This is a genomic window from Leptospira kemamanensis (assembly GCF_004769665.1).
In the GTDB taxonomy this organism is placed as follows: Bacteria; Spirochaetota; Leptospiria; order Leptospirales; family Leptospiraceae; genus Leptospira_A; species Leptospira_A kemamanensis.
Genome location: NZ_RQGG01000032.1, coordinates 1 through 461,373 on the forward strand (window position 1 = coordinate 1; position 461,373 = coordinate 461,373).

Consider the following 461,373-nt stretch of genomic DNA (forward strand, 5'->3'; position numbering starts at 1 on the left):
ACCAAAGTAATTTCAAAACCTAAGCGGTCAACTCAGTTTTATAAAAAAGTTCGCAGTTCATGGGAATTATTTTTGTGGATGAGTGGGGGATGTGGAGGTGATATGAGACATAATGTTAATACAATGTGACATAATTCGATTATGTGGAACACTGGAAAAAAGTGGGTAATGTTAGGCGTTATGCGACATATTTAAAAGCGAATGACGCCGCTTAGCGCGTGATAGCTGGAATCAACAATAAAGACTTGCGTTTAACAGTCGGTCGCTCTTCGGCCAAAGGAAAGTTTTCTTATTTCGTTATGGGAGTATACATCCGACGAAACTATTTTCTTCTATTGGGTAGAATCGGAGAGGTTGTTTGGCAGTTTCGGCGTTTGTTTCGCGTCTCGATTGCATTGATGTAGTCTGACGACGAAAAGGTGAACTATTTTGGATTATTTTTTGTGAAGCTATGATTGTGGTGGAATGTTTGGTCGTTATGTGATAGATGGAACGTATTGGGTGGCGGGTGGATTACCCCACCCAGTTCGATTAGGGTGGGGAATTATACCGTAATTTCATCCTCAATCGAACCAGTGGCTTTTTTCATCACGGTAACTCTACGAGATCCATACTCCACAACTTCCATTTCTGACCATCCAAGCTGCCGGTACAAACTTACCGCCGTATCCGTAAACAAATGGATTTCCCTAATGCCACGGTCCTTCGCCAATGCTTCTAAATAATTACAAAGTTTTCCACCTAAACCTTGTTTTCTCATGGTTGGCAAAGTATAAACTAAAGCTAACCAATGTTTGTGAATATTAAACCTTGGCTGTAATTCCAATAAACCTACTTGATGATAAACTCCACCAGTTGCCACAGGATTTGAATTTTGTAAGATCACTACTTGAAATTGTGAGTGATCATTTGCGATAGCTTTCAGTTTTAAAATCGATTTTTCATACGGAATACTCCACTCATCGTAGTACCATTCCGCAATGGTTTCCATTAACGTTTGATCTTCAGGAATCAGAATTTTAAAATCTATAACACTCATGAAACAAAATCAACTCCCACTTTTACAAACCAACCATTGGCACAATAACACCTAATCCCGACTAGGCGAACAGATCATGAAACTATAAAAAAGGCAGAACTTTTAATACCGAACATTAAACTGCATATAACCGTAACCCTCTCGTGAGGTCTGGCCATAACTGACACTTGCTGGATTCACAGGTAAATATCCAAATTCCAATGTCTCTTTGTCCAAACCTAAGAAATAGAAAGTTGCAGCCGATACGAGCATAAGACCCATCAAAATCACCATAGGGCCCGCCACTAATTGCCGATCTCTTCTATTTTCTATAGGCAAAGTGCCCGCAATCCGTTTTAGGTTTTTTGCTTCGGATTCGGCATCGTTGATAATGCGATTTTGGGAATAATACCAAAACAAAAATTCATTAGGATTATTTTGAGAGAAAGTGGTAATCGCTAGGGCATTGGTTAAACTCACTTGAGACCTTGCCCCTGAGTAAAATTGTCGCGAAGCATAATTCAAATAAGCATAACTTGCATAAAACAAGAGGGATCCATAAATTGAGTAAGTCGTAAAATCTTTATATGTATGATCTAAAAACACATTTTGTTTGTTTTTATAATACACTTCCGTTTGCCCTTCTCTCATAGGAACATCGATTACCGTTTCTTCCTCATCCTTGGCATCGATGGATCGGAACGAATCTATGTATCCTTCCTTTGATACTCGCAAACGATTCAAACCAGAGGGAATTGGCATTCGTGTGATAGGTGTTTTGCCCAAAAATTGAATCCCTAAATAAACATCCGATTCTACGTTGGATGTCACAGAAATAAAGGATCGATTTAATTTTAAAGTGAGGGACACATCTAATTGAAATTTTTTGCCCTTCTCTAATAGGATATCAGATTTATAAGGATAAAATCCTTCCTTAAAGATAAATAAGGACCTTTTTCCAATAGGGAATTTTTTTTCACTAAGTGGAGTTTTTCCTAAATAAATCCCATCCAAATAAACGAGCGCACCCTCTTCTCCATTTGCTGAAATTCCAAGTGTTGTTGCCTCTTTACCTTGCAACTTCTCCTTAATGGATTCACCCAAAGGAGACATCTCTTGATAAGCTCGAATCACTGAAGTTTGGTGTTCGAATGAACTTGATTTCCCTTCATAATCATCAAATAAAAATGCTTTCGTTTTTAAGTTATTTTCATTCACTTCAAACGATCCAGATAAAATATAATCACAATTAAACTTGGTTGCCGCTCCAAATGCCTCATCCATAGACAAAGGTTTTTTTTCCCACATCTGCTTGATTGTGATTTTGATATAACGGGGGTCTTTTTCAGGAGAAACCTGTTTCTTTCCTATACGTAATTCCTCTAAGTCTTTCTCATCATTAATTTCTCTTTTTTTTCGTTTTACGTTGGTTGATTCAGCATCAATCTTTTCTTGCAATGTCGATTGAGGATTTTCACCGAAGGAATGATAGATGATATTTTTTCTTGGGTTCTCCACATAGGTATATTCTAAATTACGCAAGTCTGATAACAATACAGAAGGAATCCCTTTCATCAAATATTCTTTTGTGTTATCTTCGTTTTGAGCTGCAAATGGAAAAATACAAAGAGTTCTACTCGACTCAAAAGACACACTCCCTTTGTAAGATTGTTTAGGGAAATTATAATAATCATCTATGGAGAATAATGGGAGGGTATGACTAAGCAATCCAATGATGAGAAAAAATGCAGAGATCTTATGTTTCATGTTTATGATTTCGAGACCCCAAAGAATACACCAAGATTAAAATAGCAAGGATCGGAAGCAAAACGGAAAATGGGGATTTGTCAAAATAATCTTTCGAAAAAGAGATTTGCTCACCGAGACCAGGACCAGTATCTCCAACGGATGTTTGAATTCCCAAGTAAGAAAAAAGTGCCATCGTCATCACAACCGTAGGTAACCCCGAAAAAAATAAATATCGAAACATTGATTTCAATGCTGGTAAATAGTGTAAGATAACGAGGTGCATGGGTTTTGCACCAAAACTAATAGAGGCCGTAATATAAGGACTAGATTGGATTTCTCGAATTTTTGCCGTCAATGATTCATACGCAATGGCCCAATCAGAAACTACAATCGCAATCAAAATAGAAATGGGGTTATTTGGCAATATTGTAATCACAACAAGTGCAGACAATAATGATGGAAGCGAAAGGGAAACAGAAACAAATCCAGATAATAAAAAATCTACTTTAGATTTAAAAAAAAGGGATATTGAAGTAACAAAAAAAGAAAATAGAATTGTAACCATACGAGCTGGGATAACGAGTAATATCGTAGAAAAAGAACCAAAACAAAACAAAGATAAATTATCTCTTCCTAGTCGATCTGTTCCCAAAATAAAACCTTTTGAAAAAACAGGTAAGTTGTTATGTGTTAAATCCACATATGTGGGTGCCGGTAAAAAAATAACTCCTAACAAAATGCTTCCAAAAAATAAAACACGAACTAAGTTATGAAACATTTTGTACCTCCCCAGAAAAATACTTTTGCAAGTAAAACCCAAGACGATTCAAAATATAAAAGATCAATCCTGAATACATTAGTAATGTTGATAAAAGATAGGTATCCATTGATTTAATAGAATAATACAATGATTTACCAATTCCCGGAAAAAAGAAAATCTCCTCTACAACCATCGCTCCAGATAACAACGAACCGAAATCCAAAACCAATAAAATCAAAGTCACAGGAAGAACCTTTAAAAATATTTCAACTCGAACAATATGACTCCAAGGGTAGGAACGCGTCAGTAAGAGTTGCACATACTTTGAATTTGATTCCTTTTTTACTTCGGGCAAAAGATACAATGCCAATCTAGCAAAAATTCTAGATCCTAAAGCTGTACCAGGCAAAATCACATAATACAAGTTACCTGGCTCATAACCACCTGGAGGGAACCATTCCAATTTATAAAAGAAAACGATGAGGAGTAGAATCGCAAAAATGAAAATGGGAGTAGAAAGGATGAAATTGGAAACAACGTATACCAATTTGTACAATGAATCCGACTTCCAATATACAACTAATAATGAAAATCCAAATGCAAAAAAAGCACCGAATATGATACTAAACAAAGCCAAATGGAAAGTTGCGAAAAAACGACTTCCAATATGTCCATAAATTGATTCTCCGTTTTGGGTAAGACCTCCTGATTCAAAGATGATTCTGTTCCAAAACTCTGAATAGGAAGTGAGAAAACTTTTCTCTGATGATTCTACTCCAGTAATCCCAGCATCTGCATACAGAAAGTTCTTATCTTGTGTATGAAATTCAGAAACAAACGTGCTAACCGCTGACAATAAAAGTAAATAATAAAGAAAACGGAAAACTTCCGACTTCACAGCGTTAACTTTTGGAGAGGAATGCCTTTTGGATTTCTTCGAAATTTTTGGCTTTGATGAGTTTTTCCCTTTCTTCAGGAATGTTTAAAGTTTTTGCAATCAATGCTAATGTTTTGATATGATCCTGAAATTTATTTTTAGGAACAATTAACATGATAAAAATTTGAACAAGCCCGTGGTCCAATGCATCAAAGTCAATTCCATTGGGTGAAATTGCCATGGCACACTTTAACTCGTTTACATAATGAACGGAACAATGAGGAATTGCGACACCACTGCCAATGCCTGTCGACATTGATTTTTCACGGTTCATCAAAGAAGAAACAGTTTCCTCTTCATGCACTACGTCTAACGTTTGTGTGGCGACCATATGAGAAATCATTTTGCGAATCGCATCTTCTTTCGTTGATGCTTTAAAGTCGAAAATGATATTCTTCGGATCAAGAATCTCCAGAAGTTGATTCATTTGGTTTTACTTACTCCCACATTTCCAAACTTCAATTATTTTCCAAGAAAAACCCTAACAAAGAGAGCTTCTACCAGAAAAAAAACGACTACTACCCAAATCGCGCTTATCCCCATTTTCCCTACAAGGAAGGCAATGGGAAGTAAAATAACAAAACTAAATAATGTCACATAATAAGAACCATAAAAATTTCTACCTGGTACTAATTGCAAAAAGAACGCCAAACTGGCAAACGATAACAGCCAGTGGTATCCTGAAAAACCAGAACCGATTCCCCAAACAAAAAATAACAATGCCCAAAGCAGAAAAAAACTAAGTAATATCGTCCTACGAAACGAAACCCAGGCAACTCCAACCAAAACGTAAATGCCTAAACTTTCTGCAATCGAAACAAAACGAATCGTTTCGGCTGGATCAAACGAAATCCAAGGCAAAGAAAGTGGTAATACAGATGTTTCCAATACAATGCCCAAGCAAGATTGCAAATCGTATACTTGGCGCATTTGGTAACCAATGAGAGAAAATGCTGTGTCTAACAAAAACACAAACAGAAATACCAAACTAACAATTGATAATCGAATGGAGTAATTCTGGATTAAAAAATAATGAGCTGCGTAAGTAAAAATAAAAGCGATTGGAAGTAGAATCGGATCAAACCATGCCGTAGGTAATAGAATGATGGCTAAGAGTAACTGCGAAATCAGTCCCAACCAATATGGAGATTGGTTCACTCGAATACATATCCCGAGATAAATCAAAGTAACAAGTGAAACTAATAAAATAGGTACGATTGGAACAGGAGAAATAAACGCAAGGGCATAACCCAAAAATCCCACGAGTGTGAGAAAATAGAAAAAATCAGCAAAGATTTCGGAAGATTTGATTCCCCAGCTATTTTCAGAAAGTATGTAAAGGTTTTTTAACATATAAATAGATACCTAAACCAAAACCTCTTCGATACGTTTCCTAATGTCGATTCCAGCGGGACAATACACAGAACAAATCCCACAACTTACACATTTATCTTTATCGAACTCTTCTTTTTTTCCTTTAATCAATTGGATAGGATTTGCCTGAGTTGGGCAATATTGATTACACTCCATACAATCAATACAACTGAATTCTTTTCGAGAAATCGGAAGTCTCTCATACAATGTAATCGAATAATGTTCATAAATATTAAAATAACCTAACGTTTGCACATCCATCGGCTGTATTGCTTCAAATACGGTATCAAAAGAAGCAATTTTATATCTTTTGTCCATATTGGCAGGAATAAAAGCTAAGGATTGGCCGTTGGTCAAAAAATATTGACGTGGCTCTAAGTCCATTCTACCTTTTCGATCTACTAAAAATACAGCTAAGTGTCGTTTGGTGAAAGGCTCACCATAATACAACTTTCGCAATATATGATAAATGGTTTCTGCACCTAAATATAAAACTTCATTCGACTGTAGTGATTTTTTTGCCTTCACTACATCCCACTGAAATTGTTTATGTAAAAAATATTCAGGAATTCCATTTGGGTGCTCATAATGTAAGTCTGGAATTTCAAAATAATTTTTAACGTCAGCTTTAGGGAAAATAGAGTTTAATAGTTCTACAAAACTGTGAAACGCCTCTTTCATTGAGGTCAAAGTCATCTCTTCAAAATCAAGATGTTGGTATCGAGAAAAAGGAGATAAAATCAGCGTAAAAGATGAATTCGTTTTGAATTTTAAAAAATAATCTTTTAACGGAGTATTCATTAAATCAAGAGAAGCCAATGCTCCGTCATCAAATGCCTGCAACATGGTGTGAACATCGTATGACTGGTGTTTGTAGACAGAATTTGTGGACCAAGAACCATCTTGTTTGATTTGAAAAAACTTTTGGTCTGGTGTTAATGTGGCAACGCCATTGACAGGGGCAAGCACCTTGGTCCCGTTATGTGATAACATAAGTTGACCATGGGAAACTCGAGTTGGATAGGAATCTGAAAGTACGCTGCCCGAAGGAACGGGGATCAGGAATTGACCCTGAATCGTCCGTTCTCTTTTATTTTCCGTTTTATGAAATTTTCGAGCGAAGGCGCGAGGTAACCTGGGAAACAACACGCCAGTAATGATTTAGACGGCTTTCACCATGTAGATTTCGTCTTTGATAGGGAGTTCTTTTTTCAAGTTTTTGATGTAAGGTAGAATCTCTCCCATTTCCTCGTAATACTCACAATTAGTTTGCATACGACGAGCGACGGTAAAATATTTATAAAGTTTTTCTTCACCGGAACGTTTAGACCATTTCTTCTTGTTACATTTCACGCGAAGAATGTATTTATCTTGCTCCGACTCGTATTGGCGAACCACAACACAATGCAAACAGTTCGCGCAGTAGACTTTTTCACTCATGGATGACCCCTGAACCTAGGTTGAATTTACAGCTTTTTGGAAGGAAAGGTTTCGTCAAGTAAGTACCATCGCCTTTCCTTAAGCGACGGCACGAAGTTCCTTTTCTGCTTTGGTCGCTGGTTTGAATTTCCAGAACGACTCCGCCACAGAAAGATAAGCGACATAGAAAAATCCAATGGAATAGAGAACCATGAAACCGATCATATATGGTTTCCCGACCATGAAGGATAAATAAATGCAAAATAGGCAATAGGCACCCATAAAAAACTCGAGGAATGCGCGGTAATCCACAGGCACCACATATTTGATTTTGTCCTGTAAACTATCCCCTTCTTTCTCGATGCGAAGTTTCGGAGTGCGTTTGAATCCTGACTGGATGCCAAAAACAGCCTCCATCCAAGCATACGTATTCATAACGGCAATACCCGTTCCAATCATCACGAGAACGGGAAGGTAAATGAGTTTCGATTTCCAGTTTTTATGGATTTCTCTTTGGGAATACGCGTAAAAAATCACCGGACCCATGGATCCAATGGATAGAAATGCTGCCGATCCAAAAAGGATTTCCATAGGAAGGTCTTCCATCTTAAATCCAGCCCAATATTCCATGAGAAGGAGCGGAGCTGTAAGGAGGATGTTGATGATCATTAGTGGATGGACAGAATAATTGATTAGGTGGGTAATCGCTTCCCCTTTGATTTTCCAAGATTCATTGGACTTCCAAATCCGAGGGAGGAGTTTGACAGCTGTTTGGATGGAACCTTTGCACCAACGAAATTGTTGCGCTTTGTATGCGTTCATTGTTGCAGGAATTTCTGCCTTACAAACGACATCTTTGATGTAACGGAATTTCCAACCTTTGAGTTCTGCACGGTAAGATAAGTCAAAGTCTTCTGTGAGTGTATCGTGTTCCCAACCACCCGCGTCTTCAATACAAGAACGTCTCCAAATTCCGGCAGTTCCATTGAAGTTCATCCAAAGGTTAGAACCATTTCGTGCCACTTGTTCAATCATAAAGTGACCATCGATTCCAAAACTTTGTGCTTTGGTTAAGATGTTATATGTTTCGTTGATATGACCCCAACGTGTTTGAACCATTCCAATCGATTCATCATCGAAATATCCCATGGTACGGAGTAAGAAGTCTGGTTCCGGGGTAAAATCCGCATCAAAAATAGCAATGTAATCCCCTTTTGCCTTTGCCATTCCTTCATCCAACGCACCGGCTTTGTGACCTTTGCGATTGGCTCTATGAACGTGTTCAATCCAAATCCCTTTTTTCTTGTATTGAGCCACAAGACCCGCTACCTTTTCGATGGTTTCGTCTGTCGAATCATCCAAAACTTGGATTTGGAGTTTTTTAGCAGGGTATTGTAAGTGACAAGCAGACTCAATTAAACGATCCACAACGTAAAATTCGTTAAAAATTGGGAGTTGGACCGTAACAACGGGTAGGTTTTTGTCCTTCAAAGAAAGGATTTTGGATTCATCCTCTGCACAGTTTTCTTTGTATCGGCTATACAAAAATACCATGAGGTATGTGTGTAAGCCGAAGTAAAACAACATCACAATGTCAAAACCATAAAGAACCAAAAAGGATATAGATAAGAACGTTAGCATAGTTATAGTCAAAATCGGCACAAGGGCCGTTTTGGTCAAACATTTTGTGCACCGCCAAATAAAATTAGAATTTCTTTCCTTTGCGAAGAAGACCTATATCACAAGATTGGTAGCAATTCTATGGACTCTCAATGGAAACGATTTTGGGAAACTGGCCTCTTCCCTTCACTTGAATTTAGCCTTAGCCTTTCAATCGGTTATGTTTTATCTTTGTTCTTTTATGTTGCTGGCTCTGAATTGGCTTTCATCGACAGAACAGATACGGCATACCCCATATTACAAGCGCTAATTGCCATTTCTTTTGCAGCAGGTTTTATCTACCGGAAATATAAACAAAATTTATCTTTTACAATTAGTTTAGGATTATTAACCCTAACGTTCACACAAGTGATTTGGTTGTTATCTGGAAATACTTCGGAGTTTTTAATCGATTACATTTTTTCTTTTGAATTAGTTTTAATCGGAAGTATGTTTTCTGCATTTCTGATCGGAATTTATGGAGGCTCACTTCGCGATTTCCGATTTTTAAGTTTTACGTTGGGAGTAACAGCTTTCACTTTCTATTCTCTTTTTGAACCTAATCAAAATTATTCGATCAAAGTATTACTCGCATCCCTTTATATTTTATTATCCTTTTATTTTTTTAGTACGTTATTCCAACAAACACCGATTTCGAGTAAATTCTATAAAATCAGATCAAAAATTGGCAAACATCCATTGTTTTCTCCATTTTACCGATCAAGTTTATCTTTACTGATCGCATACTGCGTATTACATTTGTATTTCCAACCAGGCCCAAAAATTCCATTAATTTTATCTATCTCCTTTTCTGTTACCATCGGGAGAGCTTTATCTTTAGTCAGTGGATTAAAAAAAGAAACCAAATCAGTTTTCTTAATTGGTAGAGTGGCTTTATTATTTGCATTTTTCTTTTTCATTTATCAAACATATTGGAGTTCTTTCTTTATTGCACTTTGTATCATCACGGGAACCATCGTTGGTTTTTTTAAACCGAACAAAACTCCATACAAAGAATATTTGATGATTGGAATCGAAACATGTATTTATCTCGGACTTTCATTTCTTTTGTATTTTTGGAATTTGCCAATGGGAATTCGGACTTTAACGGCAATTTTATTTGTTCCCGTATTGATGTATCCTTATCTCTTACAAAAACACATCGTCCGTTTGCCAAGAATTGCAATGTTCGTTGCCGCAACAGTGATTGTAGTTTTATTTTTTTCACCTCCTACGATTCGAACAAGTTCTCCTTTTTCCAAAAAGGAAATTTTTGACCCCATTCCGTTTGCAATTACAAATCTTAATTTTAATGAAGAAGAATATATCTTTTACAAATCTGTTTTGCCATTTCCTTCTAATCCATTTTTGCCCAAACGATCGGAAATCAAAGGGAAAACTGTTGTATTGGGACTGAACTCAAACCAATCTCAAATCATATCTTATATTGAAAGATTGAGTGAAGAAAACCATCCTTTCCTAATCATCACAACTCGAAACAAAACAAATCAATTTCATCATATCAATGCATTGTCACTGTTGAGCAGAAAGTCATTTTGGAATTTTGATATTTATTACCCAAATTATTTGGCAAACAAAATCAATTATTCCAATTCGCTTCCAAGTGATTGGAAACTAAAATATTATTCGGAAAAATTAGATAACTTAACTTTTTCTGAAGCAGTGAATGTGTTAGATTCTGTTCTAAAATACTCATCAGGAGATTTAAGAAAAGATGCCGTTGAAATTAAACATCTCTATTATGAATCGTTTGCGTCGTATGCAAAATTTTATCATAATATCGGTCAAAATAAATTGAGTTTAGATGCAATTGCATTGGCAAGAAAATTTGAGTCACCGAAACCAGATCTACTCAGAATTGCATATAATAGTTTAAAATTCACTACACCAGAAGCAGATTATATTCCTATCTTAGAAGATTTGAGTAAGGATTCGGAATTTCAAGAATTTGCATGGAACTCACTCATTCCTATGTTTGAATCTCTTGGTGAATGGAATCATGCATTGAATACCATGAGTTTACTGGAAAAATACTACCGCGTAAACAATCAAATGGAACAAGCAAACGAACTAGAATTAGCGAGAGTTAGACTCTACATCAACCAAGAAAACTGGAAAGAAGTAGAACCGGTCATCTCATCTCGATTACGAGAAAACCCAAATTCTGTCATTTGGGAACGACTTAAAAATGAAGTGATTGAAAAAAAAGATTCACTCAGGCGAATCAGTGTTCGTCCTGATGTAAGAGAGGCAAGAATCCAATGATCCATTCCACATTACTTGGAATCCTAACATCGATTTTATCAGTATTTGTTGCAATTTTAATTGAAGGTGCATCATTACGATCCTTCTTCCATGTCCCAGCGATGTTTTTAATTGTTGGAGGTACGTTAGGTGCAACATTTGCATCTTTTTCGCTCTCTCAAATATCTAGAGCAGTGCGAGACACTCGGTTCGCCTTAAGAAAAAGGAAAGAAACAGATTTGAAATTAGTATTTTTTCGTTTTTGGGAAAAAGCAAGAAAAGACGGCTTACTTTCGTTAGAGGATGAATCCAAAAAATTGGACAATTCCTTTTTGCAAAAGGGAATTCAGTTGATTGTAGATGGATCCGATCCAAGAACCATTGAAGAAATTTTATGGGAAGCTCACGAAGAAAAAGAAAAAGAAGACTTAAAATCTGCAAAAGTTTTTGAAACGGCGGCTGGATTTTCTCCTACCATTGGAATCATTGGTACGGTGCTAGGACTTGTTACTGTGCTTGAAAATTTAGATGGTGGAACCAAAGTTTTGGGTCAAGGAATCGCCACTGCCTTTATTGCAACCTTTTACGGAATTTCCTTTGCAAACTTAATTTTATTACCCATATCCAACCAACTGAAAGTTGTGGCGAAACGAGAAAGTAACGAACGTCAGGCGATCATGAGAGGGATTCTGTCATTACAATCTGGTGAAAACAGAAGGATACTTGCAGAACGAATTGATCCATTTGTAAACCAATAATTCTCAAATTAAATTTGATTCTTAAGATTTTTGATGAACTCATTGGATAGGATTCGATAATTCATCATCAATTGGTTCCAAGTAGTTTCATTATGGATTTTATTTTGCGTAACTAACTCATTTATCTTTTCAGAGAACTCATCATCTAAAACCATTTTCTTCGTAAAACATAAGTCCATATCAAAACTCAACTCTCTGTGCAATCGATCCTAATCAATTTGTCTTTTCTTCATTTGGTATAATACAAAAAAGTTGATGGATCTTATCGTCTCGGAAGTCGAACGGAATTGATTCTTTGGTTTTGTTGATACATTTGTATCCTCTTTCCTTCCATTCTTCCTCTTCTACTTCCATTTTGAATTTCCGAAAATTTGTGGAAAACCAAATCTCTCCATGATCGTTTAGGAATTTAGTAAGAAGTAATAGAAGTAAGTTCCTGTGTTTCGTTTGAACATCCCATTCTTCATACATTTTTTTACTATTGGAGAATGTTGGTGGATCTAAAAAAATCAAATCGTATCTTTCTCGATTTGGATTTTTGGTCTCTTCCTCTATCCATTGTAAAATATCTGTATTGATGATTAAATGATTTTGACCAACAAAACCATTTTTTTCTAAATTTTGTTTTGCCCAATCACAATAGGTTTTAGATAAATCAATGCTTTTGGTTTTTTTTGCTCCACCTGACGCGGCATAAACGGAAAATGCACCTGTATAAGAAAACAAGTTGAGTACTGACTTGTTTTTTGAACTCTCTTTGATCCAACCACGAGTGACTCGATGGTCTAAGAACAAACCAGTGTCCAGGTAATCGGATAAATTAATTTTGAACTCTAAATTCGCTTCTTTTACCCAGAAAAAATTTCCTTCTAATGCAAATTTTTCATATTGGTCTTTGCCTTTTTGTTTTTGTCGATGTTTCAAAATCAATTGATCTTCACTCAATTGAAATACATCACGAATGATCGCCTGAATTGTTGTTAACCTTTCTTCGTGGCCACTCTCTGCTCTGAAATGCAATGAACTTTTATCGTATAACACAAAGCCATTAGGATATCGGTCCAATATACATGGAACTTGGGGTATATCTTCAGAATAAATACGATAACATTCAATGGAATTTTTTTTGGCCCACTTTTCGCGTTCTTTTTTTAATTTGCGAAGGCGATTTTCAAACATGATGAGGGCGCCTAATCCTCGTTCCGTCATTTGGTAGTCCTTTTGGGGGTACTATTTAGGTAGACTTCCCCGCCCTATTCGAGACTGGGTGGGGAGATCCACCCGCCACCCAATACGCTCCGTTTATCATACCTCCCCAAAAAAGTCCTCCTTAATTCAGAATCATTGGTTTTTTTTTCAGATTGGTTCATGTTTTTGATTGGTGAGAGGTAACAGTATCAAAAGAATGTCGAGTATATGTCCACAAAAGACACGACTTATATTTATTGTGATGGAAGTTCTAGAGGCAATCCAGGTCCAGCGGCGATTGGTGTTTCCTTTCAGAACAACGATGGAATCGAATTTTTTTTCCTCTCTGAAAAAATTGGAACTGCAACCAATAATATAGCTGAATGGCATGCATTATTTCGAGGTATGGAAGAAGCGATCAAACAGAGTATCAAAAAGTTAAAGTTTAGATTAGATTCAGAACTTGTCGTCAAACAGATGAAAGGTGAATACAAAGTTAAAAACAAAGATTTGATGGTATTTAAATCTAAGTGTGAACAACTTAAAACCTCTTTTGAAAATTTTGAAATCCAATACATTCCTCGTGAACAAAATGCACGGGCCGACCAACTCGCAAACATGGCTCAAGATTCTAAAGAATGAACCATCGCTCTGTTTTTCAATTTCTTTTATTTATCGTTTCGGTCGAATTGATCAACTCATGTAGACCTTCTCTTACCAAACAACTGGATCGACTTTTAGAAGATGGTACGATCATGGAGACCGCCATATTTTGTGCGAAACACCAACCGGAATTAAAAGATCGAAAAGAAGATTGTGATCGTGTCACAAAAGAAGCAAAATCCGAAATCGATTCGATTTTAAATCGAAAACTAGATTTAGGAATTGCCCCTGTCATTGTTTCTAAATCCAAAGGCGAAGAAATTGAAGAGTTACTAAAAGTACACACACAACTGGGGATACGGTATTGGGAAATCTGGAAATCCAATGTGATTTTAGAATAGACAATCTCTCCTATCCTTAGATAACCATTGTATATGGCTGGCGATCCTTCTCAAATCCTCAAAAAAATTGGTCTCAAGGTTACAAAAAATAGAGAACAAGTTTTATCCATCTTACAAGGATCAACAAGACCTCTAAACCACCAAGAAATTATGGAACAACTTCCCAAAGAAGAATCTTGGGATCGAGTGACCATTTACCGCGCACTCTCGGACTTAGAAGAAAAAAATTTACTGAACTCACTCCACTCGACTGATCGAGTGACTTACTTTGAATTGAAGTCTGATGGAAACCATGTTGTCTCCGCAGCACACGGACATTTGATTTGTAATGTCTGTGGTAAAATTGAATGTATAGATGATCCTTGGAATGGAATGCCATCTTCAAAACAACTCAAAGGGTTTACTACAGAATCAGTCGAAATCGTTTTTAGAGGCAAGTGTAGAAATTGCCAATAGAGCTCCATTCTTTAGTTCCGGAATTTTATAAACGCCATTTAGAAACCATAAATTCTACTCTGAAACAAGCAGGGTTTGAATGTTATTTAGTTGGTGGTTCTGTCAGGGACCTTGTGATGAAAAAAGTTCCCAAAGAATACGATTTTACTACCAACGCAGAACCGAAACAAGTGAAGAAACTATTTCGAACTGTGATCGATACAGGGATCAATCATGGCACAGTGACCATTGTTTTAGACAAAGTCAATTATGAAGTCACAACCTATCGGATCGATAAAGACTATATAGATGGAAGAAGACCTGAACATGTTGAATTTGGAACCACATTACACGAAGATCTAAAACGCCGAGATTTTACAATGAATGCATTGGCCTATGATTTACAATCTGGTCAACTGGTAGATGAACATTCAGGTATAGAAGACATTCAGAAGAAATTGATTCGAACAATTGGAAATCCTATCCAACGATTCAGCGAAGACGGACTAAGACCCATTCGAGCTTTACGATTTGCAAGTACTCTCAACTTCAGTATCGAAGATGAAACAAAACTCGCAATTCAAAAAACAAAACATATCACACAGAAAATTTCATTAGAACGCTTTCAAGACGAAATTCTGAAATCATTTTTAGGTGATAATCCAAAGAAAATGATACATCTGTTAGTGGATGAGGACATATTCACTTTGTTTTTACCAAATTTTGAGAAACCTTTTGCCATTAATGAAAATCAATTAAATAAACTCAATCATGTAACGAAAGATTTGGTTGGGATGCAACTAACATTTGCATTTGATTCCATCGTTCCTCATTTAACTGAAAAAGACTTAGAATTGATTCTTAGAACATTAAAGTTCTCAGGTCAAAATATAAAGGATTCGTTATTATTTTTAGATTTAATGTTCAAATGGAAAGAACTAGGAGAATCAAAACACCTATCTCCTTATCAAATCAAAAAAGCATTTTTAGCGCCCGTTAAACGGCATTTTCAAAATAGATTCGTATTGAATTCTATTTTTTGGATCAAATTGTACCCTATTTTTGGAGACTTAACCAACACGTTTATAACCATTTGGGAAGAAAATCATCCTTTGTTACTTTCTGATTTAGTGTTGAATGGGAATGATTTGACCAAAAACTTTCCTGAATTTCCCAAAACCAAGTATGGGGAACTATTAAATTCTCTATTAGATCTGGTTTTGAAATCGCCTAAAGAAAATGAATTTCAGAAATTAATCACCCATTCTGCTGAATTTATAAACAATCTGTCTAAATAAAAAATTTCCAGTAACGATCTGTACTTCAGGATTGTTCTCTTATTAATCAAATTCCCTTTTTTTTTCTGATAATTCCCCAACATTTTCGATTTCTTTGATTTTTTCCCCAATCCATCCTGATTTCCATGCCAGCCTGGTACACAACTTGCAAATCAAGTTCACATAGGAGAAATGGCAAATGAGAAATAAATATACTCTTCTCGCAACTTCGGTTGCCCTTCTCGTTTCAAGTTCAGTTTTTGCACAAGGCGAAGCAAAAGAAAAATCTTGGTACGATAAGATCAACGTTTCCGGTTACGTAGATGTATTCTATATGTATACTGCAAACAACGTGGAGGGAGCTAAACGCGATTCCTCTGGAACTTTCAACACGCAAAACAAACAATTCGGAGTATCTGCTGCAGTGCTCGATTTGCAAAAACTTGCGGACAAAGATAGTCCTTGGGGATTCAGAACAGTTTTCCAAAACGGTCAAAACAACGTATACCAAGAAGCACCTTACAACCAAACAAACAGTACTGTAAACATGAACATGCTCCAACAAGCATATGTTTCCTTTTACTTTCCTGTGTTAAAAGGTCTTACTGTGGATATGGGTAAAATGGCGACTCACATTGGTTATGAACTTTTGGATACTAAAGATAACCCAACATATACCATTGGTTATATCTTCTTTAACACAATCCCGTTCATCAATACTGGTGCGAGAGCAAACTTAGCTGTCACCGATAAGTTAAACCTTGGTTTCTACTTATACAACAGTGTGGGCGGAACAGGTTCTGATATCACTGCGTATAATAATGCAAACGTGTCTACCTACCGTGACGGTGTTAACAAAAATAAAGCAGTGGGAACACAAGTTTCTTATGACCTTATTTCTGATAAGTTAAAAATCACTTGGAACACTTTATACGGAGTAGATGTAACTTATGCAAGACCTTCCAATGCCGACTATTGGATGAACGAAGTATATGGAACACCAATCAATGCAAGACGTGCTAGTTACCAAAATGATTATTGGATGATCAACAACGTAATTTTGAACTTCACACCAAACGACAAAACTCTTGTGTCTCTTGACTATACTCAAGGTGACAAAAGTGGTGCTGCTGCTACTCTCAATGATCCATCGACTCAAGTTGACCTTGATGGAACAGGAACTACAAAAGTATCTCTCACTCGTGATGACAGTAACGCAAAACGCGTTTACAAAACTTACGGAATTTGGGCGAGATATAAGTTCTCTGACAAATGGGCTCTTGCTGGTCGTTACGAAAGAATCGACGATTCAAGAAACGGCGCACCACTCGGAGTTAGCAATAACACTGCTGGAAGAACTGACCTTCAATACATGAATAGTTTAGGATACAACAGTACCAAATACTATTTAGGAAGTGCTCAAACTTTCACAATCACTCCTACTTACTACTACGGAGACAACATTATCATTAAAGTTGACTTCAGAAGAGACCAAGCGAAAGGCCAAGTGTTCACTGATGAAAGAGGACAACCTCAATCTCATCAAAACGGTGTCACTTTGGGTATTGTTGCAACATTCTAAGGAAAAGGAGAATAGAAAAATATGAAATCCATCAAAGTAAAACCCGGATTTGTCTCCCTGACAGTAATCGTGGCTTTGTCTACTATGTCGTTCGTAAATTGTGCACAGTCCTCAGCTAAGAAAAATGAGAATACGACATTACTTACATACCTAGTGTCAAATCCGAGCGCACCAGTGGGAGCGCAAGCGGACTGCGTTGTATCAGCAGGTCTGATCAATGCATGTGTCTCTTCAAAAATTCAAATTGATGCAGGAGCAAATTGTTCACTCGCAAAGATTGCTGAAAACCAAGCGATTGGAGCTGATTACTCCACTATCAAGACAAACGTCATTAAGAAATACAATGAATTGAAATGTAACATTGCAGAAAACAAATACACAAGTGCTTCTGCTGCTGTGGATGCGTTTAAAGATCCATTGACTTTCACTTCTACAAGTGACGCAAGTTCGGTAGTCGTTTTCTCTGCTCCAACTTATTACTAAATCAGTTAGCAGAGTAAACATTGAAATGAAAATAGAGTGGTTTCCCCACTCTATTTTTTTATTTTTCCTCTAAAACATCTGAACCTTTTCTCTCATTTTGATTCTTCTTGGATCCTTTTAACCAATTACCCCAACTAAAACCTTGTGAACGTACACTCTTTGGTTTCACAACGTTGACTGTGCGCACAAAATCACGTTTAAAAAAGATATAAATTTCCTCGTCTGGTTCTGCACCGGGCTCATAAACAGAAATTGGTCTTGTATATACCCAAACATCTCCATCGGCGTTGCGGATCATATGATCTGGATCTCCCAAATAACCTCTCACAAAAATTCGGGTTTGTTTGTATATTTTCTCGAGCATCACATCTCGAATTTTTAAGTCATTATAACCTTCTTCCGTTAATTCTTCCCTTTGTGCCCGACGTTTTTCTTCTTCTGTCCTCAAATCATTCTCTGATTTTGAAAGAAGTTGATTACATTTGGTTTCATCTTGAAAAGTCTCCATGCAGTTATCGAACAGTGCTTGTTTGTTTTGGATGATCCTCTCTTCCGATGAGGTACATTGGGATAAAGAGACAATAAAAATAGAGGATAGGAAGATAAATTGCTTCATTTTTCTAGTGTATAACTAAATCCAAAATCTTCCAAGCAATATGTTTGACTAATTTCAAAATATCGGAAGGGAAATTGTCCTTACCTAACATCAACTTTACGGAAATCTCCTGATGATTCCTTACTGAATTTAAAAAATTTCTCACAATTCCAATTTTTAACTCACAGTGAAAAATTTATTGAGTGAAAATATGGAAATCAAAAATTCCTTCGTCTATATTCAGGTATCAAATTCAATATGTCAAAATTACTTTCAAAATTTTCCATTCAACTCAGACTCATACTACTTCCAATTCCTATCATTGTTACTTTAATCATCATTTTGCTCATTTTAGTACGTTCCCTGAATGAAACCATAGAGTTTTCTGAGAAAGAAAAACAAGGCATACAAACCTTAAGACCAATTTACATTGCTTACCGGGAAGGTCTAAAGCGCCTTAAGATCGGGCAAGAGAAAACAGATGAGTTACTCCCTCTTGTCAATCATGCACAAAAAATAGTTACTGATTCCCAATTACTACCGACTTCGTCAAAAGAATTAACCAAATTAGACTATTTCTTAGGCAAAAAGTCTTTTGAGCAAAAAGACTCGATCGAATTTTTATCAGATTTACAAACCTTGGCTTTAAAAATCGGAGATAATTCCAATCTAATTTTAGATCCTGAAGTGAATTCTTATTACCAAATGGACATTATCTTCTTTAAGATACCAGAAATATTAAAAAACATAGCCATTCTCAAAGAAATCATTCGAGAAGAATACCAAGGTGAGAATAAAAAAAACAAACTAATATCAAATGCAAGTTATACGAAAGCTTTACTTTCCATAAACGTAATTGAATTAAACTGCAATGAGATCAAAAAGTCATATACCAAATCAATTGAAGACCCATCTCCTTATAAACAAGAATTAGAAAAGTCAAAACTTGCTGCTGAAAAAACATGTACGAATTATTTAAATAATCTCAAAAATATTTTTATCGTTTCCAAATTAAAACCTCCAGAATCAGAAAATTTATTTACGACCATACATAATGGTACGGCTATCGCTGGTGATATTCAAGACCAATCAATTTTGATTTTAGAAAAATTGGTAAACGACCGAATTCAACTTCTCACTCTCAAAAGAAATGTGAACATTTTATTAACATTAATTTCATTACTGATATCTACAATCATTACAATCTTCATATTCAAAAGTATCAACAATCCACTCGTCACTGTCCTCACCAAAATTGACGAACTCTCCAGTGGAGAAGCCGATCTGACCAAAAACCTTCCGGATTTTGGGAACAATGAAATCGGAAAAATCACTTTATCCATCAATCATTTTTTAAACAACTTAAATCAAATTATGAATCAATTAAAGGCATCTGTCAGTGAATCAGAAAAAGTAGCAGCAAAGTTACGACAAGATGCTATTTCAGTTTCCGACAATGCAACCTCCCTTGCTTCGGTTTCCGAGGAATCTGCTGCCTCCCTTGAAGAACTGACAACTAGTTTCGAAATTATGTTTGAATTCATTTCCAATGAAACGAAAAACATTATGACAATCACAGAAGAAATGGAAACAATCAAATCTTCCATTTTCAATATAGAAAAAGCAATACAAGAGCTCACAAATCTGTCGGAACAATCAACGAATTTGGCTCATTCCGGAAATGTATCCATTCAAAATACAGATATCACTATGATGGAAATCAGAACTGTTACGAAAGAAATCACTGGTATTGTTGATTTGATTACAGAGATATCAGAGAGAACCAATTTACTCGCGTTAAATGCAAGTATAGAAGCAGCTCGAGCAGGTGATGCAGGAATGGGTTTTGCTGTTGTAGCAGAAGAAATTTCAAAACTTGCTGACAAAACACAATCATCTGTCAAAAGTATCAAAAAATTAATCGAAAAAAGTCATTTAGTCGTGAATTCAGGATCCAATCATGTGATGGAAGCAGTGAATTCATTAAGCGAAATTGTTACACAATCTATTCGCATGAATGATGCCGTGAATCATTTAAAAGAAGAAATGAATACACAATCGAATAGTCTAATGAAAGTTACAAACGAAATCACTGATTTAGAAGATATGGCTAAAACCATCGAATTTTCGAGTAAAGAACAAAAGAAAGCATCAGAGGATATGGTAAATACAATCAATACCTTATCAGGAAATGCACAAGAGTTAGCAAATAACTCTGAAGATTTGAACCAAGTGAGTCAAAAAATTGGGGAAATTGCAACTAACATTGCCTTGATCACGAATACGTTTCGAACACATTAAGCAGCAAAAAATGCAATTCTCCACCTAACGCATTTTTTTCGCTCATTCTACAAAGAAAAACAATTGCCCAAACAATGGTTCTTCCCCTGTTTGGTCGTCATGTCCTTTTCTTTTCAAAACCACTCTTATATCCGAAGTTATTTTATAACCACAGCTTTATTTCTTTCCCAATATTTTGCTCTCATCTCTTGCCAATACGTCTCATTCACAAACGAAAAAAAGAATCACCAAAGTCTTTTCATCTCATCGTTTGTTTTTTTAGAAATGTCCTATGCATTAGAAACACATACTAAGGCAAAAGAACAAATTGGTTCGTTGCCTGAAATAACACCTGGTTCAGAGAATGATACGGTTCCCTTAATTCAATTAGGGAATAAAATTTTTCGAGATATCAATTTATCTGCAAATCGAATCCAGGCTTGTGTCACATGTCATCCATTAGATGGAAGATCCGCAGGTATGGACAGACAAAGCACATCTAGAGGCACATTTGGACAATTAGGAAAAAGAAATACACCAACTATATTTAATATCGGATTTTCTTCTGTGTTATTTTGGGACGGAAGAAGAAACACTCTTTATGAACAAGCCATTGATCCATTCGTAAACCCATTGGAAATGTCTTTGTCATCTGAATCGGAATTAATCACTAGATTACAAAATGATTCCTCTTATCAAAACTTTTTTTCAGAAGCATTTCCGAACGATTCCAATATAGATATCCACAAAGTTCGTCTTGCCATATCAGCGTTCGAAAGAAGTTTGATCTCCATATCAAGATTTGATGAGTTTGTCAATGGAGATTTGTATCGTTTTAACCAACAAGAACTTTATGGATTAAATCTTTTTTTAGAATTAGGATGTAATCATTGTCATTCGGGAAGAACACTTGGAGGGAATTCTTTTTCAAAACTCGAATCACCTGAATTTTACAACCCAAACGACTTAGGCAGATTTGAAGTCACTGGGAATCCAAACGATCGTTATGTATTCAAAGTCCCAAGTTTAAGAAACGTATTTTTAACAAGCCCATACTTTCATGATGGGAGTGTAACTTCACTTAAAGAATCAATCCTTCGAATGAATTCGTACAAATTGAACAGATCAGTCAAAGATTCTGAAATCGAACTCCTCATAGCGTTTCTAAAAACTCTATCGGATCGAACTAAAACGAATTAAAATTCTTGACGATGAAATATAGGGAGACAAATGTGACATTACCTTCAGGGAGGAAACAGGTGAAAATCCTGTGCTGACCCGCAACTGTGATACACCAATCGAACGTTATGTTCATTTGATGGTAAGCCAGATCTTCCCCGCAATGTTTTCTCGTGGATTGGAAACTTTGCACACTTACATTCTTTTATACAACAAAGAATGTAAAGGGGCCCCGAAGGCAAACTCGGGGCACCCGTATGGAAAATACACGTATTAGATTCTTATCTCTAACGTATTTGTGCATTTACGTATCTTATGTAGATCACAGATTTTCTTTTTCGTGTTCCCCTAAATTCAAAAAAGATTTAGGAGAATCTCAATGAAAACTTCACTCAAACTAACATGCACTATGTTATTAATCCTCTTGATCACTGCTTGTGCGGATAACAACACAGTGGAGAAATCAGTCGCTGACAATAATTTAGTTTTAGGCTTGTTAAAAACGGCTGAAGCATCCGCAAAAGAAGCAGGACAAATTGAAATCAGAGGAACTTACCTACAAGCAAGTTGTTCAGCAGGTACATGTAATACACCAGGATCAAACACTGTCACAATTCAATCCAATTTTGGAACAACAACTGGATACTTATATGTAGATTATGTAAATGGCGCTGGAACTTCAACTTATCGCGTAAATGCAGAAATTGTAGAATTCAGTAATACAGATCGAGTACTTTATTATAAACCCAAAAACAGTGCGAACATATCAGCATTCATTTGGACCATTACAGATGCCAATGAAATTCTAATTTGCGATGTATTCAACGGCAAACCTACATTGGCTGAAACAAAAACAGATTTAAGTTCAAGAAAGGCTTCTGGAACTGTTTATACGACAAATCCAAAAGCTGCGGGATGTAATGGTTCATTTGCATTCAATTTCTTAACGAGAACATTTTAAAACTTAAATTTTTTGCCTTTATTTTTGTAAGTAAAGGCATATAGGAGATACAACTTGGGACAATACCAATTCAAATCAATCCTGTGCATCTGTATTTTTTCTTTTACTTTTTTACAATGTATAGAAGAGGATAATAAAAATGACTTTTTATTATCGCTGTTAACACTTCCGCGCGTAAACAATTCTTCCGTAAGTCCATGCCCACCGACTTCACTACCAACAGAGATTCCTATTGCTAATACAGTTGTATCTGCCAATTCTAATGTCAGTGGATTTAGTAATTCGACGAAGGCAATTAATGGAATTTGTGGAGGCGGAGAATTCTCAGGTTCCTTAGATGTGTATGCACTGAATCTAACAGGAGCAGGTGCTACTCTTATATTATCTTGGGGTGGTAAAACTGTAAAAAACGTGACTGGAATTGATTTTATCGTTTATGAAAATCCGTTTCGAGTTTCTGAAGCAAGTGATCGATATGCTTTTGATCCGATGGTAGTGCATGTTTCTTTTAATGGAACAGAATACTGTGGCTTTGATCTGAGTGGATTTAACCCAAGTGTATCTGACAGTAATAAAATATCTTCCTGGCCTGGATTTGCGGGTCTTCGACCAGTAATTTACAATATGGCCACGAAACCATTTACCTTAGATGAATTATTCACATCTACCGGAAGCGGTTTTTTGTTAGGTGGTGGAGATGGATTTGATTTAAATAATTTGATCGTCGGAGGACCAGGTACCAATTGTGATGCAGCGGCAAGAACAAATATCCAAACCAATGGATTTAAATTCATTCGTCTTACTACTGCATTAGCAGTAAACAATCCAACTACAGGAACGGGTTATGTGTATCCACATTCTTATGACAATGGATCTGATATAGATGGAGTGGTTGCAAAAGAAGTAGAATAAGGGTATTCAAATTGATTCCTCAAGTAACCTAATTCAAATCCAGTTTTAGGTTACTTGAGATTTTTTTTATCTGATGAATAAGGAATTGGTGTTAAAACAATTAACACCTTACACCAACTATTTCAACTAACGTTTGTTACGTCGACTTGACCTTCGCTCAGAACCACCACCGGAACTGGTTGTGGAAGAAACTTGTGGTTTTGTTTTATTAGATTTCACTTCATTTCCAAACATATCCACTTCGGCTCTTTGTTCTTGCCCAATTTTTTTGTATTCTTTTGGAGAAGAGTCATCCTGTTTTTTATCAGAATCGGTAACTTCAATCTTAAGTAAAAACGAAACCACTTCGTTTTTCAGATTTTCCACCAACTGATCGAACATCTTAAAACCTTGTAATTTGTATTCGATGAGTGGATTTTTTTCACCATAACCAACAGTCCAAATCCCTTCTTTTAGGTGGTCCATTGCATAGAGGTGTTCTTTCCATCTATGGTCTAAAATATCTAAAAATACATTTCGTTCAATGGATCTCCAAATATCTTCTTCAATCGATGAAACTTTGAATTCATAAAGTTCTTTAACTAACTTAGAAACAACTTCAAAAACTTTTAGTTGTGGATTCGATTCTTTTTTGAAATCTTTAACTTCAATTGTATGATTGATTCCTAAACTTTGTAACCATTCATTGAGAGAATCAATTTCCCAAGCATCCACATTATTGCCTTCACAATACAAAATCACTTGGTTTTCGACAACTTCATCAAAGAAATCAACGATGGTTTTAGACATGTTTCCTTTGTCTAAAAGTTCGTTTCGAATGCCGTAGATATAAATTCTTTGGCGATTCATCACGTCGTCATACTCTAACAAATGTTTTCTGATGTCAAAGTTATGGCCTTCCACTCTTTTTTGTGCCCTGGCAATTGCATTGGAAACCATGCTGTGCTCCAACTCTTGTCCTTCAGGCATTTTCAAAGTGTCCATGATACGAGCAATGCGATCGGAACCAAAAATTCGCATCAAATCATCTTGCAGTGATAAATAGAATCTAGATGATCCTGGGTCACCTTGACGACCAGACCTTCCTCGTAACTGATTATCAATACGACGAGATTCATGACGTTCGGAACCAATGATATGGAGTCCACCCGCAGCAATTACAAAGTCATGGTCGACTTTCCATTTCTTTGCATCGCTTAATATTTTTTCGCACTCTTTTCTAATTGTTTCATTACGTACAAGTGTGATTTTCCCTTCGGCCTCATCAAACTTCTGTTTAATGAGACATTCTCGGAAACTATAAATAACTTCTAATTCTTCTTTGTTTTTGATGCCTAAAGAATCACATTTGTCATCCAATTTCTCTAAATCATCCTTGTACTTTGGCGCACCACCAAGCACAATATCTGTTCCCCTTCCCGCCATATTGGTTGCAATCGTGATGGCACCAGGTTTACCAGCATTGGCAACAATTTCAGATTCACGTTCGTGTTGTTTGGCGTTCAAAACATTGTGTTGAATTCCATGAGAAAATAAAAGTTTTGAAAGGACTTCTGACTTTTCAATAGAGATTGTTCCCACTAACACAGGTTGTTTGCGAGATACCTTTTCTTGAATGTCTTTGACAACAGCATCAAACTTCTCACGTTCTGTTTTATAAACACGGTCTGGCATGTCTTGGCGTTGGATCTTTAAATTGGAAGGAATCACAATCACATCTAAATTGTAGATTTTTTTGAATTCTTCCGCTTCCGTATCTGCTGTTCCCGTCATACCAGCGAGTTTTTTATAAATACGGAAATAGTTTTGGAAGGTAATGGAAGCCAAGGTTTGTGATTCACGAGCAATCGGAACCCCTTCTTTTGCTTCTAAGGATTGGTGTAATCCGTCAGAGTAACGTCTCCCTTTCATGAGACGTCCTGTAAACTCATCCACAATGATGACTTCCCCATCTTGCACTACATAATCTTTGTCTTTATAAAAGATTTTATGTGCTTTAAGCGCTTGTTGCACGTGGTGAACGAGTTCAATGTTCTCTGCATGGTATAAGTTTTCGACTTCTAATAATTTTTCGACGTGATGAACACCTGCTTCCGATAAAATCACATTTTTTGCTTTTTCATCAATTTCGAAATCTTCTCCTTCGATTAACTTAGGAATGATTTTATTTACCTTCAGGTATTTGTCTGTGGATTCTTCTGCAGGCCCAGAAATGATGAGTGGAGTTCTTGCTTCATCAATTAAAATGGAGTCCACCTCATCCACTATCGCAAAGTTATGTTGTCTTTGCACACGGTGTTCTTTGTAACTCACCATATTATCACGTAAATAATCAAAACCAAATTCGTTATTCGTTCCATAAGTGATGTCTGAGTTATAAGCTACTTTACGTTCTTCATGATCCATATCGTGTTGGATGACACCAACAGATACTTTCAAAAATTCAAAAACAGGCCGCATCCAATTCGCATCCCGTTTCGCCAAATAATCGTTAACAGTTACAACATGAACACCTTCGCCAGAAAGAGAATTGAGGTAAATAGGAAGAGTGGAAGTTAATGTTTTTCCTTCTCCTGTTTTCATCTCAGAAATATTCCCCCAATGTAAGGAAATCCCACCCATCATCTGCACATCAAAATGACGCATCCCTAACGTTCGATACGCGACTTCTCTTACAGTTGCAAATGCTTCTGGTAAAACATCATCGAGTGTTTCCCCTTTCGCCAATCTTTCTTTAAACCTCAGTGTTTGTGAGGAAAGAGTTTCATCATCCATGGCTTTGATTGTAACTTCAAATGAATTGATTGCTTCTACGATTGGATTAAGTCGTTTTAAGTCTCTTTCGTACTTACTACCGAATAATATGGTTAATATTTTTTGAAACATGTTTTGTCCGTTATAAATTTATAATATTGCGAAATATGATTTTTGCACTTTTTTCCATGGTTTGTTGTTTGGTTTCCAAATCAGAAAAATCGCCATTTCCTTTTGCGATAAATTCTTTGTGGACATTTTGCCAAACTTGTAACATCCCCAGAGTGGGCTCTAAATGTGTTTGGAAAGCGAAAACTTTATTTTTGTAAGAAAACATTTGGTTTGCATAAAACTCACTTGCAAGTAAGTGATCGGCACCAACAGGAATATCAAAAATGTCTTCATGTAAATGAAACGCCAATATAGATTCACCTTGAATTCCAGAAAAAACTGGATGTGCAGGTTTTAATATCTGAAGCTCTGAAAATCCAGTTTCAGGACCTTTGGTTCCTGGCCGAACATTAGCACCTAACGCACGTGCAATGATTTGGGAACCCAAACAAACTCCTATCAATTTTTTATTGGGAAGGGCGATTACATTTTCTACAATATCATAATAAGGTTTAAAAAATTCTTGTTTGTCGGGATCGGCTACTGATTGCGGACCACCTAACATAACAATTAAATCAAAATTCAAATGAATTTCTGGCATCAATTGCACACGGGAATCATATGCATTATGATAACTGATGCGATATCCTTTCTCTCTTAATAGAGGTTCTAAAATCCCTGGACCTTCACAATCAATGAATCTTATAAATACGGCTCTCATATTGATTCCATTCCAAATTGATAACGAAAGAAATTAAACTTCGGATCTTTTTCAATCGCCTCTTTTGTAGTGAGTTCCGAAATCGATCCTAAAAAATTATAATACAAACGAAGTGGTTTTGTTTCGAAGAGTAATGTTTCCGGAGTTCCCGTCACAAGCCCACCTTCTTTGACACGAAATGGCTTTTTCATAAACACAATCGGTACTTGGATGTTTCGATTTTTGATCTCAACATTCATTCTTTCTTTTGCTAATTGGTAAACCTGACCAAATGGAAGTTCGTCGGTAACATCGGGCACAATTTGGTAAGGATCCACGACCATATAAATCACTTTCTCTGGAAACTTTTTTTGGATTTCCGAATGAAGTAAGTTTAACGCGGGGATTTCTTTCCAACAAGGAACACAATCCGGCGAATACACATTTAAGGCAATGTGCTCCTTTGCAAGCGTAGCGAAGGAAATTTCTTCCCCTGAAATCGTAACACCAACAAAAGAGGTCTCTCCAAAATAGGAGGTTTTCGCTGGGGCGCAACTAATGAGACATAAACTAACAAATAAAATGAGGGAGGCTTTCATAAATCCCATAAATTGGACGATCCATCCCATGGTTTGGACTAGGAGAACGTCTGTAAAGCCCGTTTTCGAACTTTCCCTTGACATCTGACCCCCGTACCCCAATCTGGTCTAACATTCCACTCACTTCCCCAGGAATTTATAAAAAATGAGCCAATCACAGAAAGAAGACTTTGATATCGTATCCTTAATAGAACTTTGCCGGGAAAAAAAATACGAAACATGTGTGGCCGGTTTCAGTGCGATCGATAAAATCGATAAAATCACTCTTCCTAAAAAATTAAAAAACCGTAAACTCACGGTGCAAGCGCTTTATGCACTTACAAACGACCTAGTACAATGGAAATACCTCTCTTCTGAAGAAAAAGCACTTCTCCAAGCTGAAAAAGACAAACTTGCAGGAGTCACATCCACTGCAGGAGTTTCTTTTGCTCCTCATGCAGAAGAAGATATCGAAGAAGATTTCATCCCAGAAGAAGAAGCTAAGAAACCAGAATTTGAAGATGGTTACGAAGATGAGTTTGGTGATGATACAGAGGAAGAAGAGGAAGAGGACGACGACGATGATTTCGATGACGACTCTGACGATGAAGATTCTGATGAGGAAGAAGAGGATTAGAGGTTAGTCCCATTCCTCTATCTCCCCTTTTTCAAAACAACCTTCTCTATAACTTTCAAACTTCCGAAACATTTTATTTACACTCAAAAGTCTCCCCTGAAAAGGAGGCTTCTCGGTTTTTAAGCCAAATCAAAACTGATTCGATCCCGCTTATCTTGGGAGTTGGTGCTTTACATTCAGCTCGTGCCATTCTCGAAACCAAGGGAACTCATTCCATCATTTTGTTTTGGGAACCTTTGGCAGAAATTTATGAGTTACCAAGTTTCCAAGCGGAGATACGTGAGCTTATTACAAAAGGAAACGAGATCGGTTTGACCTTGATTTTTTTCACAGGTACCAATCCAGATTTTTCAAAACTAGGAAACGATCTTTTAGCGGCATCAAACGCAGAGAAACAAACAAACGTAAAGTGGACCTTGTATGAAACACCCAATTACGAACGATTGTTTCCTGAACTCGTAAAAACATGTAGGAATCATTTTGTTTCTCAGTTTCGTTCCCAAACCATTAACGAAACAACCATCGGACATTTTCGAAAAGTTTGGACCCATAATTACTTAAAAAACAAAACAAAACTCGAATCTAGAAAGGAAAAAGTACATTGGTTTCAATCTTTTTCCGCAAACCTTGCCAATGTTTTGTTTTTGGGAGCCAGTCCCAGTTTGGAATCCGATCTCGAGACCATTCAAACGAATCGCGAAGAATGGACCATCTTTGCCAGTGATAGCTCACTTGGATTTCTCCTAGCAAAAGGTTTGATACCCGACTATATTGTTTCCTTTGATTCTGGGCGTGGAACTTCTTATCATTTTTTAATGGATCTACCAAAAGACATTCCCATCATCACTTGGTTAGGTGGTGCAAGTGATCTTTTTGAACTTCCAAATCCTAAAATTCTGGTGAATACAGGCCATCCATTGGACCAAATTGTGGAACATATTTTCCAAACAGAAACAAACCAAAATTGGCCTCATTATCAAAACTCAAGTTTGAATTTACTCGGAATGGTTTTATCGATCACCGAGAACATCAAAAACCGTAATTTTTGGCTGAGTGGTGTTAGTTTTATTGCAGAACAAGGGAAATCACATTGTAAAGGGACGGGTTACGAAAGATATTATCTACCACAAATCCATCGCAAACAAAGTTTAGAATCTCTCACCAAACGACTGTATTCTGGTGTAAGGAAAGGAAAAAATCAAATTGTTTGGGAAGCTCTGAACTCCGAAAAAGAAAAACACAAAATACAATTCATTTCAGAATTAACACCATTCAATAAAATCATAAAGACAAAGGGCAACGGAACACTAAATTCGTTTCAGGGATTTCCCCCAAACATTTCGGATCTGGCAAAGTGGGCCAACCAAGACCAATCCGGTATCATTCATTCCAAAACTCTCAACACTTGGTTGCGGTTTTCACCAGGTTAAGCTCCGAACAAAACTGGGATTTCTTGTAAATTCCATTCAGCTCTTTCGCGGTTTGCTGGAATTGGGTTCACCATTTTTATTTTTTTGGTTTTTCCCTTAGGACGTTTTTCTAAATCCTCTAAAATTCTTTCTAAACGATCTTCCATCAACATGTGCAAATTGATTTGGTCTAACATATCCATCGTGTTTTCCTCCACTGATACAAACACGATACCATTTACCATGGACAAAATAGAATGATGCTTGGAAAAAAATATCTATTGCCTCCAAAAGAATTTAATTTAAAAGAGTGATACGGGAAAAGGCGTTTGTGAATTTTAAAGATATTATTTCTCAATTAGAAACATCCAAAGAATCTAGAATTAATTTTTATTTTGTCACAGAAGAACAAAATCAGGAGATATACGCATTACTTGTCCATGTAATGGGGTATATGGACAAGTTATATCTAGTAGAAGTCATCTTCACTGTCCTAAAAGAACTTCTCATGAACGCCAACAAGGCCAATGCCAAACGTGACTATTTCAATCGTGAAAACTTGGACATCCAAAACGAAAAAGATTATGCAAAGGGTATGTCTCGTTTCCAAGAAAATATCATCATGAAATGGAACGAACAATTAGACCGGTTAGACGGTGGAAATTACTACATCAGTTTACTGATGAAAGTAGATGGAAAGTCCATTCATTTTGCCGTGGAAAATAACGCTCCGATCACCAAAGAAGAACTAGCACGTGTCAACCGTCGGATCGAAGTGGCAAAAAATTACAACGATCTCTCCGATGCATTCACGGACGTTTCTGACAGCACAGAGTCCGCAGGTTTAGGACTTGTACTCATTCAACTCCTCCTAAAAAATTCAGGAATTGGATCTGATAAATTTAAAATCTTTACAAATGATAAGATAACACGCGCTACACTGACTGTTCCGGAAGTCACCACACCAGTTGAAATCCAAACAGGTCTCAAAACGAAATTACTCAATGAAATTGATGGATTACCACCTCTTCCTCATTCATTAACCAAAATCATTCAACTTTGTAATAATCCAGATTCCGACCTTCATATGATTTCACAGGAAATCGAACGTAATCCTGCGCTTTCTGCGGACTTACTCAAACTTTCCAATTCTGCATTTTTTGCAAACCGAAGCCAAGTGAGTTCTATCCTCCAAGCTGTCAAAGTAGTTGGACTCAAAAACTTACGAAACCTTCTCTATGTATCGGGTGTTCGTAAAATTATGGATGGCCAATACGGCAAAATGATGGATGTTTGGGAACATTCTAGTCGTTGCAGTTACTACGCTCGTTACCTCGCTACAGAAAACAATCATACTAATAAAATCGCAGACATCATTGCCGTCTGTGCTTTGTTACACGATATAGGAAAATTTTTACTATTATCTGTGGATAGAGGATTTTTCAAAAAAATTGAAACCTACCAACGAGGAGCAGATTCTGGGAACTCCACTCTTCTCGAAGAGATGGCCATTGGTCTCAGCCATCCACAACTTGGTGCCTTACTCGCAGAAAAATGGGAATTTCCATTAGACCTTCGTGTTGCTATCGAATACCACCACAAACCATTTTTAGCACCACCAGAACTTCGCGATTTGGTAGAAGTGATTTATATGGCCAATATGATGGCAGACTTCCATGAACAGAAAAAAGGGTTTTATGCGATCGACAAAAACCTTTTAGCAAAATTTAATTTAGACAATATCGATGTATTCTCTGCGGCTGTGAATAAGGTAGAGGTATTGTACAAAAAAACAAATGAGTGAAGTGCTTCGGTTTGATTCTGTTTCCTTTATTCGAAATGAAAAAACCATTTTAGAAGACATCAACTTTTCTCTAAACCAAGGAGAATCCTTGGCCATCGTGGGACGTAACGGTGCAGGGAAAACTACTCTCATCAATCTATTGTTTGGTTATCTTTGGCCAACGAGCGGTTTCGTTTCTGCATTTGGGGAAACCTTTGGAGAAACACCGATGGCTCCTTTACAAAACCAAATGGGAATCGTTCAACCTGGGCACCAAGAAACACTTTTACAAAGACTCAACTGTTTTGAAATGGTGATCACAGGAGTGATTGGTACACTGGGACTATACAAAGAACCAACACCCAATCAAACTAAATTGGCTAATCAATTATTAGAATCCATCGGACTCTTACACAAAAAAGACCAACTCTACCAAACTCTTTCTTCTGGTGAAAAGATGAAGGTTTTGTTATTACGTGCGTTTGGTGAGGGAAAACAATTATTAATTTTAGATGAACCAACGGCAGCACTGGATCTAACGGCCAGGGTTGATTTTGGAAATTCCCTTCATTCTTTAAAAAAGAAAAATCCAGACCTCACTCGAATTCTCATCACACACCGCATTGAAGAAATTCCAGAAGATTTTCAGAAAGTTCTTTTATTAAAGGAAGGAAAGGTTTTAGCATTTGGAGAGAAACAATTTGTTTTTTCCGATTCCAATCTTTCCGAACTCTATGATTTGAACCTAGCGGTAAGCGAAAAAAAAGGACAGTATCATATCACTGTCCTTTCTTAATCGAGAGGTGTTTCCACCTTTCTTCTGTTGATTCTTAAAGAAACCCATTGAAGTCATCCGTTTCTGTAGATTTCTACTATGAGTTTGAGGTTTCACAAATTCCTCTCTTCACAAGAGGAATTTGAGATCGAAGTTTCTAATTTACTGATACATGGATCGTTCGATAAAGTTGCTCGCTTTACAACTTCCTACACCCACGTCCGTGATGGATTTGTCTTGTGCGATACAGAATAGTTTCCACCAACGATTGGAATGGTTTGGTGCAATGGAGTAGTTTCTCACTTCCCCCACATTTCCTTTGAACACACGAACGGTGGCTCCAGACACACCCATATTCGCTTCCCCAGACCAGTTATAGACACTGTAATAACGATTAGGTTGGTTCCAAATGGATCCTTGGACAGTGATGGTTTCTGGACCATATCCAGTTGTGATGTCATAATCCAAACTTCCATTTCCGACACCTAGCGGAGCTCGTCTGTTCCAAACGATGCGATCATTTGCTCCAGTTCCGTATTGTATATGGGAATCTAAGTCACGAGGTTTGGCACCCCAAGTGAGAACCACACGCATTTCGTTTTCTCCGAGAATTGGAGTGACTAGGATGTTTTGGTTGGCTGGCGTTTCGGAACCAGCGGAAACCACAGTTCTGTAAGTTGTCGAATAGTCCTCTTGCACGGAAGTACAGTTTCCACGTTTTCCTGCACCAGTTACTTCTAATGTATAGTTTCCTGGTGGAACCGATGGGATGGCATAAGATCCATCTGTAGATGTTTTGACAGAAGGAATGGTCACACCATTTCCATCAATCGCATAAGGACCAGACTTCACATTCACACCTGGTCGAATGCGAGCCGTTAGGTTACAAACTCCCGTGTTGTATAAAGCAGAAAGTGCTCTACCAGAAATGGTACCACTTGTTTGGCTACCTGGAACAAAGGTGATGATGTCAAAGTTTGTGGTTACGTCCGCTTGGATGTCCACAATTCCTTCTACGGTTTGGTAACCTGCGGATACAAATCGAATTTTCCAACGTCCTGCGTTGATATTGAAGATTGTGTATTGGCTTGCATTGGAGAAAGCAGTCGATCCAGTCGCAATGGATGCTGGTTGGACACCTGCTGTTGGACGCGCTGTTCCACCATTTGGATCTACGATCTCAAGGGAATAGGTTCCAAGGAAAGCAAATCCCCCAGGAGTTCGAACAGAACCAGAAAGATGGCCACGACCGTCGTTTGTGATCACAGGAGTGTTCACCACAACAGTTCCACCACCCGTTCCCACTTCCACAGGGAAGTAAGTAGTGATACCATTTTTTTCCACACGGAGGTGGTAAGAACCAGGAGAAAGGAAAGGAAAACTATAACTTCCGTTTGCTTGTGATGTCACAGAACCAACCACTTGGTCACTGCCAGTCGTTCTTGTGGATGGAACCGAACAAGTTGGTGCATCAAAGCCACCAGAACAGTCACGCCTAACATCAGGAGTGAAGTTTCCACCCACTAACCGACCAAGTGTGATGGTTGCCCCACTCACAACAGAAGTGGAAACTGCATCTGTGACAACCCCAGTCACAGTTGCTCTTGCGCTATGTAACACAAGTCCATTCAATTGGAAAAGAGCAGGTGTCGATGCATACAGATTTGTGGCAACAGTAGATGTGTCGACTCGAAGGCTATTCGTTGCCAAGTAACTCGATTGGTAAGAAGGTGCAACGCGGTCCACAACGATGATTTGGTAAGAACTTTGACGGAAATTGTATTCTGTTCCGTTTGTGATATCTACCGAAGCTGTGTTGTCATTTGCACGTGCTACACTTGGTGTATTGGCAAGAGTGGTCGCAAGACCTGTTCCCATTTGGCTAAGGGCATACTTCACTCTTCCCTCATCATCATTGGTAAATTGTGGCGGTAATACTTGTGGGAGAGTGACCACATAGGAGTTCCCACCGAAACTGAATTGGCCAGAACTGGTTGTCGTGATATGAACGAGGGAAGCTCCCGATTCGTTTGTATTCCCCAACATCACCACAACTAATCCAGATTGAGTCGTATGAATTGAATTTGCAGAAGGCGCTGTGTCACGAACAGAAATGGAACCCGCAATTTGGGAACGGGTTGCAATTGATGTCATCGCAATCGTTCCTGCGTTATATGTTGTTCCATTCAAACTCACTTGTAATGGATTTGAAGAGCAAGGAGCGGCATTGTTTCCACAATAGTTTTCAAAACCAGGTGCGGAAATGTAGTAAGCCCAAAGTCCACTAGCACCAAGGAAGGAAACTTCTTTGGTCGTTGGATTTACTTCATATAATTTGTTTGCGTAGGTTTGGTAAGCCCATGGACCACTTCCTTGGACAGACACCAAACAAGAAGCAGTTGGGTTTACCGCACAAGAACAGATTTGCCCTGTTGGATTTAAGGCACAATTGGTTCCTGCCACCGCACTTAAGGATTCTAAAATCCAAAGTTTGATCGCATTTCCTAAAATCGGATCTTCTTTCAGATACACAATGTTCGAAGGAGCTTGGTTGGCAGAAGGACGAACGTTAATCACTGCACCGGCAATGTGTTCGTTGTTTGCATCTTTTACATACCCAAGAACCATGGAAGGTTTTGCCACAATGAGGATCGGATCAATGAGAGAAACAGACTTCACACCACCGTTCGGAGCTGCGGTAAATAAAAAGGATTGAGTGACAGTGTAAAAAGAAGGATTAGAAACTTCTAAGTAATACACACCGTTTGTAAGTTCAAATCCTTCTAAGGAAAAATTCCCATTCCCAGTGATTTGTATGGTTTGTAAGACGGCACCTTGTTCGTTCTTCAATTTGATTGTAAAAACAGAAGTTTGATCGTTTGCGAGAGCTCCATTACGGATCACACCAGAAAGGAGAAGGTCACTTTCCGTTGCTGCCATCCATGGAAGCGATGTTTCGCCTAAGTCCACAACCGCAACTGTATTTGGGTTTGTGCCAGGGAAAGTGATGTGTACCGATTCTTGGTTTGTGGCAAACGGTTGGCCAGATACATTCACTGAATCTCCAACATATACAACCGTATAATTCCCGTTAGGAAGAGGATTGATCGAAATCTCATATTGACCATTGGAGTCGGTGACACCGGTTCCTACAGTGTTTCCATTGGAATCCACAATGTTGACGATAATTCCAGCAACAGGGCCTTGCGGAACATTGACTCCATCACCCACGAAACCCGGGCTTGTCACAACTCCTGTGAATTGTGTTGGTCCTTGTGAATAATACATTCTTTCCGCAAGCAAATTGCCAACGTTTACTAGAGTGTAAGGCGATTGTGTAGGGTCGTACACATAAGAAAAGTCTTGGTAGGTGTAATTTAATCCAAAACCAGTGTTAATGAGAACACGGTAATTGTTATTTGGTAAATCAGATAAATCAAATTGGAAACTTCCATTGGCTTCTGCGAATTTAGAAGCAACAAGTGTGTAAACATCACCATTGGCAACTTCGATTCGAACAGAAATTAAAGTGAGGTCAACACAAGTAGGTGCTGAAGGAGCACCTGGATTTCCACAAATCACATTGGCAGGAACACCAGAGACAACGGGAACGATAGAACCAATGACCCGAGCTGGCCCGTGGTTTGGTACTTCTTGTTCGGATTGGTTTCCAGGAATTTCGTCTGGATCGGTAACACCGATGGAACCTCCGGGAGGAGGAAGGGGAACACCGTTGGAATCGGGTGGATTTTGGTTTTGGTCACGGTTGTCAGAAACGGCACCGCCAGTCCCTAATAAAAACCAGAATGGCATGGATTTCTTCTTGCGGGAACAACCCACAAATACCACGGAAATGAGTACGAGAATGGTGAACATCCCTCGAACGCGCATAGACTTACCCTCTAATCAAATTCGCTTTGTGGCTTTACGCCACTTCCTTTCAAATCACTTCGGGAAATACCTAACGACTTCCGAAGTGTACCAGTTGTAGTTTGTTTTCGTACACAATGCAAATCTTTTTTAGGGGTATCGGCAAAAAATTTCCTTTTTTATACCATTTGAGGGAAAAATAGACACGAAAACGAATTTGGATTGCCCATTCCCTTCCCCCACAAAGCCTACTCTTAGCGAAATATGTGGGATTTTTGGCTTTCGGTTGGCGGGTGGAAATTGCTCATGATTCCCTTTACCTATGGGTTTGTGGGTTGGGTGACCAATTGGTTGGCCCTCAAAATGACGTTTTATCCCATCCACTTTATCGGAATCCCTCCCTACTTGGGTTGGCAGGGCATCATCCCGAGAAAAGCGCATAAAATGGCCAGTAAGTCTGTGGATGTGATCACAGAGCGCCTTCTCAATATCAAAGAAGTGTTTTTAAAAGTAGATCCCAAAAAAGCAGAAACAGTTTTTTTACCCGCCCTTGACTCTAGCATCCGTTATACGATAAAAGAATTTTCGGATAGTTTAGATCCAAAACTTTGGGAAATCATCCCTGATCTGGTAAAAGAAGAAATTTATCATAAAGTAAAAAGAGAAAGTGGAATCACCATTCGGAAAGTCATCAGAAAACTCCAAGCGGATATTGATTCTTTGTTTGATGTAAAGGCACTTGTCTTAAAAAAACTTTCTGGCAGTAACGTAAGTTTGGTGGTTGAATTATTCCAAGAAGTAGGTGCTCCTGAATTTCGTTTTATTGAAAGGTCTGGATTTTATTTTGGATTTTTACTCGGTCTTGTCCAAATGGTGTTTATGGTTTTTTATCCAATGGTTTGGACTCTTCCCATCCAAGGGGTGATTGTAGGATATCTTACCAATTATTTAGCCTTAGAGATGATCTTTCGCCCCTTAGTACCTAAAAAAATTTTAGGACTTTGGACGTACCAAGGATTATTTCTAAAACGCCAAAATGAAGTTTCCAGATTGTATGCAAAACTTGTGAGTGAAAAAATCCTAACTCCCAAAAACATTTTATCGGAACTGATCTTTGGGAAAGCTTCTAAAGAAATCATTGAAATCATTCGCAAAGAAGTGAGTAGCCACGTGGACACAGTGACCTTTCTTGCAAAACCCGCTTTATATGCGACGGGGAAAATAAATGAATTTGATGCTGCAAAAGAAAGGATTGCCATCGCCATGGCTGACAATGCGATTGAAAATGCATTTCATCTGGAAACGTATTTAGGGGAATCTTTGCAAATTGAAACCATGATGGGAGATCGGATGTCGGCTCTTCCTCCCAAAGAATTTGAATCGATTTTACGATCCGCATTTCAAGAGGACGAAATGTTACTCATCCTTGTGGGAGCGGCTCTTGGAGCATTGGTAGGTTGGTTTCAAATGGTATTTATCGTATGACAAAAACAATTCTTATCACTGGCGGGAGTGGAGTTTTAGGAAAGGAATTGATTTTCCATTTGATTCCTGATTTTAAAATCATTGCCATAGGATCCAACCATTCTCATTTTCCTGAGACTATTCGCCATCATAAACATTTTACGTTTTATGAAAGAGATTTAGCCAAAATCAAAACAACCGAAGACTTTGGGATCTCCGAACCAATCCATTTAGTTCTACACTTAGCAGCTGTTGTGTCTGGTGCCAAAGTAAACGAAGAAACATACTACCAAATCAATGTGAATTCGACAAAACTTTTGGTCGAATTTGCGATAGAAAAGAAAATCCCACACCTAGGTTTTGTGAGTAGTATCTCTGTGTATGGTTCAAAAGAAATGAATTTAACATTGCAAAGTGAACGAAATGGCAAAACCATTTATGCCAAAACCAAATCTTTAGCAGAAGATTTTGTGTTCCAAGCAAATGCTTCCTATTCTGTGATCCGACTGGCAAGTATCTATGGGAAAGGAACCAAAAGTTTTATCTCCAAACTAAAGTCACTCCTCATACGAGGGGTCTATCCCAAAATCCCACCTACTCGTAAAAAATCCATCTTACATATCCAAGATGCAACAGAAGCTTTGGTTTCTTGGACCAAACAATGTTTAGATGGAAAAAAACCAGAACCATTGTATGTCTTTTCCCACCCGGAAGCTGTGACCATCCAAGAGGTAATTGATACGTTTCGCAGTTTACAAATTACAAAAACATACCAGATTCCCATCCCAGTATCTGGAATTTGGTCCAAAATTCTCGAAACGATGTTTCGTTTTTTGAGTTGGGTACGAAAAAAACCATTCCATGGTTCCCCCCTGCAACCACTTCTCGAATCCGTTGCCATTTATGACCAAGGTTCTTGGGAAAAGATTGGGTATTTTCCAAAATCAGATTTACGAAAAGGATTACTCGACTATCAATAATGGCACACCTATTGGCCGATATATTCAATATGAAAAAGCGACTTAGCCTCTTACTTTTATTATGTCTTACTGTAACAGGAATGGAAGCTGCTACATGGATTGAAGACTCTTTAGGGTTTGCTTTTGAATACCCGAGAGGTTGGGCAAAGTCAGTGTTACGACATGCAGACACAGCCAGAATCCAAATTGCCAAAACCAATCGTGAGGCGATTTTACAAATTGATGTGGCTCGCCGAACAAAAGAATACGATTTAGATCGTTTTATTGAAGAAACCATTGATACTTTTTTAATCAAATATCCTGACCTAAAACTTGTTCGAGAAAAAGTATTAGAGAATGAAATCGCGGGTTTTGATGAATCGGTTTTTGTTGTTCTCCATTACACAGAAAACAAACAAACCATTTCTAATCGATTTTTATTCCACAAAAAAGGTGGAATGTATTATGTGATCCAAGCAAAAACCACACGTACATTGTATGCCAAGTATGCAAAAGAATTGGATACAGTCATGAAGAGTTTTCGAAGAGAAGTCCGTACAAAGAACCGTTGGCGTAACGATAGTTTGGCGTATCTTGACCCAAAAAAAGACGAACGACTCATTCAATATGTTTCCATCACCATCCGGCCCATTGACACCTTTCCACAGGAACAAGGTGTTTCGCAAAAACAAGAAGATGGTTGGCTTTTTTCAGTGGAAGGAAATCACAAACCTGGAACTTCTGACTTCGACACTCGCCCAAAACCAAATGACCATGGTTACACACCTGCGGATGTCAAACCAGACACCCCTACTTCGGATGAACCTGTTGTGATTCCGGACGGTTCTGGAATTTAATGATTCAATCCACAATCCGCCTTTAAAAAGGCGGAGCTGTTTTTTTTCAAATACGTAAGATTCCCCCATTTCTTTTTGGTTCCCTTGTACAGCCTTGGAAACCAAATCCTGGTCTCCGAATGCTGCTCTCCCCTCCCTCGTACTTCCTTGACAGAAATTGGAAGGAATTTTAATCGTATATTTACGATATACTATGGCAGTGAACAAAAAATCTGAATTCCCCGAGTCCATCCAAAGTTTTGCCTCCTTTGCCAAACTTTTATCCCACCCAGCAAGGATTGCAATTTTGGAAGTTTTGGCAGAACGCCAAACTTGCGTTTGTGGAGAGATTGTGGATATTTTACCACTCGCACAATCGACTGTTTCCCAACATCTAAAAGAACTCAAAGAAGGTGGAATTGTAAAAGGGGAAGTGGAAGGAACTAGCTCTTGTTACTGTATCAATTGGAAAAAGTTTGAAGAGATGTCGGATGGATTTATCCAACATATCTTATATGTAAAACAATTCAAAAAGGAAAATGGGAGCTGTTGTTAAAATGAAAAAAAATATATTAATCCTTTGCACGGGGAATAGCTGTCGAAGCCAAATTGCAGAAGGTTGGATGCGTTTTTATGCCAAAGAAAAGGCAAACGTATACAGTGCTGGAATTGAAACCCATGGAGTGAATCCAAAGGCGATTGCTACCATGAAGGAGGTGGGAATCGATATCGGAAATCACACATCGAATCATATCAATGAGTACAAAGACATTCGTTTCGATTATCTCATCACTGTATGTGATCATGCAAAAGAAAACTGTCCTTATGTTCCAAGTGAAGCAAAACGATTTCATCACAACTTCAGTGATCCTTCCAAGAAGGTGGGCAGTGAGGAAGAAATCAAGGAAGCCTTTGCCAAAACGAGAGAAGAAATCCGCATGTACTGCGAAAACTTTGTAAAAAACGAACTGACATAAAAGGAGAATAAAATGAAATCACTTACCTGGAATGACTTTAAAACTAAATTAGAATTATACCCTGAACTACAACTCAACTTTGTGTATGAACAAAATGAGAAAATTTATCCCAACTATCATATCACTGAGTTCAAATTGGCAACAATTGAATCGGTTGATTGTGGTGGAAAAATAGATTCCTGGAAGGAAATCATTCTACAAGTATTAGAGCCAAAAGAAAAAGTAGATCAAGAATCCATGTCTCTCGGGAAAATCCAATCCATATTCCAAAAAGTGTCAAAGTCCCTTTCCATACCAGAAGATGCTGTGTTACGGATTGAATTTGGAAATGCCAATCATGTCATGAGGCAATACTTTGTATCCAAACTCCAAATCGAAGGATCTACGCTTTTAATGCACTTGGTGGATGGACAGACTGAATGCAAAGCAAGTGCTTCTTGTGGTTTACCTAAAGAAGAAATTCCATTGAATTTAACTGCTGAATTAGTTAAGAATCCAAAACTGACAACTTCTTCCTGTTGCCAACCTTCCTCCTCTCAAACAGAAAAAACTTCGGTAGTGTGTTGTTAGATGAAACGATTGTCATTTCTTGATCGGTATCTCACAATCTGGATCTTTGGGGCTATGGCTGTAGGGGTATTCCTTGGTAAATTTGTACCAGACTTTGTCAGTTTTTTTTCTTCTATGACATTTGGAACAACCAATATACCCATTGCGATTGGTTTGATTTTGATGATGGTCCCTCCACTCGCGAAAGTGAAATACAAAGAGATGGCTAATGTCTTCCAAGATGGAAAACTATTAACCATATCTCTTTTACTCAATTGGGTTTTGGGCCCCATCTTAATGTTTTTTTTAGCCATTGTGTTTTTACACAATGATCCAGAATACAGAACTGGCTTAATCTTAATTGGTCTTGCGCGTTGTATTGCCATGGTAATTGTTTGGAATGATCTAGCGGAAGGTGACAGAGAATACGGAGCAGCACTTGTTGCCTTAAATAGTGTTTTTCAGGTATTTTTTTATAGTTTTTACGCTTATCTTTTTATCACAGTTCTTCCACCTTACTTCGGTATGACGGCGACAACTGTTTCCATAGAAATATCAGAAATCGCCAAAACCGTAGGGATTTATTTGGGAATTCCATTTCTGATTGGATTTTTTTTGCGATACGGGTTTGAAAAATTAGAAGCAAAGGAATACTATGAAACAAAATTCCTACCGAAAATTTCACCGATTACCTTAATTGCATTATTGTTTACAATTATAGTCATGTTTAGTTTGAAAGGTGAGATGATTTTAGAACTCACGGATGATGTGATTCGAGTGGCAATGCCTCTTTTACTCTATTTTATCATTATGTTTTTTCTAAGTTTGTGGATTGGTTTCCAATTGGGAGTGGACTATTCCAAGAATGCAGCAGTAAGTTTTACCGCTACGGGTAATAACTTTGAGTTAGTCATTGCCGTGGCCATAGGTGTCTTTGGAATTAGTAGTGGTGCCGCCTTTGTCGGGGTAATTGGACCTCTCATCGAAGTCCCTGCTCTTATTTTACTTGTAAAAGTGGCACTGAAGTTTCGAGATTCATATTATAAAAAAAAATGATTTGAATTTTGGGACCCCAAGGTAGGTGGAATGGAATCCTACCTTTCCATTCATGATCTCATTCCAGTATGTTTCCTAAAAGTGAATTTATCTATGACTCGATTTCTCCATCCATTTTCGATATCGTTTTGTTAACCGAGCCAAACGCAATTGATCGGCTAACAAACGAAAGATAGGAAAAATTTTAACCGTTGGGGCTTTCCTTTTTGCAAGTCGATTCAATTGGTAACGAACCATTGCCATCGTAGCAAGACCAACAAGTGTTTTGGATTTCCAATGGGGAATGGGTAGTTTTACAATGGTTTCACGATTTTCTTTCCAATCATTGGGGAGATTTGGTTGGAGTGCAAGTGCGGTGGCGATTCCAACAAGAGATTTCAACAAAATCAACACCTAACTTTTGTATACTTTTAATAACAGTAATGGCATCTTCAAATTGAAATCCTCCCTTTTGGAAGTCACTTGAATTGATTTTAACTGAAACGATAAATTCAGAATGCAATACTTTCCGAACAGATTTTATCACTTCGATTAAAAACTGGGATCGATTCTCTAAACTCCCTCCCCAACGATCTTTCCTTTGGTTCACAAGTGGAGAAAGAAATTGGCTAATCAAATACCCATGAGCCGCGTGGATTTGAACTCCATCAAATCCTGATTCTTCTGCTAGTTTTGCCGTGTTTGCAAACCTTTGGATCGTTTCTAAAATTTCAGATTCCTCCATTGCTTTTGGTTTTCCTAAAAGTTTTGAAAGATTTCCAAGATCCACAGGAACTGCAGATGGCGCCCAAACATTCCCACCTAACTTAGCTAAGATCAGCCTTCCTGGATGATTGATTTGCATGAGGATTTTGCCCCCATTTGATTTTGCGATTGATGACCATTTCTGAAATGCATCTAATTTTGTTCCGTGTTCTAATACGACACCACCAGGCCCTGTCATGGAACGATGATCCACCATAACATTCCCTGTGATCATAGTGCCCACTCCTCCCTTCGCCCAAGACTCATACAAATTCCAAAGCGCAGAATCTGGTAACAATTCATCGTTTGCTAAGTTTTCTTCCATCGCTGCTTTGACTAAGCGATTCGGAAGGGTCACGCCATTAGGCAAACCAAAAGAGGAAAATAAAACTGGGTTTTCGTTCATCGTTTGTTATTAGATGGAAAGGAGAAGAGTAAATCTTAGAGGAAGATTGGTGAGAAAGGAAGGAGTTTTGAATTCGTAGGAGATTACCATCGAATCAAATCCGATAGCAACCCGCTTTTCTGAACTTAGTTATTCTTGGTTCTTTTTTCTTTCCCTTTTGTTTGCATACATTCGTTCGTCGGCTTTGGCAACAAGTGAATCCAAATCATTTCCATCTTCCGGATAATGGGCGATCCCATAACTAGCTTTGATAATTAATGGTTGGGATTCGAATTGAACTTCACCTTCTACTAGTTTTGCGATGCTTGTCAAAAAGGAAGTTACCGATTCCTTTGGTTCTGGATTCATCAAAATGAGACCAAATTCATCACCACCTAATCTTGCTAATACGTCATGATCTTGGATTAAATTAGAAAGCCGTTTGGCAAACTGGGAAATATAAAAATCGCCTGCGGCATGCCCATAAGAATCGTTCACAAGTTTTAATCCATCCAGATCAAACATAACAACAGTGAGAGAAATGGAATTTGATTCTAATCTAGCGATCCCTCTCCTGAGATAATCATAAAACGCAGATCGATTGTAAATTCCCGTTAAGGAATCATGACTTGCCAAATAGGACATCGATTGTAGTCGTTTTTCTCTTTCTGCCCATCGATATGCATTGTGTAAAATAGCGGCCATGGTTCCAGACAACATATGCATCGCGGAGATATCACTGTCTGTAAATCCTGCTGGTTTTAAACTTAAAACCTTCAAAACACCTAACACTTCTTTGTCGAAATACAATGGAACGACAATCATAGAACGAAGGCCAACTGTACGGCATGCTTCACGATTCACTCGATTGTCTTCTTCTGAATCAACACAATATAAGATTTCTTTTGATTGTAAACTCAGTCCAGAAAAACTACCGCTTACTTTCAGACGTAAGCCGATTTGGTTCGCAGCACTACCATTTGCTGCTCGATATACCAAATCCTCTCCTTCCACCAATTCAAAAACAGCTCCATCCCCTCCGACTAATTCTTTCGATCGAATGGTGATGAGGTCTAATAATAAGGGAACCTCTGGACTAGCAGAAGTTAATTCAGTTTGTATTTTAAGTATTTTTTTTAAGGTAGACTCTGAAGGAGATGTTGCCATATCGTTTCAGAGTTATGATATCGAATCCCTGATTAAAGTTCTAGCTTAATTTTCGAATTCCTTGTCCAAGGCAATAATTTGCAATCGCAAGTAAGACATGAAAGATATCAACGTTCAGAAATGGACCACTCGATCCTTTTGTACCGATGACAAGTCCTGCTAGGATGAAAAGAACTGCACCGACAATTCCCATGATCGCAGCATTCCCTCGTTTTGGGAAACGGATGATGGAGCTGATGAGTACAATGAACATAGCAATTCCACCGACCACAGTCGAATAAATTGGGAGTGGATGCAAATACCCAAAAACCAAATAGAGGACAAACAAAATTGCAATCAAAAGGTAAAACGTTTTTTCCGAGACCAAACGAAAGGAAAAATGAAAGAACGCAAGTCCGAGTAAGGGAACTCCCACACATCCAGAAAGACCGACAAAAAATTTGTAAATTGGATCCAGTGTATTGATCCCTAAAAAGTGAATCGCACCAAGCCCTGCAGAAATCCCAATGATGGCAAACCCATAGAAAGCGGAACGAGACGGAATGGCAGATTTACCAACAAACTGAAATGCCACAAAGAGGGACACTAAGGAAAGAAATAAGTCGGAAAGGAAAGTAGATAGAACCATGGTTCCAGAATTAGAACCGAAACAAAAATTGTGGCAAGTGAAAATCCTTTTGATTTGGATTAAATTTAGGAAGGGATGACCTCTTGGGACTTTTTCACAATGTCCGCAATCACATCATCCAACTCATTGGCCGATTCCAATAGAAACCCTAAACTTTTTTCTTCTTCTTCCTTGGTCAAACTTCGAGTGCGGATGAGTTCAATGATCCCCATAATTCGCGCTAAGGGACTCCTAACCACATGTGACTGGGTCCAAGCAATGTTTCTTAATTTTTGGTTTTGGATTTGGATGGCTTCCATTTGTGTTTCGCGGTCTGTCACATCGTGAAAATTGTCTACAATCCCACCGATGGTTTCATCGGATAACATATTGGTCAAAGTAGACTCAACAATTCGCCATGATCCATCTTTGTGTTTGGCACGAAAGGTTTGGCTTTGTAAGGATGCACCTAGAGGGAGTGCCAATACTTCATATAATCTTTTTTTTAGTTTTGGTGTATCTTCGGGATGGATCACATCAAATAAATTCAAAGCCAAGGCTTCTGTTTCTGTATAACCCATCACCTTTGTGATGGAAGGAGAAACATATTTCCCTTGGCCTCTTGGACTTAAAATCATGATGACATCAGTTCCATTTTCTACAAGTGCTCGAAATCGTTTTTCGTTTAAGACAAGTTCCTTACTTTTTTTCATGAGACTAGAAATATCTTTTGAAAAACAAGCAAGCCCCGTCACTTTTTCATCTACATTGCGAATTGGATTAAAATAAACCTCTCGATGTTCTTCCTCATGTGTGATTGGACTAATAAAATTTTCATAACTTGTGAAAGATTCACCAGAAAGTCCTCTTTCATAATAGTCTTTCCACTTAAAATAAAACTCTTCTCCTGCTGTTTTGACGAGGACATTGTCACCTTCTTTTGCAGGGACTTGTTGCAAAAAAGTGAGAACATCTAAAAAAGATTGATTTGCTGCCACCAAACAAAAATTAGTATCAATTGACCAAATCAAATCCGAAGTTCCATTAATCAATGCTTCTTGGTTTCTTTTGATGCGAATCAATTTTTCTTCGTTGATTACTTTTTCAGAAATATCTCGGGTTAAACTTAATACGGATACAATCTTTCCTGTTTGGTCAGTAAGAGGAACCGATGTACTTTCCATCCAACGATGAGTGCCTTTCAAACCAATGATTCGGAATCTGGCACTTGACTTAATTCCTTTCAGCGCATTTTCATGAATAGTTTGATAAAATTTGAGATCCGAAGGTTCAATGAGAGATTCTACTTTTTTACCGATGGCCTCTTCCGCAGAATCCGCTTCGATCATACTGAGTCCTGCAGGATTCATCTCGATGAGAATTCCGTCAGGAGAGACAACCTTTACACATTCTGGCTCTGATTGTAAAATGGAGCTCAATCTAATTTCTTGTTGTTTGAGATGATTGATGGATTGTGTTTTTTCAGTAATGTCTTGAAAAATTCCCACCAATTGAATGGGATCTCCAGAATCATCCCGGATCACATCCGCTTGGCTATGGATGTATTTGATTTCTCCTTTGGAAGTAACGAGACGGCATTCCAAATCATAAGGAATTCCTTTTGCCAAAACCTCTTCCATATGTTGTTTGGCTTTCTCTCTGTCGAGAGGGTGAACCGAATGATAACCTAACTCAAGTGATACGGGCATATCACTCGGTTCCATTTCTAAAATGGCAAATACACCTTCTGACCAATGGATCGTATGAGTTGCAAGATTTACTTCCCAATGACCTAATTTTCCCAGTGATTCCATTTCACGAAGGATGCGTAGGTAGTTTGCCTCTTTATGTAAAATGACAGGATTTGGTTCTTTCGAGGAAGGATTCAATGTCTGTACCTAATCAGATTGGGACTTAGACTCTCTCAGATAGGGACTTCCCAGTCAGCCTTTTTTTTCACTAATTCGAAAAACGAAACAGGATTTAGGAAAAAATGTTCATAGGTAACCATTCACACTGCCAGGGATCTGTAGGGCCTGGTCCCGAGAGAGGAAACCGAACGAGGGACGGGAGCGAACGCGCACCCCGGAAGAGCCCGCCCGGGCAGCCGTATCGAATGCTCAAGAGCCAGAGATTGTTTTTTCAAAACAGATGGCCGTTGGATCAGAGACCCATTTGCCAAACGTTGGAATTTCTCGAAATCCAAAGTTTTGGTAAAGTTTTAGTGCTTCGGGTTGGGGTGCCCCTGCCCTTAGGATCATGGATTTGTAACCAACTAACATTGCATTTTTTTCTAGTTCAACTAACAGAGAGGTTGCGATTTTTGATTTTCTAAACTGAGGGAACACATACACGGCATCGAGTTCACATTTCGTTTCGTCAAACTTGGAATAGGCGGCAGATCCCATTGCTTCTTTTGTCTCTTTTGATTCTGCTAGAAAAAACTTACCCTTAGGAGGTAAAAAATCTTGGAAGTCCATCGAGTTCGGGGCTTGGAAACCATAACGGTTTTGGATTTCCAACCAAAGTTGGTCCAAACAAATTTGGGAAGGAGAATCGAGAGTGGTGACCCATCGGATTTGGAAATTTTGATTCATGAATGCCAAAAGATGAACTCTTTTCAAAAGAATTTTGCAAATTCTATTTTTAGGTGGCAGAAAATTCTTTCAGGGTGTAAAGGGAAGTCATTGGGTGGCGGGTGGTCACACCCCACCCAATTCAGGGTGGGGATACCAACATCCATCGTGTACCACCCCAAAAAAAAAGCCCCCATTCCTGGAGGCTTTCCTTTCGACAGACTTTCTTTTGGAAACTCTTAGTCTTTTTTCGAAGCTGCTTCTTTGATTACGTAAGCGGCAATTTCGTTCTTTTGGATTTGTGTCGTTCCTTCGAAAATCGTGAGGATTTTTGAATCTCTCATTAACTTCTCAACAGGATACTCTTTCGTGTATCCGTATCCACCAAAAATTTGAACTGCATCAGTAGCACACTGAACAGCACACTCAGAAGCGTATGCTTTTGCAATCGCAGAGTATTTTGGAAGGTTAGGATCGTTTGCATCAGAAAGACGAGCTGCTTTGTAAGTGATTTCTCTTGCAGTTTCTACTTTGATAGACATGTCAGCTAACATGTGTTGCACTGCTTGGAAAGTTCCGATTTTAACACCGAACTGTTCTCTCTCACGAGCGTAACGAGCTGCGTGGTCAAGTGCTGCTTGCGCTACACCCACACCCATTACTGCTACGAATGGACGAGAAGCATTCAAAGTTTGGAGAGCGTAAACGAAACCTAGGTTTTCTTTTCCTACGAGTGCGTCTTCACCTACTTCACAATCTTCGAAAATCACTTGGTGAGTGGAAGATGCTCTAATTCCGAGTTTATCTTCTTTTTTACCTACAGTAAGACCTTTTGCACTACGTGGCACGTAGAAACAAGAAACTCCACGAGTTCCTCGGTTTTTATCAGTATAAGCAAATACGGTAAAGGCTTGGGCATCAGATGCACCAGTGATCCATTGTTTTGCACCGTTGATGATCCATTTGTCGCCTTTTTTCTCAGCGCGAGTGGTCATACCAGGAACGTCAGAACCAGCACCTGGCTCAGACAAACAGAAAGAAACTCCGAATTTACCGTCCGCAATTTCAGGGAGCCATTTCAATTTTTGTTCGTGCGTGGCACCTTTTAGGATAGGAAGGATTCCAAGACCAGTGTAAGCAAATCCTAGAGCGATTCCAAGGCATCCACGAGACAATTCCTCGATGGCTAAACACTGCTCAATTGCTCCAAGTCCCCATCCACCGTATTCTTCTGGAATCACTAGTCCGTTGATTCCAAGTTCGGAACGCATTTTGTTGATGAGTTCAGTTGGGTGTTGGTTTTTTTCATCCCAGTGCAAGGCTACTTCATGCGGGATTTCTTTTTTGACGAAGTTACGAACTAAATCTCTGATTTCAAGTTGTTGCTCTGTGAATTGGCTATACATTCCGGGATGTTCCTTCTAAGAATGGGGTATTTACTACCTTTTTTCGTACGACCCTTCCTGTGCCAAGGGTTTTTCTCTCTTTACAAGAAAGCAAAAACACTGTAAAATTTTCCATTTGTATGGCTAAATCGTGTTCTTTATTCCACAACCTGAAACAGATCAGTTCTGTTTTCCTTTTCACCGTAACCTTTGTCCTTGTTTCCTGTGCAGGAAGACCTAACTACCAACCGAAAGCAAACCTCAGTTATGCGAACTTTGAAGTGTACTTCCAAGAGAAGTTACAAGAAAGCAAACGTAAAAACCACAGACCTGGTAACGAAGAACGTTATATCAGTTTTGGGAAAAAAACGCCTCTCGCATTTTTATACATCCATGGTTTTGGTGCGTCTCGTGCAGAAGGGGAAGAAGTGATGGAAAAATTGGCAAAAAAATACAAAGCCAATACCTACTTACTCAGGCTTCCAGGTCATGGAACCAACAAAGAAGACCAAAGAGACCAAAGTTTTAACAACTATCTCGATGCATCCCGTGAAGCATTGTATATGATGCAATCCCAAGGAGACAAAGTGATTGTGTTTGGTAGTTCTATGGGAGGACTCCTTGCTACATGGCTTGCCTCCGAATACCCAGAGGAAGTGGATGGACTGGTACTTGCCAATCCCTTTTACGCACCGGTTGATGGAAGTTTGAATATTCTCAATTACCCAGGTGGACTGAGTTTCATCCATTTACTCAAAGGAAAAGTAAGAGCTTCTTCACATAACAACCCGAAAGTGCTTCCGGAACGAAACAACTATTGGTATCCCGAACAATACTTTGCTGCACTTGTGGGAGTAAACGATCTCAAAAACTATGCTGCGGTTCCTGATGTTTATCGCAAAGTGACCTCACCTGCTTTACTTTTGTACTATTACAAAAATGAAAAGGAACAAGATCCAACTGCAAGTGTTCCGAAAATGTTAGAAGGTTATGCCAATTTTGGATTAGAAAAAACACCAAATCCACTCAACAAAAAAGTCGCAGTGGAAAATGGAATGCATGTTCTGATGTCCAAATGGGTGATTACCGATAAAGTATTTATCGAAGCCCAAATTGATGTTTGGTTAAAAGAACTTTCCAAAGCAAAATAGTTTTAGTGTACTTCTAAATCACAAAACAAAAATCGAAACTAGTTTCGAAGGAGTTTCCCATGAACCAAAAGAAAGAAAAAATCGCACTTGTGACAGGTGCTAACAGAGGGATTGGGAAACAAGTTTCCATTGACTTAGCAAAACAAGGAATTTATGTTTTGATCGCATCCAGGAATGTTGCCGACGCGGAAGATACCTTAAAACAAATAAATTCCCTCGGCAAAGGAGAAATCATTTCTCTTGATGTTTCCAAAGAACAAAGTATCAACGAAGCTTCCGATATCATCACAGGGAGTTTTGGTCGTCTGGATATCTTGGTCAACAATGCGGGAATTTTCACAGACCCAGGTTCTTTTTTTGAAACAAGTTCGGATGATTTACACCGCACTTTACTGGTGAACCTATTTGGACCATTTCGGTTGATCCAAGTTTTTTTACCAATGATGATCCAAAATGAATATGGTCGTATTGTCAATGTTAGCTCTGGGATGGGGCAACTTTCTGATATGGGTGGTGGCTATCCAGCGTATCGGATTTCCAAAACTGCTATCAATGCACTCACCAATCTAGCGAGTAGCGAAGCAGTCGGAAAAAACATCAAAATCAATTCCGTATGTCCTGGTTGGGTGAAAACAGATATGGGTGGTGCCAATGCCACAAGACCTGTGGAAAAAGGAGCCGAAACCATTGTTTGGGCAGCAACCCTACCTGATGGTGGCCCCACAGGGAAATTCTTTCGGGACAAAAAAGAAATACCATGGTAGGTTGAAAAGGGACACCTTAAGACGAAACACTAAAAAGAATCAAACTTCGATTGAATTTTAGAGTTTCTCTTTCCGAATTTTCCTCTTTATGATTTGATCCCAAAGATAGTTTCAAATGAAATTTGAATGAATGTATATTTGATTCTGAAACCAGTTTTTAGCGATCTTTACAATTCATTCAAGTTACAGGACTTCAAATTTATGAAATCAAAAATTTTATTGATTATACTCGTATACATAGCAACTTTCCCTATTTCAGGAAAATCAATCGATCCATCCAAATTGCAAGAAGGTGATATTATCTTTCATGAATCCAAATCAGAGCAAGCCACTGCCATCAAATTGGCAACGAAATCAAGGTACACTCACGTAGGAATCATTTTCAAAGATGGAAATACTTTTAAAGTATTAGAAGCCATTGAACCTGTCAAAATCACTGACCTGCAAAAATTCATTCAAAGAGGGACAAACCAACATTATGTGATCAAACGTATCCTTAATGCAAACTCAATACTGACACAAGAGACCATTCAAAAAATGAAAGAATATGGTAAATCCTTTGTTGGTAGACATTATGATCTATATTTTGAGTGGTCAGATGATCGGATTTATTGTACGGAGCTAGTATGGAAACTATATGAGAAGTATACTGGTATCAAACTGGGAGAGTTAAAAACGTTAAAAGATTTTGAATTAAGTTCTAAACAGGTTCAATCTCTCATGAAAAAAAGATATGGAAACAATATCCCGTATGGAGAACCAGTTATCTCCCCTGTTGATATGTTCCAATCGAAAGAATTGGTGACAGTGCTAGAGTGATCGATATTACCCTATCTATCAAAAAACTTTTAGGAACCACCACCTCCGCCTGAGTATACAGATAGAATTAAATCATCCACTAGGATTACAGTTGCAAAATACCACCATTCATATCCTTCTATTTCCATCCAAATTTCTGGAAATCCGTCACCGTTAATGTCAGTAATAGCGATCGTTTTAAATGTATTACTTTTATTTCCTGTTACACTATAAAAATTCAAATTTTTCAAATGTTGATCTTCTACTAAATCTATTCTGTAAATATGTAAATCAGAGTCTGATAATCGGACAGATGAAGAATTGAACTCGGAAATTAAATATTTTTTTCTTCCTGCTTGAGCTTTAAATTCATAGTGTTTCCATTTCTTATCATCTTCTAATTTAAAATTGCGATTTAATTGTGTCTCTGTATTTTTTATGATCTCTTTCTTGAAATTGGATTTGATTTTCGTATTTAGAATCACAGGGCTAAATACAAGATTTGTTGATTCACTGAATCCTAATACAAAATCAGTTTTTTTATCTGATAACAATTTTCCAGTAAGGCAAATGATGATATAATCGCATTCATTTTCGTCTTTGTAGAATTGTAACCTCGACAATTCATTCCTCTTTTCACCATTGAATCTCAGAAAACTAATTTTTGTTTGTTGAATATTCGCAAGCTTTAGAGCATTTTCATTAAAATACCATGATGAATTTTGAATTAAATTGTTTTGCGAAATACCGATTAGTTCAAATACATTCTTTTCTTTTGGTCTTACGATGAAACCAGGAGATACTTTTGAATTAAAATCAAATCCTATATCACGATTAAAGACGTAACCATACAGATTATCTGTAGTTCTCACATATACCAACTCGCCTTCAATTTCATTTTGATTGATTTGTACCGATTGTTTTCTAAAGCTGGGAGGGTATACAATTTCGATTATTGTTCCTTTTCCCAGATTTGTAACGATTGTAGAGGTAATCTCCGATTTTTCTCTCAATGGGACGTTGTCGCCGCTAATCCGAAAGAGAGAATTTGTATTGATTGTATTTTTGTCTGTCAATATCGAAACGTTAAAAACTAGTATAGAAAGTAAAATTACCTTATACATTTTTAGTGATTCCATAATGCATAACAAATCGATTTTCCAAAACAACAGTCACTGAGGCTTTCTCTAAAATCCAAACAGAGGAATCAAATCACCTTGTTTATTTTTTTCAGATCAATTTGCAAGTTAACCCATTTCACCAAGCAATCGGTCAAGTTCCAAATAACATTCGGCCATTCCATCGGCTGCCCCAGATTCCACCATCATCTTACAAATATCAGGTGATGCATATCGACAAAGATGGGTCATTAAAGTTCGTTTCCCTTCTGTTTGAAACGTGCGGGATTCAAACGTGGCATTTGGATCTTCCGGTGCATTTGCATCGAATGAGGCCATATCCAGAATGTAATTTTCTGTATTGGAGAGTTTCTCTGGAACGATCACTTCACGAAAGGTTCCATACACACCTGATTTGTTTCCCTTCTCATCTGCATACAGATAGAGGTATTTCCCACCAACTCGTAAGTCTTGTTCACAAGTATCGAGAACCATTCCTTCTGGGCCGATCAGCCAACGACGCATTAACTCTGGTTTGGTGTGGCAATCAAACACTAATTCTCTAGGTGCATCAAAATATCTGGTAAACACAACTTCCGTGTCACTTCTTCGAACCAACTTCACTTCATTTTGATTTGGATTCATTTTTTCCTCACTCGTTTGGGTTGCATTTTTTGTAATTCTTCCAGTAAACCATCCAAAGTCTGGTAACGTTTCTCCCACATTTGGCGGTATTTTTCCATCCAATCAACTGCCTCTTTCAAAGGTGCGGTTTGCAACCGACGAGGACGTTCCTGCGCCCGTTTGGTCGCGATAATGAGACCCGCTTCCTCCAATATCTTCAAGTGTTTGGAAATCGCAGGTTGGCTCATCCGAAATGGTTTTGTCAGCTCCATCACCGTTAGGTCTTTTTTTGCCAGGTGCATTAAAATGGCCCTTCTTGTGGGGTCGGCGAGTGCGGAAAATGTAGCATCCAGAGTTTGCATATCTATTTGGTTATATAAACAATTAGTTATCGATTGAATAAAGTCAACCTAAATTCAATCGATAGAAACATTTTGATGATTAATTAGCAGTACTTAAATTTTCATTCTTCTGTAATAGAAAGTCGATGTTCGCCTGACGCTCGGAAGGGGAATGAAAAACCCGTCTGGGTAAAACCAAAGCTTGTGTGTTCGAGAGATAGATATAAAGGGCTTCATTTCCCTTTGAAATTCGAGTCAATTTTTCATAGGGAATTTTTGACTCTACATTTTCAGTCACTGTCAAAATGTATGTATCTTCAAATCGAATCGTAAGTTCCGATTCCTTAAATTCCCTTCCTTCCGTATAAAATTTCTTAAAATGATTAATCAGTTTCCTTTTGCGTGTCAATCGGAGATAAACATAATATAAGATGTTAAGAAACAAATATACGATTGCCAAATAGTTAATTTCTTCAGGATACGAATTAAAAAACATCACAGCGGATATGGTTGATGTGATGGATAAAAAAATCTCAGGGTAATATTTCTGATACATACTACCAAATCGATTGTGATGGTGTAATGAAAATGAAGTTAAGTCTTCTAATGTTTGTATGTATCTGATTTCCTTCATCCTAAGTCTTTTCCAATCATTTCTGTATGCCTAATCCACTCCCTCATGCCACTTCCCTACCCCTTGCCACTTCTAGGATAGAAAACCAATCAACTCTTGTGAGAGGAAAAGAAAAACAGTTTGCTGCCGACTCAATTCGCTTGGAATCATTGGTTCCCAAAATGGGAACAAGTCCAGCAGGGTGATTCAGAAACCAAGAATAAAGAATTTGATCCACACTCGCTCCATACTTTTTAGCAATTTCTTGTAATTTTGTTAGAGTTTTGGACTCTAGATCTGTTTTGGGTGTAAACAGTTTTCCTCCAGCAGTTGGTGACCAGATCATAGGATGAATTCCTACTTCCATCATTTGGTCAAAGGTTCCATCAAACATAGGTTCCGTGCAAAACAAATGAAACTCTACTTGATTTGTGAAAAGTGGACGATTGTACTTAGATTGAACCATTTGGAACTGGGAAGTTGTAAAATTGGAAACGCCAAAATGTTTCACCTTTCCCTCTTGGATCAAGGATTCAAATACCTCTGCCATCTCAGATGGATCCATCAGTGGATCCGGTCTATGGATGAGCACTACATCCAAACATTCAACTTGCAGTTTCCGCAAAGAACGTTCCACTGAATATCGTATATGTTCTTTCGAAGTATTATAATGTTTTGTTGGAAATTTTGCACCTGGAACCTGAATACCACATTTTGTAATGATTTTGATTTTCTGTTTTAGATCTGGATATTTTTTTAATACGTTTCCAAATCGTTCTTCGTTTTCAAAGTCACCGTAAATGTCAGCATGATCAAAAGTATCGATCCCAAGTCCTAAACAAAAATTGATCTTTTCATAGATACGATCTTCACCAAACCCTAGTTTGTCTTCATGCAATCGCCATATTCCATAAACCAATCGAGAAATGGATAAATTGTGTTTGGGAAAATTAATTTGTGGAACCATTATTTTCTTTCTCCTGTGGTGAGAGGTGTAACGGGAATTCCTTTTGGTTTTCTTCCTTGTGCCTCTGCAAAATTTACCGTTTTTAATTGGGGTAAAACTTTATTTGCAAATAGTTTGGATTCTTCGATCAGAGGATAACCTGAAAAAATAAAAGCTCGAATCCCCATCTGGATGTATCTTTGGATTTTTTCGTATACTTGTTCTGGTGTGCCAACAATCGCAGATCCACAACCAGACCTTGCAAGTCCAATCCCTGACCAGATCATAGGTTCAATGAATAAATCAGCATCAGCTGATTTGCGCAGCTCATCTTGACGTAAAACGCCAGCAGAGTTGGAATCAAGTGCTCTATGTTTGAGGTCATTGGCTTTTTCCATGTTGAGTTTTGATAACAAACGTTTTGCGGCGTCTTTTGCCTCCGATTCAGTATCCCTAACAATCAAATGGATTCGTAAACCAAAATCAATTTTTCTTCCAAAACTTTTCGCTCGTAAACTTAAGTCTTTCATCGTGTCAGCGAGTCTTTCTTCTGTTTCAGGCCACATCAAAAACACATCACAAAACTCTGCACACAAAGCCCTTGCATCAGGTGAGATCCCTCCGAAGTATAATAATGGACCACCATTGGTTTGGTAGGATTTTACAGGATCTGCCGTTAAATCAAATTGATAGTGTTTCCCTTCAAACTTGATATGATCTCTTGTCCATCCTTGTTGTAAGATTTGGATCACTTCTTTAGAAATTTCGTATCTTGTTTTGGAATCCTTCACGGTTCCTGGTAAATCAGATGAAATGATATTGATATTGAGCCTACCCTTTAACATATGATCCAAGGTAGATAACGTTCTTGCAAGCATGGGAGGATGGATTTCTCCACACCGAATCGCTGTTAGAAGAGAGATTTGTTTTGTAAACTGGGAAGCAGCTGCTGCGAATGTTAAAGTATCCTGTCCTGTTTGGTAGGAAGAAGGCAAAAGAATATTTTGGTATCCCAACTCATCTGCCGTGCGAATGATATCAGCACAATGTTCAAAACTAGAACGTAAGTTTCCATCAGGAACACCTAAAAATTCATAATCTCCATTACATAGGTCACAAAACCAGGCAACTTCTACAGAGCGGTCTTCGGATCGAATGGCGGGTGCAGGGGGGATCGGATTCATTGTTGCCAATGGAAACGGAGATACCAAGAAACGACAAGAGGGATTTCAAAAAATCTATCGCTTGCTTTATTTTTAGAAAAAATCTAGTCTGACGATTCCATTCCCTCTATTCATGATCACTACGATTGATATCCTATTCTTTGGGTTCACTTTCCTACTCGTCCTCGGAATCGGTATGTATGCCGGTAGAAAAGAATCTTCTTCTAAGGACTATTTTTTAGGGGGACGTAGCCTTCCCTGGTGGGGTATAGCAGGATCGCTCTTTGGCACAAATATTTCTGCCAACCATTTAGTAGGGATGCTCGGTATAGGATTTTCCGTTGGATTTGCTCAAAGCCATTATGAATTTGGATCCATCCCTGCGATCGTACTTTTGGCCTTTGTATTTTTACCTCTCTTTCGAAGAAAAAAGTTTTTTACTCTCTCTCAATTTTTACAGGAAAAATTTGGAAAAGAAACAGGAAGGATTTATTCTGCAATCTCTCTCATCCTCATCACCATCCAACTGACAGGAGCTTTGTACATTGGAGCTCGCAGTTTTTTACCTTTTATAAAAAACCTTGGATTCAATATCACTTATACGGAACTAGTGATTTGGATTGCCTTTACTTCTACCATCTACACATGGTTTGGTGGATTAAAATCCGTTGTATATACCGATGTGATCCAAACGTTTTTGATTTTAGCATCTGGGATTGTCCTAGCATACTTATCCATTACTAGACCAGAAGTGGGTGGTCTTTTGGAACTCCTATCAAAAGAAGAAACAAGAATCGAAGGACTGAGCAAAATGAATTTATATTTACCACCAAACCATCCAACTCTTCCCTGGACGGGTGCTCTTAGTGGATTATTTTTACTTCATACCTTTTATTGGAACACAAACCAATATGTAGTACAACGAACATTAGGTGGAAAATCATTAAGAGAAGCAAGATTTGGAATTTTGGTGGGAGGACTTTTGAAACTCACAGTTCCTTTTTTCTCCATCTTAACGGGAGTCGCTGCCTATCAAATTTGGTCTTCCCTCGGAGAAACAGCAAATATTGCACCCGATGAAGCCTTTTCCAAATTAGTTGTGTTAGTTGTGCCAGTAGGATATGGACTCATAGGTGTCATCCTTGCGGGTCTACTCGGTGCCATTTTCTCAAGTATTGATTCCATGTTACACTCTGCTGCGACCTTATTTACAATTGATTTTTATAAACCGTTTATTGAGAAGAAAGGTAAAACTCTTTCTGATCAAAATGAAATGAAATCGGGGAGAATCTTTCTTTTGTTTTTTTCCATTTTGGTCACTGGTTTTGCCATTCTACTCATCGACCCCAATTCCAAAAAAAACTTCTTTATCGAGTTATCAAATCAAAGTTCCCATTTTACACCCGCACTTCTAGTTGTCTTTCTGTTAGGCATTTTCAACAGAAAAGTGAGTACAAGGATGATTTGTGGAACCATTCTTCTAACACCCATCGTTTCTCTTGTTAGTCCCTATTTATATTCAGAGTTTGCCCCCAATTTCATCAAACTGACATTTGGCGAAGAATTGAATTTTTTACACCGTGTATTTCTCATCTTCCATTTTGCACTTTTTATATTACTTGGAACAACATTCTTAGAAAATCGAAAGAAAACAAATGGGGACAAAGATGTCATCCCCACACAAACAAAATCCCCGTTTTTTAGTTCCCAAAATCAAATTTGGATCCGGAACAGAAACGGGTTTACCATTTTTACTCTTCTCTTTTTTCTTTTGATTTTTTTTCGAGTTCAATTTCCAAATGGGAAACTGATACTCGCAATCCTTGGATTCTTTCTGTTTTTCCTATTTTCTTGTTTATTGACCTATCAAAAGAAATCACCGAATCAATCTTTTGTTTCCTTATTTCGCAAACGTGATGAATGGTTGTATGGAATTTTACTCGGACTTACCTTTTTCTTTTATTTATGGTTTTAACAAAATTCAGTTTTGACCTAACAAAGGTAATAGGAAAGAGATTGTCATTTTTTTTAGTAGATGTAACTTTAGTGTAAGAGTTCTTTTTCCCCAATGTTTGTATTTGAAAAAGCCAATCATAAATATCGATTCCCAATCATCTCATTATGTTTGATTTTTCTCACTCTTTGCACATTATCCATTGATCAAATAGATTCTTATGCTTTCACACCAAAAAAGGAATTTGGAATCAGTTTCATTGCTTCCTTCTTGTTTAATACATCTTTTGTCGAGTGGACAACCAATGCGATTTATCTGTATATGTTTGCCGACAATGTGGAAGATGTTGTAGGCCACTTCAATTTTTTCTTTTTGTTTTTCTTCTTTGGAGTACTTGCAAACTTAACTTATTTTCTCTTTCATATCAATTCGATCACACCTGTTGTTGGTACATCTGGAGTTGTTTCTGGATTCTTAGGAATGTATTTTGTTTTTTTCCCGAATGTAAAAAGTACCATGGTCTTTGAAAAAGTTGCCTTTCGAGACGTACCCATATTTATTAGTTTGAGTATTTGGATTTTGGTCCAAACCTATCTGTATCTAGTGGAACTACATTCCAATGTCCAAAGCACCTATGCTGGACAAGTGGTTACATTTCTAACAGGTGTGGTGATCGCCCAAATTTTAATAAAAAACCATTTTTTGGACAGGTTAGAACATAACCTACGGTTGACTACCTTCCAAAACAAAGTCGTCCTTTGTCCTTCTTGCAACCAACCTATTCCCGCAGAAAAATATGGAAGGTTCCATTGCACCAAGTGCCAAACCAATTTTTTCTTTGACCGAAAAGGAAAAAAATTTCTACCGTAAACTCAAATCACAAATCCTGTTCTCCATTGAAAATCACATTGTCTTTATTTTTTCAATCGACAATTGAATTTCCCTTCGATAGACTTCTCCCTACCCAAACTTCGGAGAAATACAAATGAAACCATTTTTGCTGTTACTGTTTTTTTCATTTTATCCCTTATTACCAATTTTCTCGGAAGTGAAACCAGTTCCGCCTGGTTCACCTAAGGAAGGTTACTTTATCATAACTTATAAAAACTATTCCGTAAATTTGGAAATTGATGTCAATGGATACTCAGTTCGCAATGGATTTTCAAACGAAGACTCTTCTGGGCAAGCCGATGTCAATTATTGGATCATTCCAGGAACCAACGAAATCAATATTCGATTGTCAGAACGAAAATCCTCCAAAAAAAACAAATCCAGTTTTCCCAAAGAAGCAGAAGTAAAATTGATTTTAGGACAGAAAGGTCAATTCCCAGATGAAGGAGTTTTATTACATCATTTCCAATGGGACGAAACCAACTCGGCGAAGTTAGGTGAGTGGCAAAAAATTTCCTTTGAGCCAGCATTCATCCCACCAAGCCAATTGTGGCAAGAGGCAGAAACTCTCACACTGAATTCTGAATTAGAAACCTCGGTATTACCGTTTCTGAAAGATTTTACAAAACTTCTCAACACAAAAGATGCCAATCAAATTCTGAAAGCAACTGAGTATCGCGCGAAAGACACATCGGAAGTGCGATACTATCCCTATAACGAAGCGGACGAATTAAAATCCATACAAGGAATGACAAAGGCAATTGGGTCTACATGGAAATTGAATCCGAAACAGTGGAAACTCAAGTTACTTTGTAAAAATCAAATCTTGGAGGTCGCAGACCAAAAAGGAGAACCAGTGATCACTTCGAAAAAAGGAGCTGCCATTCCGATATATCTCAGCCGGATCGGGGGCAAATGGGTGATTGTTCGTTAAAAAAATCAGAGACAAACTAATCTGATGATGGAGACACAAATCCATCTAATCAATGCTAAACTAGGTATGCGAATGATGGAAGATTCAGAGTTTCTTTAGGTTCTATTTGTTTTGATATTTAATGAAATCGACTTTGCGTTTTCTTTTCCGAAATCGCAAATATTTTTTTGGGAGCACTGATTCCTTTGAGTTTGTGTTCCCCTAATTCTTCCCAACGAACAGGAATTTGTTTGGCTAAACTTTCGGAAGCAAGCACAGCCTTACCTAGTTCACCACACATACCAGCAATCCGACTCGAGAGATTCACTGCTTCTCCAATCACTGTAAAATCCAAACGGTCCAAAGACCCAATATTACCATATAAAATTTCACCAGAATGAAGACCTACACCGTGATGAATCGAAATTTTACCTTCGGATTCTCTCTTTTGATTTAATGTATGAAGTTCTTCACCTAATTTACGTATAGCGAGAAGCACCTTTTTTCCGATCACTCGTTTGTTTTTTTCATGATATGGAAACACGGCAAGAATTCCATCTCCCAAAAGTTTCAAAACTTCTCCACCATAGGCTTCAATTTGAGGGATAGCGACTCCAAAATAGTCATTTAACAATTGTATTACTTCTGTTGGTGATAGTTTTTCACTGATCCCTGAATAATTCCTGATGTCGGAAAACCAAATCACTGATTGGATATTGTCCAACTCACCTAAATAAATTTTACCCGAATAAACTGTGGAACCTGTCCGTTTTCCTAAATAGATACTTAACAAGGATTCGGTGAGTTCGGATTGAATAAAAGTCCACCACTTCAGTGCGATTAAGTTTAAAGATTTTGTTAAAAAATCTAATTCTGTTTTATCAAATCCAAATGGTTTATTGGTTAATAAACTTAAAAAAGCATAACTATTTCCTTTCTGGATCACTGGCACCGCCAAGTAACCAGTTGCCCCAGATGGAGCTAACTCTTCTAAAATGGGATAAGGGAATGGTCCCGTATCACCTTCCACGAATTGGTAATAATACGTTTTTTTGGCAGTTAATACATATTGGATGGGACTTGCTGTAAATTGAGCCGACTGAATGGAACCTAACCGAAATTTGGTGACCCTTACAAAAGAATCTGGAAACTCATAAAACTTACTGGAATGGAATAAGGAATTCACTTGGACATCAAAAACTTCTTTTTGGTGATTGGGCGCCCAAAGGTAAGCCAATGTTTCCACTTGTGGGTGTAATGTCCTTGTTCCCATATTCCCACGCATGATCTGAAGGCCTAATGTTTGTAAGTATTGAATATAAGTATGAAATAAAACAGCGGGAGAGTCTATTTTTGGCATCTCCACAAGATACCAATCCATAAACGTATCGAGTAAAGATTTGGGAATAGGTTCCATGGAATGTTTATTGGATAGAGAAAAGAAAAGAAGGCAAGAAAATAAAGAAAGGAAAATCACCCTGCCAAAAGACAGGGTGAAAAGAAGATGTTATTTGAGTTTGGCATCCAAACGTTTTTGTACTGCGTCCATAAATTGGAACGTATCCAATTCTGTTTTTTTAGCAGCAGTGGAAAGAGAAAGTAGATCTTTTGTCATATCTCCTCCTTCAATCGTTTCGATGATCGCTTCTTCTAATTTTTGAGCAAAATTCACTACATCAGGAGTCCCGTCGAGTTCCCCACGTTTTGCAAGAGCACCTGTCCAAGCAAAAATCGATGCTACTGAGTTTGTAGAAGTTGTTTCCCCTTTTTGGTACTTACGGTAGTGACGAGTCACAGTTCCGTGAGCAGCTTCGTATTCATACTTTCCATCTGGAGAAACAAGAACAGAAGTCATAAGACCAAGAGATCCAAAACCAGAAGCAACCATATCACTCATCACGTCACCATCGTAGTTCATGAGAGCCCAAAGTTGTCCACCTTCGTTTTTCATGATTTGCGCAACCGCATCATCAATGAGGTAGTAACTGTAAGTGATACCAGCTGCTTTCATAGCGGCTTCTTGTTCTTTTGCCATGTTATCAAAGATATCACGGAAACGAGCATGGTATTTTTTAGAAATGGTATCTTTCGTTGCAAACCAGATACTGATTTTTTCAGATAATGCATAAGTGAAACATGCCTTTGCAAAAGACTTGATCGACTCATCTAAGTTATGCATAGCAAGTGCAACACCAGCACCTTTAAATTCATTTACGAGAAGTCTTTGTTTTTCTTTTCCTGAAGCATCTGTATAAACGAGTTCTACTTTTCCTGGACCATCTACAAGAATCTCTACGTCACGATAGATGTCACCATATGCATGGCGACCAATTGCAATTGGTTTTTTCCAAGAATTGACTGCCGCAGGAATGTTTTTGATGATGATAGGTTTACGGAAAACAGTTCCATCAAGAATAGCACGGATGGTTCCGTTAGGTGATTTCCATTCTTGTTTTAAATTGTATTCTTTGACTCGGTCAGCGTTGGGAGTGATGGTTGCACATTTTACACCCACACCGTGTTTTTTGATCGCATTAGCAGAATCAACAGTCACTTGGTCATCCGTTTTATCACGATATTCAACACCGAGATCATAATACTCTAATGTAATATCTAAGTAAGGGTGGATGAAACGATCCTTAATTTCTTTCCAGATGATTCTTGTCATTTCATCGCCGTCTAACTCAACTAACGGTGTTTTTACTTTAATTTTTCCCATTGATTTCTCCTAAACTCATACAATTTTAATTCAAATATATAAGACTTAATTTGGACTTTCCATATAACGATTCCAAATGTAATGACAGAACTCTGTCGAATTATTGATCGCTCCTGAAATGGTATGAATTCCAGTGAGGGATGTATATCTTTTTCTATAAGCGTCTGTTTCCGAAATTTGAGAAAGTTTCTCCTCCAGTTGGAGTAAAACCTCTTTCCAAGATTCACAGTATTCGCTTACGAGAGGATCGGTTGCTTTGATTTTTAATTCTTTTGCTTCTGAGATATGGATTTCCCAAAAATGCGCGGGGAACGCCGGAGGTGTATAACGGTCCCGAATCGATTCCAAATCTTTTTCAATTTCTTGGTCCTTGAAACTATGGAAAAAGAAAAAACTACTGAGTTTGAGTGAGATGGGTAAATAAAAACGAAATGTTTTATCATAGGAAACCATTTGTTGCAAAACCCATTGGGGGGATTTTCCGGTTTTCCCTTTTCCTGGGAAGGTTTTGGCATCTAAACTGGCCAATTCATCAAAACAGTATTGAGCAAAACGAAGTTTCTCTTTCCAAAATATTTCTAAGATCTCCGTGACCATGTCTGTTTCGTTCATCCTGGATAGGGGAAAGTATTTTTCAAGTGAGAATCCTTTTTTGAGAACCAAGTGCTCGCTGGAACGACCTCCCCTAATATGAACGATGTAGAGCTTGAATGGCGTGAACTAGTGACCAAAAAGGAAGAATTTTTACATATCCTCCGCATTTTGAACCATTATTACGAAATGCGTGGGGAAACCAAATCCAAACAATTTGGATTTAGGCGCCTCTTTGCCGACTCGGACCCAAATACGGTGCAGATCTTTTTTGCAAAGATTGGAAGTTTCGAATACCAAGTGGCTTGCCGTCTATTACCCAGTGAAGACACGGAAACCTGGATCCACATTGACGGCATTGCAGAAGAGAGGGAGAAACTGCGAGGTATTGGCAATACGGAACACCCAGTGTTTTCACTTGTTTGTCTTGGGGATTTGTTTGAGATTTCGGTTCCCACTCTTTTGTCTATTTAGAGGAAATCCCCAAGAAAAATCTTGCTTCTTTTTCTAGGTTCGCTTAGGATTTGGCGGTGCAAGGGAGAACCTGTTTCACCAAATCCATACTATTCGGTTGTCTCTGTGTCGTATTTAGTTTTGGACTCAGCGCACAAGATTTCAAAACCCAACACTTCCCGGAAGAAGGTTATCTCCAAGCTTGGAATTTTTCCTTCCGTAATGAAAAATACAATTTATTTGCCACCTTCCTAGTTAGTAATTTTGGACCAGGATCACATAACAACGGTATATCTCTTTTATTAAAAACAAAAGACCAACCTGTTTTTTACTCCACTCGTGAATTTGATTCGGAAGATTATGAATTCAAAAAAGGACAGTTTTACCAACGAAGTGGTGAAAACTGGATGGAATATAAAAACGGAGTGTATTCGTTTTACATGAATTATGGAGACCGGGAAATCAAATTAGAATACAAACCTCGCCGAGGAAGTGTTCCCATTTCCAAAGGCAAATTCCCTTTGATGGAAAAAGGTAAGTTTGTCCAAGCCGATATTCCATTTTCCTATTCTACAGTGACTGGCACCATTCGTGATAAAGATGTGGTGGAAGAAGTAAAAGGTGTTGGTGGACTCGAACATATCTTAACCAACGAGGCCGTATATCAGTATTCTAAAAAATGGGAAATTGTTCGTTCCCAAACCAAAGATGGGTATCGAATCTTCACTGGTGGTTTTCTCGGGAATTCCAATTTTCCAGGAGAGTTCTTTCGTCGAGTTGCAGTTTTAAATCCTTCTGGTCATTTATTATTAGAAGGAACAGTAGAAAAAGTAGAAGTATTGGAATGGGAAAAAGAACCTACATCTGGTTATACGATTCCCAAAACAGAAATCCTATATTTTAAGGAAGGAACTTGTCAGTTGGTGGTAAAACGGACTCGCCCCATCGCTACCATGAGTGCTTTAGAAAACATCTCTTCTTTTTTACGATTTTTTATCCAATTGTTTTTTGCCAAACCATACCAAATCCATTGGTTTGCCGAACTCAAAGTAGATTGTCCCGAATATTCGGGAGAAGGAAAAGGATACCACTCCAATTATTTAATCAACGAATGAGGATTGATTGAATGGATCATCCAATCATTCTATAAAATGAATTTTTGTCCTTCATGGGCAATGTGTACTTGCATCCCACCAGGTTTTAATAATCGTGCTTCATCCAAAATGATCCTTACCACTTCATGATCAGAATGATCTGGTTCATGATGCGTTAAAACGACGGAACGAATTTCCATCATTTCGGCAAACTCCACAGCTTTACTCACAGCAGTATGACCCCAACCAATTTTTTTCTCGGCTTCTGAGGTGCTATACTGAGCATCAATGATGATGAGATCTGCCCCTGCAATCTGAGGTTTCATTTTTAATAAATGTTCTCTGTCTTCTTCTCTGTATTCCACATCGGTGCAAAACAAAAATATTTTATTTCCCTCTCGTATGCGGTAACCCGTACAAGATCCAGGGTGACGTAAACCAAAAGGAATGATTTTAAGTCCGCCTAACATGTATGATTCGAATTCTTTCCATAAATGAAAATGTTTTTTAGATGCCATTTGTTGGAAGGTAACAGGAAAGTTTTCTGGGTGTTGTTGTCTTTCCAATCGTTCTTGTAAATTGGGAATACAGGAATAGAAATGAATGTTCACGGAAGGTGAATAACCAGGTTTGAAAAATGGCCAACCTTGGATATGATCCCAATGGGTATGAGAAACAAGAATATGAAGGTCCATCTCTTTGCCACTGAAGGCTTCCGAAGCCATTTGGTTCCCAAGGACTCTCAGACCCGTTCCCATATCTAAAATCACTCGTTCCCCACCTTCTCCCTCGATGAGAACACAAGTGGTATTGCCACCTAAGTCTTGGGAAAGGGGGATGGGAAGTTGGTTGATAAACTCTTCTTCCGAAAACCCATTTGGGTCTTTTTTCCATTCTTCCTTGGCCAAATGCAGAATTTTTAAAGTTTTTTCTCGTTGTTCCTGTTTTGTTGTTGGTGTGGGAAGGGAACCTCGAACACCAAAAAGAGTTATTTTCATCTAGTTCCTTTTCAAAATCCTGACATTAAATCATCGGAAGAAATTCAATTGTTAGTTAATCCAGAAATCCAAGAAAAACTATGGAAGTTTACGATCCGAACTCCCTATCAGTCAGACTATCTCCTGCAACCTAACGAACGTGGGAAAAAAATCGACCTAAAAAATTCTTTCCCAACTCATACCAAACAGTTTGTTTTAGAGTTAGGCTCCGGTTGGGGTGAAGTTGCTATCGAATTAGCAAAAAATAACCACCAAACAGGTTACCTACTCATGGAAAAAAAGGTAAACCGCATCATCCATACCGAAAAACAAAGAAAAACGTTCGGTCTTGAAAACATTCGTTATATGACCGTTAACTTCCAATGGTTTTTTGATGAACTTCTCGAGAAAGAAATTTTTGATCAAATCATCATCAACTTTCCCGATCCATGGCCCAAGAAAAAACATCGAAAAAACAGACTGATGTTACCTCATATGGTACAACAAATCTGCGACCTCTTAAAACCAGGGGGAGAACTTTTATTTGCAACTGACTATGGTCCTTATGCTCGAAAAACCATTTCCCTCTTACGTCAGTTTCCCAATTTGATCTGGAAAGATGCAGAGTATGAATTTGAAAGGCCGGGTTTTCCCATTTCTTTTTTTGAAGCTGAGAAACGAAACGAAGGAAAAAGAATTTATTACCTAAAACGTACCAAAGCCAATTGATCCGCGAGAAAACCAATTTCATTCAAAAAAGACCAAACCGTTTTCCCCGGTGATCATTTTGATACCGGGTGTTATCCTTCTTCTTTTCTAACTAATCGACTGTAATTGTACTGATGCGGAGTCCATCGCGGTCTCCTTTCCAAGGAACCGATGTTTTTTCTTTTCCTTTGATGAGGAGAAGTTCTTTTGATTTCCCTTCCACGACAAGCCCATCCATTGGATAATAAAAATCACCTTCGGTTTTAAAACTGTCTTTCCACTTAGATCCACCTTTCCAAAGATAGGTGGTCTCTTCAGTGTTCACAAGAAGGGAATCAGGGTTTTTTACCACAGAACGAATGGAGTCTGTTTTACCCAAGGCATACAGTTTTGCTTTTTCGGTTCCTTCATAAATTTGGCCCCCGAGAGATACTAAACAAGACTCATCTAAACATCCAAGGAAGTTAGCCGACTCTTTGGGATCTTTTTTAGGAACAGGAAGAGAAAGTTTTCCTTCTTTTTCGTTTGCACCATTGGGACTTAATACTTGGATGAAAAAATCTTTTTTGGTATCTTTGATCACAAACAGTTTTCCCTCACTCGTGAGTGAAAAACCAACAAATTCATTTCCCACCCATTCTTCTTGGATCTCTAAATTCGGATTGGTGCGTACAATTTTCCTGTTATTCGATTTGTCTTTTTCTAACAAAAGATAAAATCCATTGGAATCCGCTGAACCTTGTTTGACTTTCCAACCAGCTAATACTTGTTTTTTGAAGGACATTCTACCGGATTCAGGGTAAATTTTAGTCGCTGTATCATTAGAAATTCCAACGAGTTCTTTCCCTGCTACCAGTAATTGGAAAGGAGTGGATGTATATTGTTTCCAAACAAGTTCTTTGGTGATTCTATCATAACCCACAAGAGCCGTTCCATAATTTACGATGATTCGGTTGGGATACACAATAGGAGTCGATACAGGTGTTCCTGATAAATTAAGATCCGTTACGTGGAGGGGTTCATCATCCAAAGCATCGGAAGGAAGAAGCCTTGCGTATTTCGTTTCCCCGTATTCACGTAAAATTTTTTCTTTGACCGCGTTACGTTTCGATTTTGTTTTTTCAGATGGAGATTGTTTTTGTTTGGCATCTAAGATTCGAAATTGAGCAAACGATGCTTCCGCAGATGGTTCTTCTTTTAAAACACGATCAATGGTTTTTTCAGCTTCATCTAATTTGTTTTCTTTGAAATAGATATATGCCAATTGAATTTCACCATCCATAAAATCTGGATCTGATTTACGAATGGATTCAAGGATTGATTTTGCTTCGTTTGTAAGGTCTTCGTTGAAATAAGCAATCGCTAGGTTATAAGAAGAAAGTCCAAATTCGGAATCTTTGGCTCTTGCTTTCTCAAATTCCTTTTTGGCCGCATCCATTTGATTTAATTTATAAAAAGCGAGACCTTTTGCAACGTTACTCGGTGCAAAATTTGGATTCACAAGGATTGCTTTGTCAAATTCACCAATCGCCAGGTCGTAACTTTTTCGTTTCATCGAAACTAAACCTAACATATAGTAGGCGTAATACGAATCAGGTTTTTCACGAAGAATTTCCACGAAACCATCTTCTGCTCGTTTCAATTCCCCTTTTTTAAAATAAAAACTATAAATCCCTTCTTTAAAGGAAATAGCGTTTTCCTTGTTAGACTTAACCGCATTTTCTAAAATAGAAAGACCTTTTTCCTCTTCCCCTTTTTCGATATAACACTCAGCAATTTTGACTAGAAGGGATGCCTTGGGGACCTTATCATATGCTTTTTGGTAAGGAGTGACCGCTTCTATGTATTTTTTGCGATTAAAGAGAGTATTTCCTTCTTTGACCAATGGTAAAATTTCCGCAAAACGAGAGTTCTCCGATACTGTTTTTTCAGTCTCGATTAACTCAGGAATGTCTTTTGTGTATTTTTTGGATTTTTGAATAAACTCATTGGCTTTCGTATAATTTTCTTTAGAGTTTTCTTCAACGGCACGTTTGTAATACAAACTTCCCAATCGATAATCCACTGCTTCATTTCCAGGAAATCTTTTCTTAAGACCCATGTAAATAGACTCAGCTTCATCCCATTTACTTGCATCTTCCGCGATTCTACCAAGAGTGATGGCGCTAAATGGATCTGTTGCTGAAAGAGTTTCTAATTTTTTGATAAATTCTTTTTCTTTTTTGGACTCACCCGTTTTGGCATACACACGAGCTAAACCTTGTAAGGCGCCTGGGTTGGAATTGTCCATTCGGTAAGCTTCTAAGTAAGAACCTTCTGCTTTTTTGTATTCATTGAAAGCGAAGTAACCACGACCAAACGCATTTTGTACGGCCGGATTTTCTGGATTCACACCCATCGCTCTGCCGTAATCATCAAACGCTTGTTTGCGTTTCCCTTGGCGCAAAAACGTATCTCCACTTGCGATGAATTTTTGGGATTCTGCCAGGACTTTTGCTTTTCGGATGTCCTCTTTTTTTGCTTTGGGATGTGTTTCTGCTTTTTTTAATACATCTAAGGCTTCATCAAATCGACCTGAATCAATTAGGACATACGCCAAGTTCATCTTGGGTTCTATAAAATTAGGATCCCAGGAAGAAGCATCTTGGAAACTTAAAGTAGCTTTTTTGACTTCTCCCCATTTCCATTCGCATATCCCTTGTTTGTTGCGGATTTCTGCATTTTTAGGAATCTTTTGCAGTGCTTGTTTTGAGGTTTTTAAACACTCTGAATAGTTATGTGTTTGGATGAGAACATTACATAAACCTACATAAGCATTGGCATTTGTATCAGACAGAGAAATGGATTTTTTAAAACTCTCTTCACTCTCTTTGAGTTTGCCATTCAATAGTTGCGCATTTCCTAAAAATGACCAAACGGAACCATTTTGCGGTTGGAGTTCGGATGCTTTTTTAAATTCGTTTGTTGCTTCTGTATAATTTTTTTTGTTTAAAAAGTCATTTCCTCTTTGGATGAGAGAGGCAATCTTTGTAGAAAGTTTTGCATCTTTAGCAGACTTGAGTTCTGGATTTAGTTTTTCAGCTCTGGCAAAATAACTTTCTGCTTCGTCATACTTTTTTAATTCCAAACATACATCACCCAGTTGGTTGAGAAGCTCCACTTGGTAAGGAAAATCTTTTTTTTCATCCAAGGATTTTAAAGTGACCAAACTTTCTTGGTAACGTCCTAAATTTTTCAATAGAAGTCCCGTTTTATATGTATAAATTGATTCTTCTGGTTTTAATTTGTTTAACGTTTGGTAGGTGGAAAGAGCATCTTCATTTTCACCGAGTGTGGATTGAACTGTTCCGAGACCAATGAGGATTTTTTCATTTTGTGGGTCTAAGTTTTTACCATTTTCGTAGGCTTTTTTAGAATTTTCGTAATCACCCAATTGGTATTGAGAAGCACCGAGTAAAGCATACCCTTCCACAAGTTCAAAAGTTTGGATGGATGTTTTTGCTTTTTCTAAAGAGACATCCATATTTCCTTTTTGAAATTCATTACTGCCCTCCGCGATGAGAGCTCTTGCTTCTTCAATTTTTTGACGATCGGAAACTGCCGATTTTTCGACAACACTGTCTTTGACAGCAACTGCTTGGAAATCACGAGAACGACAGCCGATAAACGTTACGAGTAAAACAGATACAACAATCAATTGTTTCATTTTTGGAACCTTTGTTCGAACTTAACCATGTCTGGGTATTGGATTTTTAATCCACGAAGAGGAACGCCCACCAACGGTGCGTTATGTGGAGTGAGGACTCCCAAATTCCAAAATGTTTCAAAACTCCATGGTAATTCTTCTACCATTTTGTTTCCCAAATACAATCGGATCATTTTTTTCTCGAGATCAGTGGAGAATTTAATGGTGCGACCTATTAATTCATCTTCTTTGTTCCAACGATAGGAAGAACGAACAGGAGCATCCGTTTCATTCCCAGAGAACTTGACGATATGAAAATCAGTTTGGTCAACATACACTAAAATTGTATTTTGGTTGTTGTCATGAATGGAAAGACCAACAGCACCATTGTATTCTTTTTTTAGATCTAATGTGAGTTCCGCTTCTAAATAATCAGGGATTAAATCCTCTGAATACACGCCATACCAACCGTTAGGAAGGTCTTTGTTTTTCGCAAAGGTCAATTTGCCAGGGAAAGTAGCAGAAAAATTCGGGGATGAGGAAGTGAGATTCCAAAACTCTTCCGATTCCCAACCAACTCCATCTTCTAAGGAAATTGGTAGTGCAATCGAAGTGATTTGTTTGGGTCGAATCTTGATTCCTGCTTTGGCATATTCAAAATGAGAATCTTGTGTTGTGCGGATGAATTGAATCGGATAACTTCCGTAAGGTACTCCAGACTCAGCGTATTGGGTTTTCCCTTTTTTTTGGCCATCGATGACCACATCAAGTCCAGCAGGAAAACTAGAAACAACAACGGTTCCTTGGGAAATATCATCATTCCATTCTTGGAAAACACGAGTGGTTTTCCCTGCTCGCACTAAGATATTTCGTTTTACTTGGTCTTTACCAGGTTTTGCAAAGGCAAGTGTGTGTTTGCCATTTTGGAGAGTATAACCAATGAGAGGTGCTTTTCCAATTTCCACTCCATCGAGGTAAACCGATGTACCTGGCGTTGTGGAAAATACAGATACCTTTCCTTGTAAAGAAGAGGTGAATACATTGCGAAGCTCATCATTTGTAGGAGATGAAACTTCTGAATAATAAGAAGGTACAAATTCAGTGAGTGGGAGTAAGTGTTTTTTCCCATGGAAAACATCGAAAGATTTCGCATTTTTATTTTTTGGTTCTTTTTCTTCTTGGTAAACAAAAACCGCCTTTCCAAAGTTTTGTGAAAGCACTGGGTCTTTGTATAAAACTTCTACAGTCAATCGTTCCGCAAGTTTCACCAAACTTAGTTCCAATACTAAATCAATGTCACTGGATTCTAAAAACTTGGGATCGGATTTGGTTGGTGATTTTTGGTAAACACCTAACTTCGAATGTGGGAAAAGGACTTTTTCTTCTAAAAGAGATAGGTCAGAAAGAGAAAACCCCTCTGGAATTTGTTTCCAGAGGAGAGTGAAACTTGGGGTTGATTTATTTACCAGTCGTTCTCTGTAATCTCTACCCGAAGGAAGGGGTTCAGACTCTCCAAGATCTGGAGTGACAAACTTAGGTTTTGTAAAACTTCGATTGAGTGTTTCGATCTTTGAGACCGAAGAACAATAACCGACTAAAAAACAAAGGACCGGTAAATAAACATATCTCATTTCGTCTTATCAAAACTCTCTTTTGGAGCTAATTTTAGTGAATCTTTTTGAACATCTTTTTTAATGTATTTGGAATCTTCAATCGACTTAGCAGTAGTAATCACTTCGTCTGACTTTGATTTGGTGATTTCTCTTGTTCTTGCCGCTTTTTCTAATTCCTCAACAGAAGAACCAAGGTTCATCTTTTGAAGTTCTTCGTTGTTTGATTTGAGTTCATTTGCTAAAGACTCAAATTGTAACATTTTTGTGTTTTCGAACACTAACATTTCTTTCATTTCACCTAAGGATTGTTTATCCATTGGTTTAATCATTTTGTCAGAAAGTTTAGTGTCAGAAGAAACTTCAGCTGACTTTTGTTTGTCAACAACGATTTCGTTCTCAGAGTTAGATTTGCGAATCGCAACAGCACCATCAAGAACTGTATATTTCACAACACAGTTAGAGGACCCACATGCTACGTTCCCACCTTTTGCAGAAGGGTTTTCCACGTTGGTAAGGAAGATCGTTCCACGAACACCCGCAATGGAAGTTGGAGTCACAACACTGAAAGACTCAGTTTTTCTTTCCTTACGAAGTACTGTTACCAGTTTTCCGTATTGCATGTTGACTTCTGTTTCACGTGTTCCATCGTTTGCAGCAAATGCTTGGCTTACGCTAAGGGAAGTATTTTTGTTTAATTTAAGAACACCGTCTTCTCCAACCAATAATTCAACAGATCCATTTTGGCCTGTTACAATTGTGTCTTCGGATGATAATGTATCACCTAAACTTGGTTTGATTTGACCACTTTCTCTTAAAATCACGACATCCCCTTTTACAAAAGCGATGATGACATTACTAGATGGTTGGTTCTTTTCTGTAACAGTTGTTACAGACTCTTTTGAGTCTTTTTGGCAAGCCGTGGCAAACATGGCAAAAACCGCCACAAATCCCAAAACCGACAATTTTTGTATGATTGTACGTTTCATATTCCTTCCTCCGGAAATAACTTTCTTAAAATAGATAACAACTGAACCCTTGGCAACTCTTTTCCCTAATACCTTTTTGTGACAGCTTTTGTCCAATGGTCTCTACGGGTCACTCTGTGGGGGTTTTCCAAACTTTCGATCATGGATTCGAGGCTCTTTTTTCGGGTTTCGTCCATAGTCTCTTCCATGTATTTTCGCATTGGGCATTCAGAACCGAGTTCACAGCAATAAATTTCCTGACATCCTTCTTTCGCTTTTCGTAATTCGGGAAAACTTTCCCAAAGTTCAGTGGGAGTTAAATGAAGGATGCCCCATTCTTTGACCCCCGGAGAGTCGATGAGGACCGTATTTCCTTCCAAAAATAGTGCAAAAGAATTGGTTGTGGTGTGTTTTCCTTTTTTTGTGGAACCACTTACCAAATTGGTACGTTGTACTGTTTTTTGGTGGAGGTGGTTCATGAGAGTGGATTTGCCAACACCTGAATTTCCGCAGAGGAAGGTGCGTTTGCCTCTGATTTTTTCCCATAAAGGTAGGATCGATTCTTCGGACAAAAGGGAAACACTGATGACATCATAACCTAACTCTCTATAGTAGATCTCTCGGTCTTCAATCTCCTCATCCGAAACTAAATCTTTTTTAGTAAAAATGATGAGAGGTGGAATTTCTGTATGATAGGAAGCAGCAAGGAGTCGATCAATAAATCCAGGTTTGGTTTCTGGATCTTTGCAAGAAGCGAGGATGGCAACCTGGTCTAAGTTGGCGCATAACACATGACTGTCGCCTTTATCACTTTTCCGAGTGAGATAGTTTATTCGTTCCATCCGCTCTGAGATGACCCACTCTTCTCCAGAAGATTTTTCCGCAAGGACCAAATCCCCTACAACAAAGGGATGGCGTTCGTTTGAATTTTTAAGGCGAAGTTTGCCTTTGAGTACAGCTAGGGCATAGGAAGTGGCTTCTGAATAAATTTCATAATAAGCACCAAAGATACGAGCGATTGTAAATAGTTCTTTACCCAAGCGGAATTCACACCAAAATAATCAAGTTCGTACATTGTATACAATCGACATGCAAATACAAGTTTTCTTTCGTTCCTGCATCATTCTCTTATCCGCTTTTGGTTGGTTTGTCTGTGCTTACGGATTAGGCATATTACAAGCGGCCACCTTTTTGGTATTTGGATGTTTTGGGTTGGGGTTACTCACTTTATCCCTCTTCCTCTTACCCTTTGCTCAAAACGAAAAACCGGAGGAACAAAAACCAAAAAAACGTGATGAGTTGGTGCAAAATCTCTTTGCCCTCGAGAAATTCAAAGAAGAACTCATTTCCTTTAATGACCCAGACCAAATCAGTGAAACCATTAGCCAATTTTTAGCCTCAAAAATTCCGGCAGAGTTTGTGCAAGTATACACTTGGGATGAAAAGGAAGGACAGTTTCGACCTAGACCCTTTTTAGAATCAAAAAACAAAAAACTTTCTGACCTACCTTCTATTCCTGTATTCAATCCATTTTTGCTTTGGTTATCAGAACGAGAAGGGATTCATATCAAAGAAAATTTTATCCAATATGTTTCCCCGAGTCATGAAAAAATTGCGAAGCAAGCCTTACATTTTTTTAAAGACACGCATTCCGAGTTGGTAGCAACACTATCGATTAAATCAAGTTTGGTGGGATTTATATTACTTGGAAAACACAAAGAAGGAAAAATTTACGATTTAGAAGAAATTGAAATCATATTGGAGATTTTGTCGGTTTCACTCATGTCTCTTTCTAATTCCATGATTTACCAACAATTGTTAAATCTAACAGAAACCTTGGAAGCAAAAGTTAGAGAAAGAACAAAAGAGTTAGAAGAAACCCAAGCTCATCTTGTCCAATCGGAAAAAATGGCCTCTCTTGGGGTTATGGTCGCAGGGATCGCTCATGAAATTAACACACCAGCAGCTGTTATCAATGGTGCCGCAGACAATTTGGATGCGAACTTAGTTTTCGTCTTATCCCACTTAGGTGACATTACCCATCTCATCCAAAATCCAGACTTTCGTTCATTGTATTTGGATATTTTATTTAGTTTTGTGAAAGAAGATCCTAGTTCCAGAATTGATCCCAAAGATAAATTCAAACTAAAACGAGAAACCAAACTCAAATTCATCCAAGATGGAATGCCAGAAAATGATGCTACCGATCTTGCTACTTTTCTCATTGATCACCACCTCATGCATATGCAAGAAGAGTTACTTCGGATTTGGAAATCAGGTGGGAAAGAAACCTTTGAGATGTTAAAGAACACTTTAAGTTTGCAACGGAATATCAAAAATATCAAATATGCGATTCGCAATATTGTGCGGATTGTGAAGGCATTAAAATACTATTCCCATCTAGGCCAAAATTCATACGAAGTATCCGACCTCAATGAGGGCCTTGAGAACACACTTGTCATCATGCAAAACCAAATCAAACATGGTGTGGAGATCGAACGGAATTACGGAACCATTCCTCCTGTTCGGTGTAATTTGGATGAGCTCAACCAAGTTTGGACAAACCTTGTTACCAATGCCATCCATGCGATGAAAAAAACCGAACACCCCAAACTCATCATTTCTTCTAGGAGGATTGGTGAAGAATATGTGATGATTAGTTTTGAAGACAATGGATCAGGGATTCCCAGTGAAATTAAGGATAAAATTTGGGATCCATTTTTTACGACCAAAGACCAGGGCGAAGGAACAGGTCTTGGGCTTGGTATTGTGAAAGGAATCATCGAAAAACACAAAGGAAGGATCGAAGTGGAATCAACTCCCGGTCGCACTTTGTTTATGGTCTATTTACCGTTAGTGGGTCCAGGGGATGTTCCAAATCTCCCTAAAGAAATCTTTAGGGAGGTGAGAGGTTAAATTGTTACGAAAAAAGAGGACGACTTAAAAGTTTTTCCCAATTTTCTTTTGTGGTTTCAAAGTTCTTTTTGGAAAGTCCTGCTTCGGTTTCATTCGCAGTTTGTTTTGCTTTGGACCATTTTTGGTATTCGGTGATGGCAGTTTCTCTGAGATGAGCCAATTGCTCTGACCAAGTCTTTAGTTTTTCTTCCCCGAGATTCGCATACTGGTGTAAGGTTTCCTTTTCTTTGATAAACATTGTTTTTTGTAAGATCTTTTCTTCAGAAACTTTTTTCAAATTGTAAGTGAGCCCAAAAAAAGAAAGGAATTTGATCATCCATTTAGATGGATCATAATCATACCAACGGATTCCATTGCGGTAGTCCATTTGGAATTCGTGGTGGAAGTTGTGGTATCCTTCACCAAACGTAAAAAAGGCGATGATCCAATTGTCACGGGCTGTTTGTTCTTTGGAAAATGTACGTTCTCCCCAAACATGGCAAGCACTGTTGATAAAGAAGGTAAACTGGTGAACCACAAACAATCGTAAAAACCCAGCAACAAAAAATCCTTCTAAAAAGGATCCCCATAACATGGTGATAAGACCCGGTAGGATAAAACACATAAAGATCGAAATCGAATAAAAATGTTTGTGTTGCCAAACCACAAGTGGGTCGTTCAGTAAATCTTGAACCCCTTGCCCGACATACTTTCGTTTGCGAAACAACCATCCAATATGGGCATACCAAAATCCTTTTTTGATGGAATAAGGGTCTTTGTCAGTATCCACAAACTTGTGGTGGATGCGGTGGTCTTCACTCCACTCAAGAGCTGTGGATTGGAATGCCGCTGCACCAAATAATAATAACAAAAGTTTTATGGGAGATTTGGCTTCGTAGGCTTTGTGAGAAAAAAGTCTGTGGTAACCGACTGTAATTCCCATACCAGTTGCAAAAAAATAAAACAAAAAGAGTGCCCAAGTTCCTAAATGAATGGATTCATAAAGATACACATATAGGGTTCCGAAAATACCAACGAGTGGAGAAGTGAGTAAAAAAATCGTCGTCACCCAATCGATTGGGTTTTTGACTTTGATTTCAGCTTGTGTCGTCATAAAAAATTCCTGTTCCATGAAGTGGGAGCCCTGAATCCGATTCCGGTTGCAAAAAAAATGAGTACAGAACGTTACAAACCAGGAATTTTAGAACAATGGGGACGCCGAGTTCTCATTTCCTTACGCACAACCGCAAAAAAAGAGGAAACGAAGGGGGAAACCCGTTTTTCCGATGTTTCGAAAAGGCTCCTCTTTTGGGGGAGTTTTTGGTCCTTTTGGATTGGATTTTTTCCTTCCGTTCTTTTTGTGTATCTTTCCGTTTTCCTCCCTTCCTTTTCCTGGGAAACATTTCCAAAGATTTCTTACGAAGGACTGTTTTGGTTTTTAACCTTACTCACCATCGTGACTGTGATTGAGTTTTACCTCTTGTTTCGATTGGGATTTTATCTTTCCTACCAAATGGCAAAAGCGGCGGATATGGAACTGGCAGACGAACCCGAACTCATCACACCGATTCCTGGGATGATGGCACGACTTGTTTTGGAAATCCCAGATCCAAGGATCCGTTTGTATGGGATCGATCCCTATAAACACTTAAACGAAAGGGCTTTATTTTTTCGCACAGTGCTCTATAAAAGTAAGGTATTTCTTTCCAATGTCTTCGCAAAACTGATGTTAAAAGTGATTTTGGGTAGGACAAGTTTGCGGTTTCTCATTGAATACATCTCTGGTCCCATCACCGGGATTTGGGATGCTGTCACCACCTACATCATTCTTTTTGAACTCCGAAAACGAATCATCACACGAAAATTGGCAGATTCCATTTTACTCCAAATCAAATCGAAAACCCGGAATCCAAAACTCATTGAATCGGTGTTACGTTCTGTGGCCCTTTCCATCGTGTATACCAAAACCTTCCATCCGAATTTTGAATACCTACTCTTTGGTTTACTTGGGCTATTGCCAAACCGAGAAAATTTAGGAAACCTAGATGATTGGGAACATTTTGTTTTGTCGTTACAAGGGCTTTCGAAGGAAGAAAAAAAATGGCCGGTATCTGTATTTGCCATTTGTGCTTCGTTTGATGGGAAATTAAATGCAGAAGAATTAAATGCCTTTGTGGGTCTCAGTGAACACTCACCTAATTGGATTTTCGAACAAGTGCGTTTTTTAAGTGCGACCATCCAAAAAGGGAAACTTTCAGAATCTTTCCTTTCGATGGAAAAAATCCTTCCAAAAGAAGGAAAGACCTAAGAGACTCTTGTTTTAGTCTAAAAGAAACATAGGAGAAAATATGGCTCAAGTAACACTCAAAGGAAATCCCGTACCTCTCGAAGGATCCATCCCAAAACCAGGAGACAAAGCTCCCGATTTTAAAGTCGCCAAACAAGATTTAAGTGATATTTCTTTAAAAGATTTAGCAGGAAAGGTAAAAATCCTCGTGGCAGTACCGAGTCTTGACACTCCAGTTTGTGCCATCGAAACTAAAAAATTCAATGAAAAAGTCGCAAAAGAAAATGGAATCACAACTCTCATTATTTCTGGTGACCTTCCTTTTGCCATGAAACGTTTTTGTTCCACAGAAGGCATTGATTCAGACAACTTGATTACAGGTTCCCAGTTTAAGGATTTTTCTTTTTCCAAAAACTACGGAACCCATATCTCGGGTGGTCCACTTGCTGGTCTTTCTGCAAGGGCCGTTTTCGTTGTGGATAAGGACGATGTCGTTCGGTATACGGAACTTGTTCCTGAAATCGGTAGTGAACCAAATTACGACACCGTTCTTGCGGAAGCTAAGAAACTGGTTTAGTTAACGAATGGATTTGGCAGGGGAGTTTCCACTTTTCTGCCAATCCTTTGATTGTCGTAACCAAATCCTCATCAAAACTAAAAAACACCACCTTCCATTCCTCACCAGCATTCAAAATACATTGTAAGGTATATTCCAAAGCGGCATTCCGCCGAATATTGTCCATATGACGAAATGGTTCGTCTAACAATAAATAGGGGAGATTGTATTGAGTTCCAATCCGGAATGCATATTCCAAACGTAATACATAGGAAATTTGTTCGCGAGTTCCCGTGGACAATTGGCCAAAACCCATCTTAGCTTCGTTTGCCTCCGTTACCACTTGGATCTCATCTGAAAATCCATCCCATTTGATTTGCCTTGTGGGAAGAGATCCTTTGATGGCATCCATTCTATGTTGTAAGGAACGAACAAGAGAAGACATTTTATCAGTACTCTCCGCTTCCATTTCCGAAAAGATTTCAATGAGCACTTCAAAGGCTTGGTAATTTTTTTCAAGTTCTGCTTTTTTCTTTTCCTTGGTCTCAAGATTTTTTTTAGAACTTTCCCATTCTTTCTGTGCGGGAAGCATTTGGGATTCCAAAACTGCTTTCCCAGTTTCTAATTTTTTTTCTAAGTCAACGATCCTTTGTTCTAAATTACGAATGGTTTCGGATCGTTCTTGGATGAGATTCTCTAACTTTTGTTTGTTTGTACGATCTTCGAGTTCAAACCCTTTCCCAATTCCTTTTTTCTCCCAATCTGCGATTTTATCTTTGAGTTTGAGTTTGAGGGCTTCGATGTCAGTGGTTCCCCATTTTTTTCCTTCTAAACGAAGGTTGTCTTCTAGGGTTTTGATTTTGTCCTGTTTGAGTCGTCCTTCCACCAAACGTTCGCTCAGTTCCGACAAAGACTTCACTCCCAAGGATTGGTAGAGTTTGGAAAGAGAAGTTTCCAATTCCTCTAATTCCAGTTTTTCTTTTTTGGATTGGATTTGTAAGGTTTCCAATTCAGATTCGAGTTTTGTGATTTGTTCCTGAAGGGTTTGAAGTTCTAACTTTTGTTTTGTGTATTCCCTTTCAAACCTTTGGAAGGTCATTTGAAGAGAATCTAAATGCAAAGAATCTGGTTTCCAAACACCCAGAGTTTTTGTTTCCATCTCACTGGCAATTCGCCTCACCATTTCATTCCATTTGGCTTCGTCTTTTTCCAACCGGGTATCTTTCATTTTTGTTCCAAAGAACAAGGTAAGTCCTATAAAAAGGATGAGTGGTAAATACATCCAAACACCAAAGTCTGTAAATAAAACAGCAATCAGAGAAATGAGGACTCCCACAAAGGAACCAAACGCCAAATTTCTGTTTGTTGGATTCCAAATGACAACGGAGATCACGGGAAAATCTTCTTGGAATTTACGAACCGTTTCCTTCCAAGTTTCAAACGATGAAAAAAAGGAATCGAGAGTTTGGAATTTAGTTTCAGATTCTGATTTTAAGTTTTTTGAGGATCCTTTTTTGAAATCCAAAGATTCCATTTGTTCTTTTTGTGTGGATATTTTTTGTTTTTTGGAGCGAATGGATTCTTCTAATTCTTTTGCTTTTTTTTCTGCATCGGCTTGTATTTCCGCCACCTCTCCTTTGTTTGTGGAAGAAAACATTTCCCATTGTAGAATTTGTTGGTACACACGGTCTGCTTCTGCGTGGAGTTCTTTTTCTTTTAACTCTTCGAATTGTTTTTGCAGATTCTTACGTTCGATTGTCAGTGTTTCTACTTCGTCTTTTTTGGATTGGCGTTCCAATTCCCAGGTAGGTAGTTCGGCAAATTGATTTGCGATTTGGTTTAGACTTCGCTCACTCAGATCAAACTTTTGTTTGGCGGAATCCAATTCAGACAGAGCGGTATTCCAATCTTTTACGACTTTACGATTCCCTGTTTTCGAAACTTGGATTTCGGCTTGTTCTTTTAAGTGAGTTGGGTTATAACCACTATCAAAAATGGATTGTTCGATGACTTGGATGAGTTCCTTTTCCGAACCCACATCCATATTCCCTTCTCGGATCACAAGGGAGTTTAAGTATAAATTTTGAGAGAGTGATTGTTTGGATACACCCAAATCGGATTTACGATTGGCTTGGTATCTGGCATTGAGGATGGTTCCATACTTTGTACTTCCCACTACTTTGACAAGGGCTGATACAAACGCATCTAAGATGGTTGTTTTTCCAGATTCGTTGGGGCCAGTGAACACTGTGATCCGATCGATGGGAAATTCTTTTGAGGAAAAGATTCCAAAGTTTTCTAATTTCAGATTCATTTTACTTTTCCTCCATCTAAAATAAAACGAATGCCTGTAACACGAGTGTGTCTCCACAAACTCGGATCCATTTGGTTTTTTCGTTCGTTCATTTTATCTAAAAATTGTTTGATGAATTCGTTTTCCGAGATGTGTTGGATGACAACAATTTGTGATTCATCGGGATCAAATTCACAAATTCGGAATTTTGGTTTCCATTCCCTTTCGATGGTGTCTTGGAATTTTTGTTTTCCGTCCATCGAATCCACGTATCCAACAAACCGAAAACAGATCCAATCATTGGGATTTGTATTTTGTAAGTATTCTTCTGGACTAAACTCTGGATTTCCATCTGTATCTAAACTAACAATGATTTCACGGTATTCTCCAGCAGATAACCAAGGGATAAATTCTGTTCGAAGTTTTCCATTTTCCACTTCTAAAAGAATCCCACCTCGTGGGCCCACTTCTCCTTTTCTCCAAACACGGGATGATCCCGCATATCCGACGTTACATTTCCCAACACTGCCAAAACGATGCCGATGTAAGTGACCAATCGCCAAATAATCCAAATCTAGGGATTGTAGTAAATTGGGGTCTAAGTAGGATCCACCTTCTTCCTCTTCTTCTTGTAAGCCTGTGAAACTCATCCCAGACACTGTTCCATGGGCAAGGCCTATCCGTATTTTTGTTTGTTTTGAGGGTGGAGGGTTTAATAAAATTTCAGAATAGTTTTCTTGGTGGGGGATCGCTACAAATTCAATTCCATTTTCTTCGAATAATGTGTAAGGAAGTTCGTCGAGTAGAATTACTTTTTTCGACCAATCATAGGCGCGGTAGGTGTTTTGATTTCCCTTTTTTTCTAAGACCTCGTGGTTTCCTGGTAAAAAATACACAAGTCCAGAATAGGAAGAAACAAGTTTTAAAAAGGACGAACGTAAAGCTTCTAAATCAGGGAAGGTATTGAAAACATCCCCACAAAATAGAATCCGTTCGCAAGATTTGGATTCTGCAGTTTCTACTATTTCTCTGAGAACGGAAAGAGAATAGGATTCTTCTTCTTTGGAGGATGCGGAAAGATGGAGGTCTGATACTTGTAAGAACTTCATATATGTTGGTTTCAGGGAGAGTATACCTCCCCCCTAGGACAAAGTAGCGAAGTTCGATAAAAAAAGCAAGACTCGGTTAAATGACTCTGTCTTTTTTAAATCCCGAAATGCTGTCTTTGGAAAAGCCCAATTGGGTGAGAATTTCCTCGGTGTGTTCCCCATGTTCTGGTGGATCATTCCTGTACACAAAAGGAGTTTCCGAAAAATGAAACGGAGAACCATATTGTAAGATGGGTCCATACTTTGGATGATTCCGTTCAATGACCATCCCTCTTTCTCTCATATGTGGGTCTTCTGAAACTTCTTTCATATTCAAAATCGGAGAAAGACAAGCATCCGTATGGTCAAAAATGGGTTGTAAGTCTGCATATGTTTTCGATTTGAAATATTCAGCTAACTTTTGCTTGATGATAGGAATATTTTCTTCTGTCATTGGATGGTCTTTGGTTAACGTTTCCATTCCTGCGACCCGTAAAAAAGATTGGAAAAACATATCTTCCAAAGCACCAAGTGCCACATAACGACCTTCTTTTGTTTCATACACATTATAATTTGGTAATTTACCAGAAAGGATATCGTTTCCAGCTTCTGGAGAAACACCAGAGGCAGATAAAATCCCACCATACAAAGAGAGGAATTGTACAGAAGCATCGGTCATGGAGATATCTATCTTTTGGCCTTTGCCCGTTTTTTCGCGGTAGTAGAGAGCGGCAAGAATCGCAGAAAGTGCGGTGAGTGTTCCCCCACCCACATCGGCCATTTGAAAACCTGCTGGCCTTGGAGGATTTCCTGTTTGGTCAAGGACACCGGAGATCGCTAAGTAATTAAGATCATGCCCCGCAAAGTCTACGTACTTCCCACTTGTGCCGTAACCAGAAATACCACAGTAGATCAGGCGTGGGAATTTTTCTTTTAAGACATCATAACCAATTCCCATTTTATCCATACCATCTGGTCGAAAACCCTCTAGTAGAATATCAGCATCTTCTAATAGTTTAAATAAGATCTCTTTTGCTTGATCTCGTTTTAGATTGAGAGTGATCGCTTTTTTGTTCCGATTGAGCATCATAAAAAGTGCGGGGTATCCCGTTTTCCCTTTGAACATGGCACGTGATCCATCATAGGCCCGTGGGTTTTCAATTTTGATCACTTCTGCACCCATATCGGCAAGGTGTTGGGAACAAAGGGGACCTGGAAGGAGTAAGGACAAATCGACTACTTTCACACCTGAGAGTGGTCCTTTCGCATTGGGGTTTGTATTTTGGTTCATCTCGTTTTATTGCATTTCCTGGAATTTTTTTTCTGATTTTGGGCTTTTTTCTCGTAAAATAGAAAGGGAGAACCCTAAATGGGATTCATTAGAGGACAATTCAAAATCAAATTTCTACCTAGATTCTCTTTTGTCCTTTTTTTCCTCACCACTTTTCTTTTCTCCTGCCAATCGGTAACTCCTGTTAATCTAACGCGTTTGTTCGGCTCGTTTTTTGTTTCCGCGGCCAGCCAAGGTTCTGTGATTTACGAAGCTCCCAATTTTTTATTCACGAGTGAAAATGGAAGACAAGCAGAATTCATACTTCGTTTGAACATTGAACCAAACAGTTCAGTGAGAATAGGCCCCATCACGATCTCAGATCCAACAGAAGGGGTCTTATTGTCGGATACCTTTCTCGATTTTACAGCAGATGATTGGAACTTGCCGCATACAGTTCGTTTGGCGGGAGTAGATGACCTTCTTTTTGATGGAAACCAAAACTACCGAGTACAATTAGGAACCATTTTAACCTCAGACATTCGTTTTTCTGCTCAAGCCTTACCCGTTTTGGCCGTGGTCAATACGGACAATGAATCTTCTGGTGTCGCCGCAAGTCCTGTGTTTGGACTTCTCACATCCGAAACAGGGGAAACCGGTCAAATTTTCTATGTTTTACAAACAAGACCTATGCAAGATGTGTACATTCGCAATTTCATTTCGAACGACACAACTGAAGCAACTGTAGAATCGGTTGAACTTGTCTTTACACCTAACAACTGGGATGTGCCTCAATCCGTAACTGTGACGGGTGTTGACGACTTTAGTGTGGATGATAGTACCTTTCAAATCTCAGCCGACCCTACGATTTCCTTTGACCCAGCATACATGGGTAAATCTATCCCCATCATTACGGGAACGAATGTGGATGATGATGTTGCTGGATTTACTGTTGTGAATTTATCAGGACTGACTACGACAGAAGCAGGTGGTGCTGTTTCCTTTGGTGTTGTCTTAAATACACTTCCCACTCATGACGTGACAATTCCATCCATCGTTGCCACACCCGGAACAGAAGCTACGGCAAGTCCGAGTTCCATCACCTTCGCTCCATCCGAATGGTTCACTCCCAAAATCATCACAGTCACGGGGGTAGATGAGTACATCGTGGATGGGTCAAGGACAGTCTCCATTGTTTCCAGTGCGGCCACTTCCACCGACACAGATTACAATGGTTTGGCGGGACCCGTATTTCCTTCGGTAACAAACACCGACGATGATGTTCCAGGATTTGTTCTCACGTCCCCAGGTAGTTTGACCATTTCTGAAAACGGAGGGATCTTAAATTTTACCATCCGACTTACTTCCCAACCACCTCCTGGTTTCACTGTCACACTAACAGGAATTAACGAAAACAATACCATCACCAATGTGAATCCAAATAATTTGGTATTTACAAATGCCAATTGGAACATCGACCAAACCGTCCAAATCACAACCAATAATAATGACATCGACGAAGACACAAGGACTGTGGCTTTACAATTTGGATCTGTGGATACAGGTGGAACAGCAGATCCTGTATACAACGCCATCGCTCCTCCATCGCAAGTGAGTATTTCTGTCACCGATGATGATACTGCGGGAATCACAGTGACTCCCGTTGGTGGACTTGTGGTACATGAAAATGGCACACCTGCTACGGAAACCTTTACCGTGGTTTTGAATTCACAACCGACACAAACAGTCAATATTTCTTCCATCACATCCAGTAATCCTTCCGAAATCACTGTCTCACCATCATCCCTATCCTTTACCACTGCCAATTGGAATACACCACAAACTGTCACCATTACTTCTGTGTTAGATGGTGTGGATGATGGAGACCAAAATGTGAATATCAACTTGAGTAACTCAAGTTCAGCCGATCCCAAATACAATTCGATTGCCATCCCTGCCGTGACAGCCATCAATACAGATAGTAATGAACCCCTTGTCCGAATCCAAAACCTTTCGGCATCTTCGATTGTGGAAAATGGAACATCCACCATCACATTTGAAATTCGTTTGTCTCTAAAACCAAATTCGAATGTGACCATTGGACCCATAACCTCATCTGATGGAACAGAAGCAGTTTTGCTGAATAGCACATCGGGTATTGCGGCATCACGAACACTCACTTTTACACCCACCAATGCACAAGGTGCCACCTATTCAGGTACAACGAGTGAAAGCGGATGGGATGTGCCTCAAACCATTACCATTCGTTCTGTTGCCGATTCTTTTGATGATGGGGATCTACCTGTTACCATCCATATCCCACAAGCCAACGGTTCTTATTTTACAGGACTTTATCCTACAGGTGGGGTCCCAGGTTATACAGATACAAACGGAAATTTGGTGGTCACCATCACTGACAATGATACAAAAGGATTTACCATTTCCACAACCACACTCAATCTCACCGAAGGGGATGCAGACGGAACATTTACGGTTCGACTCAATGCAGCTCCTTGTGATACACCAAGTAATTTGGCAAACTGTGCCAGTGGTTCTGTGACCATTCCGATTACAGCCGAAACCTTTTCCTTACCTGATTCCACCCAGTATACAGTTTCACCTGCAAGTTTTACCTTTACCCATACCAATTATGCTTCACCCCAAACCGTCACAGTTTCCATTGTGAATGATGCCATCAATGAATCCAACACTAGGGCCCATACACTGACGTTAGGTGCAATTTCCGGATCAGGAACTGATTATGAAGGGATGAATCCCAGTGATGTTACCATCAATATCACAGACAATGATAACCCTTCCCCAAAAATTCTTTTTACCTTAGATACAGGCCAACCATACTTCACAACGGAATCGGGATTTTCTACCTTTTATAGTTTGCGACTTGGTAGCAGGCCTATTCCAGGAAATTCTGTCTCAGTCACCTTAACTACTTCTGATAACACAGAAGGAATGATTAACGACGGAGGAACACCCGTTAGCTCCAAACAATATGTATTCACTGATGCCAATTGGAGTACTTCCGTTCCTGTTGAAATCATTGGCATCTCGGATGCCGTCAGTGATGGAAATGTAAATTATTCGATCACTGTTTCAGGAACCGAAACAGGATCCTTTCCTTCCTGGTATGATAGTTTTTTGGCTAGCACGGGAACTTCGGCAAACCTTGTGAATTATAGTGTTTCGGAAAATCCAGTGACTGTCATCACACCGCAAACAATGGTGCGTGCGGAAAATGCAGGCTCCTTTTCCATCTATATCTTACTCAGCCAAACACCAACAGATGATGTGACCATTCCCATATCAGTTTCTTCTAGTTTTCCTTGTACGTTATTTACGGGACCAACGGTTTCTCAATTTTCCCTCTCCACAAATACAGTGACCATCACAAGTGCCAATTGGAATGCCATTGGTGTCCATAATACAATCACGGTGACACCGTTTGATGATTCTGTGGATGATGGAAATGTCTCTTGTCCTATCATTATCGGTGTTCTTTCCTCAAGTGATGGATTTTATAATAACGTGAATCCTTATCCAGCGGCAAACTACCCCGAACTTACGTTAAACGACAATGACTCAGCAGGAATCACCACTTCTGGATTTACACCAACATCAGTCATCACATCCCAATCAGGGGCAAGTTCTGAATTTTATATCCATCTGAACTCACAACCCACAGCGGATGTCACCATCAATTTTGCAACAACCCCAGGTGGACTTGTCCAATTTCCGACGGCACCACTTACCTTCACTCCTTCCAATTTTGGAACAGGACAACTTGTCACAATCCTTGGGCAGGACACGGCAGATGTTTTGGATGTAAATTATAACATCACTCCCCAAATCACATCCAGTGAATCAGGAACAGGATTTTCGCCTTCGATGATTTATAGTGCCCTTACCCCTTCTTCGATTCCTGGTGTGCATCTCTATCATATTTACGACATCATCCCTTGCACAGATCCTAATCCTATGGCGGCTTGCGGAACATCTCCGAATGCCCAAGGAGGACTTGTCACTTCACCTAACTTAATCACGACGGAATCTGGTGGGCAATCCCGGTTCCAAGTGCGCATGCGAGCAAGACCCTCTTCCAATGCCACCATTGGTGTATCGAGTTCGAATGTTGCCGAAGGAACAACCTCTCTTTCGAGTTTGACTTTTACTTCAAGTGATTGGAATACCTTTCAAAACTTTGTGATCACCGGTGCTAATGATGGTTTGGTGGATGGGAATGTAATCTATTCGATTTTATTTGGATCGTTCACAGGAGGTGGATCCGGATTCAATGGAGAAACTTTGCCAAGTCTATCTGTCACAAACCAGGACAATGATTAAAAGATTTTACTAACTGTTGTTACCGACATCGACCACAAAGATTGATAAAGTAGGGTAACGTTAACCCGATATCTAGTGAATCATCAAGATCCATTCTTTTGTGGTCATTGGATCAATTATTGCACATACCCTTGTTTTTTTAGAATGTCCAATGCATCAGTCCCTAATTCTTGTTTTGTTTCGTAAGATTTTTTCTGCCCACCTTCCTTCCAAAAATGGACCTTGGTTTCGGGATGAATGATTGGACGAATGGATTGCGATTCATATAACAAATCACAGTCTTTTGTACAAGCGGCCATACTTACACCAAAGTATCCAATATGAATTTCCGATTTCGGAACTTGTTTTTTTCCAAACCATACTTGAAACTCAGGAAAACTCACATCGGGATACACTTCAAAACTGATTTGGAAGGGTTGTGTATCCTTAGTTTGAATGTTTACGACCCTTCCCTTTTCTTCCACCGTAACCGAACTTGGAAATTTTGCCAATCGAAGGATCCCACTTTGCACTTTGATTTGTATTTCTGTATTTCCTTCAGAATGACTTGGCCGAATCCAAAGGTGGTACAATGGAAGTTTTGGTTCCATCGCACGAATTTGTTTCCAAAACCTTTGGATTCTTTTTTCCAATCTTTCCTCTAACTTGAGTTCGGCGATATTTGCCATTTGGTTGATACGAATGGGATTAATTTGATTGGGGTCATTTGTTGTATCAAAGTAGAGATAAAACTCATTTCCCACAGATCCTTGCCAAAACTTTCCCAATTCATGAAAACGGTAAGACCTTTGTAATAAAAATTCTTTTCCTTCCCCATACCCTTGGGTAAACCGAGTTTCGCCATAGTACGTTCGTTTGGTGGTTTCTGTCCCTTCGATGATCGGACGAAGTGACAAACCATGGATGGATTTGGGAATGGGAAGTCCCACATAATCAAGGACGGTTGGGTATAAATCAATAGACCTTGTCATCGAATTCACCGTTTTTTGTTTTTGGGATAAGGGAAGTTTGACAAGAAGTGGCACATGGATATTTTCCAAAAATAAATCTTGTCCATGCCCATAGTAAGTATTGGTTCCTGTAAAAGGCGAGATCGCATGAGAGGCATGCATCACTTCTCCATGATCAGCTGTGATGAGGATGAGTGAGTTGTCCCATAGGTTTTTGGTTTTGAGTTCGGCAAACACCTTCCCCAACTCTTCATCCACAAAAGCCACTTCCCCCAAATAGTTAAATTTCCGTTCGTCTAAAATCTCATTTGTTTTAATACGACTCGTGAACCCAGGTGGAGGTGTATACGGTTTATGTGGGTCATTATAATTTAAAAACAAAAAGAAAGGACTTTTTTTGGAAGAAATCTCTTCTAAAACTTCCAATGTTTTTTTTGTAATTTTTTTGGTATCTTCACTGTAATTGGAAAAATCATACAAGGAATCAAACCCAACATCCACACCTAACCCATATTTATCGGTCAAAAATGGATTATTCCCCACCATCACCGTTTGGTACAAAGATTCTTTCAAAACCTTGGGCAATGGTTTTTTTTCAGAACGATAAAAGGCATCCACTTCCGATTTTGTCGTAGGATAATCCCAAAAATTCACAGGGTTGGCAGATGCATATTTTCCTGTAAAAAATACGAGAGTGGATGGCCGAGTCCATGCTGCATTCACAAGATGAGATTCAAATTGAATCCCTTCTTTTGCAAACAAATCTAAGTTAGGTGTCACATTATATTGCCCAATGATATCACCCCGAAGGCTATCAATCACAATCCAAATGACATTTGGTTTTCTTTGTGAGGGGATTTGGTTTCCATCTCTTCCGAGAGACTCCCCCAACTCCGAAACGGCAGTTTCTTTTTTACAATCTGAAAAAAAAGAAACCAGGAATAAAAAACTGAAGATTTGTAAAAATAAGAATAGTTTAGAGAAAGAAAAAAATCCAAGAAATCGTGAACAAGGAAAAAAAATAGATCTCAAGAGTTAACGTCAAACATCTGTAAAGCGGTGAGCCAAACACCCACTAAAATAAAAGAAATCCCGAGCCACTGAGTAAAATTCAAACGTTCCTTAAAAAAAATAGCAGATGCAATGAGAACAATGATAAATCCACTGGAAGTAAAAACGGGATACGCTAAAGATAACTTCAATCCCTTACCAAGCACATATCGATAACCTAACAACGCCAATCCGAAACTAGCAAGGCCTGCAATGAAATAAGGATTGAATACGGTGAACACAAGATTCCAAAACCCTTCCCCTGGTGTGACCTGTTTGTCCTGCATAGAAGAAGTTTTGATTAAAATATTCGCCAATGCATTGAAGAATACAGCTATACAGAAGAAGAGGATGACTTGGAATTGCATGGGATAGAGACAAATTCCGATGCAAATCGAGAAGGGTCAAATAGAAAATGAAACCAAAATCCTTTCGCTATAAAAATTGGGAATGTGCTTACTTAGATTCAGAAACACCAGGCCCCACCCTAATCTTTTGTCATGCCAATGGCTATAGTTCCGGTTGTTACCAGTATTATTTTGAACGTTTAAAAAAACACTACCGAGTGATTGCACCCGACTTCATTGGGCATGGTCGTTCCGAATTCACTTTGCAATTCAAAAATTGGAATGTGTTCCGGGACCAAATCCTTTCGCTCCTCGACCACGAATCACTTTCCAATGTCACCATCATTGGCCACTCTCTTGGCGGAGCCTCATCTCTGCTTGCTGCCAAAAAAGCACCCGAACGATTTACAAAAGTATTAGCGATGGATCCCGTCATCCTTGGTTGGAAACTCATCCTACTTTCCAAATTTTTAGAAAACCCACTTGCCAAAGGTGCCAAAAAAAGAAGGACTCATTTTAAATCCATAGAGCTTGTTAGGCGGTCATTTCGAAAGTTCCCTGCTTTTGCTAAATTTGAACCCTCCATCTTCGAGGATTACCTTAATTCTTGTTTCCTACGAACAGGCAACGAAGACGAAGTCAAACTCTGTTGTGACCCAAGAGTCGAAGCCAAAATTTTTGGCCATGCCCATTTCCATGTCTTCAAAAACTTCTATGGCATCAAAACGGAAAACCACATCGCCATTCCCGAAACATTCGAAGTTTGTTCCCCCAAACACGCAAAACTTCTCACAAAAGTGCACCCCAAGTCGGACGTTACCATCTTCCCAGGCTTCACACATTTTTTCCCTTTTGAACGCCCAGAAGAAACATGGAATTGGATGAAACGATGTTTGGATATGAAAGAAGATTAAGATACATATCTTGAAGATGGAAGAGCAGGGCGCCTCACAATCCTTTGGTGGAGATTCATTTGATGGAAAATGTGACCGCGCTATCCGCTCCAATCTTTTTGCTTACGCAAAAAGGATTTCCGCTTCTATCGCTGGCGCGGGGGGTTCCTTCCCGTTTGGTGACCGCTGTATTTTCATCTATTGGTTTGCCTGATCGTCCAATCACCACCCAATTTTTTCTTGCTAACCACCAAACAGTGATCCAATTTGGGATTTATGAAAAACGGCAAACAAAATGTATCTAACGGTATTCCTTGGTATTCCTTGTTTTTGCTAGTGCTTTCCTAAGCGCTTGCAATACTTCGAAAGACAATAACGACGAAACAACCTTACTCGCCGTCATCCTCCTCGCACAATCGACCTCCGCTCCTTGTACCACAAGGTGTCATATTTTTTTATCCGCAAATACTCCTCGTGGATTTATTGGAGCAGGAGGGATTGTTGGTGCTGATGCAGTTTGCAATGGTGACCTCAATAAGGTTAGTGGTAAAACATACAAAGCGATGGTTTCTGTTCCAGGTGTAAGAGAAGTTTTAGGCAATCCTACTGGAACATTGACTTATACAGATTGGGTGTTAAAAGCGAATACCTTTTATTCCAATAGCACTGACACTTCGAATACAACTGGTTCCACAACAACTTCCAACAGAATCTTTCGTGATTCCAACACTACGATGCAAATGAATTTTGCACTCGGTGATAACGGGACTCGTTTTTGGACGGGTATGACCATCACTGGCGGAAACTTAGTAAATAGTAGTGATAACTGCACAAACTGGACGATCTCAAATGCTGGAATCAATGGAGTCACTGGTGTAGTCGGTGCGAGTACAACATCGCTTGTAGAAGTAACAACTGACACATGTAATATTGCGAAGAAAATTGTTTGTGTAGAGCAGTAGATTCCCAATACAAACACAGGGGCCAGGTGAATGCCACTTGGCTCCTGTTGGTTTAGAAAGTAGTAAGAATTTTAGTAAAAATAACTTTTCACATTTTGGAAAAGTATCTCTTCAAGGTAAGTTTGGATGGTTTGTATCGTCGCCATCCAATATCGATTGATGAAGAGGCAATTCGGTCAGTCGCCTATGATTGGCTTAAATACTGTTTTAAGTCAAATACTTGTTCGCAGTGTTTCGCTATGTAATATGATTGCATGTATATAGATTCACCTAACTTTTTTGATATGAAATCAGGTAGGTGTATCCAATAGAATGTGGTTCTATTTGTTTTTTCATCCATCGCTCCGCAAATGGCACCTACTCCACCCCCTGGTATCGCCAATACTTTTGTGCCAGGTAGTTTTGCAACTCGAGTGACGGAAGCTGTTCGAGAAGTATTATAATCTTTGCTTCGATAATAACCAGAAATTTTATAATACCCTTGCGATAATTTTGCTTCATCTCCATATTCGCCACCTGGCCATTGTTGTCCTGAAGAAGTATTTTGAATCGGATTCCCATTTGCATCTGTTTTTTCGTAGGAAACACTTTCAACTTTATTAAACTTCACAGTTACTGGTAAATTTTGATCTGCATCTCTTTTTTGAACGTAATTGCGATTACTCTCACTATTAAGATTCACTTTAAAATTCGATTTTTGATCAAGATTCACTTCAACCCATCGATTGTAGTGTAAATAAGATCCAGAAAAGTAATCTACTGCAAACCCAATGGGAGCTCCAACAAGGAAAATCAAATTCCATCCAAACAACATATGTATTTCTTTGGTAACTTCAATCTCCTTCGGTTCAAATCCATCCTTTTCGATTCTTAACTTATATTGTTTGTTTGGATCTTTTTTGGGTGAATCGATCAAACTTGCACCAAATGTTTCCCCGATTTTCTCCCCATCTAAATAAATATGACTATCGGCTGGCGCTTTGACAAAAATTACCTGCAACCCATCTTCCCTAGCACTCATTGTAGCACAGTTGTTAAGGGAAAAAAGGAAAGCAATCAAACTTAAATGAACTGATACTTTTTGAAACATTTTGGAAGACCTCTTATCTACTAAAACTATTGAAAAAATCATAATTTAGAAATGAGTCAAATGTTTTTCATACAGATAGTTGTTAACGAATCGCGATGGGTTAAAATTAAAATTCTGTTATGCGACTTGATTCAAAATTTGATTTAAGATGCCAAAATAAAATTGATATGAAGTCAAGAAAACCGTATACTCATAGTTTGAAATAAATTATTTAATCGATACAGATTGTATACTTTGGTGTATTTCTGATCCAGAGAAATTGACCAATAATGTATTTAAATTCATAAAAAATTCTAGTAAATTGACTGACTCAAGACGTATAACAGCTCGATACTGCATGACGTAAGTGGTTCCGATCATCGTTCCCCCCTTCTCAATACCGTCTCTCCTCAACCGTAATAAAATCTATCTTGTTCAATACCGGCCCACAATAGAACAAACTGATTGTGGATAATAGAATATTCGGTTCCAAAAGATGCCGAAACGATATTGATTTCCCTCTGGTCTCACCTTCTGACAGTTTGATTTCTTGAATACTTTTATTCGTCATCTGAATGGAAGGGCAAACCACTTTGTCTTCCCTTAAAAATTCACATGTGTTCGAAGTGTAAGGAACCGTTGGATTTTTTGGATCATAGGGTTCTCTAAATTGAAAGCCATGATAAATTGTTAGTTCACTTCTCTTGCAGCGGAAGAAGGAAACATCACCATACCGAAGTTTTGTGATCGCATAATACTCTCCTAGTTTTAGAGGGATCGCAAAGGAAGGATCGGACGGCCGGAGATTCGCAAACTTGTTGAAATGGTCTTGCGTTGAACAATTGTATTCCCCATGGCATTCCTTTGGATCTTGGAATACCTTTGTCTCTACCACTACGTAACCATCTCGGATGGAATTGGTCCAGCGAAAGTATCCGTAATTGGAGTCTGTCATCACATCTGCTTCCAACGTTTTGGGATCGGAAGTCGAACATTGGAACAGAAGAAGGGTTAGGAGAGAAAAGGAAATGAAGAGTTTCAAATTCATGTGGTATTGTTTACTTGGACATTCTATTTTTTTTCATACTTTTCTACATCAGCAAACAGGTGCTTCATCACTTTCTAGTGCTGGTTTGAGCTGCACAGGTTCGTATTCCTTACTTTGTATTGAACAATAGAATTTCTATTTTGATTGCACCTTAGGGAAAAATCATTGAGCCAAAATTTGAATTTTGGAACTGGACGTAGCTTACGAATCCTCTTCCCATTACCCCTACAACCAAGCAAGCACCTGCACTCCCGGTGAATAATGGCATACGTTTGGATTTCCAAAATTGCCTAACCCATCGTAGGCCGCATAACGAAGATTTAATTTCATAAATTCTACTTGGAACAATTCCCAAGGTTTGTGGTGTACATCCATTGCTGTTTCGTCTGGGTTTTTCCCTCTGTACAAAGAATACCGTTCCGTAAGCCAAAGTTCTTTGGGAGTGGGAGAGTCTATTTTGTCTTTAGTTAAAAAATCGATTCCGATCTCACAACGTTTCCCGTGAACGCTGTAAGTTTTGTTTGTCCGAGAGATCGGAGAATGCTTATAAGGCAGCCCCGAAGCCAACCTCGCAAAGAGTGTTGGTAAGATTTTTTCTGCTTCGATACTAAGGAAATACACACCAGGTTTGCCATCACGTGTCACATAGGTACGTAGATTCACTTCATGGAACGTGGAAAGGAATTCGATGGGGAAAGTAAACCTTGGATGTACTTTGTCCATGGTAAAGGCAACCACTGATACCCAATGCTCTCCATCAAACTGATCCAATTCCAAATGCCGAGGAACAAGTTCTCGTAACCGTTTCCCATCCACTTGGTAATGCAAAAAAATTGCATCGTTCCATTCTTGGTACCAAAACCAGGAATGATTTGGAATGGACCATGGTCTGTGGTCAACCGTATGTAAGATCGTCTTGATCGGTTCTTTCATAGGAAAAAGGGATCTAACAATTGCTAGGATGTATTTGAAATTCAAAACTTTTAACGAAGTAACGAGGGATGCAATGGAAATCACAAGCGGGTCGATTCCCATTTTCGTTACATGTCTCGTTTCCTAAATATTAATCGCCTCACCAAGCACAGCCGCAGCACTTTCCATAATCCCTTCCGCTAACGTCGGGTGAGCATGAATGGTATTGGCAAGTTCTCTCACGGTAATTTCCATATTGGCACCTAATGTTAGCTCTGCGATGAGTTCAGTTGCCCCAGGCCCAATGATATGTGCTCCTAAAATTTCACCATGTTTGGCATCGGACACAATTTTTACCATTCCCGTTGTATCCCCTTGTGCTTGGGCACGTCCACTCGCAGTAAACGGAAATTTACCTACCTTAATGTCGTGTCCCATTGCTTTTGCTTTGTCTTCACTAAGACCCACACTCGCCACTTCTGGATGGCAGTACGTACAACCAGGGATATAGGCATAATTCAATCGTTGGATTTGGATGTGGTGCGGATTTCCCATACGAATGGAGATGTCTTCTGCTGCACGAATCCCTTCGGCACTTGCTACATGGGCAAGCGATGGAGTGGGAATACAATCACCGATCGCATAAATATGATCCACGGTGGATTTGTAGTTTCCAACATATTCCACAAACCCATTTTTTAATTTCACGCCAATCGCATCGAGGCCAATGGCAGTTGTATTTGGAGTGATCCCCACTCCTACAATCACCTTATCAAAGTTTAATTTTTCTTTTTTAGCTGAATTTCTGTCAAGTAACGTGAGTTCAACGCCTTTCTCAGAAACAGTTGCTGTCTCCACACCATAACTCAAATACTGTTCGATCCCACGTTTTTTAAAACTACGTTCGAGTACCCCTGAAATTTCTTTGTCTTCATTGGGAAGCAGGTGGTCTTGGTATTCAATGATAGTGACTTTTGATCCCATACTCGCATAAAAATCGGCAAACTCCACACCAATGGCACCAGCTCCGATAATTGCTAAATTCGGTATGGCCTTTGGTTCCACCATGGCTTCTCTAGCAGATAACACACGTTTACCGTCAAAAGGCAAAAAAGGTAGGGATTTGTTTTTAGCACCCACTGCCAATATAAAATAATCTGCCGTAAGGGTGGAAGTTTCACCAGTATTTGATTTTACTTCAATGGTTTTGGCATTTGTAAAACTTGCTTCACCGTTTACCACAGTGACCTTGTTTTTTTTCATAAGAAACTCAACACCCTTTGCCATTTGGTCTGCAACGGACCTTGAACGTTTGATGATGGCTTCAAAATCGGCTTTGACATTGTCTGCCGAGATTCCAAATTTTGAGGCTTCTTTGAGATGTTCTAATACATGTGCACTTTCTAACAATGCTTTGGTGGGAATACAACCCCAATTCAAACAAACTCCACCGAGTTTGTCTCGTTCAACGACACATGTTTGTAAACCGAGTTGGGCTGCACGAATAGCGGCGACATAACCACCTGGCCCTCCTCCAATTACGATCACTTGGAAATGGTTTGAATTGGACATACGTTCTCCCGATAGAATGAGATACCGTACTAAAAAAAGAAAGTCAAGACCTCTTTTTGGCGACGATGAGCATCCTTGCGCCTGTTTTGATGTACTTTTCTCCGTCGTAATTGCTATACACGTTTAAGATATCAAATTTGTTTTCGTCTAAGAAATTCCTGACTTGTGGGAAATGAAACACACGCATAGTATGTTTGTCTTTTAAATCCTTTTGGTTTAAATTATAAACATAATTCACTTCTACGATGGCAATGTCATCTGCTCTTGTTAACCGAAATCCGCGGTTCCTTCTTATGGATGTTGTCCCTTGTCTTACATTGCTTACAGTGGTGATGGGTTTGCGTTTGATACGGTGAATTGGATCAGCATTCCAAATTTCCAAAACAAGTAACCCAGCTTGTTTTAAGTTTTTATAACAATTTCGTAGGAAATTTTGTACCAAATCATCATTCACTAGGTAATTAAAAGTTCCATACAAACAAATGACCGCATCAACAGGTTGTTTGGCGACGTAAGTCTCCATTTTCCCAGTCTCAAACGAACAATGTGGGAATCTAGCTTTGGCAATCTCTAACATCCGTGGAGAACCATCCACACCGTGGGGTTTGAATCCCATCCCTTGTAGTTCTTTGATATGTTCCCCAGTTCCGCAACCAATGTCGAGGACGGTGTAAATTTTATGTCGCTTAAATGTTTCTCTGAGGAAGAGGATCTCTTCCGAAAATTTACGGCTGGGTTCTTCAATGGTAAAATAGTATTCTGCTAATTCGGAATAGAGTTTCATTTGCCCCTAGCGGAAAAGGAAAATCAGTTTAGCGAATCCCCATTTTACCCGTTATATTGAGTAACGGCTAAGGTACCATGAAACGATATACAATTCCTATTATTTTTTTTGCCATTGGTGTGACCCTACAAACCCTCTTTTATTTTTCTTGGGTGAGTTTCACCCTTCTTGTCGTTTCATGCCTTCTTCTCACACTATTTCTTTTTAGTTTGGATTTACAGTCCCTTCCCTATATTACAGAAAAACCATCTTCCCAAAAGGACCAAGAAATCCCAACCGATGGAGTTGCTCCTAAGGAACAAAAGGAAAATCCAACTGCAGAAGTTGTTTTTGATACGAATCTTCCGATTCCAACGGATGTTTCCAATTTAGAACTAGAAGAACCTAAACCAAAAGAGATCCTTTGGAAAATGGATCCTGTTTTTTTTGCACGAGAATCAGTTCGTTTGTTAGAGAGAAGTCTCTTTTGTGATACCGTGAAAGAGTTTCCGTTTTCTTTCACAAGCCCCAAACTCTCTTCCATCCAATACGTGTACTTTGATGGAAAAGACTTCAAAGAATGTTATTGGCAAAAATCAGAGATGTTGGTGGAAACAGACGACAATCCAGTCGAATGGAATGAATGGGAAGAAAACCAAATTCGAGACTCTCTCCCTGTGATTTCCAAAAACAAACGTAAGTTATATGTTCCTCTCACGATCAATGCAAATCTGTTTGGATTTTTATGTTTTACCTCAAAGGAGGGTTGGGAACAAGAAGACATTCAAAATTTTTGGGAAGAAACAACTAATTTATCGGAAAAGATTTTGGCAAAAAGAGAATATGCCAAAGTCACAAGACATCCTTTTACCAAACTATATACGGTATCTCATTTTTACCAAATGGCAAAAGCTAGTTTTGAAGCTTCCGAAAAGAAAACTTTGGTACTTTTTAAATTCATCGATACCAATTACCAATCAGAACTTGCCATTGGACTCAATCATATGGGAATCAAACAAACCGTCCTTGGCATCGGTCTTTTCCAATTGGAAGAAGACTTATACGCAGCTCTTATTCCCAATGAAAGACTTGAGTCCTTCTCTTCCTTTTTTCAACAGTTCATTGAGGAACTAGACCAGTTGGGATATCCTTCCGAAGTGGCTCTCGGTTATTCCAATCCACTCATTCCAGATTTAAAATTTGATGGTTGGATCAAAAAAGCATATAGTTCATTGGAAGAGAGTATCCTCTACCACGCAGCTTAAATGGATCCACTCATTGATGAAAAATTCATTTTAACGGTTTCACAAGTATTACCGGATCATTTTTATAAAACCTTACTTGTGTTTGCTGAGAGGGAAGCCTATGGTCCCTCTAAAAATGAAGGACTCTGTTTTGAAAACTGTACTCTTGTAGAATTTGTGGGTGATATCAATGGGAAACTGTATTTAGCCCTCGACGGTTATACAAAACTCAAACTTTTACCTAAAATTGCAAAAGCCTTTCAAATTGATCCAACTTCAAGAGCCCATTCGGCATCGATCATGATGGAATTTGCCAACCAAATTGCAGGAAATTTAATTACAGAAATGCTACTCGGTCGTTACGAAATTGATATTTTGCCACCAGAGAATTTAAACCACAAACTAGTTCCCATTTCCCTTGAACACTTTCGCCAATACATTCTGATCTTTAACTTAAAAGACCGCCGTGGAGACGAATACATGGGGCGATTGTATCTGATTTTATTGTTGGAAAAATTCCCTACTCCTCAAAACTAAAGACGAATGAAACCTTATGTTTTGGCACTCCCTCTGATCTTGAGTTATGCCGGAATCAAACAAAAAAAATCTCTCATACGTAAAGAATTCATTTTATCTGAAACAGGCCGTCGCAGTTTGTTATTTTATCCACAAGATAGAGATCCAAAATCCTTACCAGGAGTTTACATCCAACATGGAATGAGTGCCATGGGAATTGATGACCAAAGGATAGTTCACTTAGCGGAGAACATTGCAAACACTGGTCATAGTGTCATTTTACCGGAACTTCCCGAAGTGAAAGGTTTAAAAATAGAAGAACAAACCATCACTAATATTCAAAATTTGATGTTGGAAATTTTTGAAAACAAACAGCTGTTCAATGGAGAAGACTTAGGTTATTTATCCGCTAGTTTTTCAGCAGGAATGGGAATCATTGCGGCCTCCAGGTCCAATACCAGAAACAAAATCAAATCGAGTATGCTCATCGGCGGGTATTGTAATTTTTTTGAAGCAGTTCCTTTTGTGTTCACAAACTATGAGGTCGATCCGTACGCTGTGTACGTGATTTTATACAACATGTTACACAGGTTTGAACCAAACATTGCCGAGGAACTTGAAATTGTGTATTACGAAGCCGCCCTCGACAATGGACTCAAACGAACGGGCCAAAATGCCAAAGCCGATTTTTACCTAAACAAATCTTCAAAACTTGCGAAAGAATTTTTTGACCAAGTCCACAACGATCGCAGCTTTCGAATCAGTTTGGCAAAACAAGTTCTAAACACTGTTCCGGAGAAGATGCCGGAAAACCTGTCCCCTTATTACCAACTTGAATCCTTACGTGGACCTGTCTCACTCCTCCATGGAAAATCTGACCCGGTCATTTCTTCTGAAGAATCAGAGAAATTGGCCCGACTTTTCCAGAAAAAAGGCATCCTCCATGTCCACAGGACGTCCACTGCCCTCACCCATGGAGATAGCCTCCCCCTCCATTCCCAGATTTTTGGGGTACCCGCCCTCCTCCAGACTTTTGGAAATTTTCTGCATTGGCTCGACCAATAACACTACAGAAATTGTCGTTTCTCCTAAGAATTCTGCCGATATTATTGTCAGAATGGACGTAAAAAATGCACCGGACTTCAATCCGGAACGGGGACTCAAGATCCAAATTTCCGAGGATCGACTCACTGCGACTTTGGTGGTCAAACCGATTTGGCTGTTAGGTGGTTCCATGAGCAATATTCTTATTTTTGAGGCACTCGATAACGCTACCATTCATAGAGACCGCATTTTGATGAAAGATGTGGACCAAGCGGCCGCAGAAATCGCAAAAATTCTAAAAGATCCAGAGAAAGTAAAAGAAGAATTTACCTTTGTTGTGGGAAAGGGGATTCCCGCCAAACAAGGCGAAAGTGGTTGGATCAAATTCTATTTTCCAAGAGCACAAAGAGTTGTCCTAAAAGAAGACGGTTCTGCAGATTTTCGGAATATCAATAAATACGTTCACGTCAAAGAAGGTGAAAAATTGGCAACCTTGTTTGAAGGAATTGCTGGTGAACAAGGCACTGACGTTTTAGGCAATCCTATTTATCCCAACCCAATTGACAGGCCAAGACTTACCTTAGGAAAAAATGTTTTACCGAAAACCATTGATGATCCTGAAAAACCAGGTAGACAATTAAAAGAATACTTTGCTTCCCTCAGTGGAGTTGTTTTTTCAACCGACACATCTCTCACTGTTTCTCCTGAGTTAAACATCGAAAGTAACATAGGTCTTGGAACTGGAAATATCAATTTTGAAGGTACCATCCGTGTGAAAGGTACGATAGAAGAAGGTGCCGTTGTCAATTGCCAAGGTTCCCTTTATTTAGATGGAAATGTGGAATCCTCTGATGTCATCGTCGGGGAAGACTTAGAAGTCAAAGGTGGAGTGAAGGCAAAAGGCAAAGGTGTCATCCGAATCAAAGGAGACCTTCGTGCCAAGTTCATTGAAAATGCAAACCTGGAAATTGATGGTGATTGTATCATCGAAAACTTTATCTTAGGAAGTAAAATCCTTTGTTTAGGCAACATCATCCTAACGGGAGAATCCTCTTCCATCATTGGAAGTGATCTTATTTCCTACCAAGGGATTACTGTATCGTCTTTAGGATCTTCCGCACAAATGGATACTGTGGTCGAAGTAGGATTTCATTATAAAAACGACCGACTGCTCACAGAAGGTAGTTCTCGTCTTTCTGATATGGAAAAAGAACTGGAAGCTTTAGTTCCAGAAATCCAAAAAATCAAAGAAGTCGTCCAACGTTCTCGTGGCAAACTTGATGAAGCACGTAAAGAAAAGTTCAAAGAGATCTTTGATGCCTACCAGAAAAAAAACAAAACGGTTGAACTTCTCAAATCAAAAATCGAAGAACTCAAAGGCGCTCGTTACAACCAAGACAATGTAAAAGTTGTGGTTCGGAATACAGCTCATCCTGGCGCTGTGATTAAGTATCGACGACAAGTGGAAAAAATTACAAAAGCCCAATCGGCCTTTGTGATGAACTTTTTTCCAAACCAAGACAAAGCAATGCTCACCGCCTTCAAAGGCAAATGAATCTTCGACTAATACTCATTAGCCGCCAATCAATAATTCCAAACAACACTCCCAATTGGAGAGCGGTTTCGAATAGAAATAAGGTTTATTCTATTCTATTCTATTCTATTCTATTCTATTCTATTCTATTCTATTCTATTCAGTTCAGTTCAGTTTTGTTTTGTTTTGTTTTGTTTTGTTTTGTTTTGCTCTGCTCTGATTTGATTTGATTGGTTAATTCAACTTCAGACCCAACTTTTTCAATTTGGGAAAAATCACATAATGGCAGTACGGATTTTGTGGGTTTAAGGTAAAATAATTTTGGTGGTAGTCTTCTGCGGGGTAAAACGTTGGTGCAGGAGAAATTTCCGTCACAATCGGATCGGGGAACATAAATGCATGTTTTCGTTTGGATTCAACAGCCAGTTCCTTTTGTTTTTCATTCAAATAAAAGATGACGGAACGATATTGTGTACCCACGTCATTGCCTTGGCGGTTCAGAGTGGTGGGATCATGAGATGCCCAAAAGATTTCCAGGATTTTGGAATAGGAAATTGTCTCGGGATTGAATTCGATTTCAATCACTTCGGCATGTCCCGTAGTGCCAGTGCAAATCTCCTTATAACTAGGATTAGGTGATTGTCCACCAGCATATCCCGAAACAACAGAAATGACTCCAGGAATCCGAAGGTATACTGCTTCCGTACACCAAAAACACCCACCACCTAAAATCGCTTTTTCCGTCATACTTTCTTTAGACGACTAGAAATCTCTCCTGGTACAAAACAGCCAAATTCTGTAATAAAGTTTTTGATAAATTTGGCTTTTGTGATGTCAAAGGATGGATTTAGAGCCCTTGCACCAATTGGTGCCGTTTTCCCTTCAGGCAATAAATACTTTCCTTCACTTGTTTTGAGAAAATCAAATTGTGTCACTTCTGATTCTTTACGCATTTCAATCGGAATTTCGTCTCCCGTTTTGAGATTTAAGTCAAAACTGTCTTTCGTTCCACAAACATAAAAAGGAACATTATGTTCCTGTGCGACAATTGCCAAATTATAAGTTCCAATTTTATTGGCAGTGTCGCCATTGGCAGCAACCCGATCGCAACCCACAAGGACAGCATCAATTTTTTTATGGTTCATAAGCCAACCAGACATCCCGTCTGAGATGATATAACACTCAATCCCATCTTCCATCAACTCAAATGCAGTAAGCCTTGATCCTTGTAGGAAGGGCCTTGTTTCGTCAGCATACACAACTACTTTTTTTCCATGGTCTCGAAGGCTACGGATCACACCAAGTGCTGTGCCATGACCAGCAGTAGCAAGAGCACCAGTATTACAATGTGTGATGATATGAAATTCAGATTGGTCTTTCGGGAAAAGAGAAACTCCATTTTCACCTAACGTTTGATTGGCTTTTAAATCTTCCACCATCATTTCTAATGCAAAGGATTCCCAAATTTTTTGGATGGATTCCCAATCAGTTTTCCCTTCGATTCTTTTTTTTGCTTCTTTTAATGCAAAACTCAAATTCACAGCGGTTGGCCTTGACTCAAACACTTGTTTGATGAGAGTATCTACTTCTTCTGAATTGGTTTTCCCAGATTTTGATTTGGCCCCAAGAGTAAGACCAAACACTCCCGTTATGGCAATGGCAGGGGCTCCCCTAATAGCCATTTCACGAATTGCCACAATCGTATCTTCAACTGTGTGAATTTCTAAAAATTCTTTTTTTCCGGGAAGGGCTCTTTGGTCGAGAAGGGAGAGATGAGTGGATTTCCACTGGATGGGTAAAAATTCCGGATGGGACATCTTTCCATTTTTTTTGTGCGATGCAGGAAAAAAATGAAAAAACGGGTTGACGGATCCGTGTGCAGCGCACAAAAAGGAGTTGTGCATTGCACAATCTAGAAACCGAAAAAGGGGAAATGAAAATGGAACAACAAGTAAAAGACGGATTAAACTTTATCTTAGGCGCAGTGAATACTGCAAAAGTAGAAGCTGAAAAAGCATTCTCTACAATCAATACAGAATTCCAAAACTTAGCAGCGAAAGGTGCTCAAGACCAAAGCGAAGTGTCTGTAAACCTTAGAAAATACGTTCAAGAAGGTCTTTCTCAAGTAGAAACCATCATTGGAAAAGCAAACACTGTTGTAGCTGAAGCAAAAGCGAAAGTAGCAACTGTTACATCAAAAGCATAATCCAAATCACTTATCAAAAACCCGAATACTTCACCTCTATTCGGGTTTTTCTTTTCTCACTCTTTCGAACTCTTTTTTCCACTCTTCAAATTCGAATCCAAGTTCTGATGTAAGATACAATTCCACTGACTCTAACGTCAAAAACGCATCGTAATTGATTTCAAAGGATGTAAAATTTTTTTGATGTGATGTATCCAATCGCATTCGAAATAAGGATACCAATTCCAATCGATAGGAATGAAACATATCTTCCACATTCAATAGGGAATGAGAAAAAAACTTTTCTACAGCATATGTAAAGATATGATCCGCTGATAAAAAAGAATATTCAACCGAATCTTTTGCAATTTCTACAAACAAAGACTCCCATAAATCAGCAAGGGCACTTTCTTTTGTTTTGCAATCATACGCTTGGCAAATGGATGTACCATAAAAGGAAAAATTTTGGCTTTTGGGATCCCCTGTAAAAATAGGATGTATCATACAACCTATCCTTTGTTTGGTGTCATCCACATATCCCAAAAAAGGACAATTGTAAGTCATATCATCTTTTTTAGGGATGTGTGTCTCTTTTGTTTCCCTTTCTTTTCGATAGATGGGAAAACTATGCCTAACTTCAAAATTAACTGTTTTTTTAAATTCAGTAGTTCTATCTAATAATAAGGATTTATATTCCGAGGTCGTAAGTTTTAAATTGAATAAACCACAACAGGCACCACAAGAAACATTCCCTTGCTCTGGATGGCATAAACTCAATTCTGTTTGGCTCCGAGCACAAAAGGGATGAGACCATTGAATACAAGTTCCAAATCACCAGTTTCTTTTTTTTCTTTGAAGTAAGTTTGGAAAGGAATTACCATCTTCCGACTTTCGTGAATCAAAACCAAATTACCTTTATGATATGACAATTGTTCTAACAATTTTTCGCGTGATCCATGAGACGTTGGAAATAGATAGGAAGGTTTGATCCCTTTAAAATAAAAATGTGGATTGTGATTTTCTGATACCAGTAAAATACTAATTCGTTCTAATTCAGAAAATTCCAATAACATATTTTCTAGAAAAAATTGAAGGATGATTTGATAGGATTCTAATTCTTCTGTTTGAATTCCACCTAACTCCCATGATTCCATCCAACCTAAAATTTTAAATATAGTTTCCTTTTGTTCGTGTAACACAGGAAGTGCTGACTCAAAAATACTGGTGATTTTTAGTTTTTGGAAATCCCAAACACAACTGTAAACAATTTCCCACCACTTTCGTAAACTCACGGCATCATCTAAATTATTAGGAATGGATTTGTTCATCGCATGTGCAGCATGATCACTAAATACAATCATTCCCACAACTTGGCTAATCGACTCAAACAATCGAATCAAATTGATTAAATTGGTTTTATCAATGGTTTTAGTTTTGTTGAGATTGGCACATTTGGAATAAGCAACTGCAATAGGCGTTGGATAAAATTCCAAAACAGCCGTAGGGTTTAAGATTTTTGCAGAATGAAAATTCCTACTTTCTTTGACAAACATGGAGAAGTCTGGATTTCCATACAAAGAATAATTGGCCCATGTTAAATCATTGGCATGGTAATTCCTTCTTGCGAATTCTTTGGAAAGAAATAAACTCTCACCAACAGATTTATCCGAAAACAAATACGTATAAAATCGGACAGTAAAATCAATTGTCCTTTCATTGTCTAAAATTTCCCAATTGGTTCCAACAAAGGTTTTGATCCCTGCAGTTAAAAAAGCACCTGCGTACTGGTTTAAGATATTGGTATTCAGCTTTTTGCCTGCTGACTTGGCAGACATACAAGAGTTGGAAAATACTAAATCAGTATCGATCCCAGTGGATTTAATTTCTCTTGCTTTTAAAACTTTTCCATCGGATAACAACCAACCGTTTTCGAGAGAATCATCTGAAAAATGGAGATGACCTGAGTAATGGATGATGTGTTTGTCTTTGATAAGAGAAAGTAACTTGAGTTTGGTGACTTGTTTCCCACCGATGAATTCTAATTCCAAAAGATGGTTTGGCACTTTTTGACTGAGGACAGAAAACAAAACCTCCCCTTCTTTTTGTGCATGAGGCAAATCTTCTGTTGGATCCGCAATGATGAGCATTTTAATTTTACGATTTTCTTGGTGTGTGGAACGATGTAATCCACCACGAATTGTTTTTCCAATGCGGAACTTATCAGAAAGAAAACTATTTCCATCATGTAATAATTCCCAAGGGACAAGGGCAAGAGTGGGATCAATGTTAAAGTGAATGCTCTGTTTGTTTGTGTTCTTTAATTTTTCAATGATGGATGTAGGGAAAAACTGTTGGTAAAAGGTTTCCCCAAGAACCTTCAGGTCCTGTAAAATATCCACATTTAAAACCTGGTTGGGTTTGGATAAAACGGATTGGGAAACATGAACCAGTCGTTCTACTTCTCCCAAATATTCTAAAATTAAATCATCGTCTAACGTGGATTGTATGTGAGATTCTTCGACAGGGAGATTATCTTCTAAAACATTGAAGATATTAACATTGCCTACGCGATCGATGATAAGGGAGAGCATTCTCCCTTGAAGCTACCCAAGGAGAATGGACAAGTCAAACGATTTTGAAAGGTTCGGGCCTACAAACTCTATGGTGTAACTACCTGGGATTAAACCTGAAAAACTAGCACTGCCGTCCAAATTGATTTTATTGGACAAAATGAAACGACCGTCTCTACGCAAATTCACTTGTTGGAATCCAGGAGCTCCTTCTGCTTTCACAGAGAGATAAACTTCCCCTTCATTTTCTTTTACAATTTGGTAGTAGAACTTTTGGTTTTCTTTGGTGGTCTCTTCAAAAATCACAGAGTTTGCATCATTCGATCGAACATCTGTGGATGCAGATCGCATCGCAGGCGCAAAGTCCAAACTTTCGCGAATCTCTAAGGAAGAAATCAAGCTGTCGATCACGCGGATCCCAGACTTGGATAATCGAATGATGAGACTGTCTTTCTTTTCGGGAGCTGTCAGGTTCTTACGAGTGTATTCCTTTAGGAATTCTGGAAACGGTACTTGTGCTCGGTGAACGGTGTTTTCCGCTTTTTGGAGGGCAAGGGATTCGGCGAAGGAATGGTCTTGCATCACATCTTCGCGGAGTGTTGCAAAAAACGTTTCTTCACAAAACAGGTATGCGTCCCAAAGGTCTGGGTGATCTTGCAACTCAGCCTCACTAGGAATGGCTCCTTTTAGAAATAATTCCCGAGCAATTTCCAATGAATCTGCGTTAAAGTCCTGATGTTCCATGTGGCCCCTCCACGATGTATTGTATGACGAAGGAAATCACGACTCTCCCGCTACTGAATGCATTTTTTTTTGGATTTTTTCGAGGACTCGCAGCAGGGTCACACTGACTCCACCTTCGGAAATCCCTAAGATTCGGGCAATTTCCCGATAAGGGGTGCGTACGAGGAAGTGACCTTTCTGTTTTTTCTCGATGAGTTTTTTACGTTGTTCGTACTTCTTCGCAAGGGCATGGTCCAATCGTTCTTTATAATATTGCGCTTCGACACTATCCCCTTGGGCTTTTTGTTTTTTTTGTTCCTTCAAATCGAGAATATTCAAATACAAGGAAGTGATTTTGTCCTCCATCTTGAGGTTTTCCTCTTCGCGATTGGACAAATCCTCTCTCAATTTCAAAATTTCGACGCGGAGCTCTTCCTCGGAACGATTTGTTTTCTCCGCGATGGATCTCAGTTCGTCTGGATCGAGGTGCAGGTAATAAATGAAAGACAATTTAAATACAATCCGATTTTCCATTTTGATGGAAGAAAGAACGGATTGGAATTGGTCAGAAACATCAAGTGCAGTCGCCAAAGCATCGGCACGTTTGTCAGGTTCATCTTCAATAGTGCTGTATTCTTTTCCCTCTTGGTTGACCTTAGAAACCGTTTGGGTTTTCACTTCCCGTTTGGTGCGTTGCCAATCAATGAGCAGGTTTCGGAGGACAGAAAAAAACCAAGTTTTGAAACTAGATTTTCCGACAAAACTTTTGAATCTTTTTCCAGACTTCAAACGTTCAAACGCATAAATATAATAATCAGAAGCATCGTCTTCCGTTAGATGAAAGACTCGGATGGGAAAATTATAAATATCTTGGGAATAATGATCAAAGAACTTTTGCAGGGCGATCTCATTTCCTGTCCCACATTCTCTGACAAGTTCCAAAATTTCTTCGGTGGAATAAGTAGTTTGATTCATAAACTACTTTCCTAAAAAGGAACCCACGCCAAGACTTCTAATAACATGAAACGTATTGTTGTGATTTTGACTCTTCTGGCAAGTTTTATTTTCACTTGGGGACAGAAGTCCGAAGGGAAACCTGAGTTTGTTTGGCCGATCCAAGGATTGGAACTTTCCTCACTCATAACAAGTACATTTGGTGAATCGAGAAAAGACCACTTTCACAATGGACTAGACATCTCCTCTGTTTTACAACCGGTTCGTTCGATGGGAGATGGTTTCATCTTATACTCGCGTTATGCGGAAGATAACCCATTTGAGGAAGAAAGAGGTTCCGGCAATATTGTTTGGGTAGCACATAAAAATGGTTATGTGAGCGGTTACTACCACTTAGGTGGAACCAGAAATGAACTCGTAAAAAATCATTCACAAGTTAAAGCGGGAGACACACTCGGAATATCAGGAAACACAGGCCACTCCACTGGAGGACACTTACACTTTGTCTTAGGAAAGGATTACGGTAAAACCTTACTGGATCCTCTTTCCTATTTACCAGCGGTAGAAGATACCATGCCTCCTCAAATTGCCAATTTATTCATCCATGTGGGAGAAAATTACACCAACTTAAATGATGGGGACAATATCAATGTTTCAAAAGCATTCCCTCTCACGGTAAGTATCATCGATGGTGGAATTAAAAATAGCCAACGCAGAGGAATCAAAGAAGTAAAATACCTCTTTAATGGTGAAGTTTATAAAAAAGCAAATTTCGAATCTTTGCAGTTTGATGGTAACAAATGGAAAACGAAAGATGGTCATAGTTTTGATGATCTCTTTTTCAAAGATCGATATTTGGTTGGGGTTCTCAATCTCAAAGCGGGAGAAAATACGATCAAAGTGCAAACCAAGGATTTTTCAGGTCAGGACTCAGAAAGAAACTTTAGTATCAACATTACAAGAATTAGTGGGGGAAATTAATCCCACCACGTTTCAAAAAAGTTTTAAATTCACAAATTTTTGATTAGGATTTGTTTTTTAAAAAACAATTCAAATTTTTATCCTCCTAACTGCAATTCGTCGAATTCTTGTACTTCCCTTCCTATTTTGATTCATAAAGGGCTTGGATCTCTTTTTTGTATTTTTCTGTGATCACATGCCGTTTCAGTGACAACTTCGCTGTCAGTTCCTCACCAACTTCAAATGGTTTTGGGATTACAATGACACCGACAACTCTTTCAAATGATTTAAATCCAGTTTGGGCATTGATTTTGGATTTTATTTCTGATTCCATTTTTTGGATCACTTCTTTTTCTTTCCAAAATTCTTTTCCAGGCATCGTATCGAATCGATTGAGGTTGGGATATACGAGAGCACTTAAGAATTTTTGGTCTTGCCCCACAACCATACATTGGTCGATCCATTCAGATTCTAAAATTTTAGATTCAATTGGGACTGGCTCTATGTTTTCACCACCTAACAATACGATTGTTTCCTTGGAACGGCCGACAATCCTTAGATGATGATTAGAAGTAAAAATTCCCAAATCACCTGTGTTTAGCCAATCTTCCACCAGTACCTTATTTGTTGCCTCTGGATTCTTATAATACCCTGCCATTACTTGTTTTCCTTTGACATGGATTTCCCCTTTTCGTCCATATACAAATTTTCCAATTTCGGTATCGAGAAAAACCTCTCCTGTATGTAAATCCACAAGACGAAGATTTGTTTTTGGAAATATTTTCCCAACAGATCCAGGGATAATTTCTTCAAAGGTTCGCATGGCAAGTACAGGTGCCGTTTCGGTCATTCCATACCCTTCTAACACAGGTATACCGATCATATTAAAAAATTCATCTACATGAAACGGTAGAGCCCCTCCACCAGAAACAGAACCTCGAAGTTCTCCACCTGTTGCGTTTCGGATTTTTGATAACACTAAAAAATCAAATACGAAAAAGGGAATGGCGATCACAAAAAATCGAATGAAATGATAAACGAAACGAATCATTTGTTTCCAAATAACAACTGGATGGATATCGAGAACATTACCTGTAATGATTTGTCTTGAATGGAAAAAACGTTTGGCAAAAATCATTGCGATTTGAAACATTTTTTGTTTCAAAAACGATGACTTGTTTAATGTTCCGATGATGCCTGAATAAATGCTTTCCCAAAGTCGCGGTGCAGAAGCCATAAAGTTTGGTTTCACAAATTTCAAATCTTCTTTCAGTGTACGAACACTGCTGTAATACGTACAAGCGCCGTAAGACAAACTAAAAATTTCAAATATCCGTTCGAAAATATGCCATATCGGTAAAATGGAAAGTGTTTTGTCTCCTTTTTTCAAACTAAGTGGCAAATGAGTAAGCTGAAACATGATATTTCCGTGAGTTAACATAACCCCTTTAGGAGTTCCCGTCGTCCCAGATGTATAAATCATTGTGAACAAATCAGAATCTTTGATGGTATGATTTAAAAACAAAGTATCGGAAGGATCTTTTTTTCTTAATTGAATTCCTTTTGAAACTAATTCTTGCAAGGTGCTTATTTTGAATTTTCTGGATTTGAGTTCCTTGTTTTGTTTCGGTGGATAAAACAAAATGATCTCGTTTAGAAAATCTAAGTCCTTTTCTAAACGAATCACTTTTTCAAAAACAGTTTCATTTTCTACAAATAATACTTTGGATTCGGAATGATTTAGGATGTAGAGTATGTCTTGGTCTGTGACGTCAGAGGCTCTTGGCACATCAATGGCACCAAGAAGAGTGGTGGCAATACTGGTTTGGATCCACTCATAGGAGTTGTCAGCAAAAATCGCAACTTTATCTCTTTCATACAAAGTCTCTGTGAGCCCATACGCCAAATGTTTTGCATCTGTCAGTAGTTCGTCATAGGTTTTGTATTGGTATACACCAGATCCTATTCGTGTTGCAAATGCATTTTTTTTCCCAAATCGTTTGGGTAAGTCCAAATAAAAATCTATCATGGTTCGCATCGATAATCCTCTTTCTGACAAAAAGGGTAACCGATAGTAAAACCTTTGTCGTCCTCTAGAATTCTTTGAGACTTATGATTCTATTCAATTGGATCAATTTGATGAATTTGTTTGTTTTACTTGTTTACGAAAATCGGTTGGAGTCACACCTACCTTTTCTAAAAAAACTCGATTGAAAGTAGACTTTGAATTAAATCCAACCGCGTCTGCGATTGACAGAATCGTTCGTTCCGTTGGTTCCAATAAATAACGTTTTGCTTCTTCAATTCTATATTGATTGATGTATTGGTAAAAACCAAACCCATATCGTTTGTGAAAGTACTCGGACAATTGACCAGACTTAACACCTACAAGATCTGCGAGTGTTGTCAAATTTAAGTCCTCATCACAAAACACTTTTTCTAACATCAATTCATACAACTTCTGATCAATGATTTCCAGAGGTACGGAAGTCAATTTTGATTTTTCATATTTACTTTTTTGGATGTTGTCCCTGACATCCGAGACAAAGGGTTCCCAAAGTTCTCTTGTGAAATAATAAAAATACATTAGGATTGGGAGAAGATAAGCACTTAATTTTCGAAACAAAGGAATTTGGAATCCAAAACCGATACTTCCTACCAGTAAATCCACCCAAATCAAAAGAATAAAAACCAATGAATAAATGGCACGTTTCGTAAAAAAGACAGACAAACGAACGTTTGGTATCCAATCCCGAATCAAAAATATTCCCACCGAAATGAGAATCGAAAGTTTAATTCCAAAATTGAGACCAGTGAGGATTGCCCCATACTCCGAATGCGTTAGATTTTCTAAGATGTTTAATTTTTCTTCATGGGAACTTACGTAATAAGGAACGAGAAAGATCATTGAAACTAAGGAAGGAAAAATGGAAACCCAATGGATCTTGATTTCTTTTTCTAAAAATAAGGATTCCAAATAATGATACAAAAATGAGGCAGATAAAAATACGAAAGGAATGTGGATAAACACAATGACTGGGAAATAAAGATAAAACCCAGTAAACATAAAGGCACCAGTTAACAACCATAAGCCTGTGGAAAATAAAATAAAGGACCAGAGAAAATCCGATTTTTTACGATGTTTGACTAAATTGGATAAAGACCAGATGATACAAAAGATGGCACCCGAACCCATCCACAAAAACTCTAATAGTAAAGTCAGTGAAATGGATTCTGTTCCCACAGAATTTACCCGTAAACTCTCACTTCTTCCCCAACAGTATACCGCACAGCACCTTTGCCGAGAATATCAGTTAACATCTTCATCAGGTCTGTTGTGATTTCGATGGAAAAATGGTCATGAGCCCGAATGACTTTTTTTTCGTTTTCATTTCCCACAAGATGAAAAAACACAGATGAAGCACCACGATGAACCGAAAGGATGTCTTGGAGTTTTAAAATCACATCTCGATTTTTTTCTTCCTTCATATTGATTGTCAAATGGAGTGTTTTTTCCATTTTTTTCTCAATGGTGACAGAATTTAATTCTTCTAGTTTATTGACGATGATCTGACCCTTTAACTCTGATTCGTCGGCATCAATTCGTTCTAAAATTCCTTTGATAAATACAGTATTGTCTTCTGTAAAAAGATGTTTGAACTCAGCATATGTTTTTGGAAAAGCCACACATTCGATTTCGCCTGTTTGGTCTTCCAACATAAAGTTTACAAACTCTTCTTTTTTCTTAGTCAGTTTGACTACCTTTTTGGAAAGAACCCCAGCAATCTCCACCTTGGATTTTGGACGAACTTCTTCTAAGTTCTCGATGGAGGTTGGATTTAAAGTTTTGAGTTGTTCGGTGAACTTATCAAGTGGATGGCCTGATAAATACAAACCTGTTGTTTCTTTTTCTCGGCGGAGAAGTTCATCTCCACTCCATTCCAAACCATCTTTAGGAAGATTTAAGTTTTCTTCCCCACCACCATTGGCACCACCAAACAAAGAAAATTGGCCTTCTTTTTCTTCTGCCTGTTTTTTGTTTGCGTAATTGATAATGATATCAGTGGATTCAAAAATAGTTTTCCGCGTGTAACCAAAGGAATCAAAAGCACCACCTTGCGCGAGTGACTCCAAAACTTTTTTATTGGCTAAGCGCGTGTCCAATTTTTTTGTAAACTCACTGAGTTGTTTGTAACCACCCAGTTCATTTCGATTTTTGATGATATTCTCTGCGGCAAGTTCCCCTACCCCTTTGATGGAAGACAAACCAAATCGAACCGTTTTATCATCAGTGATTTCAAAAGAAATTCCCGATTCTCTAAGATCTGGCCCAAGGATTCGTATCCCCATATCTTTTGCATTATTGATGTATTTCACAACATCAGTAATCTTTGAATGGTCTCCTGATAATAAAGCAGTCAGGTATTCAATGGAATAATTGGCTTTGAGGTAAGCAGTTTGGTAAGTCACAAAGGCATAGGCAACCGAGTGAGATTTGTTAAAACCATACTCACCAAATTTTTCTAATTGTTCAAAAAGTTCTGAGGCTAACTTTTCGCTGATTTTCTTTTCGATCGCACCTTTGATGAATTTTTCTTTTAAGGCAGGTAGTTTGGATTTATCTTTTTTGGCCATCGCCTTACGAAGAACATCCGAATCTCCCACTGAGAATCCACCCATGATTCTCGAGATACCCATTACCTGCTCTTGGTAAACCACAACTCCATAGGTTTCTCCCAACACTTCTGCTAAACTTTCATGTGGGAAAATAACTTTTTTCTTTCCGTTTTTACGATCTAAATAATCATCCAACATCCCCGATCCCATCGGGCCAGGTCTATATAACGCAAGTAAGGCGGCAATCTCTTCAAATTTTTGCACCTGCGCTTTGGCAAATAGATCGCGGATCCCTGAGGAGGAATCCAACTGGAAGATCCCAAGAACATTTGCTTTTCGTAATAAACTAAACGTTGCCGGGTCATCCAGAGGAATCGTATCTAAGTCGAGTTTGATTCCATGTCGTTTTTCGATCAGTTTGGATGCGTGATGAATGGTAGTTAAGTTTTTTAAACCTAAAATATCCATTTTGATCAGTCCCACTTGTTCCGACATATTTTTGTCGTATTGTGTGACAATCGAACGTCCATCGCGACCTGGTTCACTTACTGTGGAAAGAGGAACGATTTCTTCTAATGCAGTGGGTGCAATGACAACCCCAGCGGCGTGTCTACCCACCTGACGGTAGTTACCTTCCAGTTTTTGGGCAATAGAAAATACTTTTTTATTGAGTTCAGATTTTTCTGCGACGTCACGTAGGTCTTTTGAAGTTTCAACTGCTTCTTGGATGGTGATTCCCAATTTTTTAGGGAATAATTTACTCATCTCATTGACTTCAGAGAACGGAACATTAAACACACGAGCTACGTCTTTGATCGCAGCCTTTGCAGCAAGTGATCCAAAGGTGATGATTTGGCCAACTCGGTTTTCACCATACTTTTGTTTGATGTAATTGATCACTTCTTCTCGTCGTTCCACACAGAAGTCCGTATCAATATCTGGCATGTCCTTACGATCTGGGTTTAAAAATCGTTCGAAGAGTAAATTATAACGAATCGGATCTACGTTTGTGATGCCAAGAGCATAGGCAATGATGGAACCTGCCGCCGAACCACGACCAGGTCCTACAGGGATTCCCGTTCGTCTTGCAAAGTTGATATAATCTTGGACAATGAGAAAGTATCCGGCAAAATGCATGTTCCGAATGGTTTGCATTTCAAATTCGGTACGTTCTTTGACAACGGGTGTGATCTCTTTGTATTTTTCTAAAATTCCTTCCCAAACCAATTTTTCCAAGTAACTGTCTGTATCGTAACCTGGAGGTACATCAAACGGAGGAAGCAGTGGATTTCCAAATTGGAAATTGAGAGAACATTTATCACGAATCGCAAGTGTATTGTAATAAGCATCTAAATGATTGGGAAAAAGTGCTTTCATCTCCGCCGGAGATTTGACATAAAAGTTTTGGTTAAAACCAAATCGCATTTCATCATCAATGTTCTTTCGCATTCCAATGCGTAATAGAATGTCTTGTGCTTCCCGATCATCTTTGGTTAAAAAGTGTGAATCATTAGTAAGAACCAGTGGAATGCCAGTTCGTTTGGAAAAACCAATGACGGCATCAGCAACTATTTTTTGTTCTGGAATTCCATGGTCTTGGATTTCCATATAAAAATCTTCTTTACGAAAGATCTCATGCAAACGACCAGCTAACGCATACGCTTTGTCTTCTTTGCCTTCCAGAATTTTACGATTTACTTCTCCCGCAAGGCATGCTGTCAAACATACAAGCCCTTCGCTATGTCGTTCTAATAAATCATAATCAATACGGGGTTTGCGATAAAAACCTTCCGTAAAGGAACGACTGGCCAACTTGATGATATTTTGATAACCAACTTCACTTTTGCATAAAAGAATAATGTGGTAAGCACCACCATCTGCAATTTCGTCTAACTCGGTTTCTGCACTTCTGGAAGGTGTTACATAAAATTCGCAACCGATGATGGGTTTGACTTCGTGTTTGACTGCTTCTTTATAAAATTCAATGGCACCATACATGTTCCCGTGGTCAGTGATGGCGACAGAACTCATCCCAAGTTCTTTCACTCGTTTCATCAAATCACTGATTCGAATGGCCCCATCCAACATGGAATAAGTAGTGTGTAGGTGCAGGTGGGCAAAATCTTCCATGGCTTGGTGACATAGTAAAGCCAATGCCCCCGTACGTAAAGCGCCCCAAGGGAAGGATTTTCGATTTTTTTCGGCCCAAAATGCCAATTCCCAAACCCGCCAAATCCATCCAAGCCCAAAAACGATGGAAGGTGTCAGGGCATTACACAAACTGGTTTTGTCTATGTCCCTATTTTCCCTACCAAAAATCAGCCCCATAACCCATGTTCTGCGAGATAAAATCCAAGAAAAAATTGATACGAAAACAAAACCTTTGGGAGCACTCGGTGTCTTGGAATCAGTTGCGTTACAAATTTGCAAAATTCAAAACACAACTTCTCCGTCCTTAAAACATCCGAAATTGATTTTGTTCGCAGGAGATCATGGGATCACAGATGAACCCGTTTCGCTTTATCCAAAAGATGTAACCTGGCAAATGGTGTTTAATTTTTTAAATGGTGGTGCTTGTGCGAATGTTTTTGCCAAACACAGTGGGATTGATGTAGAGGTAGTGGATACAGGTGTTGACCACGATTGGGAGAAAGATACAAAACACCTCATCCAAAAAAAAATAAGAAAAGGCACTTCCAATTTTTTAAACACGAGTGCCATGACCAAAGATGAGGTTATACGTTCTTTACAAACAGGAATAAATCTCGTTTCAGAAACAAAATACAAAGACACCAATGTCTTTTTGTTTGGTGAGATGGGAATTGGAAATACTTCTTCTGCATCCATGATTTTATCACAACTAACAGGGATACCACTTTCCAAATTAGTGGGAAAAGGAACTGGCCTAAATCCAGAAGGGAAAGAAACCAAACTACAAATTTTAGAACGTGCTTACCAAAGGACAGGAAAACTAAATGATCCAATAGACATCCTTTCTGAATTTGGTGGATTTGAAATTGGGATGATGGCGGGTGCGATGCTTGGCGCAGCGGCCAATCAAAATCTGATCCTAGTGGATGGTTTTATCACAACAGCAGCTTATTTATTAGCGTATCACCTGGATCCAACTGTAAAAGACTATGTTATTTTTTCTCATGTCTCCGATGAAGAAGGGCATATCATCGTTTTAGAACACTACCAAATCAAACCTCTATTAAAACTCAATTTACGTTTGGGAGAAGGAAGTGGAGCCCTTGCGGCATACCCCCTTGTCGAACTGAGCGTTAAGTTTATGAATGAAATGGCCTCCTTTGCCGATGCTGGTGTCAGTCATTCGGAATCAAATTCATAAGTATGATTCAATACATCCTTTTAGAGATACGTTTATTTTTTGTTTGTATGTCCTTTCTCACTCGGATTCCTTCTCCGCGTTGGATTGGTTTTAAAGAAGAATGGTTACACCATTCCATTAAATATTCACCGTGTGTAGGATGTTTACTTGGTAGTTTACAGTTTGGCGTATTCCTATTGTTTCAACTTTTGTTTGGACCAACTATTGCTTTTATCATCTCTCTTGGTTTTTTACTCATCCTGACTGGTGCTTTTCACGAAGATGGATTTTCTGATTTTTGTGATGGGATCGGTGGTGGGTGGAAACGAGAGGATATTTTACGCATCATGAAAGACAGCCGCGTTGGTAGTTTTGGTGCTGTTGGAATTTCCCTTCTTGTTTTATTAAAAGTTTTGGGTGCAAACGAAACCTTTTCTTATTTTCAAAGAAAAAACCTTCCAATAGTTTCTAATCTAACTAACGACATTCATTTAATCAGCGTTTGGTTGTATTTTGTAAGCGCTCACACACTTAGTCGATTTTTATCCGTATTTATGATGAAACTTTTGCCTTACGCGAAGGAAGAAGGATATGCGAAACCAATGGCAAAAGAAATCACTTGGCCACAAATTCTTTTTGCAAGTCTTTTGGGAATTTTGCCTTATTTGTTTCTTTCTTACTTACATCCAAACTTTTTCTTAAGCCTTCTCTGCATCATCCCTAGTTATATCTACATGTATCGATTGATGAAACGATGGATCCAAGGGTTTACGGGGGATTGTTTGGGTGCTGTCCAACAAGTTGTGGAAACTTGTCTTTGGATTTCAGGAGTCTTTTTATGGAACTTTATTTAATCCGCCACCCAGAAACCATCGCTCCAAAGGGCACATGTTACGGAAGGACCGACTTTCCACTAAAATACCCAGTGGAAGATACTGCCGACTCTACCTTCTCTTACCTACCACCTAACTTTGATCATTTTCTTTCTAGCCCTGCTCCGCGTGCCCAAAAATTAGCAAATGCCTTACTTTCCAAATACCATCCAAATCAAAATCCATCAGAGCTCGCCATTAATACCGATGAACGATTGTTAGAGATGGATTTTGGTGATTGGGATGGAAAACTTTGGGAAGAAATTCCGAGAAAAGAAACCGTACCCTGGATGAAAGACTTTGTAAACGCGCGAACCCCAAACGGGGAAGCCTTCACTGATCTTATCCGCAGAGTGGATTTGTTTTTAGAAGATTGGAAACCAAACGGTTTTTTAAAAGAGAAATGGGAATTAGAACAACAAAGAACTTTAAAGACTATGATTGTCGTTTGTCATTCGGGACCCATCAGAGCAATCCTCTGTCGTATCAAAGGAATTCCACATGAGGAAGCATTTAAGTCCCCAGTGGAATTTGGATCGGTTCACAAGATAGAAATTTAAGAAGGTTTTACACCTTCTTTTTTTCACCTAACGGGCCTAATTTGGAAAGAATCAGATCGTTTACGAGCTTCGGATCAGCTTTCCCTTTGGTTTCTTTCATCACACCACCGACAATCGCACCTAACACGCGGTCCTTTCCGTTTTTCCAACCTTCCACTGATTCTGGTTGAGATGCAAGCACTCGAATCACAATTTCTTCTAGAGCTTTGTCATCACGAACGACTTTGAGTCCTTTTTTCTCGACGATGGTTTCTGGTTGGTCTTTCGAAGTTAACATATCTTCGAAAATGGTTTTGGCAATTTTTCCTGTGATCTCTCCTGAGTTGATGAGTTTCACAAGTTTTCCAATGCGAACTGGATCAATGGCAAATTCTTGGATGGAAATATTTTCTTTATTCACAATTCCTAAAATTTCATCTTTGACCCAGTTGGATGTTTTTTTAGCATCTCCAGAAATCACAAGAGCTTCTTCAAAGTACTCAGCAATTTCTCTTTCACTGGTTAATACTTCTGCATCATACTCAGGAAGACCAAGTTCTGTTTTGTAACGTTCCTTTTTTTGTCTTGGAAGTTCCGGTAATGTTTTTCGAATGTCTTCAATAAACGAGTCCGTAATTTGGATCGTTGGTAAATCAGGTTCCGGAAAATAACGATAGTCATGGCTCATTTCTTTGGAACGCATGGGAAGTGTTTTGAGAAGAGTTGCATCCCAAAGTTTTGTCATTTGTTTGAATGACTCACCTCTAGAATAAACATCCTTTTGCCATTCCACTTCATAGTCGATCGCTTGTTTTACGGCCTTAAACGAGTTTAGGTTTTTGATTTCTACTCGAGTACGAAATCCTTTTTCCCCTTTGGGACGAATGGATACGTTAGCATCACAACGAAGCGAACCTTCTTCCATGTTACAATCCGAAACTTGGATATAACGTAAGATGGTTTTTAATTCATTTAAATAAGCATAGGCTTCATCCGATGAACGAAGGTCTGGTTCCGAAACAATTTCAATCAGCGGAGTTCCTGCGCGGTTATAATCCACATAAGAACGATTGATCGATGGATCATGGGAGTGAATGAGTTTACCTGCATCTTCTTCCATATGAATACGTGTGAGAGGTAGGAACTTTTCTTCCGTCTCCCCTTTCAATTGGATATGAATCCCACCTTTCGTTGCATATGGTTTGTCAAATTGTGAAATTTGATACCCCTTTGGAAGGTCCGGATAAAAATAATTTTTACGATCAAATTTTGTGAATTGTGTGATCTCACATCCAAGAGCGACACCAGCTCTCACTGCTTTTTCTAACACAACTTCATTTAACACAGGCAAGGTGCCTGGAAGGGCAACACATAAGGGCGAAATATGAGTATTGGGACTACCACCAAATTCGTTAGTGGCAGTGGAAAATATTTTTGAATTGGTATTCAGCTGGACGTGCACTTCCAGACCGATGATGACTTCGTATTCCATGGTTTGATAACAGGATTTTCACAGAAAATGAACCTGGCAATTCAAATTCCACCAGATTTTAATCCAATGGGTCTGGGACCGATTGCAGGACCAATTTATATAGATTTTTTTGTTCTCGCGAAATACCAATTTCCCCACTTTGGTGGAGTTTTTTCGTGAACTCGGAAAGTTCTCTTACCCGAGATTCAAACGCCAGACCAATTTTTTTATCTTCCAAAGCAATGTGAGAGAGTAACCAATTTCGTAGATCCTGCACCAAATGTAAACCTACCCGAGGATTCCCTAGTTTGTATTCGTCGTTTCTCATTTTGATAAATTCAATAAACCGTTTGTGTTGGTTCATGTGTTGCACAACATCCGTATACCGAAAGTAACGCATAATTTTATCTTCCACGCCAAAATGGTCCTTTGTGTATTCAATCGCCTCCGCGATGACTTTGTGAAACGTCTCACTGGCTCCATCACCTAACTTAAGTGAATGATCTAACTCCACAATCATCTTTAATAACCAAATGTGTTGTAAATCGATGATGGGTATTCCCGTCGACAAATTGTAAGTTTTCCAAATGTTACGTATTTCTTGGATTGTATCTATGGACTGTTCGTGAAGGGAAATCGAAGTGGTATCAATTTGGACAATATTTTGGTAAATCAAAAGTTGTTCTTTTGAAATTGGATACTTACCTGATTTTAAAATTTGATTACAATACGACTTAAGATCAAGGTTTGATGCTTTAAAAAATTCTGCATAATCGGTATCATCGTGTAATATATGTTGGAATAACCATTTTTTCAGGATTTGTAAAATCCCAAGGGCAGCCATTTGATTGTTTTTGGCTTCATAGTATTTTTCTGTTAGGCGTTCCACAAATCTACGGTGGCCCTGCACATGTTCTTTGAAATTCGGATAGTTAAAATGTTCTAGGATGTCCTCTTCCAAAGCAAAATGTTCCGCTACATAATCGAGTGCTTTTCGGAAGGAAACATGGACGTTGACATCTGAATCATTTTTTTCAGCTTCCACGATTTCTTCTTCCAACTCCAAGATGATATGCACAAGCCACACATGTTGTAAGTCAATGATGGGAATGCCAAGAAAAAACGGTTCACTTAACCAAGTGATACGTAGAGAATCGAGATGCGCGGAAGAATCCTTTTGCATGATTCCACAAAATGGAAGCACTCAATGCTGTCACGGAAATTGAGGAAAAACCTAAATTGATATTTATCAAAGGATTAGAATCAAACCAAATTTAGAAAATGGAAGGATTGAATTCGTTTCTTTGTGGTAGGTGGGATTGATTGTGGAAGGGAAGACGTCACCCCCGAGAGAAACTCGGGAGTGTTGTTTTTGTTTCTAGTTTATACAAAAAACTTTGTAGTGAGTTTCACCATAAGTCGCACAAAACCAGAATAAGGTGGATACATTAACTTTGCAATGGAAGCCTTCGGTGTTTGTAATACCGATCTTTCATGTGAGAAAGTTTTGAATCCAAAAATTCCATGGTAACTTCCATGACCAGAATGATTCACTCCACCAAATGGTAAATTTGGATTTACCAAATGTAAAATCACGTCATTGATCACTGCTCCACCAGAACTTGTTCTACGAAGAACATATTTGGATGTACTTCTTTTTTTAGTAAAGATGTACAATGCCAAAGGTTTTGGTCTTTCATTGATGATGTGGATCGCGTCATCGAGTGTTTTATAGGTTACGATAGGAAGAAGTGGTCCAAAAATTTCATCTTCCATAATCTTTGCATCTAAAGAAACATTCGTAAGGATAGTAGGTGCGATAAAGTTATCAGAGCTTCTCACCTCTCCACCATACGCCACTTTTGCACCTTTTTTCACCGCTTCATCAATGTAAGAAGAAACTCGTGTAAAGTTTTTTGCGTTCACAATTCGACAAAAGTCAGTGCTTGCTGTGAAGTTTTCTGGTTTCGATTTAAAAAAACTTTCTGTAGTTTCCTTTGCATGTTTTACAAATTCATCAACTTTTGCTTCAGGAATGAGTAAATAATCAGGTGCCACACAAGTTTGGCCTGCATTGAGAAACTTACCCCACATAATTCGTTCTGCAGCGACTTTCATATCAGCATCTTCAGCGATGATTGATGGTGATTTTCCACCTAACTCTAACGTTACGGTAGTTAAGTTTTTTGCAGCTGCTGCCATCACAATTTTTCCAACTGGAGTAGATCCAGTGAAAAATATATGATCAAAAGGAATTTCAAGTAGAGCCGTGGCAACACTCACATCCCCTTCGAAAACAGCAACTTCGTCTTCTGAAAAAATCTCACTTAACATAAGATTGATGACGTTCGCCGTATTTGGGGTAAACTCAGATGGTTTTAACATCACAGTGTTTCCAGCAGCGATTGCAGCAGCAAGAGGAGCAATGGCCAAATGAAAAGGATAATTCCAAGGAGCAATGATGAGACAAACTCCTTTGGGTTCATAAACTATACGACTTGTCGCACCAAGAAGAGTTGGAGGAGTCATTACATTTTTCGGACGCATCCAATGTTTAATGTGGCGAATGGCATCATTGATTTCAGCAATCGTTGGTAAAATTTCTGTGATATCAACTTCGCCTGCTGACTTACGAAAGTCAGAATGAAGTGCTTTTTGGATTTCTGTTTGGTATTTCAAAACAGCATCCTTTAATTTTTTCAGTTTGAGAATTCGTGTTTTGTAATTCGTCAAACGAAGTTCTAGAGACTTTTTCTTTTGGGCATTAAAAATTCGATCAATGTCTTTGGGAGTAAAACTTTTGGTTTGGATGACGGCCGTATTGCTTACGTTGGCCGTAGAAAGGGTAGCTTGGGTCATGGGAATCTCCGTATTACTGACTCTCGTTCAGTTAGAGAGGAAGTTCAAGAACTTTTTCGAAAACCTAGGCGATTCTATGTCTTTTTTATGCCAAAAATCCCTTTCCGAATCCTGGAGGGGGCCCATTTTGGATGTATTGTTTAGCTCGCTCCAAATATAGATTGGCAGCTTTGTCCGATGGGTCCCGATTCAAAACCGACAAAAATCCTAGTTCTGCCCCTTTAAAATCTCCATCCCAAAACAAATTCACACTCTCTTCAAATTCCTCTTTGGTTTGGATCTTTAAGTGAAAAGATTCTTCCACTCCGTCCACGAGCACCTGCGCAATCCCAATTAACTTTTGTTTGGCTGGTATTTTAATAAAATCCAACAGTCGATGAGGATAAGAATCGGGTTCTTTTAGTTCCAAAAGAGCATCCAAACTCAAAATGATTTTGGCACCATATTTTTTGGTCATGGATTCCAAAGAATTGGCAACTCCCATAGAATCAGACAAAACTGCAGATTCAATTCTTTGTTCTTCACCCACGATCCCAAGCATCAATTCTCCAAAATGGATTCCAACACCAATTTGGATTTCTCCAACTCGATGGTTGTGACTTTCCGAATTCCACTTAGCAATTGTTTTGTGCATTTGAATTGCGGCAGACAAGGCATCCTCAGGTTCTTTTTCAAAAAGAGCAAAGATGGCATCTCCCACATATTTTTCGATAAAACCATTATGGGAACGAATGATTGGACCCACTTGCCTAAGATAATCATTTAAAAATAGAAATGTTTCTTCTGGGCTTAGCGTTTCTGATATAGCTGTAAAATCTCGAATGTCGGAAGATAACACTGACATTTGTTTTACAATAAAGTCACCACGTTTCACTTTTGAATCGTCTTTTTTAGAGAATAATTGAATGAGTCTTAAGGGAACAAACTTAGCATACACTTTGTTAGATGACTCGAGTCGATTGTTCACTTCAATGAGTTCCGTAGTCAAAGTATCCATCGAAGAATAAAACCGTGCATTTCGACGAGCAAGGAGGATACTTTGAAATAAAAAGAAAACAAATAGAGAAAATGGCATGAGTGGTTGCGCTTGGAACCAATAATTTCCAGCCATCAAATCATGAGTGGATCCAAACATCAGAATGATTGATCCGTAAAAAACTAAACTACTATCTCGTTTTCTTTGGCGATAAATCCGAAGGATCACATAAAAGGAACAGATACTAAAAAATAAAATAAACACTTGGGAAACAATATTGGTTGTAGTGAATAATTTTGGATCTGTGAGTAGAACAAATAAAACATAAACCAAACTCAAACTCCAACAAGATTTTAACATCCAATTGGGAACTTCCGATTTTCCAGGGAATAAACTTCGTAAGTAACTTAAGAAAAAACAAACAAGCAGTGGTGCCGATATATAATCTAAGACCTGCATCCAATTCCAAGAAAAATCAGGAAAAGCATACACAATATAATAATTATCTAAAACAACTAAACGTAAGCCCGTGAACAAACAAAACAAAGCAATGAAAAGTGAACTTTTTTCTTCTCTACGAAAGAAAAACACTGTGAGTTGGTACAAAGCCATAGTGAGCATTGCTCCAAAAACAAACACTTCACCCGCAGAATACATTAAAGATTCGTTTTGAATGACTTCTTTGGTTCCAATCTCAATTGGTTTTCGGAATCCACCTCGAGCATGGTGAAAATTACTAACTACATAAATGATTTCTTGTTCATAAGATTCTGGTTGAAAGGATACATATTGAATTTGGTATTTTGGTTTAGCAGAAATTTCATCTGGTCCTACTATTCCTGAACTTGCGATTTTTTGACGATTGATATACAACTCATATGCACTTGTTGCAGGTTGGACTCGCAAATAATAACGAATGTTAGGATCAGGTATCTTTACCACTAAACGAAAACTCGCAAATCCATCACCACCTTCTCCCTCAGGACGCGCTGAATTCCAAGAAGATGGGACTTTTATATAACCATGTTGTTTTGTTTCAATTTTATGAAATAAAGACTCACCATAGAGTTCGTTCCAATAGAATTCCCATTCCCCACCCAGAGAAACTTTTTTGTGATGATCAACGAAAACTTCAGGAATTTCTAAATATCCTTTTTCTGCTTTCTTCGCCTGATTCAAGTTACACGAAAAAAAGAATCCAAATAAAATAAGATAAATAGGAAATTTGAATAAGGTTCGTAATAGTTTTATTTTTCCCATGTAGAAACCCCATCCCAATCCTCACCGACACCAGCCGTTTGGTAATATTCACATCTTTCGATATAAATTTGTGCGGCAATGTCTTCAGGATTATTATTTAAAACTTCTCGAAATCCCCTAAGAGCAGAAACGAAATCAGCTCGTTCATAATCAAAGACAGCAGCCTCAAATTGTTCTCGATAAATAATTTTTTGATCAGATATTGAATCAATTCCAGGTATCAAAACTTCTGCAAGCATCACACTTTCTTGTTTCCCCTGAACACGCACGAAATCTAAAATGCGGTAGGGAATTGTATCTAAATCTTCGTGCAACATAAGGGATGTTAGGCTAACAACAATCCTTGCATTGTATTTTTTTGTTAACCCTTGGATTCTACTAGCTAAATTGACAGTATCGGAAATGACCGTAGATTCAATTCGCTCCTCTTCTCCCAAGATTCCAAGCATGGTATCTCCTGAATGAATGCCAATACCTGCATGTAATGGAAGATATCCGAACCCCCTACGCCTTTCGTTATAAGATTCGATTTCCCATTGGATGTCGATAGCTGCTTTGATCGAATTTCGAATTCCACCGTCAAACAGTGCCATCACTGCACTTCCAATGTATTTATCCACAAATCCATCGTTTCGGCGAACACAAGGACCAATTCTTCCCAAATACGAGTTCGTAAATAATATTCGATTTTCAAGAGGTATGGAATATATAATATCCCAAAATTCCCAGATATCAGCGAATAAAACTGTTATTTCTCGTTCGGTACTATCTCCTAACTTTACTTCTTCGATACTTTCCTTACCTAGATGAGTTAAAAAATCACGTGGAATAAACTTGGCATAAAAACGATTTGTTAAAATGAATTGTTCGTTGATGGTTTCAAACTCTTCTTTCAGAAGTATTTTTTTGTGGAAGTTTCTTGCCGTACGAAGTGTCACAATGGTAGATTGAACACCGAAAAACAGAAACACAGCAATTTGTGATAAGAAAGATTCCCCTTCTCCTGTATAAGCCAGGGAAACATCATACATAAACCCAAAAAATAAAATCAAATATCCTAAAAAGAAAATATGAGAATCCGGTAATCCTTTTACCACCATTTGTAACAAACGTATCCCCAAAAATACAGCAAAAACTACACCTAACACTTGAAACACAACTTCAAACTCCGTGTAAAACTCTGGTTTGATGATGAGTCCATATACCAAAATAAATTGTACAAAAGCACTAAAATAACGAATGAGTCTCGTTTCGATAAAACGTGGGAAAAGCCCATCCACAAACCACAAAAACAAAATCCCTAACACAAATACGGAAGCGTATTCAACATAAATGACAAGTTCCCAAGGGATATTTGGGAACATCGCATAAATGGTTTTGCTTCCTACAAACGGCAATCGTAAGGCAAACACCAAACAAAAGAATCCAAAATAAAATGCCTCTCTTTGTTTGTTCCGATAAAAAAATAAAATAAAATGATACAAACCGAACATAAACAAAGCACCTGTTAGTGCAATGTCCATCGTACTCTCCCCCAAAATATAGTTTTGAATGGTTTCCGCAGTGCCAAAAATCGGTGCATTTGGTAATCCACCTTCTTTATGATGGAAATTACTCACTTCAATTTTGATTTGGATTTGGTCTTTTGAAACAAAGGTAAAACTTTGACCTTGAGCACTCGGCAATGTAGTCTGTTTGTTAGGGCCTGGATACCCAGAAAGTACAACTCGATTAGCAGCCGTTATCCGAAAACTTGTTCGCACCTCTGGCAAATACAAAGAATAAATTTGTGATTCGTTTGGTAATAAAATATCTAAAATATAAGTTCCATACCCTTTTCCATCGATCATATTCGAACGAAGTGGCACTTCATTCCAAAGAGCAGGGACGGGAAGAAGAGAATAACTAGCATCAGGCGAAATATCACCTAAAGTATGTGGATAAAATTTCCATTCTCCCTGGAGTTTGATTGCCTTGCCTGTTTTCCATGGGAAGGAACGAAGGTCTAGGTTTCCAGACGTAACTTCCTTAGAAGGAGTCACAAGTTGGCATGCCATTGTGAGAAAAACGAGACAAAGAATGATGCGATTGAAGAGGGTCATCCCTATCCTTCAGAGACATTTCTGAGGCTTATTTGGAAAGGAAGTTTTCAAAATGAAAAAAATAATATTTTTTGGTTTGTACGAAGCAATGACTAAGCTATTATGTCTCCTAAATGGCACCTTCTTCCGGACCCAATAAAGCCGCATTGGCATACCAAATTTTAGGCCAGTACTTACCGGATGAAGTGTTCGCCCATATGACTGATGCTGAGATCGAGTCCCTTCTTTTAAAAGTAGAAACGAACCCATCTCCTACCAAAGGCCAAGAAAAGGATATCTTACTCTCCTTCACTCATTTCCTGCAAAAAAAAGGGTTGGGAACCAAGTTGTACCAAAAGGAAAGCAGGGCCCAAACGGGAAACACGAACCTGGGCCCGAATGCGAAATCCTGGCAAGTCCCGACTCCCCAGTTTGGTGAGAACAAAGAATCGGATGCCTTCCCTACGCAAGTTCCGTATCGTCTTTCGGGAGAAAACCAACACAAAGCAAATCCAGAGACCAACGAATTGTATTCCCTTTTGGAAGAAATCCTCAAAGAAGAAGAATCCAAACGATCTGGCCCCATTTGGTCGGAATTGCCGAAGTTTTCGACGGAAATGCTCCGAAATCTAACCCGTGACGAGACTCCCGAAGTCGTTGCTAGGGTCTTAAGTTTTTCTGACCCAGAATCGGCTTCTGAGGTGCTTTCTGAGTATCCAGAAACACATAGAGAAGAGATCATTTTGGCACTTTCTCTGATTGATTACCACTCGGACAGAGAACGCGACCTACTCGAACGTTTCCTGCGCTTCAAAATGGAGCTGATTGAGAAAAAAATGCCGGTTTCGAAAATCAGAAGCCGCAAAGCCAAAACCGCGGGGGAAATTCTCACCAGGCTTCCTTTTTTGCCATCTCAAAATTTAATTGAACGAATTCAGAAAAAAAGCCCAGAATATGCCGAAACTATAGTAGAACACTACTTTCGTTTGGAAGACCTCCTTCATTTAGGAAGGACAAGTCTCACTCGGTTTTTTTCTGAGATCCATCCTCTTGTCATTGCTTGTGCTTTGAAGGGTGTGGAGACTGAATTTCGTGACCAAGTTTATTCCAATTTGGAATCTTGGCTTGTGAAAGACATAAAGATCGAATGGGATTCATTAGGTCCTGTTTCTCTCGCTGAGATCGAAGAAGCTCAAAAAGGAGTTTTGGATCGTTTGCGGGAAGCAATGGATGAAGGCAAAGTGAAACTTTGGAGATTGAAGTAAGGATATGGCAAAACTAGTTTTTAAACCCATTCAAATTGCCGACTTACAAGAAGAAGTTGAGATCCAACTTCCTGATAAGTACAAAAAATTTCATAAGACCGACGAACAAGAAGACTTCGAGATAGACCAAGAAGGGAATATCATCGAACAATACCAAGGTCCATCGATTGAAGAAATCGAAGCGGAACTCCAAAGGTATCGCCAAGAAACAGAAGAACAAGTCCGCCAATTATTAGAAGACGCTAAAAAGCAAGCAAAGGCCATTGAAGAAGAAGGAAGAACCAAAGCCTTCCAAATGGTTCAGGACTCTAAAGAAAAAATCAAATTAGAAGAAGATTCAGGCCGAGCCAAAGCGGAACAAATCTTAGATCGTGCGAAGATGGAAGTCGAACGTATGATCAAAGAAGCCGAAATGAAACAGGCTGAGATTGAACACGAAGCATATCAAAAAGGATATGATGCTGGTCGTGAAGTAGGTTTCAAAAAAGGCCAAGGGGAAGTAAGACGACTCATTGACCGATTGGGAACGATCATCGGTAAGGCAATCGACATCCGTGAAGAGATGATTGCAGCATCCGAAAAACAAATGGTCGAAATGATTCTTGTCATTGCAAGAAAAGTCATCAAAGACGAAATCATTGAACGTAAAGAAATTGTACTCAATAACATTCGTGAGGCGATGAAACGAATCAAAGATCGCGACCGTATCGACATTCGTGTGAACTTCGCTGACTTAGAACTCACAACAGCACATAAAGACGAACTCATTAAACTCATGGAATCACTCCGCAAAGTCAACATCTACGAAGACTCACGTGTTGACCGTGGTGGAGTCATCATCGAAACAGACGTGGGAGCAATCGACGCTAGGATCTCTACTCAGCTCAAAGAAATCGAAGAGGCAATTCGAAACGTAGAACCAATATGATTTCGAAGCCCCGTTTTTCCCATTTTTTCCTCGGGTTCCTACTGTTTTTGTCGTCAACTTTCGTCAGTTTGGTGGCAGAACCTTGTGGAACGATGATATCATCCTTTGAAAAACCAGTGGTTTTAAAAACAGATTGGTTATTTCGAAAGGGAGACAATTTAGATTGGCGTGATGAGTCAGTTGAAGAAAGTTTTTGGGTCAAACGATCAGTTCCTGATTATGGAATTTCAAAAACAGAAAACCTAACAGGATATCATTGGTATCGCTGTTCCTTTTTTTTACCAGACAATTACACTACTCCCGTAGAACCCATTGCCATCCAATTGGGTCGCATTCGAGACATTGATGAATTTTATCTCAACGGCACATTGATTGATAAAACAGGAACTGTTTTGCCAAGGATGGAAGTTGATTTCCAAAAAATCAGAATTTATTCTTTACCAACTCATCTTTTAAAACCTGGCTTAAATGTGATGGCGATTCGCATTTATGCGGCCACCAATTTAAATGGATTAAAAGAAGCTCCAAAAATCGCCAAAGAACGTTTCTTACGTGAATCAGTTTTTTCAAAAGAACTTTTTGCGATGGTTTGCGGATATGTTTTTATCTTTATGGGAATTTACTTTTTAGTAGGTTCTATCGTTCGCGGAAGAGCAGGTGAAAATTTTTTCTTTGCTTTATTTTCGATTTTTATGGGAATTTACGTTCTCATTCGCACACAACATAGGGATATTTTATTTGAAAGTTTCACTTGGTCTTATGTGGCGGAACTTTTAGTCCTCATTTGTTTACCCGTGTTTTTCATTAACTTTATGCACCAATACTTAAAGTTAAAACGAAACATGGTTTTACTGGTTTACGAAATCTTTTTATCACTACTTTTTCTCATCACGTTATTCTTTCGCACTCCAAAAACTTGGATCTTAGTCATTGCTCTTTTTAATTATGCATTGCCGATCGCAATGGGACTCGTGATTTATCTATTTGTCAAAAACGGAAAAGCCAATATCAAAAAAGTAAAATTCATTTTGATTGGAATTGCCTGTTTACTTCCTACTATCTTAATCGATAGTTTGTCTGCTTTAGAAATCATCATCTCTATGCCAGGTACATTGTACTTAGGATTTTTAATTTTTCTTGTGATGATTTCCATCCAACTTTCGAACGATATCGTTTTGGGCCTTCAAAACTTTATCGATCAAGAGAAAGAACTCATCCAAATGGAACGAGTGAAAACTGGATTTCTCATCAATTTATCCTCCGAATTTAAATCGGGGATGGAAAAAATCAAATCAGCGATTGAGAATATCACAACCAATCAGACAAAGACAACCGTAAAGGAAACACTAAAACCAACTGCAAAAAAAGCTGCGAAGAAAAAAACCAAAACAACTACCGCAAAACACAGTGGGGATCCAGTAAAACAAGCAGAAGATCATATTTCTTACATGAGTTATATGGTAGAAGAAGCCATCCTTCTCAAAAGACTCGAAGAAAAAAGTTACGTTCCATTTTATGAAACTTTTTCAGTGATGGAAATTATCAAAAACTGTGTTGCAAGTGTTGAAAATCATTTAGAGCAACATAGAAAAAATACATTTATTGATGTCAAACCGAACGATTTAGAAATTTATTTCCCGAAAGAATTGTTTTTCTGTATTTTAAGAAATCTTGTTGAAAATGCATATCAATACACAGATCCCAAAACTGACATACATATTGAGTTCATGAATCGAGATGGTCATCACCAATTGGTAGTGATGGACGAAGGTATGGGTCTAAGCCAGCTAGAGATGGAGACCATTTTTCAAAAATTTGTCAGAGGGTACCGGGACAAAAAAAATGAAATCCCAGGTGCAGGGATTGGTTTAACCTTAGTGGAAGCATCCACTAACTTTTTATCCGGAACCGTTAGTTTAAAATCAAGTGAAGGAATGGGAGCAAAATTCACAATTCGTATCCCAGAAAAACCTAAAAAATGAAGTCCTCACCTATTCGCCGCCTTATTCTATTTTGTTTTTTATTCCTAACCTTTCAATGTTCTCGTACGACGGACGAAAATACCGTTGTACTCAGATTAGACGGTGAAGACTGGGGAATTTACTTTAATGACAATGCAGATTTATTAAATCCAGAATTCAATCCAAACAATTTGGATATCATTACCGTTCCGAACAATTTTAGAAATCTAAATAAATCTTACAAAGGTTCTATTTGGGTTCGCAAAAGTTTTGATATCACAACCGAACAACACCAAAAATCATTAGCTCTTCAATTGGGAAAGGTGTACCAATCCGATGAAGTATTTATCAATGGTGTCCTCATAGGAAAAAACAATTCTGCGTTTGGAAAAGATCCTGAAGAATATGCATTCGGTAGACCACGAATTTATCCAATTCCTCATGACTTATTACTGGAAGGCGAAAATGTTTTAATTATTAAAATAGATTCTTCCCTCTCCACTTCTGCAGGTATCATAACAGGTCCAATTCGCATAGTAACATACGAAGAAGCGATCAATGGAAATTTGTACGATTCACTAGTGGAATTGATTTTTGTTGGGTTTTATTTATTCATTGCCTTATTTTTCTTTATCAACTTCTTCAATTTACGTGAAAACAAAGAATATCTCAGTTTTAGTATCTTAGCTTTGATTTTTTCTGGATATGAACTATCAAAAAACGAAGTTCGATTTTTATTATTCAATCACTTTGCTATATTAAAGTTTATCGAATATTCCTTTTTGTTAATATTGCCGTATGGATTTATCAAATTCATTCAAGACTTCTTTGAGTTAAAACCATTTCCATATCAAAGAATTTATCTTCTTTCTCAATTTTTCTTCATCGCGGTTTTTCTCATCATTCAAAATCCAGTGTTTTGGTATAACTTCATCGGGTATTGGGATATCCATTTACTTGCAGTGATTGGTTATGCGATTTACGTCACACTCATTAAGTTTCGTGAACAAAAAAGAGGAAGCACAATCCATTTATTGGCACTTGTGTATTTACTTTATTCGATTCTAAAAGAAATTCTCATCGAACGTGGCTATTTAAACTCAAACTCTTCCTTAGAAACTAGTTTTTTGGTGTATTTGATTTTGATGACTCTTGCTCTTCGTTTTCAGTTTTTGATGATGAAACGAAAATTGCAAAATCGCTACGAAAGACTAAGAGAAGCAGATTCACTTAGGGAAAAGATTTTCTTTTATATGGATGCGATGATTTCGGGTCCATTAAAAACAATGAAGGAAAAACTCGCTTCTTACCGAGAATCAACTCAAAAAACAAAAGATAAAAACTTAGTTAAAGAAGTAATCGATGTCCAATCATCCATTGATAATGTTATGGATGACATCATTGAACTCTCACGTTTAGAGGTTCTCAAAGAAGTCCCCTTTAAAGACCAGGTAAACTTTATCAGTTTTATCAATGATGTAATCCCTGAGGATGATATTACCTACTCGATCAAAGTTCATCCAGAAACAGAAATTCACAATAGTTTAGATCTTATCAATTCTGTTGTTGTGAGGCTTGTAGATTTTCCACCGTTTAAAGAGTTCAATCATAACGATTTGATCATCACTCAAGACTTAAAAGGGAATGTACATTTTCGATTTTTATTATTTCATAACAATTCCAAAGTTGCACAAAAACTATTTAACGAATTAACAGAAAACTACAACCAGCTAACTCCAATCAAAGTAAAGTGGGCAATTATTTTAGAGATTGTACGTTTATTAGGTGCAAAAATTGATTTCAAAATTATCAAAAAGAAATATTTGAAAATTGATTTAGGAATCGCTGCCATTGTTCCTGTTTCCGAATTACAACCAATCAAAGATTCAAATGGAACTGGGACAACAAACCAAAATTCTCCGAAAAAAGAAAAAGAAGATTGGCGAGTCACTTTAAAACGAATTTGGAAATTTCTGAAAGAAACTGAAATTAAAGTTCCAAATTTCAAAAAGAAAAAATAATTTTTATAACCGACTTCATGATCATTAAATATATTACCAAATCTAGTCCCGAATCATTGATGAAAGCTTTTGCTGGATGCAAAGAGTTAACGTATGATAAAGATGAATTTTTATTTCATGCGGGAGATGAAGTGACTCACATGGACCTTCTCGTAAATGGAGACCTTCAGGTTTTCAAATACGATGGAAACTTGAATGAAGTTACCTTAACTTTTTTTCGACCTGTTTGTATTGTTGCGGAATGGGCAGTCATCCAAGGAATTCCTTACCCCGCATCAGCAAGGTTTACCAAAAAAAGTACGATCCTAAGAATGCCTCTTACAGAAGTCCAAAATCGATTAAATTCTAATATTGAACTCAATCATATTCTAATGCACTCACTCATGAATAAAATTGAAACTTTGAATTTGGCAATTAATCGTGGACTCACGATGGATGCCATGCAACGTGTGGCACATTTTTTATTTTATGGAACCCCTGATTCTCTTGCCTTAAAACAAACTCAAATGGCATCTTTATTGTATTTGAGACCAGAAACGTTTTCTCGAATTTTAAAACAACTGAAAGACCAAGGTTTAGTAGACACTCAGAAAGGGGAAATCACCATCTTAGACAAAGAGGGACTCCTGAAAATTTTGGCTTAGTACTTGATTTGTATCAAGGAAATGATATTAAATTATGTTAGTATCAAAGTATGAAGACTTCCTTTTTTGAACTTAGTTTTTGGAACACTGCCTTTCGCCCCTTTTTCTGGTTTGGTTCTCTCTTCGGATTCCTCATCATCGGAATTTGGTTATTCGTACTTGCGAATATGATAAACAATCCAATTCAGGTAAACGCCATCCATTGGCATTCCTACGAAATGGTATTTGGATTTACCAAAGCAATTGTTTTAGGATTTTTATTCACTGCCGTTCAAAACTGGACTAACTCTACCATTCTCAAAGGAAAGAATTTATTTTACCTTTTGACTTTTTGGCTTTTAGGAAGATTTTCCTTTTATTCTTTTGGTTTCTTGAGTTACTTATCCTTCGGCTTTGATATCTGTTCTGATCTAATGGTGATTTACCTTCTCGTTCCTAAATTGATTGTCCCCACTCAAAAACACAATCGCCCACTCTTATATCATTACGGACTTTTTACCATCTTCCATATCTTAAGTGCCTTCTCTGCTTATTCCATTTTAGATTCGGAACAAACTCTATTATATGTTCATTTGAGTATCTTCGTAGTTTTATTTCTAATATTGATCATTGGTGGTCGTGTTGTTCCATTTTTTTCTGGAGTTGTCATTCAGGGATATTCCTTTAAACGAATGCCAAAACTAGAAACTATCCTTATCTATTTGCCATTTGTTTTTTATATCGCCAAACTACTGCAAGGTTACTTGAGCAATTCGAAATTAGGAACGATTACTCCATTTCACGAATTAGGATTTAGTTTATTTGCACTCCTTTCCTTTTTTGTTGGATTTGTTTTGTTTGTTTCCAATACCATTCGTTATATTTCCTGGAAACCTTGGAAATCTTACCAAAGACCCATCCTTTGGATTTTATACTTGGGATACTTCTGGGTTTGTCTCGGATTTTTATTATATAGTTTGGCAGAAATCAATGTGATTCCCATTTCCTCTGCCATCCATAGCTTAACAGTGGGTGGACTTGGAGTCTTTATCTACGGAATGATTACTCGAGTGAGTTTGGGTCATACGGGTAGAGCCATCGTTGCTTCCAAGTTGACTGTTTTCGCGTATCTCGTATTAAATCTTTCTGTTTTTGTGCGAGTGGTTTTCCCTCTCTTCCATGAATACAAACTAGCTTATTATGGATCGGGAATCGGTTGGATTCTTTGTTTTGTTATCTTTTTTGTCCAATATACAACAATACTTCTGACTCCAAGACCAGATGGAAAACCAACATAAGAAGAGTGACTCATTGATTGTTAGATTGATTCTTACTTAGAAACTTTTTTCATTCAGTGTTAGATGCGAATGGCTCTTCGAAAAAATTCCTGTAAGGAATCGAGGAGTCTTTCGGGGTGGAATAACATCTGGTAACTGGCATTTCGCATCATCGCAGGAATTGTCGGTTTTTCTTCCGTTCCAATCGCCAGAGTATATACTTGCACTCCATTTAACAAACATTCGCCAACTGCTTTATTTACGTCTTCAATCCCATACTTACCTTCATACTTATCATAATCATTGGGTCTTGCATCGGTGATGAGGATGATCCATTTTTGTTTGTAACCAGAATCTTTTAAGAGTGAATTTGTATGACGTAATGATGGACCAACTCTTGTATATCCAATGGGTGATAATGGCCCCAATCGATCTCGTACGACATTCCAAGATTCTTTCATTTGTTTCAAATGGATGAATTGATTATGGTTTCTCGTTCGTGAATAAAAACCTGCAATTCCAAATGGAATTTTGAGTTCTTCCAGACATTCAGAAAATAATAATAAACTTTCTCTTTCCACATCTAAAATTCGTTTTTCATGGATCCAAGAATCTGTGGACAAACTCAAATCCATTAAAAAATACAAAGCAATGTCCGAAACATCACGTATCGGATTCATATAAATGGCTTCTGATGGAGTTTTTTTTGCTTTTAAGTCAGCATACCGATCCACCAGTGCATCCAAATCAATATCAGCCCCAGAGACCAAACGTTTTTTAATGCGTGTTTGGTTGAGAAGAGCAGTCATTTTTTTCTTTAATAATAATAATGTGCGTCGTTGTTTTTCCAAAACATTGTTTGTGTAAGTTGGGTCTAAGGTTTTCGGATATTCTTCGATCACGGAACAATAATTAGGTTTGTATTGTTTTTGTTTGTAATCCCACTCCGGATATAAGAATGGTTTTTCATTGCTCGTGTCTTCTAAGATCTCGAGTAGTGTTCCGGCTCCAGATTCACTGGTTCTTGTGGTATGAACTGGGTCTTCGGTGCGAATGATGTGTTTGAGATTGAGTTCCTGAAGAGCTTCTTCTTCCTCCATATCCTCTTCCCCATCAATGTCTCTCCATTGCCCATCAAACTCTTCTACCGTTTCAATTTTTTCAAAATTATGACCCAATGTATACTCTTCGATTTTTTTCTCATCTACCTCTAAGAGTTCTGCATCACTTGGATCTAATTTTTGTTTTGATTCTTTGGATTCAATTTTCTGTTTTTGTTTGTCTGAAACAAAATCTTTTCCTGCTGGGAAATTCATTTTCGACTGTGAAAGAGATGCATTTGCCACATAAAAACAAGATACAATGGTTTCATATTGTTTGGGGTCTTGTTTTCGAATCTGTAATCGTTCGTGGCGAATTTCTTTCCAATCGGTTTTGACACCGGGGAATTGTTTCAAAAACAACCGAAACCATTGGTAAAAAGATTTGGGAAACTGAATGTCTTTACCTGGAACTAACTTTTTTTTGAATTCATTCTCTGAATGGATTTGGTTTTCATAAAGAAAAGAAAGATAGGCAAGTAAGATACGAACTTGTTTTTTAGTTGTCGTTTCCGAAAGATACCAACGAACTTCTTCTGGAAATTTAAGAAAATTTTGGCCAAGGGTTATCTCACCATTGCTATAAACAAGGGATGTTGTTTCTTTGCGAAGTGTTTGTAAATACTTGATGAGTTTTACCTCCTCTGTCTCCATACGATAGGCACCGTATGGACTTGGAGGAGTTAACTTCGTTTTTAATTTTTTCCAAATTTTATGACCTTGGTAAAAGACAAATTGATCCCATTCCAAAGTAATATCCTAGAAGATTAAATCAAAACTATCTTGTAATGCTGTCACTGTATCCTCATCATCTGTGAGTGGCAAAATAATCGCAGTTCGTCCTGCCATTCGAGAAGGAAGACCTTTTGCGATGAGTTTTGCACAAGAGACAAGTAATCTTGTGGATACGGTCTCAACCAAACCTAACTCAGGTTTGTGGCGAACCAAATTTGCATATTGTACAAGTTTTTTAGAAATGGCTTCGGAAATTCCCGTTTCCCCAATAATAATTTTTTCTTCCACAGAAGATTTTGGATAAGGGAAATCCATCCCCAAAAATCGTTGTTTGGTGGAAGGTTTTAGTTCTTTAAATCCCTTTTGGTATCCAGGGTTATAGGAAGCAACGAGTAAAAAATCAGGATGTGCGATGATTTCTTCGTTTTTTCGTTCTATGAATAAAGTTCGTCTATGATCGGTTAAGGAATGGATCGTGACAAGTGTATCAGGTCTTGCTTCTGCAATTTCATCCAAGTATACAATGGCACCTTCTTTCACACCAGTGGTGAGTGGTCCATCCATCCACACTGTATCAGCCCCTTTCACAAGGAAACGACCTACTAAGTCCACAGCAGAAGTTTCATCATTACATAAAATGGTGATGAGTTTACGACCCATTTGGTGTGCCATAAATTCTAAAAATCTAGATTTCCCTGAGCCAGTAGGACCTTTTAACAAAAGCGGCAGAGAGTTCTCCGCCGCCATTTGAAAAATTTCTATTTCCTTACCAGTAGGTTCGTAATAGGGAATTTTTGTTGTTAACATATTTAATCTAAGTCACCAGCATTTTTTCCAAGTGCTTCATTGCTTGGAAGACCGTGACGGATGAAATCTACAATGAAGTATGTGATTCCCACTGTAAACAGAGTCGCCGCAAGTAACATCCCAATAAAGTGGAAAACGATTTCTTTTTGTACGACAAGAAAGTCCATTCCCAATTTACGTTCTAAATACACTTGTGTGATTCCTGCTACTGCGAGTGCACCAGTCATTCCTAACATTCCAATATTGGATGCCCAAAATGCTAAATATCCAGACATACCTGTAAAAAGTTTACGCCCAGTCATATTTGGCATCGCATAGGAAATCACAGCTAACACTAACATGGCGTAGGCTCCCCAGAATGCAAGGTGTCCATGCATCGCAGTGATGAGAGTTCCATGTGTCCATTGGTTTACGGCAGGCCAAGTGTGAGCAAAACCAAGAAATCCAGCACCTATAAACGACATCATGGCACTACCAAGTGTCCAATAGAGTGCAATTTTATTAGGATGGTCTTTTCCTTTTTTACGATACATGTTGAGTGCCCAAATCGCCATTCCAAGAAAAGCAAGTGGTTCTAACGCAGAGAAAACTCCACCGACCATAAGCCAATACTTAGGAGTTCCGATCCAGTAGTAGTGGTGACCTGTTCCTAATATCCCCGAAAGGAAAGTAAGACCAACAACCACGTACAACCATTTTTCAATGACCTCTCTATCCACACCCGTAAGTTTGATGAGTAAAAATGCGAGGATACCACCCATGATGAGTTCCCAAACTCCTTCTACCCAAAGGTGAACGACCCACCATCGGAAATAAGAGTCCAAGGTTTGATTATCAAAATACAACATACCTGGTAAATAAAGTAATGCAGCACATAACAATCCAAAGAAGAGAACAAGTTGTGTTGTACTTCTCTTTTTAGCTTGCCAGATCGTCATTGCAATATTGAAAAGAAAGGTAAGTACATTCACAACAACTAGATAATCGAGAGGTCTTGGTATTTCTAAAAACTTTCGACCTTCCCACCAGTTAAAATGAAAACCTGCAATGGCAACAACACCTACAACCACCCAGGAAATGAGTTGGATATAAGCTAGTTTTACACTGTACAATTCTCTGTCAGATTCTTCAGGGATGATGTAATAAGCAGCACCCATAAATCCAGTTAATAACCATACGACAAGTAAATTGGTATGTGTCGCACGTGCAGTGTTAAATGGAATGAAATCATGTAATCCATCGAAACCGATACGAGCAAAACCCATGATAAAACCATAAACGATTTGTAACGATAAGAGTAACATACAAGTTGCAAAGAACCAATATGCGACCTTTTGTGATTGGAATCTCATTGTTTCTCCTTATTTCAATGCAGAAAGGTATGTGACAATGTCCTTTCTTTCTGTATCACTTAACGGCAACTTCGGCATATTTGTTCCCGGTTTGATCACTTGTGGGTCAATTAGCCATCGGTTGAGGTAATCAGCATCAAATTTGGATCCAACATGATCCAGAGCTGGTCCCACGTTTCCACCTTTACCACCTACAGCGTGACAGGCGACACAAAGTTGAGAAAACTTTTCAGGTTGAGCCACTTTTACTACGTTAGCTGATGTTTGCGGAGCAACTGCCGTTGCAATGGAATCAACAGGAATATTCGGTTTTGGAGGCCAACCATTCGCATCAATTTTACCTACCCAATCGAGGAAAGCGATGACTTGTCCTTTTTCTTCTTTGGTAAAGTTGTATTTCACCATCTTACGTTCCCCAGGAAACATAGCTTGTGGATCATCTAAAAACACATCGATCCAACTCACACCTCGTCTTTCGACTACTTTAGTCAAATCAGGTGCGTAATACGCTCCTTCACCGAGCAACGTATGGCAACCCATACAATTGTTTTTTTCCCAAATTTCTTTCCCTTTTAGCACATCTTCCGTTAAGTTTTGCGCATTGGTACGGGCATCGTTTTGTCGCAAGGTATCAATTGTGAGGAACACAAAGATAGCACTGAACAAAAACGTTCCACCCAGAAAGAATGCCCTTGCTTGCGATTTTGAAAGCATCCTTACCTCCTTTTTTCCATTTTACAAATGTAAGTGCAAATTTTACAATTTGCATTGATTCTAATCAAGTCCTTATTGTATTTTCTATGTTAGAATGCATTGATAGGAAGAGTTAAGAATCTTATTGAAAATTAGAATCATTAAAAAAAGAATTAAGAACAACGATCTCAAGAGAAATTCCACTCTTTTACTATGATTTCCCTAATGATTCTTTTCAAAACGGACTCGATTTCACGAAAGTATGTGAATTGAATTGAATATTCGATTATTTGAATTTTATTTTTTAAAAAAGGAGTGAGTATGAACGAAAGTGCAGAAGAAAAAAAGGATTCCATTTGGTATCCGCCAGGTGGAATCCTCATTTGGATGATTGTTTTTGTAGAAGTGATCACCTTTTGTATGGGGATTGGATCTTTAGTATATGACAAAACACAAAACCCAGAAGGGTTTTTGTCGATGCAAAGTCATCTGAATCGCGGATTTGCTTTCTGGAACACGATTTTCCTTTTAACCAGTGGTTTTTTATTGGCGATGAGTGTCTATGCAAAGGAAAACAATAAAGATTCACAGTTTTTTTTCGGAATGATTGGTACCATTCTATTTGGATTTGGATTTTTAGTTTTAAAATTCATCGAATTTTACGATAAATGGATGTTAGGTTTTAATTTAGAATCCAATACGTTTTTTAGTTATTATTGGCTGTTAACAGGATTTCATTATCTACATGTTGTCGTAGGAATCATCATTTTATTCATAGTTTTTCTCAATCGAAAAACCATCTCCCTAGTAAACTTAGAAGCAGGTGGAATCTTTTGGCATATGTGTGATTTGATTTGGCTAATTTTATACCCAACGTTGTACTTGATCCAATAAGGAGGATGTATGTTACGAATTAGTTTGACTTATTTAATTTTACTTGTGATCGTTTATCTTTCGTTTTACGGGGTAGGATCGTTTGTTCCTGGAAATTGGAATTTGATTTTGATGAGTGCACTCAAATTCCTTTTCATTTCCTTTGTGTTTATGAATTTGTTACGAGCACATTTCTTTTGGAAATTGATTTTTTCCACAGTGATTGTCGTGTATTCGTTTGGGATTTGGTTTCTCGCCTAAAATTGATCCCAAATCGGGAAAGGGTGTGGTTTTTGTTTTAGATTGCCTGGGCGATTCAAAATCACCACATCCATTCCCACTGCATTTGCTGCCTCCGCTTCTTCCACTATGTCAGTAAAAAAACGAATTTCATTTGGAGATGATTTCAAATTGTTAGCGATCGTTTGGTAACTTTCTTTCTCTCGTTTTCCACCGACTGCAGTATCAAAATAGGAAGTAAAATACTTCCTTAGATCACCTAACGCTGAATACTGATAGATCAAAATTTGTGCTTCTACAGAACCAGATGAATACACATGGTTTTGGATACCGGATTGAATCGAATTTTCTAAAAACTTAGGAACATCCTCATACACTGTGCTTTTGATTTCGCCAGATTCATACCCTTCTTTCCAAATTTTCCCTTGGACTTCTTTCAGTGGACCAAACTTACGATCCTTTTCCATGAGGTACTCAAAATAAAGAGAAACCAATTCTTTTGAAAGTTCTTTTGGGATATCATTTGGATTATCAAAAGAATCTCTTCCTTTGATTGTTAGTTTTTCTTTTAACAATGGATCGAGTGAGGAAACATCGTTTTGGTATTCGGATTGGATTTCCTTCCATCTCTCTTCTGAAAAGGAAAAGTCCTTTAGAAACTGGTGAATGTGTTTTTTCGCATAAGGAAAAAGGATTTCATGGACAAAGGCAATTGGTGCCGTTGTCCCTTCAATATCTAGTAAGTTATGTTTGATCTGCATTTTGATTTGTACGATTGTTCTTTCCCTAGTTTTAGAAATTTTGCTTATGTTGTTTTTTGTTTCAAAAGCAAATGCATATTCTTTTCATCTTTTTCATAATTAAAAAGAACTAATAACCATGCCAATGCACAAGGGATCCAAAATAAAATCGAAATAGAAAGAGCAAGACCGCGATCCGGAGTGAGTCCAAGAATTACCGCAGACATCACTGGCCCGAGTCCTTTTCCTAGATCATCTGTTAGGTTGTAAATGGAGAAAATCGCACTTCTGGATTTTGGCTCATTTACATTGAGTAAAACTGCTCTCACATTGGGACCAGTCACAGAAATCATAATTCCTGTAAATATATTCAAAGCGATAAATAGACCCATATGGGGAACAATATCAAAAGCATATAACAAAAGGATGGCGGGAAATACACCAAAGAATGTGGTTCCCATACATAGCAGTGGTTGGTATGTTTTTTTGATGTTGTATAAAATCTGACCAAGGACTCCGCCGAAAAATGTGCCAATAAAAATTCCAATGGCCGCAAAGGTAATCATCCCTGCGGAAACTTCCTTTGTTAGGTGGTATGTGTGTTCATAATAATCAGCCAAATACACAAAAAACACTCCCCAAGGTATACAACCTGGCAGTCCTTGCAAAAAGGCACCCAAGTTGGTTTTGTTTTCGAATAATAATTTAAAATCTTTGAGTGAGATTTTGTGAGACAGTTCATCGACTCCCACTTCTTCGGCACCACCTCGTTTTGGTTCTTTGCAAAACAATAAATACACAGCTACAAAGAAAAAGGATGGAGCAGACATATAAATAAAAGAAGCTCTCCATCCATTGATCGGATCAGCTTCACCTAAAATTCCACCCAATAACTGACCAACGCCAACACCAAGTCCCATTGCAAGAGAAACATAACCTGTGGCAATGGCTCTCGATTGGCTAGAAAAGTAGTCACCAATCAAACTAAAAAGTAAAGGGAAAATTCCACCAAGTCCAAATCCGCATAAGGTTCTTAAAACGAGAAACTGATCGTAGTTTTGTGCATAGGCGGTCAAAAAACAAGGAATTTCACCGAGCAGTACGGTTGCGATTAACAAATGTTTTCTAGAAAAGGCCTGTGAAAGATATCCCATAGAAAGGGAAACAAGACCACCCAAAATAAAAAACAGTACAGGAATGATCCCACCAAATTTCCAATCTACTTCATAAGGATCCGTGATTCCGAGAGATGCACCAATATTTTTCATGTTAGGTGCAATTAAGTTTTGGTCACCAAACAAAAAGAATGCCATACCCAAAATCATCCAAAACGCCAAAATCCCTCTGGGACCGTGATTTACAAGTTCGGCAAGTCCAAAAAACCGAAGATAGGTGGTTTCTTGTTTTGATTTTTTTTGGTTCATAAATTGTTTTTCCTTTCTGTTTGTTTGCGATAGACAAAAATAAAAGAGAGTGTGAAGAGAAATCCTAAAAATCCAATCACAGCAAATAGAGATAGATCCCAACTGGTTAAAATCGATCCATTCCAAATTTCTGGATTGGGAGAATTTGCCATGGAAGGAAGTGCTTTCCCTCCTTTAAATTGGAACTCAACCATAGTTCCAAATGAGAGTGCATTTAATACATAGGCACTCAGTCCTTTTGGTACATCTTTATCTAATTTCACCACAGGAGTTTTTTCATTTGTGACCACTTCCATATCTTGAGGTTTCACAAATATGGGATATTTACCATTCTCCGACTCAATTAACATTCGTTCGCTGAAACGATCAACAGAACTGGGGATTAAATAAGAAACTTGTAGTTCGGAACTTCCAGGTAAAACTGCCCGATCCAAAATCCTTCCTCCATTTGGTCCTTCAGGGACTCCAAGTGGAATTGCCATTTTACTTTCGGGTTGTTGGAGTTGTGCCAAAACTTCCGTTGCTTCTTTGGCCACTGAATATTCTAAAGCTCCAACTTTCGGATCATAGGATTTGGGAGGATTACTCACATTATCAATGAGAAACAATTTAAAAACACGAAGGCCTTTTTTTTCTCGCATAACTTGCATTAAACTTTTAATCGCAATTTGTTTTCGATTGGCTCCTGTGTCATACACAGTCACTTCTTGCGGAGAAGTACGAAACTGTGTGGTTGGCGGGATCATTTTATTATAATTTACGCCTTGGTATTGGATTTGTAGTAGGATTGGTGCACCTTCAGGTAAATCCATTTCTGGAAATCGAAACTTCCCATTTTGAGGGCCAATCTCCGCAAGGGGAACCATAGCGCCTTGTAAAGCCAACATCCGAATGGAGTCTGCCTTACCGAATCCTTTTGTGGTACCATTTTGAATGGTTCCAAAGATGGAAATTTTTTCCGCATAACTTGCGCTTGAGAGAAGGAAGAGGGCCAAAATGAGAAAACGATATCTTAAAAACATTTTGATACTTTTTCTCCTTCTCTCGGTTCCAATCCAAGTGAAAAAACGAAAGTTTTTAAAAATTTAGAGGCGACAAGAGAGGGTACTGGACATAATGCTTTAAGATAGGAAAGGAAAACCTGGCTACATGAAGCAATTGAGCGAAATCGTTCACAATTCCTCAAAAGACGAGAGAGATATACTATTAGAATACCAAAATATCGACGTTTCCAAATTGGAGACCCTTGATGTTTTAGGAATTCCAATTGATAACGTCACAACCGATGAAGCGATTGCCAAACTCTTTCGAGTGCTTGAGAAAAAAGAAGGCATGCACCATGTTTTATTTTTAGATCCCATCAAACTGATGAGGATGCGCCCGAAAAAAGCTCTCCACCGTATCGCAGAAAAAGCAGGTACCATTTTAGTGGAAGGAGCAGGCATTGGATGGATGACAAAAGGTCGTTTGAAAGAACGAGTCACTCCCATCGCTGTGATGATGGATCTCATCCGCCTTGCCGAACTCAAAGAATTCACAGCTTTTATATTTGGTGCCAAAGACGAAATCGTAGAACGTATTTATTTTAATCTCACTAGACATTTTCCAAAAGTTCGTATTGTCGGTAGGCACGCAGGCCACTTAGATCGCCAACGAGAAATGCGAGTGAAAGAAGCCATTCGTAAAACAGGACCTGATATCATTTTTCTTGCCATGGATTTTCCTGAACAAGAGATTTGGATCGAAAACAATACAGGTTATTTTGGCAAAGCGGTAGTGATTGGTGTGGGTGGCGCCTTAGACATGTTATCTGGTGCGGACAAAAAAGCTCCTGAATGGTTTAAGGAACGTGGCCTAATCTGGTTATGGAGAATCATCGCAAGACCATACCGGATTAGACGTATGTGGGAAACCTTTTATTTTCTCTTACTTGGGATCCGCGAAAGATTTCGCAAAACATAAAGTTTTATTTTTTGATCTGAGCCAAACGATCGAGTGTTGGAGCAAGCCAGTCTTCCAAGAGTGGTTCTCTGTCTAGTTTGGCACGTGCGAACACCAAATCCTTGTTAGAGTTTGCAATTTCACTCACAGAACCAATTTTACGTGCAGTTTCCATTGCTTTCCAATAGTATTTCAAGGCATTGATGGTATCTTGTTTTTTCTCATATACTGCCCCAATATTATTATAAAGAGCTGTCAGAGTTTCATACACTTCTCTATGGTCGGAATTTTCCGTGTCAATGCGACCTAGGCTTTGTTCTTTGAGTTCAAAATCATCCTTCAATTTCAGATAATTGCCAAGTGCTGCATTGTATTGTCTTGTGTAATAAAATGCGTTTCCTTTCCCAAATAACAATGTTGGATTATTATAAATATCTTCTTCTGGAAGTTCTGCCCAGAAATCCAAACTTTGTGCAAAGTCTCCATGATTGTAATCAATCCAACCTAAGTAATAATAACACTCTCTTACAATTTTTGGATCTTTGGAGATATCACGATCAAGAGCAGCAAGGAAAGATTCACGTGCCATAAAAAGACCATTTCGTCTTTCTTTTTCTTCATAAGAAAGAGTCCCAATGCTACGTTCTGGATAGATTTTTTTGCCTGGGAATTCACGGATATTATCTGTTTTGTTAATCCCAGCTGCTTCTAAAAATTGAATTTTACCTAAGTTAAACGAAATCCTTCCTGGACTACCTTCAAGTAAGGTTTCATCCTCATCTCGTTCTCCTAATCGATCACGATAGTTTTGGTAACGATCATCTGACTCACGAAGGAGTTTCACTGCTTCATCATAATTTTCTGTATGGATATAATACTCAGCCATGAGCAACACTGCTAGATAATGTCTGACATCATACGTGGATGCGAGCTCTAATTGTTTTAAAGCTCGTGCAGCTTCTTCTTTTTTGAAATAAAAACGTGCTCTTTGGTAATATCCTTCCGCAAATTTAGAACCACCATCTTTGCCATAAGCGATATTGAGTAAGTATTCTACGTTATCATCAATCTCCATTCCTGTGACTTGGTCTTCCGGATTGATATTGTATTTGATGCGGACTTCTTCAGAATCCAAATCAATATAAAAGGAAGCAAGTTTTGCTAAGACAAATAGAGATAGTTCGTCTTCAATGTTTAATGCATTTCGCACTTGTCTATGGTGATTTAAAACGTATTGAGGGTTTTTGTCACGTTTCCACATTTCAATATAAGTAGATAAAATCCCACCGTGACCAATTGGATTTTTAGGATACTTTTCAATAATATCGTTATAGTATTTAACAGCTGTTCCAAACTCTTGTTTGTTGTAGAAAATTTTTGCAATACCAGCAATGGCATCAACATTGTCAGGGTCTCCCCCATCAGTAAACACTCGTTTGTAATATTCAATTGCAAGATGATCGTTTTTGTATTTTTTGCGATTACTTCCAGGTGGAACATCAATGAAGTCTTTTCTATGAAAAGAGTGGAAGTTTCCTAACGCAATGTATGTATCAATATCATGTACATTGTATTTAAGACGAGATGCAATATATGCACCTGCTTTTAATACCTTTCTTGGTACTTTATCTTGAGAGGTTAAGTAAAATGATAGTTCAGCAAGTGGTCGACGACCAGCTGTTTCTACGCCGGCGTCATTCCATTCTGTTTTTTTCGCAAAACTGATGTTTGGTACTTCTTTTCGATTTTCCCAAGCACGTTTGTGTTCTTTGTCTTCTGATTCATAACCAAAATCCGGTTCTACTTTCCCAAAACATTTTTCAAATGCTCTTTCATACAAACCTGCTTTGGTGTAAGCCGTACAATATTTGTTCAAAAATTCTAAGTTATGAGGGAAAATCTCTTCCCCTTTGATAAAATAATTCTCTGCATCAGCGAGTAATTTTTTCTTTTCTAATGCATCTGTTTCATAACTATATTCTTCGATTTTTTCCAGTCCAAGTGCGTATTGAGCCTTGGCACGGTAAGGAACGATTACATATTTCCATAAGGTAACAATACCAAATACTAAAAAGATAGCAGCAGCAGAAGATAATATGGTTCGCCTAACTAACTCACGTTTACGTGCTGCACCTTCTTTTGTGTATGCATCTTTACTGGCAATGATGGGAACTCCATCTGCCGCAAATCTTCCACTCGAATCGCTAAGTTCTACTCGTTCCCCAAGAAGACCACTTAAGAAACTTGCAATGTCTTCTGGTTTTTGTTGGGCTTTGATGAGCTCAATGATTTCTTTTTGATTCCGTACAGGAATGCGTTGGTTGACGATTGCATCAATGATGGTTCGTCGTAATTTTGGTGGATAACGAAGTAGTTCTGATTGGATGACAGCAAGTTCTTCATCCGTTAAACTGGATTCAAGAGACTCTTCTGGTTCTTCCTCTTTGCCAAGTGACATGAGGTCTTCTTCAAATCCACCAGGACCTTCATCATTGCCACCAAAGTCGTCCATGGAAGAGACAGGCATGTCATCAATGGAAGGTGCCAAGTCATCAAAAGAAGGAGCGGCTAAATCATCGTCAAGACTTGGTGGTTCCATTCCCACACCCAAGTCACCAAACGGATCATCAAATCCACCACCAATATCGGCAGGTTCTGTTTCCCTTGAGGAAGGAGTGGGAGTGTCCATACTTCCAAACGGATCATCACCAAAAGCATCGCCAGTATCGGATGCAGCAGGTGTAGATCCCATGTCCGCAAAAGGATCGTCACCAAACGAAGATTCGCTGGAAGATGCGGGAGTGGATAAATCACCAAATGGATCATCACCACCACCAACATCAGAAGTGGGAGTATCTAAACTTGCAAAAGGGTCATCCCCAAATCCAGCACTGGCATCGGTATCTGCTGGAGTAGATCCCAACTCCGCAAATGGATCGTCACCCGCGGGAGTTTCTGTTCCCGACCCAAAGTCAAAATCATCAGAAGTTGTTTGGGTTTCGTCTCCACCAGAATCAAAACCAGCAAACAGGTCTTCGTCGGTAGTTTTCGGAGTGGAATCGTCGTCGCCACCTAAGTTGGCAAATGGATCGTCACCAATTTCTGGTGCCTTCGTTTCTTCAATAGGAGCTTCGTCGATGGCATCTAAATTGCCAAATGGGTCATCATCTGCTCCACCACTGTCCCCCGGGGAATCTAGGTTTGCGAAAGGATCTGCTTCGCCTGTGTCTGTGCTATCTGTCGGAGCGAAAGGGTCGTCTTCCCCTGCTACATCAGGTGTAGGAGAATCCATCCCAAAATCATCAAAATCATTGGATGTTTCTTGGGGCTCTTCTTTTGGTTTGGGAGTATCTTCCCCTAAAAGTTCATCTAAATCAATTCCATCGTCTTCTTCCGGTTGGTTACTCGAAAGTTTGGGTGGTCCAAAATCGTCGTCCTCATCTAAGCCTGCAAATGGATCTGCAGTTTCGCCTGTGGCATCATCACCTGCTCCAAAATCGTCAGGAAGGTCGTCATTTGGCTCTTCGTCTGTAGGTTCTGACTCTTCATTGCCAGCGAAAGGATTGGTATAACCGAGTTTCTCGCGGAGTACCTTTGCCATCGGGTTGAGTTCTTCCGAGGACATAGGATTTTTATTGAGAGCCGAAAACATCGTCTCGATTTGTGTGATTTCTTCCGGACTCAATTTATCTTTCGGCTCAGCCATGTGAGGGTCTATTCCTAATGAATTATCGGCCCCTTCTGAAAATGACAGAATATTTTTTTTATTATGTCAGATCGTTCCCCGAGAAAAAAACCTTTCACTCTCTTTTTTCAATCCTGCCGAAAATAAAAACAAAGGACTTACGAGACGATCATATCATGTTGCAATCCAAATTCACCCGAATCGCCCTCATTTTACTCTTTTTGACAGGTATTGGAATTTTTGCCGACGAAGGGATGGATTGGATCGGGAGTTTTTCCTCAGGTGAACTCGAAATGTCCGACGAAACCGAAGACCAGGACACTGTGTATTACCTCTGGCAATTGGAAAGTTTGAAAAAAAACATCGCTCCACGTTACATTCGTTATCTAGATGTGGAATCCTATGTTTCCAGTGGAAATCTCTTACACCGGGGAATTTTATTTACTTACAATGGCCTACGAGATGAATCTGTAGAAATTTGTGGTAGTTTCAACAATTGGGAATGTTCCGAAATGAAACGAAACCAATACGGAATTTATTATACCGTCATCGAACCAAACCAAATCAAAGACAATTACGAAGAAGATCCAGTGTACGAATATAAATTTCGAGTCAATGGACTACTCACTTATGATCCAGAAAACTTTGATAAGGTGGAAGATGGATCTGGCTCCTACTATTCCCGATTTATATTGGATTCCAAAGACACAGACCGCCAAACCAAAACAATGGTTTTAGAGGATTCTGCAAACGAAGAACGAGATCTACGAACCGTCAAATTCCAAATTTATTTACCAAATGCAGAAGTAGTTCGTGTGGTTGGGAATTTCAATGACTGGAACCCAGAACATGATTTTCTGAAAAAAGATCGTAAGGGTGTTTTTACCTTAGAGAAGAAATTACTCCCAGGGGAATACCATTACCAATTCATCGTGGATGGTGAGACGATGTTAGATACCTACAATCCAACAACGAACATCAAAGTGGATACCAATGAATCCGTTTCGTCACTACTCGTTCCAGAAAGAAATTATGCGTTAGAAAGGAAGATGTGAGGATTTAACTTTAAGTTCAAATTCCAAACAGCATCTAATTTGCGTTCAATGACATAAATGTCAAAAAATTATAGTAGGATGTCGTATTACTGCTCTAAAGTAGCCGTCATCGATCCTTTGGAAGAACTCATCCGAGGGTCAGGTCCATAACCTAAGATTCGTTCGTGGATAAACTCTGCGTGTTCTAATTCCCCAGAAAAAACAATGGTTTTTTTGCGAGTGTCCACTTCGACGGCGTGTTGGAAGGCTTTTTCCCAAGTCATTTGGCAGACATCCATGAGCATCTCGATCACATACTCATAGGTGTGGTGATCATCATCCCACAAAACGACCTTCCATGGACCGTTATTTTTGCGGGGTTTGATTTCTGTTTCTTCTAAGATAGAAGGTTGGGATGCTCCGGAACCGGTCATTGCCGAAGCCGTTCCCTTATTTTTTCTTTTTGGAAATTGCCAGTTCCGCGTGGGAAACAACATCTTTGGCACGAAGTCCAAAATAATCGAGTAGTCCACTCCAAGTACCTGATTTTCCAAAACTATCCTTCATTCCCACTTTGATGACAGGAACTGGATATTCTTCCGACAAAAGTTCAGAGACAGCAGAACCTAGACCACCAATGACATTGTGTTCTTCACAAGTCACAACCGCACCACATTCTTTTGCTTTTGCAATGATGGTCTCTTTGTCTAAAGGTTTGATCGTTGCCATATTAAGAAGAGTGGCACTGATTCCTTTTTCCTTGAGCAGTCCTACTGCAGACATGGCTTCGTTCACCATCACTCCATTGGCAATGATACAAACGTCTTTTCCTTCTGACATCACTTCTGCTTTTCCAATTTGGAATTTGTAGTTTTCACGTTCGATGACTGGAATGGCAGGTCTTCCCACTCTTACATACACAGGGCCATTGTAATCGGCGATGGCATGAATCACTTGTTTGGTTTCATTGAAGTCAGATGGGCAAATCACAGTCATTTCTGGAATGACACGCATAATCGCAAAGTCTTCAATACATTGGTGAGAAGCACCATCTTCTCCAACAGTGATACCACCGTGAGAAGCTACAAGTTTTACGTTTAACTTTGGATAAACGACACTATTTCGTACGACTTCCCAGGCACGACCAGATAAAAACATAGCAAAACTAGAAGCAAAAGGCACAAACCCAGAAAGGGCAAGGCCTGCCGCATGACCAACTAAGTTTTGTTCAGCGACACCTACGTTAAAAAATCGTTCAGGATACTTCTTTTTGAAGTCAGCAGTTTTAGTGGAACCAGAAAGGTCCGCATCTAAAACCACCACATCTTGTCTAGACGCACCTAACTCAACTAAGGCTTCGCCGTATGCATCTCTTGTTGCTTTTTTGTCCGCTGTTGATTGGCTAGGTGCTCCCATGATTATCCTTTTTTTAAAGCGTCTGCTTTATCAGTTTTTTCCCAAGTGAAAGTGCTACCAGTTCTACCGAAGTGACCGTAAGCAGCTGTTTCTTGGTATTTTCTTCCTTTTCCAAGGAGATCCAAACCTTCTACAATTCCTTTTGGAGTGAGTTTGAAGTTGGCAAGAACACGTTTTGCAATTTCTTCATCGGAAATGGTTCCTGTTCCAAATGTATCGACAAGAACGGATACAGGTTGTGCGACACCAATTGCATATGCCAATTGCACTTCACATTTGTGAGCAAGACCAGCTGCCACAACGTTTTTCGCGATGTAACGGCCCATATAAGCCGCAGAACGGTCCACTTTGGATGGATCCTTTCCAGAGAATGCTCCACCACCATGGCGACCCATTCCACCGTAAGTATCTACGATGATTTTACGTCCTGTGAGACCAGTATCACCGTGTGGACCACCGATTTCAAATTTTCCAGTTGGGTTAATGAAATAACGAGTATTGACAAGAAGTTCTTTTGGTATCATTTTTTTGATACACTCTTCGATCACAGCTTCTTCGATTTGTTTATGAGTCACACCAGGTTTGTGTTGTGTGGAAATCACAACTGTATCAACACGTTTTGGTTTTCCATCTTCGTATTGGATGGTGACTTGCGATTTTGCATCAGGACGAAGCCATTCAATTTTGTTTGTGTGGCGAAGTTCGGATAGATGTTCGAGAAGTTTGTGAGAATAATACAAAGGAGCAGGCATAAGTTCTGGAGTTTCTGCAATCGCAAATCCAAACATCAAACCTTGGTCACCAGCACCTTGTTCTGTATGAAGACCTTCTCCTTCGTTTACCCCTTGGGCAATGTCGGGAGACTGGGCATGCACGTGAGAAGCAACCACTGCAAAGTCAGCATCAAAGTACATATTGATGTCGTTGTATCCAATTTTTCGAATCACATCGCGAGCGATTTCTTGGGTGTCAACTTTTCCTTTACTAGTGATTTCTCCCGCAATGACAACGAGGTTTGTGGTCACAAGAGTTTCACAAGCAACACGAGATTTTGGATCTTGGGCTAAATACGCATCGAGAATGGCATCAGAAATTTGGTCACAGACTTTGTCTGGGTGTCCTTCGGATACGGACTCGGAAGTGAAGATATAGTTTTTAAGAGAGGACATATTTTTTACCTTACTTGGTTAAACTTTCGTTTTTAGGTGGTACGTCAATAGAATTGTCAGGAAAGAGTCCACGCACATAGGTTTCTAGAGAGGCCGCATTGGCTTGCATTTCCTGTTCTAGTTTTTTTGCATATTCGTCGATTTGGCTTTCGGTGAGGCCTTTCGGAACAGAAAAAGGTTTCCCATATTGGATGAAAAGTCGGGCTCCGAATTTAGGAAAAAAATGACGGTCCCAACTTTTGAATACATAGGCTCTATCATAACAAGAATGAAGGTATAAAATGGGAAATCCTGTGAGGGAGGCAGTGACAATCACCCCTGGTTTCACTTCTCTTCTTGGGCCTTTTGGCCCATCTACAGTGAAAATGGGAACTGCACCCTGTTTCATTTCTTTTAAGATATTTCGAAACGCACCTGTTCCCCCTCTTGTGGAAGAACCACGCACAGAACGAAGTCCTGAGCGAGCAAAAGTTTGGTGGATGATCTCGCCATCTTTGGATTGCGAAACAAGAGCCACCATATCGGCTTTTTTCTTTCGTTTGAGATACTGTGTGGCATGCCTATACAAAGATAGTGTGGTTTCATGGAACACGGCAATGATGTAATCCCTACCTTGTTCGATCACTTTTGCCGATTCTTCAGGAATGATAAACTTTTGGTTGCGTACAAAAAGATACCAAACTCTTACGATGAAGTGCACAACAAAACTTAAGATGATGTATTTGGTTTTGGAATAGGGTTTTTGTTTGTTATCTGGAATCAAAAAGAATGGTCCTTACCGATTTCCCATAGGATATCGTTTTCATAAATTTTTACAACTGGATTTGGTTCCGATTTCGGTTTGTCGTTTAACAAAGAATAGATCATCGACTTGGCTACATACTCAGCCGGGATAGGTTTGTATTTTTTTAAACCCAAAAACCCAAACGGGATGATGGATCCCACGATCTCACCAATTTTTTCACCCATACGAACTTCTTGTCTGTCACCAATGAGAAGGGATGGCCTAAAAATTCCTAAAAATGGGAAATGTAGGTTTTGTAATTCCTTCTCCAATTCCCCTTTCACTCGGTTATAAAAAATGGAAGAACTGGCATCGGAACCCATTGCTGTGATGATATAAAATCCTGGGATCTTTTTTTCTTTTGCTTGTCTTGCAGCAAGTAAAGGATAATCAAAATCAATTTCTCTAAATTTTTCCTGACTTCCCGCTTTTCCAATCGTTGTTCCCAAACAACAAAACACTGCATCAATATCATTTGGAACAGAGACCTTACCCGATTGAAAATCCTCCCAAGTGGCTTTTACCACTTCAATAGGAAGATTGGATTTGGATGTGGTTTCAAAATGCCTCGCCCAAACGATCACCTTTTTGATCTGCGGGTAAAACAGAAGTGAGAGTAATACTTGTTTGCCGACAAGACCCGTCCCACCAAGTAATAATATTTTCATTTGATCTCCAAACTTCTTGCGAGCATTGAATCAGTTAAATTGATTTTTTCTAAAAATTGAATTCCAGCAATATGGTAAATTACGTTTTTGATTTTTGAAGTTTGGGTCCACATGATGGTGCCTTCAAAGAACAATCGTTTTGTGCCTTTAGACCAAACGATACTTCCTAACACTTGGGACTCGATTTCATCACTGAGTAAGTCATCCTCACCCAAAAAACAAAGGCCTTCTTCTGAAATGTTTCCTAATTTTCCAAATAAAGTAATTCCTTCCAGGTCCAAATGGACTTCGAACTCGGAAAAATCACCGGGGGAAATTCTGGGAAGCCTTCGCTCACTTTCCATAGCAACAAGTTACATGGAATCCTAGAATTGGAAACGAAAAAAGCAAATCAGAATTGAAAGTAGATAAAAGGAACTGAATTTTCTGGTGTAGCTAAATTTAAGACAAGAAAGAGGATCGGATACATGGCAAATTCCAAACTGGCAGGAATTTGTTTCCCTTTTCCTTTTTCGAAGAGGAAATACCCTACAATATGTCCGAGAGTGAGAAATCCGATGATCCAAAGAAAATCTTTCCACATGTATGGGCGTAAATTTCCCCCTTGGAAAAGGAAAATTCCCTTCAAATGGATCCAGGCATTTTCCCAAGTGAGGGAACGAAAAAAAACAGCACCTAAAAAGAAAATCGAGTTATTGAGAATATTTTGAAATAACCAAATAGGAACCCGAAAGAAACGAAATAGAGAGAAATCTGATGATTCCTTTTTGTCCGGAAACCATTCTTTCCATACTTCTTCTAATACATAAAAAAATCCGTTTAAGGAACCCCAAAAAACAAAGGTCCACTGCGCTCCATGCCAAACCCCACTCACAAACATGGTGAACCAAAGATTGAATTTTCGCCTGACCGATGTTACGCGACTTCCACCCATAGGAATATAAATATAATCTCTTAACCAAGAATTTAAGGTCATGTGCCAACGACGCCAAAAACCCGAAACCGATGTGGCTATAAAAGGCAAATTAAAATTCGTAGGAAGTTTATAACCAAGTAACATGGCACTTCCAATCGCCATGTCGGAATAACCACTAAAATCCAAATACACTTGGATTCCCCCAAGAGCTGCTGCAATTAACAAAGCATAGGCATGATGGTCTCCGGGATTTGCGTAAATGGTATCGATAGTTGGTGCGACCATATCCGACAACACAGCTTTTTTAAAATAACCTAACATAAAAAAGCGAATTGCCACTCGAAACTCGATATCTTCCAATTTTTTGGGATTATAGAGTTGAGGCATAAACGTACGAGCTGTTACAATAGGACCTGCTACAAGTTGTGGGAAAAAACTGACAAACAAAGCAAATCGAATAAAATCTTTTTCCGCAGGGATTTCTTTTCTATACACATCAATGGTGTAAGACAAAGACTGAAAGGTAAAAAAGGAAATTCCGGCTGGCAATATGATTTTTAAAACAGGCAGCATTTCACCGCCAAACAATACATTGGTGACCGAGTTCATCGAAGTCACAACAAAATTATAGTATTTAAAAAATCCTAGTATGAATACGAGGTTTGTGATCAAACTAAACAACAATAAATAATAACGAACCTTCTCTCTCGTTTCGTTGGAAAGTTTGATCCCCACGTAAAAGTCAATGGCTGTGGAAAGTAAAATCAATGCCCCGAAACGATAGTCCCAAGACATGTAGAAAAAATAACTACTGACGAGGAGGAAGATATGTAAAATCCGAGTTTCTTTGGTTTCGTTTGAGAAGATGGCAGGAAAAAGATACCAAACGGTAAAAAAAACAAAGAGAAAGAAGACAAAATATTCAAAATCAGAAAAGATCAATGGTTTCGCCTTCTACGTATAAACCAGAATCATCGAAAAATTAGCATTGTCAATCATTTCGACTTGCAGAACCTCTTCCTCTCACGTAGGATTGGTCACTAGTTTTCAGCTAAAAAAGTAAAGAGGTAGAAAATGAAAAAATTTTTAAATACAGCTCTCGTCGGTTTATTGTCCTTTGGTCTTCTTTCCAATTGTTTTGGAAAATTTGGTGCGATCAAAGCAGTGTATTCCTTTAACGGAAGCATCCAAATTGGATCAGGGAAAATGGCAAGTTTCTTTCGATCTTTGCTGATGATTTTCCCATTGTACATTGCTTATGGTTTTGGTAGTTTTTTGGACATCTTCATCTTCAACCTAATCGAATTTTGGACTGACCGAAATCCAATCGCCATGGCTGAATATGACTTTGATGGAAAACTAGTCAAAGAATACAAAGAGAATGGTCATACCATCACACTTACTTACTCCGAGTGGGGAAAAGTATTAAGAATGGATGCTCCAACTGCAAAGGGAGTTGAGTCTGTTTATTTCTTAAAAGAAAAACCAGAAAAAGCATACCGTTTGATCAACGGAAAGTATGTGGAAATCCAACAAGTGAGTGGTCCCATCCTTCCTCCTATGAGTGCAAAACAGATCTAATCCCGCCATTGCCCCTAATTTTAGGGGCAATCCTTTGCCGATACTATCAGTATGAAGCGAACTCTTTTTGGTTTAGTCCTTGTCTTTTTTGTTGGGAGGTGCCAGACACCAAAACAAGTGATGGTTCCCAATTTTCCCACCCAATCGGAACAAATCAATTTGAATCGCATCAAAATGATTACCAAACAAGAAGCCAATCCTTCCCTCGATGCAAAAGAATCCAAAAAACCCTTAACCCAAGAACCTGGGGTGAGTGTGGAATTTTCCGAAAACAAAATACCATTCATCCAACTAGATTTGTTTTTTGAAGATGCAGGGATTAGCATCATCGAAGAGATCATTGCCGGCACCATCATCGAACACCACATTGTTGCCTTGAACCAAAAAGGGGAAATCATCGCCAAACAACCTGTAAACTTCCAAGCCTATGAAATTTTGGAAACGAAAACAGAAGTGATGCGAAACAAAGTGATTGTAGGGGAATCTAAAAAACCGGTAAAAGTGAATAGCACAACTCCGGAGACTCGAGTCACAAGAGAAGCGATCGAAAGACAATACACTGACCGTGATACGGTTCCACAAGTGTTGGAAATCTTTGATGGAAAAGTCCCTTCCCCTGGTGAATACATTAGCATTTATTTAGAACTTACCTATGTAAATCCATATCTCGAACCAAATTGTGAATCCTATGGTGGCAATTGTTTTGGCGCCAAACAAAAGTTTTTCGAAGATGTAACAAATCGAAATCGCAGAGAATTGGATATCTTAAGGAATCGTTACGTAAATGGAGAGATTGCTCAATTTCCAAACCTCAGCAAAGAAGAACAAATAGACTTCAAATCTAATATCAAATCAAAAATTGATTCTACCAACGGAAGTTTTGGTCCAAGACATTCGTATACAAAATTCTTTTTTAGAGAATGGAATTTGGTTTCGTCCCCTAGATACTTTCGGATTCTCTCTGTTGGAAAACAAAATCGCCAAACTTCGTTAGAAGAAACGAAAGAGGAAAAACGAACAGACGAATCCAAAGAAAATGCGAACGCTGAAAAAGAAGACGGCCATTCGATCTTTGATTCACCCACACATACCAAACACAAAAAGAGAGTGATTCCCACTCCTTAACTCAAATCCATTGGGGGAAGGAAACTCTCCTTCACCCCAAACCGGAAGAGTTTATGCGGCCTTCTCTTCTTTTTTCCCTCGCATTCCATCGAAGCGAACTGTCGTTGCCGTCACAATGACTTTGGACCGGCTTTCCCCATCAGGTGTTTTCCAACGATTCTGTTTTAAATTCCCCATCACCGTGACCTTACTTCCCTTTTTTAAGTATTCAACGCAGTTTTCCCCTAGTTTTTCCCAGGCATCCACTTCGAAAAAAGAAACATCGTCTTTGTCCTTTGCATCTTGTGAGTATTGTGAATGGTTCACCGCAACAGTGAAATGAGCGAGCGACTTTCCACCAGAAATTGATTTTTCTTCTGGGTCAGCGGTTAAATTTCCATCCAGAATGATGTACGATAGATTTTTCATTTGAAGTTCCTTATTACAGTTTTATGGCCACAGAATGATAGGTTCAAAACTTTAGGATTGGTTAAAAAAATTTGGAATCCTCCCAGTTCAGAAAAAGAAAAAAAATCTGATATTTAGGATAGACATTCAATTTATTTAGATTCAGAATTTATGGGTGGGCCTTGCTGATTCTGAAATATTAGAACTCTTAACGACAATTAGCCGAGAATTGGTATGTTTACATGAAACCGATGGAACCTATCTCTATGTCAGTCCCAATGCAAACTCAATCATCGGTTATGATCCCACTGAACTTCTCGGTAAAAATCCGTATGATTTTTTCCATCCAGATGATAGACGATTGATCTTTGAAAGGTCCCACCAACCACTTTTGCGTGGTGCAAACAATATCAATCCCACCTTTCGATTTTTACACAAAAATGGATCCTACATTTGGCTTCAAAGTGACAACCGCCTCATCACTCATCCAAGTTCGGGCAAACAGTACTTACATACCTCATCCAGAGATATCTCTGAAAAAATTGAATCCGATGCAAATTTAGCTTTGTCCGAACGAAAGTTCAAAACCCTTTTTAAAGATTCACCGATTGGACTCGTATTGACTAGCACACAAGGTTACATCGATGATGTGAATGAATCCTTTGCGAAATTTTTAGGGTATGAAACCTTTGAACTCTTAGGAAAACATTTTTCCGAAATTAGTTCACCTGGTGAACTCGAAGAAAATTTTCGCTACCGTGATTCTGTTTTAAAGGGAATGATTGATCATTATTCCATCGAAAAACAATATTTGCACAAACAAGGACATTTGGTTTGGGCCTACATTACCGTCACGGTGCTTCGAAATGATGATGGGAATCCGATGTATTACTTAGCCCAAATCATTGATATCGATGAACGAAAAAAAACCGAGACCTTACTTTTAGAAAACAACGAACACTTAAAAGCGACCAAAAATTCTCTACTCATCCAAAACAAACAACTCCAATCTTATAACCAAATTATCTCTCATCACTTGCGTGCCCCCGTAAGTAATTTAAGAAGTTTGGTGGACCTTTTAAAACTCACAAATTCCACAGAAGAAAAAGTAGAGTTACAAAAGCATTTGGAAGAAGTGACAGAGAGTTTAGAAACGGTTCTTTCGGAACTCATCACCACTTTAAAAATTCAAAATTTAGAAAACTACCAACCAGAATGGATTTCGATTCAGGAAGTGTTTTCCAAAGTTTTAAAACTCATGGAAGGTGAGTTAAACAAAAGAAAGGTTCAAATTGAACCCAATCTTTCTGGAAACGAGCGTGTTTTTGCCTCAAAAGAGTATTTAGAAACCCTTCTCATCCAACTTTTCAGCAATTCCCTCCAATTTGCAGACCCAAATCGTGACCTCCGCATTGTCGTAGAGTCTTTTCGCGTTGGTTCGGAAACCTCTATATCCTTTTCCGATAACGGAACGGGGATCGATTTATCTCGTTATGGGGACCAAATTTTTCAGATGAAGAAGACTTTTCATCGTCATATGAGTGGGAAGGGACTCGGTTTGTTTTTGATGAAATACATGATGGAATCATTGGGTGGTCGGGTGGATGTGAATTCGAAACCAAACGAAGGAGCAACCTTCTTACTCCACTTTCCGAATGGGGGAAACAGAACATGAGCCCCAAAATTTGTATCATTGATGATGATAAAATTTATCAATTCACAACGAAAAAAATCATCTCAAACGCTGGGATCAAAGGAGAAGTCCTGATTTTTTCCGATGCAGAGAATGCATTAGAATTCTTTCAAAAAGAAACACATTCCAAAGAATCACTCCCCGACATTGTATTTTTAGACATCAACATGCCCTTTATGGACGGTTGGCAATTTTTGGAAGCGATCGAACCTCTTCTCTCTCAGTTTCCCAAACAGATCCAAATTTATTTAGTAAGTTCTTCTGTGGATGACGCGGATACAGAACGCGCTTCCAAAATAACTTATGTCGCTGGTTATATTTTCAAACCCTTTACCAAAGAAAAACTTTTGGATTCTTTGGCCCATTTACAATCTTAGCTTGTCAATAACTTACTTCGAAGATAGAAATGGTCGCACAAATGATGAATGAAATACTGAATTGGATCGAAATAAATCCCATGTCCGCCACTTGGATTGGACTCTTTCTTTTTTTTGTGTCTGTTTTCATACGAGACATCTCACAAAAAAAGCACACCATTCAAAGGAACTTTCCGATTGTAGGAAGGCTTCGGTATTTTTTAGAAATGATTGGCCCCGAACTTCGGCAGTATTGGGTTGCCAATGACAAAGAAGAACGTCCCTTTGATCGAACGGAAAGAAGTTGGATTTATGCCACTGCCAAAGGACAAAATAATAATTTTGGTTTTGGAACGACGGAGATCCAATACGAACCAGGTTATCCCATTATCAAACATAAGGCCTTCCCTTATCCAGAATCCAAATCCTATGTCCACAACAGTGACCCAAGTTGTATCCCTTGCCTCAAGGTTATTGGTCCACACCGCAAATTTCCTTACCGACCCTATTCTATCGTCAACATCTCCGCGATGTCTTTTGGATCCCTTGGTAAAAATGCAGTCCTTGCCTTAAACCGTGGCGCCAGAGACTCAGGAGCTTACCATAACACTGGTGAGGGGGGACTCAGCCATTACCATATGGAAGGTGCTGACATTGTTTGGCAAATTGGAACGGGTTATTTTGGAGCTCGCGACCATTCTGGAAAATTTAACTTAGATGTACTAAAAGAAAAAGTGGGAAAAAATGCCTGTGTTAAAATGATTGAGATCAAATTATCACAAGGCGCCAAACCGGGTAAAGGTGGAATTCTTCCTGCTAAAAAAGTAAATGCAGAAATCGCTGCCATTCGTCACGTCGAAGAAGGAAAGGATTGTATCTCGCCAAACTCACATAGTGAGTTCACCAATGTCAAAGAACTGGTTCAATTTATCGAAACCATTGCAAATGGAACAGGACTGCCTGTTGGCATCAAAAGTGCTGTGGGTGAAATTGAGTTTTGGCAAGAACTCGCAGAAGAAATGAAACGAACTTCCCAAGGCCCCGATTTCATCACCATTGATGGTGGCGAAGGAGGAACGGGAGCAGCACCTTTAACGTATGCAGATCACGTTTCTTTGCCGTTTAAAATTGGATTCCAACGCGTGTACACTTTGTTCCAAAAAGAAGGATTGTCTGAAAAAATAGTTTGGATTGGTTCGGGCAAATTAGGATTTCCAGATCGGGCCGTTGTTGCCATCGCGATGGGATGTGATCTCATCAATATCGCAAGGGAAGCCATGTTATCGATTGGTTGTATCCAAGCACAAAAATGCCATACCGACCATTGTCCCGCAGGTGTTGCCACACAAAACTGGTGGTTACAAAGAGGTGTGGATCCAGGACTAAAAGGCAAACGCGCCGCGAAGTACATCCAAGGATTTCGGAAGGAACTTTTGAGTTTAGCACATTCCTGTGGATACGAACACCCAGGCCAGTTTACAGGACAAGACATCGAAATCAGTATGGGAATGAACCGTTACCAAACCCTCGAAGGATTACTGGGATACAAACGTGACGAAGTGAAGTTTACCAAACTCCAGGACTATACCGTTTTTCCCAAACGACAAGCCTAAATGAAAAAACTCGTTTTCCTTTCCTTATTCTTTCTCTTTAGTTGTTTGTCCGAAGAAAGGAATATCAATAAGGAAGGACAAAACGGGTTTCTCGATTTAAAAAATCATTCCTTCCAAGAAGAACCTTATGTGGCTCTCTTTGGGGAATGGAAATTTTATTGGAACACTTCTCCCACAAATATCATCGAACGGGAAAACGATCCAGTTTTCAAATTACCCAACCATTGGAATGGATTTTCCATGGAATATGGAAAACTCCCTGGATTTGGCCATGCAAGCTTTCGAATGAAGGTCCAGTTACCCAACGATTTACAAGAAACGATGGCTCTTACTGTCCACGAACAAGACACTTCCTATGCGATTTATATCGATGGAAAGTACTACGGTGGATCAGGAATCCCAGCAAGTAATACCGTACAATTTGTACCCATGGTGAGATCCACCATCATTGTCCTACCACAAAAACCCAATCTCACCATTGATTTGTATGTTGCCAATTATGTGCATAGAAAGGGTGGGATTTGGAACGATATAGTTTTATCCTCTTACACCAAGGCAGAATCAAGGCTCACCAAACATAAAATCAATGAAACTATCCTTTCTTCGATTTTTGCTTTTGTTGGAATTTTCTTTTTGGTGATGTATTTTTATAACCGAGATGGCAAACAAACCCTTGGTATATTTTTGTTTTCGTTAGCCGTTTTGTTACGAACCATTTCCACTGGGGAAAGGATTCTTCTTGAATTTGTAGATATTCCTTACTCGACACTGCTTCGTTTAGAGTATCTTTCTTGGTATTGGTCTGCCCCATTATTGTATCATTATTTTTATACTATCTTCCCTGCTGATTTTTCGAAAACAGTTGGAAATCTCTTTTATGGTTTATCTGCGCTTTTGACACTTGGTTTACTGCTTCCGCCAGTTTATTTTACAGAAACTGCTTCTTTTTATCCGATTGCCTTTGTGCTCAATGGATTGTTTGTTTTGTTTTATTTGTTTCGTTCATACAAAAAACAAAGAATGGAATCCAAACCTTTGTTATTCGGAATTGCACTAATTTTAGTTGGTGCCACAAACGATGTGTTACACGCGGAAGCCTTGATCCACACAGCCTATATCGCTCCTTCCACAGTTGTCATTTTTGTTTTTTTACAAGTATTCACCTTTGGAAGGATTGTCCGCCAAAACATCATTAAAACATTAGCATTTGCAGAAGAACAAAAACAATTTAGCTCTTCTTTTAGCCGTTTTGTTCCCACTGAATTTTTGTTCCACTTAGGAAAAGATGACATTCGACAAGTGGACTTAGGGGACCAAGTCCAAAAACGAATGACCGTTTTATTTGCGGACATTCGATCCTTTACGGAATTTTCGGAAACACTCACACCCAAAGAAAATTTTGATTTTTTGAATAGTTACTTACAACGTGTAGGACCCATCATCCGCCATAATAATGGTTTTATCGATAAATTCATTGGTGATGCGGTGATGGCACTTTTTCCATATGATATCAATGATGCCGTGAAAGCGGCCGTGGAAATGCAAGAAGCCATTCGCATCTACAATAGCCATCGAGCAAACTGTGGTTATATTCCAATTGAAGTGGGTATTGGAATTCATACAGGTAATTTAACTCTGGGAATTCTTGGAGAGCACAAACGGATGGAAGGAACTGTGATCTCTGACGCAGTGAACTTAGCCTCTCGGATTGAAGGGATCACCAAGTTATTTTCTGCTCGTATTGTGATTAGTGCTGAAACTTTTATCGAAGCCTCTGATGCCTTGGGCTTTCATTACCGTTTACTTGACCGAGTGAATATCAAAGGGAAAACCGAATCGGTTTTCGTAGTAGAAGTATTAGATGGATATGACCCAGATAAAGCAAAACGGTTAATCGAAACCAAAGATGATTATACCTTAGCACTTGATGCTTATCGCAGAGAAGATTTTGAAGAGGCTATGGATGGATTTACATCTCTCCTAGATAAAAATCCCGATGATTCCGTATCTCGTTTGTTTTGGGAACGATGTAAAGAATCATTGGAACGATCTAAATTAGAATCTGGTCACAGTTAAAGTTTCACCTCGTTTGTTTTGCCCATTGGTAACCCAATCCAAAGACTATCCCAACAACAATCACCCCCAATGTTAAGAGTGGTTCTGCATAGGAAACCGATCCGAATGCAATCAGTCCAAAGAGAATCGCAAGAATTGGTAAATAAGGATAAAAAGGGGCACGATAAGGTCGAGACATATTCGGTTCTTTTTCCTTAAGAACCAGATACGAAATCAAACTCATCACATACATCCCACAGGCACCTAACGCTGATATGGAGATCAGTTCGGAAGTATCTAAAAATATCATACAAAAAATCCCTAAAACCCCACCTGAGATGACTGCATTTTGCGGAACCATAGTACGAGTATTTAATTTTGAGAGATAACGAGGCAAATATCCACTTTGACTCACCGCATACAACAATCGAGAATTCCCAAGAATGATCCCAAACAAAGAAGCAACAAGCCCAAATAAACCAATAAAGGTAAACAAAATTGGCCAAATTGAATTTTCGCCGTATAACTTGTGCAAAACGAAAGACAATGGGTATTCTAATTTTGCAACCTCTTGTGTTTGGATCACTGATGCTGTAAAAACATAAATCAATCCTGCTAAAATTAATAAGGTAATAATTCCTGCAATGTATCCTTTGGGAATGTCTTTTTCAGGATGTTTCACCTCTTCGGCTGCTAACGCCACACCCTCCACTGCTAAAAAAAACCAAATCGCAAAGGGGATCGAAAGTAAAATGGAAGAAAACGATATCGAAGACATCGAGGGAAGTTTTGGAATTTGGTTTTGAGAAAGAAATGGGAAAAGTAAAACCAAATACAGCAATAATCCGAAAACAGCAACGATCGTGACAAGTAATTCAAATCTGGCTGTTTGTTTGATCCCTGTCAAATTGATGAGAAGTAACAAAATAAACATTCCCATACTGGCACCAAAAGCAGGAATGATGGGGAATAAAAAATGAATGTAACCACCGAGTGCAGAAGCTATCGCGGGAGGTGCCAACAGAAACTCAACTAACACCAAATAACCTGTAAAAAATCCAAAGTTATCTCCCAAAGCTTTTTTAGCATAAGCAGATGGTCCACCAGCTTGAGGAATACTTGCGGCAAGTTCTGTAAAACAAAGAGCAAACATAAGATAAAAAATCGCAATCCAAAGGATGGCGATTCCAAATTCCCAAAAACTTGCTTCCATCCAACCGAAGTTCCATCCAAAATAATCACCGGAAATCACAAGACCCACTGCCATTCCCCAAAGATGGACCGAGTGAAGTGCCTTATGTAATTTGTGTCCTTCTTCTATCATATTATCTCTCCTCTCTTCGGAAATTATTCTATGTCCCTTTTTCTTCTGATCGTATGCATCACTTACTTCAGATACATCACATCCTCACAATAAACATGATCCATTGAATGATTCACATCACACAGTGTGTTCTACCTTCCGCAATCAGTCCAAAACCAATGGAACAATCGTTCTGTGGCAAAATTATGTAGCAAATTTGACATGATATTTCGTATTTCATCTGAATTTCTTAATTGCAATTGAGAAACATTCTAAACAATATAGGACAAATCCTAGATTTTTGGTATCCATCTCATGCGAAACTACAAACTAACATTCCTTATTCTCACTCTCTTCCTTATCTTTCCTTTGCAAGCTGTACAAACGATTTTGTTAAAACAAGGAAAATCGATTAAAGGCATTGTCACCAATCAAAACGTCGATTCTGTCGAAGTTGATACACAAAATGGCAAACATATGGTCATTTCTAAAAAATCGGTTTTGAAAATCATCTACAAAGATATTGCCGAAGCAGAAGAAGAAAAAATTAGAAAAGAAGAAGAAGAGAAACGAAAACAAGAAAAAGAAAAAGCAATCGCAGCGAAACAAGAAGAGATTCGCAAACGTAGAGAATCAATTGCCGCACAAGAAACCGAAAATCGTATGAAAATCCATGAAGGCAATGTAGCGACACATAGTATTCGAGATTCCTTTGTTTTAACCTCTGTTGCTGATGGAAACATGATCACTTTGGCTCCTGAGTCAGCAAAATGCCAAACCTTTAAAGAATACCCAGAATACTTTTGGTTGTTTGGTGCCCTTCGCTTCCAAGAACCAAATTGGGACGACTTACTTCCAAAAGACAACCGTCCTGTTCGTATCAAACAAACATCCACTTGGACAGACATGGCCATCACTTTGTTAGGTGGATTTGCCGTGACCATCACTCGTAAAACCATTGTCGTTGATGTTTGCGAAGGCAGTGGATTTCGAATGGTTTCTGATTCTGAAATCAAACGCATCAAAGAAGAAGCGGTAGAACAAATCAAAACCGAACAAGAGTTGAAAGAAGCAGAAGAAAAATACGAGTTGGAACAGTTAGAAAAAGACTTAGAAACGTTGAAAAAGAAAAAATAGGATTCAAGAAGAATACTGAATATGAATACCAAATTTTCACTGATGCAAACAAAACCAGTTTCTGCGATCATAAAGGTTTTTTTCGTTTTGCTTTTTCCTTTGTTTCTCTTGCAGAACTGTTATTACAATCCGGTTGTGTATGATCTCTTGAATCCGATCATCGAGGGAGATGAAAAAGCGGGCCTTTTTCCAGGAGGTCTTTTACTCGCTCTCGGAAGACAACCGAGTTCTTTTGCGATCTCAGGCATTATCCGAAATAGTGCAGGTGAAGTGCTAACGGACAAAGAGTTTACGGTTACGGCTTCGGATAGTACCGAGGCTGGCTTAGACAATTCAGGGATCATAGATAGCGTGGGCCGCTTTTATATGAATATCGGACTTGGCTACACTACTATACATGTTACAGATTTAGGGGAGAACATTTTCACCTTCACATTGAATGTAAATGGCCAAGGTTTCATCACTGTCACCGCAAACGATTCTTCCGAATATGTGGTAGAAAACCTCGTACCATACGATCCCAACAACAAACCCTTGTTTTTTGATCTCACTTCATCAACACCTGCAAACAATGGTACTGCATACACCCCAGGTCCAAACATCATTCTGAATTTCTCAGATACTTTACCAAATTGGGAGTTATCTGAATTGCAGTCTATCATCAACAACAATGTCATTGTGACTCCCTCATCCATAACGTTTGGTTCTACTGCTGTCTCAGGCAACCAACTTACAATCATGGCTATGGTGAGTGTCTTTGATATCCAATATACAATGGAAATTGGGCCTGGAATTTATTCGGCAAAAGGAACGCCAGTAACACCGACAACAATTCGTTTTTTCACCCAGGAAAATCCTCCATAAGAATTCATTTAATTATTTTCGAAAAAATTAGAATGAAATAAATTATAGATAAAATCTTAGACTGCAGGATTAAAAATAATTTTAGAATTCCCGAGGAAACAGAATATGAAATTACATGTATTAAAAATCATTTTTTATTTTTCCTTTTTCCTATTTTCCCATTGTTATTACAACCCCGTGATGAATTCCCTCCTAAACCCTGCTGAAACCGAGGAAAACAATGCATTTCTGGGACTTTTAGGTTTGTCTGGCCAACCCTTATTGATAACAGGTCAGATACGTTACGCAAATGGGGTTGCAGAAGTTGGTCTTGTTTTGGTGCCAGGAAAAGAATTTGCTCCGCAGTCCAAATCCACATCTTCCGGATTTGTAACTGATGCAGGTGGAAGGTTTTATATCCCGTACCAAACTGGCGACTTACCTTTTATTGTTTATAAGAATGGATCCAATTTGTTTGAAATTACATTTAAGGTAGCAAGTCCAACAGACATCACCTATTCCGCATATGGTGGTGGCCCTTCACTTGAAATCACAGGGCTCGGAACTGTCAATCCAAGTGGTGTCGGGAATTTTTTTGAGCTGGTAAGAGCATATTTTAATCCTGGATCAGAGATATCCTTACACCAAACAAACTTTGGATCAACACCCATAACAATTTACTTAGAGTTTAACGAACCACCTGCTTCCATAGAGGTTGATGCTACTACCTGGAATCAAACACATGTAATTTTCTCACCTGCTCCATCATCAAATTATTATGATATTGCAGTATCAGGAAATCAAATTATCATGGAAGGTGCTGAAGGATTTACGCCAAACACCCAACATACAATTGATTTTACATCAAATATTAAATCAGCTTCTGGAAAATCTTTAACGCCAGCCAGGTATTCTTTTTATTTTTCACTCTAACTTAACTGTTACCTTACTTTTATAGATTGTATTGAAAACAAAATCATCGAACTATAAAGTAGACTCTGTTTTGTTTTCAAAACTATGTACGCATCTCTATTAATATTTGCATTGTGTAAAATTGGTGATCTTTTCCAAGTATTGTTCCATCCCACCCCCATACTTTCCCCGATCCAATTAGTCAATAAATTTCTTGCCAAATAGAAATTTCTCCCTTAAAATGATCATACCAAGACTTTTTTGTCGGAGTCAATTTTCCCTTCGCAAATCTTTCCTCAACTTCTGGAGAAACACGATGAAACAAAAGATTCAAATCAATCTCATGGCAGTCTTTTTGAGTATTTTGTTTGCTATGACGAATTGTTACTACAACCCCATTGTGAATGGAATTCTCAATCCAGTGGAGGAAACGAATCAAAATTCATTTTTAGGACTTTTGGGTCTCGGTTTCGGGTCATCAGACTTACTCATCACAAGTCAAATTCGTGACGGAAATGGAGTGGCAATGGTAGGTCTTGGACTCACTCCAAACACCGCCTCCTTCCTATCCAAGTCAAGCTCACCTTACACGACGGATGCGGGCGGAAGATTTTATGTTCCCTATCAATTCGGTAGAAGTAGTTACCAAGTATTCCAAAATGGCTCTTTATACTTCACTCTGATCTTAAATGTTTCGAGTAGTACATCTATCTCAGCTGAGACAAGTGGTGCACCAACTGGACTCGAAATTTCAAACTTAATTACCTACAGCGCCAGTTCACCACCTAACTTTTTTGAATTGGTTCGTGTCTTTACGATCCAAGGGGATGATCCACCTGTAGAAGTGAATTTACATAACCAAAATGCTTTTAATGTAAATTACTTATATTTAGTATTTAGCGAAGAGCCAGAGTCTATTCCCGTGGAAGAAGGGGCTGTGGAAAGTTGGGTGGCATCGAATATCACAGTGACACCACTCATTAACTTGGAAGCCATCAACTCAGAACTGACGAGCGGCAACATAAGGCAACTCGGGTATGCTTTCCCATTTGGAAGCGATACCTTATATTCCGTCACGTTTGGATCTGGTATCAAGTCTGCTTCTGGTAAAAATCTGACACCAAGAACGATTGTCTTTTGTATGGAGCCAAATGTGAATTGTGGATTCTAAAATCCCAATCATAAGAAATTAGCGGAGTCAAAGAGGACCAAAAGATAACTAAAATTTTTTCTAAGTAGATTTTAGAGTAAAGAATGTGCATATATTCGAAATTTCTACTAATCAGAATACCAAACTTACCAAAAACACGATACTTCTCTTTAGAAATACGATTCTTTTTTCCTTGACTTGATTTTTTCACACTGTGACAATTTAATTCTCATCATTTTGGCACGATCGATGATGAACAAGTGAAATGAAACGAGCCCCTATTTTTTTCCTCTTGGTCTGTTTGGTCTTCTTTTCCAACAATTGTTATTACAATCCTATTTTACAAAAATATGTTTTCGCAGAACCCACCGAAGAAAACTCTCTCTTCCCAGGTCTATCCCTATTAGGTCTCACGCAACAAGCTCCCTTTGCCTTATCTCTTACTGGACAAATTCGAAATCAAGATGGATCAACAGTTCCTTCTGCTGAACTAACAGTGATAAGCCGTTCGAACGAGCTAGATGGACTAGATACAACAGTCACAACCGATGATGCTGGCCGATTTTTTATCCGACTTGCTTCCGGAACCACAACCTTTGCTGTAAAAAACGATGGTTCTCTTTATTTTACGTTTACCCTATCCGTCACCTCCCCTGTGGACATCCGGGTGACCGAGATCAAAGACGATTACGAAGCCGTCGAAGTTTCGAGTTTTTTTGTTTATGAAGAAGGAAACCAACCTAGTTTTTTTGAACTCACTTATTCTGAGCCTTTTCATAATCGAAGTGAACCAACTTCTCCCAACAATTTTTATTTTGAATTCTCGGAAGAACCTCAATTTCCAGAAAATGGGCAAGAAGCGACATGGCTCAGTCAGAATATTTCCATATCACCTTCCTTAACAATGAGCGATTATTCTTCAGAAGGTAGCTCGTTTAGTTTTAATGTTTCCGGTTATACCTCTCAAACTACGACCTATACAATCAACTTAGGACCAGGCATCCTTGGCTCTGTCACGGGACTACCTCTCACACCGAGAACCATTATTTTCACCTGTATTTCCCCTTGTTCCATCCAATGACTAACTCATACTTGACAAGTTCCAAGAACTCTAGTAAGTTCTTGGGATCGTGACTTGTTTGACACCTGCTCGTTTCAGAGATCCTCTCACTCCATTTTACCCATCGCATTTTAGCGCCCTATTTCGTTCCATGGTTCTCCTTTGCTTTGCCTTCTTACTTCTCTTCACTGTGCAATGTTCGGAATCGAATGAAGAGTCGCTCGACTCCCTTGTGGAAAAAGTTCCCAATCCAAAAACATTTCGCAATAGTTGGGTGGAAGACAGCGCAGGAGTCCTAACCGACACATCCGTCATCGATCAAATGATCAACACAGAAGAAGCTGCTTCCGGGATGGAGATTGCCGTGGTGACTCTTCCCACCATTGGAAGTTATGTGCCAAAAGACTTTGCCGTTGCTCTGTTTAATCATTGGAAAATCGGAAAAAAGGAAAAGGATAATGGGATTCTGATTCTACATATCATCGACCAAAGAAGAGTGGAAATCGAAATTGGATACGGTTTGGAGGGTGATCTACCTGATGCGACTGTGAAAAGAATCATCGATACCTATACGATCCCTTCTTTCAAAGCAGACAATTTTCAAAAAGGTCATGCCGATACCGTGGCGGCTCTCATCAACAAGTACAATCACCCCGAAATTGCTGTAGAGGACTTAGTCACAGATGTCTCCGAATCAAACTATATTTCTGATGCCACTTCTCTTCCTTATGATGCAACAGTATCCAATGAAGTGAAACGAACAAATGTGTATGATTACCAGGGCAAAGCGTATACCGATCTTAGTTTGGAAGAAAAACAAATCCTAGACCAAACCATTGAAACATACAACACCACACCTAATTTCTTTTTAAATGATGAAGAATCGAGACTCCTCAATGAAAAAATTGCCGAAGGGGAACGTCTCGAAAGAGAAGAATCCTTTCACTTCAAATCCACATTTATTTTAGGTTACATAGGAATCTTTTTACTTCTGAACGTCTTACAACGATTACTCGTTTGGATCACACCCTCTCCCACAGCGAAGTACCATATCGTTCACAAAACAGATTTTTTTCTCTACTATGGACTTGTGATCAGTCCCTTAATCATTCTGATCACTGCCCTATCCCTATACTTAGGAGAGGCATTATTTCCCGTTTCGATTTTTCTCATCATCGGAAGCATTGTGGTGTATTTTCTCTTTTTCGGTGACCACCGCATGCAAAAACTCAAAGCAAGGTTACAAGCAATTCGCAATATCCCAAGAACTTGCAAACATTGTGGGAACACGATGACCAAACTTTCAGAAGAAGCAGATAACAAACATTTATCGCAAGGACAAATTTCAGAAGAAATTGTAAACTCAGTCGATTATGATGTTTGGGTTTGTGGAAGTTGCAGAAACCATGCAATCTTCAAATTCCGAAACATTAGTCCCGAATACATTTACAAAGGAACATCCTTTCCCAAAATCAAAGTTTGCCCCGAGTGTAAATTTGAAACCTTCGTCTGTAAATCCAGCCGTGTGCTTTCAGAAGCAACTTACAGCAGTTCGGGGAAAGTGGAAGTGAGGCGCAATTGTGCGCACTGCAAACACCATGTCACTGAATACGAAACCATTCCCAAAAAACAAAAAAGTAGTTCTGGTTCCGGAGGTGGCGGCGGAGGTGGTGGTGGTGGAAGTTTTGGCGGAGGTTCTTCTGGTGGTGGTGGGAGTGGGGGAAGTTACTGAAAAGGAGTTTCTCATGACAAAAGCCAAAACAAATTTTCTCAATTTTCTCGTAGCACCTGCCCAGAGGGCGCTAATCGGTGAACTGGGTATCACCAAACTCCAAGACTTATCGCGTTTTACCAAAAAAGACTTACTCAGTTTGCATGGATTTCGAAGGCAAAACCGCTAAAAACGGTGCAAACGCGTTTTCAGAACGTTTTTAACGGAAAAATTTGAATTTTTTTCCTTCCATGTAAATTTCCATTGAGGGTAATGAGACCTTTTGCTTGATTAGAATTTCCGAATATAGATTTGGAAATTTGAATTTGAAAACGGACTCTGTTATGCGAAACAAATTATACCTTTTATCCATTGTCTCTCTTTTTACATTCCAATGCGTTGCCTTCCTCCCTGACGGCTCCACGAAACAAGGGTTCAATCCCTTTGCTTTTTTACTTGGCCTGATTGGCGGGAGTCCCAGTTCTTCTCAAGATTTATCGCCAGGGACAACACTCGACCTTTCGGGGGATGGGAAAACGGACGCCACTCTTGTAGACTCCGATGGGGATGGAGTTTCGGATGGGATCAACCTAACAGGTGGCACTACTCCCAATCTCATCCTGATCGATACCAACGGAGATGGGATTCCTGATGCCGTCGATAGCAATGGTGACGGCAATGCCGACTACTACATCAGTCCAAACCCTCCTGGATTTTTAACAACAGCTCCTGGCGGAACTGGAAATCCTGTGGTCATCATTGTCGATGCGAATGGGAATCCACTTGGGTTTGATACTGACGGGGATGGGACACCGAATGACACAGCCATTGTGACAATCCTTAGTGATACCACACCTCCTACCATCACAAGTTCTTTGTTAGCTGGCACTTATTCAACAGCGCAAACGGCAACTCTCACTTGTTCGGATAACAGAGCTCCTGGTTCGATTGTCTACACAATGGATGCGAGTTCTCCTAGTTTTACTCCCAAATCCGGTACGGTCATCAATCGAACATCGCAATCCATTTCTCTTTCTTCAGAAGGAAATCATACTTTGCAAGCCCTATGCCGTGACCTAGCAGGAAACTTATCCGCCCCACTAAACATCACATATACGATTGATTCTCAGGTCCCTGCTCTCACCCTTGTCGGTCAAACGGCAACTGCGATCAGTTCCCAAGCCGGTGCCATTGCAAGTTCCATTGCAACATGGCAAACCAATCGTTCTGGTTCGTATGTGATCCGTGAAGGGAGTGATTGTGCTTCCGGAACCCAAGTAGCATCGGGGAATGTGACTGCCAATACCGATCAAACCTTCCAACGTTCCCATACCAATTTTACCGGCGAAGGAACTAAAACCTATCGCATTTGTGTCACAGGATCCAATGGGCTTACAGGTTTTGTTTCCTTTGACCTCAGGCGAGATGACACACCACCTACAGTCACGACTAGTCCAGGTGCTGGGAGTTATGCAACAGCTACCTCTGTCTCGGCCTCGTGTTCGGATGTGGGAGGTTCTGGGTGTGACAAAATCGCTTATTCCGTATTAGTTGGTTCTTCTCCTACGAATCCTAGCATCCAAGGAAGTACTGGAACCATCACCAGTGGAAATTTATACAATGCAGCTCTTGCCATGACCGATGGTTCCACCACCTATACAAAGTTTATTGCCCGTGACCAAGCAGGAAATCTATCCAATGTAGTTTCCAAAAATTATATCGTAGATACAGAAGTAGCGACCATTACCGTCAATTCCCATACGCAAGCAATCAACGGAAGTTCCCATGTTTCCTTAAGTTGGCAATCATCCAAAGCTGGTCCTTACCAAATTCGGTTAGGGGGAGAGGACTGTTCTAATGGAACGGCTCTCTCCAATACAGGTAACAATGCCAATGTCACCGGGAATGCAACCGCATCCACAGAAGTGGTGTCAACCATTGACAATTCCCATATTACAGAAGGGGAAAATACCTTTCGGTTTTGTGTGGCAAATCTAGTCGGAAGTTTTGGATCCACCACCCGAACGACAAGAAAAGACACTACAGCACCAGTCGTGACAATGGCCTCTCCTTCTGGTGCTGGCCCTTTTGCGACAGGAACCCAACTCCAACTCAGCTGTTCCGACACGAATGGTACTGGATGTGATAAAATCATTTATACCTTAAATGGCACAGAACCAACGTTTGATGGAAGTGGTGCCGTTACTAATGGAACGGTTTATTCGTCACCTGTTGCTCTTTCCAATGGAAGTAACCAAGTCAAATACTTGGCTCGTGACTTGGCAGGAAACTTAAGCAACGCTGGGAACCAAAGCTTCCAGGTAGGTCCACCCAATGCTCCTGCATTTGTGGAGGCACAAGCAGGAGAAACGAGTGCCCTTGTGCAATGGTGGCCGGTAACAGGCGCTACATCGTACACAGTGTACTACAGCACAAGTCCTGGGGTCACAACGGCATCGACTAGTTTTGGACCAGTAACAGATCCTTATGCAACGATTACAGGACTTAACAGTGGGACATTGTATTACTTTCGAGTGGTAGTGAACAATGCGTTGGGTAGCAGTGCTGTCTCGATGTTTGAAGCGATGGCTCTAACAACAACTACACCTCCGGGGACGAATGCGACTGGAATACATGTTGATATGTCTGCTGGTCAAGGATTAAGTGCCGCAGGAAATAGTTCTATTTCGGGCTCAGTGCATTCAGTAAATATTGATTCGATCAATCGTAAAATTTTGACAGTCGCTACGAATGATGCAAACGATGGTAAGCCCGGATTATTTCGATGTGATTTTGATGGTTCGAATTGTACTCACACTGATATATCTGCTGGACAGGGAAGTAGTTCCGGGCGATATCCAAATGCTGTCATTGATTACTCAAATCAAAAATTATTGGTAGTGACTAGAAATGTTTCTAATAATAGTAAACCAAGTTTATTTCGCTGCAACTTGGATGGGACAAACTGTAATCATGTGGATATCTCAGCAGGACAAGGGACCTACTCAGCTGGAGAGGCGATTCAACATTCAACAGGACCAAAAATTGTAATCGATAATTCTAATCAAAAATTGTTAGTAGTAAGTGCAAATGATGCTAACAGCGGAAAGCTAAGTTTGTTTAGGTGTGATTTTGATGGATCAAATTGTACTCACACTGATATATCTGCAGGTCAAGGTGCAAATTCGGGTCAGTTTCTTAATATATTAATTGATCAGGTCAATAAAAAACTTTTGAGTTTTACTACTAATGTTGCAAACGGCGGTAAAACAAGTCTTTATCGTTGTAATCTCGATGGAAGTAATTGTAGTCATATAGACATTTCTTCTGGTTTTTTAGGTTATTTTCCAAGTCCAAACATTGATTATACTAATATGAAATTGATAGTTGCTGCGCAACGTGGTGTTACAAGCGGTGGTGTTCCTTCTTTGATTCGCTGCAATTTAGATGGAACAAATTGCACAAATACGGATATCGCTGCAACTGCAAATTTAAACCAAAGTTATCGATATATAGGTTCCACTTTAGATATAAATAACAATAAAGTCTTAGTTGCGATAAACGATTTACAAAACTCCTATAAGCCAAAATTGATTCGATGTGATTTAGCAGGAACAAATTGTTCTTACAAAGATATTTCAGTAGGACAAGGAATGTATTCTGGAACTTTTCCTGTCGTTTTAATCAACCAATATAGTGGCAAATTGTTTGTGGTTACACAAAATGGAGCAAATTCTCGTAAGCCCTCCCTTTTTATCTGGTAATGTCTCTTGCGCCAGGGATACGAAGGGCTTGGTCTCACCTAGGATAGGTGAGACGGGAGCGAAAGCGCACCTCGGAGTGAGTCCGGTCGGTTTAGAATCATAGTAAGATCACCTAACTAGTTCGAGGCGCCCAAAAATCCTTAAATCTAAGGAAGTAAAGAAAATAAAAATTTCCAGAAAAATGGAATCTCCGCTGTCATAGAGACCGCGATCCAATTCGAACAAAATTAAATATAGTATTTATCCCTACTGAAAAATATCTTCTTTTTCAGAACCAAACAAACATTCGTCTATTCTATTTTAGTATCTATCTAGAATATGGTGCTATGTCCAATCTGTATGATTCCAGGAATAAACACCTGTTTATTTCTATCAAACATTGCCTTTTTGTTTTTGTTGTTTGCCTATTTTTTAATTCTTCCATTTCAGCCAACGAAAATGAACCTACCGAAACCATTCTTGATAAGAAGGGTAGATGGAATTTCCAATGGGGTTACAATCGAAGTTATTATACGCAAAGCGATATTAATTTCCGCGGCCCGGGTTACGAGTATACTCTCAAAGACGTGAACGCAAAAGATAAACCGGAATCGTTTAAGGCAGAGGTTTATTTAAACCCTTCCAAATTTGAAATCCCTCAATACAATTTAAAGATTAGTTATTTCTTCACCGACAGGTTCTTTTTGGCTTTTGGTCAGGACCATATGAAGTATGTGGTCACACCAGGCCAACCGGTGAAGTATTCTGGTTACATTGACCCAGGTGTGATTGCCAAAAACCAACTAGCCTTGTCCCCAGAGGCAGCATCTTTTTCCTGGACATGTGCAGGAAATGGCGGGTTATCATGGTGGAGAGCAAACCATAACCTTAACACCTGACATTCTCAAATACGAACATACCGATGGATTGAATTATTTATTTTTGGACTTCGGTTGGATCACACCCCTTTATACTTCATCTGATGGAATGAGCGGTATTAGTTTGGTATCTACAATTGGAGCGGGGCCTGTGGTTTGTCGTAGCGACGTACGCGTGTTAGGGAAAGGTCAAAACAACAACTTCCATCTTTCTGGTTACGGTGTTTCTGGATACGTTGCCACTCGGTATGAGTTTTCTCGAACTTACTTTCTGGAACTCGGTGGTAAGGGTGGTTATATAGATCTAACAGATGTTCTCACAAGTGGTGGTTCCAACCGTGCTTCTCAAAATTTTGGATTTTTAGAACTTGTTTTGTCTGGTGGAATTGCTATATAAGTTTCTCCGCAAAGTTGGCCTTTTTGTTATGAATATAAGGCCAACCCCGAGCTTTCTATGTTTCTCAACCGAGAACAAATTTTTATAAACTTACATCCAAATTTTTAGATTTATTCGATTGCGTAACCTATTACAATTATTTGGAATAGAACAATGAATGAATCCATTGTCTACGAAATCTCTATCAATTCTTTTAAAAAAGGACTTGAGAACTTAATTTCAATTTTAGAAAAAGCAGAAAGTTTTGCCGAAACTAAAAAATTTCCTTTTGAGAACTTACTGGGTTCACGACTCTTCCCTGACCAATTCCAATTAACAAAACAAATCCAAATTGCTTGTGACACTGCGAAACTTTGTGTTTCTCGGATATCGGGAAAAGAAGCACCGATTCACGATGATTCAGAAACAAACCTAAAGGAACTAAAACAAAGAATCAGTTCGGTGATCCAATACTTAGATACATATAAAGCAGAAGATTTCAAATCTGCCTTTGAAACAAAAATATCTCTACCAAGATGGGAAGGAAAATATCTGACTGGTTTTGAATATCTAACAAACCATGCGATCCCAAATTTCTATTTCCACATAACAACTGCCTATGCGATTCTACGGCATAACGGAGTCGAGATCGGGAAAAAAGATTATTTAGGTGAGATGCCATTTAAAAAATAAGCGGAAATCTTTTTTAATGATTTCTAGGGGCTCCGACCTAGAGAGCCCTTTAGAATCTAGTTAGAATTTCAAACTGTAGAATAAAAATTGAACCAAAAACCTAACAACCACTATACCTCTCGTATTCTCGCGAAATTTTTTGACATTAAAGCCGCAGAAATTTTATCGATCCATTTGACAGATTTTATTTTAGTTCATATTGAAGGAGAAATATTAAACCAAATTCTCCCATATATACTGGCTTTTATTGTATTCCTTGTATATGATACTTCCTTCCAATTTTTTGCCAATGGCAGTTTAGGAAAAAAGATTTTTAATATCCACTTAGTATCAAAGGAAAATGAAAACCAACAGATTCCCATTACAACAATTTTCAACCGTTCATTTTATGTTTGTTGCTTCGGATTGGGTTTTATGATTCCAAAAATTTCAACTTTATTTGTTCTATTTAACATATTTTACTTATTCAAAAATGGAACTACACATTGGGATAAAGTATTAAAACTCAAACCAGTTTTCAAACCCATATCAATAGGTCGAATGATATTGATTGCCTTTTGTTTTTTCATATTATTGAATTCATACTATCAATTGATCAAAGATTATTTTTAATTGGAAGTTTCGTTCATTTTGTTGAAACGATAGAATTATTTTAATAAACATTAGGCTAATTTTGGATGACCAAAATGCTGATTGGATTCCAAAAAAAAAGCATGATTTTGGAGTTTCAAATACACACTAAAGAAGTTTTTTCTCAAAAACGGATCGTTATTACGAGAGATACTTCAAAAGGCAAAAATTTTTGAATTCACGGTCTCATTTCTATGTCCGCGTCAAGGATCCGAAGGGCGAGGTCTCACCCGATTCGGGTCAGACGGGAGCGTTAGCGCACCCCGAAGGAGCCCGGTCGGTTTTAGAAAAAAATTCTTTTCAACTAACCAATTCGAGACGCAAATAGTCTAACAAAAGAAATTTTTTAAACGAAATGAAACTAAAAACATTAATCAGTATATTCTTAATCTCCACTTCGATTCTTTATGCAGAAGAATCGAAAAACAAACAGGCAACTTTTGAATATGGACTCAAAGCACAAAATTTTACTTATTTTCCGTATGAAACAACTAAATCTTTTGGATACAACAAATCCGAATTAATAAACAACAAAGAACTGGTTTATTTACCTTTTTTTAAATATCGGAATACTAGTAAAAAATTTGGTTTTGATTTTGATATGGTGGATATCAAAACTTATGATCTTTATTACAAAGCGTATTACTTTTATAACGGTTTTTTTCCGACTACCTATGGATTTGGCAATGTACAAAGACAAGAATACAGGTTTAATTTTTTCTATCTGCCGTTTGAGAATCAGATTTTCTACTTTGGGCTCGGTATATTAAAAATCGATCGATTTTATAAAGTTGAAAATTATGAATATGCATCTAATATCAACTCTGACAAAATAAATTCCTATGGAATTTCAGTGCCGATTCGAAGTAAAATCGAAATCGTTGATGGCTTGGAATTAAATTTAGGTTTTGATCCTTATGTAACTTATGGAAGGAGAAATTATACCAACCAAAGAGTTAGTAACTCGGTATATCATGAAAACACATATGGCCCATACTTTTACCTGGTTAAATCCAATCCAAATAACATAACAGAAATTTTAGGATTTCAGGCAGAGATTTCATTATCTTATAAGTTCTATGATAATTTAAGATTCTACGTTGGATTCAGTAGAAACCAATCAATAGTTCGATCCATCAACATGGACCAAACGACTTATACTTATTATGGTGCAACAAATCAACTTTATGTTTATGGTGAAAACAAATACACTCGAATGGTTGATACTCACAATTCCATCTATTTTGGTGTTTCGAATACACATTAACGATATAATCATGGAGTTTCGTCCTTTACAAAAGCAGAAACTATGTTTGATTGGGATCAATTCTCATGATCCCAACTGTCATTGAACACAAACCACAATCACAGCTCAGTCCATATATTGAGAGTTATCTGTTCATTCAATGTGATGAGGATTTTAGTAATTCAATTTTGCCACACCACTCATTTGTACTGACAATTAAACTCAAAGGGAATCATCACTATCGGATCCAATCAGAACTGAATCATTTGCCTCCTATCTCTTTATCCGGGCTTAGAAAAACGGTAAAACACAATACACTCTCCAAAGGAACCGAGATCATAATTGTTAAGTTCCAACCATGGGGAGCTTTTTCTTTGTTCAATATGTCTATGTATGAATTGAATGAAATTGGAATTTCTGGATTTGATTTATTTGGTAAAACTGATTTAAATGACCTCCACTCAAAACTTCAGGAAACAAAGGACAATCATTCAAAAATCAATCATCTCGAGAATTTTCTATTAAAAACAATCAAAAACAAAACCATGGATCGAAGGATTTTAGAATCGATATCTCAAATGAATCATTCGCAAGGAACAATTAAAATCAAAGACATTGCCTCCATTGTGAATTTAAGTATCGATACCTTTGAAAAGAAATTTCGAGAAGTGATCGGCAGTACTCCCAAACAATTTTCTTCCATCATAAGAATGAATTCGGTGATTCGAGAAATTCCCAAATATAATTCTTTCACAAGACTTGCTTATGATTTTGGATATTTTGACCAATCACATTTCATAAAAGAATTCAAATCGTTCACAGGCAAAACACCCACAGAATTATTAGCGTAAAAAAAATCTTACCGTCCTGATTTTTTACAATCCTTCCTTACAAAAATTCGTTATAAACATTCAATACTTATCTACCAAAGGAAGATCGTTTATGTTACAAATTTTATTCAATTTGAATTGGATTGCTATCGGATTGGCATTCCTTGTATATTTTTTTCTAGGTTACATTTGGTTTACTGTTCTTTTTGCAAAACCGTATAAAATTTCTCTTGGAAAAGAAAACGAAACACAGGGACCACTCGCACCAATATTTATCATTGGCCCTGGAATTTGTACTCTATTCAATTTAGTCACCACAGCGGTTTTGTTCTCCGCCTTGCAAATCAACCAAATGGCCGATGCACTCCGATGGGGATCTTTGATTGGAATTGGATATTTAGCTGCCAATACCTTTACTATCGCCATCAATCCAAACATTCCGAGGCCCATTCTATATGGCATCATTTCCAGCACCTATCACCTCGTAGGAATCAATATTGCTGCTATGATTTTGGTTCCAAATTTTTAAAAATTTTCTATATGATTGGGTGAGACGGGAGAGTGAAGCGAAGGGTGCGATCGGTTTTAGAATGGAACAAAAATCCCCATACCAATCCTAAGCGTGTAAACACCAAGCCGTGGGAAACTAACACCAAACTTTTTTCATACAAGAACTTAAAAATAAAAGAAAAAACTTTCTATTTTTGAAAACCTTCGAATCCTCTCTCTACTGCCCAATTCACTTGGGCATGTGGAGTAAAAAATGAACAAAATTCTTTTGGTCTTGTTGACGATCCTCTCGGTCAACTGTCTCAGTTTTCGAAGTGGAGAATACAAAAATACAGAACCTGTAAGGCAATACGAAGCACCTCAAAATCCGGTTGTGAAAGTAAACCTAAAGTATCACTACCTTGTGGATGATGCACACCAACCAGTAACAAATCAGGCTCTATTGGATTCTTAGTTAAAAATTGCGGAAGATACTTTAAATGAAAGTTCTGAGATTTCAACGACCAGAGAAGATGTTCTTGCTACATATTATTGGGACTTAACTGTCAAAGAAGAAACTACTGTTTTATCTACGACAATTTCTCCTGCTATCTCCGGTGCTACTTTAGGAATCATTCCTGCTTACACACGGTCTAACATTAAAGTAAAGTCGATTCTAAAAGACAAAAAAGAAAATGTACTCGGTGAATTTTCAAAAGGAGAGTCCCTTTCCTTTGTCGGACAAATTTTTTTGGTATTCGCAAATGTATTTATCAAACCTGTTGATACAATCATGGCACAAAGACAAGATTTGTTAAGAGCAACTTGTGTTGAAATCAAAAAGAATAATATCTTTAAGAACAAAAAGAAATAAACCCTACCAATCTACTCTCTTCTTCAGATTTTTATAAAAACTTGAAGAAGAAAACTCATTCTCTTTACCAATAAAAATCCAAAACTTCTAAGGCATAGAAAAAGCCGCTTCCCTTTCGGAGGAGCGGCTTTGATCCAAACCAATCTACCAACTTAGCAAAGTAAGTCGGCGTAGTTTGTATTTTTTGGCTTAAACCTTACGCTACTGGACCGTATTGGCTGTAGTCAAATTCCTTTGATCCAGTGAGATACTTTTTGTAGTTTTCTACAAATTGTTTCGCAAGGTCAGCGGCAGTTTTGTCGTATTCTTCTTTGTTTTCCCAAGCGTTACGTGGGTTTAGGATATGAGAATCCACACCGTTCACGGATTTAGGGAAAGACACTTGGAATACTGGGTGTTTTTCAAACTCAGATTTTTCAATGTTACCGTTTAAGATTTCATTGATGATTTGGCGAGTGGCAGGAAGGTTCATACGTTTTCCTACACCATACTTTCCACCAACAAGACCTGTGTTGATTAGGTATGCATTTACTTTGTGTTTTTTCATTTTTTCACCAAGTAACTTTGCATAGTAGGTTGGGTGGAGAGTCATAAACGCCTGACCAAAACAAGCGGAGAAAGTTGCTTGTGGTTCTTTCACACCGCGTTCTGTTCCTGCAACCTTTGCTGTGTAACCAGAAAGGAAGTGGTACATCGCTTGTTCGATAGAAAGTTTAGAAACCGCAGGAAGAACACCGTAAGCATCATAAGTAAGGAAAATCACAGTGTTTGGGTGACCTGCTTTGGATCCTGGTTGGATGTTGTCGATGTGGAAGATTGGATAAGAAACACGAGTGTTTTCTGTTTTCGCAGCAGAAGAGTAATCTACCTTTTTCGTTGTCGCATCATACACAACGTTTTCGAGAAGTGCATCACGACGGATGGCTGCATAGATTTCTGGTTCTGTTTTTGGATCTAAGTTGATGGTTTTTGCGTAACAACCACCTTCAATGTTGAAGATTCCATTGTCGTCCCAACCATGTTCGTCATCACCGATGAGTTTGCGATTTGGGTCTGTGGAAAGAGTTGTTTTTCCTGTTCCAGATAAACCAAAGAAAAGTGCGCTATCTCCATCCTTACCCACGTTAGCAGAGCAGTGCATTGTGAGAACATTTTTGAGTGGTAGGTAGTAGTTCATGACAGAGAAAATCCCTTTTTTCATTTCCCCACCGTATTCCGTTCCACCGATGATACAGATTTTTTTTGCTAAGTGGAAGATCACAAACACTTCGGAGTTTAGGCCGTGTTCTTTGTATTTTGCGTTTTTGTAACCAGAAGCATTGATGATGGTAAACTCTGGGTTTAGTTTTGCGAGTTCTTCTTTCGTTGGGCGAAGGAACATGTTCGTGCAAAAGTGGTGTTGCCAAGCTCTTTCAGTCACTACACGGAGAGAGATACGTGTGTCGTCGTTGGTTCCTGCATGGCCATCAAATACGTATAATTTTTTGTTATCGAGGAATTTAGTTACTTCTGCGTAGAGTTCGTTAAAAATCGCTTCGGAAACCTTTGTGTTTACCGGTCCCCACCAAATGTTACCTGTTGAAGAAGGTTCATCAACAAAGTATTTGTCTTTCGGGGAACGACCCGTAAAAATCCCGGTATCCACCATCATCGTTCCATTATCAGAAGTAACACCTTCTTTGTTATTCAATTCGTGCTGGTAAATTTCTTCGTATGATAAGTTATGGAAGACTTCGGACGGTTTTAGGCCGAGTTCAGCAAGGCCTTTTAGATTAGTAGATACTGACATGGATCTCTCCTCGATTTCACTTTGTGTTTTTCTAGCTTCTTACTTTGCGAGTCGGTGTCAATAACAGAAAATGAAGATTCTCCACGCTTCCGCAGAATATTTTCCCTACATCAAGATGGGTGGTCTTGCGGACATGCTTGCCTCCCTCACCAAAGAACAAGCCAAGACAGAAGAAGTTTATGTCGCATTGCCTCTGATTGGGAAGATGGGGAAAGAACCGAAATGGACTGGGAAAGAAGTCAAAGCCCTCCTCCCAGAAGATGCCAAAGAAGAAACCATCGCCGTTTCCTTACTGGCCAAAGCAAGGTTCCTCGAAGCAGAAGAATCTGGTTTGAAATTGTACTTTTTTGAATCCGAACTCTTTCAAGGTTTAGATTCCATTTATGGAACCACAGACGAACACTACCGGTTTGCTATTTTTTCATACGCTTGTTATGCGCTAAGCCAAATCTTAAACGTGGACGTCTATCATGCCCATGATTGGCATACGGCCCTTTCTCTGGGCTTACATAAAAATTCGAGCCATTCCATTCCTTCCATTTTTACGATCCACAACCTCGCATACCAAGGAGACCATCCGTTTTGGATGACTGGATTTTTAAAAGAGGATCCCTTTCGTCTGGTCACAAGTCCCTTCGATCATAATGACAAATGTAATTATATGAAGGCAGGGATTCTCTCTGCAGGCCAAATTACAACCGTTAGCCCAGGTTACAGGGAAGAAACGCTGAGGGAACCCAATGGATTTGGTCTCAGTTATGTTTTGAACAAACGGAGCGAAGACTATACAGGAATTTTAAACGGAATCGATGCCGAAGAATGGAATCCTCAATTTGACAAACGCATTTTCCAAACCTACTCAGCGGCAAACTGGAAAGAAGGAAAATTAAAAAACAAAACACTTCTTTATGAAGAAATTGGAAGACCCCATTTGTCACTGGATGCACCACTCATTGGTCTGATTGGCAGGCTAACCTATCAAAAAGGATTTCCAACCTTCTTACAGGCATTTTTAGAAAGACGCCACCTATCTCATCGTTATGTGGTACTAGGATCAGGGGACACAGAAACAGAAAAAGCGTTTTTTCATTTATCTGATACATTTCCTGATGTGTTTTATTTTTACCGAGGATACAACGAATCACTTGCCCATAAAATTGAAGCAGCGAGTGATTTTTTTCTCATGCCATCCCTCTTTGAACCCTGTGGCCTGAACCAAATGTACAGCCATGCGTATGGAACGATTCCGATTGTTTCTCGTGTGGGTGGACTTCGCGATACAGTTGAAGAATCCGCTGATCCCAAATTCAAAACAGGAATTGTGTTTGAACCGAATGACGTGGGTTCGCTGGGGTATGCCTTGGAACGCGCAAAAGATCTTTATGATTCTTCGGAAAGAGATCATGTTGTGAAGAACATCATGAATTTAGATTGGACTTGGACCAAACGGAAAATGGAATATGATTTCATTTACCAAAGAGCAATCGAACTTTTGCAGTGAAAATTCTGATTCATCAACAAATTCGAAATCAAAAACTCCATTGAAAAAGAACGCTGATCCAATTTTCTTTTACCTTTGATTGGGCGCATCGCAGTTGTTTTGTGAATATCGATCCAATCTGTATGCGACCGCGCTTTACGCTCCAATCTTTTGCTTCGCAAAAGGATTTCCGCTGCAATCGCTTGCGCAATTCCTATCGACAAGTAGGGTATCTTACCACGGAATTCGATTGATCATAAGAAGTTTTTTCTAAATTTTTTCGACAAAAGACTTGTGAATCAATTCCAAATCTGTTCTCTATTAGTAGAGAGACTCATTCAATAAATTGCTGATTTGATATTGGAAATACTCGATTGGAATCATATGAAAATGCGAACGAAACGGAATTCTATCCTATTAATATTTACCCAAAGCCTTCTTTTGATGATTTCCGTTGGCAATTGTAAATTGAATTTGAACAATCCTGCAGATCCTTTTTCCAGATCGTTTTTGGAAACGTTGTTACTGAATGCATATTTCGATTCCCTCTGTGATCCCAATGTAAGAGGGAATATACGTTTGGGAAGTGGAACAAAAATGATCATACCCATGTCCACCAAAACCCTTCGCAGTGGAAAAACAGTGGTGACTGCCATCACAGAAGAGCCATTGGTTTGGAATGGAACTTCTGATGGAATTCACGCAAACCACCAAAACTCCACATTCAATGCGGTCACATTTGTGATTGACCGACACTTTTCAAAAGTCCTCTGGCTTGATTATTTAGGTGAAATGAGTTATGGAATTGAGGACTGGCCTCATGACCCCATTGTCTCCGTTGAAGAATTCTCCAATGGAGATTTAGGATATTTTGTTTTGGTAAATGGAACGGGAAGAGCAAGTACCATCAACGGAAAACAAAATAACGTTTCTTATTACTTAGGTCGTTACAACCAAGACACTGGTGCGATTGTTTGGCAAGGGTATGCAAATAAAGATAATACTAGAATCGCTTTATCTAGTTATGGATTGAAAATCAATGATAGAGACGAGATGGTGCTTCGTTTCACGTCTAATGCTGGTGCAACCCCAAGCTCCGATACGGTGGGACTCAGTTTTCCCAGTTTACCAACTCCCCAAACAGCATCAAATGGTTCGGTTACAAATCAAACCGAAGTAGGTATTGCCATTATCAGTGGAGACGGAGAAGGAAAAATCCAATCTTTTTTCCCAAATCCAGGAAATCCAACAGAAACTGTGGATCACTTTGTGATTGGCGATAAAATTTATATTTTTGGAAATACAAACACCAATTTTGTATCAACATCGGGTCACCCATTTGTCAATGAGTTAAGGTCCTTTATCGGGATTGCCAACATAAACCTAACTTGGGATTCAGTGGGTTATTTCGGTACCAGTGCTTCTACTTCACAAACTTTTATACAATATGTGACTTATGGGAATGGAAGATTCTTTATCCTTGGTAAATCTACCAACCCATTTTCCAATGCAGGCACCCTCTACCCTTTTGAAGGATTAGGTCTGAATCGAAATTATTTTTTAGCATCCTCTGCAATCAACTCAACAACGCCAAACTGGTTTCAGTTTTTGGGGTCCACAACCGTACAAGTTCCTCAGATATATCCCAATGCATTTACCTATCGGAGTACAACCGATGAATTTTTGGGGGAATTGTTAGCAAATGATGACGGAAGCCAATTTACAGGAATTCCATCCAACCTTGTGACCGGTTCCATTCAAAATCCACTCGGACAGGTTCGTGCGAAACTCGATACACAAACGGGACAATTCAAAACTCTCGAATACTTCAATGGAAGTGAAGCCGGTGGAAACAATGTCACTACACTTACCAACCAAACAGAAATTTGCCGAGGAAGGTTGGTGAAAACGAAATTTTTATCTCCAAACTCATCCTCTGTCACGAGCATCCGTTCCCTGGAAGTCTCCACAAGGCCAGCAAGCGAAGAACCGTAACCACTTCCAGAACGAACGTTTTTTCCAAATTTTTTTTCCCGATCTTGTCACAAACGGAAAAAACCGTTGTCACAAGTAGGAAAAGGATCTTTAGGAGGATTCAATGAAACTCGCATCACTTATACTCACAGGCTTTGTTGCCGTAGAACATGTTTTCATTTTGGTATTAGAAATGTTTTTATGGAAAACGGAATTCGGAATGAAGGTGTTCCAACTCACACCGGAAACAGCAGAGATCACTGCGAAGCTTGCGAAAAACCAAGGTTTGTACAATGGATTTTTGGCAGCGGGACTTTTTTGGGCTTTGTTTTTCATCAAAGACCAAAATCAAAAATTTCAAACCATTTTGTTTTTTCTCATTTGTGTTGTCGTGGCAGGGATTTATGGATCGGCCACCGCAAAATTTTCGATTTTGTTTTCACAAGGATTACCAGCATTTTTAGCATTAGTGGTACACTGGTTGGCATATAAAAAGTAATGAACTTGGATCCGCACCTTTCTTTATTAGAAGATTGTTTGTTAGGAAAAACAAAAGCGTTGGAAGAGTTGATTCAATTCTTCCAACCAAAAGTATTTTCTTTGGCACTCAAATTTTTATGGAATCCTGAAGATGCGGAAGATGCCACTCAAGAAATTTTAGTAAAAGTCATCACAAACCTTGGAGGGTTTCGCAGAGAAAGTAAACTCTCCACATGGATTTACAAAATTGCAAGTAACCATCTCATCAATACTAAAAAATCAAAATTAGAATCAAAAGGCATTCACTTACGCACTATCCGCGAAGAACTACATAAATCACAAAATCCTTCTGTTTCCGCTTTACCATCTGATTTTTCTTCACATACGCAAGAAGAAGAGGCAAAAGAAAAAATTTCCCATCTTGTTTTACATGTGCAGGTCGCATGCACCTATGCAATGTTACAAGCAATGACAAGAAAGTATAGAATGGCATATCTTTTAGGAGAGGTATTTTCAATCTCCAGCGAAGAAGCAGGATATGTGATGGGAATACGAGCCGATGCCTATCGCCAAATCTTAAAAAGAGCCAGAAACCAAATGGAAGAATTTTTAGGAAAAGAATGTAGTTTAACAAAAGCCACAAACCCTTGCCAATGCCAAAATCGAATTCGTTATGCAAAGAGGGTGGGAAGGATCCAATCGTATCTCAATCTTTCCGAACAAATGAAACAAGATGGTCGTTGGGAAAAGATGAAACCACTCCTTCCCGAAACTAAAAAACTAAGAAAAGCAGCCGAAGTATTTCGAAACCAACCCAATTTTTTACCTAAAAAGAATCAATTGGATTCAATTCGTGTTTTATTAAACAACTCCTTTCCACTCTCGACTCGGTGAGTTACCATAAATACGTTTGTAAGCTTTGGAAAAAGAAAAGGAAGACGCATAACCAACATTTTGTGCAATTTCCTCTAAACCCATATTACCTTTTTGGAATAATTGCCTAGCTTTATCCATTCTGAGTTTCGCTAAATATTCCATTGGAGGAATTCCGAGTACATCACGAAACTTATTTGCCAAGTTGGCTCGAGAAATTCCTGTTTCTTTTGCCAAAGATTCAATTGTCCAATCTTTTGCATAAGCGTTATGTAACTTTTCCAATGCATACAAAACGGATTTGTCATGAAACGCTTTGATCCATCCAACAGGTGAATTTTCTTGTTGGTTTAACCAAATGCGAATCATATAATACAACATAATATCCGTTAGTCTCTGAACAATTAAGTCAGTTCCCAAATTGAGTTCCAATTCTTTGGATAAAATTTGAATGATGTCTTCTAGGGAATGGTGTTTTTGAATACTAGAATACGGGATGTAGATGAATTCTGGAAGTTCCATCAGAAGGGGATGCATGGGGCCACTTGGCACTTCATAACGAACGGATACAAATGTGGTTACAGGAGTTTCCGTTTTTGTTTGTTGTTTTTTTTCTCCTAAAAATCGTTCTATGGTCACTACTTTTGCTTTGGGATCGGATAAAAGTTCATGATGAATGCCTTTTGTTATGAATAACAAATCTCCTTTTTGAAGTAGGAAGATTTTATTTCCCATTCTCGCATAACAACTGCCTTGTGTGACGACATGGAAACCTCCACTTTTTTCACAGGGAAAATGAAATCCAAAACTTTCATAAATTTGCCCTTTGGAGAGTAAGTCGTTTTTCCAAGCTGCCGAAACCAAAATGTCTGAAAGTACATCCATATGTATATATTAGCTGAATTTCCACAAAAGTCTACTAATTTATACGATTGGACATTTATTTAATATTTTTCGACATAGACAGTCTAGATTTTTCGAATATGATAGAGATATTGAATCGGATTCTCTAGAAATTGGATCTGAGATCATAAATCGAGGGAAAAAACTATGAAAGTATTTGTATACGGTGGATCGGGACTTGTTGGTGGGCAATTAGTCAAAGAATTATTAAAAACGGGACATGAGGTTTGGGTTGGTTCCAGAAAACCAGACACCCAACCAAAAGAAAAAAATCTCCATTGGGTTTTTGCAGATTCAAAAGAACCACAAAAGGGAATTCAGATTTTAGAATCGGTGGATTCTGCTTTTTTTCTTAGCCCTCCAGGGGAAACCAATCAATATGAAATATTAGCACCTTGGATTGAAAAGGCAAAACAAGTAGGACTGAAAAAACTAGTCCTCATGACGGCAATGGGTGTGGAACATGCACCTCCTGAAGCTCCTTTCCGTAAAACAGAAATCCTACTCGAGAATTCAGGGATTCCATGGAACATCATTCGTCCCAATTGGTTTATGCAAAACTTCCATACGTTTTGGATCGCAGGAATCAAACAAGATCAGAAAATTTATTTTCCCGGTGGCAATGCCAATGTCAGTTTTATAGATGCACGAGATATTGCATCTGTTGCAGCGAAGTTACTCACAACTGACTCTCATAAAAACCAAGCATTTACATTGACTGGAAAAGAATCAATCAATCACGAGCAAGTTGCCAAACACCTAACATCAGTCAGCGGAAAAAATATTGAATATGTCGATGTGGATCCACAAGTATTTGAATCTTCGTTGGTTTCCGCAGGACTTACGAAAGATTACGCAGCATTTCTTGTGATGATCGCTGGTGCTCTTAAAGAAGGTTTTGCAGCACCAATCCTTGGTACAGTGAATGAGATTACGGGAAAAGAGCCAATATCCTTTCAAAAATATGCAGAAGACCATGCAAATTCTTGGAAATAGAATTCGATAGTCATTGCATTTGCCGTTGATCCACTGAAATCAAAAGATTTATTTTTTCAGTGGATCATTTGGCTTAAAGTGTATCGCTTTAGTCAGCGATTAAAATCCGATTGGCAGCACCACCTTTTGGATCTTCTAAGATATTTCTCAGCAATAATTTTTGATTTGGTAAAAAAGCGGATCCACTTACGTTGATATGATTCTTAAAAAACTTCTTTGTAGGGATCACTTTTTTTTGTTTTAAGGTTTTTGGATCATAGATATGCAGTCCAGAATTGCGAACCCAAACCAGTTCCCCTTCTTTCCAAAATCCTAATTTGTGACCATGGGTTCCCCATTTCGATTTTTTCACATCTGCTAAATTATTTGTATTGTACATTCTGACTTCCCCTGTATCGGCAGACGCCATATATAAAAACTTTCCATCATTTGAAAAACTGATACCATACGGTGTAGAGGGAATGGAGAATGATTGGAAATTGTTTGTATCCAGTTGGAAAAAATATCCAGTTGGATTTAAATTTTGAAATGCTTCCGCATAACAAGCGATTACAATTTGATTTGTCTCAGGATGGAATTCGGGAGTGTAAGGATAAGATTTTGTTTTGTACTCTTTGAGTAGAGTCACTGATTGGTTTTGGACTTTATAAACATAAGCATTTACATCTTCCGATACATCATCCTTTAAGTCCGCATCTACCGCGAAGGTAAAATAAGCGACCTTGTCTTTTTCAGAGTATCCAATGAAAGAACTTTGGGCAAAAGACTTTTTATCTTCTTCCGGAATTTCATAAATGGGCTCTACCACATCAATGGAGTTTGTACTCAGATCCCAACCAACATAAAAGTATTTCTTTCCTTTTGATGACTTGGCTTTGTTTTCCATCACAAAACCTGCACGCATCGCTACTTCATCATAAAATAAAAATTCATAAATGGTTAAAGGGAGTCGTTTGCCTTTTGTTTCCAATTGACCGAGGAAGTCTGTTGTGTGTGTGAGATAATAAGTTTCGAGAGGAATCGGTTTATAAATTTTTTCTTTCGATTTGGTATCATAAAAATAAAGACCTGGTTCGTCAAAATCGGCGGTTTGTCCAATAAAAAGCCACTTTCCCCCATTGACAAAATAAGGATTATTCCCTTCCACAAAGGTGGGACGAACATTGAAGTCTGTCGCAAACATAAACTCTGATTCGATTGTTTGCGAAAAGAGATTACTAGAAACGAATACACAAAGTACACATAAGAATGATTTTAGACGCATTACATACTCCCACCAATTGGTTTGGTGGATTACACTACATTAGTTCAATTTTTTTACAACTATTGTTTACAATATTTTATGACGGAAGTGTAGAAAAGTATCGGATATCAATTTAGATTCGGTTGATGTTGGCAATTATTTAGTGTCTGCAGTAGATGATTTAGACCAAATCCATTTGTTTTTGGTAAATGAAGGATCCAATGGCCACACTCCATTTGCTGAATTGCCAACTCCACAAAATACTTCTAATGGTGGTGAATCAGATACAGACATATTATATGGAATGTTAACGGGCGATGGACAAGGAAAATTACAAAAATATATAACGAGTAACTACAATGATTTTCCATTCAATTTAACATTTAAAAATGGATTTATGTATTTGGCAGGTATTTCTGCTGGAAGTATGAATGGGTACACCCATCCAACCATTGGACAAAGTTTACCTTATATCTTAAAAGGCAATTCCGATGGGAATATTGAATTTATAGTTTATAATGGAAACCCAAGTTCTTCCTACGGAGACAGTCGCCAACTCGTTGTGAACGATACGTCGATTTTACAACTTCTTAAAACAAATATTTCTTGGAGTTCTGTTGTGAAGGAACCAATGCAAAATGATACAGAACATTATGCTTTTGCGCAATATGATTTAAACGGAAGTTTACAATGGGTCTCTTTTCTTGGATATTCGTCTGCTGATGTACCAATGTTTGAAGAACCACTCACTCTTTTCGAATCTAGCACTAGTCTTTGGCGGAATCGCTCTCGTCTCCCAAATACGTTCGATCGTTATACATCAGGACAATCTGTGGCAGAGGGATCGGGTAATGGAGTTTACCAAATTGCCGATGTATGGATCTCACCATTGACTGGTTTATTTCAAAAGATTCAATATTCTTCTAATTTAGGAGGAACAGAATCCAAAAGAACGGACCAAATGAAAGAATTATGTACAGGAAAGTTTGGTTATCTGGATCGAATCTTCACAACAGAAAGTACTACACCAACCCAATTGGGAATTCAAACTTCTATGGAATGATTGCAAAACTGCAAATTCAATTTGAAGAACGCATAGTTCCTGATTTATTGCGAATGGCAAAGTTCTATTTTTTTTAGTTCTTGGTATAACCAAGTAGAAGCAGGAGTATCTTTTCCTTTGGAGTCCCGAATTTGATAGGGAGTGCCAGATAAAAAGGATTTGGTCGCGATTTTTTCAATAAAGAGTTTTGCGGTCCAATCTTTTGGGTCTGGTGCAAAAAAAGAATTTTTGGCTTCTTTCAGTTTATATCGTAAATGATTTTCTGCTTCCTTTGGTTTGTGAAGATCTCCATTTCGAATAAAACTTCCGTCAAAATTTCCGATTCTTTTCAGTAAGATTTCAATTTTACGATCTTCTGAAATGGTTTCACATGATTTGTTTTGGGATGGAGTTGACGTTACAAAGAAAGCAAAAAACAAAAAGGAAATTAGGAATTTTAAATACAATCGGGCAAGATTCATAGTCTTCTATATGATTCCAATAGGAAAGCTATATCGATCAACCATTTAAAATAACATTGGCTCTGAAGTTTCAGGTTCTACTTTTAAAAACTCATTGGGATAGGTCTCTATCATTTCCAATATTTTTGTTTCCTGATTTTCTTTTGGATTCAACCATCTATCCCAACTATCTTCCGTTATGTGAACAGGTTGTCTCCCTTGGTTTCCTCCAGAATTGTGAATCTCCTTCATTAAAGAATTCCCTTCTTGTGTTAAGATGCTAAACCAGTAAGTTTTAGATTCAGAATTCGGAATCATTCCATAGATCCCTGCAAAACAAAAACTTTCCCCTGAAGCGGGAGAAATTTTATATTTAATCTTAGTTCCTTTCTCTGATTTCCATTCATTAAAAAAAGAAGCCGGAACAATACAACGATGAGTTTTAGCAGCACCAGACCAAAAGGGAGTCGAAAACAATCGTTCCACTCTCGTATTAAAAATAGGTTTAGGTGACCACTCAGGTTGGATGCCCCATTGCATGGAATGAAGGACATTTTCATGATCATAAACATCATTGTGAATGACTGGCGCAAAAGAACTGGGATAAAATTCGAAATTCGGGGAACGCCGAAAGGAGTCTTCTACCTTTTGGATGTCAAAAACTCTTGTTCCTTGGATGAGACGAATCCATTTCTCCGTTCCATCTTTTAATTTGATGATGGTATAACCAAATCGCCCACACACAATGATTCAATGGAAATTAATTTAAAAAATTTGCAAACAAAGAATTCATTTGCAATGTAGGAAGGAAATTTCTGACTTTAAGTCACTCTAAATTGACCTAAGGTCAATTTCTGTTTTTTTCTAGCATAAATATTGGAAGATTCGTAACTTGGAAGTATGAGTCGTGCACAAGTCCTAGAACGTTCGCCGAAAAAGAGAGCAGTTTTAGAAAAAGATAAATTATCAAAACGTACATCGATCATACAAGCGGCAGCTTCCCTCTTACAAAAAAAAGACTGGGCTGAGTTATCCATGGATGAAGTTGCCAAACGTGCCAAAATTGCAAAAGGTACGTTATATCTTTATTTTCCCACCAAAGAAGATCTATGCTTACGAATTCATAGTGCTGATTATGAAACTTGGTTTTTGGATTTATACGAATTTTTAAACTCGAGCAAAGAACTCGATGCAAAAATGTTTTCCAATTGGTTTGTACAATCCATGGATCGCCATACAAGATTTTTAAAACTTTTACCAATTGTTCCCACAATTTTGGAAAAAAATGCGAGTATCCAAACGATTCGCGAATTCAAAACCAATATCAAATTACAAATCACGAATGTTTTACCACAATTGATTCGTTTTTTTCCTTTTTTTAATGAACAAACTGGATTTCTTTTTTTAATGCAATGCCATGCCTTAGCAGTGGGTTCTTGGTCACATGGATTTCCTTCCAACCAAGTGAGAGAAGCTGTAAAGGATACAGATTTGGAATTGTTTGTATTGGATTATAAAAACTTTTTAGAAACCTCCATTTTACACTTGTTAAAAGGTCATTCCTCTACTTAGAGAAAATTGATTCGTACATTTTTCCAATGATGGATTCTTTTTTTTTGCCATTCGAAATTGGAATTCGATGGGAGTCGTCCAAATCCATCTCATATAAGATACCAGTGTCACTGTGAAAGATATATTTTTTCCCTTCTGTAATAAAACCCCTTTGGATATCCGAATTCCAAGTTTTACATATTAAATCAAGTTTGTATTCTTTTGAAAAAAATTGATTTGTATTTTGATTTTTGGAAGATTTGGTTTTGCCTTTTGATAACAAATCCAAAATTGTATCTTTGAAATGAATGGAAGATCCTAAATGTGGAACGTATAATTCCTTCGATTGGATGAAATAAAATAAAAAAGGCACATCTAATTCTTGATTATACAAAGAATAATTATGAATCTGTGCACCTTCTTCTCCAAAACTCTCCCCATGATCCGCTGTGATGATAAGAAGTGTTTCTGTTTTAGATTTTGATTGGAAATAAACAATCAAATCATCAATGAGCTTAATATTTTCAGAAAGCGCTTGTTTATGCCGAATCAGTTTGGATGAAGTTTGTACTTGATCTGACACAGAAAAGTAAGGGCTATGCGTTTGACTGAGTCCAATCAAAATAAAATAGGGAGACTTTCGCATAGGACTTTGTTTTAAGTGGGTTAAAATCACCCGATCATCCATTCCCCAACTAAATGTAACAAATTGGTCTTTGTATTCTGATTCCAACTTAGTTTTGTCCCAAAGAGTGGAAAATATGTTAGGAAAATACAAATTCATTCCTTCAAAGTAAATAGATTGTGTATACAACATCAGAGTGTCGTATTGGTGTTCTTTCGTAAGGGAGTTTGGAAGATTGATATCAAAATCATTTGTTGGGACTTCAATTCTTGTCGAATTTAGTTGCGAATCACCAGTCATCCAAGTGTATATACTTTTTGATGTATGAGGCATCGGAATAAAAAAATGAGAGCCACTTAACTTTGAATAGTCGATATACTTAGATTTTTGTTCTAAGATATGGTTTCTTGATACTCCCTCCAAAACCACCATAACGATATTAGTATTCTCTGGGATCTGATCCAAATACCGATTCACCTTTTGGTTTCGATTCTGCAGTTGAGAGCCAACATCCTTTTGGTCGAAATCCAATTTTGAAGCAAAGACAATCACTAAATAAACGAATATGACCAATCCTAATCGAAGTTTGTTTTGTAAAAATTTCGTTTTGTGGAAAATCCAAAAAACAACCAACGGAAAGTAATGAATGGTAGTCCATAATTCAAAAAAGGAATCAAATTCATAAATTAAATCTTTTGCATGTAGGAAGGCATAGCTTACCAAAGAAAAACGAACCTCCGTTTGGAAGACCCACTGATAATTCAGAGCCAAAACCAATAGGAAAAATACAATTGTTCGTAAGGAAGAAACAATAAATGAAGATCGATTTTCATTTTTTAGATTCCAAATCTCGAAAGATAAATAGAGAACAAAGAGTAGAAAGAGAAAACCTGAATGGTAGTGTACCCATGATTTCCAAGTCCATTCTCCGGGGAAATGGAAGAGAAAAAAAACAATTCCAAAATACAAAAAAATCAATTGGGGAGAAAGTAAGTTTGTTTTGAATTCACTTAACTTCAAATTGAACACTTGCTTTTTTTTGATTTCCATCAAATAGTTCTAAATTCTGTTTTCCTCTTTGGATGGAAACATTTGCCTCACCATTCATAGAAATTTGAATCTCCTTTGTTTGGTTCCAAACTAATTTTGGATTTTTTAAAGTTTGAATTTCACGAATGCGAATCGGAATATTTTGTTTTTCCTTGGCATGACCTGGATGGTATAAATACACTTGTCCGTTCGCTGGATAGACAAAACCAGCTCCTAAGACTGAAGATTTTTCACCTTGCTGGTGTTTGTTGCAAACTTCAGGTACCGACATTTCTTTGCGTACATGAAGGACAATGGAAGGACATTTTTCGGTAGCAGACTTACCTGTTAGTTTACAAAAGTTTCGAACTTCCGTAAATTTTGATGTGTAAAGCATTTTGGATTTATCATTCATTAACAAACGAAACACATTTTGGACAATTCTTCCTGCACCGAAAGAACCAGAAACGTCCATAGTTTTTTCACCAGAAAAATTTCCAACCCAAGCAGCGACAACATAACGATCATTAAATCCAACTGTCCAAGAGTTACGAAAGTCTTTTGAAGTCCCTGTTTTAATCGAAACAGGAAATGGAAAATTCAAATAACTTCGTCTTCCAAATGCTCTTTGCCGGAGTTTGGCATCACTTAGAATAAACTTAATTTCTTCCGCAGTTTCTTCCGAAAACAATCGTTTCGAATCACCATAAAAATATGGTTTCTCATTCATATACCCTAATCGAATTTTGGGCAATATACCACCTAACATAAATATACCATACATTCTGGAAAGTTGTAATAAACTAGCACCTCCTGTTCCGAGGGCAAGTCCTGGTCCATAAAAACTTGGTGATTCCTTTAAATGATGAAAACCTGAATTCAGTAAAACTTGATAAAAAGTGGGAACTCCAATTTCTTGGATCGTGGTCACTGCGGGAATATTTCTCGAATTCCCGAGAGCTTCTGCCAAAGTGATATCACCCCAATACCGAAGGTCCGCATTTCTTGGCATGTAGTTTCCTTCAAATCCGATTGGGAAGGAAAATTTTTCGTCAGAGAAAATCGAATTTACTGAAAATATTTTTTTATCAATGGCATAAGCATATAACAATGGTTTGAGAGTGCTACCTGCATCACGGAATGCCAATGTACCATTCACCATTCCATTCCCTTCTTCAAAAAAGTTTTTGGAACCAATCATCGCAACTAATGAAAGTTCATCACCCACATTTCCCGTTCGTTTCAATACAAGTGCGGAAGCATTACTGACATTCCACCGTTTAAGTCCCTCTAACTCAGAATTGACGATCGAGTGAACTTCAGAATTCAATTCGGAGGATATTGTTGCGACAAATTCTTCATCAGGTAAAACCTTTAAATTACGAATCCAGTTGAGGAAGTGTTGGTTCTCACCTTTCCACTTTGTATTGTTTTCCTCTGGGCTTTCTTTTGAAACTTCCATCGTTAAACTTTTTGGATTTTCTAAATAAGGAATGGTGTAGGGAAGTTTTTCTCTTAATTGGTTGTATCGAAATTTAATTTCTTCTCCTGAGGAAACATTCTTTCGAATCAAAATGGTTAAATAAACAGCTTCTTCCATCGATAAAAATCGAATGTGTTTACCAAATAATTGTAAAGTTGCAGAAGGAAATCCAACCAAGTTGGAATGCAAAGAAACTGAATTGAGATACGCTTCTAAAATTTCTTCTTTGGTCATCCAAATCTCAAATCGAATGGCCGTGATGATCTCATACAGTTTACGAACAATCAAAGGTTGATTTCGAATTTCTGGATACACAACTCGCACCAATTGCATGGTGATTGTAGAACCACCTCCTCTCTTCTGTTTGGAAAAAAGATAGGAATAAAGAGAATTGGAAAGAGCTAAAAAATCGATTCCATGATGAGAGAAAAATCGTTTGTCTTCTGCAATGATGACAATTTTAGAAACAAACTCTGGGTATTCTTTTAAAGATTCCCAATCTTGTTTTGTTTGTGTTTCATTCAGAGAGCGACCAATGATTTTTTTCTCTTTGGTTAAAATCCGAGTGGTGATTTGTTTTTTAAAAACTGTAGAATCAATTGGTCTAAACAAAAAAATGATCCCTAACAAACACAATGTTGTTTGGGATAAAATTTTGATCATCAGGCGAGGTTGAAATTTCACTCCACTTTCACTCTCACCGAACTTGTATTTCCAAAAAATTGAGGATGATACATCAAAAATGTTTTAGATGCAGGCATCACCGCACTTCCTTTCGCAACAGGACGAATGATGTATTTGTATTCCGTCTCCCCTTTGCTCAAAAAATCATCTGAGAAAATGACTCGATCATCACGATATTCCGTATATTGTCCGTAATACGATTCGGATTCACTTACTTCAGTGTCTTCTGCATCGGATTGTTTTTCAGTCAAAAAGGATGTATTTACAATCTCTGCGTTACTTGGAAGAGGATCCACAACCAACACAAAGGCTTGGTCTTTTTGACTGAGCACCTTCACCTTAATTAGATATGTTGAACCTCTTTGTAAACTACTGACTTCTTTTAAAATTGGGTTCCCATCACTATCACGACCATCAATGCGATACATTGTTTTTTTGATTTCAAGTCCGTTGAACCTTTGTTGCGTGGTATCTTTTACAGGAACATAAAACAATCGAGTTTGGAAATACAATCTTCCTTCCGAACTAGTTCGTTTAAAAAAGATTGGACGGCCAGAGATGTCTTTGCCATCAAACAAACGATCAAATGTAATCTCTTCTTTATAAATGGAATCTGATGTAGGAGAGAAGGACTCATCAATCAAAGTTTTTTCTCCAAAAACCACTTGTCCTTCTGTATCACTGGTTGTGGCTTCAAATCGGTTACGGTATTCCGACAAAGCAAGTGCTATGGTTCCGACACTATGGCTATCTGCCCAATAGGTTTTGTGTTGATCCATCATGATCGCCTTTACCAATTGGACCATTTTTGGATTCTTCATATCCACACGAAGCATCAATCGCAAATAATTTCCTAAAACCGAAGAAGTATTGTAGTAGGAGTAATAATAGTTTTCATTCGGATTCTTTTTCATCGGTTTGATGATAAAAAGTTCCTTATCATACTGAATATAACTGATAAAATCTTCGTATAATTTTTTAAACGTAGGATTCGATTGGTAAGAATCTATTTTGTTTTTATCAGCATATGCGATTAAAAATATTCCTCTAGATTTCGGATTCAACTCATCAAAATGATCAATCAATGTTTTTTCCAAAGAAGATACATCTTTGTTTTCTTTTGAAAACACGGAATAAATCAAACTCAATGTTTGGTAAGAATCAACAGAGGTTTCTGTTGGAGATTTAACATAGGACTCTAAGTATTTTAAAGCCGATTGGAAAGCAGAAGAATTTGTTCGTTTGCCTTTGTCTTTTCCAATTTGCATCACCGAAGCTACATAAGCGGTTAAATATGGATAACCGGAACGACTATAACTTTTCCATAAACGAAAACTTCCTTCCGAAGTTTGGAATTCAGACATTTCATCTAAAAACAATTTTTCGATTTGGTTAAAATCATAAGAATCTTTGGCAGGAGCTTTGTATTGGAACTCTCTTAACAATTCTCCTGAACTGAGAGAGAGTAGATATGCGGAAGTTCTTTGTTCCATACAAAAGTATGGATTTGATTCATAAAAATCAAAGGCACTCTTGAGTGCTGTTAATGCTGTACCAGAAATCCGGATATCTAAAGATCCTTTGTTTAACAAAATGGAATTTTTTTTCGGGAACGCAATATTTGTTTTGAATTCGGAATCCGTATAACCAGAGAATTGAACAGATGTGACTGGATCAAATTCTTTGATAGGAAGTGTAACGATTAAAGAATCTGACAAATCCGATTTTTTAAAGGAAACAAAATTGGCTTCGTTTTCCGGTTCCACTGAAATTTGATATGTCAGTTGGATGTCTTCATTTGGTTTGTTTTGTTTGAGTTTGATAAACTGAGCTTCCGAAATTTGGAAAGTTCTCAACACTTCTTTTGTTTGGCCCGCAGCAAGTTCGATGTTTTGCCAACCTTTCTCTTCAGCCAAAAATTTGGATTCGATTTTGTATCGGAACTTGCCATTCATTTTAGTATTGTTAGTAATACTTCCACCTAACTCGAGGCTGTCCCCTACTCGGATGAAACGAGCGACAGTTTTTTGTAGAACTAAATTCTTTTTCACTAAAAATTCAGAATTGGAGACACCATATTTTCCATTGGCAGCAGAAGCGACCATTACCCTAAATGTTGTTAGGTTGTCAGGCAAAGTAAAACTTAAATTTGCTTCACCACTGCTATCAGCGATCACTACAGGATTCCAATATGCGGTTAATCGGAAGTCTTTTCTCGCACCAGATTCTGATTCTGCCGCAAATCCACCTCCAGAATCTTCACCATAATCACCACCAGGACTATCACCTTTATTTTCGTATAGATAGTGTTTGATGATCATACTGCGTAGTTCAAACGTTTTGATTAAGTTGTACCAGTATTCATAAAAAATTTGGATGGGAGATTGGTAAGAATAACCAACCAAATCCAAAACCCCACGATCGGCAACGGAAACAGTAACTTCCGCACCAGGAGCCGTTTTGATTGCCAACTTTACTTGTTCCCTCGGTTGGTATTCTGTTTTGTCTGTATTCACAACTACAGGTGCAATTTTTGAGGTCAATTCCACCTTTAACGTAACAGAACCTGTTTTTGCCTTCGGAGCACCTAAGTCTTGTTCATTGAACTCTTTAATATCATCTGAGGACAAACCATCGGGTACGGGCAACCTTCCCGACAATAAAACCACATTCACATCCACATTCGGAAGATAATCATCTTCGATCGGAATTTCAATCGGAGCACTGTTTCCTTTCATCACAAAGGATTTTTGAAAGTAAACGGAATCTCTTTCGACTGTCACAATGACTCGTGCATTTTGTAAAGGAGACTTAATTAGAATTTTTGCTTTGTCTCCAATTTTATATTCCTTTTTATCGGAACGTAACTCGATCGAGTCATCTCCACGAAAATCCCAAGTATAATAAGACTCTTTTTCATAAGCATAAAAATCGACTCTAGAAAAAACTTTGTCTTTGTTCAAAACTAAGATGGTATAACTACCTGGATCTTTTGTGCGGTAATCAAAACTAACTCCATCGGCTTTTGAGACTAATTTTTTAACCTCCATTACCTTTTTGGAGAGTTGGTTACTGCGGAAAAAGAACTTTCCAATTCCTTGTGATAAAACGGATGTCCAATCATTATAAATGATATATGCCTTTAGATCGACACCATTCACTGCTTTACCTTGAGTATCAACAGCGATAGCTGTGAATTGAAAAGGTTTGTCTATGGATTGGTAACGATCCTTACACTTCAATCCTACTGATGTTTCAGAAGGTTGATATGGTATATTTGCTGATTTTGTAACTGATTTTCCATCCACATCATAAACAGAAGACTCAACAATCAGGTTATAAGGATCTGCAATTTCGATCTCTTCTCCATCTGTGGAAAAATTCCGAGTGAGTGATTCAATTGGGATATCTAGTTTATAAATTCCAGTTTTGTCTAAGACACCTTCGGAACCAGAAATGTATTCAGAACTTCCTCCCGAATACTCATCCTCATAATCATACCAAGTATCAGAAAAATCATAACTAGGGAACTGTTCAAAATGAATGTAACGTTTTCTTTTTAGGACAGAGTAACTTACTTTGGCACCACCCATCGGTGCACCAAACATATACTTTCCTTCTACTGTTCCTTTGATATTTTGATTTTTGGTGGCAAGTTTTGCTAATGAAACATTCACCATAAAGTTAACAGGTCGAAACTCTTCCACTTGGAATGTATCATAAGTGACGGAATATGATTTGCCAGGAACCAAAACTGATACGGAATAATGACCCAGTGGTGCATCAGATGAGATCACAAAACTAGAATTGACTCCACCTTGCGACGATGTTGTGGAAGATACATTTGATACATCTTTCCCTCTGGAATCTCTGATTTGTACGTTTACTGTTTTGGATGCATAAGGAACCAAAGAACCATTTCTGCGATCTGTTAAATATGCTTTGATTTCGACTCGATCGCCAGGACGATACAACTTCCTGTCAAAATAAATTTTTCCTTTGATATTTTCATCAGAACTATAAGAAGAATATCCTGAGATATGAGTTTCATTGAAATGTAAAAAGGCTTTGTCTCCTGTTTGGTCTTCTGCAATCAAAACAGAAAATTCCCATAACTTTGAATTGGCGACCGCAGGGACTGTACAATAACCATCTTGGTCGGTTTTACAAGTTCCTTTGAGACTCCCTTTGACATACAAACTAATATTGGTATTGGCAACAGGTTCTGCTTTCGAAAGGGTATTCACCCAAACATGCAGTGAATTTGGATCTTCTTTTGTTGTGATCCCTAAGTTTGTGGATTGTAAAAATCGATTTTCTGTTTTGAATTTTTCATTGTTATCACCATCCACAACGATGGCTCCGAGTTCAAAAGCCAACCAACCTTTGCTATTCGGTTTGGATCCAAAGTATTTGTCGATGTCCATACCTTGGTTTCCATATGCATTGATTTTTTCTCCCGTTTTCCAAGTGGAATCTTTCCATTGTAATTCGTTTTTATATTCGTAGTACTTATTACCATTTCTACCAATTGCATTTACCAAGGTAGACACAGATAACTCGGCAGATCTTACTTTAAATTCAGGAACATTGAAAACGGAAATAGGTAGAACTTTATTCAAATTGGATTCAAAAATATTTTCGTGAGACATATAAAAAGATGGTTTGTGAACCATCGCAGGTATTTTGAAACTAACCGGAGTTTCTAAAAAACAATCGTTAGTTGCATAAAACTTGGAAATTGTAATTTCATATTCTACGTTTTCATCAAAATGCCAATTGTCTAAAGCGAAATCACGACTTACATAAGAAGAGTAACTTCTACCTTCATAAGTAGGTTTTGGATGGATGGTAAGTGCACCTGCTAAGTCTTCAAATTCAGTGTCTTCAGAGACAAAAATCTTATAATCCCATAAATTTTCGATATACTTTAAACCTGTTGTATCGAGTCTCACTTCGATTCGACAATCACTTGGGAAAAGTGTGCGTTTTACTGATTTATAAATTCCTTTGACTGTTTGGCAGGACACAAAGAAAAACAGAATTGAAAACCAAAGGAATATCTTACGCATACAAACTCCAAATACCGAATGTCATCTGTTCTACGAGTCAGGCTTAGATTTGCCAAGTCTTTCCTGAATGAAATGGATTTTCTTTCCAATTTTTTTTAACTCTATCCTGTTTTTCGCTATGCTTTTCAGATTTGAGAAAAGGATAAATGGCAATGTCTGTATTCATTTATAAAAAACAATTTCTACGTTTGAATGCCCCAACGAATCCACCGATCGGGAAATACCAAATTTCATGGATAGGCCCAAAATGGTTCCAATGGGCAGCAAAAACCGGACTTCAATTTTTGCACTTTCGTAATTGGTGGGGAAAATCTTTCCAAGGGGAAACGGAAGCCATAAACCTGTTTCAAAATCCAAAGGATATGTCTTTCTATGCGAAATTCAATATGAACATCAGCCTAGAAACCTCACCGATTGATGGAAAATCTTCTTTATTTTTGCGATATACGAAAGAGGCACCCTTTCCATGGCCATATTTTGTAGATGAATTTCGAGTTTTGAGTGAAACAGAACTTTTGGGTATGAGTTATCCAAAAGTTGCACCGTTTTTAGCCTTACCTTTTCTCATCCGAAAGCAAAATTCTTAAGAAAAATCTGACTTTTTAGGTACCATTTCTTTCGTCGAATTGGCTTATGAACCAACAAAACTCACTTGAAATCCAAATTTTAAGCGATTTCGAAGACGTTGTGTTTTCGATTGGTTACCCGAAATTAGAAGTTTTATACACCAGTCCCTCCATCAAAACACTAACGGGTTACGATAGTTCTTATTTTCTCAAAAACAAACAATCTTGGCAAAACTTTGTTTTTGACGAAGACCGAAATTTACTCAAACAAACGTTAACCTCACTAAATAAAACACAAAGGTTTCGCCTTAGAGTGAGAATCCTAACCAAAGAACAAAAAATCAAATACATCGAATGCCATGGAAGGTTAATCCAAAACTCACAGGATGGAGGTTATCGAATTGATGGCACTGTGAGTGACATCTCTGACCTATTACCTCTCCAAACTTTATTCCAAGATGAATCAATTGACTTCAAACATTTGTTAATCGAAAACAATATGATTTTTAATGGATCTCAAGATTCCATGTTTTTGATCGAAGTGATGGAGAATGGAGATTTTGTAATCAGGCGAATCAACCACGCTTATGAACGTTCCACTGGAATCACACAAGCAATGATCCAAGGAAAAACTCCCTTTCAATTTTTAGGAGAAGAAATTGGTTCTGTTGTCGTTAACAATTTCAAAAGGGCGATTGATGCAAAAAAAACGATTTCTTACGAAGAAAGTTTTGCAATGCCAGCGGGAACCAAAATTTGGATCACAGAACTCACTCCTATCGAAATGGATGGAAGTTTTAAATTCATTGTAGGTTCAAGCAAAGATATCACCGAACAAAAATTAGCCGAAAATGCCTTAAAAGAATACAATGAAAGATATTCATTAATTTTAGAAGCAAGTTCGGATGGATGGTTTGATTGGGACTTAGTGAATAACACAGTCATCTATTCGAGAAGATGGTGGTTGGAATTTGGAAATGATGATAAACCAGAAAATGTTCCGATTGATTATTGGCAAAGTTTAATCCATCCCGATGATGCAACTTGGGTGGGTGAATTTTTAGAAAACATCCTCGCGTCCCAAAGAGAAACCTTTGAATTCACATTCCAAATGAAAAAAAGAAAAGGCAATTACGCACATGTTTTGTCCAAATGTTACATCCAAAGGGACATTTCTGGAAACAAAATACGAATGTTAGGTTCCAATACCGATTTAACAGAAACCAAAAAAATTGAATATACATTGCGACATGCCAAAGAACTAGCAGAAGCTGCTAACATTGCCAAAGGAAATTTTTTAGCAAACATGAGTCACGAAATCCGAACTCCATTAAATGGAATCATCGGGTTCACAGAACTTTTACTCAACTCTCCCTTACAAGAAGAACAAAAAGAATATCTTAAAAACATTTCTCTTTCTGGAAATAGTTTGTTAGAACTCGTGAATCAAATTTTAGATTTTTCCAAAATTGATTCTGGGAAATTAGTGTTTGAATACGTAAACACAAACCTTAAAGATTTATTATTATCCACCATCAATTTATTCCAAGTTTCGGCAGCATCCAAAGGAATTCGGTTGGAACTATTTTTAGATCCCAATTTACCCAACTTTGTTTCTCTTGATCCACTTCGAATCCGGCAAATCCTTTCCAACTTAATTGGAAACGCAGTTAAATTCACTCATGAAGGTTCAGTCAAAGTTTCGGTAAAACAATTGGAACAAAAAGATGGATTGGTTACCATCTCCTTTTCAGTAACGGATACTGGAATTGGAATTGATAAGAAGGTTAGTTCTAAATTGTTTGATAGTTTTTCCCAAGCAGATTCATCTATTACTCGTAAGTATGGAGGAACGGGTCTTGGACTTACCATCACAAACGAACTCTTACTCAAAATGAATTCTAAACTAAATATCGAAAGCGAATTGGGTGTTGGAAGTTCTTTTAGTTTTCTTTTAACACTCGATGTAAAATCGACTGGAGAAAATATTCCATCTCTATTTGAAGACAAACCAACAGAGTCCATCGAATCTAATTTTGTTAAAATCCCAGAATTTCAATTCGATATTTTGATTGTAGAAGATAATGATTTAAATCGAAAACTGTTAGCAAAACTTTTACAAAAAAAATATCCGAATATCAAACTACGTTATGCAATTGATGGAGTGGAAGCATTGGCACAATTCCAAACCAAAAAACCTGACATGATTATTATGGATTTGCAAATGCCGATTATGGATGGTTATACGGCAACAATGGAAATTAGAAAGTTGGAAGCAAATTTAAAGAAAAAAACACCAATTATTGCATTAACAGCTGGTGCTTTTTATTCAGTAAAAGATTCGGCTTTGGAATCGGGAATGGATGATTTTTTAACCAAACCGATTTCCGCCACCTATCTTTATTCTACAGTTGAAAAATGGTTATCTTCAAGCCGCATGTAAAAGGTATTCAAACGCACTGATTGCTGCCTTGGCACCTTCACCCATGGCAATGATGATTTGTTTATAAGGTGTGTTTGTCACATCCCCACAAGCAAAAATTCCATCAACATTGGTTTTACATTTTTCATCGACTAAAATTTCCCCAAATCGATTGGTTGCCACCAAATCTTTCACAAAACTACTGTTTGGTACAAGTCCAATCTGAACAAACACTCCATCCAACGGAATGGTTGCCGTTGTTTCTGTAGAACGATCTTTGTAAGTAAGACCCGTGACTTTATCATCCCCGGTTTGGATTTCAGTAGTTTGGGCTTTTACCAATGTTTTGATATTGGGAGAATTTGCCACTTTATCGAGCAATACTTTGTCGGCATTTAACTTATCACCAAACTCAACCAAGGTGACAGATTTTACGATCCCACTTAAGTCTAACGCTGCTTCCACACCGGAGTTTCCACCACCGATGACAGCTACATCTTTATCTTTAAAGAATGGTCCATCACAATGTGGGCAATAGGCTACCCCTTTCCCTACAAATTCTTTTTCGCCAGGGACATTGAGTTCTCTCCATTTGGCTCCTGTGGAAAGAATCACAGTTTTCGAATGAATTTTTTCACCCGTGTTTAAGTGGATTACTTTTGTTTGTCCCGGTTCAATTTTTTGCACACGCACATTTTCTTTCTTTTTGATTTGGTTTTTTTCCAATTGGTCAGCTAAGACGTGAGTTAACTCAGGACCAGTTGTATACGGAACAGAAATGATATTCTCAATTCCTAATGTGTCCTTTACTTGACCACCCAATCTATCTGCAATCACAAGAGTTTTTAAACCCTTTCTGGCAGAGTAAACAGCAGCTGTAACCCCAGAAGGTCCTCCACCAATTACGGTGACATCATAAACATCTGTTGGATCTACGATTTCGTCTTTTAGTTCTTCTGTCATCGGGAGCGAATACAATTCCAAAAGTTTATCAAAGATCACAGATGCTTCTGCTTTCCCACTTAAAAAACGTTCCCCATTTAGATAAACAGCAGGGACACCTTGGATGTTTTTTTCTTTCACGAGTTCTGGATACATCGCACCATCAATCATATTGTGGGAGATAGATGGATTCACCAATGCAAAACTATTCAAGGTTTGGACTACTTCTGGACAGTTGTGACAATCCAAAGAGATAAATGTTTCAAATTGGAATTTTCCGTTTAACTTCGATACAGCGGATAAAATTCCTTCTTCTAATTTGATTGGGTTTCCACCCGATTGTAAAATTGCTAGGATAAAAGATGTAAACTCATGTCCCATCGGAATCCCCGAGAAATGAATTCCTGTAGGTTTGTCGTTGGATTCAATGGAAAATCGGAGTCCATCAGATAAATCATTTGAGGATTCAACTTTGATGAGTGAACTCAAAGACTCGATATCTTTTAAAAAGTTTACAAGTTCTTCTCTTTTCTCATGTTCACCGGAATACAATCGAATGGTGATTGGATTTTTGATTCTCTCGAAATATTGTTTTACTTGTTCTTTAGTTGATTCATCTAACATAACTTCCTCCTGATTTTAGGCGGGCAATGCCCGCCTAATTTTGTTTAGATTTTTCCTACCAAGTCAAGACCAGGTTTCAATGTTGAATTACCTGGTTTCCACTTCGCAGGGCATACTTCTCCGTCGTTATTGGCAACGTACTGAGCAGCTTGCACTTTTCTGACTAACTCTTCTGCAGATCGACCGATTCCAAGATCATGGATTTCAGCAGTTTTGATCACACCTTCTGGGTTCACAACAAATGTACCTCGAAGTGCTTGCCCATCTTCTTCAATCATCACTCCGAATCCTCTTGTGATTTTACCAGAGGCATCTCCAAGCATTGGGAATTTGATTTTTTTGATAGTGTCACTTGCTTCATGCCAAGCTTTGTGAACAAAATGAGTGTCAGTAGAAACGGAATACACTTCTACTCCCATCTTTTGTAATTCTTCGTAATGATCTGCAACGTCCCCAAGTTCTGTAGGGCAAACAAAGGTAAAGTCAGCAGGGTAAAAAACAAAAACAGACCACTTTCCGAGAACGTCTTTTTTGCTGATTTTTTTAAAAGCACCGTTGTGGAAAGCTTCTGTAGTGAAGTCTGGAATTTGTGTGTTGATATTGGACATTGAATATCCTCCTTTTCTTGTTAAGAAGAATATAGCCCATTTTGAATCATTTGTAAAATAAATGTTATAAATGCTATGATTTATAAAAGCTATGAGACAGGTTTTTAGAATTAATCCTGAGCGATTGATACACCGATTACTTTGAATTTCTCCTTTTTGTGGTATTCTTTGGGAATCACAGATAAAATTAAGTTTGTGAGTTTGATTAGGATTTTTGTTTTATAAAATCCTTTTTTGTAAACCAAACTGATTTCTCTGGCAGGTTCTGGGGATTGGAAGGGAACTATGCGATCTGATACTTTATCCACTGCAAGTTTGGGAAGTAAAGTGACTCCAATTCCCATGTCTACCATTCGTTTTAAAGTTTCTACACTTCCACTTTCAATTTTTGCCAAGGAATTTCGGTTACAAATTTTTAAAGATTGGTGGCGAAAACAATGTTCTTCACCTAGTACAAGTAAGGGATACTTTTCAATATGTTTCATCGAAACAGATGCCGATTTCTCTTTTGCATCTTTTGGATAATAAACAACAAATGGTTCGTAGTATAACTGATGTTCAGTGATATTTGGAATTTTGAGTGGAGTGGCAAGGATTCCTAAATCAATTTCTTCCGATTCCAGTTTTTCGATGATGGTAAGTGTTGGCAATTCAGAGATTCTAAAATTGACTTTTGGAAATTCGGTTTGTAATTTTTTGTAAATGGAAGGAATTAAATAATTACTAACAGTTGGAATGATACCTAATGAAATATTTCCAGCAGGTTCGTCTTTCCATTGCCCTGCGATTTCGAATAATTTATCTGCTTCCTTCAAGGTAGACTTTGCTTGTTCTACCACCTCTTTCCCTAATTTTGTGGTGATGATTGGATTTTTTTTACGATCAAATAAATCAAATCCTAACTCTTGTTCCACTTTTTGGATTTGTAAACTCAAAGTTGGCTGAGCGACTAAGCAATGTTCGGCGGCCTTGGCAAAACTCTTAAATTGATCGAGTGCAACGATATATCGTAGCTGCGTAATTGTCATTATTTTTCCTTAAAAAATAGAACTAAGACCGTGCCATTCTGAAAATCAACTTGCGTTCTCTTCAGACTGCACTATTTTAGCGGATAGCGATGAGAATTCTCTCATTTTTTTCCCTAATTTTCTTCCCTACGTTCGTTCCACTCGTAGCAGAACCAATATGGATCAGTGGCGAATCCACAACTTCGATCTCAGAAAATTGGACTTTCACTTCGAATGGAGTCACAAAACCCATCCAAGTAGGCAAAGGCCTTTCTTCGCAAGGGTATCTTCCACCCATCCATGGATTTTATGAAACAGAGTTTTATTACAAACCAAGCCAAAAACCAATTGGTATCTATTTAGACCGAGTCCAAGAAGTGGATTTCTTGGTTGTGAATGGAGTCACACTTGGACAGACGGGAAAAATCACAAAAGAGGGAAATTATTTACCAAACTGGTATTACAAACGCCTATATTACATTCCTCATCATGTATTAAAAGCAAATGAGGCCAACCAACTTAAAATCGAAGTCCATTTTCGAAACCAAACATTCCAAGGTGGAATTTTTCGTCGTGTTCCAGTCCTTGGCAATTATGACAAACTACAAGAATTCATTTTAATCGAAGATGGTCGTGATTTTTGTTTTATCATGTTATTTTTTGGAATTGGTGCTTACCAAATTTTTTCCATTGTTTTAAAACGTCAGGCCAAATCGAATTTTTATCTTTTGTTATCCACTTTAGTATTTGTGATGTGGAGACTTCCACTTTTAAACATCAGTTACACTTATACCGATTTTTCCTTTTTCTTTTGGTTAAAATTGTTTTTTACGGCTCAAACAATTTTACCAGTTTCCATTTTTTTATTCAGTTACTCCCTATTCCAACACAAACTGTATTTAAAAGAAAGGTATTTGGTTTTCTTTTTATTATCCATTGCTTTCTTACAAACTTGGAATATCGAACTTCCTACCAGAATTTTATTATTAAGAATTTGGGAATTTTCATTATTACTCGTTGTATTTTTCATCTTAAGGGCTGTGATTCGAGCAGCAAAAGCTAAACGTTCAGAAGCTTATTTTTTATCCTTTGGTTTTCTTTGTATCTGTATTGGTGCTACGTTTGATATCATCATCGATGTCACTACAGGTAAAAATATTTATCTAACGCAATATGGATTTTTGGTTTTGATGATTTTGTCTGGTGTTGCGATTTCCTATCGAAATGCAAAAAACGAAAGTGAATTGTCCATTTTAACAAAAGACCTAGAAACACGCGTTAGAGAAAGAACCATCGAATTACGAGCAAAAAACCAAGACTTAGAACAAGATTTATTTTTTGCATCCCAACTCCAAAGTTATTTATTACCGAAAAACCACCCTCATACGAAAGGAATTCGACTTCACACCACTTATTTGCCAATGCGACAAGTGGGAGGTGATTTATACGATTGGGTAGAGTTAGATGAAAATAGGTTGATTTTACTCATTGCGGATGTGGCAGGCCATGGAGTTCCCGCTGCTTTTGTGTCTTCCATGGTAAAAGTACAATTTCGAGAATCTACAAAATCCATTCATTCTCCAAAATTGATTTTAGAACATATGAACCAGGCTCTTACTTCTTTGGTTAGTAAATATTTTATCACCGCCTGTTGTGCATTAATCGACACAAAAGAAAATACAATTTTGTTTTCAACTGCCGGGCATCCGAACCCCATTTTGTTCAATAAGATACAAAATAAATTTGAATTTATGAATATGAAAGGACCCATCATTGGTTGGCGTGAAAGTTTTGCTTTCAGCGAATGGAAACACGATATCCAAAAAGGAGATCGTTATTTCTTTTTTACAGATGGGGTTACTGAAGCCCGGGCAGAAAATAAATTATTTGGGGAAGGCAAAATTCTTGATTTATTAGAGAAAGGTAAAGACAAAGACATCAAAACCTTGTCCCAAGAAATTGTAGTCCAAATCACTAAGTATTCAGACGCAGAACTCAAGGACGATGTCACATTTTTCTTTGTCGATATTTTATAAATTTTATCAATGGAATCTCCATCATATTCAGTTTTAATCATAGAAGATGAATATCCCGCAAGGATGCTCATGATGGACTATGTGATGAATTGCCCCGAACTAAAGCTAGCTGGGATTGCGGAAAGTGGAGACAAAGCCAATGCCCTTTTGTCAGAGAAAACATTTGATATTGTATTTATGGACATCAACTTGCCCGTTATCAATGGGATGGACATTTTAAGAACTCATCATACCAAATCTTCTTTTTTTATCATCACAACCGCTTACAGTGAACATGCGGTAGAAGCATTTGATTTAGATGCCACTGACTATTTACTAAAACCTTTTTCCTTTGAACGATTTAAAAAATCGGTAGAAAAAGCACTCCGTTTTCACCAAGAAGTCAAACCAACACAAACTTCTGGTTCAGACACAGAAATTCATTTGAAAATCCAGTCTGATTCTGCTGTGTTTCTCATTCCCTATCCAGACATCCAATTTATTTCTGCGAATAACAAAAGTTGCGTGATTCACACTACCCAAAAAGATTACGAAACCCCAAAATTACTGAAAGAAATCGAAGAAAAACTGCCTTCAGGGCAATTCATCCGCATTCACAAAGGATTCATCATTAACTTAAGTTATGTGGCAAGTATGCGTTATGACAAAGGTGGTTCCTACACCATCCAACTCAAAAACGAAGACGAAACCACTTTGCCCGTTGGAAGATCTTACGCACAAGCCCTTCGAGAGGCTCTAAAACTCTAATTTTTCTATTCACTCCCGAATGAGTAGCGTTCATTCCGAATGAAGTAGTGAACGAGAAAATCTCAGAATATTCCATTGACTCTGACCCTCTAAATAAGAAACAGAGAGGACGGAGTTTTTTTTGTGAAAAAATTTATTGTTTTAATACTAACATTCGTAACATACCTGTTTGTTTCCAATTGTGCTTCCTCCTCAGTGGGACTTGCGACAAGTAACAAACCTATCCCTAACACTCCTTACGAAACCATCAAAACCGTAGACAAAACCTTTTCCTGGTATGCATTAGATATCGTGATTTTCGGAATCCATATGACAGAACCACCTGTTGCTGATTTATACGAAAGAATCATGGAAGAAGAATCAGGAGATGCTCTTGTGAACATCCGATATTGGAATGAAAAAGCAGTGTTTGGCCCTATCACTCGATATCGTTTTAATTTGAAAGCAGACTTAGTGAAATTTCCCAATTCTCAAACACAAACCAAATCCAAAAGGTAATTTGAATCCAAGATGAAGTATTTTCAACGAATCAGTTTTCTTTGGCTACCGATCCTCTTGATTGGTTTAATCAATTGTATTGGTTCCCGTGTTCCCAAAGAAATTCATTTATTTGATTCTGCAACGGTTGTTCGATCAACAGAATTCAAAGTGATTGGAAAAGGAACAGGCCAAGATTCTGCGTTTTATCTACTTGGAATGTTTCCCGTCACTAAAGCACCAAACGTAGAGTTGGCGATGAGTCAAATTTTAGAAAAATATCCTACGGGAAAAACTTTGATCAATATCAAAATCCAAAGAGAAGACAAAGCCTATTTTCCTCTCGGTCTCGTCTCTGTCGTGAATGTAACAGCAGATGTTGTAGGGGAAGCAGAACAAAGTCCTCAACCAACAACAAAGGAAAAGAAATGAAAACTACATTCTTAATCCTATTTGTTTCCTTAGTATTGATTTTGAATTGTGCACCCGGTGTAGATCGGGTACCGACGAGTGATGCACAAAGCCAAGTGTATGCGGCAGCAAAATATGCCTCTGAAAAATGTGGGAACCCTTTGCCAAATCCACCACTTGTCATTGTGAATGAACCGATCCGAAGGAATTTGGATCTTTGTACCATTTCCATCACACGAACAGAATGTCCGTTTTTAGGTTACCCACTTGTTTGTACCCTCATTTATCTCGAAGAAGAAACGGGAGATATCCCTTGGTATTTGAACTTCAATGAAATCAGCAAAATACAAATTAAATAAATCCATCCTATTTGGTATCATTCTCTTTTTGATTGGTTCTCCCATTTTTGCCGTAAACATTCGGGCAAAACTAATCAATCCTAAAAAAGAAATCGCTGAAAAGAACTTATCTGTTCTTATTTTTGAAACCAAAAAATTTGCACAAACAGATGCAGACGGAAATGTCACTTTAGAATTTCCATCTGCTGGTGAATACACCTTGCGTTTGTTACGTGACACTGGAATCCAAGAAATAAAAATTTCAGTGGGTTCCCAAGATGAATCAAGAACCATTTACACTGAAAAAAAAGCTTCCTCTCCCAAAACGGGGATTGTTGTGGAAGGAGAAAGGGAAAAAACGATCGCCTCTCGTACTAAGGTAAGATACGAAGAGATCAAACGGATGCCAGGAACGTTTGGAGAAGCACTCCGAGCCTTGGAAACTTTACCAGGTGTCATTCCAAACATTGGTTTTGGTGGTGGTGCCAACGGTATTATCGTTCGTGGTGCCAATCCCAACGCGAATACTTATTTATATGATGACCTACCAATCTTATACCCATTTCACTTAGATGGACTCACATCTGTCATTCATAACGATTTAATCAAATCTATCGATTTGTATTCAGGAGCGTATCCAGCAAACTTCAATAATGCGACTGGTGGTATCATCGAAATTGAAACCGTTGACTCCGTACAGAAAACAAAAGGTGCCTTCCAAGTTTCCCTATGGAACACAACTGCCTATGCTGCCACACCAACCTCAGGGGGAAAAGGGTATTTAGCGATTGCAGGGAAGTTGGGTTATCTTGATAAAACGTTAGGTGCCACAGGTTTATTACCGGAAGGGATTCGTTTGCCACGTTACAACGATTCTCAAATTAAATATGTTCATAACTTCACACCCGAACACCAAATTGCTTTTTATAATCTGACGGCTCAGGACAATTTTGCCATTGATGTCCCGAACAAACCTTCGAATGATCCAACCTCTTCACAACTTGCACTACTCAGTGGAGCAAAAGCAAGTTTTGGACAAAGTTTTAGAACCACAGCCCTTCGTTACACTTGGATCCCAGGTGATAAATTTCAAAACAGATTCACTCTCATCAACTTTGATCCAATCGGAGAATACAATGTGGGTGTTGGAAGTATCCAAGGAAAACAATACCAACGAGGAGCTTACGTTGGTGTAAGACAAGATGCTTATTGGACAGCAACACGATTTTTAAAAGTGGATTTTGGAACGGAAGTGCGTCGATTTTCTTTTAGAGATTACGGAACAGAGGTTGCCTTAAGAGATCCAACCAATCCATCTCCTAACCCGTATAATTCAGCTAATCCTGATTTTGTGGGAAGACCTATCAGCATCCAAGGAAATTCCCCTTATTACAATGCTTACACAACCTTACACTTTAAATTTGGAAACTTTTTGTTTGAACCTGGTGCTAGGTACGACTATGTGCAGGTGACAGGGAATGGTGCCCTAACCCCACGTGCCACTGCATCCTATACCTTTCCTGAAATTGGAAAAGGCATGACCCTCTATGGAAGTGGTGGAGATGTATCTCGTTTTCCACTCACAACAAACTTTAACTCGGAAACTGGAAACCCTGATCTTCGATTTGAAAGAGCACGAAAGTTAAGTGTTGGGATTGATCAAAAGATCGATCAAGTTTGGCAAGTCAAAGCGGAAGTATTCAAAAACGAATTTAAAGATACGATCATCGACGATCCTTATGTGTCCACACCTGTTGGTCTGAATCCAGACAAAGCACAATGGTTAAGACAACCAATTGTAGCGAATCGACCTCTCAATTATTCCAACCGAGCAACTGGTTGGTCACATGGATACGAATTACTCATTCGTAAAAATGCAAGACCAGGTACACGTGATTGGTTTGGTTGGATTTCCTATACTTGGTCACAATCCTTTCAGAATTCCAACTTATACCAAGTGTATGAGGGAGATACAACCCAAGTTGGTGGAATCGAACGGAAAATATTAGCTGCCTATTTTCCAAACTCTGTAGAACAATTAGCACCATGGGATAGAACACATGTTGCCAACGTGATTTATGGATGGAGAGTTAACGAAGGTTATCAAATTGGTGCAAGGTGGAGTTATTTAACATCTGTTCCTTCTAGACCAATTATTGGCGATGATGGTGGCCGGTTTTCAAACCCTCTCAATGGTTTAACCTTTTGGAACCCTCGATACTCTAACAACCCTTATACATCAGAATATGGTTATGTGAAACGAGGAACAGATTTTCACCGTTTGGATATTCGATTTGATATTTTTGAAAACTATTCCTGGGGATATCTCAACTGGTATTTGGAAATCGTAAACGTTTACATGAGAAAAAATAAAAACGGCTTTGATTTTGATAACTCGAGACCATTTTCCGCAACTAACCCAAGGGAAAATGATACATTTGGAACTTTAGAATTACCAGGTGGAACAGTGATTCCATTTTTTAACATCGGTATGGAGGTTCACTTCTAATGCGATCTATTGTTAGTTTATTATTAATATTGTTTTTGGTTTCTTGCAACGAAGGGAAAAAGTTTGAAGATACTTATAACCAGGCATTAATTTTACAATACTTGGTGACTCCCAACAATCCACAGGAGTCATGTGAATCGATTATCACAAATAAGGATTTGTGTTTTCAGTCTTATTACCAGGCGACAGGTGGAAGTTTTACGGCAACAAGTGCGAGTGTCAAAACACAAACTTGTCAAGGATTGATAACAAGTACATTATACAAAAACATGTCATCCATTGCACAAACTTGTTCCTTTAATTGCCAAGCATCTGATTGGAAAATCAAAACAGATCTGGGAACGTGTAGAGAATCAACTCCTACGGCGTTAGTAGAAGCAAGTTTAAACAATCCGTCCGTTGTTTCTTGTTTACGATCTTGTTTTGCAACAACAAACAATCAAATTTCAAATGAACAGATACCATCATATCTATTTTTTAATATAATTCAAGAAGGAGATTAATATGCAGGAATACGTAGAGTTAGGTGAGGAATTAGTTTTTGTTGCAATGGGAATTGCTAGTGTCGTAGCATTGGCAGTTTTTGCGGAAAGACTTATCTATTATAAAAAATCCTTGGGCAAAAAGAACGAAGATTACTTATCAGAAGTTAGAAACTCTTTACAAGAAGAACCAGACATTCATTGGAAAACAGATGCCGGGGAAGAATCAATTTACAATCGATTCATTCAATTTGCGTTGAAACAACTCAAGCTAGGAAGAAAAGGATTGGATGAAAGTTTAGAAGGCCAAATTCTATCTGAAAAATTAGAATTAGAAAAACGCCTACCCATCTTAAATACCCTTGGAAATAACGCACCCTTCATCGGTCTATTAGGAACCGTGCTAGGTGTCATCAAAGCATTTTATGGTTTAGGAACACTCGGAAGTTCTGGTGCAGAAGTAGTGATGCGTTCCATCTCTACCGCCCTTCTCGCAACCGCAGCAGGTCTTGGAGTAGCGATCCCTGTGGTTATGGCCAATAACTACTTTTCTAGAAAAGCAAAAGTCATCCTCCAAAACTTAGAAATTCTGAAAAAAGAACTACTCTCTTACCAAATGAATAAGACAAAGGTATAAATATGGCTGGAGCATCAGGATCACAAGACGAAGAAATTGGAAGTATCAACATCACACCTATGGTGGATGTCATTTTGGTACTTCTCGTTATCTTTATGGTTACGGCAAACTTTCTTAAAAAAGAAAGTTTAAATATCAATTTACCAAAAGTACAAGCAGCGGATCCAAACGTTGCGGAGTCAGTTCAAGTGGCACTTACCAAAACAGGTGCGATTCTTTTAGAAGGGAAAGACACTGATATTACGGGACTAGTACGTAACTTAGAACGAGAAGCAAAAATTAGACCTAACATGCGTTTAACTCTATCTGCGGATGAGAGTTTACCTTATGGAAAAATTACGGAGCTGATGGGAATCATCCGAAAAGCCGGAGTAACAAAAATAGCCCTCAGTGTAAAAAAATGAACGGGCTTTCAAACTTTCTTCAACAGTTAAAAACTTCGATCAAACAAAACAGGGAACGAGTTTTCCACATCTGTTTGATTGGAAGTTTATTCATCCACACAGCAACTTATGCAGGTTACCGCATTAGCCAATTACGTGGGGAAGAAATTGTTGAAGATTCCAATTTTGAAGATGTTGATGTCAGTTTCGAAGAAATTCCACCAGAGCTGATTGGAGGGACATCTTCACCTGCACCTATCGAAAAACAAGAATGGGTAGAAGGAAGTAACAAAGACAAAGCGGACGAACCAGACAATTCCGACATCAATCCCAATCAATTGTCAGGAAATGGAACCGATAAAGATGGTTACTTATTTTCGTTTAACGGAGATAAGATGCCAACGGCAATCATCGACTTTGACTTAAGAGAATATTTCCCACCTCAAGCAAAAGCTGCAAACATTATGGAAAAACAAGTAGTTTTACTTGTCCAAGTGAATGAAGACGGTAGTTTGCAATCAGCAAAGGTAGTTTCTGGTCGAGCTGGTTATGGATTTGACGAAGCTGCGATGAAACTCATCAAACGAGTTCGATTTAGCCCTGGTTATGTGCAAGGGCAACCTAAAAAAATGGCACATCGTTTGCCAATTACGTTTTCACTCGAAGACTAAATTATGAATTTCACAATCAGCAGATTTTTAGAGAAACCATATCTATCAATCTGCTTATTGTTTTTAATCACCTTTGTTACGATCCCTTCTTACGTTTATTCAATTTTTAAACCAAAAGATAGTTCCATTTCCGAATATTATCTTTCTGAAAATGCTGAGTATTTTGTTGGTGATATTCCACAAGATGATTCAGGCAAAATTGATTTTCAGAAAATGCATAAAGTGCATTGGTTATCTTCTTCTGGTTGGATAGATGACGAAGAATTCAAACGCATTACCGATTCTGAATATATCTGGTTACGCTCTAAAGCATTTTCTGAAATAGAAAATGAAGATTTACATTTTTTATTAGAACATGCTGGGTTAAATATTGAAATCTTTAACGAAAATGGAGATTCCATTTTTAAATACGGTGAATTTTCAGACCCAAAATACTTACCCAATATCTTCCAACCAAAATTTTCTTGGGTAAAGATTCCAAAAGATAATTCAAAGTTTTACTACCTTCGACTGTTTCATAAAAAAGGAATTTTATTTTCCATTACTATCATTGAAAACTTGATTGGAAAACAAACAGCCCTCTATAGAGAAATTGCTTTAAAAAACCTAACTGCAATTTTTTTCCATTCCTTCTTTATGATGATTGGGATCATCTGTGCTTTAGTGTATTTTATTGAATACAAAAAACAATACAATATCCTATTGGATTTTTCCTCGTTTTCTTTATGTTTTGGTATTTTAGGTTTAGCATCAAACGAATTTATCCGTTATCTTTTTACAAATACTCAGACTTTATATGTTTTATCCATCATCGCTTCTAATTTTGTCTTTATTCCTATGTTATCAGGGGTTCGTCGTTTATTCGGAAGTGGTTCTTTTCGAATTTTGGATATTTTAATTTATTTAGATGTGATTATTTGTTCTATTACAACAATATTGATCTTTTCTCTACCTTTCTCAGATATCTCTCATAGTTTTTTAATTAGCACTCGAAGTTTTTTCATTTTATTCAATCTAATCAATATTATTGGTCCCATTTTCATTACCTATGAAGCTTGGAAAAAAGGAAACAAAGAAGCCTTTGGTCACTTCATCGGATTTAGTATAACTTTATTACTTGTAATCTTAGAAATCTTTTTGGCAATTAAATACAACGACACGACACCAACAGGTGTTGTATTTTGGGGTGTATTATTTGGTGTGATTTCACAAGGTTTTGCCTTAGAACGTACGTTATTCGCCGATAGACAAAAAGCATTATTATACAAAGAGGATTTATTAAAGGCAGAAAAAACCCTAAAAGAAAGCCAACTAAAGACCCTTCAAACCAAAATGAATCCTCATTATTTGTTTAATTCTTTAAATACTATCCATGCCTTACATAAAATCAAACCAGAGTTAATTGGTGATGCAATCATGAGTCTTGCAAACAATTATCGTTTTATCTCTGACCGAACAGATCGAGATTGGATCCCCTTTGAAGAAGAATGGAGTTTTTTAGAAGATTATTTACACTTACAAAAACTCAGGTTTTATGATACAATCCAAATTGACTTCAAAAAAACTGGTGATTTTTCTAATGTTGTTTTACCACCACTTTTGTTACAACCTATCATAGAAAATTCCTTTAAACATGGATTTCGTGGATCCTCTGATGGACAACTACAACTCTTCATCCATGCTAAAATGATCAAAGATTCTGTTTTTAGTTTTGTTGTGTATGACAACGGAACAGGAATTCCAGATGACCTAATCCAAGATAAAGAAAAATTAATGAGTCGGTCACTGGGAAACATCAAAGAAAGATTAAAGAATTTATATTCCGAGTTTCACTTTGAAATCACAAGAAATTATCCCGAAGGTACAAGAACGGAAATCGAAATCATTTTAACCTCTAAGGTTCCGACAACTTCCTAAGTTCCACAGCAAGTACATTTGCAGAAACTCCACCTGGAAAAGTTTTTACAGTATTAATTTTTTCATCTAACACATAAATAAAATTGGAATGATCGATTCGATAGGAATTACCATCTCCTACTTTTTCTCTGACAATCCCAAATTGTTTTATCAAAGCGACTAAACTCTCAACATTCGGAGACAATGCAGTTAAATTTTTACTAGGAAAGTTTTGCACATACTTCTCTAAAGTAGACGGTGAATCTCTATCCGGATCCAAGGTAATGAAAACAAATTGAAATTCTTTTGCTTTTTCACCTAAGATGAGTGAGGCCCTTCCAAAATTGGTTAAGGTGAGTGGGCACATATCGGGACAGTGGGAAAATCCAAAGTACAACACTGATTTCTTTTTTGTCCAAAAAACTGGATCTAAACTGGTACCATTCGGTAAAACAAATCCTAACTGATTCCAGGTTTCTTGATTGATATCTGTTTTAGATTGGCATCCGATGAGGGAAAAAATGAGGAGAATGAATACAATACATCGATTCATTGTTATACGGCGACAATCCAACCCATTCCTCCATTTTCTGCCATATGTGTTTGGTGAGGATGAAACATATACCTTCCTTTCTTTTTCAAAACAAACTCAATCACCACTCGTTCGGTTTGTCCGATGGTAACAACATCTGAATGGCCATCGGGAACGATAGTTCCTAAACTTCGAATGATATCAAAAGTTTGGGCATGCAAATGGAATGTCATCACAGGTTCCCGTTCCATCATATTTTGGATATAAAATCGAACTCGTTCTCCCACTGGAACTTTCATGGGATATCGATCATAAATTCCAGCGATTCCATTCCAGGTATAAAAATCATTTTTGCCCTGTCCTTTTGTATCCCATCCTGAAAACGTAAGTACAAATTCATGCGCTGGTTTCCGTTTGACGGGAGGATCCACAAGTAGAGCACCATACAGACCTTTGGCGGTATGAACCATCAAAGGTGGCACATGGCAGTGATATGGGTGTAAACCTATAGGACCTGCTTCAATCTCATACGTTCTTTCTCCAGATGCAGGTATGGGTTCCCATCCATCTTCCAACGGATCATGTGTACCATGGAAATGTAAGGAATGGGGATCTGGACTTGAATTTTTAACATGAATGCGTAACTTATCACCTAAATTGGCACGAAGGATTGGTCCAGGAACCACACCATCAAATGTCCACGCTTGGTAATTAACATTGTGTGCGATATTAACACTCAATGGAAATAGATTTAATTGGAATTCTTTTGTTTTATTCTTCGAATTACTGTAATTAGGTGGATAGTAAAATCTTTCTGTATACTCTTCTTTGATGAAAAAAGGAGGATGTGCCATACTTCCATATGTATTCGTTCCTCGTAAACTTCCACCAACACCAATGGAATTTTGGTAGTTGTCACTCACCGCAGGAGTTGTCACCACACCAAAATTGGCAGAAGTGGAAGAAGGATCGGTTGGCCCACAAATCTCATTGGATCTTTTGGAATTAAAACCCATGGAACCAAAAATTGATCCCACAAAACCCATCACTCCAAAACCAATGGTTGTTAAAAAACTTTTCCGATCCATCTTAAAGTATCCTTGTTAGATATGAAAGATCAAACTTAAAACCCAAACCAGGATGAGAACACCAAACCCACCACCAACTGCGATTTGTTTGAATTTTTTCTCATACTCTGTATCCACAAATAGCAAATACAATGCTGGGCCAAAAACAGGAATTACAAGAATCACAAGTGACCAAATCACTTGTTTCGTGGTAGTCATATCTTTTTGTTTGGATAAACCAAATAAAGCGAGAGGTGCCCAAACCATCGTTAACACGAAAGGTAAATAATACGCATACGATCCGATAAAATAAGTCCAAAAACCTGGGTTTGCAAAATTAGTTTCCATTGAATTCTCCTATTAAGAAATTGACGGTTCCGTCACCGCCGTCATCGCATAACCAGCATAAGCTAGTATTGTTAAAAATAATAAAATTCCACCAAAAACGACAGTATTTCTGACGACTGGAGAAATTTTTGATTCTTTTGAAAAAAGATAAATCAGTGAACCTATAAAAGGTAGAAGTAAAATCATCCAAAAGTAATGATCCATTTTTGCACCTTTCACGGAAAAACGATCTAACATCGCAAGGCCTGTCCAAGCAGCAAAAATAGCAAAAGGTAAAAGATATCCCATAATGTGGAAATACCATGTTTTTAAAGTTCCCGGAAAATGAACTCTCCAACCCGATGTGTACATTTTGTTCGTTTGTGCTTCAAAATCTTCTATGTCGATCTTTGGTAATTCTGCAGAATTGATTAGTCCTTTACTCGATTCAAATACATCATGAGCAGGAACAATTTTCGCCAAAGATTCTGATGGCATATTCATTTGTGTTGGCGGGATCGGTTGGTTTTTATACGAACCTAATACAAACTCTTTTAAGTTTGCTTGCACAAACAATGCAAGAAGACCAATACTTGAAGATAAATCGCCTACATGTGGATAACGAATTCCGGAACAAGATTGTAATGACTCCAAAAAGGGAGGACTCGATACACCATAAGAATTCCCTTCAAAACAATTGCCTACATTCACAGGTCCACTGAGAGCAATATCACCTCTACCGGAATGATACACTTGGTTATTCCTAACAATATTGTTATTGGAAATCCAAATGTTCTCATCAATATTCATAGTAACCAGGATTCCATAATTATTATGATTAAACACCAAATTGTCTTCGACCACATTTTCTAAAGCACCAAGAAGTGCGATACCGTTTCCAATTGAAGGATATTCTAATTTTTTAGAAGGTGCGTTCGCATTATTGTTATCATAAACAATATTCTTCTTCACAACCATCTGCTTTTGAGGTGGCAATAGTTCACGATCCAATGTATTTGGACCAATACCTAATTGGTTTTTTCTCCAAATGGAAGATAACAAATAAATATTACCGCTGGAATTTGTTCCCGAATAACCTAATGCATTATTCTCAGAAACCACATCATGAATAATCGCATTACATGGATTACATTGCCCTATATAAAAACCAGAATCTGGTGATCCCGATGCATAAGAATGTTCAATGAGTCCATCTACAGAATCAAATGCATAAACACCATAGTCACCATTGTTATAAGCTGTAATATAAGATCCGCGATATCCTTTTACGCCAGTCCAATATACTCCATTTAAGGTTGCATTTCGTGTTGTGATGTTTTCCACAGCTACACCATCAGCACCAACAACCATGATGCCGTTCCCACGTAGGAATTCTCCATCAATGATCGTAAGGTTTCGGTCTTCTCCTCGAATGGTAATTGATGGAGTTGTGACAGTGACTTCTTCTTTATATATTCCTTTCGCAACTAAAATCAAATCACCAGGGGAAGCAGCATCCACTGCGTTTTGAATTGTTTTGTATTGGGAAGGAACCTTTCTTGTTACACCAGTCCATTTTTTAGAAATTTTGGACTTTGCCATGTTCGCCTGAGGATTGTAAGATGCATCACCAATCACAGCTACACCGGTCATCCCTATTTTACCATCGGGAGATGCATGAAAGGAACAAAAATAAGGGAACACACCTTCTTCTGGGAAAAACACATCCGTATGTGCTCCACGAAACATCGCTAAGTTGCCATATGACGTTTCAGTTGACCAATCTTTGTTAATGGAGATTGCGTTATGAGGATTGTTTCCCTCATTCACAAATCGAATTTTCCCACCTTTGTAAGTGCGGATCACTGGTGGATGAAATGCATTGTCCATCATTGTTACATGGACAAATGCTGTGTTGGCAGGATCTTCCGAATTGCAAAAATTCAAACCAAAGGTTACGAACATTGCCATGAAGATTCCAATCAAAATCTTTTTGGTTTTTTCCATAGTTTTTCCCGAAACGTGAGGAATTCCTCACATTTGGAGAATTGTATAATTGTGTTAAAACTTTGTCAATGTTAAATCATAGAAAACTGGAAAAATATACCAAAAGCAGGGTTTTTAATTCGGCCAATACTTGTTTCTTTTCCGCTGGTTTTTTGGTTCGGTGAACGATTTTGATCACCGAATCCACTGACTCGACGATCATGAGGGATATATAAAAAGCACGTTTTTCGTTCACTTTTGGAAACATCGTTAAAATTACTTTTTTGGCCAATGTCTTTGCGAAACGTTCGTTACTCTCAATGTCCAAATGTAATAAAGCTTCATTTGTGTATAAAATTGAATTGATGAGGCGATACCCTTTCACCTCATTTAACGTTTGTTCAAAGGCAATGAGTGTAAAATCTACAAATTCTGGGGTAAATTTCTTGTTTCGTTTTAGTTCTTTTGTCAGTTTTTCAAAAAAAAGATCATGCATAATCAAATAACAATTTTCTGCATGAGAATAGATGATGGACTCTTTATTCGGAAAAAATTGATAAATAGATCCAACAGAAATTCCACTTCTTTCTGCAATTAAGTCAGTTGTCAAATCATCATACCCAACCTCACCTAATAATTGTATGGCTGTTTCCACAATTTTTTGGTAACGTTCTTTGGAACGTTTTTGTTGTGGGACTTTTCTAGGATTAACCACAGGATTCATGTTTGGGTTCATTCGGATCTTAACGCAACAATTGGACTTAGTTTTGCGGCATATTCAGAAGGCCACCAACCAAACAAAATCCCAATCGTTATGGAAAACAAAAAAGCAAATCCAATGGAAGGAAAGGATAAAACAATTGTCCATCCAAAGTATTCTTGTAAAAAAAGAACTGCTAAAATACCAAAAACTAGTCCTACAATCCCACCAGTGAGACTTGTCAAAGTTGATTCAATTAAAAATTGCAAACGAATGTCCGATTCTCTTGCACCTAGAGCTTTTCTAAGTCCAATTTCTTTTGTCCTTTCTTTTACAGATACCAACATGATATTCATAATTCCGATACCACCAACTAACAATGAAACTGTGGCGAGTGCAATGAGTAAGGTTGACATGGTTTGATTGGTTTCCGAAACAGCAGATTGGATATCGGCCATGCTCATCACTTGATAAATATTCCCCATCGATTCGTTCGTTCCGTGCCTTTCGTGTAAAAATCGTTTCATTGCTGAAATAAAATCATCTGAGGATTCGTTTGGATCTAATTCCATTTCTAAGTTATCAACAGCATCTTTATTGAGTAACCTTCGCATCGCAGTGTTTAGTGGTACGAGTACAACATCATCTTGGTCACGAAAACCAGTGGAGCCTTTCTCTGGTAATTGTCCAATCACTCGAAACGAAACTCGATTGATTTTTAGATACGTTCCAACAGGATTTTTACCTTCATACAATTCACGTACGACGGTATTTCCTACAAGGCAAACCAATGCCCTTTTGATATCTTCCTCTTCCGTAAAAAATCTTCCTTCTGTTGGCTCCAAATTACGAAGAGTTTCATAATTGGCACTGGCACCTGTCACAAAGCTATTCCAGTTTCGATTCCCAAACACAAGTTGTGCTCTTCCATTCACAACAGCAGAGATTTGTTTGACCTCAGGGAATTTTTTTTGAACAGCAGGAACATCATAAATATCCAAACGATTGACTGTCCCTGCTTCTAAGGATACACCTCCACTTCGCATCCCACCTGTACGGACAATCACCAAATTAGCACCTAACGAAGAAAACTGTTCTTCTACTGATTTTTTGGCGCCTTCTCCCAAAGCCATTACCGAAATCACACACACAACACCAAACAAAATTCCTAGTGCCGATAAAAAGGTCCGTAGTCGATTGGATGTGAGAGAAAATAAGGACTGCTTCAATATTCCTTGAATCAATTTCCAACCAGTTTTCCTTCTTAACGAATTCTGAAAGGAAGTTTGAATATCTCTCTTTTTTTTCTTGGATTCTTCTTTAACAATTTGTCCATCACTGACATGAATGATTCGATCACAATACTCTGCCATTTCTGGTTCATGAGTGACCATGACAATGGTTTTGCCTTCTGCGTGTAATCTTTGTAACTCCAACATGATTTCTATTTTACTTTTAGAATCCAAATTTCCAGTAGGTTCATCCGCAAAAATGATGGGAGGATCATTTAACAATGCTCTTGCGATCGCTACTCTTTGTTGTTGTCCACCAGAAAGTTCATTCGGCGTATGTTGGATTCTATTTTGAAGACCCACTTTTGTTAACTGTGCTTCTGCAACTAAATATGGATCTTCGATCTCTGTATACAAAGCAGGCAAAAAAACATTTTGAAGAGCATTTGATTTTGCCAAAAGATGGAATTGTTGGAACACAAAACCAATCATACTTCCACGGATATCGGACAATACATTGGAAGATTCATTTTCCACTCGTCTGCCAAACAATTTGTAACTACCACTATCGGCATGGTCAAGAAGTCCCATCACTTGTAATAAGGTCGATTTCCCAGAACCAGACGGGCCCATGATGGCAACAAATTCGCCAGGTTTGATTTCTAAATTGATCCGATTTAAAACGGAAAATTTGGAATTTCCGATTTGATAGGACTTAGATAAATTTTTAATATCAATTGCTAACAAACATTATCTCTTTGGAATTTTGGGAGAGGAAAAAGGTCCACCACTGGCACTGGCTTTTTTTGATTCTTGGATTTTTTTCTTTCGATACACCAAGTCTCCTTCCTCGATGCCTGAAAATACTGCGGTATTTTGATCGTCCGAAAAACCAATGTTAACGAATGTTTCTTTATATAAATCGTTTTCCTTAAGAAGGATCACAGCTTTGTCATTTGTACGTTTAATGAAATCATTTGGAACAAGTAATACATTTTTCTCTTCTGACAAAATGAAATCCACAGTAATGGTCATACCACTACGTAAATAACCAGGGATGAAATTTAATTCCAAATCAACATTGTACATAGTTACATTGTTCTCGATAACAGCTTCGTAACCGATATGTTTGACCTTCGCTTGGATTGCCTCATTGGAAAAAGAATCAACTATGATTTTTGCATTTTGCCCAATCTTAATTTTGGATAAATCTGTTTCATCTACCTTCGCTTGCACCATTAAGTTATCAGACAAAACATACATGATATCTTGTTGTGTCACAGTCTGTCCTGGGCTAATATTGGATGCAATCACCAAACCTCGTAAAGGTGAAATAACGGGAGTTGGTTTATAAAAATCTTCCCACTTCTTTAATTCTTCAACTCCCTTCGCTCTGGCCGCATCCAAAAGTGCAGCTCGTTCGGTTGAACTCATCCAAGCAAGAATTTTACCTTTCCCCACTTGATTCCCTTCTTCCACTAAAATAGATTCCACCCTTCCTGCGATCGGTGGTTTGATCTCCAATCGATTTTTAGGAATGGCAGTCCCTGTAGCACGGACAGTCACAATCAAATCACCACGTGTGACCGTGGCCGATTCCATTTTAAATTCCTGTTTTGATTTTTGATAACCAAATACATAATATAAACTTGCAGAAACAATGACAACCAGTATGGATAAATAGAGTTTAGTCTTCATCAAAACATTTTCCTAAATTGCGAAGGTAAGTAGCTTCTGCCAAACTGAGATCTCGTTTGCCAATCAGTAAGTTTTTTTCTCTGTTGATTAAATCATTTTCAATGATATCCCAGTTTTCAAAGCTAATTAAACCATTGGAATACTGGGACCTTGCAATCGTAGCTCTAATTTCAGAAGCTTTATAAAATTCTGTCAAAATCAATAATTGTTCCGATGCATTTTTAAAATTCAAATAAGACTGTTCTAAGGAAAAGGATAATAAATTTTTTTTTGAATCACGAGTATGGATCGATTTTTCGTATTCTGATTTCGCAATTTTAACATTATAATAATCTCTACCACCGTTAAACAAAGGATAGGTCAAATTGACTCCAAAACTATAATTCCTTGGTTTTGGTAACCAAACATCATCCTGTCTTGTCACAGTGGCACTCAAGTTAAGGTCTGGATAAAATCCTGCTTCTGCAACCCCGATATTTGCCTGAGCAGCGCGAACCTTGGATTGTTCGGCCATAATGGAAGGGTGAGCTTCTAATAATGTGTTCTTTTCCGATTCGCTAAATTTTTTTTCAATCACTGGTTCGTAAATTAAGTTAGTCTCAAGTGAAATTTCGATTGGGGTCGCAATGACCCTTTCAATTTCTCTCCAATTGGTTTGAAACAATCGTTCAGCAAAAGAAACTTCGTATTCCGATTGTTTCACGAAGGATTCGCTGAGTAAAAAACTTCCTTTATGTTCTCGACCTACTTCATACCGAAGTTTCACCAAATCACGGTTTCTCGATCGTCTTTCTTTAATTTTGATGGAAAGTTGATGAAGTTCTTTGGCATATAAAGCTTGTGAATATGCGGATTTTAATTCAAAACAAATTTTTAGTTTTGAATCATTTAATGTTTGTTTGGCTGCTTGAAGTAATGCTTCTGTTTTTTCAATTCCACTTTTATCACGAAAACCTGCAAATAAATTTTGATTGGTACTTAAACCTAAGGAATACCGATTCACTGCCGTGGGACGAGATTCCCCCGTTGTTGTTCCAGATGTTTGAGTTTGGTTAGATGCACTTGCTCCACTGATCAAAGGATCGTTTACAGTTCCCGATCCACTAAAATTAGCTGACGATTGTCTTGCCGATGCCAGGACATTCACTGTTGGCAAATATCCCGCATAACTTTTTTCATTTTCGTAAAATGCTTTGTCGTAATCTGCTTTCACAGATAAATATTCAGGGTTAAATTGAATTGCTTTTTGCCATAACTCTTTGAGTTGGATTGGTTTTGTCACTTCTGCTTCTAAAACAATTTGGTTCATAAACAGAAATAGAAATGAAAACGATAGGAATTTCACTATATACTAAACCCAGTTTCTATCGAAAAAGTTCCGAGATTTTCAAAAAAAATTAACATTCACTCGTTTACCCAATCCAATTTCTGATCTCACCAACTTCCAGAGCTTCCACCGCCTCCAAAACTTCCTCCACCACCACGGAATCCACCAGAACTCCCACTACTTGACCAACCGCCACTGCTACTTCCCGAAGACATTTTAAACTTACCATTCCGCATTCGAGCTCTGCCATGGGGTGTGAAGAGATGATACAGTTTATATAAACCGACTCCAATCGCATAGGTAAGAAACACAGCCGCACCCACATTGGCACCATGGATGGCCGTTGGAAACAAACTCCAAAAAGGAAACAAAAAGAAATACACGAACCATCCAACATAAGGTGCGTTTGCTGCAAAATAAGTAAAAATACTCAAAACAAAAACGACAAAAAAGGATAGGAAAATTTTTAAACCAAGAGGTATCTCTTCACTGGCACCAGACAGCTCACCCAGAAAGGATAATGGACCCAGATGAGAATAATCTTTTTTTTCGGGCATTTGGTATTCCCCTTCGATGGCACCTAGAATCGCTTTGATTCCGTTTTTGATTCCCATATCAAATTCTCCTCTTTTAAAGGAAGGTTTGATTTCATTTTCAATGATATGGTGACACAAAACATCCGTTAATGCCCCTTCTAAACCATAACCAACTTCAATTCTTAATTTGCGATCATCTTTTGCAATGAGTAACAGAACTCCATTGTCTTTTCCTTTTTGACCTAGTTTCCATTCCTCTGCTACTCGAATGGAATACTCCTCTAAATTTTCCCCTTCCAAGGAAGAAAAAAGATATACTGCAATTTGATTGGAAGTTTTTTTCTCATGGTCTTTTAGTTGTTTTTCTAGGGCAGAAACAAAGTCAGATGAAAGAGTCCAAGTTTCATCGGTGACTCTTGTCTTTAGATTCGGGACATCTCTAGAAAATAGTAAAATCGGAAAAAGAAGTAAGAAAGAAACCAATATCCTTTGCATAAAGGAATATTGGTTTAGGAAAAGATGTTTACAAGAATTTTTTTACTACTTTTGAATTCGAGTAGCACCGTAATAGGCAGAGATAGGTTTCAAATCTTCAAAACCGATCAAATTCACCTGACCCCCACGTTCTTCGTAATCTCTCTTAAAAGTTTGCAAAAACTCAATAGCTGAAAAACCAATCATCTTTACATTTTCATCAAACTTAAGATCCACACGTTCCCCTGGTGCGATTTTGCGAAGTAACAACTTCAACGAAATCATATTGGAAAAAAGTAAGGCATGTTTTACATCCAGAGTATGGATTTTATTTTCTGATTTTTTTGTAATGTCTGCTACAAAAATATAGCGAAACGAAACACCAAAATACATTTGGATCAAAATCGCTGTTACAATTCCACAAAAAACACCAACTAACAAATCCTCAACGATTGTAACCACTACTGTCACTAAAAAAATGACTATTTGGTCCCAACCTTTTTTGTAAGTTTCCTGAAAGACATGAGGAGATGCCAATCGGAGTCCCACCATAATCAAAATTCCAGCAAGTGATGCCAATGGGATTCTATGGATGAGTTCAGGAAGTAAAACAATAAACAATAACAAAAAGATTCCATGGAAAAAATTGGACCATCTTGTTTTTGCCCCATTTTCCATGTTAGCCGAAGAACGAACGACTTCCGCGATTATGGGTAATCCTCCGATCCAACCTAATAGAAAATTTCCAATTCCTTTTGCGACAAGTTCCTGATCCATATTCGATTTTCTACGATACGGATCATTATTATCAACTGCTGTTGCGGTTAACAAAGATTCTATGCTAGCAATGAGTGCGATGGTAACAACCATCACCCAAAATACTCCATCCTTCCATCTAGAAAAGTTGGGAAAACTTAATCCTTCATAAATATGGTTTGGTAAATTCACCAATTTTTCAGGTCCAATTTTATAAGTATGATCAAGTAAGGAGTAAGAATGTGTGTCAGCTAAATCAAAAACAAAACCTAAAACAATCCCAACTAACACAGCAACAAGAGGTGCCGGAAGTTTTTTAAAGATAGGGTTTTTAATTTTAGTCAAAATGGCGATGATCACAATCGCAGAGAGCCCAATGATGGCCACTTCTGGATTTACATTCACGATACTGGATGGAATCTCTAACAAAAGACCTAAAATCGTTTTGGCGTTAGGCGTGATACCGAGAGCCACATAAAATTGTTTGGATATGATGATGATCCCAATGGCTGCCATCATCCCATGTACAGCAGAAATTGGAAAATATACAGTGAGATTTCCTGCTTTGGATAAACCCAGTAGAACTTGAATGGCACCCGCGATCACAATCGCAGCAAGAGTCAGTTCAAAACCTAATTTGGCATCACCACCACCCAATACAAAAATGGAATTTAAGACAACAGCAATGAGTCCCGCTGCAGGCCCGTTGATGGTGAGATGGGATCCGCTAAACAGGGATACAAAAATCCCACCCACAATTCCGGAAAAAATACCAGCCATAGGTGGTGCCCCGGAGGCAAGTGAGATCCCCAAACAAAGGGGAAGTGCAATAAGAAAAACAACAAAACCGGACACAATGTCCGTTCGCCAGTTTTCTTTTAAACCGGGTAACCAATCTTTTGGTTTTTCTTTGTTCATAGGAATTTCCTCTTCTGTATCGAATTACTTTTTTATTTATTTATGGGTTTGGATGATGAGACGGAGATTTTCTAAATTGATTGGGGTTGATTCCAGATTGTTTTTTGAATTCTAAATAAAATGCAGATCTAGAACCGAAACCTGCCTTTTTTCCTACTTCTGCGACATTCGATTCAGGTTCTTCCACCAACAACCTTTTTGCTTCTTTGATTCGATAGATATTGAGCAAAGTAGGGAAATTAAAATGATACTCAACATTTACCAATTCACTTAATTGGTGATAGGTGAGACCAAGCCGATTTGCGATCATTTCTTCATTACAATTTTGATTTAGATATAATTTTTCTGATTCAAGTAGGGATTCTAATTTTGTCCGATACTCTACCGTATTGATTTTGTTTGAAATAGAACGAAATCTGGTTTTTGTTCCATCTCGTTTTTCATAATTTCGCAAAAACAAAAAACTTCCTGCTGTTAAAAATGGTAAATAAAACACGGAACCATAAATGAAAAAAGGTTGGTAGGGATAAAAATCAAAATGGAATAAAGTTTTCAAAAACACTAAAAACAAAAACAAAGCCCAGGAAAAAAAATATTTTCTTTCTTCCTTGTTTTGATTGGTGAAAAGTGATAGATGTGTATTTCGTAAAAAATATCCAGCGGAACCAAAAATAAGCAGTAAGATAAAAATTCGGTATTCATACACTCTTGGAACGAATGGAACCACTAAGTATAAAAACCCAGAGAATGCAAACATCCAAAACAGTTTCGGATATTCCAAAGTTTCATTTGTAAATATTACAAAACTATACAAGTATAAAAAGAAAACCAAATGATTGATGGATAAAAACAAATAGTAGGAATGGCGAATCAAATTGTTTTCATTTCCAAAAATAGAAGCCAACTCTTTCCCATGAACCGAGTACACCAAAAGGAAAAACAAAAGGTAGTGGGCAAGAATCGAAAGATATACGATTTCTTTTGATTTGATGAATTCCGAAATGGCCCAACCGAAAGAAACGACAGCCATCATTAGAAAAAATAAAAATGTTAAAAACCGAAACAAAACGACGAATCGATAACTGGAAGAGGAAATCGTTCGGATAGGGAAATTGATTGTTTCCTTAGAATCCAAATACAGATAAAAGTCCCTCGTTTCATCTGCCGCTAATGATACTTTAAAATGGGGGAAGGGAGAGAGTAATCCGAGCCAAGTTTCCCACGTATAACCGCTGTAAGTATCACCTATTTCCCCTTTTTGGTTTTCAGAACAAATCTCTGCTTTGGGAATATTGATCCATTGGATGAGAATACTAAATTCGGATGGGATCTTTAGTTCATTGTGCAAACGAAAATGGAGCCATTGGCCTTCCATCTTTTGTCGACTCCGAAGCGCATCAGGGCTTTCATTTGGCACCCAAACCATTTGTTTTAGGGCACGAATAGAGGTTTGATCACAAGACCTAGGTAGGTTTTCCTTACTTGGGCTTAAAAATTCCACTTCCTGGCTGATATTTTGGCCATAGAAGGCTTCTGGTTTCCAAAGACAACCCTCCACTACCAAAAGGAGTGAAACGACGGAAACAACCCGAAAAAGAATGCGCATGGATAACACCAATTTGGAACTGGAGCGTTCGCAAGGAAGCGAATTCAAGGGCGGAGGAAATCAAACCAGAAGTATTTTTTTGTCCAGTTTTATGATATTGGACAAAATGTATGTCTAAAATCATGGTAATCACGAGGGACAAATATGGACTTTCACCATGCTCTGAACAACATTCTCAACCCACCTGTCTTGTTTTTCTTTTTAGGAATGGGTGTCGTTTTCTTTAAATCGGATTTACGCATAACAGAAGGAGTCTCCAAATTCCTTTCCTTGTATCTACTTTTCTCCATCGGATTTAAAGGAGGACATGAACTCTTTAAGTCCCCTTTTGCGGAAGAACATCTACTCACACTCATCGCTTGTATGTTCATGGCATGTTTTGTGCCAATTTATTCTTACTTTATCTTTCGATTCAAATTAGATCATGCCAACTCTGCTGCCCTTGCGGGAAGTTTTGGTTCCATCAGTGCTGTAACCTTTGTCACAGCCGGTGCATTTTTGCATAGTTATGGATTTGAATACCAAGGTTTTATCGTAGCAGGGATGGCTCTTATGGAATCACCTGCAATCGTGATTGCTGTTATCATCGATAGACTTGGAAAAAAGAAACAAAATGGAGATCCATCTGAGAAAATTCAATGGAAACACCTGTTACACGAAGCATTTTTCAGTTCTTCTGTTTATATATTAATTGGAGCATTGATTGTAGGATATCTCTCTGGTGAATCTGGATGGAATACAACAAAACCATTTACCGAAGATATTTTCAAAGGATTACTGACTTTTTTCCTTTTAGACAAAGGGATTGATGCAGCAAAACAAATGCGTGAGTTAAAAAAAGTGGGATTGTTTTTAGTTGGATCCACTCTCATTATCATGTTCATCAATGTAATCATCGCGATCTTTTTAACAAAAATCATTCAAATGCCAATTGGTGATGCTTTGATGTTTGTGGTGTTATGTGCCTCTGCCTCATACATTGCGGTTCCTGCGGCCATGAAAGATTCGATACCTGAGGCAAGTCCTAGTATTTATCTCACAGTTGCCTTATCGATCGTTTTCCCAATCAACATAATTGTTGGGATTCCTACTTATTTTTATATTTTAAAAATCTTTTCAGGGAATCATTAGATTTCATTTAAACGTTTGCAAATGAATTGGGAAACGTGCGTTATGTTCTGTAACAGAACTCGATTTAAATTTCCTTAATTTACATAAGGAAAGGAGAGATATACTATGTTACGGCTTCCCAATCACTTGCGGTTTTATTTTCTATTTTTGTTCACACAAACAACCATACTACTGGCCCAACCAGTAGATGATGGTAATGTTTCAAAACAAGAGGAAACCAAACCTTATTCTTCTCCCATGAAAGAAAAGGGTTTGGATCCGGAATTCAACCGCCATATGTTTGTGGAGCCGGCACTTTCCAAACATTCGGCAACCTCTTCTCAATTTTGGCTAAATGATGTATTACGATTTGGATTGTATCTGCGCCCAAGACAAGAAAGTCGCTATAATTTAGATTTTAATGCATCAGACAAAGGTTATGTGGATCGTACTCTCCAAACCTCTTCTCTTTATTTTCTTTTTGATCCAAGTCCCTATGTCCAAGCAAAAATCACGTTACAAGATGCACGGGTTTGGGGAGGAGAATCACCTGCATCTTCTGGTGATATCCGCGCTAATTTTTTTAATAATACATCAGATCTATATTCCAGAAACCAAACAAATTCCGTTTCTCTAAACCAAACAGGAGTTAGGGAAGCATTTCTTCTATTAAACAAACTTCCCCTCCAGTCCAAACTACAAGTCGGAAGACAAATATGGGCATATGGGGACCAAAGGATGATTGGTGGTGGTAACTGGACCGTGAATGGACTTTCCTTTGATGGGGCAAGGCTCATGTTCCATTACGAAAAAGTGAAACTCGATTTTTTTATGGCGCGGCCGTATTGGACCCAAAGTGGACCAAATGGAGTCACTTCTGCCAATGATCCGAAACTGAATTCTAGTGCCAATGGGACAGATACAACGCTTTTAGGAACTTACAACAGTTTTACGATCCCAGATTGGGTCACCTTGGATTTATATAGTTTAGGTGTGGTCAGGAAGTGGAAAAAAAATACAACAAATCCGATCACAGGTCTTCCTGATGTTTCACAAGATGATCCACTCGCTGCAAACAGAAGTAGACAAAACCAAAACTTAGCGACAACGGGCTTTCGCCTTACAAACCGTACCAAAGGAAATTTTTTACCTGAGGGTAAGGCATGGGATGCCACTTGGGAATCCGCATTCCAATCTGGAACATCTGGTCGTCGCATCCAAGACCCATACTTAAAAGAATATTTACCGAATGAATGGGATAATTCAAAAACGGAACGAGAAAAGTATACGGGACAGATGCACGTGTTCCAAACCGGATATACTTTTTTCAAAAAACTACGATTAGGTGGCCAAGTTCTATATGCATCGGGTGATAAAAATAGATCCGATGCTTCCATTTCCACTTTCCAAACATTGGCAAATCCAAGATTTGGAGTGATCCCTTACTTCAATAGTGTAGCTGGTATTTCCGAAAACATCAATGCACAAAACCTATTATCGAAATCTGTGAGCCTAAGTTATTCATCCGAATCCTATGGTGAATTCCAAATCACCTACTTCCAAAATGACAAAGCAGAAAAACAAGATGCATGGTATGCCATCAGTGGTGTTCCCAATTCCACAGGAAACATCGGCGAAAAAAATCCATACCCAGTTTCGTCTGACAAAGGTAGTACGGAAAACTTTTCCAATCAGTCGTATTCTTCTCCCTATGCTTTGGGAAAACGGATTTATACTGAAGTGGATGTCACCTGGCATGGGCAAATCAATGATTTTGTTTCTTTATGGCTTGGTGTTGGTTATTTGCAAGCGGGTGATGCCGTCAGAAATTATCGGAATAGCAAAATTCAATACAATTCTACCACTCAATCCTTTGAATGGAACCAGAACTACTTACAAGGAAGAAACCAATTGGCAAAAGAAGCCTATATGGCTTACGCCCAAATCAACGCTGCATTTTAAGAAAAACGTTCGATTTTTAGGTGGATCACCATAGGATGGAAGGAAATCTGAGATTCGTCCATGTTGGAAGCCCATCACAAACAAAGAAGAATTCGAAATAGCCTCTCCCGCGAGGAAATTCGAGATGTGTCCTTACTCATTTTAAAAGAGGAAGGACTCGATGGTTTATCCATGCGTAAAATTGCCAACCGACTTGGTTGCAGTGTGGCAAGTCCCTATTCTTATTACGAAAGCCAAATTGATCTTGTCCAAGACTTAATCAAAACTGGGGAAGACGAACTGCTTTCCATGTTAAAAAAAGCAAGTGCGGATGTCAAAACGGGATCCGCGTTTGACCAATTGGCTGCCATTGCTCGTGCCTATTTTCATTTTGCGAGTAATAACCGCGAACTTCACAAAGTGATGTTTGTGACCGATTATGGTGGAGTACACAGAAAAGCATTTCCACAACTTCCGAAAAGTTATCGTTTCTTTTTAGAAACCGTTCGTATTGGTTTTGATTCAGGCGAAATTCCGTATCCTAAAAATGAATACCCAGCAATCGCTCGTTTGATGTGGAGTTGGATGTATGGTGTGATTGTTTTGGATATGACTGGAATGTTACGAAAAAGAAAGGGAGCAGGAAATCCGATCGAAGAAGGGATTTCCTACTTTCAAAAACTACTTAGCAAACAACCGACCTAACTGGCGCTTGTTGACACTTCCATTCCGTCGTTATCATCTTCTAATAAAACTTCCGAACTTTCAGTAGTTACATTGGCAGTTACCAATTTGTCTTTTGACAACTGATTGAGGCGAATGAACTCAGACTTAATCACAGCCATCACTTCGTTTGTATCATTCACTTGCCAAACAGGATTTCCAATGGTGAGGCGAAGAGGTTTATTCAAATTATAAGCATCGAGATACATAGGAACAATTGATAAGTTGTAACGTTTGCTTAGAACAACCATCCCTGGGTAAAGTTTTCGTGACTTACGAAATCCTCGGTACCAAGATCCTTCTGGAAAAATACCAATTCCTAAATTCCCTTTTTTGATTCTCTTTTGAAAGTCACGCATGGTGACTGGATCCGATTCATTTCGATTGAGTGGAATGAGATCAATTGATTTCACAATGCCTTTTACAACTTGTTCTTTTCTTCGAAGCCATTTTGACTTTCTGCCTTTATTGCTCATACCAGAGTCATAACTTGTTAAAGCAGTTGTATAAATTCCATATCGTTTGAGTACACCACGAATCACAAAAGCATCGTATGGCATGGTGATGATTCTTAAAAATTTGTTTCTTGGTTTGATATGATTCGAAATGAGAATCATCGATTTACCATTTAACTGACGTAAAATGTAGTCGTTTTGAATTTCTACTTTTTTGTTACCGTATTTAAGACGCATGGGTTTTACCACAATCCACATCAATACAAAACCAATAGACCTTCCGACATAATAAAACATATCTTTTCCTCTTACTTTGTATGAGTCCAAAGACCTCGTTTGGTTGCAAAAGTTTCCTTACCAATTTTGCAACATTTCCAATACAATCCTGTTTCAATTTGTACAGGGAATGAAACGGGAGAAATCCTAGATTTAAGAATTTGACAATCCCTGCCTTGGCAAAAACCTGGAAAATACCTTCTGGGAGGAAACAGGTGGAAATCCTGTGCTGACCCGCAACTGTAATCCAAACATCTGTTTGGTGAGCCAGATCTTCCCCGTAAAGTATTCCTCGCGGTTATGGAACTTTACACACTAAAATCCGAATGTTACCATTTGGAGGAAAGGGGCCCCGGAGGCATCGGGGCACCCGAAACAAGTTTAACAATGATGTGTTTCCGTAATGGAATTGGATTCCATGATATCCATTCGTTGTTTTTCTTTGGATCGGAGTTCCCTAAAATGAACACTTTAGGAAACGCTTATGAAACAAACTCTCTTACAAACTACAGTCTTAATCGGACTACTCTTCTCCTTTTCCTTTTGCCAAATGGAAAAACAAGTTTCGGAATCGGAAGCAAATCAAAATTTACTCGTCGGACTTTTGGCGGGGAGTGCGGCTTCCACTTCCTTTTTATTAGAATACAATGGCCAATGGAATGTTGGTTATAGTTACGATGCCGAAGGAAAGCTTACTGGCACGCCAACAGGAAGATTAATAATATCTACAAATTCTGATGGTAGCGGAAGCATTATTTCAAGTGATACAAGTGGTAGTAGTGGTGACATTACCTATCGAATATTATCTTTTGATAAAACAAAAAAACAATTATTTTATCAAAACACTCCTGGTAGTAACAATAATCAATTTATAGATAATAGATCAAAGTATGGTAGAATCGATTACTCAGCAGTTACTAGTAACGGTTGCGAATTAAGTTCAAATCGTTGTTTTTATTTTTGTGAAGCGGTATCTGGTAAAACGACATTGGCTGAAGTGCTAAATAGCACAGTGACTAGTAATACTAATAATTATGCAACCAACGGTTGTGGTGGATTTACATTTAGCAGAGCACTTTCCAGAGCTGAGAACTCAACTTGGACTGGACTTTAGACAAATAAACTGAAAATTTTATATGGGACCCACAACGCATATGAAATCAAAACAAATCTTCTCTCATTTCCTGTTTGTATGTATGTGGGTTTTTTCTTGCAAAGAGACAGGATCATCGTCGAACGAAGCATTGTTAGCACTCGTTCCCCTTCTCGGAGCCAGTGCCAATACGACACTCTGTCCCAAATCTTCTACTTTGCCTTCTGATATTTTTCTTGCGAATACTGTTGAGAGTGCCACAGCCAATATCTCTGGATTCTCAGATTCCAAAAAAGCAATCAATGGAGTTTGTGGTGCAGGGGAACTTGCTGGATCCTTGGATGTATATGCATTAGACATTACTGGTGCGGGTGCATCCATGATCCTCAGTTGGGGTGGAAAAACGGTCAAAAATGTGACAGACTCCATCGACTTTATTGTCTACGACAATAGTTTTCGAATCTCAAGTGATACCAATACCTATGCCATGGATCCTTCTGTGATCCAAGTATCCCTAGATGGTACCAAATACTGTGGTTTTAATCCGAGTTATACGGCAGGAAATATCAATTTGATTTCCAGCTGGACAAGGTTTGGTGGATTGCGGCCAGTATTCTACAATATGACCACCAATCCACTGTCAAACGAGGATCTATTCATCAATACAGGTGGATTTCTACTCGGTGGTGGCGATGGCTTTGATTTGGAGGATTTGGATGCTAGTGATCCTAACGATGTTAGTTGTGAACCTGCAGACGTAACCTACATCCAAACCAATGGTTTCAAATTCATCAAAATCACCTCCGCAAGTGCAGTTAGAAACTATGCGGATGGCACAAACAATTTCCCTTGGCCACCAGGCAGTTATAATGGAAGTGATATCGATGGTGTGGTCGCACGCGAAATGCAGTGAATCCTAAGCCATTATGTCTAGTTTATGGACGCCCTCGAGGTTTTAAAAAAAAACATTTAAAAATCATCCGTATTTCAGTTGACCTATTTTAAAAAAAGGATTCTTTTTTTAGAACCACTCTTCTGGCGAATGCACTTTGAGCGAAAACCTGATATAAAATAAAATTTCAGGATGAAAACGAAAGAGAAGAACGATCGTGCAGATTTCACGATCGAATTAATCAGGTAGTTCATGAATCATTTGAGGAGACAAAATTGAATCAAAAAGCACCTGTCATCATTGGTGAATATCATTTCATTCCTGAAAATTTGCCTTCCGATGGTCAATTTAGATTGATGTTTCTACCGATAGATATGACTGCATATTGGCGCCGTTGTGGACTCACAGCCAATTTCGTTGCTGGATTTTATTCCTATTGTTACGAAGAAAGTGAATCAAAAATCAATTCTCTATCCACGATCATTAACGAACTTTTAGAAAATGCGACGAAATTTTCAAAAGTAAAAGACGGCAAAATCAAAGTCGAATTAAAACACTATGGAAATCTTTTAAAAATTGATGTTTTAAATGTGGCGTCAAAAACCCTTAGGGATAGTTTTGAGCTTTTTGTTAGCAAAATTATATTAGAAAAAGTGGAGGATATGTATTTTTCTACACTCGAAACCAAAGAAGATAGTGATACCAAGTCTGGACTTGGATTACTAATGTTGCTAAAAGACTACCCTGTCAGATTTGGTTATAGTTTTCAGGAGATCGATGCCGATACTCATGAGATCACGGTAAGAGCAATTATCAACGTAGAAGAGTTATGATAGGTTAAGCTGCATGGAAATCAATGACGTAGATTACAAAATTCAATATGACGAAGCTACCAAAACAGTCAAATTTACTGGTTCCATTCGTTTACAGAACTTACCTGCTTACGAACCCTTAAAATTGTTTTTAAGAGATGCAGCAAAAAATTGCCAAGGATCTTGGCTCACGTTGGATTTTCGCGACTTACTATTTGTAAATAGTTCCGGTATCACAACTCTTTCCATGTTCATCATTGATTCTAGAAAAAGTGCGACATGCCAAATCAAAATCCAAGGTTCTTTGAATATTTCTTGGCAATCCAAGTCTCTTTCCAATTTTAAAAAACTTTGGGACCAAGTAGTTTTGGAAATATCCTAAATATTATTTTTCCACCACTCAAAGTAGCGTCTCCATAATAAAAATTTTGATTTATGCTAAATATACCGTACATTTTGTTCTATTCAAGATGTATGATTTTTAATTTTGTAAATAAATTCTTTGCAATTTTAGGAAATTGTAATAAGTTATTATTAAATTTTTCGCATTGCCTAAAACAAAACATTAAGAAAACTATATCTTATGCCGCAATCATCATCAACTGAGAATCGTTTCGTCCTATCTGACTATTATAAAAAACAGCTCAAAGAAATTTCATTCCAAGGAGAATTTAGGGCAGAGGTATTTGCAACAAAGTTTCGCTTCTTTTTTCTAGGCATGATTTTCGTTTTTTCTACGTTAGGACTTCTATCAGGTCGCCCAATTGTAGAATTTTACTACCAAATTTCTGCCATATTGATTTTGCTTTGTTATAACTTTATCGTACTTTATTCTCTAAATAAAACTAGCAAATACCTTAATATTTTTAAATTCCTTTCATCATTTTTAGAAATTACTCTTTTAACATTTGTTATAGGATACACTGCACAAGCTCAAAAAAATCCGAGTTTAGTTTATGCAGCACCTATGATATATGTTTTCTTCATTTTGATTGCACTAGCTTCAATCCGAAACAATACACAATCCATTATCTTTGCAGTTTTTGTTCTGATTTTCGAATATGCGTCTTTAACAATTTATTTTTATCCAGAAATGTCGAATTTCAATTCAAAACTCATCGAGTTGTCTTCTTATTTTAAACCTAGCTTCTTAGAAAAAGAGAGCACTTTCTTTTTAGTTAGTGCCGTTCCTATGGGCATCTTTCTCATACTTTTGTACATGGTCGTTACTGGTGGTTTGATACTTTATGCTATTAGAAATACCTCACGTACAACTCACGAACAAGCTGACTTAATTTTTAATGCTGAAAAACAAGCAATATTAGAAGAAAATATGCATCTTGGTATGGAGCTAGAGGTTGCAAGGCAGATCCAAGCTATGGTACTTCCCCGCAATGAGGAATTAAAACAAATCGATGAGTTAGAAATTTCGGCAAGGATGGACTCAGCAAACGAAGTGGGTGGAGATTACTATGATGTCATCCAACATGAAGATGGCACAGTATACATTGGGATTGGGGATGTTACCGACCATGGACTTGCTTCCGGATTAATTATGCTTATGACTCAATGTGCGTTTATCACCACCTTACGTTCGAAGGTGATTTCCTTACGTGAGTCACTACGATCCATCAACTCCATTTTGTTTTCCAATATCCATGTTCGGATGAATGACATCCGTAATCTAACACTCTCACTCTTTTCTTATAAAAATGGAGTGTTCACAACGGCAGGGCAACACGAAACCATTCTGGTTTACCGCCATGCTTCTAAAAAAACGGAAATCATCGATACAGTCAATAATGGAATGTTAGTTGGTCTAACAGAATCCATTGATGAATTCATTCATGAAAAACCAATTCCTTTGCAACCAAAAGACATCATCTTACTCTATACAGATGGTGCCACGGAAGCAGAAAATCCAAAACGAGAACAGTTTGGTTCTCACCGTTTGATTGAATCCTTAGAAAAACACGCTGACCTTCCAACAACGGATGAAATCTTGGCGGCGATTTTCCAAGACATCTACGTGTTCATTGATGGAATGGATGTTTATGATGACATTACCATTATGATTATGAGGAAACGAGGTTAGGATATTATGGACAATGAAATGGAACCCGAGATCCTCTCCGATTGCCTCAACCATTACCTAGATGTGATGTCGAGTATTGCCATCAAATATGGTGGCAGGATCGACAAGTTCATTGGAGATGCGAGATAGTTTGCCTGCGTTAGACGAATATTGGCGTAAATCTGGGATCAATCACAACCTAACATGTCGCATTGGAATCAATACAGGATACGTCACCGTTGGAAATTTTGGAACCAACGAAAGAATGGATTACACCATCATCGGAGGCCCTGTCAACGTAGCTTCACGATTGGAAAGCGCTTCCAATGCTGGCGAAATTCTCATCTCCAACGCAACCAAATCCTTGATAGACGAATATGTTGAAACCATTCCCAAAGGGGAAATCCTTGTCAAAGGTGTCCACACTCCCATTGAAACCTTCCAAGTGATTGGTCTAAAAAACGATATGGAAAAAAAGGAAAATCCATTTGTTAAATTTGATGGCAAAGGATTCCTCTTAAAACCCTTACATTTTGATAAACTCAGCACAAACCCCGAAGAACGCCGATTAATGCAAAATGCATTAGAAAAAGCGCTTGCGGCATTAAAGTAGTTTCGCTACTTTCTTTAGTTGAACTACGAATATGCGAAAATACGGAAATCTCACCCATACTGCATTCTCTGAAAAAGAACCAGAATCCATCATCGAAATCCATCTCAAACCTTTGGATTTGATGCGGTATTGGCGCCGAATTGGAATCCTCTCCGATTTTATTGGTTATTTTTATGGGTTTTCATTTTTGCCGAATGTCCCTACCGACTCGATGGACATGAAAAATTCAGAGATCGTCAATTCGATCTCCACTGTCTTTAACGAACTTTTGGAAAATGCCGCCAAGTATTCTTATGATAAAAAAGCCGATATTGAAATTTCTCTCATCCATCGTGGAAAATCATTTGAGATGCTTGTACGAAACAAAACAAACGAAACAAATGTTTCCGCTTACGAATCGAGTTTAAAAGAAATTTTTTCTGCTAAAGATTTGGAGAAACTCTACTTCGAAAAAATAGAATCCAATGATCCCAACTCCAATCGTTCGGGAATTGGTCTCATCATGGTCTTAAAAGACTATCCTGTAGAGATGGAAGTGACTTTGGAATCAGAAGGGGAAAATACCATCATCACAAGCCGAATCATTTATTTTACAGACGTGTCCCTTCAATCATAATCTCTAAAATTTGGTACACTTCTTTTTGAAAGGATTGTTTTTCCACTTCAGAGGATTGGATGGCTTTCCATTTGCGTTCATTTAGTACGGCAAAACCATGAACCCCACTCCAAAAACTCATCATGAGCGTTGCTGTGGGCACAGATTTTTTTAAAACCAATTGGTTTTGCCCATATTCCACAATCCGAAACATTCCCATATAAGCTTCATCACCACATTTCCGAAGGTCCTCTGAGATTGGATCTCCTGAAACATAAATTTCACCACCAAACATCAGTTCAGTCCTTCTTGGATTGTTCAGTAATAAATAAATGTATTCTTCTCCCGCTTTTCGGATTTTTTCCAATGGATCTTCGGAACTTTCCCAAGCGCGTTTCATGGCATTTGCCAATTCACGAAACCCTTCTGCCACGAGAGCCTGGAGTAAGTCCATTTTCTTTGGAAAATGTCTGTAAGGGGCTGTGTGGCTCACTCCTAGCTCAGAGGCAATGTCTCGTAGACTTAAAGAAGAAACCCCTGTTTTTTCTAACACCTTTCGGGAGTGTTCCAAAACCTCCTCCCGCAAATTTCCATGGTGATAGGCCGTTCCTTCTGTTTTTTCTGTTTCTGTTGCCGAAGCTTTGGCACTAGGTTTTGAGGCCGATTTTGTTTTTTTAGGTGTTGGTGATTTTTTCATTTGGTTCAAAAATGTTTACAATGTATACTTTTAATGTTGACGAAGTAAACATCTACGTTTACACTGTCAACATTATGAATTACGCCGACTTCAAAAGACAACCACTTTTTTGGAATGGAATCGTGATGATTGTGCTTACGATATCCATGATTCCCTTACTTTTTCTGGACACAAGAACCCTTTTGGGTGTGAATCTCTGGATCAAACCGATTAAGTTTACCTTATCTCTCGGGGTGTATTCCCTTTCCACGGTTTGGATTTTGGAGCGGTTTTTGTCCGATTGGAAGTACAACCAAAAAACACAAATCGTACTCACCATCACCTCTTTGATTGAAATCCTTCTCATCACCTTCCAAGCGGCAAGGGGGGAAGCAAGTCACTTCAATGTCTCAAACACATGGAACCAAATGGTGTTTTCCATTATGGGAGCCAGTATCTCTATCTTTTGGTTGTTTCATTTAGGAATGATCCTTCCCATCCTCAAACAAAAACAGATAGCAAAATCGGTGCGAGAAAGTCTTCTTTGGGGACTTGTCATTGCTGGATTTGGAATGATCATTGGATTTTTTATGACAACACCTCGTCCCGAACAATTGGAACTCATGCAACAAGGTATTTTCCAAACCAGTGGATCCCATTCTTTTGGAAAGGGAGACCCAGGACATGGCCTCTATTTTTTGGGTTGGAGTACAGTGCTTGGTGATATGAGAGTTCCTCATTTTTTTGGAATGCATGTGATGCAAGTCTTCCTGGTGTTAGCTGCTATCCTATTTCCTAAAAAAGAAACGAAAGAACAGATTTTGATGGTTCGATTGATCGGAGTTTTCCTTCTTTCGATCACAATTCTTATGGTAGTCCAAACTTTGTTGGGACATTCCATATTTGCCTTCCATCCAATTTTTACCATGAGTTATGGTATTCTTTTTCTTATGGTTGTCTCACTTTTTCTGAGACTCTTCTCTAATCCAAAATTTTCTGATGCAAAGGTAATGGTATGAATCCATCACTTCTTTTTACAATCTCCAACTCAATTGCGCTTCTTTCTTGGTTTGTTCTCATAATTACACCTAACCAAAACAAGGTGATTCCTTATTTGCGAATTTTGATTTCAGGTTTGTTTCTTGGTGGAATTTATATTTTTTCTTTATCACTTGGACTCGGAAAAGCAGAAGGCAATTTTTCTAGTTTGGAATCGGTAAGGTCTTTATTTGCAAACGACCACTTTCTGTTAGCTGGTTGGGTGCATTACCTTTCTTTTGATTTGTTTTTGGGAACATGGGAAGCAGAAGATGGAAAGGCAAATGGAATCCACAGATTGGTTTTAGTTCCTATCCATGGACTTACATTTTATTACGGTCCCGTTGGACTCGTATTGTACTTCATCGTTCGCATGGTCAAAACCAAACGGTTTGGATTTTAGCCCCCATAGACATCTAAGAGAGAGAGAACCCTTTGGTATCGGTTCTTTTTCTCTTCATCTGCTTCTAAATCTGCAATTTCTAAATTTTCAAACGCCAAATCGCGACCCGTTTTTTCATCCAAGGTTTTGGCGTTTGCTTTGGCTCCAGACTCGAGTAACAAAGCTAAAACAGATGAGTTTCCAAACTTACAAGCTTCATGGAGGGCTGTGCTTGCATTTTGGTCACCGATATGAATATCTACACCTGCTTGGATGAGACGTTTTGCTAAACTTGGCTCACCAAACACCGAACACCAATGAAGAGGAGACATTCCATTCACAGATTGGAGGTTTACTTTGGCACCACGTTTTAATAATTCATCCATCAAACTTGTTTTTTCTTGCAAACGAAGTTTGTTGTCTTGGCATAATTTGAAAATGGCCGTTTCTCCATTAGCATCCAAGATATTGGGGTTTGCACCTCTTTCTAATAATCGCATACATGATTTGTATTTAGAACGAACAAATGCTTCTTGTAATAATGTGAAACCAAGAGGATTTCGAATGGAATCTTTGATGATGTAATCAAGAGAACCCACTGCTCGGACAAAAGAATCCAATAAATACACATCATCTTCTTCCAACCAATCTAAGGTTTTGTCTTCGTTTTTGGTTTCGAGTTGGTTACCTAAATGTTTATGGTATTCCTCTGGAAATTTTGTTTTGAGGAGTGGAATGAAGAGTGGCTCTTTTGCAGAATGGCAAACCACATCATGAATGATGTGCCAATGATCAGAGTTTGGTGTTAGTTGGTTGGAGATTAAAAATATAAAACTTTCATTGAGTTTTCGTTGTGTGAGTTGGAAAATTGCTAGGATATTTCCTTCTTTAAAATGGACTTCGGAAACGGTCTCTGGAGAATCAGGCCAGTGATACATGACAAGTGATAAAAGTTCCGATTTTTCTTTTTCTGTTAAAGAAGGAAAATGTTTTTGTAAGGACAAAATGTTTCCAGACAAAACATAAATTTTTGCAGCCAGGTTACTCGATATAAAATCTGGTAATTCCTTATTTGCGACCCCATATTCATCAAACTGAATTTTATACATATGGGTAGCAGTGAAACTTCCATGTAAAAATGTATTCCACTCATCGGAAATTGCCAAATACAGTTTTCCGTTGACGACTGCATGGTCATAATCGTCCACCGTTAAGGACAAACGAACAGGTGCTTTGTTCACATTATGATTGATAATGATGCTAAGAGATGAGGATGGGTTTTCCGAAGTTACATCGTAATCATAGTTTTTAAGCCTAACAATTTCAGGAAGTCCCGAAATGGAAATTCGAACATCAAAATCATTTCCTTCTTCGTCTTTTAGGAAAACAAGTTCTTCATTCGACCATTCTGAGATAAAATTAGAAGTATAACGGCCAAAAATTTGGCCTTGTAAACTATGATTAGGAATTTGACCTAAAAAATTGAGATCAAATAACACCAGTGAGTCGGATTTTTCTCCCGCTTTGTTTTTACGGAAATCAAAATGGTTCCAAATGGAACATTTTTTACATCGGTACTTTCCCTTTTTACCCTCGAGTTTAGAGGAGGAAATGGAGTGACCACTGAGGCAGTTGGAGCAGGATAAAATCGTTTTCATATTTCGCTTGTTCCGATATAGAATCTAAGAGACTTTACCGTGATCAATCGAAAATTAGAGCCTTCAATACGTTCAAGTAGGGATTCATGGGACAAAATCAATATTTAATCATCGGTGGTTCGGGGGAAGCGGGCCAAAGTGCCATCCAAGCCATCCGTACCACAGATCCAAATGCCTTTATCATAACATCCACAACAACAAATGAACCTGTGTCGAATGCTAATTTGACCTTATTTGGAAAACGTGCTGAACCTGGACTTACCAATTCCATCTTAGATGATTTTGGAAAACATGGTAGACCCAAACAGATTAAGGCTCTCATTTACACACCGGCACTCGGTGAGGTTGGATTTCCCATTGAAGAGAGTACAAACGAACAAATAAAGAGTACCTTAGGAATTTGTTTGGATCCAATGGTGAGGTTGGAAACTGTGTTTGGACCGGAAATGACGATCGCCTATTCAGCGTTTTATTGGCTAAGCCATACTTTGGCATTTTATGGATCCATGGGAATTGCAAAATACAAGGCCGATCTTTGGGCATTTGAGAATCCATCAAAACGTCGTATTGTGAGAGCAGGGACATTTTTTTCTAAAAGTGTAAGGGGAATTTCGATCGTATTACAAAGGACGATGAAAAAAACAAACCACCCTGACCTTCTGAAACTGAAAACCAAGTTTGAATCATCTAACGAGAAGTTTATGGACTTTTTCCTTTCTTATGCTTGGGAACACGAAAAAGAATCCTTTCAAAGCCAATTTAACACTCCCTACAGACCCACTGTGAGAGAAGACCTAACACGTGGTCTGACAAAAGCCTTAGAAACCAAATCACCAATTGTCACTGTCCTTGGTGGTTGGACTTGGGAAGAATTAGAGATGCCAAAATTGCCAAACTGGTTCCAACAATTTTAGTTGTCAAATTTTGAAAAAAGACCAACGGTAGACCGATTGGTATACGGAGGGTCAAATGCAAAGACTATTGTTTCGTAAAAAAGGAATTTTGGAATGGGAAGAGGTGGAAACCCCTACCATCACAGGTGAAAACCAAGCCCTTGTGGAACCAATTGCCATTGCCCGTTGTGATTTGGATTTACCCATCGTACGGGGAGAAACAGTTTTCCGTGCACCATTCCCCGTAGGACACGAGTTTGTTGGCCGTATCAAATCTCTCTCAGAAGATCTCAATGGACAATACCAAATTGGTTCGGTTGTGGCACTTCCCTTTCAAATCTCTTGCGGAACCTGTCCCACTTGTCTTTCTCACCATAACAATTCTTGTGAAACCGTACCTTACACTTCCGCCTATGGTATGCCTCCTGGTGCTCACAATGTGGGTGGTGCCATTTCCGAACTCATCAAAGTGCCATACGCAAAACAAATGTTATTTGAAGTGGATTCAAAAATTGATCCAGTGGGAATTGCAAGTCTCAGTGATAATATTGCCGAAGTTTGGAAATTGGCAGGTAGATTTTTAGAACGAAAAAAAGATCCTAAAACTCTTGTAGTGGGCGGGAATGCAGGAAGCATCGGACTCTACACAGCGCTTTATCTTCACCAAACGAAAAAAGCGGAAGTGGTTTATGTGGACACTGACCGCAGTAGGATCGAACTTGCGAGCTCCCTCGGAATCCCAGTCACTCATTTTACAACATTCCCCAAACCAAATGAAAAGTATGATTTAGTCTGTGATGCTTCTGCCACAAAAGAAGGTTGGGACTATGCCATAAGGTCTCTAGGAAAAAATGCGATCTTCAGTTCTGCTTCCATTTTTTGGACCAATCGATGGGAAATTCCCTACTTGGAAATGTACAACCAAGGAGCTGAAATCCATATTGGTCGCGTCGAATCACTCGATTCCATGAAGGCTCTTTACCCAGAGATCCAAAAGGGAATTTTCACTCCTGAAAAAATTGTAACAAAAACAGTTTCCTTTGCAGAAGCAAAAGAAGCATGGTTGGAAGAATCTATCAAACTGGTGGTGACTCGTTGAAATTGGAATTTGGTTTTTCATTGGGTTCAAGATTAGGATTTTATTTATCGGCGCTGTTTGTTCTGTTCAGTTTTCCTATTGATCCCGAATCGATTCAGGAACGTTTTACGCCACCTAACGGATACAGTCGCACAAACTATCCGAAAGAAAGTTTTTCGAGTTACTTACAAAACTTTCCCTTAAAACCAAAAGGAAGTCCTGTACTTTTATACAATGGAAATCAAAAACAAAACCAAGTCCATGTGGCCGTTCTGGATTTTCCTCTATTGAAACGAGACCTCATTCAATGTGCAGATGCAGTGATGAAACTTCGCGCCGAATACTTTTACGCAAAAAAGGAATGGGGGAAAATTCAATTCACCATCAGCAATGGGATGGAAGTTCCTTTCTCTCGATTTGTGAGAGGTGACCGAGTGGTTGTGAAGGGAAATAAAACCAGTTGGAAAGTTGGATTCGGAAAAAAAGGAACAAACCGCGATGTCTTCGAAGAATACTTACAATTTATTTACAGTTATGCGGGAACGATCTCACTAAAGTCTGAACTTAGAAAAAAACAACTCCACCAAATGGAGCCAGGTGATGTTTGGATTGAAGCGGGATCTCCAGGGCATGTCGTGATGGTTGTGGACAAAGCGATGGGAAAAGATGGACAAACCATATTCCTTCTGGCACAAAGTTATATGCCTTCCCAGGAAATGCACATTCTGAAATCGGAGACTGAGTTCTCTCCTTGGTTTGTTCTCCCAAAAGCAGATCGTTTCCAAACACCAGAATGGGAATTTCCAACTAAAGAATTTTATGGATTTGTAAAATGAAACATGGGAAACAGATGGCACCATTTAAAAAAATCGCAATTTACTGTGGATCTTCCTCTGGAATGGATCCTTCTTTTGCCAAGGAAGCTTACAGTTTGGGAGAAACTCTTGCCACACATTCCGTAGGTATTGTGTATGGTGGTGCGAGTGTTGGACTGATGGGAGCATTAGCAAACGGTTGTTTGGCGAACAATGGCGAAGTCATTGGTGTCATCCCCACATTTTTGAAACGAAAAGAAATTGAACACCTAGGTCTCACCGAACTCATCCAAGTTGAATCCATGCACGAAAGGAAACACATCATGTTTGATCTTTCCGATGCATTTGTGGTCTTACCTGGAGGATTTGGAACCATGGAGGAATTTTTTGAAGTGGTGACATGGTCACAACTCGGACTTCACAACAAACCCATTGTCATTTTGAATTGGAATGGGTTTTATGACCCCCTTGTCCAAATGTTAAAGACCATGGTGAACTCTGGATTTTTGAAACAGGAAAATTTGGATCTTGTTCTTGTCCTAAACAGAACCGAAGACCTTCTCTCCCATTTGCAAAACTATTCTCCGTCTAAGACCGAGAAATGGTTGTCGGAAGATGCCATCTAATCCAAATTCACTGGCAAGGAACATAGAAGTCAATGCTCTCCAAGCGACACAGAAAACAGTTTCTCCCATGGATACCGATCACTCTCGGGTTTGTCCTTTTGGTAGGACTCATGCCCAATCTTTTTGCCAATCCCGATTCATTTGACGGAGACATTTACTACATCGACACGGTAGGCCAAAACCGAAGCCGCCCACCAAAACGACCGCATCCAGACCTACATGTTCCTTCAGTTCCCGTCAAACAAGATATCACAGTATTTTCCAATCTGCCAACCGATAAAACAGCTTACCCTTATATCCAAACTACGATTAACTTTGTGGAAGGGCATTTATCTTTTAAGGCATTTTTATCTGATGGCACAGAAGTCTCTTATTCTACAAGAGGGGAACATATTCGATATAACAAATGTTACGGTGACCACTGTATCATTGTATCCCAAAAAAATTTATTAGGTGTGAGTAATACAAGTACCGAATGGGAATCGGGACATTTTTTTGGGGAAGAACGTTACCAAGTGGCGATGGGCCATAAAGCATCCCTTGTTGCCAGTGATCGCAAACTCTACTTATACAATAGTTATACGAACCACTGGGAAACCATTAGCCTCGAACAAGAAACCCTGCGTGGTTTTGCCAACCGCTATGACAAGGCCGCCATCATCACATCCCGCCGTATCCTAGTGATGGATCTACCCAGCGAGACACAATACGAACAAAATTTACTTCTCCGTGGCATCTATCAATTTGAAATGCGGGATGGGTTCATCAATTTTTATTCCCGTGACAAACTTTGGATGTTTCGCCACCAAACAGAGGCATTCGAAGAAGTGGATTTAACGGACTGACACCCTTCGGTTTACTCAGGATGACACACTTCGACAAGCTCAGTGTGGCACACTTCGGTGGATTCAAGGGTGGCATCTTCGGTGGAATCTGTGTAAATTACTTTGCATAGCCGAAGGGTGAGAACTTCACCCGTTGTCTGATTTATTCCACTTCGATTGATATCTTCGGTAGAAAGTATCCAAATGCCTTTCCATTGGTTGGATCGATCTGATTTGGATGGGAAGCTGTGGTTGGCCAAGCACTTCGGAAGATGCCATTTACCACCGACCAATTGTCATCGATTTCATAATCGGACGATACGACGGGACCTTTAAAATCAGCGACGAGTTTCGGTGACGTAATCGGAGTAAAAATAGAATTTCCATTAGAAGAATGAAATAACAAGGAATTGTTTTTATCTACGACGATCTTCATTTTATTTCGATTCGTAGTGCCTGGTATTTTTAATACAAGTAGTCTTTCATTCGTCCATGCATTGGAACTATATTCAGGCATTAAGTTTCCATGAAGTCCTGCTACATTACTTCCAGGAGGAACGGCATCTCCGGAAAGCCCATTCAACTCATTGAGGTTCGTATCCCATGTTCCTTGCGGAACACCAAGTGCCATATCACCATTCTTTAACCTTACATAAGAAGAGGATATTTTGTAGGCGCTCGGGATCGCTGAACCTGTGTCTGCATTTACATGTAACAATGGTTGTAAACTCATCCCACAAAACACAGCTTGGTGGATGCTGATAATCCTTGGCTCATCAGGATAAAGTGTTTGGCAAGGAGTTTTCATACTCAATATGGTTTCGTTACTTCCTAAATAAGGTAAATCGACATTGGAAACAATGGCATTACGGTAGTAATCTTCTGATGTATTGATGTTACCTCCAGTAGATGAACTGATAGTCTTTATCCTCATCTGAACCAAACGTTGCATAGGTGAACTAATAAAGTTACTATCATACTCAATTTTGAAATCAAAGATAACAAGACCCAATCGATCATAACTTCCATCCTTCCAAGTTGGATCGATTGAAAATGTTTTTAATGGTTGGCCGTTCGGTTGGACGCCATATAAGGATTGAAAGATATCCCACTGTCCAAATTGGAAAGGAAGTTTAAAATTCACATCTTTTCCATAGGCTTCCGCACCCATGTCCAAAAGAATTTTATCGGCATTGGAAGTGGTTTCTTGTCCATACGGAACACCACCAAACTCAGGTGATTTCCAGACTAAAAACCCTGCTATTTCCATAGAAAAGTCAGAAATCGGAACCGACTTGAGTTCGTAGCTGGGGTTGTTGAATTCGGCAGGCAATTCAATACCAGAGTTTGGATTCCGCATTAGAGCATTTGAATTCAAATTTTCGCCTAACCGAAATTCTATCTTCGATTGAGACAATAACGAAAGGAATAATAGATTCAATACACCATCATCTTTTGACTTTGGAGTAAATAAATTGCAATTCAATAGAAAAAATAAGAGTAAACTACTTGTAAGTTTTACAAAGAACCTAATCCCTGTTTTTTGATCGAATCTCCTCATGTTAAAATCTCCGTTTTCATATTTGTTTTTCTGATGATGCCGATCATATCAGCCTAAGAGGTGTTACAATGGAAAAATGGAGGGGTGGTAAAAAAATTTCAAAAATTCCGCTCATATCGTTCCGAAATACCCTATAAAACATTTTGACCGTTTGAAAGTTTTTGAACTTGGTTCAACGATTGTTGTTCACAAATCCCCGCCAAACAGAAGCAATCGAAGAATTGGATGGTACAAAATAAGAGACATTTCTGATTTGATTTTTCGATCTCTTCGTTTTGGAAGATTTTGGCGCCTCACACTCATTAGATGATTTAAATTTAATTGTGTAAGTGACCGCGCTTTCCGCTCCAATCTTTCCAATCAAAATTTATGCGCAGATGCATTGCACAAGGAAAGGATTTCCGCTGCAATCGCTGGCGCGGGGGATACGATTCTAATCAATACCCATAGACACTTACTCTAACGATCTAATTTCAAATAGATATTCAACCTCTTTCTTGAAAAAGTCTTCGCCTTCTTGGTAAGGAACGCAAACGTTCGAATTTGATGTTGGATTCATATAACGTATATTAGATGATATTAATTTAAATTGTCTTTCATTTATTTTTCTAAATTTTAATACGTAAAGTGGATGAAACCTTTTGTAATGAATTGGTACCTCGGTCAAAGTGCATATATTTTGTCTACATTCAACTTTATCCAAGATAATTCTAAGTGTTGTGTCGATATGGGGTGGAAAGATTTTCAATTGAAAAGAGACTTCCTTTGTTACTGGGTCAATTTTCTTTTTGCACTCAAATGCATCTTCTGATACTTCACCACCTTTTTCGTAGTGAATGGTCTTGTATTCCTCTGAATCCAAATGACAAAAATAAGCAAGTCCAGAAAAAGATATATCTTCTTTCGAAACTTTCAATTTAGATTTGGCAATTGCAATGGAAGGATACGCCAGAATTCCGATCAATAATAATATCGAAGAAGAAAAACAGGTTTTTATATATGAATTTCTTTCGCTTTTCATAATTTTATCTAATAAATACATATTCTTCAAATTCATTGAAAAAATCTTCTGACATTTCATAGGGAAGACAATAATTGTCATTCTCTGGATGACCAGTTTGTCGTAAATTCGATGAGAGGAGGAAAAGTTGATCTTTATCCAAAATCCTGAAGACCATTCTCACGTATGGATCAAAAAAGTCATGCTTACGATTCCTTTCTTTTTCAGTAAGGACACAAATATCTTTTTTACATTGTATCTCCCCAAGCAGTATGTTTATGGCATTTTGATGTGTGTCAGAGTAGATAATCAGATTGTATCCTTTCCCATTAGAAAAAATATCCAAACTTCTTTTACAGATTATCGTTGAATCACCGGAACGATCTCCTTTTATATAAACTGGTGTTTCCACTCGGTTTGGATCACAGAAAAAATGAAATCCAAAGTTTGGATCTTCAAAAGGAGAGCGCAACTGTAATGGTTCCGCCAAAAATGAGGCACTAGAAAAAAATAGAAAAACAAGAATGGATGATACGCTGAATCTTTTCATTTTTGTGTTATATGGTTCCATTGATAGGATTTATTCTCTATTTGTTGCCATATTATCCCTCTACTTACTTCCTTTCCATCCTCTATGTAAATCATAAATTGTAAATGGTCATTTGTGAAGTTAAGTTGTCTGGGTTTGTCATATTTGTAGACTTCATATGTGCAACCTGATAGAACCAAAACTTTTTTTTCAGAATTTAAACATTCATTCTTTGCGTTTTTGGAAAGTAGAGATGGAAATTCGTTCCTTTATCCACTTGACTCTCGACTTCAATTTTCCCACCTAACGATTCGATTTGGTACTTCGTTAGAAAAAGACCCATGCCCTTTCCTTCAATATTCGGGTGGAACCGTGAATTCATTTTAAACATTTTGCTTCGGTATTTTTCTAAATCAATTCCAATTCCATTGTCTGTAATCGAAAGGATGATAAACTCTTCGGATTCTTTCGCCTCAATTTGGATAGACCCAATATTTTCTTTAGATATATATTTAAATGCATTGGATAAAACATTATTAATGATACTTTCAAAGTAAACTGGGATCGTATATAGGAATAAATCGTTCGCTATGAAGACATCAACTTTTGTTTGATTCGATTTATCAGATACATATAACAATAATTGATTTTGAATTTCTTTTTGAAGATGGATTTCTCTTTTTATAAGTGATTGTGAATCCTTCTCAATGGTAAGCAATTCATTTAAGTTTTTCATCATGTGATCCAATTGTTGTGCAGAAGATTCAATCATTTGGACTAAAACTTGGTCACCAGGATCGTCCTTTAATAAATTACACAAACTCAAAATATTAGCAATTGGTGCACGGAGGTTATGGGAAGTGATATACGTATACTCTCTAAGCCTTTCATTCTGTCTATTTGTGACTTGGACAAGAGTTTCCAATTCTTTATTTTTTGCGACTCGGTCAGATATGTTACGATTGTAAATGACAATCCCATCTGTAGTGGGCAAAACGATGTGGTGGAAATAACCTGGTGTGTAGTAACCGTCTGGAATTGTATATTCCTGCTCAAGTGGTTGTTTTGTAAGAAAAACTTGTTTGTACTGCTCAAAAAATCCATTTTCTAAATTGATTGGATACAATTCACAAATTCTTTTTCCAATCAGCTCTTCTTTTGGAACTCCTAAGTTGATTGCTCCTTTTTCATTCATTTCATTAAAAGCAAAATCAATGATCGTTCCATGATCGTCTTTCACTACCGATAAAAAATATATGGATTCAAGAGAAGCTTCTAAAGATGCTTTGAATCGTTCATTACTTTCTTTGAGTTTTGTTTCCACTTCCTTTTCAATCGTAATATTTTTTGACGCTCCGATCAATTTGGAAAGTTTACCAAACTCGTCATACAATGGTTTGCTATAATCCCTGATCCAAACGACTTGACCACTCTTTGCAAAAACCCGGTATTCCGAAACACCTACTTGGCCTTTTAGAATTTCAGAAACACGATTTCCGACAATGCCTAAGTCATCTGGATGAATGATTTTGATCCATCCTCCAATATTTCCAATTTCTTCAATTGTATACCCTACAATTTTTGAAAGATTGCCTGAGCTCCAATCAGCAATGATTTCACCTTCAATGATTTTTGCCGTATAAATATAATCAGATGTAATCTCCGTGATTAATTTTAATTTTCCTAAGATGTCTTCAGAATCAGTAATATCTCTGGCAACGGCGACAAGTTCGTTGATCTTTCCATGTTGGTCACGGATCGGTGTTTTGACGGTATTAAAATAACGAACGAATCCATCTTTACCTAAATGAGACTCTTTTTCGATTGTAATTTGTTTGCCATCTTCGAAGACGGAAGAATCGATTCTGTGATACTCTTCAACAAACTCTTGTTTGTTCTCTGGAATATCATAACTGCCAATGAGATCTGATTTTTTGACTCCAAGGTAATCTGCGCAGGCCTTATTGACATAGGTCATTTTGAAATTTGAATCTTTACAGAAAACAAAATCAGAAATGGAATCCAGTATCTGCGAATAATAATTTTCTGTTTCACGAATCGAATCGGACACACTTGTGCGATTTGAACTTTCTAAAAAACTATAAATTATATATTGAATCTCATTCGATATCGATTTCGATACACTACATTGAGCGACACAATTCAATCTTGTTTTATCTTTTTTAACGACTTCCAGTTCCCCATAATAAGAACCAGTTTTTGAGAGCACATCGATCACACTCTTTTGACCATCAGTAGGAATCCAAAATTCATTTACAAAACTTCCCACCACTCCTTCTTTCGATGGATAATCTAAAACTTGTAGAAATGCTTGATTCACAAAAACGATCTTCCCTAGCGGATCTGAAATCGCAATGGCAGTTATGGAATCATCCACGGCTTTTTCAATGATCGATTTTATATCCATCTTTATGTCCTTTTAGGATCGTTTGCTCTAAAAACGTAAATCAATTTGACTAAAAAAACAGCCATAGTTTACTCTTTGAGAATCGCTTTCCCGTTTCCGATAAAAATACAAGTCCTGCTACCTGAATTTTGCCAATGAACCAAAACGAAAAAGGAGTTTCAGATGGGAAAAGCAAGTAAGAGAGAAAGGTCCAAGTATTTGGAAACAAAAAATACTTGGGTGATTTGATTCACTCAGTAAATTCGATGAAAACATTGAAATGTCAAATCCAAATGAAAACTAAATTGCAAAATTCAATCAATTATTTCCAGGATTCTTTGCAGTGATCGCACAGGAACCGAATCCATTTCATCGAATCGCATTCAGAATCGTGAACCAATTAGGATACAATCTATGCAAACCATTTCCGAAAATGAAATCCCACGTTTACTCCAATTAGCCGAATTAAATTTAGATTATGTTTCCTTAAAAGAGGAATTTAATGGACTTGCGGAACTCGCGGCAAGGATCACAGGAACACCGATTTCCCATATCAATTTGATTGATGCACTACACCAGTGGACCATTGGTGATTTTGGATTTCCCTCTACAATTACTCCAAGAGAAGAAACGGTTTGCCAATTTACCATCTTAAACAATGCACACCTAGAAGTGAAAGATTTAAAGTCAGATCTAAGGTTCAAAGAGAAAGACTTTGTCACCCAAAGTCCTTACTTAAAATACTATTACGGAATTCCCATTCATTTAAGGGGACACAATATAGGTTCCCTCTGTGTGATCGATACAAAAGAAAATGAAATTTCTTCGGACAAAATCAAACTTTTAGAAATCATCGCAAAAGAAGTGACAGAACGGATCAAACTCAAAAACAACATGCAGCAAATGACGGAAAAAAATCTAAAATTATGGAAACATTATAAAATGTTAGCACATGATATCCGAGGCCCCATCGGTGGTATCTCGGGATTGGCTGAGATCATACTCGAACAAGAAGATGATTTGGATATGGCAGAGTATTTTTCCAATTTGAAACTCATGAAAGAAAGCAGTGATTCTGTGCTACATTTGGTCAATGATCTAATGAGTGAATTTACAGCGGAAGGTGCATTTAACAATGATATTACGATCAAAGAATTTGCCGAACAATTATTAAGTTTGTTCCAATCCCAAGCACATTCGAAACAAATCACTTTCAACTTGAACATAAATCCCAATTTACACAAAATCAAAATTCCGAAAAATAAATTCCTTCAAATCATTGGAAACCTAGTTTCGAATTCTATTAAGTTTTCGCCAATGAAAAGTGAGATACAAATCCATTTTGAACTCTTGCAATCCGAAAACAAAACAATAGTCATACGAATCAAAGACTTTGGAATTGGAATGACACAAGATCAAATGAGCGAAGTATTATCAGACAAATTGCATTCTACCCTAGGAACAGCAGGTGAAGTTGGAAATGGATTTGGAATCCATTTTGTGAAATTACTTGTGGATGAATTGAAGGGAAAATTTTCAATCCATTCGGAAGTGGGAAAAGGATGTGAATTTATCATCCAGCTTCCTATGATCAATTCTTAAAGCATTCGGGAAAAGTGGGATGCTTTTTTCCAATCCAATTCCATCTTCTTTACAAGGGACTTTGTTTCGCTAACGATTTAGATTCCTTTGGGCGCCTCACATAGATTAGCCGATAAATCTCAGATTGTCTAAGTGACCGCGCTTTCCGCTCCAATCATTCCAATCAAACTGTATGCGAAGATGCATTGCATCAGGAAGGGATTTCCGCTGCAATCGACACTTCGATAAACTCAGCGTCAATGGCGCAGGGAAAATTTCTTACTTTCTGGAATGCTCTACAAAAATCAGTTTAGAAGTATCAAAACCAAGAGAGGAAGCCTTAGCCATAAGGCTCTCGGTGATTTTTTTCGAAATCTTGGGAGTCCTTGCCATGATGCAGAGATAAGATCTGTCGGGACCACAGACAAGGGCATAACTGTAATTGATTTTATCAAGTTCAACAATTTTGATTGCTCCTACCGAGAAAAATTTTTAGGAGTAGAAACGGAACGATGATCAATGTCGAAATCCACTGGCTGTCCCGAATGTTCAATCGGGGAAGAATGGATAACTGGATCAATGCGCCCAAGATAATTGAGATATGCAATATAATATGCCTTCTACTGAAAAGTGGTAATGTCAAATTTGTGTGATTGGATTTCATTCGAAAATAAATGTATTCTGCACCAAACAAAATGATATTGATATTGAAATACCAATTCTTAAACAGAAAAACCCTTAGATTATTTCCTAACAATCTACTGTCACCCCAATTGAGCATGAGTCCAAACAGAGTCAGAATGAAGACCACATAAACATATAAAATAAAAAAACTACCAAATGATTGCTTTATAAAAGCAAACTTTTCCCCCATTGAATTTTTCTTCCAAAACAAATACAAAAAATCTACTACCGTACGAATCCATTCCTGAAACCAAAATAAATAAACAATATAGAATACTGTTACCTCTCCTTGGTACACAGCAAAAAGCGTAATTACAAAAATGGTTAAAATGTCTATTTGATTGAGTTGTTTCATTTTCGATTCAGTGAACTTACAAATTATATAATCTTTTATTTTGTTTTAGTTTGTCTTGTTTTCAATTCGAAAAACCCTTGCTCGTCTAAAATCAATTTTTTACCTGTTGCTGTTTTCAGAATCGAATAAGGAGCAACGACAACCGGGGCATTGAAATGATTGGATACACCTTTGTAGAATGTTTCGGTTTTTAGTATTTCGGCAGGATGTTTTTCGGTTTTATGAAAACCTAACATCGACCATGTCGTAATCAAAATATGATTTTCATCTGCTATTTCTATTTTTAAAATATAACGCCCGCTCAGCCAAATCATACAAGCAAACATAATATTTCCAGCTAGAAGCATGAATGTTAACCAAAATATCCCGGAAACTCTAGAACTGTATTCTTCAAAAAATGCATCTAAGTCATTGAAAATCATATAAACCACAAAAATGGACAACGCCAATGTAACAATGGTCACGAAATAAAGCGTCAGCGATCGTGAGTTTTTGTAAGAAAACATTTGTTGGTTCATTTTTAAATTTCGTTTCCAGAAACTATTTTTGCAAAATACTTTTTTTGACAGTTCATCCCTATGCCAATTTTCGAGACAGGCTCTGTTTTTGCATCGCAGTATTTAGTTCGACAGGTTCAACACAATCAGGTTGGATTAACAGAACCATTGAGCAGTATGCCCCCAATCAAACATGGAAGATTCAATCCAAGAATCAAGTCACCTGGTGCAAACGGGATTCCCTTTCGTCTAACAATCAATGTTTCCAGAAAAACCAGTTTGGATCTGGAAGGGAAATCCTGAACTCGTCCTCCTGCAACTTTTGGGACTCATCCTATTTTTTTACTTTGCCTTTCGGTTGAGTGCCTACTTCACCCATCGGTATGAGCTCATCCAAATGCACAGGAAGCGACTCGATCGACTTGCCTTCAAAGCTGGTTGCAACCAAACAGAACGTTCCCTCCTGCAAACCTTTTACAACCAATTGGACAGACGCCACCGCGTACTCCTCGCTCACAACCATGCCAAAGAATACTTACGAGCCCACCTCTTACAATTTGTGTCAGAACTCGACCGTGAGGAAGAACGCACCTTCTTATCCCTCGTGGCCAAATTTTTGGGAACCGCTCGAGAGAAAACACCCGTCTTTGGGATCCGTGAGTTTGTCCTCGTACATTGGGGAAAAGATTCCTATTTGGCCCAAGTGGTCGACCCAGGACTCGCTGAAGTCAGAATTAGGTTCAGTCCAATCAAACGAAACACGGGAGCGCCGAACCTAACCAAGATCACCGTATTCAGAGAGCCAAAAGGTTTCCAATCCATCCACGGCAGTGTGGAAATGGAGACGGCGAACACCTTCTTTTTCCGCCCCCTCGAGAGACGAGGAACCTCTTGAATGAAAAACGGACCAATTTCGATTCTCGCTTGAAATATTCTTTCCACGAAAATTAATGTGACATAAGTCCATGAAGTGGAATCGCATCAATCAAAATGACGAATTGTTTTCCCTACTTTTCGTATTCCTGTTTTCCTTTACTTCCCTAATTTGGAACGGCAACTTCATGGTAAGAGGGATTGCCAGCTTTCAGGGCGTAGGCGACTTTTTTTCTGGGTCCTTTGATTCCTTTGGATCCCTCATCAAAAGTAGTTATAACAAACTCGAGTCTTTCGAACGGGTAAGAGAAGAGCGTGATTCTTGTTTGAACGTGATGGAAGAATACCGCCAACTTTCCAAAGACGTAGAACGCCTCAAAGCAGAAAATGCAATCCTCCGCCAAGAGTTAAACTTCCCACTTAGATCCGAATATCCGTCGGTTCGTGCAGAAGTCTTAAGTGTTCGTTTGAACGCCATTTACCGCACCATCATCATCAACAAAGGTTCCGAATCAGGAATCAAACCTTATATGCCAGTCGTAGCGCGCGCGTTAGACGAAAAAGGGAAATTCACAGAAGCACTTGTTGGTAAAATCATCGCTGTTTCCAAAGGTTCTGCCGTCATCCAACCCATCATCAATTCCAACTTTTCTATGGGTGTCTCCATCCCTGGAACCAATTTATGGGCTTCTCTCAATGGAAACAGTGGCCGTGGAACAGATGTTTTGTTAGACTATATTGATTCAGGAATTGTGATTGATCCAAAAGCCATTGGCAATTTCCCAATGGGGCCGAATCCTCCACCAACATCAGCGAACACCATGTTTACGGAAGGGTTTAGTAAAATAGGAAAGGCCGTGTTTAGTTCGGGTGGATCTGGAGTTTTCCCTCCAGGCATTCCAGTAGGAACCATCATCGAAGAAGGACCAAGAAATGGTTCCTTTAAAACAGCCATCTTACGTCCGTTTGTTGAATTTGATAACCTATTACATGTAATTGTCTTAAAAAAACTTCCAGAGAAATGGCGTGAAGAGTGGCCTGCCGAAAAAACAATCCAAATTGAAGGGCCATACTTTGGTGAAATCGATTTTCCAAAAGAAAAAGATTATAACAAAAAAGAGAAAGAGAAAAAACAAGGAACTCAAGGTTTTGGTACTCCGAGTACAAATCGTACCAATGCAAATCCAATTCCTTCTTCTCCACAGGAGTCTACACCACCTCCGCCCCCTTCTCCTCAAACCAACGAAGGACCTAAGGAGGTGAACCCATGATATTAGATAAAGTATTCATCATCATCGGGATGTTACTCGCTCATTTTTTAAATGGATCCAATGTGTTTGAATTAGGAAATGCAGTACGTCCTGATTTTATGGTCATCTTCGTTGTGTTTTTTGCCCTGCGCAAAGGACCGATGTATGGACTTTGGCTTGGATTCTTTGGTGGTCTACTCACCGATACCGCACTCGGTGGAGAAATTGGTGGAGACAATATTGTGTATTACAAGATTGGCCTACATTCTTTTTCCTATGCCATTGTTGGTTACATCGTTGGAAAAGGACTTCGCAGTTCTTATACTGAAAACTATATCTCGATTACGATTTATATTTTGGGGCTTACCTTGGTATCAAGACTCATTACGTATTTACTTTTCCTAATGTTCTTTCATTCGAACCATAGTTATTCCTTTTTATATGTTTCGCTTTATAATGCATTTCTTGGGCCAGCGTTATTCTTTTTATTTTCGTGGGCATACCGTTTGGATGGAGATGAGGTGCGGCAATGAGCCAGTCGGCATCTGAGTTTCGTTTAGAAGCAAGTTTTCGGAAACGATTGTATTTTTTTACAGGGATGATTGTATTTACGTTAACTGCGTATATATTACAATTATTCAACTTACAGATCGTACAAGGGAGTGAAAACTCTCTCAAAGCCGAACGATTTGTCCGTAGAAGTGAATCGATTCCTGCAGACCGTGGCAATATCTTTGATCGTAACTTTTTAACACCCGAAACAAGCCAACCCCTTGTTTCCAATTCCGCCTCTTTAGATGTGATCCTCAATACAAGTTTACTGAAAAATGATGCCAAAAAAGTAAAAGAGTTCATTTATAAATTTTGTGAAGCTCTTTCGATTCCGATCGTTTATTACGAAAAAGAATTACAAGAATCTCGTTTGATTAAAAAAATCCGTTCCAGGGAACCTTTTGTATTACTCGAAGGGATTTCCAGGGAACAACAAGAAAGAATTTTAGTTTTAGACAATATCAATCGTTATGTTTATCTTGTGTCTTCACCTGCACGTGTGTACCATATGGGACCAGCTCTTTCGCATGTGACGGGTTATGTGGGAAAACCAACCACAAGTGACTTACAAGAAAAAGAAATCAAAACCTACCAATTGATTGGAAAAGGGGGAATTGAATCCCTTTACGACACAACTCTCCGTGGCCAAGACGGGTTTCGCATCCAAAAACGAAACACAGAAGGAAACATCGAAGAAGAACGTGTGATCGAACACTCTGTCCCTGGAAATAACTTAATCCTCACGATCGACAGAGACATGCAAATTGCTGCTTATAAGGCCCTAAAAGGTGTTAGGGGAACTGTCCTTGCGATCAAAGCCACCACAGGCGAAGTACTGGCAATGGCTTCCAATCCTTCTTATGATCCCAATATTTTATCTGGGAAAAATAAACTCGAACGTTCCAATCACTTCACTCGAGTCACAAACAATGGTGGGTTTTTAAATTTAGCCATCCAGTCCAGGTTTCCACCGGCATCTACGTTCAAAACCTTAGTGGGTCTTGCCGCTATGGAAAGTGAACACAAAATCAATTATGATCCCAAACAAACCTTTTCTTGTCCTGCAAGTTTTACTTTGAAGTCAACCTTCAAAGGTGTCCCTGACCAAGTGTTTTATAACTGGGATAAAAAGAACCATGGGGAACTCAATTTAGCACAAGCACTTGAAAAATCAAACTCCGTTTACTTTTACCAACTTGGTTACAAACTTGGTGCCGAACCCATTCTCGCCTATTCAAGGTTATTTGGTTTAGATAAAAAAACAGGAATTGATTTACCTGGAGAAGCCACTGGTTTTATCCCAAGCTCTGATTGGAAAAAAAGAACTTACGGAAACAAATGGTTTGATGGTGATACGGTTAACTTATCCATCGGACAAGGATTTATTTCAGTAACACCGATTGAGATGGCTTTGTTTTATATGGCAGTCGTGAACAACGGAAAAATTTACAAACCGTATGTTGTGTCTGAAATCAGAAGTCCACTTGACAACTCCCTCATCCAAAAAACAGAACCAACCATCTTACGTGATATTCCACTTAAAAAATCCACTGTGGAAGCTTTGAAAGAAGGATTGTATTTGGTTGGGTATTCAGGAACTGCTTCCGGTGTTCTCAATTCACCAACTTTACCTGAGATTGCTGGTAAAACGGGGACTGCACAAACAAGACGTAGAGGTGCATCTTCCTCTAACCACGCTTGGTTCATTGGATATGCACCAGTGAATGCACCTGTCGAAAAACAGATATTAGTTGCCGCTTTCGTAGAATATGGAGTAGGTGGTGCAGCATCAGCAGCGCCTGCGGCAAGGGAAGTATTCAAAGCAGCTTTCCCACCAGGATCCTTCCCAAGAACCGATAGATCTCGTGCTAAAACCATGGAAGAAGAAGCACCCGTTGAACAAGAGGCATTTTAATGGCTGATCGTAATACAGAAAAACTCGATTATTTTTTAATTTTCTCCGTTGTGCTCGTGGCAATGGCCGGTGTTCTCACGTTATACACACAAGAAGCAAACTCGGCAGATGCACTTGGTCGTTGGTACAAACAGTTCTCTTTTGTGTTTGTTGGGCTCATTGCGATGTGGTTTATGTCGAGGATCAATTACCAATTGATTGGTTCTTATGCAGTCTTCATTTATCTATTTTCGATTTTCCTTTTGATTTTAACACTGATCCCGGGTATTGGTTACCTTCCTTCCGGTCGCGGTGCTAGGTCTTGGTTAAAACTTGGTCCGATCACTCTCCAAGCTTCTGAATTTTCAAAATTGGCAACGGTGATTTTACTTGGTCAGTATCTTGTGATGAAAGAAAAGGAAATGCACAAAATTACGGTTTTGATCGTTCCATTTATTATTTGTTTGGTGCCCATGTTATTCATCATCTTACAACCAGACTTTGGAACTGCGGTATCCTTTTTGCCAATGTTATTTACCATGTTGTACTTAGGTGGTGCCGATATCTTACACGTAGGATCGTTACTTACCTTTGGTGGGATCTCATTGATGGTTCCCATGTATTTGGCTTACTCTCAACTCACACTCATCCAACCTCTCATTGATTTACTTCGCAAAGACAACAAAACAGAACTTGTTTCCCTCGTGAACCAACTCCAAGGAAAAATTTGGCTCATCTTGGATGGGAAAAAAGTTTCAGGACTCACTCTTCCTGGAATTGAAAATCCAAAAAACTTACAGATGATTCGTGAAGCAGCAGAAATCGTCAAAGATGAATATGCAAGTATTGGATATAAAATTTTATCCAACGAAGCCTTTATGTTTGGACTCGGTGGAACGCTTGCCCTCATCAGTCTTGTGATGATTTTCATTCGAATTGCTCGTGGTTCACGCCATCTCAGAAATTATTACATCACCATCGGTATCCTTGGACTTTCTGTTTTATCTGCCATTGCAGTTCACAAATCCATTCCATTCCGAGAAAACCAAGTCATTCGTCTCACTGCCTTTCTCAACCCAGACCAATTCAAACAAGGTGCTGGTTACCAACTTCGCGCGTCCAAACCTGCCGTGGGTTCTGGAAAAGTATTTGGAAAAGGATTTTTTCATGGAGAGATGACGGAAGGTCGTATTCCTCATGTTCCCGAATCGGGAACAGACTTTATCTTTGCTTCTTGGGCAGAACAAACAGGTTTTTTTGGAAGTATTTTGTTATTATTCTTCCTTATGTCCATTCCACTTCGTGGGTTACAAATAAGTTTTGAAAGTAAGGATCGTTTTGGATCGTTACTCGCCGCGGGGATTGTAGCCATGATCTTTTTCCATATCGCCATCAATGTAGGGATCGTAATTGGACTTCTCCCAGTAACAGGTGTTCCACTCACATTTATGAGTTATGGGGGATCACACTTGGTGATGGCAATGACAGCTGTTGGAATCATTTTATCGATTAAAAAACGTAAGTTTGCGAACTAAGATCCCAAATGAAACCCACCAAAAAAATTCTGGATGCAGATGAGTTCTTCCAAACCAAAGTCAAGTTGGAAGAAGAACTCATCCATTTAGAAAGTTTGGATCGGCAAGTGAACGAACAAATTACCAAGTTGGTGAGTTTATCAGAAAAACTCATCACATGTTCGGAAACAAACGAGTCTCCTTATTTTTTACAACGCAGCAAACGTCTCCAATCCGAAATCCTCAAATTTAAAATCAAAAACGAATACAAACAAAGAGAATTTGATTCCCTTTACCATATCTTAGAGAAAATCAAATCAGAAGATAAAATTGAATTTTTAAATTCGGCACTAAAAAATCGAATCGCTAAAATTGCTAAGCGATTGGTGAATCAAAAACAAAGCGAAACGGATTCCAATCAAAAAAGCATAAGTTTATCCTTCACCGAAAGAGTGAAGAACGCATCCAATTTGATAAAAACAAATCCAATCAAACCGTCCCCAGGAAAACATGTTTTTATCTGTTATGTGTTAGAAGGTGTACATTTCCTTTTGCCGAAAAAACCATACCGCATCCTTCGGAACATACCGGCTTTCAAAAAACAAATCAAAATCAAAGACAAATTGATTCCGATGTTTCCTGGTCCTGGATTTGTCCTTATGGAAGATGGGGAATCCAAAAACAAACATGTCATCCTCATGAAAAATGGAGAGAAAAAGGAATGTGGTTTTTATTTTGATGAATTAAAAGAAGACTGGGCCATTTCCAAAACCTCTCTCGATGCCATCTTAGAAAAAGAATCCAATCACAATTCCATCCTCGGCAAAATCAAACGCAAAGGCAAATTGTACCACATCATCAAACTTTAACATCCAAAGGTCGCTGAGTTTATCGAAGCGACCAATTCAACTTATAACTGCAAAACTCGCAAACTTGTTTCTTTGTCTCGATTGAGTTGGTTTTTTAAAGATTCGATTCCATCGAACTTTTGTTCTTCTCGGATTTTTTTCACCATCTCCAATTCAATTTCTTTGCCGTAACAATTTTCGTCAAAATCGAAGATGTTTACTTCCACATGCAAACCTAACCCATCAAAGGTGGGATTAAAACCGATGTTTACCATTCCTTTGTGGTCTTTTCCATCAATCTTCACAAAACAAGCATACACTCCCACTGATGGAAGAAGTTTATCATTTGGTATTTGCAAATTAGCAGTAGGAAACCCAATGGTTCGGCCACGTTTGGCACCTTCCACCACAGTTCCGGAGATATGATAATTTCGTCCGAGTAAAATTTTTGCTTCTTCCATTTCTCCTTTGTCGAGAAACCCTCGGATGAGTGAGGAAGAAATTTTACTGTCTTTTTTTAAGACTGCTTCTCGCAGTTCCACCGTATAACCATATTTAGTTTTATTATTGTCGAGTAAGGTAAAATCCCCCCTCCTCTCAGCACCAAAAAAATGGTTATAACCAATCACGATGTGTCTTGCATGTAAGGTGTTCATCATGATTTGTTCCAAAAAGTCTTCAGCAGTCATTTTGGAAAGTGTAAGAGTAAAATCTAAAACGATGAGATAATCAATTCCAAACCCACGAATGAGTTCTTCTTTTTCTGATTCGGAAGAGAGGTATTTAAAATTGGGTTTTTTCCCGAGCACTACAGACGGGTTTGGATAATACGTGACAACCACCGAAGGGATCCCCAGTTCTTTTGCTTTTTCCACAGTCCGTAACAAAAGTGTTTGGTGGCCGACATGGATTCCGTCAAAATTCCCCAAAGTCAGTGAGGAACCATTTTGGAATTCATTTTGGATCGATTCTAAAGAACGAATAATTTTCAAAGGGGGACTTGTCTCGTAATCCGATACTTGGAATAGGTGTTACCATTGAAACTACGAACCCTTCTCATTACGGCAATCTTTTTATCAACGCTTGGTGCACTCTTCGCCGATGATTCCAAAATTCCCAAACAAGAATTTGGTTTGGAAGAAGGTTTGCTTCCAGAAGACATCTCCACGTTTCCCGAACTCAAAACCTGGGCGATTTACCAGTCGTATGAGTTGGAACCCGATGCGCCACATTTGGGTTTACAAGATTCCATCTGTCGTATGGTGCCAGAATCGGGACTTCGCTTTTTACTCGAAAAATCAGGTCATACAAAATCTACTGTTTACCTCTATTTGGATTTAACCAAATACAGACCACTGAAAGGTTCGAAGTTCAAACCAAGAAAATTACAAATCTTCGTGAACGGGAAACCAAAACGGTCGATTCTCACGGAAAGGACACATGGGTTTCAGAATCCTGTGGAAATCCCTCTGGAACCATCCGAATACCCCGATGGCAAAATCCATGTGGAGGTAGTCCCCAGTCAAAACTCTGTCGGACGTTTTTGGGGGATTTGGGATGCGTTTGTGGTGGAGAATCGTTTGGATGAAACTGAGTGATTATACCGCGTATTTTTCGCGGTATTCGTCTTCGCCAATGGTTTGGAAGTAACTCGTAAGCCCTGCTACCTTAAATACCTTCTCAATGGCTGGTTTCATATTGGCAATGGAGAACTTTCCTTGCAATTCCTGGACATAATTCAGCTGTTTGATGAGCATTCCAATTCCAGAAGAGTCAATGTAGTTGAGTTTTTCTAAATTGATGATGACGTGCAGATTGGCGGACGGTTGGTTTGGGATATTGGTTTCGAGGAAGTTTTTAAAATCCAAGGAAGTGTAAATGTCCAAACTTCCAGAAATGCTGATCACAAAGGCGTCTGCATTCTTTTTCAGATTTATTTCCATGGGAGACCTACCGCAAGGCTCCTGTTTTTACGTTTTTTATTCAACCTTATTTTTAACAAATTAATGATTTCATTTCAAAAGTCGAAAATAGATATAGAGTCTACTATCTAGGGAGTTCGTATGCGTACCTCGTTTGTCTTAATTTTTACCTTCTTCTTCACCGTTGGTCTTTTTGCCGCGGATGAAAAAAATGAACCTGTGAGCCAAGCAGATGCCCATAGATTGAATCCCGATGGAAGCATCGCACTCATTCCCTATAATGCAAAACAACAGCAGAAAATAGAACGAATTGGCAAGGAAGTGGATGATTACCACGCCATGATCAACGAAAAGGTGAAATTCCTTAGTTTTGAGAAAAAAATCAAAGACAGTCGTTATGGACAAGTCACAAACGCACGGGAGATTCACCTTCCTTACGAGCCAAGATATGTCATGCACAGTCGTTTTGTGATGAAACTGAAAGGTGGCGGTGGTGCTGAAGGTGGTGGTTTTTCACTGGATGAACTTTCCTTTTGGTCACGTAAGTCACTTACGGATAAAGGAAAAGACCCTGTCACCACATATCGTGAACTCAAAAACAGCACTGCTGGTGGAGTGAAAGGACTTGTACTTTCTGTTCGCACAGTCACCAATGCCGATGACAATACCCTTACCTACGAATTGGAAAAAATCCAAAGCCCTTGGGAAAGAATTCGTTTGGCAACTGCTTACCGGGACAGACTTCGTGAAGTGGCAAGAACCATTGACCGTTACATCCAAGCAAAAGGCAAATTAGAAGCAAAAATGGTTTCTGAATCTGTTTTGGAAGTCTCTGTGAGTGGAGATTTCGAAGAACCTTAATCGGTATTAGGTGGGATTTGGTAACACAATGCCACCGCAAAACACGAACCTTTACGAAGTATTAGAAATTCCCTTTGGTGCCACGACGGAAGAAATTAAAACTTCTTTCCGTCGGCTAGCCAAACATTATCATCCCGACATTCCTGTTACAGGATCCTACGCTAAGTTTCAATCCATCCATTATGCTTACCAAATTCTCACGGGTGTTTCGAGAAAACAGTATGATGAAGAGTTTAAAAGAAATTATGCGAAAGCCTTTTTAAAACGAAAACTCGAAGAACACCCCATCGTATTGCCCGTCTCTCGTGTCCGATTTACCACAGGGATCATTGACCTTGCCAAAAAGGGTCTTATGAGAAAAGGATTTCGCAATAAAGATCGTAGGAAGGTCACGGGCATTGATTATGATTTGGTGATCGATCTAAAAGAATCGGAAACCATGCGACCCGTGATTGCCGTAATCCCTCTTACCGTGCGGATTGTTTGTCGCGACTGCATGGGCAGTGACCCCCATTGTCCCGCTTGTAGTGGCCGAGGAAGTTATAAAGGTTACCGTAAGTTAAATGTGGAGTTTCCTGTTTCCTCCCTTGTCCCTTCGAAGGTGTTTGAATTTGATCTCTCTAAATTCCGACCGGATTCATTTACCCATTTTAAGAAAAAATTCCTTCGAGTGAAGTTACTCGTTCATAAAAATATCCCTTTACGGACAAAGACCGCTGTCTAAAACGGAAACCAATGGAGAGGATTCCAAAAATTGTATTTGTTTCCCCGATTTACAAAGAAAAAATCTGGGGTGGCAGGAAACTGGAATCCGAATTTGGACGTTCCATCCCCGAAGGACCCATTGGTGAGTCCTGGGAAGTTTCTGTTTATGGAAACGACATCTCTCCCATCCAAAATCCAGAGTTTTTAAACCTACCTCTCACAGAACTCATCCAAAAAGCACCAAACGAAGTGCTTGGAAAATCCTTTGCCAATGTTGGTTTACCCCTACTTGTCAAAGTTATCGATGCCAAAGAAAAACTATCTGTCCAAGTTCACCCTAACGATGATTATGCGAACAAGCATGATCCTCAGTCCAAAGGGAAAAAAGAATGTTGGTACGTTTTGTCCGCCGATCCTGGTGCAGAACTGGTAGTAGGTTTTGACATTCACACAAACCGAAACGAATACGAATCTCTCGTAAAACAAAACCTAGGTGAATCTGTTTTAAAAAGATGGCCTGTCAAAGTGGGAGATGTTTTTCTTTTAAATCCAGGAACCATTCATGCCATTGGTGGTGGTGTCGTTCTTTTGGAAGTACAACAATCCTCCGACTCCACGTACCGAGTGTACGATTACGGAAGGATTGGAGATGATGGCAAACCAAGGCAATTACATTTAGAAAAAGCACTTTCTGTTTTGAATTTTGAAAAATCAAAAGGGGAAGAAAAATTAGAAAAACAACTCATTGGTTATCACCCATTCCCTCGTTATCTTTTTACATCCAATGATAAATTTAGATTAGAATCCTGGGAGTTTGACCAAGCTCAAAATTTTACATTGACTTCGTTATGTGAACCAAACTGTTTTGGAATCTTTTTTACCGTTTCTGGATCCATTTATTTTCCTGAGTTACAAAGAAACGTGGGAACAGGAGAAACATTTTTTGTCACTGCAACAGGCTTTGCTGAAACCGTAAACGCCTACGCAGCACCAGGGACAAAGTTAGCATTTATGTCCGCTGGAACCGATATGGTAAAATATCAATCATTCCACTATTGACTTCTCTTAAAAATCTATATAATGAGATATAGAGAGGATTCTATGAAAAAAATAATTTCCATTTTACTTGTGTTAGCATCAACTTCGTTGTTTGCTTTGTCTGAACTTGAGAATTTGATGATAAAAGAAGCAAATACTCCAGAAAGTAAGCAAGCGGCGCGCACGTATTTGAATGCGATGGCAAAAGAAAAAGAAGAAAACGCAAAACGTCACGAGAGAATGGCCATCAATCAAGGTGGAAAAGTCGTTTCCGCTGCAAAATTCAAAGAACACAATTTGAATCTTGCAAAAGAATTTAGAGCAGAGGCAGAAGAATACAAAAAAGCTGCGGATGCTTTAAAATAAAAATTTAATTTGAGTTGGGTAAAGGAATCCGATCCGTTTCTTTTGGAACTTTTGGGAACTCATCTTTTGCCCATCTTTCTTTTGCGACATCGATCAATTCTTGGCTTGTTGCAACAAAGTTCCAATACAAATGACGTTTCTCTTTGAGAGGTTCCCCTCCGAGTAACATCAAACGACTGTTTTGTTTCGCAGTGAATGTTACCTTAGATCCTTTTTCGAATAAGATCATAGAACCTACGGTATAAGATTCTCCATTTGATTCAATAGCACCTCGCGACACATAGAGACCTGCTTCCTCTTCCAGGGAAAGTTGCCAGGATACGGTATTTCCGTCCCGATTCACTTCAATGTCTGCATAAAATAGAGGGAAATGTACTACTGCTTTGGATTCTAATCCTAAAAACTTCCCACCTAATAAACGCAATGTGACCCCATTTTCTTTCCATACAGGAATCTCCGATTCCGAAAGATGTTGGAAACTAGGATCCATTGATTCCTTTTCTTTGGGTAAGGCAATCCACGTTTGGATCCCTTCTAACACCTCGTATTTGGGATCAAATTTCGAACGTTCACTGTGTACGATTCCATTGCCAGCAACCATCCAATTGGTTTCGTTTGGACGAATGTCCATCTCCACTTCCAAACTATCTCTATGTGTGATCACTCCATCATATAAAAAAGTGATGGTAGCAAGGCCAATATGGGGATGGGCCCGTACAACAAGTTCTTCCCCTGTCACAACAGGAACAGGTCCAAAATGATCAAAGAAGACAAACGGACCAACAGAACGTTTTTCTAACGCAGGTAATACCCTACGGATGATGAAATTGTCGCCAAGGTCTTTGGAATGTCCAATCAGTGATTTTGTCATTTGGATTTAGACTTCTTTGGTTTTGGTTTTGATGGAATCTTTTTTGCAGAATCTTTTGACTTTGTTGTCACCTTAGATTTGGAACTTGTATTGGGTTTCGTTTTGGATTTCTTTTGGGACTTTGAACCAAATTTCCGATTTGATTGTGAACCTAACTTCGATTTGGAGTTTGCCTTCGATTCAGATTTAGAATTCCCTTTGGTTTCTTCTACTTTACCAACAAAAAGACCAATCGCTTCTTTCCCTTTTGTCCAATGAGCTTTGTCTCTTGCATTGAAGTAGAGGATAAAAATATTTTCGGCTTCGGAATACTTCACATCACAAGCATAGACATGGCTTGCCTTCCAACCTCGGCCCGTTGGTCCAAGAATCGGTGTTTGGTTGATCCGTTCAAAATGGATTCCATCTTCACTTTGCAAAAATAAAATCGCCGAACAAGATTCCTTACGCACTGGGTTCCAAAAAATTCCATTTTGAAATCCTAAGTATCTTCCTTTCCATGGAATCACTTTGATTGATCCCGCGCCTAAATTACAAAATGGATCCATATCACTAGGAGAAAGAATGGGATCTGAAAAATAAGAAAATGGTCCTAGAGGAGAACTTGCTTCTGCCACTGTAATGTACTTTGGTTCACAAAATCCGCAATCGGGAACTATCACAAGGGAAGAAGAAAAGTACATTCTGTACTTATCTCCAAATTTAACAAGGCATGGATTACTAACCGATTCACCAAAATTTGGATCTTTATGAAAGGGAAATTTGGGGATAATGACAGTTTTAGGTTTTGACCAACGAACGAGGTCTTTACTCGTCATCACTTCAATTCTAGATTTCCATTTTCGGTAAGGAAACCAAGACATGAGCACATGTAAAAATTTGTATTTTTCATAATACAAATAATAGGTTCCATCTTCTTGGTAGATAAAAGGTCGCATCGCATTCCGAACGATAGACTTCTTTTTTTTCCATTGGATTCCATCTTCGGAAGTGTACTCTAACACACCAAAGATGTTGTGCGCAAATAAATGCCAAAGGCCGTCTGGGCAAGTCTCAGGAAATAAAAAACTAGGATCCGCTAAGATCGGAGAAGGGAATCCAGGTTTGAGTATAGGATCATCTTGATAAAGTTGCCAATAGATATTCTGTTTGTTCAAATGAAATAAATTTCCTTATTTTTCCAATACTGATTTCAAATTGGAAAGACCTTCTTCAAAATCATTTCCAATCATCTCTTCAAAATTCATAAAAAGTAACATCAAATTAAATGGATACGGCATGGAACCATCAAATCCCCAAATGACCTTTGCTTTTTTAGGATCTAAAGAAGACACTTTCATATAACTTCTTTCTGTTCCTTCAAATGGTTCGAAAAACCGAAGTTCGGTTTGCATCTCCAAAGCATCCGTGTTGATCATTTTGATCTCTTGTTCGCCTACACCAACATCTTTCACTTGGCTTTCCCAACGAGAAACAAAACCAACGGTTCCGTCTTCCCCTTGGAAGATTTTTTTCATTTCGGGATCTCGTTTTGCCCAGACGCTGTACTGGTCTTGGTTTTTCAAAAGTCGGATGAAAGCAAACACTTCGTTTGCTGGTTTTCCTATGTCAATGGAACGTTCCACTTGGTAGCTAGAGGGTAAAAATATTGCCAACACAAGTGGGATCGCGATGATCCCGATGATTCCAATTGCGATCTTTCTGCCTAGATTCATAACTCGTAAATTTGAATCAAAAACATTGGTTCGTCAATTGATTTACCCACGTGGTCGTAAATTCCAACTAAAAATCAGAAGGAAAATTGCAATGAGAGTCGAAACCAAAATGGCTCCAATGGCAACGTCCCAGGAATACTGTGTGGATAAAAAAGCAAGACCCTTACCTTGTGTTGTACGTCCAAGAGAACCAAAAAGTCCAATGAATCCGGCAGCCGTGCCTACCGCTTTTTTTGATGTGAAGTCCATGCCTGCTACACCGAGTAACATCACCGGTGGATAAATAAATAATCCAATCAAACCAAACAATGCATAGTCGATCCAAATATTTCCAGGAGGATTGAGCATAATTCCTACAAACGCAAAAAAAATGGGAATGATACAAAGTAAACTCACCATCCCCCTTCTGCCATCAAACTTATCGGAAACCCAACCCATGAGTATAGTAGAACCAATTCCCCCAAATTCTAAAATCAATGTGGAATATCCACCACCGAGCAGATCGGTACCTTTTGTTTCTTTTAGATAAGTGGGACCCCAATCGATCAAACTATAACGAATGATGTAAACAAAAAAATTAATAATGGCAAACAACCAAATATATTTGTTCAACAAAACCTGTTCAACAATCAATTGTTTGGTGGTTAGTTCTTTTTCATGATCTTCTTTTTCTTCCGGTGGGAAATCATTTCGATAGACTTCCACTGGAGGAAGTCCCACCGATTGAGGTGTGTCTACAAGCCGAGTGAATACAATATAACTTTCGATAAGAGCGATGACACCTGGTACAAAAAAAGCATATTGCCATCCATTTTTTAATGCAGCATAAGAGGCGATAACACCAACAAGCCCTCCTCCAATATTATGTGCAATATTCCAAAATGCAAACGTAGTACCTCTTTCTCTGACGGAGAACCAGTGCCCAAGAGAACGACCACTCGGAGGCCAACCCATACCTTGTACAAGACCGTTGGCTCCCCACAAAATGAGATGAACCCAATAATGATTCGCAAATCCAAATGAAAAATTTAAAATGGCTGTGAGTAATAACCCAACTGCCATAAATTTTTTTGGGTTAGAACGATCGGACAATGCACCCATAAAAAATTTTCCAATTCCATAGGTGATGGCTGTGACGGCTAAAATATCACCAATATCGGATTTGGAATAAGACAAAGCTTCACCAATTTCTTTTGAAACTGGCGAAAAATTGTTTCGAGTGAGGTAGTAGACCGTATAACCAATGAAAGTTGATTCGAGTACGCGGTAACGATATTTTGGATAAAGAGTTTGAATCTCTTCTTCTGATTTTTGTGGAATTGCTTTGGCAGGAGCAAACCACTGCCGAAAGGACTTATACATAAACTTGGAAATTGATGTCTAATAGAAAGGAGTCAAGTTCATTCTCATGAAAACAGATATTAGAAATGGATTTATTGATACGATTGGAAATACACCGCTCATTCGCATTCGTTCTTTGAGTGAAGAAACTGGCTGTGAAATCTTGGGAAAAGCAGAATTCTTAAATCCAGGTGGTTCCGTCAAAGATCGAGCTGCCTTATACATCATCCAAGACGCAGAAAAAAAAGGCCTTCTCAAAAAAGGAGGAACGGTTGTGGAAGGGACTGCTGGAAACACAGGCATTGGTCTCACTCATATTTGTAATGCCAAAGGTTACAAAACCATCATCGTGATTCCAGAAACCCAATCCAAAGAAAAAATCGAAATGTTGCGCACGTTAGGTGCCGAAGTCATTCTTGTTCCTGCAGTTCCGTATTCTGATCCAGGAAATTATGTACGAGTGTCGGAACGAATTGCTAAAGAAACACCCAATTCCCTATGGGCCAATCAATTTGATAATCTTGCCAATAGACAGGCACATTTTGAAACCACAGGTCCTGAAATTTGGAACCAAACCCAAGGCAAAATTGATGTTTGGACAACCTCCATTGGAACTGGTGGAACCTATGCTGGCACTGCCTTGTATTTCAAATCCAAAGATCCAAAAATTCGATGTGTCGTTGCAGATCCTTATGGTTCAGGAGTTTATTCTTTTGTTAAGTCCGGTACAATTTCCATCGAAGGTTCTTCCATCACTGAAGGAATTGGACAAGGTAGGATCACAAACAATATGGAAGGAATGCCTGCCGATGATGCGATTCGTATCCACGACAAAGTAGCCTTACAGATCTTACAAAAAGTGCTGAAGGAAGATGGACTCTTTATGGGAGGAAGTGTTGGGATCAATTTGTCCGCTGCCTTTCAAATCGCAAAAGAGTTAGGTAGAGGTCATACCATCGTCACTGTTTTATGTGACACAGGAACCAAATACCAATCCAAAATTTACAATCCAGAATTTTTGCAATCTAAGGGGCTTCTCTAAAGTACCAATGAGACAAAATTAAGGAGGCAGGGAATCGGTTACGACCAACTGGGGTTCTCTCGATTGCATTTCCTAAATTTTTTGACAAGGTTTCGGATTACCCACAATGCTTTGTGCAGATTCCCAGAAAAAATTCGATTTTCTCTAGACGAATTCGATTCCTAACTGTTATGATTCGATAGAAATGAAGATGGGGAAATTATTCTTTGGCCAAAACATAGGTTTGCAAATCCAGAAATGGATGGTTTTGGTTTTGGTCCTCCCGATCTTTGGATGTTCTTTTCCTTCGATCAACCGCTCTTTCCTCGAAACTTTTACCACCTTTCGATTCCTCCAAGCCAATACTTTGTCCTATTCTGTTTCCTTCCAAGTTTCGGGACTTTTGGGAACAGGTCTCCAAATGGAAAACAATGGAGAAGTCATCGATATATCCTCTAACGGGACGTATACGTTCACGAGAAAAATCAACTCGGGTGCGGGCTATGATGTCAATGTCAAAACTCCACCTTCTTCTCCCATCCAAAACTGTATTGTATCCTCAGGCCAAGGAACCGTCTTAAGTGGAAACATTGAAGGCATTCAAGTGGTCTGCGGGGATGCCTTGTATCTCATCAGTGGAACGGTAACAGGTCTTTCTGGCAATGGCCTGCAATTACAGAATATCACAGGTGCTGGAACCGATATCATCAATGTCAATAGCGCTAGTTTTTCATTCCCTCCCCTTCCCGCAGGAGAGACTTATAATTTTAGTATAGCAAGCCAACCCACAAACCCTAGCCAAACTTGTTCCATCACCTCTCCTGTTGTGACAAACGGAACCATGACCACAACTCCAATTGCTGTGACCATCAATTGTACGACCAATTCCTTTGTCGTAAGTGCCCAGGTCATTGGGATTTTAGGAACACTGACAGTTGGTAATGAACTCAAACTCACGTTAGATGGTTCTAACCAAATCAATGTAACCGCAGATGGAACGTTTGCATTTCCCGGAATGTATTTGAGTGGAGGAACGTTTTCGGTCACAGTCGACAATCCGGGTGGTGTGATCACATCGGGTGTGTGTACACCCGTATCAAGTTCGGTTACGGTTGGAAATGGACCCACTACGTTTGCGGTCAATTGTTCCAATGCATTCTTAGTAGGTGGCTCTGTATCGAGTCCTGGCGGAACCACCACAAGCGTACTCGGTGGAGCGGTTACCTTAGATTTAGTCCATACTGGTGGATCACCTGCGTTTGCCACTCAGTCAGTGACTGTGAACCCTGGTGTTTCCACATTTACCTTTGGAAGTACGATCCCAGGTGGAGTGGACTATCAAATTGTGGTGAGTGCAAATCCGCCTAACCAAGTGTGTACGATCACGTCTGGTGCGACCCATTCAGGCATTGTGGCCAATATGTCCAATGCTGTTCTCAATTGCAGTTTAACGTTACCAAGTTTTTCACCAGTGAGTGGTTCTGTTTTCAATGACGATGGAACCGTCACCCTTTCTACGTTAATCCCAGGATCCGAATACCGTTACACTCTTGGAAACGGAGCGCAAGCCGATCCCACTTGTGCCTCAGGAACGAGTACTACAGCAACAGTAACCTTAACAGACAATACGCAAGCGGTGATCAAAGCCATTCATTGCAAAGTGGGTTGGGTGGAATCACAAGTGGTCACTTCTTCTTATACTTTGAAAGTCGCAACACCAACCCCTAGTGTCGCCACAGGATCTTTATTGGATTCTGGACAAAACGTAAGTTTTAGTACCACAACAACAGGTTCGACCTGGGTTTGTCATACTTCTGCGGTAGGTGTTCCTGCCGACCCAGACTGTGGCGGAGCAGCAAACACTTGCAATACGGGAACTCTAGGGAATTATGTATTCCCAACTCCTGGTGTGAGTGAAAACGTAAAAGCGAGAATGTGTAAGGTGAATTTAGCACAAAGTGACGTACTCAGTGTCAATTACCAACCCAATGTGTACACGGTTGGGGGAACGATTGCAACACTCACCACTCCTTTTGGTTCCAATACCTTCGTCTTACAAATCAATGGTGGTGATGACCTAATTATTGCTAGCACCGGTACATTTACATTCAATACCGCCTTACCAACTGGTACCAATTATACGGTAAGCGTACTTTCCTCTCCTCAAAACCCATGGCAAACTTGTAATATCACAAACCCAACGGGCACTGTGGCAAACCTTCCTGTGACCAATATTTCGATTTCCTGTAACGTCGATAATTACAATATGAGTGGAACCATCACAAGTTCTGCAAACCTGCCAACGGGACTTACGGTCACAAATGGAGTAGATGCAATCAATGTGCCGTCTGGTGCTACTTCGACTCCCATTGCTTTTGCCACTGCTCTTGCCAGTGGGACTAGTTACGAAGTCCAAATCACACAAGAACCACCAGGATTTGTTTGTGCCGTTCAATCCGATGTATCAGGGACGGTGTTAGGTGCCAATATCACAAACATAGCTGTGAATTGTGTCGCAGGGTATCGCTATGGCAATGCAATCGGTGCTAAAAAACAAGCTCCCATTCAAATTCATTATTACCGAGGAGAAATAGCCACTGCTGCTGGACAAGTGACAAGTGGGGCGGCTGATGGAAGTGCCGGAACAGCTTCGTTTAATGATATCAGTGGTATTACCTATGATGGAACCAAAGGTTATATTGTTGATTCCGGAAATCATAAAATTAGAATTTTTAACCCAATGACTTCCACTGTTTCTTCGCTCGCAGGAAATGGAGCCGCGGGGAATACACCAGGTTCGGGAGCGAGTGGTACGTTTAGTTTACCAAAGGGAATCACTACCGATGGAACCTATTTGTATGTGACAGAAACGTTAGGCAATCGCATCAAACGAGTCCTCATTAGCACAGGTTTTGTGGAAACTTTTGCGGGAGATGATTCTGTTCTATATCCTACAAATGCTTTAGTTGATTCAACAGACCCGTTAGCGGCTCGTTTTTCTTCCCCTGCAGGGATTTTGATTGATGATCAAAAACTGTATATCGCTGATCGAAATAATTCTGCCATCAGAGTGATCAAACTGAGCACCAGAGAAGTTACCACACTTGTCTCTGGTGGTGATATCAATTTTCCAGAAGGAATCACCATCATTGGCGATTATCTTTATACAACCAATTTAGGAACACACTCTATCACTAAAACTCATAAAAATACGGGTGTTACAACGATCCTTGCAGGGAATCCTACGAGTGGTTATGTTGATGCCACGGGAACCGAAGCCGCCTTCGATACTCCACATGGAATCACTTCCGATGGGATTTATTTGTATGTAGCTGATTATGGAAACCACCGCATCCGAAGGATCCATAGTGTCACAGGGGAAGTGATCACTGTTGCAGGCTCTGGAAATCTGGGAGTCACGAATGGCAATGGAATCAATGCAAATATAGCCTTTCCAAAATACATCACAAACTTGGGAGATGTGATTGTATTTGGAACCAGTCATACGTTACGTACCTTAAATACACCTGACTTACTCGCCTATTACCCGCTCAATGGTTCGATACTCAATTTCAAAAATAGCCAAACCATCACTGCTGTGGGGAGTCCAGGTTTTGGAAATGGTAGGTTTGGAGAAACCAATGGAGCCGCAACTACTTCTAACGGGAATGCAGGACAAGCACCTTCTCCTAGTTCGTCGGTGAATAAAATCACAATGGCTGGTTGGATTTTATGGGACGGCTCTAATGCCGGTGTAGGAAAAGTTTTATTTTACAATGGTGATTATACTAGTAATGGACATGGTCTCTTTATCGATGCAAACGACCAACTCGCAGTATACCGAGGAGGGTTACCTCCAGAACCTACGAATTTTTCTATCATACCGAACCTTTGGACCCATCTAAGTTTAACAGTAGATAGTAACGATGTGTACAAAGTGTACGTAAATGGAAATTTAGTGTTCCAAAAAATCCTAACCACAAGTCCTGCAACAGGAAATTTAACCATTGGAGTTTCATCAGGTGCGACTTTCTATTTTCCAGGCCGGCTTGCAGACTTACGTTTTTACAATAGAGAACTGAATGAAGGGGAAATAAACGATCTGGCGAAAAATGCAGATAGTTCTCTTGTGGGTGATTCTTATTCGGCAAGGCCTTTTCAACTCTTAGCGCATTACCAATTCACCAATGACACAGTGACTCAAGGTCCTGTCGGTAGCTCTTTGGCTGCTTACGGTGGACAAACCTATCCTGCTCCAGGAATCAATCGTGTCCCGAATACTTCGTATCGAATTGAATATGGTTCTGGTGGCTACCTAAGTGGGTCTTCCACAGGTTTACCGCTTGGTCGCCATCCAAGAAGTATTTGTATTTGGGTAAACCCTGAACGTTACCCGAATATGGGTGATAATGCACCACTTGTGGCGTATGGTGATCATTCCTCCAATACAGAATTCATTTTAGGAATGTATCGTGAGTCACCTACAGGTAACCTCAAACTGCGGTTTGGTCAAGTGGGTGCCAATGAAATGTATCCAACTCCCACGTATGCATTACCACTCAACCGTTGGTCACATGTTTGTGGTACTTTTGACGGAACCTATGGGTATCTCTATGTGAATGGAAATGAAGTGGTAGGCCCAGATGACATCAGCGGTTTGGATACACAGCCAAGTACTGATTTGTATTTAGGTCGGTTTATGACTTTCCCTGGCCATGTCTTTGGTGGAAAATTAGACGAACTTAGAATTTATTCCAAAGCTCTTTCTGCAAAGGAAGTAAGAATCCTTTCCGCACAAATTCCCATGGGACTTGTCGCTCGTTTCGATTTTAACAAAGACTTCCAAGATGTCAGTGGATTTGGAAATCCCAGTACCAATATGGGAGCAGGTCTAGTTGTCGATAAATATGGAAATGCCATTTCTGCATTGAATACCAATGGAAGTTCTTATATAACTGTCACAACGACATCTTCACCACTTCCGAAAAAATTCCAACCTCGTACGATTTGTGTGCAATACAAAACCTCACTTCTGAACCCTGGTACGATGTTGAGCATTGGACCAACAACGACGGATCGTATGATTGCGTTAGGTGCAGGGCTTACAAGTTCAAAGTATTTTTTCTCTGGTTTTGCAAATGACGTGGAAGAGTTTTATTATCACCATGAAAATGTTTGGAATCACCTCTGTGGGGTGTTTGAAGGACCTTCCGGTACATATGCAGCAACGATTTACCATAACGGTGTCAAACTGACCTCTCAAACCAAATCCACTTGGGACGCAGATCCAAGTGTTTTTACCATTGGAATTAGGTCTGACTTAGCCAATGGATTCAATGGCCAACTCGATGAAGTCCTTGTGTACAACAGAGCTCTTTCCACTAACGAAATCCAGTCGATGTCAGGATTTGATCCTAGGCAAGTATCCACTTGGAATGTAAACCCTGCAGCAAGCAGTTTAAAACTTCACTTAGGTGCCGATAGTTTTTCCAACTTAAGTAATTTTTCTACAGTCTCCAATTGGCAAGACCGAAGTGGGAATGGAGCATCCTTTGTGGCTGGAACCCCACCTTCCTATAATAATGTGGGAATCGGAGGGAAACCTGCTGTGAATTTTGATAGTTCCCAGAATCTAAAGCGACTGAGTGCACCAGGAATCCCTTCCAATAATTCGACAATGTTTTTTGTTCTTACTAGAAGTTTTTTAACCAACGGACCTATCTTTGAATCAAATAGTGGTGTATCTTATTATTTTGATGGAAATATATTCCGAATGGGGAAAATATCCGAAGGCATCATTGGTTCTAGCTCCATCAACTTTAACCTCACTTACTTTCCCTACCTTGTCACTTTTGAACATCAGAGTGGGGTAAATTTTTCATTTTTCTCCAGTGGTTTGAACCAAACAATCTCTACAGATCCAAGTAAAACCTTCACACCAAGTGATCTTTATTTAGGATCAGATTCATCTGAAACAATTTTCTTTTCAGGAAATATTGGAGAAGTTATTTATTATAACAACACACTAGCTGCCCCAGGTCGCACGATTGTCTTATGTTATCTGTCCCAAAAGTATAATCTTGACTTAACTGCGGTACCAATCTATTGCGATTAGAAGTAACTCATTTGACACAGAAGTTTTCATTTGCTCTCCGATCCCCCATGATCCAATATTTCTTTTCCATCATGTTTTGTTTTATCTTGATTCATTGTAATTCAGAAAACGATTCTACCAAAAAAGAACCTCCACCACCGAAAGCAATCACCGTACCATTTCCAGAAGCTATGTACATTCAAAATGGTTGTATCTCTTGCCATGGGCCAGAAGGAAACGGCAGAGGGTCAAGAGCCTCGTTATTAAAAGATGCAAGGATACCTAATTTTCAAGATGTATCCACTTACATTTATGGATCATCCAAACAAGCAATCGCCAAAACCATTCAAAATGGAATTCCAGGCACTTATATGAAAGCATATTCCCATATGCGCAAACATGAGATCGATGCATTGGCTGAATACATTCAAAAGATGCAAAAAAACCAAAGGTAAACTTTGGAATTTTCCAATCAGTCATTGGAAAATAAAAAATAATAGAATTGAGTCGTAAGCGACTAACGCCCGAGATTCATTAAATTGGAAAACAACTCACAGGAACTCAAAACCCCCAATTCACAAGCATCATCCAATTCCTCTAGCGCAGTACTGATTTGATCCACATGTTTTGTTTTCAATCGAGACTGGGCACTTAATTCCAACTCTTTTGCTTTTTTCGTTTGTTCACTGAGAGAAGAAAACTTCCAAGGTGAAATTCTTTTTTCATACTTTAAAGAACTTAAAAAAACTTTGATGTCTCTTTCGATTTGTGGATAAACAGATTCTAAACAAGTAACGATGACTGTGATTCCAAATGTATCGTTTGTCGTTGTGATATAATGTTGGATGACAGTGTCTTCTTTATCCTGAAAGCTGCCAACCATTCCCAAAAACTGAAATACTTCCTGTTCTGGTTCCGAGTTTAATTTTTGTAAGTTGTAATATTCCTTAATATTTGTAACTAAAATGAATTTTTTTGATTCTACATGAAAGAGAATAGGATTTAATATTTGTTTGGTGTCCGATTCTTTAAATAGGATCACGAGTGCTGGGATGATATCACGCCCCAGTCCATCTTTTAAAACGTTTGTTCGGAAGTGATCTAATTTTGTTGTCTGACCATTGGACCTTCGGTTGGTTAGATACCAAGCAGAAGGTAACCGAAAGCTTAGACAATGGGTTTGTAAACAAGTTTTCCAACTTTCCTCTTCTGCCACCAAAGGAGTCAAAAAAAGAGAGACGATGAGAAAAGAGATTAGCGGAAACTTTGAAAATTTCATTCCATCAATTCTTTTCTATTTTTAAAAAAATCAAGTGCATTTGGATTGGCTAAAGCATTTTTATTTTTCACTTCTAAACCAGCTACTGTTTGTTTAACGGCGATTTCTACTTTTTTGCCATTCACTGTATATGGAATTTCAGGAACGGTCAGAATGATTGCAGGAACATGCCTTGGGGAAGTTTCTTTTTTAATTTGTTCTTTGATTTTTTTGATCAATCCTTCCTCCAAAGAAACTCCTTCTGCTAATACCACAAACAAAACTACTCGGACATCATCTTTGAATTCTTGCCCGATGATCACCGAATCTTTGATCTCTGAAATTTTGGATACTACCGAATAAATATCAGCTGTTCCAATGCGCACACCACCAGGATTCAAAGTGGCATCAGACCTTCCGTAAATGATCACACCTTGTTCTTCTGTAATCGATGCAAAATCACCATGGCACCAGATATTATCATAGGTTTCAAAATAAGCAGATTTGTATTTCGCGCCGGATTCATCATTCCAAAAGAAGAGTGGCATCGATGGGAACGGTGTGGGGCAAACGAGTTCTCCTTTTTCTCCCACCACTGATTTTCCCATATCGTCAAATACTTGTACGTCCATCCCTAGACCTTTACATTGAATTTGACCAGCATACACTGGTAAGTTGGGATTTCCCAAAGCAAAACAACCGTTTAAATCGGTTCCACCAGAGATAGAGGAAAGTTGTACATCTGTTTTGATTTTTTCATACACATATTCAAAACCTGAAACGGGTAATGGAGAACCAGTCGAAAGAATCACTTTTAAATCTGGTAGTGCATATTTGGATTTTATAGAAATACCTTCTTCTTCCAATACGGATAAGTATTTGGCACTTGTTCCGAAGACGTGGATGGATTCTTTTTCGGCCATACTCCATAGGGTTTCCCAAGAAGGATACAATGGATTCCCATCAAACTGGTACAAAGTTGCACCCAATGCCAATACAGATTGGGACCAATTCCACATCATCCAACCACAAGTTGTGTAATAAAAAAACCGATCCCCTTTTGAAAGATTACAGTGTAACGCAAGTTCTTTGGTATGATTGATTAAAACGCCACCACCTTGCACTATACATTTGGGAAGACCCGTTGTCCCCGAAGAAAACATGATGTACACTGGATCCGAAAAAGAAATGGATGTATAGGAAATGGGGTCATCCCCTTCCAATCTAGGCAATGTTTGATAACGGAATGGATATTTGATCTTTCCAAAATCCGATAATGGTTTGATAAAATCAGATACAATGGTTTGCTTGAAAACAGATTTTGGATTCGATGCCAAAGCATTCGTGACTTCTTCTAATGTATCCACGATAGAGATTTGTTTTCCCTTGAAAAAGTATGACTCAACGGAGATTAAAACTTTTGGTAATACTTGTTCAAATCGATCCAAAATTCCTTTCACACCAAAGTCAGGAGAAGCGCTTGCCCATATCGCACCTAACGAAGTAGTTGCTAACATACCTATGGTTGCAATCGGTGCATTGGGAACCAATCCTACGACTCGGTCTCCCTTTGTGACACCTAACGAAATTAGGTGTTTTTGAAGTTTTTTCACTTCACGTTTTAATTCCTGATAGGTAATTCGCTCTACGGATCCATCTTCTCTATAAAATACAATTGCTTCCGCATCAAAACTTCCCTTCTCCAATAAATTTTCTGCAAAATTATAAGTCGCACCAGGAAACCATTTGGAATTGGAAAAATGTTCTCCTCGTTCCAAAGTTTTTTTTGGTTTTTGATGCAAAAGAATTCCTGAATACGTGAGCCATTCCATCCAAAACGATTCAAACTCTAAAACGGAAAAGGAATGGAGGGAGGAATAATCAGATAAAGGTTTCCCGAATTTTTGTTCCAAGTGAGTTTGGAAACGACTGAGATTGGTAGCAGATTGAGAAGGTATCCAAAGGGGATTTTGAGTCGCCATGAGAACTGATCTTGTTCCCTTCAAATTTCAAGGCAACAAAGTTACCAACTTTATCCCCACTCGATTTAGATAAGTGATTGCAAAAGTCAGTGGAAATCATATCGTTTTACTAAACCTATGAAGGCAATTGAGAAACAGATACAATTAGGAAAACAAATTTTCCTCTTTGGCTTTGTCCTCGTATTTGCTTCTCATTTTATCTACCAACGTTTGGTGGACAATGAAATCAACTGTGGTGCCTTAGGTTCCCCTGAGAGTGGTTGTCCCTATTCCTTTTTGGATCATACGTTAGGTTTGGATACTGATCACGATTTAGGGGAAGACGGGGAACATTCTGACCATGTTTGTATCTCTTGTCCCTGTAATCTGATTGTCTCTATTACTTGGGATTTATACCTTTCTCATGTTCTTGTCCAACTTCATAAATTCTATTATGAACCGAACGAAATCCAAATCCCCAAACACATAGTCTCTCACTACCACTTCAGACCCCCCAAATCCATATACTCTTAGTTTATCCTCAGAGAATTCTGATTGTGATTCATTCATGGGAGGGTTCCATGTTTTTAAAAAAGTTTTATCATTTTTATCAATCAAAATCCTTTGTTGCCCTTTGTATTTTTTTACTCATATGGAATACAAATGGAAATGCAAAAGATACCAATTTAAAATGCCAAAATTCAGATTCAATCTTTGAATTGAGTTTATGCATCGTTTATCGTCATCCAGACTTTCGATTGGAAGAAATTAAACTCAAGGAAATTTTGGGTAGGAAAAAAATTGCTTCTTATTATTTTCCATCGAACCCCACATTTTCTGGTTATGTGGCAAACCGGAATGGAGATTCGACAGGTTCCATATTGGGTTCTAGTCCAAGTACAGCAAATAATTTCCAAGTCATGGTAAACCAAGAAATATTTACCAATGGCAAAAGAGAAATTGCCATCCAAATTGCGGATGAAGAATTTAAATCACAAGTGTTTCGTTTGGAGTCCGTCAAACGAATTTTAGAATTCGAAGCGTTAAAGAAACTAACCAAGTATCGTTATCTATATCTTGAAAAAGAGAATAGTAACAATAGTTTACAATTAGTGAAGGAATTAAAAAAGATTTCCAAAGCACGAATCAACGAAGGTTTATCTCCAGGAATTGATGAATCACTTTCTGAATCAGAAGAGATTCGTATCTTCAAAATATGGAATCAAACTCATCGCCAATTCGAAAATGCAAAATCCGAATTAGAAGTTTTACTTGGATATCCAATCGATTCCCATGAAGAAACTAGTTTCCATTGGAAAATTCCTTCGGACCTACCCAAGGAAAAATCGGAATTGGTAAAAATTGCTTACCAATATAGACCAGAAATCTTTTTAACTGAAAAAGAGATTGAACTCGCTTTACTTCGACACAATGAAGTGCGAAGACAAAAAATTCCCAATGTCAGTTTAGGTGCCTTTGCGCAAAATGATGGCTTCAACGAACGTGTAGTAGGTGGAATGGTAACACTACCACTAATGATTTGGAGAGATTATGAAGGGGAATCCATGATCACCGCTTCTAATATTGAATCATCTAAAGAATTAAAAGAATCTGTTTCCAGAAATGTCAAACAAGAAGTGTTGTTTGCCTTAACCAACTATTTAACTCTTTCCGATGAAATCCAACTTTATGATGAAAAAAAAATGCAAAGAGCTGAATTTGATTTAAAAAACTTACAAGAAGCCATCCAGTTTGGTAAAATCAAAATCATTGATGCAATCAATCATCAAAGAATCCTTCTGCAAACTAAATTAAATTACCTCAATACTAAGTCTGAATATGAAATTTCACAAATCGAACTCATTCGAGTACTCGGTTTACCGACACAATCAATGGAAATCCAACAATGAACCAAAATACAAAGATCTTTTTATTTTCTATCATCATCATTCTTTCTGCTTCTTATTTTTGGTTCACACGCCAAACAAAAATTGTGGAAATCGCAAGTCATCACACGGAAGACTTATTAGAACTCACAAAAGAACAACGAAAGGAAATCACAATGGAATCGGAGACAATACAATCAACAACGATCCATACACAAATAGAACTTTTGGGTGAAACAGAAGCTGTACCTGATCAAATCATGGATGTGCCAGCAAGGATATCAGGAAGAGTCACATCAGTTCATTTTGTGGAAGGGGATTTCATCAAAAAAGGTCAAAAACTGGCGACCATTGATTCCCCTGAGCTTGCCAAACTCAGATCTAATTATCTCGTAGCCAAATCAAAGTTTCATGCGGCAGAACAAAATTTATCACGAATTAGTTCACTTGTAAAAATGAATTTGGCAGCAAAACAAGAACAGATTGATGCAGAAGCAAATTTACGAGTCATTGAGTCAGAAAAAAATTCTGCCGAAGAAGCTTTACGTGCAAATGGTTTACCCATCGACAATCATTCCTCTGGTTTATACATTGTTTATGCACCTAAGTCTGGTTTGGCTCTATCAAGGAATGCTATCCCTGGTTCTATCATCAATGGAAATCAAATCTTAACAACAATTGCCAATCTTTCTGATTTATGGTTCCAAGCAAAAATTTACGAAAATGACTTACAGTATTTATCTGAAGGACTTTCTGCAAACGTTCACTTAAACGCATACCCAGACCTTATTTTTCCAGGAAAATTGGAACATATCGGTGAAAAAGTAGACCCTGAATCTCGTACAGTTCATGCTCGCGTTGTCTTTCAAAATCAAAATCGAAAGGCAAAAATTGGTTTATTTGGCAAAGCCATTCTTCGTGTGAATGAACGAAAAGGTTTTCAATTACCAGATTATGCCATTCAATCCTATCAAAATCGCAAATTTGTTTTTGTGGAACAAAAGGAAAATCAATTTCGATGGTTGGAAGTGGAAACAGGTATTACGACAGATCATAATACAGAAGTGAAAAAAGGAATCCAAGAAGGAGACAAAGTTGTTACAAAAGGTGCCTTTGAACTAAAAGCAATTTTATTCAAAGATACATTTGGTGGAGAATGATATGGAATTTTTAACTAAAATTGTATATTTTTCACTTCACAATCGACTTCTTATCGTAATCGCGACCACTTTGCTCGCATTAGGTGGCTTTTATTCGTTAAAACACTTAAAAGTAGATGCTGTACCTGATATCACCAATGTTCAGGTTCAAGTGATCACAACTTCGCCATCCCTTTCCACCTTAGAAATTGAACAATACATCACTTTGCCAGTAGAACGTGCTCTCACTGGGATTCCAAATGTCATTGAAATTCGATCTGTGTCTCGTTATGGATTTTCTTTAGTCACAGTTGTGTTCGCAGATGGAACCGATTTACTTACCAGTCGACAACTTGTGAGTGAAAAACTAAATGAAGCCTCAGATAACATACCTTCTATTTATGGAAAACCTGTGATTGGACCGATCACAACTGGTTTAGGTGAGGTGTTTCAATTTACATTAGAAAGTGAATTTCATAACCAAATGGAACTCACCACTTATTTAAATTGGGTGATTAATCCCATGTTAAAAACCGTTCCAGGTATTGTGGAAGTCAATAGTTTTGGAGGTAAAACCAAACAATACCAAGTCATTGTTGATTCGTATAAAGCCGCTTCTCTTGGGATATCAATGACTCAAATTGTAGAAGCAGTCCAATCTAACAACTTAGCGACTGGGAGTGGATACATAGAAAGATCCAATGAACAATTGATCATCGGAAGTGATGGTTTATTAAAACAGATCCCAGATTTTGAAAAAATACAAGTAGGTAAAACTAAAGATGGTTTTCCAATTTATCTCAGTAATGTAGCAAAAATTAAAGAAGGACCCAAACTTCGAAAGGGAGCAGCTACTTCTTCTGGAACAACTGAAGTTGTTGGAGCCGTCACTTTGATGTTACTCGGTGAAAATTCTTTAACCGTTACAAAATCAGTAAAAGAAAAAATATCTTTAATCGAAAAAACCTTACCAACTGGAATCAAAATCAAACCGTATTATGATCGATCGATTATGGTTACCAATACCTTAAAAACCATAGTTTGGAATTTATCAGAAGGAGCAATCCTTGTCATCATCATCTTGTTTTTGATGATCGGTGATTTTCGATCTGGTTTGGTGATCGCTTCTGTCATCCCATTGGCCATGCTTTTTGCTATCTCCCTCATGTTCATAAGAGATTTACCAGCCAATTTGATGTCAATGGGTGCCATTGACTTTGGATTGATTGTGGATGGAGCCGTAATCCTAATTGAAAATTCGCATAGGAGGATTGGTTTAAAAGTAAAAGAGCTGAATCGAAAACTAAATCCATCTGAAAAAATCGATACCATACTTCATGCAACGATCGAAGTGAGAAAAGCAACCATCTTTGGTGAAATCATCATTGGCATCGTTTACATTCCCATTCTGACTTTAAGTGGAACGGAAGGTAAAATGTTCATTCCGATGGCCACAACGGTTTTGTTTGCGTTAATTGGTTCCTTTCTACTGACTTTGACCATTATACCAGTGTTAGCCTCTTTTTTCCTTCACACGGAAGTGAAACCGGAACAAAAAACCGCTTTTTTTCAAAGAATACAAGATTGGTACATTCCAAAGCTAAATTTTTGTTTGGATCATGGTACGAAAGTAACAAAGGCGACTATCTTTACCTTTATTGTATCAATCATTTTGTTTTTCCAATTGGGTGGTGAGTTTTTACCAAAACTAGATGAAGGGAATTTATTAATCGAAATTAGTCGTTATCCTTCTACAACATTAACCGAATCCTTATCCTCTTCCAATAAAATTGAAAAAGCCATTTTACAATCCATTCCTGAGATCACAGAAATTGTATCGAGAACAGGTTCTCCTGAACTTGCCATAGAACCAATGGGTGTGGAAAAAACAGATATGTATTTGATGATGAAACCGCGATCCGACTGGAAACTCTCCAAATCGGAAATCGAAGACAAGTTAGAAGAAACGATCCAACGTGTGGCACCTCAAGTTGCTTATGGACTCTCACAACCAATTGAAATGAGAAATAACGAAATCATGGCAGGTATTAGAGCTGATGTTGGGATCAAAATTTTTGGAGATGATTTAGTTCAACTGAAAACCATCGCAGAAGACATTTCTTCCAAAATTAAATCCATTGAAGGAGTTGCTGACCTTCGCATTGAACAGTTGTATGGTTTAGAATATTTAAAAATCAAACCAAATCGCGAAAAGTTAGCAAGATACAATCTAACCATTCAAGAAATCAATCGAATCATTGAATCGTTTTCATCAGGAGTTCCAGCGGGAATTGTTTACGAAGGCATGAAACGTTTTGAGATTGTGGTTAAAACAGACATTCAATCTAATTCTGAAAAAATAGCCAATACACCAATCCATGTAGGAACAAATCAATTTGCTCCTCTACATGAATTGGCAGAGATCAAAATTGAAGATGGTCCTGTTCAAATTTACCATCAAAATCAAAATCGATATGCACTTGTCCAATTCAATATCCGCGGCAGTGATATGGTAAGTACAGTAGGATTTGTCAAAACGGTATTAAATGAAAAGATCAAATTCCCTGATGGTTATCATTACACATTGGGAGGTGAGTTTGAAAAATTTGAATCTGCCACCAATACATTGTTAGTGGTAGTTCCAATTACTTTACTCATTATATTTTTGATTTTGTATTTTGCATTTAATGAGATACTTCCTGCTTTTATCATTTTTTTAAATGTTCCCTTTGCGATCACAGGAGGAATTTTTGCATTATATGTAAGGAATCTGCCTTTTAGTATTTCCGCAGGTGTTGGTTTTATTGCCTTGTTTGGAATTGCTGTGTTAAATGGTTTGGTACTCATCAGTTTTATCAAATCACTGGAAGAAGCAGGGAAACCATTGCTGGAAGCAATCAAAGAAGCAGCTGTCTCGCGACTTAGACCTGTATTAACAACTGCCTTACTTGCTTCGATAGGTTTTATTCCGATGGCAATCAGTACTTCCCCAGGTGCGGAAGTACAACGTCCATTGGCAACGGTTGTAATTGGAGGATTAATCACTGCTAGTGCCTTAACCCTCTTTGTTTTACCAATCGTTTATTTGAAGTTTTTTGCGAAAAAGTCTTTCATACTTTCGAAGGAAGCGTAATCCGCTTTTTCATTGTAAGCAAGACCAGGTAATCCATGTTTTTCCGCTCCAGGTCTTGTGAAGCCGTGAACAGCACCTGGATGGGAAACAAAGGTAACGGGAGCTTTTGCTTCCGTGATTGTTTTCTGAAAGTTTTCGACAACATTTTTTGGAATAAAAGGATCATCTGCTCCATGGTGAACTAAAACTTTTGTTTTTATTTTTTTAACACCAGTTGCTAAATTTTTGCTTCCTAACATTCCATGGAAGGATACCACACCACCTTTCAGATCAGCACCATCTAATGCGAGTTCGATGACACCGCCACCACCAAAACAATAGCCGATCGCACCAATTTTAGCAGAATCAACATTTGGATTGGATTTTAAAATCTCAATCGCTTTGTATATTTTTTTTAGTAAAATCTTAGGATCACCATTTGCACTGGATAATTTACCTGCTTCCACATGGTCTTTTGCCAAAATCCCTTTCCCGTAAACATCCATAACAAAAGCTACGTAACCTAAATCTGCTAGTTGTTTTGCTCTTTGTTTGGGATATTCATTCACTCCCCACCATTCATGGATCACAAGGATACCAGGTCTTTTGCCCGATACACTTGAATCCATTGCCATAAAACCTTCGTATGTTTTCCCATCTAATTTATATTCTAAGGCATTGCCAGTGACTGTTGCTTTCACTGGTTGTTCTGCCGTTGGCAATGTACTACACTGGAATACAATTAGGGAAGTGATTATCGAAATGAAATGTTTCATATCTCTCCTTGTGGATTTCAGAAAACCAAATGGTTTCCCAATCTCCGAATCAAATCTTAGAATCCAAAAAACAGTCTGAAAATACAATTTTTTCGGAAACTGATCTTATTTTTTCAGTGTTTTTCCAAGAATCTATACACATCCATCCCAATGTTCAAGACCAAGTAACAAAATAGTTCCGCGATCTTATGTATAGTTTTTGGTAGAAACATTCAGTGAACCAATCAGTTCACCAACGGGAATAATCATCAAACTGAAGTATACCGATCGTTCTATCCTGGAACATGATTTCAATATTTTAATAAGAAATTGTTTTTTTTAGTCGCAAGACAAAACGAAGTTTTATCTTTTTATCCTGAAGGACAAGATATGATCCAAAACAATTACTTTCTCAGTAACGAAGACTTAAGAGAACATTTTTATGATTTAATTGATTGGAATGAAATTGTTCCTATTTATGAGAATCATTACACCGATGCAAAATTATACGAAACTTCCAAAAATCCAAAACTGGAAATGGCACCCACTAACGTCGATGAGGCTATCTCTTATTACGAAGAAATTTTAAAATCATGTGGCGAAATCAGTGGGATGTATGTTTCCCAAGTTGCCTCTGTTGTTGATGCTAAAGGATTAAAATTTGAAAATGGAGACGTTGTCCATCCAGAAGAGATGGTGAATGTCATTCAAATGTATCATGATGCAGGACTTGGACCTGCTGCTTTCAAAAGAAAGTATGGTGGCCTCGGAGTCCCAAGTATCATTAAAGCTATGATTGCCGAGATCATGTACCGATCGGATAGTTCCATCACGATAGCCGTTGGAAGTATGGGACTTGCAGCAATCTTAGAAGTCTGTGCCACCGAAGAAATGAAAAACGAATGGATTCCAAAATTGATTTCCGGGAATTATACAGTGACGATGGGTTTATCAGAACCAGACTTTGGTTCTGATTTGCCGAATATCACAACAAAAGCCATTCGTAAAGATGAGGAATGGTTTCTCACTGGAACAAAACGATTCCAAACTGTAGCATGTGGTGTGAATGGCGGACCTGGAATTACACTCACCTTAGCACGCACCGGCTCTGCGGAAAGTGGAGCACGCGGATTATCATTTTTCATTGTTGAGAACAAAGATTACGCCATCCAAGGAATTGAAAAAAAACTGGGCATCAAAGCATCCGCTACTTGCGAAACAGTTTTTGAAAATAGCAAAGGTTATTTGGTTGGAAAAGAAGGATTTGGTCTTGTGAAGTATGTAATGGGAATGTTAAACGGAGCAAGACTCAGCGTTTCTTCCCAAGGAACAGGCATAGTCACTGCGGCTTACGAAGAAGCTCTCAAATACGCCAAAGAAAGATATCAATTCGGAAAACCAATTTATGAAATTCCAGCGGTACGAAGATTATTAGATCGTATGGAAAGAGAACTTGCAGGAATGCGATGCCTTATGGTAGAAGCAGCCTATTCCGTTGACAAATACTATTGGTATGAAGATGGAAGAGAAGTTTCTGCAGAAGAAAACAAAACTGCAAAATTTTGGGAAAAAGTTGCCAATACACTCACTCCTATCTCCAAGTATTACAATTCAGAAATGTGTAATGACTTAGTTTATGATGGATTACAAGTATTAGGTGGTGCTGGATATACAGAAGACTATGATTTGTCTCGTTTGTATCGCGATGCAAGAATCACGAATATTTATGACGGAACCACTCAAATCCAGGTAAATGCAGCGATTGGAGGAATTACATCAGGTATGAGCCAAACAGGAACATTCCGAACTTATTTGGATCATATAACAACTGGTTCCGAATCTCACAAAACTCTACAAGAGATACGTTCTATTTTTGAATCCATCGTAGAAACCTATAAATCGATTCCAGACCAAAATACAAAAGAATCATTTAGTTTTGAAGTGGTTGAATCTGCTGCTAGACTCGTTGTCGGACTTTTGTTAGAGAGAAGTAAAAACAAATCGAATACTAGAAAAGAACTTCGAAGCAGATGGTGTAAAGAATTTCACAATGATAGTTTAGCGATTTTAACTTCGAACCATATCAAATTAAAGTCACGATAAAAAAAAGGGCCCCTTTTCAGAGGGCCCTGGAAAGAAAGGAAAGGTATGAATCTCTTCCATTGCGACTAGAAGAGATTCATGTTAGTTCAGATTAATTGATGGATACAGTTTTTTCTTCTGAAGGCAAACTCAGTTGAAAACTCGGTTGTGTTACGATTACCGTTGGTTCCAAAAACTTTTTACGTTTTCCCATGAGTTTCCCTGCAACATGATCAGGGAAAGAATAAGCAATGATTCGTTTCCATACAGATCCAAACTGTTTTACGAAACTTCCCGTGTTGTAATGTTGACCATATTTAGCACAAATTGCTTTTAATCGAGGTGCTACTTCACGGTAACGAATTGCAGGCATATCAGGAAACATATGGTGTTCGATTTGATGGCTTAAGTGACCAGTCATTGTGTAAAACAAATTGGAACCATCTAAGTTGGATGAACCTTTTAGTTGACGGAGATACCATTGTGCTTTTGTTTCACCCACGATTTCATCTGTTGTGAATGACTCTGCATTTTCAGTGAAGTGACCACAAAATATCACAGCATAAGTCCAAAGATTACGAACCAAATTGGCAATCAAGTTACCCAAAATGACTTTTGGGAAATTAAGACCAGCGAGTGCTGGAAATAAGATATAATCTTTTAACATCTGCACTTCGATTTTTTTGAAGAAAAGAGCTTTATAATCTTTTAATGTTTTTTTCTTTCTAAGTTTCTTTGGAGTTTCCAAGTATTCCACTCGGTATCCATGTGCTCCAATTCCCCATTGAAAATTCATCGCTAAGAATAAGTTTGTAAAAGGTTGAGTCAAATGAACTGGTTTCCATTTTTGTGCTTCGGTCAATCGTGTGAAATTGTAACCATAATCATGATCTTTGTTTATCACATTTGTATATGTATGGTGCATGTAATTGTGGTAGAATTTCCACTGGTGTGCATTACAAACAATGTCCCACTCAAATGTTCTGGAATTAAATCTTGGATCATTCATCCAATCGTATTGACCATGTAAAACATTATGCCCAAGTTCCATATTATTAATGATTTTAGAAACGGATAACAATAAAGTTCCAGCCGCAAATGAAATCGGTTCAAAACTAAAATGAATGAGTCCTCGACCTAATACCTCAGTATAGCGATACATTTTATAAATAAAACGAATATGGTCTGCGTCTTCTTTACCCACTTTGGACATTACTTCTTCACGAAGTGCATCTACTTCTTTTCCAAATGCTTCGATTTCTTCTTTGTTTAATTTTTTACTAATTGTTCTCATTTTCTTTTCCTATGATAATTACTTTTTTCTAAATCAATTGGTTTGATTTTCCACCAATCTAGAGTTCCAATTCCAAACTTGATTCTGCTCGTGTTACACAAATTTGGATATTTTCTTCACCTAACTCCGATACTTCCCCATTTGATAAATCAGTCACAGATCCTGTTTGTTTTTTACAAACACAAGTATGACAGATTCCCATTCGACATCCACTTTGAGGATAAATTCCTTGTTCTTCCAGTTCTTCTAAGAGGGATTTTTCCCCTTTCACTTGGATGGTTTTGTGACTGAGAGTTAAAAATACATCCACTGTTCCTTCTTTTTTAACATTGGAAACATTTTGACTCGGTAATAAGAAGAGTTCCGACTTCACTTTCACACCTTCTAACAAACTCAATGCTTTCGTTTGCATAGGAGAAGGACCGCAGACATAAACAGATGTAGATTTTAAATCCGGATTGTATTTCTCTAAGATTTCTTTTGTTAAAAATCCAGATTCATATCCTTCTTTTGGAACATCAGAAAACACATAAACGATATTTAACCATTTCACATTTGATTTAATTTTCTCAAGTGATGATTTCAAAATGATATCTTCGTAAGAACGGACAAAGTAAAGTAATGTCACCTTGCCTGTATAATTCGATTTTTCTAAATCTTTTAATAAGGAATGAATGGGTGTGATTCCACTCCCACCTGCAAGAAATAATAACTGCTTCGGAATCTCTTTTGAAAATACGAAGTCACCACTTGCTTCCCCTAATTCTAAGATATCACCTTTTTTGATGTTTTGATTGATGAAGTTTGAAACTAGACCACCTTTCTGGCGTTTTACGGTGATTTGTAAGTTTGAGTCAGAAGGATGAGAAGATAACGAATAAAATCGAGTGATTCTTCTTCCTGCAATTTCAACTGTCACAGGTACGTGTTGTCCTGATTGAAAACCTTTCCATAACCAATTTGGTTTTAAGACTATGGTTTTCGTATCAGCTGTTTCTTCCTTTACAGCAACTACTTTGGCTTTGATTGCAGTGACAGAAAATCGCGGGTTTATTTCTCCTAAGAAGAAATTCGCCCAATCTTTGGGTTGGAGGAATTTTAGGAATTCCTTTGGTTCGTTGTAGATAAATGGAAATGTTTTCACTTTTGCCTCTTTTTCGCATTTAAGTGAACAAGTGTTCACGGATTTATCTAATAGTGTTAACTTACGCTGTTCACTATGTCAACCCAAATACAGGGATTTTTTCCTTGCTTTCCAAAAAAAAGTGAACAATCGTTTACTGAATTCTTCCTATGAAACCAGGCAAACGAGACAGCCAGAAGCAGAAAACCCACACAAATCTCCTCGAAAGTGCTCTTGCGCTGATGGGAGAGGAAAAGGGGCTTGGTGACCTCAGCCTCCGCGAAGTCACAGCAAAGGCCGGCATTGTGCCTGCAGCTTTTTATCGCCATTTCAAATCGATGGAAGAATTAGGCCTTCATTTGGTGGAAGAATGTAGTGATCGCATCCAAATGATTGTGGGAGACGCCCGAACCAAAGGGGCTTACCGCTCTGCCTTGCAACTGACCATTGGCTTTTTTTTCGATTACGTCACGAATAACCGGTCACTTTTTCGTTTCATTGCTAGGGAACGCACTGGGGGAAATCGAAAGATTCGGGAAAAAATCCGCGAGGCAATGACCAAAATCGCAGTGGAACTTGCCAAAGACATGCGAATGCCCAAAGCCATTTCCAAAGTAGATACCTTGTTTGCTTCGGAGCTCATAGTGAGTATTTGTTTTCAGATGGCATCAGACTATTTGGATTTAGAACCAGAAGCTCATTTGGAAATGCGAAAGTTAAAAGTGCAAACCATCAAACAAGTCCGTTTGGTGTTCATTGGCACTATTCGCGGTCGTAAACACAAACACCGCTAACCGATTCAGAGCGATCCGTTCCCTCAATTACCACGTCCTCCGATCAAACACGTTGATTGAAATTGTGATTCGCGAAGTCAATCGAATGATTCGAAAGTCTCTTATTCTTTTTGATGGATGGGAAAGGAGATGATGATATTCAAACCTTCTCCCTTTTTGGAAATGGATGAAAAAACACCTTTTAATTGCGATGTAAGACTTCGAATCAGTTCATAACCAAAATGATTTCCTTTTTCAATGTTTACTGATTCTGGCAAACCAACTCCATCATCACCTACTGTTAATTGGATATGATCATTGGACTGAGTCAATTGGATCCGAATGTCACCACTAGTATCATTTGGATAGGCATACTTAAGCGCATTGGTCAGTAATTCGTTTAAAATCAAACCTAAAGGTAAAGTCCGTTTGAGATCCAAACGAATGTCATCCAGTTTGACATCAAATTTGATTTTGCTTGGGTTTAAAACAAAGATATCATGTAAGCTGTATACCAAATCTTCGATGTACTTACGTAAATCAACGGATTCCAAATCTTCCGATTGGTATAAATTTTCGTATACTTTTGACATCGACATGATACGAGACTGAGCATTTAAGAAGGATTGTTTTGCCAGTTCATTCTCTACTTTAAAGGATTCTAGGTTTAATAATCCCGAGATGATGGCTAATGTGTTTTTTACACGATGTTGTAATTCTTTTAAAAGAACGTCTTTTTCTTCCAATGATTTGGCAAGTCGACCTTCGATGTCCAAAATCTTTGTGACATCTAAATTAATCCATAACACAAATCGTTCGCCTGAGATATCCATTGCTTGGCTAAACACTAAAACTTCATAATGTTTTCCATCTGGATGTTTGACAGACATTCGTTCGCCCGCCAATCTTCCATTTTGTTGGTAAACTGCATTTAATCGTTGGATTTGTTCTGGATTACTCCATTCCTTAAATTCATCTGTTCTTCGACCGATTACCTTTTCTTTTTCAAATTGGAAAATCGTTTCCATTGCCGGATTGATGTCTAAGTAAGTTCCTTCTTTGATTGTGGAAATTGCCATGGCAATGGGACTGAGTTGGAATACCTTTGCATACAAACTTTCGCTGTCTTTGGGAGGAACTAACACCGGTGTTTCGGGATTTTCTCTAAACACGATGACAATCCCACTTAGATTTTTGTTTGCATCTAATATAGGAGAGACGGTCTCAGTAACGTTAGTTTCACGACCATTTCGAGAAATAATTATGAGTTCGTTTTTTCGTTTTGTTTCGAGTAACAATTTCGAATTGTTTAAAAAAGGATAGGCAACTCGGACTCTCGAATCCGATTGAATCAAAAACAAAAAAGAAGTGATGTCTTTGTTCACCATTTCCTGTTTTTGATAACCTAATAAATCTAATGCTTTTTGATTGATGTCTCGGACTTGACCCTCGGGTGTTAACACAATGACTGCATCACCCATGGCTTCGAAGGTGATCCGAAGTTCTTTTTCTCGAAACGCCAAACTTTGTTCCACTTGGTGGAGTTTGAGAGCTGATTTGATCATACACTCAATGATGTCAGGACTTGAAATTTTTGGAACGAAGCCGTAGTGTTTTAGATCAGCCACTCGATTCAAAATTTTTTGATCCGAATAACCACTTACAAATAAAATAGGAATCTCTTTGATTTCCAAAATCTTTTTGGCTAATTGGATGCCATCTAACTTGTCGGATAAGTTGATATCCATTAAAATGAGATCAGCTTTTTCGCCAGAGGATACAAAATCAAGGGCATCCAAGGAATTGGAAACATGTTGTACAGAGTATCCTTTTAGTTTTAAAAACTCTGCTTGGGAGACTGCCAATATAGCTTCATCCTCAACAAGAAGGATATGACCTAAACTATGTTTGATTTCTGTTGCTGGCATACGGACTTCTACCGAAATTTACGAACAGGGATGGAAATGGCAATCGAATATATAATTCATTTTTTTCGAAAAAAATAATTCTGAATGCAATAAAAATAAAATCAATTTTATTTTTCAGTAGAACAAGAAGTTAGGTGGTACAGAGACCCTTAGGCAGCTAAAAACTTCTTAAAATCGAACTCAAACTGATGAAGAGAAAAGATACCATCCATTCCAATTGTGAACGATTTGTTCTCCCAAGACAAAATTAACTGGTGTCATATGAAGATTTTGATCGATCCGACGTAAAGGGAACCATTTTCTAACAGATGTTCCATTTAGATCGGATCGGTTTTTTGGTTCCGTTTTGAAAAACGAACGAAACGAAATCAGTCTAACTCTGGTTCAAAGAAAGCTAGGTTTTCCGGTCCTTCGTGGATGATAATGCGGCGAATTCTCCCTTCTGATGACTTCACTTCCTCTTTTAATCCAAAATAGAACCATCGGGCGATATTTTCGGAGGTAGGATTGATGCCTTTGAAATCGGGATGGTCGTTGATGAGGATGTGGTCGATCGAGTGGACCAGTGCCATCAGTTTGTTTCGAGCGGTTAAAAAGTCAAAGGAGATCCCATCGGGACGAATGTTCGTTTTTCCCTCTAAAAACACTTCGACTTTCCAGGAATGGCCGTGGATTGGCTCGTCAGTTCCATCCGCAAAGTATTGGTAGAGGAAATGCGCGGACTCAAACCGGCCTTCGATGCGGACATAAAATTTCCCGTTTTCTTGGGTAAACATTCCATTGACGAATAGAGTATAGTCCAATATTTGTATAGTAATTTCCTCTCGAGGGCTCAAGAAGATGACTGAATCAACAAAACCACGCTTTTTTAAAGAAATGACCGTAGGCGAAGCAATTGCCATCCATCCGGAAGCGGGGCTTGTTTTCTCAAGTTACCACTTAGGTGGATGTTCCCACTGTTCCATCAATGAAGTGGAAACCATTGAACAAGTTTGTATGGGTTATGGTGTCGAAGTAGATACACTCATCGACTCACTCAACAATTTATTCGCGGAAGAATAGTCGGAACTGAATTTAGGGCTGATCCAATCAGCCCAAGTACGATTTACCCAAATGCACAAAATACGTTTGGGATAAATGGTACAAACCTCAACGAAAAAATCTGACTCTGCATCACCTCATTGGTCAAACCAATCTGATACCAAACGATCACAGTTTATAGACACGATGGAATCATTTTGAAACCAAAGAATCACATCGAAACGTTTTATCACATAAAAAACATTGGACCAATTAACGTATAACATTCCAGGTTTATTATTCCCTGCAATTTCACTATTGATGTTAGGGTTTACCAATCGATTTTTTGGTTTGGCAAGTTTATCGAGGCAACTTCTTGCTGAGTATGAAACGTCCCGTTCCGAAGTTCTCGCCAAACAAATTCACAATTTACGATTTCGGATCTCTCTCATTTTGTATTCACAAAGTGCGGGGATCTTAAGCCTCATTCTTTGCACTTGTTCTTTGGGAATGATTCCGTTTTATAATTTGGTTGCTTGGATCTTTTTTTCGATCTCTTTATTGTTTATGGTGATCTCTCTTGTCCTGGCTCTGGTTGAAATCCATTTATCCGTGAATGCTCTTGATATCGAACGAAAATCGATTTTAGGACCGTCTAACCAATCTAAATTGTAATCACAATCTTTCCAAAATGAGAACCCGATCGTAAGTATTGGATGGCTTCCACAGATTTCTCCAAAGGAAAGACTTTGTCTACAATTGGTTTTAATCCTGATTGTTCAATCGCTTGATTCATTTCGATAAAGGCTTTTCTTCCACCTACTACAAGGCCTTGGATTTTTAAATTGTTCATCACAGCTGGGAGTAAATTGATTTCCCCTGAACGACCTGCTAATATTCCAATCAAATGAATGACACCAAACGGACGACAGGCGGCGATAGATTGTTCGAGTGTCCCTGCTCCACCTACCTCAATGATATGATCCGCACCAACCTTATTTGTGATGTTTCTGACTTCTTTTCCCCAATCTTTGATTTCTTTATAATTAATCAAATAATCAGCACCTAAGGTTTTTCCTCTTTCGAGTTTATCATCACTGGAAGAAGTGAGAATCACTTTAGCACCCATGAGTTTTGCAAATTGTAAGGCAAAAATGGAAACACCACCTGTTCCCTGTACGACGACAAATTCACCAGGTTTGAGTTGACTGTATCCAAAAAGTCCAGACCAAGCAGTGAGAGCAGCACATGGTAAAGTCGCTGCTTCTTCGTAATTTAAGTGATGAGGCATTCTCACAAGACCTGTTTCTGGTACAATGGCCAACTCTCGTAAGGTTCCTGGTAAAGGTCCTCCGATTGTGTGACGAATTTCTGCATGAGTAGCTTCTTTAGCGATCCACTTGGGAGCAAAGGTAAGAAGGACTTTGTCTCCTACTTTCCATTCGGTGACATCTTTACCGATGTCCACCACATCTCCTGCACCATCACTGCAAGGAACGAGAGGTAATGGAAATTTTGGATTATATTTTCCTTCGACAACAAGTGAATCTCGATAGTTTAATGAGGCCGCACGCAATCGGACAAGAACATCGGTGGGACCAAGGTTCTTTGGATCGGGAACCTCTATGACTTTTAAATTTTCAAGTCCAAATTGTTTGATCTCTGCTTGTTTCATTTGCCTTTGTCCTTTTTATATTTCGATTCATTTATACAAAACGGTCGTTACTTTTCTCTTTTTGAAGTTTTCTTCAAGACATAACGGATGTTAATTGTTTAATTCAATTTCCCCTTTTGCATTCAAAGGAAAAAATGGATTATAAGCTACTTCAAAAATATGCCCATCTAAATCTTTAAAATAAGCACTATATCCTCCCCAAAATACTTTTTGAGGTTCTTTTAGAATCACAGCACCTAACTTTCGTACTACTTCGATTACCCGATCCACTTCACTTTCGCTTTCCAGATTTTGAGCCAATGTGATTCCCGAATAGTCTTGTCTTTTTTGGAAGGGAATGCCAATGTCCTCTGCTAATTCCTTTTCACCAAACAATCCAAAGACAAGCGCTCCAATCTGAAAAAACGCGACATTTTCATTACTCTCTTCAGATTTTTTCCAACCAAGTCCAGTTTCATAAAATTGGACGGCTCGTTTTAGGTCAGAGACTCCCAGTGTGATCAAATTAATTCGTGGAAACATATGTGCCTACCTTGCAATACTATGAACTTTTTTAAAAGAAAATTTAGGAAATGGAAATTAGGTTTCACAAAACGAAAGTTCTGTGGTAGATGGAGCCATTGGGTGGCGGGTGGTTAACCCCACCCAGTTCGATATGGGCGGGGACATGTACTTTAAATACACGCTCAGAAAAGAATTACTTCTTCCCTAAACCTGTCGTTTTGGCACCAACAAGGATGGACATGTTTCCTGCTGGGTGTTTGTTTTCGCGCATCATTTGGTGGCACTCACCAGTTTGATCGAAAGTAAAAGTTTGTGCCAAAACTGGATCCACTTTTTTATCAATCACAAGTTGGTTGAGGTCACGACAGTTGTCGTCGTTTGCGAAGTGGGAACCTTGTAAACGTTTTTGTCTCATCCAAAGATAACGAAGGTCAGCTGTCGCATTAAAACCTGTGGTTCCTGCGCAAATGACTACCATACCACCTGTTTCACAAACAAATACGGAAGTTGGAAGTGTGGTTTCCCCTGGGTGTTCAAAAACGATTTGTGGGTTTTTGCCTTTGCCAGCGATGTCCCAAATTGCTTTTCCAAATTCGCGAGCTTGTTTCGTCCATTCTACAAACGCTTCTGGTTTGTTGATATCGGAAGTTAGGGCACCCCAATGTTTGAACTTGTTACGGTTGATGACACCAGTAGCACCTAGGTTTTTACAGAATTCAATTTTATCGTCAGAAGAAACAACTGCGATTGGAATTCCACCTGCAGCTTTTACAATTTGGATCGCCATGGCACCAAGTCCACCAGCTCCACCCCAAATTAAAACTACATCACCAGGTTTTACATCATTTGGTTTCCAGTGGTGTAACATTCTGTAAGCAGTTGCAGCAACTAACATGTAAGCAGCGGACGCTTCCCATGTTAGGTGTTGAGGACGAGGAAGGCATTGGTGGTCTTGCACTTTACAAAACTGTGCAAAAGATCCCCAGTTGGATTCGTATCCCCAAATGATTTGCGAAGGCGCATACATTGGGTCTTTTCCAGAAAGAACCCATGGATCTTTTGGATCCCACATCGCACAGTGGACAACTACTTCATCACCCACTTTCACATTTTTAACTTCAGAACCAACTTTGTACACAATACCGGAAGCATCAGAGCCACCGATGTGGAATTTTTCAGGTTCCCCTTTTTTATTCCGTGCCGCAATGACATCAACTGGGTAACCTAAGGCCGCCCAAACGTTGTTATAGTTGACTCCAGCAGCCATAGTGGCCACGAGAACTTCGTTCGGACCGATCTCCGGAACATCAATGACTTCTGATTGGAAAGAAGTTTTCGGTTCGCCGTAACGTTCCGGGCGAATGACCTGCGCGTGCATTTTTTTTGGCACGACTCCAATAGGAGGTAGTTCCCCTACTGGTACGATTTCTACGTTGCTCATAGATTACCTTTTACGATTAAGATTTATACAGTTTCTTAGAACGTTTTAAAAAAGGCATGAAATGTCAATCGCTTCCCCACTCCATCGAGAAGGCCAAAGTCCACGCGGATTGGTACAATCTATACTCACGATCACGTTGCAACGGATAACGATATGCTAAACTCATATTGTATTTCTCAGAAAAATTCCAAGAAAAACCGGCACTCGCTTCTGTAAAATAAGATGGATTGGCTTTGTCTTTCTCTTTGGAATAATCAACTCCATTATAGGGATTCCGATACAATACACCTGTAAAGAGGGAAATCTCAGGTTTCAAATAATACGTCACATAGGCAGAAATCAGAGTTGTTTTTTTGAATTCATACTCAGGTTCTGGGGGAGTCGCCGAGGGTTTTCGCAAATAAAATGGAATTCCATCATTGTCTTGTAAGTTATTGGGTTGGGGTCTTGAGAGTGGATTCAGTCCACCAATCTTTGTGACAAAAGACCACTTTTCATACAAGTATCCAAGTTTGATAAACCCAGAACCTGTATAATAATTTCCACCAGTGAACCTGTCCGTATCAGGACCACTTGGGAAACCAACAGACCCTTCGATCACAAAAAAGTAAGGTTTGTCCAAATCAAAAAACGGTTGGTACTTAAAACCTAAATACGTTTTCCCAATCCTTGCGGCATCTTCCCGTCCTCTTTGTTGGTAATAATTCCAAGGAACGGATGCATTGAGTGCAAACCTTCCATCAAAAAAATTCAACTCAGCAAAGGCAGTCGTTGTGAAGAGATGGCTGTTCTCTCTTGTGGATTGGTAATAGTCTTGGGTAATCACCAAGTAGTTGGCAGGTTTTTCTCGTTTCCCGGTAAAAGGATCGACAAACCTAGCAGTTGCATTCGGACTATCCGACGAACCCGTGTGATGCGAAAATAAAGGGAAGTTTAAAATTACAACAAATAGAAGCAGGACAAATAACAATACTCTCTGCAAAGTCTTTTTGTAAAACATAGGTCTCATCGTTCCACTCCCGGAAAACAACCAGGGAAACTGAAGGTGATATCTTCCGCTTGTAGGTTCTGTTGGAGGATATTGTAAAGATCCACATTGGATACTTTGGAGATGACTGAACCATCTGCTTCTGCGTAAGTATCATTTAAAAATCTTGTTGTTACGCCACTCGAAGTTCGATCTTGCATCAAGGATGATAATGAGAACAAGATTTCAATATTTGAATTTCTTCCCACTTTTATCGGAATTTTACATTTCGGAATAATCGATTTGTTTCCTTGCGATAATAAAATGGTATAATTTTGGATGGCTCCTGCCGTTGGTAAAGTTCGCTGTATCGTCAATTGAATATAGATCTCTTCCCAACTCACATTGGCAATGGCGACAACACCCAATGGCAAATTAGCTGTGCGGGTATTGGGATACAAAAAACTGGCACCCGTTTCCATCGTACCATTGAACTGCGTGATATTCGAAACAACAGCTGTTGTTAAAAAAGGATATGTTTTCCCATACAAATCATCTGCTGGTAGATCCAAAGGTACCGTATACGGTGTATGGGTCTTTGACACGGCGTTTGAACTTTTTTCGGAACTAGAAGTGGACACACCCAAAGTTTGGTTTGGTGGGTTTATCCGGTAGGTTCCCGTTTCCCAATGGATATAGGTACCAGATTGGATCGTGATGTTATACGTATTACCATTACTTGACAGACTAAATTGATTTAAGTTATCATCTGCTTGGTCATCATAACTTCGCAGATTCGTACCAACAGGAATCGTTTGGTTGTTATTGAAAAAAATTAGGTTTTGGAGGATGACTAATTTTTCTTCTTCGCTATTTCCGACCGAACCAAAGGTACAATGGGAGACGAGACCCAAACAAAAAATCTGACCCAAACGATACAAGATGTTTCGTGTTTTCAAAATGGACTCGCAAATTTTGGGTTCGTGAGAAATTCCTCATCGGTGAGTGATAGGAGGAAATTTACCATATCATCTCGTTGTGAATCTGAGATGGTAAAGTTACGAATCAAAGTCGAATCTTTGGCACTATGGTTTTGTCCACCACTGCGGTAGTGGTCTACCACCTTTGTTAAGGCATCCCTTGCACAATCCGTTTTCGTTTTGCCAGCACCAGCTAGTGTATCGGGATTGTTTGCATCATCACACATAAAACTTCCATCATGCATATACGGATAAGTGACACCAATATTTCGCAAAGAGGGAGCACGGAATTTGCCCGTATCCGATGCAATTCCAGTCAGGTCATATAACCCTCGTTTATTGCTGGGTTGACCTGCATAATACGCATCATCATGGATTCCATTGCTATGGTAAAAGAACTCCTCATTAGAACCACCATGGAACGATGTGTCCGTAAAATTAAATCCTCCATGGCAATGGAAACACTCTGCTACCTCGCCATTAAAAAGATTCAATCCTCGAATTTCAGATGAGTTTAAAGCTGATTTATTATTTCGAAACGCATACTGGTCATATCTTGAATTTCCTGAGATCAACGATCTTTGGAAACTCGCCAAAGCAAATCTTACGTTTTGTTCAGTCACCGCAGAATCTGCATTTCCAAATGCATTCGTAAAAAGTGTTTGGTAGAGAGATTTCGATTTGAGTTTATCAAGAAATGCATTCGAAGATAATCCAAGTTCTACGGGACTCTCACCAAACATCGGTGCTCTAGCTTGAAGTTCCAAACTTGACATTCGAGGATTACTCCATGTTAACCTCGGCAAATAGGCCACGTTGGAAAGATGTTGTGAATTTCTGGGGTGTGCCACATTCGTAATGCCTTTTGGAAAATCCTTTCCATCCGCAAAAGCAAGGGATTGTGTATGGCAACTCCCACAAGACATGGTTTCATCACCCGATAATAATTTTTCATTAAACAGATGTCTTCCTAACTCTACTTTCGCTTTCGTCATAGGGTTGTCAGAAGGGACATTTGGCACAGGAAAACCCGGAGGTAAATCCCAAACCCAATCCGATCGATTCGCTAAAATCCCAATGGCTGCTAATAATAAATCGTCATTGGTTTCCTTTTCTTGAAACGGGATTAAGATACAACTCGAGAAAAAACCGATGATACAAGAGAATATATAAATTCGAAACTTCATTTTTCCATTCCTAACATCTTTCGTTGGCGTCAAAGGAACACCAACGAAATCATTTGTTTTTATTTTAAGCTGAACACTCTTTGTGTGATGGAACTATCCACTGCACCACTGGTTTCATTTAAACCAAATCCTCGAATCAAAGGATTACAATCAGATCCACCACCTGCAGGCATACAAGAAACATTGGCTGCTCCTGGATTATGATCTTTGATCAGTTGATCAACACTCATGGAAATGGTTTGGTTGTTTTGATTGGTTAAATTACTTAATGTTATATTGGCTCGATATTTATTTGTGCAATTACCATAGTTTGGTGCACCACTACAATTTGTAGATCCTAAATGTAAACTGGTCCAATTTGTACCCGAATTCAAACTGAATTCAATTTTTGCATGTTTATAACCACCTGTCCAAGACCAATACATCGCTCCATTATTGAGAGGTGAAGACTGATTGGTTCGATCTAAGTGATTTAAGGTTTCAGGAACTCCCACAGTAAACTGCACAGCAGTATAAGATCCGGATGCAACGGTACCATAAACTTTAGTATTCGTTTCAGAAGTTTGTGTTGTTTCTAAATCGACAAGAGCAACACCATTGGATTGCCATAGATTGTCAGTGGAAAGGGATACATCTAATGTTGACCCATCTGTCCTTACCAATTTCACTTCAGAAATATACATTCGAAAATCACGGAACTGAACTGTTCGACTATCTGCTGTGATATTGGAACCAGTCACCAATGCCTGTCCATTTGCAAGAGCCTCAAAATTCAAATTCACTGATTGTGGAATGGCAAGAGCCAAAAGAGCTAAAGTTTGGTTATCATTTGGTTCAGATATTGTGTCACAGGACACAATCCCCAAAAGGAAAAAAGAGAGAAGAGTTGATTTTATTAAATTCATAAATACCTAATATTCTAATATACGTTTTCATCACTCTGACCAGTGATACGGTCTTACTGGCACAAAAGTTTTTTAAGGAGATACGGATTTCTAAACGAAACGCGGTGGTCTTAGCAAAGTAGGGATTTTTCCATCCTCGAGAGTGGAAGGAGACTCATAAATCGTATAAGAAAACATCATTGGGATAGATAGTCCTAATGTGAAACTCGGTCTATCCATAGTTTGGTGGTGCATGCGAAGGGAAGTCGCATCTTTTTTCTTTTTTTTGCAAGAACAAAGGTGTGCTTCACCAGCTTTGGCATCATGGCAACTTGGTTTTAAAGCAATTTCTTTTGTATGAGAGTGGTTTGTGTTGTCTGATGTGGAAATCTTTGTACTTTGTTTTTCCTGAAACAATTGGTCTTCGGAATTGGCATGTTTTTCCTTTTTGGAACCATGATTGCACTTACAAATTTTAGAATTTGATTCGAGGCAATACCCAAGTAACCCACTTCCCAAAAAGAAAAATTGGGTAGTTAGTACTAAGGTCAAAAGCCCTGCAATCCACCGAAAGGAGACCATCTACTCCAATCTCTTGGACTTTCGCCAAAAATCGAGACAATTTTTGGACAAATTGAGTGTTCCCAGTCCTGCCCTTTGAAAAGATGGTCTTGGAACCAAATGCAACCAAGCTAGAGGCCCTCACAATGAAACGCACAGAACTGGAACGCAGAGAAAGAGAGCTGCGAAAGGCAGAAAAGAAAAAGATCCAACCCGGAGAAAAGGAAGCAATGAGTGTAGGTGACTACATTGATGCTCTTTTTGGAATGTTTCGTTATGATTCAGATGAAATTTTTAACGCATCCGATGATGAGAACATTCTGGAGCTGCTTGAAAACATGAAAATGGAACACCCCGAAAAACAGTGGGATGTGATCATTCGCAAAGCAGTGAACAAAACCAAAGTGGAACAAAAAGACAAAGCGTACGATGCCCTACGCAACTTAGCGGGAATCTCCGTAGCCACCGCATAATTCCTTTTTTTCCTCTACAAACAGATTTACAAAGGAAGGATCACTTCTTATACTAGTGACCTTCCAGTATGAAACAGACCATCACCATCATTCTGTTATGTCTCTTTCATACCACACTGGGAGCGGAAGAGAAACACTGCCCCAAATCGAATCCCGTACCGATCTCCACGAACCAAGGGAAACCTTATGATTTATCTCCAGAATTAACATTTCTTTCTACTGACCTTCCCGTAGATTCACTGCAAGGCGTAAAAAATCTTTTCCATACGAGTCCAGTCGCATTGGCCAATGGAGTGGTTCCCAATTTTGGAAATACTCACAAACAATATTGGTTTTGTTTTGTATTACACAATGATGAGAATCACAACAAACGAACCATCACATTTATCAAATACCCACTTCTAGATGAAGTGCAATTTTACGCCTTACGAGAATCAGGCGAAATTAAAAAAAACATCCAAGGAAGACGATACCCATTCTCCAATCGTGACCGCGATTATAGGGGATTTAGTTTTGCAACTGAACTTTTACCTAGTGAAACCGTAACTTATTTTGTAGGTGTGAAAACAGATAGTTCCGTGTCTGTTCCATTGATGTTTGCAGAAGAGAAATATTTCGATTCTTATATATCCCTTGATACATTGTTACAAGGAATGTTTTTTGGAATCGTCTGTGTGATGAGTCTTTATAATTTATTTGTTTACTTCATGGTAAAAGACAAAGCGTATCTCTTTTATGTCAATTACCTCATTCTAGCCGCTGTCCTCTTCCAACTTTCACTGCAAGGATTATTACCTGTTTTGTTTTTTCCCGATTCTCCTGAATTGGTTTATAATGCTCATAACTTTTTGTACTTTTTATTTTTACTCTCTTGTTTTCCGATGAGCATCACCTTTATGAATTTAAAGGAGAATGCACCTCGTTTATATCTAGGTTTTATGGGATTATCCATCATACCGATGGTGAGTTTATTACTTTTACCTTTTTTACCCTATCGAGGATTAAACCAATTTGGTGACTCCCTTTCTTCTTTTTTAGCTTTTTATGCTCTCTTTGTTTCGTATTACGTTTCTTTTATTAAAAAATTTCCACCTGCCAGATTTTATTTTTTTGGTTACTTTATGTTAATTGTTGGTGGTCTCACAACAGTATTAAAGTACATGGGATTTTTTCCAGTGAATGTATTCACTGAAAATGCCTTCCAAGCCGCAATGGCGATGGAAGTTTTACTGATGGCGTTTGGACTCGGAGATCGCATTTCTGTTGTTCAAAAGGAAAAAGAGAGAATCCAACTCAAAGCCGAAATCAACAAACAAAAGTTAATTGCTTATGGAAAAGAATTAAAACTCGCTCAGAAACTACAAGAATCCACATTACCACAAATTTTACCTAAATTTCCTGGGCTTTCCATCAAAACCGGTTATTTCCCAGCTTCTCTTGTAGGTGGGGATTTTTATGATCTAACGGTATTCGGCAAACAACAGATCTGCGGACTCATTGCCGATGTAACAGGACATGGTGTTCCTGCTGCCATTGAAGCAGCCATGTTAAAAATTGCCTATATGCAAACCTTGGCCTTTGCCAATAAACCAGGAAAAGTATTAGAGAGTATCAACCAAGCTCTTGCAGGGAATTACAAAAACCAATTTTTAACAGCAAGTGCCATCTTTATTGATTTAGAACAAAAAGTTTTAAAAGTAGCAAATGCAGGACACCCCGCCTTATATAAGTTCAACGAACATTCTAAGTCTATAGATGTGATTCGACCCAAAGGAAAACTTATTGGTTTTTCGAAAGAAGGATTGTATGCAGAAGAGATACATTCTATTCAAAAAGGGGATAAACTATTATTATTTACCGATGGAATTTGGGATCTTTGGGAAAATGGAGACTCAGGAGAAGAAGCTCTTTTGGATTGGCTTTTAGAGAGAAAGGGAGAATCTGTTGAATCTTTGTATGGTGGGATTGATGAACACATTCGCCTGCGAAACAAGGAAGGTCCCGCAGACGACGATATTACATTTCTTTTATTCGAAATTAATTAATACAATCTAAGAATTACGCGGACTAAACGTCCGCATAAATCGCTGCATTGAGTAACCTGGAAATATTGTCTATGTTTCGGGAAATATCACGGTAAAGAAGAGCAGGTAAAAGATTTTCTTTTTTCTGATACTTTTTCTTCTTCACTTTGGATTCATTCTTTTTGATAGAACGAATCATTTGGAAACGATACTCACGACTTTGGTTACGCACTTGTGGGTTCCCAAGGATATCAAACGTTTCACTTTGTTCCAAGTTCACAAGTAAGATATCATAATGGTGTTTGAGAAGATCCATTTGATCTTTTACTGAGTTTGCAAAGTTTTTATCAAAAGAAACTTTTTGTCTGTGTGACTTACGGATTTTTCTGGCAATCGATGCAAAATTGTCGCCCATCTCTTCCACAGCCTTAACACGTTCCATAATCCCTAACACATCTTTTGCGTAGTTACCAGTGATCCCTGATTCTTGGACTTGGTTTAAGTAAGTTAGAACTTCCGATCGGACTTGGTCGAGTTCTTCTTCTTTCTTGAGAACTTGTCCAATCCTTGCGGCATCATACGGTTGGAGTAAAATTTGTTCGGTCAATCGGAGGAAATCATAGGTATCACGAATGATTTTTTTCGTGAATTCAACGAGTTCCACCATGGCAAGTTCTGTTGTTTTGACAGATCCTGCTTGTAACAATCGTATCGAATCTTTGTCTTTTCCCGTTTTGGAAGCAAGACCATCCACAATAGCACTCACCACTTTGGAAATCGTGTTCACGAACCAAATGAGAATGAGTGTGTTTGTGATGTTAAACATCGTATGAAAAAGTGAAATGTGGAAACGAGTGGATTCTTTGTCTGTGAGTGGATCTCCAGGAATCAAATCATCCACAATCCCTGTGAATAATTTAAAGAAAAGTAGAGCCCAGATCACACCAAACACATTGAACAAGGTGTGAGCGAGGGCCGCCTTCTTCGCATTTCGATTGCCTGGAATGGCCGCTAAATTGGCGGTGATGGTTGTTCCGATGTTTTCACCAAGAATCATACCATAAGCTGCATCAATTGGGATATAACCAGAAAATGCGAGAGTAATGGTGATGGTTGTAGATGCAGAAGAAGATTGGATAACAATTGTTAGCAAAGCTCCAATCAAAACAAACAACAAGATCGAATTAAATCCCATGTTTGTGAACTGTTGTAAGAAAACAAAACTTTCTGGGTCTTTTGCACTATCAGGTACGGAATTTTTTAAATAATCCAATCCCAAAAACAAAAATCCAAATCCGATGAGGAAACTTCCCCAACCCGATCGACTTTCTTTTCTTGAGAAATTGAGGACAACACCTGCGGCAATCGCTGGTAAAGCGAAGGAGGCAATGTTAAATTTGAATCCGAGTAAGGAAACAATCCAAGCTGTGATCGTAGTACCAATATTGGCTCCCATGATGACACCGATGGCTTGTGCCAGAGAAATCAAACCGGCATTGACAAAACCAACAACAAGCACAGTGGTTGCTGAACTGGATTGAATGGTTGAGGTAATGAATAATCCGCTGAAAACAGCAGACACACGATTTCGTGTCATGGACGAAAGAAAGGAACGAAGCCTATCTCCTGCCACACGTTGTAAGGACTCACTGAGTAATTTCATCCCATAGATAAAAACCCCGAGCCCACCTAAAACTTGAATGAGTAACGGCCAATTCATAGATATTGATATTTCCAGGGTTCAATTTCTTTGATTACAATTTGGTACCAACCTTTTATTCGGTTGCAGTATTTTTTTCCGTATATAGATTGTAATCAATATGTCAAAAACCATCAGCAAAGGAATGGTTGTAGGATTTTCCTATCACCTAAAGAACGCCCAGGGAGAAACTCTGGACCAATCAGACGAACCGTTATTATACCTCCACGGCTGGCAAAATATCATCCCTGGATTGGAAAAAGAATTGGAAGGTCTTGTGAATGGAGATTCAAAAAATGTCACTGTACCACCTGAAGAAGGTTATGGGACATATAACGAAGCACTCATTTTCCAAGTTCCTAAAACAGAACTTCCACCGGAAGCGGAGTTAGAAGTTGGAATGGAATTCCAAACCGACACACCAGAAGGTAGAATGATACTATATCTCCAAGAAGTAAGAGATGCCGATGTGATTCTAAACGGCAATCACCCGTTAGCTGGCGAAACCCTTCATTTTGATGTCACCATCAAATCCATTCGGGAAGCGACAGATGAAGAAAAACAACACGGACACGTACATGGACCAGGTGGACACCACCACCACTAAAAACGAAATCCTTCGTTATTTTCCCTCTGAGTCTTCTTTCAGATTGCTTTTTTTGGAAAGGGTAATTACACTGACAGAAGATTCAGAGTATTGTTGATTTTCACCGCCGAAGTAGTCCTTTCAAGCTTGCACGCTGGTAGCTTTCCCAAGTTTTTCCCTGCATTTTTCTGGAGTTCTTACCAAAAATCCCTTTCAGGGTCCCGACGATTGTAAATCTAGAATTCCCGAGTCAACTTTAACAAACAGGACAAAAACTATGTCAGTAAACATTTACGTTGGCAACCTCTCTTACGATATGACTGAAGGAAAACTCAATGAGCTTTTTTCAGCACACGGTGCAGTTACTTCTGCAAAAATCATCACTGATCAGTATTCTGGTCGTTCTAAAGGATTCGGTTTCATCGAAATGAAAGATGGAAAAGAAGCTGATAACGCGATCAAAGATCTTAACGGAAAAAACATCCTTAACCGTGAGATGAAAGTAAACATCGCAAAACCTAAAACTAACAACTGGAGATAATCTCGTTTGTTAGAAAGTCCGTCGCTTAGCGTGAGTTAAGTGGCGGTTTTTTTTGCCCTTTTGGGAAAAGAAATCTAAAAATTCATTACCAACCTTCCCTTTTCTTTACCACATAAACTAAATCCTCTCTTAATCTTAACTAGAACAAATTATAAAATGGATTTGGTTCGATAAAACGCCCAATTTCCTTACTGAGTATATTTGATTCTGATCGAATCCCATTGACAATCGATCGATCATAGTTTAGTATTACGATAGAGGTATCGATATGGGAAAAGTAACGGTCTCACCAAAATTCCAAGTAGTCATTCCAAAAGAAATTCGTGAACAAATCGGCGTTAAAGCAGGAATGAAACTCGAAATCATAACCTTAGGAAATCGTATGGAGTTAATCCCTATCGAACCCATTAAAAAGTTGAAAGGTTCTTTATCTGGTATGGACAGGAAAATAGATCGGGAGGAAGATCGAATTTGAATTTGAATGTAGTCGATTCTTCTGGATGGTTAGAGTATTTCAGTGATACGAATCGAGCGAATTTATTTTCTGAAGCCATTGAAAAAACAGAAACCTTGCTTGTTCCAAGTTTGTCTTTATTTGAAATTTTCAAAAAAGTTTATAAAGAAAAAGGGGAAGACCTTGCACTTAGAATTGTAGCACATATGCAACTTGGCAAGGTAATCAATTTGGATTCGAGAATTTCTATTTATGCGGCAAAGATCAGTGTAGAAAATTCGATTCCGATGGCAGATAGCATCATTTATGCAACAGCTAAGTTAAACAAAGCAACACTTTGGACACAGGACAATGATTTCCGAGGTTTACCAGGAGTAAAATTTTTCGAAAAATAAATGATTCTATAAAATCACTTTAAACTTCGCTTTCATCTTCTCGATTTGTTCTTCAGGAATCTGATGAATGTTTTTTCCGCCATGGCGGTTTTCCACAGTCACAACTGACAATCGATACCCATGGATTTTCGCCAAATCTTCGTAAGGTTTCATTTCCCATTCTAAAGTGAACGTATGATCGACAATGACAAAAGGAATACCTTTTTCTAAAGATTCTTTTGTTTTGGATTCACATTCTTTGTAAGCCAAATGATTTTTGGTATAATCAAAATGATATTCACCCGCTTCATTTTCAAAATAAGAATCGATAGAAAAAATGGGAGCCCCACTTACTTCTGCGATATGTTTGGCGAGTGTGGTTTTCCCAGACCCAGGAATGCCACGTAATAAAAGAAGTGTTTTTTGTATCGGAGGAATGGTTGGAAAAGAGATTGGATCTGACTCCATATCTTCCAAATAATCATTCTACCACTCGGAATTCCTAGTTCTTTTTCTTCCCAAAGAACTTAGAAAACTCTCGCAAGGAAAACGAAGGTTTGAAAGAATTGTGAGAGTTACAAGGAGTCATTTGTGTCATACGAAGCGTATAAACTAATCCATATATTCGGAATGTATCTTTTATTTTTTTCTTTGGGTGGTGTGGCCCTTTATTCCATCAACGGAGGAAAAAAATCAGATAACAAATTCAAAGCCTTTGTTGCCATCTTCCATGGAGTTGGATTGTTATTATTACTCGTTGCAGGATTTGGACTGATGAAGTTTCGGGATATTTCCCATTCTGCTCTTCCCGTTTGGATCATTCTGAAGATCGTCATCTGGCTTGCGTTTGGTGGACTACTCACACTCGCTTACAAAAATGCAAAGTATGCCAAAATCCTTTGGTTTGTATTCCCAATCATGGGACTTTTTGCAGCATATCTCGCTTTTTACCAACCTAGCTAATTGCCAAACATACCTTTCTCGGTGAAAACCACTGAGAAAGGATTTCTTTTTCTTTTTGACCAAATCCTTTTTCCACTTCACAATCGACTCCATATTAGTTTTAAACTCTTTCACCAAGGAATCAATGTATGGAATCCAAAAAAACCAGAATGGAAAAAGACTCAATGGGAGAAATTGCAGTTGAGAACTCTCGTTATTGGGGTGCTCAAACAGAACGTTCCTTACAATACTTTGCCATTGGTAACGACAAGTTCCCAAGAGAAATGATCCGTGTCTTGGGGCTTGTGAAAAGACAAGCTGCCATCACAAATACTGAGTTAGGTCTTTTAGATAAAACAAAAGAAACTCTCATCGTAAAAGCGGCAACAGAAGTCATAGAAGGACTGTTAGATGATCATTTTCCACTTTCCGTCTGGCAAACTGGATCTGGAACACAAACCAATATGAATGCAAATGAAGTGATTGCCAACCGAGCCAATGAAATTGCAGGAAGTTCTCTTGGTTCCAAATCACCCATCCATCCCAATGATGATGTCAACAAAGGACAAAGTTCCAATGATGTTTTTCCCACGGCCATGCATATCGCGGCAGCAGAAACCATCCACAAAGATCTGATTCCAAGCCTTACAATACTAGAATCCAAACTCAAAGAAAAATCCGTAAGCTTTCAAGACATCATTAAAATTGGTAGGACACATTTGCAAGATGCCACCCCTCTTACCTTAGGACAGGAATTTTCTGGTTATGCAAAGCAATTATCGTATAGTTTGGAACGGATCCATCGCGTCCTACCTTCTCTTTACCGATTGGCGCTTGGTGGAACAGCCGTTGGAACGGGACTCAATACCCATCCAAATTTTGGAAACAAAGTGGCCAGTGCTTTGGCAAAAGAAACAGGCATTCCCTTTGTTTCGGCACCAAATAAGTTTGAAGCATTGGCCGCCAATGATTCGTTAGTGGAGGTAAGTGGAGTTTTAAAAACCATAGCTGCATCTCTAATGAAAATCGCAAATGACATTCGTTGGTTGTCTTCAGGACCTAGGTCGGGAATCAGTGAAATTCACATCCCTGAAAATGAACCAGGATCTTCGATTATGCCAGGAAAGGTCAATCCTACTCAGTCAGAAGCTCTCACCATGGTATGTGCGCAGGTGATGGGAAATGATGTGGCCGTTTCCATTGGTGGTGCTTCTGGAAATTTTGAACTGAATGTCTTCAAACCTCTGATCATCTTCAATGTATTAAATTCAATTCGACTGCTATCAGATAGTAGTCGTTCTTTCGCCAAACATTGTGTAGAAGGAATAGAAGCCAATGAAGAAAAAATCAAATCGAATTTACAAAATTCCCTCATGTTAGTGACGGCACTGAACCCACACATTGGTTACGACAAAGCGGCAAAGATCGCCAAACTAGCATATGCTGAGAACCTAAGTTTAAAGGAAGCAGGACTCAAATTAGGATTTTTAACAGCCGAAGAGTTTGATCTTTGGGTAAATCCAAAACAAATGATTTAAGATCAATTCCATCGTTTTTTCTGCCTTTCTTTTCTGCTTAGAAAGAATTAGGATTGAAGAAATTGAATTCGAAATCGTTGATTGTCCTACTCGGTCTATGAAACAGTTTTACGGAGCATCTTCGATTTTGAAACGGATCTTCCTTATCCTCTTCTGTTTCCTTTTGGTTCCAACTTGTCAATCCGTAGAACTGAATGCCATCTGCGATCCGAAGGCCAAAGGTTATTTCACCAATTTACTATATAAATATTTTACTTCTGATGCCAGTCCATCTTGTGGGTATCAAATGCAAAATTTTGGTTTGGCAAAACCGAAAGTCCCTCGTTTTTTACTGGTTTCCAATGCATCGTCTAGTTCCATTTCTGTTTTTAGAATCACTCCCGAAACTGGAACAATTTCCCAAGTCAGTGGATCCCCTTTTGCGGTAAATGATTCTCCCCGTTATACGGTGGCCAATGCATCTGGAACAATCGTTTATGCGGCCTTAAGTGCAACTCCAGCTCTTGCCACCTTGAGTCTAAACCCGGAAACAGGATCACTCTCCACTTTGTTTTCCAATACAGGGATCGGAAATAATCCTTATTCCCTTGCTCTGAATCCCGATGGAACTTATTTGTATGTTTCCACCTTCTCAGGACCAACCATTTATGGCCTTAAAATCAATGGTACAGGTAGTCTAACGTATTTAACCAGTTATACGACGAACAACCCTAGTGCAGGTTCAACGGGAGATTTAATGTTTGATCCTTCTTCCAATTATCTCTATGTCGGATTGACAAGTGCTTCTGGATTTACAGGTGGGATCGAACAATTTCAAATCGATCGCGATACTGGTGTATTAACATCTTTGAATGTATACAACACAGGACAAAATAATTTAGGAGTCACCATTTCATCCAACGGCAAATTCCTGTTTGGTGCAAACTATTACTCAAATGATGTTTATGCATTCTCTCGTGATCTTGGAAATGGAAATTTGGTTTCCCAAGGAAACATCGCAGCTGTGTCTGCACCAGGAAATGCACTCGTAGAAAGAACAGATCGGTTTTTGTATGTGGCAAACAGTGCCAGTGGACAAGGGACAATCTCTGGTTATGTGATCAACCAATCCTTCGGAACGTTAACGAATATTAGCGGATCGCCTTTTACATCAGGCCAAAGTCCAAATGGAATTGCGTCCGATCCCAATGGTAAATTTTTATACTCAGCAAATACCTTAGATAATAATGTTTCAGGATTTACAATTCATCCCGAGACTGGAAGTTTAACACTCATTTCTGGTTTTCCAGTCGCTGTTGGCAATGGACCATCCTCTGTCACAGTTGTCTCCTATTGATTCACAAACAAAATATAAGTTTCTTACTGAACTAGAAGGTGCACCACTCTAACAAAACAGAATCTTAAACCCGATTCGTATGCAAAAACTATCCTTGACATCCAAATTTCGAATGGATATGTTCATTTTCCTAATGAAGGCAACCATGAACCAAAGTTTGAATCGATACAAATTCCTACTCGCTTTACTTTTCTTTCTATCATTATTTTTTTGGAATTGTTCTACCTCAAAGGACGGAAAATCAACCTCAAACAAAAATGCAAATATTGGTTATATCACGGCAAAGTCTGGTCTTTTCCTACGAGAAAATCCTGGCAAAAAATTTCCTAAGGTCACCCTTGTTCCCCATGGAGAAAAAGTAGAAATATTAGAATATGCAAAGACAACTGATTTCATTGATGGAATCGAAGCAAAATGGGTAAAAACAAAGTATAAAAACAGAGTTGGTTGGATGTTTAGCGGTTATTTATCCGATACTCCTTTCGCACATAGTGTGTCTTCAACCATCGCTGATATTACCTTTTTACCCGATGATACTTATGAAATTGATAAGGAACTAGAAACACTTTGCCCAAAGCAACGAGACGTACTTTGCCTTCTCAATACTGCCATTGCCTTTGCAAATGCAGATTATTATAAAAAATCAATCGCTACAAATTCGAAGGCACTGGCTATCTCACCCCGAGATTATATCGGTTTGAATAATCGAGGTTTTGGATATTTAGTGATTAAGGAATTGGACAAAAGTTTGGACGACTTAAACAAATCCATAGAATCTTATCCCAATTCCAATTCCTTTTATTTACGAGCACGAATCTCTTTGGAAAGAAAACAATATGACAAGGTCACTACAGATTTAAATCAGTCCATTGAATTGAATCCTCAACATTGCACCGCATATTCACTGTTAGGATGAAATTATTTGTTATTAGAAAAATGGGAACTTGCGAAATCAACACTCATGAAATCCATTGAATGTGATCCAAGTGACTCTTATTCTTACGCCAATCTTGGCAATTATTATTGGAAAGCGAAAAAAGACAAAGTTAATGCACTATCGTACATTGAAAAATCATTACAACGGGGATATAAAAATTATGCCAGCTTTTACAAAGATGATTCTGATGGAAGGTTTTTAAAAGGGCTAAACCAAACAGAAGAATTCAATCAGTTGATTGAAAGGTATCGAAAAAAATAGATTTAGTATTGGCTAACAGGAATTAATGTAAACCCACCTTGTACATGTTTATTAAATTGAACAAATCCGCCATAAATCATGACATTTTTTTTATCATCATAAACACCTCGGATATCACCAAACCGAGGAGGATTATAATCAGTGACGGTATTATTCACTAAATCCAAAACAACAAATTGGTTGAGATTTGTAGTATTGATACTGGAAAAATTACCCACAACAAATGCCTTTCCATTATCCAAGATTCGAATTTGATTGATTTGTGCATTGAAGTTGAATAAGGAAGGTTCATAAGAATTTGTACTTAGATTGTATGTAGCAAAATATGGAGTAGTAATTCCAACTCCAATTGGGAACGTTCCTCCGAAATAAATTTTATTATTCCATAGATACTGTGTGGTCACCGAGTTATCGGGTTGCTCCGAAAAGAAGAGGGAGGCTCCTGTTCCATTACTGGCACTGATGCGATGATAATTTTGAGCCGAGATACCTCCAATACTTCCAAATCCACCACCCACAAATAAAAAATCGCCAACATGCAAAATAGAACTCACGCCTCCCGACAAAACAGTCGCATCCCATGCCGTATCAACGGTTCCTGTTTCTTTGAGAAAGGCGACCATATTGGTTCGCGTAATTCCCTGTGCAGAATTAAAATTACCTCCCGCATAAACTCTTGAGGGACTCACTTCAAAATCTTCAATAAAAGGAGTGGTATCAATGTCAAATCGTTCCGATGAGAGAGAGAGGTCTGCTTGATTGAGAGCTACAAAACCCTGTGTTTTTGCTTCACCAGAAAAATTGGTAAAGGAACCAGCAACATAAATTTTTTGATCATAGGCTTTGATTTTCAAGACAGGACCATCTAAATTTTGATTCCAATCCGTAACTTTCCCTGTGATTCGACTAATCTCTGCTATATTATTTCGAGTCACACCATTCACAGAAGTAAATACTCCTGGTACCACTAACCAATTTTTGGTGGTCAGTGTTGCTTTGTGTGTATCGACATAGGATTCAATACTAAAATTGGGATTAAACTCAGTGACTGTATATGTATTTAAATCGATCCCCGCTCCATAATTTCTTTCTGTCCCGAGAATGGAAGTAAACCTACCAAATACATAAATTTGTGAGTTAACAACAAGAGAGGAATGGATTTCATTATTGGTATCAAAATTAGGAGTCCCTACTGCTACGTTACCAACTGTATTATCCAATATGGCTAAATAATTAGCTGCTGTTCCATTGATATTCTGAAAATTACCACCAACGATGATTTTGTCTTGGTAAAACTGAACTGTATTACAATTTCCATCGGGAGAGGAATTCCATCCTGCGGCTCCATTCCCAACACCAGAAGTTTCAAAAGCATAAATGCGAGGAGTACTAAAATCACCAACTACGATGACCACATCTGTTGCCGTACTCAATTTGCCCAACGCAAGATCACGAATGGTTTCTACACTTGCAAAGTTCGGATTCCATATGGTATCTAAACTCCCATCACTCAATTGAAATCGAGCGATTGATCTTCTGGTATTCCCATTGACCCCATCAAAATTACCGGCAATGTACAAATAGTTTGTATCTTTTTTCATTACATAAACGATCGCACTTCCACCTAAGGTTGGATTCCAACTTGTATCTAATTCTCCTGTAATGGCATTGAGTCTTGCTATCCCTGAGCGAGTGATATTATTCAATTCAGTAAACGTTCCACCTACATATAAAAAATTACCGTCTAACATCATGGTCATGACGTAACGAGAAGTAATGATGGGAAATGGTGGATTAAAATTAGGATCGAGTTTACAGTTTGGTAGGATATGGGCAATTTTGAATTTGTCTTGCCCTTGGATTGTGGTGAAAGCACCTCCGATATAAAATCCACCTTGGTTATCCGAGATAGCGACACTTGCATTGCCCGCAACATCTACATAATTACATTCACTTGTATTGACATGAAGCCCATTACTTGGATTTAAAACGGCAACATTCCCTACATTGGGACCAACATAATTGAAAGTACCACCAAGGAGAATTCGTGTCTCATCAAAATACGAAGCGAATATGTTCATACCAGGACCATGAACACCCCAAAGATTAAAATCTTTGGCAAATCCAGGCCAACATCCAGGAGAAGTATCATTTGTCAAAAATCGAAATAGTGTCGTTTGTAAATAGGATTCAGAACTAGGATCACATGCATTCGAAAGTTTCGGAGGCGAACAAAGTGAGAAAGTTGTGAAAAAAAATAATGATAAAATATATTTATACATAAGGATATTCACAAATAATTTATTTTCTTTTGAGAATTTTGACAAGATGTGCAAACGATAAAAGCAAACAAATTGAGCCCAACAACTTTTTGTTTTTTTCATCAATTAGTTTCCTGGTAGGTCACAAGGATCAGACAGCCAATCACCTGTTACATTCCGTTATCTTTTATTCTTTGGAATGAGACCATTGCAATTGATTTTTGTTTCTATCAAGGGAATACGCCAATCATTCATCCCAATCGCCAAAGAAATAGACATTCGTTTGGAAATATGAGCAACCAAGACAGGTTTTGTTTCTGATGTTTGTTCGTTAGAAATATTTGTAAGAAAACTAACGCCGTCAATTTGAATCAATACTTAGATTAATTACGTATAATCCCTATCTTTTGGTAAAAAAGTTTCAAATTCCAAAATTTCTTTGTGCAAAATAGGTTTTGAAATATCTCCAGACCATTCGAAACAAGATACAAACTGAAAGTTTTTGTCATCTCTTTTGGCTTCACCCTCTTTTGTTTGATGTTCGATTCGAAAATGTGCACCACAAGATTCCTCTCTGATCAGAGCATCCAAACACATAAGCTCAGCTAACTCGAGATAATCTTTCATTCGACCAGCTTTCTCTAATTCTGCATTTTTAGAAAAAGCATCTGTTGGAACCCGAATATTTCCCGATAAAAATTCTTCTCTTAGATTTTGAATCGTAAGAATTGCTTCTTCTAAATCCGCTTTGGAACGTTTGAGTCCACATGCATTATATAAAAGTTTACCCAACTCTTTGTGGTAATCATCAACAAGTTTTTGTCCCTTTGCCTTGGTATAAAATTGAATTTCTTTTTTAATCGTTTCTTCCGATTCTAAAAACTTTGGATGATCGGTTGCAACGAGAGCTGTGTTGACTTTATCATACAAATAATTGGGAAGAGTCGCAGGTAAGATAAAATAACCATCCACAGATGCTTGTAATAATGAATTTGCTCCCAATCGATTGGCACCATGGTCTGCAAAATTTGCTTCCCCGATTGCATAAAGTCCAGGAACACTTGTCATCAATTCATAATCCACCCACAATCCGCCCATGGAAAAATGAGCAGAAGGAGAGATTAACATTGGTTCACTCAATGGATCAACATCTGTGATCTTTTGGTACATATCAAAGAGATTTCCATATCGGGCTTGTAAAACTTTTTCGCCCAAAGTTCTCTTTGCATCTTTAAAATCTAGGTACACTGCATTTTTAAACGGTCCAACACCAAAACCTAAATCAATTTGTTCTTTGGCAGCACGAGAAGAAATGTCTCTCGGTGCCAAGTTTCCATAGGAAGGGTATTTTCTTTCTAAGTAATAATCACGTTCTTCCTCTGGAATCTCATTTGGCGGCCGAAGTTCATTTTTTGATTTGGGAACCCAAATCCTTCCATCATTGCGCAATGATTCAGACATTAACGTGAGTTTGGATTGATAACCATTCGTTTGCGGAAGAGAAGTAGGATGGATCTGAGTCCAACTAGGATTGGCAAACAAGGCACCTTTTTTATGAGCCCGCCAAACTGCTGTTGCATTGCATCCTAAAGCTAATGTGGATAAGTAATAAATTTTGCCAAAACCACCGGAAGCGACAACAATTGCATGAGCAGAATGTTTTTCTAACTGTCCAGTTAATAAATTGCGAACGATAATCCCCTTGGCTTCTCCATCAATGATGATGTAGTCCAAAAGTTCGGTATTCGTATACAATTGAACATTACCCAGATGAACTTGACGCATCAGTGCTTGATATGCCCCAAGCAACAACTGTTGACCAGTTTGACCCTTTGAATAAAACGTTCGACTGACTTGCACTCCGCCAAAAGATCGATTTTCTAAATAACCGCCATACTCTCGGTTAAAAGGAACTCCTTGGGAAACAGCAAGATCGATAAAAGGAAGGGAACACTCAGCTAATCTATAAACGTTTGCTTCACGAGAACGAAAGTCACCACCCTTTAGCGTATCCCGAAACATGCGGGTGACACTGTCTCCATCATTTTTATAATTTTTAGCCGCATTCACTCCCCCTTGCGCAGCAATGGAATGGGCACGTCTTGCAGATTCATGAAAACAAAAAGAAGAAACTTGATAACCCTGTTCCGCGAGTGTTGCTGCGGCTGCGCTCCCAGAAAGTCCAGTTCCTACAATTATGATTTTAAATTTCTTTCTATTGTTAGGCGAAATTAATTTAGAATTCCTTTTGAAGGAATTCCATTTTTCTTCCAATGGTCCTTCTGGGATTTTTGAGTCCCAACGGAATGAACTTCCTTCTGTTCCAAACATATTAGAATCTATTAATGAAACAGAAAAAAGAGTTCAATCCAAAAATTTCAATTCAACATTTGGAAAAAATCATTTCCTTTATCATCCACTACGATGAAGGCAGGGAAATTTTCCACATCAATGGACCAAACCGCCTCCATTCCGAGCTCAGGAAAATCCAACACTTCTACCTTTTTGATATTTTCCTTTGCGAGTAGTGCCGCCGGTCCACCGATGGAACCAAGATAGAACCCACCATTTTTCTTGCAACTATCAGTAACCACTTTGGAACGATTGCCTTTCGCAAGTGTGATCATGGAAAACCCTTTCTCTTGGAACACGGGAACATAACTATCCATACGACCTGCTGTGGTAGGGCCAAAAGAACCTGATGGCATTCCTTCTGGAGTTTTAGCAGGACCTGCATAGTACACTGGATGGTTTTTAAAATACTCTGGGAGTGGTTCACCCTTATCCAATTTTTCTTTTAACTTGGCATGGGCAATGTCACGAGCGACAATCAAGCGACCAGACAACATAACACGTGTTTTTACAGGATATTTGGTTAAAACCTTTAGAATCTCTGGCATAGGTTGGTTGAGATTGATATGCACCGATTCTGTATTTGCATCTACATCATCAATAGTTGGTAAAAATTTAGCAGGATCGTATTCGAGTTTTTCTAAAAAGATTCCGTCTTTTGTGATCTTCGCTTTGATGTTACGATCCGCGCTGCAACTCACACCCAGACCCACTGGACAAGATGCCCCATGACGTGGAAGGCGGATCACTTTAAAATCGTGAGCCAAATACTTACCACCAAACTGTGCCCCAATTCCCGATTTTTGTGCAGCCGCAAGCATCTTCTCCTCTAGTTCCACATCTCGGAAAGCTGATCCGTATTTGTCTCCTTTTGTGGGAAGGTGATCTAAATAACCAGCTGACGCTAGTTTTACGGTTTTTAGATTGGCTTCGGCAGAAGTTCCACCAATCACAACAGCGATGTGGTAAGGAGGACAAGCCGCTGTACCTAAATTAGAAACTTTGTCGGCGATAAATTTTTCGAGAGAGGCTGGATTGAGAAGGGCTTTTGTTTCTTGGAAAAGATAGGTTTTGTTGGCCGATCCACCACCTTTTGCTAAAAAGAGAAAACTATATTTGTCACCAGGTGTGGAGTAGATGTCAATCTGTGCCGGTAGATTGGATCCAGAATTCACTTCCTCATACATCGTAAGAGGAACGACTTGCGAATAACGAAGATTACGATTGACATAGGTATTATATATTCCGCGAGAGAGTGCTTCTGCGTCGTCACCTCCGGTGATCACATACTCTCCCTTTTTCGCCATAACAATTCCTGTTCCTGTATCTTGGCAGGAAGGAAGTTGTTTGTCAGCAGCAATCACTGCATTTTTAAGAAGTGCCATCGCCACAAAACGATCATTTGGTGTCGCTTCCGGATCATCTAAAATCTTACGAACTTTTTCTAAATGGGCAGTCCTTAAATAAAAAGAAACATCTTCCATTGCTTTTTCGGCAAGGAAGGTAAGGCCCTCTGGTTCCACTTTTAAAATTTCTTTATCGCCAAATGGAACTGTGCTCACAAAGTCTTTTGTCAAAAGTTTGTATTCGGTTGTGTCCTGGGATAATGGAAACGGATCGGCGTAAAAAAATTCTGGCATAGAAACCTCTAGATGGTACTTCTAATCTCTAAGGATTCCCTCTTTCGTAAATGAATTTTTCAGAGAGACAGTGAGAGATTCTAGTGAGAACTTACCTCAGTGGAACCAAAGATTTTTGATCAAATCGCGAAGCAGTATGATACCGAAGACCGAGTTCAATTAGCCCATCGCATTTTGGAAAAACTAAAACCATTTTTAAATGACACAGAAACGAGTTGTTTATTGGACTTTGGATGTGGCACTGGACTACTCGGAATCCCTCTCACATCCCAATACAAAGAAGTGCTTTTTTGTGATGATTCAAACGTCATGTTAGATGTCGTTTTGTCCAAAATCAAAGCAGAGAACCTTTCCAATGCCAAAACCATCTCTCTTGCTGATTGGATCGAGTCTCCAACCATTCTCGCAGATCAAATTTTACTCTCTCTTGTTCTCTTACATATCCCAGATACGGATTCCATTTTGAAAACCCTATCGAACCATCTCAAACCCAATGGAAAAATTTTCATTGTGGACTTTGTGAAAAACGAAAAGGTCTCTCACCCAAAAGTTCACAATGGATTTCTGACAGAGGAATTAGAACAAAAGTTCAAATCGATTGGATTTCGAACCGTGACTTCTCTTGTCATCTTAGAAGAGAAAAAAGTGTTTATGAACGAAGACGCCTCTTTATTTCTCCTCATCGCAGAAAAATAAAATCACTGTTATGCGAATCTCTATTTCTTGAAACCAGAAAGACCTTTGGACTCAGTATCCGCATTTTGCAGGAGAACACGTAAGTCTTCTGGAATGGGCATAGGAGCAAAAATCGGCACAGAGGCACTTCCCGTATTCCCCACAGGAATGCGGTTGAACAAACTTCCAATCCAACCAAAAGCCATGCGGATGAACTGTCCGTATACTTCTCGTAAATCTCCCTTTCGCATTCCAAAAAGAAACATGCGAAAATGACTCCCTGTATGGGGAACGGGAAAATACTGTCCTATGATATGAGCCCTTTCCAAAAATCTCCAGGCCGCCAAATCATCCTTCTTGGAAACACTGTCTTTGTAGTTCTGAATTTCTTTTTGATAAGCCACTTTAAATTCTTTTGGCATCATTAGGTTGAGTTTCATTTGGAAATCCTTTTGCCTTTCCATTGAAAATGGATCTGACAAAAGGTTATGATCTAAAATAACCTCTTCCCTATCGATCAAATTTTTACAAGAAATACTCTCTTGTCAATGTGTGGCAAACGAAGGTAGGTCGTACTCGCGAATCCATGATTCACAAAGATTTGGATCTTCGTAAAAATGTTCGTTCTCTTTTCCAAACCTTCTTTCGTATTCCTGAATTTTGTAGCCATCTTGGTGACAATGGACAGCCGCATAACACTGACACTCGTTTGTTGTCGTGATTTTTAATCCGTTTGCTTCTTCAAATAAATCAAGGTAACCAATCCTCCAACCATACTGGCTTAGTAGGAGTGGGATGACATCGCGATAGGATTTGTGTGCATTAACGGAACTGGGACTGAGTCCATGTAGATTGACATAGATCTTAAATTGGGTTCCCTTTGGTAAATTCTGAAGAACACCCTTAAGACCTTTTTCCCATTCCTTAACATCTAACTCAGTGATTGGTCCCGTCAACCGAGTGATGATTAAACTTTCATTTTGTTCCCATTTTGTATAAAATTCAACATTCATAATACTTAGACAAAACATTATGAATTGTAAGTTTATGAAAAGTTATGAAAATCAAAAGTTTTAATCAAACAAATGAATGTCAAAACGATTCAAAATCATTTGGAATAGATAAAATAGAAAAATTGTCAATAAAATACTTACAAATATGGATGTCCAAAAGCCAACCCATTGAATGAGTCTAGGAAACACTAAAAACATTGGTAAGGTGGGAATCACAAACCAAAAAGTATAAAAGGCATGATTCGATATTTTTTGATTAGATACATTTTCCATTTTTAACCAAATAAGCGTTAAAATTGTTATAATAGGAAGTGAAGAAATAAAACTGCCTATCCGGTCGTTTCGTTTGGCGACTTCTGAGATGAGGACAACAAGAGCTGCCGTGATTAAATATTTAAAAATTACGTACATAACAAAAACTCCATTGCAAAGATCACAATTGCCAATCCCTTTTGAGTCAATAAGGACTCAAAAAGGAAAATATTACGATTCTCATTTTGGATTTAAATCCATTATAAATTTACTTACCGATTCTTGTAACAGGCTTATACCTGGTTCTTCATAAGGAAAATGTCCTGCGCCTTTTAATTCTACAAACTGCTTCGGTGCATTGATTCTATGAAAGAATTGTTGGCTTAGAATGGAAGGTGTCCAAGGATCAATTCCAGGATGAGCTAACAATACAGGACATACTTGAAACGATTCAGGCTCCAATTTAGGATTGTAGTTTAAAAACGTAGTCAAAAAACCTAGACTTACTTTAGAACCCCCTGCATAAGGGTCACTGGCAAACACTTCAGAAAAACTAGGATCATTCGTGATATATTCCATTTTGCTAAACCATTTGATCGGGAAATACATTCCGTCCGTAACAAATGAAAAAAGTGAATTCAATGGCATACCAACTCGACTTAAAAAACGATTGGACGCGATTGCATCTCGAACTTCAGGAATCCTAGGATCAACAAGTGTTGTTGCAATCAGTCCATCTACCTTTCCATGATAAGCAGCTGTATGATAGGCAAGCATTCCACCAATACTGAGCCCAAAAAGAATTAATTTTTGATTTGGTCTCCTCTCTTTCTTGATTAGCTCATCTAAAACCAAAACCCAATCCTCATACGGAACGTAATGTTTTTCAGATGGAATTTTTGTCAGACCAAATCCTGGCAAATCGGGAGCCAACCACTCACAACCGAGTTTTTCCATTCCAACTGCGAAAGTGCCAAGAATTCGCCCATTCCCACCACCGCCATGGATGAGAATTACTTTACAATTGGTTAGCTTTTTTGGGAACCGATCTACATGCACTTGGTAACCCATTAGTTCCACAAATTCCTCTGTTGGTAGATTGTATTTGCGATATCGCAAATCTTCAGGCAGGAAGTGTTGGTATCGATGCCAGTTAGAAATTTTTTCATAGCTATCTGGTTTTTCAATACTCGTAGCACACGAATAAAATAAACCTAGGATCAAAGGTAATATTAGTTTGAGTTTTTGAATCATAGGCTTGAAATGGAGTGAATCTCAAAATTCGTCAAACTTTACAAAAACAGAGAAGGAGATTTCATTTTACAGATGTATAATCAAAAAGATCGAATTTCCGAAACCTATGAAAAACTAATTATCGCTTTCCATAATCTTTTTCTGATTACACCTTATGAAAAGATAAGCATCGAACAAATCGCAAAACAAGCGGGAATGACACGTGTTAATTTTTATCATTATTTTGTGGATAAGGAAGACATACTCTATAGAACTTATTTGTTTTTGTACAGAAAGATGGAAACTAATTCTCCTATCATTGATCCAAAGACATTACTTGCCGATGGACATTCCTTGACGTATTATGCACTCGAGAATGTGAAATCAAATTTTCAATTTTATAAATGTTTGTTTCAAAATACAATTCCAGCTTCTGTAACCTATCAAATATTAGATTTTATCACCGAAGAGTCTTATCGAACTCATGGGGAATTGCAAAAACTATATCAGGCTGAATTTCCACCCTATCGTTTCGTTAACCAATACTTGGCAGGAGCATTTTGGAATCTCGTTCGAAATATGATTCAATCTAATGCCAATTTTGATTCCGAATTACTGTCTCAATTTTTTAAAAACTTAGCGACTGAGGGTTTAAAACATTACCTTACCAAATCAAAAGAATAGTCATTATCCTAACGATTTAAATTTCTCTTTTTAGAAGATACCTTTTTCGCCTTAATATTTTTAGCATTGTCTTCCCTCGGTTTTTTTCCGTTACGATTGGCTTCATATAACTCGATCCAATCTTTAGGGCCCATCTTTTGTAAAAGTTCACCGATCAATTTCCATGGGATGTCATCTAACTTTTTAAATCGAATACAACTTTTTCCCATATCTAACTTAGTTTTTGCATGTTTCGGATATTCCGTTTGGAACCATTTTAAAAGTTTGGGATCGGCATAGATTCCCATATGATATAAAGCTAAACCATTTTTTTGGGAAGCGATGTGAAGGAAGGGAAGAGCGAGTTCCGGCGTTACGTGGTAACCTGCTGGGTAGAGTTTTTTTGGCACCACATAACCGATCATATTGTACTGGAAGGTTTCTTCAAAACCTTTTGGCAGATTTTTTTTGATGATACTTCGCAATTTGATAAAGTATTCTTTTTTACCTTCAGGTAAAGACTCAATGTATTCTTCGATTGTATTCGGCATGGGAAAATCCTCCTTCTGATATCGAACTAGGCTACTCGACGTTCCCGACCCAGAGTCCCAACGGGACGTTAAGGGCTGGCATGTAGTTTGCGAATGCAAACGAATGCCAGGAGCGAAATGTGGCGCTGCCCAAGCGAGGCCGTAGTGCCGAAGCGCAGTGAGTAGCCTCTGTTATATGACGGTCAGCATTCTATTTAATCCAGTTTTCGATTTTAAGGTCTTTGATTCTCTTAAATTCTTTTTCATTGTTAGTAACTAGAATTATATCATGAGTGATAGCTTGTGCAGCAATTAGTAAGTCATAAGGTCCAATAATTTCTCCCTTTTTTTCTAGTTTTGTTCTTATTGATCCAGCTATAGAAGCAGATTCAGAGTCGAAAGGAATGATATTTAGAAATCCCAGAAATTCATTAAGAGTTTTTAGATTTTGTTCTGATTTTTGACTTTTTTCAACTCCATATCTAAGTTCAAACTCAGAGATAGAAGAAATAAAAATGTTATCTAGGCTTATTTTTTTGAATTTTTGATAAACGATTTCAGGCTTTTGGTTAATGATATAAATGCAAATATTTGTATCTAACAAATACTGATTCATATAGAATTTCGCTTATCAAAAGTTTTCGGTTGATTTCTTTCAATGTTAAAATCATCAGAAAAATCATGGAGAGATTTCCATAATCTATCAACGGCATCGTCGATCGGAGATATAATGACGCAATTTCCGTCTTTTCTGATGTAGACTTCTTTTCCTTTGAAACGAAATTCTTTTGGAAGCCTAACCGCTTGACTATCACCGTTTTTAAATAATTTTGCACGATTCATATATATATTTTAGTATATATGTTTTGGTTTTGTCAAGTCTGAAATTTCTAGATTTTTTTTCAATTTTACCCATTTCATAAGGCATTCATTGCTGACTGTCACATAACAGTTTGTATCCGATCTTTTACTATCTATTGATTCATTTGGTTCATCATGAAAATAGATGGATTCCAAAACGACTTAACAGGATCTGAAACAAATAAAATAAGAAAATTGTGACTAAGAGACTGAAAGAAATTGAAACCCAAAATCCAAACATGGCATTGAGTTTAGGAAAGATCAAAAACATGGGCAATGTTGGAATCACAAACCAAAATGTATAATAGGCATGGTTAGAGATTTTTTCTGTGGAGGCAGATTCAATATGCAACCAAATGAGTGTAAGAATCGTAACCAAAGGAAGGGAAGCAATCAAACTTCCCAATCGATCATTCCGTTTGGCAACTTCAGAGATAATGACAACTAGCGCTGCTGTGATAGCGTATTTAAAAATGAGATAAACCATGATCTTACCTGATTTGTTATGAGTTTATTTTCTAAAAATTTGATTGAAGTGAAAGTCTAGAAATTCTTTCGAAGGTAGAAATTTATCAGGCAAATTTATAGTTTGATTTTCATACCTTTTAAACATATCCAGATAAGCTTTGTCATTTAAATAATCTTTGAGATAATTCGATGTTTTGATTTTAAAATCAGGAGTTATCGTTATAAACCCTTTATCGAAAGCATTATCATGGAGAGAATTTAAACAAAGTCCATTACGAGGATTAAGTCGGTTTGTTTCGTCTCGACTCCAAGGAACTATATGGCTCGCAACCAACAATTCTGGTACAGACAAACCTGTGATACAGCATTTTAAATCATAAGATGAAAGAACGGCACTTCGGAAAAATGATTGATTAATTCTTGATTTAATGATAACTTCTTTTTCTTTTCCAAGAGGTATCTTATCCAACCCTTCTCCAAAATTTTCTTCTATTGTCTTATTTTGAAATTTTGCAGTAGACATTGAAAGCAATAATTGTTTCCTCTCTTGTCCAATTATTACTCATTTGTAATTTCAACTATCTCTATTGTAGAAATCGAATAATCTTTTAATATACCATCAAGTAATTCTTTTGTTATATCAGAACTACCTGCAAGAATCGTTTGAAAAGCTTCGATTCGATCATCATTTGTCAAGGAATTCAGTTTTTGATCATCCCTAAAAAATAACATAAAATCTTCTCTTGTAAATTCTTTGTTGTTGTCCGTCTTCATATCCAAACTCCTGTTATTGTTTACATTTTCCCCCAGCGCCAGCGATAGAAGCGGAAATCCTTTCCCGTAAAGGGAAAGATTGGAGCGAATAGCGCGGTCGGTGATCGTAAAATTTTGATTCGCATAACCATTGCGAGGCGCCCGAAACGCTGAACAACCAATGCCATTTATTTGGCCTCATTCTCCAGACATAAAAAAACCCACCAAGAGGTGGGCTTCATTTAGAGAAAGGTCTCTAGGTAAGAAAATAGAATTTCTTATTTAGAAACAACTTGGAAAGTCACACGACGGTTGATCGCGTCTTTTTCATCAAAACCAGAAATTGGTTTAGACGAACCAGCAGCTTTTGTCACAATTCTTTCTGCAGGGATCCCTTGTTTTACAAGAGCATCTTTCATTGCATCAGAACGAATTTGTGAATAGTATCCGTTTCCTTTTTTAGCGCCTTCTGCTTCTTCAGGACCAGATGCATCTGCGTGACCAGTGATTTCTAATGCATAACCTTCAGGAAGTTTTGCAAGAGCGTCTTTGATATAAGAAACATTGTCTTTTGCCCAAGTTTTGAAATCTTCTGCTTGGATGTCAGCTTGTTTGTAGCTAAATCCTCTGCGACGAACGCCATCTGGGTAACGGTAGTCTTTGAGTGCTACGTTGATTTCGTCCAAAAGAGCTCCGTTGAGATCTCTGGAAGAAACTGCAGTTGTGTTGTCCGTAGTTGTGGACGTTTCTTTTGGAGTTTCTTTTTCTTCAGAAGACGAACAGTTCGTGAATGAAATAGAAAGACCTACGAGGAGGATGAGGCTTAAAAAAAATCCTTTTTTCATCAGTTGACCTACCTTAATGTTTCCATAGTTTAGTTCTTTTCATTAGATAACAACCGAAAATGCAAATATTTGTAACTGTTTCCGAAGATTATGACCAAAGTCGCTTAGACGTTTTCCTAAAAGACAACGCTGGAGACGATCTGAGCCGTTCTACCGTTCAAAAATGGATTGATTCAGGCTTTGTAACCAACAAAACAAAGGACCAAGTCGTCCATAAAAACGGCTATAAGGTGACTTTAGGAGAAGAATATGTGGTGGATGTCATCGCAAGACCACCCTCTCGATTGGAACCCATTCCTATGGATATCCCTGTTTTGTATGACGAAGAAGAGTTTATGGTCATCCATAAAAAAGCAGGGATCGCTTGCCACAGTGGACCCGGTGACGATTCCCCTTCACTTGTGAATGGACTCCTCCACCAATTTAAAAACTTATCAGGCACAGGTGGTGAACGCCGTCCAGGAATTGTCCATCGTTTGGACAAACCAACAGAAGGGGTTCTCATCATTGCGAAAACCGACAGAGCACATGCGGCTTTGTCCAAACTCTTCCAAGATCGTCTTGTGGAGAAAACATACTATGCTTGGGTGTTACAAGCACCTGTGGAAGCAGAAGGCACAATTAATATGCCGATTGGCCGCCACCCCGTTGAGCGAGTGAAGATGTGTGTCAGAGAAGATGGACGAATGGCCATCACCCATTACAAAACAGAAAAAATTGTCCAAACACAAACCGGACGGAAATTCAGTTTGATGAAACTAGGGCTGGAAACAGGTCGTACCCACCAAATCCGTGTTCATATGTCGAAAGTGGGATGCCCAGTGGTTGGTGACAGTTTGTACTCTAGGTCAGCAAAAGATTACACTCAGTACGGACTTCTTCTCTTTGCCAAAAAATTGGATTTCCCACATCCGTTTCTGCCAGACAAACGCATCGTAGTCGAACTTGAGTTTCCCGAACGATTTAAAATCTTCGAACGCAAATGCCCTAGTTACTGATGCGATTTCTAAAGCCGATCCTTTTCCTTTTGGTGCTCTTTGCCAGCTTTCATCTGTTCTATGATGTTGTGTATGAGAACCATTTGGGAGAAGGAACCGATAGTGATGTTTTATATCCCTATTTGTTTGCAAGAGATGTTTGGACTGGGGGATGGACGGGAGTTCGTGGATGGAACTTTCCTCCTTGCACCTATCTTTTTCCTGAGATAATCCTTGCGGTTCTTTTTTATCCCGTAATTTCCTCTGTCTATGGATTCCATTTGGTATTTGGATTTCTATCCTTTGTTTTGCCTTTTACTTTTGCCAAACAATTGGGAATGCCAAAACGGTATTCGTATTTAGTCGCTCTCGGGTTTTTGGTTTTAGCAGGATACGATCCTAATTTATTTGGGCAATTTTATTTGCCTGGATTCCATGCGATGACCTTTTTCTTTGCGACATGGACTTTATACGAATTGGAGCATTGGGACTTTAGAAATGGCAAAGTTTGGTTTCGGTTCCTCCTCCTTATGACCCTTGTTTGGGTTTCGGAATATTGGTTTTTTGTCAACATCGCTCCATTTTTGATACTCTATGCAATTGTCCATTTGCGATGGAAAAGCATTGGTCCACTTAGCATGGGTTTTGTGGGATACTATCTCGCAAAGTCCATCGGCAAAGGACTGCGATGGTTGGGTATTGGTACCATGGGCACGGACAATCTCCAACTTGTATCGAAACTAAAAGAAATCTCTTTCACCTTTTTCCATGATCCTTTCTCCCTTTGGCTTGGTTTGAAAGAATCTGTGACTCGCCAACCTAACCTGTCGGAATGGTTCTATTGGTATTTGGTGATTGGTGGTTTGTATGGTTTGCTTACACTCTTTCGAAAAAATGGAAAAGAATTGTTCCTTGATTTCGTATTTTACCTTTCCCCCTTTCTCACGATATTCTTTTTATACACCATCCAAACAGAACCAAACATACGTTATTTATATTTTTTACCTTTTGGAATTTTGTATTTTTCCTTTCGTTTGGTAGAAAGAATTCCATTCGTTCGCTTTGGAATTCCGATTGTGCTGATGATCGGATGTTTTTGGTTTTACTTAGGCAAACATACCGAACTCGTCGCAGAAGTCAAACTAGGCGAAAACAAACGAAAACAACGATTGGAATGTTTATCCGAATTTGATCCGAATCTCCCAGGTGCCGCCACCTACTGGCCCATCAAATACAGTTATGCATTTTCCGAAAAAAAATGGACTCTCGTTCCTTTCACAAAAGAGGGAGTGTATTACCCTTGGATTGCCAACACGAGTTGGGATGGCGATTTCAAAAACCAATCCTTTCTTTCCTTTTCATGGGGAGTCACCGAAACCAAAGAAAATTTGGCAAACTGGAAGGGTGTGAGTCTCGTGAAAGAATGTGAAGGTTGGTATTTTTTTCAAAGAAATTGATAAGGTGGAAATCCTAAATCCAAGAATTGAATTGATTCTAGTTTTCCTTCAAACAGTTTGGGTCGTGTTATGATAGAACTTCTTTCCGATCCCTCCATATGGCTTGCCCTTTTCACCTTAACTGCTTTGGAAATTGTCCTGGGTATCGACAATATCATCTTTATCTCCATCCTCTCCTCAAGATTGCCCAAAACCAAACAAAAACAAGCAAGACAAGTGGGATTGTTTTTAGCGATGGGAACTCGAATTCTTTTACTCTTTTCTTTATCCTTTATCATGAAACTCACCACTCCACTGTTTACGATTTTGGAACATGCCATCAGTGGTAGAGATCTCATCTTAATTTCAGGAGGACTCTTTCTCATCGCAAAGTCCACCACAGAAATCCATCATAAACTGGAAGGCGAATCCTCGTTAAGCGACGATTCCAAAAAACAAATTTCTTTTACGCAAGTGATTGTTCAAATCTTGATTTTAGATGTCGTTTTCTCTTTGGATTCGGTGATCACAGCAGTGGGAATGACAGACAAACTTGGTGTCATGATCACAGCTGTTGTTTTGTCTGTTGGATTTATGTTATTATCCAGTGGGAGTATTTCTGATTTTGTCGATCGTCACCCTACCATCAAAATTTTAGCTCTGAGTTTTCTCATTTTGATTGGGGTGGCACTTCTGGGTGAGGGACTTGAACTTCACATTCCAAAAGGATACATTTACTTTGCGATGTGTTTTTCCGTAATGGTAGAATTTCTCAATATGAAACTCAGAACCAAGTCCGACAAACCAATTGCGTTACGAGGAAAATAATATGAAACGAAAAGAATTTTTGAAGCGAACTGCCCTTACAGTAAGTGTCGCACAACTTCCGTTATTCGCAGAGAAGAAAGAGGAAAAAGAAATTCCAGAAAAAACGGAAACTCTTTCCCCTTGGATGGAAGCTGAAGATTTATCGGATTACCAATCCCTTGTGACAGAACTTCTGACAAAACCCAATGAAATCAAATTAGCTGGAAATTGGTCTCCAGGAAAAGTATTGGCGCATTGTGCCCAAAGTATCGAATTTTCGATCCAAGGGTATCCAGAAATGAAATCTTCTATTTTCCGAGGTTCCATCGGTAAAATTGCATTTTCCGTTTTTGCTTTCAAAAACAAAATGAACCATGGATTGGAAGAACCCATTCCTGGTGCCGATGAGATCGACAATGCTACGGAAGTGAAAGTAGGCGCAAAACGCCTCTTACAAGCCATCGAACGATTTTCAAAAACTGCAGAATCCTCTCTTCGTCCCCACTTCGCTTACGGTGAGTTAACAAAAGAGGAATATGACTTGGCTCATACCCTTCACATCAAAAATCACATGGAACGGTTGTTACTCTAAAATCAATTCGATTTGTTGGCAGAGGTCTTCTGCTTTGTACATCTTGGATAAATAGGCAGAAACAATGGTTTCCAAACCTTCTTCTTCGAGGAAGGTTTCTCCCCCTGTCAGTGGAGCATCTGAACTAATGAGGATGATCGGAATTTTTTGGTTTTGGTTTCGCCGACCTTCCCATTCGTGAATGAGAGAAATTCCATTCATACCTGGCATATGTAAATCTGTGATGATGAGAGAAGGAGTGATCCGAGCCAAGTGGGAAAGTGCTTCTTCCCCATTCCCTGCCTCAATCACAATCCATTGATTTCTTCGCATAACTTCCGCTAACTCGGAACGAAAGTTTCCTGAATCATCTACAAGTAATACGGATTTTGTACTTTTCGATAAAGAAATCTCGAAGGAAGATCCAACTCCAAGAACTGAATTGATTCTTAGTTTTCCAAAATGGGCTTCTAGGATATTCATACAAAGTTGTAAACCAAGTCCCGTCCCACGTTCCCCCGCAGTTCCAGGTGTACTTTTGATATTTTCGTCGCCATTCAGTTTGTGGATTTGTTCCTCACTCATTCCAAGGCCGCGGTCTCGAATTTCCACGGACAACCACTTCCCTTTGAAGGAAACACCTACCCAAACCTCTGAATTCAAATACGAGTATTTGATGGAATTGGTGAGGATATTTTTGAAGACCTCTCCTATTAAAGTACGATCGGCAATGATTTCGGCTTCAATCGGTGTGTCTTTTTGGATCCGAATCCCTTTGAGTGTGGCGAGTGGTTCGATCGATTCGATGATTTCATTTAAGAGTTCGTTCACCGAAAATTTGGTTTGGATGAGTTTGGTTCCAAACGCATCAAAACGACTTACATCCAAAAGTTGTTCCAACATACGAAGAGACTGGCTCACGCCAGATTTACAAATTCCTAAAAATTTCTTTTTTTCCTCTTCTGATGTTTCGCTAAAACTAAAGTCAATGACATCTAAAATTTGATTTACGCTATTTAGCGGCGAACGTAAGTCATGCGAAATTAAAGAAACGAAATTTGCTTTCCAACGATTGGCTTTTTCTAATTCCATAGTGCGGGCTTTTACTTTTTTTTCGAGTGCTTCTTTTCGTTTGTAGAGTTCTTTTGAAATGGATTCCGACCGTTTGTAAACTCGAACTAAACCAAAGGTAACACCTAAGGTTTGAGGTAAGATAAATAAATATAAGGAAACAAGTCCCATTGGCCTATAACCAAAGTTAGGATTCGAAATTAATAACAAATCGATGATTCCACCAAAAACAGCCAAAACCAGACTATAAAAATATAACTGGCTATCCTTTCTTTGTAAATACAATGCCAGGGAAACAGAAACCAAACTCACCAATATAAAAAATGCGGAAAGTGTTTCAAAATAAAAAACAATCTCTGCTAAATGACGAACCGGTGTGAGGACAGAAACCATCAAAAACGTTAAACAATACAATTTTAAAAATGAGATAACCTTTTTAAACACCCGCATTTGAGCCAAACTCAAAAGGATGGAAGCCCCAAAGTACAAAACGATCACAATTCCTATCCTCGAAAATCGAAAGAGAGGCATACAAAATGTGTCGGGAAATAAATTAAATAAAATTCTAGATTCAATTAAGGTCGAACTTAAGATCAAAATGCCCAAGTACACGTATGACATCCTTAAGGCATTTTTTTCCGAACGGTTGATAAAATAAACTAACGCGTGGTAGATGGAAAGAAATCCCAAAAACAACATGATCATCCATGATACCGTATAGTTCACATTCCAGAGGGGAATGATTCGATCCAGATGCCCTAAACGAATGAGGCCATGAATTCCTGCATACTTATGAGAGAAATTGGAGATATGGATGACCAAATCCAAATCCCCATTCACACTCGTGAGAGGAAGGATTTTGGTATGAAACGAGGGTTCGTGGGTCGCCACATTGATCCCTAGTTTTCCATTTTCCGCTACCAATTGGCCGTTTGCGTACATTTTGTAAGCACTATGGAGGACGGGCACAAAGAGTGAATAGGGTTGCGACTGATTTGTTCGTTTGGGCAGCCTAACCTTTAGCCGGTACGTTGCATAACCGTAACTCGGGTAACCTTCTCCTTCTTCGTTGGCCTGCGAAAACCAAGGAACCCCCACTTTGAGGTAAGATTTGTTTGTTGGGGAAACTTGTTTGGGATCCAAAAACTCATTCCAATAGAATTCCCATTGTCCAATGAGAGGGATTGTGTCCCGCCTAAAATTAACCGAATGACCATCGAGTACGCCTTGGTCGGCAAGTAAGGTGGGATAGGCATCAAACCGGCATGAAATGGTCCCACCTAGGACCAAAAGACAAATTAAGGGATAACGACAAAATTTTACTGTGTTACAAAAAGATTTTTGGATAGATGAGAAGAAGACTCTGAAAATCATAAGGTTGTGGAATCCGTTAAAATCGCCATCTTAGAAGACCATTCCGTTGTCACTGAAGGAATCATATCTATTCTGAAATCCAATCCTTTCTTTTCTCTTGCTGGAGAATTTCGAACGGCTGCCGATTTGTTTCAGTTTCTAGAAACCAATCCCATCGATGTTTTGGTTCTCGACATTGATTTACCAGATCGAAACGGAATCGATGTGTTAAGAGAGATCAAAGAAAAACACCAACCCACAAAGGTCATTATCTTTTCCCTACATGGTAGCCGAGTGTATGTCGAAGACGCACTTAAGTCGAAAGCCGATGGTTACATGCTCAAATCGGATCCAATTTCCAAACTCCCAGAAGTCATCCAACTTGTGATGAAAGGTGGATCGTTTGTGTCGGATGGTGTGAGTAAAGTGCAACTTCCCTTCTCTGCCTTCCAAATGGAAATTTTAAACTTACTTGTCCAAGGTCTCTCTCAAAATGAAGTGGCTGACCGCATCCAAAAGTCTCGTAAAACAGTTGAGTACCATTTGAACCAAATGAGGACAAAATTTTCCTGTAAAAATAATAACGAACTCATTTCGAAATACGAAAAAGAAATACAAAAATAGCGATTTCGTGATTTTCCATTCGTATGTTTCGACTAAAGTATACGTATGAAACATATCTATCTTTTGCGGCATGCGAAGTCCGAATGGGATTTGCCGTATGAAACCGATTTGGACAGGTCCCTCTCTCGAAGAGGAAAAGAACAGTCCAAGGCGTTACGCGAGTATTTAAAAGAAAGTCGATTTGACTTTGACCAATGTTTGGTCTCACCTGCCGAACGAACTCTCAAAACCTATTCCTCTCTTCGGAAGGAAATTTTACGATTTCCGAAACCTGAGATTCGAGAAACCATTTACGATGCAGACAAAGAAGATTTATTATTTCTTTTGCATGGTCTTTCGACTAGCACTCGTTCCGTTTGTCTCGTGGGGCACAATCCAGGTTTAGAAGAATTTGGATCTGCGCTGGTTTTAGGAGACAAAGACAAATCCCTCTTCCAAAAATTCCCGACGGCATCCTTTCTCGGATTGGGTTTTTCTGACGATTCTTGGAAAAATCTTAGTTGGGGAAGTTGCCAATTAGTAGTATTCTGGATCCCTGGGCAAATAGGAAAAGAATGAAACCACTGTATTCAGAAGAACGAATCCATCACCGTGTAGAAGAATTAGCTCGGGAAATCTCTCGAGATTTTTTAAGTAAGGAACTTGTGGTCATTGGGATTCTCAATGGTGGCTTTATCTTTACCGCTGATCTATGCCGGAGCATCGCGATCCCACATGAAGTGGACTTTATGGCGGCTTCTTCCTATGGAGATGGAACAACTTCTGGTGACTTCACAATCACAAAGGAACTCAAAAAATCTGTACAAAACAAATCAGTATTGCTTGTCGAAGACATAGTGGATACGGGGAAAACTTTGGAATACCTACTGACCGAAGTCCAAAAACAAAATCCTAAGGAACTGAGGGTTGCTGCTCTTTTTTGGAAGAAACAAAAAGCAAATCCCCATATCCTTGTGGATTACCCGGGGTTTATCATTGAAGATGATTTCCTCGTGGGATATGGACTCGATTACAAAGGGAAGTATCGCAATTTACCGTATGTTGCGAAGTTAGAGGGCACGGATTGAAAGATTCTATCATCAAACAAAAGTTTGATACACTAAAAACATTTCCTGTTCTAAAACCAGAAATCTTAACCCTGGCAAAAGATTATGTTCACCAATCAGATGATTGGAAATTACTTCGAGTAAACCCTCTTAAATTTGCAAACGAACACAAGTTAAGCGAAAATGATGCTGTTGATTTTTTTGTGCATGCGGCCAAAGTTGGCCTATTTGACTTTGCTTATAATTTGATTTGCCCGATGTGCGGAGGGATAGTCCACAGCCATCATAAATTGGATGAAATCGAAGGAAAAGAATTCCATTGTGTATCTTGTAATATTGTGGTTCCGACACTACTCGACGACCAAGTCGAAGTTGCCTTCCAAATCCACCCATCTCTCCAAAAAAATGAAATTGATCCTTTTGTCGATGTTGAGAACTACTTTCGCTATTTTTTTTCTGAAAACTTTGATAAGTCAGCGGAGCTTAGGAACTGGATTCAATCAACTATCAAGGATTATGCGAAACTGAACCCAGACGATTCTTATAGTTTTAACTTTGAAGCAACTTATGGAGGACTACAAGGCCATCTCATTCAATTTGTAAGCATTGATCGAAATGCGATGTGTCTTTTTGCAGTGGATTCAAATTTACCACCATCCAATCAATCTTACCTCGTGGATTTGATGGAAAGTGGAATGAAACCAAATGCCATTTCGATTCCTGTTGGCAAACACCAATTTACCATCCACAACAGAACTCGCTTCCAAGTGGGACTGAATGTCCTCACACCCAATCCCAAAGAGATCGAACGAATCGCCAATGCATATCCAACCATTCGTCATTCCTTTCTCACAGCCAAAATGTTACTCAATAACCAATCGTTTCGCGATTTGTTCCGGATCCAAAAACTTTCTCCTGATTTAAACCTAAATGTAAAATCACTTACGATTATGTTCACCGACTTAAAAGGTTCTACCGAAATGTATGACACAGCCGGTGACATCTTTGCTTACAAACTTGTCCAAGAACATTTTCGTATCCTAACAGAGATTGTGCGAAAGTACAAAGGAGCCATTGTGAAAACCATGGGGGATGCCATTATGGCAACCTTTTCCACTCCCACGGAAGGACTTCTGGCTGCATTGGAAATGATGGAACGGATCGAAACCATGAACTTAGAATGGAAAAAAGAAGGTTACGAAATTGGTTTGAAAGTGGGACTGAACGAAGGTTCTGCATTAGCAGTTGTCAATGATGAACGCCTCGATTATTTTGGACAATCTGTGAACATTGCTGCACGGGTGCAGGGCCTAGCCAAATCAGGTGAGGTATGGCTCAGTGAAACTGTTTGGAATGCCACAGGATCTGAATCACTGGTCAAAGAGCACGGTTACTTTTATCGGAAACAAAAAGCAACCTTGAAGGGAGTTGGAACTCCTGTACCAGTCTTTCAATTAAGTCGAAAAAAACTGAAGGAACCTACCAAGTGGAAATCATTGTTTATCAAAAGCTAAAATGGATATTAAGCAATTTTCTACTGACTTTCTTTTTGGTCCTAACGATAGGTTGTAAACCCAAAGACCTCAACAATCTCTGTGATAGTAAGTCAGATGCCTTTGTACCCACTCTGATTGCCCAAACCCTCACAGCTTCTGGTTCTTACCACTGCGGGTACAAACTTTTGAACGTTCCTCCCTTCGGGTATAGGTACTCGACGTATCGATTGTATCTCAATTTTCCTGTTTCTATTTTACCAATCCATCGCACTGACTCTAGTTATGCGATTCAAGGAGAACTACCTACTGGATTGAGTTTTGATACGGCAACAGGAGAAATCAAAGGCACCACTGCTGCACTTGCTTCCCCTAGGAACCTTACCATTACAAGGAATAGCCCTGGCTTTGGAATTGTGAACATCACCTTACAAGTCGTGGATACAAATCCTACGTTTGTTTACGGGCAATTTGGATCGTTTACTTGTGGTGCCACTTATAATGATGGCACATGTACGAATTCGACAAATCCTACTAACCAAAATTTAAGTTCTCCTTATGGAGTCACTTCTGATTCCTTTGGCGGTGTCTACATAGCGGGTTTGAATCGAATCCTATACTATCATCCGAATACGAATGTTTCCTCTCTTGTTTACGGGCAGTATGGGAACTTTAATTGTGACATAGCGAATGTCATTCCAGGAAGTTGTAGTATCGACTCGATCACTGCAGGAGGATTCAGTTCCTTAAGAGGAATCGCCATTGACAAGGACAATGGACTCTATGCTACTGATTTAGGAAACCAAAGGGTCTTATATTATCCATATCTTTCGCCGACCCCAACAAGAGTGTATGGACAAACAAGTTTCACTACTACTGGGACTGGAACTTCTGAAACTCAATTTAGTTCACCTAGAGCTGTAACATTAGCACCTGACGGTGGTTTGTTTGTTGCTGATGCAAATAACATCCGAGTCCTATATTTTCCACCGGGTTCAACAACAGCGACTCGTGTGTATGGCCAAGATAATTTTTCAACTATCCAAGTAGGTCCCTCACAAACAAGATTCAACGGACCATTTGGTATGGCCGCGGATTCGGAAGGTGGGTTGTATGTTGCCGATTCGCCAAACAATCGTGTTTTGTATTTTCCCGTTGGATCTACTACAGCATCTCGCGTGTATGGGCAAATCAATTTTACTAACGCTAATATTGGGTCATTATCAAACAACTTGAATAATCCAACATGGATCGCATTAGACCAAAGCGAAAATTTATATGTTTCGGATTCGACTAACAACCGAGTTGTAGTCTTCCCTAAATCAAACCAATCTACAGGTCATACGGCAGTTGCAGTTTTTGGACAATACAATAATCTATCTTGTGCGGCCACAAACAATGTTGGTGGTTGTACGGGAGGTTCCGTCAATGCGTTAGGATTATTTACTCCTTCCAGTATCTCGTTTAATCAACAAGGCCAGTTGTACATCAACGACCAAGGTAACAATCGTATATTGGTGTATTGATTCTATTTCATAATTTTGCGCTTACAATTCGTTAGTTGACGATAATCCATTATTTCAACCGACCGGGCCCACTTCGGGGTGTGCTGACGCCATTGTCTCACCTTTGAGAGGTGAGACAATGGGACATTGGAGTCTGGAGGGAGTTTACCAGAAGAAGAGGGAGGGTCTACCGGAGTTTAAACTATTATAGGAGACTATAATCAATTTCCCATTTATGGAATCTATGACAGCCTTGGACTCATTGAGTAAACTAGCACCAAGTCCTGCCAATTTATATGAGCAATTTGTTCCATCTGAATCGCATCGAAATAGTCCTAATCTAGCACGAATTGTGCTGTGGGCTTCATCTCGCGTTACAACCATTAATTTCCGATTGAAACTATCAAAGACAGCATGGATAGAATAAGCAGTGCTGTTTCCAAATGCATTGGATAAATCGGTATGACTACAACCTGTTCCATCCAAATTACAACGAAATAGACTTGGTCTATAATTATTTCCATAGTTTGCGGTGACAATTAAAAGCTTTTCATTTAAGGCATCTATGAAGGGATCAGGATAATATCCTGCATTCGCAGAACTTATACCTACATAATCACAGTTAGCCCCATTTAAATCACATTTGATTAAACCAAGCATTGCATTCATAACACCACTTAGTCGAACTGCTATTAAAACTTTACGATTAATGTGATCTAAAACAATTTTTGGATCAAATATATTCGTTTGTCCTGCAGAGACATTTGCATAAGTACAACCTGTTCCGTCCAAATTGCATTGGAAAAAATTTAGCCCATTGCCTCTTGTCACTATTTTGATTTTGCCATCAAAATGATCTATGATTGCGCTCGCTTGCATATTTCCAGCTATGTATACTCCCAGCCCAGTAGAGATGTCAGTATTTGCACAGTTACTCCCATCTAAATTACATATCAAAAGGTTTAATATCCTTGGACCCAAATAATTACGTTCAGTTACAACAATGATTTTTCTGTTTATTGGATCTAATAGTAGTTGTGGGCGAAATCCAAATTCATATTCTAATCCCGCTGTAATATCTGAATTCGTACAATTGCTCCCATCTAGATTACATCTAAATAGTTGTACTTTTGCTGGATATATCCATTGGTTCTCTGTTACGATTAAAATTTTACGATTGAATGGATCAATAATAACACTTGGATTCATCCCTATATTATTACCTTGACTTGCAGTATTATCCACTTGGATCCCTGTCTCACTTGTACCAGGAGGTGTAGCGGTTGTTAATGCACTTGCTTCCAACAAGGAAAGAGCACTCGTACCTAAGTGATTGTTGACCGCCACTCGAAAGTAATACAAAGTATTACTACTTAAACCAGTTATGGATGCAATTGGATCCGTTACAGGACCAAAACTAGTTGATGCACTTGTGACACCGGGACTTGTGCTATAGTACACTGTGTATGATGTAGCACCAGTTACCGGCCACCACTGCACCAAAGCACTCGTTCCACCGGCTTGTGCTTCGACAAAGGCAGGCGGATTCGGTGGACCAACTTGGAAACTTTGATTTCCAGTATTACTTAAGTTTCCTGCTAAATCACGAGCTAAGTATTTGATTTGGTTACTCCCATTGGCAAGTGCTACTGGTGATGAATATACAATTCCATTCGTCACAACACCATTGGCGTCAAAACTTGGTTCCGATCCGTTTGTCGTATAGATGATTTTGTCACAACCACTCCCGCCAGCATCGGAACAACTCAGTTCCAATTGGACTCCGGAAGCAAATGGACCTGTTCCTGTGGGCGATGCCATGGCGATCACGGGAGCTGACGTGTCTTTTCTTGTTGCGATGGAATTAGATCCAAAATTACCAACAAGGTTTGCGACACAAATTCGAATTGTATTACTCCCTTCAGTTAAATGAGAATTTGCAATGGTAGATGTTGTTGCAGAGGAAGCTGTCACATTGCCAATGACATTGGCATTATTCCCTGTTTGGATTAATGCCGTACCATTGGAACAATTGGAACCACCTACTCGAATTTGGTAAGCTCCGGATTGATTACTCTGCCAATTGATGGATATATTTGATGTTCCATTGATCGCAGCTGTATGAGAATTTACCGTAATGGTAGCTACTTGTGTATCGACAGTATAATTTTGAGAACTCACAGCAGATACATTTCCTGCTTTATCACGTGCGACAAATTTTGTATAGGTGACTGATGCATCTGACATCGAGATTGCGGATGCATATAAGACACCACTTGTCACCACTCCTGTTGTTCCTTGCAGTGAAGGATTCGTAGGAGCCGAACCAACTTGCACTGCATAGGCGATTTGATCACAACCTGATCCACCAGTGTCAGTGCAGGATAAAGAAACAGAAGTAGATGTTGAATAACTTCCACCACCAGGGCTTGCAGAGACAACTGGTGCCGTATCATCGCGACGAAGTGCCAAGGATACAAATCCAGTGAGTCCATTCGTGCCAGTCACACAAATGCGAAAGGATTGATTCCCTTCACCTGTAAAATGAGTATGATTGAGAAGTAACGATTGGTCTTGGTTTGCAGTAACATTGCCATTGGAGATGGTCACACCAGATTCACAAGAACTGCCCTCGCGAACCACAAACGAACCGGAACGATCGGACTTCCAAATGGTCGTAGAAGAATTGATGGCTCCTCCATTTGCACTGACGGAATCGGACGTTTGGCTCACAACCGAAAGTGCAGGGACTTTTGTATCAATCGTATAATTCAAGTTAATTGGCGCAGAAATATTTCCCGCTAGGTCACGACAAATTGCCTGTAAGGTGTGAGTTCCTTCCGTGGACAAGGAAATGGCTTTTGAAGATTTTGTGATGATAGTTCCATTTTTAGGCGAAAAACTCGGATGGGAAACATCCAAAGTATATACAATCGCTCCAGGAGCTCGATTGTCTGTACACGAAAGTGTCGTTGTTTGTGTCGAAGAAAATGTTCCCGTTAACAAGGAACTAGTGATGGTGGGGGGAGTGGTATCACTTAAAATGGTGACTATGGTTGTATCATTAGGTGTTCCATCACCATCCGTATCAAAGCCCAACGGATTTCCATTGGCATCAACAATAAGAACAACAGGATTTCCAGATCCACCAGGGGCAGTTGTGAGAAATCCGGGAGGATTTGGACTGATGTAATAATCCGGAAGTCCGTCCCCGTTGGTATCTACGGCATCTGGGACACCATCTCCATTGGAATCGATTAAGATTAAATTGGGAGTTGTTCCCCCAGTTAGGTTGATTCCGTCCGAGATTCCATCCCCATCCGAGTCCACCAAGGTTCCATCCATTTTCCCTTCCCCAGAAAGATCGATTGTCGTTCCTGGACTTAGGTCCTGCGAAGAGGAAGGAGTAGATCCTCCGACAAATCCCAAAAGAAATCCAAAGATACTAAAATCAGTTTTGGTTTCGCCATTCGGCAAAAACAAGAAACAATGACTGGTAAAGAGTAGTAGGAATGTAAGAGAAAGGAATTGTTTATGGATTCGCATTTTTTTTAGCCTAAATAAAAGTTTGAATCTGAATTTTTCTTTGAGTAGTCGGGATTAAAGCAAATTTCAAAGACCGTAACAAAATTTTTCAAAAATTCTGTTAAAAACGTTCTGAAAACGTCTTTGCACCGTTTTTAGCGGTTTGAGTGTTTTATAATGTTTGTATACTGGAGGAATTTTTACATTAACAAGGATTTGCTGGTATTTCCTATCCAAACGAAGATTCGGAAATCGACTGGAAAAGGATTTGGAATCGAAAGAAAGGAGATGTTGTTATGGGAAAGATTATGGATTGGCGAACTTACTCGCTCGACTCCATTCTAATTTTCAGTTGGAACTTGATCACAGAACTCCTGTCTCATTGGATAGAGACAGGTTAAAAGAGAAGACTCCCCTCCCTACTTCACTGGCTCGGCAGACACTTCCACTTCTGGTAACGAAGATCGCAAATACCCTGATTGTAACACTGCCACCTGTCCTTGTTCGCTTGTGAGGTAAGTCACAAACGCATCAATTTTATCACCTTGGTCTGTTTTGTAGATGATAAACAATTCGCGTGCTAGTTTGTATTTGCGATCATACACATTGCGAATGGATGGAGTCACAAAAGGATCTTTGTTTGTTTTTGCATATTCTAGGGTTTTTAATTTATCTTTGTGATCCACAAGAGCAGAACCCATACCCATATAACCAATGCTATTGGGATTTTCTTGGATGTACTTTGCCATCTCTGCATTGTCTTTTACAATTTTGGCATTGGATGAGAACACATTGGATTTGAAGGCATTAAATTCTTTTTCCCCCAAATCTCTGCGTTTTAAAATATGATTTTGAAAATAGTCTTGGGTTCCGGATTTGTCATTGCGAATCACAATGGCGATGGGTGCATCTTGTCCCCCTACTTCTTTCCAATTTTTGATTTTTCCAGAAAAGATTTCGGAAGTTTGTACCAAGTGTAATTTAGAAACAGGATTGTTTGGATTCACAACAAGAGCCACACCATCGTAAGCAAGGCGAACTTTTTCTAAGTTTCCTGTTTTTCGTAAGTCATCAAATTCTGCTTGGTTTAAGTCGCGCGAAGAAACTGCCATATCAATTTCTCCCTTTCGCAAACGGTCAATACCCGCTTCCGAACCACCACCTTCGACTGTTACACGAATCTCTGAATTTACCTTTTCATATTCTGTTCCTAAAAATCGCATCATGCTGTTCATGGTTTCGGATCCAGCAACTTTTAAGGTTTGTTTGTCCTTACAGGCGACAAAATGAATTGTAATCAAAATGTAAAAAAGCAAAGAAAGGTTTTTCATCGTAAATCAGGTAAAGCCCAAATTCAATCCTCCGTCAATCTCAAAAAACCCATTGTTTTTTCCAAATCTCCTCTCAGTTTTTCGAAAAAAACCCCGATCTTTGCAAGGTGAAGACCAAAGCCCATTCCTTCCTCATTTGTATTGTAACAATCCTTCCTGTATTGGATTTGATTGCGGGTCCGACACTGAAAACCCAGTTCCAATGGAAATGGACGAATAACCAGGTATTGGAACTCAATGAATACCATGATGTTTTCTTTCGGGTAGGAACCAAAACGGTAGAACGAGAAGATAAAAACCGGGTGGTGATGAAAACCAAACAATGTTCGCAAGACTCTTGTTTGGTGAATGCTTGGTTCGATACATACATGCGGTATGGCAAAACATCGGGACCGTTTTGGAAGGACAAAGAATTTTTATCAGATTTCACTCTCTTTCGCAATGGTCGTTACGAAGTGCCAAACGAATTTACGATGCCCAATCTACGAAGTTTTCCCTCATTTCCTGAAACTCCTGTGGCAGTTTCCGATGTATGGAAATTACCGGCGGAAGAGTCCTTTGATTTTACCTCGGAACGCATCCGAGTAAAAGTCACACCTGAATACACCTTCCAAGGGATTTTTCCATGGAAAGAAGGGAACTATTCAGGTACTTGTGAAAAGATCACCTATACCTATCCCATTTTTTATAACAAACCTGAAACCGAAAAAATGGCACCTAACGTACCTTATAAGATCTTTGGGTTTGCAAATGGCACTGTATTTTTTAATGCGGAACGAGGTGTTCCTGAATTTAAAGAAGTAAAACTTTCTTATACGTTTATTTATCCAAATGGAACCGTCCAAGAAGCAAACTTTCATATCAAGGGAGTGTATTTTTTACGAAACCAAGTAAATGCCAAAGACAAAGAGTCCATCCGGGAAGACATCTTAAATGATTTGATTGTTGGTTACAAAAGGGATGGATTACCCAATGGCCTTCGGATAGGCCCAGGGGTTCGTCCTGGATACACAAACCCAAAGACAAGTTCACTCGGTTCTCCCAATCGAGAGTCGAATCCAAATCTGATGGCAGATCCAACTGGCAAGCTAACAACAAACGAAAACCCAGATCCTAATGTCATCTCCCCTCTAGACGGTGAGGAAAAAGACAAAATTGCAGACCAACTACCTGTCAAGGTTCGTACTACAGAAGACGGAATTGTGTTTTCTTTAGATTCGATTTTGTTTGATTTTAACGATAGCAAATTGAAACCCGATGCAGAATCGGCAGTTGCGAAAATTGCCGAGATCTTAAAAAAATACCCCGATCGTGAAATTCGAGTTTCTGGTCACACTGACAATATTGGGAAAAAAGAATACAACCAAAAACTTTCGGAAGAACGAGCTAAGTCCGTCTTACATTCATTAGTTGACAATCACAAAATGGATGAAAAACACATTTCCTTTCGCGGGTATGCTGATGATTTACCTGTCGCACCAAATGACTCGGAAGAAAATCGTCACAAAAATAGAAGAGTAGAAATTACTCTCGTTTTAGATTAACCAATTTGTAAATCAAGTCCCACTGAGTATGGAGGGACAAGAGGTTCACTTTCCTTTTTCCCACGTTCCAGTAGTTTTTCCATTTCCTTTCGGATATCACCGAGTAACAAATGATAACTTTCTTTTTTATTTGTTTTGTACTTTTCAAAATAAGGTGTTAGCGGAATGGATCGTGATGCGTAAACATAGGCTTTTTTCGCTCGCATCTCTGACTTTCCATAGATATGCCTTTCAAAACTACAAATCCATTCCATGAGGCGTTCTGCGGAAGGCCATTGGATGAGACTTTTTGGTTGTGTGATGAGAAAGGCATAAGCTGTTTCGACCAATTGTTTGGCACGACGGATATTTTGGTCCGTTAGGTGTTTGGGGGTAGACTCCAATGGAATCCCAGCATCAATTCGGTCCAAGGCATGGAATAAAACCCGTATTTTTTGAATGGCATTGTCGGTATCTTGGAATTTAATTTTTAAAATTTGGCCTGCCAGGTTGAGAGCAGTATGCCTTGCCCTTCCAAGACGGTAATCAAAATCCTTTCCATTGATTTCCGATTTGGGAATTCCCAATTCAAATTCCGTTTCTTCTAACATCACTCGTCCCACAGTCAAAAACCTTCGGAGAACAGTCCTTCCACCAGGGTATAACTTTAACTTACGTTCGATGCGCGATAAAGATGTTTCAATGTCTTTTAAGATGGAATCACGTGTTCCCGTAATTTTATATTTTACGAAGGTTGGTTGCAAATAGAGTTCTGCATGAGGATCTTTTTTTTTGGCTTCTTCCAGACCCCAATAGATGAGTTGGGCCGTACTTGGCAAAAAGGAAACCAAGTTATCATTTTCCCCCGACATGATCCCTTCGGGATACATCACCAACTTACCATCTTTTTCGGATAATATTTGTTTGGTGGTACGAATCATTTTTCGATTGGAACTACCATGTAATACTGAAAACGCACCGACACGTTTGATAAGCTCCCCGACAATTCCAAATCCCCAATTAAAAATACTTCGGGAAGCCATATAATGAAATCGTGTTCCGATGGAATTGGCCACTTGGTAAGCAACTATGGATTCCATTTCTGTCGGTTGATTCAAAAGATACACAACTCGTTTGTCTTTTGTTTCTTTCAAACGAAGTTCATCTTCTTTGGAAATCACCACTCCATCTAAGTTAAACAAAAGTTTTGTGAGGATGGGGAACCCCAAATCCAATCCCAAAGCAACAGGAAATTCAAATCGAGGAGCGATAAAGGTATCTTTCATAGAACTGTGTATTTAGACTAAGGAAAATGCCATATTCCCTACGAGCAATTATTCGTGAATGTAACCCCATGTTTCTAATATTTTTTTTACTTCCTTTCCCATCTCTTTTTGCACCTCAGACTCTCCCGATCCACTGAAGGCACCATCGTTGTATATCCATGGTAGAGGAGATTGCAAGAGTCCATCAGGTTGTCGTTCCGAAACAATTAAGTCTTCGATATGATTCATGGACCTTTGGTATTCCAATCCATACCTTCCAAAACGAACAGGGATCGTTTTTCCATTCCGCGTGAATTGAAAGAAAGCACCGAGTTCGGGGTTCACTGTTTTCAGAATGATTTCTTCTGGTTGGATCGTCTTTTTGGTTTTGGTTTCAAGGGAAGTCTTGTGATCCCTTGCTTCTATTGATTCTCTTGTGTCCCGAGTCTCTTTTGCTACCGAAATAGTTTTCGCAGAACCGGAAGAAATTTGCACCGTTTCTGGTGCGACCCAATCATAAATCGAACCTTGCACATTCAAAGACAAATAGTCACGACAGATCGCTTCCTCACAAGGTGGGATCCAAATCCTAAGTCCATTTCGTTTCAGAAAATTTTCTCGTCGGAAGTCGGCTCTTGCTTGTAACAAAAGAGTTTCTCCTTCTTTTTCAGAACTTAAGTTTCGTAATTCTTTTGGATCTTTTTGTAAGTCGTACAATTCTTCGGCCATCGTATGGGGTTCCCCCGCTGAAGTTCGCCTAACGGTCGTAAATCCAGGATAACGACGGATGTACTTATAAGATTCTGTGCGTACGGATTCCGACATTCGTCCTTCTGTATAAATAAACTTCTCCGTGGGACAAGAATTGGATTGTAAAATGCAGGTCGCATAATCGACACCTTGGTAAGTTGCATTCTCTGGTTTTAAATCCAAAAATCCAAGGATGGTCGGTGCCAAGGACATTAAAGAGGACTGCCCAGGAATTCGGATTTGCGTTTGAGATTGCGAATTTTTGATTCCATCGATTTGGGAAACTGATTCTTTTCCCATTTTGTTTTGGATGGGCATACGTTTGACAATCGGGTAACGATGGGGCAAAGAATTATGATCTTCGCTAAACAGTGATTTGTCTTTTCCAACCACCACAGTTTCTGCGATAGACTTAGGTAATTTGATAAAATAAGGCACATTGATTTCTTCATCATAATGAGTTTCCCCATGTCCAAACCTGGTTTGCATAATGAAGTGGTAACTATAATCGTGTTCGGGACTGAAAAGTTCGCCATGATCCCCCGTTACGATGATCATCGTTTCTTCGTAAGTGCCGAGTTCTTTTAGTTTGTTCACCAATCGACCAATTTCTCTGTCAGTATAATGCATCTCCCCTAAGTAACGTTTTACGGGAGATTCATATCGAAAAAATTCCGAATCAGGAACAATGCTTCTAACTGCTTTCATATCTTCAGGAGGAGGTGAATAGGAAGCATGTGGAGTGTTCAAATTAAAATGTAAAAAATAAGGAATGTCTTTTTTTTCAGACACAAACTCAATTGCATGGTTTGTGAGAACTTCTGTATCAACTATGTCCATCCCCACTTGGAAGGAATTGTGAAATCCCAAATCCAAACCCACAGTGGTATAATCCAAAAAGAAAACATTATTCATAATCGTTTTGGAATAATACCCGGCTTCTCGAAAGGTTTTGGCTAAATTGTCTCTTTTTTTCCCATAATACACTTTTCGTTGGTAAGGTTTGGTCGAAAACCAAGAATTCCCCAAACCAAGGTTAGACGAATATTCCGAATGGAAAAAAGACATCATGGAAGGTTTTGTCCAATTTCCATTGGCGAACGGATTTTCAAAAAAAACAGATTCCTTTGCCAACTGGTCAAGGACAGGTGTGACGGAATGACGATATCCATAGGCACCTAAAAAATCTTTTCTTGCCGAATCAATTACGATGAGAATGACGGATTTGGGTTTTTCGGAAATTTTCTTTGACTCACCAAAACCATCTGGATATAACAAAGGTTCACCGACAAAAAGATGACTGTCCCGACTTTCCCAAACAAGTCGTAAATCCCCATCAAGTGTCACAGAAGTTTCTTTTTTGATCCATTGTTCTTTTGTGGTTCCGGAAAAATCCCATTCCTTGAGGAGGTTTGACTGGGAATAGAACTTCAATTTTCCTTTTACCGAAGATTGAAATTCATATTCGCCTAACAGACCCACTAACGAAGAAAATTGATAGGTCCCTTTGGGAAGGGTAAATTGGTATTCCTGGCCTGGAGGAAAATAAATCGCATCTAACGAATGGTTTAAAAATATCTCTTTGTTTGTATTAAAGGTGATCTGTGTGTTTTCCCATTTGCGCGAGAGAGGAAGGTCACTTTGCCTTCCTGGATTTTTTTTCCAATGGTAAGGGAGAAGGTCCTTCGCAATTTTGATTTTGGAACGAGCGTGTTTTAATTCCAAAACCAAATCCACTGGGAAACGGGATTCCGAATTGTTCAAACACTGAATGAGACAAAAACAAAGGATGGGGGCGAAGGTTAGGATCTTTCGCATTTGGAACCAGTTTGCAAAACAGCTTTCCTAAGAATAGGAAAAGTTGTTTCTTTTTAGGTTTCGATCGTCCATCCTTGACATCTATGAGTAATTGGGAACAAGCCTACTCCCGCGAGGAGTCTACCTTTCTAAACAAAGATGGTGGTAAAATTTATTACCAGATCTACCGACCTAAGTCTGGGGTCAAACGTGTGCTCGTTGTCCACCATGGAATTGGGGAACACGGCGGACGTTACAATTTTTTGTTGGAAGCAATGGCGGAACGAAATTATGCCATTTACCTCATCGACTGCCGTGGTCATGGTAAGTCCGATGGTCGCCGAGGGGTCATCACGCATTTTTCAGATTTTTTTGCTGACTTAAAACAACTCATCGACATCGCCAAACAAAACGAAGGTGTGAGTAAGGTTACCTTACTTGGTCACTCTATGGGTGCTGCGATCACTTTCCTATATACAGCAACTGACAATTACCAAAATGATTTGGATGCTTACATTTGTAGTGCTCTTCCGATCAAAGTCAAAACTGACCTTGTGATTGACATTAAAAAAGCAGCAGGTGGATTTTTAGCAAAAGCACTTCCCACTCTTACTATCCCAACGGGTCTCAATGTGAATCTTATTTCTCGTGACAAATCAGTTGTGGATGCTTATGTCAAAGATCCACTGGTTCACGGAAATGTGTGTGCGTATTTAGGAGATTACCTTCTCAATTGTTACACACTCGCATTGGAATCAGCAGAAAAAATCAAAGTTCCGATTTACATGTTCCATGGAAAGGAAGACCAAATTGCACTTCCACAAGGAACAGAGGATGCATTCGAACGAGTTGCATCCAAAGACAAAACCAAAAAACTTTTTGATGATTTATACCATGAAACCATGAACGAACTTCCTAAAGACAGAGCGATCGTCTTAAAAGAGTTAGTTGCTTGGATCGACAAACACTAAGGAGAAAATGCCAATGGCAATAACAAAAGATATAGTTGGAAAAAAACTAGATCGTTTTGATTTCACTGTGGAACGAGGAAAAATTAAAGAATTTTGCCTCGCCATCAACGAAAAAAACCCAATCTATTTTGACGTAGAAGAAGCAAAAAAAGCTGGATACTCTGATGTTCCTGCTCCACCAACTTTCCCTACCGTCATCATGTTTTGGGGTTACCCAAAGATTTGGAACGATATGGCAGAACTCGGTATCGACCTTTCCAAAATCCTTCACTTGAAAGAAGAATATACGTACCACAAAATCCTTTATCCAGGCAAAGTGTACGCACAATCTGAAATCTCCGACGTAAAAGTGGGAAGAGCAGAAATTGTAACTTTCAAAACAACAATCTATGATGAAAAAGATGATCCAATCCTTTCAGCAGAGATGGCGATTTTCATTCGTAAGGATTAATTCCAAGGAGGCAAACTATGGCAAAAATTCAATTTGATAAAGTAGAAGTTGGTCAAACTCTTCCTCCACTAGACGTTCCAGTCATCGAACATGCAAATTTAGTTCGTTATGCGGGAGCATCTGGAGATTTTAACCCAATCCACAACGACCCTGATTTCGCAAGAAAAGCTGGTCTCGATGGAACCATCTCACATGGTATGTATGTGATGGCACAAGTGGGAAGACTTTGTACTTCTTGGGCAGACCAAAAAGACATCGCTTACTTTGGCGTGACATTCAAAGCCATGACGAAACTCGGTGAAAAACTCACGATTGTGGGAACCATCAAAAAGAAATTTGAAAAAGATGGTAAAAAAACTGTAACCGTACTCGTAGAAGCAAAAAACGAAGCTGGCGAAGTAAAAGCTGGTGGAGATTTAGTCGTAAACGCAGTATAGACAACTAACAGCACACAGATACTGGGAAAGGGAATAACTCCTTTTCCTTTATCTGTGTCTGTGAAACCTACAATCATTCGCATAAGATTTGTAAAGCGAATATCCCCTTCCCTCTAAATCTTTTACTTCAATTTCACATTTAAAATTTTCCCATCCTGCTTCACTTCCGCAGAACGTCTTTTCGCATCAATGTTTAGGATTGCTTCATATTCGATGGGAAGGACAATTTTGCCTTTTTTGTTTAAGATTCCGTACTTACCGCCTACAATTCGTTTGTGTTCGCCTTCTGGTTGCAACTCACATCCATTACACACAAGCGCATATCCATTTTCGAAAGGATAGGCAAAATCATACAGGGCTTCGATGACCTTTTGGCATCGTTCATTGTGAAACCCCATCTTTCCCTCTTCCACATAACGTGCGAGTGATTCGGAAATGTAATCTGGGCCATTGTCATAGAGAAAACTTTCTAATAAAAATTTGTTTTTTGCATCGATACAAATCCATTTGTTTTTCGAAACTACGAAAGCGACACCCGATTTGGTAAATTCCATGGCTTGTTCGTACTGGGGTTTGATGATGACTTTCCCTTTTTTGTCTTTGAAACCAAACAAACCATTTTCTTCAAAGGATGAAACTCCTTTGGTTTGGGCAAACAAGGAACCAGTCAAAAACAACATCGAAACAAGAAAGATTTTTTGGTACATCATACTCTCCGAAAATACTAATCTTTTAATTCTTCAAAAGGAATGTCCAACACTTCAAAGCCAACACAGTCCAAAAAATCAAAATGCCACCACTCGGTTTTGTTCACACGAAAGCCGTATTGAGACAAAATTTGAATCAAGATTTCACGATTTTGTTTGACGATTGGATCCGAGACAGGTGCGTCTGCCCATGCTGCTTTTTCAAAGGAATCATATTTGGTAGGCATTTTGATTTCCTGTTTAGTTTTCCTATCCACTAAAGTGAGATCAATCGCACAACCTTTGTTATGCTTTGATCCTGTTTTCGGCGAGGCAACATAACGTGTGTCTTTTATAATTTCATAAAATCTAACTGTCGCGCGGTAAGGTCTATAGGCATCATAAATTTGGATGGAGTATCCCAATTTTAAAAATTCCATTTGAGCGTTTCGTAAGGCATCGGCAACGGGCCTTCTGGCAAATGCTTTTGCTTCATTGTAAATGGATTGCCCTGTAAAATTGTCTTTGGTTGCATATTTGATGTTCAAAACAATTTCTGGAATGGTTTCTAAGTTGACTAGTTCCCGTTTGGGATCCTTTTCCAAACTGGTTTTGTATGCTTTGAGCCCTAACACTTGAAGTGTTGTTGGATTGGCTTCTGCTACAATCGGCAAATTGAGCAAGGTATCACATAGGTAGAGGGAAAAAATTCCCACAACGAGTGAAGTCCAGATAGAATTGAATTTCGATATCATTATCGATTTCGTTTTGCCTAACATAAACTCACCCCCTATCACGACTCCATTTGTACTAATTTTAAAGCTGTATTGAGTTTAGCTGATTTCGAATCTCTCTTTTGCTCCAAATCCATTATATTTGGTGACTCTGTACTTATGTATTTTCTTTCCCTAAGGTTTCTTGTGATTCTAAAAGAGGTTCATACATCATCCAAGCGATATTTTCAGTCACCAATTGGTCTTCGATCATCTCCTTTGTCTCTTTGGAGAAAACCTTTCTACGAATGGTATTTCGCCTGGTATACCCACCCCAAGGTTCTGCATGGAAGGCATGATAAGATTCATAGACAGTATATGCGAAAGGAATGATGACATCGGTTTTCCATTCTCCGTTTAACTCACCTTTGTTGATCCAAAGATGAAGGACAAATGGTTGTTTGGTATTGTTTTGAATTTGTAAATCAATGTAATTATAAGAGAGAGTCGCACCTGATCCAAAAGGCAGGGTTCGATTGGAATCAGGAAAAATATCAAAACTATGGCGCCATCTTTCTTTGACCGTTAATGGAGTATGGAGTGTCATCCAATAAATTAAATTGGCCATTTGGCATAGACCCCCACCTGTTCGTTCCACAAAACCGCCGTTTTTCAACTGCATGCCTGGAAGATATCCTTTTCTTTTGGTAGGTCTTCCCACTAAATACCAAAAAGAAAATACTTGGCCAGGTTCTAAAATAAGTCCGTTTAATTTTGATAAGGCGATTGATAAGTTTACTTTTTTATTTTCCTGCAAATACATTGGCACATCTTTTAATTTGCGGTAAATGGGGGAATGGTGTTTGAAAACGGAGATCGGAAATTCTTTTTCCATGGTTTGCGTATCCAAACGTTTGGTTGCAAATGTTTTTCGTTCGCATAACCATCGCAAGTATCGTTTCCATTGAAAATAAAGTTTTCCCAAAAAAAGTCTGAGTTCACTCCTTTGGACTTTTTTAGGAAAAAGTGTAGAGGAGGTTTTTCTGAATCTAAATCCCATAGTTTTGTTTTCTCTGGATAAAACTAGGACGTGTCCGGTAAGGATTTTTCCAAGACTTGGCAACAGATAGGAGTTTTGAATTTCTTTTCTCCAACCACTGGATGTAATGTTGCCAATCTTTCTCGAATACCAATTGGTATTCACCTAATGGTTCGATCATAGAAAAAATAGGTTGGTGATTCTCCTGACTTGCTCGTAAATTTTGAAATCGGATTCCATACACAAGTCTATAAATTTGAGTCTGCGATGGCATTTCGTTGATTGCTTTCTCATCTGGTTCCCAAGACAAACAATCCTTTCGAAATTGAAAATGGTAATATTCACAAAATCCATGGTGAGCTACAAGTAAACCATTGTCCGAAATAGATGCGGCCTTCTCTCCAGGATTCCACATATCTTCATATGGATAACGAAAAAGATGGGGAGATTGTAAAAAAGTATAAATCCATAAAACAAAACTGAGAACTGTGAATACACTTTCTTTGCGATTAGCGAGGGTAAAAAGAGAACCAATGAGTAAAACCGAAATCAAAATTCGAAATTGGATATCGGCAAAATGAAAGATTGGTATTACGAGGATTAAACTAAGAAAAGAAATGGTTTTGTAGATCGATTGGTGCGAAGGAAAGACATTCTTTCCAAAGAGCAAACGAATCCAATCCCAAACGATCCCCACACCCACCATTCCATACGCCGCAAAAACAGGGAATGTTTTGGTATCTACCACAAAACGTTCGTTTGTATTATTTTCAAACAAGTAAGGTAATACCAAAGCAGATAAAAATAGAATCAAACGATATTTTCGAGGGATCCGGTACAAAACCAAAATTCCGAGTCCCAGTACTCCCACCATGGTATGAAACCAGGTCGCGAGAAAAAAATAAATCCCAGAACCAAACCATCTAACGATTTCTGTGGGAACGGATCGAGAAAGATACATCGCAATGCTAATCAGGAGAAACCCAAGAGCCCATGCTTGTTTAGGATATAAAAATCCTATCAAGATCACCATAACACTAGGAAACAAATTCCATATGTCAGTATGCGATTTTAAAAGAAACCGTGAAAGAGTAAGACAAAACAGGAGCCAAACAGATGTTAGAATTTGAAAAATGTAGAGACTGTCATCGTTCACTCCCAAAATAGAGAAGAGAAATGCGACGATGTGAAAAACGGGAGATCTGTCTGGTGAATGCAATTCCCCCGTTTCTAACAGGGAAATTGCTTGGACACCATACCAATAAATATCCTTTCCAAACAATGGGATTTAGTTGGAAATTTGAACTTTTTTGCCCATCATTTCGATGCCATTTGCGTTCTTTTTCACGGTTAAGGTATCACTAAAGATGACGGTCGATTTTTCTTCCGTGGTTTCTGAATATGGGCTATTGGAATCTAAACTTTGAGTTACTACTTTGTGATCCCTTCCAAAAATTTTAATTTTTGCTTCAGTGGCATTGGCTTCTAAGAAAACCCAGTTACCATCTAACACACGTTTTTCCTTTAAATCATCTAACCAAATGACAAAAGAACCATTCGAGCGAAATACATAATCCATTCTACCTTCAGGAATGTCTGCAAAATAAGCTTTGTTAACAACACCTGCTAAAATTGTGTTTTTGGATTTTTTCAAAATTTCATCTCTGAAATCTTTTGCGTTTTGATCCAATACGGTATAACGTTTTCCTTTTTCTCCCAGGAAAATGATCTCTGCAATCACTGTGTCTTTCCAAGTTTTCCCTGTTCTCACTTTTTTGATGGTAAAGGTGAATGTTTTCCCCGATAGAATTTTGGGAAAAAAGATTCTTTGTCCACCTTGTTTGTCAGCAATTGGAAGTGTAAAGGAATCAGATCCATTCGATACTAATAATTCGGTAACAGAACCATTTTTGTGAAACAGTGCATCTAACCTTTGGTAACCATTAAAAATTTCGATTCCTGCTAAATCAATTTTATCGTCCAGTTCTACTTGGAACGATTCCCCAACACCATCGGTTTTGACACCTTCCACCCAGGCAAAATCAATACTTCCATCAAACAATCCGTAGGCGGGATAATTTGGTAGAGTACTACTTGCAGTTACTTGTCCTTCCACAGGTTCTGGGTAAACAACATCGAGTTTTTTTCCGTTTTTGTAAAAGGATACGGTTTTGATTCCATTTGCTCCATCTGGTAAAAGATAGATCACATGAATCCCGTTAGTTTTAATTTTTAATGGAGTTTCTTTGGAACAGTCGAAATTAGTTGTATAATTTCCATCTTTATAAAAGGCCACATATCCTTTTTTCTCTTGGCATTCGATGGATATTTCATTGAAGTAAGCACGCCCGTCGGTTTTGCCCGCTTGGTTCCATTTGGCACCGTTGGAAAAAAAGATGGTGATCCCATCCAAACTAGTTTCTGGTTTCCAATGTTTTCCAGGAATGAACACGTTGATAGGGTTCGTTCCATCGGCAGACGATGCAGCTTGAATCCTTTCGATCACGATGGACGTTTCGATAGAACTATTTTTGCAAAGTAGCAATACGAATGACAAAAGAGTAAAGATGACTTTATTCAAGAAGGATTACCTCGGCAGAAGCAAAGAATCTGATACTCTTTTGTTCAGTTCAAGTAAAAAATTGATCGTTAAATCAAACCACCAAACACTTTTTTAAACTCTTCACTTCGCATAGCACCAGAAATACGATGAACCTCTTTCCCATTTTTGAATAAAATAAATGTTGGGATTCCTGAAATTCCGTATTTACTCGCAATTTCTTGTTTTTCATCGGTGTTCACTTTGACGATGGATACTTTACCTTTCCAATCTTTGGCAAGTTTTTCAAGCTCCGGAGCCACCATCTTACAGGGACCACACCATGGTGCCCAGAAATCCACAAGGATTGGTTTGTCATGAGTTTCGAGTAAGGTTTCAAAACTTTTTGGGTATGTGTCAGACATATTCACCCTCCTATTGATTAGACGATATACCTATAGGGGTATATGACATCGAGTGAATTTTTTAATGAAAATCGTTATTGATACGAATCAATTTTTCCAAATGGGAAGGAAAAGGTTCGATACTGAATCCAGGAAAAAATGACCAAAAAGCAAGTCCCTTCTTTCAAAACAAATCAATACTTTCAAAACCTTGTAATAACTGCACTTGGATTTGATCTTTCGAGGTCCTTTGTAATAAAAGATTCATATTGGAATCAAAATCATCACCCAATTTTAAATTCGGTTCTAATGGTTTTGCCAATGGTAAGAAAAAATTATCCCAATGGATTGGAATCAGCAAACGCGGTTTCAATTTTTTTACTGTCTCACTGTAATAGTTTTCTTGAAAACTCAATGGTTGTAATGACAACTGTGCAATTCCTAACAACAAAACATCCACATTGATTTTGTCAAAGGCACCTTCAACATAATTGGTACTACTTTTGATTAGAATTTTATGTTTTCCATGTTGGATTAGAAAATCAAAGGCTCCTCCTTCGATGTAGTCCGTTGCTTTGACCGGTTGGGTCAGTGGAGAGGCTATCGCGGGAAAATTTGAATCCGTCGCATTTGTTTTCCCAAAAATTCGAAAAGGTGGTGTGTGTTTGGACTCTAATACTGTGATCGAAAACTTTCCTAGTTTCACTGGTTTTCCCAATGAAAACAACTCCATGTTTTCTTCTTTTAAACCAGCACCGATTCCTACATTGATTGTGGAACTGGAACCAAATAACTTTGCATTGGTGAATTTTGCCACTAATGGTGCATCCATCACATGATCATAATGAGAGTGACAGACAAAAATTCCTTTTAAGCGATTGATCTTTGCCTTTTCCAAAACCGATTGGATGATGTTTTGATCCGATTCAATTTTCGAAAAGGCAGTTTTCCATAAGGAAGGCCTTGTAAAAAATCCATCCGTCAGGATTTGTGTTTCCCCATCATCCAAAAGAATTGATGTGGTTCCTAAAAAGGTAACTCGAACCTTCCCTTGCTTGATTGCCGCAGTTTGATTTTCATGTGGGAAATAGGATTCGTATAAACGTAGATCCCCAGAAGATCGAAACGCACAATCCATTCCAAACAAACTAAACATTGTCATAACAGATAATTGGAACCAAACCTGTTTTCTAAAACACAACCATTGCATTTTTTCTTTCATATTCTTTCTCCAGAATAACTCAATCGAAACTTAAGAACTGATCCATTGATACACTTACTTTCCTTCTGCCCAAGAAACTTCTCTTGGATCCGCAACACCTAGCAATCGATTGTTCTTGGAATCATTTAACACAGCACATACGGCACCAAAATCATTATCTAAATTTCCTTTTTCATAGACCTTATATCCTTTTTCTTTGAGAGAATCAGAAACCAACTGATACAAAGAGGTTTCCAATTCAATTCCACCTGGCTTATACGCATGTGGCGAAAAACTATCAGGCCAATTCACAGAACGAAATCTAGGCGCTTCTACGGCTTTTTGCGGGTCCTTCCCAAACACTACGACGTTTAGAAAGAATTGAATCATTGCTTGGCTTTGGACATCACCTCCTGGTGTTCCAAAACTCATCCACAACTTACCATTTTTTAACACCATACCGGGATTAGGTGTAATTCGGGGGCGTTTTCCTGGTGCAAGGGAAGAAGGGTGGTTTGGATCCAAACGAAACTGTGTCATCCTGATTCCAAGTGTGAGACCCGTACCTGGAACCATTGGCGATTGTGGAAAGTCACTTGGAGTCAGAGACACCGCATTACCAGCGGAATCAATAATACTAAGATACGTTGTATCCTTTCCATATTTGATTTCATTCACAGAATGTTCTTCAACTTTGTTCGCTTGTGAATGAAATTCTTTTGGTTTTCGTTTGGAGAAGGCCCATGGATTTCCAAAGGGAGGAGTTTTTCCAAATGCTGTTTTTTGAATCAGTTTACGTCTCATCTCCGCGTATTGTTTGGACATCAATCCATCCAAAGGTACATCAACAAACTTCGGATCTCCAAAATACTTTTCACGATCTGCGATCACGAGTTCAATCGCCTGTGAAACCGTATGGATATACTCAGGAGAATTGTGGCCCATGGATTTTAGATCAATACCATCTAACAACTGCAATATCATTGGCACCACAGCTCCCTGTGTCCAAGTTTGGTTGGATAGAATTTGGTAGTCTTTAAATGTACCGGATACAGGAATCTCCCATCCTCCAGAATAATTTGCCAAATCTTCTTTTGTAATTAGCCCATCTTTTTCTTTATGAAGTTTTTCGATGGCATCGGAAATTGGACCTTTATAAAAATAATTCCTTACAGCTTCTAACGCTTGTTTTCTGGAAAATCCTTTTTTTAATGCTACTTTCTCTTCCTTTGCCATCAACTTCCAAGTATTGGCAAGATCCATTCGTTTGGTTAGTTCCCCTTCTCGAATTGAATACCACCATTTTTTATCCAAATACACTTCAGAATTATATGGCATGAGAATGGTGAAACCCAACCTTTTGTACAAAGGTAAATCTAAATTCCTCACAAGAATTCGATTGGCAGGAAACCCTTCTTCTGCAGTTTGAATCGCTGGCTCCACAAGTTCGGAAAATGATTTGGTTCCATGATCTTGTAACAAACGTATGATGACATCAGGTGAGGCAGGAATTAACTGTGACAAAATAGAATTTTTTGGCATCACATCATAACCTTTATCCTTAAAAAAAGCAATGGTAGCTTTATTAGGAGCTATTCCTGCACCAATATAACTTTTTACCTGTCCTGATTTTTTTTCATAAATCAAGGTTGGAGCTACCGATGGAAAACTGGCAGCTTCACCATTTGTGACATTTAACACAAGCAATGCGGCTACAGCAGCATCAAATGCATTCCCTCCATTATCTAACACTTGCATCGCAGCTTTTGTCGCTAGAGGATTTCCTGTCGCAACCATATACTTTTTCCCGACACTCACATCTCGATAACTTCCTTGTGGATCCACATATCCAGAAACGATTGGCCGACGACTTCCCAAACATTGAAATATAAATACAAAAGGTAAAAAAATGAATAATAATTGAATCCTCGCTCTCATAAGGCCCCGTAACTTAGTTTTGGCTAAGATGGTAACGAAAATTAATTTCATGTCTAATCATTTTTCCTTGCGCCTATTCCGGCTTTACGCTCCAATCTTTGTTTCACAAAGGATTTCCGCTGCAATCCGGGGCGTGGTTATATCGTATAACTTCAATTTGTTTATAGAAAAAGAAAATGGGATTCTGATCCTGAATTGAAATACTTTTGTTTCTTTTAAAGTAGAGATTCAGAAACCTAATTCATATATACGAACAATTGAAAGTAAAGTTCCTATATGGAATCAATGCATTGGACAAGTCACTCCACTTGCGAGAGGGATTTGCAGGACTTGGTCTCTCTTTGCCACTTGTGGTGAAGAGAGACGGGAGCGAACGCGCACTCCGGAAAAGCCCGGTCCCTTCGGGACTCGCCCAGGTGTTTATACTCATTGGGTGATCATAGAAGACTTATATCAAACAAAGTGTGGAAAGGCGAAGTTTTCTTCCTAATTTTTCTGGAGATTGGATTTTCAAAAGACAGCTGTTACGTTTTATGGTAGGAGTTCAGGCGGGAATTTTCTCCCACAAGCCCACCTCCACCACCCAATGAGGGTGGGGGCCGGTATCGAACACATGAGACATAATATGCAATCGCTAGAAGCCAATCCGTTTTTACAATCTGACTACTTGCGGTTGGGAACTCCCAAACAACAAGAGTTGTGGGAGGATTTAGAAAAATGGAAAATTCTAAAAAACTTAATTGGGTTCAAACCAACACTTGCCGGCACCATTCCTATCGATATTGATACGGAATCAAGTGATGTGGATATATTGGTGAAATACAATGTGCCATCTCATTTACAAAAAATATGTTATGCGAAATTTCGCAATCTCCCTAAGTATTCTTTTTCTGAAAAAACCATTTCACTTCGTGTTACACTGATTTGTCGGTTTACGACACCCAATTTCCAATACGAAATTTTTGGCCAATCAGTGGAACCAACCGAACAATATGCTTGGATTCATATGATGGTAGAAAATCGATTTTTGCTTTTGGCAAATTCCAGTTTTCGAGAAGAAATTCGAAACTTAAAACGGAATGGATTGAAAACGGAACATGCCTTTTGCCAATTGCTCGATTTAAAAGGAGATCCTTTTAAACTCCTATTGCAATGGAATCAAAAATCAGATGAGGAAATGAAAGAACTCCTTCTGAAACGAGGTTATTAAGTTAAGTTCTTTAATTTGGTCGATCTGCTTGATTTCGTGAATTGGATTCTGTTCGTCTGGTTGTTTGATTGAGTTAATTAAATCCGGTTAGTCAGGTTGGTGTAGTGAATTTGATTTTCCAATTGGATCTTCAATAACTTAGAAATACTGCAGTTTTCTACTTCGAATTGTTGATATAAGATTTCAGCTCATTTGTATAGTATGAATCTTGTAATTTAAACATTCCCAAATTGGCGAAAGGTTAAATTGATACGGGGACGTTTCACTTTTAAAACTTTTGGTAAAGAATGAAGCCAATGGTGTTGGATTTCCCCTTGCATCAAAAGTAAACTCCCTGGTTCCAAAGAAACTTCCACAAGTGTATTCTTTTTTTTATGTTTGAAACGAAAGATTCGTTCTGCTCCTAAACTCACGGAAGCAATGGTCGAATTTGGTTTGAGAGACGTTTCATCATCACTATGCCAAGCCATCCCTTCCGATCCATCATGGTATAAATTCAAAAGACAAGAGTTGAACTTCTCTTTTGTTTCTCTTTCTACTTCTTCTTTTAATTCCAAAAGATCTTTTGACCAAGGTAACGCTGTTTTGGTCGTACCCGAATACCGATAAGAAAAACCTTTTTCTGCATACCAAGCCACACTTCGTTTTGTGATGATGTGTTTGCCATAGAGGATGGCTTCATCGTGTTTCCATTCTATGTTGGATTGAAAGGTCTCAAAATAAAATTGGCTCTTTTTTGGTTCGAGAAATTGAGGAAAATAAAACAAAATTCCATCATAAGGCAAAAGGTTCTCATTGGGATTTGATGGGAATAAATTTGTCATTAGATCAGGGAGTGAGTCAAAAAACAGGAAACTGAAATTTTAAGTTTTGTTTTCTACCAAACTCCTTCCAAATCCAAGAAATTTCATCCCCTTTTGTCTAAAATTTTAGTTGGATTCCCTTGGAACCCAAAGAATCTATACGATAGTATGACCCCAACGAGAACAATACAAGCTTTCATCGATGCCAAAAAAGAAAACACCACACCTTCAGAAGAGGTTTGGAACGCTTTAAAAGGATACCGCCAATGGAATGAACCAGAACTCATTGGACTACGGAACGCTTCTGGATATTATCCAGAGATTTATTTCGAACCAGGAATGGATGAAACCATCTCCAAACTTCTCGCAAAATTCAAAGAGAGAGTGGTACCTCACAAATTTTAATGAATCCCATCACACCTAAAGTTTTATACCAAGAAGCAAATCCTTATGGTTCCTTCACTGCCTTCCTTGAAGAAGATGGAAGAACCATTTACTTATACTTACAATCACATAACAATCCAGAGTGGCAGATGAAAACACTTTGGGTTCGAAATATCATTGATGCACCAGATTCACGATCAGAAGAAGACTTTGATTTAGGTCTTGCACCAGTGCTCACCAAATCAGAAGTCACAGATCCCAAAGCACAGTCCTCACTCACGGAAGACCAAATTCATTTTATTTGGTCCGAAGAAGGAGATGCGGTTGCTTTATTTGTGGATGAAGAGTTACAAGCATACCTTCCTTCCTGGTCAGGAATCAAAGGCATTCATGGATATTCGAAATTTGCCAAAGAAGAAGCACCAACAGCGTCTCCACTCGGTGATCCCGACAATGGTGTGATCGCAGAACGTGTGAAGGGCAATCGCAAATTTTGGGAATCTGTCGCTGAAAAAGACCATTGGAAAAAAGCACAAACACTCCGATTGGAATTTTTAGAATCCAAACTTGGCAAACACCAAACCTATTGGTCTGCGGATGGTGGAAAGTATCCATCCCTTGGCATTGCTTCTTTTCTTCCCAAAGAGTTTCCTGGAATCAAAATTTTCTCCACCATTGGGATGAGTGTGCAAAACCAACCAAGTATTGAACTCTATCATAAAGACTATGAAAACTTTTCACGGATCGAACTTGTATTTGCAATCCAACTTCTAAAAGATGCACCAGATAAATCAGAAACATGGATCCAACATGTATTGGGTGAGATGGTGAAGTTCCCTTGGAACACTGGCATATGGTTTGGACATTCGCATACCATTCAAAATCCCAGAAAAGATCCTGATCAATTGTATCTAGATTTCAATTGGTTTGTCCTGCGTAACCTCACTGACGAACTCGACAATGGGATTGTAGATGGAGTGCCTATTCTAAACGGTCTTATCACGGAAAATGGAAAACGGACTAACTTTCTTTTTTTAACTCCCATCTCCACAGAAGAACGAATTTGTTTTATGAGAGAAGGTTCTCAAAAGTTTTGGGACACTTGGAAACAGGAAGGATACAGTTTTTTTCATGATTCCGAACGAAGAATGTTAGAATTCTAGATCTCTTTTCCAAAAAAAATCCGATTCAAACTCTAAAATCTGTCCGTTACTCAATATGATATGGCAGAGACGTATACAAAGTATTTCAATTTAGAGTTTGAACCCTTTTCTTTAGAAAGAATCCTCGAAGAGAAACAAGATTCCTCAGGATTTTTCCTCTCTACCGTATTCCAGAAGCGGTTTTCAGAAGAAGTGAATCTCAAACGCCATGAAGACCAGAAATTATGGATCCAATCGAAGAACCTTCGCTATGTCGTACTGGATGGAATCCAAAAAATTTCAGATGAAAATGGCCGATTAGAACCAACCAATATCCTCTACTTACTTGTTTTTTTTGATTTTAACTCCATCACAGAGTATGGATTCGAAGAGGTGTGTAATGTTCTCATCAAACGATATGATTTGCCTTCTCTCATCTTAAAAATGCCGGAGAACGACCATTTAGAGATATGGGGAAAGGATCATGCGAGGAAAAGTTATAAGAATGTGATCCATCCCAACATCGAATCACTCATGAAAGCACTCTTTGATTCCATCAATAAGAAGGATCATTTTCAGTTTATAGGCATGGAAAGAGCCAATTCAGAGAGAAAATCAGGGTTTTTAATGACAAGAAGGGGTTTCACAAGGGCAATCGCTTAGATTTTTTTGCGAGAGACCCTCTATAAATGAAAAAACCCGCAGGTTTTGCGGGTTCACACAATCTTACTTCGATAGTTTCGAAGGAAGAATCGAATCTAAGTTATTTCTTAGATTTTTTCTTTGCAGCTTTTTTCTTAGCGGCTTTCTTTTTTGCGGCTTTCTTTTTAGCAACCATTGTGATCGTCCTTATCTTTTGATTTCAAAACACGGCTGTCCTTGGCAAACAGAGAGTGAATTGATACGACATAATTAAATCATATCATTTTAAATGTAAAGAAATTTTATTTTTTGCATGAATTTTTATTCAAAATAAAAAAACAGACTAATACTCATTCTACGGAACATTGATAACAATCTTACCGATTGATTGACCACTTTGCATTGTACGGAGTGCATCATGCATTGAATCGAACGTAAAAGTATGTCCAATGGTTTGTTTTGGTAACGATAACATCATTAAATCCGAAAAATGTTTTCGAAGATCATCAATTTCATTCCATAACCATATTAAATTGAATCCCATCACCGATTTATTGTCTGAAATCATCGATAAAGGATCAATTTTTGGTCTTGTGAGGTATGAATAGACGATTGAAAACCAATTTCGGAATGAATGTGATGGTGTGAAGTTAGCACTTCCATAGGTAACAAGCCTTCCCATTGGTGCTAAGAGATCATAACTGTCCTGAAAATAACGACCACCTAAACATTCTAAAACGATTTTTAATGGTGCTCCACCGAGAATTTTTTTCATTTCTTCTTTGAAATGAGGTGATCGTACTAAAAATTTTTGATAACCAACCTCTTTTAAGATCGAAAACTTAACGGAATCACCTACAAGTCCAATCGCAATTGCATTTTTTTTCTGTATGATATGACCTGCCATGATACCAACACCACCAGCAGCACTATGTACGAGTACATGATCACCTTCCTTCACTTGTGCAAGCGGTATCAGTGCGTAGTACGCAGTGAGAGCTTGCACAGCAAAAGCTGCTCCATCTTGCATACTCCAATCCTTCGGAAGTGCAAAGATTGTTTTTTCTGAGATATTGAGATGAGTTGTATACGCACCAAAACGTGTGACACCAAAAACTTCGTCACCAACCTCAAAATCCTTAACATTTGGGCCTATTTTTACGATTTTCCCTGAAAATTCTAAACCTGGAATGAAACTTCCTTTCGGAGTTGCTGAGTACAAACCATAAACGGAAAAAACATCGGCAAAGTTAAGTCCTATTGCTTTTACTTCTACAGTGACTTCATCCCCTTCTGGTGGGGCTAAGAGTTCTTTTTTTCTTTGCAGATTGTGGATGGATCCAGTTTTTTCGATGCGGTATACTTCTCTTTGCATATTGGGTTAAAAAAAATTCAATTCCAGTACCATGAAACCATTTTTCTATGGTAGAAGAGTCTACATAAGAGAACACCGTGGAACTAAAACAAACACCTTTACATTCAATTCACAAAGAAATGGGAGCCAAGATGGTTCCTTTTGGCGGATGGGACATGCCAGTCCAATACACTGGAATCATCCAAGAACATTTGACAACACGATCGAACGCCGGCCTCTTCGATGTTTCCCATATGGGTGAAATTTTTGTCACTGGTGATGCCAAAGATGTTTTGGATTTTTTAGAATCGGTCACTTGCAATACAGTTTCTTCCATGAAAGAAGGCCAAGTGCAATACAATGCAGTGGTGAATGAGAATGGTGGGCTTGTCGATGACATAACCGTTTATAAATTCAATGATTCCAAGTACATGATTTGTTCCAATGCCTCCAATTATGAGGCCGTTACCAACCATTTACAAAAATATGTGAAAGGAAATGTAACTGTTAACAATGATAGTAAAAATTGGCACCAAATTGCATTACAAGGCCCCAAAGCAGATGAAATCTTGACAAAATATTTAGGAAAAGATTTATCTTCGATACTTTATTATCATTTTGCAGAAGTGAATTGGAAAGGAGAGACCATCATTGTGTCTCGCACTGGTTATACGGGCGAAGATGGTTTTGAAATTTATACATCAAACACATTAGGTGTATCTCTTTGGAAAGAGTTATTAGAAATTGGAAAACCATTTGGACTCGTTGCCGTTGGTCTTGGTGCACGAGACACACTTCGTTTAGAAGCAAAATATCCACTGTATGGACATGAACTGAACGCAGAATGGACACCGGTGGAATCCGGAATCGGTTTCATCGTAAAAGAAAAATCGAAACCTTACCTTGGCTACGATCGTATCATCGCAGATAAAAAAAATGGCCCTAAATCCAAAGTGGTGGGCATTCGCCTCATGGAACCAGGTGTTTTACGAGAAAATTTCCCCATTTTCTCCGGAGAAGGGAAAGAAATTGGGAAATCTACCTCAGGAACCCACTCTCCCAGCCGGAAGGAATCCCTAGGACTTGCCATTCTGCAAACCGAATTCGCAAAAAACCAAACGGAAGTATTTGTGGAGATTCGTGGGCAGAAGAAATTGGCTAAAGTAGAGACTGGTGCCTTCATCCAAGGCAGTGTCCGAAACAATCGCTAAACCAAAGATGTAAGGAAAAAAACCATGGCAGACACACAAGCAAAAGACGGTTATTATTATACTGAAAAACATGAATGGGTGAAGGTAGAGGGTGATGTAGCTCTTGTTGGAATCACTGACTTCGCACAAAATGCATTAGGTGACATTGTTTTCATCGACCTTCCAAAACCTGGAAAACAAATCAAAGCAAAAGATAGCCTTGGAACAATTGAATCTGTGAAAGCAGCAGAAGATTTGTATTCTCCAATCTCTGGTGAGGTAGTGGAAACCAATGCATCTCTCGGTTCCAATCCACAATCAGTGAATGCAGAACCTTTTGATACTTGGATGGTAAAATTAAAAAACATCCAAACTTCTGAGCTTGGAGGCCTACTCTCCGCTGCTCAATACAAAGAATACGTTTCCAAATTGGATTAATAGGAGTTATTTTCAAGTGAGTTCCGTAAAACCTTCATCGCCCATCCATTCCCCATACGAAGAAACATTAGAACCAAGTGACACTTTCTTACGCCGTCATGTTGGTGTGACAGAGGATACTGTTTCTGAAATGCTTTCTACCATTGGTTACAAGGAATTGGATGATCTGATCAATGATGCCGTACCGGAAAACATTCGGTTGCGTAAGGAACTCAATTTACCAAAACCCCTTGGTGAATATGCCCTACAAAAAGAATTAAAGAAGATTGTTTCGAAAAACAAAATCTATAGATCATATTTGGGACTTGGGTATTATTCTTGTATCACTCCACCCGTGATCCAAAGAAACATTTTAGAAAATCCAGGTTGGTACACGGCTTATACACCTTACCAAGCAGAAATTGCACAAGGTCGTATGGAAGCACTCATCAACTTCCAAACCATGATCACTGATCTCACTGGAATGGAAATTGCGAATGCATCCCTTCTCGATGAAGGAACTGCTGCGGCAGAAGCAATGAATATGTTGTTTTCTTTAAAAGAAGACAGCCAAGGAAAATCTTTCTTTGTTTCCCAATCCGTTCACCCTCAAACCTTAGATGTGATTCGTACCCGCGCAATTCCACTCGGAATCAACATTGTTGTTGGTTCTTTTAAAAAGATGGTTCCTTCCAATGATTTTTTTGGAGCGATTGTCCAATACCCATCTACTGATGGAACCATTTATGATTTTAGCGAATTCATCGAAAGCCTACACAAAGTAGGTGCGAAAACGGTTGTGGCTGCGGATCTCTTAGCACTCACCATTTTAAAATCACCAGGCGAAATGAATGCAGACGTCGTTGTAGGAACCACACAACGTTTTGGATTGCCACTTGGTTTTGGTGGACCTCATGCCGGATACTTTGCAACCAAAGAAGAATACAAACGTAATATGCCAGGCCGCCTCATTGGTGTTTCGAAAGATTCCCAAGGAAAACCGGGATACCGTCTCAGTTTACAAACACGGGAACAACACATTCGCCGAGACAAAGCAACCTCTAACATTTGTACGGCGCAGGTATTACTCGCAGTACTCTCATCCATGTATGCAGTGTACCATGGTCCCAAAGGACTCAAACAAATTGCATCGCGTGTCCATAGAATGACAACGATACTCGCTACTGGACTCGAAAAGTTAGGATACAAAGTGATTTCACAACCTTACTTTGATACGATTCGAGTGGAACTTTCTAAAATTTCTTCCGCAGAAATCATTCATTATGCAGAAGAAAAAGAAATCAACCTAAGACAAGTATCTGGTCACGTGATCAGCATTTCTTTAGATGAAACAACAAACATAAAAGACATCAAAGACCTACTCGAAGTCTTTAATGAAAACAAAGCACTTCATTTTCCTTTGGAAGACTTAACAAGCAAAGAAGAATGGAAAATTCCAGAACTACTTGAAAGAAAGTCATCTTATTTAACTCACCCAGTATTCAATAGTTTCCACACAGAAACCGAGATGTTACGTTACATTCGTAGACTCGAAGCAAAGGATTTATCCTTAACTACGTCAATGATTGCACTTGGTTCTTGCACAATGAAACTCAATGCATCAACAGAGATGTATCCTGTTACTTGGCCAGAACTCTCGAACATCCATCCTTTTGTTCCAGAAAACCAAACAGAAGGATACCGCACACTGTTTAGCCAATTGGAAAAATGGTTATGTGAGATCACTGGTTTTTCTGAAGTATCTCTCCAACCAAACGCTGGTTCGCAAGGAGAGTATGCGGGATTACTGGCGATTCGGAACTTCCACCAAAGCCGTAACGATATGCACCGAGACATTTGTCTCATTCCCATCTCAGCTCACGGTACAAACCCTGCATCAGCAGTGATGGCAGGTTTCAAAGTAGTTCCTGTTAACTGTGATATCAATGGAAACATTGATGTAGACGATCTCAAGAAAAAAGCATCAGAATACAAAGACAAGTTAGGTGCCCTTATGGTAACCTACCCTTCTACCCATGGTGTTTTTGAAGCATCCATCAAAGAAATTTGCCAAACCATTCACGACAATGGTGGGCAAGTCTATATGGATGGTGCCAATATGAACGCACAAGTGGGATTAACACGACCTGGTGATATTGGTGCCGATGTTTGCCATTTAAACTTACACAAAACATTCTGTATCCCACACGGTGGTGGTGGTCCAGGTGTAGGACCAATTGGTGTGGCAGAACACCTTGCTCCTTTTTTACCAGGACATAGTCTTGTCGAAAATGGATCGAATAACAGCCAGTGGGCAGTATCTGCAGCACCTTGGGGATCAGCATCCATCATTGTGATCTCTTGGGCTTACATTGCGATGTTAGGTTTTAAAGGTCTTCGTTATGCGACAAAAATTGCCATCCTCAATGCCAATTATATCGCAAAGAAACTAGAGTCTGCTTTTCCTGTGTTATACAAAGGAAACAAGGGACTTGTGGCTCACGAATGTATTCTCGATATGCGTGGATTCAAAAAAACCAGTGGAATCGAAGTGGAAGACATCGCCAAACGATTGATTGACTATGGATTTCACTCACCTACTATGTCCTTTCCAGTTCCTGGAACTCTCATGGTCGAACCAACAGAATCAGAATCCAAAGAAGAGTTGGACCGATTCATTGATTCCATGTTATCGATTGCTCAGGAAATCAAAGACATTGAGTCAGGTGTTCTTTCCAAAGATGATAACCCTCTGAAGAATTCTCCGCACACAGCAGACATGGTCATCAGTGATGCTTGGAATCATGCATATCCAAGAGAACGCGCTGCTTATCCTCTTCCTTGGCTTCGTTCTAGAAAATTTTGGCCAAGTGTAGGACGTGTGGACAATGTGTACGGAGATAGGAACTTGGTTTGTTCTTGTATTCCGATGGAAAACTACGCCGTATCCCAATAAGCAAACTAACTCATGTTTTACGAAAAACATATTTTTGTTTGTGAAAACCAAAGGGCACCCGGTGAACGGGTGTCTTGTGGGAGCCAAGGTTCCATCGAACTTCTCAAACTCTTAAAACAAAAAGCCGCCAAAGCTGGAATTGAATATAAGTTTCGTGTTCAAAAATCGGGATGTCTCGATCGTTGTGAACTTGGTCCGATCCAAGTATCCTACCCCGAAGGCAAATGGTTTGCGATGAAATCAGAAGCAGACGTTGATACCATTTTAGAATTCTACCTAAAGACCGACCAACCAGAGAAATACAAACACCTCATCGTCGCTGACGATACCGTTTCCTAAAACCCGAACCAAACGCACGCTGAACACGAACTTTTCTTCAAAATTTTTTTGAGCAGAGACGGGAGTTCTAGCGTTTTCAGAGGACTTGTGATAGGTTGGCGTCAATGGGTGGCGGGTGGATAACCCCACCCATTGATCAGGGCGGGGAGAGTGTACCCACAAAATTCCCACTCCCTCTCCTTTTTTCCCACTTGACCAAATCTCCCACTCCGATCCAATTCCTCCACTTATGAAAAAAATTTCCCGAATCCTCCTTATCTTTTTTGTAACGGTGATTCTACTTTTCTCATTGTTTCTCGGCTTTATTTACATGATGAGCAACAATCGAATGGAAAACACGTACACTGTGAAACCAACCCCAATTCCCAAGTTTGTTTCCGCTTCTGACCTTTTGGAAGGGAAACGTCTCTACCAATCCAGGGGTTGTGGTGATTGCCATGATGTCGATGGAAGTGGTAAAACCTTTATCAACGACCCAGCGATTGGAACGATTTCAGGTGCTAACCTAACAGCAGGTAAAGGTGGAATATTACTCGATCGAAGTGATGAAGAATTGGCCATCGCCATTCGACATGGAGTTGGGAAAAATGGTAGAGCACTTATTTTTATGCCATCCACAGATTTCCAAGGGATGACCAACGAAGATGTTGGAAAATTGATCGCTTACCTTCGTTCCTCACCTGCTGTGAACAAAGAACAAGGGGAAATCAAACCAGGCCCATTAGGAAGATTTTTATTTGTCATCGGAGAAATTCCAATATGGGTTTCAGCAGAACAAATCAATCATGAAGTTACACATTTAGAAAATTTAAAACCTACAGTTTCGTTAGAATATGGAAAGTATGTAGCAGCAACTTGCACGGGATGCCATGGAATGAAGTTGGTTGGCGGACCTATCCAAGGGGCACCACCTGAATGGCCACCTGCACAAAACATTACAAAGGTGGGTTTATCTCATTACAATGAAGTCAGTTTTATCCAATCCATCCGAACCGGGAAACGTCCAGATGGATCGGAGATCCGGTTTCCAATGCCTTGGCAAAGTTTGGCAATACTTACCGACATAGAACTCAAAGCACTTTGGTTGTATTTACAATCAATTTAATCGAAACGACACATAACCTAATCCTCGTTGTAAAATGAGATGATTAGATTAAATTAGTTTTCCTTTTCAAAACTCAGTTCCACTCCATTTTCAATTTCTTTAATGGATTGGAACTGAACAATTGAATTCCCATCCAATACATTGGAAAGTTCCAAACTAAAACCTTTCGTTTTAATCATCTTACTACCAGGTGTCCAAGACCCAGTAAATTGTTTTATTTCCTCATCATTTAACTTTAATTTTGCGACGAAGTCTTGTCCATTCCCAGAAACATCCATACGCAAATTTTGTGGACCAAGTTTTGGATTCCAATACATAGAAGACCATGAACCCGTGAACTGAGAAGGTAATTCTTCCAATGACATTGCCCTTTTTTTCACAACTGTTTTTGGTTCATTCCAAAATACAGAAACGAAGTTGGAATCTTTTGATTCAGAACCAAACTCTGATTTAGAACGAACAGAATACAAAAAGAGATCTCCTGATTTCCCAGGAAACACTTCAGAAAAGTTAGTTTTTTTGCCATCTACATTTGTCACAAATTCTAACTTACCTGGTTTACCATTCAGGATAGGTTTTCGATAGATATAGTATTCAAAACTATCTTTCACCGCCTCCCATTTTAAGGTTACCATTTTGTCTTTACCTACTGGATTTGAATTCAATTGTTTTGGCGCGGCAAGTGTGACTCCACCCGCACGTTTCGTCAATCCAGGGCCTGTTTTTCCAAAGGCAACTTCACTTGGCTCCGCATAACCTAAGTCATTTGCTGCAATTACGGTATAAATAAACGATTTTCCATTTTGAATGGTTGTATCTGCATCCGTATAAGATGTACCAGAAACTTCAAATTGGCCTGATGGTTCCGCATTTTCATCAAATCGAAATAAATAATAGTTTTTGGCACCAGGAGCAGCTTTCCAACTCAATTGAATTTTATTAGCATAATCTCCGTTTGTTGCAGATAAAGAACTCACTTGGTTAGGTAATAAAGATTGGTTGGCAACCTCAACAGAAATGGAATCACTCCAATCAGAAGTCAGTTTAGAATTCAATACTGCGTTTACACGGTAATAGTTTACTTCTCCTGACTTTGCAGAGTTATCGACGTAGTCAGGTGTTTTACTTGTACCAATGGTTTTCCACTTAAAAGATGAATCTGCTTTGGCGATATTATAGTTTGCTACACCATCAATCTCCGACCATGCCAACTGAACACTCGTAGAACTTCCATTGGAAAACACAACTCCACTGAGTCCAACCACTTGTGTTAAATTTCCATCCTCAGGAGGTTCCGAAGAAGTAAAACCTTGCACTTCCATAGAAGCAAGCGAAACTTCTTCTGTCCCAATTGCCAAAATTCTATACGCATAAGTTGTGTTTGGTGATACAGAGACATCTGTAAAACTTGGTTTGTCTGAATATGCCAAATCAAAAAAGTCAGCCTCTTCCTTTCTTTGGATCAGATAAGCAACGGCTGAATCTTGGTGGTTCCAAGTGAGTAAAATTTTATCATCAAAATCTCCTTTGGAAACTTTGATTTCAGAAGGTGCAAGAAGTGGTTTTTTAGTTGGGTTTACACTCACTGTTGGAGTTGGAGTATTTTGTGGTGCAGGCTCATCAATGATCGCATACGTTTCTTGGCCAACTTTAGCCAAGATGGAATAGGAAACCCAACCATATCCTTTGTCTCCCCAATTGGTTCCCCAAGAATTTTGAAGTTTAAATGCTCCTTTTTTCCCTGATTTAGACTTTTTGTTATCATCGTATCCAACAATCGTCATAGCGTGACCACCATAACTTTGGCCACCATTTGCATCGTAAACAGCAGAACCTTTTAATTTATAAAAAGCATCATCAATGATCATACCCACCATAACAACGTTTTTACCTGCTAACACGCGCTTAATTTCATCAGGATTTTTATAATTCAACCGAGAAAATGATTTAATTTTATATTTAAGAGCTTCTTGTTTGGATTCCTTTGAAGGTTGTGACAAATAATCTTTGTCGGTGTATGGCATACTACTCCATGGAGCAACACCATTTGATTTTAAGAACTCCATGGTTTTGTAATAATACAATCCTTTGTCTTCTCCGCCATTTTGTTGGTTATAAATAAATGCTGGAGAAAATACAAAATTACCTTTTCCACCTGCAAATGGAGGGTCGTATTCGGTGCTTTGTCCTTTGCTTTTTAATAAGTAGGATTTGATCGCATAACCAGTTGCCCATGCAACACAACTATTTTGTCTACCTTGGTTTCCAACAGGTGGCATTTGTGCTGATAAATCGATGGAAGAAGGTAAATCTTCAAAAGAATTAAAATCACGTTTGAGTGGAATTGTATCTTGAACTTCCTTGGGACTAGGAATATAACCACAAGAAAAAGTACCTGGTTTACATCCAGGGGAACGTACACTGCTTGGGTCAAATTCTTCTGCAACAATTGTATTGAAAGAAAACAATACAATTCCGAGGATCATCATTTTTATTTTTAGGTTCATGGTTTCATCCTTTCTATAAACTTTATAATGTCTTTTTTTGGTTTCCAATTCGGTTCGTTTATTTCCTCTAAACGATAATAAAACTTTGATTTGGTGGAACCAAATCGAAACTGCACAAAATTATAACTAATTCCAGTCATTTGTTCTTCCGGTAATGTTTCGAATGGAAATTTTTGAATCCCTTTCGATAACAATCCTTTCATCCATGTTTCATATTTGGATGCAGAAATCTCTTTTGTCTCCTCGACTAGGAGTTTTCCTTTTTTGATGATCTTACGTGTTAAAAATATTTTTTTGGAGTCTGCAAAGAGATGATATGTTTTTGCATACCGGTATTCTGGTGCCACGGCTCCTGAACTTTCTTCCCAAACTAAATCCATTGGTTTCCAATTGCCCTTATGGTTTTTCAGATTCGTTTTTGCTTCCAACTCTCCTACCAAGGTGAACCCAATGGACAAAGAGAGAAATATCTTTACAAGGAATCCCAAAGTGGATCGATTCCATCTTGTTTTGTAGAGAAAACAAGACATTTTTTTAAGAATAACGCTGTTCGAAATTTAGATGGAGAATTCTAAAAATCGTTCTAAAAACTAGTATGGATTTAACTACTTCCAATTTCAGATTTGAGCCATTTTTTTTCACCGATGGATTTCTTCATATTTTCAATGAGAGCAACAGAGATATTGGTATTGAGTTTTACCATGTCTGGGTCTTGGGCAACTAGGATCATCTCATCAATCAAATAATCAATTAAGTTCTCAATAGACTTACGTCCAGAGGGATCAGTGGCCATCGCAACTGTTGCCTGTGAAATCGCAGAATAAATAGTCATACTAATTTGTTTGGTTAGGTTTGCCTGCATATCTTTCGGTAAAAAAGAAATTGGTTTCATATTCGCTGAAACTCTTTCGGAAACTTCTGTCACTAAGTTTTGGATGAGAGCCTGTAAATTTGGATTTTGAGCGGATTGAGCAATATTTTTAATCGCTACTTTTTTTAACTCTGCTCGATTTTGGTCGATGGCATTGACAAGTTGATCTAAAGAATTACCCGATCGAACTTCATTTTGTGTTTCTGTTAAAATTTGAATCGTAACAATATCAGAAATTTCTTCTTTGATGATATTGGAATAATACCTTAATGTTTTACTGATCAAATCATTTCCCAAAATTTTTGTGAATTGATTGGTTTGTAACATCAAATAAATTTTATAAACCCGCACCAAACGAAAGAATCGAAACTCTACTACAGGGATGAGTCCAAGTACGTCATACCAATGATAAATTGGATATAAAAACCAAGCAATGTAGGTTTTGTTTTTGATCGCCAAAAGCCAACTTAAGGCAAACTCTGCCAAAAAGAAAAAGAGAAATGGTGCATCTAACAACAAATAGTTGTTTACTGGACTTCCATCAGAGGAAATGGCTCGATAATAATTAAGCGCAAAATACTCTCTGAAATGAGTATTAAAAAATTCAATTTTTTGTTCCAAGGAACGATTTTGATCTCTCCAAAACCAAGCAAAGGCAACCACTGTAGATGGAATTCGATCTCGATTTAAAATTGGATCCAATTCTTGTCTCAGTTTTAAGTCTCTCGCTTTTGTTTTATGAGTTTGGTATTCATTTTTGATACCAGTTTGTATCTCCAATAAAAATTCAGATTGTCCCGACATAGCAAAAGGATTGTTTTCCACAATTTCTAACATACGTTTGTCTAATTTTTGGATGATCGACAATATTTCTTTAGATTCATTTGCTTCGATGCTCAATCGATTGATAAATGCATACTTTTCCGATAACTCACCAAGTGTTGTGATTTCATCGGTCTCTTCCATGACACTAAAAAATTCATTGATTTGAAACAGAATCTCTTCCACTTTTTTTCGCCTCACTTGGATATCTTCCAATTGTAGGGCGGATTCATATGCTTGGTATAACGAATCAAATTTTTCATTTGAAACTTGTGTTTTGAGAGTAGTTAAGACTTTATAAATTTCTTCTCTTGTATTTTTTCTTTGGTTTTCCCGAAACTCATCATCACGTAATTGGGTTAAATACTTAAGATCATCCACCAAATCAGTGTAAGCTGTTGTGGTCCGGTGAGGTTCAATCCCTAAAATGGGTTTGTCATACATAGAAAGGATTTCTGGGAATTTATGAAAATAAAAAGGCCTAAGACTTAGATAACTAAGATCAAATATGATAAGAGCCAAGTTTCCCAGGACAACAAACACCATGGCGATGTCCCATAAGAGTGGAATGCCCAATTTGTGTTTTTTGATTAAATCCCAGGAAATCATAACATTACCAAGGGCAGATTGTTTCTACCCCATCCTTTTACATATTGCGGCGGTACTGACCTCCCACTTCATACAAGGCATGAGAGATCTGCCCTAAAGACGCCACTTTCACTGTTTCTAGTAACTCTTGAAAGATATTTTCTTTGGCACGAGCCACTTGTTTTAAATTTGTGATCGCTGTTTCTGTTCTGCCAACATTTCGTTTTTGAAATGCCTTTAAATTTCCAATTTGTTGTTGTTTCTCCGCATCTGTGGAACGGATCACTTCCCCTGGAATCACAGTAGGAGATCCATTTCGATTGAGGAAAGTATTTACACCAATGATCGGATATTCACCAGTATGTTTTAAGGTTTCATAATGAAGGGACTCTTCTTGAATTTTGTTCCTTTGGTACATTCGTTCCATCGCCCCAAGCACTCCACCACGTTCGGTCAAACGATTGAACTCGGTGAGGATTGCCTCCTCTACCAAATGAGTGAGTTCTTCAATGATAAAGGCACCTTGTAATGGATTTTCATTTTTAGCAAGACCTAACTCACGGTTGATGATGAGTTGGATTGCCACAGCACGACGAACGGATTCTTCCGTTGGTGTTGTAATCGCTTCATCATATGCATTGGTATGAAGAGAGTTACAATTGTCATAAATTGCATATAACGCCTGCAATGTGGTTCTGATATCATTAAAGTCAATCTCTTGAGAGTGAAGGGAACGTCCTGAAGTTTGGATGTGGTATTTCAACATCTGGGAACGATCATTGGCTCGGTATTTGAACTTCATAGCTTTTGCCCAAATCCGACGTGCCACTCGCCCAATCACTGAATATTCAGGATCAATTCCATTGGAAAAGAAAAAGGACAAGTTCGGTGCAAACTCATTGATGTCCATCCCACGGCTAAGATAATATTCCACATAGGTAAACCCATTTGCAAGAGTAAAGGCAACTTGTGTGATTGGATTGGCGCCTGCCTCTGCTATGTGGTAACCACTGATAGAAACCGAATAAAAATTCCGTACTTGGTTTTGGATAAAATGTTGTTGGATATCCCCCATCATCTTTAACGCAAATTCAGTAGAAAAGATACATGTATTTTGTGCTTGGTCTTCTTTGAGAATGTCAGCTTGGACAGTTCCTCTCACTTGTGACAAAGCATCCTTTTTTAAGGTTTCATAGGTCTCTTTCGGAAGGACTTCCTCTCCCGTTACACCAAGTAAAAGTAAACCCAATCCTAAATTGGTTTCTGGTAAATTTCCATCAAACTTAGGAACTGGTAATCCTTTTGCATCGTAAATCGATTTGATTTTAGATGTAACCTCTTCTGTTTTTCCTTCGGCTCGAATGTATTTTTCACATGCTTGGTCAATGGCCGCATTTAAGAAAAAAGCAAGAACCATCGGTGCTGGTCCATTGATTGTCATGGAAACAGAAGTGGACGGATCACAGAGATCAAAACCGGAATACAGTTTTTTGGCATCGTCTAAGGTTGCGACGTTGACACCTGAATTTCCAATTTTTCCATAAATATCCGGTCGAATGTCCGGGTCTTCTCCGTACAAAGTAACGGAATCAAAGGCAGTTGACAGACGTTTGGCGGGCATACCAGAACTGAGATAATGAAACCTTCGATTGGTTCTTTCTGGTCCACCTTCGCCTGCAAACATACGAGTTGGATCTTCTCCACTGCGTTTGTACGGATACACCCCTGCTGTGTAAGGAAAAAAACCTGGAAAGTTTTCTTGGTAAGACCATTCTAAAATATCACCCCAATCCACAAATCGTGGAGTGGCAATTTTTGGAATTTTCAAATGGCTTAAGGTAACAGTATAATTATCTACTTTAATTTCTTTGCCACGAACAAAATAAGAATATTGTTCCTTACGAAAAGATTCAATTTTCTCCGACCAAGTTTCGATGGTATTTCTTGAATCAACAGATAAAGAATTCCAAATCAATTCGTATTCCGCTTCTAAGTCAGAAACCACTTTTCCTTTTTTAGAAAGAAGGGAAATAGCACCTTTCAGTTGATAGGCGGAGCGTGCCAGGTCTGCTTCTTTTTTGATCCATTCCGCATTTCGATCAATTTCTTCTTTGATTTCTGTTAAGTAACGAACACGGTCTGGAGGAAGCACAACCGATGCTTCTCTTCGCTTTTGATTTTTTTGGTATTTGGTTTTCCAATCTAACTTGGATTTTTCAATCACTACACCCATTAAGTGAGCATACAATTCATCGGTTCCTGCATCTTGGAATTGTGAGGCAATGGTTCCAAAGACAGGCATGGCATCAATGGGATCATTGAACAAATTTCTGGAACGCTGGTATTGTTTTTTCACATCTCTTAATGCATCCAGAGCACCACGTTTATCAAATTTATTGATCGCAATGACATCCGCATAATCGATCATATCAATTTTTTCTAATTGAGTGGCCGCACCATACTCAGGAGTCATTACATACAAAGAAACATCTGCCACTTCTGTGATTTCAGAATCACTTTGTCCAATTCCAGCTGTTTCCACGATGATGAGGTCATATCCTGCAGACTTTAAAATTTGGATGGCACCTTTGACACTGCGGTTCACGGCAATGTTTGCTTCCCTTGTGGCAAACGAACGCATATAAACCCGATCATTGAAAATCGAATTCATTCGAATTCGATCACCGAGTAATGCCCCACCTGTTTTTCGTTTGGAAGGATCAACTGAAAGAATCGCAACAGTTTGGTTTGGAAAATCATCTAAATAACGACGAACCAGTTCATCCGTAAGAGATGACTTACCTGCCCCACCCGTTCCTGTGATTCCAAGGACTGGTATTGTTTTTGGGGAAGGTGGAAATTCCAAATTGATGGAATAATTTGTTTTTTCTTGTAAAAGGGAAAACTCCATCTGTGTGATGGCTTGTCCCAAAGCTAAATAATTTTTCTTTTGGATCTGAGACGCCAAATCTCCGTTAAATGAGAGTGGTGCAGGAAAATCAGATTGTTTGACAACATCATTGATCATCCCTTGTAGCCCTAAGGTTCGGCCTTCATCAGGTGAATAAATATGTGTAACACCGTATTTATGTAATACTTCAATTTCAGAAGGTAAAATGGTTCCGCCACCACCACCAAACACGCGAATATGACCAGCACCTTCTTTTTTTAACAAATCAATCATGTATTGGAAGTATTCCACATGACCACCTTGGTAACTGGTGATGGCAATTCCTTGGACATCCTCTTGGATGGCACATTGGACAATTTCTTGGACACTGCGATTGTGTCCCAAATGGATCACTTCCACCCCACTCTGTTGTAAGATCCTTCGCATGATATTGATGGAAGCATCATGACCGTCAAAAAGGGATGCCGCCGTTACGAAGCGGATTTTGTTTTGCGGGGTGTATGTCAGAATTTCCGTGTCCATAGAGAACAACGTTCTATAAGCATGGTTCTGGATTCAATTGGAAAATGTGACGAGAATGACATATCTTCTTCGTTCATGCCATAATTTCGTTAAATGCTCCCTTTATAGGATCGATTCTGCCTCTTTCATCAGTTCTCTTACCCGATTTTCCAAGATTTCCGTAAGTTCTTTCGCTGCTTTTTTCTCAGGGCCCGTTGGGAATTCGGAAGGTAAAATCGGTTTTCCAATTTGGTAACGGATTTTTGTTTTGAAGGCATCACCCGTGAGAAAGGCTTTCGGTTTGGACATATTGGTCGCACCGATGATTCCGGAAGGGATGATGGGAACTCCAGCTCGGATTGCGAGCTTGGCAGCCATGGCGCGAAACGGTTGTAATTCTCCCGTTTCCGAACGAGAACCTTCTGGGTAAATGGAAAGGAGCTCTCCCTCTTTCATCAGGTCCACCATGTAGTTTTCTAATTTTTCATAGTATTCCATCGCCGCCCGTTTGTCCATTTCCGATTCTTTGGCGGCGTTCCGAATGATGGGCATACTCCCCCAATTGATCAGATTTTTTTTCACCACACTGCCGAGTGAGTTTAACAAAATCTCAATCACAGGTTTGGTTAAACTGAGAGGTGGGTATTGGAAAGGAGAGTTTTTATGGTTTAGGATCGCCATAATCTCTTCCTGGGGATGAAAGAGTTCATATTTTCCCAAATAGACAATTTTACGATCCGCAAAGGCACCTTGGACGGGAATGTCCAGATAATCCGTGTGATTGGAGATGATGAGCGCTCCCCCAGACTCAGGGATATTTTCAGAACCAGCCACTTTGACATCATAAATCAGCTCTAAAAGGTTACGGAGGATGGTTTTTGGCACCTCACGGGGAATCACAAACAAACTTTCGAGAATATCAGCGGGATTTTGGTTCGGTTCCATAGAAACATCACATATTTCAAAATAAAACTTTATGAAATCAAGTTCGATTTTCATCTTAGATGGAAAATCCTATGAATGAACTCTTTTTAGCAAACGTCTCCTTTTGGTTCTCTTCTGGCCCTCTGGAATCCTTACACCTTTGGGACTCATCTCTTGGAGGAATCTTATATGGGATTTCATCCATTTGCCATTATTTGGGTGGAAGTAGTTTTTTTCTAGGATTCATCTCTTTTGTATACATTTATACACGACCGAAACTTGCTTTTGAATTGGCACTGGGCCTTTTGACTTCTGGAATCCTGGGATATCTATTTAAGTTTTATTTAGAAAGTCCAAGGCCATTTCCCTATCCTGAACTTTTTGATGAAAAAGCCTTTGGAATGCCTTCAGGTCATGTTTATACGACCACTGTCGTTTGGGGAATGTTAGCCTATCGAATTCAAAATGTTTGGATTCGATTTTTGTCCATTTTCATCATCTTGTTTATGCCATTTTCTCGAATGTATCTCAAAGTACATTATTTAGGGGACGTTACATTAGGATTTGTTTTGGGTGTTCTACATCTCATTTTAATTCTATTTCTCTTGAAGCGATATTATGATCAAAAAGAGAAAGTGTTTATTGAAACGAAACATTACCGCACATTAGCGTTACTCGGAATTGTTGTGACACTCTCCCCAATCACATTAGATTCCTCTTTTCTTTCGGAAGAACACCATTATACGTTAGTCGGCATGATTATGGCGAGTGGTGCGTTAGGAGGATTTTGGCTTGGTATTTTATTTTATCCACGTTTTAGTAAAAAAGAATTTTATACTTGGAGTATGCCAAAGTTTAATTTCAATTTTGTATCACCATCGTTTGGAAATTTTTGGATACCCTTTTTCGTAAGACTCATAGTTTTAGCCATCGTGATCAGTTTGTTTTATATCGTTCCAGGGATTCTCATCAAAAACTCAGTATGGAAAGATGATTTATTTTTACGTTACATTCGTTATTTAGTGGTGGGATTTGCCTTGGTTTGTATCGTTCCTCTTGTCTTACAAAAGATACAAAAAGGAAAGTTTTTGCAAAACTAGTACATGCAAAAAATTAAAAAAATCTTTCAAATCCTAAAAGTAGAACTCATGAAGGAAGGAGTCTTAAAAAACTCCTTTTTTGTGAGTAGTTCCAAGGCAATTTCTGCCGTAACCAATCTTGTATTTATGATTTATTCCGTAAATTTGCTAAGCAAAGCAGAAAACGGAAAACTCCAATACTTCTTAGGTTTCCTTCCCGTTGTCCTTGCCATTGCGGAATTTGGATTACCCAATGCCCTCATCAAATACATCTCACCTTTGGCCGAAAAAAAGGAAAACCCAGGAGCCATCTTAAATGCTTCTCTTCGCATCAAGTTTTACTCCTTTTTATTTCTTTCTGTCATCACCATCGTCCTCTACTTTACAAGTGATGAAAATTATCTTGTCCTATTACTGCTGTTGTTCGGTGGTATCATCATTTCCTTTATCTCTTATTTCGAAAGCCTATTTGTTTCCTATCGCAAATACAAATCATTGTCTTTGTGGAATCCACTTCCGAATGTAGTGCGACTTCTTTTACTCATATATTTTTCTGAAACGAACACTCATCCATTGACCTATATGGATATCTTGGCGATTTTTTGTATTGCCCCTATCTTTGTTTTGTTTTTGTTTTTTCTATTTTTTGGAAAAGAAGAGATTTCGTTTTCAGCAGAGGCTTCCGAAATCCGTTTGAATGAAAAAAAATTACTTCTATTCAATTTATGGGCCTTTGCCGCATCAATCTGTGCTATTTTATCCGATCGATTAGAAATTTTCTTTCTAAACCAGTTTCATCCACCTGAAATTGTAGCAGATTATGGAACCGCCTTACAGCTGTTTAGTGGATTTATCATCATCCTAGCCACGTTTAATTCCATCATTTATCCCAAATTGGCACGAATTGCCGAAACAGAGGAATTTCCAACAGTTCTTAAAAAATCAGTTTTTCTCGGTGGAATGATTGCGATTGTTTTATCACCAGGAATTTTATTGGCAGAACCCATCTTAACTTTGTTATTCGGAATGAAGTATACAAACTCCATTTCTGTTTTTAAGATTTTATATCCAAACTTTTTATTACAGTTGGTATTTGCCCCACTGGGAACTGCCTTATTTGCTTTAGGTTTACCCAGATTACTTGCAGGTCTTGCCTTATTACGTTTAATCTTTGGTGCTATCTTTGACTACTGGATCATTCCTGATTTTGGCGCCAATGGTGCCGCAGTATCGTTGTTTTTAGGTCAAATTGTATCTTGGTTATTACTCATTGGATACTTTATGGCTTATTTTCGGAAATAACATACTCGTAGATTTTTTTGTAATGTTTGATCAGATTTTCCCATTCATTAGGACTTAAGATTGTCCCATATATATTTTGATAGGCTTCCTGTACTGATTTTCCTTCCGCCAAATATTCTTTAAACTTGAGAAGAACCATTTTGAATTGGATTGCATCATTTTTGACATCATAATCGCGATTGATTTTCACTCCAGCAGACAATTCAAATTCCCGAATGAAAATTTCTGATAATGCAAGAATTCCATATCCTTTTGGAAGATTGGGATCAAAGTCTGTTCTTGTTTTAGCCCAAGCAAGTAAAAAGAGCGAAGGGATGGGTGGATATTCGCCTAACATTGATTTGTCAGGAAATTGAAGTTTTTGTGAAAATCTAACGACAACTCTTGCAAATTCTTTTTTCCTACGCAGAGATAACTTCGATGATTCGTTTTGTAATAAATAAGAAACAATCACAGCTTCTTCTTTGCTATGATCTGTTTTTTCAAAAAATCGACTGAGGTCGTAGGAAAAACGAGTGTCAGCTTCACGGTAAGAAAAAATAACCAACAGAAGAGGGAAAATGAGAAGAAATCCATGTCGATATTTCAAAAGTATTTTCTTCATCCCTTTTAGTATCGGGATAGTTTCGCTCCTCTTTCTGTCTTTTTTTTCGAAGCTAACGGCCCAAACCTATTCCGACTCCGTGCGAGACGATGACCGTGCCAACCGTCAATTCGGAAGAGTTGTCCCCAAGGAACGAGTGCCTCGTTTGCAAGACGATGCAACGCAAACTGGATTCGGATCGGAGACCTCCCTGATTTCGGGTGGTCGATTCCAATCACAAAAAGGTGGGATGGATGCGGAGAAAGCCAATCGTTATCACGCAGAAGGATTGATCACAACACCTACTCTCTTTTCCTATCTGACTCCAAACGCAAGTTATGGGCTTTTTTTAGCACCTCGCATCGTTTTATCCGAATCTCGTGTCACAAACAAAGAAGTGCGAACCGTTTACGACTCAGAAGGTAGTTTTCTTTTTGCAAAGGAGATTGCCAAAATCCAAGTTTCGATGGAGATCGGTCGTGGTTTTCATCGATTGGATCGATATGGTTTTATCTTTGTGGGTATGGCCAATTTTTTTTCCATGTCCCTGAATACAAAATCTGGTTTTCGCATAACGGGAGTTCGTTTGAATGTAAAACCCGAATTGGAAAATTGGTTTGGTCCTCCTTGGTCTGGTTACCGCAGAGAATTGTATGGAGTTAGAATCTCCTCTGAAAACATCCTATTTTGGGATGAGTTTCGAATCTTTCATTTTGTCTATGAAGACCCAAATCACAACACCAATCAGGCTTTTGGATCTGGACAACGAATTTCGGGACGTTATTCTTATAGTGGGATCGAATTTTCTTCCAAACCATTTTTTGAAACATGGGGATTTGATTTTGCGGCCATACGACTCCTTGGTGAATCAAAATCATCCACTTCCCCTTGGTCTGAATCCAAAATTGCCACCAATTCGTACTTAGGTTTTTTTTCCCTACACTCACAAAATGAAAAACTGAGTTTTGCATTCGCTGGACTTGTGACTAAAAAAGATGAAAAAGACCGACTTGATTCCAATAGCAATGGTTATGCGTCTAGTTTTGCAGAACCAAGGGTACTTGGTGGTTACTCGTCGTTTTTACTTTACCAATCCTTAGACTTTGTACATCCTCCTCTCTTTCGGGACAGATCCACATCTCAGAATCCAAATTTTGAAAACAAAGGAATCCAAATGTTTGGCATTCAATTTGGTTGGGATTGGAATTCTTGGATCCGAAGTGATTTGTTTTTGAACCGCGCTGATTCCATTTTAGGCAAAGGTACAGAAGCCATCGCCAAACTTAGCCTAACAGCAAAAGATTATGGAAATTTAGTTTCCCAATTCAGTGTTTCTTATGCTGAAATGGATCCTCGTAGACAAAGAGTTCTCGTCACTGAACCATTTTCGGAAAAAGAACCAATCAAAGAATATATGAGATTTTATGTTTCGTTAGGAATTCAGTTTTGAAGGTTTTTGCCTGCGATCCGATTCCATGTTTTAAAAAATCGAACTTCGTTCCCTTTTTCATTATAAACAATCGAATCAATATTCATTTTTGCTAAAAAGATGCCTCGCCCACTGACTAAATTGGCACTTGGATTTTCTATCGGATTGGGAATTTTTGTTACTGCAAATCCATTCCCTTCATCTCGGATGACAACAGTCACCCCAACATCATCCATCAGTAACTCCACAAACACGGATGAATTTGTATCAGCACATCTGTCATCTACGAACTTAAAGTAATCCTGATTTGCTTCCAAACATTCTTGTTTTTCAACATAACTCACTCCAGCAACACCATGTTCAATCGCGTTTGCCAATAATTCATACAATACAATTTTGATGGAGATTAAATCTTCTGGAGTCGCATGAGGAGAATTTAATATTTGTTTGGTTAAGAAGGCAATATAAGAAGTTAGTTTTTTAATTTGTGGTTTTAATTTAATTTTGCAATCACCACTAAATTGGGTAATTTCTCCGCTATTAAAAAGTAAAGTGAGATCAATGTCTGCATTCTCAAACTTTTTGATCCGAGAGCGAAGAGCTTCCATTCGGAAGGGTTTTAAAAAAAAGTCAACCGCCCCCATTCGAAATACATCAATGGCAATTTGGATATCGCTATCTCCCGTGATCACGAGAAAGGGAGTTTGGTTTCCATCGGCCCTTAGTTTTTGGATGAATTGGATTCCATTTAATTTAGGTAAGCTGATGTCAGAAATGATCAAATCAAAAGTATTTTGGTTAGAAATGCTTAGTGCCTCCATCCCATCGGAGGCAAGAGTGACATTAAACTCGTCTTTGAAGTATTCCCAAAACAATTCGCGGATTGTTTCTTCGTCGTCTACAAAAAGGATTTTCATATGATAAGGACTTAGGGAAAAAGTTTCCCCAAGCGTTAACAATTGTAAATCTATTTTTAAATTTTACTCTTCTAGGTTGTAAGAACGGCCTAATTTGTAGGTCGATTGTAATTCTTGTTGGAGATCCAAAATCTCCCTTTTAGTAAAAAAGGCAATTTTACCACCTGACAACTCGAAGGCAAAATAACTGTTTTGTTCGGATTGTAAGAGAGTTTTGAGCTGGCTTAGGGAGCTGATACGAGTCCCGTTTACCTTTTCTAAAACCAAGTCCTGAAAGTCTTGGTATCCTAGGTTACCTTCTAGGGGAAAAACACGGCTAAGGATCACAATTTTTTCCCTTACGGGGTGGACTTTCTTTTGGTAATAATCAGAGAGATACACCAATTTTTTTTCCGACTTCACTCGGTATTCAGTTCCAAACTCTTTGAGGTAGGCATTGGAAAGTTCCGTAAAGAAAAATCCACCGACAATCAAATACAAAGGCCTACGGTTTTTGGCTTCCTCAGGAATCAAAAAATCATTCGAATCGTAAGCTCGTAAATCATAGGATACCGAATAATTTTGAAAATTGCGATACAATTTGAGTTGGACCGTCTCACCTAATTCGCGCAAACGCCCATCCGATTTGCGTAAAACCAAATCAAAAATTTTATCCGCACGATCCCATTCATCCACTTTGGTAAGGGAAAACGAATTGATCATGGTCACCAAATCCCCAGGGAATAAATTATAAGCAGGACCTACACCAGGAACTACTTCCGTGACAAGAAGTGGATTCGGAAATGTTTTAGAATAATATTCCTTTTCGGAAGGTGTCAAATTCACATCAAATAAAAAACCTGGATGGGGGAAGGACTTACCACCAGAACGCAAAAACAATTCCACATATTCGGTTGGGATTAGAAAATCAGAAATCGTGATTCCGCATAACAGTTGATTTTTGAAGAAAAAATCAGATTCTTCCGTTTTTTTCTGATCCAACAGAAATACTTTTATTGGTGTTTTGGAAAACGGCAAATATACATATTTGGATTTCCCACTTGGACAATGTTTGGTGGTTTGTTTTAAATCCAATGCAACAGGTTTTGGCAATTTCTGCATTCCTGTTGATTCTAATAATAAAAATCCAGTTTCCCCATCATAGGCTTTGATGGAAAGTTTGGGAACCGAATAATCAAAGGATTCAAATTCAGCATAGACAGGATTTTGTTTCGAAAGGGTAACACCAAAAAAAAGCCCCTTACCCAAATGAATGATATTCAATTTTCTTGAGAAAGGTTCCCCAACAAGCCATGGGTTTTGGTGGCTAATCTTTTGAAAGGTGACTCTCGATTCAATGACACGTTTGTCTTCAAACTCTTCTGCTAGTAGGATGGAAGAAGTTGATACGAAAAAAAGGATCAGGACAATTGATTTAAAGTTCTTCATAATTGGCACCATATCTTTTTTTCACTCTTTGGTTCATTTGGTAAATGGATTCTGGCCGGAGAACAATTGGTAAATCCATTCCCCGAAATTTGATGATGATCATTCCACGTTTGTTTTCTTTCCAAATTGATTTAAATTCAGTTAAGTCTTTGGGAACACGGTTATTGATCGATTCTACAACTTTGTATTTATATTTTTTATATTTCGATGTTTCCGGATCATTAAATGCATAACTCAATACAATATCTCTTGTTGTATAACGATAGAGAAGGTCTTGGATAAAGTAACTGTAGTGGTATTGTAAGGAACTATCTAAATCACCATCTTCTGAGTGAAAAAAAGATCGAGTGATGGGTTGGAATACAAACCCTGCTTGTAAAAAATAATCATCCGTTCCATCTCGATAGAGTTCCAATGCATAGTTTTTTTGTAAGTTCACTTCAGCTTGGTTTTGTTTTCCTGCACGGTAATAAGTAATGGAAACTTTTGAATTCAATTGTTTGTCTTCGATCCAATCGATGATAAATTCTTTTTTATTGGATAAAGTTAATTCACCATCGTTGGAAATGGGAATCCCATCAAAAGCCGTCACAAAATCTTTTTCTTTTAAAACTTTAGAAAAGGTAGAAGAAGGATAAATTCGATTCACAAAGATCCCAGTTTCACCGGAAGGAACTTTCATTGCTTGTTTTAAACTTTTGGGATTTCCGTTTTGAAATGTAAAACCAATGTTGGGAAATCCATCATACTTTCCATCAGCAATGTCTTCTAAGAAGTGACGAATGATATCGTTTGAAATGAGATACGCAATCCCTTGTTCCAAAGTACTAATTTGAAACACAAGACCCACTACTTTTCCATTTTGAACTGCCGGGCCACCAGAATTTCCAGGTTGGATATTGGCAGATATCTTTAACACATTGCGATAATCTAACCCAGAATAGGTGTAACGATTTTTTTCAAAACGAAGTATGGATCCCTTTTCGACTGACAAACTATCATTCCCATTTGGAAATCCAAGTAACAATACATCAGAACCTAAATTGGGGATCCCTTCTAAAAAAGTTAATGATGTTGTTTGTTCGGAAAAATCGGGATCATTGACTTGTAATAAAGCCAAATCACAATCATAGCCGATAAATTTTACATCTGCCAAGTATTCTTTTTTGGTAAAACTACTTTTCACCAAAATGCGTTTTGCATCTCGTACTACGTGAGCATTGGTTAAAATGGTTTGGTTTGGTAAAACAAGTCCCGATCCAAAACCAGTATAAAGATTTTTTTTCATCCATGGTTGGGTTTTGTTTTCGGTATTGAACCCTTCATTCCGAATGAGAACCACGGAACGAAAGATGGAATCCACTGCTGGTTCCACTTCCATTTGTGAAAATATGGACTCACTCCATAAAAATACAGTGAGACAAACTAATAAAATTTTATTCATAATACAGAATTACTTTCTCCCAAATGATTTGAGTTTCTGAAATTTTTTTGAGGAGAGCTTTACCCAAAACTCGTTCTCCTGGCAACGGATCTTTCCAAATCGTGTTGGAAACTAATAGTTCCCCTGATGATGCCGATGGAACTCGTAACAACCGATAAACTGAATCTTTAACGCACGTGATGCGAAAAACATAAGATACCGTTTGGTCCCAATAAAAACTTTGATCTTTTTCTACAAATTCTAAAGGACAAGACGTATCAAAAAAAACTTCTAAATTGGAGGGAACTTCCTTTCTTCGTTTTGGATTTTCAGCAATCGATTGGAAATAAAACAAATTTGGATTTTGAATGGGTTTGATTTGGAAGGAGGATTTTCGGTAATTTCCTTCCACTTGTTTTTCATTTTTTTGTGGGTAATCTAAATCCGTATCATCTAGATTTTGTTTGGGTTCCCGTAATTCTTGTGAATTTGGAATGCTTTGCCCTGTTTGGATCTCCAGGTATTGTTTGTTTCCGATTCGCTGAACAGACTTTAAACGGAATTCGTTTTGTTTGAGTGTATTTCTTTTTTGTGATAAAAATTCAATCAAACTCGGTTCCCCTGTTTCTTGGCAACTGAGTCGGTAATAGGTAACAGAAGAAATTTTTGAAGCCAATTCGAGTTTACAGTGTTCGTCACTTGTGGCATATCTCACTCGTTTTTGAATCTTTTGTTTGAGTGAACGAGAAATTTTACCAAGTTTCCATTGGTTCATATCCTCTTTTAATCCAGTTAAAGATTGATCCAGAGGAATTTTGTCAGCAGAAAGGTTGGCTAACGAAAATATAGAGTAAATCAGAGTGAATGTGATTGAAAGATGCCAATTCATGGATTACCGACTATGTTTAGTATCGGATTCCTGACCCCTTAGAATCAACTCTTCATCGATTGATTTCTTTTCTCATTATGTCCCAGACCTGGGATGATTTTTTTTTTTGGTTTTCAGACTTTCAAAAATTCGAGGGGGGGAAAAGTAATGTAAGAAATAGGAGAATACTTTTTTGAACTGGAACTTTCTTAAAACCGAAATAGAACCTGGTGACTTCCTCATCGATTGTCGTTCCCAATCAGCATATGAAGAAGAAACATTAGAAGGTGCATATTATTATCCATTTATCAAAAAAGCATTCGGCTCTGATCCTGAATCCCAAAAGAAATTGTATGGCCCGATGGCCGCAGTGGTTCAAGAGTTTCAAAAATCTAAAAAAACTCGAATCATCGTTTTTGATGAAGGAATGGGGATGTTTTCCACTCGTATGGTGTATTTACTCCGCGGGATGGGAATCAAAGAGGCATATGTTCTCGGTCAAAAATGGCCCGCAGAAGGCAAAAAAGCAAAAGGGGAACTTAAAATTGAACCTCCGATTGCAGACAAGGCAAAACCAATCGAAGGTGTTGTCGACAAAGCCTTTATGGAACGAAACCTGACGAAATTACAAATCTTTGATGCAAGGACCATGGACGAATACGAAGGTCGCCTTCCACGTCTCACGGCTCCAGAAGAAGGAACTCTTTGTGGTCGTTTGCCAGGAGCTTTCCTTTGGGACTGGAGGAATTTATACGATGGAGAAGCCAATCTCATCGAACGTTCCCTTTTCAAAAAACGCCTCAATGGATTTCCTTTTATGCCAGAAAGACCAACCGTTATCTATGATTATAATGGTGCGAGGTCTTGTTTACTCGCTCTTATGTTACGAGAAGCTGGATACATCGACGTCACAACCTACCAAGGATCTTGGTTTGAATGGCGTAAGTCCAATTTACCAAAACAAGCGGTGGCTGTTTTTGGTGCCAAACAAGGGGTAGCGGCAGCGGCTCCAAGAGTTGGTGGAGTCGATCGAAAGAAAGTCTAAAAAAAGATTTACGTAACTAAAGACCATCGGTTCACTAAGCTCTCGCTCTTGGAGGATCCGATGGTTTTTCGTTTTTTATCCCTGTGTTTTTTCTTTTTGTTTTTAGAATGTGCATCCCGTGTTCTCACACCGATTCCTATTCAGGAAGAAACCTTCCAAGTTTCCAAACAAATCCAATGGATCCAAAAACCAACTGAGTTTGTTCTCAAAAACACATCCTATGACAAAAACTTCATCCAACTCTCGTTAGATGAACCTTTCCTTTCTGTTTCTGAAGTAGAAACCATTTCCAAATACCGAATGGCTTCCTTTAAATTTGAAGAATCAACGAAACGTACTTGTTCCGAACAAACGGTGGATTCCATCAAAAAAGAACCTGGGAAAATTACCATCCTTGGTAAATTAACAGGGAAAAATTGTTCTAGCAATTACCAAGTCAACTTTTTCGCAAAATCAGATACCGAAATTGAATTCAAAATCACTGTTGCAGATGAAACTTTAAATCGTATCCAACTTGTGTATGCATCTCATCCAGAAGAAAAAATTTTTGGACTCGGGGAACAATTCACTTATGATGAGTTCAAAGGGAAAAAACCATTTTTCTTCACAGAAGAACAAGGCATTGGTCGTGGAGACCAACCCATCACAACAGGTGCCAATTTACTCGCAGGAGCTGGTGGAAACGTTTATACAACCTATGCCCCGATCCCCCATTACATCAGTTCAGAAAATCGATCTGTCTTTTTTGAAAACAGCGGTTATGCGAAGTTTGATTTTGATCATCCTAAAAAAACAAAACTGACGTTTTGGGACTTCCAATCTGAAAAATCCATTTCTGGTACCATTTGGCTTGGATCCTCTGCCAAATCTCTGATTGAAACCTACACAAAAAAAACAGGCCGTTTTCCAAAACTCCCTGATTGGGCGTATGGAACTTGGTTAGGCGTGCAAGGAGGAACGGATAAAGTTTCTGCCATCGTCAAACAAGCAAAAGACGCTGGTAACCCTGTCACAGCTCTTTGGATCCAAGACTGGTGTGGAAGGCGTGTTACCAATTTCGGTGATCAACTCAAATGGCGTTGGTATGCCGATGAAACCCTCTACCCAGACTTTAAAAAATTTGTGAAATCGATGAATGACCAAAACGTACAGGTGTTAGGTTATATCAATTCTTTCTTAGCTGATACCGATCCCAAAAAACCGGGAGATGATTTCACAAACCCACTCCTTACAGAAGCAAAATCGAAAGGTTATCTCGTCAAAAATGCAAAAGGAGAGGATTACCTCATCCAAACGGTTGGTTTTCCCGCTTACCTCATAGATCTTACCAATCCTCTTGCCGTGAAATGGACAAAGGACCTCATCAAAAAGAATTTAATTGGAATGGGTCTTTCCGGATGGATGGCAGACTTCGGAGAATGGTTGCCCTATGATGCCAAACTCCACTCTGGTGTGGATGCTAAAATTTACCACAACCGTTATCCAGTAGATTGGGCAAGGATCAATCGCGAAGCCATCAAAGAAGCTGGGATGGAAGGAAAAATTGTTTTTTTTACAAGAGCAGGGTATAGTTATTCCAATGCCTATTCCACACTTTTTTGGGAAGGAGATCAAATGGTCAGTTTTGGAACCAATGATGGACTCCCTTCTTCCATTGTAGGTCTTACAACATCGGGTATCAGCGGTTATGCGTTAAACCATAGTGATATTGGTGGATACACAACCATTTCCAATCCATTAAAAAACTACCACCGCACAAAAGAATTATTATTACGTTGGGCAGAAGTTTCTGCTTTTACTCCTGTCTTTCGCACCCATGAAGGAAACCGACCTCTGAAAAACTGGCAAGTATACACTTACACCAAACCAGACGGAACAAAATCCCTTGGAGATGAAGATACGGTCCAACTTTTTGCCAAAATTGCAAGGATCCATTTTGCATTAAAACCATATATTCAAAGTTTGGTGGAAGAAGCTTCCAAAACAGGACTTCCTGTGGTGAGACACAACGCCATTGTGGAACCAGAGGACAAAACTCTTCTGCAATACAAATACCAGTTTTTCTTAGGGGATGATTTACTCGTCGCACCTGTTGTCGAATCCAATGAAATTGTACAAGATGTATACTTACCTCGTGGGAAGTGGGCTCATTTTTGGACAGGCACTACCTATGAAGGAAACCGAAAAATCCAAGTACCGGCACCGATTGGAAAACCACCTGCTTTTATCCGCGTTGGTGGAAAATCAGAAGGTCTCATTCGTTCTTCCTTAGAAAGCATTCGGAACAAAAATTAAGGATCCATCCCAAATGAAATTTGCATTGATTGGAGACATCCACGGCTATTGGAACCAAAAAGACATTGAGTATTTCAATGAGTCTGATTATGACTTTTTATTTTTTACAGGAGACCTAAGAGGAAATCCCAAACTGGGAAAAGTTTCCTTCCAAGGTCTCACCAAACGCGCGTACATGATTCCAGGGAATTGGGATGGAACCAGTCTCACATCCGTCATCGGTGAGATTGTACAATCTCGTCTGCTTATCCGATCGGGTCATTTGGGACAAGGGAAACGGTTACAAAAACTTTCCGAACGAGTCAAACCCATCACCATCCTTGGTTATAGTTCTCTTGTACTGTCTCAAGAATTGGATTTGTCTCTCATTGTGGGACGACCACATGCCATGGGTGGAGGACTTAGCTTTGCCCCTCACCTAAAAAAAACCTATCACGTGACAGATATGGAAACTTCCCTCGCGACATACAAACGACTGATTGATGGAACCAAGGAAAAACATTTACTTTTTCTTTCGCATAACGGGCCTTTTGGTCTCGGTTCTGCCAAAAATGCGATGTATGGTGCTGAATTTAAAAAAGAAGGTGGGGATTGGGGAGACCTTGATTTAACAGAAGCAATTCAATATGCCAAGTCCATTGGAAAAAAAGTTCCCCTGGTTCTCTCAGGGCACATGCACCATTCCATCAGCAAAACCAAAGAAAGGGAAACCCATGAATATACGGGTGGGACTTTTTACGTGAATGGAGCCAAAGTCCCAAGGATCCGAGAAGGAAAACATTTCCACACAAAGATCGAATGGACAGGGGGTTCTGCCACCGTCATCCCGATGTGGGTATGATCAAGTTTAAGGCATAAGTGTAGTTTCAATTTCGATTTTACCAGAGAGGATTTTATGAACAGGACAAGCATTGGCAACGGAATACAACCTTTCCCTTTCCTCTGGTTTTAAATTTCCTTTGAGAATGACTTCACGAATGAATTTGTGATCTTCAGGGGAACGTTTATCGATTGTTACTTGGACGGAAACAGAATCTAACGCATACCCTTTTCTGTCTGCATACATACGAATTGTAATCGATGTACAGGCACCTAAGGAAGAAGCAAGAAGTTCCGTTGGCATTGGCCCTAGGTCAGTTCCTTCTTTATCCGCTGGTTCGTCGGAGATCCACTCGTGTTTGCCTTTAGTGATTTTCGTTTCGTATTTGGTTTTTTCTGTGGTGACGATGACTTTGTCTTCGAATACTGCTGTCATTTCAAATCTCCTTTGCGAATTCGTTCCGCTTCTTGGATTGCTTTGTCCCGATTTTTTAACATAGCATCTTCGACTTTCAATCTCATTTTTTCAAATTCTTCCTCGTTCAAATTGCGAGGGACTTGAATTGGTTCCCCATACGATACAACAAAGGTGGTAAATGGTTTTGGCACTCTGTGTTTGTCCCAGGCCCTCTCCAATACCCATTGCCTCGTACATTCATAATGAAAGGGAACAATCGGAACTTGTGTGACTTGTGCCGCAGCAATGATTCCAGGTTGTAACACAAAAGCAGGTCCCCTTGGTCCATCAGGAGTGAATGCGGCAGGTAATCCTTTTTTTAAATGTTGGATCACAGATTTTAAAGCTTTGGATCCACCTTTGGAACTACTGCCACGCACACTTGTGTTTCCAAACCGATGTACGACTTGGTTGATATAATCTCCGTCCTTTGATTCAGAAATAAGAACAGCAACGTTTTTGTTTCGGTGTAAATACGGAGAATACAAAACATTCGTATGCCAAATCGAATAGATATAAGGTTGTTTGTTTTGAAATAAGTGTTCGTATTGTTCGTTTTTGAGGATTCGAAATCGTGATGTAAAGCCGATTAGACGTTGGAACCAAACAACGATTAATGGTAATAGCCTAACTAAAATTTTTCGTTTCAAAAGAGGAAATCACTCCCTGGAGATTGTCTCCAGAGAATTTTGTGTGGAAGGAAAGATCAAGTTAAGTTTTTTTCTTAAATAAGTCTCCCAACTTGCCTAAATCTTCTGGTTTGATATTTGTACCAGCAGCCTTTTTGTTCTCTTCTTGGATTTCTTTGTACACTTCTGCTCTATGGACAGAAACATTTTTCGGAGCTTTGACACCAATCTTTACTTGATCCCCTTTGATATCAACAATGACAATTTCAATGTCATCACCGATGATAATGGATTGGTTACTTCTCCTAGCTAAAACTAACACGAGCTAAACCTTTTCGGAAGACATTTCTTCCATTGACTCGATGATGTTTTTACGAATGGGATGGTTTTCATCTCGGGAAATACATTGTTTTCCTTTTCCTTCTTTCCCATTCAGGATGATTGGCCCTTGTAAATTGGCAGTCATCCCTTTGGGATTGTCATGTGGAATGGTCACAATGAGAAAGATTATCCCTTCTTTCCAACTAGTTAAACCAATGTCATGTAACTCTTCGTCACTGATGGCTGGTTTGTAATGATTCATAAACAATTCAGGTTGGATCACAATGAATGCGAGACCCGATTCTTTTGTGGATTGTAACCATTTGAATGGACTTTCTGCACTTTCTTCGATCAGCGCATATTCATCAAATTCTTCAAATCCCAGTAACCCTTGTGGGAAATTTAGAATTTGTTTTGAATCCACTTGGATGGTTCCGAAAGGTTTTGTATGAATCGTTACCGACATTCTAGTTCCTGTTGTTTCTAATCTTTCTAATGTGCCTGTCATTTAATCCCAATTACCTGAGGAAATCCATCAATGTTGGTTTGATGATTTTGGATCCTACATTTAACGCATAACTATGAATTGTTTCCAACCACTTCATGTTCATGATAGTTTCTGGAAAATCAATCCCTTCGTTTTTAGCAAGAAGTTCTGTCATGTACATTTTATCGTAAGAAACTCGTTCTTCATGTTGTTCCAAACGATTCATACGTGCACCAATGGTAGAACGATGGCGTAAAATATTTTCTAATGCTAAGTCCAAATCACCTAAATCGCGACCACCAATTCGTTCTTGGTCTTTTTGAATGAGGTCATTTCGAAGTTGGATGAGAACATCAAAAACAGAAAGTCCTGTTACCGTTGCCGATTTAGAAAAATTATTCGGTGGTTCACTGGCACTAGGTTCAACTAGCCCGATATCGCGTAACACTGTTCCCCCATCTACATCCTCTAACCAAATTTGGTGAGGAGCTGTGGAAGAAATCGAAATGTTATCTTGAGCAAGTTTACTTGCTTTCACTTCCAAAGGAGCGTTATTGATTTTATCAATCACATCATCAATGGTATCACCCACAGAGATATGGATTTCTACTCCATCAATTTTGAACTTTTGGTCGGAGGTCGCTTGGTAAGCTGAGTTGTCCACTTTGGATGTGACACTTACGTTTGTTCCCCAAAACACTTTGTTCCCTGGGATGGTGATGGGAATGTATTCCCCTTTTTCAATCTCACGGAGTTGTTCCCCGATATCCCCGCGGTATTCGACACCCACGTATTGGTTTTTCAGTTCTAGGCCTTGCAAACCTTTAATTTTTGATTCAATTGGTTCAAATGGAGGTCTTTCGATGACATGTCCACCAAACAACGGTTGGCCTGTCGCATCACGTGCGTTGGCAAGATCCACGATGGCACGTAGGTGTTGGTCGATTTCTTTTCCAATGGCCACTTCGAGTTCAAACCCTTTGTCCCCTTGGTAAATACCATTCCCTGCTTGTACGGTTAAAACACGTACCCGTTGGAAGATTTCACCCATCTTATCGAGGACACCATCAATCTGTTGCAGACGTTGGTATCCGTCCCCAATGTTTTCTTCGTATTGGGAAAGTTCGTTCAGTCGGGATCGAAAGTACATTTGGTTTGTGGCGGCACCGGGATCATCTGAGGGTTTACGGATTTTTAATCCAGTCCCTAGTTGCGTTTGGGTTTCGTCCATTGCCACTTGGTGGCGGTTTAAGTTCCGCACCAAGGAATTGTTTTGCATCATGTTAGTGATTCTGATCATGATTATACACCTAACCTATTGATGATGGTATCTAACATTTCATTGAGTGTGGAGATCATCCGAGCCGAGGCATTATAAGATTGTTGGAACTGAACCATATTTGCCATCTCCTCATCTAAATTCACACCCATCACGGACTGACGCATGTTTTCTAATTCCACCATCAGTTCGTTTTGCGTCGTATACTCTTGTTTGGCTTCACGAGCTTCGGTTCCCAATCTTGAAATGAGTGAGTTGTAAAAATCATCCGTTGTTTTGGAGTAATCAAACATCACTGGTTTTTCACGAAGGGCTGCCGCAATGAGTAGTGCATTGGACCCGTCTTTTTGACCGTTTGGTGAATTGTAATCACCAGATCCATTCACATCTTTACCCCGACCAGCAGCAATGTTTGCTGGGTTATTTCTCACATCATCAGACATTTTAAAGAACGAAGATGGATGGTACATCGGAGTGAGTGTGATGTCTTGGGCATTGGATTGGAACTTATTGATCTCACCAATTTTACGGTAATCAAAAGATCCAGAGACTCCTGAGGCAGTCAAAATTCCCGTGAGACCTACAAGGAGTTCTCCAGAATCTTCCAAGTGGCGGATCATAAAGTTTTCTTTTTTATCGTTTGGGTTTGTCGTTGCTTTTAGCGCCAACTGGTTGTCATGCGACATGTAAGCCACAACCCCAGTTTCCGAACGATTGATTCGTTTGATGACGGCATTTAAGGTATCATCTTTGGAATAGGGTACAAGGATCTCTGTTTCCCCACCAGGACTTGCTTTGAGAAATCGCATGGTCCCTGAGATTCCAATCGGGCGATCTGGATCAAGGGAAGTGCGACCTGTCACACGAAAGACTGCTGTTTTATCGTTCAGTCCATCACCATCGGTATCAATTTCCCCGAAGGTATTGGTGGCAAGAGCTCTTTGTTCAAAGAAGTTCACATTGGTTTTGCCATTCAGTCCAAATCCATCTTTATGGATTTCGTTGATGACATCCATGGCATTGATTGCAAGTGCATCCACAGCATTGATTTTTTCGACAAGGATTCGGTCTCGGATTTCATACAGAGCTTGGATACTTCCCTTTCGCAGAAGCACTGTATCTCCTGTTTGTGACCATTTTAAATCAAGCAGTCCATCGTTGTTTGGATTTCCTACCAAATCAATTTTATGAACCTTTTGTCCTTGGATGAGGATTTGTTGGCCAATAAAAACCATCAGTTCATCTTCATCACTTCGTCCAATCGTGATGTCAGCCATACCAGCGAGTTCTTGTAATAGTTCATCTCGTCTGTCTAAAAGATCATTAGGATTATCACCTAACGCTTGCGACTTGGTAATCTTTTCATTGAGTGATTTGATGTTTTCAGCAACAGTATTGAGGTGATTGACTTTTGCTTCAATTTCACGGTTCGATTGGTCACGAAGAAGGGATAGTTTTCGATACACATCTTCCATTCTGGAACCAAGGGCTTCTGCTTTTTCCTGAACTACCGCACGGTGTGCTGTTTCTTCTGGGTAATTGGAAAGGTCTTCCCAGGATGACCAAAATTGGTCCATCATGGACCTGAGTGTGGTTCCCGTTGGTTCGTTAAAAACCGTTTCTACTTGGTACAAATAATCATTTTTTTTGCCCCAATACTCTTTGAGGGAAGAGGAATCAATGATGCGATCGTCAATGAAATTATCACGAACTCGTTCAATCTCAGAGATCTTGACCCCTTGTCCAATTTGGCCAGGAACTTCTGCGCGGTTAAACGCTGGATCGTAAATTGGATCCATACTGTTCATGACAACTCTTTGACGCGCATAATGTTTGTTATCCGCGTTGGAAATATTATGACCTGTGGTTTGGATCGCCTGTTGGTGGACCGAAAGTCCTCGTTTTCCGATTTCTATACCTTGGAATGTGGATCCCATACGATTCTCCTAGGCAGTCGCGTTCAAAATGATCGCGCCTTTTTGGCTCTGCCCACGCCTTGTTGGTTGTTTGTGAGAGGTATATACCTTTTCACGAGATAACTCTTGCAACGAGTCTACGGTTGCTTGTAAAAATTCTTTTCTGGTTCTTAGAAGTTTTTCGTTCGTAATGATGGCGTCTTTTAAGTCTGCCACCACCTTCTTTAGTTCCAATGCAAAGGTTTTGAGTTTAAAATTGGACTCACGGTCCATTTGGTTTAAAAAATGAGTGAGTGTGATGGAAGATTCGTCTTTTTGAAACTTTTCCTTTTCATAGACATCTTCTATGGTTTTCATCCGGATTCGTTCCAATTCCGATGCTTCTACCATGATATGATAACTTTCTTTGACAAAGGACTCGAGTGATTTGCCGTCCGCTTGGTGGATGGCCTGTCTTTTTTTGCCTTCCAAATCCAAAAGGCGCTTGTAACAGTCTATTTCTGTAGTAAATAAACTTCTAAGTGATTCTACCCAATCCAACATGCGAATTCCTTTTCCCTTATGGGAAGGATCGACGGATTCCCAAACTAGCTTAGGAAAATTTATAAAAATTTACTATTTTCAGGTCTATGTCTCGAAACTCACCGTGTACGAAAGTCTGTATGATGGATCCCGAATCTGGGCTTTGCGCGGGCTGTTTTCGTACGATTGAGGAAATTGGGAATTGGTCTAGGATGACCGAAGAAGAGAAAAAAAAGGTTTGGGAGGAGCTCCCGCTACGAAAGGCGGGAAACTCTACCAAGGATTCGGTTATTTAGAACCTTTATCAATTTTATTGCGGTGTTCTTCACAGAGTCTATAGAGTTGATCTGTAGATGGATTTTTCTTTGTGACTTTTTTTCCGCATACAATACACATCCCTTGTGCTCTTCTTCTTTTGTATAACAATTGAACTCGTTCGGCACCTGATAAATTGTATTTACTGATTTGAAGACGAACTCCTTTTACCAAATAACTTCCGATGGCAGACTCTTCTCCTTTTTTTAATTCGGAAAAAATCTTGTTCAGCTCATCCGGTTTAATCGATTTAGGTTTCATACAATCTCCTGCTTTCCTACTAAATTTAACTCTCTGTTAGTTTCTAAATGTTAATGCACATTAGTTTCCACCCACTAAAGCGCAACTCTATTTTAAAATCATATCTGAATTCCCGAATATAGATTCAAAATCTAGGGACAAACTCTAATATTTGGAATCATTTTTGTGTTGGCAAAGTGAAAAGATCGACTAAGGTTTAGTGAAAGGAACCAAAACATGGAAAAGAAATACAAAACTCTCAAAGATTTTTTCCCATTTTACTTAGAAGAACACAGTAATCCAATCAATCGTGCATTACATTTTATTGGCTCAAGCCTTGCTCTTGGATGTATCTTAGGGTTTATCACTACTGGTAAATTTTATATTTTAGGTTTGGCACTTGTTAGTGGGTATTTCTTCGCATGGATCGGACATTTTTTTATCCAAAAGAATCGTCCTGCAACCTTCACTTACCCTCTTTATTCCTTTGTTTCCGATTGGATCATGTATTTCAAAATGTTAACTGGTCGCATTGATGCTGAATTTGCCAAAACGAAGTCAAAATAAAATTAAGATGAATCTAGTTCTCAATTTCCTCATCATCATTGTTTTGTTTTTATCGTGTCGTCCGAATTCGATCACGAAAGAAGAGATCACTTCGATACGAGACCAAAATCATGAAAACTTGGTCCAGTATTCCCAAATGATTTTACCAAAAATTTTAGGGAGTGAATTCAAACGAATGGAAGTCGGTTTGGACAAAGACAATCAGAACGAAGTTCATATCACTTACGGTAGCAATTCAGCATTGACCTTTAATGATGCGACCGAGTATCGCAAAGTGAGTTTAGAATACCAAAGTTTAATTTTATTACGAATTGGTTATGCTTTAAGCTTACACCAGTTCCACCGTCTTTCTTTGAGTTTGTCCAAACCATTCTTCATCCAAGGGGAAAAGAATCCTGAGACAGAAATCCAAGAAGCAGAAATTTTGCGAACCACGATAGGCCAACAGGATTTAATCAAATTTTTGGAAGACCATCCTAATTATGATCCTTACAAAGCACCGATGATTGGGGAAAAAGAATGGGAATCGATTACAAAAGAAGTGCAATCACTTTGGAAAGTCGAGTTGGATGAAATCAGTCGAGTGAAGGTGGAATGACCCAAGTGGATGGTGTTTCCACTGCTTTTTCCAAACGATCCAAATAAGACAATTTTGGGATCTCATAAGCACCTAACTGCCAAGTCACATGATTGAGTTGTTGGGTGTCAAATAATACAAAACCCGAAACACGGAGTTTTGCAAACAAATGGTAGAGGGCAATTTTTCCTGCATCTGACTCAAAGGAAAACATACTTTCCCCTGCAAAAAACTTTCCGATCGCTACCCCATACACACCACCTACAAGAACATTCTCTTTGTTCCAAACTTCTACTGAATGGGCCCAACCTTGTTTGTGAAGTTCCCGATACCCTTCGATGAAACCAGGTGTGATCCAAGTATTGTCTTTTTCACGGTAAGCGCAAGCTTCCATAACGATGGAAAAGGCTTCATTAAAACTAATCCGAAAACGATTTTGTTTTACTTTCCGCAAAACGGTTTTCGAAAAATGGACTCGGTTTAAATCAAAGATCGCACGAGGATCCAAACAATACCAACGAATCGGATCTTCCGACCAAGGGAAAATACCATGCGTATAGGCGTATAACAAACGATCTACGGAAAAGTCGCCACCAACGGCGACCAAATCTTCCCTCCACTCTCGTGGGTTTTTAAAAAATTGTGCAAAACTCCTTTTTGTCAAGGTTCCAAAACTTCCTTTGGATAATCATAAACGATTTTTACTTTTAAACTTTTCCCGTTTTCATCATTGATATTGGAAAGTCCTTCGAATTGTAAAATTCGGCGAGTTTGTACATCATATACTAATAAAAAGGGTTTCACCACTTGTTTCAAAACAAAGTTATCAATTTCCAAACGCATGTAGGTGGCAGGTCTTCCTTTCCATTCACCGTCTCTGATTTTTAATACCGCAAATTTATAATCATCGAGTTGAACGGGTGCAATGAAATGAAAGGATAATCTTTCTCCATTTGCGATCGCGTCCCAATTGTTTCGAACGAAATAATCAAACCCACCATCCATCACAGCTGGGGTTTTGGGAGTATAGGTTTTCTCAGAAAGTGGGTCTTCTTTTTTCCTTTTGTAAAATAACCGTACCGACTTGCCCTTAACGTCAGCTCCTTCTGTGTATCCATCGCGTTCGTCTACCGTTTTGAATGTGGGAACTTCTGGGTTCTGATCAAATTCAATGTGTTTCGATCCAAACACCTTTCCATTCGCATCTTTGTATTGGATTTCGGAGTGAGTGTGTTTTCCATTATTATAATATTCTTTATGATTATCCGAGTAGATGTATTTTCCTGTCGTTAGGTCGTAGGCTTTGCCGTAATATTGGAATCTAGGTTTTTCTGCTAGAAGTGGCAAAAAGGATGGAAAAACTATGGCGAAAATTAGGATTTTACGTATCATATTCTTTAGACCATGAAAAAATACAGACTGACTGACCAACGGACACTTTTAGGGATCGTTTCCAAACTCACGAACACCGTCCTACAAGATAGGGACACCAATCAAAAGATCACACTCACAAATCCCGTTGCCGTCAACGATATCTTAAAGTCAGTCCATATCACCATTGAAACCACAGAACCTTTGGTTTCCAAACCGAAATCCCTGGTTTGTGTCCTAAAAGAAAACCGAGTGGAACTCCGGGTCAAACCAGTGAATCCCTACCAAGATGATTTACTCCAAGTGTATGAGATTTTAATCGAACCCTTGGAGCGTTCCGCCAAACGAGCGGCAATCGAAGACATCGCGGCATACGAACTCAAGATGGCACAAACCGCTGATTTAGGTACGGTCATCTCTATCTATGGAAAAACTTCGATCATCAACCAAGCACTCAACCAATGGCAAGTCCACTTAGAGCAGGTTTTGACAAATTTTGGTTACTTCATCAAAAAGGTGCAAATTGGTTTTTATTACGCTGCGGACACACAACTCATGGAAGCCCTTGCCACTTCCAAAGCACCATATTACGTCCGTGATGCGAATCGCAGAATTTTTTATACTGACAGAGGATTTTACAGCCCCAAAAAACTAAGTGAGATGTACGTTCGATCCTATTTAGATTCCTTACTATTGAACAATACAAAATCCACTTTAATTTTTCCGTTTTTTGCCAATGGAAAAGTTTTACTTGGGTATTTTGAAATCATCAGCAATTTACCTGACTTGGGAAATCCCACCCTACAATCCAATATCGAAGGCCCAGAGGGAATTGGTCCTTTGTTATCCTTTTTAGACCAAAAGGCTGAAGAATTTGTATTCCAATTAGAATTTGCGTATGCAAAAGATTGGGAGACTATTATTCGCACAACACCTGTTAGAGACATTAGCCAAGATGGTCGTGGAATTGGTATCAACCTTCCCAAAGGAACCAATATTGATGGAAGGCCAATTGGCTCTCCCGTTTCCTTTCAGTTAAAAATCAATTCTTCGCCATATACATTTTTTGGAAGTTTACGGAGTCTAAAAAAAGGAGAAAATGATACCACAAACATTGGTTTACAAATTTTCCAATGTGACAAATCAGAAGGTATGTCTCTCCTAAGTACCTATGCATCAAATTTAATTGGAGAAGCTGTTTCATGACACCTGAGCAGTATGAAACGATTATCACACTTTTAACAGAGATCCAAAACCAAGGAGGATCGGATCCATATCGATTGGCTTTGTATTTAGTTCCCCACATTGGGATTATCTTCGGAACCACATTTTTGTTTTTTTTGTTTCAGTGGTGGCATAAACAGAAAATGGCACTCATCCAAACAGGGCAATACAAACCATGGAGTTTTGACATCAGATTGTATTCATTTTTCCTAGGTCTTTTGTTGACATTCACTGGATTTGCCTTATCGTTTGTATTTATACTCGTCTTAGGTCGTTCTATGGCGATGTTAGGAGGGTTAATCCCATTCGCAATTGGACTCGGTCTCTTGACCTTTTACAAACTGAGCCGGTAACAGAGACCAAACGGAAATGTAACGACGAAGACTGGAATTCCATCCAACTTGTCTTACGTGGAGATGTGTCTCAATTTGAAGTACTGATGAAACGGTACCAAGGAATGCTATATTCTCAAGCCCGCAGAGCCTTCCTTTCGGAAGAAGAAGCGGAAGATTTTACACAAGAAATTTTTCTCAAAGCCTACGAATCCCTAAGTCAATTTCGCGGGGAAGCCCAATTCTCTACTTGGTTATTTCAAATTGCAAAGTTTCGCTTAACAAAAGTTAACAAAAAGAAAACACATCTCCTCACCGATTGGTCAGAAGATGTCACAACCGTTCCGGATCAATCCAATCCATCCGTTGTGGAAATGTTAGACAAAGAAGAAACTCATCTCACCTTACATTCCCTCATTGCAAAACTTCCAAAATCATACCAATTGCCAATACGATTGCATTATTTTGAAAACAAACCTTTAAAGGAAATTGCAAACGATCTCAATATCAAACTGAATACCATCAAAAGTCACATCTCCAGAGGAAAAGACCTATTAAGGAAATGGTGGTCACATGAAATCGAAGGATAAACCCAAACCAGAAACTAATCTCTTTTCGGAAGTGGATCCTTTTTTAAAACATTCGGATGCACCATCCATCATTCGGTTTCGGGTTCTGGGACAAATTTTACCACTTAAGTTTTTGTTTTCCTCCGTATTCGTTTCGTTTTTATTATTACTCATTCCTTTTGGAACCATGTTGTTTTCTATCAAACAGGATGAAAACTCCGTGTATTTGTTACCACTTCTCATCAGTTCTAGTTTGTTTTTTTGTTTTTATTCACTCGTGCTTGGCTTTTTACTCCTCAACACAAGAATTCCTTTTCTGAATGCATGGAAAGAGAAACTTGGATTTGAAGAGGTTTGATTTTTGTGAAAGGTTTATTCGTTTCTCTTATATTTCTTTTTGTTTCATCCATTTCTGCTGAGGCACTTCCTTCCGCAGAAGAATTCCTAAAAATGGATTTAGACAAATCCATTCGATTGGTTGAATCCTTATCCAAAGAAGACTCAAAAGTCCTCGTTTCCGAACTTCGGACTGAGATGAAAAAATCTTATCCAAAGGCCGATCATTTTTATTTTCTCATCTCTCACCTGGAAGAAATCCAAGCCATTGAAAAAGAACAAGCAAGACTCAAATCCTTACTTTGGGTGTATGTTCTTGCCTTTATTTTGTTCACTGGTTTTTTGGGGTTGATTTTACTCCGCCAACGAAAGGCGATCCGAGACATCAACCAGATGCTTGGACATTAAAAAGGAATCGATTTTTTGTCACGAGTTTGTATTCTTTTTGTAACAAACACATGTTACTTTGAAATAAATTCATGAAAATATTGATAGTTGATGACGAAGAAGACATTGCGGGACTCATCCAATTCCATTTGGAAGAAGAAGGGTTCCAAACAGAAGTTTGCCATAATGGAATGGAAGTTCTCCCTCGTTTAGAAAAAAATCTACCTGATGGAATTATCTTAGATTTGATGTTACCTGGCATTGGTGGAATGGATCTTTGCAAACGAATCAAAGAAAAATACCCACAAATTCCTATCTTAATGGTCACTGCCAAAACAGGTGAAACAGATGTGGTCCTTGGCCTTGAGTTAGGTGCGGATGATTATATCCGAAAACCATTTAACATTAGAGAACTTGTGGCACGTGTGCGAACCGTTACACGTAGAACTACAGACCCTAACCAAGAAGTACAAGGTACAATTACCACGGGAAAAATCCAAATCAATCCTACTGCTCACAAAGTGTTTGTGGAAGGCACAGAAATTGATTTAACTTTAATTGAGTTTAAGTTATTACAACTGTTTGCTGGAAACCCTGGAGTTGCTTTTTCAAGAGACAAACTATTGGATAGGATTTGGGGCAAAGATGTTTTTGTTACCGATCGCACAGTGGATGTCAATATCAAACGCCTAAGGGACAAATTGCTCTCAGAAAAAGAACGACTCGAAACGATCCGCGGAGTCGGTTATCGATTCCGAGATGCGTAGTTTTTTTTCCACACTACTTCTACTCAACTGGGGTCTGTTACTTGTTTTACTGACCCTTGCCTTAGGTGTATTTTACATCTATGACTTAGTTGTGCCTGCTGTTAGGCCACTCATCCTATTTGGATTTGTTCTCATATCTATTTTTGGAACATTTTACATTTCCACAAACATCGCTATGCGGATCACAGACCCACTTGCCACAGTTGAGAAAAAAACCAAAGAAATTAATGCAGGTGATTTTGGTGTAGAATTATCTTCGCCTGACATTCGTGAGTTGGCAACACTAACAGCCTCCATCAATGAAATGGCAAAACGACTCAAAGTTCAATTTTTGGATCTCACTGTCGAAAAAGAAAAATTTAATTATTTACTACAGAATTTAAAAGAAGGTGTTTTCGCAATCGATCGAAATCATAAATTTTTATTTCTAAATCGAAATATTTCAGACACTTTAATCGAACAAAATTCCCAATTTAAAGATTTTGCACCTTCTATCAAAAACAAAGAACTATTCAGTTTTATATCAGACAAAATCAAATCAGGAAAAGAAGGAAAAACCGAATTTCAAGACGGACTTCATTTTTATACTGCACGTATTTATCCAATTAAATCAGACGCCATGGTTCAACTCTACATTGGAGTGATTTCAGACATTACGGAAGACCGGCAAAACCAAATGATTCGGGAACAATTTTTCCAAAATGCTTCCCATGAATTAAAAACCCCAATTACATCTATCAAAGGTTATGCGGAAACACTCGAATATAAATTAAAATTATCTCCCGATTCAAACGAGCGAAAATTTTTGGATGCCATCCTTCGCAATACGGAACGACTGATTCGCATTGTAGAAGACATGTTAACTGTTTCCCGATTGGAAAGTCACAAAACGATTTTAAATCTAACGGATGTCTCTCTTTTGGATCTTGTGAAAAATGTTTCAGAATCTCTGGGAGTGATTTATTCACAAAAAAAACAAAATCTAGTTTTGGACATTCCTTCTGATTTGAAAGTCAAAGCGGATCGACTCCTACTTGAAGATTTGTTAGTGAATTTGATATCCAATGCTTCCGCTTATAGTCCCGAAGGTGCAAACGTAATCGTCAAAGCAAGTTCCACAGAGGAAAACAATCAAATACAAGTCATCGATAGCGGAATTGGCATTTCAGCCGAGGATGCTGAACGAATTTTTGAACGGTTTTTCCGCGTAGATACCAATCGTTCCAGAAAAGAGGGAGGAACGGGTCTTGGCCTTTCCATCGTAAAACACATTGCCAGACTGCATTCCGGTGAAGTTTCCGTGTCTCCAAACCCAAAAGGTGGATCCATTTTCTCCTTTGTTTTTCCTAAAAAATAGATTCTCGTAAGAGAAGTCCCCGGATAAAATATTGGTATCCGGTAGGTGATTATGAAGTATCCTTTGGGATTTTACTCCTTTGGCAAAAACATTGGTATCAAAGATACAAGTTTAGATTTTGCAGTGATTTATTCCGAAGTGCGTTGCCATGCAGCGGCCGTGTTCACTCGGAATAATTTTCCAGGAGCTCCTATCTATGTTGGAAAAGATCATATAAAAGATGGATACTTACAAGCCATCGTCATCAATTCCAAAAATTCCAATGTGGCAACGGGTGAAAAAGGAATCCAAGACTCCTACCAAATCTGTGAAACCTTAGCAAAATCATTGGGGATTGCCAAAGAAGATATTTTACCCTCATCCACAGGTGTGATTGGTGTTCCCCTTCCTATTGAAAAAATTCTAACCGCCTGTGCAACTGCCAAAGAAAACTTACAACCAGGGAACTTGGAAGAAGTGGCCGAAGCCATTATGACAACCGATACCACAAAAAAAATTTCCTACCGCACGATCACTCACGAAGGAAAGGAAGGTGTGATGGTTGGTATCGCCAAAGGTGCTGGGATGATTGAACCAAACATGGCGACAATGTTATCTTATATACTTTGTGATTATTTACCAGAGTCGAAAGATCTAAAAGGAATTCTAAAACGAGTAGTCGACCAGACTTACAATTGTATCACCATTGATTCAGATACTTCCACGAGTGATACAGTGGTTTTGATGTGTTCTGGAAAATTGGGTACCATTCCCGATGCCATCTTTACTTCCAATTTACTAGAAATCGCAACTACTCTTTCTAAAAAAATTGCAAGAGACGGAGAAGGTGCTAGTAAATTAATCGAACTCACCGTAAAACAAGGAAGAGACGACCTCCAAGTCACAAAAATTGGAAAATCCATTCTCAATTCCCCTCTTGTCAAAACAGCTATTTATGGAGGAGATCCGAATTGGGGAAGATTCATTATGGCAATTGGTAAAGTTTTCGATGAACCAATTCCCTATGAAAACTTAGTAATCCAATTAGGTGGAATTTCCGTAAAAGGAGCAGACAACGAAACTAAATCGAAGTTAGCCGAATATTTAAAATCCAATGAAGAAATTTTGATTAACGTAGAATTAAATACAGGTTCATTTCAAAAAACATTTTGGAGTTGTGATTTTACAGAAGGATATATTCAGGAAAACGCCTACTACACGACATGATTTCGAATAAAGTAAAAAATACGTTTAAATTCTTTTTACCGTCGAGTTACCAATTAAAACTCTCGGTAACCAATATATTTACTCGTACTGTTTTTATTTTATTTGTTTATATCTCTTATTTTATCATTTTATTCCAAATTCCTGAGTCCATGTCCTACAGACTCGAACTAGCACTTTTACTTACCTGTGCTTTTTCTCTGATTTTATACCTACCACTGATTGAACGATTAACAAGACTCATACGGACAAAGTTTTTATCAGAATATCTAACGGAAGATGCGGAATCCTACCGTCAAGCGATCAAACGATTCAATTTTGATGCTTTAATCAAAAATGTGTTTCCCGATATGGTGAAAATCACGGGAAGCCAATCGGGTACGATGGCTGTTCTCACTCAAAACGGAACCTTTGCCTTTCACTCTTACTTTCGCGGAAGACAAAAAAAACTAAGTCCAACCAAAGACATTGTGGTAAAAACAAGTTTCCAATCGTTTTTGCTAGCTAACCGAAACGGAGCTTCCGTTGCGAGTACCTTCGCCAATGAAAACATCAACAATGACTTTATGGAACTTCACGCGAATTATATTTATCCGTTTATTTTTCGCGAAAAATTATTTGGTTTTATTGCTGTATCCAATATCCCAAACTCTGATGTGATTCACAGTTTGTCTTTGTTAGCTGGTCAGTCCGCGTTAACCATTCACAATCATATCCTTTCTTACCATATCTCCGAAAACAAAAAATACCAAAAAGAAGCGGAATATGCTGTTCGCGTACAAAATTTATTGGAAACAGGCACAGTTCCGAAACTACTTGGTTGGGAAATCACTCCTTTCAAACGAACCAATCGTAACTTAATCGAATTTTTCCAAGTAGAAGATGGAAGTTGGTTTTTTGTCATTTTAAATGCTGGAAAATCTTATCAACACATCGGTATCATTCTTTCCTATATATTAGGAGTTGTGTATTCACAATCTAGATTAAAACTTCTCAAAGGATTTTCTGATATTAAATCGCTAATACAAACCACCTTTCAAAAGTTAGATTGGAAAGAAAACTATGAAATGATCATTGGAAAAATTGGTTATTCCGAGTTGTACATCATCCAAGAAGGCAAACAATTTAAAATCTTACGGAATACAGAAGAAGTGGTCGCAAGTATGGGTTGGAAAAATATGATCAGTATGGACAAAGGTCCCATCATTATCCAACAAAGAGGTGAACCTGTTCTCAAATTTAATTTTATCGAGTCAGAACTAAAATGAGAGAACTTGCGATCACAATCCTCTCCTCATTACTATTTTTTTTACTTCTATTTTTTTCCTTTTTAGGAGTCCAAAATAGTTCCAAACGACTTCCTTTTTATTATTATCCATCTGGTCTTATCGTAAATATTGGGGAAGAAAATCGAAGTCATTGGGGAAACTCAATCGTAACATCCGAATTGGAAACATTTGAATCCATTCAGGATCTTACGAACCTAGACTCGTATCGATTGAAGATTCGAAATTCAGATGGAAAAGTTTACGAAGAGGAGTTTCAGCTAAAAGATGTTCGCAAAACAGATGTTTTGGGAGTATTTTTTTCCGATTTGTTTTTAGCTTTTTTCAGTTTAGCGATAGCAGTTTATTTTTATTACTCTACTCGAGATGCCTTAATTTTTGGATTTTTCTTTAATTTTGGACTGATTATCCTATCCAATGTATTTGTATTAGCATTCAAAAATTCGATTTTTTTATTCATCCTAACTTTGTATCTGGGAAGTTTTCTCCAATACCACCTGATCTATCGCCTTCGTGGGAAAGAAATCAATTCGAAGTGGCTATTACCACAAATACTCATCTCATTCATTATGGCAATGATTGCCTCGCAAGAACGTTACGATATGGTTTTGATCGAAAGGATTGCGATCATTGCACACGCTATCACTGTTTTATTTGGATTGATTAATATCATAGCCAATGTATTTGAACTGCTTCGTTCTAAACCACAAGATGAATCTCTCTTAAAACGATTGGTACTCATCATTTCAATTTTACTTTATGTGGCCCTCCCTACTAGTATTTTGTTTTTTGATGGGTATCCTTGGTTTTACGTCCATAGATCATTATTTATTACCACCTATTTGCTGTTTATATTAAGTTTTTTTTATGGAACTTACCGTTATACCTTTGTTCCTTCCTTTGTGATCTTCACCCCCAGTCTTGTTACATTAATTTTAGTTGGAATCATTTTAGGAACATACATCGGTTCCATTTTTATTTTAGATTATATATTACCAATCCGTTACCTGAAAGATCGATGGGTGTTTAATTTTATCTTTTTGTTTTTAGTCACTGCGTATTTGATCCCTCTCAAATTAAAGGTAAAGGAATTATTTGATTATTGGTTTTTTGAAAAAAATCCAAAACTCAGTGCGGGAATCAACAAAATCACAGCGCTATTGTCTTCTCCCCTCTCCATGAGAAAAACCATTCTCACGATCAACAATACTGTCAAAGATACGGTGAATGTTTCGAACTTAATCATATTAATCCCTGGGGATCAATTTGCTAATACAGACTTACGTAATATCAATTTTATGAGAATTTCGCCTCAGTCCGAAATTTGGAATTATTTCAAAAGTACGGATCGAGTCACAGTGACTTCCCATTTAGAATACGGAATTGGTTTAAGAGAAACACTTTATAATTTTTTAAAAGGATTACACATCCAATTAGCATTCCCTGCTTACGATTCCTCCTCTAACAAAAAAAATATCCAAGCGATGATACTCATCGGTGAAAAATTGGATAAAAAATATTTTTCCATTGGAGAACTAAAGTTTATCAACGAAGTAGTTAAAATTTCCGGAATGTTACTGGAAAACTATAGTTTGTTAGAAGACGAAATTCAAAAACGTAAAATTGTTCGGGATATCCAAACAGCATCCATCGTTGACAATACACTCAGGTTGATTTTACCAAGCGAAATCAAAGGCATTGATTATGGTTATATATCCAAACCTGCTGTTGGAATTTCAGGAGATTATTTAGATATCATACCAATCTCCAATACAAAAATGATCGTACTCTTAGGTGACGTTGCGGGACATGGACTTGGTACTGGATTTTTAGTGAGTGCTATTAAGGGAATCGTAAGAGAACAACTCCGCAATGGTACATCACTAGAAGGTTTATTTCGTGAAATCAATTCCTTCTTTCGAGCAAGATACAAAGGAAACGAATTTATGACCTTACTCGGTGGGATTTTTGATTCCACAGAGAACGTATTTAAATATGTAAATGCAGGTCATCTTTCTTTAATTGAAATGCGCACCGATGGCCAAATCAAATTACATTCCAAAACACAGAGGGTACTGGGAATTTTAGAAACAGATTACCATGTCCAAGAACTCAAATTATTACCAGGTACAAAACTCTTTTTGTATTCCGATGGCATCACGGAAGCCTTTAGCGAACGAGATGAAATTTTTGGGGAAGAAACACTGATCGATTTTTTGCATTACAACGCACACAAATCGGTTAAAGAACTTCCTGCCCTCCTGGATGTCCGGATGACCCAGTTCCGAGGCAACCGCGAACAATCTGATGATATTACATTTATTGGTCTTTCTTTTAGCCCAAACTAGCCGATACTTAAACCGATGATGGCAGAAAAACCGGTTAAGTTTGTCATTTTTTTATCTCTCATTTTGAGTTTAGTGGCGTTTTGGGATCACCAATTCACTTCTTATTTGAAAGAATTTGTGGTACTCATCCATGAGATCTGCCATGCCACAGCTGCCCTCTTTAGCGGTGGAGTTGTAAAAGGGATCACCTTACATGGGAACGAAGGGGGAGAAACCATTGCGGTCCCTGCATCCTTTCGTGGCTCGTTTATTTTAGTTGTATCTGCGGGTTACATTGGTTCCTCCCTTGTTGGTGCGTTTTTATTACGTTTAGGATTCCAAGGCCGTCATGCTCGCCAAACAATGATTTTGTTCGGATTGTTTTTAATTTCTGTCAGTGTTTTGTATTCCAAATTAGGTGATTTAGCTTATTTTACAGGAATTTTTTGGGGAGTAGGAATTCTCGTATTAGGAATGTTAGGCGAGACTTCATCGATCCTTTCCCTCGTATTTTTAGGAACGAGTATTTCCTTATATTCCTTATACGATTTGTCTGATTTTGCTGACCGCTTGACAGAAACGGATGCAGGCATTCTTGCCTTTTGGATGGCAGGACTTGGACCAGAGGATTTACAAAATGAGGAAATCCCAACCGTTGTCCTCATTTTAGGATATCTCATCGCAACCCTTTGGTCCCTCTTAAGCATTGGAATCATATTTATGTCCCTCAGATCCTCCCTTTCCCACGAGGAACACCACGATCACCAAGAGACGGTGGAACAGTTTGAACGATTCCCTGGTGAATTGTCACCAGAAGCAAAACTCTGGCTCGAAAAACGGGGAGTTGACCCGGAAAGTGGGATCGTTTTGCCACCCAATTTCTTTTTAGAACCTCCCTCGAAAGACAACCCAAGTTAGTCCTTACCGCAAATTTTCATTTGCGTAGGACACCGACTTCACAAATATAGAATCTCAATGGCAAAAAGAATTCTCATTACTGGTGGAGCCGGCTTCATCGGGTCCCATTTGGCTGAAAGATTGCTGCATGAGGGAAACAAAATCATTGTCTTAGACAATTTCCACACTGGACGAAAGGAAAATCTAACTCATCTTCTTTCGAATCCCAATTTTGAACTCATCCGTCATGACATTACCGATCCTATCAAATTAGAAGTGGATCAAATTTATAATATGGCATGCCCTGCATCCCCCGTTCATTACCAAAGTAACCCAATCAAAACAACCAAAACGAATGTATTAGGGATGATGAATATGCTTGGACTGGCAAAACGTGTGAAAGCTAGGATTTTACAAGCAAGTACTTCGGAAGTATATGGAAACCCTTTGGAACACCCTCAATCCGAATCGTATTGGGGCAATGTCAATACCATCGGGATTCGTAGTTGTTATGATGAAGGGAAACGTGTCGCAGAAACGTTATGTTTCGATTACCATAGACAACATGGTGTCGACATCCGAGTGATTCGAATTTTTAATACCTATGGACCAAGAATGATTCCTGATGATGGTCGTGTGGTAAGTAATTTTATCGTACAAGCATTACGTGGCGAAGACATAACCATTTATGGTGACGGAAGTCAAACAAGATCCTTTTGTTATGTTGATGACCTAGTCAATGGGATTATCAATATGATGAATGTTGAAAATTTTGTTGGACCTGTTAATTTAGGAAACGAAGGCGAGTTTACCGTAAAAGAATTAGCGGAACTTGTGATCAAAGAAACGGGAAGTAAATCAAAAATCATTTACCTTCCACTACCACAAGATGATCCAACTCGCAGAAAACCAAACCTAAGTTTGGCGAAAGAGAAATTGAATTATTCAACCACTGTTCCACTCGTGGAAGGTGTTAAAAAAACAATCGAATATTTTAGCAAAAGAGTATAAAATGAAAATAGGTGTAATCAAAGAACCATCGTTTGAAAATCGTGTTGCGATCACTCCAGATGTGATTGATCCTCTGAAAAAGTTAGGATTCACTGTAGCCATTGAAACCACAGCAGGGGATAATGCATTTTTCTCTGACCAAGATTATAAAGACGCTGGTGCATCTGTAGAATCAAGAGAGACAATTTTATCTGGGTCAGACATCGTAGTTTCCATCCATGCTTTGGATGAAGCCAGTGCCAAAAAAATTGGAAAAGATAAACTATACATTGCGACTCTTTCCCCATTGGCCTTCCCTAAAAAAGTAAAAGAAATAGCTTCCTCCTCTTTCAAAATCTTTTCAATGGATACAATCCCACGAATCACTCGTGCACAATCAATGGATGTTCTCAGTAGCCAAGCAACAGTTTCTGGATACAAAGCTGTTTTACTTGCCGCTTCCAATTACAGCAGATTTTTTCCAATGTTAACAACTGCTGCAGGAACCATCACACCTGCTAGAGTTTTAATTCTTGGTGCAGGAGTTGCTGGTTTACAAGCGATTGCAACCTCACGAAGATTAGGCGCTGTTGTTGACGTATTTGATACACGCCCTGAAGTAAAAGAACAGTGTATGTCTCTTGGCGCAAAATTTGTAGAAGTAGAAGGTGCAGCTGATGCATCGAATACTGGTGGTTATGCGGTAGAACAATCAGAAGACTACCAAAGACGCCAAAAAGAAGCCATTGCCAAGTATGCTGAAAAAGCAGACATTATCATTACGACAGCACTCATTCCAGGAAGAAAAGCTCCAGTTCTCATCACAAAAGAGATGGTGGATCAAATGAGACAAGGTTCTGTGATTGTTGACCTTGCCGCTGTGAATGGTGGAAACTGTGAGTTAACAGAAAATGACAAAACCATTGTTTACAAAGGGATCACCATCATTGGAAACTCAAACCTTCAAAGTACACAACCAATGGATGCAAGTAAAATGTATGCAAAAAACATTGTCAACTTTCTCAAATTGTTTGTGAACAAAGAAAAACAGTTCAACATCAACTTGGAAGATGAAATCATCAATGCTTGTATGATTGCAGAAAATGGATCCATCCGCCACAAACCAACACTTGCTCTTCTAGGAGAGTAACGATAAAACAAAAAAGGCCAGATCAACTCTGGCCTTTTTTACAATTTAAATCCCTAAAGTTTTACGTTTATTTCACATCCACTTGCGGTTGTGGTTGGGTTCGCCATCTGCGATGTACCCAAAAGTATTGTTCGGGAAATAACTTCACTTCTTCTTCGAGTGTTTTCGTCCAAAGTTCCGTATAATGACGGATGACTTCATCCTTTGTTGGGTATAATTTTTTATCCGCAAACCCAAGGTCTTTCACTCGAACGATCACTTTTCCGTTCTCACCAGCTAACACAGAATAATAGAGCATCTTCGCGCCTGTTAGGTAAGCCATAAGGGCTGGCCCAACAAAAGTGGAGGCTTGCCTGTTCATAAAAGGAACAAAAATGCCCGCCTTACCTGCGTTTTGGTCTGCCCCAAAACCAATCCAATATCCTTGTTTGAGTAATTTGATGACTTGTGTAGATTCTTGGACAGGAACTAAAACGACTCCATTTTTGGAACGCATCCGTTTTAGAAGAGTATCAACAAAAGGATTTCTTACCTTTTTGTAAATCCCTCCACCCTTCATACGAATTCCTAAAAATTGAACCAAAATTTCCCAAGTACCAAAATGCCCAGAAATCAGGATCACTCCCACACCTTGTTTTTTGGTTTCCTCTTCAATTTTAAGGCTGTTTTCATCGACAACAAGGTATTCATCTAACCAAGCGCGTGTCATACGAGGAGCCCAAAGTGTATGAGCAAGTAAAATTCCCAAGTGCCGGTAATGAGCTTTGACCAAATCCAAAATTTGAATTTCCGAATAATCTGGAAATGCAAAACGAATATTCTCTGCAGCCACCTTTCTATGTTTTTTATCAAACTTGTAAATTAAGTTCGTTAAAAACATTCCGTAAGTCAAACACCAACGGTAAGGTAAAATCTTAAATGGAAAATAGAATAAATAAACGATAATAAAAGATAATAAATAACCAATATATTTCATAACGTTACCAGGATTGGCCATAAGAAGTAATGAACTGTAACTGCGACAAGCCCAATACTAAACCCAATCATCCATCCTCCCACAATATCACTAACAAAATGATGTAAGGTGATTAACCTTCCAACACCCGCAAACAAACTAAAGAAAAAGAAATATGGTGTTTCTTTAAATGCAAAAACAAGAATAGTAGCCACAACAATTGAATTGGCACTGTGAGCCGAAGGAAAGGAATGTTTCATATCGGGATTAGAATCCACTTTTCCCATAACACTTACTAGGGGACGTTTTCTTGCAAAATACTTCTTTAAAACTAAAACCAATCTGTCAGTCAGATAAGTAAAAACCAAAACAAATGGCAAACTCAGATAAACTGGTTTGTATAAATCACTCAAAAACATCAAAGGTAACAAAACCAAAGCGAACATTTCTCCACGATTGATTCGTGACAAAATCCAACTTAAATGTTTATGATGTAAATGTTTTTGAATCCAAGTGGATAATTTAATATCAAAAGTACCAATCCAATTCATTTCGAAAGCTCTTCTTTGATCTTCTGAAGTGCTTCTGAGAAACTAAATGTATATTGGTTTCTAGTTGCCATATCTTTTAAAGTTACGGAACCAGATTTGATTTCATCTTCTCCTCGAAGTAAAATCCATCGGTATCCTTTTTTTTCTGCATAGGAAAGTTGTTTCCCCATTTTTTGAGAAACGAGTGATACTTCGACATTGATTTTTTCTTTACGCAATTCTTTTGCGAAATTGTGATTTTCGGCAAACGAAGAGTCATCTAAGAGTGGAATATAAACTGTGGAATCATTGGCAAAACTTGGCAATAAGTTATGTGCTGTTAAAAAGTTTTGTAAGGTAACATCACCCAAACCAAAACCAATCCCCGTTAACTCTTCATTCGAAAATAAACCTATTAAATTATCATACCTTCCTCCACCGTAAAGAGAACGTTTGTTTTGTGGGGAAGTATCAAAGATTTCAAAAATAAATCCAGTGTAATAATCAAAACCTCGGACGACAGAAGGATCAAAATGGATGATATCACCAAGTCCAATGGTTTTGATGTCTTCAAACAATCCCGTAATGGTACTTAATGTTTCTTCTTTGATACCAGGGATTTGTTTGAGTGAATCTACTGATGCATTCAAAAACAAATCAATTTTAGAAACCGCAGTTGGATCATTTGGAATGGTCTTGGAAACAAGAGCAACGTATTCGTCTTGTGTGATTTTGTTTTTTTTGTCCAAAATTTTAGAAACTTCATGAGCTTGGTTAGGACTTACCTTAAGGCCATCTAACAAAAATTCATCGAGAAGTGACCTATGAGAAATTGTAACCTTAAAACTATTTCTCGGCGCACCAAACGCAAAAAGAATGTCACAAGCTAAAGATAAAATCTCTAATTCGGCACGACTGCTTTGGACTCCAAACATATCCACATTGAGTTGCCAGTGTTCTCTGAGTCGTCCATGGCCTGGTTGTTCGTATCTCCAAAGGTTTGGAATGGAAAACCATCGAATCGGCCTTGGTAATTCTCTGAGTTTTTTTGCGACCATACGGGCAACCGTTGGTGTCATCTCAGGACGAATTGCGACTTCGCGATCCCCTTTATCAATGAAATTGTAGATTTGTTTTCCAACAATTTCTTCGCCAGTTTTGGCACGATATAAATCTAAAGACTCAACCATTGGTCCATCGTACTCTTCGTATCCGTACGACCTTACGACATCCTTCATAACTGAAAATAAATAGTTCCGAAGGCGCATGTCTTCGGGATAAAAATCCCGAGTGCCTTTATAGTTTTCTGTGGTTAGTTTTTGTTCTTTCAATGATGGCTCCTATTGAACCGAGTGATTTAATTAAAAAAATCAATGAGACTATGATAAATCTCTTTGGCTTTTTTATCACCGCTCACACCTGTGATCCTTCCTCCCAGACGATAAAAATCATTTACTTCCTCCAAATGGCGCAGTTCCACTGCCATCCGAATTGGAGCTTGTAATTTAAAATTTATATCCAAGGTAAAAGTTGGTTTCACTTTTAGTGCTTTGATAATTTCCATATCGTTCACTTCCAAGGCGACTCCACCTCGGGAAACGTTTAAAACGTTTTGTTTGATATCAAGAATATGGGTATTAGAATCCATAATTCTTTCTTGAAACGTACGTTCAACCTCTTTAAACAAATCCAAAACTTCACTAGGGATTCTTGTGCGTTCTGTCTCGAGCGAAAGATATGCAAAAAAATGCATTTCCTTCATCTGAATGAAAAGAGGATAATAAATATAAGATCCAATTTTTTTCTTTTTGTATTCTGAAACTTTGTCATCGAGCAAAAACTCTTCTTCAAAGGTTTTTTTTGGATCAAAAACCTCATCAGTATTAAAAGACTCAAAAGTTTCGGTATCCAAAATAAAAATTGGTTTTTTGTGTTCTTTCATCAAATCAATCTCATCACTGTGGATTGATGCTGATAAAAAGATCACTTTGGATTGGGGATAGTTTCGCATAACTGTCCTTTGGATATCAGACAAAATTACTTGCGAACTAACTCCAGTTAACTTAGAAAAATCGATATTGGTTTTGGCAATGAGAAAATTGGAAGCAACCACATTCCCTCTGACCTTTTCATTTCTTGGATCTTGTCGAGTGGTGTAGGTTTGTCTTTTATCTATTACTTTTCCAAGTAACAAATTGTCTTTTTGGTTTTGGAGTTCGTAATCAATTTCGACATGGAAACTTGGAGTTGCCTGGATTGTAAAAATCGTTTCGATGAGTTCGGGCATCGTTTCCATTTCCCAAATATGAGCTCCATCGGGACGTTCACCCTTAAACTTTACCTTTACGGCAGAATCATAACCTTTAAGGAACAATCCATTCCCAGCCATCATCTGTTTGAAAAACTCAGGCAAAACACGTACTGCTTCCAAAGGAACATATTCGCGTTCTTGGTCGAAATGAATTTTGACTCGATTGATCATATTAGTCTATCTTCTTGAAATTCACACGTCTATTGCGAGAACGTCCATCTTCTGTTTCATTGTCTGCAATCGGTTGTGAATAATGATACGCTTGTACCTTCATTCGTTCCTTGGGAACACCCTTCAGACGTAAGTATTGGTATACAGAAAGAGCTCTATCTTCACTCAGATTGATGTTGTATTCCTTATTCCCTATATTGTCAGTATGCCCACCAATTTCAACTTTTTCATTTTTATGTTTGATGAGGAAGTCTGCAAAAAGATCGAGTTTTTTCTTATCTTCATCACTCAATGTTCGTTCATTGAACGGGAAATAAATAATTGTATTGTACAAATCATCAAAGTCTTTGCTATTTCTGAGATATAAAACCGTTTCTTTTCCTGTCATCTCGACAATTTTCTCTTTAGAAAACAAAAAGGTTTCTTCTTTGAATCCTTTGGCCCGTGCAAGAATTTCAAAGTCCATCACAGGAGTATCTTCCAAATCAAAATGACCATCGACGGATGTTAACGATTTTCCTTTCCTAGTTAAATCATCAAAGTAAAAACAAATCGCATTCGGAATCACAAGGTCTGTCTTTTTATCTTTTACAACAAAACGAATACCTTGAATCGTTTTGTCAGGACGATTGTCCTTTATGGGTCGAATTGGTTGTAAAATGATTTGGGAATACTGTTCCTTTTCTTTTCCCACATTGCCACGTAGGTCAAGTAAGAGTTCTGTCGGATGAAAACCGGGAGAAGATACTTCCACTCGGTAGAGTTTTCCTGTTTTGATTGTGGTTCGGAAGTTCTCTGCATCTTCTATGGAAAGATCTCCACCAATGCGTTTGGATGTGATCACTTGGATTGGTTTTGTATCATCGTAGATTTTTAAAGTAGAATCCAAACCAATCATGATGGCTTCCGATCCATCTAAAACCAAACCTCGGAAAATAAAATCATACGTTCTTCTCAAATCCTCGGGAACCATGGTTCGGTAGATATCAAACTGCCCTTCCCCACCAGGTCTGTTGGATGCAAAGTAAAACCAAAGATCATCAAAGGTAACCGAAATCCCTTCGTTGTCACTCTCTTCCCACAAACTATACGTGGAATAGTCAGATGGTGTATCAAACGGAAATCCAGTAGATTCGCCTGACAGCGGTTGGTTGGTATTAAAAGGATTTCCTAATAATTTTGGAGTTTCAAATTGTTGGTTCACTTCATTGAATTCACTGTAATAAAAACTAAACTTTCGATTTTTATCACCACGGTTGGAACTAAAATACAATCTGAGTCCATCCCAATGAAAATTCGGACTGATTTCGTCTTCACTTGTGTTGATCACAGGTCCAAGAGAAATCGGTTTTTGCCAAATACCATCCCGGCATTTGATTTTTGGTTTATCGGGACTTTTTTCTGTATCTTTTGTGATAGGTTCGCGTTTGGAAATCCATAAATCAAAACCACCGAGACCACCTGGTCGGTTAGAAGAAAACACAACCGAACATCCATCAGGCGAAACTGCGGGCATTTTGTCTTCAAAATTGGAATTGATTTCATTTACATGAACTGGCACTGACCAAAGCCCAGTCCTTTGGTTTATTTTTGTATAATAGAGATTGAGACCGTCATACCCTTCTCGGTTTTTTTTAGAATCTTTTTGGGTTTTGTCCCGAACGGATGTGAAATAAAGTTCATACGGTTTTTCTTCTTCATCAAATAAGATCGAAAACATCCCTTCAAAATTGGTCGTATTCAGTTCCCGAAAATTTTTAGGAGCTGACCAAACTGGCAATTTCATTCGGTCAGGAAAACTTAAGTTTTCCGAAATCCAAATGTCCATTCCCCCTTCTCCTCCAGGTCGGTTCGATTGGAAAACCAAATACCGTCCCGTAGGTGAAATGATCGGATTGTATTCCACATTTTGGGTGTTGAGCGGTGGATAAAACCTAACATCCTTTGCCTTGGGAAGTGGTTGGGCAAGGAGTGGAAACACCGAAAGGAGTAAGGAAATCAGGATTTTTTTCATCTGCCGTCTCTCCTATGTATCGGCCGAACGGAAATTTCTGCCAAGGGAAAATTTGACTTTAAGAGGAAGCATCTCGAGGAATCCTCTAAAAACATGGCTGAAATCTTTGGAATCTTAAACATCACCACCGACTCCTTTAGTGATGGAGGTAAGTATCTGGACCCAGAGAATGCAATTGCCAAAGGAATCCAACTTTTGCAAGAAGGGGCCGACTGGTTAGATGTCTCAGGGCAATCTTCCAATATCGCAGCAAACCTCGTGACGGAAGATGAAGAATGGAACCGAGTGGAACCTGTGATACGTTACTTTGTTCCCAAAGGAGTTCGCATCAGTTTGGATAGTTTCCGACCCAATGTGCAGAAAAAAGCAATTGAAGCTGGTGTGCGTTGTTTGAATGACATCACGGGTTTCACGTATGAAGGCGATCGTGAATTTTTACATACATGTGCGGAGAAATACCCAGACCTTAAATTCATCATCATGCATTCGCATAACAGAAATATTGCGAAAGTAAATTCAAATTTATCACCAGAAAAAGTAATCAAAAAAATCCAAATGTTTTTTCGAGATCGACGAAATGATTTGTGTTCCTATGGAATAGAAGAATCTGCTATTTTTTTCGATCCAGGTATGGGCTTTTTCTTAAGTGAAAACCCGATGGTATCCTTTCGTGTTCTGCAAGATATTGAAATTTTAAAATTAGAATTCCCACAACTGATGGTGGGTGTCTCGCGTAAGTCATTTTTAGGAAATGTATTGGGTCAGTTACCTGTCGAAGAAAGAGAATTTGCAACCCTTGCCTGCGAACTTCATTTATTAAAAAACAAAATCCCTTTCATTCGGACGCATAACGTCCTTAAGCTGAGACAAGCAGAAAAAATTTGGAACTTATGCCAAGAGAGTGAATGACAATTTTATTTTTAATAACCAAAAACCAACGCAAACAAATCCAAAAAGTTTCGTTAGAAAAATTGGAATCTTAAATTTAACTTCTTCCTGATCGCACCGCTTTTCTGACATCCTTTCCTTCTTTGGAAAGAGTTGGGAAAAACACTGACTCAGGAACCGAATATCCTTTTTCTTTCGCCTTACGGTAGTAAGGAAGTAATGGATCCCATTTAGGATAGTCTTTTAAAACCAGTAAGGTATCACGCCATAGTTCTAAAAAATGGACTTCTGTTTTTTCATTCGCAGAAGCAGATTCTGCCCATTTCAATGCTAATTCGTAACGACCTAATTCATAATTGCCTTTTAGAAAGTAAAAATGAAATTCCTTGTTTTTTTTGGCAGAAATTTCGAGTGATTTTGCATAATCTAATAAACTATGCCAATTGCCTTTGTGCACTTGGATGTCAGCCATGCCATACAAAGCATTTTCGTGAAAAGGAACTGCTTCCAAAATTTGATTGAAAAACCCTTCCGCATAAGGAAAATTCCCAACTTGCAAATAATAATAAGCCAATTCCTCGTAAGCGTAAAGTTCCCATCCTTTCACTCGAGAAAGGGCATCGAGAAGGATCACTTTTTCTTCGTATCTAAGCCTTTGGTCTAATTCTTTTAAAATAGATTGGTAGGTCACCGAACTTCGAGAAGGTGACTCCTTGGTTACCTTTTGTTTGAGAGTTTCGTATTCATCTAAAAGATAATAAAAACGTAGGCGGTTGAGGTGAACGACAACCTCGTTTGGGTTTGCAAGTATACAACTTTCCCAAGTTGCAGAAGCAGAATCCAATTGTACTGCCTTTGTAAAACGAATGCCTTCTTCGTTACAAGGTTTTGCATTCGGGTTTTCTGTTTCTAAAAATAAAGTATCGGATTCAATTACATCTTGTTTGGCTATGGGATAACGACAGTTACCCAGGGACAAGGAGGTCAAAAGAAAAAGAATAGTGCAAAAGAAGATACGAAGTTTCAAGTTACGAGGTTCCGTCAGAATCTGTTTTTTCCTTCATCTTTTGCGCAAATACCAAATATTGCATCGCTTTTTCTGGGTTTCCATTGAAAAGATATAATAAACTTAAGTCCAGTGCCTCTTGTGGGTCTGGAGGGGAAAACTCATCTGGATTTTCCTTTGAAAGTTCTAATTTGGTTTTGAATTCTTTTAATTTCTTTTTTGCTTTGGATTGAATGCGTTCCAAACTTTCCTTGGCGATGCTGTCTTCTTCTTGCCAAGAGGATTGTAATGTTTCATTAAAATGAGTGAAACCAACATCTTCTTTTACCATAGTTGTCAGCAAATTAGCAGAAGCTTTGTAATTTCCTTGTTTGGCTAAAATTTCGGATTGGATGATTTTTAACTGAGCATTTCCAGGATACAGAATCAAATAACGTTCTATCATTTTTAAACTTTCTGGAAAACGATTCCTTTCGTAATAAAACATCGCAAGCCCTCCTAAAGCTGATTTATGGTTCGGTTCAATTTTGATGACATTGTTTAAATACACTTCTGTTTTCTCATCGTTTCCCAATTTCTGATAGGCTTGGGCAAGAAGGAGGTGGGCAGAGATAAACTTCTTTTCAAAAGATAATGTTTGTTTTAGGAAACTGACCGCTTTTTCGATTTCGTTATGTTTGTAGAGAGATACTGCTAAATTATAACAATTTTTGACATTGGCATGTAGTTGGTAGGCTTTCGAAAAAAGAGGAATGGCCTCTGCATGTTTCCCTTGTTTTGCGTAAATCACACCTAAGTTTTGTAATGCCAAATGGTAATTTGGATCTTTTTCTAATAAAGATTTGTATTGCGTTTCGGCACGATCCCACTCTCCATTGCGCTCTAAACGCACTGCTTCATTGAAAAGAGCCAAAATTTCTTGTGCCATACAGAGCGATTATCGAAGCAGAATCGAAACTCCCCTAAAGAATTTTTATCAGGAGATTGGAAAAACCTTCCGACAGGTACACACAAGAGTCCAGAGAAAGGGGAAAAATATGCAAAGGCTCATATTCATCACCATTGTATTGTGGTTCGTGTCGTGCACATCAGCAGATGCCACGAGAAGAGATTATAGTGCTTCTGGAGATCCAGAAGATATTTTCTTTGAACGTTCACAAAAATCGAAATCATCCGGGTCAAACGACCCAGTTGCAAAGTCCATCATGGACGATTTGGATGCTAAATCCAAACCAAGTGTGACAACTGCACCTGTGGACTTACCTACCAAAAAACCTACCACTCAATTCGATGAAGTGGGTCTTTCTTCGTGGTATGGACAAAAATTCCAAGGTCGTCCAACGGCAAGTGGAGAACCATTTGATCGTATGAAAATGACTGGGGCACATCGTACGCTTCCCATTGGAACTGTTGTTAAAATCCAAAACTTAGAAAATCAAAAAGAAGCTGTCGTTCGCATCAATGACAGAGGTCCTTTTGTGGATGAAAGGATCGTGGACGTTTCAGAAAAAACAGCTGAAATCTTAGAGTTTAAAGACAAAGGGATTACGAAAGTTGGGATTAAGGTATTAAAAAAAGGGGAAGATGAATTGGCAGATGATTTAGATGATGCCGACCTTTTGGACGATACTCCTGCAAAACCTGAAAAACTGACTCCAGTCAAACCAGGTGTAGCAAAACCAGCTCTTACTGGGAAAGGATTTACTGTCCAAGTAGGTGTTTTCCAAGAAAAAGAACGTGCAGTCAAATACCAAGAAACCATCAAATCCGAGTACAACCAAACTGTTTTTGTCACTCCAAGAGATGGGAAATACGTCGTACAAGTAGGAGATTTTGCGGACCGAGCGAAGGCAGAATCACTTAAATCCAAATTGAAATACGACGGGATTGATTGTTTTATCGCGACCCGTTAGTCCTTTTCCCTTTCCTCCGAGCAAAAAAGTACAGTCCTGATTTGCTCGGGGCAGGTGGAAAATGGATTGATTTCACATTTTCCCCTGTTACGATTTCGTATTAAATCCACAACTAGAAGACCCTATGGAAAGCACCTTATCCGTTGACCACATACTAACAAATTATTATACATTCGGTAGTTTAATTGTCACTGTCCTCCTAGCGGTCTTGTCGACATTCTTTTTCTCTCTCAAAGACAAAACCGTTGCCACCAAACACATGGCCTTGGCCTGTTTGTTTTTAGCTCTTTTTCAATTTGGGTATTTACTCGGAGCCTTTTATTACCATCCGATTGCCTCTTATCATCGTTGGATCACTGGTGGAATTATCATTTTTGGGATCATCCACTTTGGACAATACTTCTTTCGTTTCCCAGATAACAGAGATTCTAAGGCTGCAAACATCATCCAAGCTATTTTTTATGCAATTGCTATTGTTGTTGTACTTTGGTTTTTGGTCAGTGTCTCTCAAGGAGAAAGAAAATACCATTTCACCGCACATCACTGGGATTTTAATTCTGAAGGAGCAAGTCGGATATTAAGTTTATTCATCGCAGGGTATTCTTTTATCAATTTTATCATCTTACCTAGTTACCGTCTTTTAAATTTAGAAAAAGACAAACGAAGCACCCTCTTCATCATTATGATTGCAGGTTTAATTGCAGCGGTTGTCCCTAATTTAACAAACGTTATGAGTCGTGATGGTGCAATGGAACGATCTACTTATTTAACAGCCATTGTATTAACATTTTCATTTTTTATCATCACCATTACCTTCATCAATAATAGTATTGAACGTACCACTTTCATGGTAAAAATAGTAGGAATTTCTTTTGTAACCATCCTACTCATCATGCAAGCGTTCTCGTATTTGGTGGACCAAGAGAAAGAACTCTCTTTTGATAATACTGCGATCCAAAAAGCACTTAGGGTTGCAGAAGGTGGGGAACGATCCAAAGATATTTTGTTTGTGATCGAATATGATTCTAACACTCAAAGTTTAAAAAAAGCTTACCTCCCTTCTAACGTCACATTGGATTTACCACTTGTCCAAGCAGATTTATACAACACTGCATTGTATGATGAAGTGATTACCATTGGAGAAACTGATTATCGAAAAGAATTAACTTCACTTCTCGGCAAAACTCCTTATTATTTCGAAGGTTACAAAGTTGCCATCCTCAATTTTCTCGAAGAGAATAATGACTTAGAAGGCAAAGAACTAAAAACAGAAATTTCCAAACTCATTGAAAAAATCAACAAACGAACCTTCATAAACACAAACAAATTGGTAGATATTGATCCAGATGAATTCTGTGAAGAAGGTGTCAAATATATTGAAAAAGTGAAAAATGTAGACACCTTCCGTGATTCGATCCTCAAACATGTGAAAGAATGTAAATGGGATGGAAAAGAAATCTCTGGTCGCGACTTAAAAGTGGAAATGTTAAAGTATTTCCGCTATTTTAAACCAGACTTAACACGTCACTATCGTAAAGACTTAGATGGAATTTCGCATTACGTTGCTTATATGACGTATGATGCCAAAAAGAAAATCAACCGCGAAGTTGGATTTAACTATCGAGATTATCGAAATTACATGCATAAATCAGCAAAACTAGAGTTAGTCATCCTTGCCATTGTGATGATCGTACTTTTGGTTGTGTTTCCATTATTCTTTCGTTCAGCCCTTGTCAATCCACTCTATGCACTGCTTGCTGGGGTAGAAAAAGTGAACCAAGGGAATTTAGAAGTTGAAGTTCCCATCAAAGTAAATGATGAGATTGGATTCTTGGCCGAGTCGTTTAATGGCATGGTTTCCTCGATCCGAGATGCAAGACGAGAACTACAAGATTATGCAGAAAACTTGGAAGAAAAGGTTAAAGAAAGAACCAAAGAACTCCAAGAGAAAATGGATGAAATCCATCGTTTGAAAGTACAACAAGATGGTGACTACTTCTTAACTTCGCTCCTCGCCAAACCATTGTTCTTCAATGCGAACAAATCTGAAAATATTCGTTGTGATTTTTTTGTTCACCAAAAGAAAACCTTTGAATTCCGAAATAAAACCGGAGATTTGGGGGGAGATATTTGTATCACAGGTAACTTAAAGTTAGGAAAACCTGATGACTTCCGTCGTTACACAATGGTAATGAACGGTGATGCGATGGGAAAATCCATGCAAGGGGCAGGTGGATCACTTGTAATGGGTGTTGTGATGAACTCTATCATGGCACGTTCCGCAGGAAACAAACGAATTTTAAATCGAACTCCCGAAGAATGGTTAACAGACGTTTATGAAGAAGTGAACGCGGTCTTCAAATCCTTTAGTGGAACTATGGTGATCTCAGCTACCGTCATGCTCATTGATGATGAGACAGGTAAAATTTGGTACTTTAATGCGGAACACCCTTATAGCATTTTGTATCGTGATGGAAAAGCAAGTTTCATCGAAAATGAATTAAAACTTAGAAAACTAGGTCTTGATTCCGAATATCCATTTGAAGTGCAAACCTTCCAATTACTTCCTGGTGACCAACTCATATTGGGATCTGACGGTAGAGATGATATTGATTTAACTCCAGACGAAGATGTAAGAACCATCAATGAAGATGAAACAATGGTTTTACGTTTCGTAGAAGAATCAGATGGAGATATTTACGAAGTGGAAAGACTCGTAAAAAATGCGGGTGATATCACGGACGACATTTCCATGTTAAGTGTTGTTTTCAAAAGTGAAAAATCACCTATCCATCACGCACCAACAAAAGATGATCTTTCTCACCAACCTATTGATGACTTCTTTGAAACACCAGGTGATGATTGGGACGAAGCACTGACTACAGTAGGTGCCTTTGAAGAAGGTAAGGCCCTTTACCAAAATGGTGAAATCGAAAGAGCAATCACCGTGATGAAAAAAGCCTTTTTAGCTGATCCAAATAACCAAAAGTTAAACAAATTCCTTGGACTTGTAAGTTATAAAGGGAAAGAATATGACATCGCTGCCAAAGTCCTTACAGAATTCTTAAAAGAGAATGAAGGATCTGGTGAATATTGGTATTACCTAGCTATGTCTGAGAAAAAACTTGGAAATTATGAAAGAGCACTCAAAGCAGCACAAGAAGCTTTGAAATATGACCCTGAAAATTTCCAAAATCTCATCAACTTGGCCGATGTTAGCCGATTGTTAGGAAATGTAGACCGAGCTCTCACTTATGTGACAAGAGCACAATCCATTGACCCAACTAACAAAAACGTGGTCAAACTTTCCAAACTGTTAGAAAAAGCAACTAGCCTCAATTAATTGAGGTTAGGTTGACATTTTCCAAAGTTTTAGTTTCCAGATAATTGATGTATTCATCAAATATTTTAGAAAGAGCCGAAAAGTAATTTTGCATTTTGGCTCTTTCTTTTTTCACTTCTTCTGTATTTTTCTGAAGCATTGCCTCTTTAATCCGAACTGCACATTGGTGTAATTCCTTATGGGGAAGTTCTAATTGTTCGTGAATTTGTCTTTGTTTCTCATCTAAAACGCTACTTTGGTAATACCATAAACCCATTTTACATAGAGTATGATTCAATTGGGGAAGAGATTCGACTTTGTCAGATTCGATAGCCAAATCAACAGCTTTCACCCAATTGACATGATCCATTCTTCTATGAAATATAAACTCTAAAAGCCAAACAGAATTTTGATTGGTGATCAATTTGACTGTTTCTTCGATTTGCGAAAAAATAGAGTCAAAATCTGATTTAGACTTTAGGCTATGATCAGAAAGTATATGAACTTGATTGGAAATGTTTGTGGAATCATTCGCGATATTGGCAGAGGCACTTCCCACTTCCCTTAATTTTAATTCCAATTCATGGAATTGAGAAATCAACATTTGAATTTCACTCAAATTGGAGTTGGATTCTTTCCGATTGGAAATGATCACTCGTTCGATACCTTGGATTTTTTCTATGATTTCTACCAAAACTGAAGTTCGGGCTTTTGAATTTTCCTGAAATTCTAAAAATCGATTTTTGATATGAGTCGCTGATTCTTGAATCGTTTTCACCGCAAGTTTTGTATTCTCTGCGAGTTTGGAAACTCCGTCTGCCACAACGGAAAAGCCACGTCCACCTTCTCCAGCTCTAGCAGCTTCGATAGAAGCATTGAGTGCTAATAAATTAGTACGATCCGAAATGTCTTTGACCAATTGTATGTTTTCATTGATTTTCGTAAGGTCTTTGTAAAGAGATTGAAATTCTTCATCATTTTTTTGGTTCTCTGATTTCACCCACAACGACTGTTTGGCGATATTTTCCATCTCAATAGAAGTAGCCTCTAAACTTTTTACCAAGGTTTGATTTCTCTGACCCGTTAGATCGAAAGTATTGAGTGTTTCGGTAATTTGAAACGAAATAGAATGGATCACCGCATCTAACTCTTCAGCACTACTTGCGAGATTCATGGAAATATCACTGAATTGGGACAAACCAGAAACAAACTCCGCTTGCACTTTTTCAATATTTTTTAGATTTGTGGATGTACTTAAAATCGATGTAGCAATTCCATCTGCGGATGAGGAAATCAAAGACCGCAATTGTTTTTGTAATTCTAATAACTCAAGAACTTCCTTATCCATTGGAGATTCCATGGAAGTATTTCTGATGATGTGTTCTCTAATGGATTTACGATTTTGGATGAGACTCAGTTTTAAGGTATTGTGCGTTTTAAAAGGAAACATAATTCGTATCACTATTTTTATCGGACTCATTCTTTCACTATTTTCTTACGATCGAAAGTTGAATTTAAAAAAACCAGCTTGCCAGTTACAGGAAACTCTGACAAAATAAGCGAATCCATTTTTTAGAATAAGGATCTGTATGAATTTAAGAATTGTATTAAGTGTATGGGCGGTTGTGTTACTATCTAGCACGACATTACTTGCGCAAGATGCCGATGTGGCTTTAGGAAGATACCTTCCACCTGAAAAAGATTCCGTAATCGAAATTTTCAAGTGTGGTGACAAATACTGCGGTAAAACAGTTTGTATCAAAGACAACGCATACCCAGAAAAAGACAAAGACAAAGGAATTCCAGGAACTCCTTATTTAGATCACAATAACGAAGATCCTAAACTCAGAACACGTCCAAACTTAGGAATGGTTTTCATCACTGGTTTTGACTATGTTGGAGAAGGTGTTTATAAAAACGGTAGAATTTACAACCCACGTGATGGGAAAACATACTGTGGAAAATTCACTGCTTTGGAAGGTGGAAACAGATTGGATCTTAAAGGAACACTTTGTTCCATTACCTTCATTGGAAAAACCAATAATTGGGTAAAACTTGGTTCTATGAACTTAGATGACCCACGTTGGGACTGTACGTTTAAATCTAAAAAATAATTGAAATCATAAAACACCTGCTAACCGAATCGGCTGGCAGGTTCGTTTTACCAATCGAAACCAATTTATTTTTTCTCAAAATCTTTATACAACAAAGATGGTTGGATACCATGGTTCGCTTGGTACTTACCAGATTTGTATTCGCTGATCTCACCTTCCACTGTGTGATAGAAGATTTGGCAAATCTGTACTCCAGAATAAACACGAAGTGGATGGGTTACTTGGATTTCTAATGTCCAAAATCCCTTAAATCCAACATCACCAAATCCTGCCGTGATATGAACAAACATTCCAAGTCGACCAATCGAAGAACGACCTTCTAACATTGGTACTAAATTGTGAGTTTCCGTAAATTCGATCGTGCGACCTAAATACAATTTTCCGGGTTCTAACAACAAACCTTCTTCCGGAATTTTTAAAGTTTCCACTGGATTTGGTTTTTTCATGTCCAAAGGAAATTCAGAATATACCAAAAGGTCTTCGTGTAATCTTAAGTTATAAGAATTGGGATTTAAAAGTGTTTCATCATATGGCTCAATTTTAATATCAGAACCCAATCGTTTTAAAATTTCTTTACCAGTTAAAATCAAAGTTCATTCTCCCTTAAATACAGGTTTCCTTTTTTCAGCAAATGCTTGTAAGGCTTCCAACCTGTCTTTTGTTGTAAGTGTTTCAGAATAACACAATTGTTCCCACTTGAGTGCCGATTCCATAGATAATTGGAATCCGTGGCGAATGGCTTTTTTCGCAGCAGAAACAGCTATAGGTGCAGATTCCGATATCTCTCTTGCCAAGGCAAGACAAGATTCTTTTAGTTCTTCAGGTTCCACAACTTTAGAAATTAATCCTCGGCTTAAAGCTTCTTCGCTATTTACTTTTTTACCAGAAAAGATCCACTCCATAGCCGTAGCTTCACCAACAATGCGAGATAATCGTTGTGTTCCCCCAGCTCCCGGAATGATTCCCAATTTTGTTTCAGTAAGACCCAAAATTGCAGAACGACTCGCATAACGAATATCACACGAAATTGCCAACTCCAATCCACCACCAAATGCATATCCATTGATGGCAGCAATGGTTGGAATCGATAGATTCGCCAAACTTGAAAAACAATGATTAATATTTCGTAAGAACTCACGGACTTGGATTGCCGTCATGGATTTACGTTCTTTTAGGTCAGCACCCGAACAAAAAGCATCACCCACTCCCATGATGACAAGGGTCCGATACTGGCCCCTTTTTACTTTTTGAATAGAATCCATCAGTTCTTCTAAAAATGTAACGGAGATCGCATTTTTTGCTTCGGGACGATTAAGTTGGATGAATGCTACATAATTGTCTATCGTTTGCAGGGAGACAGTGTTCATAGAATTTCCTTTGGGACAAAAAATAGAAATGAATCTTGGGAAAAATATCCGATAATGGAAAGGGTAGTCATGAGAAGGATTTTATACACAATCGGATTCTCACTAGTGTTTGGAAACAGTTTTTCCTGCGTTAAGTCCTCATCCGAAGATCCTTTAGCAGCTCTTTTGACCTCTCCACCAGTGATCACTTCAGTGACTCCTCAAATCGGGACTCCTGCCCAAAACAATGCCAATGCAACCTATTCTGCAACCGAAGTGATCATCAAAGGAGAAAACTTTGGTGTGGATCCAGTTGTCCGCTTCAATGATCTTGTTGCGACGATCACAGCAAACTTTGGAACAGAACTATATACAAAGGTTCCTGACGGAGCATTTTCTGGTTATGTAACGGTCTCAAAATCAGGTGGGTCGTGTTTACCAAATTCGAAAACAGGGGTAAACTGTACAGGCACAGAATTTTTTGTCGATTGTTATGCGGTGACAAACAAACAATATGGACCCGAAATTGAATTAAAACAAGGACAAGGAATTTCTGTTGAGTATGACGGAAATGAAACCAAAGCGTTTCGAACCGATACTTTGTTAACCGAACGAAATTTAACCGTTGGCTGTGATAGTGTTGTGACAGTTCGTGTGTTTAGTCGTTCTTGCCAAGCCACAGATTATGTATTACAAAATAATCCGATCATTCCCTTTCCTGCTGGTGTCGCGACTCAATTTTACATCACTGCTGAATCAGTGACTTGTAGTTTTGTTCTCTAAAATGATTTGTTTTTCACAAATCGTTTGAATACAATCAAATTCGCAGCTCCCATCCATTCGTTCATATATTCTCTAAAAATTGTTTCTCTCGGTTTTGATGTTTTGATTTCAGAATCTAGTTCGTCATAATTTTTAATCGCCAGTTTTGATATTTCTTTGTATTTATCTTCGATTAGCTCTGTGATTTTTTTGAGTAATGCTAAATTGTTTTTTTCTTCGCCTACATTCGGTAAAATCACTTCATTCCAATAATCAATCACATGTTTTTTTACATACTCGCCTGGAATCACACGGATGACCTTTTTGCCATCACTTCCGCGAGCATGAACGTAACCAGTATTCACTTCCATCAGGAACTTTTTAGCGATCATATAAAAATGGGAAGGTCCTAAGTGAAATAAAAACACATATTTAAACTGAGTGGGTAACATCATATTCATCAAAATGATGTTTTCACAAAACGTAAAAAAATGTTTTAAAAAGTTTTGGTATTCTAATTCAAAATCATCAGCTGACTTACTTTTTTTTTCAATGCTCGTCATCGATCGAATCAATTCAGATCTTAAAACTTGTTCGTCGGCTCCGAGATGAGAATCTAAACTAATCGCAGTCTTAAATAAGGCTTTCTCAGCTTGGTATTTATCGATTTCATATCGAAAGAAATAGTGTTGGTCTGAGTTCCAAGAATACTTTCCATAGGCTTGGATATAGTTGAGCTCACCTTCCGCTTTTACTTTTTGTTTAATTGTTTTCCAATTGTCTTTGGTTTTTTCTTTATGATTTTTGATCACCTCTTCTGCTTGGTATTCAATTCCAGTATCTTCTGGTTCTAATTCTTTTGGTTTTTCATAAAGAGATTCATCAAAAACGGCGGACAAACGATACATTCCTTTGTCGCGGTACTTTGGTTTGGTGGGTTTAAATTCACTCAAACAATTTGGATTATCAATTTGAAGAATGAAACTCATTCGTTTGAGTAAAATTTCCAATGAGTTTAACTTTTCTAGTGCAGGCAAAATTCGATAATTTAATAATCCATTTTTTTGAAAGTCTAAATCAGTAAATTGATTGTTCAAAACAGAAGATCGTAATTTTTCCCAACCTTCTTTGGTTTCGATATAAAAATAACGTAACATTTCAAAGATCAAATGGAATTGGATAAATTCGTCACGATTATTATCTTCGATCTGTCTTGAGAAATAACGGGAATAGTCCTTTCTCACTTGCGCATAAATATGTTTTTCGTCTAAGTTAAAGATGATTTCTTTGATTTTTTTTTGAGATCTGTCGAGTTCTTGATCGAGAGTTTTTCGAAAGGAGAGAATTTCTCTTTTGTTTGCTTCTGTCAGTCCCGTACTGAGGAATTGTAAAAAACTCCCAACAATGTTTTGGAAATTATTTAAGAAGTAAACATATCCTTTTTTGAAATCAGAAATGGATTGAGTTTCAGGTCCACCCTCTTGGATCTCTAATGACATACCAAGAGGATGTTACGAAGAAAAGACTAAAAAAGCAACAGGTTTTAGTTGGAGTAAAAAATCTCGATTAAATTTTGGCTCGGGTCAGCAAAGGTAAGACTTTCTCCAGAATCAGTGCCTTCTGGTCCTTTGATGATTTTCACATTTTTTTCTTCCAATTCGCTGATGGCTTCTGTGAAATCATCCACATCCATCACGAAACTTAAAATAGGAAGGGATCGATCTGCGACCTCTGCCTTTACTAAACGAATGCGAAACGCATCGAGAGAAAGAATTGCCTCAGTAGCCTTCTTTGTCTCCACTTCGAAGTCAAAAATGTCCCGGTAAAAATCGATAGAGGTGTCGAGTTGGGAGACGGGGATACTGACGTGGCCAATGCCTTCTACAATAATCATAATGGAATTACACCTTCGTGAACTTTTCTGTCATCATGCTTGAAAAACCGGCTTTGTCGAGAAAAAAGCAATTTCCATCCAACAAACTCGCCTGTAAAATTTGAATTCCAATTCAAAGGTAGGAAAAAAGAATCAAATTATGAAAGTATTTCGGATTTCACTCCTCGTTTTTGCCTTTTTTGCCCTTTCCTGTAAGGAAGTCGTGGTTCCGTTTGACTCCAATCATGAAAAAATGGTGGAATCACTGTTTTCGAACAACCAATCCATCCTGGAAGTGTATTTACAAGAAAACCCAAAACCAGATTGGAAAGATTTTTCAAACTCAGTGTTAGCTTTGGTGACAAGTAACCATCCAAAATTAAAATCCTGGGGAGAAGCAATCCAAAGCCAAATCCCAAACAAGGAAACAGATTTAGATTCCAGTTACGAAAAAATTTCCAAAATCCAAGAAATATTGATTCAAATAAAAGCCGAAGTACCCAACCAATCGAAGTACAACCGTTTTTATTGCCCAATGGTCGATAAATCTTGGTTAATGACTGGAAAAGAAGTAAAAAATCCATACGCTCCCGAAATGAGAGATTGTGGAGAATTGATGCAATAATTCATGCCAAAATGTTTTTTAGGAACATCTTTATACGAAGCCTGCCCACCTAGTTGCAGGCATTCTTTCGCTAAACAAGATGTAGACGAAGATTGTATAGCAAAGAGCAAATTAGATGCTTTCCTGCAAGATAAAGTTACCTTTAAAATAGGTTTCTCTGCTTTTTCACAAATCCCCGCAAAAAATTTAGAAAAATTTCTTTGGTCAGGAAAAGACAATTTAGAACTGATCACCTATTTTTTATATATAGGTGAACCCACCCTAGTTCGTGAAATCATCGAATCATTTTCCAATCATACTTTAAGTTATTTATTTAAAGTAGATTTTGAAAATTATATGAACCTTCGTGAATCGTTAAAACGAGAAAAAACAATCAAACATATGTTTGATATTCGAAGTTTCAAATATTGGACTTTTGTTAGTTATTTACGAATTTGTGATTTGATTCAATACTTTGTAAGATATCTAAAAGAACCTGAGTATGCATGTCAGTTTTTAATTATTTTACCTTCAGAAGTAGTCTCTAACTTAACTAAATACACAGGACTTGATTTTGAAGAGGAAAAATCACTGTATACGGCTTTAGGAGATTCGATTTACGAACTTCCATTACAGTCTCCCAAAATTTATGATCACATGATGCAATTGTTTGCAGAAGATCCCGAAGTTTCTATCATCTTATCGACTATGGAAGAACTTGTACGCCGCCAAAATTTGATTTTAGAAACTAGTGCAAAATTACAATCCTATATCTCTGACCATCGGATTGATAAATACTTTCAGTATATATTTTCTGAATTAGGTGGAATTGAGATTGGTACGGCGGAAGAAATTTTAAACCAATTACTGGAAAAAAAAATGATCACAAGTTCTCAAAAACACATGATCATCGATTTTCTTGAAACTGGAAAATTAGAATTGTAGTATAATCTAACTTTAGTCAGTTCTTAATTTATCCCGCAATTTTGATTTTTTTTGCCAAATAAATACTAAACAACAAACTAAAAACAGAAATCATTCCCACAATTTCATAATTCTCAAAGATTTTATCCGAATTTTGTACCACGATGAGCCCTGCTACATAAGAAGCAGCTCCTGAGGCAATCTGTTGGATGGCAGAATTGACAGACATAAAACTTCCTCGGATCCTAGGTTCAACAGCAGAAGTCACCATAGCAAATGCAGGAACCATCCTACCAGATACAAAAATCATAAAGATTGTAGTCTTCACTAACACGATCGGTAAAGAAGTTTTTGTCATCGTAACAACGGCAATGACGGGAAGAATTGCGATCACTGTAACAATTTGGTATATGAAAAATTTTCCATGTCGATCAGCCAATTTTCCGATGTATCTACTCGTAAAAAAAGTCGCAAGTCCACCAAATAAGTAGATATAAGGAATCTGTTTCATCGATAATCCAACATTAGAAACCAAAAATGGACTTAGGAAAGGAATTACGGTAAAACCACCGAACATCAAAAAAACCATAAATAAAAATGGAGCAAAGTGTTCTTTCTTTCGCAAAACTTCGAGTAACGACTTCACTTGACTCTGTTTCACTCTTACATCTGAATCTAAATGATACCTGATAGAAGGTAATAGTTTATAAGCAAAAGGTAATATCAAAAATCCAGCAATGCCGAGAGAAAGAAAAGGAATGTGCCATCCAAAACGTCCTGCCAGTTCCAATCCAAAAGGAACACCGACAACAGAGGCAACGGAGAAAGAACCCATCACCACACCAGTTGCTGTTCCCCTACGAAACACAGGAATGATATCACCTATGATCGAAAGAACTGTTGCACCAATCATTCCACCGAATCCACCAGCAATGATCCGAGCGATGAGTAAAAAAGTATAAGTATCAGCAAAGGCACATAAAAAAGTTCCAAAAGAAAATCCAAAGAATAAAACAAGTAAACTCAATTTGCGATCAAAGGAATCCAAAAACAAAGCACCCAAAAGCCCAAAGATTCCCGCACTAATGGAATAAGAAGATACTAACAGACCAAAAGCTGCTGCATCAATTTTGAAACTTTCCATAAATACAGGGCCAAGTGGCATCATGATAACAAAATCTAAAACATGTAAAAACTGCAAACTTGCTAGGATAAAAATGATAGCTCTTTCTTTTTGAATGGTATGAAGCGGATGAGTTAAAGGTTGGCTCATAAAACGATCATTGACCAGGTGGTCAAAAATGCCAAAACAATTTAATTATGAATTGCCAAGTTTTCGAAATTGAAATAAATTTCTCTAATGAAATATGTTTTAATTACTGGCGCTTCTACTGGTCTTGGAAAAGATTTTGCCCTTTCTTTGGCAAAAATGGGTTATTCTCCTGTTTTAGTGGCAAGAAATGTTGACCGTCTCAAAAGTCTTGCTTCCGAAATCAAACTCAAATTCGGAATCGATTCCGTTGTGATTGCTGAAGATTTAGCGAAAGCAAATGCAGCAGAAAAAGTTTATAAAGCAGTTAAAAAATTAAAACTTCCAATCAGCGTATTAGTGAACAATGCGGGTTATGGTTTAAACGGTGAGTTCCATAAAAACTCATTTGAAGAAGAATCTAAAATGATCCAATTGAACGTAACAACATTAGCGGAATTTTGCCATCTATTTTTACAAGATATGGTTGCAAATAACGAAGGTTATATTCTGAACGTTGCTTCCACAGCGGCATTCCAACCTGGTCCAATGATGACAAATTATTATGCGACCAAAGCATACGTTCTTTCGTTAAGCGAAGGATTAGCAGAAGAAGTAAAAGATTATGGAGTCACTGTGTCATGCCTTTGCCCAGGACCTACTAAAACTGAGTTTTTCGAAAGAGCTAAAATGTCAGGAAGTAAACTCGTTCAGTCTTCTATTTTAGCAATGAACTCAGAAGATGTTGTTGCGATCGGAATTAAAGCTCTCTTTGGAAAACGTGTTGTCAAAATTCCTGGAATTATCAATTTTATTTTAGCAGAATCAGTTCGTTTCACACCGAGATTTCTGATTCGTAAAATTGCAAAATCTTTAAACAAAGTTGGATGATTTGAACAATCACTCGTTTTCTATTTCCAATCGCTTTCAATTATTAGGTGAATTGGAAACGGAAAATGATATCTATGTTACCAAACAAAAACTCATCCATTCCGGAAAACAAATCCTCGATTTAACCATCTCCAATCCAACACAAGTAGGATTGGAGTTTCCACCTTCTGTTTTGACTCATATTTTATCCAATCTCAATGTCAGCGTTTATGATCCCATCCCTGAAGGATTAGAATCGGTTCGGTCTGAAATAGCGGCCGAATATAGAAAACGTGGAATTTTAGCTGAACCCAACCAGTTTCACCTAACAGCAAGCACATCAGAAGCATATTCTTTTTTATTTAAATTATTAACCAATCCTGGTGATGAAGTTCTCACTCCAAATCCAGGTTACCCACTGTTTCATTTTCTCATTGGTTTAGAAAACTTAAAAGAAGTCCATTACCAACTGAAAGTGGATCCAAACACCGGGTTATGGATCTATGACGCGGAAACCATTGCAGGTTCCATCAGCACCAAAACAAAAGCCATCATCCTTGTGAGTCCCGCAAATCCAACAGGTTCAAAAACGACAGAAACGTTTTGGAAGGAATGGGAATCCTTTGGTATCAACATACCGATCATCATCGATGAAGTGTTTGAACCTTATGATTTTACAGGGGAACCTCATCACCTACCTAGTGTTCCGAAATACCCTGTTTTTGTGTGTCATGGTTTTTCAAAACTATTGGCTTTACCACAAACAAAGTTGGCTTGGATTTTGAATCTTTCACCAGAACCAAGTTTTTCCAAAATGCAAAAAAGTTTAAGTTTTATAGCGGATTCCTACCTCTCGGTAAATTCGATAATCCAATTAGCAACAAAAGAACTTTTGCCTTGGAAATCCATGGTCCAAAATAGGATTCGAACAAGAGTTATGCGAAATTCGGCAGTTTGTTTGGAATTTGTAAACGCTTGTCCTCTGGCCAAAAAAATACCTGGAACCGAAGCTGGTTGGTATTTCCTAATCGAATTGGACATGGATCAAAAAGTGGAAACTTTGGTATTAGAAATTTTAAACAAAACAGGAGTTTTTGTCCAACCTGGTTCCTGGTATGGATTTTCGCATAACAGGTGTATTCTTATAATCAGCCTCATCACAGAGGAAGAAACCCTCGAAAAAGGATTCAGCTTACTTCAAGACTTTCTCAAATAATTAATAATCTCAGTTTTTTTTGCCAGAGCGTCTGCTTTCCCCAATTCATACGTTTCACGAACCCCTTTGGGATTTGTATAATCAAACGAAGTGATAGGAAGTGGTCTCGATGGTGTGATGAGAAAGGAACGAGCAAGTAACTCCGGATCTTTCCCAACGATTGTATTGGGTTCGTAATGGATCCCAATGATCTTTGCATTGGGTGAAAACGATTCAATCATCATATTATTGGTGAGTCCACCATCTAAGTAGTATTCATTGCCTACAGATTGGAAGTCAACGATAGGTGGGATGGAAGAAGAGTTCATGATGAATTGTTCAATGATTTCTGGATTCACAAAATCTTTTTCCGTAAAATCCACATCTTCCATATTCCATTTTTTAATCATCTCAGCGGTACGATTGGCTGGAATTCCTTCGGACCTATCCCTATCATCCAACAAAAAGGCTCTACCCGTTTCTGAAATCAAACGAGCCAAACGAAATTTGTTTTTTAAGGAATCCTCTTTGGGATGGGCTTTGACGGAATGGATCCAAATTTTTGCACCTGAGTCGAGGACACGATCAAACCTCATTCCAAACCGAATGGTTCGTCTGTACATATCTTCATGAGGAAAGGTGGATTCTCCTCTCAAGAGATTGGAAAAATGAAAATTGCGAGAATTTCGTTTGGTAATTTCTTCGAAGTATTCTACCGATTCTTCTTCTGTTTGGGAAAGGATACAAAGTGCCATAGCAGCCCCTGCGGACACACCCGACAATTCGGTAAATCGTACACCCCACTCCCGTAGAGTTTTCCCTACACCTAAAGCGTAAAACGCCTTACATCCACCACCTGCAATGGCAAGAGATGCGTCATACGATGGAAAAATTTTGACTAATGTTTGTAATACTTGATCACGGACACCCATAAATTCGGCAAATTCTAATCCCCTTCCCAACGAAAGCATAGTGTATTGTTTTCTCCCAGAAATCTGTCAAAATACAAACTCGCACGACAATCTTCTTCCGTAGCTAGAAAGAAGTCATACCCTCCCGCGGGGTATTTGATTTTACAACAACCTTTTTTGTCTTTTCGGTCTGGTGGTTGCCTAACTGACTTATCCTGCCCTTTTAAGTCACCAAAAGTTGGTGGTAATTCTTGCCTTGGGTCAGAAAAGACTCCTGTTACACTGAAGAGACAAAGGAAAATAACAAAGAGTTTACGCATTCTGTACAAGTAGACTTTAAGAGGAAAGGACATGTTCTTTGAATCCCAAAAAAAAGTGAATTGTGTTCAACCGTATAAACTGTATTTCTAATGGATAGGAAATATTTTTCTTTACCCTTTTGAATCATAAACTATAATCTGCACACTAATCATCCTTTGGGGAAATCAATGAGCAACACAAGACTACAATACCACGCCACAGGCGGACAACTCTTCATACTCTTTTTGAAGAATATGTTTCTAACAGTAGTGACTTTGGGGATCTATAGCTTTTGGGCAAGAACCAACATCCAAAAGTTTATGGCAGAAAATTTAGAATGGGCAGGTGAACGTTTCTCCTTCCATGGAACAGGAAAAGAAAGATTCATCGGATTTTTAAAAGCCGCTGGAATTTTTATCGTACTTTACATTGCAAGTATGATCATCCTTTGGATCGTCGGGAAAATTCCCGTTCCTTACCTCGCAACCATTGTGGGTATCGCGATCTACGTTGCAGTTGTTTTGGCATTAGTTCCCATCGTCATCGTTGGTGGCCGTAAGTACATGACTTCTCGTACTGGTTACCGAAACTTACGTTTTGGTTTTGACGGTAAAATTATCGAAGTTGCTAAAATTTACGGAAAAGGAATTTTACTCACCATCGTAACACTTGGGATTTATTATCCTTGGTTTTTTGCAGAAAAAGAAGCATACATCCAAAGCAAAACTCGATATGGAAATACTAATTTTGGATTCTCTGCAGAAGGTAAGGAAATTTTCTTTTTATACCTCAAAGGAGTCTTGTTAAGCATTGTTACTCTTGGGATTTACTACGCTTGGTTTTTAGCAGACGTTCAAAATTACATTTGGAACCGCACAAGTTTCCAAGGGAAAAAGTTTCGTTCTGATATTACTGGTGGAAAGATTTTTGTGAATTTTCTGATCGCTTATTTAATCATTCTCTTCACATTAGGTATTGGATTTGCTTGGGCCGTAGTTCGATTGACAAAACTTTTCATCGAATCTGTGAGTTTAGAAGCAGAAGTTGATTTTTCAACGATTTCTGCCCAACCAGATACAAAGGCAAATGCGACAGCGGAAGGATTGGAAGCACTTGCAGAAACTCTAGAAGCCTTCCTATCATAAACTTTGATTCAAAACCAAACATTTACATCACGATATTTTAATGGTGTATCAGCGGTCCCTGAAGAAGGGACCGTTCTTGTCAACGGACAAACCATTCAATTTACATCTGCCGATACCAACCATAAAATCAGTTTATCCCAATTTACCGAATTCCATCGGACGCATAACGGCTGTAAACTTATCTTATTACCAGACGAAATTAAGGAAAGTCCCACTTTAGAGATCTTTTGTACAAAAGAAGAAACAAAACTCTTAGAAAAAACTTGGATCCAAAACAAAAAATCCCAGAGCCATGCAAGTGCCTTTTTTTATTCCATTCGGGAAATGAATCCCATTGTCCTTGGACTTTTATCATTATTCGTTGTTTCTGTTGTGGGATTTTTTTACTTCAAAGGGTTGGAACTTGTCACAAATTTTATTCCTCTATCGATGGACAAATCCTTAGGTGATTCAGTTCAATTGAAGATGGAAACTCAATTCGAAGCTTGTGATTCCAAAGCAACAGATCGATTTTTTTCCGAAGCCCTCAAACAAATTGTTCCGAGTGATAGCAAACACCAATTCCAAGTTTCAGTGATTGGTTCGCCCATCCCAAATGCCTTTGCTTTATCCAATGGTAAAATTTATTTTTTCTCCGGATTACTGAATGAAGCCAAATCACAAGAAGAAGTGATTGGTGTCCTCGCACACGAAATTGCACATGTGGAAAAAAGACACCATATGCGTAACCTAGTCAAAGCAGGTGGAACGTCTCTTGCGATCAGTTTGGTTGTAGGCCCTGGACTTGGGAATATGGAATTTTTAGAAACACTCACTGAAATTGGTTCCACAATTTTAGTGTTAAAATTTTCAAGAGACTTTGAAACGGAAGCGGACAAAACCTCCATCGAATATTTGAAATCAAAAAATTTGTCAACCGATGGTTTACTCAGTTTTTTCCAAAGAATGGAAGAAATGGAAAAAGGTGAAAATGAATCGGAAGAAACAGATTCGGCGACAAATGCAAAAGAAGAAACTTCTACCGCAACCCAAATTACCGATTTTCTCAGCACTCACCCTGCGACAAAAGAAAGAATGAAAACGTTAGAATCTTTGATTCAAAAAGGAAAAAAAGGTACGATCAAAAAAATTGTATCTGATTCCACTTGGAAAGAAGTTCAATCGACTTGTTTAGATTTCAAAAAGTCTGATTCTAAATAATCATAAATCTCTTTCAAGGTTTCGCTTAAGCTATGTTTGGTTTTCCAACCCAAAGCTTTGAGTTTAGTGTTATCTCCGTACACTTTTGAAGTTTCTGAAACTCGAACTCGACTTTCATCGACAACAAAACGAATTTCTTCTCCAGAAAATTTCACAAGTGTTTCCACCATAAATCGTATACTTCGTTCTTCTCCAGAACAAATATTATAAATTTCACCAGTCTCACCTTTTTCAATGAGAGTGAGATAACCATCTACAATGTCTTTTACATGAGAAAAATCTCGTGTTGGTTGTAAATCACCAACTGAAATTTCTTTTTTTCCTGCATACTTGGCTTGGATGATTTGAGAACAAAAATTGGGGATCACAAATTCTTTTCTTTGGCCGATTCCAATGTGATTGAACGGTCGTGCGATCACCACCGAGACATAGGTACTATACTCTGCGTATTGGCGACAATAAGATTCAGCAGCCAACTTACTCCCTGCATATGGATTCACTGGGTTAGGTAATAAAGTTTCCGAAAGTGGTAAGGCATCTATGTTTTGTTTTCCATAAACATCTGCCGAAGATACATATAACATCTTACAAGGTTTTTGTAATCGATGTAATGTTTCTAAAAGGTTTAGGGTTCCACCAACATTGATGCTTTCGGTTTCCCATGGATTTTCGATCGCATTGGGAACAAAGGCTTGGGCCGCTAAATGGATTAAAATATCGGGTTGGACTTTTTTTAACTGATTATTAACGGTTTCTAGGTCACGAATGTCACCTTGAAAACAATGGATTTCGTGATTCCCTTGGGATTCGAGTGCTGGAAGGAGATAACTTCCCACAAATCCGCTGGCTCCGGTGACTAAAGTTTGTTTTTTTTTCATAGAAAAGGGAATTTTCTGATCTGACCCTAAGATTTAGTTGCCATTCTCCCAATTTTTCAAATCCTCTCAACAAAAGAAAGAAAACTGTGGAAGACAAAAAGAATTTCAATCCATCCCCCTTTGTCGCAATCCGTGACCCACAGATCAACGTACAAGAAATTGTAGAAACTTTGGAATCCAAGATTCCACTCGACCCCAACCATCCCAGGGATTGGTCCGAACTCACAAAAATCAGTTATAAACCAGAGTCACCACTAGGCTTTCGTAAGTTTGATCCTGCTGGCACCGCGCATTTATTTGAAAAAGGAATTTCGAGTCCTAAATTTTCCAATCCTAAGTTTTGGTACATCCGCGGGCCAATTAAGTTCATCATCAATCGTTTGGTTTCTCTTTATGGACAGATCGACAAAAAACTTTCTGAAAATCGAATCCGAGCTTTTTTCTCTGTTTTACATGAATTAGTGCGCCTTAGCAAACGTATGGAACAAATGGAAAGAAGGTTTGATGGGTTTTACAGGGACCATCTTTTACATTCTGACGGAAATAATTCCCCTAACTTTAGTTGGGCGACTTCTTCCTACTTTGTAGATGCAGGAATGAATCCCAATTGGCAATTGGTGATTGATGATTTAAAAACCACAAAACAAGTAATGGTTTTATTTCCAGAGTGGGGAGAACTTTTAAAAGAGTTTTCAATCTCTAAAATTCCTTTTCATTCGATCACTACAAATGAAAATCAATATAACTTAATCAAAAGTAAAATTTCTCAGAACATAAGTTATACGGAATCGCTATTTCCTCTTTTACAAAAAAATATCCAAAACAAAGATGTAGTGGTATATGTTTCTCTGAACAAGTTCCCTTCTTTTGCCTTAGAACGATTGTTTGCAGAAATTTCTTCTATCATGAAGGAAGGGTATCATCTTTATTTTTCTATATCGATTGTTCCTGAGAAAACAAATCGACCTTTCCGTGACCTACAAGTCACAGAGATTCAATTAGATTTCCTTCCTAGTTATTTGCATAGTTTAGGTTTTACTTCACCAAGAGACTTGTCTGTCTCAGAAGACACTAAGGTTTTCCGTTATACAAAATTCTAAGATGAATGTATTTCAACATCTAGATGAATTAAAAGATTCTGATGGTGTCGGAAATGATGCAATCGGACTTTCTGAAGTCTTTCTGTCGTTAGGATACAAAACACATTTCATTACAAGGCTTCCTAGAAAAGGAAAGCCTTTGCTTAGTACCTTTCATTTAGTGGATGAGTTCCATCACCCTACAAATCAAAACGATATTCATATACTACATTATGGTGGTGCAGGTTACCCATACCACTTATTCCAAAATTTACCTGGAACCAAAATTTTAAGATTCCATAATGTGACGCCCGCTAAATTTTATGAGCACACGACAACCGAAGATATTTTCCATGCCATGGAAAAGTTTGAATCTTTATCCTTTTTGGAACTGGCAAGTTTATCTATTTTTTGTGATTCTATCTGGTGTGATTCTCAGTTTAATTTTGAAACCATTAGTGGATATGAGTTTCGTAACCCCTATGTGATTCCGATTTGCAAAACCTACCAAAAACTCCCACGAAAAAATGACATTTCACATAACAACTATTCAATCGCATTTATAGGTAGATATTCTCCTCAAAAAAAATGGGAAGACTTAATCACATTTTTTTCCTATTGGGTTAAGGAATTTCCAGATGCAAACTGTTATTGTATTGGATCGATCATTGGTGCTTTTGATGGATATTTTGATCGTTTAACAGAACTTGTACGAAAATTTCACTTAGAAAACAAAGTTCAATTCTTGATGGGTAAGTCAGATTCGGAAGTATTATCTATTTTACATGAGTCTAGTGCCTTTGTCTCCATGAGTGAACACGAAGGATTTTGCCTTCCGATTTTAGAAGCATTTGGTTGTGGTATCCCCGTTTTTGCTTTTGGTGTTGGCGCAATCCCAGGTACCATGCGAGAAGGTGGAAAATTGTTTTTTGAAAAAGACTATCCAAGTTTAGTACAAATGATCAAAAACAATTTGAGTGAAAAAGATCTTTGTGCACAAATGATACAAAACCAATATAAGGTATTGGATGATTACAATCATTTTCCTTTTGCGAAAGAGATTTCTGACATCTTAATCAGTGGTATCAAATGAATATTCACCAATTCTCAGCTGGATTTCAATTAGGTGATGCGATCTCACAAGAAATGTTGGAAATCAAACGTTTGCTCGCAAAAGAAAATTACGAAGGCAAAATTTATGCCGAAAACGTTTTTTCTAGCGATCGAAAATATGCCGAAAAAATCACAAAAGCGAAAATCAAACCAAATGATGTCATTGTTTATCATCATTCCATCCATTCCAAAGTACTTGATTTTCTGTTACAATTTCCCAATAAAAAGATTCTCATTTATCATAATGTAACACCAGAAAATTTTTTTGAACCCTATGACTTACGATTCAGTTATTTACTGCGTAAAGGAAGAGAAGATTTAGAAATCATCAGAGAACATTTCCAACATTCTTTTGCCGTTTCTCAATTTAATTTAAATGAACTCATTCACTTAGGATTCAAACAATCCAGGATTTTCCCTTTACATCTAAATTTTCAAAAATGGAATTTAGGTTCCTTAGATCAGAAAACAAAGGTAAAATCCTTTCAAAATCCTTCTTTTTTGTTTGTCGGTCGCATAGCACCCAATAAACGACAAGATGATTTAATTCGTTTTGCAAGGACATGGAAATCTACTTATGGAAATCAATTTTCACTTAGGATGTTAGGATTTTGTAATCCAGACCAACAGTCTTATTTAGACGAACTCAATTTTATGATTTCCCAACTTGATTTACAAGAAGAAGTAAAAATCATTTCGTATGTAGATGAATCCATGTTAAAAAAGATTTATTTTGAAAGTAATTTGTTTTTATCTATGAGTGAACATGAAGGTTTTTGTGTACCATTGATGGAAGCTATGCATTTCCAATTGCCCGTCGTTGCTTATTCGGCTGGCGCCGTACCAGAAACATTAGGTGATGCTGGTATTCTATTCCAAACTAAAGATTTTGATTTATTGGCAAAGGAAATAGACAAAATCTTTCAAAATATTGAATTTAGAAACTCAATTCTCTATCAACAAAACCAACGTTTGGATTTGTATCTAAAATCTACTAGCATCTTACCTTTATTAGAAGTGATCAAAAGTTAATTTATGGCTAATATTTTATTCATCACTCCAAGGTTTTTGCAAAATGCATCCGGAGGTGCAGAAAAACTAACTTCGGATTATGTAAATATTTTATCGGAATCCCATGATGTCACGGTAATCACAAGTGCCGCCAAAAACTATGTAACTTGGAAAAATGAATTCAAACCTGGACTAACAGAAGAGAGCCAATATAAAATCATTCGTTTCGCAGTAGAAAAAACTCGCAATATCAATCAGATGAATTTGGTATTAGATCGCTGTTTACGAAGAGGGGATTCTGTATCCATGAAAGACCAAATGTCTTTTCTCGAGGAACAAGGCCCTTTTTGTCCCCTGTTAGTGGAATATGTTTCAAAACACCAATTTGATTATGATTTGGTGATTCTTGTAGGTTATTTGTATTATCCTGTAGTTCTCAGCATCCCTTTATTAAAGGTTCCATTTGTGATTGTTCCAACATTTCACGATGAGCCAGCCTTTCGTTTGCCTATATACCGCCAAACGTATTTGAGCCATTATACTTATAGTTTTAATGCTCCTGAAGAAATGGATGTGTATGAATCTTACCACCGCCAAAAAGTGAATTCCTATTTTTTGATTGGAACGTTTGTCGAAGATCCTATTTCCGAAAATCAAAAATCAAATTCGACGATCACTAGGGATTCATCGAAAGAGAATCATCAACTCATTACTATTGGTAGAATTGAACCAGCAAAAGGATATCCAGAGTTATTCGAACAGTATCATCACTGGAAACAACTTAATCACAGAACGGATGTGACGTTAAAATGTTTAGGATCTGTATTTTCAATGGATGTATCTCACAACAAAGAAATTCAATTTCCTGGTTTTGTTTCAGAAGAAGAAAAAGTAGCAGAAATTCAGAATTCGTATTTATTACTCAATCCATCTGCCTATGAAAGTTTTTCGATATCCATTATGGAATCTTGGCTCCAAGAAAAACCAGTACTTGTGAATGCAAAGTCTTCTGTGATGAGAGGACATTGTATTCGAAGCCAAGGTGGATTGTATTATTCCGATTCTAATTCCTTCCAACGGATGTTAGATTATCTTTTAGAAAATCAATCAATTGCAAATAAAATGGGGAAAAATGGAAGAAAGTATGTCCTCACCAATTTTTCCAAAGATGTGATCAAAACAAAACTCAACCAAATGGTTAATACACTACTCGGTTGATTTGTCCTTCAAATTCTGCAAGAAGGTATTCGTGGACATAACCATTACTTGCGAGTAAACTTGGGATCATAATCGAAAAATCGTTTCCATCCATCGAAGTTAACTTACCTTTCGCTTCCATCACAATGAGTCCTGCAGCAGCCATATCCCAAGGTTTTAGTCCCAATTCATAATATCCTTCAAACTTTCCTTCAGCTAACCAACATAAATCGAGAGTAGCGGCACCGGTACGACGAATTCCACGCGATTTTTGTAAAATAGATTTATAATATTGCATGAGAGTATCCAAAGACAAATTCCGATCGTAAGGAAATCCAGTGACAAAAAGAGAATCTTTCATCGTTTTTGTTTGGGAAACTTGGATTTGTTTTTTTTCACGGAAGGCACCTTGACCTTTGATGGCATGGTAATATGTATTCAGTTCTGGAAAAAATACCATACCAATCACTGGTGCCATTGAATCTGTTTCTACAACACCTACTGACACTCCATACAAAGGCAATCCGTGAGTATAATTTGTAGTTCCATCTAATGGATCAATCACCCAAGTAAAACCAGATGTTCCAGGAATGGCCTCTCTTTCTTCTGAAAGGATTCCATCTAAAGGAAAGTTTTTTTGGATTTCATCCAAAATCATGGATTCCGCTTTTAGATCCGCTTCTGTGACTAGGTTGTATAAACTTTTTTCATCAACTTTTAAGTTGGTTTCCTTGTGTTTTTGCACAAGGAAGTCTGCCACGTTTGGTAAAAAATTTAAAAAATGATAAGAACGGTCATGTAATTCTGATAACATCAATACCCACCAAATTCGATGTTTTTCTTCATGGCGGTGATCTCAACATCTAAATTTAGGGTTTCATCTGCTTTCAGTTTATTTCTGACTTGTTCTGTTGTTTTGATTACTTCGCTTAACAATGAATTGAGTTCGGATTTTCTTTTTTCTGAATCAGTTGTATTGGCGTTTTGGCTTACACGAATGTATTGGCTCATGATCTTGGAAACGGTTTCCGGAAAATAATTCAGAAACTGTTTTGCTTTCCGATAGGAAAGAGGATCTTCTGCTAATTTCACACGTAAGTCAGATAAGGAATGTAAGTATTCATTACACAGACCTTGTAAGTTAACGTCTGTTAACAATTTTGCATCTTTTTCAGTGGACAAGCGGAATTCGTCGAGTTTTTCCATTTGCGTTTTGTATTCGGAAAACTCAACTTTATCTTCGAATTTTTTCTTCAATTCATTCCAATTTTCTTTGGTTTGATTGGATGAAAAGAGTAATGGAAAAAAACTAAATGGATAATGGTGTGGTTTTCCAATCGTTGTGCGGAAAATCGCGATTCCCAAAAACACTACATGAAGAAAAGCCATAAACACATAGGAAAACACAAGTAAAACACGATCATCTCCGAATTTAGTCCCAAATCCAAAGTATCCAAGTGACAAAAGAGCTTGTAAATAAATCGCTTCTAATGATTGTTTGGCGGAATAGGAAGATTTGTTACGAGATAACCACATCACAAATGGATACACCATTGCACCAAGTGACGAGATATAAAATGGAAAAGGCAATAATGCCATAGGATACGTGAGTAACGTAGAAATATGGGCACGTCTGGCCCATTTTTTCTCTTCTTGATTTTGTTCTAATTGTACGTCTGTCATACTATTTCGATTCCAATAGTTTTTGTTTGATATCAGATTCGATTTTGATCATCTCTTGTTCCGCAAGTTTTCGTTTTTGACGACCATCTTCTTGGATCTTCAATGTTTCTGTGATCGTTTCGATCAATTGTTGGTTCACATTTTTTAAGGTTTCAATTTCAATGATTCCTTTTTCCGATTCTCTGGCGATCTCGACCGTACCTGATTTTAACATTTCGGCATTCTTTTGGATCAAATCATTTGTGGTTTTGGAAACTTGTTTTTGTGCTTCCAATGCTTTTCGTTGGCGCATTAAACCGAGAGCGATCACAATTTGATTTTTCCAAAGAGGAATGGTGTTTAAAATTGAACTTTGGATTTTTTCGACAAGAACTTGGTTCCCACTTTGGATCAAACGGATTTGTGGACCAGTTTGTAAGGACAAAATTCTTGTGAGTTTAAGATCATGGATTTTTTTCTCAAATCGATCTACCATTTGTACCATATCTTGGTACTGTTGGGAAGCAAGAGTATCACCTTGTGCCTTTGCCTTTTCTAACATTTCTGGTAAAATTTTATCACGTAATTCTTGGATTTTTTTGTCTCCTGCCGCGATGAAAATTTGAATCTCTTTGAAATATTCTAAATTTTTCTCGTATAACGCCTGCAATAGTGTTATGTCTTTTGTGAGATTCGTTCTTGCTGAATGCAGTTCATCGACAATTTTGCCAATTTGTGATTCTAAATCTTCAAACTTGGCTAAAAATTTTCGAGAGGCATCAAAAAGGCCACCAATCAATGGAATTTTGGAAAGAGTGTTCCCTTCCCCAGCAAAACTATCCATATCTAAATCTTTGATTTTGAATAATAATTGGTTTAACAATTCGCCAGCGTATCCTGAGTCCTTTGTTTTGATCTCTGATAAAACTTTGTCTGCAAAATCAGAAACTTTTGCTTGGGCGGAAGATCCGTAGGAAACGATATCATTGGGATTATTGAGTTTAATTTGCCCGGTCAGTTCCTCAACTTTTTGAATGTCTTCCTTAGTCAGTTGTAGTTCCGGGTCATTTGTTTTTAGTTCCAGAGAGTCCATACTTTTTGATCCTTAATTGTTTCTCCCAAAGATAGAATCGTTTTTAGAATATGAATCAAGCAGAAAAATGCTTCGTGCAAAAACATGAACTAGTAAATTTATTTCTCCAAATTTGCGATCCAAAACTGCGGTTTGGTGACAATTTATTTGCATGGATTGTTATACTCTGATACATTCCACGAGAAAAAATATGCTAAATACGAATTTGAATTTAACAACCTTCCTCCCTCACATTCTAACCATTGATGTTTATACTTTGGGCAATCGATTATTAGACCATACCGAAATCCTAAACTTACTCAATCAACTCCGGAACCGAAATCACATTCACTATTTGATCATCAAATTCTTAGTTTGTACAGGTTTATCACTGCCAGAACTCATCCATTTGAAAATTGCTGATTTTACCAAAGAAATGGATCGATTTTATTTAAAGAACGGTGGTCGTCTGAGGAGGAGGAATATCTACTTAGAACCAAAATTTGCAGTGGAATTGTATCGTTATGCTTGCGAATTTTCTCCGGGTGATTACCTATTCCCTGGCCGAGATGGAGTGCTTCGCACAAGAACCATCCAAAAGATTTTAAAAACAGCCAGTCGACTGATTTCACGCGAATTACATATCACTTTCTTACGCGATGTGATTGCTTTGGATTTATTCCAAAAAGGATTCCCGCTTTGGGAAATCCAAGCATTTTTAGGCCACCGAACCAAGAGATCCACTCGCCAGCGGATTATGTTGCATATTCCCGAGACAGACCACAACGACCCTCGACTTTTTACGAGAAACAGAAACCAAGCAGCGTAAAAATTTCTTGAACCTTTGGTGTTTTCAAAGATTCTAGTCACCAAGTAGGCTCGCTTTGGAAATTAAAACCAAAAAAATCGGAAAGCACACACTCGTTCACCTCAACGGTCGTTTGGATATCACTCATTCGGATGAGGTTGAGGCAAAATTAGCGGATGATGTGCAAAACGGAGATGGTGACATCATCATCAATTTAGAGCTCATTTCCTATATCTCTTCTTCTGGAATTCGTATCTTTGTTGGTATGGTGCGAGAGCTCGACAAACAAGGAAGAAAGCTCAAACTCTGCTGCATCACACCTCCTGTAAAAAAGGTTTTTGATGTTGTAGAACTTCTGGATTTGTTTGAAGTTTTCGAAACGGAACAAGAAGCCGTTAATTCCCTTTCTAAGTAATACAAACGTGGCGTTTGCCTCGTTTTGGTTCATCTCCCTTGTTTATTGTTTCCATGTTGGGATCAACCTCGGTGTTTTTCCCGTCATTTGGCCTGATGAGGTTCTGTTTTATTCTCCCGCCGTTTCCTTTTCCCAATCGGGAGAATTGAAAACCGAAGTCCTAAAAGGCCTCATCCCTGGTATGGAATCCAAAACTCTTTGGATGCCTCCCCTATATTTATTATTCTCTGGTTTGACTTTAACCATCTTTCCAGATTCAATTTTTACTCCTCGCCTGACAAACGTTTGCTTAGTATACTTAACCGCTTTTGGATTTTATCACTTCTTAAAACGAATTTCGATTTCAGAAGTTGCCGCACAAATTGCATTTGTTAGCATCCTTTGGGAACCACTTGTATTTCGTTTTGGAACTGTTGCCAGAATGGAAGCACTCACAGCTTTTTGTTTCATCTTAAGTTTACTTTTCGCTACTAATTCCAATAGGAACAAATGGAATCCATTTTTGGCTGGAGTGTTTTTATCTTTTTCTGCTTTGTCTCATCCCTTTGGTGCCTTTTTTGGACTAGTGTGTTTGTTTCTCGTATACCAAAACTTTGGCATACGAAGCATCGTTTATTTTATATTAGGTGGTATATTACCAATATTAGGTTGGATCTTATACATCCATCCCAACTGGGAATGGTTTCAACTCCAATTTGGAGCACAACTTACACGAAAACAAAACCTCTTAAAAACATTTACCTTCTTTGATAAAATCAAAATTTTTTCGTTTGGATTTGGTTTTTCGAAACTTCGTTTGGTTTTGATTCAAATGGAATTATCCATTTTAGCATGGTTAACCTACCAATTCTACGAGAGAAAAAAAACTTTATCCTCAAAATGGATTCTCTTTTGGTTATGGGTTGGATCTGTATTCTTTGCTTTGTATTCCTCTTCCGAAGGATGGTATGTCTTTCATATCATGTTTCCCTTATCCTTTGGTATGGCTTTGTTAGCGGAGGAAAAATCGATTGTAAAACAAGTTCCAATCTTTGGAATTATCCTCTCCCTTGCGGCAATGTTTTACATTACCCATTTGCATTGGTTCAAAACAGATGCAGGTGAAATCCTAAAAGCACATTTTCAAAATATCGAAGTTAGTTTGGCCAATTCCAAAGCTGTGTACTTACAAAGTTTGCCTGATCCCTATTTTGATTTAAAATCCAAACGACCTGATTTGGATATTTTAGAATTCATTCCAGGAGAATTGGAAATTCCATCGGAAACTTTTTTAAATACCATTCATTCCCGAGATAGTTTTGTTTTTTATGATGAATCCCTCATCAATGAAGCCATCAAGGATTATCTAAAAAAAGGGAATTGGATTCGTGTGGAGTGGGAAATCCCTGTTCCATCTAACCATTGGTTACACTACAAAACCATTGTTTATACAAGAAAATGAAACGTTTTTTAAACCTTATATTGTTCCTAAGTGTTTTCCTCTGTTTTTCCAATTGTTATCATTCCGACAAACCATCCGGACAATATCTTTCTATTTTAGGAGCAAATGTTTTGAATCGCAAAATTACAATTGTGGGTGATTCTTTAGCACAGTGGTCGGATGGATTTGGATTACGAAGTCGATTGCCCAGTGAATTTACAGTTACGGATTTATCTGTTGCAGGTTATACAACAGAAGATTGGATCCAAAACCAAAACCGATTGAATGCGATTCCAACCGATCTTTGGATTTTAGAACTCGGAACAAATGATGCAATGGTATATGGAACCAGTGGATTTGAAACTCGCACTCTGAATCTCATAGATTTTTTACAATCGAACCAAAATTCGATCGTATATCTAACCTTAGTTCCAAAAACCAATATGGTTTCCATCCAAGATACAATTCGCACGAATAACAGTACCTTACGTGCCATCCAAGAGAAGAAACCCAAAGTAGAGATAGTTGATATCGAATCAATTTTTGAGTCTTACCAAGGGGAACTTCCCCTCTATCCAATCTCAGATCCAATCCACCCCAATCAAATCGGATATGATCTCATGGGGGAAACGTATCGTAAAAAAATCTTAGGAATTTAGATCGGCTAAGATTTTTAATCCCTTCAACGTCATCATAGGATCAATTTCATCAAACACTTGGTTATGCGAAGCGTGAATAGTTGTAACAAGTCCACCTGTTCCAACTACTACATAATCACCTGGATTTTCTTCTTTAATTGCTCTTACAATTTCCTTTAACAATCCAATCCAACCAAAGAAAAATCCAGCTTGGATAGACTCAACAGTAGATTCGCCTAACACACGTGTTGGGGAACCAAAAACGATCGGTGGAAGTTGGGCTGTATTTCGAGTCAGTGCATCCATGGAAATTTTTAAACCAGGGGCAATCACACCACCAATGTATTCTGGCTTTTCGCTGATCACACAAAATGTTGTTGCTGTTCCCAAATCCACAAGAATGGCTTTTTTACCAGGATAGGTTTTTGCACAATATGCTGCATTTACCAAACGATCGGCTCCTATTTCAAAAGGACGAGGGTAACTGATACCAAAGTTTAAATTCATTTGGTAATGAACCCGCAATGGATTCACATCAAACCAATCTTCTAACATCCTTTCCACAATGGGATTTAAGGAAGGAACAACACTCGAATAAATTGCTTTTTTAACTCGATCGGCTTTTACATTTTCTTGTGTCAAAAACCCTTTTAAAAAAAGACCAAGTTCGTCAGAAGTACGATCCCTTCGTGTAACAGTTCTTTTGTGAAAGTCGGGAGTTTCTTCCCCTTCACGAAAAACTCCAAAAACTGTGTTTGTATTTCCAACATCGATGACAAGTAATAGTGGTGATTCTGACATTTATATTATCCGAAATTTTGGTGAAGTGTCCATGAGTTCAATCTTTTGGCCAGTTTCGGTCATTATGAGAAGGAATCCTAATTCATCAATTCCCAAAACTCTTCCCCTCACCATTCTTTCTTCCCATTCTGTTTCAATGACTTTGTTTTTTAATAAGGAATGTTCTTCGATCCATACCAAATCTTTTAGTACTTGGCTTTGATCCAAAAGAGTGATCACGGCTTGGTTAATTTCCAATACCAATTGATTGGCAAATCGTTCTAAATCACCTTCACCAAGTGGATTCTCACATAGGTAAGTTGCTTTCTCATTTAGATGTTCAGGTATTTGTTTTCCAAAAAAAT

Annotated in this window: 416 protein-coding genes, 2 pseudogenes and 1 riboswitch (1 of these 419 only partly in view); of the genes and pseudogenes, 216 read left to right on the plus strand and 202 right to left on the minus strand. The window is 38.4% G+C overall.

The window, feature by feature from the left end:
* Positions 1 to 544: 544 nt before the first annotated feature.
* The 9 genes from EHQ59_RS10220 to EHQ59_RS10260 all read right to left on the minus strand — a co-directional run bounded on the left by EHQ59_RS10220 (position 545) and on the right by EHQ59_RS10260 (position 8,898).
* Positions 545 to 1,039 carry a GNAT family N-acetyltransferase gene (locus EHQ59_RS10220; protein WP_135619560.1) on the minus strand — a complete coding sequence of 165 codons (495 nt, stop codon included), beginning with the start codon at positions 1,037 to 1,039 and terminating at the stop codon, positions 545 to 547.
* Between the two features lie 102 nt (positions 1,040 to 1,141).
* The gene (locus EHQ59_RS10225; protein ID WP_135619561.1) at positions 1,142 to 2,785 is read right to left on the minus strand and encodes a PEGA domain-containing protein; all 1,644 of its coding nucleotides are present in this window, start codon (positions 2,783 to 2,785) and stop codon (positions 1,142 to 1,144) included.
* Positions 2,775 to 3,545 (minus strand): ABC transporter permease subunit, encoded by a 771-nt coding sequence (locus EHQ59_RS10230; protein ID WP_135619562.1) that lies wholly within the window; start codon positions 3,543 to 3,545, stop codon positions 2,775 to 2,777. Before EHQ59_RS10230 ends, EHQ59_RS10225 begins: the two co-directional genes overlap by 11 nt.
* Positions 3,535 to 4,425, minus strand: a complete 891-nt coding sequence (locus EHQ59_RS10235; protein ID WP_135619563.1) for an ABC transporter permease subunit — start codon at positions 4,423 to 4,425, stop codon at positions 3,535 to 3,537. The genes EHQ59_RS10230 and EHQ59_RS10235 overlap by 11 nt, the downstream gene beginning before the upstream one ends.
* Positions 4,426 to 4,429: 4 nt before the next feature.
* Positions 4,430 to 4,891: a PTS sugar transporter subunit IIA gene (locus EHQ59_RS10240; protein ID WP_135619564.1), complete on the minus strand. Its 462-nt coding sequence runs from the start codon at positions 4,889 to 4,891 to the stop codon at positions 4,430 to 4,432.
* Positions 4,892 to 4,926: 35 nt separating this feature from the next.
* Positions 4,927 to 5,817, minus strand: coding sequence for a hypothetical protein (locus tag EHQ59_RS10245; RefSeq protein WP_135619565.1), 891 nt, complete (start codon positions 5,815 to 5,817; stop codon positions 4,927 to 4,929).
* A gap of 12 nt (positions 5,818 to 5,829) precedes the next feature.
* Positions 5,830 to 6,831: an ATP-binding protein gene (locus EHQ59_RS10250; RefSeq protein WP_167481397.1), complete on the minus strand. Its 1,002-nt coding sequence runs from the start codon at positions 6,829 to 6,831 to the stop codon at positions 5,830 to 5,832.
* 168 nt (positions 6,832 to 6,999) lie between these two features.
* On the minus strand, positions 7,000 to 7,278 hold the full coding sequence (locus EHQ59_RS10255; protein WP_002973362.1) for a hypothetical protein: 279 nt from the start codon (positions 7,276 to 7,278) through the stop codon (positions 7,000 to 7,002).
* 78 nt (positions 7,279 to 7,356) lie between these two features.
* Positions 7,357 to 8,898, minus strand: coding sequence for a cellulose synthase family protein (locus EHQ59_RS10260; RefSeq protein ID WP_135619567.1), 1,542 nt, complete (start codon positions 8,896 to 8,898; stop codon positions 7,357 to 7,359).
* A gap of 120 nt (positions 8,899 to 9,018) precedes the next feature.
* Between EHQ59_RS10260 and EHQ59_RS10265 the strand changes: the two genes are divergently transcribed.
* A complete protein-coding gene (locus tag EHQ59_RS10265) occupies positions 9,019 to 11,202 on the plus strand; it encodes a hypothetical protein (protein WP_135619568.1) in 2,184 nt (727 codons plus the stop codon).
* Positions 11,199 to 11,939, plus strand: coding sequence for a motility protein A (locus EHQ59_RS10270; RefSeq protein ID WP_135619569.1), 741 nt, complete (start codon positions 11,199 to 11,201; stop codon positions 11,937 to 11,939). The genes EHQ59_RS10265 and EHQ59_RS10270 overlap by 4 nt, the downstream gene beginning before the upstream one ends.
* Positions 11,940 to 12,152: 213 nt before the next feature.
* On the opposite strand, the gene EHQ59_RS10275 is transcribed toward EHQ59_RS10270, so the two are convergent.
* Positions 12,153 to 13,148, minus strand: a complete 996-nt coding sequence (locus EHQ59_RS10275) for a class I SAM-dependent methyltransferase (RefSeq protein ID WP_135619570.1) — start codon at positions 13,146 to 13,148, stop codon at positions 12,153 to 12,155.
* A 207-nt stretch (positions 13,149 to 13,355) separates the two neighbouring features.
* Here EHQ59_RS10275 and EHQ59_RS10280 point away from each other — a divergent pair, with 207 nt between their 5' ends.
* The 6 genes from EHQ59_RS10280 (at position 13,356) to EHQ59_RS10305 (ending at position 17,908) form a co-directional block, all read left to right on the plus strand.
* Positions 13,356 to 13,769 carry a ribonuclease HI family protein gene (locus EHQ59_RS10280; protein WP_135619571.1) on the plus strand — a complete coding sequence of 138 codons (414 nt, stop codon included), beginning with the start codon at positions 13,356 to 13,358 and terminating at the stop codon, positions 13,767 to 13,769.
* A complete protein-coding gene (locus tag EHQ59_RS10285; RefSeq protein ID WP_135619572.1) occupies positions 13,766 to 14,131 on the plus strand; it encodes a hypothetical protein in 366 nt (121 codons plus the stop codon). Before EHQ59_RS10280 ends, EHQ59_RS10285 begins: the two co-directional genes overlap by 4 nt.
* Before the next feature lie 33 nt (positions 14,132 to 14,164).
* Positions 14,165 to 14,587 carry a Fur family transcriptional regulator gene (locus EHQ59_RS10290; RefSeq protein WP_135619573.1) on the plus strand — a complete coding sequence of 141 codons (423 nt, stop codon included), beginning with the start codon at positions 14,165 to 14,167 and terminating at the stop codon, positions 14,585 to 14,587.
* Positions 14,578 to 15,864, plus strand: a complete 1,287-nt coding sequence (locus tag EHQ59_RS10295; protein ID WP_135619574.1) for a CCA tRNA nucleotidyltransferase — start codon at positions 14,578 to 14,580, stop codon at positions 15,862 to 15,864. Before EHQ59_RS10290 ends, EHQ59_RS10295 begins: the two co-directional genes overlap by 10 nt.
* A 178-nt stretch (positions 15,865 to 16,042) precedes the next feature.
* Entirely contained in the window at positions 16,043 to 17,425 is a 1,383-nt protein-coding gene (locus EHQ59_RS10300; protein ID WP_135619575.1) for an outer membrane beta-barrel protein, read from the plus strand.
* Positions 17,426 to 17,578: 153 nt separating this feature from the next.
* A complete protein-coding gene (locus tag EHQ59_RS10305; RefSeq protein WP_135619576.1) occupies positions 17,579 to 17,908 on the plus strand; it encodes a hypothetical protein in 330 nt (109 codons plus the stop codon).
* 58 nt (positions 17,909 to 17,966) lie between these two features.
* Here EHQ59_RS10305 and EHQ59_RS10310 read toward each other — a convergent pair whose 3' ends face one another.
* Complete coding sequence (locus tag EHQ59_RS10310) at positions 17,967 to 18,416, minus strand: hypothetical protein (protein ID WP_135619577.1); 450 nt, start codon at positions 18,414 to 18,416, stop codon at positions 17,967 to 17,969.
* Positions 18,417 to 18,761: 345 nt separating this feature from the next.
* Here EHQ59_RS10310 and EHQ59_RS10315 point away from each other — a divergent pair, with 345 nt between their 5' ends.
* The 4 genes from EHQ59_RS10315 (at position 18,762) to EHQ59_RS10330 (ending at position 23,835) form a co-directional block, all read left to right on the plus strand.
* Positions 18,762 to 20,804: a methyl-accepting chemotaxis protein gene (locus tag EHQ59_RS10315; protein WP_135619578.1), complete on the plus strand. Its 2,043-nt coding sequence runs from the start codon at positions 18,762 to 18,764 to the stop codon at positions 20,802 to 20,804.
* 99 nt (positions 20,805 to 20,903) lie between these two features.
* Entirely contained in the window at positions 20,904 to 21,983 is a 1,080-nt protein-coding gene (locus tag EHQ59_RS10320; protein ID WP_135619579.1) for a cytochrome-c peroxidase, read from the plus strand.
* Between the two features lie 3 nt (positions 21,984 to 21,986).
* A riboswitch (cobalamin riboswitch) is annotated at positions 21,987 to 22,139 on the plus strand.
* Between the two features lie 202 nt (positions 22,140 to 22,341).
* The gene (locus tag EHQ59_RS10325; RefSeq protein ID WP_135619580.1) at positions 22,342 to 22,923 is read left to right on the plus strand and encodes a hypothetical protein; all 582 of its coding nucleotides are present in this window, start codon (positions 22,342 to 22,344) and stop codon (positions 22,921 to 22,923) included.
* Between the two features lie 54 nt (positions 22,924 to 22,977).
* Positions 22,978 to 23,835: an LIC_13355 family lipoprotein gene (locus tag EHQ59_RS10330; RefSeq protein ID WP_135619581.1), complete on the plus strand. Its 858-nt coding sequence runs from the start codon at positions 22,978 to 22,980 to the stop codon at positions 23,833 to 23,835.
* 126 nt (positions 23,836 to 23,961) lie between these two features.
* Here EHQ59_RS10330 and secA read toward each other — a convergent pair whose 3' ends face one another.
* The 3 genes from secA to EHQ59_RS10345 are packed head-to-tail and all read right to left on the minus strand — an operon-like array spanning position 23,962 to position 28,029.
* Positions 23,962 to 26,721 carry a preprotein translocase subunit SecA gene (gene secA, locus EHQ59_RS10335; RefSeq protein ID WP_135619582.1) on the minus strand — a complete coding sequence of 920 codons (2,760 nt, stop codon included), beginning with the start codon at positions 26,719 to 26,721 and terminating at the stop codon, positions 23,962 to 23,964.
* A 10-nt stretch (positions 26,722 to 26,731) separates the two neighbouring features.
* A complete protein-coding gene (locus tag EHQ59_RS10340) occupies positions 26,732 to 27,421 on the minus strand; it encodes a type 1 glutamine amidotransferase (RefSeq protein ID WP_135619583.1) in 690 nt (229 codons plus the stop codon).
* Complete coding sequence (locus tag EHQ59_RS10345; RefSeq protein WP_244245487.1) at positions 27,418 to 28,029, minus strand: TlpA family protein disulfide reductase; 612 nt, start codon at positions 28,027 to 28,029, stop codon at positions 27,418 to 27,420. The genes EHQ59_RS10340 and EHQ59_RS10345 overlap by 4 nt, the downstream gene beginning before the upstream one ends.
* A gap of 115 nt (positions 28,030 to 28,144) precedes the next feature.
* On the opposite strand from EHQ59_RS10345, the gene EHQ59_RS10350 reads away from it, so the two are divergent.
* A complete protein-coding gene (locus EHQ59_RS10350; RefSeq protein WP_135619584.1) occupies positions 28,145 to 28,615 on the plus strand; it encodes a DNA primase in 471 nt (156 codons plus the stop codon).
* Between the two features lie 155 nt (positions 28,616 to 28,770).
* Positions 28,771 to 30,045, plus strand: a complete 1,275-nt coding sequence (locus tag EHQ59_RS10355) for a 6-hydroxymethylpterin diphosphokinase MptE-like protein (protein WP_135619585.1) — start codon at positions 28,771 to 28,773, stop codon at positions 30,043 to 30,045.
* Here the strand turns inward: EHQ59_RS10355 and EHQ59_RS10360 are convergent.
* Complete coding sequence (locus EHQ59_RS10360) at positions 30,042 to 30,269, minus strand: hypothetical protein (protein ID WP_244245488.1); 228 nt, start codon at positions 30,267 to 30,269, stop codon at positions 30,042 to 30,044. The two genes, EHQ59_RS10355 and EHQ59_RS10360, sit on opposite strands and share 4 nt — an antisense overlap.
* A gap of 86 nt (positions 30,270 to 30,355) precedes the next feature.
* On the opposite strand from EHQ59_RS10360, the gene EHQ59_RS10365 reads away from it, so the two are divergent.
* The gene (locus EHQ59_RS10365; RefSeq protein ID WP_135619586.1) at positions 30,356 to 31,828 is read left to right on the plus strand and encodes an HDOD domain-containing protein; all 1,473 of its coding nucleotides are present in this window, start codon (positions 30,356 to 30,358) and stop codon (positions 31,826 to 31,828) included.
* Positions 31,821 to 32,603 (plus strand): ABC transporter ATP-binding protein, encoded by a 783-nt coding sequence (locus EHQ59_RS10370; RefSeq protein WP_135619587.1) that lies wholly within the window; start codon positions 31,821 to 31,823, stop codon positions 32,601 to 32,603. The genes EHQ59_RS10365 and EHQ59_RS10370 overlap by 8 nt, the downstream gene beginning before the upstream one ends.
* Positions 32,604 to 32,744: 141 nt before the next feature.
* On the opposite strand, the gene EHQ59_RS10375 is transcribed toward EHQ59_RS10370, so the two are convergent.
* Positions 32,745 to 36,473 carry a Cna protein B-type domain protein gene (locus tag EHQ59_RS10375; protein WP_135619588.1) on the minus strand — a complete coding sequence of 1,243 codons (3,729 nt, stop codon included), beginning with the start codon at positions 36,471 to 36,473 and terminating at the stop codon, positions 32,745 to 32,747.
* A gap of 285 nt (positions 36,474 to 36,758) precedes the next feature.
* Between EHQ59_RS10375 and EHQ59_RS10380 the strand changes: the two genes are divergently transcribed.
* The 7 genes from EHQ59_RS10380 to arsB all read left to right on the plus strand — a co-directional run bounded on the left by EHQ59_RS10380 (position 36,759) and on the right by arsB (position 42,293).
* The gene (locus EHQ59_RS10380; RefSeq protein WP_135619589.1) at positions 36,759 to 37,937 is read left to right on the plus strand and encodes a DUF445 domain-containing protein; all 1,179 of its coding nucleotides are present in this window, start codon (positions 36,759 to 36,761) and stop codon (positions 37,935 to 37,937) included.
* The gene (locus tag EHQ59_RS10385) at positions 37,934 to 38,896 is read left to right on the plus strand and encodes an NAD-dependent epimerase/dehydratase family protein (protein WP_135619590.1); all 963 of its coding nucleotides are present in this window, start codon (positions 37,934 to 37,936) and stop codon (positions 38,894 to 38,896) included. Before EHQ59_RS10380 ends, EHQ59_RS10385 begins: the two co-directional genes overlap by 4 nt.
* A 29-nt stretch (positions 38,897 to 38,925) precedes the next feature.
* A complete protein-coding gene (locus EHQ59_RS10390) occupies positions 38,926 to 39,732 on the plus strand; it encodes a hypothetical protein (protein ID WP_135619591.1) in 807 nt (268 codons plus the stop codon).
* A 193-nt stretch (positions 39,733 to 39,925) separates the two neighbouring features.
* Positions 39,926 to 40,267: an ArsR/SmtB family transcription factor gene (locus EHQ59_RS10395; RefSeq protein WP_135619592.1), complete on the plus strand. Its 342-nt coding sequence runs from the start codon at positions 39,926 to 39,928 to the stop codon at positions 40,265 to 40,267.
* Between the two features lies 1 nt (position 40,268).
* Positions 40,269 to 40,688 (plus strand): arsenate reductase ArsC, encoded by a 420-nt coding sequence (locus EHQ59_RS10400; RefSeq protein WP_135619593.1) that lies wholly within the window; start codon positions 40,269 to 40,271, stop codon positions 40,686 to 40,688.
* Positions 40,689 to 40,700: 12 nt separating this feature from the next.
* Positions 40,701 to 41,258, plus strand: coding sequence for a DUF6428 family protein (locus EHQ59_RS10405; RefSeq protein ID WP_135619594.1), 558 nt, complete (start codon positions 40,701 to 40,703; stop codon positions 41,256 to 41,258).
* Positions 41,259 to 42,293 carry an ACR3 family arsenite efflux transporter gene (arsB, locus tag EHQ59_RS10410; RefSeq protein WP_135619595.1) on the plus strand — a complete coding sequence of 345 codons (1,035 nt, stop codon included), beginning with the start codon at positions 41,259 to 41,261 and terminating at the stop codon, positions 42,291 to 42,293.
* A gap of 87 nt (positions 42,294 to 42,380) precedes the next feature.
* Here the strand turns inward: arsB and EHQ59_RS17865 are convergent, their stop codons facing one another.
* From EHQ59_RS17865 to EHQ59_RS10440, 7 genes are all read right to left on the minus strand, one after another.
* Positions 42,381 to 42,674: a hypothetical protein gene (locus tag EHQ59_RS17865; RefSeq protein ID WP_244245489.1), complete on the minus strand. Its 294-nt coding sequence runs from the start codon at positions 42,672 to 42,674 to the stop codon at positions 42,381 to 42,383.
* Positions 42,616 to 43,443, minus strand: a complete 828-nt coding sequence (locus tag EHQ59_RS10415) for an oxidoreductase (protein WP_244245490.1) — start codon at positions 43,441 to 43,443, stop codon at positions 42,616 to 42,618. Before EHQ59_RS10415 ends, EHQ59_RS17865 begins: the two co-directional genes overlap by 59 nt.
* Positions 43,444 to 43,572: 129 nt before the next feature.
* Complete coding sequence (locus EHQ59_RS10420) at positions 43,573 to 44,589, minus strand: sensor domain-containing diguanylate cyclase (RefSeq protein WP_135619596.1); 1,017 nt, start codon at positions 44,587 to 44,589, stop codon at positions 43,573 to 43,575.
* 40 nt (positions 44,590 to 44,629) lie between these two features.
* Positions 44,630 to 45,217: a DUF6962 family protein gene (locus EHQ59_RS10425; RefSeq protein WP_135619597.1), complete on the minus strand. Its 588-nt coding sequence runs from the start codon at positions 45,215 to 45,217 to the stop codon at positions 44,630 to 44,632.
* Positions 45,218 to 45,282: 65 nt separating this feature from the next.
* On the minus strand, positions 45,283 to 47,085 hold the full coding sequence (locus tag EHQ59_RS10430; protein WP_135619598.1) for a PAS domain S-box protein: 1,803 nt from the start codon (positions 47,083 to 47,085) through the stop codon (positions 45,283 to 45,285).
* A 231-nt stretch (positions 47,086 to 47,316) separates the two neighbouring features.
* On the minus strand, positions 47,317 to 47,793 hold the full coding sequence (locus tag EHQ59_RS10435; protein ID WP_135619599.1) for a GNAT family N-acetyltransferase: 477 nt from the start codon (positions 47,791 to 47,793) through the stop codon (positions 47,317 to 47,319).
* A gap of 218 nt (positions 47,794 to 48,011) precedes the next feature.
* Positions 48,012 to 49,178, minus strand: coding sequence for an acyl-CoA dehydrogenase family protein (locus tag EHQ59_RS10440; RefSeq protein WP_002973371.1), 1,167 nt, complete (start codon positions 49,176 to 49,178; stop codon positions 48,012 to 48,014).
* Positions 49,179 to 49,237: 59 nt separating this feature from the next.
* On the opposite strand from EHQ59_RS10440, the gene EHQ59_RS10445 reads away from it, so the two are divergent.
* The 3 genes from EHQ59_RS10445 to EHQ59_RS10455 all read left to right on the plus strand — a co-directional run bounded on the left by EHQ59_RS10445 (position 49,238) and on the right by EHQ59_RS10455 (position 51,891).
* Positions 49,238 to 50,308, plus strand: coding sequence for an alpha/beta hydrolase (locus tag EHQ59_RS10445; RefSeq protein ID WP_135619600.1), 1,071 nt, complete (start codon positions 49,238 to 49,240; stop codon positions 50,306 to 50,308).
* A gap of 59 nt (positions 50,309 to 50,367) precedes the next feature.
* On the plus strand, positions 50,368 to 51,072 hold the full coding sequence (locus tag EHQ59_RS10450) for an SDR family oxidoreductase (protein WP_135619601.1): 705 nt from the start codon (positions 50,368 to 50,370) through the stop codon (positions 51,070 to 51,072).
* 201 nt (positions 51,073 to 51,273) lie between these two features.
* Positions 51,274 to 51,891, plus strand: coding sequence for a YiiX family permuted papain-like enzyme (locus EHQ59_RS10455; protein WP_135619602.1), 618 nt, complete (start codon positions 51,274 to 51,276; stop codon positions 51,889 to 51,891).
* 29 nt (positions 51,892 to 51,920) lie between these two features.
* On the opposite strand, the gene EHQ59_RS10460 is transcribed toward EHQ59_RS10455, so the two are convergent.
* The 6 genes from EHQ59_RS10460 to EHQ59_RS10485 all read right to left on the minus strand — a co-directional run bounded on the left by EHQ59_RS10460 (position 51,921) and on the right by EHQ59_RS10485 (position 56,696).
* Positions 51,921 to 52,946, minus strand: a complete 1,026-nt coding sequence (locus EHQ59_RS10460; RefSeq protein WP_135619603.1) for a hypothetical protein — start codon at positions 52,944 to 52,946, stop codon at positions 51,921 to 51,923.
* Between the two features lie 171 nt (positions 52,947 to 53,117).
* Positions 53,118 to 53,633, minus strand: a complete 516-nt coding sequence (locus EHQ59_RS10465) for an SRPBCC family protein (RefSeq protein WP_135619604.1) — start codon at positions 53,631 to 53,633, stop codon at positions 53,118 to 53,120.
* Positions 53,630 to 53,974, minus strand: a complete 345-nt coding sequence (locus tag EHQ59_RS10470; RefSeq protein WP_135619605.1) for an ArsR/SmtB family transcription factor — start codon at positions 53,972 to 53,974, stop codon at positions 53,630 to 53,632. Before EHQ59_RS10470 ends, EHQ59_RS10465 begins: the two co-directional genes overlap by 4 nt.
* Positions 53,975 to 54,053: 79 nt before the next feature.
* Positions 54,054 to 54,587 carry a YcxB family protein gene (locus tag EHQ59_RS10475; RefSeq protein ID WP_135619606.1) on the minus strand — a complete coding sequence of 178 codons (534 nt, stop codon included), beginning with the start codon at positions 54,585 to 54,587 and terminating at the stop codon, positions 54,054 to 54,056.
* Positions 54,588 to 54,630: 43 nt separating this feature from the next.
* Complete coding sequence (locus tag EHQ59_RS10480; protein ID WP_208652362.1) at positions 54,631 to 55,533, minus strand: aldo/keto reductase; 903 nt, start codon at positions 55,531 to 55,533, stop codon at positions 54,631 to 54,633.
* Positions 55,533 to 56,696, minus strand: a complete 1,164-nt coding sequence (locus EHQ59_RS10485; RefSeq protein WP_135619608.1) for an LLM class flavin-dependent oxidoreductase — start codon at positions 56,694 to 56,696, stop codon at positions 55,533 to 55,535. Before EHQ59_RS10485 ends, EHQ59_RS10480 begins: the two co-directional genes overlap by 1 nt.
* A 112-nt stretch (positions 56,697 to 56,808) precedes the next feature.
* Here EHQ59_RS10485 and EHQ59_RS10490 point away from each other — a divergent pair, with 112 nt between their 5' ends.
* The 3 genes from EHQ59_RS10490 (at position 56,809) to EHQ59_RS10500 (ending at position 60,454) form a co-directional block, all read left to right on the plus strand.
* A complete protein-coding gene (locus EHQ59_RS10490; protein WP_135619609.1) occupies positions 56,809 to 58,650 on the plus strand; it encodes an SLC5 family protein in 1,842 nt (613 codons plus the stop codon).
* 93 nt (positions 58,651 to 58,743) lie between these two features.
* Positions 58,744 to 59,499, plus strand: a complete 756-nt coding sequence (locus EHQ59_RS10495) for a rhomboid family intramembrane serine protease (RefSeq protein WP_135619610.1) — start codon at positions 58,744 to 58,746, stop codon at positions 59,497 to 59,499.
* 109 nt (positions 59,500 to 59,608) lie between these two features.
* A complete protein-coding gene (locus tag EHQ59_RS10500) occupies positions 59,609 to 60,454 on the plus strand; it encodes a hypothetical protein (RefSeq protein WP_425270142.1) in 846 nt (281 codons plus the stop codon).
* Positions 60,455 to 60,572: 118 nt separating this feature from the next.
* Here the strand turns inward: EHQ59_RS10500 and EHQ59_RS10505 are convergent, their stop codons facing one another.
* From EHQ59_RS10505 to EHQ59_RS10515, 3 genes are all read right to left on the minus strand, one after another.
* Complete coding sequence (locus EHQ59_RS10505) at positions 60,573 to 61,850, minus strand: adenylate/guanylate cyclase domain-containing protein (RefSeq protein ID WP_135619612.1); 1,278 nt, start codon at positions 61,848 to 61,850, stop codon at positions 60,573 to 60,575.
* Positions 61,851 to 61,940: 90 nt separating this feature from the next.
* Positions 61,941 to 63,152, minus strand: a complete 1,212-nt coding sequence (locus EHQ59_RS10510) for an NADP-dependent isocitrate dehydrogenase (protein WP_135619613.1) — start codon at positions 63,150 to 63,152, stop codon at positions 61,941 to 61,943.
* Between the two features lie 45 nt (positions 63,153 to 63,197).
* Positions 63,198 to 63,764 (minus strand): hypothetical protein, encoded by a 567-nt coding sequence (locus EHQ59_RS10515; protein WP_135619614.1) that lies wholly within the window; start codon positions 63,762 to 63,764, stop codon positions 63,198 to 63,200.
* A gap of 78 nt (positions 63,765 to 63,842) precedes the next feature.
* Here EHQ59_RS10515 and EHQ59_RS10520 point away from each other — a divergent pair, with 78 nt between their 5' ends.
* A complete protein-coding gene (locus EHQ59_RS10520; RefSeq protein WP_135619615.1) occupies positions 63,843 to 64,217 on the plus strand; it encodes an LIC_13246 family protein in 375 nt (124 codons plus the stop codon).
* Between the two features lie 86 nt (positions 64,218 to 64,303).
* Positions 64,304 to 65,311 (plus strand): hypothetical protein, encoded by a 1,008-nt coding sequence (locus tag EHQ59_RS10525; protein WP_341867149.1) that lies wholly within the window; start codon positions 64,304 to 64,306, stop codon positions 65,309 to 65,311.
* A gap of 29 nt (positions 65,312 to 65,340) precedes the next feature.
* On the opposite strand, the gene EHQ59_RS10530 is transcribed toward EHQ59_RS10525, so the two are convergent.
* Positions 65,341 to 66,288 carry an MBL fold metallo-hydrolase gene (locus tag EHQ59_RS10530; RefSeq protein WP_135619617.1) on the minus strand — a complete coding sequence of 316 codons (948 nt, stop codon included), beginning with the start codon at positions 66,286 to 66,288 and terminating at the stop codon, positions 65,341 to 65,343.
* A gap of 48 nt (positions 66,289 to 66,336) precedes the next feature.
* Here EHQ59_RS10530 and trmB point away from each other — a divergent pair, with 48 nt between their 5' ends.
* Complete coding sequence (gene trmB / locus EHQ59_RS10535) at positions 66,337 to 66,996, plus strand: tRNA (guanine(46)-N(7))-methyltransferase TrmB (protein WP_135619618.1); 660 nt, start codon at positions 66,337 to 66,339, stop codon at positions 66,994 to 66,996.
* A gap of 91 nt (positions 66,997 to 67,087) precedes the next feature.
* Here trmB and EHQ59_RS10540 read toward each other — a convergent pair whose 3' ends face one another.
* The 4 genes from EHQ59_RS10540 to rsgA all read right to left on the minus strand — a co-directional run bounded on the left by EHQ59_RS10540 (position 67,088) and on the right by rsgA (position 74,278).
* Positions 67,088 to 70,681 carry a tetratricopeptide repeat protein gene (locus tag EHQ59_RS10540; RefSeq protein ID WP_135619619.1) on the minus strand — a complete coding sequence of 1,198 codons (3,594 nt, stop codon included), beginning with the start codon at positions 70,679 to 70,681 and terminating at the stop codon, positions 67,088 to 67,090.
* The gene (locus EHQ59_RS10545; protein WP_135619620.1) at positions 70,678 to 72,291 is read right to left on the minus strand and encodes an LIC10124 family lipoprotein; all 1,614 of its coding nucleotides are present in this window, start codon (positions 72,289 to 72,291) and stop codon (positions 70,678 to 70,680) included. Before EHQ59_RS10545 ends, EHQ59_RS10540 begins: the two co-directional genes overlap by 4 nt.
* Positions 72,288 to 73,259 carry a FecR family protein gene (locus EHQ59_RS10550; protein WP_135619621.1) on the minus strand — a complete coding sequence of 324 codons (972 nt, stop codon included), beginning with the start codon at positions 73,257 to 73,259 and terminating at the stop codon, positions 72,288 to 72,290. Before EHQ59_RS10550 ends, EHQ59_RS10545 begins: the two co-directional genes overlap by 4 nt.
* A 65-nt stretch (positions 73,260 to 73,324) precedes the next feature.
* Positions 73,325 to 74,278 (minus strand): ribosome small subunit-dependent GTPase A, encoded by a 954-nt coding sequence (gene rsgA, locus EHQ59_RS10555; protein WP_135619622.1) that lies wholly within the window; start codon positions 74,276 to 74,278, stop codon positions 73,325 to 73,327.
* A gap of 49 nt (positions 74,279 to 74,327) precedes the next feature.
* On the opposite strand from rsgA, the gene EHQ59_RS10560 reads away from it, so the two are divergent.
* Entirely contained in the window at positions 74,328 to 76,154 is a 1,827-nt protein-coding gene (locus tag EHQ59_RS10560; protein WP_135619623.1) for an ATP-binding protein, read from the plus strand.
* A gap of 4 nt (positions 76,155 to 76,158) precedes the next feature.
* On the opposite strand, the gene EHQ59_RS10565 is transcribed toward EHQ59_RS10560, so the two are convergent.
* Positions 76,159 to 77,247, minus strand: a complete 1,089-nt coding sequence (locus EHQ59_RS10565) for an acyl-CoA desaturase (RefSeq protein WP_135619624.1) — start codon at positions 77,245 to 77,247, stop codon at positions 76,159 to 76,161.
* Between the two features lie 57 nt (positions 77,248 to 77,304).
* Between EHQ59_RS10565 and EHQ59_RS10570 the strand changes: the two genes are divergently transcribed.
* A complete protein-coding gene (locus EHQ59_RS10570; protein ID WP_135619625.1) occupies positions 77,305 to 78,441 on the plus strand; it encodes an LBF_2804 family protein in 1,137 nt (378 codons plus the stop codon).
* A 40-nt stretch (positions 78,442 to 78,481) separates the two neighbouring features.
* Positions 78,482 to 78,997: a thiol peroxidase gene (gene tpx / locus EHQ59_RS10575; RefSeq protein ID WP_100717619.1), complete on the plus strand. Its 516-nt coding sequence runs from the start codon at positions 78,482 to 78,484 to the stop codon at positions 78,995 to 78,997.
* Here tpx and EHQ59_RS10580 read toward each other — a convergent pair.
* The 3 genes from EHQ59_RS10580 to EHQ59_RS10590 form a co-directional block, all read right to left on the minus strand.
* The gene (locus EHQ59_RS10580; RefSeq protein ID WP_135619626.1) at positions 78,981 to 81,290 is read right to left on the minus strand and encodes an ATP-binding protein; all 2,310 of its coding nucleotides are present in this window, start codon (positions 81,288 to 81,290) and stop codon (positions 78,981 to 78,983) included. The two genes, tpx and EHQ59_RS10580, sit on opposite strands and share 17 nt — an antisense overlap.
* Positions 81,287 to 82,378 (minus strand): metallophosphoesterase family protein, encoded by a 1,092-nt coding sequence (locus EHQ59_RS10585; protein ID WP_135619627.1) that lies wholly within the window; start codon positions 82,376 to 82,378, stop codon positions 81,287 to 81,289. The genes EHQ59_RS10580 and EHQ59_RS10585 overlap by 4 nt, the downstream gene beginning before the upstream one ends.
* A gap of 76 nt (positions 82,379 to 82,454) precedes the next feature.
* Entirely contained in the window at positions 82,455 to 83,648 is a 1,194-nt protein-coding gene (locus tag EHQ59_RS10590) for a CaiB/BaiF CoA transferase family protein (protein ID WP_135619628.1), read from the minus strand.
* A gap of 78 nt (positions 83,649 to 83,726) precedes the next feature.
* Here EHQ59_RS10590 and EHQ59_RS10595 point away from each other — a divergent pair, with 78 nt between their 5' ends.
* Positions 83,727 to 87,986 carry a beta strand repeat-containing protein gene (locus EHQ59_RS10595; RefSeq protein ID WP_135619629.1) on the plus strand — a complete coding sequence of 1,420 codons (4,260 nt, stop codon included), beginning with the start codon at positions 83,727 to 83,729 and terminating at the stop codon, positions 87,984 to 87,986.
* Between the two features lie 116 nt (positions 87,987 to 88,102).
* Here the strand turns inward: EHQ59_RS10595 and EHQ59_RS10600 are convergent, their stop codons facing one another.
* Positions 88,103 to 89,893 carry a sulfatase gene (locus EHQ59_RS10600; protein WP_135620006.1) on the minus strand — a complete coding sequence of 597 codons (1,791 nt, stop codon included), beginning with the start codon at positions 89,891 to 89,893 and terminating at the stop codon, positions 88,103 to 88,105.
* Positions 89,894 to 89,964: 71 nt separating this feature from the next.
* Entirely contained in the window at positions 89,965 to 90,354 is a 390-nt protein-coding gene (locus EHQ59_RS10605; RefSeq protein ID WP_100717614.1) for a DMT family transporter, read from the minus strand.
* Positions 90,355 to 90,401: 47 nt separating this feature from the next.
* On the opposite strand from EHQ59_RS10605, the gene EHQ59_RS10610 reads away from it, so the two are divergent.
* From EHQ59_RS10610 to len, 3 genes are all read left to right on the plus strand, one after another.
* Positions 90,402 to 91,247 (plus strand): alpha/beta fold hydrolase, encoded by an 846-nt coding sequence (locus EHQ59_RS10610; RefSeq protein WP_135619630.1) that lies wholly within the window; start codon positions 90,402 to 90,404, stop codon positions 91,245 to 91,247.
* A gap of 62 nt (positions 91,248 to 91,309) precedes the next feature.
* Positions 91,310 to 91,531: a hypothetical protein gene (locus tag EHQ59_RS10615; protein WP_135619631.1), complete on the plus strand. Its 222-nt coding sequence runs from the start codon at positions 91,310 to 91,312 to the stop codon at positions 91,529 to 91,531.
* A 9-nt stretch (positions 91,532 to 91,540) separates the two neighbouring features.
* Positions 91,541 to 92,188 carry a Len family endostatin-like outer membrane lipoprotein gene (len, locus tag EHQ59_RS10620; protein ID WP_135619632.1) on the plus strand — a complete coding sequence of 216 codons (648 nt, stop codon included), beginning with the start codon at positions 91,541 to 91,543 and terminating at the stop codon, positions 92,186 to 92,188.
* A 184-nt stretch (positions 92,189 to 92,372) separates the two neighbouring features.
* Here len and EHQ59_RS10625 read toward each other — a convergent pair whose 3' ends face one another.
* The 5 genes from EHQ59_RS10625 to EHQ59_RS10645 form a co-directional block, all read right to left on the minus strand.
* On the minus strand, positions 92,373 to 93,278 hold the full coding sequence (locus EHQ59_RS10625; protein ID WP_135619633.1) for an LEPBI_I2678 family protein: 906 nt from the start codon (positions 93,276 to 93,278) through the stop codon (positions 92,373 to 92,375).
* 373 nt (positions 93,279 to 93,651) lie between these two features.
* Complete coding sequence (locus tag EHQ59_RS10630; protein ID WP_135619634.1) at positions 93,652 to 94,305, minus strand: hypothetical protein; 654 nt, start codon at positions 94,303 to 94,305, stop codon at positions 93,652 to 93,654.
* Positions 94,306 to 94,530: 225 nt separating this feature from the next.
* Positions 94,531 to 95,340: a YqjF family protein gene (locus tag EHQ59_RS10635; RefSeq protein WP_244245492.1), complete on the minus strand. Its 810-nt coding sequence runs from the start codon at positions 95,338 to 95,340 to the stop codon at positions 94,531 to 94,533.
* 21 nt (positions 95,341 to 95,361) lie between these two features.
* Entirely contained in the window at positions 95,362 to 96,789 is a 1,428-nt protein-coding gene (lpdA, locus tag EHQ59_RS10640) for a dihydrolipoyl dehydrogenase (RefSeq protein WP_135619635.1), read from the minus strand.
* A 43-nt stretch (positions 96,790 to 96,832) separates the two neighbouring features.
* The gene (locus tag EHQ59_RS10645) at positions 96,833 to 97,573 is read right to left on the minus strand and encodes a class I SAM-dependent DNA methyltransferase (protein WP_135619636.1); all 741 of its coding nucleotides are present in this window, start codon (positions 97,571 to 97,573) and stop codon (positions 96,833 to 96,835) included.
* Positions 97,574 to 97,650: 77 nt separating this feature from the next.
* Between EHQ59_RS10645 and EHQ59_RS10650 the strand changes: the two genes are divergently transcribed.
* From EHQ59_RS10650 to EHQ59_RS10665, 4 genes are read left to right on the plus strand one after another with little or no spacing between them, the layout of a single operon-like run.
* Entirely contained in the window at positions 97,651 to 98,817 is a 1,167-nt protein-coding gene (locus EHQ59_RS10650; RefSeq protein ID WP_135619637.1) for a hypothetical protein, read from the plus strand.
* On the plus strand, positions 98,818 to 99,333 hold the full coding sequence (locus EHQ59_RS10655; RefSeq protein WP_135619638.1) for a chemotaxis protein CheX: 516 nt from the start codon (positions 98,818 to 98,820) through the stop codon (positions 99,331 to 99,333). It abuts the gene before it with no gap.
* Between the two features lie 6 nt (positions 99,334 to 99,339).
* Entirely contained in the window at positions 99,340 to 100,377 is a 1,038-nt protein-coding gene (locus EHQ59_RS10660; RefSeq protein ID WP_135619639.1) for an alpha/beta hydrolase family protein, read from the plus strand.
* 52 nt (positions 100,378 to 100,429) lie between these two features.
* Positions 100,430 to 101,911, plus strand: coding sequence for a DUF342 domain-containing protein (locus EHQ59_RS10665; RefSeq protein WP_135619640.1), 1,482 nt, complete (start codon positions 100,430 to 100,432; stop codon positions 101,909 to 101,911).
* A 213-nt stretch (positions 101,912 to 102,124) separates the two neighbouring features.
* Here EHQ59_RS10665 and msrA read toward each other — a convergent pair whose 3' ends face one another.
* Both msrA and mtnA read right to left on the minus strand, forming a co-directional pair.
* A complete protein-coding gene (gene msrA / locus EHQ59_RS10670) occupies positions 102,125 to 102,637 on the minus strand; it encodes a peptide-methionine (S)-S-oxide reductase MsrA (RefSeq protein ID WP_135619641.1) in 513 nt (170 codons plus the stop codon).
* Entirely contained in the window at positions 102,634 to 103,707 is a 1,074-nt protein-coding gene (gene mtnA / locus EHQ59_RS10675) for an S-methyl-5-thioribose-1-phosphate isomerase (protein WP_135619642.1), read from the minus strand. The genes msrA and mtnA overlap by 4 nt, the downstream gene beginning before the upstream one ends.
* Before the next feature lie 122 nt (positions 103,708 to 103,829).
* Between mtnA and EHQ59_RS10680 the strand changes: the two genes are divergently transcribed.
* Positions 103,830 to 104,096 carry a sigma-54 down-regulated protein gene (locus tag EHQ59_RS10680; RefSeq protein ID WP_015676141.1) on the plus strand — a complete coding sequence of 89 codons (267 nt, stop codon included), beginning with the start codon at positions 103,830 to 103,832 and terminating at the stop codon, positions 104,094 to 104,096.
* 36 nt (positions 104,097 to 104,132) lie between these two features.
* Here EHQ59_RS10680 and EHQ59_RS10685 read toward each other — a convergent pair whose 3' ends face one another.
* The 4 genes from EHQ59_RS10685 to EHQ59_RS10700 are packed head-to-tail and all read right to left on the minus strand — an operon-like array spanning position 104,133 to position 108,343.
* Entirely contained in the window at positions 104,133 to 104,852 is a 720-nt protein-coding gene (locus EHQ59_RS10685; RefSeq protein ID WP_244245493.1) for a hypothetical protein, read from the minus strand.
* Positions 104,849 to 106,666, minus strand: a complete 1,818-nt coding sequence (locus tag EHQ59_RS10690) for a CHAT domain-containing protein (protein ID WP_135619643.1) — start codon at positions 106,664 to 106,666, stop codon at positions 104,849 to 104,851. The genes EHQ59_RS10685 and EHQ59_RS10690 overlap by 4 nt, the downstream gene beginning before the upstream one ends.
* A gap of 12 nt (positions 106,667 to 106,678) precedes the next feature.
* Entirely contained in the window at positions 106,679 to 107,389 is a 711-nt protein-coding gene (locus EHQ59_RS10695) for a hypothetical protein (RefSeq protein WP_135619644.1), read from the minus strand.
* Positions 107,390 to 107,425: 36 nt separating this feature from the next.
* Positions 107,426 to 108,343 carry a sigma-70 family RNA polymerase sigma factor gene (locus EHQ59_RS10700; protein WP_135619645.1) on the minus strand — a complete coding sequence of 306 codons (918 nt, stop codon included), beginning with the start codon at positions 108,341 to 108,343 and terminating at the stop codon, positions 107,426 to 107,428.
* 45 nt (positions 108,344 to 108,388) lie between these two features.
* Here EHQ59_RS10700 and EHQ59_RS10705 point away from each other — a divergent pair, with 45 nt between their 5' ends.
* Positions 108,389 to 109,303 carry a M23 family metallopeptidase gene (locus EHQ59_RS10705; protein WP_135619646.1) on the plus strand — a complete coding sequence of 305 codons (915 nt, stop codon included), beginning with the start codon at positions 108,389 to 108,391 and terminating at the stop codon, positions 109,301 to 109,303.
* 121 nt (positions 109,304 to 109,424) lie between these two features.
* Here the strand turns inward: EHQ59_RS10705 and EHQ59_RS10710 are convergent, their stop codons facing one another.
* The 3 genes from EHQ59_RS10710 to dnaE form a co-directional block, all read right to left on the minus strand.
* Entirely contained in the window at positions 109,425 to 111,320 is a 1,896-nt protein-coding gene (locus tag EHQ59_RS10710) for an AMP-dependent synthetase/ligase (RefSeq protein WP_135619647.1), read from the minus strand.
* Between the two features lie 93 nt (positions 111,321 to 111,413).
* Positions 111,414 to 112,526 (minus strand): AraC family transcriptional regulator, encoded by a 1,113-nt coding sequence (locus EHQ59_RS10715; RefSeq protein ID WP_135619648.1) that lies wholly within the window; start codon positions 112,524 to 112,526, stop codon positions 111,414 to 111,416.
* Positions 112,527 to 112,531: 5 nt separating this feature from the next.
* The gene (gene dnaE, locus EHQ59_RS10720; RefSeq protein ID WP_135620008.1) at positions 112,532 to 116,029 is read right to left on the minus strand and encodes a DNA polymerase III subunit alpha; all 3,498 of its coding nucleotides are present in this window, start codon (positions 116,027 to 116,029) and stop codon (positions 112,532 to 112,534) included.
* A 163-nt stretch (positions 116,030 to 116,192) separates the two neighbouring features.
* Here dnaE and cobT point away from each other — a divergent pair, with 163 nt between their 5' ends.
* From cobT to EHQ59_RS10735, 3 genes are read left to right on the plus strand one after another with little or no spacing between them, the layout of a single operon-like run.
* Positions 116,193 to 117,251, plus strand: coding sequence for a nicotinate-nucleotide--dimethylbenzimidazole phosphoribosyltransferase (cobT, locus tag EHQ59_RS10725; protein WP_135619649.1), 1,059 nt, complete (start codon positions 116,193 to 116,195; stop codon positions 117,249 to 117,251).
* Between the two features lie 5 nt (positions 117,252 to 117,256).
* On the plus strand, positions 117,257 to 118,084 hold the full coding sequence (locus tag EHQ59_RS10730) for an adenosylcobinamide-GDP ribazoletransferase (protein WP_135620009.1): 828 nt from the start codon (positions 117,257 to 117,259) through the stop codon (positions 118,082 to 118,084).
* Positions 118,069 to 118,662, plus strand: coding sequence for a histidine phosphatase family protein (locus EHQ59_RS10735; protein WP_135619650.1), 594 nt, complete (start codon positions 118,069 to 118,071; stop codon positions 118,660 to 118,662). Before EHQ59_RS10730 ends, EHQ59_RS10735 begins: the two co-directional genes overlap by 16 nt.
* Positions 118,663 to 118,669: 7 nt before the next feature.
* On the opposite strand, the gene gatB is transcribed toward EHQ59_RS10735, so the two are convergent.
* The 5 genes from gatB to EHQ59_RS10760 all read right to left on the minus strand — a co-directional run bounded on the left by gatB (position 118,670) and on the right by EHQ59_RS10760 (position 127,309).
* The gene (gatB, locus tag EHQ59_RS10740) at positions 118,670 to 120,133 is read right to left on the minus strand and encodes an Asp-tRNA(Asn)/Glu-tRNA(Gln) amidotransferase subunit GatB (protein WP_135619651.1); all 1,464 of its coding nucleotides are present in this window, start codon (positions 120,131 to 120,133) and stop codon (positions 118,670 to 118,672) included.
* 58 nt (positions 120,134 to 120,191) lie between these two features.
* Positions 120,192 to 121,295 carry a bacteriohemerythrin gene (locus EHQ59_RS10745; protein ID WP_135619652.1) on the minus strand — a complete coding sequence of 368 codons (1,104 nt, stop codon included), beginning with the start codon at positions 121,293 to 121,295 and terminating at the stop codon, positions 120,192 to 120,194.
* A 200-nt stretch (positions 121,296 to 121,495) separates the two neighbouring features.
* Positions 121,496 to 122,971 carry an aldehyde dehydrogenase family protein gene (locus EHQ59_RS10750; protein WP_135619653.1) on the minus strand — a complete coding sequence of 492 codons (1,476 nt, stop codon included), beginning with the start codon at positions 122,969 to 122,971 and terminating at the stop codon, positions 121,496 to 121,498.
* A gap of 85 nt (positions 122,972 to 123,056) precedes the next feature.
* On the minus strand, positions 123,057 to 125,207 hold the full coding sequence (locus EHQ59_RS10755; RefSeq protein ID WP_135619654.1) for an adenylate/guanylate cyclase domain-containing protein: 2,151 nt from the start codon (positions 125,205 to 125,207) through the stop codon (positions 123,057 to 123,059).
* Positions 125,195 to 127,309, minus strand: a complete 2,115-nt coding sequence (locus EHQ59_RS10760) for an adenylate/guanylate cyclase domain-containing protein (protein WP_135619655.1) — start codon at positions 127,307 to 127,309, stop codon at positions 125,195 to 125,197. The genes EHQ59_RS10755 and EHQ59_RS10760 overlap by 13 nt, the downstream gene beginning before the upstream one ends.
* A 113-nt stretch (positions 127,310 to 127,422) precedes the next feature.
* Here EHQ59_RS10760 and EHQ59_RS10765 point away from each other — a divergent pair, with 113 nt between their 5' ends.
* Genes EHQ59_RS10765 through EHQ59_RS10790 form a run of 6 tightly spaced genes read left to right on the plus strand, consistent with a single transcriptional unit; the run spans position 127,423 to position 135,384 of the window.
* Entirely contained in the window at positions 127,423 to 128,553 is a 1,131-nt protein-coding gene (locus EHQ59_RS10765; protein WP_135619656.1) for a FliG C-terminal domain-containing protein, read from the plus strand.
* Between the two features lie 4 nt (positions 128,554 to 128,557).
* Positions 128,558 to 129,481 carry a flagellar assembly protein FliH gene (fliH, locus tag EHQ59_RS10770; RefSeq protein WP_002973208.1) on the plus strand — a complete coding sequence of 308 codons (924 nt, stop codon included), beginning with the start codon at positions 128,558 to 128,560 and terminating at the stop codon, positions 129,479 to 129,481.
* Complete coding sequence (locus EHQ59_RS10775) at positions 129,478 to 131,463, plus strand: sensor histidine kinase (protein ID WP_135619657.1); 1,986 nt, start codon at positions 129,478 to 129,480, stop codon at positions 131,461 to 131,463. The genes fliH and EHQ59_RS10775 overlap by 4 nt, the downstream gene beginning before the upstream one ends.
* The gene (locus EHQ59_RS10780; protein WP_135619658.1) at positions 131,460 to 133,463 is read left to right on the plus strand and encodes a 7TM-DISM domain-containing protein; all 2,004 of its coding nucleotides are present in this window, start codon (positions 131,460 to 131,462) and stop codon (positions 133,461 to 133,463) included. The genes EHQ59_RS10775 and EHQ59_RS10780 overlap by 4 nt, the downstream gene beginning before the upstream one ends.
* Before the next feature lie 17 nt (positions 133,464 to 133,480).
* Positions 133,481 to 134,107: a Crp/Fnr family transcriptional regulator gene (locus EHQ59_RS10785; RefSeq protein ID WP_135619659.1), complete on the plus strand. Its 627-nt coding sequence runs from the start codon at positions 133,481 to 133,483 to the stop codon at positions 134,105 to 134,107.
* Positions 134,108 to 134,157: 50 nt separating this feature from the next.
* Positions 134,158 to 135,384 (plus strand): NnrS family protein, encoded by a 1,227-nt coding sequence (locus EHQ59_RS10790; protein ID WP_135619660.1) that lies wholly within the window; start codon positions 134,158 to 134,160, stop codon positions 135,382 to 135,384.
* Positions 135,385 to 135,443: 59 nt separating this feature from the next.
* Here the strand turns inward: EHQ59_RS10790 and EHQ59_RS10795 are convergent, their stop codons facing one another.
* From EHQ59_RS10795 to EHQ59_RS10810, 4 genes are read right to left on the minus strand one after another with little or no spacing between them, the layout of a single operon-like run.
* Positions 135,444 to 137,213: a nitric oxide reductase activation protein NorD gene (locus EHQ59_RS10795; RefSeq protein ID WP_135619661.1), complete on the minus strand. Its 1,770-nt coding sequence runs from the start codon at positions 137,211 to 137,213 to the stop codon at positions 135,444 to 135,446.
* A 9-nt stretch (positions 137,214 to 137,222) separates the two neighbouring features.
* A complete protein-coding gene (locus EHQ59_RS10800) occupies positions 137,223 to 138,005 on the minus strand; it encodes a CbbQ/NirQ/NorQ/GpvN family protein (RefSeq protein ID WP_135619662.1) in 783 nt (260 codons plus the stop codon).
* A gap of 2 nt (positions 138,006 to 138,007) precedes the next feature.
* Positions 138,008 to 139,357: a cbb3-type cytochrome c oxidase subunit I gene (locus EHQ59_RS10805; RefSeq protein ID WP_135619663.1), complete on the minus strand. Its 1,350-nt coding sequence runs from the start codon at positions 139,355 to 139,357 to the stop codon at positions 138,008 to 138,010.
* Between the two features lie 9 nt (positions 139,358 to 139,366).
* Positions 139,367 to 140,071, minus strand: coding sequence for a c-type cytochrome (locus EHQ59_RS10810; protein WP_135619664.1), 705 nt, complete (start codon positions 140,069 to 140,071; stop codon positions 139,367 to 139,369).
* Positions 140,072 to 140,371: 300 nt separating this feature from the next.
* On the opposite strand from EHQ59_RS10810, the gene EHQ59_RS10815 reads away from it, so the two are divergent.
* Both EHQ59_RS10815 and EHQ59_RS10820 read left to right on the plus strand, forming a co-directional pair.
* Positions 140,372 to 140,944 (plus strand): cytochrome c oxidase subunit 3, encoded by a 573-nt coding sequence (locus EHQ59_RS10815; RefSeq protein ID WP_135619665.1) that lies wholly within the window; start codon positions 140,372 to 140,374, stop codon positions 140,942 to 140,944.
* 9 nt (positions 140,945 to 140,953) lie between these two features.
* The gene (locus EHQ59_RS10820) at positions 140,954 to 141,184 is read left to right on the plus strand and encodes a prokaryotic cytochrome C oxidase subunit IV (protein ID WP_135619666.1); all 231 of its coding nucleotides are present in this window, start codon (positions 140,954 to 140,956) and stop codon (positions 141,182 to 141,184) included.
* On the opposite strand, the gene mtnC is transcribed toward EHQ59_RS10820, so the two are convergent.
* The 3 genes from mtnC to EHQ59_RS10835 are packed head-to-tail and all read right to left on the minus strand — an operon-like array spanning position 141,181 to position 144,349.
* A complete protein-coding gene (gene mtnC, locus EHQ59_RS10825) occupies positions 141,181 to 141,924 on the minus strand; it encodes an acireductone synthase (protein ID WP_135619667.1) in 744 nt (247 codons plus the stop codon). The two genes, EHQ59_RS10820 and mtnC, sit on opposite strands and share 4 nt — an antisense overlap.
* Before the next feature lie 44 nt (positions 141,925 to 141,968).
* Positions 141,969 to 143,327 (minus strand): MFS transporter, encoded by a 1,359-nt coding sequence (locus EHQ59_RS10830; protein ID WP_135619668.1) that lies wholly within the window; start codon positions 143,325 to 143,327, stop codon positions 141,969 to 141,971.
* Positions 143,324 to 144,349, minus strand: a complete 1,026-nt coding sequence (locus tag EHQ59_RS10835; RefSeq protein WP_135619669.1) for a hypothetical protein — start codon at positions 144,347 to 144,349, stop codon at positions 143,324 to 143,326. The genes EHQ59_RS10830 and EHQ59_RS10835 overlap by 4 nt, the downstream gene beginning before the upstream one ends.
* A 127-nt stretch (positions 144,350 to 144,476) precedes the next feature.
* On the opposite strand from EHQ59_RS10835, the gene EHQ59_RS10840 reads away from it, so the two are divergent.
* The gene (locus EHQ59_RS10840) at positions 144,477 to 145,289 is read left to right on the plus strand and encodes a WecB/TagA/CpsF family glycosyltransferase (RefSeq protein ID WP_135619670.1); all 813 of its coding nucleotides are present in this window, start codon (positions 144,477 to 144,479) and stop codon (positions 145,287 to 145,289) included.
* A 4-nt stretch (positions 145,290 to 145,293) separates the two neighbouring features.
* Here EHQ59_RS10840 and EHQ59_RS10845 read toward each other — a convergent pair whose 3' ends face one another.
* Positions 145,294 to 148,974: a tetratricopeptide repeat protein gene (locus EHQ59_RS10845; protein ID WP_135619671.1), complete on the minus strand. Its 3,681-nt coding sequence runs from the start codon at positions 148,972 to 148,974 to the stop codon at positions 145,294 to 145,296.
* Between the two features lie 155 nt (positions 148,975 to 149,129).
* On the opposite strand from EHQ59_RS10845, the gene EHQ59_RS10855 reads away from it, so the two are divergent.
* Positions 149,130 to 150,008 carry a glycogen-binding domain-containing protein gene (locus EHQ59_RS10855; RefSeq protein ID WP_135620010.1) on the plus strand — a complete coding sequence of 293 codons (879 nt, stop codon included), beginning with the start codon at positions 149,130 to 149,132 and terminating at the stop codon, positions 150,006 to 150,008.
* 86 nt (positions 150,009 to 150,094) lie between these two features.
* Here EHQ59_RS10855 and EHQ59_RS10860 read toward each other — a convergent pair whose 3' ends face one another.
* The 7 genes from EHQ59_RS10860 to EHQ59_RS10890 all read right to left on the minus strand — a co-directional run bounded on the left by EHQ59_RS10860 (position 150,095) and on the right by EHQ59_RS10890 (position 155,882).
* Positions 150,095 to 150,421, minus strand: a complete 327-nt coding sequence (locus EHQ59_RS10860; protein ID WP_135619672.1) for an ATP-dependent Clp protease adaptor ClpS — start codon at positions 150,419 to 150,421, stop codon at positions 150,095 to 150,097.
* Between the two features lie 16 nt (positions 150,422 to 150,437).
* Entirely contained in the window at positions 150,438 to 151,403 is a 966-nt protein-coding gene (locus EHQ59_RS10865) for a transketolase family protein (protein WP_135619673.1), read from the minus strand.
* A gap of 2 nt (positions 151,404 to 151,405) precedes the next feature.
* Positions 151,406 to 152,572: a methionine adenosyltransferase gene (gene metK / locus EHQ59_RS10870; RefSeq protein WP_135619674.1), complete on the minus strand. Its 1,167-nt coding sequence runs from the start codon at positions 152,570 to 152,572 to the stop codon at positions 151,406 to 151,408.
* Positions 152,573 to 152,582: 10 nt separating this feature from the next.
* Positions 152,583 to 153,335 (minus strand): lysophospholipid acyltransferase family protein, encoded by a 753-nt coding sequence (locus EHQ59_RS10875; RefSeq protein WP_135619675.1) that lies wholly within the window; start codon positions 153,333 to 153,335, stop codon positions 152,583 to 152,585.
* On the minus strand, positions 153,332 to 154,024 hold the full coding sequence (locus EHQ59_RS10880) for a Rossmann-fold NAD(P)-binding domain-containing protein (RefSeq protein ID WP_135619676.1): 693 nt from the start codon (positions 154,022 to 154,024) through the stop codon (positions 153,332 to 153,334). The genes EHQ59_RS10875 and EHQ59_RS10880 overlap by 4 nt, the downstream gene beginning before the upstream one ends.
* Complete coding sequence (locus tag EHQ59_RS10885) at positions 154,021 to 154,305, minus strand: PilZ domain-containing protein (RefSeq protein WP_244245494.1); 285 nt, start codon at positions 154,303 to 154,305, stop codon at positions 154,021 to 154,023. The genes EHQ59_RS10880 and EHQ59_RS10885 overlap by 4 nt, the downstream gene beginning before the upstream one ends.
* 110 nt (positions 154,306 to 154,415) lie before the next feature.
* Positions 154,416 to 155,882 (minus strand): MBOAT family O-acyltransferase, encoded by a 1,467-nt coding sequence (locus tag EHQ59_RS10890; RefSeq protein WP_135619678.1) that lies wholly within the window; start codon positions 155,880 to 155,882, stop codon positions 154,416 to 154,418.
* Positions 155,883 to 156,014: 132 nt separating this feature from the next.
* Here EHQ59_RS10890 and EHQ59_RS10895 point away from each other — a divergent pair, with 132 nt between their 5' ends.
* Both EHQ59_RS10895 and EHQ59_RS10900 read left to right on the plus strand, forming a co-directional pair.
* Entirely contained in the window at positions 156,015 to 156,521 is a 507-nt protein-coding gene (locus EHQ59_RS10895) for a DUF3332 family protein (protein WP_135619679.1), read from the plus strand.
* Between the two features lie 51 nt (positions 156,522 to 156,572).
* Entirely contained in the window at positions 156,573 to 157,646 is a 1,074-nt protein-coding gene (locus tag EHQ59_RS10900) for a hypothetical protein (RefSeq protein WP_135619680.1), read from the plus strand.
* A gap of 51 nt (positions 157,647 to 157,697) precedes the next feature.
* Here the strand turns inward: EHQ59_RS10900 and EHQ59_RS10905 are convergent, their stop codons facing one another.
* Positions 157,698 to 158,054: a single-stranded DNA-binding protein gene (locus EHQ59_RS10905; RefSeq protein WP_135619681.1), complete on the minus strand. Its 357-nt coding sequence runs from the start codon at positions 158,052 to 158,054 to the stop codon at positions 157,698 to 157,700.
* Positions 158,055 to 158,208: 154 nt separating this feature from the next.
* Here EHQ59_RS10905 and EHQ59_RS10910 point away from each other — a divergent pair, with 154 nt between their 5' ends.
* The 4 genes from EHQ59_RS10910 to EHQ59_RS10925 are packed head-to-tail and all read left to right on the plus strand — an operon-like array spanning position 158,209 to position 163,771.
* Positions 158,209 to 159,708, plus strand: a complete 1,500-nt coding sequence (locus EHQ59_RS10910; protein WP_135619682.1) for a sensor histidine kinase — start codon at positions 158,209 to 158,211, stop codon at positions 159,706 to 159,708.
* A complete protein-coding gene (locus EHQ59_RS10915; RefSeq protein ID WP_135619683.1) occupies positions 159,705 to 160,103 on the plus strand; it encodes a response regulator in 399 nt (132 codons plus the stop codon). Before EHQ59_RS10910 ends, EHQ59_RS10915 begins: the two co-directional genes overlap by 4 nt.
* Before the next feature lie 41 nt (positions 160,104 to 160,144).
* Positions 160,145 to 161,695: an FMN-binding glutamate synthase family protein gene (locus tag EHQ59_RS10920; RefSeq protein ID WP_244245522.1), complete on the plus strand. Its 1,551-nt coding sequence runs from the start codon at positions 160,145 to 160,147 to the stop codon at positions 161,693 to 161,695.
* Positions 161,696 to 163,771 carry an adenylate/guanylate cyclase domain-containing protein gene (locus tag EHQ59_RS10925; protein ID WP_135619685.1) on the plus strand — a complete coding sequence of 692 codons (2,076 nt, stop codon included), beginning with the start codon at positions 161,696 to 161,698 and terminating at the stop codon, positions 163,769 to 163,771. It abuts the gene before it with no gap.
* A gap of 4 nt (positions 163,772 to 163,775) precedes the next feature.
* Here EHQ59_RS10925 and eat read toward each other — a convergent pair whose 3' ends face one another.
* The gene (gene eat / locus EHQ59_RS10930; RefSeq protein WP_425270140.1) at positions 163,776 to 165,074 is read right to left on the minus strand and encodes an ethanolamine permease; all 1,299 of its coding nucleotides are present in this window, start codon (positions 165,072 to 165,074) and stop codon (positions 163,776 to 163,778) included.
* A 294-nt stretch (positions 165,075 to 165,368) separates the two neighbouring features.
* Here eat and EHQ59_RS10935 point away from each other — a divergent pair, with 294 nt between their 5' ends.
* The 15 genes and pseudogenes from EHQ59_RS10935 to EHQ59_RS11000 all read left to right on the plus strand — a co-directional run bounded on the left by EHQ59_RS10935 (position 165,369) and on the right by EHQ59_RS11000 (position 181,226).
* The gene (locus tag EHQ59_RS10935) at positions 165,369 to 166,190 is read left to right on the plus strand and encodes an LA_0442/LA_0875 N-terminal domain-containing protein (RefSeq protein ID WP_135619686.1); all 822 of its coding nucleotides are present in this window, start codon (positions 165,369 to 165,371) and stop codon (positions 166,188 to 166,190) included.
* Positions 166,191 to 166,337: 147 nt separating this feature from the next.
* A complete protein-coding gene (locus EHQ59_RS10940; RefSeq protein ID WP_244245495.1) occupies positions 166,338 to 167,054 on the plus strand; it encodes a hypothetical protein in 717 nt (238 codons plus the stop codon).
* 105 nt (positions 167,055 to 167,159) lie between these two features.
* Entirely contained in the window at positions 167,160 to 167,966 is an 807-nt protein-coding gene (locus tag EHQ59_RS10945) for an Ig-like domain-containing domain (protein ID WP_135619688.1), read from the plus strand.
* A 295-nt stretch (positions 167,967 to 168,261) separates the two neighbouring features.
* A complete protein-coding gene (locus tag EHQ59_RS10950) occupies positions 168,262 to 169,116 on the plus strand; it encodes a hypothetical protein (RefSeq protein ID WP_135619689.1) in 855 nt (284 codons plus the stop codon).
* 244 nt (positions 169,117 to 169,360) lie between these two features.
* Positions 169,361 to 170,176 carry a carboxypeptidase-like regulatory domain-containing protein gene (locus EHQ59_RS10955; protein ID WP_135619690.1) on the plus strand — a complete coding sequence of 272 codons (816 nt, stop codon included), beginning with the start codon at positions 169,361 to 169,363 and terminating at the stop codon, positions 170,174 to 170,176.
* A 130-nt stretch (positions 170,177 to 170,306) separates the two neighbouring features.
* Positions 170,307 to 171,887, plus strand: coding sequence for a TPM domain-containing protein (locus EHQ59_RS10960; protein WP_208652373.1), 1,581 nt, complete (start codon positions 170,307 to 170,309; stop codon positions 171,885 to 171,887).
* A 13-nt stretch (positions 171,888 to 171,900) separates the two neighbouring features.
* The gene (locus EHQ59_RS17720; protein WP_167481398.1) at positions 171,901 to 172,056 is read left to right on the plus strand and encodes a helix-hairpin-helix domain-containing protein; all 156 of its coding nucleotides are present in this window, start codon (positions 171,901 to 171,903) and stop codon (positions 172,054 to 172,056) included.
* 154 nt (positions 172,057 to 172,210) lie between these two features.
* Entirely contained in the window at positions 172,211 to 175,630 is a 3,420-nt protein-coding gene (locus tag EHQ59_RS10965; RefSeq protein WP_135620013.1) for a chitobiase/beta-hexosaminidase C-terminal domain-containing protein, read from the plus strand.
* Between the two features lie 326 nt (positions 175,631 to 175,956).
* Positions 175,957 to 176,884: pseudogene (locus EHQ59_RS10970) on the plus strand (hypothetical protein).
* Between the two features lie 153 nt (positions 176,885 to 177,037).
* Positions 177,038 to 177,556 carry a DUF1993 domain-containing protein gene (locus EHQ59_RS10975; protein ID WP_135619691.1) on the plus strand — a complete coding sequence of 173 codons (519 nt, stop codon included), beginning with the start codon at positions 177,038 to 177,040 and terminating at the stop codon, positions 177,554 to 177,556.
* 87 nt (positions 177,557 to 177,643) lie between these two features.
* Positions 177,644 to 178,168 (plus strand): RDD family protein, encoded by a 525-nt coding sequence (locus EHQ59_RS10980; protein ID WP_135619692.1) that lies wholly within the window; start codon positions 177,644 to 177,646, stop codon positions 178,166 to 178,168.
* A gap of 373 nt (positions 178,169 to 178,541) precedes the next feature.
* Positions 178,542 to 179,453, plus strand: a complete 912-nt coding sequence (locus EHQ59_RS10985) for a hypothetical protein (RefSeq protein ID WP_135619693.1) — start codon at positions 178,542 to 178,544, stop codon at positions 179,451 to 179,453.
* A gap of 65 nt (positions 179,454 to 179,518) precedes the next feature.
* A complete protein-coding gene (locus EHQ59_RS10990; protein ID WP_135619694.1) occupies positions 179,519 to 180,283 on the plus strand; it encodes a helix-turn-helix domain-containing protein in 765 nt (254 codons plus the stop codon).
* Between the two features lie 91 nt (positions 180,284 to 180,374).
* On the plus strand, positions 180,375 to 180,791 hold the full coding sequence (locus tag EHQ59_RS10995) for a DUF1761 domain-containing protein (RefSeq protein WP_135619695.1): 417 nt from the start codon (positions 180,375 to 180,377) through the stop codon (positions 180,789 to 180,791).
* A 234-nt stretch (positions 180,792 to 181,025) separates the two neighbouring features.
* Positions 181,026 to 181,226: a hypothetical protein gene (locus EHQ59_RS11000; RefSeq protein WP_135619696.1), complete on the plus strand. Its 201-nt coding sequence runs from the start codon at positions 181,026 to 181,028 to the stop codon at positions 181,224 to 181,226.
* Between the two features lie 595 nt (positions 181,227 to 181,821).
* Here the strand turns inward: EHQ59_RS11000 and pckA are convergent.
* Complete coding sequence (gene pckA, locus EHQ59_RS11005) at positions 181,822 to 183,414, minus strand: phosphoenolpyruvate carboxykinase (ATP) (RefSeq protein WP_135619697.1); 1,593 nt, start codon at positions 183,412 to 183,414, stop codon at positions 181,822 to 181,824.
* 70 nt (positions 183,415 to 183,484) lie between these two features.
* Between pckA and EHQ59_RS11010 the strand changes: the two genes are divergently transcribed.
* The 4 genes from EHQ59_RS11010 to EHQ59_RS11025 all read left to right on the plus strand — a co-directional run bounded on the left by EHQ59_RS11010 (position 183,485) and on the right by EHQ59_RS11025 (position 188,242).
* Positions 183,485 to 184,915: a glycogen/starch synthase gene (locus EHQ59_RS11010; protein ID WP_135619698.1), complete on the plus strand. Its 1,431-nt coding sequence runs from the start codon at positions 183,485 to 183,487 to the stop codon at positions 184,913 to 184,915.
* 498 nt (positions 184,916 to 185,413) lie between these two features.
* A complete protein-coding gene (locus EHQ59_RS11015; RefSeq protein ID WP_167481399.1) occupies positions 185,414 to 186,889 on the plus strand; it encodes a hypothetical protein in 1,476 nt (491 codons plus the stop codon).
* A gap of 103 nt (positions 186,890 to 186,992) precedes the next feature.
* Complete coding sequence (locus tag EHQ59_RS11020; protein ID WP_135619700.1) at positions 186,993 to 187,367, plus strand: DUF1304 domain-containing protein; 375 nt, start codon at positions 186,993 to 186,995, stop codon at positions 187,365 to 187,367.
* Positions 187,367 to 188,242 carry an RNA polymerase sigma factor gene (locus EHQ59_RS11025; RefSeq protein WP_135619701.1) on the plus strand — a complete coding sequence of 292 codons (876 nt, stop codon included), beginning with the start codon at positions 187,367 to 187,369 and terminating at the stop codon, positions 188,240 to 188,242. The genes EHQ59_RS11020 and EHQ59_RS11025 overlap by 1 nt, the downstream gene beginning before the upstream one ends.
* On the opposite strand, the gene EHQ59_RS11030 is transcribed toward EHQ59_RS11025, so the two are convergent.
* A complete protein-coding gene (locus tag EHQ59_RS11030; RefSeq protein ID WP_135619702.1) occupies positions 188,210 to 189,106 on the minus strand; it encodes an AraC family transcriptional regulator in 897 nt (298 codons plus the stop codon). The genes EHQ59_RS11025 and EHQ59_RS11030 overlap by 33 nt on opposite strands.
* Before the next feature lie 165 nt (positions 189,107 to 189,271).
* Here EHQ59_RS11030 and EHQ59_RS11035 point away from each other — a divergent pair, with 165 nt between their 5' ends.
* Positions 189,272 to 190,120 carry an NAD(P)H-binding protein gene (locus EHQ59_RS11035; protein ID WP_135619703.1) on the plus strand — a complete coding sequence of 283 codons (849 nt, stop codon included), beginning with the start codon at positions 189,272 to 189,274 and terminating at the stop codon, positions 190,118 to 190,120.
* A gap of 88 nt (positions 190,121 to 190,208) precedes the next feature.
* On the opposite strand, the gene EHQ59_RS11040 is transcribed toward EHQ59_RS11035, so the two are convergent.
* Positions 190,209 to 191,384 carry a YncE family protein gene (locus EHQ59_RS11040; RefSeq protein ID WP_135619704.1) on the minus strand — a complete coding sequence of 392 codons (1,176 nt, stop codon included), beginning with the start codon at positions 191,382 to 191,384 and terminating at the stop codon, positions 190,209 to 190,211.
* Between the two features lie 142 nt (positions 191,385 to 191,526).
* Here EHQ59_RS11040 and EHQ59_RS11045 point away from each other — a divergent pair, with 142 nt between their 5' ends.
* On the plus strand, positions 191,527 to 192,426 hold the full coding sequence (locus EHQ59_RS11045) for a hypothetical protein (protein ID WP_208652364.1): 900 nt from the start codon (positions 191,527 to 191,529) through the stop codon (positions 192,424 to 192,426).
* 44 nt (positions 192,427 to 192,470) lie between these two features.
* Here EHQ59_RS11045 and EHQ59_RS11050 read toward each other — a convergent pair whose 3' ends face one another.
* Positions 192,471 to 192,887 carry a DUF5329 family protein gene (locus EHQ59_RS11050; RefSeq protein ID WP_135619705.1) on the minus strand — a complete coding sequence of 139 codons (417 nt, stop codon included), beginning with the start codon at positions 192,885 to 192,887 and terminating at the stop codon, positions 192,471 to 192,473.
* A gap of 45 nt (positions 192,888 to 192,932) precedes the next feature.
* Positions 192,933 to 193,610 (minus strand): SOS response-associated peptidase, encoded by a 678-nt coding sequence (locus EHQ59_RS11055; protein ID WP_135619706.1) that lies wholly within the window; start codon positions 193,608 to 193,610, stop codon positions 192,933 to 192,935.
* Positions 193,611 to 193,766: 156 nt separating this feature from the next.
* On the opposite strand from EHQ59_RS11055, the gene EHQ59_RS11060 reads away from it, so the two are divergent.
* Positions 193,767 to 194,438, plus strand: a complete 672-nt coding sequence (locus tag EHQ59_RS11060) for a TetR/AcrR family transcriptional regulator (RefSeq protein WP_135619707.1) — start codon at positions 193,767 to 193,769, stop codon at positions 194,436 to 194,438.
* Here the strand turns inward: EHQ59_RS11060 and EHQ59_RS11065 are convergent.
* Genes EHQ59_RS11065 through EHQ59_RS11075 form a run of 3 tightly spaced genes read right to left on the minus strand, consistent with a single transcriptional unit; the run spans position 194,431 to position 203,310 of the window.
* The gene (locus tag EHQ59_RS11065) at positions 194,431 to 196,092 is read right to left on the minus strand and encodes a sulfatase-like hydrolase/transferase (protein WP_135619708.1); all 1,662 of its coding nucleotides are present in this window, start codon (positions 196,090 to 196,092) and stop codon (positions 194,431 to 194,433) included. The genes EHQ59_RS11060 and EHQ59_RS11065 overlap by 8 nt on opposite strands.
* Positions 196,049 to 198,217: a transglycosylase domain-containing protein gene (locus tag EHQ59_RS11070; protein ID WP_135620014.1), complete on the minus strand. Its 2,169-nt coding sequence runs from the start codon at positions 198,215 to 198,217 to the stop codon at positions 196,049 to 196,051. The genes EHQ59_RS11065 and EHQ59_RS11070 overlap by 44 nt, the downstream gene beginning before the upstream one ends.
* 17 nt (positions 198,218 to 198,234) lie before the next feature.
* Positions 198,235 to 203,310, minus strand: coding sequence for an alpha-2-macroglobulin family protein (locus EHQ59_RS11075; RefSeq protein ID WP_135619709.1), 5,076 nt, complete (start codon positions 203,308 to 203,310; stop codon positions 198,235 to 198,237).
* A 152-nt stretch (positions 203,311 to 203,462) separates the two neighbouring features.
* On the opposite strand from EHQ59_RS11075, the gene EHQ59_RS11080 reads away from it, so the two are divergent.
* Both EHQ59_RS11080 and EHQ59_RS11085 read left to right on the plus strand, forming a co-directional pair.
* Positions 203,463 to 203,897, plus strand: coding sequence for a hypothetical protein (locus tag EHQ59_RS11080; protein ID WP_135619710.1), 435 nt, complete (start codon positions 203,463 to 203,465; stop codon positions 203,895 to 203,897).
* 46 nt (positions 203,898 to 203,943) lie between these two features.
* Positions 203,944 to 206,319: a PAS domain-containing hybrid sensor histidine kinase/response regulator gene (locus tag EHQ59_RS11085; RefSeq protein WP_135619711.1), complete on the plus strand. Its 2,376-nt coding sequence runs from the start codon at positions 203,944 to 203,946 to the stop codon at positions 206,317 to 206,319.
* Here EHQ59_RS11085 and ahpF read toward each other — a convergent pair.
* From ahpF to EHQ59_RS11100, 3 genes are all read right to left on the minus strand, one after another.
* Complete coding sequence (gene ahpF, locus EHQ59_RS11090; RefSeq protein WP_135619712.1) at positions 206,305 to 207,864, minus strand: alkyl hydroperoxide reductase subunit F; 1,560 nt, start codon at positions 207,862 to 207,864, stop codon at positions 206,305 to 206,307. The genes EHQ59_RS11085 and ahpF overlap by 15 nt on opposite strands.
* A gap of 44 nt (positions 207,865 to 207,908) precedes the next feature.
* Complete coding sequence (gene ahpC, locus EHQ59_RS11095; RefSeq protein WP_135619713.1) at positions 207,909 to 208,472, minus strand: alkyl hydroperoxide reductase subunit C; 564 nt, start codon at positions 208,470 to 208,472, stop codon at positions 207,909 to 207,911.
* 110 nt (positions 208,473 to 208,582) lie between these two features.
* On the minus strand, positions 208,583 to 209,500 hold the full coding sequence (locus EHQ59_RS11100) for a hydrogen peroxide-inducible genes activator (protein ID WP_135619714.1): 918 nt from the start codon (positions 209,498 to 209,500) through the stop codon (positions 208,583 to 208,585).
* A gap of 89 nt (positions 209,501 to 209,589) precedes the next feature.
* Between EHQ59_RS11100 and EHQ59_RS11105 the strand changes: the two genes are divergently transcribed.
* The 11 genes and pseudogenes from EHQ59_RS11105 to EHQ59_RS11155 all read left to right on the plus strand — a co-directional run bounded on the left by EHQ59_RS11105 (position 209,590) and on the right by EHQ59_RS11155 (position 220,087).
* Entirely contained in the window at positions 209,590 to 211,515 is a 1,926-nt protein-coding gene (locus EHQ59_RS11105; RefSeq protein ID WP_135619715.1) for a PP2C family protein-serine/threonine phosphatase, read from the plus strand.
* A gap of 9 nt (positions 211,516 to 211,524) precedes the next feature.
* The gene (locus tag EHQ59_RS11110) at positions 211,525 to 212,262 is read left to right on the plus strand and encodes a LytR/AlgR family response regulator transcription factor (RefSeq protein WP_135619716.1); all 738 of its coding nucleotides are present in this window, start codon (positions 211,525 to 211,527) and stop codon (positions 212,260 to 212,262) included.
* 123 nt (positions 212,263 to 212,385) lie between these two features.
* Positions 212,386 to 212,760 carry an LIC20211 family lipoprotein gene (locus tag EHQ59_RS11115; protein ID WP_208652365.1) on the plus strand — a complete coding sequence of 125 codons (375 nt, stop codon included), beginning with the start codon at positions 212,386 to 212,388 and terminating at the stop codon, positions 212,758 to 212,760.
* Positions 212,761 to 212,772: 12 nt separating this feature from the next.
* Entirely contained in the window at positions 212,773 to 213,171 is a 399-nt protein-coding gene (locus EHQ59_RS11120) for a hypothetical protein (RefSeq protein WP_135619718.1), read from the plus strand.
* Positions 213,168 to 213,509 carry a hypothetical protein gene (locus EHQ59_RS11125; protein ID WP_135619719.1) on the plus strand — a complete coding sequence of 114 codons (342 nt, stop codon included), beginning with the start codon at positions 213,168 to 213,170 and terminating at the stop codon, positions 213,507 to 213,509. The genes EHQ59_RS11120 and EHQ59_RS11125 overlap by 4 nt, the downstream gene beginning before the upstream one ends.
* Positions 213,481 to 215,997, plus strand: a complete 2,517-nt coding sequence (locus tag EHQ59_RS11130) for a TonB-dependent receptor plug domain-containing protein (protein WP_135619720.1) — start codon at positions 213,481 to 213,483, stop codon at positions 215,995 to 215,997. Before EHQ59_RS11125 ends, EHQ59_RS11130 begins: the two co-directional genes overlap by 29 nt.
* Positions 215,997 to 216,500 carry a hypothetical protein gene (locus EHQ59_RS11135; RefSeq protein ID WP_135619721.1) on the plus strand — a complete coding sequence of 168 codons (504 nt, stop codon included), beginning with the start codon at positions 215,997 to 215,999 and terminating at the stop codon, positions 216,498 to 216,500. Before EHQ59_RS11130 ends, EHQ59_RS11135 begins: the two co-directional genes overlap by 1 nt.
* Before the next feature lies 1 nt (position 216,501).
* On the plus strand, positions 216,502 to 217,116 hold the full coding sequence (locus EHQ59_RS11140; protein ID WP_135619722.1) for a MotA/TolQ/ExbB proton channel family protein: 615 nt from the start codon (positions 216,502 to 216,504) through the stop codon (positions 217,114 to 217,116).
* 2 nt (positions 217,117 to 217,118) lie between these two features.
* Positions 217,119 to 217,520 (plus strand): ExbD/TolR family protein, encoded by a 402-nt coding sequence (locus EHQ59_RS11145; RefSeq protein ID WP_015676210.1) that lies wholly within the window; start codon positions 217,119 to 217,121, stop codon positions 217,518 to 217,520.
* A gap of 179 nt (positions 217,521 to 217,699) precedes the next feature.
* Positions 217,700 to 218,170, plus strand: a pseudogene (locus EHQ59_RS11150) (energy transducer TonB); the annotation flags it as partial.
* 3 nt (positions 218,171 to 218,173) lie between these two features.
* Entirely contained in the window at positions 218,174 to 220,087 is a 1,914-nt protein-coding gene (locus EHQ59_RS11155; protein ID WP_135619724.1) for a sensor histidine kinase, read from the plus strand.
* Here the strand turns inward: EHQ59_RS11155 and EHQ59_RS11160 are convergent.
* The 11 genes from EHQ59_RS11160 to EHQ59_RS11210 form a co-directional block, all read right to left on the minus strand.
* Entirely contained in the window at positions 220,065 to 220,619 is a 555-nt protein-coding gene (locus EHQ59_RS11160) for an SCO family protein (RefSeq protein WP_135619725.1), read from the minus strand. The two genes, EHQ59_RS11155 and EHQ59_RS11160, sit on opposite strands and share 23 nt — an antisense overlap.
* A gap of 2 nt (positions 220,620 to 220,621) precedes the next feature.
* A complete protein-coding gene (locus EHQ59_RS11165; protein WP_135619726.1) occupies positions 220,622 to 221,686 on the minus strand; it encodes a multicopper oxidase domain-containing protein in 1,065 nt (354 codons plus the stop codon).
* Between the two features lie 15 nt (positions 221,687 to 221,701).
* Complete coding sequence (locus EHQ59_RS11170) at positions 221,702 to 222,013, minus strand: PLDc N-terminal domain-containing protein (protein ID WP_135619727.1); 312 nt, start codon at positions 222,011 to 222,013, stop codon at positions 221,702 to 221,704.
* A gap of 12 nt (positions 222,014 to 222,025) precedes the next feature.
* Complete coding sequence (locus tag EHQ59_RS11175; RefSeq protein ID WP_135619728.1) at positions 222,026 to 223,999, minus strand: right-handed parallel beta-helix repeat-containing protein; 1,974 nt, start codon at positions 223,997 to 223,999, stop codon at positions 222,026 to 222,028.
* A 76-nt stretch (positions 224,000 to 224,075) separates the two neighbouring features.
* Positions 224,076 to 224,702, minus strand: coding sequence for a TetR/AcrR family transcriptional regulator (locus tag EHQ59_RS11180; protein ID WP_135619729.1), 627 nt, complete (start codon positions 224,700 to 224,702; stop codon positions 224,076 to 224,078).
* An 8-nt stretch (positions 224,703 to 224,710) separates the two neighbouring features.
* Positions 224,711 to 226,657 carry an ABC transporter permease gene (locus EHQ59_RS11185; RefSeq protein WP_135619730.1) on the minus strand — a complete coding sequence of 649 codons (1,947 nt, stop codon included), beginning with the start codon at positions 226,655 to 226,657 and terminating at the stop codon, positions 224,711 to 224,713.
* A 3-nt stretch (positions 226,658 to 226,660) separates the two neighbouring features.
* Positions 226,661 to 227,608, minus strand: a complete 948-nt coding sequence (locus tag EHQ59_RS11190; protein WP_135619731.1) for an efflux RND transporter periplasmic adaptor subunit — start codon at positions 227,606 to 227,608, stop codon at positions 226,661 to 226,663.
* The gene (locus tag EHQ59_RS11195; protein WP_135619732.1) at positions 227,598 to 228,917 is read right to left on the minus strand and encodes a TolC family protein; all 1,320 of its coding nucleotides are present in this window, start codon (positions 228,915 to 228,917) and stop codon (positions 227,598 to 227,600) included. Before EHQ59_RS11195 ends, EHQ59_RS11190 begins: the two co-directional genes overlap by 11 nt.
* 125 nt (positions 228,918 to 229,042) lie before the next feature.
* Positions 229,043 to 229,954 carry a TPM domain-containing protein gene (locus tag EHQ59_RS11200; RefSeq protein WP_244245497.1) on the minus strand — a complete coding sequence of 304 codons (912 nt, stop codon included), beginning with the start codon at positions 229,952 to 229,954 and terminating at the stop codon, positions 229,043 to 229,045.
* A 57-nt stretch (positions 229,955 to 230,011) separates the two neighbouring features.
* Positions 230,012 to 231,619 (minus strand): SulP family inorganic anion transporter, encoded by a 1,608-nt coding sequence (locus EHQ59_RS11205; RefSeq protein ID WP_135619734.1) that lies wholly within the window; start codon positions 231,617 to 231,619, stop codon positions 230,012 to 230,014.
* A 40-nt stretch (positions 231,620 to 231,659) separates the two neighbouring features.
* Positions 231,660 to 233,225 (minus strand): helix-turn-helix domain-containing protein, encoded by a 1,566-nt coding sequence (locus EHQ59_RS11210; protein ID WP_135619735.1) that lies wholly within the window; start codon positions 233,223 to 233,225, stop codon positions 231,660 to 231,662.
* A 144-nt stretch (positions 233,226 to 233,369) separates the two neighbouring features.
* On the opposite strand from EHQ59_RS11210, the gene EHQ59_RS11215 reads away from it, so the two are divergent.
* The 3 genes from EHQ59_RS11215 (at position 233,370) to EHQ59_RS11225 (ending at position 236,981) form a co-directional block, all read left to right on the plus strand.
* Entirely contained in the window at positions 233,370 to 234,356 is a 987-nt protein-coding gene (locus tag EHQ59_RS11215) for a sodium-dependent bicarbonate transport family permease (RefSeq protein WP_135619736.1), read from the plus strand.
* 105 nt (positions 234,357 to 234,461) lie between these two features.
* Positions 234,462 to 236,297, plus strand: a complete 1,836-nt coding sequence (locus EHQ59_RS11220) for an alginate export family protein (protein WP_135619737.1) — start codon at positions 234,462 to 234,464, stop codon at positions 236,295 to 236,297.
* A gap of 60 nt (positions 236,298 to 236,357) precedes the next feature.
* Positions 236,358 to 236,981, plus strand: coding sequence for a TetR/AcrR family transcriptional regulator (locus tag EHQ59_RS11225; protein ID WP_135619738.1), 624 nt, complete (start codon positions 236,358 to 236,360; stop codon positions 236,979 to 236,981).
* On the opposite strand, the gene EHQ59_RS11230 is transcribed toward EHQ59_RS11225, so the two are convergent.
* Entirely contained in the window at positions 236,978 to 237,751 is a 774-nt protein-coding gene (locus EHQ59_RS11230) for a lysophospholipid acyltransferase family protein (protein ID WP_135619739.1), read from the minus strand. The two genes, EHQ59_RS11225 and EHQ59_RS11230, sit on opposite strands and share 4 nt — an antisense overlap.
* 463 nt (positions 237,752 to 238,214) lie before the next feature.
* On the opposite strand from EHQ59_RS11230, the gene EHQ59_RS11235 reads away from it, so the two are divergent.
* The 7 genes from EHQ59_RS11235 (at position 238,215) to EHQ59_RS11265 (ending at position 243,830) form a co-directional block, all read left to right on the plus strand.
* Positions 238,215 to 238,844 carry a hypothetical protein gene (locus tag EHQ59_RS11235; protein WP_135619740.1) on the plus strand — a complete coding sequence of 210 codons (630 nt, stop codon included), beginning with the start codon at positions 238,215 to 238,217 and terminating at the stop codon, positions 238,842 to 238,844.
* A 40-nt stretch (positions 238,845 to 238,884) separates the two neighbouring features.
* Complete coding sequence (locus EHQ59_RS11240) at positions 238,885 to 239,736, plus strand: LIC_13355 family lipoprotein (protein ID WP_135619741.1); 852 nt, start codon at positions 238,885 to 238,887, stop codon at positions 239,734 to 239,736.
* 254 nt (positions 239,737 to 239,990) lie between these two features.
* Positions 239,991 to 240,548 carry a slr1658 superfamily regulator gene (locus EHQ59_RS11245; RefSeq protein WP_135619742.1) on the plus strand — a complete coding sequence of 186 codons (558 nt, stop codon included), beginning with the start codon at positions 239,991 to 239,993 and terminating at the stop codon, positions 240,546 to 240,548.
* Positions 240,549 to 240,561: 13 nt separating this feature from the next.
* The gene (locus EHQ59_RS11250; protein WP_135619743.1) at positions 240,562 to 240,909 is read left to right on the plus strand and encodes a slr1659 superfamily regulator; all 348 of its coding nucleotides are present in this window, start codon (positions 240,562 to 240,564) and stop codon (positions 240,907 to 240,909) included.
* 585 nt (positions 240,910 to 241,494) lie between these two features.
* On the plus strand, positions 241,495 to 242,622 hold the full coding sequence (locus tag EHQ59_RS11255) for a PP2C family protein-serine/threonine phosphatase (RefSeq protein ID WP_244245498.1): 1,128 nt from the start codon (positions 241,495 to 241,497) through the stop codon (positions 242,620 to 242,622).
* Positions 242,623 to 242,713: 91 nt separating this feature from the next.
* Positions 242,714 to 243,214, plus strand: coding sequence for an adenylate/guanylate cyclase domain-containing protein (locus tag EHQ59_RS11260; RefSeq protein WP_279638180.1), 501 nt, complete (start codon positions 242,714 to 242,716; stop codon positions 243,212 to 243,214).
* Positions 243,215 to 243,245: 31 nt separating this feature from the next.
* Positions 243,246 to 243,830, plus strand: a complete 585-nt coding sequence (locus EHQ59_RS11265; RefSeq protein ID WP_135619745.1) for a DUF6272 family protein — start codon at positions 243,246 to 243,248, stop codon at positions 243,828 to 243,830.
* Here the strand turns inward: EHQ59_RS11265 and EHQ59_RS11270 are convergent.
* Positions 243,805 to 244,506 carry a TetR/AcrR family transcriptional regulator gene (locus EHQ59_RS11270; protein ID WP_135619746.1) on the minus strand — a complete coding sequence of 234 codons (702 nt, stop codon included), beginning with the start codon at positions 244,504 to 244,506 and terminating at the stop codon, positions 243,805 to 243,807. The genes EHQ59_RS11265 and EHQ59_RS11270 overlap by 26 nt on opposite strands.
* A gap of 74 nt (positions 244,507 to 244,580) precedes the next feature.
* Here EHQ59_RS11270 and EHQ59_RS11275 point away from each other — a divergent pair, with 74 nt between their 5' ends.
* Positions 244,581 to 245,504: a hypothetical protein gene (locus tag EHQ59_RS11275; RefSeq protein WP_135619747.1), complete on the plus strand. Its 924-nt coding sequence runs from the start codon at positions 244,581 to 244,583 to the stop codon at positions 245,502 to 245,504.
* Positions 245,501 to 245,926 (plus strand): ABA4-like family protein, encoded by a 426-nt coding sequence (locus tag EHQ59_RS11280; RefSeq protein ID WP_135619748.1) that lies wholly within the window; start codon positions 245,501 to 245,503, stop codon positions 245,924 to 245,926. Before EHQ59_RS11275 ends, EHQ59_RS11280 begins: the two co-directional genes overlap by 4 nt.
* On the opposite strand, the gene EHQ59_RS11285 is transcribed toward EHQ59_RS11280, so the two are convergent.
* A complete protein-coding gene (locus tag EHQ59_RS11285) occupies positions 245,923 to 247,563 on the minus strand; it encodes an ankyrin repeat domain-containing protein (protein WP_135619749.1) in 1,641 nt (546 codons plus the stop codon). The genes EHQ59_RS11280 and EHQ59_RS11285 overlap by 4 nt on opposite strands.
* 86 nt (positions 247,564 to 247,649) lie before the next feature.
* Between EHQ59_RS11285 and EHQ59_RS11290 the strand changes: the two genes are divergently transcribed.
* The 5 genes from EHQ59_RS11290 to EHQ59_RS11310 are packed head-to-tail and all read left to right on the plus strand — an operon-like array spanning position 247,650 to position 251,820.
* Positions 247,650 to 248,477 (plus strand): hypothetical protein, encoded by an 828-nt coding sequence (locus EHQ59_RS11290; protein WP_135619750.1) that lies wholly within the window; start codon positions 247,650 to 247,652, stop codon positions 248,475 to 248,477.
* Between the two features lie 55 nt (positions 248,478 to 248,532).
* The gene (locus tag EHQ59_RS11295; protein WP_135619751.1) at positions 248,533 to 249,555 is read left to right on the plus strand and encodes a zinc-dependent alcohol dehydrogenase; all 1,023 of its coding nucleotides are present in this window, start codon (positions 248,533 to 248,535) and stop codon (positions 249,553 to 249,555) included.
* 20 nt (positions 249,556 to 249,575) lie between these two features.
* Positions 249,576 to 250,370, plus strand: a complete 795-nt coding sequence (locus EHQ59_RS11300; protein ID WP_279638181.1) for a DUF4846 domain-containing protein — start codon at positions 249,576 to 249,578, stop codon at positions 250,368 to 250,370.
* Between the two features lie 14 nt (positions 250,371 to 250,384).
* A complete protein-coding gene (locus EHQ59_RS11305) occupies positions 250,385 to 250,975 on the plus strand; it encodes an LOG family protein (RefSeq protein ID WP_135619753.1) in 591 nt (196 codons plus the stop codon).
* A gap of 32 nt (positions 250,976 to 251,007) precedes the next feature.
* Positions 251,008 to 251,820, plus strand: coding sequence for a hypothetical protein (locus EHQ59_RS11310; protein ID WP_135619754.1), 813 nt, complete (start codon positions 251,008 to 251,010; stop codon positions 251,818 to 251,820).
* 142 nt (positions 251,821 to 251,962) lie between these two features.
* On the opposite strand, the gene EHQ59_RS11315 is transcribed toward EHQ59_RS11310, so the two are convergent.
* The 3 genes from EHQ59_RS11315 to EHQ59_RS11325 form a co-directional block, all read right to left on the minus strand.
* Positions 251,963 to 253,177: a hypothetical protein gene (locus EHQ59_RS11315; RefSeq protein ID WP_135619755.1), complete on the minus strand. Its 1,215-nt coding sequence runs from the start codon at positions 253,175 to 253,177 to the stop codon at positions 251,963 to 251,965.
* Positions 253,178 to 253,814: 637 nt separating this feature from the next.
* Positions 253,815 to 254,402, minus strand: a complete 588-nt coding sequence (locus tag EHQ59_RS11320) for a hypothetical protein (RefSeq protein WP_135619756.1) — start codon at positions 254,400 to 254,402, stop codon at positions 253,815 to 253,817.
* 704 nt (positions 254,403 to 255,106) lie between these two features.
* Complete coding sequence (locus tag EHQ59_RS11325; protein WP_135619757.1) at positions 255,107 to 257,317, minus strand: PAS domain S-box protein; 2,211 nt, start codon at positions 257,315 to 257,317, stop codon at positions 255,107 to 255,109.
* A 393-nt stretch (positions 257,318 to 257,710) separates the two neighbouring features.
* Between EHQ59_RS11325 and EHQ59_RS11330 the strand changes: the two genes are divergently transcribed.
* Positions 257,711 to 258,898, plus strand: coding sequence for a GAF domain-containing sensor histidine kinase (locus EHQ59_RS11330; protein WP_135619758.1), 1,188 nt, complete (start codon positions 257,711 to 257,713; stop codon positions 258,896 to 258,898).
* 258 nt (positions 258,899 to 259,156) lie between these two features.
* Here the strand turns inward: EHQ59_RS11330 and EHQ59_RS18000 are convergent, their stop codons facing one another.
* Together EHQ59_RS18000 and EHQ59_RS11340 are read right to left on the minus strand one after the other, a co-directional pair.
* Entirely contained in the window at positions 259,157 to 259,348 is a 192-nt protein-coding gene (locus EHQ59_RS18000; protein ID WP_135620015.1) for a lipocalin family protein, read from the minus strand.
* A 603-nt stretch (positions 259,349 to 259,951) separates the two neighbouring features.
* Positions 259,952 to 260,434 (minus strand): hypothetical protein, encoded by a 483-nt coding sequence (locus EHQ59_RS11340; protein WP_135619759.1) that lies wholly within the window; start codon positions 260,432 to 260,434, stop codon positions 259,952 to 259,954.
* Between the two features lie 238 nt (positions 260,435 to 260,672).
* Here EHQ59_RS11340 and EHQ59_RS11345 point away from each other — a divergent pair, with 238 nt between their 5' ends.
* The 6 genes from EHQ59_RS11345 to EHQ59_RS11370 all read left to right on the plus strand — a co-directional run bounded on the left by EHQ59_RS11345 (position 260,673) and on the right by EHQ59_RS11370 (position 267,365).
* Entirely contained in the window at positions 260,673 to 261,308 is a 636-nt protein-coding gene (locus EHQ59_RS11345; protein WP_135619760.1) for a hypothetical protein, read from the plus strand.
* Between the two features lie 70 nt (positions 261,309 to 261,378).
* Complete coding sequence (gene mreC, locus EHQ59_RS11350; protein WP_135619761.1) at positions 261,379 to 262,557, plus strand: rod shape-determining protein MreC; 1,179 nt, start codon at positions 261,379 to 261,381, stop codon at positions 262,555 to 262,557.
* On the plus strand, positions 262,554 to 263,069 hold the full coding sequence (gene mreD / locus EHQ59_RS11355; RefSeq protein ID WP_135619762.1) for a rod shape-determining protein MreD: 516 nt from the start codon (positions 262,554 to 262,556) through the stop codon (positions 263,067 to 263,069). Before mreC ends, mreD begins: the two co-directional genes overlap by 4 nt.
* Positions 263,066 to 265,003, plus strand: a complete 1,938-nt coding sequence (gene mrdA, locus EHQ59_RS11360; protein WP_135619763.1) for a penicillin-binding protein 2 — start codon at positions 263,066 to 263,068, stop codon at positions 265,001 to 265,003. The genes mreD and mrdA overlap by 4 nt, the downstream gene beginning before the upstream one ends.
* Positions 265,003 to 266,517 (plus strand): rod shape-determining protein RodA, encoded by a 1,515-nt coding sequence (gene rodA / locus EHQ59_RS11365; protein WP_135619764.1) that lies wholly within the window; start codon positions 265,003 to 265,005, stop codon positions 266,515 to 266,517. The genes mrdA and rodA overlap by 1 nt, the downstream gene beginning before the upstream one ends.
* 8 nt (positions 266,518 to 266,525) lie before the next feature.
* Positions 266,526 to 267,365 carry a hypothetical protein gene (locus EHQ59_RS11370; protein ID WP_135619765.1) on the plus strand — a complete coding sequence of 280 codons (840 nt, stop codon included), beginning with the start codon at positions 266,526 to 266,528 and terminating at the stop codon, positions 267,363 to 267,365.
* Between the two features lie 41 nt (positions 267,366 to 267,406).
* On the opposite strand, the gene EHQ59_RS11375 is transcribed toward EHQ59_RS11370, so the two are convergent.
* Positions 267,407 to 268,336 (minus strand): bifunctional riboflavin kinase/FAD synthetase, encoded by a 930-nt coding sequence (locus EHQ59_RS11375; protein WP_135619766.1) that lies wholly within the window; start codon positions 268,334 to 268,336, stop codon positions 267,407 to 267,409.
* A 36-nt stretch (positions 268,337 to 268,372) separates the two neighbouring features.
* On the opposite strand from EHQ59_RS11375, the gene EHQ59_RS11380 reads away from it, so the two are divergent.
* Entirely contained in the window at positions 268,373 to 268,942 is a 570-nt protein-coding gene (locus EHQ59_RS11380) for an LIC10729 family protein (protein WP_244245499.1), read from the plus strand.
* On the opposite strand, the gene EHQ59_RS11385 is transcribed toward EHQ59_RS11380, so the two are convergent.
* Positions 268,943 to 269,287, minus strand: a complete 345-nt coding sequence (locus EHQ59_RS11385; RefSeq protein ID WP_135619768.1) for an STAS domain-containing protein — start codon at positions 269,285 to 269,287, stop codon at positions 268,943 to 268,945. It abuts the gene before it with no gap.
* Between the two features lie 120 nt (positions 269,288 to 269,407).
* Here EHQ59_RS11385 and EHQ59_RS11390 point away from each other — a divergent pair, with 120 nt between their 5' ends.
* Genes EHQ59_RS11390 through EHQ59_RS11405 form a run of 4 tightly spaced genes read left to right on the plus strand, consistent with a single transcriptional unit; the run spans position 269,408 to position 272,236 of the window.
* Positions 269,408 to 270,127, plus strand: a complete 720-nt coding sequence (locus EHQ59_RS11390) for an LIC_12936 family protein (protein WP_135619769.1) — start codon at positions 269,408 to 269,410, stop codon at positions 270,125 to 270,127.
* A 28-nt stretch (positions 270,128 to 270,155) separates the two neighbouring features.
* On the plus strand, positions 270,156 to 270,851 hold the full coding sequence (locus tag EHQ59_RS11395; protein ID WP_135619770.1) for a DnaJ domain-containing protein: 696 nt from the start codon (positions 270,156 to 270,158) through the stop codon (positions 270,849 to 270,851).
* 11 nt (positions 270,852 to 270,862) lie between these two features.
* Entirely contained in the window at positions 270,863 to 271,891 is a 1,029-nt protein-coding gene (gene manA / locus EHQ59_RS11400; RefSeq protein ID WP_135619771.1) for a mannose-6-phosphate isomerase, class I, read from the plus strand.
* Between the two features lie 42 nt (positions 271,892 to 271,933).
* The gene (locus EHQ59_RS11405; RefSeq protein ID WP_244245500.1) at positions 271,934 to 272,236 is read left to right on the plus strand and encodes an LIC_10421 family protein; all 303 of its coding nucleotides are present in this window, start codon (positions 271,934 to 271,936) and stop codon (positions 272,234 to 272,236) included.
* A 4-nt stretch (positions 272,237 to 272,240) separates the two neighbouring features.
* Here EHQ59_RS11405 and EHQ59_RS11410 read toward each other — a convergent pair whose 3' ends face one another.
* From EHQ59_RS11410 to EHQ59_RS11425, 4 genes are read right to left on the minus strand one after another with little or no spacing between them, the layout of a single operon-like run.
* Positions 272,241 to 273,107: a pirin family protein gene (locus EHQ59_RS11410; RefSeq protein ID WP_135619772.1), complete on the minus strand. Its 867-nt coding sequence runs from the start codon at positions 273,105 to 273,107 to the stop codon at positions 272,241 to 272,243.
* Positions 273,104 to 274,264: a glycoside hydrolase family protein gene (locus EHQ59_RS11415; protein WP_135619773.1), complete on the minus strand. Its 1,161-nt coding sequence runs from the start codon at positions 274,262 to 274,264 to the stop codon at positions 273,104 to 273,106. Before EHQ59_RS11415 ends, EHQ59_RS11410 begins: the two co-directional genes overlap by 4 nt.
* Before the next feature lie 15 nt (positions 274,265 to 274,279).
* Positions 274,280 to 274,822, minus strand: coding sequence for an SRPBCC family protein (locus tag EHQ59_RS11420; protein ID WP_135619774.1), 543 nt, complete (start codon positions 274,820 to 274,822; stop codon positions 274,280 to 274,282).
* Positions 274,823 to 274,864: 42 nt separating this feature from the next.
* A complete protein-coding gene (locus EHQ59_RS11425; RefSeq protein ID WP_135619775.1) occupies positions 274,865 to 276,184 on the minus strand; it encodes an MFS transporter in 1,320 nt (439 codons plus the stop codon).
* 46 nt (positions 276,185 to 276,230) lie between these two features.
* On the opposite strand from EHQ59_RS11425, the gene EHQ59_RS11430 reads away from it, so the two are divergent.
* The 3 genes from EHQ59_RS11430 (at position 276,231) to EHQ59_RS11440 (ending at position 283,733) form a co-directional block, all read left to right on the plus strand.
* A complete protein-coding gene (locus EHQ59_RS11430) occupies positions 276,231 to 277,205 on the plus strand; it encodes a cysteine synthase A (RefSeq protein WP_135619776.1) in 975 nt (324 codons plus the stop codon).
* A 190-nt stretch (positions 277,206 to 277,395) separates the two neighbouring features.
* On the plus strand, positions 277,396 to 283,299 hold the full coding sequence (locus EHQ59_RS11435; protein ID WP_244245501.1) for a LamG-like jellyroll fold domain-containing protein: 5,904 nt from the start codon (positions 277,396 to 277,398) through the stop codon (positions 283,297 to 283,299).
* A gap of 47 nt (positions 283,300 to 283,346) precedes the next feature.
* A complete protein-coding gene (locus EHQ59_RS11440) occupies positions 283,347 to 283,733 on the plus strand; it encodes a c-type cytochrome (RefSeq protein ID WP_244245502.1) in 387 nt (128 codons plus the stop codon).
* 62 nt (positions 283,734 to 283,795) lie between these two features.
* Here the strand turns inward: EHQ59_RS11440 and EHQ59_RS11445 are convergent, their stop codons facing one another.
* The gene (locus EHQ59_RS11445; RefSeq protein WP_135619778.1) at positions 283,796 to 284,557 is read right to left on the minus strand and encodes a hypothetical protein; all 762 of its coding nucleotides are present in this window, start codon (positions 284,555 to 284,557) and stop codon (positions 283,796 to 283,798) included.
* Complete coding sequence (locus EHQ59_RS11450; RefSeq protein ID WP_135619779.1) at positions 284,554 to 286,518, minus strand: acetoacetate--CoA ligase; 1,965 nt, start codon at positions 286,516 to 286,518, stop codon at positions 284,554 to 284,556. The genes EHQ59_RS11445 and EHQ59_RS11450 overlap by 4 nt, the downstream gene beginning before the upstream one ends.
* Before the next feature lie 117 nt (positions 286,519 to 286,635).
* Between EHQ59_RS11450 and EHQ59_RS11455 the strand changes: the two genes are divergently transcribed.
* The 4 genes from EHQ59_RS11455 to EHQ59_RS11470 are packed head-to-tail and all read left to right on the plus strand — an operon-like array spanning position 286,636 to position 292,655.
* Positions 286,636 to 287,031, plus strand: a complete 396-nt coding sequence (locus EHQ59_RS11455) for a hypothetical protein (protein ID WP_135619780.1) — start codon at positions 286,636 to 286,638, stop codon at positions 287,029 to 287,031.
* Positions 287,032 to 287,078: 47 nt separating this feature from the next.
* The gene (locus tag EHQ59_RS11460; protein ID WP_135619781.1) at positions 287,079 to 288,407 is read left to right on the plus strand and encodes a TolC family protein; all 1,329 of its coding nucleotides are present in this window, start codon (positions 287,079 to 287,081) and stop codon (positions 288,405 to 288,407) included.
* Positions 288,404 to 289,543, plus strand: coding sequence for an efflux RND transporter periplasmic adaptor subunit (locus tag EHQ59_RS11465; protein WP_135619782.1), 1,140 nt, complete (start codon positions 288,404 to 288,406; stop codon positions 289,541 to 289,543). The genes EHQ59_RS11460 and EHQ59_RS11465 overlap by 4 nt, the downstream gene beginning before the upstream one ends.
* Before the next feature lies 1 nt (position 289,544).
* The gene (locus EHQ59_RS11470) at positions 289,545 to 292,655 is read left to right on the plus strand and encodes an efflux RND transporter permease subunit (protein ID WP_135619783.1); all 3,111 of its coding nucleotides are present in this window, start codon (positions 289,545 to 289,547) and stop codon (positions 292,653 to 292,655) included.
* Here the strand turns inward: EHQ59_RS11470 and EHQ59_RS11475 are convergent.
* Complete coding sequence (locus tag EHQ59_RS11475; RefSeq protein WP_135619784.1) at positions 292,604 to 293,410, minus strand: dienelactone hydrolase family protein; 807 nt, start codon at positions 293,408 to 293,410, stop codon at positions 292,604 to 292,606. The genes EHQ59_RS11470 and EHQ59_RS11475 overlap by 52 nt on opposite strands.
* A 369-nt stretch (positions 293,411 to 293,779) precedes the next feature.
* Here EHQ59_RS11475 and EHQ59_RS11480 point away from each other — a divergent pair, with 369 nt between their 5' ends.
* Positions 293,780 to 295,492, plus strand: coding sequence for an acyl-CoA dehydrogenase family protein (locus EHQ59_RS11480; protein WP_135620018.1), 1,713 nt, complete (start codon positions 293,780 to 293,782; stop codon positions 295,490 to 295,492).
* A gap of 91 nt (positions 295,493 to 295,583) precedes the next feature.
* On the opposite strand, the gene EHQ59_RS11485 is transcribed toward EHQ59_RS11480, so the two are convergent.
* Both EHQ59_RS11485 and EHQ59_RS11490 read right to left on the minus strand, forming a co-directional pair.
* On the minus strand, positions 295,584 to 296,765 hold the full coding sequence (locus EHQ59_RS11485; protein WP_135619785.1) for a fatty acid desaturase family protein: 1,182 nt from the start codon (positions 296,763 to 296,765) through the stop codon (positions 295,584 to 295,586).
* 58 nt (positions 296,766 to 296,823) lie between these two features.
* A complete protein-coding gene (locus EHQ59_RS11490) occupies positions 296,824 to 297,909 on the minus strand; it encodes a flavin reductase family protein (RefSeq protein WP_135619786.1) in 1,086 nt (361 codons plus the stop codon).
* A gap of 149 nt (positions 297,910 to 298,058) precedes the next feature.
* Here EHQ59_RS11490 and EHQ59_RS11495 point away from each other — a divergent pair, with 149 nt between their 5' ends.
* Positions 298,059 to 298,682: a TetR family transcriptional regulator gene (locus EHQ59_RS11495; RefSeq protein ID WP_135619787.1), complete on the plus strand. Its 624-nt coding sequence runs from the start codon at positions 298,059 to 298,061 to the stop codon at positions 298,680 to 298,682.
* A gap of 101 nt (positions 298,683 to 298,783) precedes the next feature.
* On the opposite strand, the gene EHQ59_RS11500 is transcribed toward EHQ59_RS11495, so the two are convergent.
* Entirely contained in the window at positions 298,784 to 300,589 is a 1,806-nt protein-coding gene (locus EHQ59_RS11500; protein ID WP_135619788.1) for a PAS domain S-box protein, read from the minus strand.
* Between the two features lie 368 nt (positions 300,590 to 300,957).
* Positions 300,958 to 301,365, minus strand: a complete 408-nt coding sequence (locus EHQ59_RS11505; RefSeq protein WP_135619789.1) for a 6-carboxytetrahydropterin synthase — start codon at positions 301,363 to 301,365, stop codon at positions 300,958 to 300,960.
* Between the two features lie 64 nt (positions 301,366 to 301,429).
* Here EHQ59_RS11505 and EHQ59_RS11510 point away from each other — a divergent pair, with 64 nt between their 5' ends.
* Positions 301,430 to 301,651: a DUF1858 domain-containing protein gene (locus EHQ59_RS11510; RefSeq protein ID WP_012390037.1), complete on the plus strand. Its 222-nt coding sequence runs from the start codon at positions 301,430 to 301,432 to the stop codon at positions 301,649 to 301,651.
* Between the two features lie 222 nt (positions 301,652 to 301,873).
* Positions 301,874 to 302,284, plus strand: coding sequence for a DUF2721 domain-containing protein (locus tag EHQ59_RS11515; RefSeq protein ID WP_135619790.1), 411 nt, complete (start codon positions 301,874 to 301,876; stop codon positions 302,282 to 302,284).
* Here EHQ59_RS11515 and EHQ59_RS11520 read toward each other — a convergent pair.
* The 8 genes from EHQ59_RS11520 to EHQ59_RS11555 all read right to left on the minus strand — a co-directional run bounded on the left by EHQ59_RS11520 (position 302,274) and on the right by EHQ59_RS11555 (position 309,829).
* On the minus strand, positions 302,274 to 303,284 hold the full coding sequence (locus EHQ59_RS11520) for a zinc-dependent alcohol dehydrogenase family protein (RefSeq protein WP_135619791.1): 1,011 nt from the start codon (positions 303,282 to 303,284) through the stop codon (positions 302,274 to 302,276). The two genes, EHQ59_RS11515 and EHQ59_RS11520, sit on opposite strands and share 11 nt — an antisense overlap.
* A 90-nt stretch (positions 303,285 to 303,374) precedes the next feature.
* Positions 303,375 to 303,806 carry a VOC family protein gene (locus EHQ59_RS11525; protein WP_135619792.1) on the minus strand — a complete coding sequence of 144 codons (432 nt, stop codon included), beginning with the start codon at positions 303,804 to 303,806 and terminating at the stop codon, positions 303,375 to 303,377.
* A 175-nt stretch (positions 303,807 to 303,981) separates the two neighbouring features.
* Positions 303,982 to 305,229 carry a crotonyl-CoA carboxylase/reductase gene (ccrA, locus tag EHQ59_RS11530; protein ID WP_135619793.1) on the minus strand — a complete coding sequence of 416 codons (1,248 nt, stop codon included), beginning with the start codon at positions 305,227 to 305,229 and terminating at the stop codon, positions 303,982 to 303,984.
* A gap of 64 nt (positions 305,230 to 305,293) precedes the next feature.
* Positions 305,294 to 306,238 carry an LIC11086 family outer membrane transporter gene (locus tag EHQ59_RS11535; protein WP_208652366.1) on the minus strand — a complete coding sequence of 315 codons (945 nt, stop codon included), beginning with the start codon at positions 306,236 to 306,238 and terminating at the stop codon, positions 305,294 to 305,296.
* Entirely contained in the window at positions 306,235 to 307,155 is a 921-nt protein-coding gene (locus EHQ59_RS11540) for a hypothetical protein (protein WP_244245503.1), read from the minus strand. The genes EHQ59_RS11535 and EHQ59_RS11540 overlap by 4 nt, the downstream gene beginning before the upstream one ends.
* A complete protein-coding gene (locus EHQ59_RS11545) occupies positions 307,152 to 308,363 on the minus strand; it encodes an MbnH family di-heme enzyme (protein ID WP_135619795.1) in 1,212 nt (403 codons plus the stop codon). The genes EHQ59_RS11540 and EHQ59_RS11545 overlap by 4 nt, the downstream gene beginning before the upstream one ends.
* Before the next feature lie 59 nt (positions 308,364 to 308,422).
* Entirely contained in the window at positions 308,423 to 309,268 is an 846-nt protein-coding gene (locus tag EHQ59_RS11550; protein ID WP_135619796.1) for an MbnP family copper-binding protein, read from the minus strand.
* 90 nt (positions 309,269 to 309,358) lie between these two features.
* Positions 309,359 to 309,829, minus strand: coding sequence for an LIC_11090 family protein (locus EHQ59_RS11555; RefSeq protein WP_135619797.1), 471 nt, complete (start codon positions 309,827 to 309,829; stop codon positions 309,359 to 309,361).
* Positions 309,830 to 309,954: 125 nt separating this feature from the next.
* On the opposite strand from EHQ59_RS11555, the gene EHQ59_RS11565 reads away from it, so the two are divergent.
* Together EHQ59_RS11565 and EHQ59_RS11570 are read left to right on the plus strand one after the other, a co-directional pair.
* A complete protein-coding gene (locus tag EHQ59_RS11565) occupies positions 309,955 to 310,281 on the plus strand; it encodes an LB_289 family protein (RefSeq protein WP_135619798.1) in 327 nt (108 codons plus the stop codon).
* A gap of 68 nt (positions 310,282 to 310,349) precedes the next feature.
* Positions 310,350 to 312,326: a 7TM diverse intracellular signaling domain-containing protein gene (locus EHQ59_RS11570; protein ID WP_135619799.1), complete on the plus strand. Its 1,977-nt coding sequence runs from the start codon at positions 310,350 to 310,352 to the stop codon at positions 312,324 to 312,326.
* Positions 312,327 to 312,348: 22 nt separating this feature from the next.
* Here the strand turns inward: EHQ59_RS11570 and EHQ59_RS11575 are convergent, their stop codons facing one another.
* Complete coding sequence (locus EHQ59_RS11575) at positions 312,349 to 314,025, minus strand: Na/Pi cotransporter family protein (protein WP_135619800.1); 1,677 nt, start codon at positions 314,023 to 314,025, stop codon at positions 312,349 to 312,351.
* Positions 314,026 to 314,119: 94 nt separating this feature from the next.
* Between EHQ59_RS11575 and EHQ59_RS11580 the strand changes: the two genes are divergently transcribed.
* From EHQ59_RS11580 to EHQ59_RS11595, 4 genes are all read left to right on the plus strand, one after another.
* Positions 314,120 to 314,611 carry an FKBP-type peptidyl-prolyl cis-trans isomerase gene (locus EHQ59_RS11580; RefSeq protein ID WP_100716814.1) on the plus strand — a complete coding sequence of 164 codons (492 nt, stop codon included), beginning with the start codon at positions 314,120 to 314,122 and terminating at the stop codon, positions 314,609 to 314,611.
* A 256-nt stretch (positions 314,612 to 314,867) separates the two neighbouring features.
* Complete coding sequence (locus EHQ59_RS11585; protein ID WP_100716815.1) at positions 314,868 to 315,131, plus strand: RNA recognition motif domain-containing protein; 264 nt, start codon at positions 314,868 to 314,870, stop codon at positions 315,129 to 315,131.
* Between the two features lie 268 nt (positions 315,132 to 315,399).
* Positions 315,400 to 315,606, plus strand: coding sequence for an AbrB/MazE/SpoVT family DNA-binding domain-containing protein (locus tag EHQ59_RS11590; RefSeq protein WP_135619801.1), 207 nt, complete (start codon positions 315,400 to 315,402; stop codon positions 315,604 to 315,606).
* Between the two features lie 2 nt (positions 315,607 to 315,608).
* Complete coding sequence (locus EHQ59_RS11595; protein ID WP_135620021.1) at positions 315,609 to 315,980, plus strand: type II toxin-antitoxin system VapC family toxin; 372 nt, start codon at positions 315,609 to 315,611, stop codon at positions 315,978 to 315,980.
* 6 nt (positions 315,981 to 315,986) lie between these two features.
* Here EHQ59_RS11595 and EHQ59_RS11600 read toward each other — a convergent pair whose 3' ends face one another.
* Positions 315,987 to 316,427, minus strand: a complete 441-nt coding sequence (locus EHQ59_RS11600) for an ATP-binding protein (RefSeq protein ID WP_135619802.1) — start codon at positions 316,425 to 316,427, stop codon at positions 315,987 to 315,989.
* 162 nt (positions 316,428 to 316,589) lie between these two features.
* Between EHQ59_RS11600 and EHQ59_RS11605 the strand changes: the two genes are divergently transcribed.
* From EHQ59_RS11605 to EHQ59_RS11625, 5 genes are all read left to right on the plus strand, one after another.
* A complete protein-coding gene (locus EHQ59_RS11605) occupies positions 316,590 to 316,922 on the plus strand; it encodes a DUF2878 family protein (RefSeq protein ID WP_208652375.1) in 333 nt (110 codons plus the stop codon).
* Positions 316,923 to 317,050: 128 nt separating this feature from the next.
* The gene (fumC, locus tag EHQ59_RS11610; RefSeq protein WP_135619804.1) at positions 317,051 to 318,439 is read left to right on the plus strand and encodes a class II fumarate hydratase; all 1,389 of its coding nucleotides are present in this window, start codon (positions 317,051 to 317,053) and stop codon (positions 318,437 to 318,439) included.
* Between the two features lie 97 nt (positions 318,440 to 318,536).
* Positions 318,537 to 319,775 carry a lactonase family protein gene (locus EHQ59_RS11615; RefSeq protein ID WP_135619805.1) on the plus strand — a complete coding sequence of 413 codons (1,239 nt, stop codon included), beginning with the start codon at positions 318,537 to 318,539 and terminating at the stop codon, positions 319,773 to 319,775.
* 133 nt (positions 319,776 to 319,908) lie between these two features.
* The gene (locus tag EHQ59_RS11620) at positions 319,909 to 320,691 is read left to right on the plus strand and encodes an SH3 domain-containing protein (protein WP_167481401.1); all 783 of its coding nucleotides are present in this window, start codon (positions 319,909 to 319,911) and stop codon (positions 320,689 to 320,691) included.
* A gap of 6 nt (positions 320,692 to 320,697) precedes the next feature.
* Entirely contained in the window at positions 320,698 to 320,973 is a 276-nt protein-coding gene (locus tag EHQ59_RS11625) for a tetratricopeptide repeat protein (protein WP_135619807.1), read from the plus strand.
* 2 nt (positions 320,974 to 320,975) lie between these two features.
* Here EHQ59_RS11625 and EHQ59_RS11630 read toward each other — a convergent pair whose 3' ends face one another.
* From EHQ59_RS11630 to EHQ59_RS11640, 3 genes are all read right to left on the minus strand, one after another.
* On the minus strand, positions 320,976 to 323,255 hold the full coding sequence (locus EHQ59_RS11630; protein ID WP_167481402.1) for a delta-60 repeat domain-containing protein: 2,280 nt from the start codon (positions 323,253 to 323,255) through the stop codon (positions 320,976 to 320,978).
* 366 nt (positions 323,256 to 323,621) lie between these two features.
* Complete coding sequence (locus EHQ59_RS11635) at positions 323,622 to 325,565, minus strand: fumarate reductase/succinate dehydrogenase flavoprotein subunit (protein ID WP_135619809.1); 1,944 nt, start codon at positions 325,563 to 325,565, stop codon at positions 323,622 to 323,624.
* A 47-nt stretch (positions 325,566 to 325,612) separates the two neighbouring features.
* The gene (locus EHQ59_RS11640; protein WP_135619810.1) at positions 325,613 to 327,226 is read right to left on the minus strand and encodes a fumarate hydratase; all 1,614 of its coding nucleotides are present in this window, start codon (positions 327,224 to 327,226) and stop codon (positions 325,613 to 325,615) included.
* Positions 327,227 to 327,325: 99 nt separating this feature from the next.
* Between EHQ59_RS11640 and EHQ59_RS11645 the strand changes: the two genes are divergently transcribed.
* Positions 327,326 to 327,922, plus strand: a complete 597-nt coding sequence (locus EHQ59_RS11645) for a class I SAM-dependent methyltransferase (protein WP_135619811.1) — start codon at positions 327,326 to 327,328, stop codon at positions 327,920 to 327,922.
* A 20-nt stretch (positions 327,923 to 327,942) separates the two neighbouring features.
* On the opposite strand, the gene EHQ59_RS11650 is transcribed toward EHQ59_RS11645, so the two are convergent.
* The 4 genes from EHQ59_RS11650 to EHQ59_RS11665 all read right to left on the minus strand — a co-directional run bounded on the left by EHQ59_RS11650 (position 327,943) and on the right by EHQ59_RS11665 (position 330,420).
* Complete coding sequence (locus tag EHQ59_RS11650; RefSeq protein ID WP_135619812.1) at positions 327,943 to 328,341, minus strand: DUF3703 domain-containing protein; 399 nt, start codon at positions 328,339 to 328,341, stop codon at positions 327,943 to 327,945.
* A 105-nt stretch (positions 328,342 to 328,446) separates the two neighbouring features.
* Complete coding sequence (locus tag EHQ59_RS11655) at positions 328,447 to 328,914, minus strand: hypothetical protein (protein WP_135619813.1); 468 nt, start codon at positions 328,912 to 328,914, stop codon at positions 328,447 to 328,449.
* A gap of 60 nt (positions 328,915 to 328,974) precedes the next feature.
* Positions 328,975 to 329,325, minus strand: coding sequence for a DUF3147 family protein (locus tag EHQ59_RS11660; protein WP_135619814.1), 351 nt, complete (start codon positions 329,323 to 329,325; stop codon positions 328,975 to 328,977).
* An 81-nt stretch (positions 329,326 to 329,406) separates the two neighbouring features.
* On the minus strand, positions 329,407 to 330,420 hold the full coding sequence (locus EHQ59_RS11665) for an alpha/beta hydrolase (RefSeq protein WP_135619815.1): 1,014 nt from the start codon (positions 330,418 to 330,420) through the stop codon (positions 329,407 to 329,409).
* A 72-nt stretch (positions 330,421 to 330,492) separates the two neighbouring features.
* Here EHQ59_RS11665 and EHQ59_RS11670 point away from each other — a divergent pair, with 72 nt between their 5' ends.
* Entirely contained in the window at positions 330,493 to 331,083 is a 591-nt protein-coding gene (locus EHQ59_RS11670) for a TetR/AcrR family transcriptional regulator (protein ID WP_135619816.1), read from the plus strand.
* A gap of 8 nt (positions 331,084 to 331,091) precedes the next feature.
* Here EHQ59_RS11670 and EHQ59_RS11675 read toward each other — a convergent pair whose 3' ends face one another.
* The 7 genes from EHQ59_RS11675 to loa22 form a co-directional block, all read right to left on the minus strand.
* On the minus strand, positions 331,092 to 331,613 hold the full coding sequence (locus tag EHQ59_RS11675; RefSeq protein WP_135619817.1) for a DUF1801 domain-containing protein: 522 nt from the start codon (positions 331,611 to 331,613) through the stop codon (positions 331,092 to 331,094).
* 190 nt (positions 331,614 to 331,803) lie between these two features.
* Positions 331,804 to 332,208, minus strand: coding sequence for a type II toxin-antitoxin system tRNA(fMet)-specific endonuclease VapC (gene vapC, locus EHQ59_RS11680; RefSeq protein WP_135619818.1), 405 nt, complete (start codon positions 332,206 to 332,208; stop codon positions 331,804 to 331,806).
* Positions 332,205 to 332,435 (minus strand): type II toxin-antitoxin system antitoxin VapB, encoded by a 231-nt coding sequence (vapB, locus tag EHQ59_RS11685; RefSeq protein WP_135619819.1) that lies wholly within the window; start codon positions 332,433 to 332,435, stop codon positions 332,205 to 332,207. Before vapB ends, vapC begins: the two co-directional genes overlap by 4 nt.
* A gap of 151 nt (positions 332,436 to 332,586) precedes the next feature.
* Entirely contained in the window at positions 332,587 to 332,940 is a 354-nt protein-coding gene (locus EHQ59_RS11690) for a DUF3147 family protein (protein WP_135619820.1), read from the minus strand.
* Between the two features lie 24 nt (positions 332,941 to 332,964).
* Complete coding sequence (locus tag EHQ59_RS11695; protein WP_135619821.1) at positions 332,965 to 333,444, minus strand: HNH endonuclease; 480 nt, start codon at positions 333,442 to 333,444, stop codon at positions 332,965 to 332,967.
* A 35-nt stretch (positions 333,445 to 333,479) separates the two neighbouring features.
* Positions 333,480 to 333,695, minus strand: a complete 216-nt coding sequence (locus EHQ59_RS11700) for a hypothetical protein (RefSeq protein ID WP_135619822.1) — start codon at positions 333,693 to 333,695, stop codon at positions 333,480 to 333,482.
* A 257-nt stretch (positions 333,696 to 333,952) separates the two neighbouring features.
* Positions 333,953 to 334,522, minus strand: a complete 570-nt coding sequence (loa22, locus tag EHQ59_RS11705) for an OmpA family outer membrane lipoprotein Loa22 (RefSeq protein ID WP_208652376.1) — start codon at positions 334,520 to 334,522, stop codon at positions 333,953 to 333,955.
* A gap of 56 nt (positions 334,523 to 334,578) precedes the next feature.
* On the opposite strand from loa22, the gene EHQ59_RS11710 reads away from it, so the two are divergent.
* The 4 genes from EHQ59_RS11710 to EHQ59_RS11725 all read left to right on the plus strand — a co-directional run bounded on the left by EHQ59_RS11710 (position 334,579) and on the right by EHQ59_RS11725 (position 338,331).
* A complete protein-coding gene (locus tag EHQ59_RS11710; RefSeq protein ID WP_135619824.1) occupies positions 334,579 to 335,517 on the plus strand; it encodes an RluA family pseudouridine synthase in 939 nt (312 codons plus the stop codon).
* Positions 335,517 to 336,953 (plus strand): hypothetical protein, encoded by a 1,437-nt coding sequence (locus EHQ59_RS11715; protein ID WP_135619825.1) that lies wholly within the window; start codon positions 335,517 to 335,519, stop codon positions 336,951 to 336,953. The genes EHQ59_RS11710 and EHQ59_RS11715 overlap by 1 nt, the downstream gene beginning before the upstream one ends.
* Before the next feature lie 72 nt (positions 336,954 to 337,025).
* Positions 337,026 to 337,760: a TerC family protein gene (locus tag EHQ59_RS11720; protein ID WP_208652377.1), complete on the plus strand. Its 735-nt coding sequence runs from the start codon at positions 337,026 to 337,028 to the stop codon at positions 337,758 to 337,760.
* Position 337,761: 1 nt separating this feature from the next.
* Complete coding sequence (locus tag EHQ59_RS11725) at positions 337,762 to 338,331, plus strand: DUF1569 domain-containing protein (RefSeq protein ID WP_135619827.1); 570 nt, start codon at positions 337,762 to 337,764, stop codon at positions 338,329 to 338,331.
* Here the strand turns inward: EHQ59_RS11725 and EHQ59_RS11730 are convergent.
* Positions 338,323 to 340,671, minus strand: a complete 2,349-nt coding sequence (locus EHQ59_RS11730) for a hybrid sensor histidine kinase/response regulator (RefSeq protein ID WP_482793339.1) — start codon at positions 340,669 to 340,671, stop codon at positions 338,323 to 338,325. The genes EHQ59_RS11725 and EHQ59_RS11730 overlap by 9 nt on opposite strands.
* A gap of 90 nt (positions 340,672 to 340,761) precedes the next feature.
* Between EHQ59_RS11730 and EHQ59_RS11735 the strand changes: the two genes are divergently transcribed.
* Genes EHQ59_RS11735 through EHQ59_RS11755 form a run of 5 tightly spaced genes read left to right on the plus strand, consistent with a single transcriptional unit; the run spans position 340,762 to position 345,423 of the window.
* Positions 340,762 to 341,358, plus strand: coding sequence for a response regulator transcription factor (locus EHQ59_RS11735; RefSeq protein WP_100725835.1), 597 nt, complete (start codon positions 340,762 to 340,764; stop codon positions 341,356 to 341,358).
* A gap of 45 nt (positions 341,359 to 341,403) precedes the next feature.
* Positions 341,404 to 341,916, plus strand: coding sequence for a SixA phosphatase family protein (locus tag EHQ59_RS11740; protein ID WP_135619829.1), 513 nt, complete (start codon positions 341,404 to 341,406; stop codon positions 341,914 to 341,916).
* Positions 341,913 to 342,425 (plus strand): hypoxanthine phosphoribosyltransferase, encoded by a 513-nt coding sequence (hpt, locus tag EHQ59_RS11745; RefSeq protein ID WP_135619830.1) that lies wholly within the window; start codon positions 341,913 to 341,915, stop codon positions 342,423 to 342,425. The genes EHQ59_RS11740 and hpt overlap by 4 nt, the downstream gene beginning before the upstream one ends.
* Positions 342,422 to 343,918, plus strand: coding sequence for an adenylate/guanylate cyclase domain-containing protein (locus EHQ59_RS11750; protein WP_135619831.1), 1,497 nt, complete (start codon positions 342,422 to 342,424; stop codon positions 343,916 to 343,918). The genes hpt and EHQ59_RS11750 overlap by 4 nt, the downstream gene beginning before the upstream one ends.
* Positions 343,891 to 345,423 carry an NHL repeat-containing protein gene (locus EHQ59_RS11755; RefSeq protein ID WP_135619832.1) on the plus strand — a complete coding sequence of 511 codons (1,533 nt, stop codon included), beginning with the start codon at positions 343,891 to 343,893 and terminating at the stop codon, positions 345,421 to 345,423. The genes EHQ59_RS11750 and EHQ59_RS11755 overlap by 28 nt, the downstream gene beginning before the upstream one ends.
* A gap of 144 nt (positions 345,424 to 345,567) precedes the next feature.
* Here EHQ59_RS11755 and EHQ59_RS11760 read toward each other — a convergent pair whose 3' ends face one another.
* Together EHQ59_RS11760 and EHQ59_RS11765 are read right to left on the minus strand one after the other, a co-directional pair.
* Positions 345,568 to 348,948, minus strand: coding sequence for a chitobiase/beta-hexosaminidase C-terminal domain-containing protein (locus EHQ59_RS11760; RefSeq protein ID WP_135619833.1), 3,381 nt, complete (start codon positions 348,946 to 348,948; stop codon positions 345,568 to 345,570).
* A gap of 398 nt (positions 348,949 to 349,346) precedes the next feature.
* The gene (locus tag EHQ59_RS11765; protein ID WP_135619834.1) at positions 349,347 to 350,258 is read right to left on the minus strand and encodes a phosphate ABC transporter substrate-binding protein; all 912 of its coding nucleotides are present in this window, start codon (positions 350,256 to 350,258) and stop codon (positions 349,347 to 349,349) included.
* A 107-nt stretch (positions 350,259 to 350,365) separates the two neighbouring features.
* Between EHQ59_RS11765 and EHQ59_RS11770 the strand changes: the two genes are divergently transcribed.
* Positions 350,366 to 351,802, plus strand: a complete 1,437-nt coding sequence (locus EHQ59_RS11770; RefSeq protein ID WP_135619835.1) for an OmpA family protein — start codon at positions 350,366 to 350,368, stop codon at positions 351,800 to 351,802.
* Here the strand turns inward: EHQ59_RS11770 and EHQ59_RS11775 are convergent.
* Positions 351,799 to 353,067 carry a lysophospholipid acyltransferase family protein gene (locus EHQ59_RS11775; RefSeq protein ID WP_135619836.1) on the minus strand — a complete coding sequence of 423 codons (1,269 nt, stop codon included), beginning with the start codon at positions 353,065 to 353,067 and terminating at the stop codon, positions 351,799 to 351,801. The two genes, EHQ59_RS11770 and EHQ59_RS11775, sit on opposite strands and share 4 nt — an antisense overlap.
* A gap of 48 nt (positions 353,068 to 353,115) precedes the next feature.
* Entirely contained in the window at positions 353,116 to 355,614 is a 2,499-nt protein-coding gene (locus EHQ59_RS11780; RefSeq protein ID WP_135619837.1) for a sulfatase family protein, read from the minus strand.
* An 83-nt stretch (positions 355,615 to 355,697) separates the two neighbouring features.
* Between EHQ59_RS11780 and EHQ59_RS11785 the strand changes: the two genes are divergently transcribed.
* Genes EHQ59_RS11785 through EHQ59_RS11795 form a run of 3 tightly spaced genes read left to right on the plus strand, consistent with a single transcriptional unit; the run spans position 355,698 to position 357,452 of the window.
* Positions 355,698 to 356,564 carry an alpha/beta hydrolase gene (locus EHQ59_RS11785; RefSeq protein ID WP_135619838.1) on the plus strand — a complete coding sequence of 289 codons (867 nt, stop codon included), beginning with the start codon at positions 355,698 to 355,700 and terminating at the stop codon, positions 356,562 to 356,564.
* A 13-nt stretch (positions 356,565 to 356,577) separates the two neighbouring features.
* Positions 356,578 to 357,015 (plus strand): FAS1-like dehydratase domain-containing protein, encoded by a 438-nt coding sequence (locus EHQ59_RS11790; protein WP_015676961.1) that lies wholly within the window; start codon positions 356,578 to 356,580, stop codon positions 357,013 to 357,015.
* Between the two features lie 17 nt (positions 357,016 to 357,032).
* Positions 357,033 to 357,452: a MaoC/PaaZ C-terminal domain-containing protein gene (locus EHQ59_RS11795; RefSeq protein ID WP_100716846.1), complete on the plus strand. Its 420-nt coding sequence runs from the start codon at positions 357,033 to 357,035 to the stop codon at positions 357,450 to 357,452.
* Between the two features lie 122 nt (positions 357,453 to 357,574).
* Here EHQ59_RS11795 and EHQ59_RS11800 read toward each other — a convergent pair whose 3' ends face one another.
* The 8 genes from EHQ59_RS11800 to EHQ59_RS11835 form a co-directional block, all read right to left on the minus strand.
* On the minus strand, positions 357,575 to 358,159 hold the full coding sequence (locus tag EHQ59_RS11800; RefSeq protein ID WP_135619839.1) for a WG repeat-containing protein: 585 nt from the start codon (positions 358,157 to 358,159) through the stop codon (positions 357,575 to 357,577).
* A gap of 17 nt (positions 358,160 to 358,176) precedes the next feature.
* A complete protein-coding gene (locus tag EHQ59_RS11805; RefSeq protein WP_135619840.1) occupies positions 358,177 to 358,893 on the minus strand; it encodes a M15 family metallopeptidase in 717 nt (238 codons plus the stop codon).
* A 136-nt stretch (positions 358,894 to 359,029) separates the two neighbouring features.
* Entirely contained in the window at positions 359,030 to 359,911 is an 882-nt protein-coding gene (locus tag EHQ59_RS11810; protein WP_135619841.1) for a VanW family protein, read from the minus strand.
* Positions 359,901 to 360,938, minus strand: a complete 1,038-nt coding sequence (locus tag EHQ59_RS11815; RefSeq protein ID WP_341867147.1) for a hypothetical protein — start codon at positions 360,936 to 360,938, stop codon at positions 359,901 to 359,903. Before EHQ59_RS11815 ends, EHQ59_RS11810 begins: the two co-directional genes overlap by 11 nt.
* 240 nt (positions 360,939 to 361,178) lie before the next feature.
* Positions 361,179 to 362,471, minus strand: coding sequence for a discoidin domain-containing protein (locus tag EHQ59_RS11820; RefSeq protein ID WP_135619843.1), 1,293 nt, complete (start codon positions 362,469 to 362,471; stop codon positions 361,179 to 361,181).
* A 68-nt stretch (positions 362,472 to 362,539) separates the two neighbouring features.
* Positions 362,540 to 362,854, minus strand: coding sequence for a thioredoxin (trxA, locus tag EHQ59_RS11825; RefSeq protein ID WP_135619844.1), 315 nt, complete (start codon positions 362,852 to 362,854; stop codon positions 362,540 to 362,542).
* Positions 362,855 to 363,017: 163 nt separating this feature from the next.
* Positions 363,018 to 363,995, minus strand: coding sequence for an MBL fold metallo-hydrolase (locus EHQ59_RS11830; protein ID WP_244245524.1), 978 nt, complete (start codon positions 363,993 to 363,995; stop codon positions 363,018 to 363,020).
* Between the two features lie 114 nt (positions 363,996 to 364,109).
* Positions 364,110 to 365,972 (minus strand): gamma-glutamyltransferase family protein, encoded by a 1,863-nt coding sequence (locus tag EHQ59_RS11835; protein WP_135620022.1) that lies wholly within the window; start codon positions 365,970 to 365,972, stop codon positions 364,110 to 364,112.
* A 257-nt stretch (positions 365,973 to 366,229) separates the two neighbouring features.
* On the opposite strand from EHQ59_RS11835, the gene EHQ59_RS11840 reads away from it, so the two are divergent.
* Both EHQ59_RS11840 and EHQ59_RS11845 read left to right on the plus strand, forming a co-directional pair.
* Complete coding sequence (locus EHQ59_RS11840; RefSeq protein ID WP_135619846.1) at positions 366,230 to 366,409, plus strand: hypothetical protein; 180 nt, start codon at positions 366,230 to 366,232, stop codon at positions 366,407 to 366,409.
* 188 nt (positions 366,410 to 366,597) lie between these two features.
* On the plus strand, positions 366,598 to 367,182 hold the full coding sequence (locus EHQ59_RS11845; protein WP_135620023.1) for a DUF4269 domain-containing protein: 585 nt from the start codon (positions 366,598 to 366,600) through the stop codon (positions 367,180 to 367,182).
* 215 nt (positions 367,183 to 367,397) lie between these two features.
* Here the strand turns inward: EHQ59_RS11845 and EHQ59_RS11850 are convergent, their stop codons facing one another.
* The gene (locus tag EHQ59_RS11850; RefSeq protein WP_135619847.1) at positions 367,398 to 368,006 is read right to left on the minus strand and encodes an alpha-ketoglutarate-dependent dioxygenase AlkB family protein; all 609 of its coding nucleotides are present in this window, start codon (positions 368,004 to 368,006) and stop codon (positions 367,398 to 367,400) included.
* 147 nt (positions 368,007 to 368,153) lie between these two features.
* On the opposite strand from EHQ59_RS11850, the gene EHQ59_RS11855 reads away from it, so the two are divergent.
* From EHQ59_RS11855 to EHQ59_RS11865, 3 genes are read left to right on the plus strand one after another with little or no spacing between them, the layout of a single operon-like run.
* Positions 368,154 to 368,390: a hypothetical protein gene (locus EHQ59_RS11855; RefSeq protein WP_135619848.1), complete on the plus strand. Its 237-nt coding sequence runs from the start codon at positions 368,154 to 368,156 to the stop codon at positions 368,388 to 368,390.
* Entirely contained in the window at positions 368,390 to 369,532 is a 1,143-nt protein-coding gene (locus EHQ59_RS11860; protein WP_135619849.1) for a suppressor of fused domain protein, read from the plus strand. The genes EHQ59_RS11855 and EHQ59_RS11860 overlap by 1 nt, the downstream gene beginning before the upstream one ends.
* Positions 369,533 to 369,592: 60 nt before the next feature.
* The gene (locus EHQ59_RS11865; protein ID WP_135619850.1) at positions 369,593 to 370,174 is read left to right on the plus strand and encodes a hypothetical protein; all 582 of its coding nucleotides are present in this window, start codon (positions 369,593 to 369,595) and stop codon (positions 370,172 to 370,174) included.
* A gap of 334 nt (positions 370,175 to 370,508) precedes the next feature.
* On the opposite strand, the gene EHQ59_RS11870 is transcribed toward EHQ59_RS11865, so the two are convergent.
* Complete coding sequence (locus EHQ59_RS11870) at positions 370,509 to 371,528, minus strand: synaptic vesicle VAT-1 family membrane protein (RefSeq protein WP_135619851.1); 1,020 nt, start codon at positions 371,526 to 371,528, stop codon at positions 370,509 to 370,511.
* 77 nt (positions 371,529 to 371,605) lie between these two features.
* Between EHQ59_RS11870 and gcvT the strand changes: the two genes are divergently transcribed.
* From gcvT to EHQ59_RS11895, 5 genes are all read left to right on the plus strand, one after another.
* Entirely contained in the window at positions 371,606 to 372,718 is a 1,113-nt protein-coding gene (gene gcvT, locus EHQ59_RS11875) for a glycine cleavage system aminomethyltransferase GcvT (protein ID WP_135619852.1), read from the plus strand.
* A 24-nt stretch (positions 372,719 to 372,742) separates the two neighbouring features.
* Positions 372,743 to 373,135, plus strand: a complete 393-nt coding sequence (gene gcvH / locus EHQ59_RS11880) for a glycine cleavage system protein GcvH (protein WP_135619853.1) — start codon at positions 372,743 to 372,745, stop codon at positions 373,133 to 373,135.
* Between the two features lie 16 nt (positions 373,136 to 373,151).
* Entirely contained in the window at positions 373,152 to 376,070 is a 2,919-nt protein-coding gene (gcvP, locus tag EHQ59_RS11885; RefSeq protein WP_135619854.1) for an aminomethyl-transferring glycine dehydrogenase, read from the plus strand.
* Positions 376,071 to 376,082: 12 nt separating this feature from the next.
* Positions 376,083 to 376,409 (plus strand): (2Fe-2S) ferredoxin domain-containing protein, encoded by a 327-nt coding sequence (locus EHQ59_RS11890; protein ID WP_135619855.1) that lies wholly within the window; start codon positions 376,083 to 376,085, stop codon positions 376,407 to 376,409.
* A 328-nt stretch (positions 376,410 to 376,737) separates the two neighbouring features.
* Positions 376,738 to 377,514, plus strand: coding sequence for a c-type cytochrome (locus EHQ59_RS11895; protein WP_244245506.1), 777 nt, complete (start codon positions 376,738 to 376,740; stop codon positions 377,512 to 377,514).
* A gap of 53 nt (positions 377,515 to 377,567) precedes the next feature.
* Here the strand turns inward: EHQ59_RS11895 and EHQ59_RS11900 are convergent, their stop codons facing one another.
* The 5 genes from EHQ59_RS11900 to EHQ59_RS11920 form a co-directional block, all read right to left on the minus strand.
* Entirely contained in the window at positions 377,568 to 380,021 is a 2,454-nt protein-coding gene (locus EHQ59_RS11900; RefSeq protein WP_135619857.1) for a C1 family peptidase, read from the minus strand.
* Complete coding sequence (locus EHQ59_RS11905; RefSeq protein ID WP_244245507.1) at positions 380,018 to 380,551, minus strand: hypothetical protein; 534 nt, start codon at positions 380,549 to 380,551, stop codon at positions 380,018 to 380,020. Before EHQ59_RS11905 ends, EHQ59_RS11900 begins: the two co-directional genes overlap by 4 nt.
* Before the next feature lie 71 nt (positions 380,552 to 380,622).
* Complete coding sequence (locus tag EHQ59_RS11910) at positions 380,623 to 382,323, minus strand: hypothetical protein (protein ID WP_135619858.1); 1,701 nt, start codon at positions 382,321 to 382,323, stop codon at positions 380,623 to 380,625.
* A 37-nt stretch (positions 382,324 to 382,360) separates the two neighbouring features.
* Complete coding sequence (locus EHQ59_RS11915) at positions 382,361 to 385,735, minus strand: methylmalonyl-CoA mutase family protein (protein ID WP_135619859.1); 3,375 nt, start codon at positions 385,733 to 385,735, stop codon at positions 382,361 to 382,363.
* A gap of 102 nt (positions 385,736 to 385,837) precedes the next feature.
* Entirely contained in the window at positions 385,838 to 386,659 is an 822-nt protein-coding gene (locus tag EHQ59_RS11920) for a lysophospholipid acyltransferase family protein (RefSeq protein ID WP_208652379.1), read from the minus strand.
* Between the two features lie 71 nt (positions 386,660 to 386,730).
* Between EHQ59_RS11920 and EHQ59_RS11925 the strand changes: the two genes are divergently transcribed.
* Positions 386,731 to 387,738: a phosphatase PAP2 family protein gene (locus tag EHQ59_RS11925; protein WP_208652368.1), complete on the plus strand. Its 1,008-nt coding sequence runs from the start codon at positions 386,731 to 386,733 to the stop codon at positions 387,736 to 387,738.
* A gap of 3 nt (positions 387,739 to 387,741) precedes the next feature.
* On the plus strand, positions 387,742 to 389,019 hold the full coding sequence (locus EHQ59_RS11930; protein ID WP_135619862.1) for an oligosaccharide flippase family protein: 1,278 nt from the start codon (positions 387,742 to 387,744) through the stop codon (positions 389,017 to 389,019).
* Here EHQ59_RS11930 and EHQ59_RS11935 read toward each other — a convergent pair.
* On the minus strand, positions 388,997 to 389,623 hold the full coding sequence (locus EHQ59_RS11935; RefSeq protein ID WP_135619863.1) for a hypothetical protein: 627 nt from the start codon (positions 389,621 to 389,623) through the stop codon (positions 388,997 to 388,999). The genes EHQ59_RS11930 and EHQ59_RS11935 overlap by 23 nt on opposite strands.
* 79 nt (positions 389,624 to 389,702) lie before the next feature.
* Between EHQ59_RS11935 and EHQ59_RS11940 the strand changes: the two genes are divergently transcribed.
* Positions 389,703 to 391,052: a hypothetical protein gene (locus EHQ59_RS11940; RefSeq protein ID WP_135619864.1), complete on the plus strand. Its 1,350-nt coding sequence runs from the start codon at positions 389,703 to 389,705 to the stop codon at positions 391,050 to 391,052.
* Here the strand turns inward: EHQ59_RS11940 and EHQ59_RS11945 are convergent.
* From EHQ59_RS11945 to EHQ59_RS11960, 4 genes are all read right to left on the minus strand, one after another.
* Positions 391,043 to 391,948, minus strand: coding sequence for an ATP-binding protein (locus tag EHQ59_RS11945; protein ID WP_135619865.1), 906 nt, complete (start codon positions 391,946 to 391,948; stop codon positions 391,043 to 391,045). The genes EHQ59_RS11940 and EHQ59_RS11945 overlap by 10 nt on opposite strands.
* Before the next feature lie 63 nt (positions 391,949 to 392,011).
* The gene (locus EHQ59_RS11950; RefSeq protein WP_135619866.1) at positions 392,012 to 393,376 is read right to left on the minus strand and encodes a PDZ domain-containing protein; all 1,365 of its coding nucleotides are present in this window, start codon (positions 393,374 to 393,376) and stop codon (positions 392,012 to 392,014) included.
* The gene (locus EHQ59_RS11955) at positions 393,363 to 394,820 is read right to left on the minus strand and encodes a S1C family serine protease (protein WP_135619867.1); all 1,458 of its coding nucleotides are present in this window, start codon (positions 394,818 to 394,820) and stop codon (positions 393,363 to 393,365) included. Before EHQ59_RS11955 ends, EHQ59_RS11950 begins: the two co-directional genes overlap by 14 nt.
* The gene (locus EHQ59_RS11960; RefSeq protein ID WP_135619868.1) at positions 394,813 to 395,688 is read right to left on the minus strand and encodes an LIC11113 family protein; all 876 of its coding nucleotides are present in this window, start codon (positions 395,686 to 395,688) and stop codon (positions 394,813 to 394,815) included. The genes EHQ59_RS11955 and EHQ59_RS11960 overlap by 8 nt, the downstream gene beginning before the upstream one ends.
* A 172-nt stretch (positions 395,689 to 395,860) precedes the next feature.
* On the opposite strand from EHQ59_RS11960, the gene EHQ59_RS11965 reads away from it, so the two are divergent.
* Genes EHQ59_RS11965 through EHQ59_RS11975 form a run of 3 tightly spaced genes read left to right on the plus strand, consistent with a single transcriptional unit; the run spans position 395,861 to position 399,848 of the window.
* The gene (locus tag EHQ59_RS11965) at positions 395,861 to 396,712 is read left to right on the plus strand and encodes a sulfurtransferase (protein ID WP_135619869.1); all 852 of its coding nucleotides are present in this window, start codon (positions 395,861 to 395,863) and stop codon (positions 396,710 to 396,712) included.
* Positions 396,713 to 396,772: 60 nt separating this feature from the next.
* Complete coding sequence (locus EHQ59_RS11970) at positions 396,773 to 399,007, plus strand: alpha-glucosidase (RefSeq protein ID WP_135619870.1); 2,235 nt, start codon at positions 396,773 to 396,775, stop codon at positions 399,005 to 399,007.
* 13 nt (positions 399,008 to 399,020) lie between these two features.
* The gene (locus EHQ59_RS11975) at positions 399,021 to 399,848 is read left to right on the plus strand and encodes a metallophosphoesterase (protein ID WP_135619871.1); all 828 of its coding nucleotides are present in this window, start codon (positions 399,021 to 399,023) and stop codon (positions 399,846 to 399,848) included.
* Between the two features lie 6 nt (positions 399,849 to 399,854).
* Here EHQ59_RS11975 and EHQ59_RS11980 read toward each other — a convergent pair whose 3' ends face one another.
* The 7 genes from EHQ59_RS11980 to flgN form a co-directional block, all read right to left on the minus strand.
* Positions 399,855 to 400,262: an OsmC family protein gene (locus EHQ59_RS11980; RefSeq protein ID WP_135619872.1), complete on the minus strand. Its 408-nt coding sequence runs from the start codon at positions 400,260 to 400,262 to the stop codon at positions 399,855 to 399,857.
* A complete protein-coding gene (locus EHQ59_RS11985; RefSeq protein ID WP_135619873.1) occupies positions 400,259 to 400,933 on the minus strand; it encodes a lysophospholipid acyltransferase family protein in 675 nt (224 codons plus the stop codon). The genes EHQ59_RS11980 and EHQ59_RS11985 overlap by 4 nt, the downstream gene beginning before the upstream one ends.
* Positions 400,934 to 400,994: 61 nt before the next feature.
* Positions 400,995 to 401,234, minus strand: coding sequence for a carbon storage regulator CsrA (csrA, locus tag EHQ59_RS11990; protein ID WP_135619874.1), 240 nt, complete (start codon positions 401,232 to 401,234; stop codon positions 400,995 to 400,997).
* A 3-nt stretch (positions 401,235 to 401,237) separates the two neighbouring features.
* Positions 401,238 to 401,699: a flagellar assembly protein FliW gene (gene fliW / locus EHQ59_RS11995; protein ID WP_208652380.1), complete on the minus strand. Its 462-nt coding sequence runs from the start codon at positions 401,697 to 401,699 to the stop codon at positions 401,238 to 401,240.
* Positions 401,700 to 401,751: 52 nt separating this feature from the next.
* Positions 401,752 to 403,017, minus strand: coding sequence for a flagellar hook-associated protein 3 (locus EHQ59_RS12000; protein WP_244245527.1), 1,266 nt, complete (start codon positions 403,015 to 403,017; stop codon positions 401,752 to 401,754).
* Positions 403,018 to 403,022: 5 nt separating this feature from the next.
* Positions 403,023 to 404,936, minus strand: coding sequence for a flagellar hook-associated protein FlgK (flgK, locus tag EHQ59_RS12005; RefSeq protein WP_135619877.1), 1,914 nt, complete (start codon positions 404,934 to 404,936; stop codon positions 403,023 to 403,025).
* Positions 404,937 to 404,945: 9 nt separating this feature from the next.
* Positions 404,946 to 405,458, minus strand: a complete 513-nt coding sequence (flgN, locus tag EHQ59_RS12010; protein ID WP_135619878.1) for a flagellar export chaperone FlgN — start codon at positions 405,456 to 405,458, stop codon at positions 404,946 to 404,948.
* Positions 405,459 to 405,544: 86 nt separating this feature from the next.
* Here flgN and EHQ59_RS12015 point away from each other — a divergent pair, with 86 nt between their 5' ends.
* The gene (locus EHQ59_RS12015) at positions 405,545 to 405,733 is read left to right on the plus strand and encodes a DUF1289 domain-containing protein (RefSeq protein WP_135619879.1); all 189 of its coding nucleotides are present in this window, start codon (positions 405,545 to 405,547) and stop codon (positions 405,731 to 405,733) included.
* On the opposite strand, the gene EHQ59_RS12020 is transcribed toward EHQ59_RS12015, so the two are convergent.
* Complete coding sequence (locus EHQ59_RS12020; RefSeq protein WP_015677117.1) at positions 405,726 to 406,013, minus strand: LIC10235 family protein; 288 nt, start codon at positions 406,011 to 406,013, stop codon at positions 405,726 to 405,728. The genes EHQ59_RS12015 and EHQ59_RS12020 overlap by 8 nt on opposite strands.
* A gap of 216 nt (positions 406,014 to 406,229) precedes the next feature.
* On the opposite strand from EHQ59_RS12020, the gene EHQ59_RS12025 reads away from it, so the two are divergent.
* Positions 406,230 to 406,559 carry an Mpo1-like protein gene (locus tag EHQ59_RS12025; RefSeq protein ID WP_135619880.1) on the plus strand — a complete coding sequence of 110 codons (330 nt, stop codon included), beginning with the start codon at positions 406,230 to 406,232 and terminating at the stop codon, positions 406,557 to 406,559.
* Positions 406,560 to 406,566: 7 nt separating this feature from the next.
* Positions 406,567 to 407,157 carry a hypothetical protein gene (locus EHQ59_RS12030; RefSeq protein ID WP_135619881.1) on the plus strand — a complete coding sequence of 197 codons (591 nt, stop codon included), beginning with the start codon at positions 406,567 to 406,569 and terminating at the stop codon, positions 407,155 to 407,157.
* On the opposite strand, the gene aat is transcribed toward EHQ59_RS12030, so the two are convergent.
* The gene (aat, locus tag EHQ59_RS12035; RefSeq protein ID WP_135619882.1) at positions 407,135 to 407,800 is read right to left on the minus strand and encodes a leucyl/phenylalanyl-tRNA--protein transferase; all 666 of its coding nucleotides are present in this window, start codon (positions 407,798 to 407,800) and stop codon (positions 407,135 to 407,137) included. The two genes, EHQ59_RS12030 and aat, sit on opposite strands and share 23 nt — an antisense overlap.
* Positions 407,797 to 408,528 (minus strand): hypothetical protein, encoded by a 732-nt coding sequence (locus tag EHQ59_RS12040; protein ID WP_135619883.1) that lies wholly within the window; start codon positions 408,526 to 408,528, stop codon positions 407,797 to 407,799. The genes aat and EHQ59_RS12040 overlap by 4 nt, the downstream gene beginning before the upstream one ends.
* A gap of 12 nt (positions 408,529 to 408,540) precedes the next feature.
* On the opposite strand from EHQ59_RS12040, the gene EHQ59_RS12045 reads away from it, so the two are divergent.
* From EHQ59_RS12045 to EHQ59_RS12105, 13 genes are all read left to right on the plus strand, one after another.
* Positions 408,541 to 409,713 carry a hypothetical protein gene (locus EHQ59_RS12045; protein WP_135619884.1) on the plus strand — a complete coding sequence of 391 codons (1,173 nt, stop codon included), beginning with the start codon at positions 408,541 to 408,543 and terminating at the stop codon, positions 409,711 to 409,713.
* The gene (locus EHQ59_RS12050; protein WP_135619885.1) at positions 409,710 to 410,084 is read left to right on the plus strand and encodes a hypothetical protein; all 375 of its coding nucleotides are present in this window, start codon (positions 409,710 to 409,712) and stop codon (positions 410,082 to 410,084) included. The genes EHQ59_RS12045 and EHQ59_RS12050 overlap by 4 nt, the downstream gene beginning before the upstream one ends.
* A gap of 86 nt (positions 410,085 to 410,170) precedes the next feature.
* Positions 410,171 to 410,653, plus strand: a complete 483-nt coding sequence (locus EHQ59_RS12055; RefSeq protein ID WP_135620025.1) for an RNA polymerase sigma factor — start codon at positions 410,171 to 410,173, stop codon at positions 410,651 to 410,653.
* Positions 410,637 to 410,990, plus strand: a complete 354-nt coding sequence (locus tag EHQ59_RS12060; protein ID WP_135619886.1) for a hypothetical protein — start codon at positions 410,637 to 410,639, stop codon at positions 410,988 to 410,990. The genes EHQ59_RS12055 and EHQ59_RS12060 overlap by 17 nt, the downstream gene beginning before the upstream one ends.
* A 5-nt stretch (positions 410,991 to 410,995) precedes the next feature.
* On the plus strand, positions 410,996 to 411,376 hold the full coding sequence (locus tag EHQ59_RS12065) for a hypothetical protein (RefSeq protein ID WP_135619887.1): 381 nt from the start codon (positions 410,996 to 410,998) through the stop codon (positions 411,374 to 411,376).
* Between the two features lie 71 nt (positions 411,377 to 411,447).
* Complete coding sequence (locus tag EHQ59_RS12070) at positions 411,448 to 412,122, plus strand: response regulator (protein WP_015676633.1); 675 nt, start codon at positions 411,448 to 411,450, stop codon at positions 412,120 to 412,122.
* Positions 412,115 to 413,479 carry a HAMP domain-containing sensor histidine kinase gene (locus tag EHQ59_RS12075; RefSeq protein ID WP_135619888.1) on the plus strand — a complete coding sequence of 455 codons (1,365 nt, stop codon included), beginning with the start codon at positions 412,115 to 412,117 and terminating at the stop codon, positions 413,477 to 413,479. The genes EHQ59_RS12070 and EHQ59_RS12075 overlap by 8 nt, the downstream gene beginning before the upstream one ends.
* A 51-nt stretch (positions 413,480 to 413,530) precedes the next feature.
* Complete coding sequence (gene argJ, locus EHQ59_RS12080; RefSeq protein WP_135619889.1) at positions 413,531 to 414,685, plus strand: bifunctional glutamate N-acetyltransferase/amino-acid acetyltransferase ArgJ; 1,155 nt, start codon at positions 413,531 to 413,533, stop codon at positions 414,683 to 414,685.
* Complete coding sequence (locus EHQ59_RS12085) at positions 414,682 to 415,950, plus strand: hypothetical protein (RefSeq protein ID WP_135619890.1); 1,269 nt, start codon at positions 414,682 to 414,684, stop codon at positions 415,948 to 415,950. The genes argJ and EHQ59_RS12085 overlap by 4 nt, the downstream gene beginning before the upstream one ends.
* Positions 415,947 to 418,316: a PP2C family protein-serine/threonine phosphatase gene (locus tag EHQ59_RS12090; RefSeq protein ID WP_135619891.1), complete on the plus strand. Its 2,370-nt coding sequence runs from the start codon at positions 415,947 to 415,949 to the stop codon at positions 418,314 to 418,316. The genes EHQ59_RS12085 and EHQ59_RS12090 overlap by 4 nt, the downstream gene beginning before the upstream one ends.
* Positions 418,317 to 418,331: 15 nt before the next feature.
* Positions 418,332 to 419,213: a M50 family metallopeptidase gene (locus EHQ59_RS12095; protein WP_135619892.1), complete on the plus strand. Its 882-nt coding sequence runs from the start codon at positions 418,332 to 418,334 to the stop codon at positions 419,211 to 419,213.
* Positions 419,214 to 419,270: 57 nt separating this feature from the next.
* Entirely contained in the window at positions 419,271 to 420,203 is a 933-nt protein-coding gene (locus EHQ59_RS12100) for a UDP-glucuronic acid decarboxylase family protein (protein ID WP_135619893.1), read from the plus strand.
* Position 420,204: 1 nt separating this feature from the next.
* On the plus strand, positions 420,205 to 421,332 hold the full coding sequence (locus tag EHQ59_RS12105; protein WP_135619894.1) for a Re/Si-specific NAD(P)(+) transhydrogenase subunit alpha: 1,128 nt from the start codon (positions 420,205 to 420,207) through the stop codon (positions 421,330 to 421,332).
* A 67-nt stretch (positions 421,333 to 421,399) separates the two neighbouring features.
* On the opposite strand, the gene EHQ59_RS12110 is transcribed toward EHQ59_RS12105, so the two are convergent.
* Genes EHQ59_RS12110 through EHQ59_RS12130 form a run of 5 tightly spaced genes read right to left on the minus strand, consistent with a single transcriptional unit; the run spans position 421,400 to position 427,313 of the window.
* Positions 421,400 to 422,308 (minus strand): lysophospholipid acyltransferase family protein, encoded by a 909-nt coding sequence (locus EHQ59_RS12110; protein WP_135619895.1) that lies wholly within the window; start codon positions 422,306 to 422,308, stop codon positions 421,400 to 421,402.
* Positions 422,305 to 422,838 carry a phosphatase PAP2 family protein gene (locus EHQ59_RS12115; protein ID WP_135619896.1) on the minus strand — a complete coding sequence of 178 codons (534 nt, stop codon included), beginning with the start codon at positions 422,836 to 422,838 and terminating at the stop codon, positions 422,305 to 422,307. The genes EHQ59_RS12110 and EHQ59_RS12115 overlap by 4 nt, the downstream gene beginning before the upstream one ends.
* Complete coding sequence (hisS, locus tag EHQ59_RS12120) at positions 422,835 to 424,148, minus strand: histidine--tRNA ligase (RefSeq protein ID WP_135619897.1); 1,314 nt, start codon at positions 424,146 to 424,148, stop codon at positions 422,835 to 422,837. Before hisS ends, EHQ59_RS12115 begins: the two co-directional genes overlap by 4 nt.
* 26 nt (positions 424,149 to 424,174) lie before the next feature.
* Complete coding sequence (locus EHQ59_RS12125; RefSeq protein ID WP_135619898.1) at positions 424,175 to 425,299, minus strand: DUF1577 domain-containing protein; 1,125 nt, start codon at positions 425,297 to 425,299, stop codon at positions 424,175 to 424,177.
* 1 nt (position 425,300) lies between these two features.
* A complete protein-coding gene (locus EHQ59_RS12130; protein WP_135619899.1) occupies positions 425,301 to 427,313 on the minus strand; it encodes an OmpA family protein in 2,013 nt (670 codons plus the stop codon).
* 93 nt (positions 427,314 to 427,406) lie between these two features.
* On the opposite strand from EHQ59_RS12130, the gene folP reads away from it, so the two are divergent.
* Positions 427,407 to 428,222 (plus strand): dihydropteroate synthase, encoded by an 816-nt coding sequence (gene folP, locus EHQ59_RS12135; protein ID WP_135619900.1) that lies wholly within the window; start codon positions 427,407 to 427,409, stop codon positions 428,220 to 428,222.
* A gap of 76 nt (positions 428,223 to 428,298) precedes the next feature.
* Here folP and EHQ59_RS12140 read toward each other — a convergent pair whose 3' ends face one another.
* Complete coding sequence (locus EHQ59_RS12140; protein ID WP_135619901.1) at positions 428,299 to 429,228, minus strand: tetratricopeptide repeat protein; 930 nt, start codon at positions 429,226 to 429,228, stop codon at positions 428,299 to 428,301.
* 1 nt (position 429,229) lies between these two features.
* Complete coding sequence (locus tag EHQ59_RS12145; RefSeq protein ID WP_135619902.1) at positions 429,230 to 430,135, minus strand: tetratricopeptide repeat protein; 906 nt, start codon at positions 430,133 to 430,135, stop codon at positions 429,230 to 429,232.
* Between the two features lie 109 nt (positions 430,136 to 430,244).
* Here EHQ59_RS12145 and mpl36 point away from each other — a divergent pair, with 109 nt between their 5' ends.
* Positions 430,245 to 431,120: an RlpA family plasminogen-binding lipoprotein MPL36 gene (mpl36, locus tag EHQ59_RS12150; protein ID WP_135619903.1), complete on the plus strand. Its 876-nt coding sequence runs from the start codon at positions 430,245 to 430,247 to the stop codon at positions 431,118 to 431,120.
* A 124-nt stretch (positions 431,121 to 431,244) separates the two neighbouring features.
* Positions 431,245 to 434,463, plus strand: coding sequence for a SpoIIE family protein phosphatase (locus EHQ59_RS12155; RefSeq protein ID WP_167481403.1), 3,219 nt, complete (start codon positions 431,245 to 431,247; stop codon positions 434,461 to 434,463).
* Here EHQ59_RS12155 and EHQ59_RS12160 read toward each other — a convergent pair.
* Complete coding sequence (locus EHQ59_RS12160; protein WP_135619904.1) at positions 434,456 to 435,892, minus strand: methyl-accepting chemotaxis protein; 1,437 nt, start codon at positions 435,890 to 435,892, stop codon at positions 434,456 to 434,458. The genes EHQ59_RS12155 and EHQ59_RS12160 overlap by 8 nt on opposite strands.
* Before the next feature lie 139 nt (positions 435,893 to 436,031).
* On the opposite strand from EHQ59_RS12160, the gene EHQ59_RS12165 reads away from it, so the two are divergent.
* A complete protein-coding gene (locus tag EHQ59_RS12165; RefSeq protein WP_135619905.1) occupies positions 436,032 to 436,556 on the plus strand; it encodes a DUF2147 domain-containing protein in 525 nt (174 codons plus the stop codon).
* Between the two features lie 65 nt (positions 436,557 to 436,621).
* On the opposite strand, the gene dcd is transcribed toward EHQ59_RS12165, so the two are convergent.
* Both dcd and EHQ59_RS12175 read right to left on the minus strand, forming a co-directional pair.
* Positions 436,622 to 437,146 carry a dCTP deaminase gene (gene dcd, locus EHQ59_RS12170; protein WP_135619906.1) on the minus strand — a complete coding sequence of 175 codons (525 nt, stop codon included), beginning with the start codon at positions 437,144 to 437,146 and terminating at the stop codon, positions 436,622 to 436,624.
* 3 nt (positions 437,147 to 437,149) lie between these two features.
* The gene (locus EHQ59_RS12175) at positions 437,150 to 437,923 is read right to left on the minus strand and encodes an enoyl-CoA hydratase-related protein (RefSeq protein WP_135619907.1); all 774 of its coding nucleotides are present in this window, start codon (positions 437,921 to 437,923) and stop codon (positions 437,150 to 437,152) included.
* A 69-nt stretch (positions 437,924 to 437,992) separates the two neighbouring features.
* Between EHQ59_RS12175 and EHQ59_RS12185 the strand changes: the two genes are divergently transcribed.
* A complete protein-coding gene (locus tag EHQ59_RS12185; RefSeq protein ID WP_135619908.1) occupies positions 437,993 to 438,685 on the plus strand; it encodes an LIC10067 family putative lipoprotein in 693 nt (230 codons plus the stop codon).
* On the opposite strand, the gene EHQ59_RS12190 is transcribed toward EHQ59_RS12185, so the two are convergent.
* Together EHQ59_RS12190 and EHQ59_RS12195 are read right to left on the minus strand one after the other, a co-directional pair.
* The gene (locus tag EHQ59_RS12190; protein WP_135619909.1) at positions 438,682 to 440,163 is read right to left on the minus strand and encodes a hypothetical protein; all 1,482 of its coding nucleotides are present in this window, start codon (positions 440,161 to 440,163) and stop codon (positions 438,682 to 438,684) included. The two genes, EHQ59_RS12185 and EHQ59_RS12190, sit on opposite strands and share 4 nt — an antisense overlap.
* 44 nt (positions 440,164 to 440,207) lie before the next feature.
* Positions 440,208 to 440,558 carry a VOC family protein gene (locus EHQ59_RS12195; RefSeq protein ID WP_015677132.1) on the minus strand — a complete coding sequence of 117 codons (351 nt, stop codon included), beginning with the start codon at positions 440,556 to 440,558 and terminating at the stop codon, positions 440,208 to 440,210.
* Between the two features lie 139 nt (positions 440,559 to 440,697).
* Here EHQ59_RS12195 and EHQ59_RS12200 point away from each other — a divergent pair, with 139 nt between their 5' ends.
* Both EHQ59_RS12200 and EHQ59_RS12205 read left to right on the plus strand, forming a co-directional pair.
* Complete coding sequence (locus EHQ59_RS12200) at positions 440,698 to 441,162, plus strand: hypothetical protein (RefSeq protein ID WP_244245511.1); 465 nt, start codon at positions 440,698 to 440,700, stop codon at positions 441,160 to 441,162.
* A 3-nt stretch (positions 441,163 to 441,165) separates the two neighbouring features.
* Positions 441,166 to 442,086 (plus strand): hypothetical protein, encoded by a 921-nt coding sequence (locus EHQ59_RS12205; RefSeq protein WP_135619911.1) that lies wholly within the window; start codon positions 441,166 to 441,168, stop codon positions 442,084 to 442,086.
* Positions 442,087 to 442,114: 28 nt separating this feature from the next.
* Here the strand turns inward: EHQ59_RS12205 and EHQ59_RS12210 are convergent, their stop codons facing one another.
* Positions 442,115 to 443,338 carry an MFS transporter gene (locus EHQ59_RS12210; protein ID WP_135619912.1) on the minus strand — a complete coding sequence of 408 codons (1,224 nt, stop codon included), beginning with the start codon at positions 443,336 to 443,338 and terminating at the stop codon, positions 442,115 to 442,117.
* Positions 443,339 to 443,425: 87 nt separating this feature from the next.
* Here EHQ59_RS12210 and EHQ59_RS12215 point away from each other — a divergent pair, with 87 nt between their 5' ends.
* Positions 443,426 to 444,205, plus strand: coding sequence for an SDR family NAD(P)-dependent oxidoreductase (locus EHQ59_RS12215; protein ID WP_135619913.1), 780 nt, complete (start codon positions 443,426 to 443,428; stop codon positions 444,203 to 444,205).
* A gap of 1 nt (position 444,206) precedes the next feature.
* Positions 444,207 to 445,400, plus strand: coding sequence for a pyridoxal phosphate-dependent aminotransferase (locus EHQ59_RS12220; RefSeq protein WP_135619914.1), 1,194 nt, complete (start codon positions 444,207 to 444,209; stop codon positions 445,398 to 445,400).
* On the opposite strand, the gene EHQ59_RS12225 is transcribed toward EHQ59_RS12220, so the two are convergent.
* Both EHQ59_RS12225 and EHQ59_RS12230 read right to left on the minus strand, forming a co-directional pair.
* A complete protein-coding gene (locus EHQ59_RS12225) occupies positions 445,382 to 446,350 on the minus strand; it encodes a patatin-like phospholipase family protein (RefSeq protein ID WP_135619915.1) in 969 nt (322 codons plus the stop codon). The genes EHQ59_RS12220 and EHQ59_RS12225 overlap by 19 nt on opposite strands.
* Positions 446,326 to 446,610 (minus strand): LIC_11321 family protein, encoded by a 285-nt coding sequence (locus tag EHQ59_RS12230; protein ID WP_244245512.1) that lies wholly within the window; start codon positions 446,608 to 446,610, stop codon positions 446,326 to 446,328. Before EHQ59_RS12230 ends, EHQ59_RS12225 begins: the two co-directional genes overlap by 25 nt.
* 168 nt (positions 446,611 to 446,778) lie before the next feature.
* On the opposite strand from EHQ59_RS12230, the gene EHQ59_RS12235 reads away from it, so the two are divergent.
* Both EHQ59_RS12235 and EHQ59_RS12240 read left to right on the plus strand, forming a co-directional pair.
* Entirely contained in the window at positions 446,779 to 447,735 is a 957-nt protein-coding gene (locus EHQ59_RS12235) for a YjgN family protein (protein WP_135619917.1), read from the plus strand.
* A gap of 3 nt (positions 447,736 to 447,738) precedes the next feature.
* Positions 447,739 to 448,935, plus strand: coding sequence for a M48 family metallopeptidase (locus EHQ59_RS12240; protein WP_135619918.1), 1,197 nt, complete (start codon positions 447,739 to 447,741; stop codon positions 448,933 to 448,935).
* On the opposite strand, the gene EHQ59_RS12245 is transcribed toward EHQ59_RS12240, so the two are convergent.
* The gene (locus EHQ59_RS12245; protein ID WP_135619919.1) at positions 448,893 to 449,813 is read right to left on the minus strand and encodes a GDP-mannose 4,6-dehydratase; all 921 of its coding nucleotides are present in this window, start codon (positions 449,811 to 449,813) and stop codon (positions 448,893 to 448,895) included. The genes EHQ59_RS12240 and EHQ59_RS12245 overlap by 43 nt on opposite strands.
* An 86-nt stretch (positions 449,814 to 449,899) precedes the next feature.
* Here EHQ59_RS12245 and EHQ59_RS12250 point away from each other — a divergent pair, with 86 nt between their 5' ends.
* Genes EHQ59_RS12250 through EHQ59_RS12265 form a run of 4 tightly spaced genes read left to right on the plus strand, consistent with a single transcriptional unit; the run spans position 449,900 to position 454,234 of the window.
* Complete coding sequence (locus EHQ59_RS12250; RefSeq protein ID WP_135619920.1) at positions 449,900 to 450,913, plus strand: LIC_10202 family protein; 1,014 nt, start codon at positions 449,900 to 449,902, stop codon at positions 450,911 to 450,913.
* 1 nt (position 450,914) lies between these two features.
* Complete coding sequence (locus tag EHQ59_RS12255) at positions 450,915 to 451,985, plus strand: glycosyltransferase family 4 protein (RefSeq protein WP_135619921.1); 1,071 nt, start codon at positions 450,915 to 450,917, stop codon at positions 451,983 to 451,985.
* Positions 451,982 to 453,037, plus strand: a complete 1,056-nt coding sequence (locus tag EHQ59_RS12260) for a glycosyltransferase family 4 protein (RefSeq protein WP_135619922.1) — start codon at positions 451,982 to 451,984, stop codon at positions 453,035 to 453,037. The genes EHQ59_RS12255 and EHQ59_RS12260 overlap by 4 nt, the downstream gene beginning before the upstream one ends.
* Before the next feature lie 3 nt (positions 453,038 to 453,040).
* Complete coding sequence (locus EHQ59_RS12265) at positions 453,041 to 454,234, plus strand: glycosyltransferase family 4 protein (RefSeq protein ID WP_135619923.1); 1,194 nt, start codon at positions 453,041 to 453,043, stop codon at positions 454,232 to 454,234.
* On the opposite strand, the gene EHQ59_RS12270 is transcribed toward EHQ59_RS12265, so the two are convergent.
* From EHQ59_RS12270 to EHQ59_RS12280, 3 genes are read right to left on the minus strand one after another with little or no spacing between them, the layout of a single operon-like run.
* The gene (locus EHQ59_RS12270; RefSeq protein ID WP_135619924.1) at positions 454,215 to 455,027 is read right to left on the minus strand and encodes an inositol monophosphatase family protein; all 813 of its coding nucleotides are present in this window, start codon (positions 455,025 to 455,027) and stop codon (positions 454,215 to 454,217) included. The two genes, EHQ59_RS12265 and EHQ59_RS12270, sit on opposite strands and share 20 nt — an antisense overlap.
* Positions 455,027 to 455,896 carry a DUF4870 domain-containing protein gene (locus EHQ59_RS12275; RefSeq protein ID WP_135619925.1) on the minus strand — a complete coding sequence of 290 codons (870 nt, stop codon included), beginning with the start codon at positions 455,894 to 455,896 and terminating at the stop codon, positions 455,027 to 455,029. The genes EHQ59_RS12270 and EHQ59_RS12275 overlap by 1 nt, the downstream gene beginning before the upstream one ends.
* Before the next feature lies 1 nt (position 455,897).
* Positions 455,898 to 456,968 carry a toxic anion resistance protein gene (locus EHQ59_RS12280; RefSeq protein WP_135619926.1) on the minus strand — a complete coding sequence of 357 codons (1,071 nt, stop codon included), beginning with the start codon at positions 456,966 to 456,968 and terminating at the stop codon, positions 455,898 to 455,900.
* Positions 456,969 to 457,173: 205 nt separating this feature from the next.
* Here EHQ59_RS12280 and EHQ59_RS12285 point away from each other — a divergent pair, with 205 nt between their 5' ends.
* Genes EHQ59_RS12285 through EHQ59_RS12300 form a run of 4 tightly spaced genes read left to right on the plus strand, consistent with a single transcriptional unit; the run spans position 457,174 to position 460,249 of the window.
* Positions 457,174 to 457,776: a tyrosine-type recombinase/integrase gene (locus EHQ59_RS12285; protein WP_244245514.1), complete on the plus strand. Its 603-nt coding sequence runs from the start codon at positions 457,174 to 457,176 to the stop codon at positions 457,774 to 457,776.
* A 55-nt stretch (positions 457,777 to 457,831) separates the two neighbouring features.
* A complete protein-coding gene (locus EHQ59_RS12290; protein WP_012390191.1) occupies positions 457,832 to 458,170 on the plus strand; it encodes an STAS domain-containing protein in 339 nt (112 codons plus the stop codon).
* Between the two features lie 7 nt (positions 458,171 to 458,177).
* Positions 458,178 to 459,611: an ArnT family glycosyltransferase gene (locus EHQ59_RS12295; RefSeq protein ID WP_135619928.1), complete on the plus strand. Its 1,434-nt coding sequence runs from the start codon at positions 458,178 to 458,180 to the stop codon at positions 459,609 to 459,611.
* Entirely contained in the window at positions 459,608 to 460,249 is a 642-nt protein-coding gene (locus EHQ59_RS12300; RefSeq protein ID WP_244245515.1) for an SGNH/GDSL hydrolase family protein, read from the plus strand. Before EHQ59_RS12295 ends, EHQ59_RS12300 begins: the two co-directional genes overlap by 4 nt.
* Here the strand turns inward: EHQ59_RS12300 and EHQ59_RS12305 are convergent.
* The gene (locus EHQ59_RS12305; RefSeq protein WP_135619929.1) at positions 460,238 to 461,029 is read right to left on the minus strand and encodes a type III pantothenate kinase; all 792 of its coding nucleotides are present in this window, start codon (positions 461,027 to 461,029) and stop codon (positions 460,238 to 460,240) included. The two genes, EHQ59_RS12300 and EHQ59_RS12305, sit on opposite strands and share 12 nt — an antisense overlap.
* Positions 461,030 to 461,373 carry the end of a biotin--[acetyl-CoA-carboxylase] ligase gene (locus EHQ59_RS12310; protein WP_135619930.1) on the minus strand. The gene runs 412 nt beyond the window's last position, so the window shows 344 of its 756 coding nt (coding positions 413–756); the start codon falls outside the window, past its right edge; it ends in the stop codon at positions 461,030 to 461,032.

Excerpts from the sequence above, each read along its gene's own strand:
- EHQ59_RS10655 (WP_135619638.1), top strand. The coding sequence starts at position 98,818 with ATGGATCCACTCATTGATGAAAAATTCATTTTAACGGTTTCACAAGTA.
- EHQ59_RS11370 (WP_135619765.1), top strand. The coding sequence starts at position 266,526 with ATGAAACCCACCAAAAAAATTCTGGATGCAGATGAGTTCTTCCAAACC.
- EHQ59_RS10400 (WP_135619593.1), top strand. The coding sequence starts at position 40,269 with ATGAAAAAAAATATATTAATCCTTTGCACGGGGAATAGCTGTCGAAGC.
- EHQ59_RS11100 (WP_135619714.1), bottom strand. The coding sequence starts at position 209,500 with ATGACAATTACGCAGCTACGATATATCGTTGCACTCGATCAATTTAAG.
- EHQ59_RS10765 (WP_135619656.1), top strand. The coding sequence starts at position 127,423 with ATGGCACCTTCTTCCGGACCCAATAAAGCCGCATTGGCATACCAAATT.
- EHQ59_RS11180 (WP_135619729.1), bottom strand. The coding sequence starts at position 224,702 with ATGAATCCTGTGGTTAATCCTAGAAAAGTCCCACAACAAAAACGTTCC.
- EHQ59_RS12105 (WP_135619894.1), top strand. The coding sequence starts at position 420,205 with ATGAAAATAGGTGTAATCAAAGAACCATCGTTTGAAAATCGTGTTGCG.
- mtnC (WP_135619667.1), bottom strand. The coding sequence starts at position 141,924 with ATGCAGATCAAACATAACTTACTAGATATTGAAGGGACAACGGCACCA.
- EHQ59_RS11570 (WP_135619799.1), top strand. The coding sequence starts at position 310,350 with ATGAAACAGACCATCACCATCATTCTGTTATGTCTCTTTCATACCACA.
- EHQ59_RS11775 (WP_135619836.1), bottom strand. The coding sequence starts at position 353,067 with ATGAAAGATACCTTTATCGCTCCTCGATTTGAATTTCCTGTTGCTTTG.
- EHQ59_RS10420 (WP_135619596.1), bottom strand. The coding sequence starts at position 44,589 with ATGGCAACATCTCCTTCAGAGTCTACCTTAAAAAAAATACTTAAAATA.
- EHQ59_RS10790 (WP_135619660.1), top strand. The coding sequence starts at position 134,158 with ATGAAGACTTCCTTTTTTGAACTTAGTTTTTGGAACACTGCCTTTCGC.
- EHQ59_RS11225 (WP_135619738.1), top strand. The coding sequence starts at position 236,358 with ATGTTGGAAGCCCATCACAAACAAAGAAGAATTCGAAATAGCCTCTCC.
- EHQ59_RS12225 (WP_135619915.1), bottom strand. The coding sequence starts at position 446,350 with ATGCTTTCGTTGGGAAGGGGATTAGAATTTGCCGAATTTATGGGTGTC.
- EHQ59_RS11960 (WP_135619868.1), bottom strand. The coding sequence starts at position 395,688 with ATGAATTGGCATCTTTCAATCACATTCACTCTGATTTACTCTATATTT.
- EHQ59_RS12025 (WP_135619880.1), top strand. The coding sequence starts at position 406,230 with ATGGAAAAGAAATACAAAACTCTCAAAGATTTTTTCCCATTTTACTTA.
- EHQ59_RS10285 (WP_135619572.1), top strand. The coding sequence starts at position 13,766 with ATGAACCATCGCTCTGTTTTTCAATTTCTTTTATTTATCGTTTCGGTC.
- EHQ59_RS10605 (WP_100717614.1), bottom strand. The coding sequence starts at position 90,354 with ATGCAATTCCAAGTCATCCTCTTCTTCTGTATAGCTGTATTCTTCAAT.
- EHQ59_RS10570 (WP_135619625.1), top strand. The coding sequence starts at position 77,305 with ATGAGTACAGAACGTTACAAACCAGGAATTTTAGAACAATGGGGACGC.
- EHQ59_RS12175 (WP_135619907.1), bottom strand. The coding sequence starts at position 437,923 with ATGAACACTGTCTCCCTGCAAACGATAGACAATTATGTAGCATTCATC.
- EHQ59_RS11390 (WP_135619769.1), top strand. The coding sequence starts at position 269,408 with ATGCGTACCTCGTTTGTCTTAATTTTTACCTTCTTCTTCACCGTTGGT.
- EHQ59_RS11250 (WP_135619743.1), top strand. The coding sequence starts at position 240,562 with ATGGAAATCAATGACGTAGATTACAAAATTCAATATGACGAAGCTACC.
- EHQ59_RS10540 (WP_135619619.1), bottom strand. The coding sequence starts at position 70,681 with ATGAAACAATTGATTGTTGTATCTGTTTTACTCGTAACGTTTATCGGC.
- EHQ59_RS11050 (WP_135619705.1), bottom strand. The coding sequence starts at position 192,887 with ATGAATCTTGCCCGATTGTATTTAAAATTCCTAATTTCCTTTTTGTTT.
- EHQ59_RS10660 (WP_135619639.1), top strand. The coding sequence starts at position 99,340 with ATGAAACCTTATGTTTTGGCACTCCCTCTGATCTTGAGTTATGCCGGA.
- EHQ59_RS11395 (WP_135619770.1), top strand. The coding sequence starts at position 270,156 with ATGCCACCGCAAAACACGAACCTTTACGAAGTATTAGAAATTCCCTTT.
- EHQ59_RS11430 (WP_135619776.1), top strand. The coding sequence starts at position 276,231 with ATGAAAACAGATATTAGAAATGGATTTATTGATACGATTGGAAATACA.
- EHQ59_RS11075 (WP_135619709.1), bottom strand. The coding sequence starts at position 203,310 with ATGCGTAAGATATTCCTTTGGTTTTCAATTCTGTTTTTCTTTGTGTCC.
- EHQ59_RS10370 (WP_135619587.1), top strand. The coding sequence starts at position 31,821 with ATGAGTGAAGTGCTTCGGTTTGATTCTGTTTCCTTTATTCGAAATGAA.
- EHQ59_RS11500 (WP_135619788.1), bottom strand. The coding sequence starts at position 300,589 with ATGCCAGCAACAGAAATCAAACATAGTTTAGGTCATATCCTTCTTGTT.
- EHQ59_RS11925 (WP_208652368.1), top strand. The coding sequence starts at position 386,731 with ATGAATGAACTCTTTTTAGCAAACGTCTCCTTTTGGTTCTCTTCTGGC.
- EHQ59_RS11460 (WP_135619781.1), top strand. The coding sequence starts at position 287,079 with ATGTTTTTAAAAAAGTTTTATCATTTTTATCAATCAAAATCCTTTGTT.
- EHQ59_RS12215 (WP_135619913.1), top strand. The coding sequence starts at position 443,426 with ATGAAATATGTTTTAATTACTGGCGCTTCTACTGGTCTTGGAAAAGAT.
- EHQ59_RS10250 (WP_167481397.1), bottom strand. The coding sequence starts at position 6,831 with ATGTTATCACATAACGGGACCAAGGTGCTTGCCCCTGTCAATGGCGTT.
- EHQ59_RS11035 (WP_135619703.1), top strand. The coding sequence starts at position 189,272 with ATGAAAGTATTTGTATACGGTGGATCGGGACTTGTTGGTGGGCAATTA.
- EHQ59_RS12210 (WP_135619912.1), bottom strand. The coding sequence starts at position 443,338 with ATGAGCCAACCTTTAACTCATCCGCTTCATACCATTCAAAAAGAAAGA.
- EHQ59_RS11660 (WP_135619814.1), bottom strand. The coding sequence starts at position 329,325 with ATGTACGTAATTTTTAAATATTTAATCACGGCAGCTCTTGTTGTCCTC.
- EHQ59_RS12305 (WP_135619929.1), bottom strand. The coding sequence starts at position 461,029 with ATGTCAGAATCACCACTATTACTTGTCATCGATGTTGGAAATACAAAC.
- EHQ59_RS10745 (WP_135619652.1), bottom strand. The coding sequence starts at position 121,295 with ATGCAAAAGGATTCTTCCGCGCATCTCGATTCTCTACGTATCACTTGG.
- EHQ59_RS11475 (WP_135619784.1), bottom strand. The coding sequence starts at position 293,410 with ATGAAACATTTCATTTCGATAATCACTTCCCTAATTGTATTCCAGTGT.
- EHQ59_RS12195 (WP_015677132.1), bottom strand. The coding sequence starts at position 440,558 with ATGATTATTGTAGAAGGCATTGGCCACGTCAGTATCCCCGTCTCCCAA.
- EHQ59_RS12060 (WP_135619886.1), top strand. The coding sequence starts at position 410,637 with ATGAAATCGAAGGATAAACCCAAACCAGAAACTAATCTCTTTTCGGAA.
- EHQ59_RS11210 (WP_135619735.1), bottom strand. The coding sequence starts at position 233,225 with ATGCGCATTCTTTTTCGGGTTGTTTCCGTCGTTTCACTCCTTTTGGTA.
- EHQ59_RS12070 (WP_015676633.1), top strand. The coding sequence starts at position 411,448 with ATGAAAATATTGATAGTTGATGACGAAGAAGACATTGCGGGACTCATC.
- EHQ59_RS11140 (WP_135619722.1), top strand. The coding sequence starts at position 216,502 with ATGCAGGAATACGTAGAGTTAGGTGAGGAATTAGTTTTTGTTGCAATG.
- EHQ59_RS11010 (WP_135619698.1), top strand. The coding sequence starts at position 183,485 with ATGAAGATTCTCCACGCTTCCGCAGAATATTTTCCCTACATCAAGATG.
- hpt (WP_135619830.1), top strand. The coding sequence starts at position 341,913 with ATGAAACCACTGTATTCAGAAGAACGAATCCATCACCGTGTAGAAGAA.
- EHQ59_RS11920 (WP_208652379.1), bottom strand. The coding sequence starts at position 386,659 with ATGGAACCGAACCAAAATCCCGCTGATATTCTCGAAAGTTTGTTTGTG.
- EHQ59_RS10475 (WP_135619606.1), bottom strand. The coding sequence starts at position 54,587 with ATGAAGGAAATCAGATACATACAAACATTAGAAGACTTAACTTCATTT.
- EHQ59_RS11330 (WP_135619758.1), top strand. The coding sequence starts at position 257,711 with ATGCAAACCATTTCCGAAAATGAAATCCCACGTTTACTCCAATTAGCC.
- EHQ59_RS12015 (WP_135619879.1), top strand. The coding sequence starts at position 405,545 with ATGTCTCGAAACTCACCGTGTACGAAAGTCTGTATGATGGATCCCGAA.
- EHQ59_RS10735 (WP_135619650.1), top strand. The coding sequence starts at position 118,069 with ATGGAACTTTATTTAATCCGCCACCCAGAAACCATCGCTCCAAAGGGC.
- EHQ59_RS10880 (WP_135619676.1), bottom strand. The coding sequence starts at position 154,024 with ATGAAAATATTATTACTTGGTGGGACGGGTCTTGTCGGCAAACAAGTA.
- EHQ59_RS12280 (WP_135619926.1), bottom strand. The coding sequence starts at position 456,968 with ATGGACTCTCTGGAACTAAAAACAAATGACCCGGAACTACAACTGACT.
- EHQ59_RS10845 (WP_135619671.1), bottom strand. The coding sequence starts at position 148,974 with ATGGCTGAGCCGAAAGATAAATTGAGTCCGGAAGAAATCACACAAATC.
- EHQ59_RS10710 (WP_135619647.1), bottom strand. The coding sequence starts at position 111,320 with ATGCGAACCATGATAGATTTTTATTTGGACTTACCCAAACGATTTGGG.
- fliH (WP_002973208.1), top strand. The coding sequence starts at position 128,558 with ATGGCAAAACTAGTTTTTAAACCCATTCAAATTGCCGACTTACAAGAA.
- EHQ59_RS10860 (WP_135619672.1), bottom strand. The coding sequence starts at position 150,421 with ATGACCGGTTCCGGAGCATCCCAACCTTCTATCTTAGAAGAAACAGAA.
- EHQ59_RS11555 (WP_135619797.1), bottom strand. The coding sequence starts at position 309,829 with ATGGTCTCCTTTCGGTGGATTGCAGGGCTTTTGACCTTAGTACTAACT.
- EHQ59_RS12130 (WP_135619899.1), bottom strand. The coding sequence starts at position 427,313 with ATGAAAAAAATCCTGATTTCCTTACTCCTTTCGGTGTTTCCACTCCTT.
- EHQ59_RS11025 (WP_135619701.1), top strand. The coding sequence starts at position 187,367 with ATGAACTTGGATCCGCACCTTTCTTTATTAGAAGATTGTTTGTTAGGA.
- mtnA (WP_135619642.1), bottom strand. The coding sequence starts at position 103,707 with ATGTCCCATCCGGAATTTTTACCCATCCAGTGGAAATCCACTCATCTC.
- EHQ59_RS10440 (WP_002973371.1), bottom strand. The coding sequence starts at position 49,178 with ATGTATAGCCAATTCACAGAGCAACAACTTGAAATCAGAGATTTAGTT.
- EHQ59_RS10350 (WP_135619584.1), top strand. The coding sequence starts at position 28,145 with ATGAGCCAATCACAGAAAGAAGACTTTGATATCGTATCCTTAATAGAA.
- EHQ59_RS10700 (WP_135619645.1), bottom strand. The coding sequence starts at position 108,343 with ATGAATCAAACTACTTATTCCACCGAAGAAATTTTGGAACTTGTCAGA.
- rodA (WP_135619764.1), top strand. The coding sequence starts at position 265,003 with ATGGCTGATCGTAATACAGAAAAACTCGATTATTTTTTAATTTTCTCC.
- EHQ59_RS11615 (WP_135619805.1), top strand. The coding sequence starts at position 318,537 with ATGAAACAGTTTTACGGAGCATCTTCGATTTTGAAACGGATCTTCCTT.
- EHQ59_RS10315 (WP_135619578.1), top strand. The coding sequence starts at position 18,762 with ATGTCAAAATTACTTTCAAAATTTTCCATTCAACTCAGACTCATACTA.
- EHQ59_RS12075 (WP_135619888.1), top strand. The coding sequence starts at position 412,115 with ATGCGTAGTTTTTTTTCCACACTACTTCTACTCAACTGGGGTCTGTTA.
- EHQ59_RS11945 (WP_135619865.1), bottom strand. The coding sequence starts at position 391,948 with ATGAAAATCCTTTTTGTAGACGACGAAGAAACAATCCGCGAATTGTTT.
- ahpF (WP_135619712.1), bottom strand. The coding sequence starts at position 207,864 with ATGTTAGATGAATCAACTAAAGAACAAGTAAAACAATATTTCGAGAGA.
- EHQ59_RS11690 (WP_135619820.1), bottom strand. The coding sequence starts at position 332,940 with ATGGTTTATCTCATTTTTAAATACGCTATCACAGCAGCGCTAGTTGTC.
- EHQ59_RS10515 (WP_135619614.1), bottom strand. The coding sequence starts at position 63,764 with ATGAACGAAACAGACATGGTCACGGAGATCTTAGAAATATTTTGGAAA.
- EHQ59_RS12050 (WP_135619885.1), top strand. The coding sequence starts at position 409,710 with ATGACACCTGAGCAGTATGAAACGATTATCACACTTTTAACAGAGATC.
- EHQ59_RS10810 (WP_135619664.1), bottom strand. The coding sequence starts at position 140,071 with ATGCTTTCAAAATCGCAAGCAAGGGCATTCTTTCTGGGTGGAACGTTT.
- EHQ59_RS11725 (WP_135619827.1), top strand. The coding sequence starts at position 337,762 with ATGAAACGAAAAGAATTTTTGAAGCGAACTGCCCTTACAGTAAGTGTC.
- EHQ59_RS11675 (WP_135619817.1), bottom strand. The coding sequence starts at position 331,613 with ATGCCGAATACAATCGAAGAATACATTGAGTCTTTACCTGAAGGTAAA.
- EHQ59_RS11650 (WP_135619812.1), bottom strand. The coding sequence starts at position 328,341 with ATGAAACTCAACCTAATGATGCCAAAAGAATTTAAAGTGGCTTATCAA.
- EHQ59_RS10915 (WP_135619683.1), top strand. The coding sequence starts at position 159,705 with ATGAGCCCCAAAATTTGTATCATTGATGATGATAAAATTTATCAATTC.
- EHQ59_RS10680 (WP_015676141.1), top strand. The coding sequence starts at position 103,830 with ATGGAACAACAAGTAAAAGACGGATTAAACTTTATCTTAGGCGCAGTG.
- trxA (WP_135619844.1), bottom strand. The coding sequence starts at position 362,854 with ATGTCTGACACATACCCAAAAAGTTTTGAAACCTTACTCGAAACTCAT.
- EHQ59_RS10935 (WP_135619686.1), top strand. The coding sequence starts at position 165,369 with ATGCGAAACTACAAACTAACATTCCTTATTCTCACTCTCTTCCTTATC.
- EHQ59_RS11870 (WP_135619851.1), bottom strand. The coding sequence starts at position 371,528 with ATGCAAAGAGAAGTATACCGCATCGAAAAAACTGGATCCATCCACAAT.
- EHQ59_RS10995 (WP_135619695.1), top strand. The coding sequence starts at position 180,375 with ATGTTACAAATTTTATTCAATTTGAATTGGATTGCTATCGGATTGGCA.
- EHQ59_RS11405 (WP_244245500.1), top strand. The coding sequence starts at position 271,934 with ATGAAAAAAATAATTTCCATTTTACTTGTGTTAGCATCAACTTCGTTG.
- arsB (WP_135619595.1), top strand. The coding sequence starts at position 41,259 with ATGAAACGATTGTCATTTCTTGATCGGTATCTCACAATCTGGATCTTT.
- EHQ59_RS11760 (WP_135619833.1), bottom strand. The coding sequence starts at position 348,948 with ATGCGAATCCATAAACAATTCCTTTCTCTTACATTCCTACTACTCTTT.
- EHQ59_RS11160 (WP_135619725.1), bottom strand. The coding sequence starts at position 220,619 with ATGAATCGATGTATTGTATTCATTCTCCTCATTTTTTCCCTCATCGGA.
- EHQ59_RS12185 (WP_135619908.1), top strand. The coding sequence starts at position 437,993 with ATGAGAAGGATTTTATACACAATCGGATTCTCACTAGTGTTTGGAAAC.
- EHQ59_RS11000 (WP_135619696.1), top strand. The coding sequence starts at position 181,026 with ATGAACAAAATTCTTTTGGTCTTGTTGACGATCCTCTCGGTCAACTGT.
- EHQ59_RS10470 (WP_135619605.1), bottom strand. The coding sequence starts at position 53,974 with ATGCAAACTCTGGATGCTACATTTTCCGCACTCGCCGACCCCACAAGA.
- EHQ59_RS11155 (WP_135619724.1), top strand. The coding sequence starts at position 218,174 with ATGAATTTCACAATCAGCAGATTTTTAGAGAAACCATATCTATCAATC.
- EHQ59_RS12300 (WP_244245515.1), top strand. The coding sequence starts at position 459,608 with ATGAAACGTTTTTTAAACCTTATATTGTTCCTAAGTGTTTTCCTCTGT.
- EHQ59_RS11445 (WP_135619778.1), bottom strand. The coding sequence starts at position 284,557 with ATGAAATTTTCAAAGTTTCCGCTAATCTCTTTTCTCATCGTCTCTCTT.
- EHQ59_RS10385 (WP_135619590.1), top strand. The coding sequence starts at position 37,934 with ATGACAAAAACAATTCTTATCACTGGCGGGAGTGGAGTTTTAGGAAAG.
- EHQ59_RS12030 (WP_135619881.1), top strand. The coding sequence starts at position 406,567 with ATGAATCTAGTTCTCAATTTCCTCATCATCATTGTTTTGTTTTTATCG.
- EHQ59_RS11910 (WP_135619858.1), bottom strand. The coding sequence starts at position 382,323 with ATGATTTCCTGGGATTTAATCAAAAAACACAAATTGGGCATTCCACTC.
- EHQ59_RS11065 (WP_135619708.1), bottom strand. The coding sequence starts at position 196,092 with ATGGAAATCAAAAAAAAGCAAGTGTTCAATTTGAAGTTAAGTGAATTC.
- EHQ59_RS12085 (WP_135619890.1), top strand. The coding sequence starts at position 414,682 with ATGATTTCGAATAAAGTAAAAAATACGTTTAAATTCTTTTTACCGTCG.
- EHQ59_RS10985 (WP_135619693.1), top strand. The coding sequence starts at position 178,542 with ATGAAACTAAAAACATTAATCAGTATATTCTTAATCTCCACTTCGATT.
- EHQ59_RS10530 (WP_135619617.1), bottom strand. The coding sequence starts at position 66,288 with ATGAAAATAACTCTTTTTGGTGTTCGAGGTTCCCTTCCCACACCAACA.
- EHQ59_RS11510 (WP_012390037.1), top strand. The coding sequence starts at position 301,430 with ATGACTGAATCAACAAAACCACGCTTTTTTAAAGAAATGACCGTAGGC.
- EHQ59_RS10300 (WP_135619575.1), top strand. The coding sequence starts at position 16,043 with ATGAGAAATAAATATACTCTTCTCGCAACTTCGGTTGCCCTTCTCGTT.
- EHQ59_RS10270 (WP_135619569.1), top strand. The coding sequence starts at position 11,199 with ATGATCCATTCCACATTACTTGGAATCCTAACATCGATTTTATCAGTA.
- EHQ59_RS11695 (WP_135619821.1), bottom strand. The coding sequence starts at position 333,444 with ATGTCTACTGCAAAATTTCAAAATAAGACAATAGAAGAAAATTTTGGA.
- EHQ59_RS11855 (WP_135619848.1), top strand. The coding sequence starts at position 368,154 with ATGACCCCAACGAGAACAATACAAGCTTTCATCGATGCCAAAAAAGAA.
- EHQ59_RS12205 (WP_135619911.1), top strand. The coding sequence starts at position 441,166 with ATGCCAAAATGTTTTTTAGGAACATCTTTATACGAAGCCTGCCCACCT.
- EHQ59_RS10805 (WP_135619663.1), bottom strand. The coding sequence starts at position 139,357 with ATGAGATTCCAATCACAAAAGGTCGCATATTGGTTCTTTGCAACTTGT.
- EHQ59_RS10290 (WP_135619573.1), top strand. The coding sequence starts at position 14,165 with ATGGCTGGCGATCCTTCTCAAATCCTCAAAAAAATTGGTCTCAAGGTT.
- EHQ59_RS11020 (WP_135619700.1), top strand. The coding sequence starts at position 186,993 with ATGAAACTCGCATCACTTATACTCACAGGCTTTGTTGCCGTAGAACAT.
- EHQ59_RS11830 (WP_244245524.1), bottom strand. The coding sequence starts at position 363,995 with ATGACAATGTTTAGTTTGTTTGGAATGGATTGTGCGTTTCGATCTTCT.
- cobT (WP_135619649.1), top strand. The coding sequence starts at position 116,193 with ATGTCCCTATTTTCCCTACCAAAAATCAGCCCCATAACCCATGTTCTG.
- EHQ59_RS11280 (WP_135619748.1), top strand. The coding sequence starts at position 245,501 with ATGAATCCATCACTTCTTTTTACAATCTCCAACTCAATTGCGCTTCTT.
- EHQ59_RS11575 (WP_135619800.1), bottom strand. The coding sequence starts at position 314,025 with ATGAATTGGCCGTTACTCATTCAAGTTTTAGGTGGGCTCGGGGTTTTT.
- EHQ59_RS12110 (WP_135619895.1), bottom strand. The coding sequence starts at position 422,308 with ATGAAATATATTGGTTATTTATTATCTTTTATTATCGTTTATTTATTC.
- EHQ59_RS11275 (WP_135619747.1), top strand. The coding sequence starts at position 244,581 with ATGAATTACGCCGACTTCAAAAGACAACCACTTTTTTGGAATGGAATC.
- EHQ59_RS11440 (WP_244245502.1), top strand. The coding sequence starts at position 283,347 with ATGATCCAATATTTCTTTTCCATCATGTTTTGTTTTATCTTGATTCAT.
- EHQ59_RS11480 (WP_135620018.1), top strand. The coding sequence starts at position 293,780 with ATGATCCAAAACAATTACTTTCTCAGTAACGAAGACTTAAGAGAACAT.
- EHQ59_RS11835 (WP_135620022.1), bottom strand. The coding sequence starts at position 365,972 with ATGAGAGCGAGGATTCAATTATTATTCATTTTTTTACCTTTTGTATTT.
- EHQ59_RS12260 (WP_135619922.1), top strand. The coding sequence starts at position 451,982 with ATGAATATTCACCAATTCTCAGCTGGATTTCAATTAGGTGATGCGATC.
- EHQ59_RS11290 (WP_135619750.1), top strand. The coding sequence starts at position 247,650 with ATGGGACAAAATCAATATTTAATCATCGGTGGTTCGGGGGAAGCGGGC.
- EHQ59_RS11955 (WP_135619867.1), bottom strand. The coding sequence starts at position 394,820 with ATGAATAAAATTTTATTAGTTTGTCTCACTGTATTTTTATGGAGTGAG.
- EHQ59_RS11340 (WP_135619759.1), bottom strand. The coding sequence starts at position 260,434 with ATGAACCAACAAATGTTTTCTTACAAAAACTCACGATCGCTGACGCTT.
- EHQ59_RS12200 (WP_244245511.1), top strand. The coding sequence starts at position 440,698 with ATGAAAGTATTTCGGATTTCACTCCTCGTTTTTGCCTTTTTTGCCCTT.
- EHQ59_RS10925 (WP_135619685.1), top strand. The coding sequence starts at position 161,696 with ATGAAAAAACTCGTTTTCCTTTCCTTATTCTTTCTCTTTAGTTGTTTG.
- EHQ59_RS10580 (WP_135619626.1), bottom strand. The coding sequence starts at position 81,290 with ATGAATCTGAAATTAGAAAACTTTGGAATCTTTTCCTCAAAAGAATTT.
- EHQ59_RS11060 (WP_135619707.1), top strand. The coding sequence starts at position 193,767 with ATGAGTCGTGCACAAGTCCTAGAACGTTCGCCGAAAAAGAGAGCAGTT.
- EHQ59_RS10545 (WP_135619620.1), bottom strand. The coding sequence starts at position 72,291 with ATGAGATATGTTTATTTACCGGTCCTTTGTTTTTTAGTCGGTTATTGT.
- EHQ59_RS10230 (WP_135619562.1), bottom strand. The coding sequence starts at position 3,545 with ATGTTTCATAACTTAGTTCGTGTTTTATTTTTTGGAAGCATTTTGTTA.
- EHQ59_RS11170 (WP_135619727.1), bottom strand. The coding sequence starts at position 222,013 with ATGGAAACTAATTTTGCAAACCCAGGTTTTTGGACTTATTTTATCGGA.
- EHQ59_RS11205 (WP_135619734.1), bottom strand. The coding sequence starts at position 231,619 with ATGAACAAAGAAAAACCAAAAGATTGGTTACCCGGTTTAAAAGAAAAC.
- EHQ59_RS11465 (WP_135619782.1), top strand. The coding sequence starts at position 288,404 with ATGAACCAAAATACAAAGATCTTTTTATTTTCTATCATCATCATTCTT.
- ahpC (WP_135619713.1), bottom strand. The coding sequence starts at position 208,472 with ATGTCCAATATCAACACACAAATTCCAGACTTCACTACAGAAGCTTTC.
- EHQ59_RS11125 (WP_135619719.1), top strand. The coding sequence starts at position 213,168 with ATGAAAACTACATTCTTAATCCTATTTGTTTCCTTAGTATTGATTTTG.
- EHQ59_RS10760 (WP_135619655.1), bottom strand. The coding sequence starts at position 127,309 with ATGACCCTCTTCAATCGCATCATTCTTTGTCTCGTTTTTCTCACAATG.
- EHQ59_RS11120 (WP_135619718.1), top strand. The coding sequence starts at position 212,773 with ATGAAGTATTTTCAACGAATCAGTTTTCTTTGGCTACCGATCCTCTTG.
- EHQ59_RS10750 (WP_135619653.1), bottom strand. The coding sequence starts at position 122,971 with ATGACCCAAGCTACCCTTTCTACGGCCAACGTAAGCAATACGGCCGTC.
- EHQ59_RS10895 (WP_135619679.1), top strand. The coding sequence starts at position 156,015 with ATGAAAAAATTTTTAAATACAGCTCTCGTCGGTTTATTGTCCTTTGGT.
- EHQ59_RS11320 (WP_135619756.1), bottom strand. The coding sequence starts at position 254,402 with ATGTATTTATTAGATAAAATTATGAAAAGCGAAAGAAATTCATATATA.
- gcvH (WP_135619853.1), top strand. The coding sequence starts at position 372,743 with ATGGCAGACACACAAGCAAAAGACGGTTATTATTATACTGAAAAACAT.
- EHQ59_RS10645 (WP_135619636.1), bottom strand. The coding sequence starts at position 97,573 with ATGAAACTCTATTCCGAATTAGCAGAATACTATTTTACCATTGAAGAA.
- EHQ59_RS11030 (WP_135619702.1), bottom strand. The coding sequence starts at position 189,106 with ATGGATGTACTTTCAGACATTTTGGTTTCGGCAGCTTGGAAAAACGAC.
- EHQ59_RS11850 (WP_135619847.1), bottom strand. The coding sequence starts at position 368,006 with ATGACAAATTTATTCCCATCAAATCCCAATGAGAACCTTTTGCCTTAT.
- metK (WP_135619674.1), bottom strand. The coding sequence starts at position 152,572 with ATGTCCTCTCTTAAAAACTATATCTTCACTTCCGAGTCCGTATCCGAA.
- EHQ59_RS10240 (WP_135619564.1), bottom strand. The coding sequence starts at position 4,891 with ATGAATCAACTTCTGGAGATTCTTGATCCGAAGAATATCATTTTCGAC.
- secA (WP_135619582.1), bottom strand. The coding sequence starts at position 26,721 with ATGTTTCAAAAAATATTAACCATATTATTCGGTAGTAAGTACGAAAGA.
- EHQ59_RS10245 (WP_135619565.1), bottom strand. The coding sequence starts at position 5,817 with ATGTTAAAAAACCTTTACATACTTTCTGAAAATAGCTGGGGAATCAAA.
- flgK (WP_135619877.1), bottom strand. The coding sequence starts at position 404,936 with ATGGGATCCACATTCCAAGGTATAGAAATCGGAAAACGAGGACTTTCG.
- mrdA (WP_135619763.1), top strand. The coding sequence starts at position 263,066 with ATGAGCCAGTCGGCATCTGAGTTTCGTTTAGAAGCAAGTTTTCGGAAA.
- EHQ59_RS11890 (WP_135619855.1), top strand. The coding sequence starts at position 376,083 with ATGTTTTACGAAAAACATATTTTTGTTTGTGAAAACCAAAGGGCACCC.
- EHQ59_RS11435 (WP_244245501.1), top strand. The coding sequence starts at position 277,396 with ATGGGGAAATTATTCTTTGGCCAAAACATAGGTTTGCAAATCCAGAAA.
- mpl36 (WP_135619903.1), top strand. The coding sequence starts at position 430,245 with ATGCAAAGGCTCATATTCATCACCATTGTATTGTGGTTCGTGTCGTGC.
- EHQ59_RS10630 (WP_135619634.1), bottom strand. The coding sequence starts at position 94,305 with ATGAATTTGAAACTCTTCATTTCCTTTTCTCTCCTAACCCTTCTTCTG.
- EHQ59_RS11145 (WP_015676210.1), top strand. The coding sequence starts at position 217,119 with ATGGCTGGAGCATCAGGATCACAAGACGAAGAAATTGGAAGTATCAAC.
- EHQ59_RS12115 (WP_135619896.1), bottom strand. The coding sequence starts at position 422,838 with ATGAATTGGATTGGTACTTTTGATATTAAATTATCCACTTGGATTCAA.
- pckA (WP_135619697.1), bottom strand. The coding sequence starts at position 183,414 with ATGTCAGTATCTACTAATCTAAAAGGCCTTGCTGAACTCGGCCTAAAA.
- EHQ59_RS10610 (WP_135619630.1), top strand. The coding sequence starts at position 90,402 with ATGAAACCAAAATCCTTTCGCTATAAAAATTGGGAATGTGCTTACTTA.
- EHQ59_RS10635 (WP_244245492.1), bottom strand. The coding sequence starts at position 95,340 with ATGGGAATCGACCCGCTTGTGATTTCCATTGCATCCCTCGTTACTTCG.
- EHQ59_RS11325 (WP_135619757.1), bottom strand. The coding sequence starts at position 257,317 with ATGGATATAAAATCGATCATTGAAAAAGCCGTGGATGATTCCATAACT.
- EHQ59_RS11385 (WP_135619768.1), bottom strand. The coding sequence starts at position 269,287 with ATGGAAATAAATCTGAAAAAGAATGCAGACGCCTTTGTGATCAGCATT.
- EHQ59_RS11255 (WP_244245498.1), top strand. The coding sequence starts at position 241,495 with ATGATATATGTTTTCTTCATTTTGATTGCACTAGCTTCAATCCGAAAC.
- EHQ59_RS10415 (WP_244245490.1), bottom strand. The coding sequence starts at position 43,443 with ATGAACGAAAACCCAGTTTTATTTTCCTCTTTTGGTTTGCCTAATGGC.
- EHQ59_RS10665 (WP_135619640.1), top strand. The coding sequence starts at position 100,430 with ATGGACGTAAAAAATGCACCGGACTTCAATCCGGAACGGGGACTCAAG.
- EHQ59_RS11600 (WP_135619802.1), bottom strand. The coding sequence starts at position 316,427 with ATGGAGTCAGATCCAATCTCTTTTCCAACCATTCCTCCGATACAAAAA.
- EHQ59_RS10510 (WP_135619613.1), bottom strand. The coding sequence starts at position 63,152 with ATGGGAAAAATTAAAGTAAAAACACCGTTAGTTGAGTTAGACGGCGAT.
- EHQ59_RS11790 (WP_015676961.1), top strand. The coding sequence starts at position 356,578 with ATGGCAATAACAAAAGATATAGTTGGAAAAAAACTAGATCGTTTTGAT.
- EHQ59_RS11915 (WP_135619859.1), bottom strand. The coding sequence starts at position 385,735 with ATGGACACGGAAATTCTGACATACACCCCGCAAAACAAAATCCGCTTC.
- EHQ59_RS11765 (WP_135619834.1), bottom strand. The coding sequence starts at position 350,258 with ATGAAAAACCTTTCTTTGCTTTTTTACATTTTGATTACAATTCATTTT.
- EHQ59_RS11270 (WP_135619746.1), bottom strand. The coding sequence starts at position 244,506 with ATGAAAAAATCACCAACACCTAAAAAAACAAAATCGGCCTCAAAACCT.
- EHQ59_RS11635 (WP_135619809.1), bottom strand. The coding sequence starts at position 325,565 with ATGTTTGGAACAGAAGGAAGTTCATTCCGTTGGGACTCAAAAATCCCA.
- EHQ59_RS11455 (WP_135619780.1), top strand. The coding sequence starts at position 286,636 with ATGAAGGCAATTGAGAAACAGATACAATTAGGAAAACAAATTTTCCTC.
- EHQ59_RS11265 (WP_135619745.1), top strand. The coding sequence starts at position 243,246 with ATGCGAAAATACGGAAATCTCACCCATACTGCATTCTCTGAAAAAGAA.
- EHQ59_RS12155 (WP_167481403.1), top strand. The coding sequence starts at position 431,245 with ATGGAAAGCACCTTATCCGTTGACCACATACTAACAAATTATTATACA.
- EHQ59_RS10950 (WP_135619689.1), top strand. The coding sequence starts at position 168,262 with ATGAAACAAAAGATTCAAATCAATCTCATGGCAGTCTTTTTGAGTATT.
- EHQ59_RS12145 (WP_135619902.1), bottom strand. The coding sequence starts at position 430,135 with ATGGCACAAGAAATTTTGGCTCTTTTCAATGAAGCAGTGCGTTTAGAG.
- EHQ59_RS11905 (WP_244245507.1), bottom strand. The coding sequence starts at position 380,551 with ATGTCTTGTTTTCTCTACAAAACAAGATGGAATCGATCCACTTTGGGA.
- EHQ59_RS11485 (WP_135619785.1), bottom strand. The coding sequence starts at position 296,765 with ATGAGAACAATTAGTAAAAAATTAAACAAAGAAGAAATCGAAGCATTT.
- EHQ59_RS11345 (WP_135619760.1), top strand. The coding sequence starts at position 260,673 with ATGTTTCCAGAAAAACCAGTTTGGATCTGGAAGGGAAATCCTGAACTC.
- EHQ59_RS11070 (WP_135620014.1), bottom strand. The coding sequence starts at position 198,217 with ATGATCAAAATTTTATCCCAAACAACATTGTGTTTGTTAGGGATCATT.
- EHQ59_RS11710 (WP_135619824.1), top strand. The coding sequence starts at position 334,579 with ATGCAAATATTTGTAACTGTTTCCGAAGATTATGACCAAAGTCGCTTA.
- EHQ59_RS11165 (WP_135619726.1), bottom strand. The coding sequence starts at position 221,686 with ATGGATCGGAAAAGTTTTTTAACAACCATTGGTTTTGGAGTGATGGGT.
- EHQ59_RS10690 (WP_135619643.1), bottom strand. The coding sequence starts at position 106,666 with ATGCTCTCCCTTATCATCGATCGCGTAGGCAATGTTAATATCTTCAAT.
- gatB (WP_135619651.1), bottom strand. The coding sequence starts at position 120,133 with ATGGAATACGAAGTCATCATCGGTCTGGAAGTGCACGTCCAGCTGAAT.
- EHQ59_RS11970 (WP_135619870.1), top strand. The coding sequence starts at position 396,773 with ATGGTTTTTCGTTTTTTATCCCTGTGTTTTTTCTTTTTGTTTTTAGAA.
- EHQ59_RS12100 (WP_135619893.1), top strand. The coding sequence starts at position 419,271 with ATGGCAAAAAGAATTCTCATTACTGGTGGAGCCGGCTTCATCGGGTCC.
- EHQ59_RS11525 (WP_135619792.1), bottom strand. The coding sequence starts at position 303,806 with ATGTTTCCACGAATTAATTTGATCACACTGGGAGTCTCTGACCTAAAA.
- EHQ59_RS11040 (WP_135619704.1), bottom strand. The coding sequence starts at position 191,384 with ATGCGTCTAAAATCATTCTTATGTGTACTTTGTGTATTCGTTTCTAGT.
- EHQ59_RS11295 (WP_135619751.1), top strand. The coding sequence starts at position 248,533 with ATGCAAAGACTATTGTTTCGTAAAAAAGGAATTTTGGAATGGGAAGAG.
- EHQ59_RS11950 (WP_135619866.1), bottom strand. The coding sequence starts at position 393,376 with ATGAAGAACTTTAAATCAATTGTCCTGATCCTTTTTTTCGTATCAACT.
- EHQ59_RS10275 (WP_135619570.1), bottom strand. The coding sequence starts at position 13,148 with ATGACGGAACGAGGATTAGGCGCCCTCATCATGTTTGAAAATCGCCTT.
- EHQ59_RS11220 (WP_135619737.1), top strand. The coding sequence starts at position 234,462 with ATGTTACGGCTTCCCAATCACTTGCGGTTTTATTTTCTATTTTTGTTC.
- EHQ59_RS10375 (WP_135619588.1), bottom strand. The coding sequence starts at position 36,473 with ATGCGCGTTCGAGGGATGTTCACCATTCTCGTACTCATTTCCGTGGTA.
- EHQ59_RS11780 (WP_135619837.1), bottom strand. The coding sequence starts at position 355,614 with ATGCGAAAGATCCTAACCTTCGCCCCCATCCTTTGTTTTTGTCTCATT.
- EHQ59_RS12055 (WP_135620025.1), top strand. The coding sequence starts at position 410,171 with ATGAAACGGTACCAAGGAATGCTATATTCTCAAGCCCGCAGAGCCTTC.
- folP (WP_135619900.1), top strand. The coding sequence starts at position 427,407 with ATGGCTGAAATCTTTGGAATCTTAAACATCACCACCGACTCCTTTAGT.
- EHQ59_RS11980 (WP_135619872.1), bottom strand. The coding sequence starts at position 400,262 with ATGACAGCAGTATTCGAAGACAAAGTCATCGTCACCACAGAAAAAACC.
- EHQ59_RS12230 (WP_244245512.1), bottom strand. The coding sequence starts at position 446,610 with ATGCGTAAACTCTTTGTTATTTTCCTTTGTCTCTTCAGTGTAACAGGA.
- EHQ59_RS10435 (WP_135619599.1), bottom strand. The coding sequence starts at position 47,793 with ATGAATCAAAATTTCCAAATCCGATGGGTCACCACTCTCGATTCTCCT.
- EHQ59_RS10560 (WP_135619623.1), top strand. The coding sequence starts at position 74,328 with ATGCAAATACAAGTTTTCTTTCGTTCCTGCATCATTCTCTTATCCGCT.
- EHQ59_RS10865 (WP_135619673.1), bottom strand. The coding sequence starts at position 151,403 with ATGGGAGCACCTAGCCAATCAACAGCGGACAAAAAAGCAACAAGAGAT.
- EHQ59_RS10345 (WP_244245487.1), bottom strand. The coding sequence starts at position 28,029 with ATGGGATGGATCGTCCAATTTATGGGATTTATGAAAGCCTCCCTCATT.
- EHQ59_RS11305 (WP_135619753.1), top strand. The coding sequence starts at position 250,385 with ATGGCACCATTTAAAAAAATCGCAATTTACTGTGGATCTTCCTCTGGA.
- EHQ59_RS10220 (WP_135619560.1), bottom strand. The coding sequence starts at position 1,039 with ATGAGTGTTATAGATTTTAAAATTCTGATTCCTGAAGATCAAACGTTA.
- EHQ59_RS12270 (WP_135619924.1), bottom strand. The coding sequence starts at position 455,027 with ATGTTATCAGAATTACATGACCGTTCTTATCATTTTTTAAATTTTTTA.
- eat (WP_425270140.1), bottom strand. The coding sequence starts at position 165,074 with ATGATAGAAGAAGGACACAAATTACATAAGGCACTTCACTCGGTCCAT.
- fumC (WP_135619804.1), top strand. The coding sequence starts at position 317,051 with ATGGAATCCAAAAAAACCAGAATGGAAAAAGACTCAATGGGAGAAATT.
- EHQ59_RS12255 (WP_135619921.1), top strand. The coding sequence starts at position 450,915 with ATGAATGTATTTCAACATCTAGATGAATTAAAAGATTCTGATGGTGTC.
- EHQ59_RS11190 (WP_135619731.1), bottom strand. The coding sequence starts at position 227,608 with ATGAAGACTAAACTCTATTTATCCATACTGGTTGTCATTGTTTCTGCA.
- EHQ59_RS10965 (WP_135620013.1), top strand. The coding sequence starts at position 172,211 with ATGCGAAACAAATTATACCTTTTATCCATTGTCTCTCTTTTTACATTC.
- EHQ59_RS12090 (WP_135619891.1), top strand. The coding sequence starts at position 415,947 with ATGAGAGAACTTGCGATCACAATCCTCTCCTCATTACTATTTTTTTTA.
- tpx (WP_100717619.1), top strand. The coding sequence starts at position 78,482 with ATGGCTCAAGTAACACTCAAAGGAAATCCCGTACCTCTCGAAGGATCC.
- EHQ59_RS10835 (WP_135619669.1), bottom strand. The coding sequence starts at position 144,349 with ATGTTTTTAAGATATCGTTTTCTCATTTTGGCCCTCTTCCTTCTCTCA.
- EHQ59_RS11135 (WP_135619721.1), top strand. The coding sequence starts at position 215,997 with ATGCGATCTATTGTTAGTTTATTATTAATATTGTTTTTGGTTTCTTGC.
- vapB (WP_135619819.1), bottom strand. The coding sequence starts at position 332,435 with ATGAATCGTGCAAAATTATTTAAAAACGGTGATAGTCAAGCGGTTAGG.
- mreC (WP_135619761.1), top strand. The coding sequence starts at position 261,379 with ATGAAGTGGAATCGCATCAATCAAAATGACGAATTGTTTTCCCTACTT.
- dnaE (WP_135620008.1), bottom strand. The coding sequence starts at position 116,029 with ATGGAAGATTTTGCCCACCTGCACCTACACACTACTTATTCCATGTTG.
- EHQ59_RS10615 (WP_135619631.1), top strand. The coding sequence starts at position 91,310 with ATGGAAAATGTGACCGCGCTATCCGCTCCAATCTTTTTGCTTACGCAA.
- EHQ59_RS11700 (WP_135619822.1), bottom strand. The coding sequence starts at position 333,695 with ATGAAGACGGACAACAACAAAGAATTTACAAGAGAAGATTTTATGTTA.
- EHQ59_RS12125 (WP_135619898.1), bottom strand. The coding sequence starts at position 425,299 with ATGATCAATCGAGTCAAAATTCATTTCGACCAAGAACGCGAATATGTT.
- EHQ59_RS10465 (WP_135619604.1), bottom strand. The coding sequence starts at position 53,633 with ATGAATCCAAATCAAAATGAAGTGAAGTTGGTTCGAAGAAGTGACACG.
- EHQ59_RS10695 (WP_135619644.1), bottom strand. The coding sequence starts at position 107,389 with ATGGAACATCAGGACTTTAACGCAGATTCATTGGAAATTGCTCGGGAA.
- vapC (WP_135619818.1), bottom strand. The coding sequence starts at position 332,208 with ATGAATCAGTATTTGTTAGATACAAATATTTGCATTTATATCATTAAC.
- EHQ59_RS11520 (WP_135619791.1), bottom strand. The coding sequence starts at position 303,284 with ATGAAACAAGCAGAGATCAAACAATTTGGACTTGAAAATTTAAAAGTC.
- EHQ59_RS12265 (WP_135619923.1), top strand. The coding sequence starts at position 453,041 with ATGGCTAATATTTTATTCATCACTCCAAGGTTTTTGCAAAATGCATCC.
- EHQ59_RS11810 (WP_135619841.1), bottom strand. The coding sequence starts at position 359,911 with ATGGGATTTAGATTCAGAAAAACCTCCTCTACACTTTTTCCTAAAAAA.
- EHQ59_RS10780 (WP_135619658.1), top strand. The coding sequence starts at position 131,460 with ATGAAGTCCTCACCTATTCGCCGCCTTATTCTATTTTGTTTTTTATTC.
- EHQ59_RS11470 (WP_135619783.1), top strand. The coding sequence starts at position 289,545 with ATGGAATTTTTAACTAAAATTGTATATTTTTCACTTCACAATCGACTT.
- EHQ59_RS11195 (WP_135619732.1), bottom strand. The coding sequence starts at position 228,917 with ATGAACCAAATTGTTTTAGAAGCAGAAGTGACAAAACCAATCCAACTC.
- EHQ59_RS10310 (WP_135619577.1), bottom strand. The coding sequence starts at position 18,416 with ATGGAGACTTTTCAAGATGAAACCAAATGTAATCAACTTCTTTCAAAA.
- EHQ59_RS10405 (WP_135619594.1), top strand. The coding sequence starts at position 40,701 with ATGAAATCACTTACCTGGAATGACTTTAAAACTAAATTAGAATTATAC.
- EHQ59_RS11605 (WP_208652375.1), top strand. The coding sequence starts at position 316,590 with ATGTATCTTTTATTTTTTTCTTTGGGTGGTGTGGCCCTTTATTCCATC.
- EHQ59_RS11285 (WP_135619749.1), bottom strand. The coding sequence starts at position 247,563 with ATGAAAACGATTTTATCCTGCTCCAACTGCCTCAGTGGTCACTCCATT.
- EHQ59_RS12235 (WP_135619917.1), top strand. The coding sequence starts at position 446,779 with ATGAGCAACACAAGACTACAATACCACGCCACAGGCGGACAACTCTTC.
- EHQ59_RS17720 (WP_167481398.1), top strand. The coding sequence starts at position 171,901 with ATGACAAAAGCCAAAACAAATTTTCTCAATTTTCTCGTAGCACCTGCC.
- EHQ59_RS10945 (WP_135619688.1), top strand. The coding sequence starts at position 167,160 with ATGAAATTACATGTATTAAAAATCATTTTTTATTTTTCCTTTTTCCTA.
- EHQ59_RS11585 (WP_100716815.1), top strand. The coding sequence starts at position 314,868 with ATGTCAGTAAACATTTACGTTGGCAACCTCTCTTACGATATGACTGAA.
- EHQ59_RS11630 (WP_167481402.1), bottom strand. The coding sequence starts at position 323,255 with ATGTATAAATATATTTTATCATTATTTTTTTTCACAACTTTCTCACTT.
- fliW (WP_208652380.1), bottom strand. The coding sequence starts at position 401,699 with ATGTCGGTAACGATTCATACAAAACCTTTCGGAACCATCCAAGTGGAT.
- EHQ59_RS10800 (WP_135619662.1), bottom strand. The coding sequence starts at position 138,005 with ATGTTAACAACAAAAATTCCCTATTACGAACCTACTGGTAAGGAAATA.
- EHQ59_RS11665 (WP_135619815.1), bottom strand. The coding sequence starts at position 330,420 with ATGATTCAAAAACTCAAACTAATATTACCTTTGATCCTAGGTTTATTT.
- EHQ59_RS11900 (WP_135619857.1), bottom strand. The coding sequence starts at position 380,021 with ATGAACCTAAAAATAAAAATGATGATCCTCGGAATTGTATTGTTTTCT.
- EHQ59_RS11805 (WP_135619840.1), bottom strand. The coding sequence starts at position 358,893 with ATGATATCGAAATTCAATTCTATCTGGACTTCACTCGTTGTGGGAATT.
- EHQ59_RS11590 (WP_135619801.1), top strand. The coding sequence starts at position 315,400 with ATGGGAAAAGTAACGGTCTCACCAAAATTCCAAGTAGTCATTCCAAAA.
- EHQ59_RS11085 (WP_135619711.1), top strand. The coding sequence starts at position 203,944 with ATGAACCAACAAAACTCACTTGAAATCCAAATTTTAAGCGATTTCGAA.
- mreD (WP_135619762.1), top strand. The coding sequence starts at position 262,554 with ATGATATTAGATAAAGTATTCATCATCATCGGGATGTTACTCGCTCAT.
- EHQ59_RS10625 (WP_135619633.1), bottom strand. The coding sequence starts at position 93,278 with ATGTTTCAAAAAGTATCAGTTCATTTAAGTTTGATTGCTTTCCTTTTT.
- EHQ59_RS10455 (WP_135619602.1), top strand. The coding sequence starts at position 51,274 with ATGAAATCAAAAATTTTATTGATTATACTCGTATACATAGCAACTTTC.
- EHQ59_RS11130 (WP_135619720.1), top strand. The coding sequence starts at position 213,481 with ATGAAATCAGCAAAATACAAATTAAATAAATCCATCCTATTTGGTATC.
- EHQ59_RS10990 (WP_135619694.1), top strand. The coding sequence starts at position 179,519 with ATGATCCCAACTGTCATTGAACACAAACCACAATCACAGCTCAGTCCA.
- EHQ59_RS10955 (WP_135619690.1), top strand. The coding sequence starts at position 169,361 with ATGAAACGAGCCCCTATTTTTTTCCTCTTGGTCTGTTTGGTCTTCTTT.
- EHQ59_RS12275 (WP_135619925.1), bottom strand. The coding sequence starts at position 455,896 with ATGACAGACGTACAATTAGAACAAAATCAAGAAGAGAAAAAATGGGCC.
- EHQ59_RS11420 (WP_135619774.1), bottom strand. The coding sequence starts at position 274,822 with ATGAATCTAGGCAGAAAGATCGCAATTGGAATCATCGGGATCATCGCG.
- EHQ59_RS11930 (WP_135619862.1), top strand. The coding sequence starts at position 387,742 with ATGCAAAAAATTAAAAAAATCTTTCAAATCCTAAAAGTAGAACTCATG.
- EHQ59_RS11425 (WP_135619775.1), bottom strand. The coding sequence starts at position 276,184 with ATGTATAAGTCCTTTCGGCAGTGGTTTGCTCCTGCCAAAGCAATTCCA.
- EHQ59_RS11110 (WP_135619716.1), top strand. The coding sequence starts at position 211,525 with ATGGAATCTCCATCATATTCAGTTTTAATCATAGAAGATGAATATCCC.
- EHQ59_RS11310 (WP_135619754.1), top strand. The coding sequence starts at position 251,008 with ATGCTCTCCAAGCGACACAGAAAACAGTTTCTCCCATGGATACCGATC.
- EHQ59_RS10320 (WP_135619579.1), top strand. The coding sequence starts at position 20,904 with ATGTCCTTTTCTTTTCAAAACCACTCTTATATCCGAAGTTATTTTATA.
- ccrA (WP_135619793.1), bottom strand. The coding sequence starts at position 305,229 with ATGAGCAACGTAGAAATCGTACCAGTAGGGGAACTACCTCCTATTGGA.
- flgN (WP_135619878.1), bottom strand. The coding sequence starts at position 405,458 with ATGTTGGATTGGGTAGAATCACTTAGAAGTTTATTTACTACAGAAATA.
- EHQ59_RS10785 (WP_135619659.1), top strand. The coding sequence starts at position 133,481 with ATGATCATTAAATATATTACCAAATCTAGTCCCGAATCATTGATGAAA.
- EHQ59_RS12020 (WP_015677117.1), bottom strand. The coding sequence starts at position 406,013 with ATGAAACCTAAATCGATTAAACCGGATGAGCTGAACAAGATTTTTTCC.
- EHQ59_RS11740 (WP_135619829.1), top strand. The coding sequence starts at position 341,404 with ATGAAACATATCTATCTTTTGCGGCATGCGAAGTCCGAATGGGATTTG.
- EHQ59_RS11895 (WP_244245506.1), top strand. The coding sequence starts at position 376,738 with ATGGAAAACACGTACACTGTGAAACCAACCCCAATTCCCAAGTTTGTT.
- EHQ59_RS11620 (WP_167481401.1), top strand. The coding sequence starts at position 319,909 with ATGAAGGCAACCATGAACCAAAGTTTGAATCGATACAAATTCCTACTC.
- EHQ59_RS10830 (WP_135619668.1), bottom strand. The coding sequence starts at position 143,327 with ATGAACCAAAAAAAATCAAAACAAGAAACCACCTATCTTCGGTTTTTT.
- EHQ59_RS11450 (WP_135619779.1), bottom strand. The coding sequence starts at position 286,518 with ATGGCGACTCAAAATCCCCTTTGGATACCTTCTCAATCTGCTACCAAT.
- EHQ59_RS10520 (WP_135619615.1), top strand. The coding sequence starts at position 63,843 with ATGAACGATGTAGAGCTTGAATGGCGTGAACTAGTGACCAAAAAGGAA.
- EHQ59_RS11935 (WP_135619863.1), bottom strand. The coding sequence starts at position 389,623 with ATGAAGAAAATACTTTTGAAATATCGACATGGATTTCTTCTCATTTTC.
- EHQ59_RS10485 (WP_135619608.1), bottom strand. The coding sequence starts at position 56,696 with ATGAATCCGATCCCCCCTGCACCCGCCATTCGATCCGAAGACCGCTCT.
- EHQ59_RS11535 (WP_208652366.1), bottom strand. The coding sequence starts at position 306,238 with ATGAGACCTATGTTTTACAAAAAGACTTTGCAGAGAGTATTGTTATTT.
- EHQ59_RS11845 (WP_135620023.1), top strand. The coding sequence starts at position 366,598 with ATGCAATCGCTAGAAGCCAATCCGTTTTTACAATCTGACTACTTGCGG.
- EHQ59_RS11230 (WP_135619739.1), bottom strand. The coding sequence starts at position 237,751 with ATGTTTTATTATGTCGGAAGGTCTATTGGTTTTGTATTGATGTGGATT.
- EHQ59_RS12160 (WP_135619904.1), bottom strand. The coding sequence starts at position 435,892 with ATGTTTCCTTTTAAAACGCACAATACCTTAAAACTGAGTCTCATCCAA.
- EHQ59_RS10905 (WP_135619681.1), bottom strand. The coding sequence starts at position 158,054 with ATGAAAAATCTATCGTACATCATTCTGGATGGAAATTTAACCGCTGAC.
- EHQ59_RS10815 (WP_135619665.1), top strand. The coding sequence starts at position 140,372 with ATGAACGAAAGTGCAGAAGAAAAAAAGGATTCCATTTGGTATCCGCCA.
- EHQ59_RS10425 (WP_135619597.1), bottom strand. The coding sequence starts at position 45,217 with ATGGTTCTATCTACTTTCCTTTCCGACTTATTTCTTTCCTTAGTGTCC.
- EHQ59_RS11860 (WP_135619849.1), top strand. The coding sequence starts at position 368,390 with ATGAATCCCATCACACCTAAAGTTTTATACCAAGAAGCAAATCCTTAT.
- EHQ59_RS11785 (WP_135619838.1), top strand. The coding sequence starts at position 355,698 with ATGAGTAATTGGGAACAAGCCTACTCCCGCGAGGAGTCTACCTTTCTA.
- EHQ59_RS11545 (WP_135619795.1), bottom strand. The coding sequence starts at position 308,363 with ATGAAGTTTCGAATTTATATATTCTCTTGTATCATCGGTTTTTTCTCG.
- EHQ59_RS10840 (WP_135619670.1), top strand. The coding sequence starts at position 144,477 with ATGAAGCAATTGAGCGAAATCGTTCACAATTCCTCAAAAGACGAGAGA.
- EHQ59_RS12095 (WP_135619892.1), top strand. The coding sequence starts at position 418,332 with ATGATGGCAGAAAAACCGGTTAAGTTTGTCATTTTTTTATCTCTCATT.
- EHQ59_RS12045 (WP_135619884.1), top strand. The coding sequence starts at position 408,541 with ATGAAAAAATACAGACTGACTGACCAACGGACACTTTTAGGGATCGTT.
- EHQ59_RS11235 (WP_135619740.1), top strand. The coding sequence starts at position 238,215 with ATGAAACAAACTCTCTTACAAACTACAGTCTTAATCGGACTACTCTTC.
- EHQ59_RS10225 (WP_135619561.1), bottom strand. The coding sequence starts at position 2,785 with ATGAAACATAAGATCTCTGCATTTTTTCTCATCATTGGATTGCTTAGT.
- EHQ59_RS10480 (WP_208652362.1), bottom strand. The coding sequence starts at position 55,533 with ATGGTTCCACAAATTAATTTTCCCAAACACAATTTATCCATTTCTCGA.
- EHQ59_RS10820 (WP_135619666.1), top strand. The coding sequence starts at position 140,954 with ATGTTACGAATTAGTTTGACTTATTTAATTTTACTTGTGATCGTTTAT.
- EHQ59_RS10975 (WP_135619691.1), top strand. The coding sequence starts at position 177,038 with ATGAATGAATCCATTGTCTACGAAATCTCTATCAATTCTTTTAAAAAA.
- EHQ59_RS11240 (WP_135619741.1), top strand. The coding sequence starts at position 238,885 with ATGAAATCAAAACAAATCTTCTCTCATTTCCTGTTTGTATGTATGTGG.
- EHQ59_RS10650 (WP_135619637.1), top strand. The coding sequence starts at position 97,651 with ATGAAACGATATACAATTCCTATTATTTTTTTTGCCATTGGTGTGACC.
- EHQ59_RS11215 (WP_135619736.1), top strand. The coding sequence starts at position 233,370 with ATGGACTTTCACCATGCTCTGAACAACATTCTCAACCCACCTGTCTTG.
- EHQ59_RS11565 (WP_135619798.1), top strand. The coding sequence starts at position 309,955 with ATGAAACGCACAGAACTGGAACGCAGAGAAAGAGAGCTGCGAAAGGCA.
- manA (WP_135619771.1), top strand. The coding sequence starts at position 270,863 with ATGGAGAGGATTCCAAAAATTGTATTTGTTTCCCCGATTTACAAAGAA.
- EHQ59_RS10565 (WP_135619624.1), bottom strand. The coding sequence starts at position 77,247 with ATGACGACACAAGCTGAAATCAAAGTCAAAAACCCAATCGATTGGGTG.
- argJ (WP_135619889.1), top strand. The coding sequence starts at position 413,531 with ATGAAGTATCCTTTGGGATTTTACTCCTTTGGCAAAAACATTGGTATC.
- EHQ59_RS10395 (WP_135619592.1), top strand. The coding sequence starts at position 39,926 with ATGGCAGTGAACAAAAAATCTGAATTCCCCGAGTCCATCCAAAGTTTT.
- EHQ59_RS10490 (WP_135619609.1), top strand. The coding sequence starts at position 56,809 with ATGATCACTACGATTGATATCCTATTCTTTGGGTTCACTTTCCTACTC.
- EHQ59_RS11550 (WP_135619796.1), bottom strand. The coding sequence starts at position 309,268 with ATGAATTTAATAAAATCAACTCTTCTCTCTTTTTTCCTTTTGGGGATT.
- lpdA (WP_135619635.1), bottom strand. The coding sequence starts at position 96,789 with ATGTCCAATTCAAACCATTTCCAAGTGATCGTAATTGGAGGAGGGCCA.
- EHQ59_RS11175 (WP_135619728.1), bottom strand. The coding sequence starts at position 223,999 with ATGGAAAAAACCAAAAAGATTTTGATTGGAATCTTCATGGCAATGTTC.
- EHQ59_RS10380 (WP_135619589.1), top strand. The coding sequence starts at position 36,759 with ATGATTCCCTTTACCTATGGGTTTGTGGGTTGGGTGACCAATTGGTTG.
- EHQ59_RS10595 (WP_135619629.1), top strand. The coding sequence starts at position 83,727 with ATGGGATTCATTAGAGGACAATTCAAAATCAAATTTCTACCTAGATTC.
- EHQ59_RS12190 (WP_135619909.1), bottom strand. The coding sequence starts at position 440,163 with ATGTCATTAGAGATCCAAGAGGGTGGACCTGAAACTCAATCCATTTCT.
- EHQ59_RS10390 (WP_135619591.1), top strand. The coding sequence starts at position 38,926 with ATGAAAAAGCGACTTAGCCTCTTACTTTTATTATGTCTTACTGTAACA.
- EHQ59_RS11670 (WP_135619816.1), top strand. The coding sequence starts at position 330,493 with ATGTATAATCAAAAAGATCGAATTTCCGAAACCTATGAAAAACTAATT.
- EHQ59_RS10705 (WP_135619646.1), top strand. The coding sequence starts at position 108,389 with ATGAAACGTATTGTTGTGATTTTGACTCTTCTGGCAAGTTTTATTTTC.
- EHQ59_RS10360 (WP_244245488.1), bottom strand. The coding sequence starts at position 30,269 with ATGGTAAATGGTATCGTGTTTGTATCAGTGGAGGAAAACACGATGGAT.
- EHQ59_RS12165 (WP_135619905.1), top strand. The coding sequence starts at position 436,032 with ATGAATTTAAGAATTGTATTAAGTGTATGGGCGGTTGTGTTACTATCT.
- EHQ59_RS11975 (WP_135619871.1), top strand. The coding sequence starts at position 399,021 with ATGAAATTTGCATTGATTGGAGACATCCACGGCTATTGGAACCAAAAA.
- EHQ59_RS11410 (WP_135619772.1), bottom strand. The coding sequence starts at position 273,107 with ATGACAAAATCACTGATTGGACATTCCAAAGACCTTGGCGACAATTTC.
- EHQ59_RS10755 (WP_135619654.1), bottom strand. The coding sequence starts at position 125,207 with ATGGGAAAAATAAAACTATTACGAACCTTATTCAAATTTCCTATTTAT.
- EHQ59_RS10325 (WP_135619580.1), top strand. The coding sequence starts at position 22,342 with ATGAAAACTTCACTCAAACTAACATGCACTATGTTATTAATCCTCTTG.
- EHQ59_RS10855 (WP_135620010.1), top strand. The coding sequence starts at position 149,130 with ATGTTGCAATCCAAATTCACCCGAATCGCCCTCATTTTACTCTTTTTG.
- EHQ59_RS10450 (WP_135619601.1), top strand. The coding sequence starts at position 50,368 with ATGAACCAAAAGAAAGAAAAAATCGCACTTGTGACAGGTGCTAACAGA.
- EHQ59_RS12040 (WP_135619883.1), bottom strand. The coding sequence starts at position 408,528 with ATGATACGTAAAATCCTAATTTTCGCCATAGTTTTTCCATCCTTTTTG.
- EHQ59_RS10280 (WP_135619571.1), top strand. The coding sequence starts at position 13,356 with ATGTCCACAAAAGACACGACTTATATTTATTGTGATGGAAGTTCTAGA.
- EHQ59_RS10255 (WP_002973362.1), bottom strand. The coding sequence starts at position 7,278 with ATGAGTGAAAAAGTCTACTGCGCGAACTGTTTGCATTGTGTTGTGGTT.
- EHQ59_RS11795 (WP_100716846.1), top strand. The coding sequence starts at position 357,033 with ATGGCAAAAATTCAATTTGATAAAGTAGAAGTTGGTCAAACTCTTCCT.
- EHQ59_RS10340 (WP_135619583.1), bottom strand. The coding sequence starts at position 27,421 with ATGAGAGCCGTATTTATAAGATTCATTGATTGTGAAGGTCCAGGGATT.
- EHQ59_RS10920 (WP_244245522.1), top strand. The coding sequence starts at position 160,145 with ATGATGAATGAAATACTGAATTGGATCGAAATAAATCCCATGTCCGCC.
- EHQ59_RS11505 (WP_135619789.1), bottom strand. The coding sequence starts at position 301,365 with ATGTTTACCCAAGAAAACGGGAAATTTTATGTCCGCATCGAAGGCCGG.
- msrA (WP_135619641.1), bottom strand. The coding sequence starts at position 102,637 with ATGACGGAAAAAGCGATTTTAGGTGGTGGGTGTTTTTGGTGTACGGAA.
- EHQ59_RS10590 (WP_135619628.1), bottom strand. The coding sequence starts at position 83,648 with ATGAACCAAAATACAAACCCCAATGCGAAAGGACCACTCTCAGGTGTG.
- EHQ59_RS10960 (WP_208652373.1), top strand. The coding sequence starts at position 170,307 with ATGGTTCTCCTTTGCTTTGCCTTCTTACTTCTCTTCACTGTGCAATGT.
- EHQ59_RS11105 (WP_135619715.1), top strand. The coding sequence starts at position 209,590 with ATGAGAATTCTCTCATTTTTTTCCCTAATTTTCTTCCCTACGTTCGTT.
- EHQ59_RS10585 (WP_135619627.1), bottom strand. The coding sequence starts at position 82,378 with ATGAAGTTCTTACAAGTATCAGACCTCCATCTTTCCGCATCCTCCAAA.
- EHQ59_RS10495 (WP_135619610.1), top strand. The coding sequence starts at position 58,744 with ATGTTTGTATTTGAAAAAGCCAATCATAAATATCGATTCCCAATCATC.
- EHQ59_RS12245 (WP_135619919.1), bottom strand. The coding sequence starts at position 449,813 with ATGAAAAAAAAACAAACTTTAGTCACCGGAGCCAGCGGATTTGTGGGA.
- EHQ59_RS10900 (WP_135619680.1), top strand. The coding sequence starts at position 156,573 with ATGAAGCGAACTCTTTTTGGTTTAGTCCTTGTCTTTTTTGTTGGGAGG.
- EHQ59_RS11865 (WP_135619850.1), top strand. The coding sequence starts at position 369,593 with ATGGCAGAGACGTATACAAAGTATTTCAATTTAGAGTTTGAACCCTTT.
- EHQ59_RS11655 (WP_135619813.1), bottom strand. The coding sequence starts at position 328,914 with ATGAATGTTGAATTTTATACAAAATGGGAACAAAATGAAAGTTTAATC.
- EHQ59_RS11080 (WP_135619710.1), top strand. The coding sequence starts at position 203,463 with ATGTCTGTATTCATTTATAAAAAACAATTTCTACGTTTGAATGCCCCA.
- EHQ59_RS11640 (WP_135619810.1), bottom strand. The coding sequence starts at position 327,226 with ATGCCAGAATTTTTTTACGCCGATCCGTTTCCATTATCCCAGGACACA.
- EHQ59_RS10775 (WP_135619657.1), top strand. The coding sequence starts at position 129,478 with ATGATTTCGAAGCCCCGTTTTTCCCATTTTTTCCTCGGGTTCCTACTG.
- EHQ59_RS11715 (WP_135619825.1), top strand. The coding sequence starts at position 335,517 with ATGCGATTTCTAAAGCCGATCCTTTTCCTTTTGGTGCTCTTTGCCAGC.
- EHQ59_RS10505 (WP_135619612.1), bottom strand. The coding sequence starts at position 61,850 with ATGGAACCTATTCCCAAATCTTTACTCGATACGTTTATGGATTGGTAT.
- EHQ59_RS11495 (WP_135619787.1), top strand. The coding sequence starts at position 298,059 with ATGAAACCAGGCAAACGAGACAGCCAGAAGCAGAAAACCCACACAAAT.
- EHQ59_RS10260 (WP_135619567.1), bottom strand. The coding sequence starts at position 8,898 with ATGCTAACGTTCTTATCTATATCCTTTTTGGTTCTTTATGGTTTTGAC.
- EHQ59_RS10265 (WP_135619568.1), top strand. The coding sequence starts at position 9,019 with ATGGACTCTCAATGGAAACGATTTTGGGAAACTGGCCTCTTCCCTTCA.
- EHQ59_RS11800 (WP_135619839.1), bottom strand. The coding sequence starts at position 358,159 with ATGTACCAAAAAATCTTTCTTGTTTCGATGTTGTTTTTGACTGGTTCC.
- EHQ59_RS10550 (WP_135619621.1), bottom strand. The coding sequence starts at position 73,259 with ATGAAACGTACAATCATACAAAAATTGTCGGTTTTGGGATTTGTGGCG.